Annotated in this window: 397 protein-coding genes, 2 tRNA genes, 9 rRNA genes, 5 pseudogenes, 1 CRISPR repeat array and 1 riboswitch (2 of these 415 cut by a window edge); of the genes and pseudogenes, 279 read left to right on the top strand and 134 right to left on the bottom strand. The window is 41.1% G+C overall.

The genetic code is table 11. The annotated features are described in order from the left end of the window. Positions 1-513, top strand: the 3' portion of a protein-coding gene (locus ACPBEH_RS08085) for an alcohol dehydrogenase catalytic domain-containing protein (RefSeq protein ID WP_424348846.1). It extends 480 nt beyond the left edge of the window; 513 of the gene's 993 nt are visible here — the last part of the coding sequence; its start codon lies off the left edge, out of view; its stop codon occupies positions 511-513. A gap of 45 nt (positions 514-558) precedes the next feature. On the opposite strand, the gene ACPBEH_RS08080 is transcribed toward ACPBEH_RS08085, so the two are convergent. Genes ACPBEH_RS08080 through ACPBEH_RS08060 form a run of 5 tightly spaced genes read right to left on the bottom strand, consistent with a single transcriptional unit; the run spans position 559 to position 6,038 of the window. After that, positions 559-1,254 (bottom strand): ECF transporter S component, encoded by a 696-nt coding sequence (locus ACPBEH_RS08080; protein WP_424348845.1) that lies wholly within the window; start codon positions 1,252-1,254, stop codon positions 559-561. Further along, entirely contained in the window at positions 1,251-2,885 is a 1,635-nt protein-coding gene (locus ACPBEH_RS08075) for an ABC transporter ATP-binding protein (RefSeq protein ID WP_424348844.1), read from the bottom strand. The genes ACPBEH_RS08080 and ACPBEH_RS08075 overlap by 4 nt, the downstream gene beginning before the upstream one ends. Next, complete coding sequence (locus ACPBEH_RS08070) at positions 2,864-3,796, bottom strand: energy-coupling factor transporter transmembrane component T (protein ID WP_424348843.1); 933 nt, start codon at positions 3,794-3,796, stop codon at positions 2,864-2,866. Before ACPBEH_RS08070 ends, ACPBEH_RS08075 begins: the two co-directional genes overlap by 22 nt. Next, complete coding sequence (locus tag ACPBEH_RS08065) at positions 3,745-4,560, bottom strand: DUF4430 domain-containing protein (protein ID WP_424348842.1); 816 nt, start codon at positions 4,558-4,560, stop codon at positions 3,745-3,747. The genes ACPBEH_RS08070 and ACPBEH_RS08065 overlap by 52 nt, the downstream gene beginning before the upstream one ends. Before the next feature lie 11 nt (positions 4,561-4,571). Further along, positions 4,572-6,038 carry an LPXTG cell wall anchor domain-containing protein gene (locus ACPBEH_RS08060; RefSeq protein WP_424348841.1) on the bottom strand — a complete coding sequence of 489 codons (1,467 nt, stop codon included), beginning with the start codon at positions 6,036-6,038 and terminating at the stop codon, positions 4,572-4,574. Positions 6,039-6,252: 214 nt separating this feature from the next. Between ACPBEH_RS08060 and ACPBEH_RS08055 the strand changes: the two genes are divergently transcribed. From ACPBEH_RS08055 to ACPBEH_RS08045, 3 genes are all read left to right on the top strand, one after another. Next, positions 6,253-7,722, top strand: coding sequence for an ABC transporter permease (locus tag ACPBEH_RS08055; protein ID WP_424348840.1), 1,470 nt, complete (start codon positions 6,253-6,255; stop codon positions 7,720-7,722). 15 nt (positions 7,723-7,737) lie between these two features. Beyond that, entirely contained in the window at positions 7,738-8,400 is a 663-nt protein-coding gene (locus ACPBEH_RS08050) for an ABC transporter ATP-binding protein (protein ID WP_011375523.1), read from the top strand. Between the two features lie 93 nt (positions 8,401-8,493). Further along, positions 8,494-8,982, top strand: a complete 489-nt coding sequence (locus ACPBEH_RS08045) for a methylated-DNA--[protein]-cysteine S-methyltransferase (protein ID WP_424348839.1) — start codon at positions 8,494-8,496, stop codon at positions 8,980-8,982. A 43-nt stretch (positions 8,983-9,025) separates the two neighbouring features. On the opposite strand, the gene ACPBEH_RS08040 is transcribed toward ACPBEH_RS08045, so the two are convergent. From ACPBEH_RS08040 to ACPBEH_RS08030, 3 genes are all read right to left on the bottom strand, one after another. Beyond that, positions 9,026-9,679, bottom strand: coding sequence for an MIP/aquaporin family protein (locus tag ACPBEH_RS08040; RefSeq protein WP_011375525.1), 654 nt, complete (start codon positions 9,677-9,679; stop codon positions 9,026-9,028). A gap of 460 nt (positions 9,680-10,139) precedes the next feature. Beyond that, positions 10,140-11,888, bottom strand: a complete 1,749-nt coding sequence (recQ, locus tag ACPBEH_RS08035; RefSeq protein ID WP_424348838.1) for a DNA helicase RecQ — start codon at positions 11,886-11,888, stop codon at positions 10,140-10,142. A 112-nt stretch (positions 11,889-12,000) separates the two neighbouring features. Further along, positions 12,001-12,561, bottom strand: a complete 561-nt coding sequence (locus ACPBEH_RS08030; RefSeq protein ID WP_011375528.1) for a TMEM175 family protein — start codon at positions 12,559-12,561, stop codon at positions 12,001-12,003. Positions 12,562-12,672: 111 nt separating this feature from the next. Here ACPBEH_RS08030 and ACPBEH_RS08025 point away from each other — a divergent pair, with 111 nt between their 5' ends. The 3 genes from ACPBEH_RS08025 to ACPBEH_RS08015 all read left to right on the top strand — a co-directional run bounded on the left by ACPBEH_RS08025 (position 12,673) and on the right by ACPBEH_RS08015 (position 14,475). Further along, entirely contained in the window at positions 12,673-13,446 is a 774-nt protein-coding gene (locus ACPBEH_RS08025; RefSeq protein ID WP_424348837.1) for a hypothetical protein, read from the top strand. Between the two features lie 17 nt (positions 13,447-13,463). Beyond that, on the top strand, positions 13,464-13,976 hold the full coding sequence (locus tag ACPBEH_RS08020) for a YbhB/YbcL family Raf kinase inhibitor-like protein (RefSeq protein ID WP_424348836.1): 513 nt from the start codon (positions 13,464-13,466) through the stop codon (positions 13,974-13,976). Between the two features lie 115 nt (positions 13,977-14,091). Beyond that, entirely contained in the window at positions 14,092-14,475 is a 384-nt protein-coding gene (locus ACPBEH_RS08015) for a YxeA family protein (protein ID WP_424348835.1), read from the top strand. A 45-nt stretch (positions 14,476-14,520) separates the two neighbouring features. Here the strand turns inward: ACPBEH_RS08015 and ACPBEH_RS08010 are convergent, their stop codons facing one another. Further along, positions 14,521-15,060, bottom strand: a complete 540-nt coding sequence (locus tag ACPBEH_RS08010; protein WP_424348834.1) for a cysteine hydrolase family protein — start codon at positions 15,058-15,060, stop codon at positions 14,521-14,523. Between the two features lie 113 nt (positions 15,061-15,173). Here ACPBEH_RS08010 and ACPBEH_RS08005 point away from each other — a divergent pair, with 113 nt between their 5' ends. Beyond that, complete coding sequence (locus tag ACPBEH_RS08005) at positions 15,174-15,572, top strand: Lrp/AsnC family transcriptional regulator (RefSeq protein WP_424348833.1); 399 nt, start codon at positions 15,174-15,176, stop codon at positions 15,570-15,572. Between the two features lie 28 nt (positions 15,573-15,600). On the opposite strand, the gene ACPBEH_RS08000 is transcribed toward ACPBEH_RS08005, so the two are convergent. From ACPBEH_RS08000 to ACPBEH_RS07950, 11 genes are all read right to left on the bottom strand, one after another. Beyond that, positions 15,601-16,239, bottom strand: coding sequence for a DNA alkylation repair protein (locus ACPBEH_RS08000; protein ID WP_424348832.1), 639 nt, complete (start codon positions 16,237-16,239; stop codon positions 15,601-15,603). 23 nt (positions 16,240-16,262) lie between these two features. Continuing rightward, a complete protein-coding gene (locus ACPBEH_RS07995) occupies positions 16,263-17,000 on the bottom strand; it encodes a sulfite exporter TauE/SafE family protein (protein ID WP_424350065.1) in 738 nt (245 codons plus the stop codon). 19 nt (positions 17,001-17,019) lie between these two features. Next, the gene (locus ACPBEH_RS07990) at positions 17,020-17,631 is read right to left on the bottom strand and encodes a histidine phosphatase family protein (RefSeq protein WP_424348831.1); all 612 of its coding nucleotides are present in this window, start codon (positions 17,629-17,631) and stop codon (positions 17,020-17,022) included. Positions 17,632-17,741: 110 nt separating this feature from the next. Beyond that, positions 17,742-19,166: an L-arabinose isomerase gene (gene araA, locus ACPBEH_RS07985; protein WP_424348830.1), complete on the bottom strand. Its 1,425-nt coding sequence runs from the start codon at positions 19,164-19,166 to the stop codon at positions 17,742-17,744. Positions 19,167-19,187: 21 nt separating this feature from the next. Continuing rightward, a complete protein-coding gene (locus tag ACPBEH_RS07980; protein ID WP_424348829.1) occupies positions 19,188-19,919 on the bottom strand; it encodes an L-ribulose-5-phosphate 4-epimerase in 732 nt (243 codons plus the stop codon). Between the two features lie 10 nt (positions 19,920-19,929). After that, on the bottom strand, positions 19,930-21,534 hold the full coding sequence (locus tag ACPBEH_RS07975) for a xylulokinase (protein ID WP_424350064.1): 1,605 nt from the start codon (positions 21,532-21,534) through the stop codon (positions 19,930-19,932). A gap of 22 nt (positions 21,535-21,556) precedes the next feature. Further along, on the bottom strand, positions 21,557-22,939 hold the full coding sequence (locus ACPBEH_RS07970; protein WP_011375540.1) for a sugar porter family MFS transporter: 1,383 nt from the start codon (positions 22,937-22,939) through the stop codon (positions 21,557-21,559). Positions 22,940-23,239: 300 nt separating this feature from the next. Further along, positions 23,240-24,316 (bottom strand): GntR family transcriptional regulator, encoded by a 1,077-nt coding sequence (locus tag ACPBEH_RS07965; RefSeq protein ID WP_424348828.1) that lies wholly within the window; start codon positions 24,314-24,316, stop codon positions 23,240-23,242. A gap of 185 nt (positions 24,317-24,501) precedes the next feature. Beyond that, on the bottom strand, positions 24,502-25,455 hold the full coding sequence (locus tag ACPBEH_RS07960) for a DUF5692 family protein (RefSeq protein ID WP_424348827.1): 954 nt from the start codon (positions 25,453-25,455) through the stop codon (positions 24,502-24,504). Positions 25,456-25,551: 96 nt separating this feature from the next. Beyond that, positions 25,552-26,091 (bottom strand): TetR/AcrR family transcriptional regulator, encoded by a 540-nt coding sequence (locus tag ACPBEH_RS07955; protein ID WP_290248940.1) that lies wholly within the window; start codon positions 26,089-26,091, stop codon positions 25,552-25,554. Between the two features lie 66 nt (positions 26,092-26,157). Beyond that, positions 26,158-26,625, bottom strand: coding sequence for a hypothetical protein (locus ACPBEH_RS07950; RefSeq protein ID WP_424348826.1), 468 nt, complete (start codon positions 26,623-26,625; stop codon positions 26,158-26,160). Between the two features lie 197 nt (positions 26,626-26,822). On the opposite strand from ACPBEH_RS07950, the gene ACPBEH_RS07945 reads away from it, so the two are divergent. Continuing rightward, positions 26,823-27,389 carry a sugar O-acetyltransferase gene (locus ACPBEH_RS07945; RefSeq protein WP_424348825.1) on the top strand — a complete coding sequence of 189 codons (567 nt, stop codon included), beginning with the start codon at positions 26,823-26,825 and terminating at the stop codon, positions 27,387-27,389. A gap of 32 nt (positions 27,390-27,421) precedes the next feature. Here ACPBEH_RS07945 and ACPBEH_RS07940 read toward each other — a convergent pair whose 3' ends face one another. The 3 genes from ACPBEH_RS07940 to ACPBEH_RS07930 form a co-directional block, all read right to left on the bottom strand. Beyond that, positions 27,422-28,186: a MerR family transcriptional regulator gene (locus tag ACPBEH_RS07940; protein WP_424348824.1), complete on the bottom strand. Its 765-nt coding sequence runs from the start codon at positions 28,184-28,186 to the stop codon at positions 27,422-27,424. Positions 28,187-28,249: 63 nt separating this feature from the next. Beyond that, complete coding sequence (locus tag ACPBEH_RS07935; RefSeq protein ID WP_424350063.1) at positions 28,250-29,773, bottom strand: ABC transporter permease/substrate-binding protein; 1,524 nt, start codon at positions 29,771-29,773, stop codon at positions 28,250-28,252. A 2-nt stretch (positions 29,774-29,775) separates the two neighbouring features. Beyond that, on the bottom strand, positions 29,776-30,714 hold the full coding sequence (locus ACPBEH_RS07930; protein WP_424348823.1) for an ABC transporter ATP-binding protein: 939 nt from the start codon (positions 30,712-30,714) through the stop codon (positions 29,776-29,778). A gap of 159 nt (positions 30,715-30,873) precedes the next feature. Here ACPBEH_RS07930 and ACPBEH_RS07925 point away from each other — a divergent pair, with 159 nt between their 5' ends. Next, on the top strand, positions 30,874-32,208 hold the full coding sequence (locus ACPBEH_RS07925) for a dihydrolipoyl dehydrogenase family protein (protein WP_424348822.1): 1,335 nt from the start codon (positions 30,874-30,876) through the stop codon (positions 32,206-32,208). A gap of 37 nt (positions 32,209-32,245) precedes the next feature. Here the strand turns inward: ACPBEH_RS07925 and ACPBEH_RS07920 are convergent, their stop codons facing one another. From ACPBEH_RS07920 to ACPBEH_RS07890, 7 genes are all read right to left on the bottom strand, one after another. After that, entirely contained in the window at positions 32,246-33,718 is a 1,473-nt protein-coding gene (locus ACPBEH_RS07920; RefSeq protein ID WP_424348821.1) for an MFS transporter, read from the bottom strand. Positions 33,719-33,875: 157 nt separating this feature from the next. Beyond that, positions 33,876-35,312, bottom strand: coding sequence for a hypothetical protein (locus ACPBEH_RS07915; protein ID WP_424348820.1), 1,437 nt, complete (start codon positions 35,310-35,312; stop codon positions 33,876-33,878). Further along, positions 35,309-36,499, bottom strand: coding sequence for a hypothetical protein (locus ACPBEH_RS07910; RefSeq protein WP_424348819.1), 1,191 nt, complete (start codon positions 36,497-36,499; stop codon positions 35,309-35,311). The genes ACPBEH_RS07915 and ACPBEH_RS07910 overlap by 4 nt, the downstream gene beginning before the upstream one ends. A 236-nt stretch (positions 36,500-36,735) precedes the next feature. Further along, positions 36,736-37,128, bottom strand: a complete 393-nt coding sequence (locus ACPBEH_RS07905) for a hypothetical protein (RefSeq protein ID WP_424348818.1) — start codon at positions 37,126-37,128, stop codon at positions 36,736-36,738. Next, positions 37,125-37,565, bottom strand: coding sequence for a LytTR family transcriptional regulator DNA-binding domain-containing protein (locus ACPBEH_RS07900; protein WP_424348817.1), 441 nt, complete (start codon positions 37,563-37,565; stop codon positions 37,125-37,127). Before ACPBEH_RS07900 ends, ACPBEH_RS07905 begins: the two co-directional genes overlap by 4 nt. A gap of 134 nt (positions 37,566-37,699) precedes the next feature. Continuing rightward, positions 37,700-38,287 carry a hypothetical protein gene (locus tag ACPBEH_RS07895; protein WP_424348816.1) on the bottom strand — a complete coding sequence of 196 codons (588 nt, stop codon included), beginning with the start codon at positions 38,285-38,287 and terminating at the stop codon, positions 37,700-37,702. 85 nt (positions 38,288-38,372) lie between these two features. After that, entirely contained in the window at positions 38,373-38,855 is a 483-nt protein-coding gene (locus ACPBEH_RS07890; protein WP_424348815.1) for a MarR family winged helix-turn-helix transcriptional regulator, read from the bottom strand. 168 nt (positions 38,856-39,023) lie between these two features. Here ACPBEH_RS07890 and ACPBEH_RS07885 point away from each other — a divergent pair, with 168 nt between their 5' ends. Next, positions 39,024-39,965 carry a quinone oxidoreductase family protein gene (locus tag ACPBEH_RS07885; protein WP_424348814.1) on the top strand — a complete coding sequence of 314 codons (942 nt, stop codon included), beginning with the start codon at positions 39,024-39,026 and terminating at the stop codon, positions 39,963-39,965. On the opposite strand, the gene ACPBEH_RS07880 is transcribed toward ACPBEH_RS07885, so the two are convergent. The 17 genes from ACPBEH_RS07880 to ACPBEH_RS07800 form a co-directional block, all read right to left on the bottom strand. Beyond that, positions 39,962-40,648 (bottom strand): TVP38/TMEM64 family protein, encoded by a 687-nt coding sequence (locus ACPBEH_RS07880; RefSeq protein ID WP_424348813.1) that lies wholly within the window; start codon positions 40,646-40,648, stop codon positions 39,962-39,964. The two genes, ACPBEH_RS07885 and ACPBEH_RS07880, sit on opposite strands and share 4 nt — an antisense overlap. Next, complete coding sequence (locus ACPBEH_RS07875; protein WP_424348812.1) at positions 40,645-41,487, bottom strand: HAD-IIB family hydrolase; 843 nt, start codon at positions 41,485-41,487, stop codon at positions 40,645-40,647. Before ACPBEH_RS07875 ends, ACPBEH_RS07880 begins: the two co-directional genes overlap by 4 nt. Before the next feature lie 169 nt (positions 41,488-41,656). Then, positions 41,657-42,220: a CRISPR direct-repeat array (repeat unit 36 nt; unit sequence GCTATTGTTTCCTTCAACATTCGGTTAAGATGAAAT). Between the two features lie 52 nt (positions 42,221-42,272). Further along, positions 42,273-42,593: a CRISPR-associated endonuclease Cas2 gene (gene cas2, locus ACPBEH_RS07870; RefSeq protein WP_100970346.1), complete on the bottom strand. Its 321-nt coding sequence runs from the start codon at positions 42,591-42,593 to the stop codon at positions 42,273-42,275. Then, the gene (gene cas1, locus ACPBEH_RS07865) at positions 42,586-43,485 is read right to left on the bottom strand and encodes a type II CRISPR-associated endonuclease Cas1 (protein ID WP_424348811.1); all 900 of its coding nucleotides are present in this window, start codon (positions 43,483-43,485) and stop codon (positions 42,586-42,588) included. Before cas1 ends, cas2 begins: the two co-directional genes overlap by 8 nt. Positions 43,486-43,504: 19 nt before the next feature. Further along, positions 43,505-46,822: a type II CRISPR RNA-guided endonuclease Cas9 gene (gene cas9, locus ACPBEH_RS07860; protein WP_424348810.1), complete on the bottom strand. Its 3,318-nt coding sequence runs from the start codon at positions 46,820-46,822 to the stop codon at positions 43,505-43,507. Between the two features lie 524 nt (positions 46,823-47,346). Next, positions 47,347-47,859 (bottom strand): hypothetical protein, encoded by a 513-nt coding sequence (locus tag ACPBEH_RS07855; RefSeq protein ID WP_424348809.1) that lies wholly within the window; start codon positions 47,857-47,859, stop codon positions 47,347-47,349. A 507-nt stretch (positions 47,860-48,366) separates the two neighbouring features. Next, a 5S ribosomal RNA gene (gene rrf, locus ACPBEH_RS07850) occupies positions 48,367-48,483 on the bottom strand. 91 nt (positions 48,484-48,574) lie between these two features. Continuing rightward, positions 48,575-51,493 (bottom strand): 23S ribosomal RNA (locus ACPBEH_RS07845). Between the two features lie 226 nt (positions 51,494-51,719). Continuing rightward, positions 51,720-53,293: ribosomal RNA gene (locus ACPBEH_RS07840) — 16S ribosomal RNA — on the bottom strand. A gap of 488 nt (positions 53,294-53,781) precedes the next feature. After that, positions 53,782-53,898, bottom strand: a 5S ribosomal RNA gene (rrf, locus tag ACPBEH_RS07835). A gap of 91 nt (positions 53,899-53,989) precedes the next feature. After that, a 23S ribosomal RNA gene (locus ACPBEH_RS07830) occupies positions 53,990-56,908 on the bottom strand. Positions 56,909-57,134: 226 nt separating this feature from the next. Continuing rightward, a 16S ribosomal RNA gene (locus ACPBEH_RS07825) occupies positions 57,135-58,708 on the bottom strand. Between the two features lie 439 nt (positions 58,709-59,147). Continuing rightward, positions 59,148-60,773, bottom strand: a complete 1,626-nt coding sequence (locus ACPBEH_RS07820) for an ABC-F family ATP-binding cassette domain-containing protein (RefSeq protein WP_016264305.1) — start codon at positions 60,771-60,773, stop codon at positions 59,148-59,150. 124 nt (positions 60,774-60,897) lie between these two features. After that, positions 60,898-62,790 (bottom strand): tRNA uridine-5-carboxymethylaminomethyl(34) synthesis enzyme MnmG, encoded by a 1,893-nt coding sequence (gene mnmG / locus ACPBEH_RS07815; RefSeq protein WP_016264306.1) that lies wholly within the window; start codon positions 62,788-62,790, stop codon positions 60,898-60,900. 30 nt (positions 62,791-62,820) lie between these two features. Next, positions 62,821-64,209 carry a tRNA uridine-5-carboxymethylaminomethyl(34) synthesis GTPase MnmE gene (gene mnmE / locus ACPBEH_RS07810; protein ID WP_424348808.1) on the bottom strand — a complete coding sequence of 463 codons (1,389 nt, stop codon included), beginning with the start codon at positions 64,207-64,209 and terminating at the stop codon, positions 62,821-62,823. A 158-nt stretch (positions 64,210-64,367) separates the two neighbouring features. Next, entirely contained in the window at positions 64,368-65,090 is a 723-nt protein-coding gene (gene jag / locus ACPBEH_RS07805) for an RNA-binding cell elongation regulator Jag/EloR (RefSeq protein ID WP_424348807.1), read from the bottom strand. A 91-nt stretch (positions 65,091-65,181) separates the two neighbouring features. Further along, a complete protein-coding gene (locus ACPBEH_RS07800; protein ID WP_424348806.1) occupies positions 65,182-66,975 on the bottom strand; it encodes a M3 family oligoendopeptidase in 1,794 nt (597 codons plus the stop codon). 156 nt (positions 66,976-67,131) lie between these two features. Between ACPBEH_RS07800 and ACPBEH_RS07795 the strand changes: the two genes are divergently transcribed. Next, complete coding sequence (locus ACPBEH_RS07795) at positions 67,132-67,482, top strand: hypothetical protein (RefSeq protein WP_424348805.1); 351 nt, start codon at positions 67,132-67,134, stop codon at positions 67,480-67,482. A gap of 94 nt (positions 67,483-67,576) precedes the next feature. On the opposite strand, the gene ACPBEH_RS07790 is transcribed toward ACPBEH_RS07795, so the two are convergent. The 5 genes from ACPBEH_RS07790 to rpmH form a co-directional block, all read right to left on the bottom strand. Beyond that, positions 67,577-68,440 carry an IS3 family transposase gene (locus tag ACPBEH_RS07790; RefSeq protein ID WP_424350054.1) on the bottom strand — a complete coding sequence of 288 codons (864 nt, stop codon included), beginning with the start codon at positions 68,438-68,440 and terminating at the stop codon, positions 67,577-67,579. 11 nt (positions 68,441-68,451) lie between these two features. Next, a complete protein-coding gene (locus ACPBEH_RS07785) occupies positions 68,452-69,135 on the bottom strand; it encodes a transposase (RefSeq protein ID WP_424348575.1) in 684 nt (227 codons plus the stop codon). 97 nt (positions 69,136-69,232) lie between these two features. Beyond that, positions 69,233-70,012, bottom strand: a complete 780-nt coding sequence (yidC, locus tag ACPBEH_RS07780) for a membrane protein insertase YidC (protein WP_199774750.1) — start codon at positions 70,010-70,012, stop codon at positions 69,233-69,235. Between the two features lie 68 nt (positions 70,013-70,080). Next, on the bottom strand, positions 70,081-70,443 hold the full coding sequence (gene rnpA, locus ACPBEH_RS07775) for a ribonuclease P protein component (protein WP_011375565.1): 363 nt from the start codon (positions 70,441-70,443) through the stop codon (positions 70,081-70,083). A gap of 65 nt (positions 70,444-70,508) precedes the next feature. Next, complete coding sequence (gene rpmH, locus ACPBEH_RS07770) at positions 70,509-70,649, bottom strand: 50S ribosomal protein L34 (RefSeq protein WP_004265830.1); 141 nt, start codon at positions 70,647-70,649, stop codon at positions 70,509-70,511. 571 nt (positions 70,650-71,220) lie between these two features. On the opposite strand from rpmH, the gene dnaA reads away from it, so the two are divergent. The 12 genes from dnaA (at position 71,221) to dnaB (ending at position 85,748) form a co-directional block, all read left to right on the top strand. Further along, positions 71,221-72,567: a chromosomal replication initiator protein DnaA gene (dnaA, locus tag ACPBEH_RS07765; protein ID WP_011373719.1), complete on the top strand. Its 1,347-nt coding sequence runs from the start codon at positions 71,221-71,223 to the stop codon at positions 72,565-72,567. A gap of 177 nt (positions 72,568-72,744) precedes the next feature. Further along, the gene (gene dnaN / locus ACPBEH_RS07760) at positions 72,745-73,884 is read left to right on the top strand and encodes a DNA polymerase III subunit beta (RefSeq protein ID WP_016264311.1); all 1,140 of its coding nucleotides are present in this window, start codon (positions 72,745-72,747) and stop codon (positions 73,882-73,884) included. Positions 73,885-74,126: 242 nt separating this feature from the next. Further along, positions 74,127-74,354 (top strand): S4 domain-containing protein YaaA, encoded by a 228-nt coding sequence (yaaA, locus tag ACPBEH_RS07755; RefSeq protein ID WP_016264312.1) that lies wholly within the window; start codon positions 74,127-74,129, stop codon positions 74,352-74,354. A gap of 6 nt (positions 74,355-74,360) precedes the next feature. After that, positions 74,361-75,488: a DNA replication/repair protein RecF gene (gene recF, locus ACPBEH_RS07750; protein ID WP_424348804.1), complete on the top strand. Its 1,128-nt coding sequence runs from the start codon at positions 74,361-74,363 to the stop codon at positions 75,486-75,488. Positions 75,489-75,524: 36 nt separating this feature from the next. Then, entirely contained in the window at positions 75,525-77,501 is a 1,977-nt protein-coding gene (gene gyrB, locus ACPBEH_RS07745) for a DNA topoisomerase (ATP-hydrolyzing) subunit B (RefSeq protein WP_424348803.1), read from the top strand. A gap of 68 nt (positions 77,502-77,569) precedes the next feature. Then, complete coding sequence (gyrA, locus tag ACPBEH_RS07740) at positions 77,570-80,143, top strand: DNA gyrase subunit A (RefSeq protein ID WP_424348802.1); 2,574 nt, start codon at positions 77,570-77,572, stop codon at positions 80,141-80,143. 236 nt (positions 80,144-80,379) lie between these two features. Continuing rightward, positions 80,380-80,676 carry a 30S ribosomal protein S6 gene (gene rpsF / locus ACPBEH_RS07735; protein ID WP_011373725.1) on the top strand — a complete coding sequence of 99 codons (297 nt, stop codon included), beginning with the start codon at positions 80,380-80,382 and terminating at the stop codon, positions 80,674-80,676. A gap of 38 nt (positions 80,677-80,714) precedes the next feature. Continuing rightward, positions 80,715-81,227, top strand: a complete 513-nt coding sequence (gene ssb, locus ACPBEH_RS07730; RefSeq protein ID WP_011373726.1) for a single-stranded DNA-binding protein — start codon at positions 80,715-80,717, stop codon at positions 81,225-81,227. A 30-nt stretch (positions 81,228-81,257) separates the two neighbouring features. Beyond that, the gene (gene rpsR / locus ACPBEH_RS07725) at positions 81,258-81,497 is read left to right on the top strand and encodes a 30S ribosomal protein S18 (protein WP_004265822.1); all 240 of its coding nucleotides are present in this window, start codon (positions 81,258-81,260) and stop codon (positions 81,495-81,497) included. Between the two features lie 216 nt (positions 81,498-81,713). Continuing rightward, a complete protein-coding gene (locus ACPBEH_RS07720; RefSeq protein WP_424348801.1) occupies positions 81,714-83,747 on the top strand; it encodes a DHH family phosphoesterase in 2,034 nt (677 codons plus the stop codon). Positions 83,748-83,767: 20 nt separating this feature from the next. Next, a complete protein-coding gene (gene rplI, locus ACPBEH_RS07715; RefSeq protein WP_011373728.1) occupies positions 83,768-84,220 on the top strand; it encodes a 50S ribosomal protein L9 in 453 nt (150 codons plus the stop codon). Positions 84,221-84,350: 130 nt separating this feature from the next. Next, complete coding sequence (gene dnaB, locus ACPBEH_RS07710; protein WP_016264316.1) at positions 84,351-85,748, top strand: replicative DNA helicase; 1,398 nt, start codon at positions 84,351-84,353, stop codon at positions 85,746-85,748. A 350-nt stretch (positions 85,749-86,098) separates the two neighbouring features. Here dnaB and ACPBEH_RS07705 read toward each other — a convergent pair whose 3' ends face one another. Further along, the gene (locus ACPBEH_RS07705) at positions 86,099-87,439 is read right to left on the bottom strand and encodes a nucleobase:cation symporter-2 family protein (protein ID WP_011373730.1); all 1,341 of its coding nucleotides are present in this window, start codon (positions 87,437-87,439) and stop codon (positions 86,099-86,101) included. A 367-nt stretch (positions 87,440-87,806) separates the two neighbouring features. Here ACPBEH_RS07705 and rsmG point away from each other — a divergent pair, with 367 nt between their 5' ends. The 9 genes from rsmG to ACPBEH_RS07660 all read left to right on the top strand — a co-directional run bounded on the left by rsmG (position 87,807) and on the right by ACPBEH_RS07660 (position 95,022). Then, positions 87,807-88,547: a 16S rRNA (guanine(527)-N(7))-methyltransferase RsmG gene (gene rsmG, locus ACPBEH_RS07700; protein WP_424348800.1), complete on the top strand. Its 741-nt coding sequence runs from the start codon at positions 87,807-87,809 to the stop codon at positions 88,545-88,547. After that, on the top strand, positions 88,547-89,446 hold the full coding sequence (noc, locus tag ACPBEH_RS07695) for a nucleoid occlusion protein (protein WP_424348799.1): 900 nt from the start codon (positions 88,547-88,549) through the stop codon (positions 89,444-89,446). Before rsmG ends, noc begins: the two co-directional genes overlap by 1 nt. An 11-nt stretch (positions 89,447-89,457) precedes the next feature. Continuing rightward, on the top strand, positions 89,458-90,225 hold the full coding sequence (locus ACPBEH_RS07690; RefSeq protein ID WP_016264318.1) for a ParA family protein: 768 nt from the start codon (positions 89,458-89,460) through the stop codon (positions 90,223-90,225). Next, the gene (locus tag ACPBEH_RS07685) at positions 90,215-91,090 is read left to right on the top strand and encodes a ParB/RepB/Spo0J family partition protein (RefSeq protein WP_016264319.1); all 876 of its coding nucleotides are present in this window, start codon (positions 90,215-90,217) and stop codon (positions 91,088-91,090) included. Before ACPBEH_RS07690 ends, ACPBEH_RS07685 begins: the two co-directional genes overlap by 11 nt. Before the next feature lie 18 nt (positions 91,091-91,108). Then, positions 91,109-91,357: a DUF951 domain-containing protein gene (locus ACPBEH_RS07680; RefSeq protein ID WP_424348798.1), complete on the top strand. Its 249-nt coding sequence runs from the start codon at positions 91,109-91,111 to the stop codon at positions 91,355-91,357. Between the two features lie 23 nt (positions 91,358-91,380). Beyond that, positions 91,381-92,481, top strand: coding sequence for a redox-regulated ATPase YchF (gene ychF / locus ACPBEH_RS07675; protein ID WP_056946778.1), 1,101 nt, complete (start codon positions 91,381-91,383; stop codon positions 92,479-92,481). A 17-nt stretch (positions 92,482-92,498) separates the two neighbouring features. Then, positions 92,499-93,173 carry a DUF1129 domain-containing protein gene (locus ACPBEH_RS07670; RefSeq protein WP_099960125.1) on the top strand — a complete coding sequence of 225 codons (675 nt, stop codon included), beginning with the start codon at positions 92,499-92,501 and terminating at the stop codon, positions 93,171-93,173. A gap of 36 nt (positions 93,174-93,209) precedes the next feature. After that, a complete protein-coding gene (locus tag ACPBEH_RS07665) occupies positions 93,210-93,974 on the top strand; it encodes a prolyl oligopeptidase family serine peptidase (RefSeq protein WP_424348797.1) in 765 nt (254 codons plus the stop codon). Between the two features lie 379 nt (positions 93,975-94,353). Next, a complete protein-coding gene (locus tag ACPBEH_RS07660) occupies positions 94,354-95,022 on the top strand; it encodes an HAD hydrolase-like protein (RefSeq protein WP_016264323.1) in 669 nt (222 codons plus the stop codon). Here ACPBEH_RS07660 and nrdI read toward each other — a convergent pair. Beyond that, positions 95,019-95,486, bottom strand: coding sequence for a class Ib ribonucleoside-diphosphate reductase assembly flavoprotein NrdI (gene nrdI, locus ACPBEH_RS07655; RefSeq protein WP_424348796.1), 468 nt, complete (start codon positions 95,484-95,486; stop codon positions 95,019-95,021). The two genes, ACPBEH_RS07660 and nrdI, sit on opposite strands and share 4 nt — an antisense overlap. A gap of 115 nt (positions 95,487-95,601) precedes the next feature. Between nrdI and ACPBEH_RS07650 the strand changes: the two genes are divergently transcribed. Then, entirely contained in the window at positions 95,602-96,450 is an 849-nt protein-coding gene (locus tag ACPBEH_RS07650; RefSeq protein ID WP_424348795.1) for a hypothetical protein, read from the top strand. 54 nt (positions 96,451-96,504) lie between these two features. On the opposite strand, the gene ACPBEH_RS07645 is transcribed toward ACPBEH_RS07650, so the two are convergent. Together ACPBEH_RS07645 and ACPBEH_RS07640 are read right to left on the bottom strand one after the other, a co-directional pair. Further along, on the bottom strand, positions 96,505-97,131 hold the full coding sequence (locus tag ACPBEH_RS07645; protein WP_424348794.1) for a DUF421 domain-containing protein: 627 nt from the start codon (positions 97,129-97,131) through the stop codon (positions 96,505-96,507). A 12-nt stretch (positions 97,132-97,143) separates the two neighbouring features. Further along, entirely contained in the window at positions 97,144-97,587 is a 444-nt protein-coding gene (locus ACPBEH_RS07640) for a DUF3290 domain-containing protein (RefSeq protein WP_424348793.1), read from the bottom strand. A 116-nt stretch (positions 97,588-97,703) separates the two neighbouring features. Here ACPBEH_RS07640 and ACPBEH_RS07635 point away from each other — a divergent pair, with 116 nt between their 5' ends. Both ACPBEH_RS07635 and ACPBEH_RS07630 read left to right on the top strand, forming a co-directional pair. Then, positions 97,704-98,069 carry an iron-sulfur cluster biosynthesis family protein gene (locus tag ACPBEH_RS07635; RefSeq protein WP_424348792.1) on the top strand — a complete coding sequence of 122 codons (366 nt, stop codon included), beginning with the start codon at positions 97,704-97,706 and terminating at the stop codon, positions 98,067-98,069. A gap of 109 nt (positions 98,070-98,178) precedes the next feature. After that, entirely contained in the window at positions 98,179-99,039 is an 861-nt protein-coding gene (locus ACPBEH_RS07630; protein ID WP_424348791.1) for a DegV family protein, read from the top strand. Between the two features lie 47 nt (positions 99,040-99,086). On the opposite strand, the gene ACPBEH_RS07625 is transcribed toward ACPBEH_RS07630, so the two are convergent. The 7 genes from ACPBEH_RS07625 to ACPBEH_RS07595 form a co-directional block, all read right to left on the bottom strand. Further along, complete coding sequence (locus ACPBEH_RS07625) at positions 99,087-100,430, bottom strand: hemolysin family protein (RefSeq protein WP_424348790.1); 1,344 nt, start codon at positions 100,428-100,430, stop codon at positions 99,087-99,089. 231 nt (positions 100,431-100,661) lie between these two features. After that, positions 100,662-101,513 carry an aldo/keto reductase gene (locus ACPBEH_RS07620; RefSeq protein ID WP_424348789.1) on the bottom strand — a complete coding sequence of 284 codons (852 nt, stop codon included), beginning with the start codon at positions 101,511-101,513 and terminating at the stop codon, positions 100,662-100,664. Between the two features lie 83 nt (positions 101,514-101,596). Continuing rightward, a complete protein-coding gene (locus ACPBEH_RS07615) occupies positions 101,597-102,829 on the bottom strand; it encodes a DUF2075 domain-containing protein (protein WP_424348788.1) in 1,233 nt (410 codons plus the stop codon). A gap of 73 nt (positions 102,830-102,902) precedes the next feature. After that, the gene (locus ACPBEH_RS07610; RefSeq protein WP_011373748.1) at positions 102,903-103,268 is read right to left on the bottom strand and encodes a hypothetical protein; all 366 of its coding nucleotides are present in this window, start codon (positions 103,266-103,268) and stop codon (positions 102,903-102,905) included. A gap of 93 nt (positions 103,269-103,361) precedes the next feature. Further along, a complete protein-coding gene (locus ACPBEH_RS07605) occupies positions 103,362-104,552 on the bottom strand; it encodes an MFS transporter (RefSeq protein WP_424348787.1) in 1,191 nt (396 codons plus the stop codon). Between the two features lie 12 nt (positions 104,553-104,564). Continuing rightward, a complete protein-coding gene (gene queG / locus ACPBEH_RS07600) occupies positions 104,565-105,722 on the bottom strand; it encodes a tRNA epoxyqueuosine(34) reductase QueG (protein WP_424348786.1) in 1,158 nt (385 codons plus the stop codon). A gap of 24 nt (positions 105,723-105,746) precedes the next feature. Then, on the bottom strand, positions 105,747-106,535 hold the full coding sequence (locus ACPBEH_RS07595) for a tyrosine-protein phosphatase (protein ID WP_016264336.1): 789 nt from the start codon (positions 106,533-106,535) through the stop codon (positions 105,747-105,749). A 121-nt stretch (positions 106,536-106,656) separates the two neighbouring features. On the opposite strand from ACPBEH_RS07595, the gene ACPBEH_RS07590 reads away from it, so the two are divergent. The 8 genes and pseudogenes from ACPBEH_RS07590 to ACPBEH_RS07555 all read left to right on the top strand — a co-directional run bounded on the left by ACPBEH_RS07590 (position 106,657) and on the right by ACPBEH_RS07555 (position 112,201). Beyond that, complete coding sequence (locus ACPBEH_RS07590) at positions 106,657-107,601, top strand: magnesium transporter CorA family protein (protein WP_424348785.1); 945 nt, start codon at positions 106,657-106,659, stop codon at positions 107,599-107,601. Between the two features lie 114 nt (positions 107,602-107,715). Beyond that, on the top strand, positions 107,716-108,189 hold the full coding sequence (locus ACPBEH_RS07585; protein WP_280103385.1) for a universal stress protein: 474 nt from the start codon (positions 107,716-107,718) through the stop codon (positions 108,187-108,189). A gap of 81 nt (positions 108,190-108,270) precedes the next feature. Next, positions 108,271-108,816: pseudogene (locus ACPBEH_RS07580) on the top strand (DNA-3-methyladenine glycosylase I). A gap of 82 nt (positions 108,817-108,898) precedes the next feature. Further along, positions 108,899-109,393 carry a hypothetical protein gene (locus tag ACPBEH_RS07575; protein WP_424348784.1) on the top strand — a complete coding sequence of 165 codons (495 nt, stop codon included), beginning with the start codon at positions 108,899-108,901 and terminating at the stop codon, positions 109,391-109,393. Between the two features lie 278 nt (positions 109,394-109,671). Next, positions 109,672-110,610, top strand: coding sequence for a 2-dehydropantoate 2-reductase (locus ACPBEH_RS07570; protein WP_011373756.1), 939 nt, complete (start codon positions 109,672-109,674; stop codon positions 110,608-110,610). A gap of 13 nt (positions 110,611-110,623) precedes the next feature. Continuing rightward, a complete protein-coding gene (locus ACPBEH_RS07565; RefSeq protein WP_016264340.1) occupies positions 110,624-111,091 on the top strand; it encodes a universal stress protein in 468 nt (155 codons plus the stop codon). An 80-nt stretch (positions 111,092-111,171) separates the two neighbouring features. Next, on the top strand, positions 111,172-111,900 hold the full coding sequence (locus tag ACPBEH_RS07560) for a hypothetical protein (RefSeq protein ID WP_424348783.1): 729 nt from the start codon (positions 111,172-111,174) through the stop codon (positions 111,898-111,900). Between the two features lie 85 nt (positions 111,901-111,985). Next, the gene (locus tag ACPBEH_RS07555) at positions 111,986-112,201 is read left to right on the top strand and encodes a hypothetical protein (RefSeq protein ID WP_104963175.1); all 216 of its coding nucleotides are present in this window, start codon (positions 111,986-111,988) and stop codon (positions 112,199-112,201) included. A gap of 89 nt (positions 112,202-112,290) precedes the next feature. On the opposite strand, the gene ACPBEH_RS07550 is transcribed toward ACPBEH_RS07555, so the two are convergent. Then, on the bottom strand, positions 112,291-113,478 hold the full coding sequence (locus ACPBEH_RS07550) for a class I SAM-dependent methyltransferase (protein ID WP_424348782.1): 1,188 nt from the start codon (positions 113,476-113,478) through the stop codon (positions 112,291-112,293). A gap of 164 nt (positions 113,479-113,642) precedes the next feature. Between ACPBEH_RS07550 and ACPBEH_RS07545 the strand changes: the two genes are divergently transcribed. Continuing rightward, positions 113,643-114,656 (top strand): AI-2E family transporter, encoded by a 1,014-nt coding sequence (locus ACPBEH_RS07545; RefSeq protein ID WP_424348781.1) that lies wholly within the window; start codon positions 113,643-113,645, stop codon positions 114,654-114,656. 59 nt (positions 114,657-114,715) lie between these two features. Here ACPBEH_RS07545 and ACPBEH_RS07540 read toward each other — a convergent pair whose 3' ends face one another. Next, a complete protein-coding gene (locus ACPBEH_RS07540; RefSeq protein ID WP_424348780.1) occupies positions 114,716-114,961 on the bottom strand; it encodes a helix-turn-helix domain-containing protein in 246 nt (81 codons plus the stop codon). Between the two features lie 169 nt (positions 114,962-115,130). Between ACPBEH_RS07540 and ACPBEH_RS07535 the strand changes: the two genes are divergently transcribed. Continuing rightward, complete coding sequence (locus ACPBEH_RS07535; protein WP_011373763.1) at positions 115,131-115,328, top strand: helix-turn-helix domain-containing protein; 198 nt, start codon at positions 115,131-115,133, stop codon at positions 115,326-115,328. Between the two features lie 106 nt (positions 115,329-115,434). Here ACPBEH_RS07535 and ACPBEH_RS07530 read toward each other — a convergent pair whose 3' ends face one another. After that, a complete protein-coding gene (locus tag ACPBEH_RS07530; RefSeq protein ID WP_424348779.1) occupies positions 115,435-116,487 on the bottom strand; it encodes a D-alanine--D-alanine ligase family protein in 1,053 nt (350 codons plus the stop codon). Between the two features lie 194 nt (positions 116,488-116,681). Here ACPBEH_RS07530 and ACPBEH_RS07525 point away from each other — a divergent pair, with 194 nt between their 5' ends. The 5 genes from ACPBEH_RS07525 (at position 116,682) to ACPBEH_RS07505 (ending at position 122,226) form a co-directional block, all read left to right on the top strand. Then, entirely contained in the window at positions 116,682-117,122 is a 441-nt protein-coding gene (locus tag ACPBEH_RS07525) for an Hsp20/alpha crystallin family protein (RefSeq protein ID WP_424348778.1), read from the top strand. Between the two features lie 123 nt (positions 117,123-117,245). Then, on the top strand, positions 117,246-118,142 hold the full coding sequence (locus ACPBEH_RS07520; protein ID WP_416614062.1) for an ABC transporter ATP-binding protein: 897 nt from the start codon (positions 117,246-117,248) through the stop codon (positions 118,140-118,142). Further along, on the top strand, positions 118,135-119,379 hold the full coding sequence (locus tag ACPBEH_RS07515) for an ABC transporter permease (protein ID WP_424348777.1): 1,245 nt from the start codon (positions 118,135-118,137) through the stop codon (positions 119,377-119,379). The genes ACPBEH_RS07520 and ACPBEH_RS07515 overlap by 8 nt, the downstream gene beginning before the upstream one ends. A gap of 140 nt (positions 119,380-119,519) precedes the next feature. Beyond that, positions 119,520-121,415 (top strand): M13 family metallopeptidase, encoded by a 1,896-nt coding sequence (locus ACPBEH_RS07510; RefSeq protein ID WP_424348776.1) that lies wholly within the window; start codon positions 119,520-119,522, stop codon positions 121,413-121,415. 193 nt (positions 121,416-121,608) lie between these two features. Next, on the top strand, positions 121,609-122,226 hold the full coding sequence (locus tag ACPBEH_RS07505; RefSeq protein ID WP_424348775.1) for a sugar O-acetyltransferase: 618 nt from the start codon (positions 121,609-121,611) through the stop codon (positions 122,224-122,226). Here the strand turns inward: ACPBEH_RS07505 and ACPBEH_RS07500 are convergent. Genes ACPBEH_RS07500 through thiM form a run of 4 tightly spaced genes read right to left on the bottom strand, consistent with a single transcriptional unit; the run spans position 122,216 to position 125,653 of the window. After that, positions 122,216-123,382, bottom strand: a complete 1,167-nt coding sequence (locus ACPBEH_RS07500) for a putative hydroxymethylpyrimidine transporter CytX (RefSeq protein WP_424348774.1) — start codon at positions 123,380-123,382, stop codon at positions 122,216-122,218. The two genes, ACPBEH_RS07505 and ACPBEH_RS07500, sit on opposite strands and share 11 nt — an antisense overlap. Further along, a complete protein-coding gene (gene thiE / locus ACPBEH_RS07495; RefSeq protein WP_424348773.1) occupies positions 123,372-124,046 on the bottom strand; it encodes a thiamine phosphate synthase in 675 nt (224 codons plus the stop codon). The genes ACPBEH_RS07500 and thiE overlap by 11 nt, the downstream gene beginning before the upstream one ends. Then, positions 124,039-124,851 carry a bifunctional hydroxymethylpyrimidine kinase/phosphomethylpyrimidine kinase gene (gene thiD, locus ACPBEH_RS07490; RefSeq protein ID WP_424348772.1) on the bottom strand — a complete coding sequence of 271 codons (813 nt, stop codon included), beginning with the start codon at positions 124,849-124,851 and terminating at the stop codon, positions 124,039-124,041. Before thiD ends, thiE begins: the two co-directional genes overlap by 8 nt. Further along, entirely contained in the window at positions 124,844-125,653 is an 810-nt protein-coding gene (thiM, locus tag ACPBEH_RS07485) for a hydroxyethylthiazole kinase (protein ID WP_424348771.1), read from the bottom strand. Before thiM ends, thiD begins: the two co-directional genes overlap by 8 nt. A gap of 71 nt (positions 125,654-125,724) precedes the next feature. Then, positions 125,725-125,830: riboswitch (TPP riboswitch) on the bottom strand. A gap of 224 nt (positions 125,831-126,054) precedes the next feature. Between thiM and nagE the strand changes: the two genes are divergently transcribed. After that, a complete protein-coding gene (gene nagE, locus ACPBEH_RS07480) occupies positions 126,055-128,073 on the top strand; it encodes an N-acetylglucosamine-specific PTS transporter subunit IIBC (RefSeq protein WP_424348770.1) in 2,019 nt (672 codons plus the stop codon). Between the two features lie 59 nt (positions 128,074-128,132). On the opposite strand, the gene ACPBEH_RS07475 is transcribed toward nagE, so the two are convergent. Continuing rightward, entirely contained in the window at positions 128,133-129,077 is a 945-nt protein-coding gene (locus ACPBEH_RS07475; protein WP_424348769.1) for a DUF1002 domain-containing protein, read from the bottom strand. 99 nt (positions 129,078-129,176) lie between these two features. Next, the gene (locus ACPBEH_RS07470) at positions 129,177-130,325 is read right to left on the bottom strand and encodes a VanZ family protein (RefSeq protein WP_424348768.1); all 1,149 of its coding nucleotides are present in this window, start codon (positions 130,323-130,325) and stop codon (positions 129,177-129,179) included. Between the two features lie 267 nt (positions 130,326-130,592). Between ACPBEH_RS07470 and ACPBEH_RS07465 the strand changes: the two genes are divergently transcribed. The 11 genes from ACPBEH_RS07465 to ACPBEH_RS07415 all read left to right on the top strand — a co-directional run bounded on the left by ACPBEH_RS07465 (position 130,593) and on the right by ACPBEH_RS07415 (position 142,445). Beyond that, positions 130,593-131,873 (top strand): adenylosuccinate synthase, encoded by a 1,281-nt coding sequence (locus ACPBEH_RS07465; RefSeq protein WP_016264355.1) that lies wholly within the window; start codon positions 130,593-130,595, stop codon positions 131,871-131,873. A gap of 170 nt (positions 131,874-132,043) precedes the next feature. After that, a complete protein-coding gene (locus ACPBEH_RS07460; protein ID WP_016264356.1) occupies positions 132,044-133,354 on the top strand; it encodes an NCS2 family permease in 1,311 nt (436 codons plus the stop codon). A 124-nt stretch (positions 133,355-133,478) separates the two neighbouring features. Continuing rightward, complete coding sequence (locus tag ACPBEH_RS07455; RefSeq protein ID WP_112217499.1) at positions 133,479-133,937, top strand: DUF2975 domain-containing protein; 459 nt, start codon at positions 133,479-133,481, stop codon at positions 133,935-133,937. A 74-nt stretch (positions 133,938-134,011) separates the two neighbouring features. Further along, the gene (locus ACPBEH_RS07450) at positions 134,012-134,674 is read left to right on the top strand and encodes a class A sortase (protein ID WP_271893277.1); all 663 of its coding nucleotides are present in this window, start codon (positions 134,012-134,014) and stop codon (positions 134,672-134,674) included. A 205-nt stretch (positions 134,675-134,879) separates the two neighbouring features. After that, on the top strand, positions 134,880-135,911 hold the full coding sequence (gene ptcA, locus ACPBEH_RS07445; RefSeq protein WP_424348767.1) for a putrescine carbamoyltransferase: 1,032 nt from the start codon (positions 134,880-134,882) through the stop codon (positions 135,909-135,911). Between the two features lie 39 nt (positions 135,912-135,950). Continuing rightward, entirely contained in the window at positions 135,951-137,312 is a 1,362-nt protein-coding gene (locus ACPBEH_RS07440; RefSeq protein WP_424348766.1) for an APC family permease, read from the top strand. A gap of 16 nt (positions 137,313-137,328) precedes the next feature. Next, a complete protein-coding gene (aguA, locus tag ACPBEH_RS07435; RefSeq protein ID WP_424348765.1) occupies positions 137,329-138,426 on the top strand; it encodes an agmatine deiminase in 1,098 nt (365 codons plus the stop codon). Positions 138,427-138,441: 15 nt separating this feature from the next. Next, entirely contained in the window at positions 138,442-139,377 is a 936-nt protein-coding gene (gene arcC, locus ACPBEH_RS07430; protein WP_424348764.1) for a carbamate kinase, read from the top strand. Positions 139,378-139,461: 84 nt separating this feature from the next. Beyond that, positions 139,462-140,565 (top strand): agmatine deiminase, encoded by a 1,104-nt coding sequence (gene aguA, locus ACPBEH_RS07425; protein WP_424348763.1) that lies wholly within the window; start codon positions 139,462-139,464, stop codon positions 140,563-140,565. A 1-nt stretch (position 140,566) separates the two neighbouring features. After that, positions 140,567-141,355: a MurR/RpiR family transcriptional regulator gene (locus tag ACPBEH_RS07420; RefSeq protein ID WP_424348762.1), complete on the top strand. Its 789-nt coding sequence runs from the start codon at positions 140,567-140,569 to the stop codon at positions 141,353-141,355. 535 nt (positions 141,356-141,890) lie between these two features. Next, complete coding sequence (locus tag ACPBEH_RS07415; protein WP_424348761.1) at positions 141,891-142,445, top strand: recombinase family protein; 555 nt, start codon at positions 141,891-141,893, stop codon at positions 142,443-142,445. A 126-nt stretch (positions 142,446-142,571) separates the two neighbouring features. Here ACPBEH_RS07415 and ACPBEH_RS07410 read toward each other — a convergent pair. Then, positions 142,572-142,644 (bottom strand) — tRNA-Lys (locus tag ACPBEH_RS07410). Between the two features lie 240 nt (positions 142,645-142,884). Between ACPBEH_RS07410 and yycF the strand changes: the two genes are divergently transcribed. The 8 genes from yycF (at position 142,885) to ACPBEH_RS07370 (ending at position 151,697) form a co-directional block, all read left to right on the top strand. Further along, complete coding sequence (gene yycF, locus ACPBEH_RS07405; protein WP_011373790.1) at positions 142,885-143,598, top strand: response regulator YycF; 714 nt, start codon at positions 142,885-142,887, stop codon at positions 143,596-143,598. A gap of 9 nt (positions 143,599-143,607) precedes the next feature. Then, entirely contained in the window at positions 143,608-145,506 is a 1,899-nt protein-coding gene (gene walK, locus ACPBEH_RS07400) for a cell wall metabolism sensor histidine kinase WalK (protein ID WP_424348760.1), read from the top strand. After that, positions 145,496-146,827: a YycH family regulatory protein gene (locus tag ACPBEH_RS07395; RefSeq protein ID WP_424348759.1), complete on the top strand. Its 1,332-nt coding sequence runs from the start codon at positions 145,496-145,498 to the stop codon at positions 146,825-146,827. Before walK ends, ACPBEH_RS07395 begins: the two co-directional genes overlap by 11 nt. A gap of 4 nt (positions 146,828-146,831) precedes the next feature. After that, positions 146,832-147,653 (top strand): two-component system regulatory protein YycI, encoded by an 822-nt coding sequence (locus ACPBEH_RS07390; protein ID WP_424348758.1) that lies wholly within the window; start codon positions 146,832-146,834, stop codon positions 147,651-147,653. 34 nt (positions 147,654-147,687) lie between these two features. Next, entirely contained in the window at positions 147,688-148,494 is an 807-nt protein-coding gene (locus tag ACPBEH_RS07385) for an MBL fold metallo-hydrolase (RefSeq protein WP_016264363.1), read from the top strand. 133 nt (positions 148,495-148,627) lie between these two features. Further along, positions 148,628-149,896: a S1C family serine protease gene (locus ACPBEH_RS07380; protein ID WP_424348757.1), complete on the top strand. Its 1,269-nt coding sequence runs from the start codon at positions 148,628-148,630 to the stop codon at positions 149,894-149,896. A 535-nt stretch (positions 149,897-150,431) separates the two neighbouring features. Further along, positions 150,432-150,911, top strand: a complete 480-nt coding sequence (rlmH, locus tag ACPBEH_RS07375; RefSeq protein ID WP_011373797.1) for a 23S rRNA (pseudouridine(1915)-N(3))-methyltransferase RlmH — start codon at positions 150,432-150,434, stop codon at positions 150,909-150,911. Between the two features lie 138 nt (positions 150,912-151,049). After that, positions 151,050-151,697: a hypothetical protein gene (locus ACPBEH_RS07370; RefSeq protein WP_424348756.1), complete on the top strand. Its 648-nt coding sequence runs from the start codon at positions 151,050-151,052 to the stop codon at positions 151,695-151,697. A 56-nt stretch (positions 151,698-151,753) separates the two neighbouring features. On the opposite strand, the gene add is transcribed toward ACPBEH_RS07370, so the two are convergent. Further along, complete coding sequence (gene add / locus ACPBEH_RS07365) at positions 151,754-152,779, bottom strand: adenosine deaminase (protein ID WP_099947587.1); 1,026 nt, start codon at positions 152,777-152,779, stop codon at positions 151,754-151,756. Positions 152,780-152,948: 169 nt separating this feature from the next. Between add and ACPBEH_RS07360 the strand changes: the two genes are divergently transcribed. Both ACPBEH_RS07360 and ACPBEH_RS07355 read left to right on the top strand, forming a co-directional pair. Further along, on the top strand, positions 152,949-154,292 hold the full coding sequence (locus ACPBEH_RS07360) for an NCS2 family permease (RefSeq protein ID WP_407128501.1): 1,344 nt from the start codon (positions 152,949-152,951) through the stop codon (positions 154,290-154,292). 9 nt (positions 154,293-154,301) lie between these two features. After that, positions 154,302-156,086, top strand: coding sequence for an adenine deaminase C-terminal domain-containing protein (locus tag ACPBEH_RS07355; protein WP_424348755.1), 1,785 nt, complete (start codon positions 154,302-154,304; stop codon positions 156,084-156,086). 127 nt (positions 156,087-156,213) lie between these two features. Here the strand turns inward: ACPBEH_RS07355 and ACPBEH_RS07350 are convergent, their stop codons facing one another. Continuing rightward, entirely contained in the window at positions 156,214-157,140 is a 927-nt protein-coding gene (locus ACPBEH_RS07350; RefSeq protein ID WP_424348754.1) for a DMT family transporter, read from the bottom strand. A gap of 178 nt (positions 157,141-157,318) precedes the next feature. On the opposite strand from ACPBEH_RS07350, the gene ACPBEH_RS07345 reads away from it, so the two are divergent. From ACPBEH_RS07345 to ACPBEH_RS07335, 3 genes are all read left to right on the top strand, one after another. Continuing rightward, the gene (locus ACPBEH_RS07345; protein WP_424348753.1) at positions 157,319-158,995 is read left to right on the top strand and encodes an aryl-sulfate sulfotransferase; all 1,677 of its coding nucleotides are present in this window, start codon (positions 157,319-157,321) and stop codon (positions 158,993-158,995) included. A gap of 34 nt (positions 158,996-159,029) precedes the next feature. Continuing rightward, complete coding sequence (locus tag ACPBEH_RS07340; RefSeq protein WP_424348752.1) at positions 159,030-159,572, top strand: DUF1697 domain-containing protein; 543 nt, start codon at positions 159,030-159,032, stop codon at positions 159,570-159,572. Positions 159,573-159,649: 77 nt separating this feature from the next. Further along, on the top strand, positions 159,650-160,486 hold the full coding sequence (locus tag ACPBEH_RS07335) for a YitT family protein (RefSeq protein WP_035147113.1): 837 nt from the start codon (positions 159,650-159,652) through the stop codon (positions 160,484-160,486). Positions 160,487-160,639: 153 nt separating this feature from the next. Here ACPBEH_RS07335 and ACPBEH_RS07330 read toward each other — a convergent pair whose 3' ends face one another. Further along, a complete protein-coding gene (locus ACPBEH_RS07330) occupies positions 160,640-161,863 on the bottom strand; it encodes an MFS transporter (protein WP_424348751.1) in 1,224 nt (407 codons plus the stop codon). Between the two features lie 193 nt (positions 161,864-162,056). Between ACPBEH_RS07330 and ACPBEH_RS07325 the strand changes: the two genes are divergently transcribed. Next, positions 162,057-163,586, top strand: a complete 1,530-nt coding sequence (locus ACPBEH_RS07325) for a YfcC family protein (protein ID WP_016264379.1) — start codon at positions 162,057-162,059, stop codon at positions 163,584-163,586. A gap of 181 nt (positions 163,587-163,767) precedes the next feature. Here ACPBEH_RS07325 and lepB read toward each other — a convergent pair whose 3' ends face one another. Both lepB and ACPBEH_RS07315 read right to left on the bottom strand, forming a co-directional pair. Then, on the bottom strand, positions 163,768-164,379 hold the full coding sequence (lepB, locus tag ACPBEH_RS07320) for a signal peptidase I (protein WP_011373809.1): 612 nt from the start codon (positions 164,377-164,379) through the stop codon (positions 163,768-163,770). Positions 164,380-164,463: 84 nt separating this feature from the next. Further along, positions 164,464-164,607 carry a hypothetical protein gene (locus ACPBEH_RS07315; RefSeq protein ID WP_011373810.1) on the bottom strand — a complete coding sequence of 48 codons (144 nt, stop codon included), beginning with the start codon at positions 164,605-164,607 and terminating at the stop codon, positions 164,464-164,466. A 185-nt stretch (positions 164,608-164,792) separates the two neighbouring features. On the opposite strand from ACPBEH_RS07315, the gene ACPBEH_RS07310 reads away from it, so the two are divergent. From ACPBEH_RS07310 to ACPBEH_RS07295, 4 genes are read left to right on the top strand one after another with little or no spacing between them, the layout of a single operon-like run. Continuing rightward, on the top strand, positions 164,793-166,046 hold the full coding sequence (locus tag ACPBEH_RS07310; protein ID WP_424348750.1) for a carboxylate--amine ligase: 1,254 nt from the start codon (positions 164,793-164,795) through the stop codon (positions 166,044-166,046). 8 nt (positions 166,047-166,054) lie between these two features. Beyond that, entirely contained in the window at positions 166,055-166,759 is a 705-nt protein-coding gene (locus ACPBEH_RS07305) for an aspartate/glutamate racemase family protein (protein WP_424348749.1), read from the top strand. A 9-nt stretch (positions 166,760-166,768) separates the two neighbouring features. Continuing rightward, on the top strand, positions 166,769-167,476 hold the full coding sequence (locus ACPBEH_RS07300; protein ID WP_424348748.1) for a 2,3-bisphosphoglycerate-dependent phosphoglycerate mutase: 708 nt from the start codon (positions 166,769-166,771) through the stop codon (positions 167,474-167,476). Then, on the top strand, positions 167,457-168,608 hold the full coding sequence (locus tag ACPBEH_RS07295; RefSeq protein ID WP_424348747.1) for a serine hydrolase domain-containing protein: 1,152 nt from the start codon (positions 167,457-167,459) through the stop codon (positions 168,606-168,608). The genes ACPBEH_RS07300 and ACPBEH_RS07295 overlap by 20 nt, the downstream gene beginning before the upstream one ends. Before the next feature lie 42 nt (positions 168,609-168,650). Here ACPBEH_RS07295 and ACPBEH_RS07290 read toward each other — a convergent pair whose 3' ends face one another. The 3 genes from ACPBEH_RS07290 to ACPBEH_RS07280 all read right to left on the bottom strand — a co-directional run bounded on the left by ACPBEH_RS07290 (position 168,651) and on the right by ACPBEH_RS07280 (position 170,421). Beyond that, on the bottom strand, positions 168,651-169,247 hold the full coding sequence (locus tag ACPBEH_RS07290) for a VanZ family protein (protein WP_424348746.1): 597 nt from the start codon (positions 169,245-169,247) through the stop codon (positions 168,651-168,653). Between the two features lie 25 nt (positions 169,248-169,272). Further along, positions 169,273-169,755: a MarR family winged helix-turn-helix transcriptional regulator gene (locus tag ACPBEH_RS07285; RefSeq protein WP_016264385.1), complete on the bottom strand. Its 483-nt coding sequence runs from the start codon at positions 169,753-169,755 to the stop codon at positions 169,273-169,275. Positions 169,756-169,926: 171 nt separating this feature from the next. Next, positions 169,927-170,421, bottom strand: a complete 495-nt coding sequence (locus tag ACPBEH_RS07280; RefSeq protein ID WP_424348745.1) for a thiol peroxidase — start codon at positions 170,419-170,421, stop codon at positions 169,927-169,929. A gap of 111 nt (positions 170,422-170,532) precedes the next feature. Between ACPBEH_RS07280 and ACPBEH_RS07275 the strand changes: the two genes are divergently transcribed. The 3 genes from ACPBEH_RS07275 to ACPBEH_RS07265 all read left to right on the top strand — a co-directional run bounded on the left by ACPBEH_RS07275 (position 170,533) and on the right by ACPBEH_RS07265 (position 172,779). After that, on the top strand, positions 170,533-170,736 hold the full coding sequence (locus ACPBEH_RS07275; RefSeq protein ID WP_424348744.1) for a type II toxin-antitoxin system prevent-host-death family antitoxin: 204 nt from the start codon (positions 170,533-170,535) through the stop codon (positions 170,734-170,736). Positions 170,737-170,848: 112 nt separating this feature from the next. Beyond that, the gene (locus ACPBEH_RS07270; RefSeq protein WP_424348743.1) at positions 170,849-172,123 is read left to right on the top strand and encodes an NlpC/P60 family protein; all 1,275 of its coding nucleotides are present in this window, start codon (positions 170,849-170,851) and stop codon (positions 172,121-172,123) included. Between the two features lie 95 nt (positions 172,124-172,218). Further along, positions 172,219-172,779: a guanylate kinase gene (locus ACPBEH_RS07265; protein WP_424348742.1), complete on the top strand. Its 561-nt coding sequence runs from the start codon at positions 172,219-172,221 to the stop codon at positions 172,777-172,779. A 60-nt stretch (positions 172,780-172,839) separates the two neighbouring features. On the opposite strand, the gene ACPBEH_RS07260 is transcribed toward ACPBEH_RS07265, so the two are convergent. After that, a complete protein-coding gene (locus ACPBEH_RS07260) occupies positions 172,840-173,028 on the bottom strand; it encodes a hypothetical protein (RefSeq protein ID WP_011373821.1) in 189 nt (62 codons plus the stop codon). 289 nt (positions 173,029-173,317) lie between these two features. Here ACPBEH_RS07260 and ACPBEH_RS07255 point away from each other — a divergent pair, with 289 nt between their 5' ends. The 7 genes from ACPBEH_RS07255 to ACPBEH_RS07225 all read left to right on the top strand — a co-directional run bounded on the left by ACPBEH_RS07255 (position 173,318) and on the right by ACPBEH_RS07225 (position 181,374). Then, entirely contained in the window at positions 173,318-173,746 is a 429-nt protein-coding gene (locus tag ACPBEH_RS07255) for a Fur family transcriptional regulator (protein WP_011373822.1), read from the top strand. Positions 173,747-173,764: 18 nt separating this feature from the next. After that, on the top strand, positions 173,765-174,241 hold the full coding sequence (locus tag ACPBEH_RS07250; protein WP_424348741.1) for a cell surface protein: 477 nt from the start codon (positions 173,765-173,767) through the stop codon (positions 174,239-174,241). A gap of 35 nt (positions 174,242-174,276) precedes the next feature. Then, positions 174,277-175,095, top strand: a complete 819-nt coding sequence (locus ACPBEH_RS07245) for a DUF6681 family protein (protein WP_424348740.1) — start codon at positions 174,277-174,279, stop codon at positions 175,093-175,095. Between the two features lie 21 nt (positions 175,096-175,116). After that, positions 175,117-176,571 carry a helix-turn-helix domain-containing protein gene (locus ACPBEH_RS07240; RefSeq protein ID WP_424348739.1) on the top strand — a complete coding sequence of 485 codons (1,455 nt, stop codon included), beginning with the start codon at positions 175,117-175,119 and terminating at the stop codon, positions 176,569-176,571. Beyond that, positions 176,568-177,308 carry a hypothetical protein gene (locus tag ACPBEH_RS07235; protein WP_424348738.1) on the top strand — a complete coding sequence of 247 codons (741 nt, stop codon included), beginning with the start codon at positions 176,568-176,570 and terminating at the stop codon, positions 177,306-177,308. Before ACPBEH_RS07240 ends, ACPBEH_RS07235 begins: the two co-directional genes overlap by 4 nt. A gap of 10 nt (positions 177,309-177,318) precedes the next feature. Then, entirely contained in the window at positions 177,319-180,771 is a 3,453-nt protein-coding gene (locus ACPBEH_RS07230; RefSeq protein WP_424348737.1) for a SpaA isopeptide-forming pilin-related protein, read from the top strand. Between the two features lie 165 nt (positions 180,772-180,936). Further along, positions 180,937-181,374, top strand: coding sequence for a hypothetical protein (locus ACPBEH_RS07225; RefSeq protein WP_424348736.1), 438 nt, complete (start codon positions 180,937-180,939; stop codon positions 181,372-181,374). Positions 181,375-181,423: 49 nt separating this feature from the next. On the opposite strand, the gene hflX is transcribed toward ACPBEH_RS07225, so the two are convergent. Both hflX and ACPBEH_RS07215 read right to left on the bottom strand, forming a co-directional pair. Further along, positions 181,424-182,695, bottom strand: a complete 1,272-nt coding sequence (gene hflX, locus ACPBEH_RS07220; RefSeq protein ID WP_016264397.1) for a GTPase HflX — start codon at positions 182,693-182,695, stop codon at positions 181,424-181,426. A gap of 316 nt (positions 182,696-183,011) precedes the next feature. Next, positions 183,012-184,181, bottom strand: coding sequence for an iron-containing alcohol dehydrogenase (locus ACPBEH_RS07215; RefSeq protein ID WP_424348735.1), 1,170 nt, complete (start codon positions 184,179-184,181; stop codon positions 183,012-183,014). 225 nt (positions 184,182-184,406) lie between these two features. Between ACPBEH_RS07215 and ACPBEH_RS07210 the strand changes: the two genes are divergently transcribed. Together ACPBEH_RS07210 and ACPBEH_RS07205 are read left to right on the top strand one after the other, a co-directional pair. Continuing rightward, complete coding sequence (locus tag ACPBEH_RS07210; RefSeq protein ID WP_424348734.1) at positions 184,407-185,294, top strand: ROK family protein; 888 nt, start codon at positions 184,407-184,409, stop codon at positions 185,292-185,294. A 58-nt stretch (positions 185,295-185,352) separates the two neighbouring features. Beyond that, entirely contained in the window at positions 185,353-186,705 is a 1,353-nt protein-coding gene (locus tag ACPBEH_RS07205) for an APC family permease (protein WP_424348733.1), read from the top strand. A gap of 51 nt (positions 186,706-186,756) precedes the next feature. On the opposite strand, the gene ACPBEH_RS07200 is transcribed toward ACPBEH_RS07205, so the two are convergent. Beyond that, complete coding sequence (locus ACPBEH_RS07200) at positions 186,757-188,193, bottom strand: APC family permease (protein ID WP_104963236.1); 1,437 nt, start codon at positions 188,191-188,193, stop codon at positions 186,757-186,759. Positions 188,194-188,409: 216 nt separating this feature from the next. On the opposite strand from ACPBEH_RS07200, the gene ACPBEH_RS07195 reads away from it, so the two are divergent. From ACPBEH_RS07195 to ACPBEH_RS07180, 4 genes are all read left to right on the top strand, one after another. After that, positions 188,410-189,168, top strand: a complete 759-nt coding sequence (locus ACPBEH_RS07195) for an ABC transporter ATP-binding protein (RefSeq protein ID WP_025016148.1) — start codon at positions 188,410-188,412, stop codon at positions 189,166-189,168. A 14-nt stretch (positions 189,169-189,182) separates the two neighbouring features. Beyond that, entirely contained in the window at positions 189,183-191,003 is a 1,821-nt protein-coding gene (locus ACPBEH_RS07190; RefSeq protein ID WP_424348732.1) for an FtsX-like permease family protein, read from the top strand. Between the two features lie 185 nt (positions 191,004-191,188). Then, positions 191,189-192,604, top strand: coding sequence for a glucuronate isomerase (uxaC, locus tag ACPBEH_RS07185; protein WP_424348731.1), 1,416 nt, complete (start codon positions 191,189-191,191; stop codon positions 192,602-192,604). Between the two features lie 111 nt (positions 192,605-192,715). Then, positions 192,716-193,741 carry a LacI family DNA-binding transcriptional regulator gene (locus tag ACPBEH_RS07180; RefSeq protein WP_424348730.1) on the top strand — a complete coding sequence of 342 codons (1,026 nt, stop codon included), beginning with the start codon at positions 192,716-192,718 and terminating at the stop codon, positions 193,739-193,741. Positions 193,742-193,835: 94 nt separating this feature from the next. Here ACPBEH_RS07180 and ACPBEH_RS07175 read toward each other — a convergent pair whose 3' ends face one another. Beyond that, a complete protein-coding gene (locus tag ACPBEH_RS07175; protein ID WP_016264406.1) occupies positions 193,836-194,492 on the bottom strand; it encodes a histidine phosphatase family protein in 657 nt (218 codons plus the stop codon). Positions 194,493-194,706: 214 nt separating this feature from the next. Here ACPBEH_RS07175 and ACPBEH_RS07170 point away from each other — a divergent pair, with 214 nt between their 5' ends. Next, on the top strand, positions 194,707-195,165 hold the full coding sequence (locus ACPBEH_RS07170; protein ID WP_424348729.1) for a MarR family transcriptional regulator: 459 nt from the start codon (positions 194,707-194,709) through the stop codon (positions 195,163-195,165). A gap of 486 nt (positions 195,166-195,651) precedes the next feature. On the opposite strand, the gene ACPBEH_RS07165 is transcribed toward ACPBEH_RS07170, so the two are convergent. Together ACPBEH_RS07165 and ACPBEH_RS07160 are read right to left on the bottom strand one after the other, a co-directional pair. Beyond that, a complete protein-coding gene (locus ACPBEH_RS07165) occupies positions 195,652-196,554 on the bottom strand; it encodes a proline-specific peptidase family protein (RefSeq protein ID WP_424348728.1) in 903 nt (300 codons plus the stop codon). Between the two features lie 73 nt (positions 196,555-196,627). After that, on the bottom strand, positions 196,628-198,466 hold the full coding sequence (locus ACPBEH_RS07160; RefSeq protein WP_424348727.1) for a monovalent cation:proton antiporter family protein: 1,839 nt from the start codon (positions 198,464-198,466) through the stop codon (positions 196,628-196,630). Positions 198,467-198,602: 136 nt separating this feature from the next. Between ACPBEH_RS07160 and crcB the strand changes: the two genes are divergently transcribed. The 7 genes from crcB to ACPBEH_RS07125 all read left to right on the top strand — a co-directional run bounded on the left by crcB (position 198,603) and on the right by ACPBEH_RS07125 (position 207,853). After that, on the top strand, positions 198,603-199,010 hold the full coding sequence (gene crcB, locus ACPBEH_RS07155; protein WP_280102941.1) for a fluoride efflux transporter CrcB: 408 nt from the start codon (positions 198,603-198,605) through the stop codon (positions 199,008-199,010). After that, positions 199,007-199,354 (top strand): fluoride efflux transporter FluC, encoded by a 348-nt coding sequence (locus ACPBEH_RS07150; protein WP_424348726.1) that lies wholly within the window; start codon positions 199,007-199,009, stop codon positions 199,352-199,354. The genes crcB and ACPBEH_RS07150 overlap by 4 nt, the downstream gene beginning before the upstream one ends. A 93-nt stretch (positions 199,355-199,447) precedes the next feature. Further along, positions 199,448-201,739 carry an RNA polymerase recycling motor HelD gene (gene helD, locus ACPBEH_RS07145; protein WP_424348725.1) on the top strand — a complete coding sequence of 764 codons (2,292 nt, stop codon included), beginning with the start codon at positions 199,448-199,450 and terminating at the stop codon, positions 201,737-201,739. 115 nt (positions 201,740-201,854) lie between these two features. Continuing rightward, positions 201,855-202,784: a type I pantothenate kinase gene (gene coaA, locus ACPBEH_RS07140; protein WP_025016146.1), complete on the top strand. Its 930-nt coding sequence runs from the start codon at positions 201,855-201,857 to the stop codon at positions 202,782-202,784. 181 nt (positions 202,785-202,965) lie between these two features. Beyond that, entirely contained in the window at positions 202,966-204,504 is a 1,539-nt protein-coding gene (guaA, locus tag ACPBEH_RS07135; protein WP_201062768.1) for a glutamine-hydrolyzing GMP synthase, read from the top strand. Positions 204,505-204,643: 139 nt separating this feature from the next. Next, on the top strand, positions 204,644-206,011 hold the full coding sequence (locus tag ACPBEH_RS07130; protein WP_424348724.1) for a hypothetical protein: 1,368 nt from the start codon (positions 204,644-204,646) through the stop codon (positions 206,009-206,011). Positions 206,012-206,287: 276 nt separating this feature from the next. Further along, on the top strand, positions 206,288-207,853 hold the full coding sequence (locus ACPBEH_RS07125) for a DNA cytosine methyltransferase (RefSeq protein ID WP_424348723.1): 1,566 nt from the start codon (positions 206,288-206,290) through the stop codon (positions 207,851-207,853). Between the two features lie 68 nt (positions 207,854-207,921). Here the strand turns inward: ACPBEH_RS07125 and ACPBEH_RS07120 are convergent, their stop codons facing one another. Both ACPBEH_RS07120 and ACPBEH_RS07115 read right to left on the bottom strand, forming a co-directional pair. Then, complete coding sequence (locus tag ACPBEH_RS07120; RefSeq protein WP_424348722.1) at positions 207,922-209,172, bottom strand: MvaI/BcnI family restriction endonuclease; 1,251 nt, start codon at positions 209,170-209,172, stop codon at positions 207,922-207,924. Then, positions 209,169-209,630, bottom strand: coding sequence for a helix-turn-helix domain-containing protein (locus ACPBEH_RS07115; protein WP_424348721.1), 462 nt, complete (start codon positions 209,628-209,630; stop codon positions 209,169-209,171). Before ACPBEH_RS07115 ends, ACPBEH_RS07120 begins: the two co-directional genes overlap by 4 nt. 227 nt (positions 209,631-209,857) lie before the next feature. On the opposite strand from ACPBEH_RS07115, the gene ACPBEH_RS07110 reads away from it, so the two are divergent. Both ACPBEH_RS07110 and ACPBEH_RS07105 read left to right on the top strand, forming a co-directional pair. Beyond that, the gene (locus tag ACPBEH_RS07110; protein WP_424350062.1) at positions 209,858-210,310 is read left to right on the top strand and encodes a sialate O-acetylesterase; all 453 of its coding nucleotides are present in this window, start codon (positions 209,858-209,860) and stop codon (positions 210,308-210,310) included. Beyond that, positions 210,307-210,819 carry a PadR family transcriptional regulator gene (locus ACPBEH_RS07105; RefSeq protein WP_424348720.1) on the top strand — a complete coding sequence of 171 codons (513 nt, stop codon included), beginning with the start codon at positions 210,307-210,309 and terminating at the stop codon, positions 210,817-210,819. Before ACPBEH_RS07110 ends, ACPBEH_RS07105 begins: the two co-directional genes overlap by 4 nt. Before the next feature lie 43 nt (positions 210,820-210,862). Here the strand turns inward: ACPBEH_RS07105 and ACPBEH_RS07100 are convergent, their stop codons facing one another. From ACPBEH_RS07100 to ACPBEH_RS07090, 3 genes are read right to left on the bottom strand one after another with little or no spacing between them, the layout of a single operon-like run. After that, positions 210,863-211,609 carry a sulfite exporter TauE/SafE family protein gene (locus ACPBEH_RS07100; protein WP_424348719.1) on the bottom strand — a complete coding sequence of 249 codons (747 nt, stop codon included), beginning with the start codon at positions 211,607-211,609 and terminating at the stop codon, positions 210,863-210,865. A 41-nt stretch (positions 211,610-211,650) separates the two neighbouring features. Next, a complete protein-coding gene (locus tag ACPBEH_RS07095) occupies positions 211,651-211,974 on the bottom strand; it encodes a hypothetical protein (protein ID WP_424348718.1) in 324 nt (107 codons plus the stop codon). After that, positions 211,971-212,174, bottom strand: coding sequence for a helix-turn-helix transcriptional regulator (locus tag ACPBEH_RS07090; RefSeq protein ID WP_371857388.1), 204 nt, complete (start codon positions 212,172-212,174; stop codon positions 211,971-211,973). The genes ACPBEH_RS07095 and ACPBEH_RS07090 overlap by 4 nt, the downstream gene beginning before the upstream one ends. 121 nt (positions 212,175-212,295) lie before the next feature. Here ACPBEH_RS07090 and ACPBEH_RS07085 point away from each other — a divergent pair, with 121 nt between their 5' ends. Continuing rightward, positions 212,296-213,000 (top strand): GntR family transcriptional regulator, encoded by a 705-nt coding sequence (locus tag ACPBEH_RS07085; protein WP_424348717.1) that lies wholly within the window; start codon positions 212,296-212,298, stop codon positions 212,998-213,000. A 23-nt stretch (positions 213,001-213,023) separates the two neighbouring features. Here ACPBEH_RS07085 and ACPBEH_RS07080 read toward each other — a convergent pair whose 3' ends face one another. Then, a complete protein-coding gene (locus ACPBEH_RS07080; RefSeq protein ID WP_424348716.1) occupies positions 213,024-214,223 on the bottom strand; it encodes an enolase C-terminal domain-like protein in 1,200 nt (399 codons plus the stop codon). Between the two features lie 271 nt (positions 214,224-214,494). On the opposite strand from ACPBEH_RS07080, the gene ACPBEH_RS07075 reads away from it, so the two are divergent. The 4 genes from ACPBEH_RS07075 to ACPBEH_RS07060 all read left to right on the top strand — a co-directional run bounded on the left by ACPBEH_RS07075 (position 214,495) and on the right by ACPBEH_RS07060 (position 218,694). Continuing rightward, complete coding sequence (locus tag ACPBEH_RS07075; protein ID WP_424348715.1) at positions 214,495-216,342, top strand: glucose PTS transporter subunit IIA; 1,848 nt, start codon at positions 214,495-214,497, stop codon at positions 216,340-216,342. Between the two features lie 46 nt (positions 216,343-216,388). Next, on the top strand, positions 216,389-217,042 hold the full coding sequence (locus ACPBEH_RS07070; RefSeq protein WP_424348714.1) for an HAD family hydrolase: 654 nt from the start codon (positions 216,389-216,391) through the stop codon (positions 217,040-217,042). 93 nt (positions 217,043-217,135) lie between these two features. Continuing rightward, positions 217,136-217,819: a transposase gene (locus ACPBEH_RS07065; protein WP_424348575.1), complete on the top strand. Its 684-nt coding sequence runs from the start codon at positions 217,136-217,138 to the stop codon at positions 217,817-217,819. Further along, positions 217,801-218,694 carry an IS3 family transposase gene (locus tag ACPBEH_RS07060; RefSeq protein ID WP_424350061.1) on the top strand — a complete coding sequence of 298 codons (894 nt, stop codon included), beginning with the start codon at positions 217,801-217,803 and terminating at the stop codon, positions 218,692-218,694. Before ACPBEH_RS07065 ends, ACPBEH_RS07060 begins: the two co-directional genes overlap by 19 nt. A gap of 87 nt (positions 218,695-218,781) precedes the next feature. Here the strand turns inward: ACPBEH_RS07060 and ACPBEH_RS07055 are convergent, their stop codons facing one another. The 4 genes from ACPBEH_RS07055 to ACPBEH_RS07040 form a co-directional block, all read right to left on the bottom strand. Then, complete coding sequence (locus tag ACPBEH_RS07055; RefSeq protein ID WP_424348713.1) at positions 218,782-220,080, bottom strand: serine dehydratase subunit alpha family protein; 1,299 nt, start codon at positions 220,078-220,080, stop codon at positions 218,782-218,784. 107 nt (positions 220,081-220,187) lie between these two features. Beyond that, positions 220,188-221,105 carry an NAD-dependent epimerase/dehydratase family protein gene (locus tag ACPBEH_RS07050; RefSeq protein ID WP_424348712.1) on the bottom strand — a complete coding sequence of 306 codons (918 nt, stop codon included), beginning with the start codon at positions 221,103-221,105 and terminating at the stop codon, positions 220,188-220,190. 12 nt (positions 221,106-221,117) lie between these two features. Continuing rightward, a complete protein-coding gene (locus tag ACPBEH_RS07045) occupies positions 221,118-221,450 on the bottom strand; it encodes an ArsR/SmtB family transcription factor (protein ID WP_025016134.1) in 333 nt (110 codons plus the stop codon). Between the two features lie 101 nt (positions 221,451-221,551). After that, positions 221,552-223,276: a glycosyltransferase family 8 protein gene (locus tag ACPBEH_RS07040; RefSeq protein ID WP_424348711.1), complete on the bottom strand. Its 1,725-nt coding sequence runs from the start codon at positions 223,274-223,276 to the stop codon at positions 221,552-221,554. A 186-nt stretch (positions 223,277-223,462) separates the two neighbouring features. Here ACPBEH_RS07040 and ACPBEH_RS07035 point away from each other — a divergent pair, with 186 nt between their 5' ends. The 5 genes from ACPBEH_RS07035 to ACPBEH_RS07015 are packed head-to-tail and all read left to right on the top strand — an operon-like array spanning position 223,463 to position 225,427. Continuing rightward, the gene (locus ACPBEH_RS07035; RefSeq protein ID WP_424348710.1) at positions 223,463-223,714 is read left to right on the top strand and encodes a GlsB/YeaQ/YmgE family stress response membrane protein; all 252 of its coding nucleotides are present in this window, start codon (positions 223,463-223,465) and stop codon (positions 223,712-223,714) included. A gap of 18 nt (positions 223,715-223,732) precedes the next feature. Continuing rightward, positions 223,733-224,290 carry an alkaline shock response membrane anchor protein AmaP gene (amaP, locus tag ACPBEH_RS07030; RefSeq protein ID WP_011373878.1) on the top strand — a complete coding sequence of 186 codons (558 nt, stop codon included), beginning with the start codon at positions 223,733-223,735 and terminating at the stop codon, positions 224,288-224,290. A 10-nt stretch (positions 224,291-224,300) separates the two neighbouring features. Continuing rightward, a complete protein-coding gene (locus tag ACPBEH_RS07025) occupies positions 224,301-224,495 on the top strand; it encodes a hypothetical protein (protein ID WP_011373879.1) in 195 nt (64 codons plus the stop codon). 15 nt (positions 224,496-224,510) lie between these two features. Further along, the gene (locus ACPBEH_RS07020; RefSeq protein WP_011373880.1) at positions 224,511-224,939 is read left to right on the top strand and encodes an Asp23/Gls24 family envelope stress response protein; all 429 of its coding nucleotides are present in this window, start codon (positions 224,511-224,513) and stop codon (positions 224,937-224,939) included. Between the two features lie 26 nt (positions 224,940-224,965). Next, positions 224,966-225,427 carry an Asp23/Gls24 family envelope stress response protein gene (locus tag ACPBEH_RS07015; protein WP_424348709.1) on the top strand — a complete coding sequence of 154 codons (462 nt, stop codon included), beginning with the start codon at positions 224,966-224,968 and terminating at the stop codon, positions 225,425-225,427. Positions 225,428-225,474: 47 nt separating this feature from the next. On the opposite strand, the gene ACPBEH_RS07010 is transcribed toward ACPBEH_RS07015, so the two are convergent. Next, the gene (locus ACPBEH_RS07010) at positions 225,475-226,914 is read right to left on the bottom strand and encodes a catalase (RefSeq protein WP_424348708.1); all 1,440 of its coding nucleotides are present in this window, start codon (positions 226,912-226,914) and stop codon (positions 225,475-225,477) included. A gap of 686 nt (positions 226,915-227,600) precedes the next feature. Between ACPBEH_RS07010 and ACPBEH_RS07005 the strand changes: the two genes are divergently transcribed. From ACPBEH_RS07005 to ACPBEH_RS06975, 7 genes are all read left to right on the top strand, one after another. Then, complete coding sequence (locus ACPBEH_RS07005; protein ID WP_424348707.1) at positions 227,601-231,035, top strand: lectin-like domain-containing protein; 3,435 nt, start codon at positions 227,601-227,603, stop codon at positions 231,033-231,035. Between the two features lie 19 nt (positions 231,036-231,054). Next, a complete protein-coding gene (locus ACPBEH_RS07000; protein ID WP_424348706.1) occupies positions 231,055-232,083 on the top strand; it encodes a DUF916 and DUF3324 domain-containing protein in 1,029 nt (342 codons plus the stop codon). Beyond that, positions 232,080-233,111 carry a DUF916 and DUF3324 domain-containing protein gene (locus ACPBEH_RS06995; RefSeq protein WP_424348705.1) on the top strand — a complete coding sequence of 344 codons (1,032 nt, stop codon included), beginning with the start codon at positions 232,080-232,082 and terminating at the stop codon, positions 233,109-233,111. The genes ACPBEH_RS07000 and ACPBEH_RS06995 overlap by 4 nt, the downstream gene beginning before the upstream one ends. Next, a complete protein-coding gene (locus ACPBEH_RS06990) occupies positions 233,101-233,256 on the top strand; it encodes a hypothetical protein (RefSeq protein WP_424348704.1) in 156 nt (51 codons plus the stop codon). The genes ACPBEH_RS06995 and ACPBEH_RS06990 overlap by 11 nt, the downstream gene beginning before the upstream one ends. A gap of 178 nt (positions 233,257-233,434) precedes the next feature. Next, positions 233,435-234,292, top strand: a complete 858-nt coding sequence (locus ACPBEH_RS06985; protein ID WP_424348703.1) for a WxL domain-containing protein — start codon at positions 233,435-233,437, stop codon at positions 234,290-234,292. 106 nt (positions 234,293-234,398) lie between these two features. Further along, complete coding sequence (locus ACPBEH_RS06980; RefSeq protein ID WP_424348702.1) at positions 234,399-234,812, top strand: MarR family winged helix-turn-helix transcriptional regulator; 414 nt, start codon at positions 234,399-234,401, stop codon at positions 234,810-234,812. 737 nt (positions 234,813-235,549) lie between these two features. After that, positions 235,550-236,554 (top strand): esterase/lipase family protein, encoded by a 1,005-nt coding sequence (locus ACPBEH_RS06975; protein WP_424348701.1) that lies wholly within the window; start codon positions 235,550-235,552, stop codon positions 236,552-236,554. A 194-nt stretch (positions 236,555-236,748) separates the two neighbouring features. Here ACPBEH_RS06975 and ACPBEH_RS06970 read toward each other — a convergent pair whose 3' ends face one another. Further along, positions 236,749-238,224: a helix-turn-helix domain-containing protein gene (locus ACPBEH_RS06970; RefSeq protein ID WP_424348700.1), complete on the bottom strand. Its 1,476-nt coding sequence runs from the start codon at positions 238,222-238,224 to the stop codon at positions 236,749-236,751. A 332-nt stretch (positions 238,225-238,556) separates the two neighbouring features. Between ACPBEH_RS06970 and ACPBEH_RS06965 the strand changes: the two genes are divergently transcribed. From ACPBEH_RS06965 to ACPBEH_RS06945, 5 genes are all read left to right on the top strand, one after another. Beyond that, positions 238,557-242,861 (top strand): WxL domain-containing protein, encoded by a 4,305-nt coding sequence (locus ACPBEH_RS06965; RefSeq protein WP_424348699.1) that lies wholly within the window; start codon positions 238,557-238,559, stop codon positions 242,859-242,861. A gap of 19 nt (positions 242,862-242,880) precedes the next feature. After that, positions 242,881-243,909, top strand: a complete 1,029-nt coding sequence (locus tag ACPBEH_RS06960; protein WP_424348698.1) for a DUF916 and DUF3324 domain-containing protein — start codon at positions 242,881-242,883, stop codon at positions 243,907-243,909. Next, on the top strand, positions 243,906-244,934 hold the full coding sequence (locus ACPBEH_RS06955; RefSeq protein ID WP_424348697.1) for a DUF916 and DUF3324 domain-containing protein: 1,029 nt from the start codon (positions 243,906-243,908) through the stop codon (positions 244,932-244,934). The genes ACPBEH_RS06960 and ACPBEH_RS06955 overlap by 4 nt, the downstream gene beginning before the upstream one ends. A 318-nt stretch (positions 244,935-245,252) precedes the next feature. Then, positions 245,253-246,131 (top strand): WxL domain-containing protein, encoded by an 879-nt coding sequence (locus ACPBEH_RS06950; RefSeq protein ID WP_424348696.1) that lies wholly within the window; start codon positions 245,253-245,255, stop codon positions 246,129-246,131. A gap of 115 nt (positions 246,132-246,246) precedes the next feature. Then, positions 246,247-246,663, top strand: coding sequence for a MarR family winged helix-turn-helix transcriptional regulator (locus tag ACPBEH_RS06945; RefSeq protein ID WP_424348695.1), 417 nt, complete (start codon positions 246,247-246,249; stop codon positions 246,661-246,663). Positions 246,664-246,723: 60 nt separating this feature from the next. On the opposite strand, the gene ACPBEH_RS06940 is transcribed toward ACPBEH_RS06945, so the two are convergent. Then, positions 246,724-248,130 carry a C69 family dipeptidase gene (locus ACPBEH_RS06940; protein WP_424348694.1) on the bottom strand — a complete coding sequence of 469 codons (1,407 nt, stop codon included), beginning with the start codon at positions 248,128-248,130 and terminating at the stop codon, positions 246,724-246,726. A gap of 216 nt (positions 248,131-248,346) precedes the next feature. On the opposite strand from ACPBEH_RS06940, the gene ACPBEH_RS06935 reads away from it, so the two are divergent. The 11 genes and pseudogenes from ACPBEH_RS06935 to ACPBEH_RS06885 all read left to right on the top strand — a co-directional run bounded on the left by ACPBEH_RS06935 (position 248,347) and on the right by ACPBEH_RS06885 (position 259,252). Continuing rightward, a complete protein-coding gene (locus ACPBEH_RS06935; RefSeq protein WP_424348693.1) occupies positions 248,347-249,087 on the top strand; it encodes a metal ABC transporter ATP-binding protein in 741 nt (246 codons plus the stop codon). Continuing rightward, positions 249,084-249,938 (top strand): metal ABC transporter permease, encoded by an 855-nt coding sequence (locus ACPBEH_RS06930; protein WP_424348692.1) that lies wholly within the window; start codon positions 249,084-249,086, stop codon positions 249,936-249,938. Before ACPBEH_RS06935 ends, ACPBEH_RS06930 begins: the two co-directional genes overlap by 4 nt. Before the next feature lie 2 nt (positions 249,939-249,940). After that, complete coding sequence (locus ACPBEH_RS06925) at positions 249,941-250,885, top strand: metal ABC transporter solute-binding protein, Zn/Mn family (protein ID WP_424348691.1); 945 nt, start codon at positions 249,941-249,943, stop codon at positions 250,883-250,885. Between the two features lie 113 nt (positions 250,886-250,998). Further along, the gene (locus ACPBEH_RS06920) at positions 250,999-251,466 is read left to right on the top strand and encodes a MarR family transcriptional regulator (protein ID WP_016264450.1); all 468 of its coding nucleotides are present in this window, start codon (positions 250,999-251,001) and stop codon (positions 251,464-251,466) included. A 242-nt stretch (positions 251,467-251,708) separates the two neighbouring features. Next, a pseudogene (locus ACPBEH_RS06915) lies at positions 251,709-252,974 on the top strand (DHA2 family efflux MFS transporter permease subunit); the annotation flags it as partial. A gap of 55 nt (positions 252,975-253,029) precedes the next feature. Continuing rightward, on the top strand, positions 253,030-253,536 hold the full coding sequence (locus ACPBEH_RS06910) for a cysteine hydrolase family protein (protein WP_424348690.1): 507 nt from the start codon (positions 253,030-253,032) through the stop codon (positions 253,534-253,536). A 187-nt stretch (positions 253,537-253,723) separates the two neighbouring features. Then, complete coding sequence (locus ACPBEH_RS06905; protein WP_424348670.1) at positions 253,724-254,653, top strand: IS30 family transposase; 930 nt, start codon at positions 253,724-253,726, stop codon at positions 254,651-254,653. Between the two features lie 38 nt (positions 254,654-254,691). Next, on the top strand, positions 254,692-255,429 hold the full coding sequence (locus ACPBEH_RS06900; protein WP_016264452.1) for a MurR/RpiR family transcriptional regulator: 738 nt from the start codon (positions 254,692-254,694) through the stop codon (positions 255,427-255,429). 144 nt (positions 255,430-255,573) lie between these two features. Further along, the gene (locus tag ACPBEH_RS06895; RefSeq protein ID WP_085391602.1) at positions 255,574-256,890 is read left to right on the top strand and encodes a PTS sugar transporter subunit IIC; all 1,317 of its coding nucleotides are present in this window, start codon (positions 255,574-255,576) and stop codon (positions 256,888-256,890) included. A 20-nt stretch (positions 256,891-256,910) separates the two neighbouring features. Then, positions 256,911-258,341, top strand: coding sequence for a 6-phospho-beta-glucosidase (locus ACPBEH_RS06890; RefSeq protein WP_424348689.1), 1,431 nt, complete (start codon positions 256,911-256,913; stop codon positions 258,339-258,341). A 14-nt stretch (positions 258,342-258,355) separates the two neighbouring features. Further along, the gene (locus ACPBEH_RS06885) at positions 258,356-259,252 is read left to right on the top strand and encodes an ROK family protein (RefSeq protein WP_424348688.1); all 897 of its coding nucleotides are present in this window, start codon (positions 258,356-258,358) and stop codon (positions 259,250-259,252) included. Positions 259,253-259,455: 203 nt separating this feature from the next. Here the strand turns inward: ACPBEH_RS06885 and ACPBEH_RS06880 are convergent, their stop codons facing one another. The 5 genes from ACPBEH_RS06880 to ACPBEH_RS06860 are packed head-to-tail and all read right to left on the bottom strand — an operon-like array spanning position 259,456 to position 264,247. Continuing rightward, entirely contained in the window at positions 259,456-259,935 is a 480-nt protein-coding gene (locus tag ACPBEH_RS06880; RefSeq protein ID WP_424348687.1) for a PTS sugar transporter subunit IIA, read from the bottom strand. 15 nt (positions 259,936-259,950) lie between these two features. After that, positions 259,951-260,802, bottom strand: a complete 852-nt coding sequence (locus ACPBEH_RS06875) for a MurR/RpiR family transcriptional regulator (protein WP_424348686.1) — start codon at positions 260,800-260,802, stop codon at positions 259,951-259,953. Positions 260,803-260,824: 22 nt separating this feature from the next. After that, positions 260,825-262,276, bottom strand: coding sequence for a PTS transporter subunit EIIC (locus ACPBEH_RS06870; RefSeq protein ID WP_424348685.1), 1,452 nt, complete (start codon positions 262,274-262,276; stop codon positions 260,825-260,827). A gap of 26 nt (positions 262,277-262,302) precedes the next feature. Continuing rightward, positions 262,303-263,190 carry an N-acetylmuramic acid 6-phosphate etherase gene (gene murQ / locus ACPBEH_RS06865; protein WP_424348684.1) on the bottom strand — a complete coding sequence of 296 codons (888 nt, stop codon included), beginning with the start codon at positions 263,188-263,190 and terminating at the stop codon, positions 262,303-262,305. 4 nt (positions 263,191-263,194) lie between these two features. Then, positions 263,195-264,247 (bottom strand): DUF871 domain-containing protein, encoded by a 1,053-nt coding sequence (locus ACPBEH_RS06860; protein WP_424348683.1) that lies wholly within the window; start codon positions 264,245-264,247, stop codon positions 263,195-263,197. Between the two features lie 262 nt (positions 264,248-264,509). Here ACPBEH_RS06860 and ACPBEH_RS06855 point away from each other — a divergent pair, with 262 nt between their 5' ends. From ACPBEH_RS06855 to ACPBEH_RS06845, 3 genes are all read left to right on the top strand, one after another. After that, the gene (locus tag ACPBEH_RS06855) at positions 264,510-264,749 is read left to right on the top strand and encodes a hypothetical protein (RefSeq protein ID WP_011373895.1); all 240 of its coding nucleotides are present in this window, start codon (positions 264,510-264,512) and stop codon (positions 264,747-264,749) included. A gap of 28 nt (positions 264,750-264,777) precedes the next feature. Next, complete coding sequence (locus tag ACPBEH_RS06850) at positions 264,778-266,193, top strand: glycoside-pentoside-hexuronide (GPH):cation symporter (RefSeq protein ID WP_112206734.1); 1,416 nt, start codon at positions 264,778-264,780, stop codon at positions 266,191-266,193. A 405-nt stretch (positions 266,194-266,598) separates the two neighbouring features. Continuing rightward, positions 266,599-267,612: an LCP family protein gene (locus ACPBEH_RS06845; RefSeq protein WP_424348682.1), complete on the top strand. Its 1,014-nt coding sequence runs from the start codon at positions 266,599-266,601 to the stop codon at positions 267,610-267,612. Between the two features lie 4 nt (positions 267,613-267,616). On the opposite strand, the gene abc-f is transcribed toward ACPBEH_RS06845, so the two are convergent. After that, positions 267,617-269,128, bottom strand: coding sequence for a ribosomal protection-like ABC-F family protein (gene abc-f, locus ACPBEH_RS06840; protein WP_424348681.1), 1,512 nt, complete (start codon positions 269,126-269,128; stop codon positions 267,617-267,619). A 674-nt stretch (positions 269,129-269,802) separates the two neighbouring features. Between abc-f and ACPBEH_RS06835 the strand changes: the two genes are divergently transcribed. The 4 genes from ACPBEH_RS06835 to ACPBEH_RS06820 all read left to right on the top strand — a co-directional run bounded on the left by ACPBEH_RS06835 (position 269,803) and on the right by ACPBEH_RS06820 (position 273,292). Further along, on the top strand, positions 269,803-271,194 hold the full coding sequence (locus ACPBEH_RS06835; RefSeq protein WP_278319858.1) for an amino acid permease: 1,392 nt from the start codon (positions 269,803-269,805) through the stop codon (positions 271,192-271,194). Positions 271,195-271,261: 67 nt separating this feature from the next. Next, a complete protein-coding gene (locus ACPBEH_RS06830) occupies positions 271,262-272,350 on the top strand; it encodes a YibE/F family protein (RefSeq protein WP_280102996.1) in 1,089 nt (362 codons plus the stop codon). Then, the gene (locus tag ACPBEH_RS06825) at positions 272,347-273,093 is read left to right on the top strand and encodes a YibE/F family protein (RefSeq protein WP_035145614.1); all 747 of its coding nucleotides are present in this window, start codon (positions 272,347-272,349) and stop codon (positions 273,091-273,093) included. Before ACPBEH_RS06830 ends, ACPBEH_RS06825 begins: the two co-directional genes overlap by 4 nt. A 70-nt stretch (positions 273,094-273,163) precedes the next feature. Beyond that, a complete protein-coding gene (locus ACPBEH_RS06820; RefSeq protein ID WP_011373902.1) occupies positions 273,164-273,292 on the top strand; it encodes a hypothetical protein in 129 nt (42 codons plus the stop codon). A 186-nt stretch (positions 273,293-273,478) separates the two neighbouring features. Here the strand turns inward: ACPBEH_RS06820 and ACPBEH_RS06815 are convergent, their stop codons facing one another. After that, on the bottom strand, positions 273,479-274,807 hold the full coding sequence (locus ACPBEH_RS06815; RefSeq protein ID WP_424348680.1) for a C40 family peptidase: 1,329 nt from the start codon (positions 274,805-274,807) through the stop codon (positions 273,479-273,481). Positions 274,808-275,092: 285 nt separating this feature from the next. Then, complete coding sequence (locus ACPBEH_RS06810) at positions 275,093-276,100, bottom strand: toxin Cry1Ac domain D-VI-related protein (RefSeq protein WP_424348679.1); 1,008 nt, start codon at positions 276,098-276,100, stop codon at positions 275,093-275,095. A gap of 212 nt (positions 276,101-276,312) precedes the next feature. Between ACPBEH_RS06810 and ACPBEH_RS06805 the strand changes: the two genes are divergently transcribed. The 12 genes from ACPBEH_RS06805 to ACPBEH_RS06750 all read left to right on the top strand — a co-directional run bounded on the left by ACPBEH_RS06805 (position 276,313) and on the right by ACPBEH_RS06750 (position 287,097). Then, positions 276,313-277,737 (top strand): C69 family dipeptidase, encoded by a 1,425-nt coding sequence (locus ACPBEH_RS06805; protein WP_061827317.1) that lies wholly within the window; start codon positions 276,313-276,315, stop codon positions 277,735-277,737. 284 nt (positions 277,738-278,021) lie between these two features. Then, the gene (locus ACPBEH_RS06800) at positions 278,022-278,564 is read left to right on the top strand and encodes a MarR family winged helix-turn-helix transcriptional regulator (RefSeq protein WP_280102999.1); all 543 of its coding nucleotides are present in this window, start codon (positions 278,022-278,024) and stop codon (positions 278,562-278,564) included. Between the two features lie 143 nt (positions 278,565-278,707). Beyond that, positions 278,708-279,892, top strand: a complete 1,185-nt coding sequence (locus ACPBEH_RS06795) for an acetate/propionate family kinase (RefSeq protein WP_424348678.1) — start codon at positions 278,708-278,710, stop codon at positions 279,890-279,892. 14 nt (positions 279,893-279,906) lie between these two features. After that, positions 279,907-280,152: a YdeI/OmpD-associated family protein gene (locus tag ACPBEH_RS06790; protein WP_076645750.1), complete on the top strand. Its 246-nt coding sequence runs from the start codon at positions 279,907-279,909 to the stop codon at positions 280,150-280,152. A 173-nt stretch (positions 280,153-280,325) separates the two neighbouring features. Continuing rightward, positions 280,326-281,210: a ribose/proton symporter RbsU gene (gene rbsU, locus ACPBEH_RS06785; protein ID WP_011373910.1), complete on the top strand. Its 885-nt coding sequence runs from the start codon at positions 280,326-280,328 to the stop codon at positions 281,208-281,210. 20 nt (positions 281,211-281,230) lie between these two features. After that, positions 281,231-281,626: a D-ribose pyranase gene (gene rbsD, locus ACPBEH_RS06780; RefSeq protein ID WP_016264471.1), complete on the top strand. Its 396-nt coding sequence runs from the start codon at positions 281,231-281,233 to the stop codon at positions 281,624-281,626. 19 nt (positions 281,627-281,645) lie between these two features. Continuing rightward, positions 281,646-282,554, top strand: a complete 909-nt coding sequence (gene rbsK, locus ACPBEH_RS06775) for a ribokinase (RefSeq protein ID WP_076645748.1) — start codon at positions 281,646-281,648, stop codon at positions 282,552-282,554. 80 nt (positions 282,555-282,634) lie between these two features. Continuing rightward, positions 282,635-283,642: a ribose utilization transcriptional repressor RbsR gene (gene rbsR, locus ACPBEH_RS06770; RefSeq protein ID WP_424348677.1), complete on the top strand. Its 1,008-nt coding sequence runs from the start codon at positions 282,635-282,637 to the stop codon at positions 283,640-283,642. A gap of 181 nt (positions 283,643-283,823) precedes the next feature. Continuing rightward, positions 283,824-284,378 (top strand): PadR family transcriptional regulator, encoded by a 555-nt coding sequence (locus ACPBEH_RS06765; protein WP_424348676.1) that lies wholly within the window; start codon positions 283,824-283,826, stop codon positions 284,376-284,378. Beyond that, the gene (locus tag ACPBEH_RS06760; RefSeq protein WP_280103003.1) at positions 284,375-285,925 is read left to right on the top strand and encodes an MFS transporter; all 1,551 of its coding nucleotides are present in this window, start codon (positions 284,375-284,377) and stop codon (positions 285,923-285,925) included. The genes ACPBEH_RS06765 and ACPBEH_RS06760 overlap by 4 nt, the downstream gene beginning before the upstream one ends. A 23-nt stretch (positions 285,926-285,948) precedes the next feature. Beyond that, positions 285,949-286,251 (top strand): DUF2316 family protein, encoded by a 303-nt coding sequence (locus ACPBEH_RS06755; RefSeq protein WP_424348675.1) that lies wholly within the window; start codon positions 285,949-285,951, stop codon positions 286,249-286,251. A 156-nt stretch (positions 286,252-286,407) separates the two neighbouring features. After that, complete coding sequence (locus ACPBEH_RS06750; RefSeq protein ID WP_016264477.1) at positions 286,408-287,097, top strand: 2,3-diphosphoglycerate-dependent phosphoglycerate mutase; 690 nt, start codon at positions 286,408-286,410, stop codon at positions 287,095-287,097. Between the two features lie 346 nt (positions 287,098-287,443). Here ACPBEH_RS06750 and ACPBEH_RS06745 read toward each other — a convergent pair whose 3' ends face one another. After that, entirely contained in the window at positions 287,444-288,316 is an 873-nt protein-coding gene (locus ACPBEH_RS06745; RefSeq protein WP_424348674.1) for a LysR family transcriptional regulator, read from the bottom strand. A gap of 141 nt (positions 288,317-288,457) precedes the next feature. Between ACPBEH_RS06745 and ACPBEH_RS06740 the strand changes: the two genes are divergently transcribed. From ACPBEH_RS06740 to ACPBEH_RS06720, 5 genes are all read left to right on the top strand, one after another. Continuing rightward, entirely contained in the window at positions 288,458-289,204 is a 747-nt protein-coding gene (locus tag ACPBEH_RS06740) for an SDR family oxidoreductase (RefSeq protein WP_424348673.1), read from the top strand. 23 nt (positions 289,205-289,227) lie between these two features. Next, positions 289,228-289,875, top strand: coding sequence for an NAD(P)H-binding protein (locus tag ACPBEH_RS06735; protein WP_424348672.1), 648 nt, complete (start codon positions 289,228-289,230; stop codon positions 289,873-289,875). A 14-nt stretch (positions 289,876-289,889) separates the two neighbouring features. Then, positions 289,890-290,426, top strand: a complete 537-nt coding sequence (locus ACPBEH_RS06730) for a DapH/DapD/GlmU-related protein (RefSeq protein ID WP_424348671.1) — start codon at positions 289,890-289,892, stop codon at positions 290,424-290,426. Positions 290,427-290,557: 131 nt separating this feature from the next. Further along, a complete protein-coding gene (locus tag ACPBEH_RS06725; protein ID WP_424348670.1) occupies positions 290,558-291,487 on the top strand; it encodes an IS30 family transposase in 930 nt (309 codons plus the stop codon). Positions 291,488-291,615: 128 nt separating this feature from the next. Further along, on the top strand, positions 291,616-292,722 hold the full coding sequence (locus ACPBEH_RS06720; protein WP_424348669.1) for a low temperature requirement protein A: 1,107 nt from the start codon (positions 291,616-291,618) through the stop codon (positions 292,720-292,722). A 342-nt stretch (positions 292,723-293,064) separates the two neighbouring features. Here the strand turns inward: ACPBEH_RS06720 and ACPBEH_RS06715 are convergent, their stop codons facing one another. Both ACPBEH_RS06715 and ACPBEH_RS06710 read right to left on the bottom strand, forming a co-directional pair. After that, positions 293,065-294,030, bottom strand: coding sequence for a zinc-binding dehydrogenase (locus tag ACPBEH_RS06715; RefSeq protein ID WP_424348668.1), 966 nt, complete (start codon positions 294,028-294,030; stop codon positions 293,065-293,067). A 74-nt stretch (positions 294,031-294,104) separates the two neighbouring features. After that, positions 294,105-294,965 (bottom strand): LysR family transcriptional regulator, encoded by an 861-nt coding sequence (locus tag ACPBEH_RS06710; protein ID WP_424348667.1) that lies wholly within the window; start codon positions 294,963-294,965, stop codon positions 294,105-294,107. 115 nt (positions 294,966-295,080) lie between these two features. On the opposite strand from ACPBEH_RS06710, the gene ACPBEH_RS06705 reads away from it, so the two are divergent. From ACPBEH_RS06705 to ACPBEH_RS06655, 11 genes and pseudogenes are all read left to right on the top strand, one after another. Further along, positions 295,081-295,947 (top strand): aldo/keto reductase, encoded by an 867-nt coding sequence (locus ACPBEH_RS06705; protein WP_424350060.1) that lies wholly within the window; start codon positions 295,081-295,083, stop codon positions 295,945-295,947. Next, a pseudogene (locus ACPBEH_RS06700) lies at positions 295,947-296,690 on the top strand (SDR family oxidoreductase). Before ACPBEH_RS06705 ends, ACPBEH_RS06700 begins: the two are co-directional and overlap by 1 nt. 23 nt (positions 296,691-296,713) lie before the next feature. Further along, a complete protein-coding gene (locus tag ACPBEH_RS06695) occupies positions 296,714-297,334 on the top strand; it encodes an NAD(P)H-binding protein (RefSeq protein WP_424348666.1) in 621 nt (206 codons plus the stop codon). A 15-nt stretch (positions 297,335-297,349) separates the two neighbouring features. After that, positions 297,350-297,859: a flavodoxin gene (locus ACPBEH_RS06690; RefSeq protein ID WP_424348665.1), complete on the top strand. Its 510-nt coding sequence runs from the start codon at positions 297,350-297,352 to the stop codon at positions 297,857-297,859. A 67-nt stretch (positions 297,860-297,926) separates the two neighbouring features. Then, positions 297,927-299,267, top strand: a complete 1,341-nt coding sequence (locus ACPBEH_RS06685; protein ID WP_424348664.1) for an MFS transporter — start codon at positions 297,927-297,929, stop codon at positions 299,265-299,267. Between the two features lie 436 nt (positions 299,268-299,703). Further along, the gene (locus tag ACPBEH_RS06680) at positions 299,704-301,827 is read left to right on the top strand and encodes an AAA family ATPase (protein WP_424348662.1); all 2,124 of its coding nucleotides are present in this window, start codon (positions 299,704-299,706) and stop codon (positions 301,825-301,827) included. Between the two features lie 34 nt (positions 301,828-301,861). Continuing rightward, positions 301,862-302,398, top strand: a complete 537-nt coding sequence (locus tag ACPBEH_RS06675) for a DUF308 domain-containing protein (protein WP_016264496.1) — start codon at positions 301,862-301,864, stop codon at positions 302,396-302,398. Positions 302,399-302,580: 182 nt separating this feature from the next. Continuing rightward, positions 302,581-303,249 (top strand): annotated as a pseudogene (locus tag ACPBEH_RS06670) (FGGY-family carbohydrate kinase); the annotation flags it as partial. 810 nt (positions 303,250-304,059) lie between these two features. After that, on the top strand, positions 304,060-307,437 hold the full coding sequence (locus ACPBEH_RS06665; protein WP_424348661.1) for a BspA family leucine-rich repeat surface protein: 3,378 nt from the start codon (positions 304,060-304,062) through the stop codon (positions 307,435-307,437). Between the two features lie 261 nt (positions 307,438-307,698). Further along, entirely contained in the window at positions 307,699-307,968 is a 270-nt protein-coding gene (locus tag ACPBEH_RS06660) for a helix-turn-helix domain-containing protein (RefSeq protein WP_424348660.1), read from the top strand. 12 nt (positions 307,969-307,980) lie between these two features. After that, a complete protein-coding gene (locus ACPBEH_RS06655; RefSeq protein WP_424350059.1) occupies positions 307,981-308,586 on the top strand; it encodes an IS30 family transposase in 606 nt (201 codons plus the stop codon). 220 nt (positions 308,587-308,806) lie between these two features. Here the strand turns inward: ACPBEH_RS06655 and ACPBEH_RS06650 are convergent, their stop codons facing one another. Further along, the gene (locus tag ACPBEH_RS06650) at positions 308,807-309,451 is read right to left on the bottom strand and encodes a DUF1361 domain-containing protein (RefSeq protein ID WP_424348659.1); all 645 of its coding nucleotides are present in this window, start codon (positions 309,449-309,451) and stop codon (positions 308,807-308,809) included. 270 nt (positions 309,452-309,721) lie between these two features. Here ACPBEH_RS06650 and ACPBEH_RS06645 point away from each other — a divergent pair, with 270 nt between their 5' ends. From ACPBEH_RS06645 to trxA (ACPBEH_RS06555), 19 genes are all read left to right on the top strand, one after another. Further along, entirely contained in the window at positions 309,722-309,955 is a 234-nt protein-coding gene (locus ACPBEH_RS06645; protein ID WP_424348658.1) for a linear amide C-N hydrolase, read from the top strand. 347 nt (positions 309,956-310,302) lie between these two features. Further along, entirely contained in the window at positions 310,303-313,728 is a 3,426-nt protein-coding gene (locus ACPBEH_RS06640) for a BspA family leucine-rich repeat surface protein (RefSeq protein ID WP_424348657.1), read from the top strand. 73 nt (positions 313,729-313,801) lie between these two features. Continuing rightward, positions 313,802-314,839: a DUF916 and DUF3324 domain-containing protein gene (locus ACPBEH_RS06635; protein WP_424348656.1), complete on the top strand. Its 1,038-nt coding sequence runs from the start codon at positions 313,802-313,804 to the stop codon at positions 314,837-314,839. 2 nt (positions 314,840-314,841) lie between these two features. Next, entirely contained in the window at positions 314,842-314,994 is a 153-nt protein-coding gene (locus tag ACPBEH_RS06630) for a hypothetical protein (RefSeq protein WP_011373924.1), read from the top strand. A 61-nt stretch (positions 314,995-315,055) separates the two neighbouring features. After that, a complete protein-coding gene (locus ACPBEH_RS06625) occupies positions 315,056-315,913 on the top strand; it encodes a WxL domain-containing protein (protein ID WP_424348655.1) in 858 nt (285 codons plus the stop codon). A gap of 90 nt (positions 315,914-316,003) precedes the next feature. After that, on the top strand, positions 316,004-317,053 hold the full coding sequence (locus ACPBEH_RS06620) for a WxL protein peptidoglycan domain-containing protein (RefSeq protein WP_424348654.1): 1,050 nt from the start codon (positions 316,004-316,006) through the stop codon (positions 317,051-317,053). Further along, positions 317,046-317,465: a hypothetical protein gene (locus ACPBEH_RS06615; protein ID WP_280103028.1), complete on the top strand. Its 420-nt coding sequence runs from the start codon at positions 317,046-317,048 to the stop codon at positions 317,463-317,465. Before ACPBEH_RS06620 ends, ACPBEH_RS06615 begins: the two co-directional genes overlap by 8 nt. Positions 317,466-317,562: 97 nt before the next feature. Beyond that, entirely contained in the window at positions 317,563-320,484 is a 2,922-nt protein-coding gene (locus tag ACPBEH_RS06610; RefSeq protein WP_424348653.1) for a mucin-binding protein, read from the top strand. Positions 320,485-320,615: 131 nt separating this feature from the next. Next, positions 320,616-320,918 carry an LPXTG cell wall anchor domain-containing protein gene (locus tag ACPBEH_RS06605; RefSeq protein WP_025016096.1) on the top strand — a complete coding sequence of 101 codons (303 nt, stop codon included), beginning with the start codon at positions 320,616-320,618 and terminating at the stop codon, positions 320,916-320,918. Position 320,919: 1 nt separating this feature from the next. After that, on the top strand, positions 320,920-321,510 hold the full coding sequence (locus tag ACPBEH_RS06600; RefSeq protein WP_424348652.1) for a WxL domain-containing protein: 591 nt from the start codon (positions 320,920-320,922) through the stop codon (positions 321,508-321,510). Between the two features lie 88 nt (positions 321,511-321,598). Continuing rightward, positions 321,599-322,663 carry a DUF916 and DUF3324 domain-containing protein gene (locus ACPBEH_RS06595; protein ID WP_424348651.1) on the top strand — a complete coding sequence of 355 codons (1,065 nt, stop codon included), beginning with the start codon at positions 321,599-321,601 and terminating at the stop codon, positions 322,661-322,663. A gap of 18 nt (positions 322,664-322,681) precedes the next feature. Next, positions 322,682-324,124 (top strand): helix-turn-helix domain-containing protein, encoded by a 1,443-nt coding sequence (locus ACPBEH_RS06590; protein WP_424348650.1) that lies wholly within the window; start codon positions 322,682-322,684, stop codon positions 324,122-324,124. Further along, positions 324,115-324,501: a hypothetical protein gene (locus tag ACPBEH_RS06585; RefSeq protein WP_424348649.1), complete on the top strand. Its 387-nt coding sequence runs from the start codon at positions 324,115-324,117 to the stop codon at positions 324,499-324,501. The genes ACPBEH_RS06590 and ACPBEH_RS06585 overlap by 10 nt, the downstream gene beginning before the upstream one ends. Before the next feature lie 594 nt (positions 324,502-325,095). Next, on the top strand, positions 325,096-325,482 hold the full coding sequence (locus ACPBEH_RS06580) for a transcriptional regulator, SarA/Rot family (protein ID WP_424348648.1): 387 nt from the start codon (positions 325,096-325,098) through the stop codon (positions 325,480-325,482). Positions 325,483-325,587: 105 nt separating this feature from the next. Continuing rightward, positions 325,588-327,255, top strand: coding sequence for an FAD-dependent oxidoreductase (locus ACPBEH_RS06575; protein ID WP_424348647.1), 1,668 nt, complete (start codon positions 325,588-325,590; stop codon positions 327,253-327,255). A gap of 217 nt (positions 327,256-327,472) precedes the next feature. Continuing rightward, on the top strand, positions 327,473-328,552 hold the full coding sequence (locus ACPBEH_RS06570; protein ID WP_424348646.1) for a DUF4352 domain-containing protein: 1,080 nt from the start codon (positions 327,473-327,475) through the stop codon (positions 328,550-328,552). Then, the gene (locus ACPBEH_RS06565; RefSeq protein WP_424348645.1) at positions 328,545-328,844 is read left to right on the top strand and encodes a hypothetical protein; all 300 of its coding nucleotides are present in this window, start codon (positions 328,545-328,547) and stop codon (positions 328,842-328,844) included. Before ACPBEH_RS06570 ends, ACPBEH_RS06565 begins: the two co-directional genes overlap by 8 nt. 82 nt (positions 328,845-328,926) lie before the next feature. Continuing rightward, the gene (locus tag ACPBEH_RS06560) at positions 328,927-329,592 is read left to right on the top strand and encodes an ArsR/SmtB family transcription factor (RefSeq protein WP_424348644.1); all 666 of its coding nucleotides are present in this window, start codon (positions 328,927-328,929) and stop codon (positions 329,590-329,592) included. A 96-nt stretch (positions 329,593-329,688) separates the two neighbouring features. Beyond that, complete coding sequence (gene trxA, locus ACPBEH_RS06555; RefSeq protein ID WP_104963318.1) at positions 329,689-330,006, top strand: thioredoxin; 318 nt, start codon at positions 329,689-329,691, stop codon at positions 330,004-330,006. A 57-nt stretch (positions 330,007-330,063) separates the two neighbouring features. Here trxA (ACPBEH_RS06555) and ACPBEH_RS06550 read toward each other — a convergent pair whose 3' ends face one another. Next, positions 330,064-331,296: an ArgE/DapE family deacylase gene (locus ACPBEH_RS06550; protein ID WP_424348643.1), complete on the bottom strand. Its 1,233-nt coding sequence runs from the start codon at positions 331,294-331,296 to the stop codon at positions 330,064-330,066. A 272-nt stretch (positions 331,297-331,568) separates the two neighbouring features. Here ACPBEH_RS06550 and ACPBEH_RS06545 point away from each other — a divergent pair, with 272 nt between their 5' ends. The 5 genes from ACPBEH_RS06545 to ACPBEH_RS06525 all read left to right on the top strand — a co-directional run bounded on the left by ACPBEH_RS06545 (position 331,569) and on the right by ACPBEH_RS06525 (position 337,671). Next, on the top strand, positions 331,569-332,927 hold the full coding sequence (locus tag ACPBEH_RS06545) for a glycoside-pentoside-hexuronide (GPH):cation symporter (protein WP_424348642.1): 1,359 nt from the start codon (positions 331,569-331,571) through the stop codon (positions 332,925-332,927). Between the two features lie 76 nt (positions 332,928-333,003). Further along, positions 333,004-333,984 (top strand): LacI family DNA-binding transcriptional regulator, encoded by a 981-nt coding sequence (locus ACPBEH_RS06540; RefSeq protein ID WP_280103039.1) that lies wholly within the window; start codon positions 333,004-333,006, stop codon positions 333,982-333,984. 58 nt (positions 333,985-334,042) lie between these two features. Next, a complete protein-coding gene (locus tag ACPBEH_RS06535; protein WP_424348641.1) occupies positions 334,043-335,437 on the top strand; it encodes a glycoside hydrolase family 32 protein in 1,395 nt (464 codons plus the stop codon). Next, positions 335,437-336,309: a fructokinase ScrK gene (gene scrK / locus ACPBEH_RS06530; protein ID WP_424348640.1), complete on the top strand. Its 873-nt coding sequence runs from the start codon at positions 335,437-335,439 to the stop codon at positions 336,307-336,309. Before ACPBEH_RS06535 ends, scrK begins: the two co-directional genes overlap by 1 nt. 24 nt (positions 336,310-336,333) lie before the next feature. Beyond that, positions 336,334-337,671 (top strand): NosD domain-containing protein, encoded by a 1,338-nt coding sequence (locus ACPBEH_RS06525; protein WP_424348639.1) that lies wholly within the window; start codon positions 336,334-336,336, stop codon positions 337,669-337,671. A 17-nt stretch (positions 337,672-337,688) separates the two neighbouring features. On the opposite strand, the gene ACPBEH_RS06520 is transcribed toward ACPBEH_RS06525, so the two are convergent. After that, positions 337,689-338,576, bottom strand: coding sequence for a LysR family transcriptional regulator (locus ACPBEH_RS06520; protein WP_424348638.1), 888 nt, complete (start codon positions 338,574-338,576; stop codon positions 337,689-337,691). 122 nt (positions 338,577-338,698) lie between these two features. Here ACPBEH_RS06520 and ACPBEH_RS06515 point away from each other — a divergent pair, with 122 nt between their 5' ends. From ACPBEH_RS06515 to ACPBEH_RS06460, 12 genes and pseudogenes are all read left to right on the top strand, one after another. After that, complete coding sequence (locus tag ACPBEH_RS06515) at positions 338,699-339,274, top strand: DapH/DapD/GlmU-related protein (protein WP_424348637.1); 576 nt, start codon at positions 338,699-338,701, stop codon at positions 339,272-339,274. Between the two features lies 1 nt (position 339,275). Further along, a complete protein-coding gene (locus tag ACPBEH_RS06510; RefSeq protein WP_424348636.1) occupies positions 339,276-340,022 on the top strand; it encodes an SDR family oxidoreductase in 747 nt (248 codons plus the stop codon). A gap of 303 nt (positions 340,023-340,325) precedes the next feature. Then, entirely contained in the window at positions 340,326-342,857 is a 2,532-nt protein-coding gene (locus ACPBEH_RS06505; RefSeq protein WP_424348635.1) for a M1 family metallopeptidase, read from the top strand. Positions 342,858-343,002: 145 nt separating this feature from the next. Continuing rightward, positions 343,003-344,358: pseudogene (locus tag ACPBEH_RS06500) on the top strand (MFS transporter). Positions 344,359-344,360: 2 nt separating this feature from the next. Further along, entirely contained in the window at positions 344,361-344,957 is a 597-nt protein-coding gene (locus ACPBEH_RS06495) for an NAD(P)H-binding protein (protein ID WP_424350058.1), read from the top strand. Between the two features lie 14 nt (positions 344,958-344,971). Beyond that, positions 344,972-345,373: a MerR family transcriptional regulator gene (locus ACPBEH_RS06490; RefSeq protein ID WP_016264535.1), complete on the top strand. Its 402-nt coding sequence runs from the start codon at positions 344,972-344,974 to the stop codon at positions 345,371-345,373. 149 nt (positions 345,374-345,522) lie between these two features. Further along, positions 345,523-346,056: a MarR family winged helix-turn-helix transcriptional regulator gene (locus tag ACPBEH_RS06485; protein ID WP_011373941.1), complete on the top strand. Its 534-nt coding sequence runs from the start codon at positions 345,523-345,525 to the stop codon at positions 346,054-346,056. Positions 346,057-346,068: 12 nt separating this feature from the next. Next, positions 346,069-347,820, top strand: coding sequence for an ABC transporter ATP-binding protein (locus ACPBEH_RS06480; protein ID WP_025016227.1), 1,752 nt, complete (start codon positions 346,069-346,071; stop codon positions 347,818-347,820). Positions 347,821-348,103: 283 nt separating this feature from the next. Beyond that, a complete protein-coding gene (locus ACPBEH_RS06475; RefSeq protein ID WP_424348634.1) occupies positions 348,104-350,197 on the top strand; it encodes a cation:proton antiporter in 2,094 nt (697 codons plus the stop codon). 58 nt (positions 350,198-350,255) lie between these two features. Next, complete coding sequence (locus ACPBEH_RS06470) at positions 350,256-350,861, top strand: helix-turn-helix domain-containing protein (RefSeq protein ID WP_424348633.1); 606 nt, start codon at positions 350,256-350,258, stop codon at positions 350,859-350,861. A gap of 173 nt (positions 350,862-351,034) precedes the next feature. Then, on the top strand, positions 351,035-351,718 hold the full coding sequence (locus ACPBEH_RS06465) for a transposase (RefSeq protein WP_424348575.1): 684 nt from the start codon (positions 351,035-351,037) through the stop codon (positions 351,716-351,718). Continuing rightward, entirely contained in the window at positions 351,700-352,593 is an 894-nt protein-coding gene (locus tag ACPBEH_RS06460) for an IS3 family transposase (RefSeq protein WP_424350057.1), read from the top strand. Before ACPBEH_RS06465 ends, ACPBEH_RS06460 begins: the two co-directional genes overlap by 19 nt. Positions 352,594-352,684: 91 nt before the next feature. Here the strand turns inward: ACPBEH_RS06460 and ACPBEH_RS06455 are convergent, their stop codons facing one another. Next, positions 352,685-354,379 carry an oleate hydratase gene (locus ACPBEH_RS06455; RefSeq protein ID WP_407129278.1) on the bottom strand — a complete coding sequence of 565 codons (1,695 nt, stop codon included), beginning with the start codon at positions 354,377-354,379 and terminating at the stop codon, positions 352,685-352,687. A gap of 40 nt (positions 354,380-354,419) precedes the next feature. Then, positions 354,420-354,548, bottom strand: a complete 129-nt coding sequence (locus ACPBEH_RS06450; protein WP_424348631.1) for a hypothetical protein — start codon at positions 354,546-354,548, stop codon at positions 354,420-354,422. A gap of 319 nt (positions 354,549-354,867) precedes the next feature. On the opposite strand from ACPBEH_RS06450, the gene ACPBEH_RS06445 reads away from it, so the two are divergent. The 12 genes from ACPBEH_RS06445 to ACPBEH_RS06390 all read left to right on the top strand — a co-directional run bounded on the left by ACPBEH_RS06445 (position 354,868) and on the right by ACPBEH_RS06390 (position 373,961). Next, on the top strand, positions 354,868-355,623 hold the full coding sequence (locus ACPBEH_RS06445) for a helix-turn-helix transcriptional regulator (RefSeq protein WP_424348630.1): 756 nt from the start codon (positions 354,868-354,870) through the stop codon (positions 355,621-355,623). 91 nt (positions 355,624-355,714) lie between these two features. Then, complete coding sequence (locus ACPBEH_RS06440) at positions 355,715-356,575, top strand: aldo/keto reductase (protein ID WP_424348629.1); 861 nt, start codon at positions 355,715-355,717, stop codon at positions 356,573-356,575. Between the two features lie 21 nt (positions 356,576-356,596). Further along, on the top strand, positions 356,597-357,022 hold the full coding sequence (locus ACPBEH_RS06435) for a MerR family transcriptional regulator (RefSeq protein WP_424348628.1): 426 nt from the start codon (positions 356,597-356,599) through the stop codon (positions 357,020-357,022). 201 nt (positions 357,023-357,223) lie between these two features. Continuing rightward, positions 357,224-362,332 carry a SpaA isopeptide-forming pilin-related protein gene (locus tag ACPBEH_RS06430; RefSeq protein ID WP_424348627.1) on the top strand — a complete coding sequence of 1,703 codons (5,109 nt, stop codon included), beginning with the start codon at positions 357,224-357,226 and terminating at the stop codon, positions 362,330-362,332. Between the two features lie 24 nt (positions 362,333-362,356). Continuing rightward, entirely contained in the window at positions 362,357-363,793 is a 1,437-nt protein-coding gene (locus tag ACPBEH_RS06425) for a helix-turn-helix domain-containing protein (RefSeq protein ID WP_424348626.1), read from the top strand. Next, positions 363,777-364,121, top strand: a complete 345-nt coding sequence (locus ACPBEH_RS06420; protein WP_424348625.1) for a hypothetical protein — start codon at positions 363,777-363,779, stop codon at positions 364,119-364,121. The genes ACPBEH_RS06425 and ACPBEH_RS06420 overlap by 17 nt, the downstream gene beginning before the upstream one ends. A gap of 14 nt (positions 364,122-364,135) precedes the next feature. Beyond that, a complete protein-coding gene (locus tag ACPBEH_RS06415; protein WP_424348624.1) occupies positions 364,136-364,597 on the top strand; it encodes a MarR family winged helix-turn-helix transcriptional regulator in 462 nt (153 codons plus the stop codon). Positions 364,598-364,773: 176 nt separating this feature from the next. Beyond that, complete coding sequence (locus tag ACPBEH_RS06410) at positions 364,774-366,675, top strand: MucBP domain-containing protein (protein WP_424348623.1); 1,902 nt, start codon at positions 364,774-364,776, stop codon at positions 366,673-366,675. A gap of 237 nt (positions 366,676-366,912) precedes the next feature. Beyond that, on the top strand, positions 366,913-371,652 hold the full coding sequence (locus ACPBEH_RS06405; RefSeq protein ID WP_424348622.1) for a SpaA isopeptide-forming pilin-related protein: 4,740 nt from the start codon (positions 366,913-366,915) through the stop codon (positions 371,650-371,652). Between the two features lie 56 nt (positions 371,653-371,708). After that, positions 371,709-373,145, top strand: a complete 1,437-nt coding sequence (locus ACPBEH_RS06400; RefSeq protein ID WP_424348621.1) for a helix-turn-helix domain-containing protein — start codon at positions 371,709-371,711, stop codon at positions 373,143-373,145. Then, positions 373,129-373,500 (top strand): hypothetical protein, encoded by a 372-nt coding sequence (locus tag ACPBEH_RS06395; RefSeq protein WP_280103061.1) that lies wholly within the window; start codon positions 373,129-373,131, stop codon positions 373,498-373,500. Before ACPBEH_RS06400 ends, ACPBEH_RS06395 begins: the two co-directional genes overlap by 17 nt. After that, the gene (locus ACPBEH_RS06390) at positions 373,497-373,961 is read left to right on the top strand and encodes a MarR family transcriptional regulator (RefSeq protein ID WP_280103062.1); all 465 of its coding nucleotides are present in this window, start codon (positions 373,497-373,499) and stop codon (positions 373,959-373,961) included. The genes ACPBEH_RS06395 and ACPBEH_RS06390 overlap by 4 nt, the downstream gene beginning before the upstream one ends. Before the next feature lie 51 nt (positions 373,962-374,012). On the opposite strand, the gene ACPBEH_RS06385 is transcribed toward ACPBEH_RS06390, so the two are convergent. From ACPBEH_RS06385 to ACPBEH_RS06370, 4 genes are all read right to left on the bottom strand, one after another. Continuing rightward, positions 374,013-374,525 (bottom strand): GNAT family N-acetyltransferase, encoded by a 513-nt coding sequence (locus tag ACPBEH_RS06385; RefSeq protein WP_424348620.1) that lies wholly within the window; start codon positions 374,523-374,525, stop codon positions 374,013-374,015. 19 nt (positions 374,526-374,544) lie between these two features. Continuing rightward, positions 374,545-374,997, bottom strand: a complete 453-nt coding sequence (locus tag ACPBEH_RS06380) for a MarR family winged helix-turn-helix transcriptional regulator (protein WP_424348619.1) — start codon at positions 374,995-374,997, stop codon at positions 374,545-374,547. A gap of 176 nt (positions 374,998-375,173) precedes the next feature. Further along, positions 375,174-376,037 carry an IS3 family transposase gene (locus tag ACPBEH_RS06375; RefSeq protein ID WP_424350054.1) on the bottom strand — a complete coding sequence of 288 codons (864 nt, stop codon included), beginning with the start codon at positions 376,035-376,037 and terminating at the stop codon, positions 375,174-375,176. 11 nt (positions 376,038-376,048) lie between these two features. Further along, positions 376,049-376,732, bottom strand: a complete 684-nt coding sequence (locus ACPBEH_RS06370; protein ID WP_424348575.1) for a transposase — start codon at positions 376,730-376,732, stop codon at positions 376,049-376,051. A 265-nt stretch (positions 376,733-376,997) separates the two neighbouring features. Here ACPBEH_RS06370 and ACPBEH_RS06365 point away from each other — a divergent pair, with 265 nt between their 5' ends. The 7 genes from ACPBEH_RS06365 (at position 376,998) to ACPBEH_RS06335 (ending at position 384,674) form a co-directional block, all read left to right on the top strand. Next, positions 376,998-378,152, top strand: coding sequence for a CHAP domain-containing protein (locus tag ACPBEH_RS06365; RefSeq protein ID WP_424348618.1), 1,155 nt, complete (start codon positions 376,998-377,000; stop codon positions 378,150-378,152). Between the two features lie 175 nt (positions 378,153-378,327). After that, positions 378,328-380,142: a glycerophosphodiester phosphodiesterase gene (locus ACPBEH_RS06360; protein WP_424348617.1), complete on the top strand. Its 1,815-nt coding sequence runs from the start codon at positions 378,328-378,330 to the stop codon at positions 380,140-380,142. Positions 380,143-380,304: 162 nt separating this feature from the next. Beyond that, entirely contained in the window at positions 380,305-380,976 is a 672-nt protein-coding gene (locus ACPBEH_RS06355; protein WP_099947222.1) for a YoaK family protein, read from the top strand. Positions 380,977-381,065: 89 nt separating this feature from the next. After that, positions 381,066-381,641, top strand: coding sequence for a PepSY domain-containing protein (locus tag ACPBEH_RS06350; RefSeq protein WP_424348616.1), 576 nt, complete (start codon positions 381,066-381,068; stop codon positions 381,639-381,641). Between the two features lie 155 nt (positions 381,642-381,796). After that, positions 381,797-383,371 (top strand): Nramp family divalent metal transporter, encoded by a 1,575-nt coding sequence (locus tag ACPBEH_RS06345; protein ID WP_025016221.1) that lies wholly within the window; start codon positions 381,797-381,799, stop codon positions 383,369-383,371. Positions 383,372-383,388: 17 nt separating this feature from the next. Further along, a complete protein-coding gene (locus ACPBEH_RS06340; RefSeq protein WP_025016220.1) occupies positions 383,389-383,823 on the top strand; it encodes a universal stress protein in 435 nt (144 codons plus the stop codon). A gap of 110 nt (positions 383,824-383,933) precedes the next feature. After that, positions 383,934-384,674, top strand: coding sequence for a class I SAM-dependent methyltransferase (locus ACPBEH_RS06335; protein WP_424348615.1), 741 nt, complete (start codon positions 383,934-383,936; stop codon positions 384,672-384,674). A 14-nt stretch (positions 384,675-384,688) separates the two neighbouring features. Here the strand turns inward: ACPBEH_RS06335 and ACPBEH_RS06330 are convergent, their stop codons facing one another. After that, positions 384,689-385,753: a hypothetical protein gene (locus tag ACPBEH_RS06330; RefSeq protein ID WP_424348614.1), complete on the bottom strand. Its 1,065-nt coding sequence runs from the start codon at positions 385,751-385,753 to the stop codon at positions 384,689-384,691. Positions 385,754-385,905: 152 nt separating this feature from the next. Between ACPBEH_RS06330 and ACPBEH_RS06325 the strand changes: the two genes are divergently transcribed. The 9 genes from ACPBEH_RS06325 (at position 385,906) to ACPBEH_RS06285 (ending at position 398,758) form a co-directional block, all read left to right on the top strand. Beyond that, positions 385,906-386,694, top strand: coding sequence for a hypothetical protein (locus ACPBEH_RS06325; RefSeq protein WP_424348613.1), 789 nt, complete (start codon positions 385,906-385,908; stop codon positions 386,692-386,694). Between the two features lie 86 nt (positions 386,695-386,780). Further along, the gene (gene efp, locus ACPBEH_RS06320) at positions 386,781-387,344 is read left to right on the top strand and encodes an elongation factor P (protein ID WP_424348612.1); all 564 of its coding nucleotides are present in this window, start codon (positions 386,781-386,783) and stop codon (positions 387,342-387,344) included. 835 nt (positions 387,345-388,179) lie between these two features. Beyond that, positions 388,180-393,753, top strand: coding sequence for a WxL domain-containing protein (locus ACPBEH_RS06315; protein ID WP_424348611.1), 5,574 nt, complete (start codon positions 388,180-388,182; stop codon positions 393,751-393,753). A gap of 13 nt (positions 393,754-393,766) precedes the next feature. Further along, on the top strand, positions 393,767-394,804 hold the full coding sequence (locus ACPBEH_RS06310) for a DUF916 and DUF3324 domain-containing protein (protein ID WP_424348609.1): 1,038 nt from the start codon (positions 393,767-393,769) through the stop codon (positions 394,802-394,804). Continuing rightward, entirely contained in the window at positions 394,797-395,861 is a 1,065-nt protein-coding gene (locus tag ACPBEH_RS06305) for a WxL protein peptidoglycan domain-containing protein (RefSeq protein ID WP_424348608.1), read from the top strand. Before ACPBEH_RS06310 ends, ACPBEH_RS06305 begins: the two co-directional genes overlap by 8 nt. Then, on the top strand, positions 395,842-395,994 hold the full coding sequence (locus ACPBEH_RS06300; RefSeq protein WP_424348607.1) for a hypothetical protein: 153 nt from the start codon (positions 395,842-395,844) through the stop codon (positions 395,992-395,994). The genes ACPBEH_RS06305 and ACPBEH_RS06300 overlap by 20 nt, the downstream gene beginning before the upstream one ends. Before the next feature lie 136 nt (positions 395,995-396,130). Further along, positions 396,131-397,111: a WxL domain-containing protein gene (locus tag ACPBEH_RS06295; RefSeq protein WP_424348606.1), complete on the top strand. Its 981-nt coding sequence runs from the start codon at positions 396,131-396,133 to the stop codon at positions 397,109-397,111. A gap of 173 nt (positions 397,112-397,284) precedes the next feature. Beyond that, positions 397,285-397,686: a MarR family winged helix-turn-helix transcriptional regulator gene (locus ACPBEH_RS06290; RefSeq protein ID WP_424348605.1), complete on the top strand. Its 402-nt coding sequence runs from the start codon at positions 397,285-397,287 to the stop codon at positions 397,684-397,686. Positions 397,687-397,822: 136 nt separating this feature from the next. Then, positions 397,823-398,758: a nucleoside hydrolase gene (locus tag ACPBEH_RS06285; protein ID WP_016264561.1), complete on the top strand. Its 936-nt coding sequence runs from the start codon at positions 397,823-397,825 to the stop codon at positions 398,756-398,758. Here the strand turns inward: ACPBEH_RS06285 and ACPBEH_RS06280 are convergent. Then, entirely contained in the window at positions 398,755-399,846 is a 1,092-nt protein-coding gene (locus ACPBEH_RS06280; protein ID WP_011373963.1) for a PfkB family carbohydrate kinase, read from the bottom strand. The genes ACPBEH_RS06285 and ACPBEH_RS06280 overlap by 4 nt on opposite strands. A gap of 168 nt (positions 399,847-400,014) precedes the next feature. On the opposite strand from ACPBEH_RS06280, the gene ACPBEH_RS06275 reads away from it, so the two are divergent. The 6 genes from ACPBEH_RS06275 to ACPBEH_RS06250 all read left to right on the top strand — a co-directional run bounded on the left by ACPBEH_RS06275 (position 400,015) and on the right by ACPBEH_RS06250 (position 405,789). Then, on the top strand, positions 400,015-400,953 hold the full coding sequence (locus tag ACPBEH_RS06275; RefSeq protein ID WP_424348604.1) for a PfkB family carbohydrate kinase: 939 nt from the start codon (positions 400,015-400,017) through the stop codon (positions 400,951-400,953). Between the two features lie 18 nt (positions 400,954-400,971). Continuing rightward, positions 400,972-401,667: a phosphoribosylanthranilate isomerase gene (locus tag ACPBEH_RS06270; protein WP_226474487.1), complete on the top strand. Its 696-nt coding sequence runs from the start codon at positions 400,972-400,974 to the stop codon at positions 401,665-401,667. 48 nt (positions 401,668-401,715) lie between these two features. Then, positions 401,716-402,315 (top strand): YczE/YyaS/YitT family protein, encoded by a 600-nt coding sequence (locus ACPBEH_RS06265; protein ID WP_424348603.1) that lies wholly within the window; start codon positions 401,716-401,718, stop codon positions 402,313-402,315. A 9-nt stretch (positions 402,316-402,324) separates the two neighbouring features. Continuing rightward, a complete protein-coding gene (locus tag ACPBEH_RS06260) occupies positions 402,325-403,476 on the top strand; it encodes an iron-containing alcohol dehydrogenase (protein ID WP_424348602.1) in 1,152 nt (383 codons plus the stop codon). A gap of 22 nt (positions 403,477-403,498) precedes the next feature. Then, entirely contained in the window at positions 403,499-404,689 is a 1,191-nt protein-coding gene (locus ACPBEH_RS06255) for a NupC/NupG family nucleoside CNT transporter (protein WP_056947693.1), read from the top strand. A 113-nt stretch (positions 404,690-404,802) separates the two neighbouring features. Beyond that, a complete protein-coding gene (locus ACPBEH_RS06250) occupies positions 404,803-405,789 on the top strand; it encodes an aldo/keto reductase (protein WP_424348601.1) in 987 nt (328 codons plus the stop codon). A gap of 123 nt (positions 405,790-405,912) precedes the next feature. On the opposite strand, the gene ACPBEH_RS06245 is transcribed toward ACPBEH_RS06250, so the two are convergent. The 3 genes from ACPBEH_RS06245 to ACPBEH_RS06235 form a co-directional block, all read right to left on the bottom strand. Beyond that, positions 405,913-406,380, bottom strand: a complete 468-nt coding sequence (locus ACPBEH_RS06245; protein WP_056947689.1) for a DUF2798 domain-containing protein — start codon at positions 406,378-406,380, stop codon at positions 405,913-405,915. Positions 406,381-406,422: 42 nt separating this feature from the next. Continuing rightward, positions 406,423-407,961, bottom strand: a complete 1,539-nt coding sequence (locus ACPBEH_RS06240) for a BCCT family transporter (RefSeq protein ID WP_424350056.1) — start codon at positions 407,959-407,961, stop codon at positions 406,423-406,425. 227 nt (positions 407,962-408,188) lie between these two features. Then, positions 408,189-408,722, bottom strand: a complete 534-nt coding sequence (locus ACPBEH_RS06235; protein ID WP_424348600.1) for a PadR family transcriptional regulator — start codon at positions 408,720-408,722, stop codon at positions 408,189-408,191. Between the two features lie 204 nt (positions 408,723-408,926). On the opposite strand from ACPBEH_RS06235, the gene rpsN reads away from it, so the two are divergent. Both rpsN and ACPBEH_RS06225 read left to right on the top strand, forming a co-directional pair. Then, complete coding sequence (gene rpsN, locus ACPBEH_RS06230) at positions 408,927-409,196, top strand: 30S ribosomal protein S14 (RefSeq protein ID WP_085391622.1); 270 nt, start codon at positions 408,927-408,929, stop codon at positions 409,194-409,196. Positions 409,197-409,520: 324 nt separating this feature from the next. Further along, the gene (locus ACPBEH_RS06225; protein WP_424348599.1) at positions 409,521-410,696 is read left to right on the top strand and encodes a multidrug effflux MFS transporter; all 1,176 of its coding nucleotides are present in this window, start codon (positions 409,521-409,523) and stop codon (positions 410,694-410,696) included. Between the two features lie 113 nt (positions 410,697-410,809). Here the strand turns inward: ACPBEH_RS06225 and ACPBEH_RS06220 are convergent, their stop codons facing one another. Beyond that, on the bottom strand, positions 410,810-411,421 hold the full coding sequence (locus ACPBEH_RS06220; RefSeq protein ID WP_424348598.1) for a TetR/AcrR family transcriptional regulator: 612 nt from the start codon (positions 411,419-411,421) through the stop codon (positions 410,810-410,812). A gap of 142 nt (positions 411,422-411,563) precedes the next feature. On the opposite strand from ACPBEH_RS06220, the gene ACPBEH_RS06215 reads away from it, so the two are divergent. Further along, on the top strand, positions 411,564-413,276 hold the full coding sequence (locus ACPBEH_RS06215; protein ID WP_424348597.1) for an ABC transporter ATP-binding protein: 1,713 nt from the start codon (positions 411,564-411,566) through the stop codon (positions 413,274-413,276). A 3-nt stretch (positions 413,277-413,279) separates the two neighbouring features. Then, a complete protein-coding gene (locus ACPBEH_RS06210; RefSeq protein WP_424348596.1) occupies positions 413,280-415,073 on the top strand; it encodes an ABC transporter ATP-binding protein in 1,794 nt (597 codons plus the stop codon). A gap of 177 nt (positions 415,074-415,250) precedes the next feature. On the opposite strand, the gene ACPBEH_RS06205 is transcribed toward ACPBEH_RS06210, so the two are convergent. Together ACPBEH_RS06205 and ACPBEH_RS06200 are read right to left on the bottom strand one after the other, a co-directional pair. Then, complete coding sequence (locus tag ACPBEH_RS06205; RefSeq protein WP_424348595.1) at positions 415,251-417,299, bottom strand: HelD family protein; 2,049 nt, start codon at positions 417,297-417,299, stop codon at positions 415,251-415,253. A gap of 318 nt (positions 417,300-417,617) precedes the next feature. Further along, positions 417,618-418,415 carry a tyrosine-protein phosphatase gene (locus tag ACPBEH_RS06200; protein WP_424348594.1) on the bottom strand — a complete coding sequence of 266 codons (798 nt, stop codon included), beginning with the start codon at positions 418,413-418,415 and terminating at the stop codon, positions 417,618-417,620. A 248-nt stretch (positions 418,416-418,663) separates the two neighbouring features. Here ACPBEH_RS06200 and guaB point away from each other — a divergent pair, with 248 nt between their 5' ends. From guaB to ACPBEH_RS06155, 9 genes are all read left to right on the top strand, one after another. After that, the gene (gene guaB, locus ACPBEH_RS06195; protein ID WP_076631972.1) at positions 418,664-420,145 is read left to right on the top strand and encodes an IMP dehydrogenase; all 1,482 of its coding nucleotides are present in this window, start codon (positions 418,664-418,666) and stop codon (positions 420,143-420,145) included. A gap of 158 nt (positions 420,146-420,303) precedes the next feature. Continuing rightward, positions 420,304-420,990 (top strand): response regulator transcription factor, encoded by a 687-nt coding sequence (locus ACPBEH_RS06190; protein ID WP_011373987.1) that lies wholly within the window; start codon positions 420,304-420,306, stop codon positions 420,988-420,990. Further along, complete coding sequence (locus tag ACPBEH_RS06185) at positions 420,990-422,189, top strand: sensor histidine kinase (RefSeq protein WP_056947319.1); 1,200 nt, start codon at positions 420,990-420,992, stop codon at positions 422,187-422,189. The genes ACPBEH_RS06190 and ACPBEH_RS06185 overlap by 1 nt, the downstream gene beginning before the upstream one ends. Before the next feature lie 11 nt (positions 422,190-422,200). Next, on the top strand, positions 422,201-423,514 hold the full coding sequence (locus ACPBEH_RS06180) for a serine hydrolase (RefSeq protein ID WP_424348593.1): 1,314 nt from the start codon (positions 422,201-422,203) through the stop codon (positions 423,512-423,514). Between the two features lie 149 nt (positions 423,515-423,663). Beyond that, entirely contained in the window at positions 423,664-425,205 is a 1,542-nt protein-coding gene (locus tag ACPBEH_RS06175) for a UDP-N-acetylmuramoyl-L-alanyl-D-glutamate--2,6-diaminopimelate ligase (RefSeq protein ID WP_424348592.1), read from the top strand. Between the two features lie 23 nt (positions 425,206-425,228). Further along, on the top strand, positions 425,229-425,849 hold the full coding sequence (locus ACPBEH_RS06170) for a hypothetical protein (protein ID WP_056947326.1): 621 nt from the start codon (positions 425,229-425,231) through the stop codon (positions 425,847-425,849). A 149-nt stretch (positions 425,850-425,998) separates the two neighbouring features. Further along, positions 425,999-426,886: a metal ABC transporter solute-binding protein, Zn/Mn family gene (locus ACPBEH_RS06165; protein WP_416614207.1), complete on the top strand. Its 888-nt coding sequence runs from the start codon at positions 425,999-426,001 to the stop codon at positions 426,884-426,886. Then, positions 426,883-427,563, top strand: a complete 681-nt coding sequence (locus tag ACPBEH_RS06160; protein ID WP_424348591.1) for a metal ABC transporter ATP-binding protein — start codon at positions 426,883-426,885, stop codon at positions 427,561-427,563. The genes ACPBEH_RS06165 and ACPBEH_RS06160 overlap by 4 nt, the downstream gene beginning before the upstream one ends. Before the next feature lie 34 nt (positions 427,564-427,597). Then, on the top strand, positions 427,598-428,374 hold the full coding sequence (locus tag ACPBEH_RS06155) for a metal ABC transporter permease (protein ID WP_011373994.1): 777 nt from the start codon (positions 427,598-427,600) through the stop codon (positions 428,372-428,374). 36 nt (positions 428,375-428,410) lie between these two features. Here the strand turns inward: ACPBEH_RS06155 and pepF are convergent, their stop codons facing one another. Beyond that, positions 428,411-430,210: an oligoendopeptidase F gene (gene pepF, locus ACPBEH_RS06150; protein WP_424350055.1), complete on the bottom strand. Its 1,800-nt coding sequence runs from the start codon at positions 430,208-430,210 to the stop codon at positions 428,411-428,413. 199 nt (positions 430,211-430,409) lie between these two features. On the opposite strand from pepF, the gene ACPBEH_RS06145 reads away from it, so the two are divergent. From ACPBEH_RS06145 to ACPBEH_RS06110, 8 genes are all read left to right on the top strand, one after another. Further along, positions 430,410-431,600 carry an LCP family protein gene (locus ACPBEH_RS06145; protein ID WP_424348590.1) on the top strand — a complete coding sequence of 397 codons (1,191 nt, stop codon included), beginning with the start codon at positions 430,410-430,412 and terminating at the stop codon, positions 431,598-431,600. 144 nt (positions 431,601-431,744) lie between these two features. After that, entirely contained in the window at positions 431,745-432,980 is a 1,236-nt protein-coding gene (locus tag ACPBEH_RS06140) for a NupC/NupG family nucleoside CNT transporter (protein ID WP_056947341.1), read from the top strand. 100 nt (positions 432,981-433,080) lie between these two features. Beyond that, a tRNA-Gln gene (locus tag ACPBEH_RS06135) sits at positions 433,081-433,152 on the top strand. 132 nt (positions 433,153-433,284) lie between these two features. Further along, positions 433,285-434,016, top strand: coding sequence for a GntR family transcriptional regulator (locus tag ACPBEH_RS06130; RefSeq protein ID WP_056947344.1), 732 nt, complete (start codon positions 433,285-433,287; stop codon positions 434,014-434,016). A 174-nt stretch (positions 434,017-434,190) separates the two neighbouring features. Beyond that, entirely contained in the window at positions 434,191-436,554 is a 2,364-nt protein-coding gene (locus tag ACPBEH_RS06125) for a phosphoketolase family protein (protein ID WP_424348589.1), read from the top strand. A 134-nt stretch (positions 436,555-436,688) separates the two neighbouring features. Next, positions 436,689-438,176, top strand: a complete 1,488-nt coding sequence (gene gltX / locus ACPBEH_RS06120) for a glutamate--tRNA ligase (RefSeq protein ID WP_076631976.1) — start codon at positions 436,689-436,691, stop codon at positions 438,174-438,176. 134 nt (positions 438,177-438,310) lie between these two features. Continuing rightward, positions 438,311-439,333, top strand: coding sequence for a PfkB family carbohydrate kinase (locus ACPBEH_RS06115; RefSeq protein ID WP_424348588.1), 1,023 nt, complete (start codon positions 438,311-438,313; stop codon positions 439,331-439,333). A 71-nt stretch (positions 439,334-439,404) separates the two neighbouring features. Next, entirely contained in the window at positions 439,405-440,175 is a 771-nt protein-coding gene (locus tag ACPBEH_RS06110; protein ID WP_424348587.1) for a (S)-acetoin forming diacetyl reductase, read from the top strand. Positions 440,176-440,226: 51 nt separating this feature from the next. Here ACPBEH_RS06110 and ACPBEH_RS06105 read toward each other — a convergent pair whose 3' ends face one another. Continuing rightward, positions 440,227-440,538, bottom strand: a complete 312-nt coding sequence (locus ACPBEH_RS06105; RefSeq protein ID WP_011374003.1) for a helix-turn-helix domain-containing protein — start codon at positions 440,536-440,538, stop codon at positions 440,227-440,229. A gap of 208 nt (positions 440,539-440,746) precedes the next feature. Here ACPBEH_RS06105 and ACPBEH_RS06100 point away from each other — a divergent pair, with 208 nt between their 5' ends. Together ACPBEH_RS06100 and ACPBEH_RS06095 are read left to right on the top strand one after the other, a co-directional pair. Then, a complete protein-coding gene (locus tag ACPBEH_RS06100) occupies positions 440,747-441,892 on the top strand; it encodes a hypothetical protein (RefSeq protein WP_424348586.1) in 1,146 nt (381 codons plus the stop codon). A gap of 16 nt (positions 441,893-441,908) precedes the next feature. Further along, complete coding sequence (locus tag ACPBEH_RS06095) at positions 441,909-442,859, top strand: DUF4767 domain-containing protein (protein ID WP_424348585.1); 951 nt, start codon at positions 441,909-441,911, stop codon at positions 442,857-442,859. Between the two features lie 54 nt (positions 442,860-442,913). Here ACPBEH_RS06095 and ACPBEH_RS06090 read toward each other — a convergent pair whose 3' ends face one another. Continuing rightward, positions 442,914-443,756, bottom strand: coding sequence for a MurR/RpiR family transcriptional regulator (locus ACPBEH_RS06090; RefSeq protein WP_424348584.1), 843 nt, complete (start codon positions 443,754-443,756; stop codon positions 442,914-442,916). Positions 443,757-443,904: 148 nt separating this feature from the next. On the opposite strand from ACPBEH_RS06090, the gene gnd reads away from it, so the two are divergent. The 4 genes from gnd to ACPBEH_RS06070 all read left to right on the top strand — a co-directional run bounded on the left by gnd (position 443,905) and on the right by ACPBEH_RS06070 (position 449,156). Then, on the top strand, positions 443,905-444,804 hold the full coding sequence (gene gnd / locus ACPBEH_RS06085) for a phosphogluconate dehydrogenase (NAD(+)-dependent, decarboxylating) (RefSeq protein ID WP_424348583.1): 900 nt from the start codon (positions 443,905-443,907) through the stop codon (positions 444,802-444,804). A 37-nt stretch (positions 444,805-444,841) separates the two neighbouring features. Next, entirely contained in the window at positions 444,842-446,398 is a 1,557-nt protein-coding gene (gene gntK, locus ACPBEH_RS06080) for a gluconokinase (RefSeq protein WP_025016194.1), read from the top strand. Between the two features lie 90 nt (positions 446,399-446,488). Next, entirely contained in the window at positions 446,489-447,841 is a 1,353-nt protein-coding gene (locus tag ACPBEH_RS06075; RefSeq protein ID WP_056947356.1) for a gluconate:H+ symporter, read from the top strand. 136 nt (positions 447,842-447,977) lie between these two features. Next, the gene (locus ACPBEH_RS06070) at positions 447,978-449,156 is read left to right on the top strand and encodes a GNAT family N-acetyltransferase (protein WP_424348582.1); all 1,179 of its coding nucleotides are present in this window, start codon (positions 447,978-447,980) and stop codon (positions 449,154-449,156) included. 48 nt (positions 449,157-449,204) lie between these two features. Here ACPBEH_RS06070 and ACPBEH_RS06065 read toward each other — a convergent pair whose 3' ends face one another. Beyond that, positions 449,205-450,314, bottom strand: coding sequence for an SLC13 family permease (locus ACPBEH_RS06065; protein WP_011374012.1), 1,110 nt, complete (start codon positions 450,312-450,314; stop codon positions 449,205-449,207). 298 nt (positions 450,315-450,612) lie between these two features. On the opposite strand from ACPBEH_RS06065, the gene ACPBEH_RS06060 reads away from it, so the two are divergent. The 7 genes from ACPBEH_RS06060 (at position 450,613) to trxA (ACPBEH_RS06030) (ending at position 460,372) form a co-directional block, all read left to right on the top strand. After that, positions 450,613-450,963, top strand: a complete 351-nt coding sequence (locus tag ACPBEH_RS06060) for a hypothetical protein (RefSeq protein ID WP_011374013.1) — start codon at positions 450,613-450,615, stop codon at positions 450,961-450,963. Positions 450,964-451,277: 314 nt separating this feature from the next. Then, complete coding sequence (locus ACPBEH_RS06055) at positions 451,278-452,822, top strand: ABC-F family ATP-binding cassette domain-containing protein (protein ID WP_424348581.1); 1,545 nt, start codon at positions 451,278-451,280, stop codon at positions 452,820-452,822. A 93-nt stretch (positions 452,823-452,915) separates the two neighbouring features. Beyond that, a complete protein-coding gene (locus ACPBEH_RS06050; protein WP_011374016.1) occupies positions 452,916-454,523 on the top strand; it encodes a bifunctional aspartate transaminase/aspartate 4-decarboxylase in 1,608 nt (535 codons plus the stop codon). Between the two features lie 516 nt (positions 454,524-455,039). After that, positions 455,040-456,613 (top strand): 16S ribosomal RNA (locus ACPBEH_RS06045). Between the two features lie 226 nt (positions 456,614-456,839). Continuing rightward, a 23S ribosomal RNA gene (locus ACPBEH_RS06040) occupies positions 456,840-459,758 on the top strand. A 91-nt stretch (positions 459,759-459,849) separates the two neighbouring features. Further along, positions 459,850-459,966 (top strand): 5S ribosomal RNA (rrf, locus tag ACPBEH_RS06035). A 70-nt stretch (positions 459,967-460,036) separates the two neighbouring features. Then, on the top strand, positions 460,037-460,372 hold the full coding sequence (gene trxA, locus ACPBEH_RS06030; protein ID WP_424348580.1) for a thioredoxin: 336 nt from the start codon (positions 460,037-460,039) through the stop codon (positions 460,370-460,372). Between the two features lie 50 nt (positions 460,373-460,422). On the opposite strand, the gene ACPBEH_RS06025 is transcribed toward trxA (ACPBEH_RS06030), so the two are convergent. Then, positions 460,423-461,373 carry the 3' portion of a multidrug effflux MFS transporter gene (locus ACPBEH_RS06025; protein WP_104963390.1) on the bottom strand. The gene runs 231 nt beyond the window's last position, so the window shows 951 of its 1,182 coding nt (coding positions 232-1,182); its start codon lies beyond the right edge, outside the window; it ends in the stop codon at positions 460,423-460,425.

The following is a 461,373-nucleotide window of genomic DNA, read 5'->3' as shown; positions in this document are numbered from 1 at the left end:
ATGAGTCAACTCGCCAAATGGGCTGGGTTCACCGTTTATGCCACTAGCAGTCCTCAAAATTTTAACTGGCTAAAAGCCAATGGCGTCGATTATCCTATTGATTACCACCAAACAAGTGATCAACTTAACCTCGATCAACTGCCAGCCGACCACTTCGACGCGATTGCCGTTCTTTACGATGTCGCACCCTATTTGTCTGCTGCAACACGCTTAATCAAACCACTCGGTCATGTCGGCTCTCTGGTTAATATGCAAGCCCCACTTGATTTAACCCCACTGAAAGCAAAATCAGTCTCTTTTGATTGGGAATACATGTTTACTAAAACGGATTTTGATTACGAGATTGCCAGCCAAGGCGCGATCCTCAAAAAAATAGCGAGCCTTGCCGACACAAATCAAATTCATCCGATTACGACACAAGTCTACCAAGGTTTATCGGTTGAAAACCTCGACACAATCACAAGCGAACTCACAAAAGGTCACGCAATTGGTAAGTATGTGCTAACCTACTAAAAAAAGGAGCTAGAGACAAAAATTATTTTTGTATCTAGCTCCTTTTTAGTCTAATAAGCCATATTTAATTTTAAAACGTCTAATAATCCGGTACCACGATTGATAAAAACAATAAATAAAGAACACATTCGATAGCGCATGCGCCAAATCGAAATAAAAACTCGCAATATAGGCTGCGATAAATGTTTTGAACGATAAGGGATTAACATAGGCGATAAAATACCATAAGTTCATTACCCACCCGAAAATAAACCCCCAAATAAAGCCGAATAGACAAAGCCAATATTTATTGCGGGCCCAATCAAAGCGGCTAATCAGCCCGGCCGTCACGCCCATCATCCCCCAACAAAACATCTGCCATGGTGTCCACGGGCCTTGACCTAAGAAGAAATTCGAAACCAAGGCCGCCGTTGAACCAATCATGAAGCCAGCTTCCGGACCCAAAACCAAAGCCGCGACAATCACCACAAAACTTGTTGGTTGAACACTCGGCAGCGGCGCAAAAGGCACCCGACTGACCGCCGCAATTGTCGCTAAAACGGCGATCATTACAATCTCCCGGGCCCGAATTTGACGTTTTTCAAAGCGCCAATAAAATGGCAGCATACTGACCACTAAACAAATAAAACTCAATGCTAAAAAATATTGTCCCTGTAATTGAATGATCAAGCCTAATAAAACCGCGATTATTAGAAAGGCAATCCCAAAAATAAGGCTACTTTGCCAGTCAATGCGCTTCATCGGCCAACCTCTTCCCAAGTCAACGCCGCAGAGTCTTGTGATCGTAAGAGTCGATTAATCGGGGTGGTGTAAAAGAAGTTCGATTGGAAAAATTGGTGCGGTGCTTCTTGCGCAACGATCGCGCCATCAAATAACAAGGCGCATTGGTTCGCAAAGCGAGCGCTAAAGACCATATCATGACTAGCCATGATAATCGTTAGTCCTTCTGCTTGTAACTGCTGTAATAGGCGTCCAAGTGCTTGTTTGCGCAGTGGATCTAAACCTTTTGTTGGTTCATCTAAAATCAGCAACTTCGGATTAGCTAATAAAATAATCCCTAGCGCAATCAATTGTTGCTCGCCACCACTGGTATCTTGCGGATCACTGTCTGCTAAATCAGTTAGGCCTAACTTAGCCAGCATCGCTGTGGCCGCTTCTTCTGGGTGTTCACGTCCTAATTGAACGGCACGCCGCTCAAATTCAACCCGAACACTCTCCGCGCTAAACTGATCGGCCGGTTGTTGAGACAAATAACCGATCACTTTAAATAACTGCTCTGTCGGCCACTTTTGTAATGGTCGTTCCAACAAGCGGACCGTCCCGCGACGGGGTTCCAACAAACCAATCAATACTTTTAAAAGTGTCGACTTACCAATCCCATTTTTACCGACAATCGCTAACCAATCACCCGTATGGACCGTTAATTTGAGTTGATTTAAAACATACGGCTCATTTTTGGTATATTGAAAATCTAAATGGTCAGCGGTTAATAACGTTTCTTGCGTCGCGGCTACTATCGGACGTAATTGATCATGAATACTGCCGACTGGCAATTGACGTTGCCCGGCCACAACTGTTAGTGGCACGGATTCAGTCTCAGTGGTTAGTTGTTGTTGCCAAAAAAGCCGCGGAATCTCCGGCATGAAATCCCGTAAAGTTGGTTGCTGCCAAATTGCCTGTAGACCTTGATCAACTGGTCCTTGATAACTAAGACAGCCGTTTGTCATTAACCAGAGTTGATTAGCTAGTGGCAACACATCATCCAACTGATGCTCACTCATGATAATCGTTATGCCCAATTCATCATGCACGCGTTGTAATAAACTCATAAACTCTTTGGTCGCAATCGGATCTAATTGGGCAGTCGGTTCATCTAACACCAATAGGCTCGGTTGGAGAATCAAAATTGCTGCCAAATTAACCAGTTGCTTTTGGCCGCCAGATAATTCATGAACCGATGCGTATAGAATATCCTGAATACCAAGAAAACTAACGAGTTCTGCAATTCTTTTTTGAATATTGGCGCTAGCTTCGCCGCTATTTTCCAGCGAAAAGGCCAGCTCCTGAATCACGGTATCCATTACGAGTTGGTTCTCGGGATTTTGGAAAACAAAGCCAATTTTCTGCGCACTAATAGCTGGGTCGAGATCCGCCAATAGTTGGCCGTTAAACGATACCTGCCCTAAATGCTGTCCCACCGGCCATAATTCACGTTTAAATTGACGCAATAAGGTTGTTTTACCGCTACCTGAAGGGCCGGCCACAACCACCCAATCACCAGCATTAACCGTCACATTAATCCCGGCCAAGCTCGGTTGATTTGCTAACGCATATTGAAATTGAAGCTGTTCTATCTGTGCAATTGCCACCATAAGTACTCCCATCCTTCCAATAATAATGGTAACCCATCAATCAGCAAAATCACGCTTAAACATACCCAATCGCGCCTGGTTAACCGCAATGTACCTAGTGTCGGATAAACGATTAACTGACCGTTACCCTGACTGGCGCACCAAAAGGCAACCAAGCCACCGCTAATGAGCGCCATTAATAGGCCATAATCGCGAGGCGTCATTTGATACCGGCGATACGTACTTCTTTTTTGAACGCCAAAGCCGCGGGCCGTCATTGAATCAGCGGTCTGCAGTGCTTCGGTCAATGTATTGGTTAATAAAATTGCCAACAGATGCATCCCTGATTGGGCGCGATTTTTTAGCCGCCCCGTTGCCATTTGAATCCCTCGCGTGCGTTGGACTGCGGTAATATCGCGTAAGCGCCGAATGAATAATGGAAAAAAGCGCATCGTCATCATCGTCAGTAATGTCAATTGCGGGGCGATTCCGCCGAATAACGCCAAAAATTTATGGTTGGTCATATGCTGATTATAGGCCACAAAAATCAATAATAAAACGGCCAAAGCGGTCGCCATTAAAAAACCATAGACCACCGCTTCCGCCGTTATCAAGGTACCGCCAACCGTCATCATAACGTGCGTCCCATGATTATTGATAATTGGATTCATGATGACAATTAGGACCATCATCAATAAGGCACCTTGCAGCGTGCTAACTGTTTTCTGTTGATTTTTGGCGACCCAATTAACCGCAATAATAACAATCAGTTGGCCACCTAAAAAGTAGGGATGGTTGAAACACATTGAAAAGCTAATCATTAATATGAAGTACACCAATAGAACCAGTGGGTGTACTTGATCAATAATCAGTTGCGATTTTAGCCCTGAGGCGCGTGGCGATCGTGTCCGAGATCTTCCGTATACAGCCAATCAATAACATCTCCACTCTTTACATGATAGACACCACACGATTGATTTGAAAAAACACCGTTGACCCGATAGAGCCAACCACTCTGGGGCCCCTTATCGAATTCAAACAAGCCATTAATCCCTTTGACATAGGCGCTAGCACCAATCCCCCGGTAAGATAGCGGCATGCCTTGTTGGCCCGTTAGCCGTTTTAAAGCGGCCAGCACCGTCTCCCCATCATCAATCGTTACAGAAGCGTGATTAATCAGAGCTGGGTTGCCTTCACTAATCGGCCCATAAACGCTTACCGTTACCTTCTTAGCAACCGGTTCAGGTTGTTTGGCTGGTGCTTCGTGAGCTTCAGCCTGCTGTGTTGGTTGTTGCGCTGTTGAAACTACCGCACTGCTTGCTGATTGACGTGTTGTTGGTGCGGCAGTCGTTGCTGACTGTGAGGTTGGCGTTTGTTTGGCTGACGCACTTGCCTGTTGTTCTTTTTTAGCAACACTGGCTTGTTCAGACTGACTAACCTGCTTGGCTTCTTTAGATTGTGCCTGCTTGGAAGCGACAGAATGCTTCGTCTCTTTAGCCTTAGTGGTTGTCTTTTTTGAAGTCGATTCGGCGTGCTTGGTGACCGCCTTGTGCGCGACTTTTTTTGATTGCGTCGATTGCTCACTTGCATGTTTAACTGTGGTTGGTTGCTGTTGAACACTCGCATAGGTCCCGTAGCCGATTCCGCCTAGTAACACGAGACTTGCAACGCTTAGCAGTAGGCGTTTTTTTACCATCTACTTGCCTCCTAGCGTTGTTTTAAACGACGTGTTTGGTAACCTGCAACACCAAGTAACATGAATAACCCAGCTAAAACACTACCCCAAACAGATTGATGACCCGTTTGTGGTAAAGCATCTTGCGTCGCAGTTGTGCCAGTCAATGGCATGCCATCTTCTTTGTTACCAGGTTGTTTTGGCAATTGTTTATTTAAATCGACTGCCGAAAATGACGATGATGAAAGTTCATCGGCTGGTTTCTTACTAGGAATACTTGGCTTAGGATCTGGCGTTGGTTCTGGTTTGGGTTCTGGTTTGGGCTCTGGGTCCGGTTCTGGCACTACTTTTTTAAAGTTATAGATTGAGCCTTTGCCCTTCAACAAATAATCATATTGGCCTAAAGCATAGACCGCTTGTTCGGTTGACATTGACAGTGCACCATCATCGCTGCCCATCATCCAGCGGAATTGCCCGTCGGTTTTTTGGTAAGCAATTAAGTTCGTGATTGGTGTCGCACCATTATCACCCACAAACGTTGTGGCTGGATTGACGCCAGCTGCGGCCAAGCCTAAGATGGCCATTGCCGTGCTATTTGAGTTTTCTTCAGTTGAAAAACCGCCAGGAATCAAGAAACCGCCCGTTGCTTTCACAAAACCAGTTGTTTTTAATAAGGCAACTGCGCGATCCAAAGCGCTTTGAACCTTAGGCTGATCACGATGCATACCTAATGCTGACATCGTCATCCCCGTAATATCCAAATCACTGACTGATCCGAAAAAGGCCCAACCGCCAGCCGTGTTTTGTTGTTTTAAAACTAAATCGATTAACTGATTAATCGTTTGATTGGCTTGTGACCCGTAATCTTGAGTGCTCAAGGCAATAATCCCGTAGACTTGCCCTGTGATGCCGGCAGTAGCCGCTTTTTTAATAATTTCAGCAATTAAATTAACACCGTTGAATTGCGTTGGGTCTTCGCCAATTGCGGCAATCCCAATTGTGAGGCGTTCCAAGTCGGTTGCAGAATAATGCCCGGCCATTCCGGTTAATTCTTCGGCAAAGACTTGGTGAAACGTTGCTTTTTGGGCGGTTGTTAATTGGGCCCCAGAACTGATTCTGGCCAAAGCCGCCCAAACTTCAGTATCCTGGCTAGTTGTTAATTGTTGCGCCCCACGCGCCATAGCCCCTTGATAGTCCTTGTTTAAAACAACTTTAGCAGCTGATTTTACAGATTGCGTATTGGTTGTCTGGGCCGTTTTAGCAGGTACTTCTGCCACTTGTGAACGTGAAGACGTCCCTTGACTCTGACGGCTTGATTCACCCAATTGATCACTGGCAACTTGACTGCTAGTTGATTGACTAGCACTGAGTTGACTTGTCGCAACTGATTGCTGACCGGTTTGAATATCTGTCGCATGCGCACTCGTCGCACTCGTGACAGCTGGTGCTAATAATAATAAACTCGCCCATAATCCGGTATAGATTTGTTTTCGTTTCATATAATATTCCCCTACCCCTACAAACTTAACTTTTAACTAATTACTTCTATTTTAACAATTTTTTGGTGAAAGCAACATCTTTTTAAAGCACTATCATTGGATTGACAGATTATTTTTCGTAAAAAGAGCTCATTTTATGCGTACTATCGTCACAATTTATTCAATATATCCGCCTAAACTGATTATTATTCAGTTTTTATAAGGAGGAACCATTATGAACTTTTTCAAACGTGCTTGGCAAAATATTTCATTCAAAAAAGGCCGTAGCTTATTATTAGTCATTGTTATGACTGTTATTCTAGTCTTCATTATGGCCGGGTTACTCATTAGAAACGCCGCAGTAACAACGGTTAATAACACCAAACAACAAGTCGGTGCCAGTGTTACCTTATCGGCCAATCGTGATCAGGCCTTCAAGAAAATGCGCTCGTCGACACCACCAACGAGCACTTCTAAAACGAAGAAACCATCGCTCAGCATGCCTTCAGTTAGCTTAGCCAACGTCAAAAAGATTGCGCAATTATCCGGTGTCGCAAACTATAACGTTAGCGTTGCAACTTCGGCTAACGCTTCTTCCATTGATGCGATTAGCACCTCTTCAGCTAGCAACAATGGTCCGATGGGCATGTCACAATCAACCTCATCCGGCGATTTACAAATCACTGGTGTCCTCAATATGAAGACCCTCAGCGATTTCAAAGATAACACTAACAAGATTACCAAAGGCCGTGCTTTAACCAGTGCCGATGTTAATACTAACAATGTTGTGATTGAAAGTGAACTTGCTAAACAAAACGATCTCAGTGTTGGCGATACAATTAAGATTAAAGCCACAACGACTGGTAAAAAAGCTTACACCCTCAAAGTCGTCGGAATTTATAAAGCGAGTCAAAGTAGCAGCTCAAGCATGGGTCCTCAACAAAGCGATCCTTCTAATACGCTTTATACCGCTTATACATTAGCTAACCAAATTAAGGGTCAAACCAATAAAGTCGACAGTGCCGTCTTTACTTTAAGCAACCCAGCTCAAAAAACGGCCTTCCTGAAAGCTGCTAAAAAAATTATCAATACTAAGAAATTCAGCCTCACTGCAGACGATAGTACTTACCAAACCTTGAAACAATCTATGCAAAAAATGGAAAGTTTCGCTAATAAGATTGTCTGGTTAGTTGCCATCGCCGGTACTGTCATTTTAGCGCTAATCATCATCTTGATGGTGCGCGAACGCCGTTATGAAATGGGCGTTTTACTCTCATTAGGTGAAAAACGGACTAAGATTATTGGGCAATTACTCGTTGAAATGTTCATGTTACTGATTGTCAGTTTAGCGCTCGCGGGTGTCGGTGGCCAATTTGCCGGTCAAGCACTCAGCAAGCAAGTCATGAGTTCCGTTACAACAAGTACCACAACCGACAGTGCAACAACTCAACCTGGCGGTAATGATGGCCCTGGCGGCGGTCAAGCACCAAGTGGCCAACCTGGTGGCAATCGTCCCGGTGGTCAAATGACGCAAGGAACGCAAAATAAAGCCAAATCAATTAAAGCGAGCGATCTAAACCTCAAAATTAATCCGCTAACCTTACTTCAATTAGGCGCCTTTGGTTTCACCATCATTGCTTTTGCAGTCTTACTCGCTTCAGCCAATATTCTAAGACTCGAACCACGAAAAATTCTCATTGGATAATTAGGAGGTCACATTATGTTAACAGCCAAAGATGTCAGTTATTGGTACGATTCAGAAGAAAATACACTCTATAAAGACGTTAATCTCAACTTTGAAGCCGGGCAACTCTACGGCATTATCGGTAGTAGTGGTGCCGGTAAAACGACCCTCTTAACAATGCTTGCTGGTCTCGACAAACCACGCAAGGGTGAAATCCTCTATGAAGGGACCTCACTTCAAAAAATCGGTTTGACGCAATACCGCAACCGCTATGTTTCAATTGTTTTCCAAGCCTACAATTTGCTCCCCTATATGTCGGCACTCGATAACGTCCTAACCGCAATGGCCATCACTCATTCCGAGCGCGAAAACCCCAGTGAGTTTGCGCTAGAGATGCTGACTAAGGTTGGTATCAACCCTGATATGGCTCGTAAAAACGTTCAGAAACTATCCGGGGGGCAGCAACAACGGGTCGCAATCGTTCGTGCAATGTGTTGTGATGCACCAGTCGTTGTTGCCGATGAACCAACTGGGAATTTGGACGACACTAACACCCGGGAAATAATTAAACTTTTTCAAGAACTCGCACACGAACAACAAAAGTGTGTCATCCTCGTGACCCATGAAAAAGAAGTCGCCGCGAGTTGCGACGTGCAATATCTATTGCAGCACAAAACCTTTGAAGAAGTCACTCTCTAAACTCGCTTAAAATAAACTGTCGATAGTAAGCTTATCGGCAGTTTATTTTATTGAAAATTGTTATACTGAGGCTACTAAATGGAGGTGTCTTCGATGACCACAATCTATTACGATTATTTAACGCATGACAATCAAAACCTAGTCGTCGCTGCAACCGAACACGGCATCTGCTTTGTCGGTTCACCTAACCAACCACTCAGCGAACTAACGACTTTTATGCCCAATCACGACTTATTACAGGACCCCTCAAAACTGGCACCAGCGATTGCCCAGATAACGGCCTATCTAACACACGCCAGAACCACTTGGGATTTGCCACTCGACTTCTTAGTGGGCACGCCTTTTCAACAACAAGTCTGGACGGCCTTGCAGACGATTCCCTATGGTCAAACCGTGACTTACAATCAACTCGCCACACAAATCGGTCGGCCAACTGCGATTCGAGCAGTGGCCTCCGCTGTTGGTCGTAATCCGCTCCTCATGATTGTCCCGTGTCACCGTGTCATCCGCAAAGATGGCTCACTAGGCGGTTATCGCGGTGGTTTGTCTTTCAAAAAACAGTTATTAACCCTCGAACAATAAAAAAGGTGTGCCCACATGGGCACACCTTTTTTAATTACTTTTTTTAACGTTCTTCGCTACCTAATAAACGACCTGTAAAGGCTGCCAGGATAGCACCCACGATTGGGGCTGCTAAGTAAACCCAATAATGGGCTAGTGCTGAACCGCCAGCAAAAATAGCTGGTCCAAAACTTCTAGCAGGGTTCAATGATCCACCCGTTAAGTTGAGCGCAACGATAATCAATAAACTCAATGTAATCCCGATTGCCAATGGTGCCATTTGGCTATTGCCAAAACGATCACTGGTTGTCATTAAGATTACCAAGATGAAACTGAATGTTACAATCACTTCAACTAAAAAGGCAACCCCTGCGCCGATTTTAGGGAAGTCTGTTTGACCAAAACCAGTCCGGCTTAAATCAAGCGCATTGATAAGGACTGATAATAAACCTGAAGCCACAATTGCGCCTAAGAATTGCGCTACGATATAAAAAACGCCATCTTTTGCTTCTAAGCGTTTATTAATCATCATTGCAATTGACACGGCTGGGTTAAAATGACCACCCGAAACACCACCAAAAGCATAAGCCATCACAGTGACCGTTAACCCGAATGCTAAGCCGATTGTTAATGTATCAGCTTTAGCAATTACAACTGCGCCAGTGCCTAAGAACACTAACATAAAAGTACCAATAAATTCTGCTGCATAACGTCGCATAAATAATTCCTTCTCTCTAACTTGTTGTGAACCCTGTTAATTATACCGTTAATTAGTTAAAATGCCAACAATAATGACTCGTTAATTCAGGTCATTAAGCAAATAATTTGATATTATGTTATTAAAAGCCTATACTTATTAGTAATCTAGTCGTAAAATATAGGCTTATTTTACCCCTTTTTAAACTAAGTAAAAGAGATGATATATTACGCAAGTAACTGATGTCTATGGTATTACGCATGATAACTGTAAACTAATCGAAACAGAAAATTCATTTACGCGCATTTTCTTGGCCCAAGGCCCTGATGGTACACGTTATACATGTCTCTTACCAGACGCTAAACCAAACCCAAAATCCAATCAACATTTCGTCTATGGTAACCCCGCAGATGCCCCATACTAAGCACCGTCAAAAAGAGCCGCCAACTAACCGTTGACGACTCTTTTTATTTCCCGGGAATTACTCAGCAACTAAAATATCCAAGAATAATTCACCGTATTTTTCTAATTTATTCTCCCCGACACCTTTAACATCTAGCATTTCAGTCAGTGAGGTTGGCATAATTTCACACATTGAATACAACGTTTTATCTGAGAAGATTACAAACGGCGGTACACCCTGCTCTTCAGCTAAATCACGGCGCAATTCGCGTAAGCGTTCGAATAACTCATTGTCCTCAGGCAATGTTTTTTGAACCTTAGCGGCCATTTTACGCGTCACTTTTTCTTGGCCCTTAAGTACCTTGACGCCCGCTAACGTGATTTGTAAAACGGGATATTGACCACCAGAAGCCCGTAAATAGCCTGATGCGACTAAATAATCAATCAAACCACTGACTTCTTTTTGTGAATCGCCCCGCATCAAACCGTATGTTGGCAATTCGTCAAAGCGAAACTGCATAATCTTCTGATTCTTAGAGCCTGTCAATACTTGCGCGACCATTACTTTACCGAAGCGTTCGTCCATTCGCTTGATACACGATAAAACCTTTTGAACATCAATTGTAATGTCTTGTGATTCGCGCGTATCAAGACAGTTACTACAACGGCCACATTTTTCACAGTCATCATCAAAATAATTGACGATATATTGTTGCAAGCACTGTTGCGTGTTGGCGTATTGCGTCATTTCTTGTAACTTAGCGTATTCCCGTTGCTTATTTTCATCGTCCATCTCTGATTGATCGATGAAAAAATGTTGGATTTGGACATCATTGACTTTAAAAAGTAAAATCGCCTCACTCGGTAAACCATCACGGCCAGCCCGCCCTGCTTCTTGATAGTAAGCTTCTAAGCTGCCGGGAATTTGGGCATGCACGACAAACCGCACGTTGCTCTTATCAATCCCCATCCCAAAAGCATTCGTGGCGACCATAATCGGTTTACGATCGTAGAGAAAATCCTCTTGGTTTTGCCGACGCACCATTTCATTTAAGCCACCATGATACATCGTGACTTCCAGTTTCGCTTTTTCAATCAGCTTCGTGAGCCGTTCAACTTCTTTACGTGTACTAGCATAGATGATGCCGGATTTTTGTTTATTAACCTTTAAATAATCGATTAAGTAGCGATCACTGTTTTGGTTTTTAACCACTTGAAAGGCCAGGTTTTCCCGTGAAAAACCTGTCTTAACTTCATGTTGAATCCCTAAGCGCAACATAATATCATCAGCTACTTGTGACGTAGCGGTCGCCGTTAGTGCGACAATTGTTGGTTGTTGCCGCATACTTTTAATCGTATCCGTTAAGCGTAAATAACTAGGTCGAAAATCGTGCCCCCATTGCGAGATACAATGCGCTTCATCAACGGCAATCAAATCGATTGTTAATTCGGCTAAATCCGCTAAAAAGTAATCAGAGTCCAACCGTTCAGGTGACACATAAAGCAACTTGACTTCACCACGTGCGGCCTGATTGAAGCGTTCTTGCACCTCGCCTTGCGTCAAGGTACTGTTGATAAACGTTGCCGGAATCCCATTTTCGTTGAGCGCATCGACTTGATCTTTCATCAGCGAAATCAATGGTGAAACGACTAGCGTTAACCCCGGTAACATCAGCGCTGGAATTTGGTAACATAATGACTTCCCTCCACCAGTTGGCATAATCGCCAAGACATTAGTCCCTGCCAATAAGGATTCAATCACATCTGCTTGGCCTTCTCTAAAATGATCATAGCCAAATTTTTCTTTTAGTACTGCTTGTGCCTGCATGCCATTTCTCCCACCCGTTAAAATTCCTATCTACTATCATAACAAAAAACAACACCGTTGCGGTCAAAATAAAAACAGTCCTTAAACGACAAGGACTGTTCTCTATTATTAATTACACTGTAATTCTACCTCTTAATCCCACTACTGCCCAAATCATAATATTTAATGAGAGACCGATAAACGGAAATGGTGGGTAAAAAAAGCTGACGATCAACGTGATAAAGTTCAAACTAAATGAAACAAGTTCGCCAATTAACAACATATGCATATTGTGAATTGGGTTCGTTTTGATGACCAATCGTCTTAGATAAGCGGTCGTGATATTGAATAGTAAGACATTCACGTTATATAACGTTGAGGCAGCTACTGAATGAATATCCGTCCCCAACCAAGCCGTTGTTGCTGGCAATAATGATGTCCAGAATAGTAATAAGATATTCACCCAGATAATCTGGCCATTAATTTGCTTCACTTGCGCAAACAAATAATGATGATTAACCCACATTGTCGCAATAAAAATAAAAGTCAATACATAGGCAAAAAATTTCATCCGAACATCTAAAATCGCCATCCATGAATGATCATCCTCTGGAAGATGTAGTTCCAATACTAAAATTGTTAAAATAATGGCAATTACCGCATCAGTAAATGCTTCAAATCGTTCCTTTTTCATCAATTAATCACTCCTTATTTTTTTATTCAAGACTAGTTTACGGTATTCATTAGCTGACAACCAGTCTTTTTTAGTGTTTAATTAAAATTAATGACTCACGATGGAGGTTTTATGATGATTAAACTGCAAGTTAACTTAAAGAACACGCAAACTGAGATTCTTTTTGACCAACAAATGCTAACCATCTATTCGGAACAACCGGCCACATTACCACCGTTTGACGGCCTACTACTGCATACAAACCAGCAACAGATCACGCAAATTGACTATCTCACTGGGGAGATCACGACCATTCCAAACGGACCCTTTTTAACACTCACTGATACGGACTGGCCCGAAGGTCTAGCCTATTTAGGCTGTTTGTTAGCTGAACAATCATCAGCCATCAAAACAACCGATTTACCGGCCAAAGTCCCCAGTAATTACCGCCAAACTTTACGACCACTATTTGAAACGTTAAACTTAATTCTAGAAAGATTTGGTTTCAATTGGCAACCAACGGCGACCCCAAAAGTAAAACCAGCTGCTAAGGCCCGGCACCGTTGGACAAAAGCCATCAGCGCCGTACCATTTAACATTAAAACGCGACAAGCAACCGGCACTGCCATTTGGCAAAAACGAAACGAAATGTGCCTGAAGGCTGGCGCAACATTAATGCCGGAACCGCCGCTCAACAAGGATGGCTCACTCGGATTTGCCGCTAAAATGGGCACCCAATTGCGCCACGAACACAGCAATCAAGTTCAAGATAATGTCACAACAGAAGATATTATTTTCAAAAGTGTCAATGAAGTTGGACTTTTTCTCTACTTTGGGGGCACCAATAGTTGGCTAGAACTCATTGATCAAGATGGCCGCTCAATTGATGACTGGTCTAAAATTTAATAAGGTAGGTTAGCATTATGCAATTAACAAGTACAGGGATTCATAATGGTTATTTTGATGATATTTATGGTGGCTACAGTGATGCACTAAACGAAAATGGTATGCCCACCTATTCAATTCCTTTTACAATTGAGCAAGCACCCGCAGACACTGTTACCTATGCGGCGATTTTCTATGATCTAGATGCCTATGAAGTCACCAAAGGGTTCCCCTGGATTCATTGGACCCTCGCCAATCTAAAAGCAACAACGGTCTTGGCAAATAGTAGTCAACAATCCCCCGCTTTTGTGCAAGGCGTCAATACGTGGCACAGCCCGATGACGGATAACCAATCAGCAGAAGCCTCTGCTTGCTACGGTGGTATGACACCGCCTAATCGCGATCACACCTATACTTTGACAGTTTTTGCACTCGATTGTTCACTTGATTTAGAGGACGGCTTTTACCTCAATCAGTTAACAACCGCCATGAAGGGCCACATCCTTGATAAAGCCGTTCTGGAAGCAAAATACCGGCAATTTAAGCACTAAGGTGACAGTCTTTTCAGCATGACCTAACACTTTTGTTATCCGGCATTAAAAACATCGCTTTTTAACGTTGGTCAGTATATGATACCTTTATCAATTAAATAATGAGGTGTTTTCATTGAAAAAGAAAATGATTAGTCTGGTCGCAATTGTTGCGCTCATCATCGTCGGTTTTGCCGGTTATCACTACTATAAAAATACTTACCAAGGTGACGTTGGCTACGCCCAGGTGCCCGCTAAAACGCCTTCCAAGCAAGCGACAAAGGATGATCAAGGTAAGGTTGTGCCAAATGAATACAGTTACGAATACAAACTAAACGTAGTTAAAGAAGATGGTACGCGGACAACTGTCCCTGTTGAAATTTCTAACGAAAAGCCAACACCATTGACACCTAATAGCTATGTTAAATTGGAATTCAATGACAAACGGGTCTTAACAGGTCCCAATAATATCGCCAAAGATAAAATCCCAGCTAAAGTACAAACTGAATTAGAAAAATAACTAAAAAAGAGGCTCAAGCAAAATTATTTTTGCTTGGGCCTCTTTTTAGTGAATGAATTCAATACTATTCTGAACACTGGCAAAATTAGTTAACGCCGCGAGAAATGCTGTTTGAACGTGAGACGCTGATACTGACTCACCATTCATCGTTAATGCTTTGGTGGCCGTTGCATCCTGGATTAAAATTGGTTGATAGCCTCGTTCAAAACTCGCACGAGTTGTTGAGTCGATACACATCTGCGTCATCATGCCGCAAATCACAAGTTGATCGATTGCTAATTCTTGCAGCGCGGTTGCCAATCGTGTTTCTTGAAAACTATTCGGAAAATGCTTTTCAATTATGATAGACTCATCTGTAACGTACAAATCAGGATGCAACTGGGCGCCAATCGTCCCTTCTTCAAAAAAATCGGCATCTTTTTGACATTTAATATGTTGTATATAAATAATCGGCAAATGTTTAGCTTGAAAATCCGCTTCCAAGCGCTTCACTGCGACCAAAGCTGCTTCGGGTTGACATAAGGCCATTTTACCACCCGGGAAATAATCATTCTGAACATCAATTACCAACAATGCTTGTTTCATCTCAGTCACCATCCTCTGTTAATAGGCTTATTGTACCGGTGATTAAGCCACTCATACAGTGCCGCGCGAAAGCATATTTACGCATTTAACTTCATCTTGAAAGGAACCCTCTCATGGACCAACTTGATCTCGCCATTTTAAGCCTACTCAAACAAGATAGCCGCCTTTCTAACAAAGAAATTGGCGCCCAAGTCCATCTCACTGGGCAGGCAGTTGGTCAACGGATTAATCACCTAATCGACCAACAGACCATTACCCGTTTCACGATTGAAATCGCGCAACAGCAACGGCAATTCATCCGACTCTTTATGAATAATAATCATTTTTCAGACGTCGAAGCAGCGGTAAACCAGTATCCTGAAGTAGACTCTTTTTACCAAGTTAGCGGTCAAGCTTGTTATGTGGTCATCGCACACTTTGAACAAACGCGCCTGACAACTTTCATCGATCATCTTTCAAATTGGGCCCGTTATAGCGTTGAAGTGGTTTTAAATGATAAAAAGAAAAGCTAAATGTTTCGTGTGAAACATTTAGCCTTTTTTAGAGTTGTTTTAACGCTTCGCGCTGCGCTAATGCCGATAACGTATGTGTTTCGACAAAATCAATCACCCATTCCGGATTAGTCTTAGCGTAATCACGCAAGGCCCACCCAATCGCTTTTTGGATGAAAAATTCCGGCGTTGTTTGATCGGTTTCGATAGCGGCTTGCAAATAGTCAATACACGTTGCGGCCCTGAACCCTAATTGCAGAATCAACCCGACGCGGCGTAACCAAAAATTCTCTTTTTGAGCAAATAGTTGCCCGACCCATTGAAATTCAGCTGGATGACGCTTGATGTACTCGCTAAAAACACGTTTCCAAGGGTCTACACTGTCCCACCATGCTTTTTCAGTTACTAATTCGGCAAACTGCAATAGATCTGCACGTTGCCATTTGCGAACGGCCCGCGCCGCAATATCGATTGCGACATATTGATATTCGCGCGCTTCACGCGCATAAAGCGCCTTAATAATCACCATCAGTTCTGCCGCTGGTAACTGTTTCACGGCTGGCCAAAAGTCGCGTTCATAAGCATGTCTTTCGGTCGCTTTGACACCGTTAAAAGTGAACTGATCTTGCATATATCGCGCCATCGCTGCTTGGTTTTCTGGATGAATGGGTAACTCGAATATCAACATCATTTGCCTCCTCGACAATGTTCTTAAAATGTTTTATACAATAATAAGCCGCCAAAAATAATCAATAAGTCATAAATATAACGAACCATTGTTTGGCTATCAATTCTGGCACTAACCCAGTTTCCTAGCGGAATCACAATTAGCAGCAGTGGTAAACTGATCCCCAATAATTGAACCACTTGGAGCGTCCAAAATCCTGCCAATAGATGACTAATCACGACGACCGTCCCGACGCAGACAAAATGGACCTGTAAAATACCACGTAATTCCGAGACAGGCCATTTTTTCAACGTTCCATAAATCACAACGGGGACGCCGTGACTGTTATAAGCACTGCCCATGACACCCGAAATAACCCCCGCTAAGTAGTCCCAATATGGTGCTTTTAAATGTTGTTTTTGAATGCGATGTTGATGTAGTTGATACAAATTATAACTACCATATATGATTAAAAAACCGGCCAAAGTCCGTAATACAATCACTGTCGGCACATAGGTCATTAGGGCTATCCCGACCGGAACACCTAATAATGAGCCAATGACGAGTCGGCGCACAATTGCGATATCAATCTGCCGGCGGTGCTGAATAACAGCTGGAATAGCCACGATAAGGCCTAGTGCCCCGATCAAGGCCGTCGCCGACTTTAAATCAAACGCCACTAATGCCAATAACGGCATCGTCACTAACGCTTCACCAAAACCAAAAACGGTTCGCGTAAAGGCCCCTAATAGGACAATTAAAACGACAATTACTAGCATCATCATTTAAGAAATGCCTCCTCTACACCGTTTTATTCCAAAGGACCTTTTCATACGGTTGGCCTTGGCCTTCTAAGATCGATAGGCTTGCGTTTGCCACCATTTTTTGATCGCGAATGCCACTAAACGGTACGCCTAAAAGGGTCCCCATTACAAATAATAAAACAATCCCGTGCGCCACAATTAAGACATTGCCCTCTGGATAAGTTTGTTGAGCTTGGTCAATAACCGTCATAGCCCGTTTTAAAACAGCTTGGTAGGATTCCGCGTGAATCTGATCGGCCTCAAATAAATCTGGATGGTGGAAGTAATTATCAAATTGCGGATGCTTTTCTTGCGCCGCTACCGGCTGCGCTTCCCAATCACCTAGCGCCATTTCCCGTAGTTGGGGGGCAATCGCTAACGCTGGTTGCACAACGCGCGATTGCGCCAGTAAGTGTTCCGCGGTCGTTTGGGCGCGTTGGAGCGGTGACGTTAAGATGGCATCAAAAACTTGGTCACCTAAATAATCACCCAAGCGGTCTGCGGCCGTTAACCCCGCTGGTGTCAACGCAGAATCGACCCCACCGCCATTGAAACACTGTGCTTTATTAATGGTCGTTTCGCCGTGACGTACAAAATAAAAAGTTGTCATGTTTATCCCCACTTTCGTTTCTCCATTATACTATAAGAAAGCTGACACCCATTTCAATATTAAAAGAGGCTACGACAAATTTTGCCGTAGCCTCTTTTAATTTGACAGCTTTATTTAATATTGACGTAGGTCAAATCAAACAAGTGACTTAAATCTTGTAATTGTTCTGAATCAACAGCAAATGATAAGACTGTATGGTGACCACCACCAACGGTTAACCAACCAACGGCACCGTCGCGTAAGCCTTGTTTTGGTGTCCAGAGTTGTTTAGCAACTGGCAAGTGTGGTGTGTCAGCTTCTGGTTTGTTGCCGCGAACATCGTATGACATCAATTTGAATTCGTCGCCATAATCAGCCATTGTGACGTCTACCGCATCGCCTTGCATCCCTGTGAAGACTAAACGTGCAGGATCGTCTTTATCGCCGATATCTAATGGGTGCACTTCAACCCGTGGTTTATCTGACGCGATTGAAGGATCAACTTCAAGCATATGTGACCCCAAGATAGCTTCGTGGCCTTGACGTAAATCAAGTGTGTAATCTTCCATGAAGACCGTCTTTTCATTATGAGCCATAATCTTCAACAAGCGATCTAAAGCAGCTGTCTTCCAGTCCCCTTCGCCAGCGAAACCATAACCTTCAGCCATCAATAATTGGGCTGCTAAACCAGGTAATTGTTCCAACCCAACTAAATCTTCGAAGTTGGTTGTGAAGGCCGTGTAGCCACGATCGTCCATAAATTTTTTCAAACCGAAGTATTCACGAATTTGATATTTAACATTGTGTTCGAATTTTTCAGGTGTATTTTGACCTTCAACAAAGTCGTATTCTTTTTGTAAATCAGCATACTTAGCGTCGATATCAGCCTCTGAGACAGCGTTGACTTCTGCGACTAAATCACCGACACCCCAATAATCAACCGTCCAACCAAATTTGATTTGGGCTTCGACTTTATCACCGTCTGTGACGGCCACGTTCCGCATTTTATCAGCAAATGTCACGACTTTAATCTTGAATGATTCGTTGTAAGCCACCGCAACGTCCATCCATTTAGCCATTGCTTTTTGAACGTCTTCATCACCCCAGTAACCTGAGATAATCTTGTTATTCTTACGTAAACGCGCATTGATGAAGGCATATTCGCGATCGCCATGAGCTGATTGGTTTAAGTTCATGTAATCGAAATCGATTGTGTCGTATGGAATCTTGTTTAAGAATTGGGTTGCTAAATGAAGTAATGGTTTTTGTAATAATTTTGTCCCACGGATCCAGTTTTTAGCAGGTGAGAAAGTATGCATCCAAGTGATCACACCAGCAACGTGATCGTTGTAGTTAGCTTCTTTCATCACTTTCGTAATATTATCAGCAGTTGTTGCGACTAATTTGAAAACGATTGGGTAAGGTAACTGGTGACTCGCGTTTAATTTTTCAACGATTTCCTTAGCATCTTTTTCAACTGAGCGGAGGGTTTCTTCGCCGTATAATGATTGACTCCCTGTGACAAACCAAAATTCATAATTTTCTGTGTTTAACATGATAAAGACTCCTTTTTTAGTTTAGTTTTCGTGTTTAGCATGTCCTTGTGATTGGGCATTATTTTGACCGTAGTAGGCATTTTTGCCATGCTTGCGGTAATAATGTTTGTCCAACAGAAATTGTGGTACAGCACTGTTATTGCGTGTCAATTGAAGGGCGTGATAATCCATTTCGGCCACCACTTCTAAGACTTTAGCGTTATAAACGGCTTTGTCTGGTGTGACACCCCAAGTGAAAGGTCCGTGTTGACGCACAAGCACTGCTGGGACGGCTTCAGGATCAACGCCTTGTTCCTTGAAGGTTTTCACGATGACCTTGCCCGTATTTTCTTCGTAATCATTTTCGATTTCGGCTTGTGTTAAAGCTTCAGAAACTGGGACATCCCCGTAAAAAGTATCCGCGTGTGTCGTGCCAAGTGCGGGCACCGGAATACCGGCTTCAGCAAATGAAACGGCCCAAGGTGAATGCGTATGCACAATGCCGCCGATTTCTGGGAATTCATTGTATAAAACGGTATGCGTTGGCGTATCACTAGAAGGATTCAGATTGCCTTCAACGACTTCGCCTTTTAAGTTCACGACAATCATGTCGCTTGGTTTTAAGTCTTCGTAATCAACACCAGAAGGTTTGATGACAAACAAGCCTTTTTCGCGGTCAATTCCGGAAACATTGCCCCAAGTAAAAGTGACTAGGTCTAATTTAGGTAGGCGCATATTGGCGTCATACACTTCTTGTTTTAGTTTTTCTAACATGCTTTAATCCTCACTTCTCATCTTTAATCGCAGCAATTGCCGCACTTTCAATTGGTAACCCTGCTTGGTAGGCCTCAATAAAGGTTTGATAACCAGCCACACTCGCGGCTTCTGGACTGAGCGTCATGCTTTCTGGATTCGTAAAGACGTTGTGATCCAAGAAATCATCGAGCGTTTGACCATTATTATCAGCGGCAAACATTGCCAAGACAGCCATGCCCCAAGGACCACCCTCACCGGCATTACTCATAACCGTAATCGGTGTGTTTAAAGCATTCGCTAAGACTTGTTGCCCAACGACGGGGGTTTTGAACAATCCACCCTGGGCAATCATGACATCCGTCTTGATTTGTTCTTCCTTCACCAAGATATCCATCCCAATTTTAAGCGGTGCAAAGGCTGCATATAATTGGGTTTGAATAAAGTTGGGTAAGTTAAAGTGGCTATGCGGTTGTCTGACAAATAATGGGCGACCAGCCGGCATTTTAGTGACATTTTCACCGGATAAGTAGCTGTAATTAATCAAACCACCTGCGTCTTGATCGGCATGGGTTGCTTCTAAGAACAACGTTTCGTATAACCGATCAGGCGCTAATGAGACGCCCAAGCGTGCGGCAAATTCATTGAATAAATTAGCCCAAGCATTGATATCTGACGAACAATTATTTGTATGGACCATCGCAACTGGTGAGCCATCAGGGGTCATCACCATATCGATGTCGCGATGCACTTGTTTGAGCGGTTGGTCTAATACCACCATTGAAAAGGCTGAAGTTCCGACTGAGATGTTCCCAGTCCGTTTGCGGACGCTGTTAGTGCCGACCATTCCGGTTCCGGCATCCCCTTCAGGTGGTGCCATCAAGCTACCCGCTGTCAAATTACCGCTTGGATCTAACAATTGCGCGCCGGCTGACGTTAATTGGCCAGCAGCGTGTCCCGCTGGCAAGACCGCTGGTAAAATATCGGCTAACTGCCAAGGTTGTTGAACGCGTTTGATTTGATCGAATTGTGTGACTAACCGCGCATCATAACTTCCCGTTTTGGGATCAATTGGGAAGACACCGGATGCATCGCCAATCCCAAGTACTTTTTCACCTGATAATTGCCAGTGAACATAACCGGCTAAGGTGGTCATGAAAGCCACTTGGCTGACGTGTGCTTCGTCGTTTAAGATGGCTTGGTATAAATGGGCAATGCTCCATCGTTGTGGAATATTGAAATTAAATTGTTCGGTTAATTCATCAGCCGCTTGTTCCGTGATGTTGTTGCGCCACGTTCTAAAAGGCACCAACAATTGATCGTCCTTAGAAAAGGCGAGATAACCATGCATCATCGCGCTGACACCGATACTTTTAATCGTGGTAATCGGTTCGTGATACTTACTTTGGACCTCCGCAGCCATTTGCATATAGCTCGCTTGAATCCCGGTCCAAACCGCATCAATTGGATACGTCCAGACACCATCTTCTAATTGGTTTTCCCAAACATAACTCCCTGACGCAATGGTTTGAAAATCTTGCGCTACTAAAACGGCTTTAATCCGTGTGGAGCCTAATTCGATCCCTAATGAGACCTGACCGGATTTGATGGCTTGTGCTGCTTCAATTAAATTCATCATCATCTTTCCTCTCTGACACTTATGCTTTATGCGCCTTGTTTGTGCCTTGCGCTTCAATTTCTTCTAATGTGTGACCCATTGTTTCAGGGACACAAGTTCTAATGAAGAGGACACCCAGTAAACAAATGACACCGAAAATGGCGAAGACCCCTTCTTGTGGCATGGATGCAATCATCATTGGGAAGAGTAACCCAACTAAGAATGAGCCGATCCAGTTGAATGATGAGGCTAAGCCAGATGCTTTACCCCGAATAGCTAGTGGGAAGATTTCACCGACTAAAACCCATGTCAGTGGTGCCCAAGTAAAGGCGTAAAAGGCCACATAGAGACATAAGAAAACGACAATCATCATTGGGTTAAAGTTGGGAATCAGAGCATTCATGATGGCTGGTAAAATAAATGACAAGCCCATCACGGTCCCACCAAGTGTTAACAACGTCCGCCGTTTAAACTTATCGGCGATGACTAAGAATAAAAGTGAACCTAAAACTAAGATGACCCCTTGAATAATCGGCCACATCAATGCTGAACTAGCGGCTTTGCCCGTTGCCTTTTCCACAATCAATGGAATGTAGTAGAAAATGGCGTTAGCGCCTTGGAATTGTTGAAATCCAGCAACCCCAATCCCCGCAATCACGAGATATCGATATTTACCACTTAAAAGCGTTTTCATTGAAGTGCTTTGTTGAACGTTACTTTCCATGCCGGCCGTCGTCTGGATATTCGTTAATTCAGTTTCGACCTCGTCTTTTGAACGGATATAACCAAGGACTTGACGTGCTTCATCTAATCGATTGTGTTTCACCAAGAACCGTGGGGATTCTGGTAACCGTAAAACCCCGAAATACAAAATAATGGCTGGTACTGCGGCAAGGCCTAACATTAAGCGCCATGCTAATTGTTCAGGCAAACCTTTTAATAAATAATCCACAATGTAAGATAACAACATCCCTGAAACAATCATCGTTTGATTAATCCCAGTGAGTCGGCCTCTTAGTCTAGCTGGTGCCATTTCAGACATATATGCCGGTACTAACGCGGATGCTGCCCCGACTGCTAATCCTAAGAAGACACGGACGGCGATTAAGTAGACCTGTCCGTCGTTTGGCGAGAATGCTGATAGTAATGAGCCAATTGCAAAAATCAAAGATGATAACAAAATCATCTTCCGACGACCCCATTTATCTGATAACTGTCCAGCAAGTGCGCCACCGAAAATGGCACCAAACATTACTGCTGATGTAATCCAGCCAACAACCCCAGCATTATTCTCTAAATGCCAGTCGTGTTGTAGAAAGGGTAACGCCCCCGTCATTACGCCAATATCGTAACCAAACAAGATCCCACCAAATGAGCCAAAGAAGTAAATGAAGCTACTTGGAATTTTTTTAGCCTGCGTCATGCTTTTTTCCTCCATCTTTTTTTAAGTCTATTTAACGTACTTTTTAAATGACCGTTTCACTTTATAAAACGGTTTCAACTTGTCGACAAATTCAGTCTATAACTTTCGTTCGAATAAATCAATATAATTATTTTTGATTCGAATCAATATATGTAAACGTCATCATTTCAAACCGCATGTTATTAGGCTTTTGGTGTTATATCATTTTTTTAAATTAATTAACTGCCGCGTTATTCATTCGAACAATTATGGCAAATAAAAAAGAGGCTATCGTTAGATAGCCCCTTTTTAGGTACGTCCTTATTTAACTTTTCCGGCAGAGTCCCGTTTAATTAATGGTGGTTGGTATAGGATCGATTCAACCGGTTTATCCTGGATCATGTCTAAGACCATTTGGCCTGCATCCTCACCCATCTTCGTCTTATTATGGTTGAGTGTTGTCAGACTAGGACTAATATACCGTGACATTTGATAATCATCAAATCCAACAACCGAAATATCAGCCGGCACTTCTAAACCTTTTGATTTCAGAAAATCAATAACCCGAATCGCGAGTTGATCGTTGTAACAAACAATTGCCGTCGGTACTTCTGAACCTTGTAAATAATCCGCCACACGTTTCAATACTTTCTCAAAACTGTCGCCTGATTGATACATAATTAAATTGCTTTTATACGCGATTGCAGGTTGTTGTTGATAAGCTTGAATAAAGCCATTCATCCGGTGAACGCCTTGCAGATCCCCGACTTGGAAAATGCCTAAAATTGCTTCATGGCCGAGTTCAAAGAGGTAATTAACCATCTCTTTTTCCGCTTCTAAATCATCATTTGTAATGACGGGAAAATCCAATTCCGAGTAAGAAGCATTGATAAAGAGCGTTGGAATTTGATCGTCTTGAATCTCGTGGTATAAATCCATATTCGGATTTTTAAGCGCACTTTGTGTGGGTTCAATAATCAAACCAGCAACCTTATTATCAAGCATATTAATCAGACTCTTGCGCTCTTTTTCATGATCATTATGCGTATTGCTAATCAGAATTGAATAGCCTTTTTCAGAAAGCACCCGATCAATACCAGAGATAATACTTGGGAAAATATAGTCCGCAATATGCGTTGTGATGATCCCAATAACCTTACTATCAGCATCATTTGTCCATTCGCGGTGCCAGTCTTGAACAAACATCCCGCCGCCTTGAATCCGATTGATGAAGTGCTCTTCTTCTAAATCGCCGACCGCTCGGCGAATGGTATACCGCGAAACATCATATTGTGCTATCAATTCCGTTTCAGTTGGTAGTTTAGCACCAATTGAATATTGACCCGAAATAATGGCTTCTTTTAGCGCTTCTTTTACTTTTTTAAATTTATTTTGCATGGCTTTACTCCACCAATCAATTTTAAATTGATTCGAAATTGATTGCTAATTGATGTGATTTTTAATAATTTATTTGAACACTTCTAGCATAGCAAAGTTTGTCTTATTTTCCAATCCGTAAACCCGCTTTATTAAAAAAAGACGCTGTAGACAACATTCCTTTTGTCTACAGCGTCTTCTTATAATTATTTCTTCAAATTCAATCCTGCCGGTTGTCGGTCGGCTGGTGTGTTGTCTGCCAATACTTGATCATGCGCTACTGTTCCGGCGTAAATGTCGTCCGTTAAAACGTTGCGACGGTGTTTGATAATCCGGTAAACATGTAACACTAGCACTGCCACGTTAATGGCAAGGGCTAATGCGCTGACCGTCATCAAAGCGGCGCTACTATGCGTACTTTGGACAGAAAATTGTGAGTCCGTCACAAAAGCGGGATAACTCATCGTAAACATCATCCAAAAAGCCAATGTTTGTGCACGTGCTTGTAACCAACTGCCTTTTTTGACAAAGAAAGCGGCTAACGTACATGAAATCAATAAAGCCGCGCCTGCGTAGAACGAGTGATCGCCAACACAGTTATAAACGTAGGCGAAGTTCCAAACATCATAGGCGATAATCCAAGGCCAGATTTGATCAGGCCAGATCATGTCTTTTTGTTTGTCGTGGCTGATGATAATCCCAAACCACCCTGAAATCGTGATGATATTGATGATCCCAGCAATCCCGTTCATGATGTTCCAAGCGCCACCATTCATGACAACGCCGTCCACTAAACCGTGTAAGCCAGCCACTTGGAAGTCACGGATAACGGCTTCCATAATGTTGAAGGCCAAGATAGCCGGTGGGAAAATCAATGCCCACTTATTGTGTTGCAATTTAGGCATAAAACGCAACGCCATAAAGCCTAAACATCCGGCTAACGCTGAGTAAACTTTAACCCAGTGGAACCATGTCCCAGTACTACTATCAGGTCCGGCCGTCGTTGGCCAAACAAAAATCGTTAAAATAATAGGTAGTCCAACAAATAATAATAATGCTACCCATTTGTTAGCCCGTGCGGCTTCGTTTAACAGCATTAAAGCTGCAACGACCCCAATCCAGACGAGCCAATCAATCCCCGCAATATTTTGAAATAACATATAAACCCCTCCTAGAAATAATAGCTGTTTCTATACTTCTACTGTAATCGGTTCCGTTGTCTTTCGATATGGTTATTCCGGGGTGTTTGTCCAAATTTAGCGATTATTATCCAATACTTGTTGCAAAGTCCCATTTAGCATCCGGTGCATCCGCTGATAAAATTCAACTTTCGATTCTTGCAGGTTGGTCACCAACCATTGAATGATCTGCGTCGCGAGCGCCCAACCATAAAAGTTGGCCATTTCATCGCGCAAAGTCGGTGGACAAGCCGGTTGCAGGTCATCAACGACACCGGTGACCATGTTAAACGCAACGCGGTATAAAAAGCGGCCCAATAAATCGCGATTCAGGGAGTGAAATGTGTTTAAACAAAAATGACGATTGGTTTCAATATAACGCAATAGCAGATCCAACCCTTTGGCCCAATCCTGTTCTTTTTGATAGGCCGCCAGTTGGGAGACAATCTCGCGGTTATAAATCCACGCGACCAATTCATTAATATCGGCAAAATGGTAATAAAAGGTGTTGCGCGCGACGTTCGCCTGGTGCGTCAACTGATTGACAGTAATGTGATCGACCGGCGTCGTTGCCATTAGTAATTTCAGATTTTGGGCCAAGTTTTGTTTGGTATCCATCTCAAATAACCTCCACTTGATAGTTACCTTTAGCATCCCATATCAACCAAGCGATTGCAATCCAGATTAGCGGTGAATCAGTTGCATGACCGACCGAGCGATTGGTTGGGCGATAAATGCTTCAACGATGAAGGCTAAGGCAAAATTACGCGGCCATTTCGCGCCAAAATGGGTAATCGGCGCCATTGAAACCTGACCACTGCCAATCCAAGTGCCAATCACCGTCAGAAAAATGGACATTAAAAAGACGTTGCACAACGCCGTAATTAACATCTGTGCTTGAAAGCTATCGGTTTTTGCCATGAAATGGCTCGCCAAGTATTCGGCTGGCTTTTGGGTCAATACCACTAATACAACGACGGCCACCCAGATAAACGGGATCACTCGTAGCGTGGCTCGCCACATTTGCCACGAAAAACCAATCTCAAAGCCCGTGATCAACGGGGCAATTAGATTGACGGATAAAATTGAAATCACCGCGATAAACAGCAGTGTTTCCTTAAAGTTTTGTGGTAATCTTTTAACAAATAACATGAATATTCTCCTTAAATGGGCATAAAAAAACAGCACAAAGTAGGGTATTCCTACTTTGTGCTGATCAATTATACGCACGTTTTTTTGATTAAGATTAATTGTAGCAAACTTTCAAAAACCGCGCTAATGTTATTTGCACTTTTTCATCGATTGTTTTATCGTAAAGTTATCATGCTTTAACGTAGAGGAGATTTTTTATGACAGTCACAAATGATGCTGCTTTTACAGCAATGACCAACGGAGAATGGTACTTCGATTCAGAAGCAACGGTTCAACAACGTAACGAAACGCGCTTGGCGCTACAAAAGGCCGGTCAAATCTTAGATAACGCAACTCGGATGGCCACCATCCAAAAATTACTCGGCCACACTGGTAGCGACTTTTTCATCGAAACCGGTTTTGAATTTAGCTTCGGCCAAAATATTTCGGTCGGCGACCATTTTTACGCCAACCGCAACGTTTTAATCTGTGATGAAGGCCGCGTTACAATCGGCGATAGCTGTAAATTCGGCCCTGGGGTTTCTCTCCTAACCCCTTATCACCCACTTGATCCAACAGAACGCGCCACTAAAAAAGAAATCTCTAGCGCCATTACGATTGGCGACCACGTCTGGCTGGGCGCTAACGTCACTATCTTACCAGGTGTAAGCCTTGGCAATAACGTCGTTGTCGGCGCCGGCAGTGTCGTCACAAAATCATATCCAGATAACGTGATTTTGGTCGGCAATCCAGCACGCGTCTTGCGAGAAATTCCTGCTAAATAATAAAAAAGGACTGACAAATGTCAGTCCTTTTTTTAGGCTTCAATTGCATAGTATTCAATAATCGCTTTTAAGGCTGCTGCTGCTTTCGAATTGCCCACTAATTTCGTATAGTAATCCGCAAATCGTTCGTCCGCCACATACATCGCTGCTAAACCGCGGTGCATGGCTAAACTATAGCGTGGTGTCGCCGTTTGTAGCCACGTTTGGTGGGCTTTAAATGCCGCTTGTGCTGCTTCTGACGGTAATTGCGGTTGCGCCAAGTAAGTTTGCAAGGCCGTCGTTAAGTTGGCCTCAGCGGCTTGCATCGTCGCATACTGCGCTTTGGTTAAACCCGCGAAATGTTGATCCGCCTCTTGCTTGGCTTGATCACCATAGTTTGCCGCCACTTCTTGCCCATAGCGTTGGTCATTTTCGGCGATTGCCTGTTGTTTGAACTGTTCGAATTTAGTTTGGTCTGTCATTTGAGAACCTCCGGTTTGATTTTGAAGGGTGGCATCTAACTGCGCCAAAGTCGCCGTCAACACTGCTTGTTGCTTGGCAAGTTCATCCCGTTTAGCCGCTAAGTGCGTCAACCGTTCTGCTGGCGGTAACGCCAATAACTGCTGAATCTCCGCCAAGCTAAACTGTAATTGCCGGTACATCAAGATTAACTGCAGCCGATCCGCATCCTGACTCGAATAGCTTCGATAACCATTACTAGCAACCGCCGGCACCAGTAACCTGCGCTCGTGATAATACCGCAGCGTGCGCTCAGAAACACCGGTCAATTCAGCGAAAGCTTTAATCTGATAATTCATTGCCATCTCTCCTTCAAAACCCACTATAAGGCCTGACGTGGCGTGAGGGTCAAGCGCCGTTTATCATTTATTGATTATTTTTTGCTCAACCAAGAAATCATGGGCCACATCGCGCGCTTTACGGTGTTTAACTTGAACCTGGTAGTTCATCTGTTGCATCTGATCTTCAGTAATCTTCCCGGCTAGCTTGTTGAGCGCTTTGACGACTTCTGGATGGGCCTTTTTGAAGCTATCCTTCATAATCGGTGCGCCTTGATAAGGTGGGAAGAAATGCCGATCGTCTTTTAAAACGACTAGATTATAGCGCGCCACTTCCGCATCAGTGGTATACCCGTCGACCACATCGACCTTGCCATCCGCAATCGCTTTGTAGCGGATGCTAGGTTCCATAATTTTAGCGTCTAGTTGCAATTGATACGTCTTCTTCAAGCCTTGATAGCCATCTTTTTGATGATAAAAGTCTGGGTCAAAGCCGGCCGTAAACGATTGGTTCAAGGCCGCTAAATCCGAAATCGTTTTGACGTTATATTTCTTGGCAAAGGCCGCACTGACCGCCAAGTCATAACCATTTTGATAGCGCATTGGTGGCAAGTATGCCATCTTGAATTGTTCTTGGAGCGATTTTTTAGCGAGTTGATACGTTTTAGTTGGATTCTGGTTGGTCTTGGTTGGCGATTTCACCAACGTCTGTAAGACCGTACCCGTAAATTCTGGATAGATATCGATTTGATCGGCCTTCAATGCATTAAATAAGAAGGCCGTGCCACCAAAATTCGGTTTAACCGTCACATCATATTGCGGATGATCGGCCAAAATCAGATCACGATACATATTCATCAAGATTTCGGGCTCACTGCCTAACTTGCCGGCAATCGTAATTTTAGTTGGTGCCGCTTGGAACCGTGTCACACCTTCCACAAGGCCAAAAAGCCCCACAAAAATGGCCAAGCTAATCGTAATCTTTTTGAACGATAACGTACCTAACCAGCGAATCAGCGCGCTAACCACTAACGCCAAAACAGCCGAGAGCGTTGCCCCGACTACTAACAAGGCGTTATTATTCGACTGAATCCCAACCAGGATAAAGGTCCCCAGACCGCCCGCGCCAATCAAGGCCGCCAAAGTCGCCGTCCCGATAATCATAACCAGCGCAATCCGCAAACCCGAAATAATCAGCGGCATCGCCAATGGCAACTCGATGCGTAATAAGCGCTTCGCACGTGGTAAGCCAAAAGCAATCTCCGCTTCTTTTAACGCCGGATCAATCCCGCTGAGTCCCGCGTATGTATTTTGAAAAATCGGCATCAATGCGTACAAGACTAACGTGATCACTGCCGGCACCGTGCCAATCCCCACTAGCGGAATCAATAATCCTAAGAGCGCCAACGACGGAATCGTCTGCAGAACACTTGTCACTTGTAACATCGCTTCGGCGAGTTTTTGGTGCGCGGTTAAAATAATCGCAAGCGGAATCCCAATGACCGCCGCAATTAAGAGCGCCAGTAATGAGATTTCCAGATGTTGGCCGAGCGCTTGCAATAATTCGCCCGATTGAGTCGTTAAAATCTGCTGAATCTGTTGAATCATCATTAAAGCCCCCGTTTCGCAATGAGCGTCGTTAAATCAGTCGTCGTCAATTGCCGTTGTGTTTGGTCATCAAGTGCCACGATGACCCCTTCAGGTTGCGCGATTAAGGCTTGGGCCAAGGCCTTGATGGATGCTGTCATGGTAATCGTTTCCGGTTGCCCGCTAACAACGGTCCCCAAATCAGCGGCCACTAAATCTTGCACCGTCAATGTCGTTGGTTGGCGTTCAATATCGAAAAATTCGCGGACAAAGTCGTTTTTCGGTTGGTTAAAAATCGCTTCGGCCGTTCCAATTTGTTGAATACTACCCGCCCGCATCACCGCAATTTCATCCCCTAAACGCAGTGCTTCTTTCATATCATGGGTCACAAAAACAACCGTATTATGCAATTGCTTTTGCAAATCCAATACGAGATCTTGCAATTGTGTGCGCGTCACAGGGTCGAGCGCACTAAACGGTTCATCCATTAAAATCACTTTCGGTTTAGTAGCCAGCGCCCGAATAATCCCAATTCGCTGTTGTTGGCCCCCTGAGAGCTCACTAGGGTAGCGGTTGGCGTATTTATCCGGATCTAAATTAACCAGCGTTAACAGCTCCTGAGCACGCTTTTGGCGGTCAGCTTTAGACCACTTTAAAACTTCGAGTTGAATGGTAATATTTTCTTCGATTGTTAAATGCGGAAAAAGCGCGATATTTTGTAAAACATAGCCAATGTTAAGTCGGAGGGTCTGCAAATCCATTTGGTCAATTGGCTGCCCATCAATTTTAATCGTCCCACTAGTTGGTTCGATCAACCGGTTAATCATTTTGACCGAGGTTGTTTTCCCGCTACCACTAGGGCCGACCAAGACAAATAGACCATTGTCTGGAATGGTTAATGTTAGACCATCTAACGCGCGGCTTTGCCCGTATTGTTTGGTGACACCTTCAAATTCAATCATGCGCTACTCCTTTTGCCACTTAACGATTTGTTAATCTATTGTACCACTTACAAAAAGACCAACCAATTGACGTGCTTGTACCCGCCAATCTTATTTTTTTGATTCACTTTTGCACTGTGCTACGATGAAGCCAAAGCAATCAATTGAGGAGGGTTTAATATGAAAACACATTTTGACACCATCGTAATTGGTGGCGGACCTGGCGGCTTGGCAGCGGCTTATCGTTTGGCGGAACAGCAGTCCGTTTTAGTCGTCGAAAATGATTTATGGGGCGGCACTTGTCCCAATCGCGGCTGCGACCCTAAAAAGATGCTCTACTCGGCCGTTGAAGCCATCGACCACCAGCACGCCATGCAAGCTAGTGGTTTAGTCGGTACCAGTTACATCAACTGGCCCCAACTCATGGCTTTCAAGCGCCAATACACCACTCAAATTCCGGACGGCACTTTAAACGGTCTGCAAAGTGCTGGCATTCGTACAGTAACCGGCACCGCCCACTTTATCGCCGACCACCACTTACGCGTCGGTGAAACGGATTATACGGCCGATCACTTCATCATCGCAACCGGTCAAACCCCAACGCTCCCCGCAATTGAAGGACGCGATCTTTTACAGACCAGCAATCAATTTTTAGACCTGGATCACCTCCCTGCTAAAATAGCCTTCATCGGTGCCGGTTATATCGCCATCGAGTTAGCGAACATCGCCGCCACAGCGGGTGCTGAAGTCCATATCATTCAACATAACAAGCGGATTTTACGCGATTTCCCCGAAGCCATGACGACCGAACTGGTTACTAGCCTTCAAAATAAAGGGGTTCAGTTCCATTTCGAAACGACGGTCACCAAGGTACATGAGACAGCAAAAGGCCTCGTGCTCAACAACGCAGGTGGCTTTACGCTAACCGTAGATGCCGCTTTTGCCGCACTCGGGCGTCACGCGAATATCGACCAACTCAACTTACCCGCAGCGGACATTGTCACTGGCCACCACGGCATTCAAGTAGACGATCACTTAGTCAGCAGTAATCCGCGCATCTACGCTATTGGGGATGTCGTTGACCGGCCACAACCCAAATTGACACCGGTCGCCGGTTTTGAAGGCCGCTATGTAGCCGATCGACTTCTCCAAACCAATTCGGATCCCATTACGTACCCACTCATTCCACATACGGTTTACGCTAGCCCCCAGATTTCACAAGTCGGTGTCTCTGTTAAAACGGCGCAAGAAAACCCCGACCAATATCGACTTAACCAACAAACAACCACTAATTGGTACACCTTCAATCGCATCAAGGAACCAAACGCCATCGTGACCACGATTTTTGACCGCCAAACCAACCAACTCGTCGGCGCGGCAGCCTACACCACGATTGCCGAAGAATTGATCAATTATTTAACACCCCTCATTAAAAATCACACGACCGCGGCTGAACTCACCGATACAATCTACAACTACCCAAGCCCCGCCAGTGATTTGAAATATTACTACTAAAAAAGTGTTGAAGACCGATTGGGCCTTCAACACTTTTTTAAATAACATTTTCTTTTTTCGCTTTTCCTTGTAACCATAGATTAAAGGCCAGCACAATCACCAAGAGCACTGTCGCAATCAACATAATATTGTGTAAGCCTTGGTACATAATCGCGCGCATTGCCGGTAAGAGGTGCGCTGGCAATTCGTGCACACGTTGGAGATTGCTCAACTTGTTCATCATCGCCATCGTGATTTGCCCGTGTGATTTGGCAATCCCTTGCATTAAAGCATGATTCAAAATCACGCCGTAAATCGACGACATGAACGTTTGACTCAGAATCCGTAAGAGATAGGCAAAGGAGGTCGCAATAGGTACATCGCGCGTCTCAGCGTCTTCTTGGACACTAATTTGCAAGACGTTAAAACTCATCCCGAGTCCGAACCCTTCAAAAGCGCCCATCAATAATAAAAACCAAAATGGTGCCCGATCGCCCATCATTAACATCCCACTAAAGGCAATTAAAAAAGCGACGGTCCCCAAGGTCACCACGCGGTGTTTCCCTAAGCGCGGTTGAACTGCCGGCCCAGCCAGCGAACCAATCAGGTTGGTGACCGCGCCTGGAATTTGCGTCATCCCGCCGAGTAACGCGCTCAAGCCTAATAACCCTTGCGCCCACATTGGAATATAGATGTTAAACGCGATAAACGCGCCCCATAAAACGACGAATAAGATAAAATCAGTCACCAATTGCGGATTTTTAAATAACCGGTTTGGTACGATTGGATCGGCCGCGCGATCTTCCACTCGGTATAAGACAACTAACAAGGCCAAACCTGCGACGATTAACCCAATAATCAGCGTCAACGACCCGGTCCCAATCATTTGAATCCCGGTCAATAACGTCACCAAACTGGTAATCATAATGCCGGCGCCCAAGTAATCGACGCTACCACTTAGATGTGCCTTAGGTTGTTCTTTGAAGAAATAACGCACGCAGAGAATGGATACCAATGCGATTGGCACGTTGATGTAAAAGACCCAGTGCCAACTAAAGGTATCAACAATCCACCCACCAATCAGTGGCCCGACAATCGAAGCCGCACTATAACTCGCGGTGGCGTAACCGATAACTTGCGCCCGCTTGCGCAAATCTTGGTATAAATCAGCATAAATGATGAATGGCAAGGTGTTCATCCCACCAGCGCCAATCCCCATGACGGTTCTAGCAATCAAGAAGAAAACGATGTTACCAGAAACCGCCTGAAAAATCGAACTGACTGCAAACAATAACGTTGCCAATTGGTAGGCCCGCCGATTGCCGATGTGTTCACCCAACTTACTCCATAAGGGCGTGGCCACCGCCATCCCCAACAAGAAGACCGCAACGATCCAGCCCATGTATTGAATCCCATGCAAATCACTAATGATTGCTGGCAAGGCCGTATTGATGATTGTCCCATCAAGCCCTGCCATCATATTTGATAATAATAATGCCAGTGTTACTAAAAGTGTATTCTTCTTATTCACTATCAACTTACTCCGTATTTTCTATTTTTACTTATTATAGTATAAGTTATCTCAATTAACGACCTTCCTTCAGCCGCTCAACCACTTTTATTATCATACACCTTCAAGTTGACTTGAAGACAAACAAAAAAACGTACTCCTAGTACGTTTTTCTCCTTTAATTTTCAAAAATTCTATCTACTAATTCAATTTCTTCAATATTTTTCAAATCATATTTATTTATCGAAGCTATTATTATTTGATTTGGTTCAAAATATTCATTTAATATTCTTATAACTTCTGCAATATTCCTATCTGAAACTTCTCTACCACTTGGCGAATCTAATACAATCGGTAATTTTACCTTTGTATATTTCTCTATAATTTTTATATACGCCATTTTAAATGAAAATACAACTTTGTAATAAATCGTTCCGCTAATTGACTTTAAATCTCGTGTAAAAATATACTTTTTATCTTTAACAACATCTAAAATACCAAGTTTTTCTGCAAATATATTTACCCAGTCTCTAGTTTCATCAATTAGTTCATTATTAGCCATAAATTCTTTTTCTATAATATCGTTAAGACTTGCTATAGCCGATTTTAACTCCTCTTCTCGTGCTGATAATATTGTATGATTAATATTAATTGTAGAAATATCACTAAATGCTCTTGCTACTACGTCGACTTCGCTAAATAAATTAGCGGTACTATCGGCAAGTATTTTTTCAGTCTCCGTAATTTGAATCCTCAATTGCTCAATGTTTTCTTGAATAATAGCTGATTTTTGTTTCAAAAAATTAATGTTATCATCAAAATTTAAAATGTTATCATCATCAACTACTATATTTTTACCATTATAATCAATAATTATATTTAGCGATAAAATATAATTTTTTAAGTTTTCCTCCTCAAGAAAGCTTTTCCTAACCTTTTGTAATTCTTGTTTTTCAACTCTTAGTTTTAATTTTAAATTCTTGTAGTTATCGATTAACTTAGTGTCATCTTTTTCTCTCAAAGACTCAACATTACTATTTTTATACTCTAGAGTACTTTCCTTTAGCTCTATTAACTGTCTTACACGAGATAAAGCACTTTTTAATTCCTGCAACTGAACTAACTTATTTTCTAAACTTTCACCATTTCTAGATAATCCTACTAAGAGATCACGTATGTTAAATCGAATATTACCTATAACTTTCCCTCGATTTAAAAGTGTCCAACCTTTATCTTGATCCATATAAATAGCGCCCAATATATTCCTCAAAACTCTAATAGAATCTATACCCCAAATGTATGCAAACCATGTATCATCATTACCGGTTAGTATTCTAGATGTTAAAAAACTATTATCCTGGTTGATTTCTATATAATTTTCTTTTCTCATAACAGTAAATAAACTATTATCTCTTTCGAAACTAACTTGAGTATCTACTTTTGAAAATTTCATTCCGTAAGTACCTGGTACAGGGTATCCTAGTCCGTAAAAAATCAATCTTAATATAGTGCTTTTGCCTACACTATTGTTGGTACTAAATAATAATGTTTTGTCAGAAAAATCAAACGTTCTTTCATCACCATCATACTTTATTGTTAATTTTAATAATCTCATTTCATATTAACCCCCTCTTCAATTTTTTCTATCAATCTCTTCCCGTTAATAATTCTTGTCATAATTAGTTTTATTCCATACTCCTGTATAATCTTATCTTCATGATCTATAGGAAATATATCTAAATATTTATCCCACTCTTCCTTTACAAATTTTTCGCAAATCTTACCCGTTATCAATTTACCACCTGCATATCTCATTAACCCTTTTTGTATACCATTAATAATTTCTATTCTTTCCACTTGTTGCTTAATAAAATCATTCTCATATGTCTCTAATTCACCTCGTGTCCCTGCAGGAGCATTTTCAAAGAAACTTTCTGGTACATCATCTATAATTTCAAAAATGATTCTCCAAATTAAACTTTCTTTAGTTATTCTTCTCTTTTTTTCTGTGGTATCTTGAGTTCCTGCATTACTTAAGTAATGCGTAATTAACATATTTTTTACTCTGTCCACTTTAGTTATAACTTTTTCTAATTTCACCAATTCAAAAAAATACTTTATTGTTCCTTCTAATACTGAATATTGTTGTGCATCCTGTGAGTCTGATCCAAACAGAATCGTTCCTATTCTTAGTCGCCGCAAATCAAAATTCTCTATACTAGATGTATATTTTTCTTCTAATTGTCGTTGTGCCATTTCTATTCTTTCTTGAACAAATTGTTTAGCCTTCTCAGGTAAAGACTCATATGTACGGATAAAAGTCTTATTCATTTCTGGTATCCAACTCGCCTGCATAAGCGCATCATCTAAATTTAATGGATTACGAAAATTAGCTATATATATTAACTCTGAATATCCACCGTTAGTTATATTGCTAGTATTAATTAGAGTGTTCATTGCCGCGGTAATCTTGGTACTATCTTTCACATCATATATCTTTTTTTGTATTGATTTAACCTGTACATAAACTGGTTTTCTATCATTTAAATATAATTCTACATCTTCTGTGTTCCCTTCAATCTTTACTTCGTTCAGATTTTTTATATTTTCCAACGACAGTATTATCCCTACTATAATTTGAAATTGCCATCCAAATGCTGATGCTGATGCATTGGTCTGTTTTGTACCTTCTGCTGGAATATTTTTATCTCTAGGCTCCTTTTTTAAATTCTGCACATCAGTAACTTCAAATAAATCCATCTGTTTTTCATCATCTATTAAACTAACTTTACGACTACTCACTTTTGCTTCCCCCAATACAGTAGTTCCGTTTACAATCTAAATTAACACCTTAATTAATCACAATAATTCACATGATAATCCTCTCATATATTATACCCTACTACTGCTATAAAATTGAGCTACGCTAATACTCATATAGCTTGTATTTCTGCTATAAGTTAATTATAAAAGGGCACCCTGCCAACAATTAAACCGGCAACAGCACCCTCTATCCAAAAATTCTATTATTCTTCTAACTAGCTTATTTGATTTAATTCTTTTACCAATTGTCGATTTAAATGCCGCATATAAAAATAAAAAATGATGAGATGCAATCCAAACGTCATAACTGACGTAATTATTAAGTATGGCGCTATCCACTTAAACAACTCAGGTGAATAGAGTAGTAACGCGAGAATCTGAAATCCAATATTACATACGGTACTAATTACAATATTCCATACTGCACCTAATGTTGAAAAATGCCATAGATATGGATAAACACCTCCAAATATAATTCCAACTAATAAACCAATACCAATTATTCGCCATATGCTCATCGAGTTTCCTTGGATTGTCGCTAGTAATGCCACCCAAATAATTGCAATTAAAGTTGTTTGGCTAAAATCTTGCTTCATTTGTTTTATCAATTTAAACGCTCCTTTATCTGTTGTGCATAGTGCCGACTGACAACATACTCCTTACCCAATTGTGTAAATACACTTAATTTTGCATTCTTACCGGCCTTAAAGTTCACAACCTGATTGAGATTAAGAACAGTTGTATTATTTATCCTTGAAAAGCCCATTTGGTTGAATACCGCCATCTGCTTTAAGGTACTCCCATAATAATAAATTGAACCATCGACTGTGTAGACCTTAGAAAGATGTCCCATTGACGTAAAAGCTTCAACAGTATCTAAAGAAATTTTTTGCTGCCGTTCGTTCTGCCTATTTCTAACTTGAATTGTTTGATCAAATTGCAGTGATTTAAGGGCAGATTCTATTAATTCTTGGTGCTTTGAATGCCCCTGAATCACTACTGTCTCCGGTGAATAATTGGACCCCCATTTAAAAATAAAATGCATTAGCCACATCCCTCCTCTTTAAAATCAACAATAACAAATCAACTAACCTAATGCGATTCAATTTAGCTTAGTTGCACTAAAATTTGTTTTGATGCATAAAAAAAGGCCCCTTTTCAGAGTCCTTTTTCAATCGGCTACAATGCCGTGTGGGTTTCAATTATTTGCCGCACCTTTTTCCGTTCCTTTTCAAAGCGCCAGTGACCGTTCATTCCGGAATAGTGCATTAATTGGCTGAGATGATAGCCTGCTGGTAAATTGCCTTCCAGAGCCTTATAAACCTTGCTGCCTAAAGCAATTAAGGTTGCTGATTGTGGAATGCCAAGGTCCTTCAAGTGATCGAGTAAGGCTGTTACATTGGCCTGGCCCACCTTAACCTTGCTAGAGTCACTTTCTAATGACCCTTCCAAATCCGTGATGAAACCACCCCACGCAGCAGTACCGTAAGTAATGGCCGCTAGCCGATAATCACAACTTTTGCGATCACCGTGGAAGTTCCCGAATAATTCTGGTAATGGGCCCGCATCGCCCGGGTTCAACCCGATAAAGACGTATTGCACCGCACTCAATTTTTGATCTAAGGCTGCTTTATCAATGTCACTTGGAAAACCCGGTTCATAATTTTCTTTGAATAACGGTAAGATGGCTTCTTCCGGCGTTGCGTCAGTCAGGTCGCTTGGAGTTGACCAGTATAACCAACTATCAACGGCTGTATATTTTGTCATTTAGCATCACGCTCACTTTCTATGATAATTATAAAAAATGATTGCGACACAATATGTCACTTCGAACCGTTTTTGAGATTTCGGGTTAAAGATTTTCGCGCGCCGCTATCATCTGTTCGATAAATTGCGCAATAGTCTCAACTTCGGCTTCGGAGTAGTTGGCTAAAACAGCTTCATAGTTTTGGCGTTGCCGTTGATGTAATTGATGGTGAAGCTCACCGATTTCTTGCCCGCGGGCCGTAATTCTTAGTACGACGGCTTTTTGATTCTCCGGCGTGTGAAATTTTTCAACCAACCGGTTCTTAGCGAGGCGCTGAATATAGCGCGATAACATTCCTTGCGACAATTCAGATTGCGCCTGTAGCTGCTTAAACGGGATTGCTTCACCCGCCTGTGCCAATTGGGTCAAAATTGCCAATTCTGAATGCGTCAGTTTCTTGGCTTGGGCCATCATCTCCGGTGTTTTATTGGTCTGTAAATGCTGCAATAACCAATCGCGCTCAGGATCTTGATCATTTTCAGCATGTAATTTGGCGATCATTTCTTGGAGTTTTGTTAATTTAGACATTTTTAATTACCTATAATATATCTGTTGACTTTCATTAATTTAGAATCTATACTAATTTTACATTACAGGTAATTAAAAAACAAGAATCTTTCATTTTTACAATTAACCGGGTCATTTCCACCCTAATCAATTACCGGTAATTAATCCTATAAAAAAGAGGTTTTTAATATGAAAGCAGCAGTCGTAACAGATTTTAAACAAGATCCTAAATTTGATAACCAATTTCCAACACCAATTCCTAACCCAGATGAAGTCCTCATTAACGTGATTGCCTCATCCCTTTCCAATCGGGCGCGCTCCGGAGCAGCCGGCAGTCACTACACATCGACGGACCAACTACCAATGATCCCCGGTGTCGATGGCATTGGCACTTTACCAACCGGCGAACAAGTTTATTTCGCCAGCGAAGGTACTTTTGCTGAACAAGTCGCCGTCAAAAAAGGCCACTGGGTAACAGTTCCCGATGGCCTTGATGCGATTAAATTAGCGGGCATGATGAATCCCGCGCTTTCTTCTTGGATGGCCCTAAACTACCGTGCCAATTTTAGTGCCGGTCAAAAAGTCATGATCTTAGGCGCTACCGGTAACGCTGGTATGATGGCCGTTCAGATTGCCAAACGCTTAGGCGCTTCAGAAATTATCGCCGTCGCTCGCAATACAGAGCAGCTCAAGACACTAACTGACTTAGGCGCTACACAACTGGTCGATCTCTCTGCAGAACCCGCACAACGCAATGCTCAACTCGCTAAAGCTGGCAGTGACGTTGATATCGTCCTTGATTATCTTTGGGGCGACGTTGCAGCAAACGCCATGACCGCCATCATCCCCCACCGTCAAAATGCCGAACAACTTTTGCAATGGGTTGAAATCGGCTCATCTGCCGGCCAAACCGCACCCATTCCAGGGGCTGCCTTCCGCGCCGTCGCTTTGCGTTTAATCGGCTCCGGCCAAGGTTCAGTTGCGCCTATCAATATGATGAAATCATTGAACGCCATTTTAACCGCTGAAAAAGAACAACCTTTTACTTTTACAACTCGGACACTACCATTATCAGATGTTGAAGCTGGCTGGCATCTTCCTGGCAATGAACGTCTCGTTTTCACTATCTAGTCGGTCCCTCGCACAACAGCATCGCGCCGCATACGAATCCCGTATTCCGCCAAGCCAATCACAACCGCAATCGTCAATAGAATGAGGAGACTCTTCCAATCTTGTTTCAAGATTAAGAGGTCCCCAGCAAAGGCGTAAATAAAAGCAACGATCGTCGAACCGGCTAAACAAGCCCAGCTTTGTGCTTTGGCCGTTAAATGCGTATCACCGGCGGCTAGATTCACAAAAGCAGTCGGAATCATTGGTACTGCATAACCAATCAAGACGCCCACGGCCGGATGCCGCATTTTAACTAACGCACGATAAACGCGTGAATCCGGCTTTTTGTGGCGGCGATCCCGTACTCTAGTCAATAACTGCACTTGCAGTAAATTCCCGAGTGTTAAACCAATCGCATTAACGACAAAGCCACCCCAATGCCCTAGGCAAACCCCGACGAGCATCGCAACCGCGGACGTCGGCGCGCCAGGGATTACTGTCATCACAACCATCACTAAACCAAACACTAAGAACGCATACGGCCCCAGATGACGGATATCCAACACATATTGCCGATAATCCTGCCATTGCGCTAAAAAGGCAATGACCGTCCTCTGATGGCGCCAACCAATCAATAAAATAATCAGTGCTAGTAAGACGACACTTACCGCCAGTATCAGCCGTTTTTGTTGGTGCGCCGTCATCCGATGACACCTTCCTTTAAGTAATGTTCAATCGTCGTCAAGACACCATCATGATTATGATCCGCTAACGCAATGTTAGCGGATTGTTTTTTTATCGACTCATAGGCATTAGGCATCGCAAAACCCCACGGCGTCATCGTCAGCATCCCCAAATCATTTTCGTTATCCCCAAAAGTCATCAATTCATCATCGGTAATTTGGTAACGCGTCTGTAATTGACGTAGACCGCTCACTTTATCCACACCAACATTACCAATCAACTCCGTTTGAAACCCCGAATTCTGACTCATCAAACCTGCTGGTAAGGAGCCCCGTAACTGCTGAACCGCCTGTGAATAATCAACATCCGGCCCAAACGTGATTCCGACTTTGGTAATTTGATCATTCACTGAGTGCCCCGTCAACTGATCAAATTGATCGACCAACGTCACCGCATGATAATACTGTTTAATGATTGCTAGTGTTTCAGGTGAAGCCTGCCGCGGCACATACGTTTGGGCCAACCCAGAAATTGTTTTTTGCACAATTGGCCCCGCCGGAAAGCCCTTCGCAATTAACGCTAACAACGCTTGTAAATCATCATCAGCCAATGCGTCTACTCGCAATAAATCATTGCCATGATGCACAATCGCCCCATTTTGAGAAATGAAATCTAACGACTGACGATACGGATCAAATTGATTTTGCAGCCGTTGATATTGCGACCCACTAGCGACTACAAACTTAACTTGGCGTGTTTGTAACGCCTGAAAAACCCGTGCAAACCGCGCCTGATTATATTGATTATTCTGGTCCAAAAAAGTCCCATCCATATCAACAACGATCATTTTAACACCCATGATGAACACCTCACTTAATATAGTCATTTGCTGCATTATCTTATAGGTTATAATACCATTGTAGAACAAAACACCCAATCATACTTTTTATAAAGGACACAAGATTCTAGTACGTTTCCGGAAGACTTTCTTCTACTTTATTCGAAATACACGAACCGGATAGATTCTGACCAGTATTTCCTTCAACATTCGGTTAAGATGAAATCGGTTGAATTGGTAATCTCAATCTTGCCGAGCTATTGTTTCCTTCAACATTCGGTTAAGATGAAATACCTCTTGTCTCTGGTAGACATAGTACAATGCTATTGTTTCCTTCAACATTCGGTTAAGATGAAATCGGACCAAAGAAAGAAAACAAATGGAAGGAGCTATTGTTTCCTTCAACATTCGGTTAAGATGAAATTATTTATGTTTCAAGCGTTGTGATGGACGCGCTATTGTTTCCTTCAACATTCGGTTAAGATGAAATTGCTATTAATCAGCTTGATCGTATAGGCGTGCTATTGTTTCCTTCAACATTCGGTTAAGATGAAATCATGTTCTATGAAGCTACACATACTATCAGGCTATTGTTTCCTTCAACATTCGGTTAAGATGAAATTTATTACGTTAGCACCTTTTGTAACGCGCTGCTATTGTTTCCTTCAACATTCGATTAAGATGAAATTTAAACCTAATCGACTCAACTCGGAATTCTGCTATTGTTTCCTTCAACATTCGGTTAAGATGAAATACTTTCACTAAAAAAGCCCGATATCATAACGATATCGAGCCTTTTTTGATGGTCAAAATGTAGTCAACTGGTTCCCATCAACTTTTTCCTCATTAGGTAACCGATCCCCTACAAGTAACCGCATTTCATCAAACTGTTTCTCTGTCACAATCAATAATCGTACTGACCCCTTTTCGGGCAAATTATCATTTAATCGATACTCATATTTTTTTGACATATCATAGCCGTTCACAATCCGATAATAGACAGAATATTGCATCATTACATAACCTTCACCCAGTAAATACTGCCGGAATTTACTGGCCGCCCGCCGATCTTCTGCCTTAACCACCGGTAAATCAAACATCACTAATAAACGCATATATTTACTCATACTCGTGAGCTCGCAATAGAACTAATTCCGGCAATTTTAGTCCTGCAGCTGAATCATTTCGACAACACATTGTATACGAGGAAACTACTTTATGAATAGCATTATTTAGCGTATGATACTCGCCATCAATCAATACTTCTGTAAACAATAGTGCAAACAGTGCTTGTTTATTTTCCGAAGTTAATACCTCTTCCAATTGTTCAATATTTTGACTGACCCACAGATCGACAAATGGTCTAAAAGGTTCCATTAAATCATCGGCTAAGTTAAACGGATTTAATTCGTTATGATGGAATAATCCTAGCGCTGGTTCAAAGCCGTATGCACAGATATCACGCGCAACTGCGCCACGGATAATGGCATAACCGTAATTCAACGCACCGTTTAAAACATCATCTGTCCGACGGGTAAATTGATCATTGAACAACAATCTGAAATAAAGTCGTGCTGCCTGCGATTCTTGATGACTTCGATCCTTTTCAATCACTTGTTTGCCCATTACTTCAAGCTCAACAGATGGTCTCCCATTCAGCTCTAAACACTTAGCTTGATTAGCAATTTTTTGTTTCATTACTTTCTGCCAAAGTCGGTCTTTTAGTTTTGAACGGACATGCATTTGAATCGTCAATGCTTCAAATTTTTTAAAATATTGACCAACCGGTAAAATAATTGCACAAGGGAGATGCTTTTGATCACAAGTAAAGACCGCCACTTCGGCCTCTGCTAATACCGATAAGGCAGGTGTTGTAATTGTACATTGTGGATGGTCAATCATAATACTATTAATATCATCGACCGGTATTGTATAATCTTCCTCTTGTTGTATCACCAACTGTTGCCGCCGAATGCTTAAGCGAGTCGGTTTTTGAATGTAGATATTACGAAAGCCCATTAAACCATCTCTTTTTATCTTATTTAAAGGTTAAACGTTTTTTCTCTTTCACTCGATGATATTCACCGAAATAATCGATTTGATATTTCTCGAAAGTCAGTAAGGTAGCGATTCCCACACCTGTCGCAAAATAACTATTATCATGTGCTTTTACTTGAACACTAGCAGTCGATATATTAGCTCCGTCAAAGTAACCATAGAAATCCGCTACAATTTCTGGATCAGAATCTAATCTTTCTTTATTATACTTCGGTTTAAATCCTTTTTTCGCTTTAATATGAATCATATCCCCTTGGTATAACGAGAATAAAAACTCATCATCCTCTGTTAAATAATTCCAGTCTGCATGTATCTTATCTCTTGTCACATACTGCATCGGCAAATCTTTTTCCACCGTATCCTTCACGTAAATCGGAACAAAGACGTATTTCTTCGGTGTTTTGAAAACATCAATCCTGACCATCGAACCATTGTCAGCAGCTGATTTTCCTTTATCCAAAACGGTTGAAATCGTCGTCTTTTTAACAATCTTCACTTTACGGACCAACTTCTTGGTCCCGTGATCCATATACTCCAAATAACCATTAGGAAATGCTTTTTTACCATCATTATCATGTGCATTTAAAGCTTCAATTAAAGCTTTTTCAACAACCGATCCGCCACCATTATCACTATAGTACGGACCATCACCGGTTCCTAGTACACCTTTTTTATTGATTTTTAGGTTCGTAATCGCGGTGCGCGAAATAACCTTGCCTTCTTTTAACAATTTACCACTTCGAATCGTATCAAGATGGGCTGGCCCCGTCACCTTTCGATTAGGTGTTCGTACGACAAATATTGGTTTCAATGCCGCTAATTCTTCGGCCGTATAATGTTGCCAAGTATGATTCTTACTAAATTCGGCAGGATCGGAAGCAGTCCGCATTTCTAACTCATCCCGGAATTGATCCCAGGGCAATGGAAAGTCGTTGAAAATTTTACTAAACAATTTCGCGTTTAATTTTTGACTTTCTTCGGCATACTCATTATCGTTTAGTTCCTCTGTATGCCAAAGCGCCTTATTATACTTCACTTCTTGGTTATAACTATAATGAGTTACTTTACGGATAAATGTAGGTGAGATAGCGCCAATGACAACCGCATCAACAGCATGATGCACATCACCATTTTCACGGACCTTCCGAATTCCCCACCGGCCACGAATCTTAGAAGTCACCTCGCCATTTAAGGCCAATACACGTTGCTTCTTATCTAGCGTCTCGGAGAATTCTATTTCATTACGGAAGTAATTGTAGAGTACTTTTGAAATATACCGTGTATCATTAATATTGCGCTTCTTCCACCCCGACACTTCATCCTTACTCAATTGACGCTTCAATAACTTATCCCGTTTACGCGGATTGTGAATCGAATTAGTCGCAATCGCTTCTAACTTAGCAATGCGATCCGGTTGATCTGCTAGATAGTCAAGCGGAATCCGGTTACCCTTTTCACGATTGGCGGCTGAACTCGTTAAAACCTTATTCCCATAACTATCATCAAAACTAATACTATATGGAATAATGTGGTCAATATCATAGCTACCCGTAAAAGCCTGCGTTAACTTAATTTTTTGGCCAGTATAGGGGTCAAATTCATTTTGTTCCTCAAATAACTTGTAGCGAATAATATTTTCCCCATTAACATTAAGTCCTAATTCTCGAAGTTTCTCAGCAACTTTTTCATTACGTTGCCGACCTTCTTCTTGTTGCTTCGTGATCTCTTTTCGTTTTTCTAAAGTCTTTCCAAGTTCGCGCGCTAATTCAATATTTATGCTGTCAGGTTTACCATAGCGTCTAATAATTTGTTTTACGACTTTAATTGTTTTATAAACAGTGCGCCGAACAACTGGATTCGTGATATCTTCATCAAAATTAATTTGTTTTGACTTAAAATCATAGCCCGCATTTTCCGCTGCTTCGCTATAAACTTGACCCATTTCTAAGTATGGAATAATATTCTGCATTGCTTTTAGAGATAAATGACCAAATTTGGAGAAGTTTAACCCTAATAATTTTTCAATAATTGCTTCTGGTAATTTTAATTCTTCTTCAAAATATCGACGACGCCGTTTATCACTTGAATAGGCAGTTAGCGCAAACCCGATATGATCCAACAGGGCCGTATTTGCCATCAATTCCTCTGGTAATACTTTGGCAAGTTTATGATAAGCATTCATTGCAATAAACTTGGTACCTTCAGTCTTAACCTTATCCTCTTTGGCGCTGTATGTTAATAAGTTAAAACTAGCTTCATCATTTAACTTCAATAATTTACGAACTTGCGTGTATTTAAGTGCTTGTCTCTGATAAGCTGCTTGGATTAACAGATCCCGTTGCTCACCAGTTAGTGGTTTAAAGTCGCCACCAACCATTTCTCGATACTGTAAACTATTTACTTTTTGCAATAAATTGAAGTACTCAAAAGTGGCGGTTGCTTTGGCCGCCCGATTTTCATTTGGTTCAAACGTACAGCGACCAATCATTTTTAAAATTTGATCACCAGCATAAGGACCTGCACCAGGCCCTTCGTCGAAGTCCCGTTGTGCCATAAAAATACCAGCGTGTTCTTGTCCGTTTTTATCTGTATAGCCAGATAAATAAACCTGTTCAAAATGAGACGTAATTACTGGATTGCCAAATGACTTTTGAGCCGCAAATAACTTTTCAATTTCAGCATATAATAGATCACGACTCGGTGTTCCTAAATAACCATCAACATACGCTTTATTCCGTTTATGCTCAGCGTATTTGGCGTCATTTAGATAAAGTTCCCCCACCGTTCGATAATTCTTTTCAGCTAAGTCCTTTTTGATTTCTTCGATTGAATTCAGTAATAACCCCATCTGCTTTTTATCAGCTGGGTCACTCGGATCTAATTCAAACTTACGATTTGATTTAAACCCACGATGCGTAACGAAATAATAAAGCACCCGAAACAGCTCTTCATTTGTTAATAGCCGATCTAACCCGGCCACTCTTAATTCATAAATTGACCGTTCAAATTTAGGATCTTTATATATATTTTCAATCTGTTTCTCGGACAATATTCCTTCATTAATAAATAACCGTTTCGTCCGATACTTTCTAAAATTAGTCCGCCGATTACGTCGACGTAATCCACGTTTATCACGCCGTGGCGCCGATAATGAAGCCCCAGTTTTAGGTTGTTCTGCTCTTGGGAATATAACGGAGTTCATTTGTAAAATCTTGAAGGGAACACCGTTCTCATCGGTCGCTAAAACTGAATAGCCAATTGAAGCAATCCCCAAATCCAACCCGATTTTGTAACCCATTAAGTCCACTCCTTTTTATTTCATATTTCTGTGACTTGTGCGACAAGTCCGTTTAATTTTTCTTCATCAATCATTATTTGAAGGAAATAATAGTTTATTTAAAGTATTCTTATTACTTTGGTAATTACTTTTATACCGGAAACTCTCACTCTGATTTCAGAATAAGAATCTATAAATAATGAGATCTTATCGATTATTTTAAAAAACAATCTGTATGAACTCTTTATTGTTTACTTAAAAATTGGTCAAACCTCCTTTCTTTGTCATTATAGCTATTATCGGCAACTATTACTACTATGAAATTAATCAAAACCTCTTCAAAACACCTTTTAAAGCGCTAACATTACGTACAAAAAGATAGCCCCTAATCATAAATGATTAGGGGCTATAGCTTTACTGGCACCCTATACAGGGTCCAATTACTATTGTGTCCTTCAAACACTCGGTTAAGATGAAGAATAAGTAGGGAGCGACCCCGCTTGTTCAACAACATTATACCAAGTATATTTACTAATAACAATCATTTAATCAATTTCAGGTAAATCTAACATCACTGATATCTCCTGTCGATCGTTAGGATCAATGATATTTTCAATAATAATTCTAGCTGGTTGATATCGCTCATTTAATGAACTTTGTATAATAATATTTCCCGTCAACACACGATTATTAGAACTATCCTGCCGATAATCTGCAATTAACGTTAATTTATTCGAAATAAGATACCCATCTTTATTTTCAACGTATACAATAACCTCTTTACTTCGACGATTACTTGAAATTGCCTGAATTTGGATAAGGCTCAATGAAAATTGATAACTACTGATAATCGTAAATTCATTTAATAAGGCTAAATCAACCTGTTTAACAGGCTGGGCATGGCGATCGTTCTTAATCGCTATTAGCGGAATCATCAATTCTTGCAGGCTAGCATCACCGTGAACATAGCGACTTCCACCACCTTGAATTGCTAATCGCTCTAATCCTCTAGGAGTGTGCGCATAATAATCCGGCAAGCTGTGTGGTTTAAAGGTCAATAATGGCTCCTCAGTCGTTGGCTGTTGATTAAGCCAAAACCGTCTATTTCTAACCAAATACTGCGTAGGGCTACCCACTTTATCTATCGATTGTGACATATATTATTCAAATATAAAACCATGATCAGCTGTTATAAATTTGTTCGTCGCAGTAAGCAACTAAAGCACTTACTAGCTCACTTAACTGCGTCCTTTAACTGTCTTTCGGTTATCAATTAGATAGCTTAATATCTTTAAAAAATGAGATTTACCAGAACCAAAGAATCCTGATATCCAAACACCCATTAATTGATAGCAATTGTAGTAAAACTTCTTCGATAACTTGTCTACGTATTTATTCAATGGAAACTTTTTTACTAGTAACTTTCCAACCATTCTGGACTCAATAAAAATTAGAGGTCTAGTGTTTAACGTTGTTCTATAGTTATCTTTCATATAGTATAGTAGATATTCATAAGATAATCTAACAAAAAAAGGCTGAACCCTAAGGTTCAACCTTTTTAAATTGCGTGGCAACGTCCTATCCTCGCAGGTAGTTTCCCACCAACTACTATCGGCGCTAAGAAGCTTAACTACTGTGTTCGACATGGGAACAGGTGTATCCTTCTTGCTATCGCCACCACACTATTTTGTGCTTTCGCACTGAGAAGAACTTCGTTCTCTCAAAACTGCATAATAAGTAATATTTTCATTTCAAAAGCCAAACATTGCACCTTTGGTTAAGTCCTCGACCGATTAGTACTAGTCCGCTCCATACATCGCTGTACTTCCACTCCTAGCCTATCTACCTGATCATCTTTCAGGGGTCTTACTTCCATAAAGGAATGGGAAATCTCATCTCGAGGGGGGCTTCACACTTAGATGCTTTCAGCGTTTATCCCTGCCATACATAGCTACCCAGCGATGCGCCTGGCGGCACAACTGGTACACCAGAGGTATGTCCATCCCGGTCCTCTCGTACTAAGGACAGCTCCTCTCAAATTTCCTGCGCCCGCGACGGATAGGGACCGAACTGTCTCACGACGTTCTGAACCCAGCTCGCGTACCGCTTTAATGGGCGAACAGCCCAACCCTTGGGACCGACTACAGCCCCAGGATGCGATGAGCCGACATCGAGGTGCCAAACCTCCCCGTCGATGTGGACTCTTGGGGGAGATAAGCCTGTTATCCCCAGGGTAGCTTTTATCCGTTGAGCGATGGCCCTTCCATACGGAACCACCGGATCACTAAGTCCGACTTTCGTCCCTGCTCGATTTGTCAATCTCACAGTCAAGCTCTCTTATACCTTTACACTCTACGAATGATTTCCAACCATTCTGAGAGAACCTTTGAGCGCCTCCGTTACACTTTAGGAGGCGACCGCCCCAGTCAAACTGCCCACCTGACACTGTCTCCCGCCACGCTAAGTGGCGCGGGTTAGAGTGGTCATACAGTTAGGGTAGTATCCCACCAACGCCTCAATCGAAACTAGCGTTCCGATTTCTACGGCTCCTACCTATCCTGTACAAACTGTACAAACACTCAATATCAAGCTACAGTAAAGCTCCATGGGGTCTTTCCGTCCTGTCGCGGGTAACCCGCATCTTCACGGGTATTATAATTTCACCGAGTCTCTCGTTGAGACAGTGCCCAAATCATTACGCCTTTCGTGCGGGTCGGAACTTACCCGACAAGGAATTTCGCTACCTTAGGACCGTTATAGTTACGGCCGCCGTTTACTGGGGCTTCAATTCTGGGCTTCGCTTGCGCTAACTCATCCTCTTAACCTTCCAGCACCGGGCAGGCGTCAGCCCCTATACGTCATCTTACGATTTTGCAGAGACCTGTGTTTTTGATAAACAGTTGTTTGGGCCTATTCACTGCGGCTGACCTGACGGTCAGCACCCCTTCTCCCGAAGTTACGGGGTCATTTTGCCGAGTTCCTTAACGAGAGTTCACTCGCTCACCTTAGGATATTCTCCTCGACCACCTGTGTCGGTTTACGGTACGGGTAGTTTATTTCTCACTAGAAGCTTTTCTTGGCAGTGTAACATCAGGAACTTCGCTACTTAATTTCGCTCCCCATCACAACTTGTCCTTAAAGAATCAAGCATTTCACTCAACTCAAGACTTATTGCTTGGACACACATTTCCAGTCGTGTGCATTCCTTAGCTTCCTGCGTCCCTCCATCATTCAAACAAAATAAACTAGTACAGGAATATCAACCTGTTATCCATCGACTACGCCTCTCGGCCTCGCCTTAGGTCCCGACTAACCCTGGGAGGACGAGCCTTCCCCAGGAAACCTTAGTCATACGGTGGATCAGATTCTCACTGATCTTTCGCTACTCATGCCGGCATTCTCACTTCTAAGCGCTCCACTAGTCCTTACGATCTAGCTTCATCGCCCTTAGAACGCTCTCCTACCGCGGACACTTACGTGTCCACCCACAGTTTCGGTATTATGTTTAGCCCCGGTACATTTTCGGCGCAGCGGCACTCGACTAGTGAGCTATTACGCACTCTTTAAATGGTGGCTGCTTCTGAGCCAACATCCTAGTTGTCTGTGCACCGCCACATCCTTTTCCACTTAACATAAATTTTGGGACCTTAACTGGTGATCTGGGCTGTTTCCCTTTCGACTACGGATCTTATCACTCGCAGTCTGACTCCCGGAACTAAATCAATGGTATTCGGAGTTTATCTGAATTCAGTAACCCATGACGGGCCCCTAGTCCAAACAGTGCTCTACCTCCATGATCCAATATTCCGAGGCTAGCCCTAAAGCTATTTCGGAGAGAACCAGCTATCTCCAAGTTCGATTGGAATTTCACCGCTACCCACACCTCATCCCCGCCATTTTCAACTGACGTGGGTTCGGTCCTCCAGTGTGTTTTACCACACCTTCAACCTGGACATGGGTAGGTCACTTGGTTTCGGGTCTACATCTATATACTCACTCGCCCATTTCAGACTCGCTTTCGCTACGGCTCCAGCTTTTCACTTTAACCTCGCATATAAACGTAACTCGCCGGTTCATTCTACAAAAGGCACGCCATCACTCATTAACGAGCTTTGACTAATTGTAGGCACATGGTTTCAGGATCTATTTCACTCCCCTTCCGGGGTGCTTTTCACCTTTCCCTCACGGTACTGGTTCACTATCGGTCACTAGGGAGTATTTAGCCTTGGGAGATGGTCCTCCCGGATTCCGACGGAATTTCACGTGTTCCGCCGTACTCAGGATCCAGAACGGAGGTTAAGTTGTTTAATCTACGTGGTTATCACACTCTTTGACTCAGCTTCCCAGCTGATTCGATTACAACTTAACTTGGTAACTCCAAAGTTCTGTCCTACAACCCCAAGAAGCAAGCTTCTTGGTTTGGGCTCTTCCCCGTTCGCTCGCCGCTACTTAGGGAATCGATTTTTCTTTCTCTTCCTGAAGGTACTTAGATGTTTCAGTTCCCCTCGTCTACCTTCATTAAGCTATGTATTCACTTAATGATAATACTCGATTAAAAGTATTGGGTTCCCCCATTCGGAAATCTCCGGATCAAAGCTTACTTACAGCTCCCCGAAGCATATCGGTGTTAGTACCGTCCTTCATCGGCTCCTAGTGCCAAGGCATCCACCATGCGCCCTTTATAACTTAACCTATCTTTACCTACGGTAAAGGGTTATTATTTGAGTTTAGCGATATGAACTAATTCATATTTCTATTATTAAAAAACTCTTTAAAACGCAATGTTTTTCTCGGCTTTTAAAACTAATATATTACTTATTATCCAGTTTTCAAAGAACAAAGTTTGAGAGTAGACCTCTCAAAACTAAACAAAGTTTTGATTTCGCAAATGTACAAGGTTTTCCGTATTATTCCTTAGAAAGGAGGTGATCCAGCCGCAGGTTCTCCTACGGCTACCTTGTTACGACTTCACCCTAATCATCTGTCCCACCTTAGACGGCTGGCTCCCCGAAGGGTTACCTCACCGGCTTTGGGTGTTACAAACTCTCATGGTGTGACGGGCGGTGTGTACAAGGCCCGGGAACGTATTCACCGCGGCATGCTGATCCGCGATTACTAGCGATTCCGGCTTCATGTAGGCGAGTTGCAGCCTACAATCCGAACTGAGAATGGTTTTAAGAGATTAGCTAAACCTCGCGGTCTCGCAACTCGTTGTACCATCCATTGTAGCACGTGTGTAGCCCAGGTCATAAGGGGCATGATGATTTGACGTCGTCCCCACCTTCCTCCGGTTTGTCACCGGCAGTCTCACTAGAGTGCCCAACTAAATGCTGGCAACTAGTAATAAGGGTTGCGCTCGTTGCGGGACTTAACCCAACATCTCACGACACGAGCTGACGACAACCATGCACCACCTGTCACTTTGTCCCCGAAGGGAAAGCTCTATCTCTAGAGTGGTCAAAGGATGTCAAGACCTGGTAAGGTTCTTCGCGTTGCTTCGAATTAAACCACATGCTCCACCGCTTGTGCGGGCCCCCGTCAATTCCTTTGAGTTTCAACCTTGCGGTCGTACTCCCCAGGCGGAGTGCTTAATGCGTTAGCTGCGGCACTGAAGGGCGGAAACCCTCCAACACCTAGCACTCATCGTTTACGGCATGGACTACCAGGGTATCTAATCCTGTTTGCTACCCATGCTTTCGAGCCTCAGCGTCAGTTACAGACCAGACAGCCGCCTTCGCCACTGGTGTTCTTCCATATATCTACGCATTTCACCGCTACACATGGAGTTCCACTGTCCTCTTCTGCACTCAAGTTTCCCAGTTTCCGATGCACTTCTTCGGTTGAGCCGAAGGCTTTCACATCAGACTTAAGAAACCGCCTGCGCTCGCTTTACGCCCAATAAATCCGGACAACGCTTGCCACCTACGTATTACCGCGGCTGCTGGCACGTAGTTAGCCGTGGCTTTCTGGTTGGATACCGTCACTACCTGATCAGTTACTATCAGATACATTCTTCTCCAACAACAGAGTTTTACGATCCGAAAACCTTCTTCACTCACGCGGCGTTGCTCCATCAGACTTTCGTCCATTGTGGAAGATTCCCTACTGCTGCCTCCCGTAGGAGTCTGGGCCGTGTCTCAGTCCCAGTGTGGCCGATTACCCTCTCAGGTCGGCTATGCATCACGGTCTTGGTGAGCCTTTACCTCACCAACTAACTAATGCACCGCGGGTCCATCCTAAAGTGATAGCCGAAACCATCTTTCAACCCTACACCATGCGGTGTTAGGTTTTATGCGGTATTAGCATCTGTTTCCAAATGTTATCCCCCACTTTAGGGCAGGTTACCCACGTGTTACTCACCCGTCCGCCACTCACTCAAATGTTTATCAATCAGGAGCAAGCTCCTTCAATCTAAACGAGAGTGCGTTCGACTTGCATGTATTAGGCACGCCGCCAGCGTTCGTCCTGAGCCAGGATCAAACTCTCGATTAAAAGTTTGTAGCTCTTGTTTTGTTACTTAATTTATTTGCTAGCGAAATTGACTTCGCAAATATGTTGTGCCCCGAAGGGCGACCCTACACATTTGGTTTATCAAAACTTTGTTCAGTTTTCAAAGATCTACTGTGTTGAAACAGCTTTTTAATTATATCATGTAATCAATCATCTGTCAAACACTTTTAAAAATTATTTATTACTTAGAAGTTATAGCTCCGTAAGCAACATATAATATGTTATCACGATTAGAATTAAATAACAAGTGTTTTTCAAAAACATTTTAATTATTTATTTCCTCACTCATTACTGAGCTACTCGTTTGAGACAACTTTTATATCTTACCAAGTTAAATCCCAATGGTCAAGCTTTTTCGACATAAATATTATATTTATTCAAAATAGATCTATTGCACGCCATTTCAGTATTTAATTATTCTAAATTAGACAACAAAAAGGCTGAACCCTAAGGTTCAACCTTTTTAAATTGCGTGGCAACGTCCTATCCTCGCAGGTAGTTTCCCACCAACTACTATCGGCGCTAAGAAGCTTAACTACTGTGTTCGACATGGGAACAGGTGTATCCTTCTTGCTATCGCCACCACACTATTTTGTGCTTTCGCACTGAGAAGAACTTCGTTCTCTCAAAACTGCATAATAAGTAATATTTTCATTTCAAAAGCCAAACATTGCACCTTTGGTTAAGTCCTCGACCGATTAGTACTAGTCCGCTCCATACATCGCTGTACTTCCACTCCTAGCCTATCTACCTGATCATCTTTCAGGGGTCTTACTTCCATAAAGGAATGGGAAATCTCATCTCGAGGGGGGCTTCACACTTAGATGCTTTCAGCGTTTATCCCTGCCATACATAGCTACCCAGCGATGCGCCTGGCGGCACAACTGGTACACCAGAGGTATGTCCATCCCGGTCCTCTCGTACTAAGGACAGCTCCTCTCAAATTTCCTGCGCCCGCGACGGATAGGGACCGAACTGTCTCACGACGTTCTGAACCCAGCTCGCGTACCGCTTTAATGGGCGAACAGCCCAACCCTTGGGACCGACTACAGCCCCAGGATGCGATGAGCCGACATCGAGGTGCCAAACCTCCCCGTCGATGTGGACTCTTGGGGGAGATAAGCCTGTTATCCCCAGGGTAGCTTTTATCCGTTGAGCGATGGCCCTTCCATACGGAACCACCGGATCACTAAGTCCGACTTTCGTCCCTGCTCGATTTGTCAATCTCACAGTCAAGCTCTCTTATACCTTTACACTCTACGAATGATTTCCAACCATTCTGAGAGAACCTTTGAGCGCCTCCGTTACACTTTAGGAGGCGACCGCCCCAGTCAAACTGCCCACCTGACACTGTCTCCCGCCACGCTAAGTGGCGCGGGTTAGAGTGGTCATACAGTTAGGGTAGTATCCCACCAACGCCTCAATCGAAACTAGCGTTCCGATTTCTACGGCTCCTACCTATCCTGTACAAACTGTACAAACACTCAATATCAAGCTACAGTAAAGCTCCATGGGGTCTTTCCGTCCTGTCGCGGGTAACCCGCATCTTCACGGGTATTATAATTTCACCGAGTCTCTCGTTGAGACAGTGCCCAAATCATTACGCCTTTCGTGCGGGTCGGAACTTACCCGACAAGGAATTTCGCTACCTTAGGACCGTTATAGTTACGGCCGCCGTTTACTGGGGCTTCAATTCTGGGCTTCGCTTGCGCTAACTCATCCTCTTAACCTTCCAGCACCGGGCAGGCGTCAGCCCCTATACGTCATCTTACGATTTTGCAGAGACCTGTGTTTTTGATAAACAGTTGTTTGGGCCTATTCACTGCGGCTGACCTGACGGTCAGCACCCCTTCTCCCGAAGTTACGGGGTCATTTTGCCGAGTTCCTTAACGAGAGTTCACTCGCTCACCTTAGGATATTCTCCTCGACCACCTGTGTCGGTTTACGGTACGGGTAGTTTATTTCTCACTAGAAGCTTTTCTTGGCAGTGTAACATCAGGAACTTCGCTACTTAATTTCGCTCCCCATCACAACTTGTCCTTAAAGAATCAAGCATTTCACTCAACTCAAGACTTATTGCTTGGACACACATTTCCAGTCGTGTGCATTCCTTAGCTTCCTGCGTCCCTCCATCATTCAAACAAAATAAACTAGTACAGGAATATCAACCTGTTATCCATCGACTACGCCTCTCGGCCTCGCCTTAGGTCCCGACTAACCCTGGGAGGACGAGCCTTCCCCAGGAAACCTTAGTCATACGGTGGATCAGATTCTCACTGATCTTTCGCTACTCATGCCGGCATTCTCACTTCTAAGCGCTCCACTAGTCCTTACGATCTAGCTTCATCGCCCTTAGAACGCTCTCCTACCGCGGACACTTACGTGTCCACCCACAGTTTCGGTATTATGTTTAGCCCCGGTACATTTTCGGCGCAGCGGCACTCGACTAGTGAGCTATTACGCACTCTTTAAATGGTGGCTGCTTCTGAGCCAACATCCTAGTTGTCTGTGCACCGCCACATCCTTTTCCACTTAACATAAATTTTGGGACCTTAACTGGTGATCTGGGCTGTTTCCCTTTCGACTACGGATCTTATCACTCGCAGTCTGACTCCCGGAACTAAATCAATGGTATTCGGAGTTTATCTGAATTCAGTAACCCATGACGGGCCCCTAGTCCAAACAGTGCTCTACCTCCATGATCCAATATTCCGAGGCTAGCCCTAAAGCTATTTCGGAGAGAACCAGCTATCTCCAAGTTCGATTGGAATTTCACCGCTACCCACACCTCATCCCCGCCATTTTCAACTGACGTGGGTTCGGTCCTCCAGTGTGTTTTACCACACCTTCAACCTGGACATGGGTAGGTCACTTGGTTTCGGGTCTACATCTATATACTCACTCGCCCATTTCAGACTCGCTTTCGCTACGGCTCCAGCTTTTCACTTTAACCTCGCATATAAACGTAACTCGCCGGTTCATTCTACAAAAGGCACGCCATCACTCATTAACGAGCTTTGACTAATTGTAGGCACATGGTTTCAGGATCTATTTCACTCCCCTTCCGGGGTGCTTTTCACCTTTCCCTCACGGTACTGGTTCACTATCGGTCACTAGGGAGTATTTAGCCTTGGGAGATGGTCCTCCCGGATTCCGACGGAATTTCACGTGTTCCGCCGTACTCAGGATCCAGAACGGAGGTTAAGTTGTTTAATCTACGTGGTTATCACACTCTTTGACTCAGCTTCCCAGCTGATTCGATTACAACTTAACTTGGTAACTCCAAAGTTCTGTCCTACAACCCCAAGAAGCAAGCTTCTTGGTTTGGGCTCTTCCCCGTTCGCTCGCCGCTACTTAGGGAATCGATTTTTCTTTCTCTTCCTGAAGGTACTTAGATGTTTCAGTTCCCCTCGTCTACCTTCATTAAGCTATGTATTCACTTAATGATAATACTCGATTAAAAGTATTGGGTTCCCCCATTCGGAAATCTCCGGATCAAAGCTTACTTACAGCTCCCCGAAGCATATCGGTGTTAGTACCGTCCTTCATCGGCTCCTAGTGCCAAGGCATCCACCATGCGCCCTTTATAACTTAACCTATCTTTACCTACGGTAAAGGGTTATTATTTGAGTTTAGCGATATGAACTAATTCATATTTCTATTATTAAAAAACTCTTTAAAACGCAATGTTTTTCTCGGCTTTTAAAACTAATATATTACTTATTATCCAGTTTTCAAAGAACAAAGTTTGAGAGTAGACCTCTCAAAACTAAACAAAGTTTTGATTTCGCAAATGTACAAGGTTTTCCGTATTATTCCTTAGAAAGGAGGTGATCCAGCCGCAGGTTCTCCTACGGCTACCTTGTTACGACTTCACCCTAATCATCTGTCCCACCTTAGACGGCTGGCTCCCCGAAGGGTTACCTCACCGGCTTTGGGTGTTACAAACTCTCATGGTGTGACGGGCGGTGTGTACAAGGCCCGGGAACGTATTCACCGCGGCATGCTGATCCGCGATTACTAGCGATTCCGGCTTCATGTAGGCGAGTTGCAGCCTACAATCCGAACTGAGAATGGTTTTAAGAGATTAGCTAAACCTCGCGGTCTCGCAACTCGTTGTACCATCCATTGTAGCACGTGTGTAGCCCAGGTCATAAGGGGCATGATGATTTGACGTCGTCCCCACCTTCCTCCGGTTTGTCACCGGCAGTCTCACTAGAGTGCCCAACTAAATGCTGGCAACTAGTAATAAGGGTTGCGCTCGTTGCGGGACTTAACCCAACATCTCACGACACGAGCTGACGACAACCATGCACCACCTGTCACTTTGTCCCCGAAGGGAAAGCTCTATCTCTAGAGTGGTCAAAGGATGTCAAGACCTGGTAAGGTTCTTCGCGTTGCTTCGAATTAAACCACATGCTCCACCGCTTGTGCGGGCCCCCGTCAATTCCTTTGAGTTTCAACCTTGCGGTCGTACTCCCCAGGCGGAGTGCTTAATGCGTTAGCTGCGGCACTGAAGGGCGGAAACCCTCCAACACCTAGCACTCATCGTTTACGGCATGGACTACCAGGGTATCTAATCCTGTTTGCTACCCATGCTTTCGAGCCTCAGCGTCAGTTACAGACCAGACAGCCGCCTTCGCCACTGGTGTTCTTCCATATATCTACGCATTTCACCGCTACACATGGAGTTCCACTGTCCTCTTCTGCACTCAAGTTTCCCAGTTTCCGATGCACTTCTTCGGTTGAGCCGAAGGCTTTCACATCAGACTTAAGAAACCGCCTGCGCTCGCTTTACGCCCAATAAATCCGGACAACGCTTGCCACCTACGTATTACCGCGGCTGCTGGCACGTAGTTAGCCGTGGCTTTCTGGTTGGATACCGTCACTACCTGATCAGTTACTATCAGATACATTCTTCTCCAACAACAGAGTTTTACGATCCGAAAACCTTCTTCACTCACGCGGCGTTGCTCCATCAGACTTTCGTCCATTGTGGAAGATTCCCTACTGCTGCCTCCCGTAGGAGTCTGGGCCGTGTCTCAGTCCCAGTGTGGCCGATTACCCTCTCAGGTCGGCTATGCATCACGGTCTTGGTGAGCCTTTACCTCACCAACTAACTAATGCACCGCGGGTCCATCCTAAAGTGATAGCCGAAACCATCTTTCAACCCTACACCATGCGGTGTTAGGTTTTATGCGGTATTAGCATCTGTTTCCAAATGTTATCCCCCACTTTAGGGCAGGTTACCCACGTGTTACTCACCCGTCCGCCACTCACTCAAATGTTTATCAATCAGGAGCAAGCTCCTTCAATCTAAACGAGAGTGCGTTCGACTTGCATGTATTAGGCACGCCGCCAGCGTTCGTCCTGAGCCAGGATCAAACTCTCGATTAAAAGTTTGTAGCTCTTGTTTTGTTACTTAATTTATTTGCTAGCGAAATTGACTTCGCAAATATGTTGTGCCCCGAAGGGCGACCCTACACATTTGGTTTATCAAAACTTTGTTCAGTTTTCAAAGATCTACTGTGTTGAAACAGCTTTTTAATTATATCATGTAATCAATCATCTGTCAAACACTTTTAAAAATTATTTATCACTTAGAAGTTATAGCTCCGTAAGCAACATATAATATGTTATCACGATTAGAATTAAATAACAAGTGTTTTTCAAAAACATTTTAATTATTTATTTCCTCACTCATTACTGAGTTACTCGCTTGCGACAACTTTACTAGTATACCAACTTACAATAACAGATACAAGGACTTTCTGAAAAAGATTCAAAAAAAGAAGACCCGCGACACAAATGCGTGTCTGCGGGTCTTCTCTCGTTATTAAGCGTATAGTTTAGCAACTTGTTTTTGTAATTCTGGATGTGCTAAGAATTCATCATAGTTTGTTTCGGCACGATCAACTAAACCGTTAGCTGAAACTTCAATGATGTGATCTGCAATTGTTTGAATAAATTGGTGATCATGAGATGTAAAAATCAAAGCACCCTTGAAATCAATCAAGGCATCGTTCAATGATGTAATTGATTCCAAATCCAAATGGTTAGTTGGATCATCTAATAGTAAGGTGTTTGATTTTTGAAGCATGATCTTAGATAGGATACAACGAACCTTTTCCCCACCAGAGAGGACATTAATTTCCTTCGTTACTTCATCCCCAGAGAATAACATCTTCCCTAAGAATCCACGTAAGAAGGTATTGTCGTCTTCACCCTTAGCAGCAAATTGACGTAACCAGTCTAAAATGATGAGTTGGTCATCATTAAAGGCTGAGTTCGTATCTCTTGGTAAGTATGATTGTTGACTCGTCACACCCCATGTCACTGTACCACTATCTGGTTCTACTTCACCAGCTAAGATTTGCATTAAGACAGCTGTCGCAACGTCATTCCGTGAAACGATTGCTGCTTTTTCGTCTGGCTTAACTGAGAAGCTGATGTTATCTAATACTTTAACACCATCGATTGTTTTTGAGACGTTCTCAACCCGTAAAAGGTCATTTCCCAATTCACGTTCGAAATCGAACTTAATGAATGGGTATTGACGTGAAGAAGGTTGGATATCTTCTAATGTAATCTTCTCTAATTGCTTCTTACGAGAAGTAGCTTGTTTTGATTTTGAAGCATTAGCACTGAAACGTGCGATAAAGTCTTGTAATTCTTTGATTTGTTCTTCTTTTTTAGCATTAACGTTTGATTGTAACTTAGCTGCCAACTTACTTGATTCTAACCAGAAGTCGTAGTTACCAACGAATGTCTTGATGCGACCGAAGTCCACATCACACATCATTGTACATACTTGGTTTAAGAAGTAACGGTCATGGGAAACAACGATAACAATGTTCGGGAAGTCAGCCAAGAAGTTTTCTAACCATTCAACTGAGGCACTGTCCAAACCATTAGTTGGTTCGTCCAATAATAGGATATCAGGTTTGCCAAAGAGCGCTTGACCAAGTAAAACCTTAATCTTTTGCCCTTCCATCAATTCACTCATCTTCACATGGTGTAAAGATTCATCGATTCCTAAAGCTTGGAGTAATTGAGCAGCTTCTGATTCAGCATCCCAACCATTCATTTCAGCGAATTCAGCTTCTAGATCAGCAGCCTTCATCCCATCTTCTTCAGTGAATTCAGCTTTAGCGTATAGGGCATCCTTAGCTTGCATCACTTCATATAACTTCTTATGACCTTGGATCACGGTCTCTAACACTTCAAATTCTTCAAAAGCGTAGTGATCTTGATTCAAACTCGACATCCGTTCATTAGGGCCCATTGAGATGTGGCCTGATGATGGTTGTAATTTACCTTCTAATAATTTTAGAAAAGTTGACTTACCTGCACCATTGGCACCGATCACGCCATAACAATTTCCAGGTGTAAACTTCAAATTGACATCTTCATATAACTTACGCCCAGAAAGCGTTAAGCTCATTTCACTAACAGTTATCACTTGATTCCCTCACTTTTCTTTCATGACTCTAAAAAGCCAACCGTTTCATGTGAAACGGCTGGCTTTCTACCATTGACAATATATGCTTAACTCTAACATATCTAATGACTAGTTATCAACCAGGCTATTTGACCTTAGCAATCTTACCTTGTTGAATATAGACGCTTAGAATCCCGATATCGGCTGGGTTCACCCCACCAATCCGACTTGCTTGTGCAAGTGTTTCGGGTTGAATTTTTTGTAATTTTTGACGTCCTTCTGTTGCAAGTCCTTCAATTGCGTCGTAATCGATATTAGCTGGAATCTTCTTGGCTTCCATCCGTTTTAACTTCGCAATCTTAGCCTTTTCCTTATCAATATACCCTGCGTATTTGACTTGGATTTCAACTTGTTCCACAACGCGATTATCGATTCCTTCAACCGCTGGAATGAATTGAATTAAATCAGCATACTTCACTTCTGGTCGTTTTAAGAAGTCACTAGCTAAAACACCATCTTTAAGTGGTGCTTCACCCTTAGCAGCTAAAAAGGCTTGGATTTCTGGTGTTGGTTTTAAGCGAATCTTTTCTAAACGTGCTAATTCAGCTTCAACCGCTGCTTTTTTCACTTCATAACTGTCAAAACGGTCATCATTGATTAAACCTAATTCATGACCCTTTTCCGTTAAACGTAAATCAGCATTATCGTGACGAAGCATTAAACGGTATTCCGCACGTGAGGTTAATAGACGGTAAGGTTCCTTAGTCCCCTTAGTAACCAAGTCATCGATTAAGACCCCGATGTAAGCTTCACTTCGATCCAAAATGAATGGGTCGCGGCCCGTTTGTTTGAGGGCGGCGTTAATCCCGGCCATCAAACCTTGACCAGCAGCTTCTTCATAACCGGAAGTGCCGTTCATTTGGCCGGCTGTATAAAGATTTTCAACCACTTTGGTTTCAAGAGTTGGTTTTAATTGCCATGGTTCAACGACATCATATTCAATCGCATAACCAGGACGCATCATTTGGGCATTTTCTAACCCTTCGATCGAATGAATCATTTTATGCTGGATTTCTTCTGGCATTGATGTTGAGAAATCACCAACATAATATTCTTCTGTTTCGCGACCTTCTGGTTCCAAGAAAATTTGGTGACGAGGCTTATCCGCGAAGCGGACGATTTTATCTTCAATTGATGGGCAATAACGTGGGCCGACACCCTCAATCACACCGGTAAACATTGGGGCGCGGTCGAGATTATCGCGAATCACTTGATGCGTCGTATCATTCGTGTACGTCATCCAACAAGAAAGTTGGTCTTTCAAATAAGCACTATCAGGTGTTTCGAAACTAAAGTGGTTCGGTTCCTTATCCCCTGGTTGTTCTTCCGTCTTTGAAAAGTCGATCGTTGTGCCGTCCACTCGTGGTGGTGTCCCCGTTTTAAAACGCGTCAACACAAAACCGTTATCTTCAAGACTCTCTGAAAGTTTAATAGAAGGAATTGAATTATTAGGACCTGATGAATACGTTAATTCACCAATGATAATCTTGCCTCGTGAGGCTGTTCCGGCTGTTAAAATCACACTGTCAGCACTGTAACGAGCACCCGTGTTAGTCACAATCCCTTTGCAGACACCGTCTTCAACGATCAATGATTCAGCAATGCCTTGACGGAGTGTTAAGTGATCCGTCGTTTCGATTGTCCGTTTCATTGTCCGGTGATAGGCATGCTTATCAGCTTGGGCGCGTAATGCGCGGACAGCTGGACCTTTACCTGTATTTAGCATCCGCATTTGGATGTAAGTCTTATCGATATTGCGGCCCATTTGACCACCCAAGGCGTCAATTTCACGGACCACGATGCCTTTTGCCGGGCCACCCAATGATGGGTTACATGGCATAAAAGCAACCATATCTAAGTTAATCGTTAATAATAATGTTTCGCGGCCCATTCGTGCAGCAGCTAATGCCGCTTCGGAACCTGCATGGCCGGCACCGACGACAATCACGTCGTAGTGCGCTGCGTCATATTCTCGCATGTTTTGTTCTCCTTTAATATGGTTCAAGATCTATTTACCTAAACAGAATTGGCTAAAGAGTTCCGTAATCAATTCATCTGGTGCTGAATCCCCGGTAATCTCACCGAGCTTGTCCCAACAGTTGGTCATATCGATTTGCACGAGGTCAACTGGCATGCCAGCTGCAATCCCGCTAATAACTTCATCTAATGATTGTTGTGCTTGGTTTAATAAGCCAATTTGACGGGCGTTGGTAATCATCACCGTACTTTGGCTATTTTCAATCCCACCGAAGAAAAGTTTGGCGATTTGGGCTTCCAAATCAGTCACCCCTTCACTCGTTAAAATTGACGTTTGAATTACTTCATCTGCACGGACTAATGTTTGGAGTTCATCTAAGTCCAATTGATTAGGTAAGTCAGTCTTATTTAAAATAATGATCCGTTTCTTATCGGTTGTCGCCGTGATGAGTTCGCGATCTTCAATCGTTAAAGATTCACTTTGGTTTAGGACCAGTAAAATCAAGTCGGCTTTGGTAATTGCTGCGCGACTGCGTTCGACCCCAATCTTTTCAACCTTATCTTCGGTATCATGAATCCCCGCCGTATCGACAAGTTTCAATGGCACGCCGCGGACGTTAACGTATTCTTCTAAAACATCACGCGTCGTTCCAGCAACATCAGTCACAATGGCTTTATCTTCATGTAAAAGGTGGTTTAACAAACTTGATTTACCAACATTTGGTCGCCCAACGATGGCTGTTGCCAACCCTTCACGCAAGACTTTGCCTTGTTGCGCTGTTTGGAGTAATTCACCAATCCGCCCTTTAACAAGTTCAGCTTTTTCAAGTAAAATCCGGGTCGTCATTTCATCCGTATCGTATTCGGGATAGTCAATGTTGACTTCGACTTGCGCCAATACTTCTAAGATTTCTTGGCGTAAATTCTTAATGAGATGCGTTAAGCTCCCATCCAATTGATCGACAGCAACTTGCATTGCCCGGTCAGTCTTGGCCCGGATAAGATCCATCACAGATTCGGCTTGGGTTAAATCAATCCGCCCGTTTAAAAAGGCCCGCTTCGTGAATTCACCTGGTTCGGCCATTCGTGCACCGTAACTCATCAATAGTTGCAAGATTCGGTTAGTCGCCACAATCCCACCATGACAATTAATTTCAATCACATCTTCGCGCGTAAATGTTTTAGGCGCACGCATGACAGAAACCATGACTTCGTCGACCACCGCATCCGTTTTAGGGTCAATAATATGGCCATAATTAATCGTATGGCTCGCCACTTTATCGAGATCCTTGCCGCGATAAACCCGTTTAATGATGGCTAAACTGTCATCTCCTGAAAGACGCACAATTGAAATTGCCCCCTCACCAGGTGGTGTTGAGATCGCCGTAATCGTATCAAATTCTGTGACTGTCGTTGGCATTATAAAAGCTTCCTTCCTAAAATAGCTGCATAAAAAAAGCGCTTAGCGTCCACCCCTCCCGTCATTGCGTAAGGGGTGGACAAAGCACTTTCACTACTTTATCGATATTTAATTAGTTTCATTATACACGATTTCTATCGACCGTCAATTGACAAGTCTTAAAAAGAACGGGCTGATTCAACCACAATCACCCGGCGATCGCCGCGCCCTTCTGAGTGAGTTTGAACGTGACGGTTATTCGTTAAATAGCCATGAATAATCTTCCTCTCAAACGCTGGCATTGGCTCTAAAGTAACCGCCTTACCAGTTGCAACCACTTCTCTGGCCGCCTTATCCGCTAAATGTTTAACAATTGTCGCTCTTCTTTGCCGATAATCGCCAACATCTAACATCATCAACTGTTTTCCCTTGGTGTGATGATCGTAATACGTTTGCGCTAAATATTGGAGCGCATTGATCGTCTTCCCGTGTTTGCCAATCAGCAAACCTTCCTTAGTCGTCTTTAAATGGAAGATGACTTGCTTGTGTTCTTTTGTGACGGTCATCGTGACCGGCGTGCCAATCTGTGCTGTTATGTCAGTAATGTATTGCTTTAAAGCTTCGATCGTCGCCTCACGACTCTGACGCATTGGGGCCTTTTCTGGCTGATCTGCTGGCGTAGTTGCCACGTCTTCAACGCTTGGTTGTGCCGGTTCAACTGGGGTTGGTTCAGCGACCGTTATCGGATTTAACGTAACGATTGCTGGTTGCTTACCAAAACCTAAAAAACCCTTCTTACCTTCTTCAAGGACATCAACTGTGACCTTATCACGCGTCAATTTTAACGCTGCTAACCCCGCATCAATTGCGGCTTGAATATCCTTACCTTCAAAAGTTGGCATTTTTAAACCTCCGCTCGTTAAGTGCCAGTTTGTCACTGGGCGCTTATTTTTATCTAATATCAGTATAACATGCCCGCTTTTTAAGCGACACTTAATCTAAATCGGTAGCGGTTAGTTCTAAAAAGAGCGCCACATCTCGGGCAATCGAATCCGCCGCTGCTTGCCAAAAGGCCGGTTGCGTCAAATCAACACCTAAATGTTTTTGGGCCAATTCTTCAGTACTCATATTAGCGGTGTCTTGCAAGAGTGCGATATAATCCGTTTCAAAGTCCGGCACACTTTGCGCTTTGGCGTAAATCCCCATTGAAAAAAGATATCCAAATGTATACGGGAAGTTATAAAATGGCACATCATCGAAGAAGAAATGTTGTTTGTCCGCCCAGAATAATGGGTCATAATCCGTTAGTGCATCCGCATAGGCTTCTTTTTGGGCGCTCAACATGATGCCTTTCAAATCGTCAGGCGTTAGTAGCCCTTGTTGCCGCATTTCATAGAAACGATGTTCAAATAAGTAGCGCGCATGAATATTCATAAACATATCGATGGCGTTCGTTATTTTTTGATCGAGTAAGTTAATCTTCGTTGCGCGATCTTGTGCTTCATTGACCGTTGCATCGACCACGATTAATTCCGCCAACGTCGAAGCTGTTTCGGCGACATTCATCGCGTAATCTTGCCGCCAGCCAGGTAATTGATTAATCATCATCGTATGAAAGCCGTGCCCTAATTCATGCGCTAAAGTTGAGACGCCGCCGGGTGTGCCATCATAGGTCATGAAAATTCTAAAATCATTCGTCTCGGGTAAATCGGTCATGTAGCCACCCGGTTGTTTGCCAGGCCGATCTTCTGCTTCAATCCACCGCTTTTCAAATGCGGTTTGTGCGACGGCTGCCATTTTCGGACTGAAATCCCGGAAATGCGCAATGATAAATTCAGCAGCTTCGTCATACGATTTTTTAGTCATTTGAAAATCATCAACCACGACCGGTGCCCAAGTATCTTGCCAAGCTAACTGCTTTTTACCCATTAAAGCGGCCTTCCGGTTCAAAAAAGCAACCAGTGGTGCTTTATTTTGGCTGACTACCGACCACATCGCATCCAGTGTAGCTGGTTGCATCCGGTTATATTCCAGCGGCTTTTTCATAAAGTCGGTGGTCCCATGAGCTTGATAAGTCGTCAATCTAAAACCGGCTAGGTGATTTAAGGTATCCGCCAACATTGGTGAGAATCGATCCCAAGTTTGTTGCCAATTTTTAAAAACCACTTCGCGAACTTTAGGATCTGGATCTGATTCAAACTTATTTTGGGCCTGCCCAGCTGATAAGGTTTGGTCTAAATAAGGAATCTGGGTTTCCGCAACGATTGTATCGTAGTGATCACTCCAGCCTTGTAAACCATCGAGTGCCAATTGATCCAATAATTTTTCGGTTTGTTCATCTAATAAGTCCGCCCCTTGCTGGCGTTTTTCCCGTAGGTTGAACTGAATCGGTGCAAAGGCTGGTTGGCTGACTAATGTTTCGAATTGTTCAGCCGTCAAGGCCACCAATTTTTTCGTCAATAAAACATCAATTTGACGGGCGGTATTTTGCAATTGATTGATCCGGTCCATCATGGGTGCCACTTGTTGGTTACGCTCATCGACAGATTGAATCATGTTGACGAAACTGCCCGTTTGCTTCAATCCGGATTCAATTTGTTGTAATTGCGTCGTGATGGCCTGCATTTGTTCAAAGGCCGGTTCATCAAACACAAATTGCCAGTCGCTTGTCATTTTTAAAACAACCGGAATCTGTTGCCCCAATGCTTGGAGTCGATTTTCTAAGGCTGGTGAGGCTAAGCCCCCTTTAAAAATGGTTTCTAAATCCCATTGTTCTGAGTAAGTCATATCCTTGCCCTCCGCTTTTCAACTATTGCGCCTATTATAACGAATTTTGGCGACCAGTGCGACGATTTTAAGCGGACGCCTACTAGACATTTAATTTAAATCTGTTATATTAGCGATGTAAGCAGATACATAGCTGCTAGAAAGGCGATGCTGAACATGACCATTGAACAAATACCAGCCAACACATTGGCAGATTTAGCCGCATTATTAAAAACACGTGAAGTCCCTGACGAAATTATGGCGACCGGACCAGAATTGATCCAGTACGGTCAACATCTCAAGGCTAGCCAACTATCAGATGACGCCCACCTCGGCAGCGACTTGGGCGGTGCCGGTCTTTTAACCCTTATCGAACAAGCTAACACGGCGTTTTTCGATCACTTTCATTTCTTTGACGATGCAGCCCCGATTGACGCCAAATTAACACGCAAAGTGGTCACGCTCTATCATTTAAAATCAATTGATGACCAGCACTTCTTATTCCGCTTGAAGCAGTTAGATTATTAAAACACAAAAAAAGACCGACCAGCATAATGAACCATACCCTGTCAAGTAGACAGATGATTTATAAAAAATGAATGTTTTTTTAAAGTCGTATATTCTATACGGCTTTTTTGTATACTTCGATTGGTGTTAACCCATTGTAAATTGGCATATATCGTTTATTCATATAATAATCAATATATGCGTAAATTCCATCTTTTAAATCGGATAGTGAGTTAAAAGTATGTCGATAGAAATATTCAGACTTCAAAATACCCCAAAAGCTTTCAATCGGCTGATTATCAAGGCAATGTCCCGCGCGGGACATGCTAACATTAATACCATAATGTTCTATCAATCGCTTATATTCAGTTGAGGTATATTGGAAACCTCGATCACTATGAATGATTGGTTTAACATCAGGGAATCTTTTAAAAGCTAATCGTATCGTGTTCATAACCAATTTATTGTCGTTGTGTTTGCTTATCTGATAGGCAACAATTCGTTTATCAAAACTATCTATTATGGCACTTATATAAGCTCGCTCACCGGTATCCCCGTAACTAAGATAGCTAATATCAGTAAACCACTTCTGATTTGGTTTATCCGCATTAAATTCACGACTTATAATATTCCCCGCTGTAAATAAAGACCTGCTACGTTGCCAGATTGGTCGTTTCCGTCTAATATCTGACACAAGTCCCATAATCTTCATTAAGCGTCTAACCGTTTTTATATTAATATCTATTTGATGTTCACGTCTTATTGCACATTTAATTCTAATTGCTCCAAATGTTTTATCTGACTGGTAAAAGCCTTCTTTAATGATTGCCGCTTGTGCTTGCCTGATTTCTTCAGCTTTAGACGGACCAGCCTTTAACCATTTGTAATAGCCACTCCGACTAACTTTTAGTGAAGCACATAGTGCTTTTATTGAATACCGTTTTTCTTGGTGGAGCTCAGATACTGTTGTATATTCCAGGTCATTTGTGGTTAACGAAAATAACCGAATCTTTGTCTGAGCTCCACTTCTTTTTTTGCGATATCTGCTTCCATTTCTAAATACTGATTCCTATTTTTTAGACGTACATTTTCTAGCTTCAAGCGTTCTAATTCAGTTAATTCTTGCTTTTTCTTGTGATGACCACGTCCATCTTTTAAGCCTTCGGCTCCTGAATTTTCATATTTTTTAAGCCAGTTATAGATTTGTTGATAAGATACCCCATACTTTTGAATTGCTGCTTGATAATCTCGACCTTTTTTTAAAGTATATTCAACTATCTCAATTCGTTCTGTAAATGACGTACTACGACCGCTTTTCATAGACGAAAGCCCCAATCTTTTTGGTTTCCATTGCTTTCGTTCATTATAAAGCCTTATCCATTTTCTCAATACTAATCGGTCACTAATATCATATTTTTGTATTGCTTCGCTGATTAATAATCCGTTTTTTACTACGTCTATAACTGCGTCGTGCTTAATTTGTGGGGGATAATTTCTAACTATCTTGTAGGGACGAATCCCGTTAACGCCCCATTTTTGGTATTTTCTAATCCAGTCACGTAGTGATGATTTGGCTACAGAAAAATCTTTGCTGACGGCTGAGATTGATGCTTGATTATTTAGTACAGCTTGAACTGCTTCGATTTTCTTTAAATATGAAATCCGTTTACTCACAAAAATACTCCTCTCTGGGTACACACTTTTTATAATTCAAGTGTCTACTTTGAGGGGAGTATATCATAAAATGCTGGTCGGTCTTTTAATTTTAAAATTAACGTTTTTTCGTTGCTTTCTTACGTGCTTTAGCAAGTGCTTTTTCCCGATCACGTTTAGCTTGTTCTTTAGCTTCACGTTCCCGACGGATCTTGAATGGGTTTTGAATCACCATTGTTTGACCAACAGAAAAGGCATTTGTGACCACCCAGTAAATTGAAACGGCTGACGCAATGTTCATCGCCATCACGAAAATCATGATTGGCATTACCCAGAGCATTGCGGTTGTTGTGGCATTCTTCGTTGGTTGTGACATCATCGTTAAGTATGATGTGGCAAACGTAAAGACGGCCGCCAAAATCGCCATAATAAAGTACGGATCAGCTTTACCAAGTTGCATCCATAAGAATGACCCACTCTTCAAAGCAGATGTCCGGTAGATGGCTTGATACAAGGCAATCAAGACTGGCATTTGGACCAATAATGGTAAACAACCAATCACAGGATTGACCCCTGCTTCAGCGTAAAGTTTCTGTGTTTCTTCCCGTAATTTTTGTTGTGTTTCAACATCTTTAGAAGCGTATTTCTTTTGAAGGGCTTGAATTTCAGGCGCCACTTCTTGTTGCTTCATCATTGTCTTACTTTGCCACCAAGTTAATGGCAAAATAATCAATCGGATAATAATGGTAAAGGCAACGATGGCCCAACCATAACTACCACCAAAGATATCAGCTAACCACAACAGGAATCGTGAGAAGTTATAAATAATATAGTGATCCCAGAAACCAGTGCTAGCACTGTTAACAGGTGTCGTACTGCACCCGGCAGCAATTAGCATAAATAAGAATAAACTAGCGACTAATAATAGTCGTTTGCGATTTTTTGAATTCACTCTCAATCCCTCACTTATTCAGAAGCAGAATCCGCTTCTTCCTTTAATAACTTAGCTAGCTTGAAGACATGGATTAAATTTTGTTTTGTTTCTGCCATCGTTAATTGGTTAGCGCCACGTCTTGCGATCACCAAAAAGTCAACGGGTTGCAACAAATCTGGTTTCAACTCCGTAATACTTTGGCGAATATAACGTTTCACCTGATTACGCATCACTGCGTTACCCACTTTTTTACCGACAGAAAGACCGACTCTAAAATGTTTTTGACCAGGCTTATCTAAGCGGTAAACCACAAAATTGCGGTTGGCCACTGATTGGCTTGCATCAAAAACCGTTTGGAAATCTTGTTCTTTTTTAACACGGTACGACTTTCTCATAATTCACTCCGGCATTTCTATTAATAAATTGAGGATAATAAAAAAACCACTGAAGCATCAGTGGCCTATGCAGATAATACTTTTCTGCCCTTAGCACGGCGTCTTGCAAGTACCTTGCGACCGTTCTTAGTATTCATACGTTTCATGAAACCATGAACACGTTCTTTATGGCGTTTCTTTGGTTGAAATGTTCTCTTTGTAGTCATTAATCTGGCACCTCCTAATTGACTATGTCTATTGTTTTCTTATCTGAGAAACAACTGGCGGCAATAACCACCTATGACATTCACTAAAATATAATAGCATATTTCTATAGAAGTTAAAACACTTTCTGTAAAAAAATTCGTTAAATTTGGTTGTCCACAGATCCGAAAAATTTTGTTTTTCTTGTGGATAACCTGACTAGTCGATTTTAACATAAATTTTATCCCCAGCAAACCTACCAGAGTTATCCAGAGAATCACAGGGTGTTTATTAGTTATCCACACCTGTTTTTAACGCTGTGAATAAGTCTGAAGAACCCGCACTATGGAAGCGTCTATTTTCAATCCGTTTTTGTGGATAACTCTAAAATTGCTGTGTGTTTCTCAGTTGTCCACACCCCGGAATAAAAGTTATCCGCCTCGTTGTGGATGAGTGCATAACTTTTTATTTTTATCCTGTGGATTTTGTTCTTGTTGTGGAAAACTTTTTTTTAGAATGCTAGAATGTATTTAGTCTTTCTTTATTGAGTATTTTTCAATAAAGTGGTGATTTTATGTGAGGAGGACACGCTACATGCCTGATCTTCAGGAACTTTGGAATTATCTGCAAGAAAAATTCCAAACCGATCTAACCACGGTTGGCTTTAACGCTTGGATTAAAACCGCTAAGCCGCTTGCTTTTAGAGCTAACGAACTACTAATTGAAGTGCCTTCTGTCTTGCACAAAGAATACTGGGAAAATAACTTGGCGACTAAAGTCGTTGAAGGGGCCTATGAGTTTGCGGAAATCGAGCTGACCCCTATTTTTGTGTTACCTGGTGAATCTGACAACCTAACACCGCTTGAACCAGAAGAAGAACACGTCTTAACGAAGGCTGAAACACCAACCTTTTTACGCGAAACGCATTTAAATAGTAAATATACATTTGATACGTTTGTCACTGGGAAAGGCAATCAAATGGCCCACGCTGCGGCCTTGGTGGTTTCCGAAGAACCTGGTGTCTTATACAATCCCCTCTTCTTATACGGTGGTGTTGGTTTAGGTAAAACCCATTTGATGCAGGCGATTGGTCACCAATTACTCGAATCCAAACCCGAAACGAACGTTAAGTACGTGACGAGTGAGGCTTTTGCCAACGATTTTATCAATTCGATTCAAACGAAGAATCAAGAGAAATTTAGACAAGAATACCGGAACGTCGACCTTTTATTAGTGGATGATATTCAATTTTTCGCTGATAAAGAAGGGACACAAGAAGAATTCTTCCATACGTTTAATGATCTCTATAATGATAAGAAACAAATTGTATTGACCTCTGATCGCCTCCCAAATGAGATTCCAAAGCTGCAAGAACGCTTAGTTTCTCGGTTTAAATGGGGGTTACCAGTCGATATCACGCCACCTGATCTTGAGACGCGAATTGCGATTTTAAGAAATAAAGCTGATGCGGAACACCTGGAAATTCCAGAAGATACGCTCAGTTATATTGCTGGTCAAATCGATTCCAACGTCCGGGAATTAGAAGGCGCACTCGTCCGGGTCCAAGCCTATGCAACGATGCAAAACGCTGAGATTACAACGAGTCTAGCAGCCGATGCGCTCAAGGGCTTGAAACTCAACGGTAAATCTAGTCAGCTCTCAATTGCCAAGATTCAATCGGTAGTTGCTAAATATTACAGCTTAACCGTTGCCGATCTTAAAGGTCGCAAGCGGGTCAAAGAGATTGTGTTACCGCGCCAAATCGCAATGTACCTTGCCCGCGAGATGACAGATAGCTCATTACCTAAAATTGGCCAAGAATTTGGCGGTAAAGATCATACGACCGTCATGCATGCCCATGAACGGATTAGTCAAAGTTTGACAACCGATCAGAATCTAAAAGATGCCATTTTGGATTTGAAGAACACAATGAAGTCTTAAAAACAGGCTGTGGATAAAGCCAGAAGTTATCCTAAGGATTCCACACATCTTATCCACAGGTGGGAAACTGTGAGATTATTGACTTTTAATACTTATCCACAGGTTCCACAGGCCCTACTACTATTACTTTAAATTCTTTTAATATATATATAATATTCACCCTCGGAGGTAGCACCTATGAAATTTTCAATTAACCGTGCCCTATTTATCAAAACACTCAATGATGTACAACGGGCTATTTCAGCTAAAACAACGATTCCGATTCTAACAGGGCTTAAACTAGTTCTATCGCAAGAAGGCTTGACGCTAACCGGTAGTGATGCGGATATCTCAATTGAAGCAACATTGTCAGCCTCAGATGAAAAAAACCAATTAGTCGTCGAAGAAGTTGGCGAAATTGTGTTACCAGCACGTTTCTTTAGTGAAATCGTTAAAAAATTACCAGAAGATCAGATGCGAATTGCAGTTGGAAATAATTTCCAAACAACAATTCGCTCCGGTAAATCAGAATTTACAATCAACGGGTTAGACGCTAATAGTTATCCACACCTTCCTGAAATTGCAGGGCAAAATACATTTAGCATCAGCACTGACGTTTTGAAACAACTCATTCACCAAACCGTTATCGCCGTTTCTAATCAAGAAAGTCGCCCAATCTTAACTGGGGTCCACTTGGTCCTAGCCAATGGCGAAATGTTAGCCGTTGCGACTGATAGCCATCGTTTAGCACAACGGAAACTAACAGTTGCGCTTCCAAGTGATGCCAATTATGACGTCATCATTCCTGGTAAGAGTTTGGTAGAACTTTCAAGAACGCTTGCGGATGATGCCGAAGACGTTGAAATTCGGATTGCTGAAAACCAAGTCCTCTTTAAAGCTGGTAACTTAGCCTTTTATTCACGCTTGTTAGAAGGTAACTATCCTGATACAGCACGCTTAATTCCAACTTCATCAAGTACCCAAATCGAATTTAACGCGCCAGTCTTATTGGCCGCTATCGAACGGGCGTCATTGTTATCCCATGAAAGTCGCAATAACGTTGTCCGTTTGACACTCGATACAGAGGCTAACACGGCGATTATCTATGGTAATTCACCAGATGTGGGGAATGTTGAAGAAGCCCTTCAATTTGAAAACCTCACGGGTGAATCTCTTGAAATTTCATTTAACCCTGACTACATGAAGGATGCCTTGCGTTCATTTGGCCAAACAACAATCGTGATTAACTTTACGGCTGCTTTACGACCATTTACGTTGGTTCCAAGTGAAGATCAAGAACACTATATTCAATTGATCACACCAGTCCGGACATTCTAAAATTAAATAACAACTCAAAAACGCCTCGATGAGAGGCGTTTTTTTGTGAACTAGAATTAAAATAAATTCGGTTACAGCGATTTAAGATATTTCTAGTAGGAGAGGGGTAATTTTGTCAAAAACGCTGAGAAAGCATTTTAACCATGTTTATTTGTTTTTAGTGCTAAAAAAGTCTATAATTACTAGGTATAACGGATCGTTATTTTTCCAGTAATTAATATCGTTAAGAATGGTGGGTTAATATGACACAAGAAATTAAACTTGAGGCTGAATTCGTCACATTAGGACAACTCCTAAAAGAAGCCGGCATTATTGAAACAGGTGGCAAAGCCAAATGGTTCCTAAGAGAAAATACGGTTTTAGTCAACGGCGAACCTGATGATCGACGTGGCCGGAAGTTATATCCAGAGGATGTCATTGAAGTCCCAGATAACGGCCAATTCATCGTTAAACAACAAGAAAGATTGTAGGCAGCTATGTATCTAAGCGAACTACAACTGAATCATTATCGTAATTATGAGTCAGTTGATGTGCACTTTTCACCGGATACGAACGTCTTGATTGGTGAAAATGCGCAGGGGAAAACGAACTTACTAGAAGCAATCTACGTTTTAGCCTTGGCCCGCTCACATCGCACGAATACCGATCGCGAATTAATTCAATGGCATGAAGACTTCGCTAAAATTACCGGTTTGGTCCAACGTTCTGCAGGGAAAACCCCGTTAGAACTCGTTTTAAGCCAAAAAGGTAAAAAGGCGAAGGTCAATCATTTAGAACAGGCCAAATTATCACAATATATTGGTCAGCTAAACGTCGTGTTATTTGCGCCGGAGGATTTAAACATCGTTAAGGGTTCGCCAGCTGTGAGACGCCATTTCATCGATATGGAATTCGGGCAGATGAGTAGCAAGTATCTCTATAATATTTCGCAATACAAATCAATTCTGAAACAGCGTAATCAATACCTAAAGCAACTCCAACGGCGACAAGACAAGGATCTTGTTTATTTAGGTGTTTTATCCGATCAATTAGCGGCTTACGGGGCGGAAGTGACCGTAGCCCGGCGCCAGTTTCTCCAAAAAATGGAAAAATGGGCCCAAAAATTGCATCAGGAGATTACTAAGGATCGGGAAGTCTTGACGTTTAAATATCAAAGTCAGATTCCAGAAGTACAATTGGATCAAAGTGTCGAAGAACTCTATCAACAATTTCAAACCTTGTATGAGAAACAACAAACCCGTGAGGTTGAACAAGGCACGACGTTGATTGGTCCCCACCGCGATGATGTTCAATTTTTAGTCAACGATAAGGATGTGCAGGCCTTTGGTTCCCAAGGGCAACAACGGACAACCGCGTTGAGTGTCAAATTGGCCGAAATTGACTTGATGAAGGCCCAAACCGGGGAATACCCGATTTTATTACTGGACGATGTGTTGTCGGAATTAGACGATTTACGCCAAACACATTTGTTGAAGACGTTCCAAAACAAAGTCCAAACATTCCTCACAACAACCAGTTTAGAGAATGTTAAAAAAGAAATTATTGCGACGCCGCGCGTGTTTACAGTCACCAACGGGGTCGTCACAGAAGAACAAGCAGAATAGTTGGCATAATAAGACGATCAAATGGAGGTATTTTTCTTGGCAGATGATCAATTGAACAAAGAAACAGAAGCCCAAATTGAGGCAAAAGAAGAACGGGCCAAATCTTATGATGCGAGCCAAATTCAAGTCTTAGAAGGACTCGAAGCGGTTCGTAAACGACCAGGGATGTACATTGGGACAACTAGTTCCCAAGGGTTACATCATTTGGTTTGGGAAATTATTGATAACGGAATTGATGAAGCGCTCGCTGGGTTTGCGACTGAAATTAACGTTGTCGTTGAACCTGATAATAGTATTACGGTGACCGATGACGGCCGGGGGATTCCAGTTGGGATTCAAGCCAAAACGGGTAAATCAGCGCTAGAAACCGTCTTTACGATTTTGCATGCTGGTGGTAAATTTGGCGGCGGCGGGTACAAAGTTTCTGGTGGGTTGCATGGTGTTGGGGCCTCAGTCGTTAATGCCTTGTCAACTGAATTAGACGCCGTTGTTACACAAGGCGGCAAGCGTTATTACATCGATTTCAAACGTGGGAAAGTTCAAACACCAATGAAAATGATTGGCGACGCACCCGAACATGAACATGGGACTAAAGTCCATTTCGTGCCAGATCCTGATATTTTCACGGAAACGACAATCTATGACGATAAAATTTTAACGACTCGGATTCGCGAATTAGCATTCTTGAATAAGGGCTTAAAACTAACATTTACTGACAAACGGGCTGATACCCATGAAAAAATTGAATTCCACTATGAAGGTGGGATTAAGAGTTACGTTGAATTTTTAGACGAAAAGAAGGAAACACTCCTTGATGAACCAATCTATGTTGAAGGCGAACAAAACGGGATTACTGTTGAAGTGGCGCTTCAATATACGAATGATTATCGGACCAATTTGTTAACATTTGCCAATAACATCCATACCTACGAAGGTGGGACGCATGAATCCGGCTTTAAGACGGCTTTAACGCGGGTCATTAACGACTACGCAACAAAGCAAAATATCTTCAAAGCAAGTGATGCAAACCTTTCAGGGGAAGATGTTCGTGAAGGTTTAACGGCTGTTGTCTCAGTTAAACATCCAGATCCTCAATTCGAAGGTCAAACTAAGACGAAGTTAGGTAATGCGGATGCGCGTTCAGTTACTGATCGGATGTTCTCAGATCACTTTACGAAGTTCTTGATGGAAAACCCATCAATCGCTCGTCAAATCGTTGATAAGGGCTCATTGGCTGCTAGAGCACGCTTAGCCGCTAAACGCGCGCGTGAAGTTACACGGAAGAAAAATGGTCTTGAAATCTCTAATTTACCTGGTAAGTTAGCTGATAACAGTAGTAAAGATCCTGAAATCTCAGAATTATTCATCGTCGAAGGGGATTCTGCCGGCGGTTCAGCAAAATCAGGTCGTTCACGTTTAACGCAAGCTATCTTGCCAATTCGTGGGAAAATCTTGAACGTTGAAAAAGCTAGCATGGAAAAAATCTTAGCGAATGAAGAAATTCGGACGCTCTTTACGGCCATGGGAACAGGCTTTGGACAAGAATTCGATGTCGAAAAAGCCCGTTATCATAAGTTAATCATCATGACCGATGCCGATGTCGATGGCGCGCATATTCGGACGTTACTTTTAACGTTGTTCTACCGTTACATGCGGCCAATCGTTGAAGCGGGTTACGTGTATATCGCACAACCACCTTTGTACCGTGTTAAACAAGGGAAGATGATGCGTTACATTGATTCCGATGAAGAATTACAAGAAGTGTTAGGGACGCTCCAACCAAGTCCTAAACCTGAAGTGCAACGTTACAAAGGGTTAGGGGAAATGGATGCCAGCCAATTATGGGAAACAACCATGGATCCTGAAAACAGACGGATGCTCCGCGTTAACGTGGAAGATGCCGAAGAAGCGGATCAAATTTTTGAAATGTTAATGGGCGATCGGGTTGAACCTCGTCGGATTTTCATTGAAGAAAATGCCGTTTACATGGATTCAAAGAGTATCGATGCTTAGCATCGAGCTTGCGTGTTAATTGAATTAAATAACGCGTGAAAGACTGATTGAGAGGGGTTTATCGATTAATGGCAAACGAAATTGGCCAAGACGGTCGGATTGAAAACGTCAATTTATCTAAGACAATGCGTAAATCATTCCTGGAATATGCAATGAGTGTCATTGTTGCGCGTGCCTTACCAGACGTTCGTGATGGGTTAAAACCTGTCCAACGCCGGATTTTATACGGAATGAATGAATTAGGGGTGACACCCGAAAAACCTTATAAGAAATCCGCCAGAATCGTTGGGGACGTTATGGGGAAGTACCATCCACATGGTGATTCACCGATCTATGAAGCAATGGTGCGGATGGCACAAGAATTTAGTTACCGGTACATGTTAGTTGATGGACATGGTAACTTTGGTTCCGTCGATGGTGACGGGGCCGCTGCAATGCGGTATACCGAAGCGCGGATGAGCAAGATGGCCGTTGAAATGCTCCGGGATATCAATAAAAATACAATCGACTATGTCCCAAACTACGATGATTCAGAACGTGAACCCGCTGTTTTACCAGCACGGTTCCCGAACTTGTTAGTCAATGGGGCAACCGGGATTGCGGTCGGGATGACGACCAATATTCCACCTCATAACTTGGCTGAAGTCATCAGTGCCATCCATATTTTGATGGATAATCCTGATGCAACAACCGCCGATTTGATGGATGCTTTACCAGGACCTGACTTCCCAACTGGTGGGTTAGTAATGGGGAAATCTGGCATTCGTCATGCGTATGAATCCGGTAAAGGGACGATTACGTTGCGGGCCAAAGTCGATGTTGAAGTTAAGAAAAACGGGCGCGAACGGATTATCGTGACTGAAATTCCGTACATGGTCAACAAAGCAAAATTAGTCGAAAGAATTGCCGAATTAGCACGGGACAAGCGTCTTGAAGGGATCACCGATTTAAACGATGAATCCGATCGTGACGGGATGCGGATTGTGATTGATGTTCGCCGTGATATGAGTGCTTCAGTGATTTTAAATAATCTCTACAAACTCACACCATTACAAACCTCATTCTCATTCAACATGGTGGCCATCGTTAATGGTGCCCCAAAAGTCTTAAGCTTAAAATCAATTCTTGAACACTACTTAGTTCACCAAGAAGAAGTGATTCGTCGTCGGACTGAATTTGATTTGAAGAAAGCCGAAGCAAGAGCCCATATCTTGGCCGGTTTGCGAATTGCATTGGATCATATCGATGCTATTATTCAAATCATCCGGAGTTCAAAGACGGGCGATACCGCTAAAGTCTTGTTAATGGAACGCTATGAGTTATCAGACAAACAAGCCCAAGCTATTTTGGATATGCGACTCGTTCGTTTAACCGGTTTGGAACGTGACAAAGTTGAAAATGAATATAATAATTTGATGGCGTTGATCACTGATTTGAAAGATATCTTAGCCAAACCAGAACGCATTAAGAAAATCATTTATGATGAATTGTTAGAAATTCAAAGTAAATTTGGCGACAAACGTCGGACTGAATTATTGGTCGGCGAAGTCCTCAGTATCGAAGATGAAGACTTAATCGAAGAAGAAGACGTCGTTATTGCTTTAACGCATAATGGCTACATCAAACGCTTGCCAGCGAGTGAATTTAAAGTTCAAAATCGTGGCGGCCGTGGGATTCAAGGGATGGGTGTCCACGATGATGATTTCATCGAACACTTAATCTCAACTTCAACGCATGAAGTGCTCCTCTTCTTTACCAATACTGGGAAAGTTTACCGCGCTAAAGGGTATGAAATTCCAGAATACGGTCGAACAGCTAAAGGGATTCCAATTATTAATCTCTTAGGGATTAATTCGGATGAACGTGTTCAAACCGTGGTTAATATCGGTAAGGAAGTCAAGCCTGAACAAGCCTTGTTCTTCATTACCCGCTTAGGGACGGTTAAACGGACGGCCGTTGGCGAATTCGCCAATATCCGGAGCAATGGTTTGAAAGCATTGACCTTGCATGAAGATGATGAGTTGAGCAACGTCTTGATGACTGATGGTCAACAAAACATCTTTATCGGGACGCATAATGGTTACGCCGTTTCCTTCAGTGAAACAGCCGTTCGTTCAATGGGTCGGACAGCAGCCGGCGTTCGTGGGATTCGTTTACGCGAAGGCGACTATGTTGTTGGTTCTGACTTGTTGATTCCGGGTCAAGAAATCTTAGTGATTTCTGAAAAAGGTTATGGGAAACGAACAGCCGTTAGCGATTACCCAATCAAGGGTCGTGGTGGTAAAGGGATTAAGACTGCCAATATCACTGAAAAGAATGGTCCATTAGCCGGGATTGCAGCAGTAACTGGCGAAGAAGACATTCTCTTGATTACTGATACCGGCGTCTTGATTCGTTTCAAGGTGGCTAACGTGTCACAAACCGGTCGGGCAACACTTGGTGTACGCTTGATCCGCGTGGATGACGAAGCGAAGGTGGCAACAATGGCCAAAGTCGAAGCTGAACCAGATGAACCTGAAACACAAACTGCAACGACTGAACCAACAGTGCCAACTGAAAACGTGACGGACACTGGCTTAGCACAAGTTGATGATTTATTAGCCCGTGCTGAAGAGAATCAAAACGAACCAAATAACGACTAATTTAAAAAAATAAAAATCGTTTTTGCGTAATTACACTTGTAAGGATTAACAAGCGTGTTAGCAAAAACGATTTTTTTTAAGTTTGTATTTACGTGCTATTTATGATAGAATTTTATCTTGTGAGTATCTGTGATTTAGGCACAGGGTCTAAATCGTGAGGCTAATAGTAATATTAGTCAGTTACTCCTTGTTCTTACACAGGTAAGAACCTAAAGTCCATAAGGAGGTGAACAGTCATGGCTCAATCAAAATACGAAGTTACTTATATCATCTCAACAACACTTGATGAAGAAAGTAAAACAGCCCTTGTCAACCGTTTCGACGGCATCTTAAAAGACAACGGTGCTGAAGTGGTTGATTCAAAAGACTGGTCAAAACGTCGTTTAGCTTATGAAATCAACAATCAACACGAAGGCATTTACCATATCGTAAATGTTTTAGCTGATAATGATGAAGCTTTAAACGAATTTGATCGTCTAGCTAAGATTGATGGCGCAATTTTACGTCATATGATCGTTAAACGCGAAGACTAATTTTGAATTGTAATATTGAATAGAGGGGAGCTGACAGAATGATTAATCGAGTTGTACTCGTTGGTCGGCTAACACGCGATGTTGACTTACGTTACACTTCTAGTGGTGCTGCAGTTGGGACTTTCTCAATGGCAGTTAACCGTCAATTCACGAACGCTAACGGCGATCGTGAAGCAGACTTTATTAATTGTGTCATTTGGCGTAAATCAGCGGAAAATTTCGCTAACTTTACTAAAAAGGGCTCATTAGTAGGGGTTGATGGCCGTCTACAAACTAGAAATTATGAAAATCAACAAGGTCAACGTGTCTACGTGACTGAAGTGGTTGTCGATAATTTCTCATTGTTAGAATCACGGACAACAACAGAGCAACGGCAAGGTGATGGCGCAAGTCAGAACTTTAATAGTAATCAAAGCAATGGTAGCCAACAATCTGGATTTACCAGCCCTCAACAAACGGGTAACGCACCAGCCGCAAATAACACTCAAGCCGATCCATTTGCAAATAATGGTCAAGCGATTGATATTTCGGATGATGACTTACCTTTCTAAAATAAACTGTTTTGGAAGGAGGAACTTTCAATGGCTCAACAAAGAAGAGGCGGCAACCGTCGTCGTCGTAAGGTTGATTTCATCGCTGCTAACCACATCGAATATATCGACTACAAAGACACTGATTTATTGAAACGTTTTATCTCAGAACGTGGTAAGATTTTACCTCGTCGGGTATCTGGTACAAGTGCTAAAAACCAACGTCGTTTGACAATTGCAATCAAACGCGCACGGATTATGGGCTTATTACCATTCGTTACAGAAGACTAAAAATTAATTTTAGAGTCACCAACCAAGTTTCTTGGTTGGTGACTTTTTTAGTTTCTAAGAGGCGAACACGGGATTAAATTGCGGGCTGAGAGCGGTTTTTAATTGGTATTTGTGCTAGAATAAAGTATGATTCTTTAAGATTTAGTAAAGAACCAAGTTGTTCAAATCAAGATGTGCTGCCTAAAATACTTGTTTCTTTAGAGTTAAGGAGTTTACATGAAAAATAAAATTAAGCAATTAAAATTACCGCAGTTTCTAGATGATGCGCGCTTGCGGATGGTGGCCCTAGTCTTATTAGGGTTGACCGCCGTCAGCCTGATCTTTGCAGCGATGTTAAATTGGCTCATCGCTTTGATTTTGTTCGTGCTCTTAATTGGGACCTTAATCACCGTCTTGTACGCGATTGAGACGGTCACGGAAAATACTGCCAAGTATGTTTCGGATTTGTCCTACCGGATTAAACGGGGCGAACAAGAGGCCTTAATCAAGATGCCAATCGGAATTTTGCTCTACAATGAAAAAGGCGAAATTCAATGGACCAATCCTTATTTACAACAATACTTGGGGAATAAGGAAGTCCTTGGAAAAACGATTAAAGAAGTCGATCCGGAATTGGCCGAATTAGTCATCCAAAATGAAGACTCCAATGAAACCAAGCTCGTTCACTGGGGCGATAATCAATTCCAGATTATCATCCAAGAAAGTATTGGGGTGGTTTACCTTCTCGATATTACGCGTTATGCGGCGATTGAAGATCGTTATGAAGACGAACAGGTTGCAATTGGCCAAGTCTTTTTAGATAATTATGACGAAATCACCCAAACAATGGATGATCAAGCTATTTCTAATCTGAATAACTACGTCACTAACGAGCTCTCTCGGTGGGCTAATCAGTTCCAAATGTTCTTAAAACGGGTTGATGATGATCATTTCTTCGTCCTCGCCTACGCCAAGTCGCTCCATGCGGCTGAAAAAGAGAAGTTTAAGATTCTCGATGAGATTCGTGAAGAAACTTCAAAACAAAACTTCCCGTTAACCTTGAGTGTTGGCTTTGCCTATGGGGAATCTGATTTAGCCGTTTTAGCGACGACTTCTCAGAGTAATTTAGATTTAGCCCTTGGCCGTGGTGGTGATCAGGTGGTCGTTAAGGCCAACGATGGTCAAGCCCGGTTCTACGGTGGTAAAACGAACCCGATGGAAAAACGGACCCGAGTGCGTGCGCGCATGATTTCGCAAGCCTTGCAGGAAGTTTTCAAGCAGGTCGATTCAATCTTTGTCATGGGGCATATTCGGCCTGATATGGATGCGCTCGGTGCGTCCTTTGGGATTCGGCGGATTGCTGAAATGAACGGCAAGAAATGTTATGTCGTGGTTGATCAAAACAATATTCATACCGATATTCAACGCTTGTTGGAAGAGGTTAAGGGTTATCCGGAAATCGCAGTCGAAGTCCTTTCCCCTGAAGAAGCGGTGGAAAAGGCAACGGCAAATAGTTTATTAGTAATGGTTGATCATTCCAAACCATCGATTACGATGGCGCCTAAATTGTATGAGAAATTGGCGCAACGGACGATTGTGCTCGATCACCATCGTCGGGGGGAAGAGTTCCCAGAAAACCCAATGTTGGTTTATATCGAACCCTACGCTTCTTCAACGTGTGAGTTAGTGACTGAAATGTTTGAATACCAACCACAAAACGTGGCCAACATTAACAAGTTTGAAGCAACCACGATGTTAGCCGGGATTACGGTTGATACGCAGTCGTTTTCAATGCGGACCGGGACGCGGACGTTTGATGCCGCTAGTTACTTACGGTCTGTCGGGGCGGACGCCTCAATGGTCCAACATCTGTTAAAAGAAAACGTCGATAATTATATTCAAAAGAATCATTTGATTGAAACCATTGAAATGGTTGAGGACAATATGGCATTATGTATGGGGGAAGACAATCGCAGTTATGATCCCGTCATTGCAGCCCAAGCAGCTGATACCCTCTTGTCGTTATCTGGCATTGAAGCGGCCTTCGTTATTGTGAAACGCCCAGACGGCATGATTGCCATCTCGGCACGCAGTTTAGGGGACGTCAATGTTCAAGTGATTATGGAAAAATTGGGTGGCGGTGGTCACTTATCCAACGCGGCAACCCAATTGAAGGATGCGACGGTTTCAGAAGCCAAAGCTAAGTTATTAGCCGTTCTGGCCGAATTATTTGATCCAGAAGAAGCGGAAGAAAACGCAACTAACGATTAATTAAAAAGGTGGTAAACGTAATGAAAGTTATTTTTTTAGAAGACGTACGCGGTAAAGGTAAAAAGGGCCAAGTGAAAGACGTGCCAGATGGTTACGCACAAAACTTCTTAATTAAAAACGGTAAGGCTAAACCAGCCACAACAGCTGCTGTCAGTGCTTTAAAAGGCCAACAACACGCTGAAGCTAAGAATGCCGCTGCTGAATTAGCAGAAGCTAAGGTTTTAAAGACGAAGATTGAAGACGATAAAACAATCGTTGAAGTGAAGTCTAAAGCTGGCGAAGACAGCCGTTTATTCGGTTCAATTCCAAGCAAACAAATCGCACAAGCCTTAGAACAACAATACAAAATCAAAGTTGATAAACGTAAAATTGATTTACCAGAACCAATCAAAGCGCTTGGTTATCGCAATGTTGACGTCCGGATTCACCCAGATGTAACAGCGACAATCCGGGTGCACATCGTCGCAGAATAAATTTTTTAATTATCCAAAAGACCGTGATTGCAATCAAAGTCACGGTCTTTTATTATGGTGACAGGTTGTATCTGGAGAGAAATTTAAGTAAACTAGATGCAATAACGCAAACAAGCCAAAAGGAGATAAAATGGTGAATAATGAACTAATCGAACATACGCCACCGCAGAATAATGAAGCGGAACAGGCGGTTTTAGGCGCTGTTTTCATTAATAGCGACGCATTAGTTGAAGCGATGGAATACGTGACTGCCGATGATTTCTATCGTAAGGCGCACCGCCTAATCTTCGAAACGATGGTTGAACTAAATGAACGGGGCGAAGGCATTGATGCGGTGACAATCAAGAGTGAACTTGATGCCCGCAATCAATTGGAAGATATCGGTGGGATTGGTTATTTGGCTGAATTAGCTGATGCAGTGCCAACCGCAGCCAACGTGGTTTATTACGCGAAGATTGTCTCTGAAAAAGCGATGCTCAGACGCTTAATTCAAACGGCACAAAACATTGTCGCCAAGGGTTACGCGCAAGATGAAGATGTGACGGATATTTTGGATACGGCTGAACAAGAAATCATGGCGGTTTCTGAACAGCAAAATAAAGCCGGCTTCAAATCAATTTCGGACGTCCTAACCACGTCGATTGAACATATCGATAAGCTCTATCAAGAAGAGGAAAGTATTACCGGTCTTTCAACCGGCTATCCAGACCTCGACAAGATTACGGCTGGCTTGCATGAAGACGAATTGATCATCTTAGCGGCCCGTCCCGGGGTTGGGAAGACCGCCTTTGTCTTGAATATCGCACAAAATATCGGCAAAATGACCAACGAAAACGTCGCTATTTTTAGTTTGGAAATGGGTGCCGAACAACTGGTTAACCGGATGTTGTGTGCAGAAGGCAGTATTGATGCCAACCACTTGAGAACCGGTCAATTAGAAGAATCAGAATGGCAAAATCTGATTATTGCGATGGGCAGTTTATCAAAAGCCAACATTTACATCGATGATACACCCGGCGTGAAAATGGCCGAAATTCGGGCTAAATGTCGGCGCTTAGCGAAGGAAAAAGATGGTATTGGCCTAATCGTGGTCGATTACTTGCAACTGATTGAAGGTTCCGGCCAAGAAAACCGGCAACAAGAAGTCTCAGCAATCTCACGGCAATTGAAAAAGTTAGCGAAGGAATTACGGGTTCCTGTAATTGCCTTATCACAACTTTCTCGTGGCGTGGAACAACGTCAGGATAAACGACCAGTATTATCTGATATTCGTGAATCAGGCTCAATCGAACAAGATGCCGATATCGTCGCCTTCTTGTATCGTGATGATTATTATCGCGATGAACCAGGGGAAGACGGCGAAGATGGAGGCAGTCAACCAGCACCAGATCCGGAAAATGCGGATGTCGGTGAAGTCGAAGTGATTATTGAAAAAAACCGGGCTGGCGCGCGGGGCACGGTAAAGCTGTTATTCGTTAAAACCTACAATAAGTTTTCGTCGATATCGTATTCGCAAGGTGAATACTAAAAGAGTGCGTTTGAGACGGTTTGACTTTGAGCATTAGCACAGCTCGGTGAATAACTGCTGCAGGCAGTTGTTTGACGAGTGATGCTAAGCGCAAAAGTCAGTTTCAAAAAGCACATTTAAATCAAGAGTGCGTTTCAGGTGTTTATATTGTGAAGGCTTAACCTAGTACCGTGAATAAGCGACGCAGTCGATTGTTTGCGGGACGTAGTTAACCGCAACAATATGCCTGAAAAAGCACGTTTAGATCAAGAGTGCGTCGTAACCCTCAGGATATGGGTTACAGAACACATTTTAAATAGTACGAAAAAAGCGTCAGACAAAAATTAATTTGTCCGACGCTTTTTATGTGCTTATTGTTGATGTTTTGCTTCAATTAATGAGCGATAGTTAACGAGGAGGTTTAAGATCACCGCTGTTAAACTACCGACAACTAAGCCGTTACCCAGAATGGTTTGCACACTAGCTGGTAAAGCTTGTAGTAAGGTGGGGTGAATAGCAATCCCAAGGCCCATACCGATTGAAAGGGTTGCGACTAAGAGGTTGCGGTTGTCTTCAAGATCAACCTTGTGGAGCATTTTAATCCCTTGAATCCCAACAATCCCAAACATAACGACCATTGCGCCCCCTAAAACTGAGGTTGGAATAATCGTGGCAACCGCACCAATTTTAGGTAAGAGACCTAAGAAGATGAGGAAGAAAGCTGAATAGTAAACAGGTTTCTTTGTTTTGATGCCTGATAATTGCACAATCCCAACATTTTGAGAGAAGGTTGAATAAGGGAAGGTATTGAATAAGCCACCTAAGATTGCGGCTAATCCTTCAGCGCGGAAACCGCGCTTTAAGTCATTACTTGTGATGTTACGACCGACGATTTCGCCAAGCGCGAAGAAAACGCCGATTGATTCGATCATTGTGGTTAAGGCTGCCAATGACATAGATGCGATTGACGTCCATTCAAACCGTGGTGTACCGAAGTAGAAGAGTTCTGGTAGTTTAAACCAGCTAGCTTGACCGACTGGATCAAGTGACACCAAACCGACAGCAGCGCCGACTAATGTCCCACCGATAATGCCGATTAAAATTGCAATTTGTTGAATGAAGCCGCGGCCCCAAATGCTAAAAATTAAAATCAGAACAATCGTTGAAAAACCAGCGATTAAGTTTGGGACGCTCCCAAATGACTTAGCAGTAATATCGCCACCACCAAGATTTTGGAAGGCAACGGGAATTAAAGTGAAGCCGATTAAAGTAATTAATGAACCAGTAACGATTGGTGGGAATAACCAGCGTAAGCGGGCAACCACACCAGAAATTAAGAGGATGAAGACCCCAGCGCCGATAATACTACCGTACATGACGTCAATCCCTAATTGACTGTTAGTCCCGATAGCGGTTAATGGACCGACGTATTCGACCGCACAGCCTAAGACGACGGGTAAAGCAATCCCGGTTAAAGGTGTTCGTTTCAATTGGAGTAACGTGGCAATCCCACACATGAAAATATCGACAGAGACAAGGTAAGTCATCTGTGCGGCGTTAAAGTGAAGTGCTGCGCCGACTAATAATGGAATTAGGACGTCACCAGAATACATTGCTAAAAGATGTTGCAGGCCTAAAATGGCCGCTTTAATATGAGAAAGCTTTGGAGCTGGTTCAATAGTACGTGCTGAGTCGGACTGGAAATCTGCCACAGGTGTCCCTCCATATCTATAGGTTAAAATTTATTTAATATCCAGTTTAGCACACGCTTTGGGCGACTTCAATTAGAATATGACTAAAAAACGAATATAATAATCGCATAAACTAGCGATAGTTCGCCTTTAAATGATAGGGTAGTCGTCACATTCTGATAAAACTGCTTACTTACTGAATGTTAAAACGAATAACGCTGTAAAATGTTCCTAATATTCGGAAAAATTTGTTCCACATGAAACGGAATCGATTGATGGCCGTCCCTTGTTTTTTAGACTTACTTACGTTAAACTAAATTGTATACGTGAAACAATAAATGTTCCACAGATTCAGCATACAATTAAGCTAGTAATAAGAGGAGAAGCAATGACACCAAAGACATTTGTCGCGACATTGAAAGAACATCAAATTGATGTTTCACAAAAACAATTAGACCAGTTTGAGATTTATTTCGAACGGTTAGTGGCTACCAATCAAAACGTTAATTTAACGGCGATTACAGAAAAAGAAGCCGTTTATTTAAAACACTTTTTTGATTCGGTCGCACCAACCTTATACTTGGAATCATTGAGAACGATGCCCCTCAATATTTGTGATATCGGTGCCGGTGCCGGGTTCCCATCATTACCGATGAAAATCTTGTTCCCTCAATTAAAGGTGACGATTGTTGATTCATTAAATAAACGGATTCACTTTCTAGAAGAATTAGTAGCCGAATTAGGGTTAACTGATGTGTCACTCGTGCATGATCGGGCTGAATTATTCAGCCAAGTCAAGCGCCCGTATCGCGAACAATTTGATATGGTGACAGCTCGGGCGGTCGCCCCAATGAACGTTTTAGCGGAATTCTGTTTACCAGCTGTTAAAGTGGGTGGCCAGTTTGTCGCTTTAAAGGCGAGTCAAAGTGACACTGAATTAGCGGAAGCTGCTTTTGCAATTGAGACGTTAGGTGGTCAGTTAAAAGAAGATATCGCGTTTAACTTACCCGAAACTAACGATCCCAGACATTTAGTAATTATCGATAAGGTTCAATCAACCCCAGATAAATATCCACGGCGCGCGGGTGTGCCGGTTAAAAAACCATTAATGGCTAAGGAGGAGAAATAATGGCAATTTCATTTTTTGGTAAGAAAAAAGAAGAAACAAGTTCAAGTGTTAATCAGGTGGTAATGGTGCCCGTTGCTGCGATCGTACCGAACCGTTTCCAACCACGGAAGGTTTTTAATACCGATCACATTGGTGAATTGGCAAGCACCATCGAACAACATGGTTTATTACAACCAATTGTTTTAAGAGAATATGAAGATCAAAAGTTTGAAATCATCGCTGGTGAACGCCGTTTTAGAGCCATTCAAACCTTGAAATGGGCTGAATTACCAGCAATCGTTCAAAAGATGGATGATCATGAAACAGCTTCAATGGCCTTGATTGAAAACCTCCAACGGGAAGAATTAACGGCAGTTGAAGAAGCAGATGCTTACCAAAACCTTATGAAGTTAAACGGCTTTACACAAGCTAGCTTGGCTGAAAAAATGGGTAAGAGTCAATCATTCGTTGCTAATAAATTACGACTATTGAAGCTCTCACAACCGGTTCAAGAAGCCATCATGAACCATGAAATTTCAGAGCGCCATGGTCGGAGTTTGTTGAAATTAGATGAATTCAACCAACAAATGGTCTTACACCAAATCCTAGCGGAACAATTAACGGTTAAGGATACAGAAGCGCTAGTCGCTTCAATCATTAACCCAGAACCAGCCGTTGAAGAAGAAGTGGCGGTTGTCGAAGAAGAAACAGCAACCACTGAAGAATCAACAGAAACACCTAAAAAGGCTGGCAAGAAAAAGGCGCCTAAGAAAGAAATGACGACTGGTGACACGAAAGTGGCCGTTAATACCATCAAAAAATCAATTGAATTGATTGAACAAAGTGGGATTCCAGTTTCAGCAGTCGAAGACGATCAAAAAGACGTCTATCGGATCACAATCGAAATTCCTAAGAAATAGGGAGGCACATTATGGCGCATGTTATTTCAATTGCAAACCAAAAAGGTGGGGTTGGTAAAACAACAACGACCATTAATTTAGCGGTTTGTTTAGCAGATGCGGGTAACCGAGTGTTAATCATTGATTCTGATGCACAAGGTAACGCAACGAGCGGTATCGGGATTCAAAAATCACAAGTTGAAAAAGATATTTATGATGTTTTAGTCGATGAAATTCCAATTAAAGAAGCAATTTTGAAAACAAATCATCAGCACGTTGATATTGTGCCGGCAACGATTCAATTAGCCGGTGCAGAAATTGAATTAACGGCCCAAATGGCCCGTGAAATGCGTTTAAAACTTGGTTTAGAAGCCGTTTTAAACGACTACGATTATGTCTTGATTGACTGCCCACCTTCATTAGGTCAATTATCAATCAACGCCTTTACGGCTAGCAATTCAATTTTGATTCCAGTCCAAAGCGAATATTATGCGCTAGAAGGCTTGAGTCAATTATTAAATACGGTCCGGTTAGTACAGAAGCATTTCAACCCGAACCTTGCAATTGAAGGGGTCTTACTAACGATGTATGATGCCCGAACAAACTTAGGGGCCCAAGTGATTGAAGAAGTGCGCAAGTACTTTGGCGATCGCGTTTACGATACAATTATTCCACGCAACACACGATTAGCGGAAGCACCCAGTCATGGGGTTTCAATCATTGATTACGATCCTAAATCTCGTGGGGCTGAAGTTTATCAAGAATTAGCCAAGGAGGTGTTAGCAGCTAATGGTCAATAAAAATGGTAAAGGACTTGGTCGAGGACTCGAAGCTGTTTTTTCAGCATTTGAGGGACCCAATAAGAATCGTGCGGATGAACTCGTTGAAGAGATTGCCCTCGAGGATATTCGTCCCAATCCTTATCAACCACGTAAAACGTTTGATGAGGCAGCACTAGCAGAACTTGCTGCTTCCATTAAAAAATCAGGCGTTTTCCAACCAATCATTGTGCGTAAAAGCATTAATGGTTACGAATTAATCGCTGGCGAACGTCGTTTCCGTGCTTCTAAATTAGCTGGCAAAACTACGATTCCAGCGATTACCCGTCAATTTGATGAAGAAGCGATGATGGAAATTGCGGTCTTGGAAAATCTTCAACGGGAAGATTTAACACCGCTAGAAGAAGCGCAAGCCTACGACACCCTTTTGAAGAAGTTAAACTTAACGCAAGCTGAAGTGTCAGAACGCTTAGGCAAGAGTCGCCCTTACATTGCCAACTACTTACGTCTATTGGGCTTACCAGCAGACGTTAAGCAATTGCTGCAAGAAGGCCAACTCTCAATGGGACAAGCGCGGACGCTTTTATCATTGAAGAAAAAGAGTCAAATTAGCGCCCTCGCCAAGCGAACGATTGCCGAAAGTTTAACGGTGCGCCAATTAGAACAACTCGTCAACCAAATGAATCAAACCAAAGCGGCTAAAGTTGCTAAGACTAAGATTAAATCACCTTACATTCAAGCGAGTGAAAACCAATTAGTCGATAAATTCGATACCAAGGTCAATATTGCGATGAACAGTAAGGGCCGGGGTAAAATTGAAATTGATTACGGCACGGTAGAGGATTTAAACCGAATCTTGGCTTTACTAGATGTCAATATTGATTAGATTAAGGAGACATTTGTGATGTATGCATTAGGCGATCTCGTTCAGATGAAAAAACAACATGCCTGTGGCACCAATCGTTTCGAAGTGGTCCGCTTAGGGATGGATATTCGAATTAAATGTATGGGCTGCGGACACGCGGTCTTATTACCCCGCCGGGAATTTGAAAAGAAGCAAAAGAAAGTGTTGGTCGAAGCTGCCGATGTTGATGTAACAACGGAACCACATTATCAATTGTTGTCAAAAGGTCCCAATCAAACTAATTTTTAACGTAAAGGAAAGTGTAAAAAACTATGTCATTAACTGCAGGAATTGTTGGGTTACCCAACGTCGGAAAATCAACTTTATTTAACGCCATTACTAAGGCCGGTGCCGAAATGGCGAACTACCCATTTGCGACTATTGATCCTAACGTTGGGATGGTTGAAGTACCCGACAAACGTTTAGACCGGATTCAAGAAATCATTCCCGCTAAGAAGATTGTCCCAACGACTTTTGAATTTACCGATATCGCCGGGATTGTTAAAGGCGCTAGCAAGGGTGAAGGTTTAGGGAATAAATTCTTGGAAAACATTCGCCAAGTGGACGCTATCGTGCATGTTGTTCGTGCTTTTGACGATGATAATATCACGTCTGTAACGGGGACTGTTGATCCGTTAGACGATATCGATACAATTAACCTAGAACTTAGCTTAGCCGACTTAGAAAGCGTCACAAAGCGTTATGCGCGTGTTGAAAAGATTGCCCGCACTAAGGACAAGGAAGCTTTGGCTGAATTTGAAGTTTTAAAGAAAATCAAACCCGTTCTTGAAGAAGGCGGCTCAGTTCGTTCAATCGAATTTAACGAAGACGAAGCTAAGATGGTTAAAGGGTTCTTCCTATTAACGTCAAAACCAGTCTTATACGTTGCCAACATCGCTGAAGATGCAATGGCAGATCCTGATAGTGTTGATTACGTTAAACAAATTCAAGATTTTGCAGCTAAAGAAGGCGCAGAAGTAATTGCGATTTCAGCAAGAACTGAAGAAGAAATTGCCTCATTAGATGACGCTGATAAAGCTGAATTCTTAGAAGCAGAAGGCGTTACTGAATCAGGTTTGGATAAATTAATCCGTGCTTCATACCACCTATTAGGGCTTGCAACCTTCTTTACCGCTGGTGGCAAGGAAACCCGTGCTTGGACTTTCCGTCAAGGCATGAAAGCCCCACAAACTGCCGGTGTGATTCATTCCGACTTCGAACGCGGTTTTATCCGGGCCGAAACAGTCTCATTTGCTGACCTTGATCAATACGGTTCAATGCAAGCTGTTAAAGAAGCTGGTCGTTTACGTCTTGAAGGTAAAGAATACATGGTTGAAGACGGCGACATTATCGAATTCAGATTCAACGTTTAATTTGAGGAGGAGAACAATTGGCTAAGACAGAACCAGCAGTAGAAACAGAGCAAGTCGATGTTGACGCGCTCAGTAAACAATTAAGTAAGAAAAACGCGGACTATTTATTTAAATTCAAGCGTGCTTTAAAAGAAGAAGATGTTTCAGCCGAAAAAGAAGCTGAAATGCTTGCTGAGATGTTACCTGAAATGCTTGAAGCACAACACAAAGGACAACCCGCAACGCAAATTTACGGGCCAGTTAGCACGAAGATTAATCAATTACTACACGCGCCTAAAGCACCGGTTAAAACGAGTTTACAATTACAAATGTTGGATAATGCTTTGATTTTCTTGATTATGTATTTAGCTTTCAACGGGATTGCAGCGCAATTTTCAAGCAAGAACTCAAATGCAATGATTGGGATTACCTCAATTGTGATTACAGCTGCGATGGCCGGCGTTATCATGACTTATCCAATGCGCTATACACAAATGCCCAAAGAACAACGCCCACCATTCTGGAAGATGGCGTTAATCGTTGTCGGCTTAACCTTGGCCTTTGTCGCCGCTTATGGTGTGACAATCTTAATTCCAGGTTTCATGAACCCAGTCTTACCAGCATGGATTCAAATCGTGATTGCGGCATTATTAATCGTAGTCCGCATCTATATCAAGCGTCGTTATAAGATTACTGGCACTTTCTTCGGGTAGTATTGCCCGGGAAATTAAAAAGAGGGAGACAGATGAATGATTAGTATCGAAGAACGCCAATTTGGCGCCGTCAGCACGTTAATTGTGACGCCAGGTGGGCAAGAACAAACCTTGTTACCAACGGTATTTGTCTATCATGGTTGGACGCATCGGAAAGAATCCGAATTGATGTTGGCTAACTTTCTCGCTAAAGCAGGTTTTCGGGTCGTTTTACCAGATGCTAAGTATCATGGTAAACGTCACGGTAGCCAAATGTTTTCTGAGTTGATGTTTGAATTCTGGCAGATTGTGATGCAATCAGTCGATGAATTCGGCCCATTAGTTGCTGCTTTACAAGCGGAAGGCTTAGTTGACCCAGAACGCCTGGGTGTCACTGGCACATCAATGGGTGGGATTACAACGGATGCTATTTTAGCTCGTTATCCCAACGTTAAAGTCGGGGTTGATAAGATTGGCGCACCAATGCCAGTTGCATTTGCAAAATGGCAAACCAGTCAATTACCACAATCGATTCAAGAACGGTACCAAGATCAAATTGAAACAACGCTCGCAGATTTGGCAGAATATGATTTAGCATTAAATGCTGAACGCTTAGCGGGTCGGCCACTCCATTTTTATCATGGGACCGCTGATCCAATGGTGCCTTATCAATTTACCGCTGATTTCATCACGCAGATTACTGAAGATGAAACACCGGCAACAAAACAGGTCACATTGACGACTGAAAATAATGGTCAACATAAAGTATCTGACGAGGCCCAACTAGACACCGTCACATTTATGCAGGCCCATCTGAAATAAAAAATAGCTAGCGGTTAACCGATGTTGGTTTAATCGCTAGCTATTTTTATGCAAACAAAAAGTCGGTCTTGGGGGGACCGACTTTTTGCAGATCCGAAGATCTAAAAAGGAGTAAGGGTTTTACAGATTATTTTGGGGGGATAATCTGTGCGGTGAAGCCACGCTTCACCGGTATTTTACTTTGGAGGAGTAAAATGAAAAAGTTAAGTAGTATGAAATAGAAAAGTATCGCTTTTCTATACTCATAACTATAATGGGGAAATGTGAAGATTCTGTGAAGCGCACTTTATAGATTTATGAAAAAAAGAATAAGGAAAGTTTAAGGTGAAAATAGTATGCTAAAATAAAGTATATTCAAAGGGATTGAGGATGAGAATCGATGACAAAAGGAACAGTTTTATTTGATTTAGATGGTACGATTGCCGACTCACAAAAGGGCATTATCAATGCCTTAGAGTACATGATTGAAGAATTGGCCTTGCCAACGCAAACGACGGCCCAATTAATTAGTTTTATTGGCCCACCACTTAACGAAACAATCATGAGAGTCTTTGGTTTAGATGAAGCAGCGACGCAACAGGCGATTAAAACATTCCAAGAATATTATGCGCCTAAAGGCTTATATGAAAATGAACTTTATCCAGGCATGCACGAAACATTGGCAGCCTTACAAGCCCAAGATTTACAATTGGCGATTGCAACGTCTAAACCTGAACCCTTTGCCAAGAAGATTATCGACCACTTAGAATTAACGCCTTACTTTAGCGGTGTCTACGGTGCAAGTGTTGATGAAACAACGCGGGTTAAAAAAGCGGATGTCATTACTTATGCGTTGGCAGAACTTGGTTTATCAACGAAAACTGAACCACTCTTGATGGTTGGTGATCGCCAAAATGATATTCTTGGGGCCAAGCAAAATGAAATGGCGGCTGTTGGTGTTAGCTACGGTTTTGGTAGTATCGCCGAACTGAAAAAAGCCGGCGCGGTCCAAATTGTGACCCAACCGACTGATTTAATTACGACATTACCCGCTAATTTGAAGCTCTAAGCGTGTTTTTGCGCATTGGCGACTAACAACATGTAGATCCGACCAACATCGCGAGAGTTACCGCGGAGTTCGTAATCCGCGATGAAGGGGACGTTAAATTGTTCGGCATAGCGTTTAGCAGTTAAGCAATATTGTTCGTTGAAATTGCGATTGCCGCTGCCAATCACGCCGTAACATAAATCAGCATTATGCCCATAAGCGATATATTCGCCTAAGCTATTGGTCATCAATTCTTTGACGCCGTTATCAATACCATTGCCGCCATCTAAGTATGTGGGCACAAAAGCGTAAAAGGGTTCTGTTTCATCCTTAAAGGGGGTTGCATCTGAAATCTCAGTTAATGAAATAGTAGGCAAAGCCGGGTTGGTGGTATGTTGTTGTTGTGCATAGTCTTGTAAATCGGAAACAAAAGAACGGGTATTACCAGCTGGCGAAATATATAAAATGGATAGATTAGTGATCATTGAAGTGCCTCCTGTGAACGATACTATATACTCACTGTAGCATTTAATAATTGATATGCCTAGTCTTAAAATTTAAGGATAACTGTGAAATCGAAAGGAAAATATGATGACCAATATGAGTCGACTGAATCAAACACCAAAGGCGACAAGACCGAATAAAGGCCTTAGTCGTTTTCTGACTTTTTTAATTTTTTGCTGCGCCTTCTTTGGGATTGGCGGCATCATTTTAAATCAAACAGTTTTAAAAGAATCGTTTACCCAAGAACAACTTAATCAGCCTAAGACCTTGAAACTCGTGACAAACGAATTCAATACAGTCTTATTAGATGCGGCGCAAAAAAATGGCTTACCGCAATCGGTTCAAGTCCAACTGCTCTCAACCGCGGATGTTAAAACGGATATGACCAAGACCGTTAAGAATATCTACGCGTTCAAAGACCGGCCATTAGACAGTGATCAAATGGTTGAACAAATGGCCGGAAATTTAACGGCGGCTATTCCTAGCAACCCCATTGAACAAGCGTTAGTCAAAACAGCGGTGGCGGCGGTTCAACCACCATTGAAGACGTATTTAAATGATCAAATTCAAACGCCTTATTTGGTGCCAATGGTTTCTGAATTAGCTGTTATGACGAGTGTCGTTAACATCGGGATGTGGATTGCGATTATTATGGGAATCGTCTTATTAATCGTCCAATACGCGGTCAGTGGGAAGTTCCGCTACCTATTCGGGAGTTTAGGCGCAGCACTTGCTTGGAGTGGCTTATTCCTCCTCTTAGGGACTGAAACGGCTAAATTTAGTGGCTTGATTGAAGAAGTTGCCCAACGTGCTGGTGAATTCAATACTGTGATTATTAACTACGCCACAAGCGTCTTGGATTACGCTTGGCAAATCAGCCTGATCACATTGATTTGCGGCGTTGTTTTGTGGGTTCTAGCGAAGATTTTCCAAAAAGTTCGTTAACCAAAAAAGGGTGTGAGGACGAAAGTGACTTTCGTTCCCACATCCTTTTTTAAGTTAATAAGCCGTAATGATAATTTGGTGGTTGAGATAATTGGCCATGTAGATTTGTTGTAGTTCGTACCCTTGTTGGGCGATATCAGCGAGTAACCAGTCTTCATCTTTGTCGATTAAACTTAATGCATCGACGTTGATTTGCCCATCCATAATCAGTGGGTATTTGATTGTCGCGTCGCCTTTTTGAGTAATCGTCAGTTGGCCATTTTGTTCTAGAATCGCCCGTTGAACGGTCCGAATATCGTTAATCCCGGCAATTCTGAGCTTAAAAGCAAGGTCTTGGGCTGACAAGCTATTCTTGGCGGCGGTGCGGGCATCGATGCGGCCGTTAGTGATGATTGTTTGGGGCACACCAATTACCCAGCGTTTAATCCATTGATTATGGGTGGTTAAAAATTTCATGGTGAAGACAATTAGCGTCCAGATTAAGAGTACGAGGAAAAACTGAATAAACGAGATGTCGGCGTTATAAATCATACCGCCGACAATCCCGCCGAGGACGTAATTTTGAAGTTGATCGATGCCACTGGAAGGGGCTAAGTTCCCCTTACCAGAGAGGTTAATTTGTAAAACGAGGCAGAAAAAGCCGAAAATGAGTTTAATCGTGATATCTAAATAAGATGGCATGTGGCTGACTCCTTATTGTTGGTAGGTAATTTTAGAATTGATGAGTTGCGCTTTTTTTAGTTGATAACTGGTGAAGTTATTGTCGAAGACCACTTGATAGTAGTGCTGATGAACTTTGACGACCATGTTTTGTTGGAGTGAAGTGGCGTTGACGGAAACCGATTTGACGGGTACTTTCTGCGCCTGGGCGATACTCTTCATGAACTGCGTCATTTGGACTTGTTGCGAGCGTGCAGTGTTGAGCTGTTCTACTCGTGTATACTGAATGCCACCAAGTAAGACGCCGACTAAGACGAAGATAATCAAGAGGTCCCGATACTTTGAATCGGACCGGTGACGGAGGTATTGGACGAAGTAAATGAGAATTAGACTCCCAACAAGTAGTGAGAGCAAAATTTTAAAATAGAATTCGAAATCATTTTGATTGATGAAATAAGAATAACGATAAAAAAGCATCGAAACGCCTCCCGAATAGATAAGTACGATAACTATTGTAGCACAAGTACTGCGAGCATATAAATTGTGTAAAATCTAAATGGTGGTAAGCTAAATATATGAAAGGGATGATTAATATGGTATTAAAAATAACAGCAGCAGCTCAAGAGAAGATTCAAAAGCAGATGACGACTGATCAAACATTATTACTTGATTTAAATGATGGCGTCGGTCCATTCTCAAAGGTTGGTTTTTGTTCATTAGATACTGATTTTCGTTTATTAATTGTACCAAATGATGCGGACTTAAAGAGCTATCCAGAAACATTTGACTCGGAAATGGGCCCTATTCGCTATAAGGCATATACAGCCGACTATTTTGACGGTCACGAGGTCCTCGATTTAGATGAAAAACGCCAAGTATTAACCTTAGTCAATAACAGCGGTGTCGTTGATAACCGGGTGCCAATTATCGTTTTTGATCATGAAAAAATAACAGAATAAGGGTTATTTTAAAAAGCGGTGTCCAGAAGCGACACCGCTTTTTGCTTGCTTGTTATTTCAGGATTAAGGTGGGATAATGGCAAGAAATAGTGTTACAAAGGAGTCTTACATGAAAACGGCAATTGTAACAGATAGCGCCGCTTACCTTGATCCTCAGGTTGCGCAAGCCAATCAAATCATCGTTGTACCGATTACGGTAATTTTTGGCCAACAAACTTATTTAGAAAATATTGAAATTTCAACCACTGAATTTTATGAAAAAATGCGCACCACCGATAAGTTACCAACTACGTCTCAAATTACGATGGGGCAAATGCAGATGATTTTTGACCAACTGATCGAAGATGGTTTCGATGAAGTCATTTGTATTCATTTATCGAGTGGGATTACGAGTTTTATCAATAACCTGCAAGCTTATGCTCGCCAAGTCGAAGGTATTACGGTTTATCCATTTGATTCGAAAGTCACGAGTGCTGGCGAAGCTTTCCTAGCATTAGAAGCAGCGCGGTTAGTGGCCCAAGGCGAACACGCTGAAACCATCATGCCTAAATTGGCTGCTTTGCGGGAGACAATCGGCGTTTACTTCGTCGTCGATGATTTGAGCCATCTGATGCGCACCGGACGGATTTCTAACGGGGCCGCTTTTGTCGGAAACTTATTACGGATCAAACCAATTTTAAGTTTCGATACAGCTGGCAAAATTGTTGCGTTGACCAAGGAACGGACGAAAAAACGGGCCTTTCAAAAAGTGTTAACGGATTTTGAAGCAGCCGTGGCCGCTGCTGATTATCCGATTCGCGCGTGCGTGATCGACGGGAATAATCCAGTAGAAAGTGCGCAGTGGGTTGAGACGCTGACGACCAAATTCCCAGGGATGCCAATTGAAACCAGTCATATCGGACCAGTTGTGGGGGTCCACACTGGTGAAAAGGTGATGGGCATTATTTGGGGCCGCGATGTTCTAAATTAAAGCGATTAAAAAGGCGTCGACAATTATGTCGACGCCTTTTTTGACTTTTAAAGTGTTGTATCTGCACGTTGTGGATTGACGGAAACTTCAAACCAATCAATGTAACCGCGGTTAAATTCAGCGACCGTTAAATCGAAGCGGTCAATTGAAACAACGGAATCTTGATGTAAGTCAGTGAAGTTTTCCAAGACATAACCGGCAACGGTTACGCTATCTGATGCTTCGAAGGCTTCAATGTCTGCCTTGAAGAAGCGTTCAAAATCGTAAAGCGTTGTTTTACCGCTAACGCGATAACGGTTGTCATCTTCTTTGATGATATATTCATCCGAAACGTCATCGATTTCATCTTTGACAGTCCCGAATAATTCTTCGTAAATATCTTTATCGGTGACAATCCCACTCGTCCCACCGTATTCGTCAACAACGACCACAATCGGTGTTTGTTTATTAATCATTTGCGTTAATAAACTATGGATGGGTGTTGTTTCGGGAACAGAGATGATTGAGCGGAGTAATTTGCTAACGCGGATTGAATCATCGACTTGTGCTTGGCGCACCAAGTCGTAGGCGTAGACGTAACCGAGAATTTTATCTTTATCATTTTCAGCGACCACTGGGAAGCGACTAAAGCCTTGTTGGAGATAATCCTTAACAACGTCTTTGACGGTATCGGTAATGTCGACGACGTATAAACTGGTCCGATCGACCATCACGTCTTTGGCAATTCGATCGTTAAAATCAAAGGCCCGCTGCATGTAAACTAAATCGTTACGATCCAATTCACCACCGGTTACGGCGTTTTTAGAAAGGCTAATGATTTCAGCTTGTGATAAAACATCGCTACTTTCGTCAGCAGGTGCAAAACCGATCAGTTTAACAACGCCGTTTGCGGAAACATTTAGTAACCAGACAAATGGGTAGAAAATGATGTGACAGTAATGAAGTGGCTTAGCCACGGCCATTAACATCTGCATTGGGATATCGATACTGATATTCTTCGGTACAATTTCAGTGAAGACAACTTCTAAATAGGTTAGGACTAAAACACCGGCTACTGCGCCGATAATGTGCAGGCCGCTCTCAGAGACAAGATGCGTCAAGCCTAATAAATCAACTAACACTGTTTCGACAGTTGATTCACCAATCCACCCTAAGATAATCCCCGCAACACTGACCCCAACTTGCGTGGTTGAAAGATACTCATTGAGATTTTGAGTCATCTTAAGGGCGAGTTTTAATTTTTTAGGACTACCATTTCCGGAATGAATCGCATCTTCTAGGGCACTGGGACGTGTTTGAACGAGTGCGAATTCTGCAGCAACGAAAAAAGCTGCTAGAAAGAAGGTAACGAGCATGACGAACAGATTGGTAAATATCTGACCACTTGACAATATAATTCCCCATTTCTTAAATCAATAATGCTATCTTACCATTTTCAGACCTTCAACGGTAAATAACGTCGGTCATAAGTCTGATTTTCTGATATATCATAATGAAAATACCATAATTAATGGTGGAGGTAAACTAAATTTTGTAAACTACATTTTTCAATTAAAGGCTGTTCATATAAAAAGAGCAAACGACGTGGCAATTCACGCGGCTGCTCTTTAGAGAGAGTATCTTTAGAATGTTGCTGTATCAGGATCTTTGGCTTTACCAACAACACCATCGAGTTGATCGATAGTTTGCATATCTTCAGGTGTTAATTCGAAGTCAAATAGTTGCGTATTTTCTTGAATGTAGTTGGCGTGAACTGATTTTGGTAATGGTAAGAAACCGTGTTGCAATGACCAGCGCAATGCGATTTGTGGAATTGAGCGTTGGTATTTAGCAGCGAGGGTCTTCATTTCTGGCACATCAAAAATCTTACCAGTACCAAGAGGGCTGTAAGCTTCTAATAACATACCGTTATCGCGTGAGTATTGCACCGTCTCAGCTTCCAATTCACCAGGGGCTAAGAAGATTTGGTTCACCATTGGTTGCACCTTAGCGGTCTTTTTCAAGGCTTCTAAGTGGTGTGCGCGGAAGTTGCTGACACCAATTGCTTTGGCTTTACCGGCATTGTAGAGTTCTTCCATTGCTCGCCAAGTTTCAGCATTGGCTGCTTCCCAATTATCGCGGAAATCAATTGGGTTAGGCCAGTGAATCAATAATAAATCGACATAGTCGGTTTGCAATTTTTGAAGTGATTCTTCGAAAGATTGCATTGTTAAATCATAACTGTGATTAGCGTTCCAAATTTTAGTTGTTAAAAAGAGATCCTGGCGTGCAACGCCACTTTCTTGGATGGCAGTGCCGACGCTGGCTTCGTTTTGGTAAGCTTGGGCAGTATCGATGTGACGGTAACCCGCTTCAAGTGCTGCCTTAACTGATTTAATGGCTGTGTCGCCATCTGGTGTTTGCCAAGTCCCAAAGCCGAGTACGGGGATTTGAACGCCGTTTGCTAACGTATAAGTTGTTATTAATGTTGTCATCTAAAAAACACTCCTTTTTGAACTGAATTGATTACAGGGTCAATTTTACACTTTTGGTCTATTTTTGAGTAGGAAAGTGCTTTTTATTGCCCGGGAAATGTTGCCGTTTGTAACGCTAATAAGCGTTTTTGTAAAGCGGGATCGAGGGCGTAGAGGTAAAGTCCGTTGCGCGCCCGGCTCATCAAGACGTAGAGACTATTGAGGATGATTTGGGTCTTAATCTGAGTCGGATTATCAAAGCGATTGGCACCGGCAAAAGCCGCTTGATCCTCATAGTATTCCGGTTTAATCAGTAGGCAATCTTGTGCTGGGTCATAGCCAATTGACGGGCCTAAAATGACGCCGGCATAGTTTAAATCGAAGCCTTGAATCGTGTAAACAGAGCCGACTTCATCAATACTATCTTCACGTTCCGCCCAATAAGTCTTGGCGGTGGGTTGATACCGATCCCAGCGTAATTTGAAATGCGGGGCAGTTACGTAATGGTCGTGCGGATCATTGAGTGTTGCTGGAAAATCATAGGTCGCCAGTAACCGGGCCAAACCACTGTCTTGATTACGTTGACGAATAGCGGCGTATAGTTGGGCTGCGTCTGCAAAAATTTTGAATTCAAAATGCGGATCTTGGGGCAAGGCCTCGATTTGCATTTTGTGAAAGGCTTGTAACCAAGATTCAACCGAGGGATTTGCTTGAATTCGGAATTGATGGTGTAGCTGTGCTAATTCGTAGGGCCCGGTTTGGAGTTTAGTGAGAAGCTGTTGTTGCTGCCAATAACTTTTGACCTTGAGAACCTGTTGTTCATCAAAAATTAGAATCGTGATCCGACTGTGCCTACGAATCTCATCCAACTGATTATCCTGTCTGAAGTGATTATAAGGATCGCTGTGCGTTAATAAGAGGTGCGCTTCATCGACTAAAACAATATCGGCGCGGGTCTCCTGTTTGATGGCTTGGTTGATAAAGGTTGTCGGGCGTTGAAAATCCTTTTTCAAGAGCGCGTTAGTTGGTTGAACGTTATTTTGGTAGAGTTTCAACATTTCTGGATGATTAACCAATAATTTGTTGTTGGTTTGGTACAGCGGAGAAGTCGGCGTTTTACGCGCAAGTTCTTGGAGCGTTGAGAAGACGCTGTTTAAAATGACACTTTTACCGGTTCCGGCGGCGCCTTGAATTAAGAAGGTGGCGTGGTCCGCATCACGGTTTTGTTCACAAAATTGGATAATCGCGGCTTTGAGTTGCTGTTGCTCGGCAGTGAGTTGATTAGCCGGGCGTGTCAATTTGTAGAGGGCGCTGTTTTGGCGCTGAGCATTTGGCAAAAATAGGACTTCTTTCTAAATAACGTGATAAAAGAACCCCTGACAATGTATGCCAGAGGTTCCCTAGTAGTGATTAATCGACAAAGACTAATTGGAATTCATGTTTTGCTAAGTCGATATTGACTGAGACGTGGCGGTTTAAGTCAGCCACAATTTGGTGGGCAAGGGTAACGCGTTCTTCGAAGCTCTGTGCATAGGCTTCAAAAACAGTACCTTTAAAATTAAAGTTTTCAGTAATAAAAATCGCATCGGTCACAAATAGCAGATTATTTTCATCGTGGCGTGAACCAGCTTTTAAGGTTGTGTCGATGTAATGATACAAGTCGGTTGGATCGAAGTTTAACGGTTTTTCCAAGATTGGTTTAATTTGAAAGCCAGCTAAATCATCAACCATCTGCGCGTTGAGCGTTACTTGTGTTAGAGCTTGATATAATTTCATAATAGACACCTTCCTTATTGTGAATTAATAAGCCAAATTTGATTGGTTAACCTTATTATAACATTTTGGGAAACACTAGCGTGAGTCAGAACCTTAGCGTGCTGCTTTGGGCCGGTAGAGTACAAAATGAACAAGCAAGGCGGCGATTTGAAAGCCAAGCGCTAGATAACAAACAGCTGCCCAACCACCGAGACTCCAAGCAAGAGCGCCGAAAAATGAGCCGGAAGCCCCACCAATGAAGTAGGCAAACATGAAGACCGTGTTATTACGACTGCTGGTCGCTTCGCCTAAGGCTTGGACCCGCGTTTGGTTGGACACCTGACCACACTGATTACCAACATCTAATAAAACGATCCCGAGCATCAAGACGGGCAAATACTGGCCCCAGAAAAGGAATAAGAGGTAGCTGCCAGTCATCATTAAGAGGCCCACCGCGATAATAAACCGCGGCGTCTTTTGATCGGCAAAGCGGCCAATCACAGGGGCTGCAAGCGCACCGGCTGCACCAAGAATGGCTAATAAACCAACGGTGCCACTGCCAAGATGATAAGCAGGACTTGCCATGTAAAAGACCAGTGTCGACCAAAAGATGCTGAGGGTCCCAAACATGAAGAAGCCGTTAATGGCCGCCTCACGTAAAAGTGGCTGGGCGCGTACTAAACCAGGTAGAGAACTGATGGTTTGCCAATAGCTAGGGCCATTTTTAGGGCGTGTATCCTTAGGTAATTTGATGGCCGCTAAGATAATCAGACAGCCAATCGCAATGACGGCTAAAAGGTAAACCCAACGCCAATTGACGTAGCTACTGATAATGCCACTGAAACTCCGGGAGAGTAAAACGCCCATTAAGAGGCCGCTTAAAATCGTCCCAAGGACGGCACCACGTTTTTGGGGTGCCGCTAGAACAGCCGCATAGGGAATGATAATTTGTGGAACGACTGAGGTTAAGCCAATCAGTAAGCCGGAAAGTGCGAATAAGATGAAGTTCGGCGCTAAAAAGGCAACTAACAAGGATAGTAGCGATAAAATCAGCATCCGAATGATTAAATGGTAACGACTCATCACATCGCCAAAAGGGACGATTAGTAATAAACCGAGGGCATAGCCGACTTGTGTTAACATCGCGACCGTGCCAATGGCGCCAGTATTAACGTGGAAAGTTTGGGCTACCAGGGATTGAATCGGCTGAATATAATATAAATTAGAAACCGCAACACCCGTGATAAAAGCCATCAAAAGAATCAATGGTTGGGTGAGTTGCGTCTGTTGTTGCTTATTTTGCATGTGCTAAGGCGCCTACCTCTCTTCAAAACGTTCATTGAGAATTAATAATGCTTTGTGAAACTCGACTTGGGCTTCAGGCTCTTCTTCTTTGTCAGCGGCTTGTTGCAAGAAGTCTAACATCTCCGGCGTGACGTCTCTGACCAATTGGCCTAGTGCCCACGCCGCAGTCCCGCGAATAACGGGGCGGGGATCGTTATCGATTAATTGCAATAACTGTGGAATCGCGGTTCGGTCTTTGACGTTGGCAAGCGCGATAATGGCGTTGCGCTGAATTGGCTTTTTGCCCCGCCATGAACCAGATAAGTGGCCGAATTTAACTTTGAATTCTTTATTGCTGATTGTTAGCAATGGTTGTAACTCTGGCATCACTACTTCTGGATCGGGTTCCATGTCAGGATGGAAGTGGAAGTCCTTGCCTTTATTAAAAGGACAAACTTGTTGGCAAATATCGCAGCCATAAATCACGCTCCGGATTTTAGGCCGGTATTCTTCCGGCATAAAACCCTTTGTTTGGGTTTGATAAGAAAGACAGCGTGTCGCATTTAACCGACCGTCACCTAATAGGGCGCTAGGCGGACAATAATCGATACAGCGGGTACAGCTGCCACATTGGTTGGCCATAGGGGTATCAGGTTCAAACGGAATATTGGTAATGATTTCGCCGAGATAGACGAAAGACCCGAATTCAGGGGTAATCAATAATCCGTTGAGGCCGATAAAACCAAGGCCGGCACGTTGTGCAACGGCGACGTCACTCAATTCGCCCGTATCGACCATTGGTTTGAAAGTGACTTCATCATCCTCATCGGCAAGTTCTTTAATCGCGTCGATTAATTGGGCCATCTTGTCTCGTAAGATATCGTGGTAATCAATGCCCCAAGAAGCCCGTGCAAAACTACCGCGTTTGGCACCTGTTCTGGCGGGTTTATTGTGAATCTTGGTTGGATAAGCAAGCGCGATGGCGATAATTGATTTGGGTTGGTCGAAAATCAATTCAGGATAGAGGCGTTCTTCCAGTACTTTGTGTTCAAACCCGCTGGAATGGCCATTTTTCTTTTGTTCGATTAAGCTGGCCTCTAAATAGTCAAAAGGCGCCGCTGAGGTAAAGCCAATTTTATCGATGCCAATTTCTCGACTGGCCGCGATGACTTGTTCTTTTAAAGTTGGCATAATGGGACTCCTTATTTGTTTCGGTTACATTAAGTAAATTTTTTGTAAGTCAGTTAAATCATGATTGGTTAGTTGTAATTCAGTCTTGAGGTAATTTTGAATTGTGCCGGATTCTTGGCGAATCGCCATTTGGGCGGTTTGGAGATAATCCAAGTGAACGGTCAATAAGGATTGAACGCTTTGGTAAATGCCTTGATCGGCCGTCTTTTGTTGGAGGCGCTGTAAGGACTTCTGCACAAAATCAGCCGATGCGAGGTTAGTGAGCAAGTAATCAGCTTGGATCGTCTCTGCGGGCACATTAAGGGCACTGAGTAAGAAGACAGCGGCCATGCCGGTCCGATCTTTGCCAGCCGTACAGTGGAAAAGGGTTGTTTGATGATCTTGATCGTTGGCGAGCAGTAATTCAAAAAAGCGGCGGTAAGCTTGCTTAGAATGGGGCTGATTAATCAAGTTGTCATAAACCTTTTGCATCCGGGTGTGGCCGCTGAGTGGGTCCTTGCTGAAGAGTTGATAGAGTTCATCCTGACTCGCTGAATTGGCAGTTTCATCGACGGCAAAAACAGGGAGGAATTCGTAAGTCGCATTAGCGGGTAGTCGATCGGGTGCTTTGGCTTTTTCATCTTCAGAACGCAAGTCAATATCATAGCGCAAACCGTATTGATCAAGATAGTTTAAATCCGCATCGGTCAGGTGGGCTAAGTTGGCTGAACGTAGTAATTTATGCCATTTAAGCGTGCGGCCATCAGTCGTTTGATAGCCACCTAATTCTCTAAAGTTATGGCCTTTTTCGAGTGGTAAAATCCGTTGTGTCATCTTTAAAACCTCCCTATTTTCTCATAGATTTATTGTAGCATATTTACTATTGGCATGACTGTTACTTGTCAAGCGAGTGGGAAAGCTCGTATGATAAGAAGAAAAGGGCGGAGACGGATAAATGATTACTTATTTCGAATTACAAACGACTGGTGAGATCCACGAAAACCGCTCGGAAAAAGCGGCTAATTGGATTCATTTTGAAGATCCTAGCAAGCATGAGATGCAGCATTTTGCGCGGAAGTACCATTTGCCACGCATGTTGTTTGAGGTCGCCCAAGATATCAATGAAGTGGCTCGGTATGAAACGTTTACGACGGAAACGGGTGAAACGCTCAGTCATATTTGCTTGTTAGTACCGGTTAAAACCCATGATTCCGAGAAGCATGCTGAATATATTACGCGGCCGTTTTCATTTATCATCAGTGGGCAAACCTTACTGACAGTTGGGCACCAACAACGTGAATTGGTGGCCGAGATGCAACGCATTACGGGGACTGATCAACAGGTTGAGAGCATTGTGTTACAGAGTATTTCATTGATTTACCAGCGTTATTTGACCGCTTTAGACGTGGTTGCCCAACAGATTCATCAATTGGAGAAAAACGTTCATATTTCGACGCGGAATCAAATTTTATACGCACTCAAAGCACTTAAAAAGAGTGTCGTTTACTTGGATTTGGGTTTAAAAAGTAATCAGCAGAGCTTACCGCAGATTAAAGAGGCGGCGTTATTTGAAGAAGTGGCTGATCAAAAAGATCGTCTTTACCGCATCGATTTACAGTTTGCTAAATCAGATAAGGCGATTACGACTTATCGGGCTTTGTTGGAACAATTAAGTGATTTATTATCAGATATCATTTCCAATCGTTTGAATAACATCATGAAGACGTTGACGTCGATTTCGATTGTTTTAACAGTCCCCACCATTATTGGTGGTTTCTGGGGGATGAATGTGCCGGTGCCGCTAACGCATAGTGGCAAGGGGTTTATCCTGCTATTGGGCTTATCGGGAATTGTGAGTGCCTTGGTTGGCTGGTGGCTGAAGAAGAAGGATTATTTTTAAAGGGTACACTTAAGAAAACGCTATTCTTTTTGCTTGAATTGTCCGCGAAAGCGGTATATTCTTAATGTAGTATCATTGTGACATTGTGCATAAAGAGAAAGTGAGATGAACAGCATGGTTCAAGAATATAAGAGAATATTAGTACCAGTTGATGGTTCCGAAGAAGCTGAATTAGCCCTTAACAAGGCAGTTCAAGTGGCTAAGATGAATCACGCTCAAGTAGATATTTTAAATGTATTAGATACGAAACAATATGCAGGGAGTTATAGCGGCATGCTTTCTGGAGATGCTATTTTCCAAATCTCAGAAGACGCACAAAATTATCTCAATAGTTTGAAATATGATATTCAAACCAATGATAATTTGATGGACGTTGAAATTCACGTCCGTTTTGGCAATCCGAAGAATGTCATCGCACGTGATTTCCCATCAGAATACAAAACCGATTTAATCATGATGGGTTCAACCGGTTTGAACGCTGTTGAACGGATGTTAATGGGTTCTGTCACAGAATACGTTAACCGGACAGCGGTTTGTGACGTGTTGATTGTGAAGACTGACGTCAATAACAATCCCTACAAAAAATAATTTTAAGTAATCAAAAAAGCCATGACAGCACAAGTTGTCGTGGCTTTTTAACGTACTTTAGTGAAAAGGGGTTGATGAATAATGGCAAGCGATAATTGGATGAATGCGACAGCAGAGCTGTTAACCTACTACGAACAAGAATGGGGCCAACCGGAACATGATGACCAGCGCTTATTTGAACTATTGTGTTTGGAAACCTACCAAGCGGGTTTGAGTTGGCAAACGGTGCTGGCAAAACGGGCGGCTTTTAGGACTGCTTTTTACCAGTTTGAGATTCAAAAAGTCGCGCAAATGACGGTTGCTGATATTGATCACTTATTACAAAATCCAGCGATCATCCGTAACCGGCGCAAACTGGCAGCAACGGTGAATAACGCGCAAGTTGTTTTAGCGATTCAACGAGAATTGGGTAGTTTTAATCAATATTTATGGGATTTTGTTGACGGGTAACCAATCGTTAATCGACCAAAAACGTGGGCAGACATCCCTGCACAATCAGCATTATCGGTTGCAGTGAGCCGGGATATGAAGCGGCGAGGCTTCCAATTCGTTGGGCCAGTGACAGTTTATTCTTACTTGCAAGGTGCGGGTTTAATCGACGATCATCCCCAGCATCTGAAGGGATAGACTGTCCCTTAAATCGCGGATGGTGTATGATGATAGGGAAGATTAAAAGTCTATTTTAGATAATTTAAAGGAGTACACAAAAATGGCACAAGATAACGTTCGCCAATTAGCGGATTGGTTAGAAGAAAACATGACGGCAATTATTGATCGTAAAGTTAGCCTCAATGTTTCAGAAATTTTTGCAGTATTAGATGGTTTTGGTGTTTTGAATAATCCAGTTGAAAAATACTTGGATATTACAGAAGAAACTTACTATCAATCCGAATCAGACCATAAATTAACCTTATCAGATGACCGTAAATTATTGATGGATGTTACTGACCGGATCATGGTAACCCACGTTGATGGCATTTTAGCCGATAACAAAGTTAACTTTGAATACAGTCACGAAGCTGTTTATGAAGATCAATACTTAGTGAAACGCGACTTAGAAGTCCTCACTTACGGCTTAGCCGTGATTGGCGCTGTTGCGGCTACTGTTAAACATAACCTCATTCAAGCGGACCTTTCTAAGGATGCTGTCTTGAGTTTGGCACTTGCTGCTCAAAATATTGCGAACTGGCAAGCAAATCAATAGCATACAAACGGAGTTGGACCAAAAATCACTTTTGGCCCAACTTTTTTAATCCCCGATAGTTGCTAAACGTGTGCTATCAGTCATATCCTTGTGGTTAACGTCGAATGGCAAACGATTGCTGGTGCAATCATTCACCATTCTTTGTTAATCCTCAGGATATCCCCGACTGATAGCACACTCTTTTTTTATTTATATTAAATTAAGCGGTTTCTAGTGAAAAAAAGCAGAAAATATGGCATGATTAAACAGTAAATAAGAGTTGAGGAGCTGTTGAATAAATGACAAAAATTGCAATTGCCGGTTCTGGTGCAATGGGCAGCCGTTTTGGCTACATGCTACAAGCAGCCGGGAACGATGTCGTCTTACTAGACAACTGGGTCGAACATGTTCAGGCAATTAATACCAAGGGTTTAACGGTGGCGATTGCGGGGCAAGACGTGCAACACGTTCAGATTCCAGCAGCCTTACCCACAGCGATTAAAGACGTTCAAGATGTGATTATCATCTTCACAAAATCGATGCAACTAGGGGCGATGCTCCAATCGATTAAACCGCTGATTGGTGAGAAGACGAAGGTCGTTTGTTTATTAAATGGCCTGGGTCATCCCGAAACAATCGAACGCTACTTACCTAAACATAATATTTTCGTCGGCATTACGTTGTGGACTGCTGGTTTAACCGGTCCCGGTGAAATTAGCCTTAGTGGTTCCGGCAGTGTTGAACTTCAAAACGTGGCGCCAGAAGCTAAAGGTGCTGCTGAAGAATTAGTCGCGATGTTGAGTGCTGCAGGATTACATGCGACCTATAGTGCTGATGTTTTATTTTCAATTTGGCGCAAAGCTTGTGTGAACGGCACCTTGAATAGCCTCTGTGCTTTATTGGATTGTAATATTGCCCAACTCGGTCGGACGAGTCAGGTCAACTCATTACTGGCTTCGATTGTGGCTGAATTTTCAGCAGTGGCAGCGACCGAAGCGGTTGATTTGGATGTGCCAACAACGATTGCGCATATCGATCAATTATTTGATCCCACCCAAGCTGGTGAACATTATCCATCAATGCACCAAGATTTAATCCAACACCATCGTTTAACTGAAATTGACTACTTAAACGGCTACGTTGCGCGCAAGGGTCAAGAACGTGGCATCCCAACGCCCGTTAACCAATTGATTACCCAACTTGTGCATACCAAAGAAGCACTCGTCATCGAAAAATAAAGGAGTCCTTAAAATGACAGAAAAACAACCTTTAAACATTGAAGTCACTTCAATGCACTACCAAAAATTATTAATCGCGATTGATGATGATGATCCAACATCGTCAAAACGGGCTTTTAATTACGCTTGTACTGTCGCTAAGATGTACCAAATTCCAATGGGGATTGTCAGCATCTTAGAAACTGGCGATTTAAATATCTATCAATCACTCTCACCAAACGTGGTCGCTAAACGACGGGAAGAAATTGCCGCGGACCTAGATATTTTCGTTCAAAAGGCGCAAGAATTCGGTGTGCAAGAAGTGACACCAATTCTTGGTGAAGGCAATCCGGGTCACGTGATTGTCGAAGAAATCATTCCTGAATTCAAACCAGATCTTGTCATCTGTGGTTCAAAAACAAAACCTTCAAAACACTTAATCGGCACGCATGCGAGCTACTTATCTAAATATGCCCCTAGCTCAGTAATGGTTGTCCGTTAAGAATCTAAAAGCACCCAAACAATTTTTATTTTGTTTTGGGTGCTTTTTCGATTAGAATAGGATTATCAGGAGGCAAGACTATGCTAGAATGTCCACAATGTCATATTAAATATGGTCGCAAGCTGCAGCAGTGTCCAAATTGCGGTGCGGCTTCAATCAATCACGAAACGACTCAAGCCAAATCAACACCACTCAAGTATCACCAATTTTTACAGGCGAGTTGGCGGCAACCGCTACAAACACCATGGCGGTGGGTTAATCCCCAATTTGGCTGGGTAACTTTTGCCATCTTATTGCTGGTTAATACGGCGACGATTAGTTTATTGATGGCGGGCTGGTCCGAACAAGTCGGTGCCGTAGCTGGTGTCACGGGCACGCAAGTTATCTTACGCCAGCCAGTGGCTTTATGGCCGCTTGAATTACGCCTCTTTTTAATCCAACTGGGTGGCTTATTAGTTCTGGTAGGAACCGGGTACTTACTGAAACGGTATCTTTTAAAACAAAAAAAATTGCGTTTTGATCGTTATCTAACTGAAATCAGTGCTTACGGGAGTTTTGTTTTATTATTAACGATGGCGGCCTTGTTGGTTACTTTTGTGGCTGGCTTGATGGCGCTGTGGTTAGTTGTCATCTTACTGGTGTTGAGTTATCTCTGGTTGAACATGGCGATTGTTGTGAGTTTAATCCGCCAACCAATGGCGGGCTTCGATCAATTTTACACGGTCATCCTATTTGAAATTATTGTTCACTTGCTATTGCTTGTGATGAGCAGTCAGGTCGTTATGATGGGCCTTGCGAACCTCTTTTAAAAATAAAAGTGCGTATTTTGGTACACTTTTTGAAAAAGGGACTAATATAGAAAGTGTAATAAGAAATATTTAGGAGGCTTTTGCAATGGCAGTAGGTACAGCAACATTGGTTTTAGATATGAAGATGTCAGAGGCATTTGACTGGAGCGACGATGCAACAATCGTGAGAGACGCATTATGGGACCACTACATGGAATCAAATGGTCACAACACGGATCAAACAGTTGCCGCAATGAAACCTTACCTCAGCATGAGCGATTCAGAAGTTCGGACTAAAGCTGAAGCACTTTTAAAAAAATAACTGAAGACCAAAAAAGTCGCTATGAACATGCAATTGTTCATAGCGACTTTTTGATTAAGTGAAGTGTGCTTATAGCACACACTTTTATTTTAGATGTTATACATATAAGCGCGTGTCATTGGTAAGTCACGGGCACTAGCGCCTTTAGAAACGAGGTATTGAATGACATCGATATTACCAGATTCAAAAGATGAGGCGCAAGCTTGGAGATAAAGATCCCACATTCTTACGAATTCAAGGCTCGTTTGTTGTTGGATTTCAGCGCGATGGGCATTAAAATTGGCATCCCAAATTTCCAACGTCTTTTGATAGTGGCGACGTAGAGGTTCCATGTCAGCAATTTGTAAGCCGGCATCGACAATGTGTTGCGTATTTTCAACCAAGCCCGGCACATAGCCACCTGGGAAGATATACTTGTTGATCCAGGCGTTTTTGGCGCCGCCTTGTTGACGCGTAATGCCGTGAATAAGGGCCACGCCATCGTCTGTTAAGTAATCCGCAACATCTTTGAAGTATTCAGCCAAGTTTTCTTGACCAACATGTTCGAACATGCCGACACTTGTAATGTAATCAAATGGGGCGTGTTTTAATTCACGATAATCAACGAGTTCAACAGACGCAACGTCACTGAGTCCTTCTTCGTCAATTCGTTGTTGAACAAAATTATATTGTTCTTGGCTTAAAGTAATGCCAACCACTTTTAAGTGATATTCCTTAGCGGCGGTTAACATCAATGTGCCCCAGCCACAGCCGATATCGAGCAATGTCCGATTAGGTTGTGGATTGAGTTTTTGTAGAATATGGTGCACTTTGTTGATTTGAGCAGTTTCTAAATCATCTGTTGGTTGTTCGAAATAAGCACAAGAATAAGTCATTGTTTTATCTAGCCAAAGTTGGTAGAAATCATTACCCAAGTCGTAGTGACTTTGGATATCCTTTTTGCTAGCTTTTTCTGAATGTGATTGTTTGGGTAAAAAGTGAATGTAACTGTGACTGCGCATAAAACTCTCTGAGCTGTTATAAGCGGCTGTCAGTAGTTTTTGAAGTGGTGCGTCACCTTTGCCTGTGACCTCAATATCGCCTGCCATATAGGCTTCCCCTAAGGCTAATGAGGCGTTGCTGGTTAATGATTTGATGGGGATGAGTTTTTTAAAAGTAATTGCTATTTCAGGCTCTCCGGTTCCGTAGACGTCAGTGCTACCATCCCAAAAGTGGACAGCGACTGGAAAATCAAAAGAGTGTTGTAGTAGTTTCTTATAAAAAGTTTTTTCTAACATTCCGAAAATCCTTTCTAGGAAAAAATTTTTAATACCAAACTAGTATACGTTTATTTTAAAGATTATGTAAGTCATAACACTTATGTAAGGTTAGGTTTTTCATTATTCAATTAACGTGAAGTGTTGTAAAATGATGATATGTTTTTAAACAGGGAGGAAAACGAGTGACTTTATACCAACGATTTGTAGCGAACCAACAATTACGGCGCCTAGTGGTTTTAATGGGGATGATTGGCGTTATTTTTGCAGTGCGTTCAATGATGAATATTATTTTGTTGACGTTCATCTTTACTTTTTTAGTGACCCAATTGGTACGCCACGTGCAGCGTTACGTTCGGATACCACCAGCTGCGGTGGTCGTACCACTGTATATTTTAGTGATTTTATTAGTCTATCTCGGGGTCACGATTTATGTGCCCCAAATCGCTAAACAAACGATTAAATTAGGTGAAAGTGTTTATAATTTTTACCAGAGCCCCTCATTTGATGCCAATAAATTCATGCAGCTGATTAGCCAATACATGAAACAGTTTAATTTGACTGACCAATTGAAACATGGTGTCTCCACTTTGGTGAATTACATTACCGGGATTGGTACAATGGGCGTGACGATTGTCTTATCGTTTATCCTCAGTTTCTTCTACACGATTGAATTAGATAAGTTACCGCAATTTGGTGGTCTCTTTTTAAAGAGTACTTACGGTTGGCTTTTCCAAGACATTGCTTACTTTGCTAAAAAATTCGTGAATACTTTTGGTGTTGTGATTGAAGCACAAATTTTTATCGCTGTGGTCAATACGGTCCTTACAACAATTACGTTGACGGTGATGAAGATGCCTAATATTCCGAGTTTGGCAATCATGATTTTCTTATTATCAATGGTTCCAGTGGCGGGTGTGATTCTGTCATGTATTCCACTATGTATCATCGCTTTTTCAGTGGGTGGTGTGCAGTATGTGGTTTATATTCTGGTGATGATTACCGTCATTCACGCCTTGGAAGCTTACGTCTTGAATCCACGTTTTATGTCGAGCAAGACACAACTACCAATTTTCTTCACCTTTGTCGTCCTCTTTGTGGCTGAGCGTTTCTTAGGCACATGGGGTTTGATTGTTGGGTTACCAATTTTCACGTTCTTCTTGGATGTCTTAGGGGTTAAAACAATTAAAACGAAATAACGAAAAAAGGACCCGGTATTTAGTCGAGTCCTTTTTGATTGGTTTAAAGTACTGTTGATTTATGAAAGAGTTTCGGGGCGGGTTAAGTTACTGTCGGCAATCATGACGGCGAGCTGATTGAGATCAACTTGTAATTCAGTTGCGACGATGAACAACGCTTTTAATGAAGGGGCAGCGCCTTTTTCCCAGCGGAAAATCATGGAGCTGCTGACCTTAATATTGTATTTTTGCGTTAATAAATCGGCTAGCTGCCGCATCGTAAGATTCCGTGAAACCCGCTTATCATGTAATAGTTGTCCAAACATTAAATTCACCTTCTTACTCGCAATAAAAACTATAGTACTAAGTATATGACAAAATACGCTAAAAAGTTAACACTTTCGTACAAAATCGTTAATTGACAAGTTTATCTAGATGACGTAATATTCCTAATGTGGAGCAAAGTTTGAGAATATTCATTTGGGGGTGCCAAATTTGGCAGAAAAACTTTTCGTGCTATCAGGGTATTTAAAGAGTCATGACATCAAGCAGCAGGAAGTTGCTGATGTCTTAAATAAAACGTTAACAACTGCTAACCGTAAGATTCGGGGTAAGATTCCGTTTACCGTCAAGGAAATTCAGTTGCTACACGATCAGCTAGATGTACCGATTCTAATCTTCTTTGAATCTTAGTTCCTCAAGAGGAATAATTAGATTAGTATTAAGCGGGGGTACCACTAGTATTTAATAATAAAAAAACGATAAGCCTGTGGGCTTATCGTTTTTTTATAGCAACTAATTATTTTTCATTAAGTAAAGCTAATTTACCATTCACAATCATTTCGCATAAGTCAGGGTAGCTAATACCAAGAACTTCTGCTTCTTGAGGAATTAATGATAATGGTGTCATACCAGGCAATGTATTGCCTTCGATGACGTGCAAGCCAGTTTCAGGACTCCAGAAAAAGTCGATACGAGCGTAGTTGGTTAAACCAAGTGCGTGCATGGCATCGAGGGCCATTTGCTTCATAGCTTCGTGAACATCATCTGGTAAGTTGTTAGGTGGTGTGACGAATTTCGTTGTATTACCAGTAACGAATTTATGTTCAAAATCATACCAACCGTCATTGACTTCAATTTCAATGGCAGGTAATGGTTGTTCGTTGATCACACCAAGTGAGAATTCGCGGCCCTTGATGAATTCTTCGATCAAGGCTTCGTTATCAAAACGCAAAGCGTCTTCGACAGCTGGTTTTAATTCAGCTTCGTTGTGGACGATATGTGTCCCAACACTTGAACCACCATTACTTGGCTTAACCACAACAGGGTATTCAAATGGCATTTCTGGCATTGGTTGATGACGATAAGCAGCGACGAAACGTGCTGTTGGAATGTTGTTGAAGAGTAAGATTTCTTTAGAAACTTTTTTGCTCATTGTAATACCAGCAGCTAGTGTGTCACTACCAGTATAAGGAATTTCAAAGACATCGAGAACCGCTTGAACTTTACCGTTTTCGCCATCGCCACCATGTAGTGCGAGGAATACGATATCAGCAGTTTTACAAATTTCTAAGACATTCGGACCAAATAGTTGTGTTGAACCATCTTCGCGAAGTTTATTGATGTCGTCATCTGTTAAAACTTCATCATCAATATCATAATCTTTTTCAACGGGATCAGATGAATAAAGAGAGTCGATTGTGGCACCATCTTTCAATTCATTCCCTAAAAAAAGATCAACAAAGGCAACGTCGTGGCCTTTTGTTTGTAGTGCATGGGTAATCTTGTGTCCGGACGTTAGTGAAACGTTACGTTCAGTACTACGACCGCCCGCTAAGACAACAATTTTCATATGAATCTACCTCCGAGTATTTTTGGAACCTTAAGTATAGCATAAAACGCTTAGGGCGGGAATTAAAATGCTAAATTAGGGCGGTTAACTATTTTGCGTTAGCACTCTATATAAAAGAGCGCTAATTACTTGCATTGAACGACTAACGCGTTAAAATAGAATTGTAATTAAGATAAAGAAAGGAAGTTTTAGAGATGGCAAATGAATTAATGGATCGTCGTCAAGATTGGTTAGACAGTTTAGTAGGTGATGACTTTTTCAAGAACTTCGGCAAACAATTCTTTGCAATGTCGCCTGAAACTGACAACTTGTTGAAGACAGATGTGAAGGAGACTGAAAAGGACTATCAATTAACAGTTGACTTACCTGGACTTGAAAAGCAAGACATCCACGTCGATTATCAAAATAACACGTTAAAGATTAGTGCAAAACGGGATAGCTTTAACGATCACAGCGACTCAGAAGGTAACCTGATTCAAAGTGAGCGCCACTATGGTCGCTTCAGCCGTCAATATTATTTACCAGAAGTTGATCGCCAAGCGATTAGCGCAAAATATGATAACGGCGTTTTACAATTAGTTTTACCAAAAATGGCGGAAGATACACAATCAACAAGCCAAATTGAAATTCAATAATGAGTATTTCGGAGTCACCGAGTTTAGTTGGTGACTCTTTTTTTATGGCAAATAATAATAATGCGTTTTCGTAAGGGATATTGTATAGTTAAAGTAGTTAATAAATGTTGAGGAGGCATTAATATGCTAACGTTAACGCATCTTGAAAAAAGTTTTGGGGCGATGAAAGCTGTCGATGATGTATCGTTTACCGTTCAACCAGGCGAAATATTAGGGCTTATTGGGCAAAACGGTGCTGGCAAGACGACCACTTTTAGAATGATATTAAATTTTTTAACGCCGGATAGCGGGACGATTTTGTGGCAGGGCCATGCATTTACCAGTCGTGATTATGATCAATTAGGTTACTTACCAGAGGAACGGGGTCTCTATCCTAAGATGACCGTTGAACAACAAATTTTATATTTTGCGCAGTTACGCGGGCGGACCGCGGCGGAAATTAAACCACAAATTGATGAGTGGTTAGCGCGCTTTGCTGTTAAGGGCCAACGTACCGATAAGATTAAGGATTTATCTAAGGGCAATCAACAAAAGGTGCAACTGATTGCGACCTTAATTCATAAACCAGCGCTCATTATTTTGGATGAACCATTCAGTGGATTGGATCCTGTGAATGCGGGTCTATTGGAAGATGGGATTTTATGGTTGAAGTCACAAGGTTCGGCCATCATTTTTTCGAGTCACGACATGACCAATGTTGCCAAGATTAGTGACCGAATTGTCATGTTGCGTAATGGGCAAGTCGTGTTATCCGGAAGTGTCGATGAAGTACGGGCACAGTTTGGCCGCACCAAACTCTTCTTGGAATCACCATTAACACAATCTGAATTGGAACAAATTGATGGTGTTTCACGTGTAACACGCCACGGTCATCAGTTTGAATTAACCCTAGCTGATGAAGCGGTAGGTAAAGAGATTTTTGAACGCGCAACGCAAGCCGGCTACATTCCAGAATTTAGTCAACAAGCCCCTAGTCTAGACGAAATATTTAGATTGAAAGTGGGTGAGCAACATGACTAAATTTAAGATTATTTTTAAGCAGGTCTTCTTTAAAAATATTAAAAGCCCGGCCTATATCATCATGATTATCATGCCAATTATCCTATTAGGGGTCGTCCTAGGAATTGGTAAATTGATGGATCAATCCACCGAACCAGCCAAGATTGCGGTGCTCAGTCAACAACCGGCCGAGCAAGCAGCCTTGCAACAAATGAGAGGGCAAGATTACATTATCGATACGCAAATTAAGACGCAACCGCAAGCGGCCCAAGCGTTGAAACAAGCAAAAATTGATGGTTATTTAATCATTCAGCAAGGTAATAGCCAATATTTTGAACGGAAAGATAGTCGTGATTTTGATCCGAGTGGGATTCAAAATCAGCTCAATGAAATGAATATTGTGACGCTTGCGCGGCAAGCCAACGTCCCGGCGGATCAAATTCAAAAGTTAACGACACCGATGACGGTTAAATCCGTGACCGTTCAGTTTGAAGCTGGGCAACAAAAAATCGATCAATCTAATCAAAAACAAGTGGGAGAAGGCATTTCATTAGCGATTACCGTCTTAATGTTTGTCTTCATCGTTAATTACGCGGGGATTATCGCACAGGAAATTGCGACTGAAAAAGGCTCGCGTATTATGGAAATCATTCTCTCAAGTGTCTCGGCGACAACTCAATTCTTCGCTAAAATTGCCGCTGTATTAGCATTAGTTTTAACCCAGATTGTCTTTTACATCCTAATTGGTGTGGTGGGTTATCACTACTTAAAACAACAATTACCATTATCGGCGATTTTAAAGCAAGTCGGATCGAACCTCTGGACACCACTGGTTTGGTATGCGATTAGTTTCCTAATTGTCGGCGTTTTACTCTACACAGTGATTGCAGCAATGCTAGGGTCTGTCGTTTCGCGAATGGATCAGGTGCAACAAGCCATTTCACCGCTGTTGATTCTCAGTACGATCAGTTATATGTGCGGCTTCATCTTAACGACGCGCTCGGATATCGGCTTTTTAAAAGGCCTGAGTTATGTACCGCTCTTTTCGCAAATCATGTTACCGGTGCGTTTTGCTAGTGGCGATTTAAGTGCGACCGCAGCAGCGCTGGGTCTTGGCTTAGCGATTATCACATTGATGGGGCTCACCTATTTGGCGCTGATTATCTATCGTATGAACATTTTGGTCTATTCAGACAAGGGCGTGATGCGCTCATTTATGCGGTCATTTGCAATGCTGAAAGCGGAAAAGCAAAAATAAAAAAACGGTTGGCATCATTCTAAAAGAAAATGCCGACCGTTTTTGATTGCAATCGTTATCAATAATTAAAGCGCTTAGACTACCGAAAAGAGGGGCATCAATGGTAGAATTGAAATAGAATCTGATTGAGGAGGATGACAATGACAAACGTTCGAATGCAAGATGATTTTTACACGGCAGTGAATCAGGAATGGTTAAAAACGGCCGAAATTCCAGCTGATAAACCAGCAACCGGTGGCTTTGTGGCCCTGGTGGACGAAATCGATCAACAATTAATGACCGATTTTAAGCAACTTAAACAAACGGATAATGCTTTATTACAACACTTTTTAGATTATTATGCCCTAGCGGCCGACTTTAAAACACGTGATGAACTCGGGATTAATCCGATTTTACCGTTTATTGCACGGGTCCGCTCGATTAACAATTTGACAGAATACAACCAAGGCTTGGCAGACTGGGTATTATCAGGCCTACCAACACCTTTTGGTTTGTCAGTGGATGCTGATATGAAAGATACAGCACACCACGCACTCTATGCTGAAGCGGGGAGTCTAATTTTACCTGATAAAACGTACTACGAGGATGGTAACCAAAGCGCTGAACAATTATTAGCAGTCTTTACCGACATGATGGTCCAACTGTTGCAAAAGGTGGGCTTTGCACCGGTTGTCGCGACTAAGACAGTTAAAGACGCGTTGGCTTTTGATCGCTCACTCGCACCATTTGTGAAGAGCGCCGAAGAAGCTGCGGATTATGCAAAGTTGTATAATCCTAAACCACTAAGCGACTTTATCGCACAACAACAAACGATTGATTTTCAAAAGCTCTTCAGCCGCATTTTACCAGTGCAACCAGATAAAATTATCGTGACTGAACCAGCTTATTTTGAACAGCTCAACGAGTTGGTTAATGATGATCATTTTGACCAATTTAAGGCTTGGTTACTCGTGATGACCATTCGTGATTGGAGTGGCTACTTGAACGAAGAAATGCGCCAGATTAGTTCAATTTATAGTCGCGCATTATCAGGGAGTAAAGAAGCGAAACCGCAACAAAAGAGTGCCTATTACTTAGCCCTCGGCATGTTTAATCAAGTCGTTGGGGATTACTATGGCCGCCGTTACTTTGGAGCAACTGCCAAGGCGGATGTCGAAGCCATGGTGAAAAAGATGATTGGTGTTTATCAAAATCGTCTTGAACAAAATGATTGGTTGACCGCAGAAACGCGCGAAAAAGCAATTGTGAAGCTCAATCATTTAGGAATTCATGTTGGCTATCCCGAAAAGATTGCACCAATCTTTGAAAAATTGGTGACCGTCCCCCAAGCTGATGATGGCACATTATTTGAAAATACGGCTGATTTCATTCGGACGATTGAAACGGAAAACTTTGCTAAGTTGACGCAACCAGTTGATCGTGCAAAATGGGAAATGGGTGCGGCGACGGTCAACGCCTATTATTCACCTTCTAAAAACGTGATTGTCTTCCCTGCAGCTATTTTACAAGCACCATTTTATAGTTTGCAACAAAGCAGTAGTGCTAATTATGGCGGGATTGGCGCGGTCATTGCCCACGAAATTTCACATGCTTTTGATAACAACGGTGCGCAGTTCGATGAATTCGGGAACTTGCATAATTGGTGGCAAGCAACTGATTTAGATCATTTTAAGGCTTTATCACAAGAGGTGATTACAGAATTTGATGGCCTAGCATTTGCTGATCAAAAGGTGAATGGCAAGTTAACTGTTTCGGAAAATATTGCTGATGCAGGCGGCTTAAGCTGTGCGCTAGAAGCGGCTAAAGGTGAAGATGATGTTGATTTGGAAGCCTTCTTCGTTAACTGGGCAACGATTTGGCGGATGAAAGCCACACAACAATATCAACAATTACTATTAAATATCGATGTCCATGCACCAAATGCACTACGGGCCAACGTCCAAGTTCAAAATCTAGCGGATTTCTACACTACTTTTGATGTTCAATCTGCCGATAAGATGTATTTAGCACCGGATAAACGCGTCACGATTTGGTAAATTAAAAAAGTACGTTTAACGAGTGACGCTAAGCGCAGAAGACATTTTCAAAAAGCACGATTAAGAAAAAGTACGTTTGAAATGGTTTAGCTTTGTGCATTAATGTCGAGTGTCAAAGTTTGGAAATCAAAAAGAGGCCGGAGACAAAATTACTTTTGTCCTGGCCTCTTTCATTGGAAATGGGGGATTTTGAATGACGGAAAAAGAACGAATGATTAACGGTCAGATTTACCGTGCGAATGATGCGGAACTGCGGGCAGATATGAAAAGAGCACGTGTTTTAACGCGTCTTTTTAACCAAACTACGGAAGAACAACAGGCTTACCGCCGCGAATTGACGCAACAATTATTCGCTCAAAGTGGCGCCGATTTATATATTGAACCACCGTTTCGCACGGATTATGGGTGTCAGACGACAATCGGTCAGCGCGTTTATATGAACTATGATTGTATTATTATTGATGTCGCGCCAGTCACAATCGGTGATAATGTTTTCTTTGGTCCCCGAGTTGGTCTATACACCGCCGGTCACCCAATCTCAGCACAAGGCCGTCGTGATGATTTAGAATATGGCAAACCAATCACAATTGGTAACGATGTCTGGCTGGGCGGCAATACGGTCGTTAATCCGGGAGTGACAATTGGCAACAATGTCGTGATTGGTTCCGGCTCAGTGGTCACAAAAGATATTCCGGATAATGTTATCGCAGTCGGGAATCCCTGCCGTGTATTACGACCAATTGATCAAGCCGAAGAGGATTATTGGGCCCGCGAAAAAGAACAGTATTTTGCAGAAATCGCTAACGATTAATTTTCCGATGACCTACAACTTGAGCAAGACAGAATAAAATTAACCAGAGGCAGATCATCAAAAGAACAGTTGTTCCTAGGGGGAAATCAAAGCGCTGCAAGCCATAATAAGCAATTGCCCCTAAAAGCCAACCACTAAAGTTGACGGCGATTGGCAATCGACGGTAGAAGTAATTGAAGAAGACAATCGTGTAGAGTGGTGTGAAGGCTGCGCTAATGAGTGTGAGAAAGAGTTCATATTTGAAGAGTTGTTGATTAGCGATTAAGCCCAAACCAATCAATGTGACGATGATCCCTAAGCCATTTTCTGGATAACGGATTTTAGGGAACAGGTTTTTGAGATTAACGCCAGCAGAATAGGCATCCAAAAAGGTCGTCGTAATAGTCGAGAAGATGATGATAAATAAAATTAAAAAACCGAAGCGACTAGTTGCTAGAAACTGATTAAAATCAGTATAGCCAGTCGTAATAACGGTTAAAAAGCCTAAGAAAAACATCATTAGACTACCAAGAAAGTAGCCGCTAGTACTCCATAAAGAGAGTGCTAGTGGCTTTTTTGAGTCCTTGGTATAATCGGCAATTAACGGTAGCCAAGAAAGGGCCATCGCAATGCTGAGCTCGATGGCAGTCCCGAAGCTCAGCGGATTGGCGCTCAGATGAGTGGCGTGACCAGTAAATTGACTGAGTTGCCAAAAAAGGCCCAGACAAGCAATCACTAAGAGCAATACGATGGTATTATTCAGCTTGAAAAAGAACTGCGTTTTAATTGCCAACCAAAAAATAATTAAGCCAGCCACAATGATGGCATTTATCAGATAACTGAGGTGGGTCAGCTTGAGTTGCTGCATCGCTTGGGCGGCATTGGCAATCATAATCCCCGTCCAACCAACTAATTGAATGACGTTTAAAATCGCAAAGAGGATAAAACCGATTTTACCGTAAATTGGGGCTGTCAACTCAATCGCGTTTTGATGACGCGTGCCACCGAGAAAACTAGCCGGTAATAGCAATAAAAAGGCACCAATCAGGTGACCAATGATAATGGCTAGACTGCCTTTGACGAGACCAAGGGGCGCAATGAGTGTCCCAGTGATGATTTCCGCAATTGAAATAGCCGCGCCAAACCAGAGTAGGAATTGATTATGATTAACTTTCATGATTATTCCCTTCTGAGCTCTGCCAAGGTTGGTTTAATAGTTGGATTGCTTGGGGAATATTTTTAGCCTGTGTAATAGCGGAAATCACGGCTGCCCCCGCAACACCGGTCCCAGCAACTTGTTGGCAGTTTTTTAAACTAATGCCCCCAATTGCAACAACCGGTAACTGGCTGAGTTGCGTGAATGTTTTTAGTTGTGCTAAACCGAGTGGTGTTTTGGCGTCTTCCTTAGAGTTTGTTGGGAAGATGGGGCCTACACCAATATAATCAAGCGTTGCTTGTTGATGACTGCTCAGAATTTCTTGAGCAGTATGACAGGATAATCCGGTAATTAGGCCATGTTGTTTGGCGACTTCAATTTTAGGCCATGGTTGATCGGATTGCCCAACGTGGAGTCCGTCTGCTTGTAAATCTAAAGCTAATTCTAAGCGATCATCGATAATAAAAGGTACGTGATAAGTGTGACAAAGTGCTTGCGCCTTTTGGGCGTAGTCGTACCGCATTGCGTCAGTTGGTAAGCTATTTGGGCCCTTATCTCTGAATTGAAAGCAAGTAATTCCGGCTTGTAAAGCCTGCTCAAGTATAGGTAAAAAGTTTTCTCGACCGGTATCTTGTGTACCAGCTACTAAATAAGTTTGGAGTATTTCCTGGGCAATATTAGTCATGTTCAACCTCCTGATAAGCCCAATGATTTGTGGGGCCGTGACCGTGGCCGACCGCAATTGGATTGGCAATGGCCGCTTGAATGAAGGCTTTACTAATCTGAATGGCTTTTTTGAGTGGGACTTTTTTAGCTAGCTCGGCGGTTAGACAAGCCGAGAAGGTGTCACCAGTGCCGTGGGTGCGAACGGTAGCAATTCGTGGTGTATTTAACCAGTCATCACTGCCATCAGCGTAGAGAACGTAATCACAGGCTTGGTCACTATTATCGAGATGGCCACCTTTAATGATGATATTTTTAGCACCCATTTTTTGCAGTTGCGTTGCGGCGATTTTAAAATCGGCAGTTGTTTGAATTTTTTGACCGGTTAACACCTCTGCTTCTGGTAGGTTAGGCGTTAAGACAGTTGCTAAAGGTAAGAGTTCTGATCGTAGGGTGTCAATGGCGGAATCTGCTAGTAGAGAAGCACCGCCTTTTGCAATCATAACCGGATCGAGTGTTAAGGGGCCAAAGTCGAAGCGCCGGAGGTTTTGGGCAACGACGGCGACGTGTTCAGCATCGGCGAGCATGCCCGTTTTACAGGCTCGGATCTTAAAATCGGCTGCGAGCGATTCAAACTGTTTGGTGACTAGTTCGAGCGGTAGCGGGAAACTATCTTGAACGCCAATTGTATTTTGGGCCGTAATTGCGACGACCACGTTGGTGGCAAAGACGTGGCGTTCTTGGATGGTTTTAATGTCGGCTTGCATACCGGCGCCGCCACCACTATCTGAACCAGCGATTGTTAATGCTTGTGGGAAATTATTCATGAGTTAAGACCTCCGTGACTTGTGCATGGTTTTGAATCTCAGTTGCTGTAATGTTAAATAAACGGTCTAATAATTGCGGATAAAAAGAACCAGGTAAAGGCGTTGGCATTGATTCGGCGACTAATTGTCCGGCAACGGCAAAGGTCGTTGCTGCGTCGATGGCCGCTTGGTAAGGATTGTCAGGGCTAACGGCGACAAACGCGGCGCAAAGACCAGTTAGCATATCGCCAGAGCCAACGTGGACTTGGAAAAGTGGCGTGCCATTGGCAACTTTAGTCGTGTGATGACCATCAGTGATGATATCGGTTGGACCTGAAAGTAAAATGGTTGTTTGCTGTTTTTTGGCCGCTGTTCGAGCAACTTTTACGAGATCAATCTCGCCGGTACCGGCATCAATACCATTCGCCTGCCAGTCTAAACCAGCTAGATAAGCAATCTCACCCGCATTTCCGCGGATAATTTTGGGTGTCCCCAGTGCCAAGAGTTCATTGATAATTTTCTGACGATAATGAATTGAACCAACTGCGACCGGATCGATGACGACGGGTTTAGCTTGCCGATAAGCTTCAGCCATTAAAGTCTTCATTTGGTGAATGGGTCCAGCGGATAGTGTCCCAATATTGATGCTGAGTGCCTGCGCAATAGCGACCATTTCTGGAGCCTCTTCAGGATCACTAGACATAATCGGGGATGCACCAATTATATTTTGAACATTGGCGACTTGATCGACCGTGACGCCGTTTGCGACGTTGGTGATAATCGGATTAGCTTGTTTTATCTGATCTAACAGTGTCTTTGACATGCAAATAACCTCCCTTAAAATCAAAAAAACCACTTTTGGATGCACGAATGCATAGAAAAGTGGTGTTGGTTTAATAGAGAAAGGCACTTTCCTACGCAAGTCTGAACTTACAGGTTCAAAGGGATCAGGTTGTACAAACCTATCTCAGTTCTTCTAAGAACACCCCTAGTGCAAAGCGATTAAATTGTACCTTCAGTATACGGCAAATCATTATTTTTGCAACCGTTTTAATTTTAAGGTAATAATTAATGTCGTTATACGGTATAGACCAAAATATTTTTGGGTTAAGAAACCGCTTTATCCCTTACTCTTAAAGGTCTATACCAACTATTAAGCGCTTGCTTATCGTTTGCATTAATGATTTAATATTGTTAACGAAATAAATGAATGGAGAACACCTTATGAAGAATTACTTACAACGAATGGGTCGTTCATTAATGTTGCCTGTTGCTGTATTACCAGCAGCTGCAATTTTGATGGGGATTGCTAACTGGGTTGGCAATGGCGATTCAAATGCAAACGTCTTTACAATTTTCCTAGCAGCTGGTGGCGGCGCAATTTTAAACAACTTGCCATTATTATTTGCCGTTGGTCTAGCCCTAGGAATGTCTAAGGATCAGGATGGGGCAGCCGCACTTGCTGGTTTAGTCGCTTTCTTAGTCCCTAAGACAATTTTAGCACCTGCCTCAATTCAAGCGATGCAAGGTTTATCAGATATCGCTAAGGTGAACCCAGCCTTTGGTAAAATCGAAGGTAATGTTTTAATCGGGATTATCGCCGGTTTAATTGCAGCTGCAATGTACAATCGTTTCCACAATGTGAAGTTGCCAATGGCGCTTTCCTTCTTTAGTGGTAAACGATTGGTGCCAATTATGGCCGCAACAGCAATGATGGTTGTTTCAGCAATCTTGTACTTTGTTTGGCCAGCTGTCTTTACTGTTTTAGTATCATTTGGTGAAGCAATTTCAAAACTAGGCTGGGTTGGTGCCGGTCTATACGGTTTCTTCAACCGTTTATTGATTCCAACCGGATTACATCACGCCTTGAACTCAGTGTTCTGGTTTGATGTTGCTAACATTAACGATATCGGTAATTTCTTGGGCGGTGCGAAATCACTTGCTGCCGGAACAGCCGTGATTGGTAAAACAGGGATGTACCAAGCTGGTTTCTTCCCAGTCATGATGTTTGGGTTACCTGCTGGTGCCTACGCAATTTACAAGAACGCTCGCCCAGAACGTCGTAAAGCAACAGCTTCATTGATGTTAGCTGCTGGCTTTGCGTCATTCTTTACAGGGGTCACAGAACCACTTGAATTCTCATTTATGTTTGTGGCATGGCCACTCTACGTTCTACATGCAGTATTCACAGGGATTTCATTAGCCGTTGCTGCTTTCTTCCACTGGACAGCCGGCTTTGCATTTAGTGCTGGTTTAGTCGATTATGTTTTAAGTTTGAAAAATCCAGTCGCCAACCAACCATTGATGTTATTGGTTGAAGGCTTAGTCATGGCAGCTATTTACTACTTCGGTTTCAACTTTGCCATCAAGAAATTCAACTTGATGACACCGGGTCGCGAAGCAGATGATGCTGTTGATGAAGATACTGCCGGTGTCGAAACAGATGCTGCTGATGACAAGTTCATGGTCCAAGCAAAACGGATCTACGCTGCAATTGGTGGTAAAGACAATATCAAAGTAATCGATAACTGTACGACACGTTTGCGTCTACAATTAGAAGATACAGCCAACGTTAACCAACCGGCTATTAAGGCCGCTGGTGCCGCTGGGATTAACGTCTTAGACAAAACCAATATTCAAATTATTATTGGGACAGAAGTCCAATTTGTCGCTGATGCCTTGAAAGAACTTTATAACCACAACACACCAATCGCAACCAGCGCACCAGAACCAGCTGCTGCACCAGTTGAAGCCCCCGTTGATAGTGATATCAATTCAGGTGAGACAGATGTCTTTTACGCAGTTGCAAACGGTGAATTGATTGATATTGAAAATGTTGATGATCCAACTTTTGCACAAAAGATGTTAGGTGACGGCTACGCAGTCGTGCCAACTGATGGCAAGATTGTAGCACCAGTTGATGGGACAATCATGACGATTTTCCCAACCAAACATGCAATCGGGATCAAAACAACGAACGGTTTAGAAGTCTTAGTCCACATGGGGATTGATACGGTTGAATTAAACGGCGCACCTTTTGAAGTCGCTGTTGAAGAAGGCCAAACAATCAAGCATGGTGATTTATTGGCAACCGCTGATCTTGATCAAATCGTTGCAGCTGGTAAGCAAACAGCGATGATGGTGATTATTACAAACATGCCAGCAGTTGCTTACATGAAGTTCAATAATATGGGCCAATCAGTCCAAGCTGATACAGTTGCCGTAAAAGCAACCACTAAATAAACAATCAAAAAACGCCTGACGAATTAAGTTCGTCAGGCGTTTTTGTGTGTTGTTAATCATTATCCAAATAGGTTTTTAAAGAAGTTACCAATACTATCGAATAATTTTTGAATGAAGTTGCGGTTACTTTCAGTGTTTAATTTATCGAAGACATTCTTAGCATTACTTTGAATGTTATCCATTAATTTACCGGCTTGGTTCTTAAAATCATCTGATTTAAGCGCACCAGAATCTTGAATTTTAACGAGTAAGTTAATAATTTGTGTTTTTTGGTTATCATTGATAATTGTTGTGAGGTTATTTTGTTCTAATTGGTTATTAACGATATTGGTAATTTGGTTAACAGTTAGGTTATCACCCTTGTTAGCCATATCTTTCTTGGCGCCTGTTACGGCGTTATTAAGTTGTGAATCAGTATAACCGCTAGTGCCCTTGTTGGCTTGGGTAATATCGCTGAGGGTACTCATTTCATCTTGGGCAGCGGTGACTTGTGATTGGTTTAAGGTGTCGCCATTTTCTGCGAAAGCAGCGTAAACACCGGCGAGCGCACCAGAACCGTCAATTGGGATGGCAGAAGTGACATAGATGGTAGCGTTCGTAACACCAGCGGTTAATGCGGCATTTTTATATTGGTTCGCCGTAATTGTTGTGATATTGTTCTTACCATTAAAATCGACGATTTTGACGTTAATCCCGGTATTGCTGTTATTCTTTTGAATCAACGCACTAGAATAAACGTTGGAATTCGCGTTAAAAGTTTGTTGATTTTGATCAAGATATTTCACGAGGGTCGAACCGGTTACCGTTAATTCATCAGAATCGGTGATGTTAGCGGCGTTTTGAAGGGTCGAGAGTGTTTCTGATTTTTGCGTACTTGAAAGGCTTGTTCCGAGTGTTGCGACTGGTTTATCCCAGGTATTACTGTCGGCAAAAACGCTGTGGGCGCTGAGGCCTAAAATAGCCGTCATGACGATTGGGAGAATGTATTTGAGTTTATTAAACATAATCGTAAATCCTTTCTCAGATATAAGATAACTTCATTATAGCTAATTTAAGAGGGAAAGTATGTTAATTTGCTAGACCTTTAGAATTAATCCGTTTTTTTAATTATTTTTTAAAGGATGCGTAGCTTGTGGCTGAATCAGACTCATTTCGTGGGTTTTCGTTAACTTCTCATAAAAGAGTTGGGGCTTTTTGAAAAGCCATGATAGTAGGAAGTTACCCGTAAATAAGACGGGCGGTAAGGCAGCCAGGCCACCTAGTAGAAGATAGATATCTAAATGGGTTTGGCCGCTAGCAACCAAGGCATCAATGGTGATGCGCCATAGTTGGAAACTAGGTAGGATAATAAAGAACAGTAAAAATTGGCGACTGAATATCCGCCAAGCAACGGCATTGTTAGCAGTAATTTTTAATCGCAAAATAGCTTTGCCGGGTGTTTGACCGCGCCAGATGACGGGCAGTAGGACGAAGTAGAGCCCATTTTCTAAACAATAGTAGAAAACGTCATTACCAAAAGTTGGTAGTTTTAATAAACGCCAACTCGCTGTGACAATTATGCCAATTAGTGTTAGGAGACAATAGTCGATTCCCAGTGCTAATAAGCGGCGGAGATAGCCAACTTTTTGCCCATTGATGTAGGCCGCTTGATCAAGTGCATCGCGGGTCGGCAAGAAATAGGTTAATAAGGGTGCTAAGCCAAAGCCGATGAGCCCACCACTTGTGTTTAGCAGTAAATCATCAACGTCGAATAACCGATATGGTCGAGGGTAAATACCGTAGAGTCCTGACAGTTGGGTTAATTCGAAGAATAATGAGAGGCCAAAACTCAATAATAGGGTTTGTTTGAATGACGTCCGGAAGAAGTAACGGAGATAAACACCAAAGGGGATGGTTAAAACGATATTAAAGAGCGGTTGAATCGTCGCGGCTTGTTTAAGCGTTGCAAGATAGGTTGCCGGTTGATTCCAAACCCAGTGTGTCGTGTTAATAAATTCGCGGACAAAAGTAAACGGCACTAGATTATAACGCGGCGTTGTCAAATGAGCGACGACTGATTTTGGTGGTAAGGGGAGTATAATAAGACAGTAGGCGGCTAATAGATAGAAGATAAAGCTGTAAATAACGAGGCTCCGCCAAAAGGTTATTGCGCCAAAACGCCGGTAATGATAGATTAAAACCGGAATTGTGAGGGCGATTGCGACAAACGGAAAAATGGTCGCTGCGGTGATGATATTATCGAGATATAACATTAGGCAACTCCTTGAAAGATTAAGATGGTTTAATTGTAGAGGGACAGTGAATAGATGTCAAAACGATAATTATTGTTCGTATTTAAAGCGCTGTTTTAAGATGATGTAATCATCATTAAGATTTAAAACGTTAATTGGGTAGTGTTTATTAATAAAGTTCGTGTTTTAAGTTGATTTCAAATAGCTGAGTTGGTACAATAGCTTTTGTGAGTTTAGTACTTAAATATCAAGTTAAGTCAATTAACTTGAATAAAGGGGTTTATTCATATGACATCTGCAGTAGTAGTTGGAACACAATGGGGCGACGAAGGTAAGGGGAAAATCACCGACTTTTTAGGTCAGAATGCTGACGCAATCGCTCGTTATCAAGGTGGAGACAATGCAGGCCACACCATTAAATTAGGCGAAGATACTTATCATTTACAATTAATTCCATCTGGGATTTTTAACAGTGACAAGGTCAGCGTCATCGGTAACGGGGTTGTGGTTAACCCTAAATCACTTGTTGGCGAATTACGTGGTTTAGCTGACAAGAATGTGGATACAAGTCAATTGAAATTATCAGATCGGGCCCACGTCATCTTGCCTTATCACATTAAGCTAGATAGCTTACAAGAAGCTGCTAAGGGTGATCAAAAGATTGGGACGACTAATCGTGGGATCGGCCCAGCTTATATGGATAAAGCTGCCAGAAGCGGCATTCGCGTGGCTGATCTATTAGATAAAGAGTTATTTGCAACTAAATTAAAACAAAACTTAGCTGAAAAAAATGCCTTATTTACAAAGATTTATGAAGTTGAAGCTCTAGATTTCGACTCAATTTTTGAAGAATACTACCAATATGGTCAAGAATTAAAACAATATGTTTGCGATACATCTGTTGTTTTAAATGATGTTTTAGATCAAAAGGGCAACGTCTTATTCGAAGGGGCCCAAGGTATTTTATTGGATATCGACCAAGGGACTTATCCATTTGTAACTTCTTCAAATCCTGCCGGTGGCGTTTCAACTGGTTCAGGGGTCGGTGCTTCACGGATTGATGAAGTGGTCGGGGTTGCTAAAGCTTATACATCACGTGTTGGTGATGGCCCATTCCCAACTGAATTATTCGATGAAACAGGCGATTTCATTCGCCAAGCAGGCCACGAATACGGCACTGTTACAGGACGTCCGCGTCGAATTGGTTGGTTTGATACAGTTGTGCTTCGTCATTCTAAACGGGTGGCTGGTTTAACCCAACTTTGTTTAAACTGTGTTGATGTTTTAACTGGTTTGAAGACGTTGAAAATCTGTGTCGCTTACGAATTAGACGGTGAACGCATCGATCGTTACCCAGCAAGCTTGAGCGAATTAGCACGTTGTACACCAATCTATGAAGAATTACCTGGTTGGGATGAAGATATTACTGGCGTTAAGACACTTGAAGAATTACCAGTCAACGCGCGTCGGTATGTTGAACGCTTGCAAGAATTGGTTGATTTACCATTAGCCACATTTGCGGTTGGTCCCGATCGTGATCAAACAAACATTTTAAAAGCAATCTGGTAAGCACAGCCTAAAAAAGGGTACAAAAAAAGAGAATGCAAAGTTCGTTTTCGAAACGCGTCGTTAAACGCGCCAACAAACTTTCATTCTCATGGGTTTGGCACCAGTCAGTATTATACACACATTACCACTAAAAAGATAGTGGGAAAATTAGTTGTTTTAGAGGAGTTATTATGGAAAAAGTAAGTCGGTTCTTCGGTATCGAAGAACAACATTCAACGGTCCAACGGGAAATTCTAGCCGGATTCACCACGTTTATTTCAATGGTTTACATTTTATTTGTTAATCCAAGCGTTTTGGGTGCTTCAGGGATGGATAAAGGGGCCGTTTTCGCGGCGACTGCTTTAGCCAGTGCCATCGGGTGTTTCTTGATGGGCTTGTACGCTAAATATCCAATCGCAACAGCCCCCGCACTTGGGATTAACGCGTTTTTTAGTTATTCAGTAGTCATTGGGATGGGTGTTTCATGGCAAACAGCACTCGCAGGTGTGTTTGTCGCTTCATTGATTTTCATGGTAATTACCATTTTCAAATTACGTGAAATTATTATTGATGCGATTCCGCGCGATCTTAAATTAGCAATTTCGGCCGGGATTGGGATGTTTGTGGCTTTTATCGGCTTACATGGTGGTGGTTTAATCGTCGCCAATAAATCAACAGTCGTGGGTCTTGGGGACTTCTCACAAGGCACGACTTGGTTAACAGTTTTTGGCTTGATTATTACAATTATTTTAATGGTTAAAAAAGTACCAGGTGCGATTTTTATCGGAATGGTCTTAACTTCTATTTTAGGGGCCGTAACGGGTTTAATTAAGTTACCAACTCATTTTGTCGCCGCCGCACCTAGTTTAAAACCAACATTCCTAGCTGGTTTGAATCATGTTGGAGACATTAATACGGTTCAAATGTGGGTGGTTGTCTTGACGTTCTTATTAGTGACGTTCTTCGATACAGCGGGCACATTGGTTGGTTTAGCTGAACAAGCTGGTTTCATGAAGGATAACAAGATGCCACGTGTTGGGAAAGCCTTGATGTCAGATTCTTCAGCAATGTTGGCTGGTTCACTCTTGGGGACATCACCTGTTGGGGCCTTCGTCGAATCATCAGCCGGGATTGCCGTTGGTGGTCGGACTGGTTTAACAGCAGTGGTTACCGGGATTTTATTCGTCTTCAGTTTATTTTTCTCACCACTTTTAACGGTGGTTACGTCACAAGTAACGGCGCCTGCGTTAGTAATTGTTGGGGTCTTAATGGCGCAATCATTGAAGAAAATTGACTGGGAAAAATTGGAAATCGCGATTCCAGCCTTCTTAATTGTTTTGGGGATGCCGTTAACTTATAGTATCTCAGACGGGATTGCTTTAGGGTTTATCGTTTACCCAATCACGATGATTACGGCTGGTCGTCGTAAGGAAATTCATCCAATTATGTACGTGCTCTTTTTCGTATTCGTAATCTTTATGTATATTCTAAACGTCGGTTAATCTGACTTAGCGGTTGGTCCTGTGGATCAGCCGCTTTTTTTGTTTCTTAATTTTTGGATAAAGGCGCGGCGTTTAAATTGTTTATTTGGTGTGAATCGCTTAAATTAAAGAGGAGGTGAGTGACATGAAAATTCAAATCCTATTTTTGAAATTAGTTTGTGGCTTAGCCAGTTTACCGCTAATCTTTATCGGGTTGATTGGGCCACGGTTAACGCATAAAATCGCGCAGAACTTCCCCCAAATTCCGGGAGGTTTATGGTTGGTTGTGCTCTTGGTTTATGGCTCATTAATTTTAGCACTCTGGGGATTGTATCAACTCCAACGAATTTTACGTGAAGTCGATTTAGTGGGTCACTTTGGCCAGCAGACACAGCGAGCACTCCGCCAAATCCAAAAAGTCGCTAGCATTAATGGCGCGGCTTACCTCTTGAGCCTGCCATTATTTTATTTAATCGCAGTTAGACAAGCGACACCGGGCGTGATGTTGATTGACTTAGGGTTAGTGGTTATCTCAATGGCAATTGCGATTACTGCTAATTTATTTCGAAATTTAATGCATCCGGCAATTATTGTGGAAAAATAAGTTCTTTTAAAATGAGCAACCGCTTTGAGATGTGATACAATAAAATAAATCAGTAGTAAAGGGGATAAATTGTTGTGCAAAAAAAGACGAAGAACCGGCTTATTAATAGTCTGCTAGCACTCTTATTGCTCATTGGTTTAATACTTGTTTTTATTGGCCCAATTCGCAATCAAATGGTTAAATCAATGGCTAACCACCGGATGAATACGGTGACGGCCGCTCAAATTAAGAAGAATCAACATAAAAAAGCAAATTTTGACTTTAATAGTGTTAAAACACTCGATACGAAGCAAATCGTCAGCGCCGCCGTTAAGGGCGATGTGATCGTTTTAGGGAAGGTCGCGGTTCCGAGCGTCGGCATTGCGTTGCCGGTCATGAAGGGCGTCTCAGAAGCGACAATGGCCCAAGGCGGTGGTACGATGAAGCCCGACCAGAAGATGGGCGCGGATAATAACTATGCCTTAGCTGGCCATTCATTTACCAACATCTTTTTACCACTGGAAAATGTTAAAGTCGGCGATATGGTTTACCTAACCGATTTACAAAACGTCTATTCATACCGCGTAAACGTTAAAAAGTCGATTGCCCCTGAAGAAGTCAAAGTAATCGATGATGTCCCAGGACATAAAATGGTCACCTTAATTACCTGTGATCAAACGGTTCGTCGTTGGTGCGTCCAAGGTGAATTAGTGAAGACTGAAAAAGCCAATAAAACCAACTTAAAAGTATTTGGCTAATTAAAAAACAAAGACCTCAGTGTGGTAAATACCGCAACTGGGGTCTTTTTGTGTGCTGTTAAAAGGATGTATTTTGTTCCGCAAAATGGAACAAAATACACAACGATATCGTCTAAACCGATAGTCACCAAACCTATTTCAATTTGGCCGTGAAAAAATTATATTGTAAGCGTAGTCAAAAGAGATTAATTAGGAGATGGCCAATATGAAAAGAGATTTTATCGATACAAAGGATTATACACAAGCAGAAATTCAATATTTAATTGATTTAGGATTGCAAGTTAAAAAGGATATCAAAGCTGGTGACTATCCACAATTATTAAGCAATCGCACATTAGGGATGTTATTCGAAGAATCATCAACTAGAACGCGAGTATCATTTGAAACAGCAATGACCCAACTTGGTGGACACGCCCAATATTTAGCACCTGGTCAAATTCACCTTGGTAGTGCTGAAAGTGAATCATTAGGCGACACCGCAATTGTTTTATCACGATTGGTTGATATCTTGATGGCCCGCGTCGCAACTCATGACACAATCGAAACAATTGCGAATGCTGCCACAGTACCTGTTTTGAACGGGATGACTGATTACAATCACCCAACACAAGAAATCGGCGATATCATCACAATGGCAGAACATTTACCAGCTGGTAAGAAGTTAAGCGATTGTAAAGTCGTTTTCGTCGGGGATGCCACACAAGTCTGTGTTTCATTAATGTTTGTCGCTACTAAGATGGGCATGCAATTCGTTCAATACGGACCAAAAGGCTATCAAATCAAACCAGAAACCTTAGCAATCGGTCAAAAGAATGCCGAAGTTTCAGGCGGCAGTGTTTTAATCACAGAAGATGCCGATCAAGCTATGAAAGATGCTGACTTTGTTTATACCGATGTTTGGTACGGTTTATACGAATCACCACTTTCATATGACGAACGGATGGCAATTTTTTATCCTAAATACCAAGTTAACGATGAATTGATGGCTAAAGCTGCTAAACATGCTAAATTCATGCACTGTTTACCAGCTAACCGTGGCGAAGAAGTGACAGATAGTGTTCTTGATTCAGACGCTTCAGTTGCTTGGGACGAAGCTGAAAACCGTTTGACAGCCATGCGCGCATTACTTGTTTATCTCATGTCCCCAATTATCGATTATTCAGATGACACATTAAACAACTTAAAAGATTCAGTATTAAAAGACTTATTAAATAATCGAATCGATTCAACCAAATAGTCAGTAGACAATAGTTGATTAATAAATGAGGGTGACAATATGGAAAAGAAAAAGTTTAAACTATTTGATGCCGTATTAATGTCAGTAGTCGTTGTCTTAGTCGTTGAATCGGCTGCACCAGCTGCTGCAATCGGACCATCACAATTCTTCTGGTGGGGTGCCTTATTACTGCTTTTCTTCTTACCGTATGGCCTAATTTCTGCGGAATTAGGGACGACATATGATGATGAAGGCGGCATTTATGACTGGGTTAAACGGGCCTTTGGTCGCAAATGGGGCGGAAGAGCAGCCTGGTTATACTGGATTAATTTCCCCATCTGGATGGCAAGTTTAGCTGTCTTATTCAATGAAGTGCTAGCACAAATTTTTCAGATTAAGATAGCGACGCCTGTTGGGATCATTATTGAACTCGTCTTTATCTGGCTTGTCACACTCATTAGTTGTTATCCAATTGCTGATAGTAAATGGATCTTGAATTTAGCGGCGGTTGCCAAAGTGGTTATCATGCTTAGTGTAGGGGCACTTGGAATCTATCATGCTGCTACGCAAGGGTTAGCTAATGATTTCTCTGGGACAGCGATGTTGCCTAAGTTTGATGCGACAAGTCTTGGGTATATCTCAGTCATTTTGTTTAACTTCTTAGGTTTTGAAGTGGTTGCAACAATGGCTAGTGATATGGAAAATCCCAAGAAACAAATTCCCCAAGCTATTATTTGGGGCGGCGTCTTGATCGCGGTCTTCTACTTATTCGCTGCTTTCGGGATGGGCGCTGCAATTCCAAGCAGTCAACTATCGACATCCGGTGGCTTAATGGATAGTATTTTATTATTGGTTGGACATCATAATTGGTTCGTGGTTTTAATCGGCATTCTCTTTATGTACACGCTAGCGGCTAACTTGATTTCGTGGTCGGCCGGCGTTAACTATGTTGCATTATATGCTGCTAAGAATAATGATTTACCACGCATTTTCCAAAAAACGAGCGCAAAAAATGGGATGCCAGTTGGGGCAACGTTCTTAAACGGCATTATCGCAACGATTTTAGTAGTCGCCGCACCGTTTATTCCGAATCCCAATATTTTCTGGGCCTTCTTCTCACTGAATGTGGTCGCTTTACTAGGATCATATATGTTGATGTTCCCATCATTTTTGAAACTTAGAAAGATTGATCCAGATCGCAATCGGCCTTTTAAGATTCACGGTAATGCAATGGTTATTCGTTTGATGACTTATGTGCCACTAGTTTTATTGGGTTTAACCTTAATCTTAACGGCGGTCCCATTAAACGGCAGTCACGCAGAATTAAATAGTAAGTTACCAATCCTAATTGGGACGATTGTTACTATCATTATTGGAGAAATTTGTATCAGACACGCTGAAAAACAAGTTGATCAGAAATAGAAAGGAAGTTAGTACTATGAAAACATTACAAACATCGCCTAAAAAAGACGGTTACCGCATGCCCGGTGAATTTGAAGCCCACAAAGGCGTATATCTTTTATGGCCAGAACGACCAGATAATTGGCGTGAAGGGGCTAAACCAGCGCAAGCAACTTTTGCCAAAGTCGCTGAAACAATCGCTCAATTTGAAAGTGTGACCGTTGGCGTTAGTGATCGTCAATATACAAATGCCCGTCACATGTTGGCTGATAATATCCAAGTTGTTGAAATGTCGAATAACGATTCCTGGATTCGTGATTGTGGGCCAACATTTGTGGTTAATGATAAAGGCGACAGTCGGGGTGTTGACTGGACATTTAACGCTTGGGGTGGCCTTGTTGATGGCTTATATTTTCCATGGGACAAGGATGACCGCGTTGCTCAAAAGGTTTGTGAAATCGAAGGTCGCGATCGCTATCGCTTGGACGATTTCGTGTTGGAAGGTGGTTCAATCCACGTTGATGGTGAAGGCACATTACTCGTAACGGAAGAATGCTTATTATCTGACGGCCGTAATCCACAACTTTCAAAAGATCAAATTGAAAGTATTTTGAAAGAATACCTCAATGTTGAAAAGATTATTTGGTTGAAAAAGGGTATCTACCTAGATGAAACAAACGGTCATGTTGATAACATCGCTAATTTCGTCAAACCAGGTCAAGTCGTATTAGCTTGGACAGACGATCAATCAGATCCACAATACGCAATTTCAAAAGAAAACTATGACATGCTGATCAATGAAACGGACGCTAAGGGTCGCAAATTACAAGTTGAAAAATTATACTTGCCAAAACCAATTCTGATCACGGAAGCTGAAAGCCAAGGTGTTGATACAGTTGATGGGACGTTACCTCGTTTAGCAGGTGACCGATTAGCTGCTAGCTACGTTAACTACTACACTGCAAATGGTGGAATCGTCTTCCCATTATTTAATGATCCAATGGATGCAAAAGCACAAGAAACACTTCAAAAATTATATCCAGATCGCAAGATTGTTGGTGTGCCAGCCCGCGAAATCTTATTAGGTGGCGGTAATATTCACTGTATCACTCAACAAATTCCTGCCGGTCGTTAGAATAGGGGTCTAGTGATGGTAAAAATCGTAGTAGCGCTTGGCGGCAATGCTATTTTAGCAAACGATGCCTCCGATACAGCACAAAAAAAGGCAGTCAAAGCAACTGTCAAAGAATTAATCAACTTTGTTGAAAATGGGGATCAACTAATCATTACACACGGCAACGGTCCACAAGTTGGGAATCTATTGTTGCAACAACAAGCAGCTGATAGTGATAAAAATCCTGCAATGGCTTTAGACACTTGCGGTGCAATGACTCAGGGGAGTATTGGTTATTGGTTCCAAAATGCAATGCAGGAAGAATTAGCGCTCAGAAAAATTGATAAGAGCGTGGTGGCGATGGTGACGCAAACCATCGTAGCAGCTGATGACCCGGCATTTCACCAACCCACTAAACCAATCGGTCCTTTTTACGAAGAAGCAGCGCTTACAGGACTTCAAGAAAAGCACCCTGATTGGCAAATGATGGAAGATGCCGGCCGTGGCTATCGACGCGTGGTACCTTCACCCCAACCTGTTGAAATTAAGGAATATCCTGCAATTAAAAAAGTGATTGAAGCTGGTATTATTCCAATTATCTCTGGCGGTGGCGGCATTCCCGTTGTTAAATCTGGTGACCAATTAATTGGAACCGAGGCTGTGATTGATAAGGACTTCAGTGCCGCTAAAATTGCGGAACTTATTGATGCCGATCAATTAATTATTTTGACCTCTGTTGGCGGTGTGTTCTATCGCTTTGGAAAGCCAGATCAAGAAGAGATTTTTGATGTTACCGCTAAAGAAATTCAAAAGCATATTGATGCCGATGAATTTGCTAAGGGCAGCATGATGCCTAAGGTCAAAGCAGCTGTTCAATTCGTTAAAAAAACCGGTAATCCGGCCGTGATCGGTGCATTAGATGATGTTCGCCAAATTATCACAGGCGATAAAGGAACCGTTATTCATCAGTAGTTTTCAAAGAAGCGACTAGTCGATTTTCTAGTCGCTTTTTGGGTTATAATCAAGCGATATGAGAAAGCAGAATGGAGTGGCACAATGAAAATCATAGGGACTACCCCTAAAGAGGACCAGTATTATTTACCTGCAGAAACAAAACGCCATCGTGAATCGATTATGATGTGGCCGGAACGTTCAGATAATTGGCGCAACGGAGCCAAACCGGCGCAAAAGACCTTCGTGGAAATCGCGACCATCATTAACCGCTACGAACCGGTGACGATGTTGGTTTCAAAGGAACAATATCAAAATGCGCGGTATGCACTACCGGCAGATATTCGAGTGATTGAGATGAGCTATAACGATGCTTGGATTAAGGATATTGGGCCAACATATTTATTAAATCAAAAGAATCAAATTCGGGCAGTTGATTGGCGATTTAATGCTTGGGGCGGTCTAGTGGATGGTCTTTATTTTCCTTGGGATATGGACGATCAGGTCGCACAGAAACTATGTGAGTTAACCGGCATCGATTATTATCGTCTAGAGAATTTTATTTTAGAAGGTTGCGCCTTTCATACGGATGGTGAGGGCACGCTGATTGTCACCGAGGAATCGATTCTTTCTGAAGGTCGTAATGGCACACTCACTAAAGCTGAAGTCGAAGCTGTTCTAAAAGCTTATCTAGGCATTGAAAAGGTAATTTGGTTAAAAGTAGGTTATTTTATGGATGAAACCAACGGGGATGTTGATAATATGCTCAGTTTTGTGCGCCCTGGGGAATTGTTACTAACTTGGACGGATGACAAAACAGATCCACAATATGCCAGCTCAGAAGAAGCTTATCGCATTCTAGAAGCCGCGACAGATGCTAAGGGACGGCACTTTAAGATTCATAAGTTACAAATGCCCAAGCCGCTGTTTGCGACCCAAGAAGAAAGCGCAGGTGTTGATCCAATCAATGGGCTCTTGCCACGCTATCCAGGTGACCGCTTAACTGCTAGTTATGTTAATTACTATGCGCTAAATGATGCGATTATCTTACCTGTTTTTGATGACCCGCAAGATACAGTAGCAATTCAAACATTGACGCAACTTTTCCCAGATCGCAAGATAGAACCAGTATACGCAAGAGAACTACTATTGGGTGGCGGGGATGTTCACTGTGTGGTTGCGGCGGTACCTGCATATACGGAGGCTTAAAATGAATTTTTTTGAAATTATTAATGCGAATGTTGAGAAGCTAAATAAAAATGAACAGATTTTACTAGACTATGTTATTAAAAATATGGATGATATTAAAAATCGTAGTATCCGTGAATTAGCCGCGGAATGTTTTGTATCGACGACGACTTTTTTACGGTTTGTTCGTAAAATTGGTTTCTCCGGTTATAGTGAGTTTATCACCGTCATCAAATATACAATTTTGAATCAGGATCAAACGGAAGAAGTGAATCCTTTCGTAGTGAATCAAGTCGCCTACCGAACAGAATATCTCAAAAATATTAACGAAACGGTTCGTGTCTTAGATAATGATAAATTAAATGCGATTGTGGCGTTAATGACTAAAAGACCTAAGTTGTATTTTTTTGCAAAAGGGTTTAGTAAGTATGCTGCGGAATACATCGAATATTTGTACACTTTAAAAGGCTTTATTGTGATCTTCCCAAAGAATTACGAACAACGCCAGCTTGCTTACCGAAATATTAATCGAGATGATATTTTGTTTGTTTTTAATTACGAAGGGGAAGATAAAGAATTAATCGAGATTTTGCAAATTATCGAACGCAAGTGTCAGTATGCAAAGCTAGTATCAATTACGGGCGCCAATAATAATACGATTCAAAATATGAGCGATATTAATCTCTATCTGTTTACGGATGAACTGTACCAGCACCAAGTTGAAATGACATCGCATGTTTCACTAATTGCCATTATGGAACTCCTCTTGTATCAATATAATGAAGTTGAAGAAAACCAAATCATACATTAAAAATAAAAAAACTTTGTCTGTAGGCTGTTGCCAGGCAAAGTTTTTTTATTTATAAATTGGGCAATAGTGTGGTAGGACAGGTCGCTATATGTAGAGCAAATTCATAATTATTGAAAATAATTCTTTTATTTCGTCAATTAATAATTGATATTCTGAACTATTAAATGAAGATTTCAAAATTCTTAATAATAATTGTGCGAAATTTAATATAGACCGTGTTTTTTGTTAGCGATATTAAATGGAACGATTGATAATAGACACTTTTAATGATTATTAATATTTTAATAAGCTTAACGGGTGTTAACTTATATCGATTGAAGCTTAAGCGGATAACTTTAACGAGGGATGTTGCATGTGATAACTTATAGATATAATAAAGTAGATAAACTTAAAGGAGCATGCACAATTGAACTTAGGAAGGGCGTTCTTATAGTTATTAAACGGAATGTTTACAAAACGGAAATATAAGCCTTGCTAATCATCGCGTATCTTTTAAAATAAGTTTGTGCATCAAATTTTAGGAGGTAACACTATTATGAAATACGGCTATGCGAGAGTGTCTACGATGGGCCAGAATTTAGATACACAAATCGAGCAATTAAAACAAGCTGATTGTGATAAGATTTATTCCGAAAAATTTACGGGGACGACAACTGACCGTCCTAAATTTAAGTTGCTTCTGAAAAAGCTAAAACCGGGGGATACCTTAGTGGTGACCAAGCTGGATCGGTTTGCCCGTAATACAATCGGTGCTTTAAGTATTACGAAGGAATTATTTGCCCGTAATATCAAAGTGACTATTTTAAATATGGGGACTATTGAAGATACCCCCACAGGGAATTTAATGTTGACGATGTTGAGTGCCTTTGCACAATTTGAACGCGATATGATTGTGACACGGACACAAGAAGGTAAGGAAGCTGCCCGGATGAATAATCCGCTCTATCATGAAGGTCGGCGGCAAAAATATACAGATCAACAAATTGAAGGCGCATTGAAGGATGTTGAAAAAGGATTAACAATTCAGGAAATTAGTTTAAAAACAGGAATCAGTATTTCGACGCTAAGACGTCGTGCCGTAAAGGCCTAACACAAAAGCCCGCTTATCTTTTCAGATAGGCGGGCTTTACTTGGCGGATAACTTTTATTTTTTTATAAAAAAAACAGTCATAATGATGCGATTGCATCATTATGACTGTTTATCGTGTATACTTGATGGGTGGTCAGGGGATCGAACCCTGGACCCACGGATTAAGAGTCCGTTGCTCTGCCAGCTGAGCTAACCACCCATGTGATTTAATGTCTCACGCCTTACGACTTAAATATCATACCATAGGGATTGGCAATCTGTAAACAGTTTTTTTAATTTTTTTCAATAAAATTGTTGCGGGAGTAAGTAGCAACCCAATTAGGCCCATCAAATATCGTTAATGGCGGGATTATAACGGGATTGAAAACGAGACCAGATTTTGAATTGCATTCTTAAAATGAGTATAATAGAAGACAAAGCATCCAAGGAGGATACTAAAATGGCTAAAAAAATATTGGTAGTTGATGATGAAAAACCCATCTCGGATATCGTTAAGTTTAATCTAACGAAAGAGGGCTATGACGTTTATACGGCTTATGATGGGGAAGAAGCACTGCAACAAGTTGAAGAAGTTGTCCCTGACTTAATTCTATTAGATTTGATGTTACCTAAGGTTGATGGGCTTGAAGTCGCCCGCCAGGTACGCAAATCACACGATATGCCAATTATTATGGTAACAGCTAAAGATTCGGAAATTGATAAAGTGATTGGATTAGAATTAGGGGCCGACGATTATGTCACGAAACCATTCTCTAACCGAGAATTAGTCGCGCGTGTCAAAGCTAATTTAAGACGGCAAGGTTCAACCAGTCAATCTGATAAAGAAGCAAATGAGGAAAACCATGAAATTAACATTGGCGACCTTACGATTCACCCAGAAGCTTATATTGTGTCTAAAAGAGGCACGAAAATTGAATTAACACATCGTGAATTCGAACTATTACATTATTTGGCTAAACATATCGGACAAGTAATGACGCGTGAACATTTATTGCAAACCGTTTGGGGTTACGACTATTTTGGGGATGTCCGCACAGTAGATGTCACGGTTCGTCGTTTACGTGAAAAAATTGAAGATAATCCTAGCCATCCAGAGTGGTTAGTAACGCGTCGTGGTGTTGGGTACTATTTAAGAAATCCTGAGCAGGAGTAAGTTTAACGCATGAATAAAAAAATTCGGTTATTCCAATCAATCCATTTCAAGATTGCAATTGTTTTTGTCTTGTTGCTGCTAGTGACGCTAGAGGTGATTGGGGCTTCATTTGTTAAGCAATTGGAATACCAAAATGTGAAAGATTTTAAGCAGTCATTACAGGTGACACCCTATGTTCAAAATCAATTAAGTAATGAGTTGATGAGTAATAGTGGTAACGCGAATAAGAATATCAAGGATATTATTGGTGATATGGGCAACTCTGCTGAAATTCAAGTTGTCGATAATAAAGGGACTATCCGGGGTGTTACCAATCTGAATAGTCAAAGTACAATTGGGCAAAAAACACGGAATCCGCGTGTTAAGCAGGCGATTTATTCTGGCCATACGGAACAAGAAGTTGCCTACAGTGAAAGCCAAGGGAGTTATTATACAGCGATTCAACCGCTGACAGATCCCAACGGTGACAGTAATACGGTGGTTGGTGCGGTCTATATTCGCGCTAGTATGGAAGAGGTCTATAAAGGCATTTCATCGATCACGGTTATTTTCTTGACCTCGTCTCTTGTGGCAGGTCTATTAGGCATGGCCTTATCGATTGTCATTTCCCGGGCAATAACGCGTCCAATTGATGAAATGAAGAAACAAGCGATTCAGATGGCACGTGGTGACTATTCAGGTCAAGTGCGCATTTATGGGCAAGATGAATTAGGCCAACTTGCGATTGCGGTCAATAACTTATCAGTTCGGGTGGAAGAGGCGCAAGAAGCGTCCGAGTCTGAGCGACGGCGATTAGATAGCGTTATGAGTCACATGACTGATGGGGTAATTGCGACTGATCGGCGGGGGAATATTACGATTATTAATGAAACCGGTCAGGATTTTCTCAATGTGACAAGCGATGGCGTCTTGGGCCAATCGCTTTTAAAAGTACTTAAAATTAGTGAAGAATACACACTTCGCGATTTATTAGAAACCCAACAAGTGATGGTCCTAGATTTTTCAGATCAACAAGACCATGACTTGATTTTGCATGTCGATTTTTCACTAATTCAAAGAGAAACGGGCTATATCACTGGGTTAGTCTGTGTGCTACATGATGTGACGGAACAACAAAAGAATGAGCGGGAACAACGCGAATTCGTTTCAAACGTTTCTCACGAATTACGGACGCCACTAACGAGTGTGCGAAGTTACATCGAGGCCCTCAATGATGGTGCTTGGCAAGATCCTGAAGTCGCTCCGAACTTTTTGAAGGTCACGCAAGAAGAAACCGATCGGATGATTCGGATGATTAACGACCTATTGAGTTTATCCCGGATGGATCAAGGGACCGCTAAAATGAATTTAGAATTTGTTAATTTAAACGAATTCTTTGGCTATGTACTTGATCGGTTTGATATGATGATTAAACGGGATCAAGAGCATGATAATAATGCAGCACCCAAAGGGACGGGTAAGTTACCAACTGATGATCCTAATAAAAAGTACAGTATCACGCGAGACTTCACCAAGCGGGATTTATGGGTCGAAATTGATACCGATAAATTCATGCAGGTGGTCGATAATATCATGAATAATGCGATTAAGTACTCACCAGATGGTGGGGTCATCACTTGTCGCTTATTGGAAACTCACCGCCATGTCATCTTAAGTATTTCTGACCAAGGCTTAGGGATTCCTCGTAAAGATTTAGGCAAAATTTTTGACCGCTTCTACCGGGTCGATAAAGCCCGTTCTCGCAAACAAGGTGGGACCGGTTTAGGCTTGGCAATTTCAAAAGAAGTTATCGAAGCGCACAATGGGCGTGTTTGGGTTGATAGCCAAGAAGGTAAAGGCTCAACCTTCTACATTTCTTTACCATATGAACCAATTGATTCTGATGGAGGTGATTGGGATGAAATTTAATAGTTTTGTGATGCGAGTCATCCTGATTACTTCAATCGTTTTAAGCATTATTTTATCTTGGAAAATCTGGACGAATAATACGCACTATGAACGGCGCACAGACAGTCAAACAACGACTAAAACGGTCAGCCGTAAGTCAGATCGCAAAATTAGTGATATCTTCTTACCCACGCAAATCCTGTGGCGGACTAATCAACAGAGTCAGCTTGTTTATAATTCAAAGGAAAGCTTAGTGCCCAAGTTGAAGGAAGCAATGAAGTTGGCTAAATCAGCACGGTTTAAAGCGTCTAAGTTAAGTGAAGCCAATTATTATCAGGCGATTACAACCGATGATACATTGACCTTATTGTATCCGGACAATATTTCGTATGCCGTCTTTAAGAAGGTTTTTGACGACAGTAATAATCAATTGAGCCGGAATACGACCTTTAATCGAATCAAGATTACGATGGGGACTAAGCCGCAGTTGACGTTGATGAACGATAAGAGTCACATGATCTATCAAACGACGATGCGTCAATTTTCAGTCGCGCAGGTCAAACGAATCTTGGATCATTCAGATGTGCATTTAAACGTTAAAGAGAGTCTGTTAAATCATAAACCGTTTATTTATGTGGCCGCCAATCAGTCACTTTTGCCGTACAGTTATTTAGTGAACCAACAACCTGAAAATTACTACATTACAACTTTGTTGGATCAAAAGAATACGGATAACATTGACGCTAAGGAACAAGGGGACAACGTAATCTATACAGATGGCGACAATAACGATTTATACAAGCGACTAACCATTAATCATAAAACAGGTGAAATTGCGTATGTGAAGTATGAGGATACCAAGTCGCCAACAGGTTTAACGAAGAGTTTTGAAACGAGTTTTGAAGCATTATTGAAGACCGGCAATTCACTATCCGGGATGCGTTTTTATAGTTACGATGAAGATACCAATTCGACGACCTACCGGACCTATGTTGAAGGCTTCCCAGTCTTTTACCAAACCAATTTTGGGAGTGTTAAGGTACAGTTATTGCCAACTGGTCAACGGGTTGATTTCTCAAACTATAGTTTACAAGTGCCCGTACCAGCAGGTGATAAACCAGTCACTTTACCAAGTACACAAGCCGTCTTAAATCAGATGACTAAAAATGGTTTCTTACTAGAGAATATCGATAATATTCAAGTTGGGTATGAGTGGACGCAAGAAACAAGTAATGATCAAGTAATTGATCTTAATCCAACTTATTTTATTCAGTACAAGGGTGTTTGGCGTAGCCTTAGCGCATTATTAGCACAGAAAGAAGAACTAACCGAAGGGAGTTAGACAGATGGATTTTCGCAGAATTGAAATGATTTTTATCGCCATTTTTATTGCGCTCGATATCTATTTGTTTATGTCGCTTAGTGGTAGTCAAACGACCAATTCGGCTTCTATTACGAATCGTTCGCAAACCAGTCAGATTTTAAAAGATTTAAAGGATGATCAGATTACCGTTAATCGGTTATCGAATCAAAAACGAGAAAGTTATTATTTAGCCAGTCGACAAGCTGATCAGACGGGCTTGGAAGCTGCTAGCGCCAAGTTAACCGGGCAGACGGCGTCGTTTGATAAATCTAGACTAACCCTGACAAGCGTACTCGACAAACCGTTGAGCTATAAAAAGGGGCGGGCATCTTCGGCTATCAATGCTTTCTTGAAAGATGGCAATAATGTTTACCAGGCTGATCAGTACCGGTATTCAAAAGCATTATCAAGTAATCAACAAGCTGTTTACGTTCAAAAGGTGCCGGGCGGACAAATGATGGACGAACACGGGCAGTTAATTTTTACATTGGATAACGGGCAAATCAGTCAGTATACGCAAACTTACATCAATAAGGTGCAAATTTTACGTGAAAAAGAAATGACCAAAATTTCTGCGCAAGGGGCAGTTGTCGATTTATACACTGACAACGAAATTCCGAATAACTCCAAGATTTTGTGGGTTCAATTAGGCTATAGCGCCTTATTAGATGCCAATAGCAGTACGGTTTATGTACCAGCCTGGCAAATCGCCATTGAAAATAAGAGTACCAAAAACGTCGTCGTTAAGCGCATCAATGCGTTCACCGGCGCCTTAATGAAGAATCGCAGCGAAGTAACATCATAAGAATCAGTGAAAAAGCCAAGGGGATAGCGGATAAATGGTAGAAAAAGATGAAATGCGGGTTAGCGTCTTAGCCAGCAGTAGTTCAGGCAACACAACTTTTATTGAAACACCAACTCAAAAAATATTAGTCGATGCGGGAATGAGTGGCAAACGGGTTCAGGATTTAATGCACAGCATTGGTCGGGATTTAAAGGATGTCGATAGTTTGTTAGTGACGCATGAACATCGCGATCATAGCAGTGGTGTGGGTGTCTTAGCTCGTCGTTACGGGATTGATGTGTATGCCAATCAACCGACTTGGGATGCGATGGCGTCAATTATTGGGACCGTTCCTGATGAACATAAGCACGTCTTTGAGATGGGCAAAACCAAAACACTCGGTGATATCGATGTTGAAAGTTATGGTGTGTCACACGATGCCGCTGCGGCGCAATTCTATCAATTTCATCATAACAACCGGGCTTTCGCAATTTTAACGGATACGGGTTACGTTTCGGATCAAATCAGAGGGACTATCGAAAATGCGGATGCCTACTTGGTGGAATGTAATCACGATTTGGAAATGTTACGGATGGGAAAATATCCGTGGTCGCTTAAACAACGGATTCTTAGTGATACTGGACATCTGTCTAACGAAGATGGCGCTTCAGCCTTAATGGCTTTTATGGGGCAACAAACAAAACGCGTTTTCCTAGGCCATTTGAGCCAAGAAAACAATATGAAGGAGTTGGCACACTTAACGGTGGCGTCAATTTTAGAACAACATGATTATGGTGTTGGCACGGACTTTGAAATTTTAGATACAGATCCAGCGATTGCGGACCCTTTATTTGTTGTTTAGGGATAAAAGCGTTAAAATACCGCTATAAAAACAATTTAAAATTCGTAACTTGTTCATGAATTTTTCAAATTTAAATTTTATGATAGAGATAATCAATAAACAGAATAAAATTAGAAAGTTTGGGTGATTTAGTATGAATCAAAATTCAGGATTAATGAAAACAGCGATTGTTGCGGTTATTTCAGCGTTGATTGGTGGTGGCGCAGCCTATGCCGGTTTTTCTCGACTCGGCAATTCGGCCAATGACGTCACGACTGCAACGCAGACGCCTACTAAAGCGGGGGCAACTAAGATTAGTAACATCAAAGTGAACTCATCATCACAAACGACAACCGCCTTCCAAAAGGTTAATACATCAGTTGTATCCGTTGTGAACTTACAAAAACAACAACAATCAACCGGTGACCTGAGTTCATTATTTGGTTCAGGGAGCACTGACAGCAATAGTAGTTCTTCTAAGAGCAGTAGCAGTGATTTAGAAGAATCCAGTGAAGGTTCAGGTTTAATCTACGAGAAAAAAGACGGCAAAGCTTACATCGTGACGAATAATCACGTGGTTGCTGGTTCTGATAAAATCGAAGTCATTTTGAGTGATGGCACAAAATTGGAAGCTAGTTTAGTTGGGACAGATGCTGTTTCTGATTTGGCTGTCTTAAAAATTAACGGGACTAAAGTGAAGAAGACGGCAACGTTTGGTGATTCAGATAGTATCAAAGCTGGTGAATCAGTTCTTGCGATCGGCTCACCATTGGGCTCAGAATACGCAACTTCTGTCACACAAGGGATTATTTCTGCTAAGAAACGGACCATTGATGTGACAGACGAAACAACCGGCCAAACAACTGGTCAAGCAACTGTTATTCAAACTGATACAGCGATTAACCCTGGGAATTCAGGTGGCCCATTAGTCAACATGGCTGGTCAAGTCATTGGGATTAATTCAATGAAATTAGCTTCAAATGGTGAAACGTCTGTTGAAGGGATGGGCTTTGCTATTCCAAGTAACGAAGTCGTTAAAATTATTAACCAATTGGTGGCTAACGGGAAAGTGGTTAGACCAGCACTTGGGATTAGTGTGATTGATTTAACCAATATTTCATCAACACAACAATCTTCAGTACTAAAATTACCATCATCCGTTAACAGCGGGGTAGTAGTGGCCTCAGTAACAAGCAATTCAGTTGCTAAGAAGGCTGGTATCAGTAAGTATGATGTGATTGTCGGCTTAGGCGGCAAGACGGTTTCAAGTGTGGCAGACTTACACACAATTCTATATAGTTACGCAATGAACAGCACAACTGAAATTCAGTACTATCATAATGGCAGCTTGAAAAAAGCGAATGTTAAACTCACACAAGCAGCTTCATCAGATAGTACGACAACAACTAAACAAACGAACTAAAAATAAAGACGCGCGACCGGATTCTTCCGATCGCGCGTTTTTTTGTGGCGCTAAATTAAAAAAGAAGTTCGTCAAGGGGGCCAAGTAGTCGAATTGTTAAGTTTTAAAAAAGTCAATGTGGATAGCCAAAAGGAGGTAACATTAGATGTCTGTGGATAAGTCTGTGGATTATGGGTATAACACGGAAAAATAAGTATCAATGTTATCCACAAGATAATAAACGGAAAGTGGATAACTTTTTTAAAATTAAAATGAACAGACTGAAAATACTGATATAATAGCTTTTGTAAATGGATACACAGTAGTGCGAACAATTAAAAATCGGTGGATAACTTTTTTTGTTAGAAAGCGTTCCAAAAATTGTGATTCGATTATTTAGTGGTTGGCAAAATTTAAACCACAAGACTTGGGACGAACACTTGTGCATATGTGGACAACTTTTGTGGATAACATGTACTTTTCGGTGAATTACTGTGAATAGCTTTTTTTTAGAATCGATTTCGCCTAAAATAGAAGTATTAGCTAGGAGGACGTTATGAATATCAAAATTATCACAGTTGGGAAACTGAAAGAAAAATACTTAAAGGCGGGGATTGCGGAATACGCAAAACGCTTAAGTAAATTTTGTAAGTTTGAAATCATCGAAGTGTCAGACGAAAAAGCGCCAGAATCTTTGAGCGAGGCTGAAATGACGACCGTTAAAGATAAAGAAGGCGAACGGATCTTAGCCAAGGTGAAGGATAAGGAACACGTGATTGTGTTAGCCATTCACGGCAAACAACGTGCTTCAGAAGAATTCGCAAAAGAAATCCAAGATTTGGCAACCTATGGCACATCAGATATTACCTTCATTATTGGGGGCTCACTCGGAACAAGTGATGCTGTTAATAAACGCGCTAACGACGCCTTATCGTTTGGCAAATTGACGTTACCACACCAATTGATGCGTTTAGTTCTAACGGAACAAATCTACCGGGCGTTTATGATTAACCAGGGATCTCCGTATCACAAATAAGAAAATTGAGAGCCCAGACAAATTTTGTCTGCGGTTCTTTTTTATATCCATCAAAGTGACATATTATGTCGGGGCAATTTTATATACTTTAGTTATCGAGATGCGTAATCTCAACTAAGGTATTTGGGAGCTATTAGTATGAATAAGAAATTAACGGTTGGTTTAGCAACGGCGACGCTTCTTTTGTTGGCGGCGTGTGGGCAACAGGCTGATTCAACGAAGACAAGTAGCAACAGTCACAGTACGGCGCAGTCGGAAAAACGGACTAAAAAGCAAAGTGAATCAAAATTGCGGGCTCAAAGCAGCGCCAAAAAACAGGCTTCAGAAGCGTCAGCTAAAGCGATGAGCGAGTCTCGTGAAAAGGCCGCGCTTGCAGCATCAATAGCAGCAGCTCAAGCGGCTGAAGCTGCAAGTAGTGCATCCGCTAGTGAACAAGCGGCAGATGGAAGTTCAGCGTCTGCTGCCCAACAAGCATCAGCAATGACAGCTTCTAAAGCCAGTGAATCACAACAAGCGCTGGAACAAGCGCTTAAACCGGTCACGCAAGCAGAGGCGATTGAAGCTGCTAAGAAGGCATTTAATGGTATTGATATTATTGTTTCGCATAACGGCACTTTCAGTAGTCAACCTGATGGTTCAATGACGGCCCACGATTACTCCGGGGCACAAGGCGAGGATTTTTGGACCTTCACGCCGAATGCGGATGGCACGATTACGGTTCTTTCGAAGTTTGGCTCTGTCAAAGGTGGCGAACCACAAATCGAAACGCATGTGGTGCCAAGATAAGCAACAGCTCAAAAAGCGCGCTAAGACAATTTGTCTTAACGCGCTTTTTGAATGTCTTATTTTTGCAAGTAATCTGCGACGTAAGCGTCGATTTCTGCGAGGTAGGTTTGTTTTTGGAAATCACTAATCCACGCTGTTTCAAATGAATTCTTTGCAAACTGAACGACTTGGTCAATAGTTAAATCATTTTTAGTAGCGATGGCTTCGTAATTATCGTTGATATAGCCGCCAAAATAAGCTGGATCGTCAGAATTAATTGAGACTTTAACATTGTGATCAATCAACTCGAGAACTTCTCGATCCTTCATATCATCGGCAACGAGGCGGTTAGAAAGAGGGCAAGAGGTTAAGCCGATTTTAAGTTGTTCGACCCAGTCAACCAAGTCCGGATTTTCAACGATATTGGTACCGTGATCGAGGCGTTCAACGCGAATGATTTCGAGGGCTTGTTGAATGTGTTGGATTGAGTCCACTTGATCGATATCGGCATGCATCGTAATCCGATAACCTTGAGCAACCGCATCGCCGTATTCTCTAAGGAACTTCAATGGTGGATTGTGATGTTCATCGGAGTCTAAACCGATACCGAGAATCTTAGCTTGGTAGGGTTTGGCGATTTCTAGTAGTTGGCGCGCTGACTCTGCGGAAAGATCGCGGAGGAAACACATGATTAAGTGGGCGTCGACGTTGAAGGCACGGGCATCGACACAAGCGCGATAAAAGCCATTCACAACAGCTTCAAAAGCCACACCACGTGTCATATGAGCTTGGGGATCGAAAAATAATTCGGCGTAACGGACATTTTCTTGGTGGGCCTTTTTTAAATAAGTTAATGCCAATTGGTAGAAGTCATCTTCAGTTTGTAAAACATTCATTGCGGGGTAATAAACCGCGAGAAATGATGCGAGTGAATTGAAGTTGTAGCTTGCTTGAACTTCTTCAATCGTACTTTGGCCGATATCAACGCCATTTTTTTGCGCAAGGGCTAATTTCAATTCGGGTTCCAATGTGCCCTCCAAGTGAAGATGTAATTCTGCTTTAGGTAAACCATCAATAAAGTCACGTGTTGCCAATTGTGTCATAAAATCTGCCTCCTAATGAATTAATAACTTGGCACTAGCATAACTTAAAAAAATCGCAATTTCAAGTTAAACACGAACTATTTAATAAAATAAAATAAAATTGTTCTTGAATAATCGAATGCAGTTTGGCATACTAGTGTTATTAATGATAAACGGGAGTGATTGGGAAATGGCACCAATGAAGCAATCAGGGATTCAAGCAAGCGCAGATCGCATGTTTAAGTTACAAGAATCTGGCACAACAATGAAACGCGAAATTTTCGCAGGACTGACAACGTTTGTCTCGATGGCTTATATTCTATTCGTTAATCCACAGATTTTAGGCGAAGCCGGTATGGATAAAGGCGCAGTCTTCACAGCGACCGCTCTTTCCGCAATTGTTGGTTCGTTATTAATGGCCTTTTTAGCTAATTATCCAATCGCGATTGCCCCAGGACTTGGTGATAACGCGTTTTTCACGTATTCAGTCGTCATTGCGATGGGTATTTCTTGGCAGACCGCTATGGCGGGTGTCGTGGTAGCCTCATTGATTTTTATGGTGATTACCTTATTCAAGGTTCGTGAATACATTATTGATGCGATTCCACATGATTTGAAACTAGCGATGGCTGCCGGAATTGGCCTGTTCATCGCGTTTGTCGGGTTGCAGGGTGGCGGGTTAGTCGTTGCCAGCAAATCGACCCTCGTTCAAATGGGGTCATTCACAGTGCCGACAACTTGGCTCACGATTTTCGGTTTAGTCGTGACCGGCGTATTGATGGCTAAAAAGGTAAATGGTGCCATCTTTATTGGGATGATTGCGACCACTATTTTAGGCTTAGTGACAAAATTAATTCCGTTACCAGCACAATTGATGTCAGTTGCACCAAGCATGAAACCCACGTTTGGCGTAGGAATCCAACACTTAGGTGATATCAATCAACCACAATTATGGGCAGTCGTTTTAATTTTCTTATTGGTAGCGTTCTTCGATACTGCCGGGACTTTAATCGGGTTGGCAGAACAAGCCGGTTTCATGAAAAATGGTAAAATGCCCCGCATTGGCCAAGCGTTAATGGCTGATTCCGTTTCAATGATGGCCGGGTCAGTAATGGGCACAACACCAACTGCCGCTTATGTTGAATCATCCGCTGGGATTGCCATGGGTGGTAAGACGGGTTTAACTAGTTTAGTCGTTAGTGTATTGTTCGGGTTTTCGATGTTATTTTCACCATTATTGACAGTTGTCACATCACAAGTGACCGCACCCGTTTTAATTATTGTCGGTGTTTTAATGGCAAGTTCATTAAGTAAGATTGATTGGAGTCGCTTTGAAGTGGCGTTACCAAGTTTCTTAACGATCATCGCAATGCCATTGACTTACAACATTGCTTACGGGATTGCTTTTGGCTTCTTAGTTTACCCTGTGACAATGCTTGCTGCGGGTCGGCGCAAGGAAATTCATCCGGCCATGTACGCTTTATTCGTTGTTTTTGTTATCTTGTTGTACGTCATTAATATCTTACCGAAATAAAGGAGAACGATGATTATGTCAGATCGCTTAACGGCTTTTAAAGAATTAATTCAAGCTGGGGGTGCTAAACGGCCCGCAGACCTCATTATTAAAAATGGTCAGTTAGTCAATGTGATGACTGCCGAAATTTATCCGGCAGAAGTCGCTATTTATCAAGGTAAAATTGTAGCGGTGGATCCCGATGTTTCAGCTTATCAAGGGACTGAAACGCGTGTGATTGATGCTAAGCAACAATACATTGTACCGGGATTAATTGACGGTCACATTCATGTGGAATGTAGTAAGTTAAGTATGACTAGTTTTGCTGAAGCCGTTGTTCCACACGGCACAACCAGCATTATTTCAGGATTAGACGAATATATTTCAGTGATTGGTGTCGACGGTTTATCAGAAATCTTTAAAGAAGTTGATCAATTACCAATGCGTGTTTTCTGGGGCGCGCCATTCAAGACCCCTTACACGATTCCTGCTTCTACCATCGCTGATAATATTGATTCAACGGTTCAAGCGCAACTACAAAAACGGTCTGACGTTTATGGCGTTTGGGAAACGGTGCGTGAAGCAGTTGAAACACTAGATGAAGATACCTTAAAAACATTATTGAGTGCGCAAGATAACCACGTACCCGTTTGGGGCTGCGCGCCAATGGCAACGGGCACTAAGTTGAACGAATACTTGATGAGTGGCGTCCGGGTCGATCACGAGAGTTACGACCACCAAGAATTATTGGAAAAGGTTCGCAAAGGGATCAACGTTGTGATTCGTGAATCATCAGTGACGCATTTCTTAGCCGAAAATATTCGCGCCATCACTGAAACAAACGGTCAGATTGCACGGCATGTCAGCTTTTGTACGGATGATGTTAACGCAATGGATATCGTCAATAAAGGTCACCTCGATCATTTAGTACGTTTGGCAATCGCAGCTGGGGTTGCACCAATGACGGCCATCCAAATGGCGACGATCAATAGTGCTGAAGCCTACCGCATTGATGATCAAGTCGGCTTAATCGCACCAGGGCGCAATGCGGATATCTTATTGGTTTCTGATTTGGAAGCTTTTGAGATTACACGCGTCTTGGCTAAAGGTCAACCGGTGGCAACTGACGGGCACATCGATCAAAGTATTGAACGCCCGGTTCGCCCGGCTAGTTTAGCTAACACTGTTATCAGGGATGCCGTCCAAGCTAGCGACTTTGAATATCATGTAGCAGCGGATGCAAGCCATGTCACTGTTCAAACGATTGCTAGCGAAGGGCCTTTTGTCCGCCATGCTAAGACTAAGACGTTGACGGTTGAAGACGGCATCGTCCAAATCGATCCAGCAAAAGACGTCGCATTGATTTCCGTCTTGGAACGTTTTGGTAAAAATGGCAACCAGTCACTAGGGTTCACTTCGGGTTGGACACTCAAAAAAGGTGCGATGGCTTCAACCGCCGCACCCGATGATAACAACATTATCGTGATGGGTGTCAATCCAGACGATATGGCTTTGGCGGTCAATACGTTGATCGAACGTGATGGTGGCCAAGTGGTTGTGGCTGATGGTCAGATTTTAAGTTTCTTACCATTACCAATCGCCGGGATTGTCAGCGATGTAACGCCAGCTGAATTGGCAGTTCAAGAAGAAGGCATTTTAAAAGCCAGCCAAGCTATTGGGAGTGAAGTGGTCGATCCGATGTTTTATATGACGTTCTTATCAATTACAGCGATTCCCGATTTAGCCATTACTGATTTAGGAAACGTTGATTGTAATGAATTAAGACTATTCGACCCGATATTAACAATTCAATAATAAAAAGAGTTTGATATTCGGCGTTAACTAGATGAATATGACTGATAGAACACATTTGGGCGATAAAAAGGTTCAGAAAATCAAAAAAGGTGCCAGACAAAGTTACTTTGTCTGGCACCTTTTTTGATTAGGCGAGTGGTTGTCCGTCCGCTTCTTGATAGCGTTGTAAGATGTAAATCGCGAGAATCACTAAGATCGCCCCGCTCATTTCAACCCAGCTGAATTTTGAGTGGAAGAAAATGATGCTGAGGACGAAAGTGATCACGGGTTGCACGGCATCCACGATACTGATCACGGTTGATGGTGCGAAATTTAAACTGTGTAATAAGCAAAGATAAGCAAAAACCGTTCCGATTAAAATGACCGCTAAGATTGCAATAATCCCAGAACCATTTAAATGAGGTGGTGCTTGCCAGAATGGGCGGTTGATGTTGAATAAAATCCCACTGATAAACATCCCCCAACCAAGCACTAAAATCGGTGATTTTTCATTGACGATGGGGCGTGGTAAAACAACGTAAAACGCTGCTGTGACCCCTGATAAAATCCCCCAGATTAAGGAATTAAACGGAATTGTCAATGTATGAATATTCCCTTTGGTAATTGAGAGGAAAACCCCTACTAAGGCAATTCCAAATGAAATCAAATCAATTCGGTTAGGCCACTTGCGAACAAAAGCGAGCGTCCCAATCACGATGAAAAGTGGGCTCAAGTATTGCAAAATAGTAGCCGCTGCGGCGTTCCCAGTTTGAATACTCATGAAGAAGGTGTATTGATTCCCCATAATCCCAAAAAGCGCGTAGGCGATTAACCAGGCTGTCAATCGCTTAGATTTAAAGATTGAGAAGATATCTTGCTTAAACTTAATCGCACCGATTAATAAAAGAATTAGACCGGCACCTAAGGTTCTAACAGATAAAAACCAAGTTGCAGGGACTTTTTGTCCTTGCGAGATGAATTCGAGAATTGTCCCAGAGACACCCCAAAGTGCAGAAGCCATGGTCGCCCAAAACATCCCTTTAGCGATGTTTTGCGGCTTTAGTTGATTTGTCATTGCTTTAGCCATCCTTGTTATTTTTTAGTAAATCCATAACTATTTATTATAGGCTAAATGGGCGCGATATGCCATTTACAAAGACGAAATTTTCCGAAAATATCTCGATAATTAATCATTAAATATTCACAAACAGACGCTAATATACTACTAATAAACAGATTACGAGGTATTGTGTATGAAAAAACGTCTGAAACAAGGGGTCGTCATTCTGCTAGGCGTTATCTTAGCGGGACTACTTCTTTTTAAATTAGTAGGCAGTTCATCGTTATTTAACAAGGATATATTGAGTACGTCTCAGATTATCAAGAACATCGGTAGTCAGACAATCAAGACGCGGCAAACGCGTCAGGAAAAGTTAACGGCGGCTTATAAAAAAGCACTTAACTCGGATCAATATACGAGCACTAAGCCCTATGTTAAGGTCAATCCTTATGGGACGTCACCACTGAGTGCATTAGTGTTATTTAAAACAGATACTGCGACTAAGGTCACGGTGGAAGTGGTGGGGAAAACGGCTAAAACAAGTATTAAGAGTGAAGTTGGCAAAACCTACACCAAGAGTCATACTATTTCGGTTTTAGGGCTTTATGCGAACTACCAAAATAAAGTGCGCTTAACATTGACGGATAAAGCGGGTCATAAGACGTATCAAACGATTACTGTCAAAACAGCCGCTTTACCGAAAGCAATTGCTTCGATGTCATTGAAGGTCAAAAAAGCAGATAAGACGAAGATGTCAATTGGCAATAGTAGTCTAACGTTCTTAGTACGTTCAACACAATATCCAGTTGGTGTGGATGCGGATGGTGAAATTCGGTGGTATTCAACCAACTATGTCCAACATATTTTTAAAGTACTCAGCAACGGACATCTTCTTTATTTAACGAAACCAGATAATAAAGATTTAGTCTACAATGATTTATTGGAAACCGACTTTATGGGACGTGTTTATCGCGAGTATCAATTCTCGACGGAAACGCGTAATAACGAATCGGCAAATGATAAAACCGAAACGACCATTATTCACCATGATGCGATTGAATTACCAAACCATAATTTATTGCTGACGGTTTCGGATGGGGGTTCAAAATACGTTGAGGATACGATGGTTGAATTATCACGTAAAACTGGCAAAGTGGTCAAAGTGATTGATTTGAAGAAACTTTTACCAGCTGAGCTCTATGAAACCTATAAGGCGACAAAACGTTCCGATGGCAAGTTAGATTGGTTCCACCAAAACTCGATTGATTATGATACCAGTGATGATAGTATCGTCATTTCAAGTCGCAATCAGGATTTAGTCATGAAACTAGATTACAAGACATCTAAAATTAAGTGGTTATTTAGTAGTAAACCGGCTAGCAAGTGGCCGTTGAAGTACCGCAAATTATTGTTGAAAGCTGCCGATAGCCAAACAACCTTTACGGGTGGGCAACACGCCGCCACAATTTGGCCGACCGGCGAAGCGGACCAGAAGCAACTGGTGTTATTTAACAATAATATGGCTGTTTCAAATGGCGATCAGAAGACGTCCGGTAAGTACTCCGAGGGTGTCAGCTACTTAATCGACGAACAGGATAAGACGATTAAGAAGACCTGGTCCTACGGCAAAACATTGGGTAAAACGAATTTTAGTGAAGTAATCGGCTGTACGCGCAAATTAACGAACGGTGATTACTTGATTGATTTTGGTTTTAACGATCAAGGCAAGACCAGTCATATCGTAGAGGTCGATCCCAAAACTAACAAAGAGGTCTATAATTTGACGTTTACCAACTTTACGACAATTGGTTATGCTTATCGGGCCGAACGATTCTCTCTATATAGTCAGAATTATCAATTTAAGTTATGATAAGCCTAAATGAAATTCAGCGGAGGAAAAAGGGATGCAATATATTGCTTTGTTGCGCGGTATCAATGTCGGTGGTCAACGAATGGTTAAGATGAGTCTATTAAAAGCAGCCTTTGAAACGGCTGGCTTTAATAACGTCAAAACGTATATTAATAGTGGCAATGTACTATTTGAAACACCAGAAACAGAACTGGCGGAGTTAGTGGCGATTTGTGATCAATTGATGATCACGACGTTTGGCTTTTCAGTCCGAATTGCAATTGTCACGGCACAATCCTTAATCATTGCGGTCGCACAAGCACCGAATTGGTGGGGGACTGATTCTGACAGCAAGCACAATCTGATTGTTGCAATTGCGCCGCAAACCGCGCAATCTCTTAGTGAACAAGTGGGCCCTAGCAAACCCGAGTATGAACAAGTCGCTATTTACGAGCAGTTTATTTTCTGGTCAGCGCCGATTAAGACTTATGGCCGCACACGCTGGGCCACGGTAACCAAAAGTGAGGCTTACCAATGGTTGACGATTCGCAATGCGAATACAGCCCGTAAGTTAGCCGGATTAGCCCAATCAGAGTAAGTAAGCATCAAAGTGGCATATTATTTGATATTCGTATATACTTATGGTAACAATCCAAAAAAGAAATGAGTGAAGCGATGCGTTTATCAAATTTGAAACAGACGATGCTGCAAATGGGTTTAATCTTAATTGCGTTAGAAATAATTGCGATTGGGATCCAACTCTTCTTTGCCCCCCACGAAGTAGCAGCCGGTGGGGCAACCGGTGTGGGAATTTTATTAGAGGAATTAATGGGCTGGCGAATTTCGACGGTGGTCTTGGTGATCAACATCGGGATGCTGATTTTAGCTTATTTTCTCCTCGATAAAAAAACCACGTTAAGAATCCTCTTTGGTAGTTTTATGTTGCCAGTTTGTTTGGCCATCACCCCGCAGGCGATGGTGGTTGAAGATAAACTGTTGGCGATTATTATCGGGAGTGTGGTGTATGCTGCCGGAATCGCCTTGTTATATCGAATTGATGCATCTAGTGGCGGGTCAACCGTGCCACCGTTAATTTTTAAGAAGTATTTCAATATTAAACCAGCATTAAGCTTGTTGGTCGTTGATTTATTAGTTTGTTTTGCCAATGTTTTTGTTTCTGGTTTCGAAACCTTTATGTTAGCAACCTGTTCATCGATTTTGACATTGATTACGATGAATTATATCGAAACAGGTCTTAACCGGAAAAAAGTGCTCTACGTGATGAGTAACGAACAGTTGGCAACTATCAAAGAACATTTGGTGGAAGAAGCTGATGTCGGTGTGACAATCTTTGACGTAACAGGTGGTTACTCTAACGAAGACAAGCAAATGTTGATGTTAGTGGTCGAAAATCAGGCCTACCAACACATCATTAATAAAATTCACGAAGTGGACCCGCTAGCGTTTACGATAGTCGGCAACATAGCAGAAGTCCGTGGCGGCAGTTTATAAAAATAAGCGTGCGTTTTAAACAATAAAAAAGGGGTTGGGACAAAATTTATTTTTGTCCCAACCCCTTTTTTGATACCCGAATTTTTATAGTCTAAACGTGTTATATAAGTCATATCCTTGTGGTTAACGCCGACTTATATAACACTCTCTTTTTTACAGATGGTTAAAATAGCGTTCCGCTTTTAAATTTTGGACGGTGAGCATCACGAAGAAGCTGATTAAATAGAGCGTCGAGATGAATAACATGACGATTAGAATGGAATAGTGATCCAGTAACCAGCCGATAATCACGCTTGAAAACCCACCGACACAGCGACCAACGTTCATGATGACGTTATTGGCAGTTGCCCGAACTTCGGCGGGGTAGAGGCGACTAACAATCGCTCCGTAGCCGGCAAACATCCCGTTTGAAAAATAGCCGACAAGCGCGCCGACAATCAAGAGGCCGGTCATATTTTTAGGTAAGGTCAACACGTAGACGCCGGCTGCAGAAGCGAGTAAGAAGCCGCTAAAAGCAACGCGGGGGCCGATGCGATCGAGAATCCAACCAAAGGTTAACATCCCGGCTGACATCCCAACAATTGTTGCGAGCATCCAGGTGGAAGAGCCAGCAACACTGAGGTGTAACTGTTGTTGCATCATTGTTGGCAACCAGTTCATTAACCCGAAGTACCCAGCGATTTGAACCACTGCCATAACCATTAAAGCTAATGTTTGATGCGTTAATTGACGCGTTTTGAAGAGGGCTTTAATTTGGCCTTTAGGTCGTGCTTCGTCGGTGTCAAAGCTGCGACTTTCGACTAAGTGATGCCGAATGAAGAAGGTGATAATCACTGGGAATAATCCGAATAAAAATAGTGCGTGCCAACCGTATTGAGGCAATACCCAAGCGGCCAAAAGTGAGGCGGCAATTGCGCCTAATTGACCGGCAACACCGACGTACGACGAAACGCGCCCGAGTTGTTTTTTGGGAAAGCTTTCCGCAAGAACGGTCATGCCAATCCCATATTCACCACCAGCACCAATCCCGGCTAAAAAGCGACAAAGGTAGATGAGGGTGAGTGAATTTGCGAAATACATTGCTGCCGTAGCAAAGGCGAAGATAAAAATCGTGTAGGTGAACGTCTTAATGCGCCCGACGCGATCGGCTAAAACGCCAAAAAAAACGCCACCTAACAACATCCCGATATTAGTAATCGTTGCGATCAGTCCTGCTTGGGTGCCGCTGAGGTGTAACTCAGCGATGATGGACGATAAGGCAAAAGACAAGAACATAACGTCCATGTTTTCGAGTCCGAACCCGGCGGTCGTTGAGGCGACCACCTTAGACTGGTAGCTTGTTAATCGATGTTGGCTGTGTGCCGTGATAGTTTTCATATTCAATTTTCCTCCAAAAAGGCCGCTCTCTGTCGGCCCTTATTTTGCTTTGTGTCATTCTAGCACAGATTAAGTGCAAACCCAAGGTTAAAAAATAGAAAGCGGTTTAAATAAAGCGGGTAATTGATTGACGACACTGCCATAATCTTCTAGTATTAGAGGTATACCAGTGATTTATAAAGGAGGAGCGACAATGGCAACGAAGAAACGACATCATTTTACTTTTCCAAGCGCCTATACGGTGATCTTATTAGTCTTATTATTAGTGATGATTTTGACCTATTTCATGCCGTCTGGGAAGTACGCGAGTTTACAATATAATACCCAAAGCAATAATTTTACCATTACTAGCCCGACCGGCCGCGAATCAACGGCTCCCGGGACTCAAGCAACACTCAAGAAGTACCATGTTAATACGAGTTTAGCGAAATTTAAGGATGGCTCCGTATACAAACCCGTAGCGATTCCGAATACGTATCAACATTTGAAAAAAGCCAACACCGGCCTTTTTGGCGCGGTTAAGCAGTTCTTGAATGCGCCTATTCAAGGTTTGGCTGAAACAATCGATATTATTACCTTCGTACTTATTTTAGGGGGGATTGTGGGCGTCGTGAATAAAACCGGGGCATTTGCTGCCGGAATGGCTGCCCTATCTAAGAAGTTAAAAGGCCGTGAAGCTTGGTTGATCGTGATTGTGACGAGTTTAATCGCACTCGGGGGGACCACTTTCGGTCTTGCCGAAGAAACGATTGCCTTTTATCCCATTTTAGTGCCAATTTTCATGGCGGCTGGCTACGATGCGCTGGTCGCAATCGCCGCGATTTATTTAGGTAGTTCAATCGGGACAATGGCGTCAACGGTGAACCCGTTCTCAGTTGTTATCGCCTCGAACACTGCCGGAATTAGTTTTACAGAAGGGATGGGCCTCAGATTAGTGATGCTCGTCATCGGAACAGCGATGTGTATCTTCTATACCATTCGCTATGCTGAAAAAGTGAAAAAGGATCCTGAAAAATCATTAATTTATAGTCAAAAAGCAGAATTAGAAGCTCATTTCTTGGGGGATCAAGAAAACAACGTCGTGCCTAAGTTTGATTTCCGTAAGAAATTAATGTTAATCATCTTTGCGGCCGGTTTTGTCATCATGGTCTTTGGCGTTAAGGAATGGGGCTGGCTCTTCAATGAAATTTCGGCCTTATTCTTGGCCATTACCTTTATTTTAGCCTTCATTTCTGGCTTATCGGAAAAAGACTTCGTAGGTGAATTTGTGGCCGGCGCTTCTGATTTACTAGGGGTTGCCTTGGTCATCGCCCTTGCACGGGGTGTGACGATTATCATGGAACAAGCTCAGATTAGTGATACGTTACTTTTCTGGCTCAGCAATGGTGTTTCACATATGAGTGGGGTTATCTTCTCAACTGTGATGTTCTTCGTCTTCATTCTATTAGGGTTCTTTATCCCATCGAGTTCCGGCTTGGCCGTCCTTTCGATGCCGGTCATGGCACCGTTGGCCGATGTGGTTGGCGTTCACCGCGACGTGATTATCAGTGCCTATAACTGGGGGCAAGGGATCATGTCATTTATCACACCAACTGGCTTGGTTTTAGCATCGTTAGCGATGGTCCATGTCACGTTCGATAAATGGTTGAAGTTTGTGCTACCATTGATGTTAGCAATCGGTCTGTTAGCTATGATTTTACTCGGCATCAGTGTTTATCTATAAAAAATAAAGAACCCGGACAAATTAATTTGTCCGGGTTCTTTTTGATATCTGAATATTGATAGTATAAACGTGCTTTTGTCAGTAGCTTTCTGCGCTTTACTAAACTTATCAAACCGGTGATTCCATCACCAATTCGCTAAGTTCTGCAAATGCTCAAAAGCTAACCACTGACAACGCACTTCTAATAGATTTTAAATTTCGTAATTGGCCAGTAGCGTAACTTAACGACCCCTTGGATCCCGTTATAAGCTGAGGCATCATCACTGATGAAGCCGACTTCTTTGTAACGACTATCCTTAGAAACGGTCCGGTTATCACCCATGACGAAGTAGTGATGAGCTGGGACTTTCTTTTGACCTAAAACATCTTTGAGATCAAAAGTGGGGCCGTTTGTTTTGGGGTTAAGTGTGAAGTAATCTGAACCAGCGAGGTAGGTTGAAAAATCAGCCTTATAGGCTTTGAGATATGGTTCGCTGACTTTTTTACCGTTGATATATAACTGGTCGCGATCGAATCGAACGGTATCACCAGGCATTCCGACGATTCGTTTGATGTAGAATTCCCCTTTAGCATCAGGTGCTTTGAGAATGACGACATCGCCCCGTTTGAGTTTGGCGTGGCGAAGTGCGATAACGCGATCATTTTGTGTAAAGTTCGGTTGCATTGAAGGTCCAAAAACTTGTTCATTGGAAATCACGAAAGTTAATAATAACTGTGAAATACCCACCATGACAGCGGCTAATAGGACAATTTGTAATGTTGATTTCCAAAATTCTTTTGCTTTATTTGACATTTTGGCACATCCTTAAAATTCAGTACCTTCATTGTACTACAATCAAATGCTTGATGACAACAAAGTCGTATAGTCACTTAACGATTAACGGGCCATCTTATGGATGCTTTGTCGTTCTTGGCGATCAGATTGCGCCGCAGATTGATCGTTGATTGACTGGCTTGCGATTAAGTAACCGACACATACGATTCCAACTAATACTGCGAGTAGACGCGCTTTCTTTGACATAATAATCCCCTCCAAGTAGATGATAAATTTAGTTTAGCATCGACAAGTGGTTCTCACCATCGAACGAACTAACGAAATTGAAGCTAGCGTGACAATTCTGTTATATTTATGAAAAGGTAAAGAGGATGTCTCTCGACAAGGCGTTCGTGGTATACTAGAGGCATTATTTCTAAGAGGTGAAAGTAATGCCAACAATTGAAGCTAATTTTACACCCGTATTACTCGGTAGTGATTTTAATGTTTATGGAATGGCACGCTCATTCTATGAATTAACAGGAAAACCCGTGCAAGCTTATGCCGGTACTGAGCTCGCCCCAACGCGCTATACAAAAATCGTAGATGTGGATATCACACCTGGTTTCAGTGAAGATCCCGTCTTCATTGAAAAGATGCGCGACTTAATTTTAAAATATCAAACACACACAGAACCAGTGATTTTAATTGGTTGTGGTGATGGGTACGCTGAATTAATTGCTAAACATAAAACAGAATTAGAAGCAGCCTTTGTTTGTCCTTACATCGATTATGATTTATTAAAACGTTTGAATAACAAGGAAAACTTCTACCAAGTTTGCGAAGAATTCGACTTGCCTTATCCTAAGACCAAGACAATTACGCAACAAATGGTGCTTGATGGTCAAGTGGACCAACCTTTTGGCTACCCAGTGGCGTTAAAACCCGCTAACTCTGTTGAATGGTTAGATGTTCATTTTGAAGGTCGTAAAAAAGCATTCCGGATTCAATCACAAGCTGAATTCGATATGATTATTAAAAAAATCTACGACAATGGCTACACATCAGACTTGATTTTACAAGACTTCATCCCTGGAGATGACAGTCGGATGCGTGTTTTAAACGCCTATGTTGATCAAAACCACCAAGTGAAGATGATGTGTTTAGGTCATCCATTATTGGAAGATCCCGCACCATCAGCAATCGGGAATTACGTGGCCATCATGCCAGAATACAATGAAACAATCTACAAGCAAATTCAAACTTTCTTGGAAGCCATCAAGTTCACGGGTTACGCCAACTTCGATATGAAGTACGATGAACGCGATCAAACTTACAAGTTATTTGAAATCAACTTACGTCAGGGCCGTAGTAGCTTCTTCGTCACATTGAATGGTTACAACTTGGCACAATGGGTTGTTAAGGATTACGTGACTGGCGAATTGAAGGACCAAGCAACGGTTTATGCCAATAAAGACAATGATCAAGCAGCACTTTGGTTAGGTGTTTCAAAAGGTGTTTTTGAAAAATACGCGCGCGATAACGAAGATAAGACAAAGGCTTTAGCCTTAATCAAAGCGGGTCGTTATGGCACAACTTTCCAATATGCAAAAGATAACAACCCTAAACGGTGGGTCTTAACACAATGGATGTTACACAATTATCGTAAGAACTTCGCACGTTATTTTAAAGAAAATAAAGGGTGATCGCGACTATGAAACAGTTTTTTACAGTGCTCGGCGGCATGGGAACGGCTGCAACTGAAAGTTATATTAGACTTCTTAATCAACGGACACCAACGACTAAGGATCAAGATTTCTTGAACTATATCGTGGTTAATCACGCAACAATTCCTGATCGGTCAACGTATCTAATGGACCATAGTCAACCAAGTCCGGAACCTGACTTATTGGAAGATATTCAACAACAAAGTCTTTTGAAACCAGCCTTTTTTGTCATTGCTTGCAACACAGCGCATTATTTTTACGACGACTTGCAAGCAGCTGCCTCAGCACCGATTGTTCATATGCCTCGGGAAACGGTCAAGAGTATTCAAACAACCTATCCAAATGCTAAACGAATTGGTATTTTGGGCACTAAAGGGACTGTCACCGATGGGATTTATGATGAAGCGTTGTTAGCTGAAGGTTATGAAGTGGTGAAACCTAGTCTTGATTTGCAAGAACGGACGATGGATTTAATTTTCAATGATATCAAGGGCCAATCACAGATGAAACCTGAGAAATATCATGCTATTTTAGCGGAGATGCAAACACAATGCGACGCGATTATTTTGGGTTGTACGGAATTATCACTGGCACAAGAATGGGCACCTGACCATGATTTCCCAGTAGTTGATTCACAATCTGTCTTAGTGGATCGGTCGATTGAATTAGGCCTTAAGTTACGTGAAAAGTGAGTTTAAGAAATGGCGAATTTAGTAATTGTTAGACACGGCGAGAGTGTCGCCAATCAATTGAAGACCTATACCGGGTGGTCAGATGTGGCGCTTACGGCAAAAGGACGACAACAAGCCCACCAAGTCGGGCAACAGATAAGAGACGCTGGTTTTCAGTTTAACCACGTGCACACGTCTTTATTGAAACGGGCAATTTTGACCAGTTACATTGTTTTAGAAGAACTCGATCAACTGGCGCTACCAATGACCAAGAGTTGGCGCTTGAATGAACGACATTACGGTGCTTTACGTGGCTTGAACAAAGACACGACGAGAACCGTTTTTGGTGTCCACCAAGTAGCGCGCTGGCGGCGCAGTTATACAGCGGTGCCGCCGCTTTTAATTCGCTCATCGACTGCGCGCCGTTACCGCTTAGTGCCACGTAAGAGTCGACCACGCGGCGAAAGTTTGGCGCAAGCCACCCAACGGTTATTACCTTATTGGCAAGATCAAGTGGTGCCGGGGTTACTTACTGGGCAAGATCAGCTAATTGTCGCGCATGGTTCGACTTTGCGTGCCTTAATTAAGGTTATCGAACAAATTTCAGATCAGGCCATTGATGGCGTGGAAGTCGCAAACGGCGAAGCGCTCTATTATCAATTTGATGCAGACTTAACAGTACTTAAGAAGGGACGACTAGCACTAGGTAGTGAAACGGATGAAGAGAAAAAAAATTAATATTGCCTTAACGATTTGTGTTTTAGTATTGGGTGTCAGTTTGACCTTTTATTTTAGAAGACAATTTGTTCGACAGGGGCAAGCATTGGCTAATACGCAAATGCAATTGAAGTTAACCAAAAAGCAGTTAGATATTCAGCGTGCCAAAGTCAATAAAAATGATATTGATGATCGGGTGGTTAATGAATTAACGACGCCAGAGCAGGCATATTTAAAACAAGAATTATTAAATAATAATTTCAGTGGCACCATTTTAATCGTCCGCCATAACCATGTCATTTATCAAGGTGGCCGTGGTTACGCGAATAGCGAACAATTAACGACACCCAAAACGACGTATCAAATTGGCTCAGTGCAAAAATCACTTACCGCAGCGCTCGTCATGAAGGCTGTTGAAAAGGGGCAGCTGAAATTAACGGATCATCTCAGTCGGTTTTATCCCCAAATTCCTAAAGCAAATCAGATAACACTACAGATGATGTTAGATATGTGTTCAGGACTTTTTGAAACGAGTGCGCCTAAAGTGGTTCAAACCGATGCACAACGTCTCCAATTTGCAATCAAACATTTGCAGGTTAAAAATATTGGTAAGCATGTTTATTCGCCAGTTAATTATGTCTTGTTAGCGGGGATTTTGGAGCAAGCCACGCATAAAAGTTACAATGATTTAATGAAACAACAGATTATTACACCGTTGGGCGTTCAGGCGTTTAACTTCATGCCTAACTTTTCGGACCCACAGCATGCGACGGCTTATGCTTACCAAAAAAATGGGGCATACGGCGCGGAAATTGAAGATCCAGCTTATATTTATACGCGTGAACTAGGAACAGGCAATCTTTATGCCACAGCTAGCAGTTTGTATCAAGTAGAAGAAGCAATTGTGCAGGGTAAGGTCTTTAAGTCGAAGTACTTGCAACAATTACGGCACACGTACGATGGGCAGTATTCTGGTGGTGTTTATAATTTTAAGGATTATTTCACTATCCACGGGATAGAGGCCGGTTTTGAAAGTCATGTGCAGCTATCACAAGATGGACAATCAGGGATTATTTTGTTATCTAATCAATATAAACCGTCACCGTCACTTGTTACGATGGGCAAGCAAATCTATCAGCAATTACTAGTTTAAAAAAGAACGCGAAACAAAAATTATTTTTGTTTCGCGTTCTTTTTATGCGCTAATTTTAACAGTTTGTTTGAAATGGTGGGCGCCAATCGTGAATAAAGTGAATCCGATTAGACAACCTACCCAGTTGAGAATGATATCGCTGATGGCAAAAGTGCCTAAGTAAAAGACATATTGCAAAATTTCAATCCCTAAAATGGTGAGCAGTGCGATGATATTGGTTTCGGTCAAGTTCGCCTTCAAACTATAAAGTCCACCGAGTGGTATGAAGTAGATAACGTTTAATAAGGCCTCCAAAATCGTACGGCGATCGTGGCTGATAAAGTCGAATGGATTAAGGCTGACAGCATGGTAAACACTGGCTTTTGTAAAAAGGACGATGAAAAGCAACAGAAGATAGACGCTATAAATCAAGTATCCATAAATCGGTGAAAGCCGTTTTAAATCCCACTGAATCCAGCCCAACCAGAGGGCGAGGGTTAAAAAGAGAATTAATAGGACAGTCGTCTTAGGAAATCTAGCCATCACACGGGTTAAGCGGGGATAACCCCAGAGTGTGGGTAAAACGATGCGATGAATGAAGGCTCTACTAAAGAGAAAAGATAAAACCCCCGCCAGAGAATATTCTAATATTTTACGCATGAGAACCTCCTAAAATAGTGCTTTTTTAAAGTTTAGTATGGTGTAAACGTTCTTTGAATTCAGCCATAAAATCGAAATTTTGAGTATCCGATAAGGTGTGTTCTAACTTGGTGAGGAGCTGATTAAGGGTCGCTTGTTCTTCGCTTGAAAGACTGCTGAATAAGGTTTCCGTAAATTCATCCCGGCCATCAAAGGCTTCTTGGATAATCGCGCGACCGGCAGGGGTGATAAAAACGTGAGTTACCCGCTTGTCGTGTTCATCGGATTGACGTTGAATATAATCTTTAGCAGCCAGCTTATTGAGGCATTCTGTCAACGAAGAGGGCCGAATCGCCAATGTTTGGGCAAGTGTACTTTGCATTTGTCCATTTTGTTGATGGAGTAATTTTAAAATGCGAATTTGACTGACAGATTTATGATGCGATGAAAATTGCATGCCGTAATAATGGCGATAATGGTGAATGACTTTATTAAAAGTTTGAAAAAGATCGTTGCTAAGTGTCGTCATTGCGACTCCTTCAAGTTTAAATTTAAGTAACTGGTATAGGTATAATACGCCAAGCCCCAAGGCAAAGCAATATTGTTCATCATATCACATCGCTCACGTGATGGGTTGAACAATCAGACTAATAAAAAAACCACAACCAACATTGGTGTGGCTTTAAGCGGATTCGCTTAATTAGTGAGCCGATTTTAAAAATTCGAGTGCCGCTGCATAATTTGGTTCGTCAGTTTGTTCAACGATTAGTTCTTCGTAGCTGATTGTGCCATCTGCTTCGACAATTAAAATTGACCGTTGCAAGGTATTGTTGCTAGGCACGTATAAATTGAGTGCCTTGCCAAAACTTAGGGTTTCATCGGAGAGGAGTTGCATGAGTTGAACACCTTCAGCGGCACACCAGGCTTGTTGTTGTTCAACGGTATTCGTTGAAACGGTGTAGAAGTTGATATCTGTAAATTGATCAATTGCTTGATTAAAGTGTTTTGTTTGAATGCTGCAAACACGTGTATTGATATCAGGTACAATACTAATCAATGTTCGTTTGCCCAGTAATTGTTGGGTGGTGCGTGTTTGGTGATCTGCATCAACTAATTCAAAAGCAGGTAATTGCTCACCAACTTTAGGTGGTGTCCCAATTGTTTCGAGTGGTTGATCGTGTCTTGTAATTTGCATCTTAAAACCCCATTTCCTAGAAGATGGTTTCATTTTAAGCTGAAAGCGATTGAAACACAATTAAACAGGCTTATGATAAGCTTAATTAAAACAAATGATGAGGTGGTAATTTTGGAAACTAAAAAAATTCAGGCGCTCTATGCCAAAAAGATGTTTAATCAAATTATCAAAGAGGTGAATGTTAAGCCGTTAGCCTACGAAATCGTTGATGCAAACGGAGACGAAACTGCCGTCTTAATTAGTCAGGCGAAATGGGCGCAAATTCAGCAATTGTTAGCGATTAAAAACATTGATATAGCAGACATCGACTCGTGATAGTAATTTAATTGTAACATTCCTGTAATAGTCGAATGATACACTATTAAACGGATAAGAAATATGGACGAGATTAAGTAGTCCATCATCATAAAAAACAGGAGTGGACAAAGTGAAAAAATTAGGTAAGTTAATGGTTAGTGCGTTAGCGATGTTATCAATCAGTGCACCAATTGCGATGAGCGTAGGTGTTGTTAGTGCCGATTCAGTAACAGATACAAAGGCTGCCATTACGAAAACTAGTGCTGAAAATGCCGCTTTGTTAACAAAATTAAACGATGCTCAAAATAAAGTATCAGAAATCAATAGCCAAGTTTCTAACAAGGTGATTGCCATTGATGATGCTAAAGCCAATATTAAGTCAACTGACCAACAAATCGTTGCACTTGATCAATCAATTGAAAAAGCTAAAGCTGAAGTACAAGCCCGTAAGAGCGTGATGAAGAAACAAGCTGTTTCACTTCAAAAAGAAGCTGGTAACAGTGTTTCAGGGAACGTCTATGTTGATTTTATCGTCAATAGTGATAACTTCTCAGATATGATGAGTCGTGCGTCAGTGGTTGGTAAGTTAAACCAAGCCAGCAAAGAAGCAATGACAGCTGTTAGTGATTCAGAAAGTACATTGGCAACTTTAAAAACAACACAAGAAACTAAAAAAGCAGATTTAGTTAAAACAAAATCACAATTGGAAGCTGATCAAGCTAAATTGGTGACTTTAAAAGATGATGCTGAAAAAGAACAAAAGCGTTTTGAAACAGAAGTTGAAGGTCACAAAACACAATTAGCTAACTTACAAAGCCAATTAGATTCACAAACAGCAGCCGCTGTTGAAGCCGCTAAAAAACAAGTAGAAGCAGACAAAGCTGCTAAAACTGAAGCACCAAAAACGGCAACAAAATCAGAATCAACATCAAGCGATATTAAGAACGAATCATCAGACAAAGCTAAGACAGAATCAGTTTTAAACAACAATACTGGTGCAACAACACCAAGTAACAACAATAACTCAGCCTCAAAAGCAACAACAAAGCCAGTTGCTAACACAGGTTCATTAGTTTCAAATGCGCTACAATTTATCGGGACACCATACGCATGGGGTGGCTCACAACCTGGTGGTTTTGATTGTTCAGGTTTAGTTTGGTACGCAGCTAAGATGGCTGGTATCAGCTTACCACGGACATCACAAGCACAAAGCACGCTTGGAACACAAGTGTCATTATCAGAATTACAACCTGGCGATCTTGTTTTCTGGGGTGGCGTTGGTTCAGCACATCATGTTGGGATTTACATCGGTAACGGTTCATACGTTCATGCACCAGCACCTGGTCAAAGCGTAACAACCATGTCAATGCAATATTACAAACCTGACTTTGGTCGTCGAATCTAATTAAGTAATCAATATTAAACAGAAAAAAGTTTGGCTCTCCCTGAGAAGGAAGGGTCAAACTTTTTTAATTGAAATAGATGAAAAGTGGGATAAAAATGGTAGAGAAACAGTTATTAGTGATTACAGGCGCCACCGGTAGTGGTAAAACAACGGTTAGTCATTGGTTAACCGAAATGTATCAGATTCCCCAAGTTGTAACCCATACAACGCGGCCTAAACGGCATAACGAAGTCGATGGGGTAGATTACTATTTTGAAACTGAGGACTCGCTCGCCCAAAAACACCTGATTGAATCTGTAACCTACTCGGGTTATCAATATGGTTCTTCACACGAAGCACTCGATTTAGCTTGGGCAAAGGCACCATTAATCAGCTTGGTTGTGGATACCAAAGGGGCACAGACTTATCTGGAAACCTTCGGCAAGCAAGTCACAGTCTTGTTTTTAACGGTTTCGGAAGCAACGGCTTTAATTAGTCGCTTAGAAAAGCGCAATGATTCACCTGAGGCCATCCAAAAACGGATTGCAAGTGCGGAATTTAAACGTGATTTAATGGTTTCAGGGCCGTTACATGATCAAGCACAAATTATTGTGAATGATGATTGGCAAGAAACGAAAAAGACATTGACGGGAATTATTGAACGGCTACGGCCATAACAAAAAAGGGAAGTCCGACAAAACGTTGTTTTGTCAGGCTTCCCTTTTAACGATTAGTGCTTAAGCAAGTTGTTGCTTGTTTGCACGGTTAGGTTGTTTCACTTTAAATGTTAATTTTTGGACAGCTTGTTCAATTGTAATACCACTTGCACTGATTTTTTCATTGTTCGTTGCAGTTGCGATAAATTTTTGAGTTTGCGTATCAAGTGAAACATGATACCAATTATTAGTTTTGTTTTGTAATTGCATAATTAAAATCTCCCTTCAAATAACTAAAACACTGGTAGAAGGCCAATGAAGACGGTTTCCTAAAAACCATCTGAGTAATATCATAACGCTTGACCGGGTTAATTGCAACTATTTTTACTCGAGTTTGATTAAAATTTGTTAAAAGGGGAAATTGTTTTTCGTCACGGACCGTTATAAGGGCGTATAATAATAGTGTGTAGCAATTAAACCATTTAAAACTAAAATGACGACGATTAATGCTATAATCAGTTATTCTGAATAGCAGGTATTAAGAAAGGAATCGATTAAAATGAGTGAAATGACGACGGCGCTGGCCGTTTTAAAAGCAAACGGGTTTAAAATCACAAAGCAACGTCGCGAAATGTTGACTTATTTAGCGCAATACGAAAATCATTATATTCCAGTGACCCAAATTGACGACCATATGCGGTCGATTTTTCCAGGGATGAGTCACGATACCATTTATCGTAATATTAAAGATTTTGAACAGCTAGGCTTAGTCGAGCAACAAACTGAAGGCGAACAGGCCCATGTGAAATATCAGTGTGATTTTGAACATCGTCATCATCACCACTTTATTTGCCGCAATTGTGGCAAGGTGATTGAGTTGAAGATGTGTCCACTGGATTTTTTCAGTGATCAACTCCCCAACTGCCAAGTTGAAGGCCATCAATTTGAGTTATACGGTCTTTGTGAAGACTGTCAAGAAAATGAATAGATAGGAAGGAAGAGTGTTATGGCATTTCATACGCCCCCAATCGTGCCCCCAGCAGCGATTATTTCATTAATTATTGCGATGAGCGCAACGAACGTCGTTGTTAATACTGTTAAACCGGTCGCTAATATTAAGACGGAGCAAAAGACGTCCGTGTCAGAAAGCTCACAAAGCAGTGTAAGCAGTAGTCAATCAACGAGTCGTTCAGAAAGCGATGAGACAACTAGCAGCCAATCATCTAGCGAACCGGAAGAATCAGTAGCAAGCAGCTCTGAATCAACGGCAACGTCGACGGATCAAGAACAATCAAGTACAGATGATACGACGGAAACTAGCTCAAGTGAGACGAGCGATACAACGCAAAATGATGAACCAACTAATTCAAGTGATACAACAAGCGATACTCAAACAACAACCAATAACAGCAGTAGTGCCGCGTCATCAACCGGGACGTCTCAAAACGTGGCCAAGGCCACTAGCGGTAGTACAACGCAATAACAAACTGCTGTTAATATTGAAAGGCGGAATGCGCAATGCTATCTTTTTTGGATATCATTAATCATTATTTTGGCTACTTAAACATTAATAATCGGGTTAAAAACCGAATTTTTTCAATCATCTGTCTAATCGGTGATTTTTACTTACTATATAAGAGCATCTACTACTTTAGAGCACAAGCAATTGGACGAGGCGTGATTAATCTAATTGTTTTTTTAGTATTACTCTATTTTGCAGTGATGAATCTTTATTTCTATTATCGAGGACGGAATGCGATCGTCGATGTGTCACCATACGTCGAAAAGGCGCTAGGCGGCGACCCAACTGCGCCACATCCCTTAGCTGGACAAACAGCTAAGCCTAAAATCATCTCACAAGTACAGCCAGCAACCGGCTTATTTGAGGAAAAGGATTTGCTACCAGCGCAACTAGAAGTCGATAGTGCGCACCAACAGCAACTCGATCAATTAGTCGCACAATTAATTGAAGCCGGCTATATCAGTTTAAACTACGCTGGGTTGGCAGATGCCGATATTTACGAGCAAGCACAACATTTCCAACGCCCAATTTATGCAATTGGTGAACGAGTGGCCTTGCCTTTTTATGAGCTTAAACAAGAAAATGGGCAATGGGTGGTTTATGGTGGCATTAACGCGATGGCCAAGGCGCCACTTGCTGTTATCAAATCAGTGGGGCTCACACCAATCCAGGAATTAACCGATCGTTATCAATTAGCGATTGCCCACACGTGGATTACTGGGGGACCACATAAAATGGCCGGCCGTAGTGGGGTTGTTGAAGGTAGTGATCCATACCAATTAATGGTCCAAATGGCCTATCAAAAAAGAGCTTAAACTTAATCTGGAGGAAAATTAGTGGAAATCCATAATGAATTTCTAGATTTGAATTATCGTTATCAATATTATTTATTGGAATTAGTCGCTGATCATGGGGATTACTATTTAACAGTGAACCGCGCGATGAAATTATTGGGTTTATCTAAGTTTAAGCTCGGTCAATATGTTGAGACGGTTAATGCGGATTTAGCGATGATTAGCCCTGAAAGTTATTTAAGAATTAACGGGGATGGCATCTTTGAAAGCGGCCATATTAGTGAATCAATCGTCCGTAAAATTCGACTAGATTACTTACAACAATCCAATTTGTTCAAGATGTTTGAATTTAGTTTATTGAATTCAGGCAAAAATGAAACGGCTGACTTTTGTGATGCCTTATTTATCGGGAAAACCAAGTTTTATGAACTACGCAAGGAAATGGTAGAAGTTGCGGACCATTTTAACCTCCAATTTAAAAAGAATCAGTTGATTGGCCCGGAAATGCTGATCCGTCAGTTTATTTTTGAAATCTATTATAGTTACTTTAATGGCATTGAAAAACCGCTGGCCTTATTCCAAGAAACGGTTGATCAGATGCTAACAGCGATGCGGGACCAGTTTCAGATTAATCTACTGCCAACGATGATTACGAAATTTGAAATCTATCTTAAAGTACAATCGTTGCGATTACGGGGAAAAAATGCGTTAACTGACCACTTATTAGCACCTGATTTTAAGGCGCAACAACCACAATTATGGCAACCAGTGTTGACTGTCTTGACCACTCATTATCAGCTGTTGCGGATGCCGTTAGAAGTGGAAACAGAGGGTTTATTGACGTTCCTATTTACTGAAAGATATCTCCCACTTGAGGTGGACTACTTAACACCAGCGCTTAAAAATGGAGTCGCTCAAAAAACCGGTCAGTTCGTTGATAAAGTTGAAAGTCTCTTAATGAAGGATGAAGCGCATAGCGTGCAATCTCAAAAGATTTTGGATAATTTAGCGCATGATTTAGATCAAATTCATGCAAAGCATTTAACCTTTTATACAGAACCAACGACGTTTATTGATGAACAACAATTGACCTATTTTGCAGAAGCAAATCCACTATTCCATCAAATTATTTTGATGTTCACCACCAAACAGGAAACAGATTTGGATTGGCGTAAACAGGCGAGCTTGTATTATGATTACATGTTTGCTTGTATAGAAAATATTCCACTTGAAATACTAAAAGATCGCGTTTATATTTGTGTGGATTTCTCGCAGGGCAAACTTTATAATCAATATATGAAGAAAACAGTCAACTACTTTAACAATCTGAATATCGAAGTGCAAACGACCGTTGATGAACGGACGGACCTCTACCTATCCGATTTTTATTCGAGCACGTTGACCTGCGAACAATTAATTTGGAAAAATCCGCCTACTATTTTGAACTGGCAACAATTTGGGGATCTAGTGGTCGCGATTAAGAAGGGGAAACTATGAAATCAGGCAAGCAAATCCTCGCCTTAACAATTCTTAGTTTGGGCGTTTATCGTTTTTCACAAACCTATTTAATGCAGCAAGTTCAAAAAGTATCGGCAGCCGATACCGCTGTTGGTAAAGAAAATTCAGACGCTTTAACAGGTAATGAATTAAATATCACGGTTAAAAATTATCCAACAAAGACGGTCGAGTCATCATCAGATTCACAGTCTTCGAGTTCGTCTGCTCAAACGGAGCAACCTGATTCAAAGACTCAACCTGATCAACAGACGACTAATCAATCGACTACCACTGCACAACAAGTATCCGCAAGCCAAGCGGCAGCCAAGGGCGCAACAACGCACCAGCAACGGGCGACTCAAAAAGCAGCCAGCACAAGTGATAAAGTGAAGGCCGCTAGTGACAGTAATCAAACGGCTAAAAATCAAGTAGAAAAGACTGAAGCAACAACAGCTTCTACTTCTAAAACAACCAATAAGGTTGCTAAAAAAACAATTAAGAAGCATGCCAAGACAGCAAGTCATGAAGGGACACAACAAGGGCAAGACAATGCCAATCAAGATCGACGCCAAGCTGATTTTCTCAAACACCACGCCCAAGTTGAAAAAGACATTGCGATGTTCCAACAAAGCATGAGCCCTAATACACCATCTGGCGGCGCCACCACTCAAGTGGGGGCCGTCTTTGGTGCACTAGCGGGACAAGGTGTATACGCTGTTCAAAACGAAATTGAATGAGGTGATAAACTTGAAGCAACAGCATTATTTTCGGAAATTAACGGTTATTTTGATGGTTGTTAGCTTAATGCTAAGTCTTTTTGACGTATCGGCATTGGCGACGACAACTGACGCTAAGAAACAATCACCAGTTGAATCTTTTGTAATTCGCGGTATTGACGATAATAAAAAAGCTGTTCCCAATGCTAAAATCAATTTAAAATCGGTGAACGGTAAATACGACTATACATTAAGTTCTGATAATCGGGGCTTTTTTAGAACAGTTGTTGATACACTAACCGGCCATACCGTGCGCGGCATTATGCCTGGCAAATATCACATTAGTTCGGTCGCAGCACCGACAGGTTATCAACTGACGCAAATGGATGAGGTAATTGAGATCAAGACTGATCAAGATAACTTGTATCATTTATACTACTCAGATGCGAGCCAAGGTGATTTAACGGTTAAGGCGCAATTACAAGATGGCACACCGTTAGCCGATGTTGTTTTAATGGCGGTTAATCAAAAAACAAATGAAAGTTATACTGCACCAACCAGTGATGCTGCTGGCTGGACGAAAATGACATTGCCAGCTGGGCAATATCAATTGAAAGTCATTTCCCATCCGGCAGGTAGTGAGGTGCTGTGGTTACCAACGGTGACAGTTAACGGCAATCAGCCGCTGACAACCACGGTGGTTTTTGGTAAGACTAAGGGTAAGCTGACAACGACTGTAACGGACCAAATGACAGGTGCACCGCTTGTCGGTGTCCAATTGAAGTTACATGCTGTTAAGGATGCCACATATGAAAAAAATGGCACGACCAATGATCAAGGACAAGTAACCTGGACAAGTCTGCCAACTGGTGATTATCGCGTGGCCGTAACGAAGATGTTACCAAACTACAGCGTCGTGGGCGCCAGTGATCAAAATGTGACAGTGACTAAAGACGAAACGACACAGGTGGATTTTACAGCAATCGCCCAATCTAAGGCCTTGAAAATTACGAGTTTATCAGAGTCGGGTGTCGTATTGCCGCACGTTCGGTATCAAATTACGACGATGGCCAATGACCAACAACAAATCGTTCAGACTGATGATAACGGACAGGTGACGATTGATAAATTACCAGCGGGCCGCTATCAAGTTCGGGAGCTTGAAGTGCCGGCGGGCTATCAACTTACTAATATTTCCCAGGAAATAACCCTCGATCAAGCAGAAACGGCTGTTTCATTTGTTCATCAGATACAACGGACCGACGCTACGCATGATGTCAGTTTGAATGCGGCTAATGCGCAAGGAAAGGCAATCGCTGGCGTTCAACTGAAACTTAAACGAGTGGATTCGAAGGAAACCTATGAGCAAACGGTGACGACAGACGCCAATGGGCAAGCTAACTTGACCGCTGTTCCGGTGGGCGACTATCAGGTCGCCCAAGAAGCTACTGTAGCAGGCTATCAGGCAGTCACTGATGTACAATCATTAACGGTCAGCAACGACCATCAGAACACGGTGGCTTGGCAAATGAAACGAACGGTGGCAGATGTAACCTTTAAAGTTCGTGATGCTGAAACAAAACAACCACTAGCCAATGCGGCATTTACTTTGACGACAGCAACCCCGGATGATAATGGACAAACCGTCTTTATCTCGCAAAAAACGAATCAAGAGGGTGAAGTGACCGCTAAGCAAGTACCAACGGGTGAGATGACCTACCAACAAAGTGCAACGACTGCTGGTTATGAACCGCTAGCGGCGGTCAAAACCGCAGTAGTGGGTGCTAACGGCGCACTAAGCACTGAAGTAACGGTTGAGAACCAGCGTTTGAAGATACCTGAAAAGCAACAAATTATTGTGCATAAAACCAACCAACAGGGCCAAGGACTAGACAATGCGACCTTTGTATTGACGGATTTGGCAACTGGACAGATACAGACCAAAAAAACGATTGCCGGGCAACTACGGTTTACAGATTTAAAAGCCGGTCGCTACCAAATTCAAGAAAAACAAGCACCGACTGGCTATCAGTTGGATCAAACGCCTCAATTCGTAACGATTAAAGCGCACGAAAGACGACTATACCAAATCCGCTTTACTGATAAACGGGAAGTAACAGCGCCCATCAGTCCATTGCGGATCCGTATTTTGGATGACCATCTGCAAGGGGTTGCCGGCGTCTTACTCCGCTTAACTGCGGACCAAGCCGACGATCAGGGGCAAACTGTCTGGGAATTAACGACAGATCGGTTTGGACAAGTTATTTTACCCAATGCAAGCACGGGCCACTATCGCGTTGAGGTCTTGCAGGTGCCAGTTGGGTATCAATTAGCGTTTAATCAAACGCAATTAGCAGTCAGTCAATATGGCGATAATCAGTTACAATTGCAGGCCAATCGAATTGAGATGCCATTGCAGACCTTGACAATCAATAAGACCAATTTAAGTGGCCAACCGTTATCAGGGGCAGTTTTTAAAGTTGAGTCCTTAAAAACGGGTCAGGTGACTAAAATTGAAACGGATCAAACTGGACGTGCAACGCTCGGCAATCAAAAGCCAGGGCGTTATCGCGTAACCGAAGTGAAAGCGCCGATTGGTTATCGGTTAGCAACGGAACCTAGAATAGTGGCATTATCCGATAAGTCACCACGGACAACAAATCTAACAGTGACCGATAAAGCACAAATGGGGCAGTTACTGATTAAACATACAACTAAAAAAGGCGCACCGATTGCTAAAGCCTATTTTGAGGTTAAGGATCAAAGTGGTCGGGAAGTCGGTTATTATCAAACCGATAGTCAAGGTCAGATTAAATTAACACAACTAGCAGTTGGGCAATATACTGTTCAAGAAATTAAGGCGCCAACAGGTTACGAAATTAACCCGATAGTCACAAAAGTCGAAATCACGGATCGCAAAACGGCGACGGTTGCCGTTATGGCGGACCAACAAGCACCAGAAGTTAAACTGGGGAGCTTTGTATTGATTGATAAGGATCAAAAAACACAGCTCGCCATAGCCGGTGCAACTTATCGATTGGAAACATTAGCTGGTCAGGTGGTTCGTCCAGAAATTGTCGTGGGTGCAACTGGGCAAGTCGTGGTAAGTGACCTAACGTCCGGTAAATACCGATTGGTACAATTGACGGCGGCTCCTGGTTATCAAAAGCAAACTGAAGATCAAATCATCGAGATTAAACAAAATACTCAACTTGAGCAAGTAACGGTTGAAAGTCATCAGTCTCAAGGAACTGTTATTGTGAACCAAGTCGATGGCAATACGAATCAAGCATTAGTAGGTGCGAAATATGAATTACAAAATCAAAATGGCAAAGTGTTGATTGAAAATTTGAAGAGCGATGAACACGGGCAAGTCCACATCATGCATCTTGATCCGGATACTTATCGTTTAGTGCAAGTATCGGCAACCAAGGGCTATGACCCGCTTAAAAAGCCGATTGTCTTTACGATAACGAATCGCTAATCAAACTATTACAACTTTTTAAACATTGTTGATGCTAATGATTAATGATTGTTTCGCGATATTTTTCAAATCTAAAAAAACCCCGAGATTTATTCGCTACCCGCTGGTATAGAATAAAGATAATCAAGTAAGGTTGTTAATACCGAACGAAGTGGGGTTATCAAAATGTCAGTATATTACCTAAATAGAAAAGATCCTGTAAGCGAAATGATTAAAACGGTTCAAGCCGGTATGGCAAGTCTTAGTTATTTTGATCACCTAGAAGAAATTTGCCGTGACGTTAATATCAGTTTAGACGATGCTATCTTATTACAACGGATTAATGAGATGACAACGGGTCGATATGTTGATGCACAAATTGTATTCAGTGCGGGATTGGTTGAAGAAGACCTCTATCGTTTAAAGGATGCTGGCTGGCTCTTAGGGATGCGTGATAGCGAACGGACAAAACAATACGTGATGTTGAGTCCTCGTGCGCAAAAAGCCTTAGAATCGATTTCAATGGCCTACGAACAAGATGCCCCCGCTTTGCCCAAGATTGATACGGATGATGTGCAACGAATCATGCAAGCGGCCGATAAAGTATTTCAAAAATATCAATAATAAAAAAATGGCGCCGAAAACAATTACTGTTTTCGGCGCCATTTTTGATTTATTCTTGAACGTATTTTTGAACAGCGCCTAATAAATCAGGGCTGATTTGTGCCCGAATCTTAGTGCCTTCTTCTTCATAACTTTGTTCCAGAATGTTGGCGCGTTCGCTTAAGTAAGCAACCGCTTGGCCTTCTGTAAAAGGAATGAGGAAATCAAGTGTTGGGTATTGTTCGAAAAGTTGCTTGTTGATAAGCGCAATCAAGGCATCGATGGCCACTTCATCACGCGCAGAGTAAACGATTTGGGTGCCATCGACTTCAGGATAGCGGGTATCTGGTTTTAAGTCAGCTTTATTGTAAGCTTCAATGACCGGAATATCCTTAACACCTAATGAATCGAGTGTTTCTTGTGTTGTTTTCATCATATCGAGGTAATTAGGATCTGAATAATCGACAACGTGAATTAAGAGGTCAGCACCTGCAGCTTCAGCCAATGTTGACTTGAAAGCTTGAATTAAGTGATGAGGCAATTTAGTAACAAAACCAACTGTATCACTTAATAAGAATTTTTGCTTATTGGGGAGGACGATTTCACGCACACTTGTATCAAGGGTTGCAAATAACATGTCCTTTTCAAAAACTTGTTTTTCAGGTGTATCTGGATTTAAACGTTGTAAAATGCGGTTCATCGTTGTTGATTTACCAGCATTGGTATAACCAACGAGTGCCACAACAGGGACTGCATTTTTAGTCCGTTGACGACGTTGGACTTCTTGTTGCTGATCAATTTGGGCTAATTCACCCTTTAATTTAGTAATCCGTTTTTCAATTAAACGACGATCCAATTCAAGTTGTGTTTCACCGGCCCCACGGTTAGTTGAACCACCGCCACCTTGTTGATCCAGTTTGTTTTCTGAAGGATGTAAACGGGGCAATTGGTATTTAGCTTCGGCAATCGCAACTTGTAGTTGGGCTTCCTTAGTTTTGGCGCGGCTCGCAAAGATTTCTAGAATCAATTGTGTGCGATCCAGAATACTCATTTCTAATTCTTTTTCAAGGTTTCTAATTTGTGAAGGGGATAGTTCATCATTAACGACGATGATATCAGCGTCGGCTTGCGCAGCTTCGGCCTTGATTTCTTGGACTTTACCCTTACCAAAGTAGGTCCGGTGACTAGCTTGATCGATGTTTTGGCGTACTTCACCAACCACTTCTAAGTTATCAGCGCGGGCTAATTCGCCTAATTCACGCATTGTGTAGTCAAAATTTGTTTGGCGATTGCTAACGCCAGTAATTAATACTCGTTTTTGTGCCATTTTTGTTTCTTGCATATGAGACTCCTTTTTTGTTAAGTTGGCCCTCTTTAAGGGAATCTTCTGCATTAAAAAAAGAAGCTGGTAGGCAGCTTCTTATCGTTAATTAGCAGTATTATAAAAATAGAGTCAATAGAAGCGCCCTTAAAAAAAGACCAAACAGTTATTCAATTATTAAACCTGGACGATCAAATTGAGTTGACATGTTGTTGACGCTCCTTTAAAAAATCTAGTTGGTTAAAATGGCCGATTTAACGGCTGTTTTCCCCGTTAAGTGTAACATGAAACAATTAAAAAGCCAATCGTCAGTAAAAGACGGTTGGCTTTATTTAAATTATTCAGCGTCATATGCCTTTTGGAAGAGGGCGACGATTTCTGCTTTAGTTGCTTTGCGTGGGTTTGAAAAGGCGTTGCCGTCTTTCAAAGCATTTTCGGCCATCATTTCGAAATCGGCTGGTTTAGCACCGATTGCTTTGATGCTAGTTGGAATACCAACATCGGCTGCCATTTGGCGCATCCCTTTGATAGCAAGTTCAGCGGCATCTCTTGTTGAAAGACCATCCGTATTTTCACCCATCGCGCGCGCTAATGCTGCGAAACGATCAGGACAAGCGACGATGTTGAATTCTTCAACGATTGGTAATAAGAGGGCACAACAAACACCATGAGGGGCATCATATTGACCACCTAATTGGTGAGCCATTGCGTGCACATAACCAAGATCAGCGTTATTGAAAGCCATACCGGCTAACATTTCAGCTTCGCACATCTTGGTCCGGGCTTCGATGTTGTGTCCATTGGCAACAGCTTCGCGTAGGCTTTCTTCAATCAACTTGATGGCTTGGAGACATTGGCCATCAGTGATCGCATTGCGGTTGGTTGAAACGTAGGGTTCGATGGCTTGGACAAAGGCGTCCATCCCAGTTGCGGCTGTTAATTTAGCAGGGACATCCAACATTAACATCGGATCATTAAATGAAACGAGGGGAATATTCCGCCAAGAGACGACAACAAATTTAAGGTGGGTTTCTTCATTTGTAATAACACAGTGACGGGTTAATTCGGAACCTGTACCGGCCGTTGTATTGACGGCTAATAGTGGTGGAAGGGCGTTTTCTAAGGTTTCAATCCCGGCTAATTTGGTAATATCATCGCCGTTAGTAAGCAAGATACCAATTCCTTTACCACAATCATGTGCGGAACCACCACCGACAGTAATGAGGCCGTCACAACCATCAGCGAGGTATTGGGCCTTGCCGGCTTGAATATTGCGGACTTTAGGGTTAGGTTCAACGCCGTTAAAGATACTGTATTGAATACCAGCTTGGTCCAATGAAGCGAGTGTTTGTGCGACAGGACCGTCAGGAACACCTTCTAAAAAAGTATCAGTCACGATTAAAGGTTTGGTAATATTTAACATTTTGGTGCGCTCACCAATCTTTTCGATGACGCCAGGGCCAAAGAAGTTTACGCTAGGCATTAAAAAATCAAAATTTGTTTTCATAGTGATGGTGCTCCTTATTTTGAATTATTTCACAATTCAATGGTAACGCTTACTAGGTGGAAAATCAGCGGACAAAGCAATAGAATTGTCCGTTCTAAGTAGAATAGCAGTATGGGGTATTTTATGTTAGAATGAAAGCGTTACAAAGAACGACATATTAACTTTTTGTGATAGTTCAATAGTTAACAATCGTTATCTTAAATAATGAATGGGGGGGATTTAAGAATGGCCAAGTTAGCGCTGATTGATATTGGGGGCGTGACCATTAGATTTGCTTTGTGGGACGATCGTGATCAATCGTTAACAAACCAAGGGATGGTGGCGACCCCTAAATCGTTAAATACTTATTATGAGGTACTCGCTAAAATTATTCGTACTTATCAACGCTCAAATCAGATCGTTGGTGTAGGTATCAGTACGCCCGGCGCCGTCAACAAAGCAACTGGGATTATCGAAGGTGCTAGTGCCCTCCCGTACATTCATAATTTTGAAATCCAAGGGGTGCTAGCAAAAAAGTTTGGGTTACCGGTTGTGATGGAAAATGAGATTAATTGTGCGGCCTTAGCTGAATTAGAGCGGGGTGCTGCACAGGGTTTGCGCAATGTTTTATATCTCGCGATTGGGGCAGACGTTGGTGGTGCGGTGATTACTGATGGTCGCATTCAACATGGGGCCCACTTACTTAGTGGTGAGTTTGGGTCGATGTTAATGGCAGATGGCCGTCCACTAAGTGAAGTCGGCACGATTGCGCATTTAACACGGCAGTACAACCAGCAAGCACACGCGCAGTTAACCGGGGTGGAAATCTTTGCCTTAGCAAGACAGGGGGATTCACTGGCCCGTCAGATGACAACGGCCTTGTACCGGTATCTAGCGCAAGCAGTTTATAATTTACAATATAGTTTTGATCCAGATGCCATTATTTTAGGGGGCGCTCTTGCCCAAATTGATTTTATAGTGCCTAATATCGAAATTGAGCGACAACGATTATTAACGCAAGGGCAGTTAAAGCCGTTTGCGACACCACTTTTAATCAGTCAATATCAAGCTGAGGCTAACTTATTGGGGGCTTTAGCTGATTTCAAACAGTATTATCCTCAAAAAATGCTTTAACTGTCATTTAGTTTAGTTTAGAATATGATAACTAATGTTTTTTTATATCTAGGAAGGAGTGATTGATATCAAAACGCAAACACAACCCCAAGAATTAAATCGAACAGTCGGCTTCACAGCCGCCTTATCAACAGTAATGGGGACTGTTATCGGCGCAGGCGTCTTTTTTAAAGCATCATCAGTAACAGAAGTCACAGGCTCAACGGGGTTAACAATGTTGGCCTGGTTAGTCGGTGGTATCATCACGATTTGTGCTGGCTTAACGGCTGCTGAACTGGCAGCTGCGATTCCAGAAACCGGCGGTATGATGCGCTATATCGAGAGAACTTATGGTAGTGTCGCCGCCTTCTTACTAGGTTGGGCGCAGACAACGGTTTATTTCCCGGCCAATATTGCAGCATTATCAATTATTTTTGCAACACAATGTTTGAATTTATTCGGATGGGCTCCTAGTTGGCAGATTCCAGTTGCAGTGATTGTCGCAACGAGTTTAACAATCATGAACTTCCTTGGTAGTCAGGTGGGCGGCTTTGTTCAATCCTTTACGACCGTTTTTAAATTAATTCCTTTAGCCATTATTATTATTTTTGGATTAATTAATCCAGGGACCAACGCAAGTCACGTTTCACTCTTTACTGTAGCGGGGACTGGCACATCTAACAATGTCTTATCAGCACTAGGTAATGGGGTTTTAGCAACACTGTTTGCCTATGATGGTTGGATTCACGTTGGGAATATTGCCGGGGAAATGCGCCATCCAGAAAAAGACTTACCAAAATCAATTTTGTTAGGTCTTTTTGGGACAATGGTAGTTTACCTCTTAGTTAACGCAGTCTTCCTATTAGTCTTACCAATCTCACAGATTGCTGGTAACGAAAATGCCGCTGCTGAAGTGGCTGGTCATTTATTCGGCGGTTTTGGTGGCAAGCTAGTAACCATTGGGATTTTAATTTCAGTTTATGGTGCGATTAATGGTTATACAATGACCGGGATGCGCGTGCCATATGCGATGGCAACTGAACAGCATCTACCATTTAGCAAGCAACTCAGCCGTTTATCAAAAGCGGGAGTTCCAATTTTATGTGGGATTTTACAATTAGTGATTGCAATCGGCATGATTTTTGTCGGCGGCTTTAATACGTTGACGGACATGTTAATCTTTGTCATCTGGATATTCTATGTGATGACCTTTGCCGCAGTCATTATCTTGCGCAAACGCGAACCAGAAATGAAGCGGCCTTACAAGGCTGTCTTATATCCAGTAGTGCCCTTGATCGCGATTTTAGGGGGAACGTTTATTGTGATTAACACGTTATTCACGCAAACACTCTTAGCCTTAATCGGGTTGGGAATCACGTTGATTGGCTTACCAATCTATTACTACTTAGAAAAGAAATATCATCAAGCTTAAATAAAAAAACGGCTAAGACCTTGTAAAATCGCAGGTCTTAGCCGTTTTTATTTAAGCTGTTTTTTTTCGTTGATACTTAGCGATTAATGGGAGGATGACCCCTAAGCCCATTAATGACACGGAAACCACGACATTTAAGATCAATTCGTGGGTGTATTTAGAAGTGCCTGGTGTGGCATCTTGTGGGAAGATACTGAAGATTGTCCCTAATGCGGTGATAAGCAAGCACCAGAAACCAACAATAATTGCCCAGGGTTTGTTTTTGATGTACGTATATTCTGATGGGTATTTGTCGCTGTTAAAGCGAACCCGTAAGAAGGCGACGAAGATGAAGCAAGTAACAAATGGTGAGACGATGCCGTTAATATTCAACAACCAATTAAAGATATCGTTGATGGCCGGTAAGAAGGCACTTGAAGCTAGCACGAAAGTACAAATCCCAGTGGTTAACCAGTAGCCGTTGATTGGTAAGCCTTGCTTGTTAGTCTTTGTGAGGGCCTTAGGCAAGAACTTCTTAGCAGTATCAGATAAGAAGATTCGGGTGCCACCATCGAGTAACATAGCCAGTTGTGCGCCCATGTAGATGGCTTGTGTAACGGCGAAAATGTAGAGCAAGACTTTGCCCATATGGAATTGTTGACCAAGGGCTAAGAACGCGTAGTAAGAACCGTTCATTTTTAAATCGTTAGGTAAGTGGTTGGCATCGAAGAAGACACCAATCGCAAATGAGCCAAAGATTGTTAAGAAGGCCGTCATTAAAGCGAGGGCCATCATGGCTTTAGGGAAATCTTTTTTACCATCTTTCATTTCGCTGACATATGGTGCGACTAATTCAGCACCGTTCATGGCGAAAATTAAAAGTCCGATAGTTGAGAAGTAATGTAAATCGAATTTAGGAATAAAAGTATGCCAGTTCATTGGTTGGGTGGCAATGTGGGCGCCGTTAAATAGGCCGGCAAACGTCATGAGAACGAATAAAATTGTCATGATAAACATCGCGCCACCCCCAACAATACTGAGGACTTGCAATGAAGCTGTAAATTTATGTTGGAAGAAGATGAATAAGATTGTGATAGCAGCTGTTAAGAGCGCAAATGTGGCCCGTGACAATTTATCTTCAATATTACCGTTCCCCATGATGATCCAGAAGAAGGAAACGACCATTGAGTTGGCAACATCGACTAGGTAAGGCAAGCTGGCAACCCAATAACACCAAGCAGTGAGGTAACCCCAAACATCCCCACTGGTGTGACGCATCCAACTAGATAAGCCGCCGCCATCTTTACTGAAAGCTGAGCCTAAGTGGCCAACCATTAATTCATAAGGTAAAACATAAGCGAATAATAGCACGATCCATGAGAAGACAACCGCCATCCCTTGGTTTTGGAAGTTATAAATAATATCGTCGAAACCAATTACCGTGACAAAGTCCATCAAAGCGAGGACTTGCCAGGTAATGTATTTCTTTTTTGGTTCAATTTCATCCATTACAAAAATACCCCTTTTCTGAAAATAGCAATGTTTCTATTATAGTCAAAGATAATTAGGAAGACAAAATTTTTTTGATGTTTCACATGAAATTTTTAAAAAGTGAATCTTACAAACTTGTTATTTCAATTTGACGAATTGTCATTTCAAAAACAGGCGCTAAGTTGTTTTATCCGATATACTAGTTGTATTAATGAAATTTGGAGGCATTTAACTATGGATACACCAACAGTTGTTAGCGTAAAAGATGTACAAAAAACGTACGGTAAAGCTAACGAAAAACAATACACAGCTTTAAAAGGCGTGACCTTTGATGTGCAACGTGGCGAATTTGTCGGCATTATGGGTGCTTCTGGTTCGGGGAAAACAACGCTTTTAAATATTCTATCAACCTTAGACAAACCAACAGCCGGCGAAGTGAAAATTAACGATCAAGAAATCAGCCGTTTAAAAGGCAATGCATTAGCCGACTTTAGAGCTCAAGAAATCGGCTTTATGTTCCAAGATTTTAACTTACTTGAAAATTTAACAGCTTACGAAAATATGGCATTACCATTGACGCTTCAAAACGTTACTGGTAAAAAAGTTCGCGAAAAAATTACAACGATTGCCAAAACATTGTCAATCGATGCGATCTTGAATAAATATCCAACCGAATTATCAGGTGGGCAAAAACAACGGGTGGCTGCTGCCCGTGCTTTAGTGCATAACCCAGCCATTCTTTTTGGGGATGAACCTACTGGAGCGCTTGATTCTAAGAGTGCCCGCGAATTATTGGACACAATGGCTCAATTAAACGAAGAACAACGCGTTTCAATCTTATTGGTGACTCATGATCCCTTCTCAGCAAGTTATTGCCAACGGATTCTCTTCATCAAAGATGGGCAAATCGGGCAAGAATTAGTGCGTGGTGACAAAACACGTGAAGCCTTTTACCAAGAAGTTTTAGATACATTAGGAACATTTAATCACTAGGAGGAAGACTAAATATGCTATGGAAATTATCATTAACCGGCATTAAGGGCCGATTTAAAGACTATTTAGTCCTTTTTTCAGGCCTAATTATGTCGAGTGCCATTTTTTACATGTTCGAAGCATTAGCGACTAATAAGGATTTTGTGACGAGTAACTCACCAATTGGCATGGCGGCAATTGTCTTCCAAATTGGTTCTGTCTTACTCGGTATTATCACACTGGTCTACATTATCTACGCCAATAGTTTTTTAATGAGTATGCGGCGCCGAGATTACGGGATGTTCATGATGTTGGGTGCAAAAGGGCGTAAGATCGCCCAACTGATTGCAGCTGAAACGCTCGTCATTGGGACGGCTGCCACATTAATCGGGACTGCCATTGGGATTGGCTTAACACAAGTTGTGAGCCAATTCTTACTTTCACGATTAGATATGCATATCAAGCATTTCTCACCACTCTACTTACCAGCAGTCATCACCACCTTGATTTTCTTCATCGTCTTGTTCATCATTGCGGCGGTTGTTAATCAATATCAATTATTGAAAACACCTGTCTTACAATTACTCCATGATGATCAACAACCAAATCGTATTAAGGAAAATAAAGTCGCACGCTTAATTCAAATCGTTTTAGGCCTCGTCTTCTTAGCAGTTGGTTATTATATGATGATTGCAATCGCAACGTTCCAAGTGATGGGCTTAGTGATTGCCTTAGTGACAATTGTTTTAGGGACCTATTTCCTATTTAACGCCTTTTTCGGTTGGTTATTGATGCTCTTAAAACGCAATGAAAAGTTGCGGAATAAAGGTTTAAATAACTTTACGTTAGCGCAATTGAGTTTCCGAATTAAGGATTACACAAAAATGTTGGCTTTAGTGGCGATGCTTTTCGCCTTAGCACTCGGTGCGATTACGGTCGGAATTGGTTATCAAAATGAAATTCCCAAGATTGCCGATTCAGCTTCTGCCTATGATGTGGTTTTAAATCAACCCACTCAAAAAGCTTTGACACTGACTAAAGATCTCAAAGGGGTTAAACAAACGGCGACGTATCAAGTGAAAGAAGATGGCAAAACCGTTTATTATCGAACAGAGCAGTTTAAACAAACACCGTTATTGACTATGGAATATGGTAAGACGGGTAGCGTTTCTACCGAGACAAAAGTTCGCCAAGTCCCATTACGTGAACTTCAAAAAGGGGATACCTATCTCTTCAGATCAATTCAAGTGCCAAGCCAAACCGCTAAAGCAGTTAAACTCGTTTCTAACGAAGCCTTTGCACAAATTACAGCGCCAACCAAGGTTGTTAAAACCTACGATGTGCAAGACTTTAGCGCTAACTTACCTGTCATTAAGAAGTTATACCAAGAACAACTCAAAGCAAATTCAGAGTTGAAGGCTAACCCAGAAGCGGACAGCAGTAAGTATGCCAGCTATAAGATGGCTAACGGCGTTTTCAGTGGCCTTGAATTCATGGGCTTCTTCTTAGGGATTGCTTTCTTAGCAATGTTAGCTAGTTGTTTAATGTTCAAGATCTTATCAGGGGCGGCCAGTGACGTCAAACGCTATACGATGTTAGCTAAAATCGGTGTTCGTCAAAACCTCTTGAAACAATCGATTGCTAAAGAAATCGGCGCATTATTCCTATTACCGGGGATTGTCGGTGTCGTGCACGTCTTGTTCGGCTTACAAATGTTTAAAGAACTGATGATCGATCCGTATAATCAAATCTGGATACCATTCAGTATTTTCATCGTGTTATATGCCGTGTACTATGTGGTGACAACGTGGCTATATCGCGGAATTGTTTTAAAAGAAACTAAATTTGGTGAATAAATAAAAGAAGTCTGCTTAGGGTCATTACGATGGCGTTAGGCAGGCTTTTTTTGTAGACAAAGAAGGATTGACAATCGGTATTGAAAGCGCTATATTGTTGGTGTTGAGGAAAATTCGCGCGGTTTTTCTTTTTTATTTCGAATTTAATGTTAACGATAACATAAATAACGAAGGAGCGTTATGATATGCAATTATTAGATGATGATTTTCTCTTAGACAATGACATGGCCAAGACGTTATACCACGATTATGCAGCGCAAATGCCGATTATCGACTTTCACTGCCATTTGAATCCTTCAGAAATCTATCAAAATAAGAACTATACCAACATCACTCGCATCTGGCTGAACGAAGGGACGTACGGCGATCACTATAAGTGGCGTTTAATGCGTGCCAATGGCGTTGATGAAAAATACATCACCGGTGATGGCGATGATTATTTAAAATTTATCGAATGGGCTAAGACAATCGAAAATGCCTACGGTAATCCACTTTACGAATGGACGCATTTGGAATTGCGCCGCTTTTTCCACATCGATGAACGTCTGACCGCTGAATCAGCACCCCGTATCTGGGAAAAGGCCAACCAACTCTTACAAACAGACGACTTCAAACCGCGTCAATTGATAAAAAATTCAAATGTACAAGTGGTCTGCACAACTGATGATCCTGCTTCTGACTTACACTACCATCAGTTATTAAAACCAGGAGAAGCTGCCAACGGCTTTAAGACGTTACCAGCAATGCGCCCTGATCAATTGATGCAAATTGATCGTGACGGTTTTGGTGATTACTTGAAGACCCTTGGAAAAGTAGCTGGAGTTGAGATTCATGATTTTGCCACGATTGTAACAGCTTTGACGCAACGGTTCGAATTTTTCAATGAAATGGGTGGTCGCTTATCGGATCATTCGCTATTGACTTACCACTTTGAAGAAGCGACGCCAGCGGAATTGGATGCGATTGTTGCTAAAGGAATCAATAACGCTGCACTCAGTGAACACGAAATTAATCAATATTTGACGATGTTGTTAGAAGCATTGATGAAACTCAATACGCAATTCAAATGGACGATGCAATTTCATATCAATTCTGACCGCGATTTAAACCGCCCAATGTTCGCTAAAATTGGACCTGACACGGGTTATGATGCTGTTGGGACACAACCGGATATTGTTAAACATATCAGTGCACTCTACACGAAGATGCAACAAACTGAAGACGTGCCTAAGTCAATTTTCTACTCACTAAACAGTAATGATTGGTTAGAATTGGCAACCATGATGGGCTGCTTCCAAGGTGGGACCACGCAAAAATTACAATTGGGCGCCGGCTGGTGGTTCAATGATACCGCCGAAGGGATGACCCAACAGTTACAAGTCTTCGCACAACAGAGTCTCTTGCCACACTTTGTTGGGATGTTGACGGACTCTCGGAGTTTCCTATCATATCCACGTCACGAATACTTCAGACGTGTCTTATGTAGCTTCTATGGCCGCTTAGTAGAACAAGGCCGTGTACCAGATGATGCTGCAGAATTAGGCCGGGTGATTCAAAATATCGCCTATAATAATGCGCACGATTATTTTGATTTTTTCTAAAATGAATGAAAGAAGCCTGAGATGAATGATCGCGGCTTCTTTTTTATATTCAGCGTGCGCAATGATTTCTGGTACAATGTTCTAAGAGCGTACAGAAAGGAAGCATACGGCGTGAAAAAGGCTGATAAGACAACCGTCACGATTCGAACGATTGCACAACTTGCAAACGTCTCGCATATGACGGTTTCACGAGCACTGAATGATAGTGAGCTGGTAAAACCAGCCACGAAGGAGAAAATTTTAGCGATCGCCAAGGAGATCGGCTATGTGCCTAATATTAACGCGAAGAGTCTAGTGACAAATCGGTCTTATATGATTGGGATTTTCTTTACCAACCTTGAAACAGGGACTTCCAACAGCTTTATGACTGATGTCGTGGCTCAAGCGCAAGCGGTATTGCCTAAGAGTTATTCGCTTTCGATTAATAGTGTCGCCAAAGCGATGGCAGGGCAGTATATTTCAATTAATAACTACGATGGGATTATCGTTATTAGTCAGTCTAAATCTGATTATGATTTTATTGAATATGTTCATAATCTGGGCCTACCGCTAGTTGTTCTGAACCGGGTGATCGAACGTGACGACATTAATAATTATGCGATTGGCGATCGATTAGGTGGTGAGTTGGCCACTAATTATGCGATTCAAATGGGCCATCGCAAGTTAGCGTTGATTCGGGGCGTTGATTCGTTCGAATCATCCGTTCAGCGGACTAACGGGTTCATGCAAGCAGTTGAGGCCAATAACATCGAAGTTGACCCCACACTAATTAAAGTCGGCGATTATCGGCCAGAGAGTGGGCATGAATTGATGCGGGAGATTCTGGCGAGCGGCAATATTCCGTCCTGCGTTATTTGTGAGAATGATGATATGGCGGTTGGCGCGATTAGTGCCTGTGTTGAACTTGGTTACCAGATTCCACGCGATATTTCATTTATCGGGTTTGATGATATGGCATATGCCAAATTTATTACGCCATCATTGACGACGATTAAAAAGCCAACTGCCCAAATCATCGAAATGGGGGTCGCTAAACTGATGGCGATTGTCGAAGGCGAACAATCAGAGGTCGAACAAAAAGTAGTTGATCCAGAAATGGTTATTAGACAATCCGTTGTTAATTTATATCAACACTAATAAGAGAAAAGGTATGCCATAAGTCGGGTATCTCCTGAGGATTAAAAAAGGAACCGGGACAAAATTTTGTCTCGGTTCCTTTTTTAGTAGTGCTTTAAATCGTTAATTCATTATAGCTTTGAACTGTGACGCCTTCATCAGTGAGGACCACTTTTGTGATGCTACCGTTCATTGGGCTCACCGTTACATCAAACTGACCATTGCCAAATTTACCGACGATACTGCGAATCGTTGTGCCATGGCTGACCATTAAGACGTTGTCGCCATCGGAACATTCTGAGCGGATTTGTTTGAAGCCTTTACCAACGCGGGCCCAGTATTCTGCCGCATTTTCAGCGTCGTTAAAAGGATCGGCTTCTTTCATGAAGTCTTTTGAAGCGTCGAGTGAGTACTTCGTAATGATTTCTTTGAAAGTCTTAGCGTCGTGGCTAGCACCAGTCATGTACCAAGCTTTGGCAGAATCCTCACCTTCGTAGTAACCGTAGAATTCTTCGCGGAAATGAGGGGTGATTGTGTAAGGGGTGTCGAGGTAGAAACTCTTCTTAAGGATAATTTTAGCCGTATCCATAGCGCGACTGCGGTCACTTGAATAAGCCTGGGCGAAGTTCACCTTTGAAAGTTGTTTGCCGGCTAGTTCAGCGTCTGCGATGCCTTTTTCGGTAAGGGGTGAATCGGACCAGCCTTGCATCCGGTTGTAACGGTTGAAGAAAGTTTGTCCGTGACGAACTAAGTAGAGTGTAATGCGTTTCATGTAATGACCTCCATCGAAAGCTTTAATTAATTCTATTCTAGCATAGATAGCGCTTCATTTTCACATGAAACATAGTTAATACTAATATCAGGATTATTAATTTAACGAATGAGCGTATATCTTTAAAAGTTGGAATATGTATGATAACTTTTATTAATATTGTATTTTACAAAAGTATATTTTTAACGATATTAATAAAAAGGGATGATTTTGAATGGCAAACAAAGTAAGCACTGCAATCAGTGTAGATCAGTTTAATGAATGGTACCTTAAAATTGGTCAAATCTATCATAAAATTAATCATATTACGGTGAGCCATGATCTTAGTTACGACCAATATTTAATTATGCGAGAACTAAAGCGGATTCCCAGTATTGAAGTGACCAAGTTGTCGCGGATGTTTGATATTACAAGCCCCGCAATCTCGCGTAAAGTTAATGCGCTCTATAAAAAGAAGTTGATTACTAAAAAGCGAAGTGACATTGAAGACCAACGGAAAGTTTTTATTTGTTTAACGCCACTAGGTGAACAATTACTTAACGAGTTGGAAGATGATTTTGAAGCTTTGTTTAAAGAAATGATTGGTGAAATTAATCAAGAACTAATGCCACTTTTCAAAAGTACAGATTGTTTTTATAACTATCTTTCTAAAAAAGCAGAGCAACAAGCCTAATTGAAGCCATAAAAAAAGCACCTAAGCTATGATGAAAATCCGCTAGGCAATGACTGCGGGGGATTATCACCAAATCCTAGGTGCTTTTTTTGGGTGTTAATGCTCAGAAGTTACCCGTTTCGAACGCACACTAAACGTGCTTTTTGAAATAACTTCCTGCGCTTAACCAAATTTGCCAAATCGGCGATTACATCGCCAATTCGTCAAATTCAGTTAATGCTTAGAAGCTACCCGTTTCAAACGCACTCTAAATGTGCTTCCTGGCGCAATAATTTTCGCTTAATCTAAAAATTCCATTAATCCTAAAACCGGATTAATGGAATTTTTGTATTAATGCGCAATTACTAAACGCGTCAGTCAGCACTCTAAACGTGCTTTTCGAACTGCCTTTTCCGGTTAACTAAAAAATGGAAATGATGGTTGAAGAACACCATCATTTCCATTTTTTCTGTTAATCCTCAAAGCCAAAACGTTCGAATCAGCACTTTAGTCTTTGAAGTTACCACTTTCTACGTCCTTGATGAATGTCTTCAAGTGGTCGAAGTATACTGGGGCGTTGTCAATCATGTGATGGTGACCACCATTTGGTGTTGTGACCAAACGTGAATGTGGAATCTTTTCAGTCATGATCTTAGCGGTTGCGATTGGCATTGTTTCGTGTTCGCCAAATGTGATTAATGTTGGGACAGTAATCTTGTGGAGTTGGTCACGGAAGTGCCAGTCCTTCAATTTACCAGTCACAACGAATTCGTTGTCGCCTTGGAAGACGCCGTAAACGTCTGTTGCCATTGTTGGGATTAAATGTGAGATGGCTAATGGTTGTTTACGATCAACGTAACCAGCGTTTAACTTGTCAACAAGTGCTTGGTATTCGTCGTTATCGTAATCGTTTTTAGCTTCACAGTCTTGCATGAATTTTAATTGTTCAGGCGTCATGATGTCTTCGCGAATTTTGTTGATGTTGGTTACATATTCGTCGATTTCATCAACCATACTTGAGATGATGGCACCCTTCAAGTGTTGACCATATTTAGCAGCGTACATTTGAACTAATGCGCCACCCCATGATTGGCCGATTAAGTAGAAGTTGTCGATGCCGAGTTTTTGACGGACTTCTTCAACTTCGTCTAGGAAGTAATCGTAAGTTAATAGTTGGTCATTGCCTGGTTTTGAGTAATCAGGTTGATCAGAATAAAATGAACCAAGTTGGTCGTACATGTGTACTTGCACACCAAGATCAGCTAATTCCTTACCGAAGTTTTCCCAGTATTCGTGATTGCCACCAGGGCCACCGTGTAAGCAAAGTAAGTGAATATCGCCTGTTCCTTGCGTGTTCGTCCACAAATGATAACCATTATCCAATGTGAGGATCGTTGTTCCTTGTTTCATATCTGCACCATCCTTTAATTATGATAGTTTCATTATAAACCTATTAAAGGAAATGTGCGAGTGTTAACAAGGATTAGTTGCGGGTTTCTAATTGCCGTCTAATCGCTGGTACAGCTTTTTTGTTACCGGTTAAAATCAAGTGATCGTTTAAGTGAATTTGCGTGTCACCGTGGGGCATAATCAGCTCTTGATCGCGGTAAATTCGGCTAATAGTAACTTGGTCTACAAATGGTAAGTTGGAAATCTGTAAGCCAGTGAAACGTCGGTTTTGAACGGTCACTTCGAAGAGACCAGCATCGGTATTGTCGATGATTTGAAGTGTCGATGGTGTTTCAATCAAGCTCCGTAGTAGGCTGATATTGGCTTCGTAAGTATTGAAGACTTCAACACCTTGTTCCTTAAGTTGATCGTATTTTTCATCTAAGATATCCTTTGCCTCAAACCGGGCGATAATCCGGGGAACCTTAGCTTCAAGTGCTAGTTGGGCGAGGCGATAATTTTGTTCATGGTTTAGATAACCGAGAATGATAATATCGGCATCAAAAGCGCCGGATGTCAAAAGGCTGTCCTCACTGAGATCTGGTAGTAAGGTCAGGTCAGCCGCACTGTGGTAGATTTCGTAATTACCTTGGTTATCAGTGAAAAGTTGTGTGGTATAAAGCCCGTTTGATAGTTGCTGGGCAATGGGGATCGTCATAATGTTGGCGCCGATAAACTTAACGCGTTTGCGCGGTAAATCTTCGGGTGTTGGTTGATAGAAGCGATTGAATAGGATTGGCCCCAGGATACAACTTAAAATGGCAGCCAAGGTGAAGGCCCCGGATTGTTGTTCGGTAATGGTTTTTAAGTTCAGGCCAACCGTTAAAATGGGTAAGACTAACGTAATTGTTGTCGCACTTAAAAAAGTACCCGCAATCGCATTAGTTTGTTTAAATCGCCGTTTTAAAACCCAATAGGTAGCTGCTTTGGAGAGCATAAAACCGATGAAGAAAAAGGGAATTAACGACAACGATTTACGGTCTGCTAAGAGCGCTGGCAGGTCCAATTTAGCACCGGTCATGATGAAAAAAATTGGGATGAAAAAGCCGTAACCGATGGAGGTTAACTTATCGGTTGTTTCTTCACGCGGCCGTAATAATTTCATGACCATTCCGGCTAAGAAGGCCCCTAGAATACTTTCGGCGCCGACTTCTTCAGCAATTGACACGAGTGTGATGATTAAGAAGAACGCCAAACGGATGTCGAGTTGCGTGGTGGATTTATCAATCCGGGCGAAGAAATGATAGACGCCTTTGAAGCGGACTAACAAATAAATCGCGGCAACGAAAATCAGTGATAGGAGCCAGAGACTTTTTGAACCGGGGTTATTGAGGGATGAATAAACCGTCAATGCGACCAACGGAATAATTTCGCCCAACACCGCAATCAAGAGAATCGTTTGACCGAGTGGTTGGCTAAGCAGTTCTTTTTCCTTGAGTGCAGCAATTACGACACCGAGGGCAATCGTTGAAAAGAGGATGGTTGCCAGCCCAATATCTTTAAAGAGGCCACTCCAAGCGAGCAAACCACTTAAACCAAATGAAATTAGTAAGATAAAGGCGAAACTGGTAATCGACAGTTTGACGGGACTCGGTTGGACTTTTAGTTGGGGGTCAGTTGGCGCGGGTTGTTTTTTAAAGAGATCAAAATCAATTTCCATCCCGCTTAAGAAAATCAAAACGGTCACGCCCAGCGTTGAGAGTTCCGTTAAGGTCGGGGTAGAGACGATTAAATGGAAGCCACTCGTCCCTAAAATAATGCCGACGATGATTTCGGCGACAGCGGTGGGCAGATAGGACATTTTAAATTTAGCCATCAGAAGCGGCGTCATTAAAGCCGCCAGTAAGACGATGACAAGTGCAAGGTTAGTCATGACTAACATCCTTTCAAAATACAAAGTTGTTTAAGAGGATACACTAGATACTTTAAAAGTTAAAGGTCAATTTACAATTCGGTCAAACTTGGTTAGTATGGAAGGAATAAAAACAAGAAGAGGTCAGGTCACGATTATGAAAATAAAAGAGAGTTTAGCCGTTGGTAGCTTTGCCTTTTTCGGTGGTATCTTGCGTTATTTAATCGGATTGGTATTGAATCAGCCAACTGGGTTTCCGTCTGGGACTTTATGCGTCAATTTGATTGGGGCGTTTTGCCTACCTTTTTTGATGCGCTATATCGTGGCACGCTTACATTTGAGTGACCAATTGGCCTTGGCAATTGGGACCGGCTTTTTCGGCGCCTTTACAACGTTTTCGAGTTTTAGCGTCGACGCGATTCGATTGGTAAATCAGCAACAGTGGTCGGCCTTTGCTTGGTACGTCGGAATCAGCATGGTCGGGGGCGTCTTGTTGAGTTTACTAGCGGATTACTGGGCGGTTAAACTGACCCAGAGCACTGAAGAAGAGGGGGACGGACAATGACCATTCTATTAGTTGGCTTTGGCGCAGCATTGGGTGCCATTTTACGGTACCAATTGACGCGAGTTGGCGCCCATATCGCTAGTGAATTCCCACTGGTGACCTTTTTAATCAATCTAACCGGGAGCTTTTGTTTGGGCTGGTTAACCGCGTCCCAATTAAGTCAGCCAGTGACGCTCTTTTTAGGCGTTGGTGTGCTTGGCGGGTATACGACCTTTTCAACCTTAAATAGTGAGTTGAGCCAATTGTGGTTCCGTCGACGGTATCACATCTTCTTTGGTTATTGGCTTTTGACCTATGGCCTGGGCCTTTTGGTGGCTGCAGCCGGCTTTTATGCTGGTTTATAGCTGATAACAGCCAGTAGGCCGATTGACTCGCACTCATGTGAATTAAGTGTTAAACTGGTAGGGCTATTTATTTAAAATAGGGAGGCATTTGCTTTGACTGACGTACAGAAATCATTGGAACAAAGCCGATTAACAGAAATTATTGGTTTAATTAAAAAAGCTGAGACCCATTTTGAAGGGGCTGTTAAGCGCGCAAAATCGGAAGAAAAAGAAATTAACGAGAACTTCTTCAACGACGTTCGCCTTAACTTCAATAACGATTCCGCGATGACTGAAACCGCCGTTTCGATTGAACAGCAGCGGCAAATGCTACAAGAACGCAATCACTCGTGGCAACAATCTTCACGGCAATTGGAAACTTTGCAAAAGATGGAAAAGACGCCGTATTTTGCCCGTGTTGATTTTCAAGAAAAGGGTGAACCTAAATCCGAATCAATTTATATCGGCTTAGGCTCATTTACGGATACCGACGATCATTTCTTAATTTATGATTGGCGGGCACCGATTTCATCAATTTACTATGAAGGTAAGACGGGCGCTGTGACGTACCAAACACCAGATGGCCCGCAAGATGTGAATATCTCACTTAAACGCCAATTCTTGATTGAAGATGGTCAAATTAAGGCCTTATTTGATACGCAAGAAACGATTGGCGATCAAATGTTATTAGAAGTGTTAGGTGAAAAATCCGATACACAGATGAAGAGTATCGTGACGACGATTCAACGTGAACAAAATCAGATTATCCGTAACACAGATGCTGATTTGTTATTCGTTCAAGGGGCAGCTGGCTCAGGGAAAACGTCAGCTATCTTGCAACGCATCGCGTTTTTACTCTATCGCTATCGGGGCAATTTAGATTCGAGCCAAGTGATCATGTTCTCGCCTAACCAATTATTCAACGACTACATCGCAGATGTGTTGCCTGAATTGGGCGAACAAAATATGATTCAAATGACTTACTTCCAATATGTGGCGCGCCGGTTACCAAACATGGCAGTCCAGAGCCTTTTTGATCAATTCGAAACACCGGTTAACGAAACCGATGGTCGGATTAGTCGCTTGAAAGAAAGTCTCGTCTTTTATAAGGCCGTTAAAAAATACGCTGCGCATCTTGAAAAAGCCGACATGCGCTTCCGCGATATGAAGGTCAAAGGCCGCGTCTTGATTACGAAGGAACACATCAGTGAGGTTTATTACCGGTTTAATGAAAACTACCATCTCGGCAATCGATTAGATGCCACTAAAGAAAGTTTGTTGCGGACATTGAGCCACAAGGTTGATCACGAAACTAAGGCTGACTGGGTGACTGAACAAGCCGAAAATATGAGTGATGAAGAAATCCGCGAATTGATGTCTGGTAAAGATTTCAAGACGGGTGATGCTGAAAGCAAGTTTATCGCTAAGCAAATCGTGCTAGAGGCCTTTAAACCGGTTCGCCGGTCTATTCAACGCAATCGCTTCTTAAGCATCCAGGCGCAATATATTCACTTCTTACGAGTTGTGCCACAACTTGTGAAGTTAGCCGACTTTGATATTACAGAAGAACAATGGCAAGACCACGTCACTCATTTCGTCGCGCAATTGAAGGCTAAGCAGATGACGTTGCAAGATGTCACACCTTATCTTCATCTCTACGATTTGATGACGGGTAAAAAAGGTGAACGTGATATGCGTTTTGTCTTCATCGATGAAATTCAAGATTACACGCCTTATGAATTGGCCTTCTTGAAGCTCCATTTCCCTAAGGCCCGCTTCACATTATTGGGCGATTTGAACCAAGCGATTTTCACTAAGGGTAACAGCACAAATCTCTTGCAACAAGTCCAACAATTATTTGATGCCCAAAATACAAAAGTGGTGCAATTAACGCGTTCATACCGGTCAACGCAACAAGTGACCGATTTTACCAAAGGCTTATTAAAAGGTGGCCAAGCCATTGAAGCCTTCAACCGCGTTGGCGATAAACCAAACTTGATCGTGCGCCAATCAGAAGCTGAGTTAGTGGCTGATGTGAACCGCCAATTAGCAGCAAATGAAGCAGACAAGTTGTCGACGGCGATTATTACCAAGACATTGGTGCAAGCCCAAGCATTGACGGAGATGCTCAAGGAAACGGGTACGAAAGTCACCTTGATTCGTTCCGAAAATCAACGTTTAGCAGCCGGGACATTAGTGGTCCCAAGTTTCTTGGCTAAAGGTTTGGAATTCGATGCCATTATTGGCTGGCAAATCAGTGCCGCTAACTACAATCATGAAGATCAACGGCAATTGCTCTACACGATTTGTTCAAGAGCAATGCATCGCTTGACCTTGTTAGCCACTGATGCACTTTCACCATTGATTGATAACGTCGATCCAGAAAAATATACATTAACTAAATAACCAAACAAGTGGGGCTGTGACAAAAGTAATATTTTGTCACGGCCCCACTTTTTAGCATTAATTATGGTAAAATGTAACCGTTTAGCAGTTAGTTAAGCCCTGGGAGGATTAAAGCATGAAAAACGAGATGAACTATTATGAAATCTCGCGAGAAGAATGGCGTTATTTTCACGGCCGTGGCGAAAAATACACTGCCATTACGGACGATGAATTACAGCAAGTCAGCGGCTTAAACGACCGCATCTCGTTAACGGATGTTAGTGACATTTACGTCCCACTCCGTCATTTATTACAAATGAAGTATGAACAATTCCAAGAAAATCAAATTAAGCAGTCTGAATTTTTAGAAATCAAACCGCACAAAACACCATTCATTATCGGCATCGCCGGTAGTGTCGCGGTTGGTAAGAGTACCACCGCACGCCTATTGCAGCTATTACTGAGTCGGGTCTATCCAGATAAGACGGTCCAAATGATTACGACCGATGGCTTTTTATATTCGACTTCTGAATTGAAGCAAAAAGGGATTCTCGATAAAAAAGGGTTCCCCGAAAGTTACGATATGCCGCAGTTGATCAGTTTCTTGAACGCTGTGAAAAATAATGTGGCGCCGGTTAAAGCGCCCAAGTATTCACATCAAATCTACGATATTATCCCGAATGAGTTTGATATCATCGATGACCCCGATATTTTAATCGTCGAAGGGATCAACGTTTTACAATTACCGACGACCGAACAAATTTACGTCAGTGATTTCTTCGACTTTTCAGTTTACGTCGATGCCAATCCAAGTTTAATTGAGAAGTGGTTCCTAGAACGCTTTGACCTCTTATTAGATCTCGCGAAGGATGATCCAACGAACTATTATTATCCTTATGCGATTAGTGATCGCGCCAGCGCCTTTAAGATGGCCCGGCGTGTCTGGCGCGACATCGATTTACGTAATTTGAACGACTATATTTTACCAACAAGAAACCGCGCCGATTTAATTTTGCATAAAACCAAACATCACCTGATTGATAAGGTATTTCTACGAAAATATTGATAATAGAATGAGTTTTTTCACAGGAATGGCTGTCATCCATTGACGTTTTCATGATTAATCAGTAGAATAGATACATTATAAAAAAGTTTTAGCGTTACTAATCGAGCTGAGTGAAACGAGGACCATTTAAGTTTTACTCAGCTTTAATAAAAAAGGAGTGAGTTGTTTGGCCCAAAAGGACATGCAAGATTTCGATAAGATTATCGTTTTAGATTACGGTAGTCAGTATAATCAATTGATTACACGTCGTATCCGTGAATTCGGGATTTTCTCTGAATTGTTGCCTAACACGACAACAGCAGCAGAAATCAAGAAGATCGCCCCTAAAGGAATTATTTTCTCTGGCGGCCCAATGAGTGTTTACGATGATGGTGCCTTTTCAGTTGACCCCGAAATTTTTGAATTAGGGATTCCAATTCTCGGTATTTGTTACGGGATGCAGTTGATCAGTTTCAAAAATGGCGGTAATGTTGAAGCATCAACAGAACGTGAATATGGTAAGGCTGAAATTACAGTGACTGACAAAGACAGTGACTTATTCAAAGGTCTTCCTGAAAAACAAACGGTATGGATGAGTCATGGTGATAAAGTGACTGCAATTCCAGAAGGTTACGTGACAGTTGCTGAAAGTGATAACACACCATTTACAGCAATCGAAAACCGCGACAAACATATTTACGGGATTCAATTCCATACTGAAGTGCAAAACACTGAATTTGGGAACGATATCTTGAAGAACTTTGCATTTGGCGTCTGTGGGGCCCAAGACAACTGGACAATGAACGATTTCATCGACATGCAAATCGAAAAGATTCGCGAACAAGTCGGTGACAAGAAAGTCCTTCTTGGTCTTTCAGGTGGCGTTGATTCTTCTGTTGTTGGGGTGTTATTACACCGCGCAATTGGCGACCAATTGGTCAGCATCTTTGTTGATCACGGCTTACTCAGAAAAGGCGAAGTTGAACAAGTGATGGAAAGTCTTGGCGGTAAATTTGGGTTGAACATCATCCAAGTGGACGCTAAAGACCGTTTCATGAGTAAACTCGCTGGCGTTTCTGACCCAGAAAAGAAACGGAAGATTATTGGTAACGAATTTATCCAAGTGTTTGACGAAGAAGCAACTAAGTTAAACGGGATTGACTTCTTAGCGCAAGGGACTTTATACACTGACATTATTGAAAGTGGTACAAGTACTGCGACAACCATCAAATCACATCATAACGTTGGTGGTTTACCAGAAGACATGCAATTTAGCTTAATTGAACCTTTAAATACATTATTTAAAGATGAAGTTCGTGACCTTGGCGAAAAATTAGGCATGCCATATGAACTCGTATGGCGCCAACCATTCCCAGGTCCTGGCCTTGGGATTCGGGTCCTTGGCGAAGTGACTGAAGATAAATTGAAGATTGTCCGCGATAGTGATTTAATTCTGCGTGAAGAATTTGCACTCGCCGGTTTAGATAAAACCGTATGGCAATACTTCACAGTCTTACCAGGCATCCGTAGTGTGGGTGTCATGGGTGATGGCCGGACATACGACTACACAGTTGGGATTCGTGCCGTTAACTCAATCGACGGTATGACAGCCGACTTCTCACGGATTCCATGGGATATCTTGCAAAAGGTTTCGGTGCGAATCGTTAACGAAGTCGATCACGTTAACCGTATTGTGTACGATATTACGAGCAAGCCACCTTCAACAGTGGAATGGGAATAAAATCCCAAGCAAAACACCGCAAGTCGTTTCGACGACTTACGGTGTTTTTTTGTGCAATCAATTTAGGCTTTTAACGGTAGTTCTTTGAAATCAGACGCAATATAAGGTACCATCTAATCAATGAAAGTAGGGATAACCGATGGTAAATGGCAAACAATTAGAAACCAGTGAAAAGATTAAACAAGGACTCGTTTTTGCGGTCGCAAAACTGATTCAAATCTTACCGCTGATTGGCTTAACAATGTTACATAGCGGTCATACCGCGGCATCTTATATGCCGTATATCTTATTTTATACCGCGTTGAAAACCGGGCTATTATTCGCAAATAGTCTGGGTCACGTACAGAATTCGTTTAAAATAACTAGTATCAGTATGTTATTAGCTGCGGGAGCTTCATTCGTATTAGCCATTTCGCCGTGGTTATATTTAACGGATATCGCGGCCTTTATTTTGGGCGCCAGCGCCAGTGTGATTATGCCGACCTATGAAGGTGTTTATTATCACGAGCGGGTAGTCTGGAAATGGCATCTGATGGGGACCGAGATTAAAACGTTATTGGCTTTTAGCTTAGTAACGGTTGGTCTATTGACCATTGCTAGTCATTTTTCATATCGGTTCGTCTTTATTGTCATCATGCTATTTGTACTGATTGGTTTTGTCGGCATGCAACGCTTCGAACCATTTGTGAAGCAACTTGATGAATCAGTATTTGTCGCACAAACCAAATCACTTAATAACTTGGAACTATTTGTCTGGGCAACTGCGATGGCCTTTGCGCTGAGATATCTGCGCCTTTTTGAAGCCAAATTTATCTGGTTATTAATTACCGTTGCTGTCATTGGTTTAGTCGCGCTAGTCTTGCGGGTGATCATCACGCGTGGTACTAAAACGAAGATGCCAGGTTGGCTCTTGATTTCGGCCTTAATTAACGGGGCGTTTGAAACGTTCTTAATGCTCTATATATTTGTCGCGATCCAAAATCAGGGCTTGATGATAGGGGCTTACGTCACTTATGGTGCTGGGATGATTCTAGCCCAAGTTATTCGAAAGAGCGTGCAAGGGCGCTTTTCGAAGTTATCAGATTTAAAAGTCCAACTGCTGGGTTTTGTGGTTGGTGCTTGGTTGATGATTACGCCGCATCTAATTTTATTAGGCATCTTATTAATTAGTTTCTTTGGCAGTGCTAACAGCATTCTTTTGAATCACCGCGCTTATTACACCGGCGTCACAACGCCCGCGCAAACCTTAATCGTTAAATATCGGAATACGTATCTCGGTAGTATCCTAATGCAATTTATTTTGATTATTGGCTTGATGGGCCTAGCCGTAATGCGGCAACAAGACATGACGACCGTGATTGCCCAAATCAGTGGCAGTGTCGCAATGTCGGACACCACCAGCCAGTTGATTCACCTAGCCGGTCTGATTAGTGTTGGTTTCTTAACGCTAATTGCCGGATTGGCAGGCAGATATTTACCAGTGATGGATGAAAATCCGCTAGTTTAAGCAGATAAAAATTGCTATCAGGATAGTGCCATTTTTACAGCTTTATTAGATATATTTTTTATCGTATCTTGAGTAAAAAGTGGAATGGATTTTTAAGTGTTCTAGAAAAGAATATAGAGTAAATCAAAATGTTAGTCCTTAAGAGTTTTTACTTAGAGAATAAAAATTTTAAATATTAAAGATGTATTTTAGTATTGTTACTATTAGAATCTGCCTGGACTTACTTCAGGTAATTTGGTATAATAATCGGAATACAAAAATTAGGATGGTGGAAAAATGCCTTACGCTATAGATTTATTTTGCGGTGCGGGAGGATTTAGTGAGGGTATCATACAAGCTGGATTTGATATTATATTTTCTAGCGATAAGAGCCCTATGGTTGAAAAAACATATACAAATCGTCATAAACAACTGGGTATAATAGAAGGTGTAGACACTCATTTTGAACTTACAGATATCAGAAATCTTACCACGGAATTAATTTTTAAGAGTATAAACAGTTTGAAATATGGGGATATCTTCAAACCAGGCTCAATAGACGCTATTTTTGGAGGTCCACCGTGTCAAGGATTTAGTAGGTTAGGAAAAAGAGATTCTGCAGATCCAAGAAATATGTTGTTTCATGAATATTTAAGAATTATAAGAGACGTTAAACCTAAATATGTTGTAATGGAAAACGTGAAGGGAATACTGGATATGAACATGCTTGATTTCCCTAGTGTGTTGAAAAAGGAAAAATATTTAGGTCAAACTTTGGTAAAAGATATTCTGTACTCAGAGCTAACAAGTTTGGGTTACAATGTACTAGACGTACAAGTATTAAATGCATCAGACTTTGGGGTACCACAGCAAAGAAATAGAGTAGTTTTTCTTGCATATCGGAATGATGTTTCCCCGGTTAATTATCCTCAAAAAAGAATAGGGTCGGAAGTAAATGTTCGAGATGCGTTAGGAGATTTATACATCGGAAATGAGTATGAATATACAACAGAATACTCTGCAAAGAGTGTTGAAGGACGTACACAGAATATTCTTACAAGAAACCCCGTTTCTAGGGCAAGTATTACTAATATGGAGGTATCTAAGCATGAACCAATAGTACAGCAGCGTTTTTCTTTGTACAAACAAGGAGAGAATAGAAGAAAAGCAGTTACTCGTTTAAAAAGAGATGGAATAAATTTAATAGAGAACTTGCCAAGTCTTTTTTTCGAAAGCTTTTTTCAACTTAATAAAAAATATAATGCAAAGATAATAAAAAGAGGATTAATAAAATATAATTTATTTGAAAAAATAAATTATAGTGATAAGTGGATACAATTTACAAATAGGCAATTAGCATTAATATGGCAGCATTGTGTAAATGGTGATAAAGAATCCTTCAATAAGGGAATTAAATTGCTATCTACTAGATTACGATCAGATGTGAAAACGACAGAGAGATTCTGGGATACTGTTAAAGATGACTTAAATGACGAAATTGATGAGTTAACCTATTCGGATCGCCTATTGAAGGGACAATTTAACGAAGATATTATAGAGGCTGTATTTACGAAAAAAGGAATTCGCACAAGATTGGATTCGGAGAATGTAGCACCAACTATGGTGACATTACCAGATGACTTTATTCATCCATATTTTAACAGAATTTTAACGGTTAGAGAGATGGCTAGATTACAATCTTTTGATGATAGTTTTGAATTTTTGGGTAAACGAACAACGGGTGGTTCACAAAGAGTTCTTGAGACACCACAGTACACACAGGTTGGAAATGCGGTTCCTCCGTTGTTAGCAAGAGCAATTGCTGAAGAAGTTTTTAAAGCGACAGAGCTTAATAACGAGTAGATATACAAATATAGAAAAAAGATAGACCTGTATTTATAAAATGCAGGGCTATCTTTTTTCTTAGATAGTTATTGGGTTGATGTTAGGTCGATAGGGTTCATGTTATCAAAAAGAAGTTCAAGCTGTTTACGTTTAATTCTCCAGGCATTTCCATGATTTTTTCCGCTATATTTACCACTAGGGGTAGTATAACCTCTCCAATCATAAGTGATCCCTCCTGATTTAACAAGGGATAGAAATGTTGCAAATTGAGGAGAACGAGAAAGCTGAGCTGTTGTATATTTAAATTCACCAAGATTATTATTAATTCTTGTTAGAGCTTCCACCCACAAAGTTGCAGGATGTTTTCGTTGTAATTCTTCGTTTAAATTTTCAAAAAGCCAATAACCTGTTAAAACATCATTATTCATACTTTTTTTTCTTAATTCAATTCTTTCTAATTCTTCATTGACAAATAGATAAAATCCTAAGGAGTTTTGAGGAGCATTAATAGATCCGATTGTAATATATAGACTATTGTATCCGATATGTTTATCGGAATTATAGCCATAAAGTCTAGTAAAAGCTGAAACCCGATTTCTATCATTGGGTTCCAGCAACTCAACTTTAGTATTCTTAAACTGTGGACGTAATGTAAACAACGTATCAAGCGATTTACTAGTCTTAGATTTCAATTCGATAATTCCTTCAAAATCAGCTTTTGGAGAATTATTTGTTTTAATTCCTAATAAATGCTCTAATGTATCTCCAGCATCTTTTGGGGATATTTTCCCCGGTCCTTTTGAATTGGGGTGATACCCTTGTTGAGCGATTGCTTTAATTGATGGTAGTAAGCGGGAGAGGGATTCTTTGATAGCATCATGTCCAAATATATTGGATAGTACAGTGCTATCAGGAATATTATGTGTAATATTTATAAGAGTAATGGTAGGTGTCGGGTTATGTGTATTAACGGTGATATACAGTAAGTCTCCAACTTGAATAAGTCTGCGGTTGTATAGTTCTTTAATTCCGTAAATTGAGAAACGTCGGTCACCTCGAGAATTATTAACCCGGTAAAAATTCATTATTAATGATTGACAAACATCATTAGTAATGAATTCTGCCGATAGTTTCATACCATTTTTTCCACCATGGGCTAAGTGATTAAAGTTTACTAAATTTTTATTTTTAAGTATATCTCGAAGTAAAATATTAGCATCTATATTATTTTTTTTTATCATAGTAGGTGTTAAACGAATGACTGTATATTCGGAGGAATTGTATCTGTGAATGGAATTAATAGTCTCAATTTCATCATTATAAGGCTCAAAAATCAAATTGTGTTACCTCCTCTTTTAAAAAGAATAGTAAGATCTATATCTAGTTGTACGGATACAGCAGTTAGGGTTGAAAGTTTCGGATCAGAAGTAGTATGACTTAATAAGCTACTTATGGTGGATTCTTCTATCCCAGGATCGCTGCTCAAAAATTTCTGTTTAGAGCCTCTAATTTGAAGCTTTGTGTTCTGAGTGAATATATTTAAATATTGTTCTAGATCCATATCTTTATCGTAGAAATCGTTAAGATCAATATATTTATTAAATAATTGGACCAAATTAATATTTAATGCTCTGGCTATATTTACTAAAGTTGATAATCTTGGATTTATAGACCTATTGGGAGAGAAAAATTTATTTATTGTATTCCTAGAAACATGAGATTTTAATGCAAGAGTTTTTTGATTAATATGACGATATTCGGTTACGCTTCTAACATTTTTAATAATTGTTTCCATATTAGGCACCTCTACTCTAGTAAAATAGTACATCATTAAGCCGGCATATAATTCATTTTAGTTTACATTTATTGGTGAATTTACTTTAAAATAAAAAAGATTTATATGTAATGCTAGACGATAGTTTGTAAGTTATCTAGTAGCTTTTGATATTTAGAATAAATGGTTAAGAGAACTAAAAATTCAAAATTAAGGGAATGCCATTCATAATCTAGTCAGACTATACTATCAAGTTAACAGCGGTCTTTAGTCATCTACGCCAAGCATTGGGTCAAGCAGACTTACCCATTATTGTCGGTCAATTACCAGACTTTTTAGGCCAAGAAGGGTTCGGCGCTAGTGCGACAGAATTCAATGACATTAATCGGGAAATGGCGAACGTGGTTGCGCAAGATCCCCATAGTTATTTAGTCAACGCCGCCGAATTAACGGCCAACCCTGATGGCATTCACATCGATGCGGCCTCACAACGGCGCTTTGGCCTGCGTTATTACGCTGCTTTTGCCAACCAAGAGGATGTCCTCGCAGTACTACCAGATGAAGCTATTCAATTAGAAGCACTTTATCAACGGCCAGAAACCCCGCAGGAAAAGATGTATCGCTTGAGCCGTGCTTTTGCACTTGGGCAAATGAGCTATCCAGAATTCATCGCGCAATTAACAGAGGGGACCGCCAAATGATTCAGTTTCTAATTTTGGGTTTATTGAAGAAAAAGCCAGGTGCTTACGGCTACGAATTATTAGCTGATATGGAAAATAATTATTTCGAGTTCTTTTTGAACTTTACGAAGGGTTCTTTTTACTACAACTTACAACAACTAGCGGAAAAGCAATTGATTGAAAAAATAGTGGATGACGCCAGTGATAAGCGCGAGAAAAATCGCTATGTGCTTACGGCGGCAGGAGAAGCGGCTTTTGAAAAACAGTTCGCCCATTATGGCGGGCAGAATAAGCCGATTACTTTCCCATTCTACACACCATTATTATTCACTGATCAAGTTGAACCAACGCAAATGCGCGAACTCTTGCAGAGCCAAATTGCACAAACTAAGGAAAAGATCCAAGCGATTGAAACGGCACTAAATACCGCAACCAATCTGCAACCGATGTTTATCAAAATGATGGCCAATTCAAAACGGCACCACGAGGTTAATTTGGAATGGTTGCAGGAACAATTAAATGAACAATAAAAAAACTGACAACACAATCTTTCGAGTTGTGTCGTCAGTTTTTTTAATAGGCTTGCATAAACAAACTAACCGCTAGTCCTAATGCGGCGATGCCAATCCCAATTTTGGTTAGGCGTTCTGGTAGTAGACGGACGATGATGGGGCCAATCAGGCCGCCAATCAAAAAGCCGATTCCAAGGGGCAAGACAAGGCCCCAGTTGATGGTCGTTTGAAGCGCGTAGACTAGTGTGGCGATACAGTTTGCAAGGCCCATCGTCAGGTTTTTGGTGGCGTTGTATTCTTGGAAGGGCGCTTGGCTGATGACTGAGAGCAGCGATAGCATCAAGACGCCCGAAGCAGCACCGAAGTAGCCGCTGTAAACGCCGACTAAGAAAACACCGAGCCAAGCGAGGCTAACTTGCCATTTAGCGGGTTGACCAACTTGGAGATGGCGGGGTAAGAGGATTAAAATGCCGGCAGATAAAATGAAAAAGGGGACAATTTTTTGGAATGTTTCTGCTGGAATTTTAAAGAGTAATAAGGCCCCCACAATACAGCCAATTAAGGTTAACGGTAAAAGCGTAATGAGTTCCCGTTTTTGGTGTTTCAATTCCTTACGTGAAGCCAGTGATGCGCCAACGCCGGTGAAGATTAAGCCCGCGGTGTTGGTGACATTGGCTGTGACTGGTGGTAACCCGAGTGCAAGTAGGGCTGGGTATGAAACGAGTGATGCGAGACCGCCGACGGTACTAACGATGCCGGCTGCCACGCCAATTAGAATTAATGCAAGGCTCAATTGGATAAATGACATGAATAAGGCGCTCTTTTCTATAACGAATTAACGTTTTAATATTATAGGACTTGATCGTAGTAACGGTAGGCGCAATATTCAACGGGATACTTGAGTGCGTAGATGTAAAAAGCATCGCTGACAGCGTCACTGATGGTCATCATTTCACTACCACCATCAGTTAGTAAGAAATAAGTCATGGCCAGTGCCAGTAAAATAACGATTGAATCAAGAAAAATAGCCATCACCTTAGCGGCTTTGATGGTGATTAATTGCCAGCGTTCATCGTTCTGGTAGGCCCGGGACTTATTGTGTTTGAAGTGAAGATCTAAAAAGATGAAAACTGCTAACAGAATAATCAGAATTAACATGATGAGTTGCTTCATTTTGAATCCTCCTCTGGTGAAAAGACAGTTGTTATTTCGACCCCAAAGACCTGCGCAATCTTAAAGGCGAGTTCTAATGAGGGTGTATATTTATACTTTTCGATTGAAATCACGGCTTGCCTAGAAATGCCGGTCCGTTCGGCGAGATCGGCCTGGGTCCAGTTTCGCTCAGCGCGTAAGACTTTAATGCGATTTTGAATCACGTAATGAACTCCTTCCATAATGTAACGAACTAGTTACTTTTAAATTGTAATGAGTTGGTGACATTTTGTCAATTTTATTTTGTGATAGAATTAAAACAAAAGCTCCTAAGGAGAAATCATGAAGAAGAATGAGTTTATCATGCAGGATCTACTTAGTAAGATTTATCAAAATCAATTCAAAGATGGTAAAATTCCCAATCAACGTGAGTTAGCGCAAATCTACGGCGTATCGCGATATACGGTTCAAGAGGCGATTAAAAGTTTGGCTGAAATTGGCGTTATCAAGGTTGTTCAAGGTTCGGGCATGTATGTCTATGACAATTTACGGAACAATACGATGATTTATAATTCGCTAACGAGAACACCATATGGCCGTATCCGCTCGAAAATGATTTCTTTGGAACAAGCAATGTCGACCTTAGAGGAGCAACAAATTTTCCAATTAGAAGAACCCGCACTAATTTGGACATTTAAGCGTCTGCGAATTGTCGATTATAAGATTGAACAAATTGAAATTTCGAAGTTACCGGTGGCGCTTTTCCCCGAGTTATCACAAGAAAATGTCGAGCATTCAATTCAAAAGTATGTTCAAAATAAGGGTTACCGCATTTCCCATTACATTACGAGTTATCAACCGATTGCTGTTTCAAAAACAGAATCCGAACTACTTTTATGTAAGAAGGGGGCCCCTGCGATGCGGATTACTAACCGTTGCTTATTAGAGGATGGTCGGGTTTATGAATACAGCCAATTAACAGCGATTGATTATGATTGTACCTACATTACACCGTTCAATAAAAAAACACATCAGAACCGACAATGAGTCGTGTCTAATGTGTTTTTTTATTATGGTGTCACAATTGAACCGTCAGGGATGCGACTTTGTGTCCATTCGTGTGGTCGGTAAACGATGGGGAATTCTGCCGCCATTGATTCGTCGAAATCGACACCAATCCCGGGGCGTTCGATTGGATAGAAGTAACCACCCTTAGCTTGAGGAACGTGACTAAAGCTTTTTTTAGTATTTTCAGGCACTTCGATGTTCTCCTGAATAGCAGCGTTGTGTAGATGAATATTAAGATGGGTATTAACTGCCAAACCGATTGGTGTAATGTCAGATGGTGTATGCCAAGCGATTTGAATACCAAAATTATCGCACAGATGTGCTAGCTTGAGGGCGGGGGTGATACCACCGATTTGAGAGACGTGGGCCCGCATGTAATCAATTTGGCGTTTTGTAATAATCTCCTGCCATTCCATTGGATTATTGAATAGCTCACCAGTCGCAATTGGGACTGCACTTTGGGCCCGGATGGTTTCTAACCAAGCATTTTGTTCGGGTGGTAAAAGATCTTCCAAGAAGAATAAGTGATATTTTTCTGATTGTTTAGCAAATTGAACAGCTTGATTAGGGGTGAGACGTTCATGAACATCATGCAACATTTGGAATGAATGCTTATATTTTTTATCGATTGCTTCAAACATTTCTAACGTTGTGTCCATGTATTGTTGTTGGTTAAAATAAGAGCCTTGAATGGGATTGTCAGGTGTTTTTAAATGAGTTGCATTACCGCCATAAAAGCCGAGTTGGCAACGTAAGTATTGATAACCTTCAGCCGTAAATTTATCGATCTCAGTATATAGATCGTCTAGATTATCAGCTACCGCGTGCGTGTAGGCAGGGATTGCTGTTCGCGATTTACCGCCTAGTAATTGGTAGAGGGGCATATTGGCTAGCTTACCTTTAATATCCCAAAGCGCCATATCAACGCCGGAAATGGCATTGTTGGTAATTGGACCATTGCGCCAGTATGAATTAACGGTCATTACTTGCCAAAGATCTTCAATTTGATTAGCATCCCGGCCAATTAATAATGGTTTCAAATATTCTTCAACAACGGTTTTAACCGCTAAGGGGCGAAATTGAAAAGTGGCACACCCAACACCAGAGACACCTTGGTCAGTTTCAACTTTAACAACTACTAAGTTATGGCGATCTGGTTTAATTGCAAATGCTTTAACGTCCGTTATAATCGTTTCTTGCATAATTATTCCCTCGGTTTCTTCAATTAAGGTTACTTGATTAATATCATTGAACCACCTTTTAGACAGCGCTGTCAATTTGGACTAAATAAAACGAGTTAATTGAATATAAAACAGTCCAATTTTACGAAAAATAGTTTTATAATGCTTATTTATCAACGTTTATATATCGAATAACGTTAATTAGGACTGATATTATTATGATAAAAATTATGCTATGATTTTATTTGTAAGCGAAACCAAATTGCGTAAAATAATAATAGAGGTGATAGCATTGAAACATGAAGATATCGCAAAACAGATTATTGAAAATGTCGGCGGTAAGGAAAATGTTAATAATGTCTGGCATTGTATGACGCGCCTTCGATTTAATCTTAAAGATCAAAGCAAGATTAATTATGACGCGTTAGAAAAAATCCCAGCAGTAGTTGGAACTAAATATCAAAGTGATCAGCTGCAGATTGTCATTGGGACAAATGTTGAAGAATACTTTAATCCGGTTGCTGCTTTATTGGGGATTAATAACAGTGAAGAAACCAACCAGCCTACAGAGAAAAAAGGGCTAGTGTCACTCTTTATGGATACTGTCTCTGGCGTTTTCGGGCCAATTGTACCAGCGATTGCTGGCGCGGGGATGATTAAAGGGTTAATGGCCGGGTTGGTGGCCTTAAAAGTAATATCAGGGGAAACACCAACTTTCCAAATTATCGACATGTTAGCCAGTGGTGTTTTTACATTCTTGCCATTTTTCGTAGCGGCTTCAGCTGCTAAAATTTTTAAAACCAATCAATATTTAGCAATCGCGATTGCGGCGACATTACAATTTCCAACGATGGCCGCAGCCGCGGCAGCTGGAAAGATTTCACAATTTGTGATTTTTGGCTTCTTGCCGGTACCGGTTTTCAATTATGCTGGGACGGTTATTCCAATCATCTTTGCGGTATTAGCGTTAAGTTACATCTATCGTTGGGTTGATAAACTATTACCAGAAGTTCTCAGGACGGTATTTACGCCAACGTTTTCACTTTTACTGGCAGGTTTAGTGACACTTGTCGTAATTGGACCTATCGGTATTCATTTAGGCAATTTATTGGCAGCGGGTGTTAGTTGGTTATTCACGATTTCACCAGTCTTGGCCGGTATTATTGTGGGCGCTATTCGACCAATCGCAATCTTAACAGGTCTGCATCACGCGATGACGCCAATTGCGTTACAAAATTTTGCCAACCAAGGTTATGATATGTTGATGCCAATGATGTTTATGGCAAACATGGCGATTACTGGTGCCACTGCAGCAATCTATTTCAAAGTTAAAACAAAAGAAGAAAAATCAATTGTGGTTTCCTCAGCCGTTTCGGGTTTATTAGGGATTACAGAACCAGCCCTATTCGGGGTTTTAACGAAGTACAAGAAAGCTTTTATTGCAGCAACAGTTGGTAGTTCAGTTGCCTCAGCATTCATCAGTTTCTTCGGCGTTCGCATTTACGGTTACATCTTATCAAGTATTTTCAGTTTGCCAGCTTATATCGGTAAATACTTTGTCTTTGCAATTATGGGGATTATCATCGCCTTAGTATTGTCATTTACCATTGCTTATTTCATGATTCCCAATCCACAACCAGAAGAAATTAAAATAGCTGAAAGAAAAATTGAATCAACAGTAACGCTATCAGCTGTAGCAGATGGTGATTACGTGGCTTTAGAGGATGTTAACGATAGTGTTTTCTCAACAAAAATGGTCGGGGACGGCTTTGCAATGGTCTCGACTAATGGTAGTGTTTATTCACCTGTTGATGGTATTATTACGACCATTTTCCCAACTAAACATGCTATTGGCATTACGACCGATAATGGTGTAGAAATATTAGTGCATATGGGAATCGATACAGTTGCACTTAACGGACAAGGTTTTACAATTCTTGTAGCAGTCGGTGATCGTGTTGCCTCTGCACAAAAAATCGCTCAGATGGATTTAGCGGTTCTAAAGGCTGCTGGAAAAGAAACGGATATCATGGTGATTATTACCAACATGGATAAAATTGAAAAACTAGATGGTGAAACCAATATTGAAGGGTACCATACACATGGTAATCCAATTGAGATTGGTGAATTAGTGGTTTAAAATAGGGGGTAGTTAGAAAATAATGGGCTGAAGGGTTGGTTGACAGATGATAAAATTAATCACTTTTGATTGTTATGGGACGTTGGTTGATACGGCGCCGTTTTATGAGGCTGCGGGAGAAATTGGTGTGCAACATCAGATTGATCGCGGACTTTTTCAAAAAGCTTTTGAGCTGTATGAAGATCGAATGATGTATGGCGAATATTTTATGCCTTACGAACAGGTCATCGAACAAGCCTTGCGGTATTGTGCGCATGATTTCAATTATGAGTACGATAATGCAGATTTAACACAAATGTTAACGGTGCAGGCTAATTTAAAAGTTTTCCCAGAAGTCATCGATTTTTTGAAAACAATGAAGGTTAAGGGGGTTCAATTAGGAATTATGACGGATGCTTCGTTACCAATTCTCAAGCAGAATTTGGCGCAAATCCCAGTCGAATTTGATTATTTATACACCTCTGATCAATTAAACTGTTATAAACCAACGCTTAATTTCTTTGGCCAAGTTGCTGATCAATTAACGGTGACTAATGAGGAGCACTTGCATATCGCTGCCGGTTATTGGTGGGATATCATTCCTTGTCAGCGCCTGAATTGGCAACGGATTTGGGTCAACCGCAAGCAAGCCCAGGCTTTACCAACAACCGTAATGCAACATGAAGTGGCAGATTTAACAGCTGCAATTGACTTAATTTAAGCAATAAAAATCCGTCTTGAACGCCAATGATATACTCCCCTCAAAGTAGACACTTGAATTATAAAAAGTGTGTACCCAGAGAGGAGTATTTTTGTGAGTAAACGGATTTCATATTTAAAGAAAATCGAAGCAGTTCAAGCTGTACTAAATAATCAAGCATCAATCTCAGCCGTCAGCAAAGATTTTTCTGTAGCCAAATCATCACTACGTGACTGGATTAGAAAATACCAAAAATGGGGCGTTAACGGGATTCGTCCCTACAAGATAGTTAGAAATTATCCCCCACAAATTAAGCACGACGCAGTTATAGACGTAGTAAAAAACGGATTATTAATCAGCGAAGCAATACAAAAATATGATATTAGTGACCGATTAGTATTGAGAAAATGGATAAGGCTTTATAATGAACGAAAGCAATGGAAACCAAAAAGATTGGGGCTTTCGTCTATGAAAAGCGGTCGTAGTACGTCATTTACAGAACGAATTGAGATAGTTGAATATACTTTAAAAAAAGGTCGAGATTATCAAGCAGCAATTCAAAAGTATGGGGTATCTTATCAACAAATCTATAACTGGCTTAAAAAATATGAAAATTCAGGAGCCGAAGGCTTAAAAGATGGACGTGGTCATCACAAGAAAAAGCAAGAATTAACTGAATTAGAACGCTTGAAGCTAGAAAATGTACGTCTAAAAAATAGGAATCAGTATTTAGAAATGGAAGCAGATATCGCAAAAAAAGAAGTGGAGCTCAGACAAAGATTCGGTTATTTTCGTTAACCACAAATGACCTGGAATATACAACAGTATCTGAGCTCCACCAAGAAAAACGGTATTCAATAAAAGCACTATGTGCTTCACTAAAAGTTAGTCGGAGTGGCTATTACAAATGGTTAAAGGCTGGTCCGTCTAAAGCTGAAGAAATCAGGCAAGCACAAGCGGCAATCATTAAAGAAGGCTTTTACCAGTCAGATAAAACATTTGGAGCAATTAGAATTAAATGTGCAATAAGACGTGAACATCAAATAGATATTAATATAAAAACGGTTAGACGCTTAATGAAGATTATGGGACTTGTGTCAGATATTAGACGGAAACGACCAATCTGGCAACGTAGCAGGTCTTTATTTACAGCGGGGAATATTATAAGTCGTGAATTTAATGCGGATAAACCAAATCAGAAGTGGTTTACTGATATTAGCTATCTTAGTTACGGGGATACCGGTGAGCGAGCTTATATAAGTGCCATAATAGATAGTTTTGATAAACGAATTGTTGCCTATCAGATAAGCAAACACAACGACAATAAATTGGTTATGAACACGATACGATTAGCTTTTAAAAGATTCCCTGATGTTAAACCAATCATTCATAGTGATCGAGGTTTCCAATATACCTCAACTGAATATAAGCGATTGATAGAACATTATGGTATTAATGTTAGCATGTCCCGCGCGGGACATTGCCTTGATAATCAGCCGATTGAAAGCTTTTGGGGTATTTTGAAGTCTGAATATTTCTATCGACATACTTTTAACTCACTATCCGATTTAAAAGATGGAATTTACGCATATATTGATTATTATATGAATAAACGATATATGCCAATTTACAATGGGTTAACACCAATCGAAGTATACAAAAAAGCCGTATAGAATATACGACTTTAAAAAAACATTCATTTTTTATAAATCATCTGTCTACTTGACAGGGTATGGTTCACATGGTTCAAGACGGTTCTTTTATTTATTTAACATAATATCTAAAATCACAGGATCTGTTTCACGGAGGCCTTCTGTGCCTAAACGTCCGATGCCGTGAATTGTCTCATCGATCGTTGGGCAGACTATCCCGTTACTATTTGGAATAACAATTCCTTGGAGGGCGAGGTTAACGCCGCGGTACATTGAGGAAACGGCGGTGGCGACTTTCATGGCACAAGCACAGCCGGCCCCGTCGCAGATCATCCCGGCCGCGTCGCCAGCCATGTTTTGAATCGCATGACAAGCATCTTCGTAAGTTCCGTCATAGAGATAAACCACACCAGCCGCGGCCCCCATTGCGGCCGAATCAGTCGCGCAAAATGCGGATAAGACGGGCAAAAATGAGTGAATGTATAGGGCGGTGAGATGGGATAATGTTTGTGCCCGAATCAGCTGTTCCTCAGTCGCCTGAACGGCATCTGCCGCTACGCTGACCGGAATGGTAGCTGTGATGCCTTGATTACCGGAACCAGAGTTGGACATCGCAGGTAATTGCGCACCACCCATGCGCGCATCGGAAGCCGCTGCCGCGTAAGCAATCATCCGATTACCAAGATCGTTTTCAGTGCCAGAACCAAAGTGATTACGTTTGGCACCATTAATTGATTGGCCGAGTTGAAGACCATAGTCGTGCGTAAAGCCATCTTGGGCAAGCGCTAAATTAAGGGTGTGCGCCTCTTTCATGAAACGAAGGTGTTCCAATGGTTCGTTCATGGCAAAATCCCAGACAGCCTTAAAGTTCATAGTTTGTAAAAATTGTTTTGATTCAGAGCTCGCATGCGCTGCGGGACGGGGGTGGTCAATTAAAATTTGATCATCTTTTTTTAAAGAAAAGATATTGGTATGGCTACCAGCAATCGTAACAGTGACCGTATTTTCAAGATCTTTAATGGTCACTTCAACGTATAAATCGTCAGGGACAAGTGCTGTTTTAGCGGTGACTTTACCAGAATGAGCGAGGTCTAGAATGGTTGGTAAGTCTGTAGCGCGAAGGCCTTCAATAACGCTGAGGCCAACCGTCGCGTCACCAGCAATTGCCCCCGCGGCCGCAGCAACTAATAAACCAGGTTCGCCAGTACCAGGGACCATAACCGCTAGGGCATTTTTCATCACGTTTGGTGAAACGTGCACCTCAATGGCTTGAATCTCGCGATTAGTTAGCTGGGCCATACAAGTTGCGGCCCCAAAAGCAACGGCAATTGGTTCAGTACAACCGGTAGCTGGCACGACACCATTTTTGAGGGCTTGGATAAATTGATTTGCTTGGGTTTGACACATAACAGTCACTCCTTTTCCAGTGAAAAATTTGCTCAATCATTCACATTAAGTATACAGCTGAGCAAACTTTTTTACAAAGAAAAGTGGGATTACCCGGGAAATACTTTTTAAACCGTCAATATCTCTCGAATGCCTTCTTCAAACGATGTAATTTTAAATTCAGGAAAGCGAGTTTTGAATTTATCCGAAACGAAGATGTTGTCGGCTTGATAACGGGGGAGCAGCTCTTGTAGTTCGCGACTATTTTGATTGAAGAAACTTGCTAATTTGAATTGCCACATTTTAATAATCGAATAGGATATAGGTTGGTACGTGATTTCTTGAATCAGTTCAACTAAACCCTTGTAAGTAATGCTATCGGCACAAGGAAGGTGCCATGTTTGACCGTAAGCATCAGGGGTGTTGCCAATTAAAGCCATGGCGCGGCTAGCATCTGGTGTCCAAATTAATGTGCGCAAGAATTGATCACTAACAGGAATGCGTGCTTTTTGCCCGGCTTTGATTTTGTTGAAAAGAAGTGTATTGGTAATACTATTGGTTTTGGCGGAACCGTAAAATTCAGGGGCGCGGCAAATAACAGCCTCTATTTGACCCGCTTGCATAGCATCAATAACGGTTTGCGCCATTTTTGCCCGAGCTGTTGCCTTTTGCCCGTCTGGTTGGAAAGGACTGTCTTCGGTTTGCGGTGTTGCATTTTTAGCGTACATATAAGTGTTATCGAAGAAAACTAATTTACTGTGGTTAATCTGACAGGCGCGAATCACATTATCAATCATAATCGGAAATTGGGCGGTCCACATATCAGAATTCATGGGTAAACCGGCTGTGAAATAAACAATTTCGCTCCCTGCGACTGCCTGATTGGTTTCTTCAAAATTGAGCAGATTAGCTGGGTGGAGTTGATCTTCAGGATTAACCTTCCGTGGGTTACGGCTCACAAGTCTGAGGTCGTGAGTATAGTTTTTGTAGAGTTCTTTTGCGAGTTCCTGGCCGATTTGGCCGCTGCTCCCTAGAATTGTTTGCATGGTTAACGCTCCTTATTTTGTGTGGGTGGTCATAATTTGGGTGACTTTATCGAGAAATTGTTTAAGTTTTACAATTTCGGTCGTATCGTGATTGAGGTAATAAAAGTTCTTCGTGCCTTCTGCGCGATAGTCGATTAGTTTGGCATCCTTGAGGACTTTGAGATGGTGTGAAACCGCGGGCCGCGACAAGCCGGTTGCTTCAGTGAGTTCGCTGACTTGTAGCCCGTCACAATCACTTTCCTCTAATAAGCGAATGATAATGGCTTGGCGTTTTGGATCGCCTAAGGCAATTAAAAATTGACTGACATCGGTTAGATCCTGTTGTAGTGCTTGATAGTTTGGCATTAAAAAAACTCCAATCGTTCGATGGTTTAAATTATTAAACCATCGAGGTGGTGCTTTGTCAACAAAATAACCCCACGTATTTTCATCGCGTGGGGTTATTTTTATTGGCTTTTAGGTGTTTTTTGAGTGGAGAAGGGAAGGATTTCAGCTTGTTGGCTACGTTCTAAGAAGCGGTAGCGGTAATAGCGGTATTGTGGGGTGAAGGGGTGCGCCGAATCTGCTTGCCATGGTTTTTCATGGCCACAGAAATGGACGATTGCTGGTTCCTTTTGCGTTTCAGCAAATTGGCGGCGTAAGCGTTCATCTGGCGCTGTCACTTTAGCCGTCAAAATGTAGGTTTGTGCATTCCATTTAGGATGCAGGTGCAGCCATTGGTCGTGCAAGATGGCGTTTAGCGCGTCTTGATCATGGAAGCGTAATTTGTCTGGATGATGATTAATGAAATCTAGTGTTCGTTCGACCACTTTTTGTGCCCGCCATTTTTTCAAATCCATTAACATGACACCTGAATTAAAGTAGCGGGGGCTTTGGTAGTCAATCGCCATTGCTTCTAAGCGATGATGAAAACCGGCGTCTTCAACGGCTGCTAATAAGAAGTCACCTAAGTCGAGGTCCCAAAGACGGGCGAGATCGACTGTGGCTAAGGCATCACAATCTAAGTAGAGCGCGCGATCGAGTTTGGGAAGTACGAGCGGAATGAGGATGCGATAATAAGCGGATTTCAAAATGCGGTCGCTTTCCACGATATTTTCAAGTAAGGCTTCATCAACTTCTAGGAAGGTTAATGTGGCGTGAAAGGAGGCGACGACCTTTTGAAGTGGTACTTTATCGCGGGCGGATAGATGATCTGCGAGTACATAGAATGTGTAGTGACGGTGTGAGTCGTTATGATTCAAAATCGAAGCATACAAAACGGCCAATGGTTCAATAAAAGTGGCATTGACAGCCGATACGATGTTAATCTGGTCACTTCTGAGAGTCGCTAATTGTTGTTGATATTCTGCCAAAAAAGGGTGGGCTTTGAGTGTATTCCATGGTTTGTGGTGAGTTGTGAAATGGACAATTTTAGGATGGTTGATCGCTGCCTCAAAAAGTGCCGCATATTCAGCATTAATAGGCGCATGTTGTCTAAAAATCAATGAATTTTGAACGTTCCAACTAGGGTTTAAAAATTGAACGTCTCCAGCTAAAACGGCATTTAAAGCGTCTTGGTCGTGGAAAATAATTCGCTCAGGATAATGATCAATAAAGGCTAATGTTCGTTGAGTGATATGGAATTGTTCCCAACGAGTGACATCGATTAGCATCATGCCTGAGTTAAAATACAACGCCTTAGCTTTGACAGCGGAAACGCCCAAGCGTTTGAGCATCAATGCTTGGCCAGGATCGATTACTGCACCGATGATATTGTCGTTGAGGTCACTTTCGTAAAGTGGGGTAACGTCACTCTGCGCTAGAATATCAGCATCTAAATATAAGACCCGAGTCACACCATGTTTTAGGAGCAATTCTGGTGCCAAGATCCGATAATAAGCGGTCTGGTTGATGTGATTACTTTCAGGACAGTTCGCTAGACGGCGTTTATCGAGATTTAAAAATGTCACAGCATGGTGCGCTTGCATAAGCGCTTGGATATTAGTTTTGGTTTGCTGTGATAATGCATTATCGCAAATGTAGAAATGAATTACCGTTGTAGCAGCGATATGTCTCTGTATTGATTCAAGCCCAATTAAGAGCTGATCTGCATAATGATTATCTGCTGCAAACATCACATTAATCTTTTTGATGATCATCAACCCCTTCAAAAAATAGTGCTTTGAACCCATTTAAACAACTTCAAATAAATCTGTAAAGTTAATCGATTACAAATAATGTCAAAGAATATGCTTTTTAAAATTTATAAAATGAATAAGCTGATACTTTTACAAAGTGGTGTTGAACTTGCTACATTGGAAGAGAACAAGTAATCGGATTCAATTCGATTATAATATAGTTACGAAAGGATGATTGTTATGTTTCATTGGTTATGGGTTTTAATTATTGGTGCAGTAATTGGTATTATTGCGGGGGCGATCACAAGTCGTGACTTACCTGCTGGTTGGATTGGTAACATCGTTGGTGGGCTAGTCGGTGCTTGGCTAGGTCAAACCCTATTTGGTAGTTGGGGACCCCAACTAGCAGGTATGGCGCTAGTACCTTCAATCTTAGGTGCCGTAATCATCGTATTCTTAGTATCAATGCTATTTTCACGTAAGAAATCCTAAAGTAAAGGAGCAGATACCATGAACAAATTGACAAAAACGGTAATCGGCTTAGCCAGTTTTCTGGGATTATGTCAGGTAGCATGGTTCATTTTGCTCGTTTATCCGCTAGGACTAGCAGATCAACAAGCCATTAACTTTAACTGGCTGTCAGAAGAGTGGATTAGCAATATAGGGCTGGGATTGGGCGTTATTAGTGGTCTGGTTTTTCTTTATTTATTATTACTAGCAATTTTTAGTTTGCCAAAGAAACGTCAGATGATTATTAAAACCAATCAAGGGGAATTAGCTTTATCGCGTAAAGCGGTTGAAAAAACAATTTCCCAGGCAATAATTGAAAAACACCGTTTGAAGGATGTTTATGTCCAGACCGTTTTTAAAGGTCGACAACCAAAAGTTAGTGCAGACATTCAAGCAAAAGTGCTTGATAATCGGGACATTGATCAACAAGCCAGAGCGGTGAAGGAAACAGCACAACAGGCACTAAAAGAAGTCTTTGACATGCCAATTAAATCAGTAAATGTTAAGCTTGCGCCACTTGTTCATGATCAAGGTCGGACGCAAAGTAAAGTGATTTGAGGTGAAACAAATGAAACGTTCTTATTGGGGCTTTATTGCAGGTGCTGCATTAGCGGCAATATGGATTGGCTTTGGATTTGTGAGCCTAATTTTAATTTTGATTGCCGGTCTGATTGGCTACATTGCAGCAAGTTTAACGGGATCCAAAGATGATTTAGAAGGTTTTAGAGCACAAGTCAACCGCGTATTAAGACAAGATAAATAATGGAGGTGCAGCAAAATGGTAGAACAAGCACATTTAGATGACGTATTAGCAAACAGCAAGTTAACGTTCGAAGATGCTGTCATTGCAAAAATTGCTGGTAAAACAGCACAAAATATTGATGGGTTACTATCAATGAATGGCAACTTTTTCAGCGATATCGCTGATCGATTCAGAACTGATAGCGATCCTACCAAAGGCATCAGTGTTGAAGTCGGCGAAAAACAAGTGGCGATTGATATGACTATTATTTTGGAATATGGTCGCAACGCGCGCGACGTATTTGAACGCTTAACGTCGGCTGTCACCGAAGCTGTTGAATCAATGACGGGATTGAGTGTTGTTGAGGTCAATAGTCATGTTAGTGACGTTATGACTAAGAAAGAATGGCAACAACAAGGTAGCAACGCTAAAAAGAGCGATAACGACGACAAAAGAGTTCAATAAAAAATTAAGAAAAGGGGATTAAAATAATGGATAAGCCAAACAAACCAATGGATAAGATGATGGACAAACCTAATAAGGAAACACCAGATCGTAACGCACAAATTGAAAAAGAATTAAACTTTTCAGACGGTGTTATTGAAAAAATTGCCGGTCAAACTGTTCATGATATCGATGGTGTCTTAGAATTATCAGGTGGTATGATGAGTAAATTAGCAGATCGTTTCAGAGATGAAGCAGATCCAACTAAAGGTGTTGATGCAGATATTGACGATCAAGAAGTGACAATCGAATTAGATGCCATTTTGGAATACGGTAAATCAGCCCCAGATATTTTTGAACAAACAACCGATCAAATTGCCAAGTCTGTGCATAAGATGACCGGTTTAAATGTTACAAAAATTAAAATGAATGTTTCTGACTTGTTGACTAAGAAAGAATGGGCAGTAAAACAAGAAGCAGGTAAAAAAGATAATAAAGATAACGAATAAAAAATAGGTGGTCCTCAATGGGACCACCTATTTTTTTGTGCTCGTCGTTATTCAAACTGTGCTAAATCTAAATTTAACGCTGTTGCGACGCGCCGACCATATTCAGGATCAGCTTGGTAAAATTGTTTAACTTCGCGAATTTGAATTTCTGGTTTAGTTACTTGACCAAGATTCATGCGAATATTTTCGATTAAACGGGTTTGTTCATCAGCGGATAGTAGCCGGTAAAGTTTGCCAGCTGCTGAGTAATAATCGGGATCGGCAGAGAAGTTGCCAGTTGTACCAGAGAGTTGATCGCCATGAATCTTAGCTGCTGGGACTTCGGTGGGCCCATCTTGACTGTTGGGTTCGTAGTTAACGCCAGCTTCTTGATTCTGGGCCATCGCACCGTCACGTTCGTAATTATGAACGGGGACTTTTGGTCGGTTGACAGGGAGTTGTTCGTAGTTGGCGCCAAGCCGGTAACGTTCAGCATCCTTATAGCCAAATAGTCGACCTTGAAGTAATTTGTCGGGTGATGCTTCAATCCCAGGGACTAAGTTAGCCGGTGAGAAGGCCAATTCTTCGATATCTTCGAAGTTATTTGTTGGATTTTCATCGAGGACCATTTGACCGATTTCGATTAATGGATAATCCTTTTGTGAAATAACCTTGGTAACATCAAAAATATCTTGGGGATAATTCAAACCATCTTCATAAGGGACGAGTTGGACGGCGACTGTCCAACTGGGATAATCGCCAGTTTCAATTGCGTCGAATAAATCATTTTGAAGGTAATCAGTATTCTTACCAGCGAGTTCATTGGCGAGTTCGTTGCTGAGATTATGAACGCCTTGATTCGTTTTGAAATGATATTTAACCCAGAATTGTTCACCTTGTGCGTTGACCCATTTGAAGGTGTGGCTACCAAAACCGTGCATCATCCGATAACTGGCTGGAATCCCGCGGTCACTCATGAGAATCGTGACTTGATGGACAGATTCGGGTGAAAGGGACCAGAAATCCCATTGCATATCTTGGCTACGGGCATGTGTCCGGGGATCACGTTTTTGAGAGTGGATGAAATCAGGGAATTTTAGTGGATCATTGACGAAGAAGACCGGCGTGTTATTGCCGACAATATCGTAATTGCCTTCTTCCGTATAGAATTTAACGGCGAAACCGCGGACATCGCGGTATGTATCGGGATAGCCGGCTTCACCAGCGACTTGAGAAAAACGGGTGATAAGCGGTGTTTTTTTGCCGACGCCACTGAAAACACCGGCTTTCGTGTAGGCGCTCATGTCCTTTGTAACCTTGAAATAGCCTTTAGCACCAGCACCTTTGGCATGCACCACCCGTTCAGGGATACGTTCGCGGTTAAAGTGGGCGAGTTTTTCGAGTAATTGATAATCTTGGATTAAGACGGGGCCGCGTTGGCCGGCAGTTTGCGAATGTTGATTGTCCGCCCATGGTTGCCCCTCGTTAGTCGTTAGTTGATTTGTCATAATATTTGACCTCCTAAGAATGGTTTAAAAACTAGGAACACACTAGAAAAGAATTGTGCGCAACTTACCTAGTCACTATAGGACTTTCAACCGAGAATCGTCAAATGAAAGGGCTTGCTCAAAAAATTACTAAAAAACGGTTAACTATAACTAATAATTTCTCAATAGAAATAAAAAAACTTCCTAGATTGTCTATATTAAGAATAGTAATGCAATAATTAATTGTTAAAGAACATTTGACGAGAATAAAAAAGGAGTGCCGAGAAATTATCACTCGGCACTCCTTTTTTATTCTATTTAATCTAGCTTTGTAAATATTATTTACTAATAATACACACTCGGTTGAGTTATCAATTCATTTTGATTTATTTTCTGATATTAACCTCTTGAAGGATCTCTATAGGTTCGTGGCAGTAGAGATTTAGCACTTTATCATGCCAATAAGTTCACAACTTACGAGTTATGAACAATTCTATTTCACTTAAGATAATATCGTATAGTTAGAAAATAGTCAATACTATTAATTTAAAAAGCATGATTACAATAGCTTTATTTAACCATCATTAATATCTAATCGTAATTATCAATTAGATATTTCGTGAAAGTTCATAACTCGTAAGTTGTGAACTTTTAAAATAAAACTGTTGTGGATATAAGATGTACTTAAGGGACGGTGTAAGGTGCTTATGAGAAAAGATATATTTATAACGACCATTATAATTCTCTTTATTGTATTCGGAAATGTAACGTCAGTGATTGCAGCAGTAGCTAACAGTGATAATTTAAGGACTGATCAACAACTTTCCGTCTTAGTTGATGATAAAAAAACAACTGACAAACAAATATTTGTAGCGATTAATGATACGAGTAATCAAGAACGTGAATTGACGATGAAAATACCAGATGGACTAATTTTTGATGAGGCCGCAACTACCAATGAAAATAAGACTAATCAAACAGATATTTCTGTAAATCGCAGCACTAGCATCATTAAGATTAAATTTAAAACAAGTCAGCCACCTAAAAATAGTCAGTTGGTTTTTTCCATAGTTGATACTGTGAAGGCACAAAAGGGAACGTTTAGTGTACAAAGTAGGTATAAGAATATTACCTATACCTCAGAAGAAGTTGGGATAGTTTTGCCAAAAGAAAGTTCAACTGTGGAAGGAAGCCAGAGCTTTGAGAGTAGTAACAATCAAAATTCTAGCGAATTTTCTAGGAAGATATTGTCCCAGGAAGAATCCAATTTGATGGTGAAAGAGACTAGAGAAAACAGTCGCGCTTCGTCAGAGTATCTACCCGTTCCAGATGATACTGTCCCTATGTCTGGAGTATTAACCCAGAAAGTTGGGAGTAGTCCTATTTATGATAGTCAAAATAATGTGTTACAGATTACGAATAAAACGGGGCAAGTTGGGGGGATTTGGTCAAAGAAAAAATTAAATTTCAGTAAGGATTTTGTGTATGATTCATACATTTACCTAGGGAATCAAACGAGCAATGCTGCCGATGGGATAACGTTTACCTTTCAAAATGATCCGAGAATGGCTACGACACCTAGCAAAGTAATAGCTGGTGGGGGGTTTGCACTAGGTGTCTATGGGAATTCAAGTAATACCCGTAATGGATATGTTAAAAATGCTTTATCAATTGAATTCGATACGTATATGAACACAGGCTCTCGTGATCCTATTGATAAAGAGGTTAACAGCAATGGCGGACGAGGACATATTGCTGTCGTCATACCTAAAGCTAAAAATAATACGGCGTCAGGGAATCATATTAATCCGCAGTATCCTACCGATTATCTATCTAATGGAAAATGGCGTCGATTCAAAGTAGCGTGGAACGCTGATAATAAAATAATGACATACGGATTAGAGGGACTTGCTGATCAAACCTATCATTTTGAGCCAATTGAAGTTTTTGGGGCGAATGAAGCTTACTGGGGATTTACAGGTTCTACTGGGAATAGAAGTGCTTTAAATGCTGTTGCGATTTCAGAGATTCCTCAAAAAGGGTCGCAATTGTTAAAAATTAAGGATGAACGAACACAGGAAGTTATTACTGATCTCGGGCAAGTTCAACCAGGTGATTCATTAGAATACGAGTTGGATACTAAGTATATCGATGGCCCAGAAGATTGGGCAAATATATTTATTAAATTATCACTGCCCGCTGGAATCACGTATACTCCTGGTTCAACTACATCTGATGATAAGATTGTTAATGATGGTGGGAATATTTCAGGACAATCTTTGAATATACCTATTGGTGATTTAAAGACTGACCAAGTAAATAAATTAATATTTAAAGCTAAAGTCAACAATAACGTTGCCGATCAAACAAATTTACTTAATCGAGGTCTGGCCTACAATACAGATTTTGGGGTTCAAAGTAACTTAGTCACCTTACAGGTAAACAAACCTAAGGATCCTGTTTTGATAAAGCAAGTTAGAAATGTCAGCAAAGGTGAAAAAGAATTTAAAGACGAAACCTATGCCTATAAAGATGATCAACTTGAGTATCAAGTAATAACAAAATTAAATGATAGTAAATCTTTAAAAGATGGAGTTTTTCAAGATATCATTGATAAAAATTTAACAGTTACTAATCAACAAGTTGGTATGCAAATTATGAATTCTGATGGTACTTGGGGTGGTACACAACTTATAAAGATAAATAGTGACGATGGTAAAATTATTGTAGGCCGTGAAATCGATGCTGGCGCAACTATCAAGTTTACTTTTAAAGTAATTGTTAATGATGACAATAAATCTGAAATTGATAATACTTTTTCTTTAATTGGCGGTAGTTATAATGGACCATGGCATTCTAATGTCGCTAAAGTCAATGTTATCAAAAAAACACCGCCAACCTTAATTAAGGAAGTTAAAAATATAACGAAATCTGACGCAGATTATATGACAGAAACAACGGCTGAAGTTGACGATGAGATTGAATATCGGATACAACTTGTTAACACTGCCTCGGGCGATATCAAACCGGGTGCGATATTAAAGGATGTTTTTGATGCTGACTTAGGAGATATCCAACAAGTTAAGATTGATTACTTGGATCAAAACGAAAAAATAACTGCGACGCAAACTACTGATTGGACGAATAATCAGGTTATTCTGGATCATGGTATTCCAGTTGCGGGTCAAGGTATGGCGATTGCTTATGTCAAAGCCAAAGTAAAAGAGACTAATAAATCGGTGATTAATAATAGTGCTAGCCTAGCCACTGATTTTGGAACTGGGACTTCTGAAAAAGCCAAATTAAATATTAAACAGTCTAAAGGTCGGATTGTTGTACGCTACCGCGACCGAAAAGATGAAAACCATAAACTAGCTGAAGATAAAATTTATGACGGTAAAATTGGTGATAGTGAGAAAATTCAACCGAAGGTTATCCCAGATAGTCAAGGTAACTGGACGGTGGTTGATTCATCTAATCAACCTAATCCTGACTGGGGTTCAACAACTAGACCTGATTGGGATTTAGCGCACGATTACACCGTCACGTACGCTAAAGATGAACAAGTAATTACTTATCGCTATGAAGAATCACATATTGGCATTATTGCTGATAAGCGTTGGGATTTTGGTAAGCATGATACAACCGGGACTGACCGAAACTATTATTTAAAAGCTAAAACTAAAGACAATCAAAAACAACCTTACGCCGTCGGTGTTGAAGATTACTACACCTCTAAAGGTTGGACCTTAAACGTTAAACAAGATAATCAGTTCCATACCAATGCTAATGAAAAGATTGCTGGAGATCAAAAATTCTTAGATAATGCCGTCTTGAATTTCCATAATGGGCATATTGCCTTAAAAGAAAGTGATGACGTAGGCGCAACCGCACCAGTTTCTAAGTTAACTTCTGAGTTTGAGTTAATCCCTAAGGGAGAGGCTGTTAACTTGATGACGCATACAAATAAGACGCCCGATCCTGGTTATTACGCAGCTCACGGTTTTGGGATTTGGGAGTATCAATTTGGTGATTCAAAACAAGCTGATTATAGTATCGGCTTACGAGTCCCTCAAACAACTAAACGTTATCCACGACAATATACTAGCCAGTTAACTTGGTCATTAGTCATTGCAGAATAATAAAACGAGGTGTGTACTATTGAAATTCATTGGACGCCTAATGGCGTTAAGCTTGACGTTATTGGGGTTAACCATCCTACAAGCTAATCAAGCCCAGGCAGATGTTAAAACCCAGAATGCCGATTTTGAAGTTCAACCGATTCTACCGGATGAACAAGAAAATCAAAGTTTAAACTATTTCGATTTAAGCTTAGCTAAAGGCCAACGAAAAACGATTGAAATGCGGATTCAAAATTTTACTGATCATAAAATAACCATACATTCCGATTTGAGAAATGCGATGACTCAAGTCGGAGGTGGTGTTGATTTTCAAACAAGTGTCAAAGATCTTGATCCAAGTTTGGAATACCCATTTAACAAGGTAGCGACTTTAGAAAAAAAGAGTCAAAAAATTGATCTAGCACCGCAACAAACCAAAATTTTAAAAGTCAATATCAAGATGCCAGAAGAACAGACTAATGGCATGATTTACGGTGATTGGCACTTTATTGAGTATATGAATAAAAAAGGCGGACAGTCATCAGTTTCCAGTAACTACGCCTACTCCGTAGGGGTTGCTTTAAGAGGGCAGCACTACAAGGTCTATCCAGAGCTAAAATATGACAAGACTGAAGCGATGTTGTATCGTCGCCATCCAGCCATGGGTGTTAAAATCCGAAATACCCAGCCGATGGTCATTAATAAAGTGATCGCTAAGGCCGTTGTTTCTAAAGAAGGTTTGTTTAGTTCAAAACATGTTTTCAACATGAGTAAACAATCAATCGCACCAAATTCAGTCTTAACGATGCCAATTTCTTGGGACTATGATCAACTGAAACCAGGAAAATATACTGTAGAAACAGTCGTTACGGGGCAAAATCTGTGGAATAAATTGCCAATGAATTGGCATTTTAAAAAACGTTTCACAATCAAGGCTAATGATGTTAAATCTGTTAATAACCAGGCGCTTAAGAAACCAACAAATACGTGGGCCTATGTCGCGACGGCTAGTGGGATTTTAATGTTAGTGTCAGCAACTGGTTTAGTGAAGGTATTGAGGCGATCATGAAAAAGCACATCGTGCTAATTAGTTTATTACTGAGTTTTTGGCTATTGTTACTCAACCAGTCAGAACAATTAGTTTCGGCAGCGACTTCGGACGATACGCAAAAGGTCACTTTTATGATTTATCCAGAGTTACCCAAAGATAATCTAGGTGGTAGGAAACTTGGCTATTTTAATCTTAGATTGAAGCCTAGCACTGAGAAAACGGTAAGAATTAAAGTGATGAACCCAACCGATAAAACAATTACTGTCAAGACAAATGTTAGAGATGCCCAAACTGCTGACAACGGGCGAATTGACTATTTGTCGGCAAAACCGATTCCTAAGCATATCTTGCCACAACCAGGTAGCCAATTCTTAACGGTTAAGCCCCAGTTAACGGTTAAACCGGGCGCAAAAAAGTGGTTAATGATTAAAATTAAAATGCCAGAAAAACCTTTTAAAGGTAAAAAGGCAATGGCAATCAATTTATCAGCAATGGGGCCAACCGGGGGTAGTGTTAATAATCGTTATGTCTACGCCGTTGGCGTTACTTTAAATGGAATCAAGGTTATCAAAAAGGATTTAAAACGCTTAGAAATGCCGACAATGCAAGCTGGCTTTGTCCATAAAAAAGCTGCCTTACAATTTAAAATGGTTAATCCTGATCCGATCTTTCTAAAAAAAGGGCAATTATCAATTAAATTAACGAATCAAAAAGTTGGTTTCTTTAACTATCAGATGGTCCAAAAAAAAATGCATATTGCGCCAAACTCTAAGTTTGATGTGAACTTGATGCTTGGCGGACAACGCTTAGTACCTGGAAAGTACACCATGGTCGCTAAATTTAAGAGCGACCAGTACCAAAAACAGATTAAAAAGAGCGTAAAGATTACCAAAACAGACGCTGAATATATTAATGAACATAATTTAGATTATCAAAGGCGTCGTAAAGTAGTTTTCTTATTTGAAACTATCTGTGTACTACTTGTCATCGGGATTATCTATTATATAAAGGTCTATCGGACTAGGAGTAAGCAAAATGATAAATAAATTAATCAATAAATACAGTTATAAAAAAGTAAAGTATGGCTTAATCGCTGTGACATCTGTTTTAACACTTTTGTTTATTGTCAGCTTAGTATTTGCGATTATTAGTCAGATTAATTTCAATACGTATACGACAATTACTATGTAATGGTTGACTGGCTGCGCTGACGATCAGATTTATAGCGTTATCAGCCATAAAAATTACCGCCTAGTTTTAATAAATGAAACTTGGCAGTTGCAACACTCAATCTAGTTATAATCGTACCTGAGGTACGTTATAAAAACCGTGCCACTTGGCACAATTAAAATAAAGGGAGGAATTTCAAATGAAATTCACAAAATTAACAAGTGCAGCTTTAACAGCTGGCACCATCTTAAGTATCTTAGCACCAACTGCAACTTTTGCAAAAACAGCAGAAGGAGACGCCAACGCTAACGGTGGGACTGAATTACCAATGACTGACAAGACAACCGTTGGGATTTCATTTGGTGATAACAGTGATAACGGTAATACTGGGTACTTACGTTTACAAATGGTTCCCCACGTATTAGACTTTGGTAACCATACTGAATTCTTGGCACAATACCCAACCTTTGACGCAACTGGCCACAACGTAAGTATTAACTCAAATGACCGTCATGCTTCATATGATAATTCAGATACAAATAAGACGGCTGTTTTAAACACTGAAGATGGTAAGTTAAAAGATGTTGCAGGTAAAGCATGGGCTACAGTTGTTGATAAACAAGAAACGCGTGAAAATACAACAGAACCTACTGATAATATTAATGGCGATTGGGATTTAGAGGTTAAATCAGATGATGTTTTAACTGCCAATAACGGTGAAAAAATTTCAAATGCTAATTTAATGCTTAAAGATACACAATATGGTCGGACTGGTGAAGTTTTCACATTAACTAATGAAGACCAAGATAAGGATTATGTTGGTGCTGGCGATAAAGATGTATCAGATTACAGCAAGAATATCTCAATTCCATTAGATGCAGCTGGACAAAATGTGAAGGTTGCTCATGCAGCCACATCTGAAGGCCAAGGGGCGAACGTATTTGGTTGGGATCGTTCAAACATTAATTTGACGTTGCCAAAAGATACAAAGGTAAGTAATGCCGTTTATACAGCTCATTTAACATGGACATTGTCAACAGGTGTTACTACAGCCTAGAACGGGTATAAAAAAAGGAATTCTGATGTATTCAGAATTCCTTTTTTTATAATATTTAATAACTATGTTAAATACAATAGTGTAATAAATTGAGGGAGTGATTACCATGGTTGATAGAATGATGTCTTTTTTTGAAGAAATACAGCGATTGGATAATGCATGGAGAGCATTAAATCAATTAACTAAAGAGTACGAAATTTCTTTTGAACAGTTTATGTTGTTGAAAAAAATATCATTGGAAAAGCGTATTACACCAACAGCGTTAAGCGATGAATTAAAAATATCAAGACCAGCAGTTAGCCGTAAGGTTAATCAGTTATATCGAAATGGATATTTAAATAAAAGCCGTTCCTTCATAAATGAAGATCAAAGAATAGTAGAACTTAAAATTTCTAATAAGGGCAATAAAATAATGGCAGAGCTGGATAAAAGGTTTGATGAAAAAATACCGGATATAGATTTTCCAACCCAGAAAATTACCGAAACTGTGAGTCTGCTAAGGAAAATCTCAAGGGATTAGACAATTGTTTAGTGCGGCTAAATCTATTTCTACTTGTAGTAATACAATATTTGTATTAGAGACGATAATTAATTACTGTTCCGGTCCTAAAAACAATATGGAAGAACATTATAATTGGACTGCTTTGTCCTTTTTAAATGAATATATTAAATAGACAACTTATACTGATGGTTATTGTAACCTGTGTTGTTTCTAATTGATTATTGGTTTTAGTTATAATCAAAATTACGAGACCTATCGTGCCAACGTGACAGTGTTTGATCAATCACTAAAATAACTTAAACCAAAGATAAACCCGTTATATAGTTACCTTTAAATTATTAAAATATATTAGCGGGATTAAATGGTTCTAAAAATATCAACTTATAAACAATTAACTTATATTCAATTTGAATTATTGTTAATATAAGTTAATTGCGTTGAAAGCGATTTATAATTTTGCTATATTGAATTTAACCCAAAAAGTAAGGAGTGATCCTAGAACAAAAAATAATTATCTTTTAAAATCTGTAACTAGTCTAGCTCATCATTCATAATCTGTATTGTTTCTAACTTATCTTAGCAGAAGTCTATTATCGAAATTAAAATGTTAGTAGGGTTTGAGTTTAAATGAATTGAAGTAAATCAGTTTTAAAAATGGTGGGTACAATTTATTGATTTGAATTAAGTAATATATCAAAATCATATTACTCAATAGTTAACGATTTGAACTATGAAAATTTTAGGAGGTTTCAAGTATGAAAAAATCCGTAATTTCTATAGGTGGTGTCGCAGTACTTATTGCAGCGACTTTTAGCCTGTGGCATCTTAAAACACCTCAACAAACGAATGCAGAACCAACACATTCGAAGGTTCAATATCCGAGTGAAAATCTGATCAAAAATAACTTATGGGTTCTTCCAGACGATCAGCTTAAAGATGGTTCGAATGAAATCGTTTTACTTGTTACTGGTGCAAATAATACCGGTTCCGGCGCCTGGGCTTGGAGTTATGCTGCACAATTACCTAAACAAAACTATATACCAGCGACCATCACACTTCCGAATATGAACAGCGCTGATTTAAACTACTCTGGTAAATTTGTCTATGAGGCAGTAGCGCAATTGCACAGAGATTATCCACAAAAAAATATCAATATCATTGCGCATAGCTTAGGTAATTTAGCGACTTCATGGGCTTTGCATTATCGACCAACGTTCATGGCTAAACATGTTAAAAATTATGTTGCCTTAGGGGCACCATTTAAAGGAATCCAAAGTGCAGGCTTTGATAAAATGCCGGCGCTTGCATCTAATGATCAGACCCAAGTACCCATTAATTTCCAAGTAAAAGCGGGGTCGGAGTTTGTTAAACATATTAATTCAACACCGTTTCCCAAACCAATAAGATATTTATCGATCATTTCCCAGACCGATGAAATTGCTGCCGGACAATCACCGGAACATATGGCCTCGTTCCCTAAGGGGACTGAAGGTGAAACGGTTACCCCACAAGCTATCTATCAAAAACCGGATATGTTATTAGGCCATGTTGAAGAATTAGCCGATAATGGGATTTATGAAATCGCGACAAACTTCTTAGAAGAACGTGAGATTAATCCAGCCGCAGCGGATCAAAAATATTATCCTGAGATGCAAAAATCAGGACTAGATCTCACAATTCTATACGGCACCACTAAATCACATACTGGGGACGCCCAGAAAGTAGAACGGGAACCAATTAGTACAGATATCATTGAATAGGGATTAGGTTAAGTTTCAATAAATAAATCATTAAAGTACTAATGCTTTAAATTTAGGATAACACTTTTGATACCAAACGAAACCGCCAACAATGTTGTTATAACAGCATTGTTGGCGGTTTCGTTTGGTTTTTAAAGAACTCCAAATCGCTTGGATTTTGTCTAGCTTTTTTGCGTTGCACCATTTTTTCACGACTATTGATGAAGTGTTTTGTAAAATGTTTTGGAATAAATCGATTGCAACAAAGCGTTGAGGAGGGCTGACCAATCTTGGGGATTAAAAACAGTATTAAATAAGAAGAACTCGCCGTTTAACTTTTCTGCATGTTCGTAACTATCAGAAATGATAAAATCAGCTTGATCGATTCGATTGGTAAAAGTAATTGCTGGGCCAAAAACATCCTGTAAACTCCTAATAATCATATTTGCAGCATAAAAATTCTTTGAATATTGGACATTAATTTTTAAGGGTTTAATTTGGACATTGTAGTCTAATAAAAAGAAAAATAGCGAGTTTAGCAGAGGTCCCATTGTGTTGTTTAGTAGTTTAGGGTAAGTCTTTGCTTCTCTAGTAAGAAATTGCTGTAACGATTTAAAGACGGTATCGGTGTTGATGTGTTCTTGTTTGAAGGCCGACATGGAGATGTTGAATTCTAAAAAATCGGTAATATCGATAGAAATGAATTCCAGATAGATGAGAACAATCGCAAGATAGTAAAAAGATTCTAGAAAGCACTCGTCAGTCTGCTCAAGGTTAAATGTGATGAAGAAATCTTGTAGTAATTGACGGGTATTATTTGTAAAGTCTGTGCCTAGGGATAAAATTGACTTGGCAATAGTGATTTTATCAGCAAGTGTATCATCGTAATTGGCAACTAACAGACGTAATATAAAACCAAAGAGTAAGGATTCATCCTGTAAAACTCGTTTTGAGAAACCTGGTAATTTAATCGTAATCGGATTAGTGGTGTTAACTGCAGTTAATAGCTGACGCAGTTTGGGCGTCAAGGTAATGGCATTTTTGTTCTGAATCAAATCAAAGTAAGTAACTGTCTTTAGTACCTTAATCTGGTGATATTGTGAAAAACTCAAGTTTTTTGCAATGGGGAGCGTATATTGAGAATGATTTGTTACAAAATCAGGTGATTGGTCTCCGCGGTAGATAGCGCTATAGGTATAAATCATCAATATTCTGATGTCTAAAGGTTCACCAATGATATTTTGCTTGTCCTTAAACGAAATTGAAACGCGAAAGTGTTGGAAATACTGTCTCAAAGATTTGATAATATTCTGAATCGTAGAAGGTGAGAGATTAGTGTCTTCTGCCAGAGCTTGGACTGAATCAAAGTTACTCTTAAAAAGAGCGTCCATCACTTGAAATTTATTCGTACGTACAATATAGAGGTAGCGCAGTTTAAAAATTGTAGCACTAAATGAACTATTCTCAGGATAGATGACACTGTATTGATTGTTAGTGGTGATTAACTTTAGGTGTTGGTCTAACTCGGCAAGATCTTGGTTAATTTCCTTGAGGTAGCGAATTGCTGTGATCTTGGAAAGGGAGAATTGCAGCATAATCTCTGTTAGAGTCGTATGCTTATCAGCAATCTCAATATATTTAAATAACTGTAGCAGGGTAACTGCTTTACTGGATAAAAGAAAATCCTTCATTAATCGGCACAACCTGACTTTAAATGATTTTATGTAAGTAAGTTAACTAAACTAAACACAACTGAATACTATCAGATTAAATTTAAGATGACAAATTAGCAAGATAATTGCTTATTGATAACAAAAACAAAAAAGTGATACATGAGGGTGACAATTGTTTGTGTTTAGGTAAACGGTTAATGTGTTATTCTTTATTAAGCGTCATTATGAACATTGTTAATTACTGGTGTGCGATTTAGTGACGTCGGGTTATTGATTTTATTATTTATGATATCATGCACACTAATTTGTTTTTGTAGCATCATCGATAGAGGATTTGGGAGGTATAAAAAGTGACTTTAAACAAACGAAATATTATTGTTAGTTTGGTGTTGTTGTTCGTAATGGGCATTCAAATGGTCGTTACTACGGGAATAAGTCTTGCTGAAAGTAGTGTTAAAATAGATGCAGATTTAATGTTAACACCAGATCGAGAATTATCTAATGAAAAACAAATCGTGATTAAAGTCGCGGATCAAGCAAAAACACAACGTGATTTATCGCTGATTATACCAAACGGGACAACGTTTGATGCGACTGCTACTGAGAAGCTGAATCAAGAGCCAACTTATACAGTCGACTTTGATTCAAAAGACAAACCAAACCAAATCACGCTAAAAGCGTTGGTTAAGAAGCAAGTTGAAAATAAAAAAGTAGAAGCAATAAAAAGTAGTGAAACAAGTGAAAGCAGCGTTTCACCGGAAGCAATGCCAACTAGTACACTTCAACCGACTGACAAGAAGGCGTATTTACTAGTTTTCAAGATTAAAGATATCAAGGTACTGGTTAAACAACAATTAAAACTAGCAACTGTTTTAGAAGGTAAACACTATGAATCCAAACCGCTAATTTTTAAAGAATTTATTACATTAGAAGATGCGGTAGCAGCCCAGTCCGCCAAAAATGCAAGTAAGGCACCAGATTTAGTTAAGGATACAACTTCACTAAAAGAAAAGTTACCCGTTGCCCCTTTAAAATCTAATTCAGTCCTTGAAACGCCTTCAATCGATGATCCTGGTGAACAAGACGGTTGGGTTCAGACCGATAAAAATATTATGATACCAATTAATATTGATAAAACTGCTAATGAGTCTAATCGTGAATACTTTATGTATTTTGGTGGGTACTACACGGGAAGTACCAATCCAAATGGTAGCAGTAACTGGGGGGCTGGCCAATACGAAGTGCCTATTGGGAGTACGACTAAACAAAATGTCCCAGATGCAGCATTTTTTCAGTTACTTACTAAAACAAAAGCAGGGAAAATATTTTCAGCCGTATTTGAGAAAGGGACAAATAGTGCCACACAGAGTGGCAATGAATTTGGAGAAACAGGACTATCTCTATTAACTGCCAATACCGATTTTGTAGATTTTAAGACCTATAATTCTCGGCGAACTGATAATGTCAAAGTAAACGCACTGGGAACAGATGCTCCCAAGCATACTTTCCCCATATACAAATTAATGTATAAAAAAGATAGCGCACATCCTGGGTTAAGAGCGTACGCCATGACGAACGGTGCTGACGGGCAACCGGAAGGCATGCTGCGAGTCACTTTGGAACCGATTAATCAAAAAGGCAGAATCAGGGCTCAGATTCGATATATTTCATTGGATAAGACACCAAGGTTGATGGCATGGAGTTATTCAATGCATATGGATTTAGATGGACTGCATGAAAGCACACCCACCTATTCTTTGGGAGGAACGACAGGGTTATACACGTACGCAGCTCAAACACCGTCTGATAAATCACCTTTTAAATTGACCTACTGGAAAGACGGGTATCCAGATGATCCCGAGTACGAGATGGTTAATTATGAACTTGATTATAAATACTTTGGTAATCAATGGGGACAATACTCGGGCGGTGGCGACCCTATGTTATCACCAGGGTGGGAGATTACCGGGACCAATAAAGATACAACAGACCCAGGCAAATATCAGCTTTACAAGGGACATGGTTACAATCATCCAGTTTGGCATTTTAAATGGGAATATCGTGAAGTGCAACCCAAGGAACGGTATCAAGTTAATCTAGATTTTGGCTTATCGAGTGATGTTGACTACAACAATGTCGAAGCAACAAAGTCATACGAAAATCTCACCTCCAAAGACGGCTATAACCGAGTTGGAGATCGTATGAAATTCAAATTACTAGGCCGTAATACAGAATGGGATACCAATTTAACCGATATCATGATTATTGATGTTATCCCTAAGGATTTTATTGTGGATACTGGAACCCTTAAGTTAGTGGACAGTACGGGTAAAGAACAAGTTTTGAGCCCAAGTGTTTACAATCCCAAAACAGGCCTTTTAAAAGTCAATGTTCCTGGTTCAATTGGCTTTAATGAATCGGTTTATATTACGTTTGAAACGAATATCGCGCCGACGGCATCAGGCAAAACAGTCACAAATTCAATGAATATTTCCACGGATAAAGCTTCTAAACATGATTCATCCGATGTCCAAGTCAAGGTTGAAAAGACGCAGGTTTTGCTTCAAAAACAAGTTAAAAACTTAACGACACCAGATGAATCCTATGTAACTGAAACAAAAGGTAAATCAGGCGATGATCTTAGCTATCAAATTCATGTCGTAAATGTTTCTACCGATCTTGAAATTAGTTCGGGAACCGATATTGAAGATGTTTTAGATCCGGCCTTAACAAGTGATGGCATAGTGACAATTGATTACTTTGACGTAAATGGCACAGTCGTCCGACAAGAAACAAGTCAGTTTGATGATAGCGGACATCTAAAATTAGCATATGCTATCCCTAAGGCAGGCCATGTCACCTTAACCTTTACAGCTAATATCACTGATAGCAGTCAAGAAGTTATTAATAATAGTGCTAGCGCAACATATGGTGACGGTGAGAGCACGCAATCTAATAATACGGTTGTTAACTTACCGAAGCCAATTATTCCAATTATGCAAAAAGATGTGCGTAATGTAACAAATGACGATGCTGAATTTATTAAAGAAACTACAGGCGCAATTGGTGAAGAGGTAGAATACCGTGTTCAGGTGATGAATCCATCAACTGAAGAGAGTATTCCAAAGGAAACGATGTTTAGTGATCAGTTGGATGAAGACTTAGTCAACGATACGCCAGTGACAGTTGAATACTATAGCGTACTAGGAACAAAAACAGCAACGCAGGAAGTTTATTTTCAAAATGGTAAATTCAAGTTAAATCATGAGATTGAACCCAACGGTCATATTATGGTCTACTTTAAGGCTGAAATTAGCAAGACAACTAAAGCAGTAATCAATAATACCGCTACTTTGGCCGATGGTAAATCAGATGTGGCTAAGATCAATATTATTAAGAAAATGTCGCCAACAGTTATTAAAGAGGTCAAAAATTTAACCAAGAATGATGATGGTTTTGCACCAGAAACAGAAGCTGAGGTTGATGATCAAGTTGAATATCGGATTCAACTGGTTAACATCTCATCGGTTGATACTAAAGCGGGCACTATTTTAAAGGATGTTTTGGATTCAGATTTAGGCGATATTCAACAAGTTAAGATTGATTATCTCGACAAAGATGAAAATGTCATAGCCACTCAAACTGCCAATTTAATTGATGATCAGGTGACATTGGATCGTATACTGCCAGCCGCCGGACAAGGAATGGCAATTGCTTATGTCAAAGCGAAGGTCAAAGAAACTGATAAGTCAGTTATTAATAATAAAGCCAGTTTAACAACTGAATTTGGTAAAGGTACTTCTGATAATGCCAAATTAAATATTAAGCAAAGCAAAGGTCGAATTGTGGTCCGTTACCGAGATCGAAAAGATGAAAGCCACAAGTTGGCCGAAGATGAAACCTTTGACGGCAAGATTGGCGACACTAAACTAGTGCAACCCAAAGTTATTCCAGAAACAGACGGTAATTGGACCGTTGTCGATTCTTCTAATATGGCAGATCCAGATTGGGGCTCAACCACGAAACCTGATTGGACATTGGCCCATGATTATACCGTCACTTATGCCAAAGATGAACAAGTCATTACTTATCGTTACGAAGAATCCCATATTGGTATTATTGCCGATAAACGCTGGGATTTTGGTCAACATGATACAACAGCGACTGATCGTAACTACTATCTAAAAGCAAAAACGCAAAATAATGAGAAACAACCTTATGAAGTCGGTGTTGAGGATTACTATACTTCTAAAGGCTGGACACTCAATGTTAAACAGGATGACCAGTTCCATACCAATGCCAATGAGAAAATTGGTGGTAGCCAGAAGTTCTTAGATAATGCTGTATTGAATTTTCATAACGGTCAAATTGCTTTAAAAGAAAGTGATGATATTGGCTCAACGGCACCAGTTTCTAAATTAACTTCTGAATTTGAACTGGCACCTAAAGGCGCGGCAGTTAATTTAATGACGCATACCAATAAGACACCTGATCCTGGTTATTATGCCGCGCATGGCTTTGGGATTTGGGCTTATCAATTCGGGGATGCTCAACAGGCCGATTACAGTATTGGTTTGAAAGTGCCTAAAGCAACAAAACGATTCCCAAGACAATATACAAGTCAATTAACTTGGTCACTAGTAATCGCAGAATAATAAAACGAGGTGCGTACGATTGAAATTTGTTAGACGTTTAATGGCAGTGAGCTTGGCGTTTGTGGGCTTAACGCTCTGTCAAATGATGCAAGTCCAAGCTGCAGCTCAAACCCAAAAAGCGGATTTTGAAGTGCAGCCCATCTTGCCAGAGGAACAAGAAGATTTAAGTTTAAATTTCTTTAATATGAGTTTGACGCAAGGTCAAACTAAGAAAATTGAAATGCGGATTCAGAACTTTACGGATCACGCGATTACGGTACATTCTGATTTAAGAAATTCGATGACCCAAATTGGTGGCGGCATTAGTTTTCAAGATAGTCCCAAAGGATTAGATCCAAGTTTGAAAGCACCATTTACAGAAATCGCTAAGTTAGATAAAAAGAGTCAAACGATTAAATTAGCGGCCCAAGAAACTAAAATTTTAAAAATGGTGGTTAAAATGCCGGAAGATCGGACAAACGGTATGATTTACGGCGATTGGCACTTCATTGAATATCTAAATAAAAAAGGTGGCCAATCATCTGTTGGTAGTAACTACGCCTACTCAGTTGGTGTTGCACTTAAAGGGCAACACTACAAGGTTTATCCGGAACTGAAATATGACAAAGCTGAGGCCATGATTTATCGGCGGCACGCTGCAATGGGGATTAAAATCCGTAATACACAACCGATGGTCATTAATAAGGTCAGTGCTAAGGCGGTTGTTTCTAAGGAAGGTTTATTTGCATCAAAGCATGTTTTCAGTACTAGCAACCAGTCAATTGCGCCTAACTCAGTTTTAACTTTACCAATTTCGTGGGACTATGACCGTTTGAAACCAGGAAGATACACGATTGATACAGTTGTTCGTGGTCAGAATCTGTGGAACAAGTTGCCACTAACTTGGCACTTCAAAAAGCGTTTCACAATTAAGGCGGATGATGTCAAAGCTGTTAATGCGCAAGCGCTTAAAAAACCAACTAATAAGTGGGCCTATGTTGCTACTGCTAGTGGGGTCTTAATGCTCGTTTCAGTTACCGGTTTGGTTAAAGTATTGAGACGCTCATGAAAAAACGATGCTTAATGATCACCATAATGCTCGCTTTTTGGGCTTTAATGCTTCAACAGCAATCACAGTTCGTTATGGCGACATCCGCTGATTCAAAACAAAAAGTGACATTTATGATTTATCCAGAAATACCAAAGGATAATATTGGGGGGAACAAACTCGGTTACTTCAATCTCAAATTAAAACCAAAAGCTGAGACGACTTTGAAAATTAAAGTATTTAACCCAACCGATAAGCCGATTACGGTTAAGGTCAGTGCCAAAGATGCACAAACAGGCGATAATGGGCAGATTGATTACTTATCCGACGCTCCAGTGACTAAAAATCTATTACCAGACCCAGGCAGTCGTTATGTACATTCCAAACCGCAAGTAGTCGTAGCATCTAACACGCAAAACTTGGTAAATGTAAAGCTTAAAATGCCGAAGACTACTTTTAAAGGAAAAAAAGCTCTCGCAATTAATTTATCGGCAATGGGGCCAACTGGCGGGAGTATCAATAACCGTTATGTGTATGCAGTCGGCGTTACTTTAAATGGGAAAAAGTTAACGCGCAAAGAATTACAGCGTTTGGAAATGCCTAAAATGCAAACTGGTTTTGTTGATAAGCAAGCGGCTTTACAGTTTAAGGTCAATAATCCCGACCCCGTTTTTCTCAAAAAAAGCCATTTATCAATTAAGTTAACTAATCAGAAGTTAGGCTTTTTCAATTACAAGCTTGATTTGAAAAAAATGCATATCGCACCGAATTCGAGTTTCAACGCTAATTTGTTGTTAGGCGGGAAACGTTTGGTACCAGGCCGGTACACAATGATTGCTGATTTCAAGAGTGATCAGTATCAACGGCAAATTAAGAAAATTGTTCAAATTACTAAAACGGATGCGCGCTACATTAATGATCATAATGCGGCCTATCAGAAAAAGCGACAATTAACCATGATTGTTATTAGCGTGTGTGTCGTCTTAGGAATTATCTTAATTTACTACATTCGGAAACATGGAAGCAGGGAGTCAAAAAATGATTAATAAATTAATCAATAAGTACCACTATTCAACTATTAAATATACGTTTATTGCACTAACCACACTGACGACCATCTTATTTTTGGTGAGTCTAGCCTTCGCAATTGTGAGATACATCAATTTTAATACGTATACCACACTAACAATGTAAGACAGCACTGGCTGCGCTGATCGTTAGTTTTGGATTATCAGCCATAAAAATACCGTTAAACCTACTGAATGGTTGACACACGTACCATCCAAACTTGTTATAACGACACCTAGTGTGTCTTATAAAAAACGTGCTGAGAGCACAAATTAAATATTAGGGAGGAATTTCAAATGAAATTCACAAAATTAACTAGTGCAGCTTTAACAGCTGGCACAATCTTAAGTATTCTTGCACCAACAACAACATTCGCTGCTACAGTAGAACACGATGCTAACGCTAACGGCGGTACAGAATTACCAATGCCTGATAACACAGAAGTTGGGATCTCATTTGGTGATAACACTAATAACGGGAATACTGGCTACTTACGTTTACAAATGGTACCGCACGTACTAGATTTTGGTAACCATACAGAATTCTTAGCGCAATACCCAACATTTGATGCTACTGGCCATAACGTAAGTATCGATAGCAATGATCGTCATGCGTCATATAAGAACACAGATACAAATATGACAGCTATTTTAAATACAGACGACGCTGAATTAGCAGATGTTAAGGGCAAAGCCTGGGCTACAGTTGTTGACAAGCAAATCACACGTGAAAATAACGATACCGGCGATGATGCTAAAACAACAAAACAAAGTGGTACATGGCAATTAAAAGTTAAATCAGATGATGTTTTAACAGCAACTAATAACGGTGAAACAATCAATAACGCTAACTTATTGCTTAAAAATACTGCTTATGGTCGGACAGCAGACGTCTTCACATTGACAAATGAACCCGAAGATAGTGATTTCCAAGCTGATCCAAAAATTGATGACAAAGATGTTTCAACGTTTGCTAAGAACGTTTCATTATCATTAGATGGTAAAGGTCAAGAAGTTGAAGTTGCTAATGCTGCTGATACTGAAGGGCAAGGCGCTAACGTCTTTGGTTGGGATCGTTCAGACATCAACTTAACATTGCCAAAAGATTCAAAAGTTGGTAATGATATTTATACAGCTCATTTAACATGGACATTATACACAGGTGTTCAAGCTTAATAATATCGTTTGTATGTCAAAAAAGGATTCTGGATAGCCAGAATCCTTTTTTAGCAAAACAGATTAATAGGACTAAATATAACAATAGGTTAAGATGAATGTGAGGTGAACATACGTGAGTAAGAATACATTAGCATTTTACGAAGCAGTTCAAATGCTAGATAATACAAGAAGAGCGCTTAATGAACCCTGTGAGGCATATCAAATTTCATTTGAACAGTTTGTTTTGATGAAACGAATTGCTGCAGCGGGAGGTGTCAGGCCAACAAGATTGAGTGAAGAACTGCATATCTCAAGAGCAGCGGTTAGTCGAAAATTGACGCAACTTTATTATAGTGACTACTTAGCTAAAGAACGCAGTGGTGTTAACGAAGATCAGCGAGTGGTTATAATTTCATTGACGCCAACTGGAGAAGAGGTCGTTAATAAGATAGATAAATTCTATAAAGCTAAGTTAACAACACTTATTGATCCAATAGAAGAAATACAGGCAACTGCAAAAATTTTCGAAACGTTAAGTCAGATAGATTAAGAAAATAAAAAAATGGGCTTCAGATAAATACTATCTGAAGCTCATTTTTTTATTTAACGATTAGTCATTCAAGTTATAACGTAATTTCATGTGTTCTGAGCCTGAAATCACCATTTCGCCTAATAGTTTTGTTTGGCGTTGGAGTGATTCTGTTGCTAGTTTGTTATTGGCTTCTTCCAAGAAGGCAACGGCATCTTTTTGACCGTCAAAGGCTTTGTCAGTTGCGTTTTGGATTTCGTGATAAGCGCTCATTGCTTCTAATTCGAAGGTATTACGCATATCAACGTAGAAGTCATAGTCTGTATCGCCAAGTAAGGCGGTTGTACAGCTCAACCAGTACATATTGTTAAGGTCGAATGTTCCGGTAGCATTCTTGTATGATTCCGGTGTGTCAGTAACGTTGGCGTAGAATGGTACAACTGTATTGAAGGTGTTAGCACCATAAGCTAACCAGTGAATACCAGCGATTTCAGCAGGCACGTTGTTACGAACTTGTAAAATGTGCACATTGTGGTTCCGGTTAATCCCGATAGGACGGAAGCGTGTTTTAACGTCTTCTGGTGCGCTACCGTAAGGATCATATTCCGTATTTTCAAAGTGGGCGCTCAAGACAAACTTAACGTCTTCGATTGAAATCTTACGGTTGGCATGGCAGATGAATGGTAAATCATGGTCCATTGGATCTTGTTTAATTTCTGGGTTGAAATATTGTTGACCATACCAAGTACGAGGGTTGTTATAAACGGTATCTTTGATGGTTGCACTACCGAAAATGTGACGGAGGTTGTAACCTTCAAAGTCAGGATTTAAGTTATTATCATCAATTAATGCTTTTAAATCAGCTGAGCAAAGTGTGTCGGCTGAATCAAAATCAAAGTGGTCGATGTTCATGCGGTTAGGGGCAACTACGTAAGCATCATCCGGGATGCGAACAGCAGCCCAGTGATGACCACCGATTGTTTCCAGCCACCAAACACTGTCTTGATCAGAAAAAGCAATCCCGTTTGGTTCGTATGTGCCGAATTCTTCGAGAAGCGCGCCTAAACGTTCAACCCCTTCTTGAGCACTGTGAATGTAAGGTAAGACTAAAGTAACGATATCTTCTTCACCGATACCACCGGCAACGAGTGGGTCTAATGCTTGAATACGGGGGTTAGTAGTAATTGTTTCAGTTGCTGACATTGTGACGTTTTCACTGTTAATCCCAGCCGCTGGCCAGATGCCGTTTGTGAGTAATGAGTTAGGAATTGATGTGTAACGCATTGGGTTATCAGGTAATTTGATTTGCACACCACTGATCACGGCTTGGTAATCGCGTGGTTGATCTTCAGGATTGACGACAACAAAACGTTGAGGATCTAGAGCTTCGTGACCATCATCATTTCTAGAAATCATTGTTGAACCGTCGATTGAAGCTTTCTTGCCGACTAAGACTGTCGTACATGAACCCTTAATTGGTTTTTTCATTATTAAAACACTCCTTATCGATTTGTTAGTACTAGTATAGCGCTTTTGGAAGTGAAAGTGTGGGATTTAGAGTAAATTCATGTGAATAAATTATTAATTACACCAAATGATACGCTTGATGTTTTTAGCCTAGGCTAAAATATTTGTTAATTATATTAAAATCGGTTATGCTGATAGATGTTAAGTTAGGTTTACCTAAAAGAATGGAGGCTCTTTATGTTATCAATTAAGAACCTCACCGTTGCTTACGATGACACACCAGTATTTACTGATGTTGCCGTTCACTTTGACGCAGGCAAAATCACTGGTATCATTGGACCAAACGGTGCGGGAAAATCAACGCTAATTAAAGCAATTTTAGGGTTGGTTAAAGCACGGCAAGGCTCAGTTTTATATCAAGGGAAATCAATGCGAGCTGTTCAAAAACAGGTTGCGTACGTTGAACAGCACAAGGACTTGGATCTGAATTTTCCAATCAACGTTTTTGATGTTGTATTGACGGGCACGTACGGCAAGTTAGGTCTGTTCCGTGATCCAGGCAAGCAGGCAAAAGCCGCTAGTCGAGCAGCACTAGAGCAGGTGGCCCTCGGTGATTTTGAACGCCGCCAAATTGGCCAGTTGTCAGGTGGCCAATTGCAACGGGTTTTCGTAGCGCGCGCAATCGTACAGGAAGCGGAAATCATTATTTTAGATGAACCCTTTGTCGGCATTGATTTGCAAAGTGAGACTGCAATCATGGCCATTATGAAACAGTGGCGTGATGCAGGTAAGACGATTATTGTTATTCATCATGATTTGAATAAAGTGTCACAGTATTTTGATGATTTAGTGGTTATGAATCACGGTATCGTGGATTATGGGCCTACTGATCAAGTTTATAACGCCCAGAATATTGAGCGCGCATTTAGTGCGGACTTATCTGCCGTCTTGTTTGAAAAACAGGAGGTAGACCAATGAACAGTATTTCAGCATTTATTGGCGCATTAGGGCGCTACGAATTTTTACAAAGTGCATTATTAACCGCCATTATGGTCGGGATTATGTCGGGGATTATCGGAAGTTTCATCATATTGCGAGGGATGTCCTTGATGGGCGATGCGATTTCGCATGCTGTGTTACCTGGCGTGGCCGTTGCCTATATGCTGGGAATCAATGTGCTAGTTGGCGCGTCCGTATTCGGTATTTTAGCGGCGGTCTTGATTGGCTTTGTCGCGACCCACAGTAAAATTAAGACGGATACGTCAATCGGAGTCGTTTTCAGTGCGTTTTACGCATTGGGCTTTATTCTGATTTCGATGGCAGAAAGTGCGACGAATCTCCATCATATTTTATTCGGTAATATTTTAGCAGTGAGTGACCAAGATATTATGACGACCGCGATTGTATTAGGCATCGTTATCTTATTTGTTTCATTTTTCTACAAAGAATTATTGATTACCTCATTTGATGAAACCTACGCCAGAACTTACGGGCTCAAAACGCAGGTCTTACATTATGGCTTGATGTTGGTTTTAACGTTAGTGACAGTTTCAGCGTTACAAACGGTCGGGATTATTTTGGTAGTTGCGATGTTAATTACACCTGCTGCGACGGCCTTTTTATGGACTAATAAACTCGTGACAATGCTCTTTTTATCAGCTAGCATAGGGGCAGTTGCGGCGATTAGTGGGCTGTATTTCAGTTATACCTTCAATTGGGCATCTGGCCCGGCAATTGTCTTAATGGCCGCTGTTTTGTTCGCGATTTCGTTTATCTGCGCACCCAAGCAAGGCTTTTTGAAATGGCGTTCAGCTAAGGGAGGGCAATAACGATGAAGAAAATACTCATTACTTTATTAACCGTCGGCGGGATTATTGGTGGCGTGTACGGCTTTATTCACCAACGGGCACAATCTAAAGCACAAGCCAACAATCAACACACCAAATTGCGGGTTGTGACGACTAATTCGATTTTAGAAGATATGGTCGCCAATGTTGGCCAAGAGCGGGTTGAGTTGTACAGTATCGTTAAACGGGGGACCGATCCCCATGAATACGAGCCTCAACCAACTGATATTTCAAAAGCGACGGACGCGGATGTTTTGTTTCATAATGGCTTGAATCTTGAAACGGGTGGCAATGGTTGGTTTAAAAAGTTAGTGTCAATCGCACATAAGAAGTTTGGGGAAGACGTTTTTGCGACGACTAAAGGCATCAAGGTCCAACATCTAACGACCAATAAGGATGAACCAGATCCACACGCGTGGTTGGATTTGGCCAATGGCATGCAATATGTTGAAAATATTACAGCCGCCTTGCAAGCTAAGGACCCTAAGAATGCTGATTATTACAGGCGGAATGCGGATCAGTATATTGCGCGATTAGAAAAATTACACGCGAAGGCTCAGACGCAATTTGCTGATATTCCAGAAAAGCGGCGCGTATTGGTGACTTCTGAAGGTGCCTTTAAATACTTCGGAGAAGCTTATGGTGTGACGCCGACTTATATCTGGGAAATCAATACGGAATCGCAAGGGACACCAACCCAAATGAAATCGGTCCTTGCCAAAATCGCGGCAACAGACGTCCAGAGTTTGTTTGTGGAAACATCGGTATCACCGAAATCTATGGCTAAAGTTGCCCAAGAAACGGGACTACCAATCTATGCAAAAATCTTTACGGATTCCTTGGCGCAAAAAGGAAAACAGGGCGATACCTACTACACAATGATGAAGTGGAATATCGATAAGATCCATGCAGGAATGGTTGGCCAATAAGTTTCAATTCAAAAGTCTTTCTAAACGGAAGGCTTTTTTTGTTGTTTTAGATTGTTGAATCAGAAACAATAGATGCTATACTGCTAGATAGATGACCAAATGAGGGAGTAAAGATGATGGATAAAGAAGCAGAAATTATTCAAGCTTTTACGGCGTTATTTTATAAAAAATCGTGGCTGGAACAAGGTATTATGGAAGCGCAGTTGAGCGGCTATAAGTCTTCTGAGATTCATTGCTTGGAAGCAATCGCCAAGCAAACGGATCCGAATGTGACCAAAATTGCTGAAGCACTGCACATGACGCGTGGTGCGGCTAGTAAGCTGACGAAGAAGCTTTTGAAAAAAGAGGTGATCGAGTCTTATCAAAAAGCCGACAATAAAAAAGAAGTTTATTTCCGTGTTTTACCTGAAGGCCAAGCGGTCGTTACAAAGCATGATCAGCTGCATCAACAATTTCAAGAACGCGATCATGTGGTTTTTGAAGAGGCAACCGATGAACAATTAACATCACTCTTGAACTTTATTGAGACTTATAGCGCTCATATTGATCAAGCCATTGAAAATCAAAAGACAAATCATTAAAACAGACATCATCAATTTATTTTGATCATGTCCGTTTTTTTGTTGACAAGGAATCAAAATAGCGTTATTGTTTCCTAGTCGACAATATTATGAAGTTCGAGGATTTTTAAATGACAGATTCAAAGATGACTAAATTACCAAAGACGGTTTTAACCGCTGCGTGGGCGATTGTCCTAGGCGCGATTGCGCCAATGTTAGATTCAACAATGATGACAATTGCGATTTAACAATTAACACAGACTTTTGCGACGACTTTAAATGTGATTCAGTGGGCTATTACGGGGTACGTTTTAGCGCTGGCGATTGCCGTACCCATTTCAGGTTGGTTAATGAACCACTTTAATGGCAAGCGGATTTTTATCGGTGCGGTGATTGCATTTGGCATTACCTCCGTTTTAGCTGGTTTTAGTTGGAATGTGACGAGTTTTATTATTTTCAGATTACTACAAGGCTTTAGCGCCGGGATTATTACGCCGCTAATGTCAACCTTACTTGTGAAGACGGCCGGTCCCGAAAACTTGGGGCGGGTGATGGCGATTGTCAGCACACCGATGATTTTTGGTCCCATCTTAGGTCCGGTTTTAGGTGGTTTTATTTTGCAAGTGGCCTCGTGGCACTGGTTATTCTTGATTAATGTTGGCATTACGCTGATTGCAGTCCCACTAATGATCCATAGCTTACCCAATTTTGAACCTTTTAATCGTCAAAGTCGTTTAGATGGCTGGGGGATTTTAATGCTATCAATCATGAGTGCGACGTTGATTTATGGCGTTTCTAAGGCCGCTGATTATGCAACGTTTAATAATGAGGAAACGGTGCTCTGGGTTGGGATTGGGCTCCTCATGGCCATTATTTACGTGATTTATGATTGGCGGCGTCAGCATCAAACCGTTTTACCACTTAATTTATTTAAGCATGGCCAATTTGCTGTTGCGAGCAGCGGGCTTTTTCTAGCCAATATTGCGATTATGGGACCGATGTTGATTTTGCCACTCTTTTTCCAGAGCTTCCGGCATTTCACGGCAATTCAAGCCGCCTTAGCAATGATGCCCCAAGGAATTGGGATGTTAGTGACACGGCCTTTAATCGGTAAGTGGATTGATCGCTTCGGTGCCAAAAGAGTGGTTTTACTAAGTTTAGCAGTCGCCTTAATCGGCTCGGTTCCCTTGATGCTGATGACTGATCAAACAAGCATGGTTTGGATTGCATTAATCCTATTTGTACGAGGCATCAGCGTTGGCGGGGTTAACTTACCATTGACGAGTGATGCGTATCTCGGCATTCCTGAGCAACAGCTAGCCGAAGCAGGTGTTGGCATCAATATCATCGAAAATGTCGGTTCTAGTTTTGGTTCTGCATTAATTGCGACGATTGTCGCCACGATTGGCTTAGGCAATCGTGGGACAGTTCAACAACAATTAGCTGGTTTTCACGCAGGCTTCCTGGTTTCGGTAATTGTTTTATTACTATTAATCGGACCAGCATTGAAATTAAGTCAGAAGAAATAGGAATCGGTTAGTGTTATACTCCTAAAAAAGTAATAACTTTTAGGAGGGATTATGAATGGTTGATTTAGCAGGTTGTTTATTAGTGATTGATTTGCAAAATGGGGTCTGCAAAGGCGAACAACCTATTGCTAACTTTGAGCAATTAATTGAACAGGTAAATACTAGAATTGAAATTTATAAAGCGAATAAGCGGCCAATAATTTTTGTTCAACACAATGATGAAGTATTGGTAGCACCGCAACTGGATTGGCAACTAGCGCCGGAATTAGACGTACCAGCTGATGCGCAATTTGTGCAAAAGACACATGCTAATTCATTCTGGCAAACCAATCTGCAGGCTTTATTAGAACAAAAGCAAATCCATTCACTAGAAATTTGTGGTGTGCAAACTGAATATTGCGTTGATACAACAGTCAAGGTAGCCCACAGTCTGGGTTATCAATTACAAATAGTTTCAGGACTTTCGACGACCGTTGCTAATTCATTGATGACAGCGGCACAAACAATCGCCTTCTATGAAGGTATTTGGGCGGACCGGTTTATGACGCTTTTAAAATTTTAAATAAATAGGAATTCGTTCAATTTATAACAAACTTTTCCTAATCCCCTTTTCCGCCTACGATAATATAGTAGAATAAAGTTATCAATAGGGTAGATTGTAAAATTAATCCGAACGCTGTTCGGACAAAAAAGATCAGCTTCCTTTAAAATGGTGTTTACCACAAACCCATTTTTTAGGAGCTGATCTTTTGTCTAGTATAACCTATTCTGAACGAATTAAAATTGAAACTTTCTGTGAGTTAGAACTATCCAATATTGAAATGGCCAATCTGTTAAACCGTTCACCAGCGACTATTTCATACGAATTATCGCGTTGTCATCCTTATCAAGCTGAACTGGCACAAGCAGATACAGAACGTAAACGGGCTCAGTGCGGCCGCAAAACTAAGTTGACCGCCACTTTGAAACAATTAATCCTGAACCACCTACGTTTAAGCTGGCCACCAGAATCTATTGCGCATGAATTTAATTTAGCGACTAAATCTATCTATAATTGGTTAAATCATGGACAGATAGACTTCCCCTTAAGTGAGCTATCTGAACATGGTTTGCGCCAACGGCGTAAAAGCGACCAACGTTCAAAATATAACCAATCTCTGGGGTCGTCAATTGAACAACGACCACCAGTCATTAACCATCGTAACCGAATCGGTGATTTTGAAATGGATACAATTGTTGGTCCTCGTGGACGCAGTAAGGCGGCCTTATTAACTTTAGTCGATCGTAAATCACGATTCCTATGGGCTTACCCACTAAAAGAACGATCAGTAGCTGCTGTAAATGGTGCACTGGATAATTTTCTAGCAACCTTTAAAGGAACTGTGCACAGTTTGACCGTTGATCGTGGGACTGAATTTAGCGGTCTTGGTTCTTTTGAACCGCAATATGGGATTAAGACTTATTATTGCCATGCTTATAGTCCAGCTGAACGTGGTAGTAATGAACGATTTAATCGACACTTACGTTATTTCTATCCAAAAGGAACTTGTTTTGAGCACGTCAGTGCTCATGAACTAACCACTACGCTGCTCGAAATTAACCAGAGACCACTTAAAATACTCAACTGGCAAACACCCTACCAGGTAATGCTGACTAATTTGTCGAAAAATTCGGATTAAATTTGCAATCTACCATAGTAATGAAATGGGGAGAGCGCATGGCTTTTTTTGGCTATAAGGATATGGATAAGTTATCAGATGTGGATTTAGCAATTTACCGGTATATTGTTAGTCATGATGAGAAGGTCCCGTATATGCGAGTTAGGGAACTGGCTGCAGGGGCCTGCGTGTCGAATTCGTCAGTCATGCGGTTTATTCGGAAAATTGGTTACGATAGTTTTCCGGAGTTTAAGGTGTCTTTAAAGAGTGAATTAAAAACAGGTGAACAACCAAGCGATGAGCTTCCATTGGTAACGATGGAGGCTTTTTCCGATGACTTGCTTCGACTGATTAAGATTGTTGGTGGGATTTTATTGGAGGCTGACAATATTTTTTTAGTGGGGATGGGTGCATCTGGGGCGATTGCGGAGTACGCATCACGGCAATTATCGGCACTGTGTTTTAACAGTAGTGCAGTCAAAGATCCCTATTATCCACTGTCTTCGCAACTAAAAAATACGACTAATAATGTGATTATCACGTTGTCTGTTTCCGGGAAAACGCCGGAATTAATTGAAATGCTCAATAATTTTGTCAATGATCCAGATACAACACTGGTGACGATTACGGGTAATTTAGAGAGTCCTTTAGCGCGGATGGGACGGTATGCACTGACTTATAATATTGAAGAATCGCGGATTCACCAATATTATGACATGACCAGTCAGGTGCCGTGTGTCTATATTATTGAAGCCATTTTGCGCCAATTACGACAACAAGTTGCGTTAAACAATTAAATGGAACAGGGTGTACCACGAATGGTATAGATAACAACTAGCCGGTATGTGTAGCAATATCGGCTAAACATATTTATTTAATGTAACCGTTTTACTATAATTAAGTTATTGAAAATATTATAGATTACATTAGGAGGTTTTTACATGGATAAGTTTAATAGTTTTATGGAACGCACCATCGTCCCGTTTGCGACTAAATTAAATGAACAGCGACATGTCGCGGCGGTTCGTGATGCCTTTATGTATACATTTCCGATTACGATGGCAGCATCGCTCGTTATTTTAATAAATAACTTAATTTTTTCTAAGAGTGGTTTTATCGCTCAGATTTTATTTTTACCAAAATTCTTTCCAAATTTGGAAAAAGCACAGCAATTATTCACATCAGTTACCAATGGGACTATGAATATTCTCTCTATTTTTATCGCATACTTAGTGGCTCGAAATTTAGCGAAACACTTCAAATCAGATGATATGTTAATCGGGATGACCGGGATTGCGGCCTTCATGATTTTATACACACCAGCAGTTGTCAAAGACGGTGTTTCATATCTACCAACGACGTATTTAGGCGCACAAGGCTTATTCGTCGCAATGATTTGTGGGATGATTGTCGGTGAATTCTTACCTAAATTATTCAATATCAAAAAGTTGAGAATTAAGATGCCGGAAATGGTACCACCTGCAGTGGCCCGTTCTTTCAACGGTTTAATTCCAATTGTCATCATGATTATGATTTTTGCGATGGCTAACTTCTTCATTTCATTAATCGCACCACAAGGCATTAACGAAATTATCTATAAAACGATTCAAACGCCATTACGGCATGTTGGGGTTAACATCTTCGGGATTATGATTATCGCCGTTGTCCAAAATGTACTTTGGTTAGTCGGGATTCATGGGCCTAATACCTTGAATGCTTTACGGTCAATTATGTTTACCGAAGCTGATTTAGCTAACCAAACCTTCATTAATAGTCATGGGACTGCTTGGGGCGTTCCTTACCGCGAAACTTGGGGTATTTTGAATGACGTCTTCGCCAACATGGGTGGTAGTGGGATGACACTTGGTTTAATCATCGCCATCTTTATTGCATCACGGCGTAAAGATTACCGTGAAATTGCGAAATTAGCCTTAGTTCCTGGTTTGTTCAATATTAATGAACCATTGATCTTCGGATTACCAATTGTTTTGAATCCTATTTTGGCGATTCCATTTGTTTTAACACCTGTGATTAACATTTTAGTTGGGTACACAGTGACCGTTATCTTTAATTGGATTCCAACGCCTGCCTTTGGGTTAACGTGGACCACACCTGGGCCATTGATGCCGTTTTTAGGGACTGGTGGGAACTGGTTAGCGTTAATTATCGGATTCTTATGTTTAGGCATTTCAGTATTAACTTATTTACCATTCGTCATTGCAGCCAACAAAGTTGCTTTGAACAATGCGCAAAAGTAATTGGTTAAAGGAGAATTGACATGGACAAGCAAGAATTTCCGCAAGACTTTATGTGGGGTGGCGCAGTTGCGGCCCATCAATTAGAAGGTGCCTATCAAGCTGGGGGCAAGGGTCTCAGTATTGCTGATGTAATGACACTAGGAAGTCACGGTGTGCCTCGAAAAATAACTGACGGTGTGGTTGATGGTGAATATTATCCTAACCACAACGGCATTGATTTTTATCATCGGTACAAGGAAGATATTAAATTATTTGCTGAAATGGGTTTTAAATGTTTCCGAACATCAATTGCGTGGACGCGGGTTTTCCCAAATGGGGATGAAGCAGAACCCAATGAAGCGGGGTTACAATTTTACGATGATCTTTTTGACGAATGTTTGAAATACGACATTCAACCAGTGGTCACGCTATCCCATTTTGAAATGCCATATCATTTAGTACAACAATATGGTGGTTGGCGCGATAGAAAATTAATTGATTTCTTTACCAATTTTGCGACGGTTTGTTTCAAACGGTATCAGCATAAGGTTAAATATTGGATGACGTTTAATGAAATTAATAACCAAACGAATTACGAAGACGGTGGCTCAGCCTACACGGATTCTGGTTTATTATTCAAACCAGGTGAAGACAAGGAAAAAGGGATGTACCAAGCGGCTCATTATGAATTGGTAGCGAGTGCCAAAGCGGTTCAAATTGGCCATCAAATCAATCCGGATTTCGAAATTGGTAGCATGATTGCGATGTGCCCAATTTATCCACTGACATCTAAGCCGGCAGATATCTTATTTGCACAAAGAGCGATGCAAACACGCCTTTGGTTCTCCGATGTCCATGCAAACGGCTTTTATCCACAGTGGTTATTAAATCATTTTGACCGCAAACAATTTAACCTGGATATGACAACAGAAGACATGGCCATTTTGAAGGCCGGGAAAGTTGATTATATTGGCTTTAGTTACTACATGTCCTTTGCGGTTCAAGATACCGGCAAACTAGAATACCATGAAAATCAGGATCGGGTTGCTAATCCGTATGTTGAGGCGAGTGAATGGGGCTGGCAAGTCGATCCAATCGGCTTACGCTACGCGTTGAACTGGTTTACAGATCGCTATCACCTACCATTATTTATTGTAGAAAATGGTTTAGGTGCAATCGATGAAAAGACGGCGGATAATCAGATTCATGATGATTATCGGATTAATTACCTACACGATCATATTTTACAGATGAAAAAGGCTGTCTTGGAAGATGGTGTTCAGTTATTGGGTTATACGCCTTGGGGCTGTATTGATTTAGTAGCTGCCAGCACGGGCCAAATGTCTAAACGGTACGGCTTCATCTATGTCGATGTTGACGATTACGGACAAGGCACTGGCAATCGGTATCGTAAGGATTCGTTCTATTGGTATCGCGATATGATCGCGACGAACGGTGCGGAAATTAATTAAAGGCGGGGGTCAAAATGACAAATTTTGTTGGAATTGATATTGGCGGCACAACGATTAAAGTTGGGTTAGTCAATCAAGAAGGCCAAATTGTGCGTAAAGAAGCATTTGAAACACCCCAAGACCAAACGACGTTAATTGCTAAATTAGTGCAGATGATTCAGGATCTTCAACAAGCAACGCCGATTGCAGGTGTCGGGGTTAGTGTGCCAGGTGTGGTTCAAGCTGACGGTTTTTTAACAACAGCGGGCGCCGTCAAATGCTTAACCGGTGTCGATTTGAAAGGCTTATTGACTGAAAAATTGAACTTGCCCGTGGCTGTTGAAAATGATGCGAATGCAGCTGCGATTGCGGAACAATGGTTGGGTGCCGCTAAAGGTGTTACCAACTACCTAAGTTTGGTACTGGGCACCGGTGTTGGTGGCGCCTTAGTCATCAATAACCAAATTTATCGTGGGGCGCATGCGCGCTCAGGTGAATTTGGGTGGATGCTCGTTGAAGATGACGAGATTGATGTTGAAATGGGTTCCTTGAACTTCAGAGGTGCCACTGTCATTGGCTTATTGCGGCGTTATAACCAATTCAGTGCTGATCAGCTGACTGATGCTCGGATTATTTTTGAACGGGCGGCGCAACATGAAGTCCTCGCACAAAATGTGTTAACGAGTTACTACCACAGCCTAGCGAAGGGGATTATTAATTTGATAGTGGCTTTCGATCCTGAAAAGGTGATTATTGGCGGTGGTATTAGCGCCAACGAAAAGTTTATGGCGCAACTCAATGCTGAAATTCAAAACGTACAAAGTGTTCATAACAGTATTAAAGACCTTGCGTTACCGACAGTCGTCGCGGCCGATTTAAAAAATGAAGCCGGTATTATCGGAGCGGTTTACCAAGTGATGCAGGAGATCTAGATTCAAATATTGAATGTAAGTTTATGGGGTGTAAAAATTCGGTATCTAACCGGAATTTTACACCCCATTTTTAAGTTTAGTACTTGAAAAATACAATGAGCTTTCAAGGGATTTAACTAATCTTGATGATGATACAAAAATCCCCGATATTAGTTTTTAGGCCAATATCGGGGGTTTAGGATGATTAAGAGATTTTGATTAAATTAGAGCGTTACGGTTTGGATGGCTGTACCATGAGTAACGTCTGCTGCAACTGGTGTACTTAGTTTTTTGACCTGATCCATGTTAGTAATGATTACCATGCAGGTTGCGGCTTTGTTGGCTGCGGTTAGTGCTGGTAAATCAATATCAACAAGTAATTGATCAACGGTCACTGTTTCGCCTACTTCAACGTGAATGGTAAAAGGGGCACCGGCTAACTCAACGGTATCTAGCCCCAAATGAAGGAGGAGTTCGATGCCACCGTCAGTGGTAATACCGAGTGCATGTTTAGTTGGAAAGATACTTGAAATCGTTCCGGCAACAGGTGCGTAGACCTGTCCATTCGTGGGATTAATGGCATAGCCATCCCCCATCATTTTAGTTGAGAAGACAGCATCGGCCACTTGCTCAAGCGGCAAGATCGTACCGTCGGCAATTGCATTCAAGACTAATTCTTTTTTCTTCCGTGAAAATAAGTTCATAGTAAATCAATCCTCCTATTTTGTAAAATATTCGTTGATGGCTTGATGGGAAGCAGTTAATTGAGTCATATTGGCTTGAAAATCTTGTTCTAAAAAGCTGTAATAAAGTAAATCAACAGCATATAATTGGGCAATTAAAGAGGTCGTTGCGGCACTTCTAAGTTGACTATTTTCGGCACTATCATCATGTTGTAGCGCAACTGTTGCTAATTTAGCAAGTCTGCTTTGCGCATTATGAGTTAGTACAATGATTGGAATTGAGAGGGATTTAGCTAATTTAGCAAGCTGAATTGAATCCTCTTTTTCACCTGAGTTAGAAACTAAGACAAGAACAGCTTGTGTTTTTTGAGCAGATAGGGCAGCGGCAATTAAGTGGGTATCTAGTGATTGAACGACTGGTTTACCAACCCGTAATAACTTCTGTTGAAGGTCTTCGGCTGCTATATTTGAAGCACCTAATCCGTAAATAAAAATCGTTTCTTTTTGATGGAGGATGGCTGCAGAAATTTCTAAGCATTCGTTTTCTAGTCGTTTATTGGTTTCGGTAATCGCCTGATTAATTCGAAAAGTTAGCTTGTTTTTTAAATCGAGCGTTGTATCAGTTGGATTAATTTCATCAAAAAGGCTTTGATCGACTTTTTTTTCAGAGGAAAGACGTAACTTGAGAGCAGGAAAGCCACCTTGACCACAAATTGTCTTACCAAAACGGGCCACAGTGGCCGCACTGACGTCTGCTGCACTGGCCAATTCACTAGTAGTCATTGTGGGGATTAGTTGTGGTTGTGCGAGCACATATTTTGCGAGCCGTTGTTCTGTTTTAGTAAGGGTGGTTAGTTGCTGTTGAATTGAGAATAGAATGCTTTCCATATCAGTCAGAGTCCTTTAAGTTTTATTTTTCCATTGTAGCATCTTTAGGAATACCGAAGAAGTAAGTTGCGATGAAACCACCAGCATAGGCTGCTAATAGACCAAGAATATAAGCCATTTGATGGCCATTTGTAATTAATGGGATTAAGGCTAAACCACTAGGCCCGATAGCAATGGCACCAACGCCACCAAGTGCGCCGATAACGGCCCCGCCAATCCCGCCACCGATACAAGCAGTGATGAATGGTTTACCTAATGGGAGTGTCACACCGTAGATTAAGGGTTCGCCAATGCCAAGGAAACCGACAGGAAGCGCACCTTTAATCATATTGGTTAGTTCTTTATTTTTACGACAACGAATCCAGAGCGCAAGCGCAGCACCGACTTGACCAGCGCCCGCCATAGCAAGAATTGGTAGGAGTAAAGTTGAACCGGTTTTGTTGATCATTTCGATATGAATAGGTGTTAACACTTGATGAAGGCCAAACATGACCATTGGTAAGAAAAGCATTCCTAAAGCGAAACCAGCGAAGGCTCCACCGACATTTAGAATCCAATTGATAGCACCGACCAGTGAATTTGAAATAACACCGGCAACTGGCATCACGATGAAAATGGTGAAGACACCGATCAATAGTAGTGAAATAGTGGGTGTTACAATGATGTCAATTGAATCAGGAATGAATTGATGTAATTTTTTCTCGATAATTGATAAAACCCAGACTGCAAAGATAACCCCAATAATCCCACCTTGACCGGCTGTTAAAGGATCACCGTTAAAAATGTTGTGCAGTGGAATCTTAGGATCAACACCATTTAGGAGGGTGACGGCACCGATTACACCACCTAAACCAGGTGTTGCACCGAATTCGGTTGCACTATTGATTCCGACATAGACAGCAAGGTAAGCGAAGACGCCGTTTTTGATGACATTTAAAATCGTCACGAATTCAGTCCAGTTAGTTCCTAAAGTACCAGCAACCAACATATTAGAAAGAACAGCGGCAATCCCGCCGATTAAACCAGCCCCTACGAACACGGGAATTAATGGGACGAATATATTAGAAATTGATTTGAGTACCCGTTTTGTTGGGGTACTTTTTTGTTTTGCTTTTTGGGCTGCTTTAACTTGGGCTGCCTTAGCTTCAACTTTTTCGCGGTCAGTCATATTAGCGGTTGTATCAGCTCCTAAATTATCAGGGAAAGGTTCGCCTAACTTAACGCCGACTTGATCTACCATGATTTGAGCGACTTTATTAACAATTCCCGGGCCAACAACCACTTGGAGAGTGTCTTCTTCAACAATTCCCAAGACACCGTCAATAGCTTTGAGAGCGGTCATATCCACTTTAGTATCATCACGGACTGTCATTCTGACCCGTGTCATACAATGAATCAGTTTAGCGACATTTTCTGGACCACCAACAGCGGCGTATATTTCTCTTGCTAAACGCACTTCTTTTTTCTCAGTCATAATAGTACCTCCTTAAAATTTAAACATTAGATAGTTTGACGAACAAAACCGTTCGCAGTAGCAAGGCGAGCTTGTGCTTCAGTGACGGGGAGGTTCGTTAGGATCATCACGATGGCAAGTTTAACATCTTCATGGGCGGCTAAAAATTGTGCTTGAGCAACATCGTATGAACAGTCGGTTGCAGCCATGATAATTCGTTTAGCCCGTTCGATTAGCTTTTCATTTGTTGGTTTAACATCGACCATGAGGTTTTTATAGACTTTACCGATCCCAATCATTGAAGCGGTTGAGAGCATATTGAGGACTAGTTTTTGAGCGGTTCCTGATTTTAAGCGAGTTGAGCCTGTTAAGATTTCCGGGCCGACTTCGACTTCAATATTGATTGTTGCGTGTTGACTAATGAGTGCATCAAAATTACAAGCAAGACTAACAGTACTAGCACCAATCTGTTTAGCATAGTCAAGGCCACCAATAACATAAGGTGTTCGGCCACTAGCAGCAATCCCAACAACTGTATCGTTAGCGGTTAAATGAATTGTTTCTAAATCTTCACGGCCGAGGGGCTGAGAATCTTCAGCACCTTCAACGGCGACGGTCATGGCTTGCATGCCACCTGCGATTAAGCCTTGCACCATCTCTGGATCCGTTCCGAAGGTTGGTACACATTCGGCCGCATCTAGTACGCCAAGACGACCGCTAGTACCAGCTCCCATATAGATTAAGCGGCCGCCATTTTGAAAACTATTAATAATTGCTTGAACGGCTTGTTCAATGGCAGGGAGTGCTTTTTGAATACTGCGGGGCACATTTTGATCTTCTTCGTTCATTAAACTGAGCACTTTAGAAGTTGAAAGTTCGTCCAAGTGCATTGTTTTTTCGTTTCTATTTTCGGTTGTTAAACGGCTTAAATCCATAATATTAAATCTCCTTTAGTTGAATGGCTTGTCCAGCCTGAATAAATGGTAATAATGCGTGTTCATTTGTGATTAAAGTTCCTAGGACATTAACGCGTGGGTCGGCGGGTAATCCATATTTTGTGATTTGTAGTTCACCCATATAGCGCCCATAGCGCTGATTATCAAGGGTTAAACTGCCAATCTGGCGCTCACTTGTTTGATTGGGGTGGATAACTGTCTGACAAAGCGAACGGCCTTCCGCTAATCGTACGACATCACGAGCGACATCTTGTCGATTATGAAAGGGTTGGGTAGTAAGGTACTTTGGCCAAGCAGTTGTTTTATGAACATGTAAAATCAGTAATTGGTTTTTGAAAAAATTAGTAAATTGCATCAGCGTATTTGATGCCAGGGAGTGATCGCCGATAAAGACCTTGTCAGTCTGGCAATTAAGAAGGTCTAGGGCACAAGCGAGTGGATGTTGATAACGATGGGCTTCTAATGTCGGAAGGCCTTGTTCTAGTGGCCCGCGAAGCTGACCATCGCCAGGGACAAAAGCTTGGGTTGTTAATCCGTTTTGTTTAAGCCAAGTATTTTTATGCAGAAACCACTTTCGGTCTAAACCGGTTTCATTTCTAGGGTAATAATTATGCCAAGCTTCCATATTACTGAAATTAGCGTTGGCAGATTGGAGTGCTTCTAAATCTTCTTGAGAAAGTGTACTGGCATTTAAGGCTATCTTTAAATGTTGCGATATTTTAGCAATTGTTTGATTGTCAATTCCGTAGTCGATGCGAAGGCCGGTAATACCAAATGCAAGGATATCTTCAGGATGGTCTAGCGTAAGTCCGATTGTTGATAATGAGTTAGCTTCGATATCAATCATAAGTTGTAAATGTAGTTGTCGACAAGCAGTGCTGAGTGCTTGAATTCGTGTTGTGTATTGAGAAATATCATCTTCAGGGATGTGCATCGAGGTGAAGACTTCGGTAAAGCCAGCTTGTTTCATTTGTTGTAGATAATTGTGACTAGCTTCAGTAAAGGGGTGGTTAAGATAAACAGAAAAACCAAGCATATAAAGAACTCCTTCCGAAATATTAAGCGCTTTCTATGAATAGAGTATAACGCTGGTGAAATTAAATTTCAACAAATTATTAATAATTAAATTTAAAATGAAATTAAATTCATTAAAACACTTTTATGTAATTAACCGTTTACATTTTAGTAAAAGTTTAGTAAAATGAATTTGTTAGCTGAAGAATACGTTTACACCGCGATTAGAGATCACGCTTAAACGGTTTCCGGCTAAAAATCTATTTTAGAAAGAGGCTATTAGAATGAATGATAATAAATTAACCATCGATGCAGATCAATTTGCAGCAGCCATTATCGCCGGAAACCCGAAGCAAACAAACGAAGACAACAAGGTTTATATTAAACGTCAATTGACGTTATATCTTGAATCCGTTTTATTAGCAAATGATTTTAATTCATTAGAAGAAAACCAGTTTGGCACAGCCAAGGAAAAGCAACGCCAAGCTATTTTAGAAAAGATTATTGAACATCGTTATCACTAGTTTTAAATCAAACGAAAGGAATTGAACAATGAAAAAACTAAAAGATATCAAACAATATAGTTCATATGCATTCGGGGCATTTGGCCACGATGCTTTCTACGCAACGCTTAGCACTTATTTTATGATTTTCGTTACTAGCCAATTATTCGATACAAAAAATGCTGCTTTTAATGCTAAAATGATCGGTTATGTCACTTCCATGATGGTTGTCATCCGGATTGTTGAAATTGCCTTTGATCCACTTATCGGTGGGGTGGTTGATAATACCCGGACACGTTGGGGGAAATTTAAACCTTGGTTACTAATTGGTTCATTAATTAGTTCTGTTGGTTTAATCATGATCTTCACGAACTTCGGTGGTTTAGCAACAAACAGCCCTTATTTATACTTAGTTCTTTTTGCAATCGTTTTCGTTATTTTGGATATCTTCTATTCATTTAAAGATATTGCGTTTTGGTCAATGTTACCGGCTTTAACCGTTGATTCAGAAAAACGGACGAAGTTTGGGGCTATTGCTCGTTTTGGTTCAACGTTAGGCGCCCAAGGGGTAATCATCGTTATTGTGCCAATCGTAGTATTCTTCTCACAAATGTTTTCAGGGACACATGGTAGCGAACAAACTAGCGCTGGTTGGTTAGGGTTCGCCGTTGTCATCGGTGTTGTCTCATTCTTAGGCGCTTTAGCAACGATTATCGGTACTAAAGAAGAAAAGAGTGCTATCCGTGAAAATACTGAAAAGATTCGTTTCCGTGATGTCTTCAAAGTAATCGGTAAAAATGATCAATTAATGTGGTTATCATTATCATATTTCTTATTTGCCTTTAGTTACGTTATTACAAATTCACTTTTAATTTACTACTTCAAATATGTCATGGGCCGCGCTGCAGCCTTTTCAACAGTTGGTGTGATTACCGCTATCTTAGGGGTCATCTCAGTTGCCCTATTCCCAACGTTAGTATCATTGATTCACCGTCGTGCTATCTATCTTGGCGGGATTGCCATGATGATGCTTGGCTACATTCTCTTCTTGTTTGCTGGTAGCAACTTAGTTGTTGTCTTAATCGCTGTTGGGTTATTCTTCTTCCCATACCCACTTGTTTTCTTAGCAGCTTTAATGACAATTACTGATAGTGTTGAATATGGTCAATTGAAGAGTGGCACACGTAACGAATCTGTTACGTTAGCCGTTCGCCCATTATTGGATAAATTAGCTGGTGCCTTTGCCAACGGTGTTGTTGGGATTGCCGCAATTCACGCAGGTATGACAGGTAACGCTAAACCAAGCGATATTACAAATGGTGGTTTATTACAATTCAAGACATATATGTTCTTCGTACCAATGGCTTTATTAATTGTTTCTGCTTTAATCTTCATGGCAAAAATTAAATTAACAGAAGCAAAACATGCAGAAATTGTCAGCGAATTGGAAAAGAAATTAGACTAAAAAAAGAGTGCGTTATAAGGCGGTAATGGTCTGAGGATTAGCATAGATTGGTGAATGAGCGCTGAAAGCGATTGTTCACCAATTGTCGCTAAACGCAGGACCATGTCTTATAAAAGCACGTTTAAGAAAAGAGTGCGTTCAAAGTGGTTTGATGCTGAGCATTAGCTGAGTGTTGTGAATAACCAGCATGGCTGGTTGTTTGCAATACGGTGCTAAGCGCAAGCGTCAGCTTTGAAAAGCACGTTTAAACAAAAAAGTTCCCATCCTAATCAGATGGGAACTTTTTTGAATGCTGAAATAATAAAAAAGCCTTAAAAGTATTAAGTTGACTTAATAAAACGACCATCTTTAACGATTTTTAATATACTCGAATAGGAGATTAGTAAACAGATAGGAGTCGTTATTTTGAAGAAGTTAAAGATTGTATTAGGGGTTATCGGGGTTATTTTAGTAATTAGTGGGGGTTTTTACAAAATAAAAGAAAATCAAGCAATCCATGCGATTAAAACCCAAAATAAACAGGTTTCCAACCGGATTAATCAGGATAAACCTATCTCATTTTTATTATTAGGGGCCGATACAGGTTCTGACGGGCGTGTCGATCGCGGTCTCTCGGATTCGATGATGGTGGTTACGTTAAATCCTAAAACTAAGAAAACCTTAGTTTATTCAATTCCGCGGGATTCGCTCGCCGAAATGGTTGGCAGCAAGACTAAGAATGTTCAAAAAATTAATGCGGCCTATGAACTGGGAAAAGCGAAGATGGCTAAAAAAACCGTTAGTGAATTTATCGGTGTGCCAATCGATTATTCGGTCACGATTGATATGGGCGCGCTCAAGGAACTAGTTGATTTCGTCGATGGTGTTGATGTTAAAACGAATATCGATGTGAGTTTCGATGGGCAGACAATCAAAAAGGGCCGCCACCATTTGAATGGTAAGCAGGCCCTAGTTTATACACGGATGAGATACCAAGATCCCCGTGGTGATTATGGTCGTCAGTTGCGTCAACAAGAAGTTTTGCGCGGGGTCGCTGATAAGATTCAAAAGCCCCAATACTTGGTCCATCTATCTGGTTTGATGACTAAATTAGGCAAGCATATTAGTACGGATTTAACGGCTGATCAAACGAAAACATTAATCGAAAATTATCATCAATGTGGGACTAATATTACGAGTGGTCAAATCATCGGGAAAGAGGCTTGGATTAACGGTAGCTCTTATCAAGTGATTGCGACCGATAAATTGCAAGCAACGTCTAACAAACTTCGTGAGAGTCTCGGGTTACAAACCAAAACTTTAAGTAATACGGAGACTGAATTGAACCAATTAAATACCAATTTCTTTAAAGACGATACTAATAAGACGTTTAATACTGATGGCTTGAATACGACTTATTATTCAGATAATACGTATTAGTTAATTAGCGCGGGATCAATTGATAACGTTGGCTAGCAACAGCATCAATAAAGTCACGGTCATGTTCAATGAACAAGAGCGTTGGTCGGGTTTGGGCAATTAATGTTTGGAGTTGTTCGCGGGTAATGACATCCAGATAGTTCAGCGGTTCGTCCCAGACGTAGAATTGCGCCTCCTCACAAAGTGAGCGGGCGAGGGCGGCCTTACGTTTTTGACCCATGCTCATCGTTTCAAGCCGGTGGTTGAATTGTTCCCGCTCAAAACCCAGTTTGCGTAAAGTTGAGAGTAATTGTTCAAGGGACACTTTTTTAGCGGCTGCAAAGTCAGCTAGTGAGCCACTGAGCTGCGCAAAATCTTGTGGTAAATAAGAAACCTTGATTCGCGGCGCAATGGTCAACTGCCCACTGACTTGATGATGCATTTCAGGAAGTGCGAGTAAGGCTTTGATAAAGGTTGATTTTCCTGTACCGTTAGCGCCGGTTAGCGCCACTTGTTGGCCGGCCTTTAATTCAAAGGACAACGGCTGATTTAGGGCGCGTCCATCTTGTTCAAGCACTAAGTCGGTTGCAGTTAGAACGATTTGTTGTGGTTTTAAAGGTTGATTGTTCATTGTTAGCGGTGCAGTAATTTCAACGTTTTTAAGCAGACTTTGTTTTTCACTCGCCGCTTGTTCACTACGGGCGGTAATGGTTGTAGCACGCTTCATTACCTTAGCGGCGCGGTGTCCAATGAAGCCCTTATCGAGATTAGCACTTTCGTTTTTGACACTTGCCGCATTTTTACCACGTTCAGCCTGTTGGGACCACTGAGATTTTTGTTGGGCTGTTTGATTCAACCGTTTGATTTCACTTTTGAGCAGGCTGTTTTGATGCTGTTCGGATTGGGTTTGTTGTTCCTGAGTGGTCTGCCAGGTTTGATAATCGCCTTGTTGGACGGTAATATCTGCTCGGTTAATTGATAAGACGTGATCGATAACTTGGTTTAAAAAGTGCCGGTCGTGACTGATGACGATGAACCCTGTTTTTTGTTGTAAATAGTGTGCCACGGTATCGCGACCATCTTGATCGAGATGATTTGTTGGTTCATCGATGAGTTGAAAATGGTGCTCGTCGATGAATAATAACGCTAAGAGTGCCTTAGTTTGTTCGCCAGGACTCAGCGTGTTGAATGGTTGCCAGAGACAGTCGAGATCAATATTGAGTAAATTGAGTTCTCGTTCAATCTGCCAAAAGGTGCTGTCATCCAATTGGCCGAGTGTCATTAAAACGTCGCGGGCCAATTGGTTAGGATCGGCTACGGTTTGTGGAAAGTAGTGAAAGTCTAGATCGGTTATCAATTGTCCGTCAAATTCTAATTGGCGTTGGAGTAGTTTTAAAAGCGTTGTTTTCCCCCGGCCATTGCGCCCGATTAAGCCTAAGCGCCAGCTAGCATCGAATTGAAGTGTGACGTCTTTGAAAAGAGGCGTCGCTTGATCTGGATAGTTGAATGTTAATTGTTTGAATTGGATTGTGCCCATTAATATCACCTCATAAATTTAAATGAGATTGGTTGATTGTCGTTTTGCATGCACAAAAAAGACGCTACTGAGGGCGTCTGTTAACAAGTCTGGTTTTTTACCGGCCCTGAAAATAAACGCAAGCTAGCTCTAACGACAATCAGAAATAAACGGTCCCCAAACGTGGGGCCATTTAGTACCAATCGAGTTGTCAGAAATTTAGCCTGCAATTTTCAATGCCAGTCACATCCTTTGAATAAGTTGTTTTAAATTCTAGCAGATTCCTTTTGAAAAAACAACTGCTTAAAAAAGGCTTTACAATTTTGGGTGTCTTGGCTATACTTAGAAACTAATAATAACAAGGAGGTTTTATCATGATGACAATGCAACGAGTTGCCTTTAACTTTTTCTTTAAGAAACCCAGAATTCGACTGGTTGATTAAGGGAAGAGATTGTCTATTACATGATAAACCTTAATAAACTGGAAGATGACTGGGTAACCCGAGTCATCTTCCTGGTGGAGCTCACTAGTGAAGACTAGTGGGCTCCTTTTTTTATTATTAGAAAAAGAGTGCGTTTGAAACGGTTTGACTTTGAGCATTAGCACAGCTCGGCACTCAAGGTTAACTGGAAGAATATGGGTTACAGAACACGTTTAGTACTACCAAATAAAGCATCGAGAGGGCGTTTTGCAGATGGGTTTAGGGACAAGATTATTCAGAAAAGAGTCACTTGAGCGGTATCTTCAACAAGATCAACGTTTAGCTAAAACACTAACGGCTAAGGATTTAATTGCATTAGGCGTGGGGGCGGTCATTGGGACTGGGATTTTTATTTTACCGGGCACGATTGCCGCGTTACACAGTGGGCCGGCCATTACGTTGTCATTTATGATTGCGGCAGTGGTCTGTGCAGTGGCCGCAATGTGTTACGCTGAATTTTCATCAGCGTTGCCAGTCGCGGGGAGTGCGTATTCTTACGGCAATATTATTTTTGGAGAACTGATTGGTTGGTTGTTAGGTTGGGCATTATTCTTGGAATACATGTTATCAGTCGCGGCCGTTTCAACCGGTTGGTCTGCATACTTCGTGTCCTTCATTGAAGGCTTCGGCGTGCATATTCCTAAGGCGATTACCGGTTCATTTGATCCGGCACATGGCACTTATATCAATTTATTTGCAGTCCTAATTGTGACGCTTATTTCAGTATTATTGATGTCTGGGACGCGTTCATCGACACGCATCAATAATTTGATGGTGACGATTAAAATCGGCGTTGTGCTACTATTCTTAGTCGTCGGCATTTTCTACGTAAAGTCGTCTAATTGGCAACCATTCATGCCGTTTGGTGTTAGTGGGGTCTTCAAGGGCGCATCATTAGTATTCTTCGCTTATTTAGGCTTTGATTGTGTCTCGGCTTCGGCGGCCGAAGTAAAAAATCCACAAAAGAATTTACCAATTGGGATTATCGGGACCTTAGTAATTTGTACGTTATTATATATTTTAGTTGCTTTTGTTTTGACTGGGATGGTGTCATATCGGGAATTAAACGTGGCTAATCCAGTCGCTTTTGCCTTACAAGTCGTGCACCAAAACTGGTTCGCGGGCTTATTATCACTCGGTGCTTTGGCTGGGATGTTCACAATGATGTTGACGATGACTTACAGTAGTTCGCGGTTAGTTTATTCAATTGGTCGGGATGGTTTGTTACCTAAGATGCTCGGTAAAATTGAAACACGCCACCAAACACCAGTCAACAGTGTCCGTGTAGTGACAGTGATTATCGCGACACTAGGAGGGCTCGTTTCATTAGATCAATTGACGAATCTGGTCAATATTGGGACGTTAATTGCCTTTTTCTTCATGTCTATTGGGGTGATTCCATTGCGTAAAAGAAAGGATATTCCGAATAAAGACGGCTTCAAAGTACCGCTCTATCCTTGGTTACCACTATTATCGGGCTTACTTTGTTTATTCATGTTATTCGAATTACCGGCAGTCACTTGGATGGCAGCGGGGATCTGGTTCATTTTGGGCTTAATCATTTATTTCAGCTACGGGTTAAAACACAGTCGGTTAAATGATTGATTAAATTTGCGATAAACGTTTGGTGATTAGCAGGCAAACCGCTACAATATAATCTGAGGTGACAACTGTGAAACATAAACGCTTATGGCTGGCGCTAGGTGGTTTGTTGATCTGCATGATTGGGGTTTTAGCAACATACCACGATGCGACGCGCTACAAACAACCGTTGATCCAAGTGACGGCTGTCAAAACGATTCAAAAAACAAAAACAACGGATGATTACCAGAATCAAGATACCGAGATCCAGCAAAAAGTAACGGGGCGGTTCTTGAATACGAAGCGCAAAGGGCAGACGATTCAGCTCCAAAATACCTATTCCAAATCTCTGGCCGATAGTTATCGTTATTATCGGGGCCAGCAAGTTTTCTTACACCATGATCAAGACCGCCATCAATGGCTCTTAAACGAACCTAAGCGCGATACAGTGCTAGTAGCTGTGATCCTGGGGACCTTTAGCTTATTACTTGTGATGATGCTTAAAAGGGGACTGATGACGATTTTGAGTGTCGTCGTGAACCTCGTGTTCTTCATTATCGCGCTTCACTTTAACGCTACAACTGGTGGTCGTTGGTTATTGCCGTTGATGTGTGGACTCGCCGTAGTTTTAACTGGTTTGACGTTATTGCTGGTACTCGGGCCGAATCGGCAAATGGTGGTGTCATTTGGTGCGACAATTGGGGCCACGTTCTTGGCATTACTGTTGAGCGTTATCCTGTTAAAAATCAGTGGCGACCAAGGACTCCATTACGAAACAATGGATTACGAGCTCCAACCCTACAAGACGGTTTTCTTGGCGGAAGTCGTGCTAGGAATATTGGGCGCTGTCATGGATGAGGCGACCGATATTTCATCGTCACTTCAACAGTTAGCTTTTGAACAGCCCAATGTGACGAGACGACAACTCTTTAACTCAGGGTTAACGATTGGTCGAGAAATTATCGGTCCACTTGTTAATGTCTTGTTCTTCATTGTTATGGCAGAAGCCTTTCCGATTATTTTATTGTATCTGAGAAACGGGAATACAATTGCCTATACACTATCGCGCACGATGACCTTGGGCTTCACACAAACCGTGATTAGCGCAATCGGCATTACCTTGGCTGTGCCGGTGACAAGCTTGTTGGCAAGTCAGTTAGTGGAGGTGCGCCGCTTATGATGTTATTAACGGGTGTTTTATTACTACTATTAATACTAGTGTGTGGTTGGCAAGGATTAACTATCTTTTTCAGCCTGGGGTTGAACTTCGTCGTTATTATTTTAGCGCTGGTCTTGATTGCCGGGGGCTTTAATCCCTTAGTGGTCAGCGGGCTATTGAGTCTGATCTTGTTGGCGACATCAATCTTCATGAATACCAAGCAACCTTTAACGGCTAAGACAGCGTTTGTGACGTCGTTGTTAGTAGTGCTGGCATTGTTAGTTATCATTGTGCCAATCAGTCACTGGACGGCAACCTATGGCTTTGGGGCAGAGGATGCTGAAGAGATTGAAGGCTTTGGTCTGGCAATCGGGTTATCATTTCCGCAAGTTGGCATGATCATGACGGTTTTAGCCAGTTTAGGCGCAATCGCAGAAACGAGTATTGCAGTTGCCAGCGGGTTGGTTGAAATTTTGGAATATGATGAACAGATGGCACCGGCACCTTTGTTTAAAGCGGGAATCGCGATTGGTGAGAAAATTATTGCGACAGCCTTCAACACACTGTTCTTTAGTTTCTTTGGAAGCTTCCTATCATTGACGATTTGGTTCATCCAATTGGGTTATCCGCTCGCTAAAATATTAAATCATAAAATTTTAATTGGTGAGATATTAACGTTGCTAATCGGGGTAATTGGCGTGATAGCAACCGTTCCCATCACCAGTTGGTTATTGAACCATTTTAGAAAGTTACCAAAGGCTTAAACATTACTTGAAAAAAAAGTCAATTCAGATTAGAATAATAGAATATATGCATGAAAGGAGGAAATGCGAAATGTCACAAAACTTACATGTTAGTGTTTCTGGTAACCGTCGTCCTATCAACCAAAAGAATGCTAAAAAACGTAATGCTGAAACAACAGCTGTATTGAACTTCTTGAAGGAACGTAAATCAGCAAAATAATTATAATGAATTATCAAAATAATTTTAAAAGACCATCTGAAACCGACTTGTAAAAGTGGCTTTTGGATGGTCTTTTAATTTCTGATTAGTTTAATAAAAATTTTTTGAAGATCATATATTGGTTTCAGACGCAAAAAAAGAACCGCTAATTTAATTAGCGGTTCTTTTTGATTCATGCATTGATGATTAAAGTACGCGTACTGCGAATGAAGGCATGAAGTAACTTGAGATTGTACCAATCTTAACTGATTCGCCAGGTTGTGGTGCGTGAACGTATTGGCCACCACCGATGTAGATAGCATCATGGTATGATGCACCAGCGCCACCCCAGAAAATGATATCGCCAGGTTGTAAGCTGTTAAGTGATACGCGTTGACCAGCACCTTCTTGAGCAGTTGTGATACGGCCCAATGAAACGCCAGCACGTGAGTATGCATATTGTACTAAACCAGAACAGTCAAGACCAACACCAGGTGTTGAGCCACCCCATACATAAGGTGTACCGATTTGTGATAATGCAGCACTAACAACTGATTGTGCGTTACCGCTTGTAGCAGTTGAATTGTTTGTGTTTGTTGATTGTGAAGGTGTTGTTGCTGTTGTGTTTGAGCTTGAAGCTGTGTTTTGTGTTTGAGTTTGTGTTGTTGATTGTTGTTGAGCAGGAGCACTTTGTTGTGTTGAAGCTGATTGTGCAGCAGGTGCTACTGAAGTGCTAGTTTGTGATGTTTGAGTTTGTGTTGCTTGGCTTGTTGATGATGAAGTAGCAACTGATGATTGTTGTTGAGCAGGAGCAGCAGGCGTTGTTGATGATTGTGAAGCTGCAGGTGCTTGTTGTGTTGTTGATGTTTGAGCAGCTGATTCAGAAGTTGCAGTTGTAGCAGCAGGAGTTGTCGTAGTTGTTGAAGCTGCTGGTGTTGTTGTAGCAGTTGTTGTTGCAACTGGTGTAACAGCTGGTGCATCAGTAATAGGTGTGACGCCGGCTAAGCTAGGGTTGTTTAAAACAACGTAGCTAGAAGGTACCCAACCTTTGTTTTCTAATTGGTACCATGTAACGCCATTAGCTGTTTTAGAAGCAATAACGTTTTGTGTCTTACCATAAGTTAAGTAAGCGCCAGTTGGTTGAGCAGCAGTTGTGTTTGTCCAGATTGTTGTAGCACCAGACTTGTAGTTAACTGTGATCGTGTCTTTAGCAGCAGGAGCAGCAGTTGTAGCTGCTGGTGTTGTTGCGCCTGTTTTGACGAATTCGCCGGCAACCCATTCGTTATCAGCTAATTGATACCATGTTTGACCGTAAACTTGTTTTGTATTTTTGATTGTAACGTTTTGGTTGTTTGTTAAGTAACGTGTAGGTTTTTGACCAACTTCAGGACTTGTCCAAACAGTTGTAGCACCGTCTGCATAGTTAACTGTCCCTGTAGTAGCAGCTTGAGCTTCATTAGCTTGGATACCCATTAATGCAAGACCAGCTAAACCAACGATACCAGATGATAAATAAGTTAATTTTTGTTTTTTCATTGTGATTGAAGTGCTCCTTTGAAGTTTGTTTTTAGACGTTTAAGTTTGTTTTAATTTATCGTGCTCAATAAGCATATCATTCTAACGTGACAAACATGTTACATAATAGTTAGCGCGGTGTTACAAGTTTCTTAAGATGTCAGGATTTAAAAGACTAATTGACGGATTATGTTAAAAAGGTAGCGTTTAATAACTATCTTTTATAAATAATGTTCGTATTCTACTGAAAAAGAACGGCTATCGAAATATTTCGATAGCCGTTCTTTATGTTACAGCCAGATTAAATTATTGTAACAAACCGTCAGATTGCGATTGCGTTGTAATCTGATTATCACTTGTTGATGAGTCGGATTGTGTACCGTTCGTATTATTATCAGTAGCAGCAGTGCCATTATTATTGTCACTGTTAGCAGGCGTACTGTTTTGAGTATTAGTAGCTGAGTAACTTGTGTTGGTTGTTGGTGTTGTGGGCTGTGTGTAGCTATTATTAGTTGTCGTTTGGTTGTTTGTAGCAGCCGTGTTATCAACTGTATTATCGGTTGCCTGTGTTGTTTGATCGGTAGCAGTTGTATCAGTTGATGAACTGCTTTGGCTAGTAGCCGTTGATGATTCGCTAGTATTATAGCTATCAAATTGGGCTTTAGCTTCCTTGATCAGTTTTAAGTAGCGTTCTTTGAATTTCTTGTGAGTTGTTTTTTCAACAAGTGCTTTAGCGTAGGTGAAATCTTCAGTCGTTAGGGTTGCTGGAATAGCAGTATGATTGCTGTTTGTAAAGAGATTATCAACAGCGGTCATCGCTGCTTGTTGCGCTTTCGCTTCTTTATAAGCCGCTAATTTTTTAGCGTCATTAGCATAATCCGATTCTGAACCAAGTTGGAGACCATCTTTGACAATCCCATCAGCATCGAAGAAGTCGCTATCCTTAGTTTTCTTGGCTTTTTTCTCAGTTTTTTCAGCGGGGGCATCAGTATCAATGCGCTTTAAGTCCTTTTGAGCTGCTTTGAAGGCGGACTTAGATTTGCTTGATAATGCGCTCATATAGAGATTATCAGAAATTTTGGCATCTAATTTTTTAGCGGATTTGATGATTTTATGCTTGTTAGTAGCAGTTAATTTTGCAGGTTTTTTATGGTCTGCGTCAGCGTAAAGTTGGTTGACCTTTTGAACATACTGTTCAATTTGATCCTCGGTTTTAGTAGCGGCGGCAGGGACCGTCGTTTTATTCTGACAACCGGCTAGAATCACGAAACAACTAGCCATGAGCATCAACAGAACGTGTGTTAATTTTTTCATTTTGAAACCACCTTATTGTTAGGATACTTAATCTATAATATATCATGAAAAGATTGCTCAAACATAAATTAATGAAGAAACTCTAATTTTTAAGTGACTTGATGATTGTTTTAGAGAATCTTATGAATATGGGTATACATTCGACCGAGGCGGGCGTACACTAATAGTATCTTTATGAGAATAATTTAATGTTCTCTAAATCAAAAGGAGCGATAGACATGGAATCAGCTTGTACAACAATTTTAGTTGGTAAAAAAGCATCACTTGACGGCTCAACAATGATTGCCCGCAATGATGATACTTTTATGCCCTTAACCCCCCAACGTTTCTATATGAATCCGGCAGTTAAAGGCCGTAAGGGTGAAAAAATTAAATCTTGGTTGAACGGTTTTGAAGCGACTTTACCAGAAGACGGTTACCGCTGGCCAGCGGTGCCCAATGTGGATTACAAGAACAAAGGTTACTATGACGAAAGTAGTATTAATGAAGTTAACGTTGCGATGAGTTGTACTGAAAGTACGTACGGTAACGAAAAGTCATTGGCCTATGATCCATTGGTTAAAGATGGTTTAGACGAAGATTGTATGCAAGCAATGGTCGCACCTTATATCAACTCAGCTCGCGAAGGGGTTAGCTACCTCGGTAACTTAATCAAACAATATGGTTCACCTGCAGGCAATAGCGTTTTGTTCAGTGATCACGATGAAGTTTGGTATATGGAAATTGTTACCGGTCATCTTTGGCTAGCACAACGGATTCCAGATGATGGTTATGCTGTAGCGGCAAACCAAGTGGCGATTCAACAAGTTGATTTTAACGATACTGATAACTTCATGTGGGCTGAAGGGATTCAAGAATATGTTGAAAAACATCATTTGAATCCAGATAAGACAGGCTGGAACTTCCGCCATATCTTCGGCACAATGAACGAAAAAGATCGTCACTACAACACACCTCGTGTTTGGTACGCACACCACTTATTTGATGCTGAATTTGACATGTCACCTGAATCAGCTGATTTACCTTTCATTCGCAAGATTGAACATAAGATTAGTGTTGAAGACATTGAAATGTTGCTTGGCTCACATTATAACGAAACTGAATTCGATCCAATGGGCCACGGCGCAGATGCTGACAAGTATCGCTATCGTCCAATTGGTTTAAACAGAACACAAAATGCGCATATCTTACAATTGCGAAACGACGTGCCTAAAGAACAAGCTGCCATTATGTGGATTACTTTAGGAATGCCAACTTACACACCATTTATTCCATTCTTTACGAATGCTAATGATACAGATCCTAGCTTCAGTGAAACACCAATGAAATGGGATATTAACAGTGCTTATTGGATGTACCGGACAATTTCAGTCTTGGTTGAAGGCCATTACAGCCAACACATTCAAGGCAACGTTGATTATCTAACAAGCTGTAAACAAGAATTACGGACAATGTTGGATAGTATTGAAGAAGAAGCTAAGAATTACCAAGGCGAAGCCCTTACAAAATATTTAACAGAAAAAAATTATTTGATTGTTAAAACCATGAAAGATAAGGCCATGGGCATGATTGGCGAACTCGTCATGTCAGGAATTAATTTATCTAAATTGACATTCAATATGGATCGCAACCTCTAATAAATTTAAAAGAGCGAATTACTAACGTTGGTTAGTAGTTTGCTCTTTTTTAATGATAATACCAAAATAATAGAATTTTTAATAAGGATGTTACGGATAGTTGTCGTTGCAATAATTAGCATTGCAATATAATTGTTAATCATTAAGTGACTTTGTACCAAATTAATGAAAACAGGTGGTTTCTTTTTTGAAAGAATATGCTACTATGGTTGTTAGTAATCAAATTAAAACCATTAATTATTCTTGGCCCTCATTACTTGTATTTATAAAAAGGAGATTCAATTATGTCATCAAAGATCACGGGGAAATATTCTGAAGACTGGGAAGTTATCACCCATCTATCACTCATTTATCGTTGGGTTATCAGCAATCTTAGCGATTTTGTTAGTGGGGAAAGTTTGAATTATAAAGTATCATTTGATCAATTCTTGATTATGTATGAAATCGCCACTAACGACGATTTAACGGGTAGCAAATTAGCTAAAACAATGAGTGTTAGTCGTTCTGCAATCTCACGTCAATGTCGTTTACTTAAAGAAAACGGCTACGTTGTTGAAGAACATTTACAATCAGATCAACGTGTTAAATTCTTAAGTTTAACAAAACAAGGTCAAGATGTTTTAGATCGATTGGTTAGTCGTTACGTACAAAAGTATCAAGAAATCGAAACACAAATGGGTCGGGAAAAAATCGATGGTTTAATTCAATTTATTGATCAATTCTATTTAGATGTTATTGAACCAAGCAATTACCAAGATAACAAAATGGGGCGTTCATTCTTGGAAAAGGTTCAAAATATCCAATCAAACGATAAAATCGCAAAATAATAAAACAATCGGGATCAGCCACTAAATTCAGTTTTGGTGGGTGGTCCCTTTTTGTGTGTTATTAAATCAATGCTTGTAACTTCTTATGAAATTGCTTACAATTGTGGCATGAAGGAATTACTTATAGATTGGGAGACGATAACATGGAAAAAATTCTAGCAATTAACGCGGGCAGCTCGACATTAAAATGGCAATTATTTGAAATGCCCAGTGAAACAGTTATCGCCAAAGGGATGATCGATCGCTTAGGGTTATCTGATTCGGTGTTTACCGCTAAATATGGTGACAATCAAAAATTTAAAGAAGTTCAAGATGTGACTACTCATGAAATGGCAGCGACACTTTTACTGACACGCTTGAAGGAATTAGGAATTGTTAGTCATTTGGATGAAATTACAGGTGTTGGCCACCGGGTTGTTGGTGGCGGTGAAGCCTTCAGTGATTCAATGGTTATCAATCCAGTGGCATTGGACGAAATTAATCGCTTAGCAGAATATGCGCCATTGCATAATCCAACACAGGCCTATTACATCAAGATCTTTACGGCACTACTACCAGGTGTGCCACAAGTAGCGGTTTTTGACACTTCTTTTTACAGTACCTTAGCACCCGAAAACTATTTATACAGTATTCCGCAAGAATATTATCAAAAATATGGCGCAAGAAAATATGGTGCGCATGGGACGAGTCATCGTTACGTTGCCCATCGAGCCGCTGAAATCTTAGAAACACCGCTAGAATCACAAAAAATGATTACGCTTCATTTAGGAAGCGGGGCTTCAATCACCGCGGTCCAAGATGGCCATGCCGTTGATACTTCAATGGGCTTTACACCACTTGCCGGGATTACCATGGGGACACGTTCTGGTGATATCGATGTTTCTCTAGTCGCTTTCTTAGCGAAGAAATTAGAAATTACGATGCCCGAAATGATTGATATTTTAAATCACAAATCAGGTTTATTAGGCATTTCAGAACTTTCACCAGATATGCGTGATTTGGAAGAAACAGCCGATACACGGCCACAATCAGCGTTGGCGTTATCAATTTTTGTCAATCGTGTTGTTAAGTACGTGGGTTCATACGTTGCTTTAATGAACGGCATTGATACGTTAGTTTTCACTGCTGGTAGTGGTGAAAACGGGAGTGAATTGCGGGCAGATATTTGTAAACAACTTGCTTGTTTTGGTGTAAAATTGGACGAAGATAAAAATAATGTCCGCAGCCAAGAACGGATTATTAGTGCTGATGATTCTAAGGTCAAGGTTTTAATTGTCCCAACGAATGAAGAATTAATGATTGCCAGAGATGTCATGCGGTTAAAATAATGGAGTGATTGAAGATGGCGCAAAAACCATTATCTGAATTTGAAGTTGATATTCCAAAATTAAGTGCGCGACTTGAGACACGGCCAACCGTGAAAACTTTTTTCGACGCCTTAACACCTGGGTACCAACGGGAATGGGCGCGCTATGTTTACGGCGCTAAGGCTGAAGAGACGCAACAACGACATTATGATGATATGCTGATGATTTTAGAAGCAGGTTATAAATCAAAACGCGGTTATTCACAAGCTAAGAAAAAATAAATTTAAAAAGATTAATTGGGCGGAAACGGTGCCTGATTAATCTTTTTTTATGTTTAGGATGTAAACCGTTTTCAAAAAGGGTTGAATTATCGAAATGGGTCATTTATAATAATCATCAAGATAGTTAGTAAAACGTTTTACTAATTGATTAAATAGGCTTGGAGGAAATTATAATGAACGCTGTAAATATCTTAATCGGCTTAATGCCGATGATTGGCTGGGGGATTTTCCCAGTTATTGTTGGTAAAATTGGTGGTAAACCAGCGAGCCAAATCCTGGGGACAACTTTTGGGACATTAATTCTAGCAATTGTCGTTGCCATTTTCCGTGGGACACCAATTCCTGAAACAAAAACTTTCATTTTCTGTTTAATTTCAGGTGCATGTTGGGCACTGGCACAAATTATTACTTTCCATGTTTTCGAAACAATGGGTGTTTCTAGAACAATGCCCATTACAACCGGCTTTCAATTAGTTGGGGCATCTTTATGGGGTGTCTTCGTTCTAGGTAACTGGTCAAGTTCACAATCAAAATTAATCGGTTTTACAGCGATTGCATTAATTATCATCGGCGTTTATCTCACCGCTTGGAGTGAAGATAAATCAAGTGCTAGCAAGAGCGGTGCTGTTAAGGGCATCTTGTTACTACTAGTCGGTGAATTAGGCTACTTAGGTTATTCAGCCTTTCCACAAGCAGTCAGTGCTGATGGTTTCCAAGGTTTCTTACCACAAGCCATTGGGATGACAATTGTCGGGATTATCTTCGGCTTAACCCAAACTAAAAAAGATTATAAACCATTTAAAGAAGCAACTTCATATAAGAACATCTTCAGTGGGTTCTTCTTCGCTTTTGCGGCATTAACTTACTTGATTTCAGCACAACCATCTGTCAACGGCTTAGCAACTGGTTTTGTTTTATCACAAACAAGTGTTATCTTTGCGACAATCGGTGGGATTTACATCTTAAAAGAAAAGAAATCAAAAAAAGAAATGATCGCCGTAATGGTTGGTTTATTATTAGTCTTAGTGGCAGGTTCTGTCACAGCATTTATTAAATAAAAATAAGGGAGATTGGTGTCATGAGAAAAACAAAGGTGATTAACACACAAATTTCGAGCGTTATTTCAGATATGGGACATTTCGATACATTAAGTATTGGGGATGCTGGCATGCCAGTACCAGCTGGTACGAAGAAGATTGATGTGGCCATTGAAAATGGTGTACCGAGTTTTATCCAAGTTTTAACAAATATCTTAAGTGAATTAGAAGTGCAAAAAGTTTACTTAGCAAATGAAATTAAAACGGCAAATCCAGAACAATTAGAGGCGATTAAAGCTTTAATTGGGGAGACACCAATCGAATTTATTGATCATTCACAAATGAAACAAGACTTAAATAAGGCCAAAGCATTTGTCAGAACAGGTGAAATGACACCTTATTCCAACATTATTTTAGAAAGTGGCGTTGTATTTTAACAACCAGGAGGGTATTCAAATGAAAAAAGTAATCGTATTAGGTTCAACCAATGTCGACACAATTTTAAACGTTCAGCGTTTTCCACAACCTGGCGAAACTTTAGCAATGGATGGCCGCGCAGTTGCTGGTGGCGGTAAAGGTGCTAACCAAGCAATCGCAGCTGTTCGTTCAGGTGCCCAAACGGCTTTCATTAGTAAGGTTGGTAAAGAAGGTGCTGCTGACTTCATGCTCGACACATTCAAAAAAGACGGCATGAACGTCGATCACGTCCGTTGTTCAGAAACAGCTGGGACAGGCCAAGCTTATATCATGGTTGATGCTCACGGTCAAAACAGCATCTTAATTTACGGTGGCGCTAACCAAGACGTGACTGTTGAAGATATCCACGAAGCAGAAGCAGCCATTAAAGAAGCCGATCGAATTGTGGCACAATTCGAAGTACCAGTCCCTGCCATCATCGAAGCTTTCAAGATTGCCCGTGCAAACGGCGTTCAAACAATTTTGAACCCAGCACCTGCTATCAAGAATATTCCAGCCGAATTATTAGCAGTGACAGACATGATCGTCCCTAACGAAACCGAATCAGAAATCATTACAGGCATTAAAGTGACTGACGAAGCTTCAATGAAAGCCAACGCTGAAGCAATGTTCAAATTAGGCATCAAAGTGGTGATTATCACAGTTGGTTCTAAGGGTTCATTCTATGCAACACCAACTGCAACTGGTTTTGTCCCTGCCTTTAAAGTGAAAGCAGTCGATACAACAGCTGCTGGTGATACTTTCATCGGTGCGTTAAGTACAAAACTTGAATTGGATTACAGCAATATCGAAGCCGCAATGACTTATGCCAATAAGGCGTCATCAATTGCCGTGCAAACTAAAGGCGCACAAAATTCAATTCCATATGAAAAGGATATTCAGTTATAATAGATTAGAAGGGCGCTCATGGCTTAGTCGGCTGTGGGCGTTTTTAAATGATAGAGGGTTTTCCAATGGGGGAAGTTAACGTGGTACGAAAAGTAACGATTAAAGATGTCGCTGCCTTGGCCCAAACATCGGTCACAACTGTTTCACTAATCTTAAATAATAAGGGTCAGCGGTTTAGCGCTGAGACGATTGCGCGGGTAAGAGCAGCGCGCGAAAAACTCAGTTACGAACCAGATTATTTTGCCCAGAACATGGTTAATAAGGAAACTAAGACAATCGCGGTTTTAGTACCGGATATCAATAATCCTTTCTTTAGTCAGTTTATTCAAGGGGTCGAAGAAGTTGCCTATCAGTACGATTTTATTCCATTGATTTATAGTGCGGGTCAGAATAATCAGAAGGTTAATTATTATCTGAAAGAGCTGGTCCGGCGAAATGTCGATGGCTTTATTTTGGCGGTTTCACATATTGAAGAAGAAACACTAGAGGGGCATCTGAAACAACGTAAAATACCGTATATTCTGTTGGATCAATCCGAAAAGCAACATCAAAGTGATGAAATCGCTGTGGCGGATACAGAAGGTGGCCGAATGGCGGCTAATTATCTGATTGATAAAGGGCACCGTCAAATTGGGATTGTGTTGCCTGAACAGCGCGCTTGGAATATCGAGCAACGGTTTATCGGTTACCAAGCGGCCTTAGTTAGTCATCAAATCACGGTTAATCCAGATTGGCAAATAACGACACCCTTATCTAAACAGGGGGGCTATCAAGTGGCCCAACAGGTGATTGATAGTGGTGTCACTGCTGTCTTTGCCGTCAATGATGAGTTGGCGATAGGTTTAGCACGTGGGTTAGCTGAACTAGGTCATGCGGTACCAGAGTCAATTTCGATTATTGGTTACGATGATATTGATTGGTGCGAGTACGTGACGCCACGGTTAACGACCATCAAACAACCTATCTTAGCGTTGGGCCAAGAAGCGACCCGGTTGTTGTTAAACCGAATCGAAAAGCCAACGTTAGGGATGCAACAAAAAATGCTACCAGTTGAATTGGTTGAACGAGATAGTGTTCAAGCACAATAAAAATTAAATGAAGTACCAAAAAGTACGGGCTACACTACGCTTGGCGATTCGCCAACCGAATGTGGGCCGTCTTTTTTTGTGGTTTATGAAAAAAGACTTGCAAATGTGTCGGAAAGAACTATACTTAATAAGTCTTAAAGACCTGTCGAAAAGACTGATTGAAGAGAGAGGTTATGTGTTTATGTATGAATTGCTGATGTTATCAGCCTTAATGAGTCGGAATATGTCGGGTTATAAATTGCGGATTATCTTGGAAAATGCGATGTTACCTCGACGAAAAATTTCAAATGGCGTTTTGTACCCGCTATTAGATAAATTGGAAAGCAAAGGCTGCATTGGTTTTGATGAAGCTGATCAAGATTCGCGTGGCACGAAGATTGCACACATCACTGAAGAAGGCCGGCGTTACTTTGCTGAATTAATGGCTAAACCAGTCGCGCACGATGCGAAGTGGGATGACGCTTATCGGTTTAAGATGCGTGGGATGCACTACATCGATTCCGAAGAACAAATCAGTATTTTACAAGATTACCGCGATGAGTTAGCTGAAGATTTACACGTCTATATGGGTGTCAAAAACCATCTAACAGATTTGCGAGATGAAGAGGGAACCGATACCAATTATTATCAGTGGCAGGTTCGCTCAATGGATTTTGTAATCACAACGCTTAAAGCAAAGATCGACTGGCTGGAAGCACAAATAAGAGAGATCGAGAAAATGGAGATAGTAAAATGAAAAAAACAACAAATCGTTGGATAGCGCTGGTCGCTATGAGCCTAGGGGTCTTTATGGGACTGCTAGATGTGACCGTCGTTAATGTGGCTTTGCCAAGTATGGCGGTTGATTTTAAAACCACTTTTAGTAACTTACAATGGGTCTTGAACGCCTACACGTTAATGTATGCGGTCAGCTTGTTAATTGTTTCTAAATTAGGAGACATGTTCGGGCGCAAGAAAGTTTTCATCATGAGTATGATTTTATTCACGGCAGCTTCTGTCGTTAACGGACTGGCACCAAACTTATTGGTATTGGATATTGGTCGTGCGGTTCAAGCAATTGGTGGCTCCGGTATGATGAGTTTATCGATGGCGCTAGTGGCATCGAACTTTGAAGGTCGCGAACGTGGGACTGCATTGGGAATTTTAGGCTCCGTCATTGGTTTTTCAACTGCCATTGGACCTTTGGTTGGGGGCTTCTTAGTCGAAAACTTCGGTTGGCCATCAATTTTCTTCGTCAACTTACCAGTCGGGATTATTTCGGTTTACTTAGTGATTCGGAATGTTAAAGAAACACCAGCGTATGGTGCAGGCGAATCAATCGATTTTATGGGTATGATTTTGTCAGCAATCGGATTATTCTCTGGGATTTATGGGTTAATTCAAAAAGAACAACATATGCACTGGGCTTGGACAGATATGCGGATTATGGGTTGGTTAGTCGCTTCCGTTTTAATTTTAGCGCTCTTCGTCTTTGTTGAATTGAAGGCAAAAGCACCAATGATGAACTTGACGTTACTCACGAATCGCCATTTCGTAGGCGTTGTGATTTTGGCTTTCTCGTTAGGTGCTGGAATCTTTGCCTTGGCCGCTTATCAAACGAGTTTGATGCAAAATTACATGGGCTACTCAGCCTTTTCAACCGGTGTGCATCAATTGCCAATGAGTTTATGGTCACTTGTCTTGGGACCATTTACGGGTGTTCTAGGGTATAAATTTGGTAAAAAATGGATGATTGCTTTTGGTTTTACAGTTTCGGCACTTGGTTTATTGATCTTTAGACAAGTGACAACAACTGACTTTACTTACATGCAACTCTTACCATTGCTTGCACTAACTGGGTTAGGGAATGCAATTATCAATCCAATGATCAATACAGCAGCGATGGATAACATTAATCCGAAGGAAATTGGGATGGCATCCGGTTTATTGAATGTTTTCCGTCAAATTGGGATTACTGTGGGTGTCGTGATTCTTGGCTTATCACAAACAAATGCCTATGAGAGCAGCTTAAGTGCTGGCTTTAGTGGGAGTTCAATGCCAAAGGCTGCAGCAACTGGTATTCACCAAGCATTAGTCGAAGCGGGCGCCTTTTCAGGGCACGCAGTCGCTTGGAGTCAACAATTAGTGAAAACACCGTATGCCGCCAAGGTGCAACAAATTGTGGTCACAGCCTTTGATAAAGGGATGATTGCTGTTGTCACGACGTCATTAGTCTTAATGGTGATTGCCATTTTAGCAGCACTCTTCTTATTAAAAGAAACAAAAAGTGTCGATCAAAAATAAAAGCGTAGAAAGAAGTCTTTTGGATGTCATTAAATCCGCAAGAAAGAAAAGCAACGATTCGTGAATTACAGGCTAATTTTGCTTTAACGGGTCTCTCTTTAGCTGAAGTAGCGACAGATTTGGGGACTACTGAAGGGACCGTTCAAAACGTATTGAATTTAGAAACACGACACATTAATAATCCGTGGATATTACGGGCGTATTTAATTGAAAAATTAGAAGGGCAGGGGATTCAGCCTGTTCCGTTCAGTCGCTTAGTGGGTGATCCAGAAGATTATTGGTTCTTGGATGCCAATCTAATTCATAACGGCCAGATTGAAGCTTAGTTAAAAATGATTTGTTTGGCTAATAAGCAGTATTACCCGGGCAATATATCAATTAAATTGAAGTTCATTATTTTCTGAAAAGATAAGACTGTAAATTGTGATGGAAACAGTGTAAAATGGACAGAGTAAAAATAAAAAAAGTGAGGTTACTTACACATGGCTAAATTAGTTTTTATTCGTCACGGACAAAGTGAATGGAACTTATCAAACCAATTTACAGGTTGGGTTGATGTTAACTTAAGCGAAGAAGGCGTACGCCAAGCTCAAAACGCTGGTGCTTTATTGAAAAAAGAAGGCATCCTTTTTGACCAAGCTTACACATCAGTATTGACTCGTGCCATCAAGACATTACACTATGCACTTGAAGGTTCAGATCAATTATGGATTCCTGAAACAAAATCATGGCGCTTAAACGAACGTCATTATGGTGCATTACAAGGCCAAAACAAAGCTGAAGCAGCTGAAAAATGGGGCGACGAACAAGTGCACGTATGGCGTCGTTCATACGATACACTTCCTCCACTATTGGATGCAAATGACGAAGGTTCAGCAGCAAACGACCGTCGTTACGCACACTTAGATCCAAAAGCTATTCCTGGTGGCGAAAACTTGAAGGTTACTTTGGAACGTGTTATCCCATTCTGGGAAGACGAAATTGCTCCAAAATTAATCGACGGCCAAAACATCATTGTTGCAGCGCACGGTAACTCACTACGCGCCTTAACAAAATACATTGAAAACATCTCTGATGAAGACATCATGGATGTTGAAATGGCAACAGGCGAACCAGTTGTTTATGATTTAGATGAAAACTTAAACGTAGTAAGCAAGAAGAAATTAAACTAATTCAAGAGTGCTGATTCGAACGGGTTGGCTTTGAGGATTAACCTAAAAATAGGTGTTATGGCGGTTTTGGCCATAACACCTATTTTGTAGTTAACCGGAAAAGGCAGTTCGAAGAAGCACGTTTTCGCTTACTCAAATAGGCTAGTCCCGCAAAGGACTAGCCTATTTTTTTCGCATAAAAATGACACGTTAGGGCACCACTAGGGCACTTCGACTAAATTTGATGGTTTTAATAGCTATTTTCAATTGGGCCACTTTCATCACTATCGCCACTGATCGAAGTTAAGTGCGGTGTTGTTTTTGGCAATTGATTTTAAAGAAAAAATATATTTCTTTTGATTTGAAGCTAATTGATTACCTGTTTTAATTCATTCAAGAAGAGTTCAGCAATTGATGATCGTTCTCGATCGGGTTTCCAGATGATATTGAGGCTCGTGTTTTCATAATTAGCGAGTGGGCGAAAAACAAGTTGGTTTTCGTCGGTTGGTGAAACTAAATGATCAATACCGATTGCAAGTCCGAGCCCTTCTTGAACGAGTAGCGATGCATTGAAAATGAGATTGTACGTCCCGATGATTTGTTGTGGTTCGATTGGCTTACCAAACCAAAGTGCTAGGTTCTTACGTGCTTCTGCCTGACTCGATAGAATAAGTTTACGCCCGGTGAGCAATCGTGGTGTGATGGCATCATATTGCGCTAGTGGGTCGCTGGCCTGCATGAGAATCCCCCAGGTATCTTTGGCAGGTAGTTGTAAAAAATCATATTTACTACTGGCGGTGTTGAGGACAACTGCGAAGTCGAGAATGCCATTTTGCATTTTATAGTCGAGGTCTTCTGCATTGCCACTATAAAAATGAACGCGAACGTCATGATGTTCCGCGGTGATTTTCTTGATGACTTTAGCGATGATTTGAATACCGATGCTTTCGCCAGCACCGATGTATAAGTCGCCAGTAATTTGGCTTGTTTCATGAATTTCAGGCTTGATCCGAGCAAATAAGGTAATTAATTCCTTGGCACGTTTGTATAGTAGCTCGCCACTTTCGGTCAAGGTAATCGTACGGTTGCCACGGTTAAAGAGGGTTGTTGAAAGTTCTTCTTCTAGTGCCATAATTTGTCGTGATAAGGATGGTTGTGAAGTGTGCAATAGCTTGGCGGCTGCCGAAATCGTCCCTTCTTCGACAATAGCCACGAAATATTTCAATGTTTGAATGTCCATATGAAGACCTCCCGTTCTAATATGTTATTTTAACATACCTATCTATTTTGTATTGGTATTCGACATAGCAAGTCAATGGTCGTAAGATAAGAACATTGATTCGAACCAATAATGAATAAAACAACCAAAGGAGATTTTAAAATGTCAATTAAAGATAAAGTCGTTGTGATTACTGGTGCCTCTTCAGGAATTGGTGAAGCAACTGCCAAGTTACTTGCCCAAAAAGGCGCTAAAGTAGTATTAGGTGCTCGTCGTGAAAGTAAACTACAAGCGTTAGTTGCTGAGATTGAAGCTGAAAATGGACAAGCAACCTATGCTGTAACTGATGTTACAAAACCAGAAGATAGTGAACGTTTAGTATCACTTGCTAAAGAAACATTTGGACGCGTTGATGTCATTTTCTTGAATGCTGGCTTAATGCCAAGTTCAAATATGTCTGAACTTAAAACTAAAGAATGGGATCAAATGATTGACGTCAATATCAAAGGTGTCTTACACGGAATTGCAGCTATCTTGCCAACTTTCATTGCTCAAAAATCAGGACACATTATCGCAACATCATCTATCGCCGGACTAAAAGCCTATCCCGGTGGCGCTGTCTATGGTGCCACTAAATGGGCGGTCCGTGATTTAATGGAAACCTTGCGGATGGAATCAGCATTAGAAGGCAATAATATCCGAACTGCCACGATTTATCCAGCAGCGATTAATACTGAATTGTTAGACACAATTACGTCTGATGATGCAGCAGCTGGAATGACGGCTTTGTATGAACAATATGGCATTTCACCAGATCGCGTAGCGAATGTAATTGCATTTGCTATCGACCAACCAGAAGATACAAACGTCAACGAATTTACCATCGGACCTACTGCACAACCATGGTAATCAACTGAAAAGAGGAAACTGAAATGCAAAGAATCTTAATTTTAGGTGCAAATGGGAAAACAGCCCAAATTGTCATCGGCCGCTTATTATCAGAAACTGATGATCAATTAGTTCTATATTTACGTAACAGTCAACGCTTAGCGCGCTATGCGAATCAACAACGGGTAACAATTATTGATGGTGATGTGCAAGAGATGGATAAGCTACAAAATGCCATGCGTAATATTGATGTTGTTTACTCCAATATTGGTGGCGTACAGTTAGGCGAGGCAACCCAAGGGATTTTAGAAGCGATGGAGGCAACTAGCCGCAAACGCTTAGTCTTTTACAGCGCCTTGGGTGCTGAACATGAAGTACCTGGGCGCTTTGGTGAATGGAACGAACAAGCCATTGCAGACTTCTTGCCAGGATTCAGAGCGGCTGCTAAATTGATTGAACAAACATCAGCCGTTGTAACGACACAAATTCGACCAGCTTGGTTAACAGATAATGATGAAATTAATTATGAATTAACACACAAAAATGAATTATTTAAAGGGACTGAGGTTTCTCGTCAAAGCGTCGCTGATTTTGTTGTGACTATTTTAAAAAATCCAGATCAATATCAAAACGATAGTATCGGACTCAATAAACCGGGCACTGATGGCGACCAACCTTCTTGGTTGGCTTAAAGGAGTATGATAGTTTGGCAAGTAATTATATCAGTCGAGAAACAGATGAATTTCAACAGCTAAATCGGATTATCGAACGTAATCAGAACTTGGTGCAACAACTCAATACCGGCTGTGCGAAACAATTAATCGTTCGCGAAATGGTTGGTGAAATCTTGAACCAATCAATTAGTACAACTACTGAAATTCGGTTACCCTTTAGGACTGACTATGGTGCCAACACGGTTATTGGTCGGCATGTTTTTATTAATAGTAATTTGATGTTGGTCGATTTAGGCGGAATTACAATTGCGGATTATGTTTTAGTCGGGCCGAACGTCACGATTATCAGTGTCAATCATCCAAAAGAAGCTCAATACCGACATGACGTTGAATTAAACCCGGTCGCAATTGAAAAAAATGCTTGGTTGGGTGCCAACAGTACTATTCTTCCTGGTGTGACAGTTGGTAAAAATGCAATTGTCGCGGCCGGTGCAGTGGTGACACATGATGTGCCAGCCGACACAACGGTTGCCGGTATCCCCGCTCGGATAATTGGCGATCACGTTTAACAAATCCCTGAACGAAATAAATATTAACTAAAGGTAGATTGTAAAATTAATCCGAACGCTGTTCGGACAAAAAAGATCAGCTTCCTTTAAAATGGTGTTTACCACAAACCCATTTTTTAGGAGCTGATCTTTTGTCTAGTATAACCTATTCTGAACGAATTAAAATTGAAACTTTCTGTGAGTTAGAACTATCCAATATTGAAATGGCCAATCTGTTAAACCGTTCACCAGCGACTATTTCATACGAATTATCGCGTTGTCATCCTTATCAAGCTGAACTGGCACAAGCAGATACAGAACGTAAACGGGCTCAGTGCGGCCGCAAAACTAAGTTGACCGCCACTTTGAAACAATTAATCCTGAACCACCTACGTTTAAGCTGGCCACCAGAATCTATTGCGCATGAATTTAATTTAGCGACTAAATCTATCTATAATTGGTTAAATCATGGACAGATAGACTTCCCCTTAAGTGAGCTATCTGAACATGGTTTGCGCCAACGGCGTAAAAGCGACCAACGTTCAAAATATAACCAATCTCTGGGGTCGTCAATTGAACAACGACCACCAGTCATTAACCATCGTAACCGAATCGGTGATTTTGAAATGGATACAATTGTTGGTCCTCGTGGACGCAGTAAGGCGGCCTTATTAACTTTAGTCGATCGTAAATCACGATTCCTATGGGCTTACCCACTAAAAGAACGATCAGTAGCTGCTGTAAATGGTGCACTGGATAATTTTCTAGCAACCTTTAAAGGAACTGTGCACAGTTTGACCGTTGATCGTGGGACTGAATTTAGCGGTCTTGGTTCTTTTGAACCGCAATATGGGATTAAGACTTATTATTGCCATGCTTATAGTCCAGCTGAACGTGGTAGTAATGAACGATTTAATCGACACTTACGTTATTTCTATCCAAAAGGAACTTGTTTTGAGCACGTCAGTGCTCATGAACTAACCACTACGCTGCTCGAAATTAACCAGAGACCACTTAAAATACTCAACTGGCAAACACCCTACCAGGTAATGCTGACTAATTTGTCGAAAAATTCGGATTAAATTTGCAATCTACCTAAAAGCCAGCCCAATTATTGGACTGGCTTTTGTTTTAGTTAGAATGATTAATGGTATTGCCGATTTAAAATCGGTATAATCAATCATAATAAACACCGTGGGAGAGGGATAGCATGAAACCAAAAAAAGTTGAATTAACCGAATTATTTTATGATCTAGTCTTTGTTTACGCCATTTCTAAAATTACTGAGATATTACATCATACAACAACGACTCATTTTGGAATAGAGTTTACGCTGTTTGTGTTATTGATGATTGTCTTCATCAATACATGGATGGTTCAGACTGTTTATACGAATCGGTATGGGCGTAATTCCATTCCAAACTTATTATTTTTTATGGTCGATATGGGAATTATTTTGTTCATGTCGAGCAATATTGAACCGTCATTAGAGGCGTTTAGACCTGTAGTAATGGCGGCAGGTTTGCTGACAGTGACGTTGGTTTTACAATATTGGTTGACGAATCGGCAAACAACTGATCCAATTAACCGTCAGATTAATCAGATATTTATTTATATTTTATCGTTGCGTGCGAGTCTGTTACTTGCCGCTACTATCTTACCCTTGCGTTATGGTTTAATCGTAGCAGTGATTGCAATTTTGTCTGGCTGGATATTACCCGCTGTATTCACCAATCGTATGAAAGATCGGCCAATTAATTTTCCACATTTATTGGAACGGCTGACGGCTTTGAGCATCATTGCTTTTGGAGAAGTGATTATTAATATTGCACCGTATTTCGAATTGAAGAAAGTGACGCTATTCTCAGGGCTGATTTTTGTAACGATTTGCATGCTGTTTATGACGTATATTACGCAGTTTGACCATTGGATTGATGAGCATCGTGAAAATGAATCCGGTGTTAGATTAATTTATCTACACTATCCGATTTTATTCGGTATTAGTTTGGTGACGATTGGGTTTCGGTTTATTAACGACTCTCATTTTGATGCGTTATTTGCGAACTGTTTGTTATACGCTGGGATTGCTGTGTTTTATCTTGGTATTTTCTTGTCAGATGCTTACAATAAGCGTCAATTACAGAAAAAGCCAATTGTGTTGGTCACACATATTATCACGATGGTGATTGGTTTGGGGGTTTGTGTTGTATTTCGGCGGTTTGAAATAACGGTTGCTGTTACGGCGTTGATGACTTTCAGTAATGCTTTTATGTCGGCGTATACAATGGTCCAACAATCGCGTGTGTTGGATAAATAGATCAACATTATTATAATTATGATGAGTGAAGTACTATTAAACATCGAGATGAACTTAGGCATGGATAAGTTGAAAAGCAAACTAATAAATCAATATAGACTTGGTAATTTAATCTCGGTCATAGCCGTCGAACTCTCTTTAAAAAGCACGTTTAATAAGTTTACTTAAATAGGCTAGTCCCGCAAAGGACTAGCCTATTTTTTTGTTTAAAAATGACACGTTAGGGCGCTACTAGGGCGCTTCGACTAGATTTGATTGGTTTTTAATAGCTATTTTCAATTGGGCCACTTTCAGCACTATCGCCACTTGAAGCGAGAACCAGGTACAAGGAAGTGTGTCTTTCTATTGATTGAGGGTTACAACTACCTTACCAAAACTGTGTTGGCTCTGGAGGTATTGATGGGCGGCTTGAATTTGTGCGAGATTGAAAACTCGTGCGGGGGTCACATCAATATGATATTTCTCGATAAAGGCTAACATTTCCTGCATCTTGCTGCTAGAAACATCGCCAGAATAAAAGCCAGTTAGATAGCGATTATTCGGAATATCGATAATGGGGTCTAAAGCATCGATCGTCCAAACGCCACCAAGCTCGCCGTTGGCACTCAAAATCCCGTACTCATTTAGATGTTGTAATGAATCGCGGGTAGCGGCGGGGCCGATGAGGTCAGCGATTTTATCGAATTGGCCGGCTTCATTTGGCAAGGTGTTAGGTGCGGGGGTGACGAGTACATCATCAAAGCCCGCTGCTAATAATTGATCAGATTTATTTGCAGAGCGCGTGGTCCCAGTTACGGAGATACTGGCAGCATATCCTTTAATTAATTTCATCACTGCGATGCCGACACCGCTAGTAGCTGCTCTGACTAAAATATGGTCGCTTTTAGTAATCTGTAAACTTTTGAAAATTCCGAAGGCTATATAGAAGGTTTCGGGAATCGCGGCGAGATTAGCCCAACTTAAAGTCGATTCAACCGGATAGATTTGTTCATTGGGTAGTAAGACGTATTCAGCATAGCTACCGTCAAAGGCGCGGCCCATCTCGCCCATAATTGAAATCACTTTTTGACCAACCGGCAGTTGTTCCGGATCGGAAGATTCAGCAATCATCCCAACAGCCTCAATGCCGAGGATTCTGGGGAATTGAACCGAGGGAGACTTGCCTTCCCGCGTGAAAATTTCGGAGCGATTAATGCCAAAACCCATCACTTTAACGAGTGACCAGCCTGACTTAATTGTTGGTTTTGGAACGTCGGTGTATGTGAGAACTTCTGGTCCACCAGCCTTTGAGACAACGATTGCTTTCATCAAGAATTTCCTCCAATGTACATATAATAGTTAATGTCATTCTAAAGCTTTTGTTTATTAATTCACACAGGTGATTATTCAGGCCAGTTTGCGCTGATTGCATCAATGAGCGGTGATAGTTGGTGTTTTTGTTTCTTTAAATAGTTGATATAAATTGGCATCTTGGCCTGTTCATCACTAATCGGGACTGTGATTCGGTCTAATTGATGTGGTGATAGTTCGTTGAAGAAAGCATCCTTTTGTGAGAGGTTGGAAGTGAAAAACGGTAGACTTGAATGTTTGATAATCTCAATAAAGGCGGCGCGGTCGTCTTGATACATAAATTGCGCGTTGGGAATATCTTGTTTAATCATATCGCTCCAGGGACCGATTGCGCGCATGACAACGAAACTCATGCCGGCTAAATCTTGAAAGCTAACGGTTGATTGGCTAGCAAACGTCGTGAATTGATCGAGATTAATTTGAAGCTGTTCTTGACCAAGGTATTGAGATTCGATGGTCGTATCAAGGATTTCTTGATCTGAAAAGATTAGGGCAACCTGGTCTGTTTTTAGCGTATTACTAATTTGATCGACCGCAATAAATGTTTTAGCGATTTGCACATCATCACGGTTAGGCACAAGGGTTAGCGGTCCGGGAATCGTTGCGCCAATTATCGTAAAGTGCTGACCGCGGTCGAAATTTTGAATTTTAGTCAGCATCGTTTGGCTAGCTGTCAAAAGTTGTTCAGCTTCTCGAGCGGCAAGCTCACCTGTTGGTGTCAGCTTAATGCGATTAGCCTGACGGTCAAACAGCTGGACACCAAAATCCTCCTCCAACTTTTGCATGCCGCGTGTGACGGATGGCTGGGTGATGTTCAAAGCAGCAGCAGTTTTCGTGAGGGTGCCAGTCTTGGCGAAAGTCGTCAATTGTTCTAATAAATAGTAATCTAACATTCGCTGTTCTCCTTAGTATACGTTTAATGTATACTAGCATGTTTTTTAAGTAATTTTCAAGTGAGCCACTGCGCACTATACTAAAGTCATCAATTAGAAAAAGAGGTTATCAATGATGGATATGGTGCAATTAAACAATGGCGTACAAATGCCACAATTAGGTTTTGGTGTTTTTCAAATGACGGATTTAGCAGAATGTGAACAAGCAGTGGTTGATGCGATTGCATCAGGGTACCGTTTGATTGATACAGCGGCAGCCTACCATAATGAAGCCGCAGTTGGCCGGGCCATTAAACGCAGCGGCGTGGCGCGCGAAGAGCTATTCATTACTTCGAAACTTTGGGTATCAGATGCCAGCTATGAACGTGCTAAAAAGGGGATTGATCAATCACTTCAAAACTTAGGGGTTGATTATTTAGACCTCTATTTACTTCACCAACCATTCGGCGATGTGATTGGGGCATGGCGGGCTCTAGAAGAAGCATACAAAGCCGGCAAGATTCGCGCAATCGGCGTTTCTAATTTCTATGCCGATCAACTTAAAAATTTAATCTTATCAACAGATGTGAAACCAGTAATTAACCAAATTGAAGTTAATCCTTGGTATCAAGAACATTCAGAAGTGGCTTTTGCACAAGCGGAAGAGATTCAAGTTGAAGCTTGGGCACCATTTGCAGAAGGTAAACACAATATCTTTACTGATGACCGAATTGCCGCAATTGGTAGTCGTTATGGTAAATCAAACGGACAAGTGATCTTAAGATGGTTACTTCAACGCGGCATTGTGGTGATTCCGAAGTCTGTGCACCAAAATCGGATGGCCGAAAATATCAATGTCTTTGATTTTGAATTAACCACAGCTGAAATGGCAACGATGAATGATTTGGACAAAGGTGAAAGCCAATTCTTCGATCACCGTGATCCAGCAGCAATCGAACAAATTTTTGGGACGAGCTTAGCGGCTCTAAAGGAGAACAAATAATGACAGAAACAAAAGTAGTGGTCATCACTGGTGCATCAAGTGGCATGGGTGAAGCAACAGCTAAATTATTAGCATAAGATGGTGTTAGATTAGTATTAGGTGCCCGTCGTGAAGAACGTCTCAAGGCATTAAAAAGTGAAGTCGAAAAAATAGGCGGACAGGCAGTTTACTGTATGACAGATGTGACCGACGTCGCGCAAGTAGAGGCTTTAGCACAATTAGCGATGCAAGCATTTGGCCGAATTGATGTTTGGATTAATAGTGCAGGCATCATGCCACAGTCACCGTTAGCGGACAAACGGATTGCTGACTGGGATAACATGATCGACATCAATATTAAAGGTACTCTATATGGGATTGGTGCGGCATTACCTTATATGACGCACCAACAATCTGGCCAAATTATTAATGTTTCATCAATTGCCGGCCATATTGCGCATCAAAATAGTGCTGTCTATTCAGCGACTAAGTTTGCGGTGCAAGCGATTAGTGAATCATTACGTCAAGAAATGGCAGCAGCACAGAATAATGTGCGCGTGACCGTTGTTTCACCAGGCGCCGTGAATACCGAACTACTTTCATCTGTCACAGATCCGCAGGTTAAAGAGGGGATGACGCAATTCTATGATTCATTCGCGATTTCAGCCGATCGGGTGGCATTAACCATCAAACAAGCGATTGATTTACCCGCCGATGCGGCGTGGAATGAAGTCATTATTAGACCAACAAATCAAATTAGTTAATTTAACTATTGGAGGAAACACTCATGACCAACGTATTAATTATTGGAGCCGGTGGACAAATTCCAGCGATTTTAATACCCCGTTTACAAGCAGAATCCGCTTTAAAGGTGACACTTTTTGGGCGCGATGCCGCTAGTTTACCTTATGACAATGTGACGAAGGTCTCCGGTGATGCGAGCCGGCTTGACGACTTAATCGAAGTCATGCAAAATCAAGATGCAATTTATATGAACTTTGATAATTTAGCAATTACTAAACTTGTGATTGAAGCAATGCATGAAACCGGCGTTAAACGGATTATCCAAGCCGGCGTCTTAAGTGTCTATGGCGAAGTGGCAGAACCTTTTGCCACTTGGAATAGCAAAATGATGGGTGGCTCAGTAGCGCAACATCGCGGGAATGAAGCCCTTGAAGCGAGTGATCTCGACTACACTTATATGCGCATGACTTGGTTGTATAATGCCAACCGAACTGATTATGTGGCTAGTCCTAAAGGTGAACCATTCTTAGGCGCTCAGATTAGTCGTTATGCTATCGCTCAATTCGTCGTTGATAATTTGACTGGTAAAAGAAATGATGTTCGTGCAAGTATTGGGTTATGGGAACCTGGATCAGAAAATAAAGTAAAACCAGATTTTTATTAGTCAGGAGGTCGTTATTTGAAAACATTAATCGTTTATTATTCGCGTACAGGTAATACACAGGCGGTTGCTGAGTTGATTCACGACCAAGTCGGCGGTGATTTAGTGGCGCTTGAAACGCAGGAAAAGCGGCCTACGAACTATCGCGCTGAAGTTGATCTGAATGCTCGTGAACAACTGGCAAATCAGTTACCAACATTAAAAACAACGATTCCAGATTTTGAAAAGTACGACCGCATCTTTATCGGCGCGCCAACATGGAATATGGCACTGCCCCAAGCAGTGATGACGTTTCTAGCAATGTACGATTTTACTGACAAAACAATCATCCCGTTTAATACGCACGGTGGTTACGGGGCCGGTCAAATGGTTACACAGATTAAGGCCGCTGTCGGTGATGCAGTCGTGTTACCAATCTTATCGATCGCCGGTGGAGAAGAAATTAACGGTCAGTTACTAGCAATTGAAGACACAGTTAAAGAAACCGTCGCTAAAGAAGTGACGGCTTGGTTACAAAAAATCGGCTAATCAGTATAAGACTGTCTCAGTTTAACGGGGCGGTCTTTTATTATGGCTCGAAAGAGGGTACTAAGAGATGAGAAAAGAAAATAAAGGGATTATTTTGGCAATTATCCTGATTAGTTATTTTATGATTTTATTGGATAATTCAATTATATTTACAGGGACGGTTAAAATTGCAGCGGAACTTAACTTGAGTCAAGCTGCCTTATCATGGGTATCGAATGCTTACTCACTAACGTTTGGTGGGTTATTACTATTAGGTGGTAGTATCGGTGACATTATTGGTCGTAAACGGATTTTTTCGATTGGCCTTGTCATCTTCGCCATCGGCTCATTATTGGTTGGTTTGGCTGGCAGTATGATGGTAATTGTTTTAGCCCGTGCATTTCAGGGGATTGGATCGGCCATTTTGGCACCAACATCCCTAGCACTATTGATGGATAGTTTTTCTGGTAAAGAACGAACGCGCGCAATCGTGGCATATGGTGCAACGTCTGGGATTGGTGCTAGCATTGGACTAGTCATTGGTGGTCTTTTCGCTAGCTTAATGTCATGGCGCGACGGCTTTTTCATCAATGTACCGATTGCCATTATCATGTTAATTTTAACGGCAAAATTTATTCCAACAGATCAAACAAGACAGTTAAAGAAGTTGGATATTGTGGGTTCAATTGCCTCAATTATTGGGATGACAGCACTTGTTTACAGTTTAGTCGGGGATCAAGGACGCTTAATCGCCTTGGTTGTAGCAGTTATTGCGATTGTAGGGTTTATCTGGCATGAAGCACGGACCAAACAACCCATGATGCCGCTACGGTTGTTCGCCAATCGTGAACGATTGGGTGGCTACATTGCGCGTTTCTTTTATCTGGGTGCGATGATGAGCATGTGGTTTTTAACACCGCAAATCATGCAAACGCAGCTTCACTTCACACCGCTGCAAGCTGGATTAGGTTTCTTTCCATTAACGATTGTTAGTTTTGTTGTGGCCGTCCAAGTCGCAAAATTAGCTGATCGTTTTGGTAATACGCAACTGTTGATTGTTGGGATTACACTCACAATTATTGGGATGTTTGCAATTAGCTTTTTCTCGGCACAAGTTGGTTATACAGTTGGAATTGCCTTACCAATGATATTAATGGGAATCGGGCAAGGCTTAACGCTGAGTCCTTTGACCGTGGCAGGTGTAGCGAATACATTACCCGAAGATTCAGGGGCTGCTTCAGGAGTCGTCAATATGGTGCATCAAATTGGCGGTTCCATTGGGATGGCATTGGTGGTCGCCGTTTCGGCAACGGTTAAGTCTCAACCCGCAAGCTATCATCTGGCAATGCTAACTGCTACAGCACTATTAATTGCAGCATTGATTGCCGTTATTGGATTGATTGTTCCAACTTTGAAAAAGATTGCTTAGAAATCGCAGTTAAGGTTAATTCTTTTGCGTATACTTTAGTGTTCTTATGGTTGGGATTGATGTGAGCGAACATCACAGTCACTGGTAGAAATTTGTTTATGCCACGTTTGAATAGCAGAGTGTGGATTGTAGCTATGCGTAGGAATCCGTTTTAAAAAATCACGTTTAATAAGATTATTTAAATAGGCTAGCCTATTTTTTTGCTTAAAAGTGGCTATGCTAAATTTGTACACTAAAAAGTAATACCGAGTGTGCCTATTTAGTGAAGTTATGCACTACCCATCAACTTTGAAGATAGTTAATCACTAAAACTTCGTAGCACTTTTCTTGCTCGAGTGCTAAAAAGTGTTATAATAGAACCATAAGCAAAATGATTAGGTTATTGATAAGATAGCCACTAGTCATTTAATGTTTAATATAATGGAGGTGCAGTTGTATGGCAAATATGTACGGAAATGATCCTTTTTTTAATAATGATATGGATGATATCTTCAATCAAGTTTTCAGAAGAATGGGTAATTCAGAGTCAGCGCGATATGTGATTAACGGACGAGAATTATCACCGGATGAGTTTGCTCAGTATCGGGCAACTGGTAAATTACCTAATCGAGAAAAAGAAATTGAAATTAAGCAAAATGGTGAACATGCTCTTAAAAAAGGTGGCATTCTTGAAAAATTAGGTCGGAACTTAACACAGGAAGCACGGGATGGTTTATTAGATCCTGTCATCGGCCGGTATAATGAAATCCAAGAAACAGCCGAAATATTAAGTCGCCGGACTAAAAATAATCCAATTCTAGTTGGTGATGCAGGTGTTGGGAAGACTGCAGTGGTTGAAGGATTAGCACAAGAAATTGTGGCTGGAAAAGTGCCTGAAACCATTAAAGATAAAGAAATCTACTCAATCGATTTGTCATCACTAGAAGCCGGGACACAATATCGGGGCTCGTTTGAAGAAAATATCAAAAATTTAATTAAAGAAGTAAAAGCAGCCGGGAACGTCATTCTCTTTTTCGATGAAATTCATCAGATTTTAGGGATAGGTTCAACCGGTGGCGAAGATGGCGGCAAAGGGTTAGCTGATATTATCAAGCCAGCTTTATCACGTGGTGAATTGACGGTCATCGGTGCGACAACGCAAGATGAATATCGCAATACTATTTTGAAAAATGCCGCGTTAGCAAGACGGTTTAACGATGTGCTGGTGAATGAACCTAGCGCAGCAGATACGGTTAAAATCTTGCAAGGAATTAAAGGTTTGTACGAAAAACACCATCACATTGAACTACCAGATGATGTTTTGAAAGCGGCTGTTGACTATTCTGTTCAATATATTCCACAACGGACGTTGCCAGATAAGGCAATCGATTTATTAGATATGACCGCCGCCCATTTAGCAGCTAAACGGCCAGAAACAGATAAAGCTAAATTGGCAGCTGAACTTAAACAGTTAGAAGTGGATAAAGCCGAAGCTGTCGAGGCGGAGAATTATCAAGCTGCTGAAGATTTAAAAGTAAGGATTGAGAAGATTAAGACGCAATTAGAAAATAATCATCAGCATGCGGCCGTAATGATTGCGACTGTTGATGATATTGCGCAATCTGTTGAAAGATTAACTGGGATTCCAGTTGCTAAAATGGGGAGCAATGATATTCAACGCTTGAAGAACTTAGGTCAACGGTTAAAAGATAAGGTCATTGGTCAAGATGAAGCTGTTGAAATGGTAGCACGCGCAATTCGCAGAAATCGGGCAGGTTTTTCTGAAGGCAACCAACCAATTGGCAGTTTCTTATTTGTTGGTCCAACTGGGGTTGGGAAAACTGAATTAGCAAAACAATTAGCCTTAGATATGTTTGGTAACAAAGAAGCGATTATCCGTTTGGATATGAGTGAATATGCTGACCGGACAGCCGTTTCTAAATTGATTGGGACGACAGCCGGCTATGTTGGCTATGACGATAATTCCAATACCTTAACCGAACGCGTTCGTCGTAACCCATATTCAATTGTCTTGTTTGATGAAATTGAAAAAGCTGATCCACAAGTTTTAACATTGTTACTACAAGTGATGGACGATGGTCGCTTAACGGATGGTCAAGGGAACGTGATCGACTTTAAGAACACGGTGATTATCGCGACATCTAATGCCGGTTTTGGTAATGAAAAATTAACCATGAACGACCAAGAAGATGCTAAGTTATTAGATAAGTTAGCACCATACTTCAGACCAGAATTCTTAAACCGGTTTAACGGGATTGTTGAATTTACGCATTTAACGAAAGCTGACTTGTCACAAATTGTGGATTTAATGTTAACCAACGTTGAACAAACATTAGCTAAAAAAGAATTAACCTTAGTTGTTTCAAAAGAAGCTAAGGATTGGTTGATGGAAGAAGGCTACGATGAGGCAATGGGGGCTCGTCCATTAAGACGGGTTATTGAACAACAAATCAGAGATAAGGTCACTGATTTTTACCTCGATCATGCAGATGTCAAAGACTTAAAGGCAGATTTAGTTGATGATCAGATTGTCATTCAAGCGGTCGACTCTGAAAACTAAAGATTGAAAATTTTTTACGGAAGAAGTCCTCAAGATGTTATCAAAGAATATTTCGAATAAGTTACGCCAAGCAACTGGTGTGAATGGCTTATTGTCCTTAATATTGGGTCTATTAATCCTGTTTTTACCCGGGCAATCAGCCATGGGTGTCACGGTGATGGTGGGTGTCGTTTTTATCATTATCGGGCTGTTCGACATCCTTTCTATTTTTAAAGAAGTTGATGAAAATACATGGGTTCGACTAGGGCACTTGCTCTTAGGCCTTTTGTATCTCATTGTTGGGATCTTTGTATGCGTTAATTTAGCTGCTAGCGCAACCTACTTATTCCTACTAGTCGGGATTTTTGTAGGAATCACGTGGTTGGTAGAAGGCTTTGTGGAATTGGGAACAGTGCGCTTAGCAGTTTCTAAGGGTTGGACGATATTCTCTGCAGTCTTGAGTATTGTTGCAGGGATAATTCTTCTGATGACACCGCTCTACGGGGCAGTTATGCTGTGGACGTTACTAGGCGCCATTTTGGTCGTCCTTGGTATCTTTAAAGTCGCGCATTACTTAGCTTGGCAAAAGTAAGGGGTTAGTATTTAGTGTAATTAGTAAAGACAAAGTTGGGTTGTAGGAGTTTAGTAATTTACTAGACTTCTACAACCCATTTTTAATTTGTTGAATTTATTTTTTGCAACTTAATTTGATAATTCAAGGCATAAAAAGGACTCCGAGAAAGTTAGATTTTGTCTAACTTTTTTAGAGCCCTTCAGACACTTGCTGCGGGGTTTTCATTAAGTTGGTTCAAAAAGACGTTTGCAAATGATGAAGATTTTACATCAGTCGTCGAAAGTGCCTCTAATTCTAATGTTGGCGCAAATAGTTTGCTATTTGCACCATATATTGTTGGTGAGCGGGCACCATATGCGGATGCCAATATTCGAGGAAGCTTTATTGGTATTGATGGTATTCAGCAGCGTCATGATTTTGTTCGAGCAGTTTTGGAAGGCATTGTTTTCTCATTTCGAGATTTAATGGATGAATTTGAAGCTAAAGGTAGTCAATTTGACACGGTAATTTCCATTGGTGGTGGGGCTAAAAGTGCATTATGGCAACAAATCCAAGCTAATATTTTTAATACTAAAGTGGTTTCTTTGAAGAACGAACAAGGACCCGGTCTCGGAGCTGCAATGTTAGCGACTGTTGGTCTTGGTTGGTTTGAAAACATTTCTGAGTGCACAAAAGTTTTTGTACACTTCAAAGAAGTCTTTTTGCCAAATCAGGAAAATGTGAAAAAGTATCAAAAGTTACATGAGATATACAAAAAGATTTACCCAAATACTAAAGAAATTACGCACGAGTTAGTTAATTATCGACGAAAATATACTGACCTTCCGATGATGACTTCGTCGGGGGCCGAGACTGATGAGCCTTTTTAATACTTAAAACTACCGCATTTTTAAAATGATATCACAAAATTCAGTATGGAAGATGGTTGTTTATGTTCAATTTAACCTTCGTAATGATTTTAATATAGCACTTACACATTCAGTCAATCATTAAAAATAAGATATCTTCCAATCAACGATTTGCACATTTTACTGTCCAACAACTAAATTTTTAACAATAATGACTAAGCAGGAGATTACGAGCAATATATTTATTGAAAAAATGAAATACTCAAGTAGCCTATTACTGTCCATAAAAAAGAATGGGATTACACTCCAAGAAAACGCATATAGCCAAATCGAAAGAGCACTCTTAGTTTGGTATAAAAGTCTAGTCAATCTAGGTGAGAGTATGGTTCTTAATGGTAGTAAATAAATAAAATATCCAAATAAGTTAATTAAAACTATTGTTCCAAGTATTAGAGGGAGATTTGCTCCATGCAAATAACTATCAGGTGTTCCATTAAATGAAAAATGATTAGGAATTGTACTTTTTAACGAATTACGCAATATTAGTACAATTAAAAATTGGATAGTTACATTTGCAGCATTGAACTTAAAAACCTTACTGTTCATCATGTTATACCTCTAAATCTTTCCGTGTTAGATTTTACAATACGTTAAATGCTAAAGTCTTTTTCTTATATCTTATCAGTATGTGGTAAATTTGTAATCTACCTCAACCATAATCGATAGTAATCACTATTCGAAACTTAAATCTATATTTGAATTTTAAATAAAATTATCAGTATATTTAATGTTATGTTTAAATCAAATTGTAATGATAAGGTGGTGATTTTTTTGAAAAAATTTCAAAATATATTTATGTTATTGATGATAGTCATATCCATAATGTCACCAGTCATTGCAGCAACAAATGTAAGTGCAGTTGCAACGACTTCTGGCACTTCTTCATCAAAGGTTACAAAAGTGGTTCAAGAAGCTGTTTCCAGCTCATTGCCGACGAAACAATCAAATAGTATTTTGCAACAAAGTACTTCAACTAATAATAGGCAATCGGTTAAACAGGATTCATTGTACGAACAGACTACTAGTAGTAAATCTCAATTGAAAACGTCTCCCTATACTGAGGCTCGCAATATGCTAACAGGCAATATTGGATCAGTTATCTGGACATTGGATCCTAATGTAGGCAATTTGCATTTTTCTAGCGGCATTTTTCCAGATAAACTACCAAATGACATTCCGTGGCGATTGAGGGGATGGGAACATCTTGGTGACATTAAGTCAGTAACATTTGGTGGCGAAATCCAGGCAAAAGATGTTACTGGACTCTTTGATGGTGGCGGGGTCGGGATACCTAATTTAACAACAGTTGAGGGGATGCCTTATCTGAAGGGTGTAACCCACTATGACAACTTCTTTAGCCGTGACAAAAATTTAACAAGTATTGATGCAACTGCGATAGATTTTTCCGAAACATTAACTGTTAATTCGATGTTTTTCAATTGTGATAAGCTACGTTCCGTTGGGGACACAACCAATTGGAATATTAGCAAAATCACGTCACTTGGAGGGTGGTTTATGGGGTGCACTAATTTATCCGATTTAAATACGACTAATTGGAATACCAGCCAAGTGACAAATATGTCCAATACATTCTTTGGATGTAGCGCATTACAAAAATTAGATGTAGCAAATTGGGATGTATCAAAGGTTACAACACTATCTAATACTTTCGCTTCCTCAGGAATTGTAAGTTTGAACGTTAAAAACTGGGATACAAGGCAAGTTGCTAATTTAAATGCGACTTTTTCTAATGATAAGAATTTAACGACATTGGATGTTTCTAATTGGGACACAGGTAACGTGACTGATTTGAATAGTACTTTTACGCAAGATTCAAAATTAACTGCGTTAAATGTCTCTAACTGGGACACGAAAAATGTAACCACTGTGAACAGTACATTTGCAAATTGCTCTAGTTTAAAACAATTGGATGTTAGTCAATGGAATACAAGCAATGTAACTACCCTAGATTCTACTTTCAGTTCTTGTCATGGAATAACCCAATTAGATGTTAGTAATTGGAAGACAGATAATGTTACTAACATGTACAGTTTGTTTGCAAATACAGGGGTTATTGAATTGAATATGGCTAACTGGAATACGGCTAAGGTTACTGATATGCGATATATGTTTTCAAGAATGACCAGCTTGGTCCGAGCTTACTTTACAAATTGGGACACAAGTCAAGTGACTGATATGAATTTAATGTTTAACGGTGACAAGGATTTATCGCATATTCGATTAGGACCAAAATTTAAATTTCTAGTGACAGATACTAGCCGGCCAGCACTGCCAAATCCTAGTACTGAGACACCTTATTACGGTAAGTGGCAACGGCATGATGTTACCGATAATCCAGTAGGTTATACTTATACATCTGCAGAGTTGATGGCACAATATGATGGCATCAAGGTGCCAGTTGGTGATTATTACTGGGCCATTTCTACGCCACCAACGATTGAGAAACTAGTTCGGAATGTGACGAATGATGGTTCCAGTTCGCCATTTAAAACAGAAACAACCGGTAAAACGGGGGACAAAATTCAATATCAGATTACTGTTACGCAACCGACCGGCCAAAAGCTTGATCGTGGCGCAGTCTTCCAAGATATATTGGATTATGCCCATTTATCATCCGCCGAGACCCTGTTAACGGTTAATTATTTATCCAATGGTATCTGGGGTGGTGCACAAGTCATTCCATTTGAACCCGATGGTAAAATTACGCTAGGGAAAACAGCAGAAGTTGGAATGACGGTACAATTTGTCATTACTACACGGATTAGTGATGATAGTACCACTCAAATTGATAATAGGATTACATTATTGAGTGGCAATTATGGTGCTGGTACGACTTCCAATACTGCAGTTGTGCATATTATTAAACCGACGACTCTGACTAAATCAGTTAAAAATGAAACGACTAAAACCGATTGGGCCGTTGAACAAGATGTTGGTCCAAATGATCAACTTGGCTTTAAATTAGATTATCAAAATACAACGGGGACAACGAACCATTCGATGGTTTTCAGAGACCCACTAAGAAATAATGAATTGACTTACAAACCTAATTCGTTAACCGTCACCTATCAAGATGGTACGACTGAAACAATTAGTGCTGCTGTAGAAGCACAATTTGTAAAGAATGGTGTTTTAACTTTGACTAGAGCGTTGGCAAGTAATGAATCTGTTTCAGTTACATTTTCTGCCATAGTTAATCCGTTAGTTACTACCGGCACAGTCTTACACAATTGTGCTACGATCAGTGCTGATAATGTTACTAAGCCAGTTATTTCAAATACAGTTGACATGAGGGTCACTAAAACTGAACACCAACTGACGATTCGGTATGTCGCTTTAGATGAAGATCTAAGTCAACCCAATGCTGAGCCCACCCGAATTGCCTCAATGGTTACTGCTAAAGGGCTGACCGGGAAGACCTTATCAACTGTGTTAGGCAATCAAAAAGTTGCTCCAAAGTTAATTGATGGTTATACAATTTATTCGGTCACTGAAGATAGTAATTTAAACAGTGCTAACTGGGAGAAGGCCTATCGTGACGACCCTCAATTTAGCGACCAAGATCGGATGATAACGTACGGTTATAAGAAAGCAATGTTGACAATTAATGCACCAGATAGTTGGAATTTTGGGGAATATAATACGAAGCAATCTGAACGAACGTATTATTTAAACAACAATCATGGACACCCCCAAACTGTCACGGTAATGGATAATTATGGCGTTCAAAATTGGGAACTACAATTGAGCCAAGCGCATCCGTTTATTGATGAATGTAACCATGAATTAACAGGTGCCAAATGGGAATTTTCGAATGGTAATGTTCAAACATTAGCGAATTCTGTTGCTAGTACTGTGACTACTAATATTGACCGCTTTACTTTGGCTCCTGGCGAACGGACAACGTTAATGACTATGACTAAAAGTGGTCATTTTCAAACTGACAATCCTGATACTAGTGATAGTAATAATCCGTATACCCAAGTTGGACGTGGCAGTTGGGCTTACCGGTTTGGTGACCAGCAAAGTGCAGATTACAGTATCGGTCTCAATGTACCAGTAACTACTAAACGATACGTTGGACGATATCATACCAAACTAACATGGTCATTATCAGTCGGGCCGTAAAAGAATTCTGATCGCAGAAGCATATTTTAACTTAATAGCCGCATTAATTGTTGAATTGGGTTACAAGTTATGTTTGTATAACATAACTTTCAGAGTGAAGACAAAATCTACCTGAAGAGCCCCAATAAGTTAGATATTAAAATCTAACTTATTGGGGCCCTTTTTATGACTTGAATTTACACTTTAAGTGCAACAAAAAAACTCATAATTAAAATCCTGTAAAATGGTGCTTATAAAGACAGCCACTGGAGGAAACTAATTATGAGTTCATACCATCATCTTACCATAGAAGAAAGAGAAAATATCTATATTATGAGACACGACGATCTCTCAATTAATAATATTGCTGACAAAATTCAAAGAAGTTCGGCAACAGTTTCGAGAGAACTGAAGCGAAATAAAACGATATACTCTCCTTCTAAAGCTCATAAACGTTATAAGAATTGTAAAATAAACTGCGGCCGTAAGGCCGTCTTAAGTAATGATGAGGTACTAAAAATTGTTAAACACTTATTCTTAGATTTTCAATAGTCGCCGGAAGAAATTTCTGCCAGGTTACGTTTAGAAAATTTCAATATCTCAATCAGCCCTACCACCATTTATAGAGGGATTTATGCGGGTTTATTTGATGAATCACCATTAGGCCGTGGTAATCGTGGGGTTATCAGACAGTTGCGGCATCGTGGTAAAACTAGGCATTCTAAAAACTTTAAAGAAACTCGTGGTAAGATTAGAATTACAAACTTAATCAATGAACGACCTGCAAAAGCCAATAATCGTCTAGAAATTGGACATTGGGAACCAGATACAGTGGCTGGTAAAACGGGTCGTTCTTGCGTCGTTACAATGGTCGATAGAAAGTTTAGATATACTTTAATTGGTAAAGCCAACAAAAAGAGCTCTGAACCAGTTACTCGAGCTATTACAAAATTATTAAAAGGATTACCTCAAAATAAGATAAAAACAATTACCCCGGATAGGGGTAAAGAGTTTTCAAAGAATAGTCAAATCACTAGCGAATTCAAGGCAGAATTTTATTTTCCCAATCCGCATGCCCCATGGCAAAGAGGTACAAGTGAGAATACAAATGGTTTAATTCGAGAATATTTACCTAAAACGGAGGATATGGATCCGCTGAATGATGCTTAAATTATAACGTAAAAGCGGTAGCCAAACGAATCTTACGATTCATTCGACTACCGCTTATTTTTGAGACTTATGTCACAGCCGCTTTTTTAGTTTAGAAAATTTCTATCAATGTTTATGGAAGATATACTTATATAATTTGTAAAATTAGTAGATACTTAGATTACGATTACTAAGTTATTTTATAAGTGGTACCAGTATCAATATTGACCTAATAGTGACGTCACTTATTTTTAGAATATTCATTTGAAACTTGATTTAACAGTAGCTGTAACTGGTAGCCCATTAACATCAATATCAGTTGTAGAACCGAAAATGCAACGACGAAAATCCAAAAATCAGATTGGTTCAAGATATTAAACACGCTTGAAATCGTTGTGTGCAATTGGTAGAAAACGTCCCAGGAGTTAATCCGTAAAAAGCGGCCAATATAAATGGCAACGGAGGAACAAACACTCAAAATACCGAAGGCCACGGTTTGATTAATGAGGCGTTGAGGGTTGGGGATAAACAGTGGGTAAAGGATGAAGAGACTTGTCAGTCCTAAGGTGACACCGATAAAAACTCCACCAGCTAAGATCGCGTATTCCACAAATTGGAAGGCGGTACTCAAGGCAACCCCAATGGATGACAGGTGACTGAAATCAGTAATCATATAGAGCGCGTTGGGGAAAAAGAGGAGCCAAATCGCTGCGATTAAGTAGCGCCAACGACTGGTTTTAAATAACCGACAAAGTAAACTCAGATCAAACGGTACTAGCGCTAAAATGATGTTCCAAATTAAGAAGGCAAACCGACTTTGATAGAGTAAAATCAACGCGAAAAAGAGCAGGATAATAGCATGAATCGTCAGAACTTTTTTGGACAAATGAAACACCTCCCGTTTTTTCTAAATATTAATAGTATAGCGTGAAATTAGCGTTTAAAACGTTAAACTTTAATTAAAAGCCAATTAATTATCAATATGTTATTTATTTTTTAAATGGTAATGTGTACAAGTCTCACTTACTCAACGGTTGATGGTAGCTGAAGAATTTACTGTATGGGTTTTAGGGAATCATCAAATTTTAGAAGAAGTTGCCGCTGATTTGGACGATGTTCGCATTATTGAGAGTGATCAAGGCGTAAGGGGGCACAAATGTTACCCAGAAGTTATACGCCACCAGATCGGTTTGTGCGAGCTGCTTATAGTCGACAATATATGCCAGAAGCCAATAACGTGTCTGAAGGTGTTAACCATATTTTGCATATCTTAGATAACGTCACAATTCCAAAAGGTGTTAATATCGGTTCAGGTGGCAGTTCAGATTATACCCAATATCAAGGCATCAGCGGGCTTAATAATTTAGCCATATTATATGGTCAATTATGATAACCGTCATGTTTATCAAACTAATTTAACCAGTGATCTTATCGAGAATCAAAAAGAACCGCTGATATATACTTTGCCACAAGGACAGTAAAATACACTGCTCAATTAATTAAAATAATTAAGCCGGTATCTGGGGAAATAATTATAGATATCGTTTTTTTGTGCGCGAATTATTATTGACAACATAGTTTTTTTTAAAAATTTAAATTGGCATTTGAATTTTAAATAATAATTACCACTTGTTAAATGATAAGGTGTTAATTGAATTATGGATTAATTAAATTGACAAGGGATGATTGAGGTGATACGTATTGAGGCTATTTAAATTATGCATGACTTTATTATTAATGTTAAACATGTTAGTGAGTTCGACAATGACGACTGAAGTGAATGCTGTTGAAGCGCCTGCTAATGCGTCATCGGAAACGATTACTAAAATAGCTCAGAATGCTATTTCTGGTTCGACACCAACTAAACAATCAAATAGTGTCATTCAAAAAAAGGCGGCTTCAAGTACGGAAACACAAACCATAACGCCAGCAACGTCAGAAAAAAAAGCGACGCTACTTGAAGCACCGCAGACTAAAAAAACTAGCCAACCCCAAAAGCAGCAACTTGATCAACGAGCAGGCACCAGTTTGGGAACAGTCACTTGGTATATCGATGATACAACGGCGACCTTACATTTATCAGGCGGTGTATTGCCGGATAAAGTGGCTAATGATACTACTAATACACCTTGGAATTTCCCTAACTCGCCTTATATTGCGCGAATCGCGCATATCAGCATTGACGGTGAAATCACAGCCAAAGATGTCTCCTATATGTTTTGGGGGTTGACCAACTTAACAACGGTTCAGGGGTTAGCTAATCTAAAAGGGGCCACTAATTTTACGATGTTATTTGCCAGTAACAGTGCGCTGCAATCAGTTGACGCGACTAACTTAGATTTTTCAAAAGTAACGGCAATGAGTTCGATGTTTAGTGATTGTGCCAACCTAGTATCTGTTGGCGACACAGCGAATTGGCAGCTCGGGCAAGTCACCACAATGGCGAGTTGCTTTAGAGGTGATAAAAAATTAAATCAGCTGAATAGTACGAATTGGGACACTGCTAATATTCAAAACATGAATAACACATTTTACAATTGTACGGCCTTAACGAACTTAGATGTTTCAAAATGGCAGACGACAAAGATGACTAATCTGGGGAGTACCTTTTCACAATCGGGCATTACTGTTTTAGATGTTTCAAATTGGGATACCAGTCACGTTACTAATTTAAGTAGTACTTTTCTGAATACTAGTATTGCCGAATTAGATGTTTCGAATTGGGATACAAGCCAAGTGACGACAATGGACAGAACTTTTTCAGGATGTGCTAATCTTAATACATTAGATGTTTCTAAGTGGCAAACTGCCAAAAATACATCTTTGTCTTACACGTTCAGTGGTGATCAGAAATTAACTCAATTAGATGTTTCTAAGTGGCAAACCGCTAATGTGACGAATATGGCTTCAACATTTTCCGGGACTGTCGGTGTTAAGACTTTAGCGGTTAAAGATTGGCAGACCACTAAAGTGACAACCATGGCGGGCATGTTTGCCAATAGTGGCGTTGATCAGTTAGAAATTGCTGATTGGGATACGAGCAACGTCAAAAGTATGCGATTAATGTTTGATGCGATGAAGTTAAGAACGCTTGATTATCCTGATTGGAATACCGCTAGTGTAACCGATATGAGTTATATGCTGCGTGGGATGACGAAATTAACAGATGCTTATTTCACGAATTGGGATACGAGTCATGTAACGAATATGGGCGGCATGTTTTTGAATGATCAACAATTAGCGCACCTGCGGTTGGGACCCAAATTTAAATTCTTAACGAGTACCTCAACCGGACCATCATTAGCAGAACCCAGCACTGAAACACCCTATTTTGGGAAGTGGCAACGACATGATGCGGCTGATAATCAAGTTGGGAATACCTATACATCAGCAGAATTAATGGCGCAGTATGATGGGACGACTGTTCCAACTGGTGATTATTATTGGGCCGTTGCAACGCCACCAACGATTACCAAGTTGGTACGCAATGTGACAGCCGATGGCAATAACGCCCCATTTAAGACGGCAACAACGGCTCAAATGGGTGACATAGTTGAATATCAAGTAAATATCACCCAGCCAAGTGGGCAAAAATTAGATCGGGGTGCAATCTTTGAAGATGTGCTTGATTCACATTTAAAACTGGATAGTAGTAAAGGCTTAATGATTGCGTATGCGACTGCCGGTAGTGATTTTGATATGTTCCAACTGATTAACTTTAATGATCAATGGCAATTTGCAACAGGGCAAACGATGGAAATTGGACAAAAGGCACAAGTCAAAATTAAGGCGACTGTGGCCGACGATGGTGTACCAGAAATCGATAATCTTTTCAAATTGGTTTCCGGGAGTTACGGTGCCGGTACCACTTCGAACACCGCCATCGTTCACGTTAAGAAACCATTGAAGCTAACTAAAGCGGTTAAAAATGAAACAACGAACACAAACTGGGCCATCAAACAGGATGTGAGTCCGGGTGATCAGGTTGGTTTTTCATTGGACTATCAAAATACGACAGGTACCACTAGCAACCAGGTAACTTTCAATGATCCGTTGGTCACTACTGAATTGACGTATCAAACGGGTTCACTTAAAGTGACCTATCAAGATGGGACGACTGAAACTGTCAGTGATGCGGCGCAAACGCAATTTGCAACGACCGGGAAATTAACGTTAACCAAATCGTTAGCGAATTATGAAGCCGTTAAGCTTAGTTTTTCAGCAGCGGTTAATCCGTTGGTTACTTCAGGAACGACTTTGCACAATAAGGCAACGGTGACTGCGGATAACGTTAGTCAACCAGTTACCTCGAATACAGTTGATATGAACGTGATCCAATCAGAGCATCAATTAACCATTCGGTATGTTGATTTAGATGAAGATCTTAGTCAACCTGCTAGTGCGGGGACTCAAATTGCCGCACCAATTACGGTGACTGGTAAGACTGGCACAGCTTTATCAGCCCTTTTACCAGGGCAGCAAGTCGCCCCTAAGGTGATTGATGGCTACACGATTTATTCAGTCAGTGAAGATCCAGATTTAAAACCGGAGAATTGGCAAAAAGCTTATCGCGATGATCCTCAAATTGGCGACCAGGATCGAATCATTACTTACGGTTATAAAAAGGCAATGTTATCGATTGATGCGCCTAGCAGTTGGGAATTTGGTGATTATAATAATAAACCCATGGACCGGACGTATTATTTAAATCATAATCAGGGCACGCCACAAGCAGTGACGGTCACTGATAATTATGGCGTTCAAAATTGGCAATTACAGGTTAGCCAAGCCAAACCGTTTGTTGATAGTGAACAACATGAGTTAACCGATGCAAAATGGGTCTTTTCAAATGGTAACGTTAAGACGTTATCGAACACTGATGCGGGAACGGTCACTAATAATAGTGAGCACTTCACATTGGCATCAGGCCAGAGTGCCACTTTAATGACAATGACTAAGAGCGGTCATTTCCAATCTGATTCACCGGATACCAGTGATCCCGACAATCCCTATACCCAAGTTGGACAAGGGCAGTGGGCTTATCGCTTTGGTGACGAAAAAAGTGCCGATTATAGTATTGGTTTAAATGTACCGGCAACTACTAAACGGTATACCGGTCATTATCGAACGAAATTGACGTGGTCACTATCAGTTGGCCCATAGTAACACTTGTTTCTTGGGAGGAACAATTAAATCAGAATAGCTTGGCAATTAAAAATAGGGTTGAGTGATAAAAATGCGATTAAGAAAATGGACAACAGGGTTAGCAGTCGGGCTGTTCGGCTGGCTATTATTGGCTAGCAACCAGCCGGTTTCAGCAGCACAGGAACACATCGATTTTGAAGTTGAAAAAGTTAAATCGAACCGCCAAGTGGATCAAGAAAATCGCTTTTTTGATTTAGGAATTGAACCGGGTAAAAAAGAAACCATTCAGGTTTTGGTTCATAATTTCAGTGATAAAAATATTAAAGTTCATTCAGAGATTGATAATAGTTTGACGCAACAAGGTGGGGGGATTATTTATCGCCCTACGAAAGATGGCATTATCAAAGAAACATCGCATACATTGGTGGATGTTGCTAAAGTTCATCGGGCCGATCGAGTGATTACGCTAGGCCCTAATGAGGTCAAAAAGGTCAGTGCGACGATTACGATGCCAGCTGAACAAACCAAAGGGATGATTTACGGCGCTTGGCATTTTATTGAATACGGTCAAAAAGAAACTGACAATCATTCGAATGTCTCCGGGAATTATGCCTACAATATGGGAATCGTTTTGCGCGGTAAGCCTTACGAGATTTACCCAGAGTTGAAATATCAAGGGGTCAACCCAACCGTCAGAAACGGGCATCCAGCGTTAGGGATTCAGTTGAATAATACGAAACCAATGGCCATCAAGAATGCCAAGGTGAAGGCGGTCGTTTATAAGAATGGCTTCTTTAAAGACAAGCGTGTTTATGAAACAGACAGCGTTGATGTTGCACCTAATTCGCAGTGGACTGTGCCAATTTCATGGGCGTTCGATCGATTGAAACCCGGTCGTTATAACATTTCCATCAGTGTTAAAGGTAATAGTTATTGGAACCAATTACCAATGAGTTGGCACTTTAGAAAGAAAATTACGATTAATCAACAACAAGCCGATAAGATTAATCAAGCTTCAGTGAAGAAACCCGTTAATAAATGGGCGTATGTCGCGACTGCTAGTGGCGTTTTGATGCTGGTTTCATTCTGGTTTGTCTATCGGGTATTGAAATTAACAAGGGGGCTTTAAACGTGCAGCACTTAATTACAAAATGGGGCCCTAAAAAGGCTCGCTTGGCGACCTTCATAGTCTCAGGGGGCTTAACAATTTGGTTTGTACTGACCCTCTATCTTGCCATTAAATTTTATTTAGACTTACAAAAAATCACGATTATTACAATGTAACAAGTTACGGGGGATGGGTGGGCAGCGAAAGAAAATATAGTTAAAAAGGGAGGAATTTCACATGAAATTCACAAAATTAACAAGCACAGTTTTAACAGCATCAACATTATTAGCAATTCTAGCACCTGCAACAATCGCTAGCGCTGCAACACCTAAAGACGACGCAGCAGCTAATGGTGGTACTAAGTTACCAATGCCTGACACAACCGATGCCGGCATCTCATTTGGCGATACACATGATAACGGCAATTCAGGCTACTTAAGATTGCAAATGGTACCAAAGACATTGGATTTTGGGAACCATGCTAAATATGTTGCAGCACATTCAAATTTTGATGCAAATGGTGCCAACTTAGGCGTTGTTGGCAACGATACACATGCTTCATTTGACCAACAAGATAGCAATAAAACAGAAACCTTAACAACGAGTGACGATGAGTTAAAAGCGGTTCAAGGGACTGCTTGGGTAACAGTTGTTGATAAACAAGTTGAAAACCCAGAATTAGCTGCTGCTACGCCAAAGGCTAATACAGCTGGTGACTGGGTGTTAACTGTTTCGGCTGATGGCAAGGGCTTAAAAGCCGGCGGACACACAATTGCAGACGCTAACTTAGTATTTGGTAATACAAAATACGCTCGGACAGCTGATATCTATGGTTTAACAAACCAAGATCAAGATAATGATGGTTATACAGCCGCTGGTACAACAGATGCAACATACGCAAAATCAGTTAGCTTGAACTTAAGTACACCAAATGAAGAAAAACCAGTCGGATCAGCTGCTAAAGATGCTGGTGATGGTGCTAACGTCTTTGGGTGGAACCCAAGTGATATTCGTTTAGCATTAAACGGTTCAAACGATGTGGCAACTGGTGAATATCACGCTGGTTTAACATGGACACTAAACTCAACAATCTAAGCTGACATATCAATTAAAGCATCATGAAACCAGGCTATGTTTGGGAGATAGCTTGGTTTTATACATAAGTGATTAGAAAGGAAGGCTGATATGTTTAAACGTTTGAATGGGTTGTGGGTTTGCTTATTAGTCGGTTTATTAACCGTTCAAACGAGCAATTCAGTCTTCGCTAAGAGTGATGGCATGGCGATCCCGTCTGAGCCGAGGGCGACGTTCATGTTAAGACCAGAATTACCTAAGGATAATCTGGGTGGCAAGCAGTTGGGGTACTTTAATTTGAAATTGAAGCGTGGGCAACAACGCACCGTATTTTTAAAAGTCTTTAACCCAACCGCCCAACCGTTGACGATTTATGGTCGCGTCAAAGATGTAACAACTAACGATAATGCGACGGTTGATTATCTGGGGGCCAATCCGATTGATCGGCACTTATTAAAACAGCCAGGGAGTCAATTAGTTAAAGTACCACGAGCAACAAAATTACAACCAAACGAAACAAAACGATTAAAGGTTACGATTCAAGCTCCTACCAAGGGTTTTAAAGGACAAAAAGCGACGGCGATTAATTTAAGCACGAATCAGTTGGCAAAACACAATGCTGTTGAAAATCATTACGTTTATGCGATTGCCTTAATCTTAAATGGACGACAATTAACGGTCAAAGACCGGCAACCGCTACGTTCGACTGACATTAAGACGCGTTTTGTGAAACAAAAGCGGGCGGCGATTAGTGTTGCGATTGCCAACCCGAACCCAGCTTATCTGAAGTCGGCGACCATTAAAGTTGATTTACAAAATCAACGTTGGTCGTTGATTCATTATCAGGATAAGAAATCAAACCGTAAAATTGCACCGAATTCTCGCTTCTATGAAGATGTTCCACTAGGTGGCAAGCGGTTAGTAGCAGGCGTTTATCGGATGACGCTAACAATTAAAACGGCGCATCAGCAACAGATTATTCATAAGAATGTCGCAATTAGTAAGGGCCAGGCTCGCTACATCAACCAAAATAACGATCAATATATAAAGTATCGGAATTTACTATTATTGGGTGGTTTTGTGATGGTCTTAATGGGTGTTGTCGGTGGGTATCGAATTTTGAAAGGAAAGCATAAGAAGAGAGATGAGCACGATGATTGAGAGTGAACGAAATCAATATTTAGAAGGCTACCAATTATTAACAAGGTTAGAAAATGGTTTAAATACGATTGCTAAACGGCATGGTGTGAGCTTCAGCCAGTACTTAATTATGAAACAAATTATTGAAAATAATTGTAATGAACCGTCATTGTTGGCACAAGCCTTTGCCATTTCGAGACCAGCGATGTCTCGAAAACTAACAGTCCTATTCCGTAGTGGCAAAATCGTAAAATTATATAATCTTAAAGATGAAGACCAAAGGGTAACGAGTTTGCAAGTTACTGCAGACGGCAAAGCTATTGTCACTGCTTTAAATAATGAATATGACGCTATATTATTACCTTACAGTCAAAAGAGTGATGCCTTGATGGCGCAATTCATCGCCATTTCCAATCAGATATTAAGAAAATAATTAATGAAGTATGAGAAAACTTCATAAAACAATAATTTACTCGATTAAATTACTGGTGTAAAATATTAATGGCATATTAAGGAGTGGAGGGACCGAGTTGTATCGAAAAAAATGGCTTAATAAAATATTAGTATTAGGATTAACGTTATTTTTCGTAGGATCAGGTTTGGCATGGGAAGTTACTCAGAGCGATGCTACAGAGGCCACTGATAACAGTGTCGCAACTACTAGTCAGTCAGGTAGTAACACTAATAGTGTCGCAAGTCGCGAATCAAGCGATACACTCGATTCAGAAACAACTAAGATTGCGCCTGAAACAAAAGGTGAATCGACCAATCCTGTTAAAGTCGTACCGCCATTGACCAAGGCCCAACCGCAAGTGACACAAAAGGTGGCGCGCGCAGTAACGACTTATAAAATCCAAGATTTGATTGATCAAGGGGTCATTAAAACGACTGTTACTTGGGATATTTATAGTCAATCAGAAGACGATGTTTCTCAGGGCTATACAGGGACCTATTATCCTAAGGCAATTAAATTTTCGGTATTACCTAATGATGTGTTACAACCCGGGGATACGATCAGTTTCAGTGTCCTTAGATATACTGGGAAATTAAGTGGTCAGGGACCGGTTACGATGGCCAGTGTCTCATTAGCGGGACTAGGGCAATATGATGGTAAGTCATTGGTATTGGGGAGTGAATATGTTCCCGATAAAGCGGTCGATGTATCGAGTGACTTGCCTAAGAGTTCAGGTGGGGTGGCAACTTTAACAAATGAAGCAACGCCTGATTACACGGCGGCTTATGCCGGCAGTACGATTAATGGGACGAAATCATCGGTGACGGTCATTCCGGCCACGCATTTTAACGGTTTTCAAGTGACTAATGCGGCAGTTGGTTCTGACAAAAAAGGGACATTAACCTTAAGTGGTTATACAAAAGACCAAACCTACTTCCAGTCAGCCTTAGATGGCACGCCTAACCTCAAAGGCGTCCCAACGGCTAATTACGTCCGGATTTATCGCATTGATAAAGATTCAGCACAAAATATTAATAAAGTCAGCTTTGATTTAAAAACTTACATGCCAGCGTTAATGCCGGATGGGCAACATATGGCTGCCAAGGCGGGGACAACTGGGCCGATGCTCTTCATTAAAGCCCCTGCAGCTGTGCCGATTAATAACAGCGGCAGTGTCGCTGCCGATGCGACCGACGATGAGATTATCGCTAAAACATCGCCGCAAACCTATGGTGTTTTGCATAATTCGGATGGTAGTATGACCCTGTATTTAAATTATGGTAATTTGACGCGACCTTACGAGTTACCGGTTGATACGATCACCAAAGGGGTTATGAATAATTCTTGGGATGGGACCCAAGAGGGATTAGATTATGCGCTCAACCGGCTATCGAATAATAATTATTCGGCCTTGGCGACCTCAACTTATTTCACAATGAATATTAGTTTTAATGATCCAAGTATCGAAAATACGGTCCAAGCAACGTACAAAGATACACTTAATAATACAGAAACGATTAATCAACCATCATCACCACCCAGTGCTTCAACCGATGGGCAAACCACAATCAAGGTGCATTATGCTGATCAAAATGGTAAATACATCAAACCAATTGAAACCCATTATGGTTGGCCGGATACAGACAAATTACAAATCACAACGCAAGATTTAACAATTCCTGGTTATACGTTAGATAAGTCGAATCTGCCCAAAGATGCTGATCCAGATACTGGTGCGCTCACTTTAAGTTATCCAAAAGAAGCGGGTAAAGTTGATGATATTTTGTATCGTTTTATTCAAAATAAACAAAAAATTGACGTCACCTATATCGACGACACAACAGGGAATCAATTAGCGACTGATACGATGTCGGGCGTTGTTGATGAAAATTCAAAATACAATACACAAACGAAATTAGCAGCTTATGAAAAACAAGGTTATCAATTAGTGAGTGATGAAACCAATGGTGCAACACTACTGTTTAGCGACCAAGACCAGTCCTTTACAGTGCACTTAAAACATGCGATTAAAGCGGCCCCGGATGAAAGCAAGCAAGTCAAACGAACGATTCATTACCGCTACCAATCTGATAAGCAAGCGGCCCCAGATGTGGTTGATAAAATAACCTTTACAAGACATGATCAGATTGACCAAGTTACCAACCAATCGATTGGTTTTACGAAGTGGGTCGCAACAGAAGGGACAACGATGTTTGCAAAACAGACGAGTCCGGTGATTAAAGGTTATACTGCCGATCAATTAACCGTTCCGGCGGTTGAAAATATTAATCAAGATTCAGCCGATATTACGACGACGGTCACTTACACAGGACAAGCGCAAAAAGCCACGGTTACTTATCAACGAAGCGATAATCAGACCGTCATTCAAGTCGATCAATTAACCGGCGTCAGTGGCCAAATCAGTGATTATCGAACCGACGCTACTTTAGCAGCCTTAGCGGATAAGGGCTATACCGTTGCCGATAATCCATATCCGAGCGATGGCTTAGTATTTGATGATGATGTGGCTGTCGATCAGAACGTGACGGTGTTACTGAATTACAATCCGTATTATAACCGAGTCTATTTTAAATCAGTGCCTAGTGAGATGGACTTTGGCCAACATGCTTTGGCAAGTATGACTGAAAGTTATCAACCAACAGTCAATCAAGCATTAAGCATCCAAGATGAACGCGCACTAGGATCGAAGTGGACTTTGAAAGCAGCACTCGTACAACCTTTTACAGGTGATACGCAAAAAGCACCGCTAGAAGGCGACTTAACTTACCAGCGTGCCAACCAATTACCAACGATGATTACGGCGCAATCAACGATTATTGCGACGACTACAACGACGAGTCATGATCCGGTTGATATTTCCGGGCAATGGCAGAATCAATTAGGGCCGCAATTAGTCGTGCCAGTCGGCGGTGCTTTAATCGATCAATACGCGGCTCAAGTCGAATGGACGTTGGAAGATGGTGTTGCTAACGAATAATTTTCGGAAATTCAAATGCTAATTTAAATTAGAAAAAAAATTAAGAAAAGCACTTATGCTATAGTGTCATTAAGGTTAATGATTGCGATAGTCAAAAGTTGAGTTGTAAAAAGAGTGGGGGCGGTTAGCAGTTGCGCTGGTTAAAAAACAAATCAAAATTTGTGGTGCTAATGTTGATCATCGGAAGCGGCCTAATCGTTGTAAACCCAACTCACACAAGTGCTAATGCACAAACAGCGACTAAGAGTGTTGCACGAGTTGGCTTTTACGAAACAGGTCAACCACACAAACAAGCACCGATACAAACCGAAACAAAACAGCAAGCTAGATTGCCACAAACCGGGACAAGCTCAGTCGGGTTAAGCACGATTGTGGGCATTGTTTTACTGATTGGCAGTTTAGGATTATTCAAACAAAGACGGGGGAATTTTTAAAATGAAGAAATTTATGATGAGTACTTTATTATTGAGCGGGATGTTAAGCATTTCAATGGGCCAAGTACATGCGGCCGATACTGATAGTCACGATACGACTGGTAAGGTTGGTTTCAAAGCACCAGATACTGGTGCTTTAACAATGACTAATACGGATGCTTTAAATATCGATTTTGGGTCAAATCCCATCTCAGCGGATGATAAGACTTATACGAATATCAATGATGCTAAAGCAACCGTTCAAGATATTCGTGGGACAGCAGCTGGCTGGACATTGACAGTTGCTCAAAATGCGCAATTTAAAACGAGTGATAACACTGAATTAACAGGTGCTCAAATGACCATTAAAACACCAACTTTTGATAAAACCTCAACGGCGACAGCAACTGTTGATCAAGGCTTGGTATTAACAACTGATAATACAGCTCACAAAATAATGGGCGCTGCAGCAGGTGAAGGTAATGGGACTGCCATTGCTGACATGAATACGGGTTCAGTGACATTAGACGTTCCTGGTAAGACGGTCAAAGTGGCTAAGGATTACACAACAATGTTGACTTGGAATTTAGCAGATGCCCCAGCCAACAACTAAGGTGCCATATTAAAATAATCAAGATAGATGAGGCTAATTTAGTCTCATCTATTTCTGCTTACTGGAAAAAAGACAAGGGGATTAGAATATGAAACGCAAATATCGTTTAATGATCTGGGGACTCGTTTTATTCATGAGCGTGTTCGTTAATGTTAGAGTAGCCGCCGCCGCTAATAACGCTGGGTTTGAAGTGATTCCGGTCGCCTCTAAACAACAGTTAAATCAAAAAGTGACTTATTTTGACTTAAAGCTAGCGCCAAACCAAGCCACAACGGTGACGGTGAATGTTAAGAGTACGAGTCAAACACCCATCACTGTTGAAACCTCAGTGGCCAAAGCAACTACGAATACCAACGGGGTTGTTGAATATAAGGCTTTTAAACAAAATAAAAGTTGGGGACTACCTGCTAATATTGAAAAAGTAGTCACTACTGATCAAAATAAAATACAATTACAGCCAGGTGAAGTGAAACCCGTGACTTATCAAATTAAGATGCCCAAAACGGCGTTTGATGGTGAACTCGTGGGTGGGTTGAATTTTGTCAAAAAGGTGACCGATGACAAAGTGAAAACTAACAGTAGTATGGGCGTTAAGAATCAATACGCCTATACAATTGCGATGGTCTTACACGGTCGCCAAGAACTAACCAGAAATAAAATGAGTCTGGGTAAGATAACGACGCGCCAAATTAATAATCGCAACGTCATCAGTATCCCGTTGAATAACCAAAACGCCGCCTTTTTAAATAAGGTGACAACGAAGGTTACGATTACAAAACAGGGACAGTCGAAGGTGATTTATACGCAAAAGACAGCTGATGGTCAAATGGCGCCTAATTCGGTCTATGATTTACCCGTCAGAATCGGGGAAACAGCCTTCAAACCAGGTCGGTATACGGCAAAAGTCGACGTGACGTCTAAGCAACAGCATTGGCGATTTACCAAAGATTTTACGATTACTAGAAAACAAGCCCGGCACTATAACCAAAAAGCGGTGATTAAAGAAGACGATTCATGGTTAGGGCTAAGTCTAATCATTATTGGCATTGTATTATTATTAATCATAATCATTGTGATTTATTGGCGGAAACAACGTCGGATCAAGTTATTAGAAAGTGAATTGGCAGCCAGTAAACGAGACAGCAATCAATAGAGTGGAGCGAGTGCGTTAATGGAATACTTATTGGAAGCAGAAGATTACCAGAGCCTTCTTTTATTTGCTTATATCGAATCTTCACCGACGAACACTGTTTCGGTTAAAATGATCGAAGATAAGTTTGATTTAACTTATTTTAAGGTTAATCGTTTAATGGGGGATTTAATTCAAGATTTAGAAAAATTAGATTTAGACCAGTATTTTTATATTGAAAAAGAAAACGGTGAATACCACTATCGAAAAAACGGCTTAGATTCAATCAACCGCTTGCTGTGGGTTTATTGTCGACGCTCGCTGAGTTTTAGTCTGATTGATTTCATGCTCAAACACCCGGGGGCAACAATTGAAGAGTTTTCGGATGAAGCCTACATTAGTTTGACGAAAGCTTATAAGGTTCGTAAATCTGTTCGGACCTTCTTGAAGGAATACCAAATTAAAGGGTTCGATACTAAAAATGCGCATGATGAATTCCGATTACGGTTAGTCTTAACGCAACTTTATTACCATGCGTTTAAAGATTATGAATTACCGTTTGAACAGGTTAAAGTTCAGCGCGCAGATTATTTGGTTAAGCTGATCGAAGAACGAGCAATTATCGCAACCATGACCGATGCTAAGCGGGTCTTTTTAACCTTTTATTGTTTGATTGCTAGTACACGCATACAGCAGGGGTTTGAATTTAAAGTTGAACCAGAATGGCAAGCAAAGCTTGACGAATATCGGTCGCAAATAGAACAAGTGCAAGCACAATGGCCTAAAGGCATGTTGCCAATTAAGACGGACGAGATTGCCTATTTATGTCAGCTATTAAATATTTTAGGCTGGGAAAAAGCACCTCATCAAAATGTTGATTTATTGCCAGCTGATTTTAAAAAGCGGGTCTTGGCGATTTTGCAGTCATCGTTTAGAAAACATCAAGAACCGGTGCAATTGAATCTAACAGATAGTCCGATTCTTGGAAAATTATGGAAACTTTGTCAGCGGTATTACTACGATGATAATATTATTTTAGATGGCTTTTTCAGCACTAACTTAAGTGTCTTTGAAGAGAACTATTATGAATTGTATCAAGGTTGTCTAAGATTTATTGATACGTTGGAAGAAGAACAGCTACTGAAAAAAGTGAAAAAGCATAAGACTTTTTTCATGGAACTTGTGATGCTTGCGTTGAATAATCTGGATTTTAAAGCACTTGTCCCCCGGATTACAGTGACCGTTAACTTCTCGTTAGGGATGCCGTATAATCGATTTATCGAGTCTAATTTGCGAGCATTACCTTTTAACAATATTCAAATTAATAATCAATATTCGGTGGAAACGGATATTTATTTATCAGATGTTCTGAGCCGGCATGTTGAATCAGACTATATTATTTGGAATAGTCCCCCAAATGCAATTGATTGGGAAGTTTTTGGTAATTTAGTGGCGCGGATTAAGGAGGATAAACGATGCGATTAAACTCATTATTGTGGGTGACACCAATGGTTTTTTCAACAGTTGCCTTTTTTAATCAGATTGATACACAGGCCAGTCCTAATGCCGAGATGATGGTTGAAGTTGCGGTAGATAGTCAAGGCTCAGGTAGCGATAAGGATAGTGTGAGTGTCGGCTTTTATCGAAAAAAGCCCAAAAAGGATCAGCACTACTCGCTTTTGAATACACCGGTCGATTATGCGCCAACTAGACAGCAACTGAAACATCTACCGGTCTATTTACCGCCAGTTGATATCGAAAATTATTATTTGGGCCAGCTTTATCGGAATATTTCTGGTACGTTAATATTCGGAGGGCGTGTGCCGTCGAGGACAGTATTAGAACGACCATTAAATCAATAATAGCGAAAAAAACTAGTCCAAATCGGACTAGTTTTTTTATGTAGTATTATTAAGCGGTTATAATCCGAACGATGATCAATACTATTAATAAATTTAAAAAAACTTTTTTAAATAATTATGCATCATTTATGTAAGGCTTATTTGTCACAAGTTAGGTGTATTTAACAAGCATCTATGACGTCATCTTTATTTTGGATAACTGTTGTTACTGCTAATAAATAATAAAATTAATTATAACCAATTGAATCGGTATAGATTTAAATTGGTTTGTGACAATCAAAACTAACTAGTTACCCCGGACAATTAGAATGGTAAATAATCATATAAAAACGTTGGTATAATAATGTTTTCATGGCTTTTTCAACTTGCCTTATACCGTCTATTATTATAAACTTTATTCTTGTTAATAGTTGGCAACCTAAACGCAGGTTAACGCAACAGGGCAAGCGAAATATAATATTTCGAAGGAGGATACTGGCTGTGTGAAAAACGAACGGTATTGAGAATCGACGGGTTACCGTTGTATGCTGAGGCACTGATAGTAACGCAGTACGTTATACATAGATTATTAAATAAAAAAAGAGGATAATTAAATTGAAAAATAAAAAACAACAGGTATTAGCATTAGGGCAATGGTATTTTGAAACGAGTACTATTTTGAAACAATTAAACAGTTTGTGCCGAACGCGCTGTATGACGTTTGAACAATTCTTATTTTTGGAACAATTAGTGCAAGATGGGACGCAATCACCTAGTGGCTTGGCCATTAAATTTAATACATCGGGTCCAATTGTGACGCGTAAACTGAATACATTAAAGGATAAGGGCTTGATTAAAAAGACGCGTGGCAACCGATTAGATCAGCGGGTAGTTAGTGTGACAATAACCGAACAAGGTCAAAATATCTATGATCAATTAGCTGCTGAGTTAGCCAATTGGTACCAAGAACAACAAACAAACCAAACTGAAACCTTTAAGTGATTCTTTCTAGTTGGTTAAACGAGAGGCGTTACCAATAAACGGGTAGCGCCTTTTATAATGGTTTATGTTATATTGATGATTAATAAGTGAAAGTGGGTGACTGTGATGAGAATCGTAGTAATTGGTTCAGTGGCGGCGGGGACGAGTGTCGCGGCTAAAGCACGGCGAAATAACGAAGCGAATGAGATTGTGGTCTATGAAAAAGGGACGGATATCTCGTATTCAGTTTGTGGCATGCCATTTTATCTCGGGGGCGAAGTTGAAGCGCTCGATGACTTAATTCCGCGGGACGCAGCTTGGTTTAAAACCCGTTTTAACGTTGATATTATAACGGCCACAGAAGTCGTTTCAATTGATGAGGTCCACCAAACGCTACTGGTCAAGCATTTACCGACTAATGAAATTGTTGAAGATCACTATGACAAGCTGGTTTTAGCAACCGGTGCAGCACCACGCGTGATCGCACCATTTGATCAAGGTTATGACAATGTTTTTACACTGCATCATATGAACGATACCCGTGCAATTGATGACTATCTCAAAATGAAACCTGTTTCTAATGTGCTTATTTTTGGAACGGGGTATGTTGGTCTTGAAATGGCGGAACAATTCCATCGACGGGGGTTATCAGTGACCCTTGTGCAACGCAGTCGGCAAATCATGACCAATTATGATGGCGAAATCGCGTATCGCGCCGAACAAGTAATTCTTGAAAATGGCGTGAATGTCATTAAAGACGTGACGACTGAGTCACTGAAAGTTGAAGAACAACGAATTACCGCCGTGAAGTTGAGTGATGGCACCCAATTACCAGTTGATTTAGTACTATTGGCAACGGGGGTTATCCCGCAAACGCAATTAGTCGATCATATGGGAATTGCCAAGGGAACCTCTGGCGCATTACAAGTGACCGATAGAATGTTAACCTCGGTCCCAAACATCTATGCGGTGGGGGACGTTGCCGAAAGCTTTTCCTTAATTGACGGGTCACCACTTTACCGACCAATGGGCTCAACTGCCAATAAGATGGGGCGGATTGCAGGGGATGCAATGACTGGTGGTGCATTAGCACATCGCGGCATTTTAGGCACTGGTATCGTCCGGTTATTTGATACGACAGTTGCCCAGACTGGTTTTACGGAAAAGGTCGCACGGGCAAAAGGTTATGAAATCGATGTGTTATACAATATCAAACCGGGGCATGCTGATTATCTAAACGGCACGGAAAATGTCATCAAAGCAATCGCCGATCATCAAACGGGACGTTTACTTGGCGCACAAATTATCGGGCAAGATGGTGTCGATAAGCGAATCGATGTCTTTGTGACGGCCATTTCGTTTGGTGCCAAAGTGGCTGATTTGTTCCACCTCGACTTAGCCTATCAACCGCTCTATGCAACGACTAAAGATCCGGTTCTCTACACGGGGATGGCGTTGGAAAATGCCCGCAATGGCAGACCGTTATTATCACCAGCTGAACTTGATCAACGTTTAGTAGAGGGGGAAAAACTACAAATTATTGATGTCCGCTCACAAAAACAATATGAACAACAACATATTGAAAAGGCCATCAGTATGCCTTTGGGCGAAATTAGAAAACGAGTTGCTAAATTAGATCCTACGATGCCGACGGTTGTTTATTGCAACAAGGGTGTTACGGGGAATGCTGCCCAAAACCTACTATTAAACATGGGTTTTGAGACCGTTTATAATCTGAGTGGCGGCCATCAGAATTACCAGTTGGTTAAAACCTACTTACAACAAAACAGATAATGGCAAAAGAACCTGTCGGATTAAGACAAGGTTCTTTTTTTATTGGTATAGTTAGAAATGATTAACTGACGTGATAATCATCGTTGCCAACAGCACTGTTATTAATGCGTAATCGTTAATTGTACTATTCAAGATATACATAAAATATACACCTTTGGTATATAGCTGTAATTTAGTTTTGATAGAATAGAATCTAAGACAGATATAGGAGGCAGTAATGGTGAAAATGAAACGTATTTGGCAATTTGGAGCAGTGGGTTTAGCTAGCATGATGCTATTAGCGGGTTGTTCATCGAAATCAAGCAAGGATGGACAAGCAACAGCAAGTTCAGGGGCAGTCGGACTTTCCGTTAAGAGTGGGATTTATGTGGTGCCCGACGGCAAAAAAACGAGTGACAGTAAGCACTATTTGGCTTTAAATGTCAAAATTGATAATAAAACAAAAAAGGCTTTATCAATATCGTCATATGGCATGAGCTTATACGATAAAGACGGCAATAAAATGGCCGATACCAGTGTGTATGATGATGATAATGGTTTCCAAGAATTAGAAAGTGGCAATATTTCTGGTGGTAAGAGTACAACTGGCTATGTTGTTTTTAACGTTCAAAAAGGCCAAGAATATGAATTGCACTATAAGGGTAATGATGGCGAAGAAAAGCAAAAAGAGGTGAAGGTCAAGATTGATACCGACAAGTATCCAGATCATACCAAACAAATGGCGAAACTTGCTAAAGATTATGTCGACCAAGTTTTCTTAGGCGCTAAGGCTGACGGTAAAACGGCCTTAACGAATGATTTACAAAAGGAACATGACGATTTTAAAACGGCTTTTGCAGAAAAACTAGGCAAGCAGGTTGATAGTTATAAACCATCAACCGCAGAATTACAAAAAGTGGTCACCAGTTTCAACCAAGTCAATGCTAAAAAAGCGACTGTTGAATATTCAGTCGCTGAGATGCTTCCTAAAACAGCAATCATCTATGTAAAACCAGAAGTTATCAATTTTGATGATGTTGATTTCGAAGCAATCATTGATGATTTTACGGATAAAAACGAAGATAAGTATGATGATTATGAAAAAGCGACACAAGATGCAGAAAAGTGTCTTTTACAACAATTACCAACCAAATTCGAAAGTGCCAAAGTCAGCACACCAGAATACATGGATGGTGAGGGGTATAAAGTTAAGTTAATCAAAGAAAAAGGCAAATGGACTGTCGACAGCGAAGATAGTTCAGACAACTATGATTTTGGTGAATTGCAAACAGCCTTTATGGGTGGCTTAGATGACTAAAATGAAAGCCGGCTGGAAAAAGATTCATTTTCTGGGCGGCTTTTTGCTTATTCTAATCGTAGCCGGATTGGGTTATCGGTATTACCAATCACTACCGGCGCAGATGTCACGTTTAGAAACGGCGGTCAATAAGCACCAATGGGCGGTTGTTGAAAAAATGGTACCGCGGTTTGCAAATGGTCGTAAAATTTCTAAAGAAAGTTACCAATTATTTGAAGCACAATTAATCACTAAAAAAGCAAAACGGGCTTTTATGCAGCACTTAATGAGTTATCGATCATGCTTTTTTTGATACTCATAAATTGACCGTAGATGGCTAAGGTGCTATGTTAAAATTATTCAATGGAAACATTGATTATAGGAGGCGGATGAAGATGGATAAACGATTAACGCAATATCGCGATGCAGTTTATGAACAAGTTGTTAAAGTCGGTAAGTCGCTAGGTAACGTGACACGTTTGCGGATACTAGATTTATTGGTGCAGGGCCCTAAAACGGTTGAAAATTTAGCCAATACGATTGGGTTAAGCGTTGCGACCACATCACGTAATTTACAGATATTAAAACGAGCCAACTTAGTGACAATTGAGCGGGATAAAAATTTTATAATGTACCAACTTGCTTCAGATCAGCTTAAACAATTAGTAACGTTGTTGGTGTCGGTTGCTGAGCAATCACAACCGGAATTGACAGCTGCTCAGACAACACTCGCACAACAAAGTGGCTCACCGCAAGTATTAACATTAGAGGCGTTACAGGCGAAACTAACGGTGCCTAGCACCTACCTAGTTGATTTGCGCCCAGTTGATGAGTACGAGATACAACACTTACCAGGGGCGCATAATATCCCGTACGATGAGTTACCACAACATTTAGCCAAGTTACCGCATGATAAGGAAATTGTTGTCTATTGTCGTGGGCGTTTGTGTGCTTATGCAAATGTGGCTAGTCAAGAATTGCATGATGCGGGCTTTAAAGTAGCGACCTTTAATCAATCCGTGTGGGAATGGTCACAGGTGATGCCAGGACAAACTGATTAATAAGTCTGTTCATTTGACGTATAAAAAGTAAGATGATATATTGTGGATATAAATTCAACGAAATCGTTGAATAATTTAGATAAGAAGGCGATCAGGATGGCAGCACAAATTTTAAACGAAGCCAATTTTAACGATGAGATTAAAGAAGGCGTGACGCTAGTTGATTTTTGGGCAACTTGGTGCCCACCATGTAAGATGCAAGGGCCAATTGTAGAACAATTAGCAGACGATTACGCAGGTAAAGCTAAGATTGCCAAGGTTGATGTTGACCAAAACCCAAGCTTAGCAGCTCAATTTGGGATTCAGGCAATCCCGACATTATTGATCATGAAAGACGGGCAACTACAAGAACAATTAGTTGGTTTACAACGTAAAGAAGCGTTAGCAACTAAGTTAGATGCCATATTAGCATAAATCATTATTTTTAAGAGATTACGGCGAAGAAGTTACTTTGTCGTAATCTCTTTTCTATTATTTTAAATAATTCGTCATGACTGCCTTAAAGAAGTCGACGTGTTTGAGATACATTTCTTCATCAACATATTCGTCAATCATGTGGCTAGTATCATTGCCAGGGCCGACAACTGCCACTGGTAAGTCAGGATTGTGCTGGGCGAGGTGGGCGGCATCGGTACCCCCAGCAACGTGCATCAGTGGATATGCTTGGGATAACTTTTGTGCGCCGATTGTTTGAACAGCTTGGATGAATGGCGCTTGTGGATTACTTTTAACGGGTGGTTGGTTATTAATGACGGTCAATTCCAGATTCATATCCGCCTGTTGATTGAGTTCCGCAATGATGGTATTAAGGTCAGCAATCACTCGGTCGCCAGTTAAGGCGGGGGTTGTACGAACCCGACAAGTAAGTTCTGCGTGACCGGGGACCGAATTAATTTGTTCACCACCGTTGATTAAGGTTGTGACGGGAACAATATCGCCGAGGACATCATCAATAGGATGCTTTTGATCGAAGTATTGTTTTTGCCGATTGTAGTAGGCAAGCAAATGATCAATTGCGTTAATACCGAGTTCCGGCATTGAACTGTGCGCGGTTTTACCAGTTGCCGTCACTTTAAAATCAAGGGAACCGTTATGGGCGAAAATTAAGAAATGTTGTTCATTGGTTTGATTAGCCGCAAGGAGTTTTTGGGCCATTTCTGTGGGGAATTTGTCGGGGTTATTTGCCAAGGCTTGTTTATCAACGCCAGATGGTTCGGCAACTAATAAGGCTGTTAAATCATCGGCATAGCCTTGAGCGGTTAAAGTTTGCGCACCAGTTTCGTTCTTTTCTTCATCGACGGTTGCGAGTAGTTTGATTTGGCCGTTTAAAGGAACATGTTCATCGTGTAATTCGATCATTGCAATCACAAGCGCAGCCAGACCAGACTTCATGTCGGTTGCGCCTCGACCGAAGAGTTTACCATCGCGAGCGGTTAGAGTGAAGGGATCACTCGTCCATTTGCTGCGATCACCGATGCTGACGACGTCCATATGACCAGTGACACCGAGGACTTTGTCGGTTGCTTCGCCTAGATAGGCCACTAAGTTTTCGCGGCCTGGTTTAGAAGCCACTTTTTCAGTGCGGATACCATGTTGTGCGAATAGATCGGCTAAGTAGTCGGCAATCACACCTTCTGCTTGGTCTGTTGTATCAATTGAGACCAGTTTTTCTAAAATTGCGATTTTTTCAGTTTTTTCCATCATTAAAAGACCTCCAGATAAGATTCAATATGCATTATAGAGCCCGCGTTTAGGGAAAGCAACGGACACAAATTAAGAAATTTCGCAAACGAAGTGGTTTAAAAAGAAAAATAGAAATTATATGACAACCGGTTGACATATAAAATAAAACGATTATACTTTAGTTATTCCAATAAAAGAAAGCGCTTTTCTTGAATGTTATTATTCATTGGAGGTTTTGCGAATAAAGTTTAATCAGTTAATTTTGATCATCAAAATGAATGGAGTTGAAGAAAATGGCATCTGTTATTAATGAAGCACCTCAGGAAAAAGCAGAAATCCCATTATTTCGTAAGCTGAGTTACTCACTGACGGATTTTGGGGGGAATGTCTTATTTGTTAGTATTAGTACTTATTTACTCTATTTCTATACGGACGTGTTTGGTCTTTCAATTGGGGTTGCTGGGACCATTTTGTTACTGACACGGTGTATTGATATGTTTGACGCGCCAATCTGGGGTTTTTTAATTGATCATACGCATACACGCTGGGGACAAAGTCGACCATACTTTTTATGGTTATGTTTACCATTTGCGGTATTCACATGGTTAACGTTTACGACACCAAACTTGTCAGGTACAACAAAAGTGGTTTACGCAGCAGTAACCTATGTAATAGCCGGTATTTTGTATACGGGGATTAGTACCCCAATGACATCGATTTTGCCTAATTTAACGAATGATCCGGAACAACGAACAGTATTGAATTCTTATCGGATGGTAGGGGGCAATATCGGGTTATTGATTGCCAATAGTGTCGTATTACCATTAGTCCAACTTTTTGGGCAGGGTAATGACCGAAAAGGCTTTTCGATTACGATGATTGTCATGGGCGTCGTATCGATTGCAGCCTTCTTAATTGCCTTTTGGAATTTAAGAGAAGTAAATGCAGTATCAACACAGTCTATTTCATTAAAAGAAAGTGTTAAAGCCACTAAAAGTAATTGGCCGTGGGTCTTAATTGTTTTAACCAATTTATTCTATTGGATTGGCACGACGGTTAGAAGTTCAGCAATGATTTATTATTTCCAATATAATATTCATGCCAAAGCACTAGTATCAGTAGCGGGCGGTCTATCAGCCGTAGCGGTAGTGGGCATGATTTTAATTCCATTATTTGTTAAAAAGACAAATAAACGCACAGTGCTAATTGGGGCGCTAGTTCTCGCTGCTATTTCTAACCTCTTATTACAAGTCGTTGGTGCTAACCAAGTTGCAGTAGTAGTGCTCTATTGCTTAGGTTCAATTGGAACTGGGGTTGCTGCAGCAATGCCGTTTTTGATGCTTGCTGATGCGGTAGATTTCGGGGAATGGAAAAATGGTATTCGAGCAAGTGGCTTTTTAACAGCCATCGGAAGTGCCTTTTGTGTTAAAGCAGGTAGCGGGATTGGTGGCTTTGTACCTTCTAAGATTATGCAATACTTTGGTTATGTACCTAATCATGCACAGTCTGCACATTCATTAGTTGGTATTAATTTTAGTTTTGTTTGGTTACCAGCTATTTTGTTCTTGGTTGCTGCCATTCCAATGTTCTTCTATGCAAAATTTGAAAAGAACGAAGCAGCGGTTCAAGCAGCATTAGCAAAACAACACTAAGGAAAATCAGCGTTTTTGATGCTTTATGTTAGAATATAAACGAGAGTGTTTAGTATGAATGACATAGGAGCAAAAAATGCAAAATCCAAAACTTGAAGACGTTGCAGCATTAGCAGGCGTTTCTAAAACAACTGTTTCGCGAGTATTAAATAATCGAGGTTATCTAAGTGAAAAAACAAAGCAAAAGGTATTCGATTCAATGAAAGCGTTACATTACCAACCTAATGATGTCGCTCGCCAACTGTTTTCGAAAGAAACGAAAATGGTCGGGTTGATTTTTCCAACCATTGCGAATCCTTTTTTTGGTCAGATGGCGGCGCAGTTAGAAATGAAGCTTTTTAATGCCGGTTATAAAGTATTAATTGGTAATTCAATGAATGACCCCTTAAAAGAAAAGGAATATCTACAGAAATTGTTGGCTAATCAAGTAGATGGCTTGATTGTCGGTGCGCATAACCAAAACATTGCGGAATACAACAATACCAATTTACCAATTGTTGCAATTGATCGGGTGATGAATGACGATATTCCAGTAATTGCTTCTGATAATTATGATGGTGGTAAAAAGGCGATGACATTACTGCTCAAACGGGGGGCACGCCATATCGTGCATACGGATGGGCCAACTGATTTGCAGTCACCAGCGTTAGATCGCCGGCGTGCTTATGAAGATATGATGGCGGCTAATGATTTACCAACCGTCATCTATACGGTCGCGCTTGATTCATCCGATACACAGAAGAAAGAAACGTTCCGACAGATTTTTAAAGAAAATAAAAAAATCGATGCGATTTTTGCATCAAACGACGTTGATGCTAGTCTGATTATCCAAGTGGCCACCGAATTTCAAAAGCAAGTCCCCGAAGATTTGCTGGTGGTTGGTTACGATGGGACAGATACGGTCCGCCTATTTAAGCCTGAATTGACAACAATCGTTCAGCCAATAGAAGAAATGGCGGCAGTGGCGGTATCAACTTTGATGGATCGAATTGAGGGCAAAGAAACCCCGCATAAAATTATATTACCAGTCACAGTTCATCAAGGGACAACGGCGTAGTAGTTTACGCTTGTTTTTGGCATAAAATGTCAATCGGTTGACATAAAGGAGAATGACGATGACAAAAAAATTAAATTATCCAGAAATAACAAATGATAGATATCGTTTAAATTACCATATTATGGCACCTTCGGGTTGGATTAATGATCCAAATGGGTTCGTTTTTTTTAAAGGCTACTATCATATTTTCTACCAATACCATCCTGAATCAGTTAAATGGGGACCAATGCATTGGGGACACGCTCGTAGTCGTGATTTAGTGCATTGGGAACAATTACCAATTGCGCTTTTCCCTGGGGATGCTGAAGATCCAGATGGTTGCTTTTCAGGTAGTGCGATTGAAAAAGATGGCTGTTTGTACTTGATGTACACCGGTCAACACTTGAAGGATAATAATCCTGAACAGTATTGGGAAACCCAAAACTTAGCGGTCAGTGATGATGGGATTCATTTTGAAAAGTACGCTGGTAATCCAGTGATTGCAACCCCACCAGAGGACAATGCACGCGATTTTCGCGATCCAAAAGTCTGGTTTGATGGGCAAACTTACTTCGTTGTGATTGGCAGTAAAGATCAAGCTGGGCTAGGCCGCGTTTTATTGTATCAATCTAAAGATTTAATCGACTGGGACTATATTGGACCAATTGCAACAGCTAAGTCAGTTGATGAAGAAGGCTATGTCTGGGAATGTCCAGATTTCTTCAATATGGCAGATCAAGATGTATTAATCATGTCGCCACAAGGCATTAAGGCTAACGGTTTGAAATATCGTAACTTCCATCAAACCGGTTATCTAACGGGGCATTATGATGAGGCCAATCAAAAATTTGAACATGGTGCATTTCGAGAACTTGATCATGGGCATGATTTCTATGCCACTCAAACCACAGTTGCGCCAGATGGTCGCCGGATTCTATTCGGTTGGTTGGCAATGTGGGAAAGTATAATGCCAGAACAAGCGGATGGCTGGGCAGGGGCCCTAACATTTCCACGAGAGATAACGGTCAAGGGAGATAAAGTGTTGATGACCCCAGTGCGAGAAGTGGCACAATTACGAGCAAAACAATTATTAAAGACAACGGGCGCCAATCGCTTTGACGCCCCCACTAAAAGTTTAGAATATCTAGGTCAGTTTGATAGTCATCATGATGTCACAATTAAAGTAGTGAGAGAAGATCGCCAGCCAGTCATTATTTTACAGTACAGCGCAAGTGAACAAACCGTTAGTCTTGAAAAATATAATGATGATAAACAACGCGTGGCTTCGGTTGAAACAACCAGTCAGTTTGATGTGCACATGCTAATGGATACGAGTTCAATCGAACTATTTACTAATCAAGGAGAAGTATGTTTTTCAGAGCGAATTTATTGTGAACAAGCTGTGCATATTGAAACAATTAGTGAGGTAGCAACTGATACAATTCAAATTTATCAACTTGGAGGAATGGCGTAATGTTATTAGGTAGTATAGAAGCAGGGGGCACAAAATTTGTATGTGCTGTTGGTAATGATGATTATCAAGTAAAATATAAGGTGCAGTTTCCAACGACGACACCTGAAGAAACATTAACCAAGGTTGTCGATTACTTTAAGCAGTTTGAAATTGATGCATTAGGGGTTGCTACCTTTGGGCCTATCGAAATCAGAAAAACAGCTCCAAAATACGGTTATATTACCTCAACGCCAAAACCTGGTTGGCAAGACGTCGATTTTATCGGTTTTTTAAAAAAAGAAATTAAGGTCCCGATGTCTTGGACCACAGATGTTAATGGCTCTGCATATGGGGAATTTACGATGGCCACGTTATTCAATGAAAAGATTAATTCGCTCGTTTATTACACAATCGGAACCGGTGTTGGTGCTGGTGCAGTTATTAACGGTCAACTCGTGGGTGGTATCGGTCATCCAGAGATGGGGCATGTTCTTTTAAAACGCCATCCTGATGATTTAGAGTTCAAAGGGATTTGTCCGTTTCACGGTGATTGTTTAGAGGGATTAGTTGCGGGGCCAACATTTGAAGTCCGGACTGGTAAAAAAGGGGCAGAAGTACCTTTAACTGATCAAACTTGGGATATTTTAGCCTATTATATCGCACAAGCTGCGCTTCAAACGACCCTCACACTACGGCCTAATAAGATTGTCTTTGGGGGCGGTGTTACCAATCAGGTGTTGTTAGAAAAAGTACGGATAGAATTCGCTAAATTATTAAATGATTATGTTCAAGTACCGCCACTCGATAAATATCTAACGATGCCTAGCGTCCCGAATAATGGTTCAGCAAATGTTGGTAACTTTGCGCTAGCTGCTAAATTATTGGTTGATTAATTTGAAAATATTGGAGGAAAAATCATGACAGAAGCATATTATTATGACGTCACAAATTGGCCTGTTGGGAATCCTTTTGAAGACGTTGGCCAAGTGATTAATAGTATGATTGAAGATATTAAGAAGAAACAGAATAATCGTGATTTAAACGAAGGGGGTAAGCCAGGCGCAGTGATTTATTTACCACCTGCTGATTATCACTTAAAAACCCAAGTTTTAATTGATATTAGTTTTCTTAAAATTATGGGGTCTGGTCACGGCTTTACCTCTTCAAGTATTCGTTTTAATGTCCCGGAAGAAGATGTGCCTAATCTACACGAATTATGGCCCGGGGGCAGTCGGATTTTAGTGGATCTTGAAACAGCACTAGATGCACCTGAAATTGAGGGTGCGGCCTTTGTTGTTAAACGAGAGGGTGACCCACGGATTAGTTCAGTTGAATTCAATAATTTCTGTATCGATGGCTTACACTTCGTCGATGATGGTACGGGTGAACCGAATGTTGAAAATACTTATGTTAATGGGAAGACTGGGATTTATGTAGCGAGTGCGCAAGATTCATTTTTAATTTCAGATATGGGTTTGGTTTATCTCGAACATGGTGTCACAATTTATAATGCAGATGCCTTAACAATCCATAATAATTTTATTGCTGAATGTGGCAACTGTCTTGAATTGCGGGGCTGGGGACAGGCTTCTAAAGTAACGAATAACTTGATGGGGGCGGGCTTTAAGGGCTACTCCATCTATGCTGAACATTTTGCGCAACTCTTGATTAGTAGCAATAATATTTTCCCACGAGGCGCAAGTATAATTGAATTTAATAGTGTCACGCGTTCGTCAATTGTTGGGAATATCTTGCACGCATTTTATGCAGGGATGGTAATTTTTAAAGACAATTGTTCTGAAAACCTGGTTTCAAGTAATCACTTTTTACACGATCATGAACCTTGGATACCAATGCAATCCCATGACAATGGCTTAGATGATCTATTCGGTTTATTAACGATTGAAGGTAATCATAATTCAATCATTGGCAATCATTTCTCAGAAATTCTAGACCAGGAAAACATTAAACCATTGGGTGCTAAACCAGTGATTATCCGCTTAGTAAAGGGAAATCATAATTACGTGGCAACCAATAATGTCGTGGCAACTGAGGCCCATTCAGAAAGTGGTGATTCAGCCTTTGCTGCGCAAGTTGATTCACTATTAACAACGGAAGTTTCGGCACCAATTGATGTAACAACGGTTTTAGTCGAAGCGGACGCTGTTCAAAATACAATTCTAGATTCAGGTACTGAAGCACAGGTTATGTTAGATACAAAGGTGAATGCGTTTAGAGCAACACCGTCAATTTAGTTGAAAAGCCGTCACAGTTAATGTGACGGCTTTTTATTTGTCTGATTGGTCAGGGTCTCTCTAAAAACCTGACCGGCACTCGAGAAGATTTGTCCTTTTTTCCAGATAATGTTCGTATTAACGGTTAATGGCGGATTAAACGGCACGAATTTTAAGCCATTGTCCCTGGTGTTGATAATACCGTCGATGCACAATGCGACGCTGTTACTCGTTTTGACCAATAATGAGGCGTTGTATAAAAGCGTATAGGTCCCGACAATATCGAGTTGATCCAGATTGGCGCCAAACCAATTACTAATTTGTTGACGGACGAGGGATTGTCCCGAAATTAATAAGGGATATTGCGCCAAGGTTGCTGCATCAACGGTCGAGTGCGCCGCGATTGGGTGGTCGTCGGCAACCAGTACGCCCCAATGGTCTGATACGGGTAAGCGGACGAATTCATAGCGCTGCTTATCAACCGGATCAATGACGAGACCAAAATCGAGCAAACCTTGATCAATCCGTTCTTTGACCTCATCGGCAGTGCCGCTGAATAATTGCAGAATGATATCAGGGTAGCGTTGACGTAAATCATTGATAATCATCGCGATTAATTGAAAGGCCTGCGTTTCACCGGCGCCAATGCTGATGGTCCCACTGACGACCTGATTATGCGTTAAGTTATTTGTCGTTGTATCAACTAAAGATAAGATTTCGCGGCCGCGTTTTTGCAGGTAAAGGCCGTCGGTTGTTAATGTGATTTCGCGATTGCCACGGGTGAAGAGTTGAACGCCTAATTCGACCTCTAAATCCTTAAGTTGTTTAGAGAGTGTTGGCTGTGATAAGTGGAGGACTTCAGCAGCTTTACTGATTGTTTTCTCCTGGGCAACGGTTAAAAAGTAATTTAAAACACGTAAATCCATAATGCTTCTCCTATTGATAAAAGTTATAGATGGCTATTCGATATGAGTATTAGTCATTGCTAGTGTAGCGAAGTATACTGAAAACAGCAAGTAAAGAAGCGCGCTAAAAGGAGGCAATCAAGGTGGACTATTCATTGCGAACGAGAATTGCGAATCAACCGATTTACCATGATTCGGAGTTGCTTAAAGAAATTCATTTGGTCAAAGGCAATAATGAGCGATTAGTGATGGAAATGAACACCGGCTACCACGATGCAGCCGAAGTACGGGCGTATTTAAAGTGTATTACGGATCAAGAAATAGATGAATCGGTGGCTGTATCATTACCGTTTTATACGGATTACGGTAAGCACATCACATTTGGTAAAGAGATTTTTATTAATAATAATGTTCTATTCGTTGATTTAGGTGGGATTACGATTGATGATCACGTATTGATTGGGCCCCGTGCCTCATTAATTACGGTGAATCATTTAGAAAATCCAGCCGATCGGCGCGGCTTATTCGTTAAACCGGTTCATATCAAACAGAACGCATGGATTGGTGCAGGGGCAACGATTTTACCAGGTGTGACAGTCGGTGAAAATGCGATTGTGGCTGCCAATGCAACGGTCACCAAAGACGTACCAGCTAATATGATTGTCGCCGGCACACCGGCAAAAGTCATTCGTCAAATTAAAGCAGAAAAGGAGTTTTAACATGTCAATTCAAAATAAAGTCATCATCATTACGGGTGCCTCATCAGGTATCGGGGCAGCAACTGCCAAATTATTAGCAAGCAAAGGGGCTAAGGTTGTTTTGGCCGCTCGTCGCGAGGATCGTCTTCAAGCCTTAGTAGCCGAAATTGGCGAAAATGCGATTTATCAAGCCACTGATGTGACCGATCGGGCGCAAATGGCGAGTTTAGTCCAATTAGCACTCGATCATTTCGGTCGTGTGGATGTTTTATATAACAATGCTGGCGTTATGCCACAAGGGAACCTCAGCGAACGCGATTACGATCAATGGCAAAAGATGCTCGACATCAACATCATGGGTGTTTTAAACGGGATTGGTGCGGTCTTACCAACGATGCAAACGCAACAAGATGGTTTGATTATCTCAACGGATTCAGTTGCCGGTCACGTGGTTTACCCAGCTTCTGCCGTTTACAACGGGACAAAATATGCCGTGCGCGCTATTATGGAAGGCTTACGCCAGGAAGAAAAAGATAACGGTATTCGCTCAACAATTGTTTCACCAGGGGCTGTTAAAACGGAATTGGTGAATACGATTGGCAACACCGCTGTTTTCGAAGGGGTTAAGCAATTAATGGATGCCCCAGAAGAATCAGCATTGGCCCTCAATCCAGAAGACATCGCCAACGCAGTCTTGTATGCGATTGATCAACCAAAACATGTGGTGGTCAGTGAAGTCTTGATTCGTCCAGCTAAACAACAAGTTTAAAAGAGTGTTCGACTAAGCGGGTAATGCGTGAGGATTAGCCTAAGCAGTCAAATAACTGATTTAGTCAGTTATTTGACTGATGTAGCTAAACGCAAGGCATTGCTTAGGCGAGCACGTTTCAAAATGGTATTTAGCTACTGAGAATTAATAAAAAATCACCTTAATCTGTTTTTTAAGATTAAGGTGATTTTTTAGATTAAGTGCAACCAGGTTGGTAATCAAAATGTGAAATGGATGACAACAGCTTTTTGAAATGAAAAGTCGTATAATAACAGTATTCTAAATGAAATTGGAGATCATAATATGGCAGAATTGATGCGTTTTTATCAAAGCTTTCAACCGGAACATTATCAAGTTTTTCTAGATATTAATCGGGCTCAAAAACGATTTAGTGGTCGGACAACAATTACGGGGACGGCCAAGGATGCGGTTGTCTTAATTCATCAAAATGGTTTGTTGATTGAAACGGTAAGTGCTGCGGGGAAGAGCGTGCCATTTACAGTTGATAATGACGCGAATGCCTTGAAGGTCGAAGTGGGCCAACCAGGCGAAGTGACATTGGTCATTTCATACACGGCCGCTTTAACGGATTCGATGATGGGGATTTATCCTTCTTATTATCAAGTCGATGGGGTGCAAAAAGAATTGATTGGGACGCAATTTGAAACCAACTTTGCGCGCCAAGCTTTTCCATGTGTCGATGAACCAGAAGCCAAAGCCACTTTTGATTTAGCGATTAAATTTGACGAACACGAAGGCGAAACGATTCTCAGCAACATGCCTGAAAAAGAAGTCATCGAGGGCATTCATCATTTTGAAACGACAGTTCGGATGTCAACGTACCTTGTAGCGTTTGCTTTTGGTGAACTCCAAGGTGCACAAACGAAGACGAAGAGTGGCGTTCAAGTAGGCGTTTTTGCCACTAAGGCTCATCAAGCCAACGAACTCGACTTTGCATTGGATATTGCCAAACGCTCAATCGAATTCTTCGAAGATTTCTACCAAACACCATATCCAATTCCACATTCATGGCAATTGGCCTTGCCCGACTTTTCAGCCGGTGCGATGGAAAACTGGGGCTTAGTCACTTATCGAGAAGCTTACTTATTGCTCGATCCAGATAATACGGCGCTAACAACGAAACACCGTGTAGCAACCGTGATTGCTCACGAATTGGCGCACCAATGGTTCGGCGATTTAGTGACAATGCAATGGTGGGATGATCTCTGGTTAAACGAAAGTTTTGCTAATATGATGGAATACGTCGCCATCGATGCACTTGAACCTGATTGGCACATTTGGGAAAGTTTCCAAACCTCAGAAGCATCATCCGCTCTACAACGAGATGCAACTGACGGCGTGCAATCAGTCCACGTGCAAGTTAACAATCCTGCTGAAATCGACGCCTTATTTGACGGCGCGATTGTTTATGCTAAAGGTGCACGGATGCTCGTGATGGTCCGCGCTTTAATTGGCGACGATGCATTACGCGCAGGTTTGAAGGCTTACTTTGCAGCCCATCAATTCGGGAATGCAACAGGGGCTGACTTATGGGCCGCACTTGGTAAAGCCGCTAACTTAGACGTCGGCGCTATCATGAACTCATGGCTCGAACAACCAGGTTATCCAGTGGTAACGGCTAAAGTCGTTGACGGACAATTAACGCTTAGTCAACAACAATTCTTCATCGGCGAAGGCCAAGAGGTTGGTCGGCAATGGCAAATCCCATTGAAGAGCAACTATGCGGCTGCGCCATTGTTGATGACTGATCGCAAATTAGTGCTTGGCGATTACGCCCAATTACGTGCCGCTAACGGGCAACCATTCCGTTTAAATGTGGGTAACGAATCACATTTCATTGTTAACTATGATCAAACGCTATTCGATGATATTTTAAAAGATAGTGCTGAAATGGCACCAATTTCACAACTTCAATTGCTACAAGATTTACGGTTATTGGCTGAAGGACGTCAAATTAATTACGCCGATGTCGTTCCAGTTCTAGCACCATTTGCTAAAAGTAATTCTAACTTAGTGGCTGATGCACTTTATACAGTGGCTGGTAATTTGAAGAAGTTTGTCACAGCCGGTGAAACAAGCGAACAACACTTGCGGACTTTCTTTGATCAATTGAGTAAAGCACAAGTCGCACGCTTAGGTTGGACGGTTCAACCAGCGGATACCAATGATGATCAATTGATGCGGCCAACAGTTTTAAGTGCAGCCTTGTATGCTAAGAATCAAGCAGCGATCGATGTGGCGCACACATTATTCCAAGCTAACCAAGATCAGTTGGCAACTTTACCAGCTGCTATTCGGGTACTAGTCTTGATGAATGAAGTGCAAAACTTTGGTAACGCCGCGCTTTACAGTCAACTCTTAGAAGCTTATCGTCAAACTAGCGATGCCAGCTATAAGAACGATTTGAGTGCCGCTTTAACACGGACGACTGATCCTGAATTAATCACCACTTTAATTAGTAAATTTGAAGATGCCGGTACAATTAAACCGCAAGATTTACGGGCTTGGTTCAGGGGCTTACTCGCTAACGATGCGAGTCAACAAGCCACTTGGGATTGGATTCGCAATGATTGGCAATGGCTAGAAGACACAGTCGGTGGCGATATGGAATTTACAACTTATATCACATCAATCGCGGCAGTCTTCAAGACGCCAGAACGTTTAGCGGAATTCAAAGCCTTCTTCGAACCTAAATTAGATACCCCAGGCTTAACCCGGGAAATAACGATGGACATTAAGGTCATCGAAAGTCGCGTGGCCTTGATTGAAAGTGAAAAAGAAAAGGTTAATGCGGCAATTGCACAACAAATTTAGTAGCATAGCGTGATGAAAAGCCGCCCTAACAAATATCGGTTTGTTGGGGTGGCTTTTTTGCGGGATAAATTTTTTCAAAATAGTCCTTGTCTTGAAGTGCACTTTAAGGTCTATACTTCATTTTGTTGATTAGAGATTAAACGAAATGGAAGTTATTAAAATGAAAAAGACAAACAAGAAGGTTATTTTAGCGATTATCCTCATCAGTTATTTTATGATTTTATTGGATAATTCAATTATTTTTACAGGGACGGTTAAAATTGCCGCCGAATTAAACTTAAGTCAAACAACATTATCGTGGGTCACAAATGCTTACTCACTAACGTTTGGTGGTTTGTTATTACTTGGCGGCAGTATTGGTGATATTATTGGCCGTAAGCGGGTTTTCATGATTGGACTGACAGTTTTCGCGGTAGGGTCATTATTAGTTGGCCTTGCCAATAGTGCGGTGATGATTATTTTAGCCCGGGCATTTCAAGGCATTGGTTCAGCAATCTTGGCACCAACGACTTTGGCACTCTTAATGGACAGTTTTTCAGGTGAAGCAAGAACACGCGCGATTGCGGCTTATGGTGCCACAGCTGGTATTGGTGCTAGTATTGGGTTAGTTATAGGTGGTATTTTTGCCAGTCTACTATCTTGGCGGGACGGCTTTTTCATCAACGTACCGATTGCGATTATTATGATTGGTTTAACGGTCCTTTTTATACCAACCACACAAGCCACACAAGCTAAGCGATTAGATTTAATCGGTGCACTGACGTCGATTATTGGGATGACGGCACTTGTTTATAGCCTAGTTGACCAACAAGGCCGCTTACTAGCATTGTTAGTAGCAGTCGTTGCGATTGCCGCTTTTATCTGGCAAGAAGCACGAACGAAACAACCAATGATGCCATTGCGCTTGTTTGCTGATCGCGAATGACTAGGGGGCTATATTGCGCGCTTCTTCTATCTGGGTGCAATGTTGAGTATGTGGTTTTTGACACCTCAAATTATGCAAACCCATTTAGGTTTTACGCCCCTTCAAGCAGGGATTGGCTTTTTCCCCTTAACGGTGGTTAATTTCATCGTTGCCTTGCAGGTTTCAAAATTAACAACGCGCTTTGGTAATACGAAATTACTAATCGTGGGGATTGCAACGACCGCAATTGGGATGGGTGCCTTAGGCTTTTTCTCAGAGCAAGTTGGCTATGCGCTAGGTATCGCGGTTCCGATGATCTTGATGGGGATTGGACAAGGGTTAACACTCAGTCCATTAACGGTCGCCGGTGTTGCCAATACGTTACCTGCAGATGCCGGCGCAGCTTTGGGCGTGGTCAACATGGTCCATCAAATTGGGGGTTCAATCGGAATGTCGTTTATTGTGGCTGTTTCAGCGACTTTTAAAAACGGTCTAACAAGTTACCACGTTGCAATGGGGTTAGCGACCGTTCTCTTGATTGGTGCGTTGCTCGCAGTGATCGGTTTAATTTTACCAACACTTAAAAAGGAGTCTTAATGATAAAAAAAATCTTAATTATTGGTGCAACAGGTTCAATTGGTTCAGAAGTTACCGCACATTTATTAGACGAAACGGATGCGCAACTCACTTTATTAGCGCGCCACGTTAACCAACCTAATCAAGAACGCGTCACGTGGGTTCAAGGAGACGCGACCAATCTCGCACAACTCGAAAAAGTAATGCGCAATCAAGATGCTGTTTTTGTAGCGGTCAGTGGCCAATTGGCCCAAGTAGTCAAGGCAGTCGTGACAACGATGACTAAATTACGGATTCATAAACTGGTTTTTATTGCTTCCATGGGGATTTATAATGAAATTCCAGCTAGCATTGGTGCTTCGGGCAATCTGGCATCTAATGGGATGTTGCAGGCTTATCGCCAAGCCGCGGATATTGTCACGGAGAGTACTTTGAATTATACTGTGATTCGACCCGGCTGGTTCGATCAATGTGGCCATGATTATGAAGTGACTGGCCGCAATGAACCTTTTGGCGGGCATGACGTTTCTCGCTGGGCAATTGCTGATTTAGTCCGGCGGGTGCTTGAGGACGAGCAATTATATGCACGAACAAGTGTCGGCATTAACCGGCCACAATAAAGGAGTTACGTGAGATGAATATTAAAGAAGCGAGTCAACAAACGGGCGTTACCGCGACAACCATTCGTTATTATGAAAAAGAGGGCTTAATCCCAGCGATTGATCGCAACGATGTTGGCGTGCGAGCGATTGACGACCGAATTATTAGAAGAATTAATTTCGTAAAGACAATGCGTGCAGCCGGGATGAGTATCGAAGCGCTTAAGGAATATATTCGTTTATTTGATGCCCAAGAAGATAATACAGCTCAGCAGTTTAAACTGTTGAACGAACAAATCGCAATTATGGAAGAAAAGCGCGATGATCTTCAAACGGCAATTGACCATCTGCGCTGGAAGGTTGATCACTATGAAGATCATATGGCAGTCACGGAAGAAGAATTAAGAGCGGTTGAAAAAAATAGAGCTGATCAGTAATCACTGAAGTTGGGGCAGTTTATACTGTGCCAACTTTTTTTGAAATTAATTGTTAGGTTTTTGTTGACACAACCTAACTAACGCGTTAAACTGATTTTCGTTAGGTTAACCGAAATTAAAACTAACTAATTATGAAAGCAGTGATCAATATGACAAATGAAACACAAGAAATCATGGCGTTATTCGCTAAACTCGTTCAATCGCGGTATTTTGTGGCATCGGCATGGATGACGGTCGGCAAAGAAAGACGGCGCGATTTTATGAATACGAAGGGTAAATCACGATTATTGAATTTATTGGCCGCTAAAGATGGGCTAACGAATGCTGAAATTACAGAATTACTAGATATTCGTCCTAGTTCAGTGAGCTTGCAAGTCAAGGCGCTTGAAGAAGATGGCTATGTTACACGCCAAGCATCAGCAGCAGATAAACGCGTTTCCCTCATTTTCATTACGGATAAAGGACGGGACTCAATCGAAAAAGGTGATTTGGAAACTGATAAATTATCAGAAACAATTTTGGCTGGCTTAAGCGAATCTGAAATCAATGAATTACGAGTGATTTTAAGCAAAATTGCTAATAATGTACAACAAACACAGTTTGATTCAGCCTTTTTCGAATACGGGCATCATATGCGTCATCAAAATCATGGCGATTGGAATCGTTCACGATTCCCTTGGTAGGAGGTTATTATTATGCAACAAATGAGAGTCGCACCATCTAAAAGTCAATTCAGTTTCAAAGATTTTCTAGGTTTAATTAAGAATACAAAACCTAAATATTGGCAGTTGTTCTTGGGTTTAGCATTAGGGTTAGTTGCAACTGGTGTTCAGTTGGCGGTTCCTAGTTACGCTAAACAATTGATCAATAGTTTTTCAAAACAATTTAATATTTATATGTTGATTGGGATTGTTGTGTTATTCATCTTGAGTGCGGTGATCAGTGCCGCTTCGGGATCGCTACTCGGTTTTTTCGGGGAGGATGTTATCCAGAAATTACGGAATAACATTTGGCATAAATTATTGCATCTTAGAGTGAGTTATTTTGATGACGTGAAGTCGGGCGAAATGACATCACGGTTGGTGAATGATTCAACTCAGATCAAAGATTTATTATCACGATCATTTCCCGGGTTAGTAACAGCCATTTTCACAATTGTGGGGGCGTTCGCTATTATGCTCTTCATGGATTGGAAAATGACTTTAATCATGGCCTTTTCAGTGCCATTGGTTATGGCTGTGATGTTACCAATTGCGAAGAAGTCACATGCCATTGGCCACACCCGCCAAGATGAGTTAGCGCGTTTCAACGGCGAAACGGATGAAACATTGAGCGAAATCCGCTTAGTCAAATCATCAAATGCAGAACAACAAGCCAGCCAACAAGGGCAAACAGCTATTGGTAGCCTTTATAAGATTGGTTTACGGGAAGCCATTTATGATTCTGTTGCGGGTCCGATTATGACCGCTGTCATGATGGGCTTAATTGTTGGTATTTTGGCTTATGGGTCAGCGCGAGTTGCTCAAGGCACAATGACAATTGGCGCGATGTTCTCATTTTTAATGTACTTATTCCAATTAATGGGGCCAGCCGCAACACTAGGGCAATTCTTTACAACGCTCTCAAAAGCTAGTGGTTCGACAGAACGGATTCAAGAATTGATGCAAGAATCTGAAGAAGATTTTGATCATGGAACGGCGGTAGATGTCGAAGGTCAAACATTGAAAGTTGAATCAGTTGATTTTGGTTATGAAGATGATCAAACGATTTTACATGATTTATCATTTGAAGCGAAACCTAATACGGTAGTCGCTTTTGCAGGCCCTTCCGGTGGCGGAAAATCGACAATCTTCAGCTTATTAGAACGGTATTACGAACCAAATCAGGGTGCAATCAAGATTGGCGAAACGTCAATTAACGATGTTTCCTTAGCAGATTGGCGGAAACAAATCGGTTTCGTCAGTCAAGATTCAGCTATTATGGCGGGGACAATTCGAGATAACTTAACTTATGGGTTAACCGGCGAATACGCAGACGCACAATTATGGGCTGTATTGCAGTTAGCTTTTGCTGAAAAGTTTGTGCGTGAGATGCCTGAGGGTCTTGATACAGAAGTCGGTACTCGGGGTGTTAAAGTTTCGGGTGGTCAACGGCAAAGATTGGCAATTGCGCGGGCCTTTTTACGCGATCCTAAGATTTTGATGTTGGATGAAGCGACCGCTAGTCTAGATTCCGAATCAGAAGCAATGGTCCAAAAAGCTTTGGAAACCTTGATGGAAGGTCGAACGACCCTCGTCATTGCGCACCGTTTAAGTACAATTGTTGATGCAGATCAAATTTACTTCATTGAAAACGGGCACGTTTCAGGTGCTGGTAAACATCAAGAATTAGTCGCCAACCATGAACTCTATAGAGAATATGTGGAGACACAATTCAATCAAGATTAAGAGTGTGTCATTAACGGTTAACTTCTGAGCATTAGCATAATGACGTGAATGAACGATAGCATCGTTCGTTTGCGGCATAGCGCTAAGCGGAAGAAGTTGTTAATGAAAGCACGTTTAAAAAAGAGTGCGTCATTAACTGATTATTTTAGGCTCTTTCAAAAACAGAGTAGCGTCCGAATCAATTGGACACTACTCTGTTTTTTGTTTTAGGTTATAATAGTAGAAAAGAGCAACAATTTAGTGCATAATATATCAATATTTGTTAGCTATTGGAGATTATAAGATGAATGAATTTTACCTAGTGGCGCTACTGTTAGTCGGCGTCATCGTGGTCAACGTGGTCAAGCAACTTGTACCACGGATACCAGAAGCCTTTTTATTAATTGCGATGGGCTGGGGCCTATCGTTTATGCCAGTGTTCCACAACTTTCAGTTGGAACCTGAATTTTTCATGTTACTGATTATTGCACCGTTGATGTTTATCGATGGGCAAAAGCAATCGTTTGCCAATATTCGTAAAAGATTCCGAGGGATTTTCCTACTCTCGGTTGTCTTAGCCGTTGTTACAGCAGCGGTAGTTGGCGTTATGACTAAGCAAATTGAGGCCCAATGGACATTCCCATTGGCGCTTGCGCTGGCCGCAATCGTCACACCAACCGATGCAGTCGCGGTCAAATCAATGACCGGTAACAATGATATGCCAAAGGGTGTCGGTGAAGCACTCGAACTTGAATCGCTATTTAATGATGCGACCGGGTTAGTGATGCTGGACCTTGCTTTGTCAGTGCTCTCAAAAGGGACGTTCTCGGTTGTTGAAGGGATTGGTCATTTCCTATTCGTAGCTGTTGGTGGGGTGGTTGTCGGTATTATTGGTGGGGTCTTATTGGTAATGCTTCGCTTTAACTTGAATCGACATGGTAAAAATCCGGAATTAACGACGATTCCGATTAGTTTATTGACGCCATTTGCGATTTACTTATTAGCAGAACATTTTGGCGTTTCCGGAATCTTAGCGGTGGTCGCAACCGGGATTGAACATAACTGGGAAGCTGATCGTTTGCGATTAACATCAACTAACGTTCAACTCACTTCACGAACAATTTGGAATATTCTAGCGGATATTCTCAATGACTTTGTTTTCTTAATTTTAGGGATTTCGTTACCAGAAGTTGCTCGAAATGTGACGCAAATGGGTTGGCAGGGTGCTGCCGCCTTATTAGGGGTCAGTGTTTTAATCTACGTTGTCATGTGGATTGTGCGCTATGTTTGGGCATTACGTGGGGATAGTGCTTCAATTTCAGCTTTCTTTGGTGATCGAAAAAGTGATGAGCGGCCATTTTTTGCCCGTTTATTCGCAGTCAGTGGGATTCACGGTACAGTGACGTTAGCGATGGCATTCTCATTGCCAAATACGATTGCAGGGCATGCCTTTCCATATCGGGACGAATTAATTGCGATCGCGACTTTCGTCATTTTAATCAGTATGGTGGTCAGTTCGATTGTGCTGCCACGTAAGTTGCCACAAAAAACGGAAGCTTATACGATGGCCGATTTGGATCATATCCGCAATAAGATGGTCGATTACGTTATTTTACAAATGCGTTCTCAAATTGAAGATCATGCCGTTCGCGAAGCACTAACGGATCAGCTCCAATCACAAAAGAGCAATCGATTAACAGTGGATCGCGCGCAGTCGACGGCTAATTATAATGCGTTGTTGAGTGAGACTAAGGAAGTGGTGGATAACTTTCTTCATTGCGAGGACGTTAATAATCGTTATAGTCCAGAAATCGTTAATATTTATGACAAAATATTACGACGCGTACTGGTTGAATCAAAACGTAATCACTTTACCTTGCGAATGAAACATTCTATTAAGCATTGGAAAAAGGAAGTATTGTGGCATACAAGTCATCGCGTGATTACGCATAAACAACAACGCCGTTTCCGGGATGCGCGAATTGCCGAAAATCCTGAATTGTCAGAACAGATTAAACAACGCGAAGTAATGCGGGATGATTTATTAGCACTTAATAATGAAGTGACAGATACGATTGATCATTATCTCGATACGGTTCTAGAAAATCGCTTGAAGCAAAAGCATAGCGATAATGATTTCGTTTATCTGGTTCGTCGTACGATGAATCATTTCTGTGCGCACATCAAACATGATTATCAAAAGAGTGCGGCAACAGTGCCAGATATCTTATACGTTCAAGCATTCCAACATGAGTATGATTTCGTGCAACAAGGGATCAATGCTGGTTACATCAACCAATCGATTGCCGGTGTGTTGTATACCGAAATTAATCAAGCACAGTTATTACAACTACAACAATTCCAAGAAACAGAAGAGATGGCTTTAATCGAGGCTTAAGAATCTGAGCTTTATTTTCAATAGGGTCACTGGTATGGTGACAGTATGGGAAAGGGTGATGAGTATGCAATTTGGTGAACGATTAAAGCAACAACGAGAACAACGGGGATTAACCCAGGAAATAGTCGCGCAGCAATTTCATGTTTCACGCGCAACGATTGCGAACTGGGAACACGAGCGGAGTTATCCAGATATCAATTGTCTAATTGCTATTAGCGATTATTATCAGATTTCACTTGATGTGTTATTAAAAGAAGATAGCGGTATGACGGAAGCAATGCAACGTAAAATCGAATTGCAAAAGTTGAAACCCTTCTATTGGGGTTCGTTGTTAATTGATGGCTTTATTTTAGTGATCTTGATGGGCCGTGGTTATCAATTACCATTGTTAAAGACGGATGCATTTTTAGTGATGATGGTTTTACTGATTGAGGCTGCTAACATCTATATGATGCTGACGGTTCGCAATCGCCAGCATCAGCTGGGAATTCAAGAAACATCACAAAAGTCAATTCTGTCGTATTTATTTGGGATATTAATTGTCCTTTTGATTGGTGGATTAGCACTTGTCTCAAGTCAATGGAGCGCGATTGGCATCATTAGTGGAGGTGTTGTTGCTGGAATTATCATATGGATTCGACAACATTGTCCTAAGAATAACTAAACAGGTGATTCCAATACGTAGTTGCGACCGTACTGGTAGTATGTTAGTAACATTAATGGGATATTTGGTTTAGTAAGTCATGACAAAAAGAGCCGTTCAGATTAAAATGATATACTCCCCTCAAAGTAGACACTTGAATTATAAAAAGTGTGTACCCAGAGAGGAGTATTTTTGTGAGTAAACGGATTTCATATTTAAAGAAAATCGAAGCAGTTCAAGCTGTACTAAATAATCAAGCATCAATCTCAGCCGTCAGCAAAGATTTTTCTGTAGCCAAATCATCACTACGTGACTGGATTAGAAAATACCAAAAATGGGGCGTTAACGGGATTCGTCCCTACAAGATAGTTAGAAATTATCCCCCACAAATTAAGCACGACGCAGTTATAGACGTAGTAAAAAACGGATTATTAATCAGCGAAGCAATACAAAAATATGATATTAGTGACCGATTAGTATTGAGAAAATGGATAAGGCTTTATAATGAACGAAAGCAATGGAAACCAAAAAGATTGGGGCTTTCGTCTATGAAAAGCGGTCGTAGTACGTCATTTACAGAACGAATTGAGATAGTTGAATATACTTTAAAAAAAGGTCGAGATTATCAAGCAGCAATTCAAAAGTATGGGGTATCTTATCAACAAATCTATAACTGGCTTAAAAAATATGAAAATTCAGGAGCCGAAGGCTTAAAAGATGGACGTGGTCATCACAAGAAAAAGCAAGAATTAACTGAATTAGAACGCTTGAAGCTAGAAAATGTACGTCTAAAAAATAGGAATCAGTATTTAGAAATGGAAGCAGATATCGCAAAAAAAGAAGTGGAGCTCAGACAAAGATTCGGTTATTTTCGTTAACCACAAATGACCTGGGATATACAACAGTATCTGAGCTCCACCAAGAAAAACGGTATTCAATAAAAGCACTATGTGCTTCACTAAAAGTTAGTCGGAGTGGCTATTACAAATGGTTAAAGGCTGGTCCGTCTAAAGCTGAAGAAATCAGGCAAGCACAAGCGGCAATCATTAAAGAAAGCTTTTACCAGTCAGATAAAACATTTGGAGCAATTAGAATTAAATGTGCAATAAGACGTGAACATCAAATAGATATTAATATAAAAACGGTTAGACGCTTAATGAAGATTATGGGACTTGTGTCAGATATTAGACGGAAACGACCAATCTGGCAACGTAGCAGGTCTTTATTTACAGCGGGGAATATTATAAGTCGTGAATTTAATGCGGATAAACCAAATCAGAAGTGGTTTACTGATATTAGCTATCTTAGTTACGGGGATACCGGTGAGCGAGCTTATATAAGTGCCATAATAGATAGTTTTGATAAACGAATTGTTGCCTATCAGATAAGCAAACACAACGACAATAAATTGGTTATGAACACGATACGATTAGCTTTTAAAAGATTCCCTGATGTTAAACCAATCATTCATAGTGATCGAGGTTTCCAATATACCTCAACTGAATATAAGCGATTGATAGAACATTATGGTATTAATGTTAGCATGTCCCGCGCGGGACATTGCCTTGATAATCAGCCGATTGAAAGCTTTTGGGGTATTTTGAAGTCTGAATATTTCTATCGACATACTTTTAACTCACTATCCGATTTAAAAGATGGAATTTACGCATATATTGATTATTATATGAATAAACGATATATGCCAATTTACAATGGGTTAACACCAATCGAAGTATACAAAAAAGCCGTATAGAATATACGACTTTAAAAAAACATTCATTTTTTATAAATCATCTGTCTACTTGACAGGGTATGGTTCAAAATCTGAACGGCTCTTTTTATAATTATTCAAACATTTTCTTAGTAGCGCGCATCAATGTTTTGATATCACGATCGTAACGTGGTGTGTCGACTAATTTTGCCATTGGAATCCCAGCAAAGTGGTAAGCTGCAATTTCGCCAGAACGAACGGCACTTTGTTCAGTGAAAATCATCTGATAAGGTTGTTCAACAAATTCACCAGTGAAGGCTAAGTTGGTTGAATGTTCAGGGATGACCTCTGGGCGATCTGTTTTGGCACGATTGTTGAAGAGTGCTGAAGCATATGGCATGTAAACAGGAATGTTATTGATGACACTGTCCATAATTTCAGCTTCCTTTTCGCGGATATTGATTGGGCCAGGATCGACCTTAGCTAATTGACCAATCAATTCTTGTAACATTTCCTTACCAGTCATTTCGATGTAAGGTTTGTCCACGAATTCACCACTCCGACGTGGATAGAGGAAGTAACCCCAGATAACCGCTTCATTTGGTTTTTGAGTTGTGAAGTGAGGTTGATGGTGAACAACAATCGACATATTAACATCTTTTTGACCAAGTGGTGTGATTGGTTTCGTTGATAGGAATGAGTTTAAGGCATTCCCTGGAATTTGAGTGGTAATGCGTTCGATTTCGTTTAATAAAATATGGTTTTTAGTCGTTAAAGTAAAGCTGACCCATTCACTGGCATTGCGGTCAGCGAAGAATTTATCGGCATTACCGAGGTTGTAGAATTTAGAAGCAATTTGTTTCCACAAACCGGCAGCAGCACCGTAATCCATATTTTCAGGAGCTGGTGTGTTGTAATCACCAAGTGTTGCAGAATCAGTGATTGAACCGTTCGTGAAGATAACAGCAGTATCGTCATCAACCGTGATGTGTTCAACTTCATCTGTTTCAGTATTGGTCATCGTCATACCAGTAACCGTGATTTCATCGGTCATCTGAGTCTCTTTAAAGTCTAAATCAGTGATTCGACGGTTGAGAATGATGCGGCAACCTTGATCTTTTAAGTAGTTAATAAGAGGTAACATGATACTTTCGTATTGATTGTAACGTGTCCGGTTAACACCGACTAAGTGTTCAATCTGTGTGAATTCATAAATCATTTGGTGCATATATCGGCGTAATTCTTGTGCGGAACTTTGTGTTCTGAAAGCAAAGGTTGTTTCCCACATGTACCAGAAGTTAGTTTGGAACATATGTGGATCATCCTTGAAGTATTCGGCAATTGAAACATTGTCTAGTTTTTCTTCTTCAGAGTCGGGCATCATAATTAATTTGGTCATTAATAACCGATCTTTATTATTGAAGCCGAGGTGACCAGCATCCAAAATACCTTTGCTACCTTCCAATAAACGGGCCTTGTCGAACGTGCGGTGTTGCGCGTCGAATGAACGGGTATCTTCTTCAGCTGTCATATTAGGTTCAGTTGCTGAAGGAATCCGACCTAAAAGATCCATTAAATCGACGTAAGTCCGGTAATTAAGCATCCGGCCACCACGGGCAACGTAACCTTTAGTATTTTCTAGTGGATGATTCTTGTTCCAGTATTCATCGGTTGTTTCGGAAACAGGTGCACCATCGTTTGAACCATGGTCATCTAATGAGTAGAATGTAATAGCATCACCAGACCAACCGCCTTCTTGAATTAAATAGACTGCTGCGGCCATGTTTGAAAGACCAGCGCCAATCATGATTGCTTTTTTCTTGATCATATGAAAAACCTCCTAGATTCAGTTTAGAAATTACTAGCAATTAACGACTTTCAAACTTTTCGTAATCAACTGAATCATCTCTAAATAGTTCCATTTTTTTAGCAACTAAGCAAGCACCGGTGACTGTGATCCCTGCAAGTACAAAACTGCCTAATAAGAATTTCTTCATGATATTCGCTCCCTTCCATTAACTACCTTGGATATCTATATTATACTGCGAATTGAAAAAAACAAAAAGGTAAAACCCTTACAGAAATGCTGATAAGGATTTAATAAGGCCAAATGCCCTATTAAATAAGGGAAAAGGGGACTAATTAAGTTTAGGTTAAGTCGCTGTTAATTATTTCCTGGGAAATGAAAGGTTTGTCAAAATAAAGCGCCAAATAAGGATGCTAGAGAATGTCGCGCGTTTATTGAAGCGGGGTGTGAGATAATAGCTAGGCAATCAATGGTTATTAAATGATACTCGTAGTGACAGGAGGAATAGTATGAACATTGGTCACCAAATCAAACAAAATAGATTGAAACGAGAATGGACCCAAGAATACTTAGCCCAGCTGTTGAATGTATCACGTTCAACAGTCTCAAGCTGGGAAGTTGGGCGAAACTACCCCGATTTAGAAACGATTGTGGCGATTAGTGATTTATTTACTATTTCTCTTGATAAATTATTACGGGAGGACAGTGTTATGACCAAAGAAGTTTCGAAACGGATGCACATGAACAAGTATTATAAAATCGTCTTGACGATGATTGCAGTTATTTTATTAGGATTGGTGATTAGTAACCGACGTTTAAACCAATTGGAACAACGGTATCGGGAGAATTTAACGCATTACGGCTGGCATCTTGATAAAGATACCAGTCCATATGCCAACAATAGTGCGTATGAACTTAAGACGGGGGATACGACCTATTACACTTATATCCTACCAACTGGTTATAATCCAATTCCATTGGAAGAACGTAAGGTGAATATTATCACGCGACAAAATGGACACGTTGTTGATGTTTTAGATAGTCAGTATATTACCGTCGTCTTTTCGAAGTCAAATGATGCCAAACTAAAGTATCAAGGTAGTGTTCAAGTTAATCTAGCAGGTGAATTGATTGCTGATCAACCACGGTTAACGAGTGCTAAGAAGGCGTATTTTAAAGCGTATTTGAAGCAACACCAAAAGACTTATCAAGCATTAATTCAAAATAGTCTTCGGAAGAAACAAGAGATCATTACTAAACGGTAGTTAATTTAAATTTAACGGGTAAAAATGCTTGACCTCAAGTTAGCTTGAGGTTGTAAAGTAGTCTTATCGATTAGAAAAAGGAGACTTTTAAATGCAAAAATTATCTGCCTTAACGGCCCCTATGACCTTAAGCAACGGTGTTACAATTCCAGGATTAGGTTATGGCACATACCAAACACCTAACGAAGAAACGAAAAAAGCGGTCTTAGAAGCTTTATCAGTTGGCTATCGCCATATCGATACAGCTGCCGTTTATGGTAACGAACAAGGTGTCGGGGATGCTTTGAAAGAAAGTGATATTGCTCGTGAAGACATCTTTGTGACAAGTAAGTTATGGAATACGGAACGTGGCTATGACGCTACTAAGGCTGCATTTGCGAAAACAATTGCGACATTAGGTGTTGATTATTTAGATTTATATTTGATTCATTGGCCAGCAAATACCAAACAATTTGGAGCTAAAGCGGCCGAATTAAACGCTGAAACTTGGCGGGCGATGGAAGATCTATATAATGAAGGCAAAATTCGTGCAATTGGTGTTTCTAACTTTATGCCCCATCATTTAGATGAACTCATGAAGACTGCTGTAATCAAACCAATGGTTGATCAAATTGAAGTGCATCCAGGCTGGCCACAAGCAGAAGCTGTGCGTTATAATCAAGCGCATGACATTTTAGTTGAAGCTTGGGCACCACTTGGTGAAGCAAGTGCTCTTTCTAATGAAACGATTGCGGCAATTGCGACGAAACATGGTAAAACAGCAGCGCAAGTTTGTCTTCGTTGGGGGATTCAACAAGGTGTGTTACCATTACCTAAGTCAACCCATCAAGAACGTATGGCGCAAAATACTGACATCTTTGATTTTGAACTAACAGATGCCGAAATGATCCAAATTAGTGCTTTGGAAAACTTAGGCGGTCAATGCATGGTGCCAGATGAGGTTGATTTTTAATCAAGCGCAAGGAAGGTTAATATGGCATTATCAATTGGCGAAGTCGCTCAACAGTATGATTTAAGCATTCCGACACTACGGTATTATGAAGAACAAGGACTGCTACCGTTTATTAAACGCAGCCCCGCTGGTCGGCGTGAATTCCGGCAAGCAGACTTGGATTGTCTATGTGATATTGAATGCTTGAAAAAAACGGGCATGCAGTTGAAAGACATTAAGCAATATATCGATTGGCGAACCGCGGGCGATGAAACATTGGACCAACGCTTGACGTTGATTCAACAACGGCGACAAATGTTGGCCAGTGAGATTGAATCACTGCAAGCAGAATTGACAAAACTAGATCATAAAGAGTGGTATTACACTAAAGCAAGTGAGGCCGGGACAGAGGCCATTTTTACAGCGGATTGTGATACGGAATACGAACGCGCTCATCAGAATAAGTAGTTAAAAAGAGGCGCCCTTAAGTGGGAGCCTCTTTTTTGTGCTTTTTAATAAAGAAAGAGATAGTTGTGAACAAGCTAATTTTTAAAAATTTTTGCTTTTTGAAAAAAATTTGGAAAATTTGTGCAAAACTGCACACTATTATTAACTATTGCGGCTTATAATAAATATCGTAGTCACAAATAATAAATGGAGGAAATCGTTATGAGGAGCAAGGTACAAAATATTTTTACGATATTTATTTTGCTAGCAAGTCTAATTAGTAGTGCTGTCGCCAACGTTAATCCGGTTAATGCTAGCGCAGATTATGGCAGTAGCTTTATTACAAAAGGTGAACTACTGGATGAAGATGGTAACCCTACTACAAGTGTAGGGCAATATGATGAAACAAAAGCACATTACGAATTTGCGATTCCAGATGGGACACCGATTAAAGCTGGGGATATAATGACGGTAACGTTACCCAAGCAATTAACAGTTGCCAGAGATATTTCGTTTGATATTAAGGATAGTGCAGGAAATGCAATTGGACATGCTACAGTTAGTCAAGCGACAGGAACTGTGACAGTGACATTTACTGATTTCTATGAAACACATCCTAATAATAAAAAGGGTTCCTTTGATATTACGACAAAATGGGATCAAAACGAAATTACAGTCAATACAGATATCCCATTAGATTGGGGTTCAAATGGCTCAACTGTCCATATTGGTGAAGACGAAGGTCCAGATACAAATGAAGGTTTGTATAAATGGGGAGACGTTGATGCCCAAGATCCATCATTAATCCATTGGACAGCACGAGTTAATTATAAGAAAGCAGATATTAAAAATGCGGTCTTTACAGATACTGTGGGCGCGAACCAAGAACTTGTTTCAGGCAGTGTCAAAGCTGAATATGTGACTTATACAACTGGCGACAACTATACGCACGATGCACCAGTGCCTGATAGTTTAGTTAGTGAAAACGGGACAAGTGGCTTTACCATTAATTTTGGTGATTTAAATGGTACAGTGCTTATTAATTATGATACACGTGCAACTGATAACGGTGCTTCAGAAACTTATTCAAATAGTGCTCAGTTAACTGGGGATAACATCACAACTGAAAATATCACTGTTAATACGCCGCATACAGGTGGTAATGGTAACGGTAGTGGGAGTAACCAAGCAGTTGAATTAACCAAAACTGATGCCGCTAATGCGGCTAAAGTGTTGGCGGGTGCACATTTCAAGCTTGTTAAAGTAGATGAAACCCCTAACAAGGTGATTAAAGCGGATGTCGTGACAGACGCTAACGGGAAGTTACGTGTCGAAGGTTTATCAAATGGAAAATACCAACTAATTGAAACACAAGCACCAACAGGTTATGAATTAGATAGCACACCAGTTGACTTTGAAATTATAGATAATCAAAAGGGTGCAGTCACCGTTTCCAAAGTTGATAAACAAATTTTGGGAGATGTTGTTTTAACGAAGACTGACAAAGATCAAAATTATTTGAGCGGTGCAGTCTTTGAACTACAAGATAGTACAGGCAAAGTCTTACAAAAAGATTTAACAACTGATAGTAACGGACAGATTACAGTTAAAGATTTACCATATGGCACTTATCAATTTGTCGAAACTAAGGCACCAGATGGTTACGATATTGATACGACACCTAAGCCTTTTAAAATTGATGGGACAGATAAAACCGTCAATATTTCAATGGTTAACCAGTTAACACCAGGCAGTGTTGTTTTAACGAAGAAAGATAGTAAAGACGGCTCTGTGCTACAAGGTGCTGTTTTCGAATTACGGGATGCTTCAGGTAAATTACTTCAAAGTAGTTTAACCACTAATGCTTCAGGACAATTAGAAGTGAAAGATTTAACACCCGGGAAATATTACTTTGTTGAAACCAAAGCACCAACAGGTTACGACATCAGTAAAACACATCATGACTTCGAAATTAAAAAGGGTCAGGCAACAGCAACACCTGTTGAGGTAACCAATAAATTAACGCCAGGCAGTGTTATCTTAACGAAAACAGATGCTGACAATGGGGCTGTGTTACAAGGTGCTGTTTTCGAATTACAAGATGCTTCAGGTAAAGTGCTTAAATCAGGATTAACAACGGACGCTTCAGGTAAATTAGAAGTGACTGATTTGGATCCTGGTGATTATCAATTGGTTGAAACCAAAGCACCAGCAGGTTATAACCTAGATACAGCACCACAGGGATTCACAATTAAGAAGAATCAAAAAACAGCGATTAAAATTGATATGACCAACAAATTAACACCAGGCAGTGTTGTTTTAACGAAGAAGGATGCCGAAGATGGTACAACATTGCAAGGTGCTGTTTTTGAAATTCAAGATGCTTCAGGAGCAGTCATTAAATCAGGCTTAACGACAGATGCATCAGGTAAATTAGCCGTTAATGATTTGAAGCCAGGCAAGTATTACTTTGTCGAAACCAAAGCACCAGCAGGTTACGACTTAAATAAAACACCAAAAGAATTTGAGATTACAAAGGGTCAAACAACAGCAACACCCGTTGATATGACCAACAAGTTAACACCAGGTAGTGTTGTTTTAACGAAAAAAGATGCTGAGGATGGTTCCACATTACAAGGCGCTGTTTTCGAAATTCAAGATGCATCAGGTAAAGTGCTTAAATCAGGCCTAACGACGGATGCCTCAGGTAAGTTGGCCGTTAATGATTTGAAACCAGGCAAGTATTACTTTGTTGAAACCAAGGCACCAGCAGGTTACGACTTAGATAAAACAGCAAAAGAATTTACAATTACAAAGGGTCAAACGACAGCAACACCCGTTGATATGACCAACAAGTTAACACCAGGCAGTGTTGTTTTAACGAAAAAAGATGCCGAAGATGGGACTACATTACAAGGTGCTGTTTTCGAAATTCAAGACGCATCAGGCAAAGTGCTTAAATCAGGTTTAACGACAGACGCTTCAGGTAAGTTAGCCGTTAATGATTTGAAACCAGGTAAATATTACTTTGTGGAAACCAAAGCACCAGCCGGTTACGACTTAAATAAAACACCAAAATCATTTACGATTACAAAGGGTCAAAAATCAGCTGTTTTAATTGATATGGTTAACACCCAAACACCAGGCAGTGTCATTTTAACGAAAACAGATGATAAATCAGGGGCCACATTACAAGGCGCCGTATTTGAACTTCAAGATCAAAATGGTAAGACACTTAAAACAGGTTTAACAACAGATGCCTCAGGTAAGTTAGCGGTTAATAATCTTAAACCAGGGACTTATCAATTTGTTGAAACCAAAGCCCCAACAGGCTATGACCTTGATAAAACACCAGTTAAAGTGGTTATTAAAAAAGGCCAAACTGCTGCTTCTCAAGTTACTAAAACAGATCAATTAACACCAGGCAGTGTTATCTTAACCAAAGCAGATAACAAAACAGGTGAAACACTACAAGGTGCGGTCTTTGAACTCCAAGATCAAACTGGCAAAGTACTTCAAAGCGGTTTAACAACCGATGCAACCGGTCAAATTGTGGTCAAAAACTTAGAACCCGGTGATTATCAATTTGTTGAAACTAAAGCCCCAACAGGCTATGACCTTGATAAAACACCTGTCAAAGTAACGGTTATAAAAGGACAAACATCAGCTGCTCAAGTTACTAAAACAGATAAATTAACAGCTGGAAGTGTGATTTTAACGAAGGCCGATAATAAATCAGGGATTACGCTACAAGGGGCAATCTTTGAACTCCAAGATCAAAACGGTAAAGTATTACAAAGTGGTTTAACAACCGATATCACCGGCCAAGTCGTGGTCAAAGACTTAGAACCTGGTGATTATCAATTTGTTGAAACCAAAGCACCAACTGGCTACGATCTAGATCAAAAACCAGTTAAATTTACGATTAAAAAAGGTCAAACGACTGCTGTTAAGGTCGCAAAAGCTGATCAATTAACACCAGGCAGTGTCCTCTTAACGAAGACTGATAATAAATCAGGTGCCACATTACAAGGGGCAATCTTTGAACTCCAAGACCAAGACGGTAAAGTATTACAAAGTGGTTTAACAACCGATGTCACCGGTCAAGTTGTGGTCAAAGACTTAGAACCTGGCGCTTATCAATTTGTTGAAACCAAAGCACCAACAGGCTATGAATTAGATCAAAAACCAGTTAAATTTACGATTAAAAAAGGTCAAACTTCAGCGATTAAAGTCACAAAGGCTGATCGATTAACACCAGGCAGTGTTATTTTAACCAAGATTAACAATAAAAATGGTGCGACATTACAAGGTGCGATTTTTGAACTCCAAGATCAAAATGGTAAAGTGTTACAAAGCAATTTAACAACGGACGCAACTGGTCAAATCGCTGTTAAAGATTTAGAACCAGGTGATTATCAATTCGTTGAAACCAAAGCACCAGCTGGCTATCAACTTGATAAAACAGCTGTTAAGTTCACCATTACAAAGAATCAAAAGACAGCTGTTAAAGTGACAAAAGCCGACAAAGCAATTCCAGGCAGCGTCATCTTAACGAAGAAAGACGATCAAACAGGTGCTGCACTTGCTGGTGCCATCTTCAAGATTGTCGATGCCAATCAAAAAGTGGTTAAAGAAAACTTGAAATCAGACCAAAATGGTCAAATTATCGTTACAAACCTTGAACCTGGTCAATATTCATTTATTGAAACCAAGGCCCCAACTGGTTATGTGCTAGATGAAACACCGGTTCAATTTACGGTTAAAGCACAAAAACAAGCGGTCCAAGTCAATAAAGAAAACAAACAAAAACAACACGAAGTACGCCTTGAAAAACGTGAGCAATCAACAAACCAATTATTAGCAGGTGCGGTTTTTGAATTACGCAATCAACAAGGTAAAGTGTTACAAAGTGGTTTAACAACTGATAAGTCAGGGGTCCTTTTATTAACTGACTTGAAAGTTGGTCAATATCAATTGGTTGAAACTAAAGCGCCAAATGGTTATCAATTAGATAATTCACCATTGCACTTTACAATCACTAAGAATCAGGATAGTCTGACATTAATCAAATATAATGTGCGCCAACCAGAAAAACCAACGGTGCCAACAGATCCTGAAAAGCCAACAACACCAACTAAACCAGTAACACCTACAACACCAACCAAGCCGGTTAAACCAACAACGCCAACTAAACCTGCTAAACCAGGCACTAAATTACCACAAACTGGTGCAGACATGAATAATGGCTTACTTTATCTAGGCTTAGAATTAATCATGGTTGTTAGTTTGGCTTATTGGCAAATTAATAAGAAAAAACACGAGCAATAAAAATACAAACGGATGGGGTTAGCTATGAATTTTAATTACCTATTAACTGAAGATGACCGGTATAAATACTATATCCTACAGTACCTAGAGCTTAATAAGAAAAACTACCTTTCTGTAGAATCAGTATGCGAATTTGCGGGTCTATCGAAATTTAAGGTTAAGAAGTATTTAGGTGAATTAAATAACGATCTCCAAACGTTGCAGATTACAAATGCGGTCCAGTTGCTTGATAATAATGAAGTTGCTGTCCAATCCCTCACGACAATGATTGTGAAGAAAGCGCGGCTAGCTTACTTGCAGAAGTCTGGTATCTATCTATTATTGCAAAATGCATTGACAGATGGGCTAGGGGTAGAGGCGCTTGCCAAGCAAAATTTCCTAAGTAAGTCATATGTCTATCTACTGAAGAAACAACTCTCTAAGATTTTGAAAGAGTATCACATTGAGTATCGAAACAATGCACTTCGGGGGAGCGAACTGGCGATTAGGAATCTGCTCTATACCATCTATTATGATTTTTACAATGGGTTAGGGCAGCCTTTTTCAGAGGCAATCGAAGCACAGATTGAACAACTTAAGCAGCAAATCATGCGGTACTATCCCCTTAAACTATCGCTGATTAAAACAATTAAACTCAATCTTTTTCTGGGGGTTTTAATTCAGCGACTAAAAAAAGGTTGCGCGCTTGATGCAACTACGTTTACAACGATTGATGAACAAAATGATGCTTTTTCAATCAGTCAAATCATCAATGGCCGTAAAGATGAAATCGTCGATATTCAAGAGCGAGATTGGTTATTAACCTTTCTATATGCTGAGAATATGACGACCTGTTATCTCGGGCGGTCAGTTGTTCAACAAGTTAAGCCAATCGAGGATGGCACAAAAGCAATCTGTGCAACCATTATGACCGAATTGGCACTACCGATAACAGTTGAGAAGAGTTTGTACCACCAGTTGCTGACCACTAACTTACGATTTGCGCTCTTTTACGTAGAGGCAAGTACGTTTACGTCTAAGCGTCAAATTAGATTTTTTGAAGAGAGTTATCCAACTGGCAGTGCAGTCGTTTCAAATCATTTAGAGGCTTTTATGGCTCAGGCAATGATCAACCCGCGCCTACAAGTCAGCCTTTTTTACAGTTATCTATTTGCGATTATTGAGAGTGTCCCTTATCAAATGTTGAATCCATCGATTTATGTTTGTGTTGATTTCAGTAATGGCGAAGCCTATACACATTACATTGAAAAACAGATTATGGGTTTTAAGAATTTAAATATCGTGTTGGAAGAAAACGTGACCCAGAGAACACAGTTATATGTATCTGATTTTGCCCAAGAAGTTTTAAAAATTGATCAGATTATCTGGAAGAACCCCCCAAGTACGGATGATTGGGGCGACTTCGGCGATTTGATTGTGAAGATAAAAAAGGAATTGGTTTTAGATGAAACGACTCATTAAGAGTTTTCTACTACTAGCGTTAATTGTGGCGCAGGCAACTAAACCTTACTTATTTTGGGCTAAGGAAAAACGCCAATTAACGGAACACCGCTTAGCAGATCAAGTTGAATCGCAAGATGACTCAATTATCCAACTGACGAAACACAATCACCGGATTGACCAACATCGTCGCCAAGCAGTATTCAGAAACACAACTGAACTGATGGAGAGTAATATTATGAAAATAGAAGAGTCTGTTAAACCAAGTGGTGAACAGCAAGATAGTGAATTAGGGCGCTTATTTAGCCGCCTGGCGGAAACTATTTTATTCGGAGAAAAGCACAAATAGAAAGGAATTAGGCTATGAGAATCGAATCGGATGCACAAGGTATGATGAAATTTAATCAAATTTATCAATGGTTAACCAATGATTTACGACCATTTTTAGGTGAAATCAGTCAAAAATACCATTTAACGTATGATCAATATATCTTATTAAAATCAATCCAAGACCAAAAACATGTTTCAGGTAGTGAACTTGCGGCGGGGCAACATGTGTCGCGGGCTGCTATTTCACGGCGGTGTCGTGAATTACAATTGTTAGGCTTGATTGAGGGGATTTCAAGACAGGAACCGGATTATCGGTTAACTTATTTTGAAGTTTCAAAGCATGGTGAAGAAGTCTTGTTCGAATTGAACCAAACCTATGATAAGTGGGTTGAAATGGTGAATGAAAAATACGGCCAAGACAAATTTGCTAAGTTAGTTGCACTAGCAGACGAACTCGTTGAACAAGCAAGTGTCATCAAAAAACGGCTTGCATAGTTGTTTTTAAAATAGACCTGAGAAGGTCTATTTTTTTGTCTTAAAGCAGCTTAAGGTGTTGTTTTTGTTGATAATTAAGGTGATTTAATGTGGCTTTTCCGTAACTAATGAAGATGCTAAAGTAAGGCTATTCATTAGTATAAAATTGCATTAATTTATTTTTGGGAGGCTTTATTGTGAAAAGTTTAAAATCAAAATTAGCAACTAGTTTATTAATTTCAGGGATGGTTCTACCGGCAATCAGTCCGGTAGTGACTTCAATGGCAGCGACGGCGGAACCAGCAACAACACAACAAGCAACTGTTAAACCAACTAGCACACGCGGCTATGTGGTTGAAAATACAACAACGGTTGATTTGAGTAAAGCATCAGGGTCAGATTATAAAGTGGCATTACCAGATGGTTTTACGTTTAATCTATCAATGAGTAAGGATGGCGTGAGTGGGCAAGGTTCAATCTTTGATGCAACGGGTTCAAACTTTAACGACAATCAAATTTTATTAGGGGACGCTAACTATCTCCAAGCCAATACAACCATGCAATACTTTGTCAAAGTCGGTTCAACTTGGCATTTGCGGGCTTTGAAGTTTGTTAATAATAAGGCAACTGCTGGTGTGAAAGATTTTTATTTTGATACGACAACCCTCGATCAATCAGCATTAGCAGACAAATATGATTCGATTAAACAAACAATTGCACCAGGTGTTGATGTTAAAATCAATGCGACAGCTTCAAAAGATATCGTTGAAATGGCAACCATTCAATATATGATTACTGCCGAAGGTACAAACGTCCCAGATTTCAATTATGAAGGTGTTAATGAACATCAGGGCTACGTAACAAGTCCCGCTTATTCGAATACTAAGGAAACGACATTTACTTTCTCATATTTCAATGAACAAGGTCAAATGATGACCGCTGTTTTACATTTCCAAAAAAATGATGTTAAACCAGCAGCACAACCGGTCACAGTTAATTACGTTGATGCAAACGGTCAAAAATTAGCAGATAGTGATACTTTAAAAGGTAACGTGGGTGCGAGCTATCAAACAGCCGCTAAAACAATTGCGGGTTATCATGTTGTAACAACGCCAACTAATGCCAAGGGCACTTTTACTGATAAGGCACAAACAGTGACTTATACGTATGAAAAAGATGCTGTGACAACGCCAGCCGCTAAAGCCGTCACAGTTAATTATGTCGATGGTAACGGTCAAAAATTAGCAGCCAGTGAGACGCTTAACGGTAAGGTGGGTGCAGCCTATCAAACAACCGCTAAGACAATTGCCGGTTACCATGTTGCCCAAACACCAGCCAATGCTAAAGGCACCTTTACCGATAAGGCACAAACAGTGACTTATACGTATGAAAAAGATGCTGTGACAACACCAGCCGCTAAAGCTGTGACGGTTAAATACGTTGATGCGAATGGCAAAGAAATTGCTAAAGCAGACGTTTTAACAGGGCAATTAAACGCCGCTTATCAAACAAACGCTAAAACGATTGCTGGTTACAAATTAGTGAAGACCCCAGCCAATGCTAAAGGCCAATATACAGCTTCAGCACAAACAGTCGTTTATGAATATCAAAAAGAAGCAACAACACCTATCCCTGATACAAGTGTTAAAATCACTGCAATTTACGTTGATCAACAAGGCCACGAATTAACAACGGCCTTGACAAAGGTTGGTCATCAGGGTGATCGCTATAAGGCAACGGCACCAACCATCAAGGGTTACGAACTAGTTGCAATGCCTAAAAATGCCTCAGGTATTTTAGACAAGGACGATGTCACAATTAAATTTGTATACCGTAAAGTGACAACTAATCATGAAACACCAAGTAAGGATCAGACAGCAAACCAAAATCAAACACAAACAGATCATCATCAAACAACAACAGACCATCATTCAAAAGGACAGGTGACAACAACTAAGCAACAACCTGCTAAGAAAGCTAAAAAACAATTACCACAAACAGGCAGCACAACAACGATTGCTGCATCAGTAATGGGGATTACATTAGTCGCTTTAGCCGGTCTACTTGGCTTTTATAAGAAATTAAGAAAAACAAATTAATGCGCTAAAAAAACTGCCTCGCTTTTTATAAAAGCGAGGCAGTTTTTTTGTCGTTTTAAGTTAATTATTAACACACAAGATACAAGTTAAGGTAGTTAGTCTTCATAATTTTGCGAATCATTAAAAAGCGTGGAAAAACATTGCAATAATAATCTTTAATGAGGCTAACAATTAATTTATACTCAAGTTTGTATTGTAGCAAATCAAATTTAAACGCAATTAGGAGGCAATTTAGATATGAAAAATAGAATCACTAAGATTGGTTATATTTTTATCATGATGCTAACAATTTTTGCACAGTCTGGGATTGCGACTGCAGCAGCAACCCTAAGTTCAAAAAATGTTCGAGTAGCTGGTGACGATCCAGGTGTGACAATTACTGCACCTAAGGTTATCAATTCAAAGCAACAAGTTGAATTAGACGTTACGTTCAGTCATAGCGCTGGAAAAATGGATACTGATGGCACGTTGCAAGTTAAGATACCAAAGAGCATTGTTAATAGTCCTGGTGATATTGTTCAAAATATTAAAATTGGGGACCCTTTTTATCTGGAAAATCCCGCGTTAGTGGATGATGGTAGCGGTAATTATGTATTAAATATCGCGATTGACCATACTAAAATTGATCAAACGACTGCCGATGGCGCTACTATTAAAATTTTCTTTGCAGCACCATTTATGGATGGTGGCTCAGGAGAAGAATTTCCAGATTCAGTTGATTTTGATGCAACATTGTCAAAAGATAATAAAGTCATTAGTACGGATACAACTAATGCAAAAGTAAATATTGCTACTTCTAGTAACCCATTATTAATGAAGTACGCAACACAGCCATATTCAACCGTTAATGGCGTCAACGCGTCAATCCAAAGTATGACGGATCCAAATAGCAATATTTTTGTTATTCCAATTAATTATAATCAAACAGAAATTAAGAACGCTAAGATTGTGGACACAATCCCATTGGATACCGAACTTGTTGATCCTAATCCACATATTCCGGCAAGCGGTGATGCGACTGTGATTAATCATTTTAGAATTGCTAAAGTAACAGGGCGTCGTGCTGATGGGGTGCCTAATGCTTGGCAATATGTCACGGCACAATTCGCTGATAAAATTACTTTAACAAATACTGGCTTTTCAATTGATTTTGGCGATATTAGTAAGGATGATGCTTATGTTGTGATGTACGCTGAAAAAATCCAAGGCAATCCCACACCAGAAGAGTTTGGGGTTAGAAAGAATGTTGTTTCACTGTATAGTGACAATCAAGTTGTTAAGACGGCATCAACGCCTTTAGCATTGAAACAAGATAATTATGAAGCTGTTTCTTTGAGCAAATCCGTTAGTCAATCGACGATTGCTTCTAAATCAGGTGACATGACCTATTCGTTGACACTTAAAAATAATAGTGGCGATGTTAAGGCGGGGACAATCATTACGGACCCGTTACCTGAGTTTACAAAATTCACTAAAACGGAATCGTTGGACAGTAACTATTTCGAAGAAGTTGGCTATGATGCAGCAAGTAATACAATTAAATATAGATTAATTAAAGACTTACCACTTAATACTGCGGCTAAGATTAGTTTTAAGGTGCATTATGAAAATTTAACGGGCCAATCGGGCGATAAGATTGTTAATAAAGCTTCTTTCAACTATGCTGGCTCTGATATCTATAGTAATGATGCAACTACCATGTTAGATGGGAGCGCGCATCTATATAAAAAAGATGCCGTAACCGCTAATCCATTGGCAGGTGCAGAATTTAAAGTTGTCGATAAAGCTGGTAAAACCGTTATTTCAGGATTAGTTTCTGATAAAGACGGCTTGGTTAATTCTGGTCTATTAGAACCGGGAGACTATCAATTTATCGAAGTTAAAGCCCCAACAGGCTATGTTTTAGATAAGACACCGATTAATTTCACGGTGACTGCTGGGCAAGATAAAGCAATTGATTTAACGGCGGTTAATAAGACAATCACCGGTAGTGTGCTTTTAACGAAAACCGATGATTATCAAAAGGCACTTCAAGGCGCTACTTTTGAGCTTCAAGATCAACAAGGGAATGTCCTTCAAAAAGATTTGAAAACAGATGCTAATGGTCAGATTAAGGTGACTGACTTAAAAGCAGGTGATTATCAATTCGTTGAAACGAAAGCCCCAGCTGATTATGAATTAGATGCAACACCGGTGACATTTACCATTCAGAAAAATGATGCCGCAACAGTTAAAATTAATAAAATTAATCACCTGACACCTGGAGATGTGTTATTAACAAAAACAGATCATAAGGATGGTCATGCACTTCAAGGCGCGATCTTTGAACTACAAGATAAGTCAGGTAAGACGCTACAACAAGGATTAACGACGGATGCTAAGGGGCAATTAACCGTCAAAGGGTTACAACCTGGCGATTATCAATTTGTTGAAACCAAAGCCCCAGCTGGTTACAAATTAGATAAAACACCACAACCTTTCACCATTAAAAAGGGCCAAACGACCATCGCTAAAGTTAATGTCGAAAATACACTGACACCGGGCAGTGTTATCTTAACAAAAGTCGATGCAAAAGATAGCGTTACCCTACAAGGGGCTGTTTTTGAATTACAAGACAGTCAGGGAAAAGTAGTAAAAGCAAACTTAACAACGGATGCCAAAGGCCAATTAGTGGTTAAAGATTTAGAACCAGGTGATTATCAATTTGTTGAAACCAAAGCACCAAATGGCTATCAGCTAGATCAAACACCGCAACCGTTCACGATTAAAAAGGGTGACAGTACAATCGCTAAAGTAACGGTTAAAGATACACTGATACCTGGGAGTGTCGTTTTAACTAAAACAGATGCGAAAGATAATAGTCAATTACAAGGTGCCGTTTTCGAATTACAAGATAGCCAAGGTCAAGCCTTGCAATCAGGGTTAACAACGGATGTTAATGGCCAAATTGTGATTAAGCAGTTAGCGCCTGGCGATTATCAATTTGTTGAAACCAAGGCACCAGCTGGTTATCAATTAGATCAAACACCGCAACCATTTACAATTGTTAAAGGACAAACGGCTGCTGTTAGCGTTAAATTAACTAACAAGTTAGTACCAGGGGATGTTGTTTTAACAAAAGTGGATCAGAAAGATAATACAGCTTTACAAGGCGCGGTCTTTAAACTGCAAACTAAAGCTGGTAAAACAGTGAAGACAGGTCTAACAACGGATGCGGCTGGGAAAATTGCCGTTTCAGATTTAGAACCTGGTGATTATCAGTTTATTGAAACTAAAGCGCCTACTGGCTACCAATTAGATCAAACACCAGTCTCATTTACGATTAGTAAAGGGCAGACAACACCAGTCAAAGTAACGAAGACTAATCAATTAACAAAAGGTGGCGTTTTTTTAACTAAGATCGATCAAAAGAGTGGTCAAGCTCTACAAGGTGCCATTTTCGAACTACAAGATCAAAATGGTAACTCATTACAAGTAGGCTTAACGACGGATAAAGCTGGGCAAATCGCTGTTTCAGATTTGACACCTGGTGATTATCAATTGATTGAGACCAAAGCGCCAATTGGCTACCAATTAGACCAAAAGCCGGTTAAATTTACGATTAAGAAAAATCAAACGTCAGTCATTAAGTTGACTAAAACCAACCAATTAACGCCAGGTAGTGTGATCTTAACGAAACAAGATCAGCAAACTGGAACGCATTTACAAGGCGCTGTTTTTGAATTACAAGACAGTAAAGGCAAGACCCTTCAAACTAATTTAATCACGGGGACGACAGGTCAAATTGCCGTGAAGGATTTAGCACCTGGTGACTATCAATTTGTCGAGACCAAGGCGCCAACAGGCTATGGTTTAGATCAAACACCAGTTAAATTTACGATTAAAAAACACCAAACGACAGCAGTAACGGTTGTTAAAAATAATCAATTATCTGCTGGTAGTGTTATTTTGACGAAACAAGACAATCGCACAGGTGAGACTTTACAAAATGCGGTCTTTAGCTTACAAAATCAGCAAGGTAAGACAATTAAGACTGGCTTAACGACAGATGCCACTGGCCAGATTGCCATTAAAGATTTAACCCCTGGCGATTATCAATTCGTTGAAACCAAAGCCCCAACAGGCTATCAGTTAGACCAGTCACCGGTTAAGTTTACGATTGTTAGAAATCAAAAAAATGCCATCAAGGTAATCAAAACAGATAAGGTCATTCCAGGCAGTGCTGTTTTAACGAAGGTGGACAATCAAACCGGTGAAACTTTAGCGGGTGCTGTCTTTAAACTCGTTGATAATCATCAAAAAGTCATTGCAAAGAATTTGAAATCAGATGCAGCAGGAAAAATTGCAGTCTCTAATTTAGCACCAGGTCAATATTCATTTATTGAAACCAAAGCGCCAACAGGCTATCAGTTAGATAGTACGCCAGTGAACTTTATTGTGACGAAACAACAACCATCAAGTACGGCGGTTAACGTTCAAAAAACCAATCAACAAAACGATCATGAAGTACGATTAGCCAAAAAAGATCGCCAAACGGGTCAGTTATTGGCAGGCGCGGTTTTTGAATTACAAGATGAAAAGGGCCATGTATTGAAAGAACAACTGGTAACAGATCAGTCTGGTGTCTTGTTGATTAAAGGCTTAAAAACAGGTGATTATCAATTGGTTGAAACCAAAGCACCAACGGGTTATCAATTAGACCAAACACCGGTTAAATTTACAATTGATCGTACACATTCAAGCTTGTCATTAGTGAAGGAAAATCAAAAAGTATTAGTTCCAGGCACACCAGCTTTACCGACACCACCAACTAATCCAGTTGCCCCAACTAAACCAGGTCATAGTAAACCAAGTCATCAGGATAACGCAAAGTTACCTCAGACTGGTAGCACGGCAGATATGACAACTTTAGGGCTACTAGTTCTTTTAATAGCAGGTGGTTTATATCGTACAAAGCGGCGAGTTAGTCGTCGTTAGACTATCAAAATAATAGATCTGTCAATCATTTTTATTAGAGTAAATGGAGTCCGAAAATGAATATAAACTACTTATTAACTGAGGATGATCGGTTAAAATACTATCTCCTACAATATTTAGAATTGAATAAATCTAGTTATATTTCAGTGGATTTAGTTTGCGAATTTTCGGGCCTTTCAAAATTTAAAGTCAAAAAATATTTAGCGCAGCTCCAATTAGACCTACAAGCGTTGAAGATTGAAGCTCAGATTATAGTGCATGAAACGAGCGAGATAACAACGCAACAGCTAACACCACTAATCACCAAAAAGGTACGACTATCTTACTTGGAGCGTTCGGAAATTTATGCATTACTATTAAATGCTTTAAACCAAAGCGTTAGTGTAGAGGCATTCGCTAAAGCCCATTTTTTTAGTAAATCTTATGCCTATTCACTTAAGAAACAGCTGACAAAACTATTGAAACAGTATGGTATCGAGTATCGTAATAATGAATTACATGGGGATGAGCTGGTTGTACGTGAGTTTATTTATACCATCTATTACGATTTTTACAATGATTTAGGGCGCCCTTTTTCCAGTCAATTGTTGGAAGAAATTAAACAACTCAAGCAACAATTATTATGGCGGTATCAAATTGACCTATCGTTAGTGCGAACTACTAAACTGGATTTATTTTTAGGGACGTTGTTACAACGGTTACAACAACATCATCCGTTGTCCGCTACGGATTTCGAGACAGAAGATTACCAGCCAACTGATTTTACGTTAAATGGCCTACTGGCAAAGCTATACAATCCTGATCAGTTACAATATGAAATCGACTATATACTGACGTTTCTGTATGCCGAGAATATGACAGAAGTATTTGAGGGCCATCGCTCACTCGTTAAGGTACAGCAGATTAATCAAGGTTCGCAACGAATAGTCGAGACCATTATGACTGAATTAGGGTTGCCACAGGCAATTCAAACAGTATTAACGCACCAGATTGCGACTGTCAATATTCGATTAGCACTGTTCTATGCTGAAATCAGCAGTTTTACCTCTGTTCAACAAGTTAAATTTTTTGAAGAAAGTTACCCCACAACTAGTGAAGTCATTCTGCGAAATCTACCAGAATTTGCGAAGCAAGCGACCATCAACGCACAATTAACCAATACACTCTTTTACAATTATCTGTTTGCGGTTATTGAGAGCGTCCCTGATGATTTATTGAATCCGCCGATTCATATCTGTGTTGATTTTAGTAGTGGTAAAGCTTATACCCACTATATTGAACAACAAATTTTAGGCTTTAAGAATCTGAATATCGTTTTGGAGAGAAATATTACCCAAAAAACACAGCTCTTTGTTTCAGATTTTGCGCAGGGAAGTTTAAAAACAGCGCAAATAATTTGGAAGAATCCACCAAATGCAGATGACTGGGCTGATTTTGGGGACATCATTGTGCAATTTAAAAAGGATCTGATGTTACATGAAAAAATCGATTAATTATTTTCTGATCCTAAGTGCAACATTATCCCAAGTTTCAACAGGCTATCTGTTTCTGACGCGCGAAAAATGGACAATAGCTGCTGAAAATAAGTCAATAACCCAACCAGTCCCCCAATTAACTGAAAATGGAACATTGCAACTTAAAAAGGGTAATCAGAAATTAAAAACAAAACGAACACAAATAAGCTATAAGGACCCATCGCAATTGATGGCGGATCACTTAATGAAACTAGAAGAGCCAGTGCGACCTAATAATAATCAGCATAGTGAAGTCGGCCAACTACTAGGTCGACTATCCGGTAATTTGTTGATTGGACAAAAAAATATAGCTCTTGAAAGGAGCACCAAATGACGCAACCAGATAATGTTTTAGAAATGACAACTTTTAACCACCTCTATCAATGGTTAACCAATGACTTACGTCCCTTCATTAGTGGGATTAGCAAAAAACATCACTTAACTTATGAGCAATACATGTTATTGCAAATTATCGGTGATAATGAACGTGTTTCTGGCAGTGATTTAGCGGTTCACCAAGGTGTTTCACGGGCAGCTATTTCAAGGCGGTGCCGTGAATTACAACTCTTGGGGCTGATTAACGGTATCGCACGCCAAGAGCCAGATTATCGAATGACTTATTTTGAACTCACAGAATACGGGCAACAAGTTACGGCTGAATTAAATGTGGCTTACACAAAATGGCTTGAAAATGTGATGTCTTGTTACGGGACAGATAAGTTAACAACTTTGATGCAGATGGTCAATGAATTATTAAAACAAGCGAAAACTGCTAAAGCAGTCGTTAATAGTTAGAAAAAAAGAGCTTATTCGATAAATAATTATCGGATAAGCTCTTTTTAGCGATTAGTTTAACGCTTTTTGCATAATTAAATCACGTTGCGCATCGTCACCGAGTTGGAAGATATGATCGCCAATTTGCTTAAAGCCTAACTTGGTATAAAAGGCGAGTGCGGCAGCATTGTGTTCCCAAACGCCGAGCCAAATATGGGCTTTATGGGCCTCTTGCGCCGTTTTGATGGCATATTCGATGAGCTGTGTGCCAAGCCCAAGTCGTTTAAATGTTGGCAGGATATAGATGCGTTCAACTTCCATTGAATCAGGATTAGGATTTTCGGTTTGGGCATCGTTACTGTTTAATTTAAGGTATCCGGCGATATCGCCGTTGTGTTTAATGAAGTAGAAAGCTGAATTAGGATTAGCGATTTCTGAACTAAGTTGCGTATCATTGTAGGCAGAGTCTAGATAATCGGCTAGATCCTGTTCTGAATTATCAGCACCAAAAGTATCGGTGAAGGTTTGAATACTGATGGTTTGTAATGCTTTAAGTTGGTCTGAGGTGACTTTTTCAATTGACATGGTAAAACTCCTTTATGCTTTAATAGGGCCGTTGTTGGCCTTTTTTGACTTGCTCCCAGTCGGCGGCAACGTTGGCGCTAACTTTGGTCAATAATTCATGTAGTATTTGGGTTTCTGCTGTTGTTAGGCCTTGCAGCGCTACCTGATTGGAATAATCGTTCTCCCGTTTAATCTCGGGATAGATGGCTTGGCCGGCGGGGGTTAAATAAAGATGCTTGATTTTGAGGTTGGTTTCATCAGCTTGGCGGGTAATTAATCCGGCGCGGCTTAATTTTTGAATAGCACGAGTGACTGTCGCACGATCAACCTTGATCAGTTCGATAAGACGTTCTTGAATGATCCCCGGATTTTCCGCGATGCGAACGAGGTAGAGGTACTGACCCCGAGTTAAATCAAACTTTTTGAATTCAATATTGGCAATCGAATCTAGTGAGCGAGCAATGACGCCAATCGGTCTTAAAATATCTTTCACAATAATACCTCCGTCTTGTTGAATAGTAGTATAAAATATTTTTATTGCAAATGCAACATAAAAAGTGAAACAAATTATTAGGGTAATTTAGCGGTCAATGCTAGAATAATGAACCATACCCTGTCAAGTAGACAGATGATTTATAAAAAATGAATGTTTTTTTAAAGTCGTATATTCTATACGGCTTTTTTGTATACTTCGATTGGTGTTAACCCATTGTAAATTGGCATATATCGTTTATTCATATAATAATCAATATATGCGTAAATTCCATCTTTTAAATCGGATAGTGAGTTAAAAGTATGTCGATAGAAATATTCAGACTTCAAAATACCCCAAAAGCTTTCAATCGGCTGATTATCAAGGCAATGTCCCGCGCGGGACATGCTAACATTAATACCATAATGTTCTATCAATCGCTTATATTCAGTTGAGGTATATTGGAAACCTCGATCACTATGAATGATTGGTTTAACATCAGGGAATCTTTTAAAAGCTAATCGTATCGTGTTCATAACCAATTTATTGTCGTTGTGTTTGCTTATCTGATAGGCAACAATTCGTTTATCAAAACTATCTATTATGGCACTTATATAAGCTCGCTCACCGGTATCCCCGTAACTAAGATAGCTAATATCAGTAAACCACTTCTGATTTGGTTTATCCGCATTAAATTCACGACTTATAATATTCCCCGCTGTAAATAAAGACCTGCTACGTTGCCAGATTGGTCGTTTCCGTCTAATATCTGACACAAGTCCCATAATCTTCATTAAGCGTCTAACCGTTTTTATATTAATATCTATTTGATGTTCACGTCTTATTGCACATTTAATTCTAATTGCTCCAAATGTTTTATCTGACTGGTAAAAGCCTTCTTTAATGATTGCCGCTTGTGCTTGCCTGATTTCTTCAGCTTTAGACGGACCAGCCTTTAACCATTTGTAATAGCCACTCCGACTAACTTTTAGTGAAGCACATAGTGCTTTTATTGAATACCGTTTTTCTTGGTGGAGCTCAGATACTGTTGTATATTCCAGGTCATTTGTGGTTAACGAAAATAACCGAATCTTTGTCTGAGCTCCACTTCTTTTTTTGCGATATCTGCTTCCATTTCTAAATACTGATTCCTATTTTTTAGACGTACATTTTCTAGCTTCAAGCGTTCTAATTCAGTTAATTCTTGCTTTTTCTTGTGATGACCACGTCCATCTTTTAAGCCTTCGGCTCCTGAATTTTCATATTTTTTAAGCCAGTTATAGATTTGTTGATAAGATACCCCATACTTTTGAATTGCTGCTTGATAATCTCGACCTTTTTTTAAAGTATATTCAACTATCTCAATTCGTTCTGTAAATGACGTACTACGACCGCTTTTCATAGACGAAAGCCCCAATCTTTTTGGTTTCCATTGCTTTCGTTCATTATAAAGCCTTATCCATTTTCTCAATACTAATCGGTCACTAATATCATATTTTTGTATTGCTTCGCTGATTAATAATCCGTTTTTTACTACGTCTATAACTGCGTCGTGCTTAATTTGTGGGGGATAATTTCTAACTATCTTGTAGGGACGAATCCCGTTAACGCCCCATTTTTGGTATTTTCTAATCCAGTCACGTAGTGATGATTTGGCTACAGAAAAATCTTTGCTGACGGCTGAGATTGATGCTTGATTATTTAGTACAGCTTGAACTGCTTCGATTTTCTTTAAATATGAAATCCGTTTACTCACAAAAATACTCCTCTCTGGGTACACACTTTTTATAATTCAAGTGTCTACTTTGAGGGGAGTATATCATAATGGAGCTGACAGCTATTTTTTATTTAAAATAGACGAGATTTTTTTAAATAAAAGGCTTATAATGATGGTGGATAACATTGTGGGCAATTGATTTTTGTTAAATTAAGTTAATGGTTAAGTCATTGAATTGTAACAAAAATCTCTATATAATATGGGTATAATTAGATAACGGGCTTAAATAATAGGAGAAAATAAAATGACATTCAAAAAATCGATTATTAGTGCAGTGACAGTTAGTTTGGTAGGGGTAACAATTGCATCAACGCAACCGGCCTTTGCGAGCTCTTCAGCCGCAGCTAAAGAAGCCATTCAAAAAAATCAGGATGACGCGAAAGCGCTGTTAAAACAAATCGCTGCCGCTAACGAAGAGGGCATTAAGTTAGATCAACAAATTAAAGATAATTCTGCCAAAATTGCAACTCAAGAAGCTGCAATTAAAGAAGCGACTGATGAAATTAACAATCTTTCGACTAAGATTGACGCAGCTAAGGAAGAAGTCGCTAAGCGGACAACTGTATTGGAAGGCCAATTAATTTCACTTCAAAAAACAAGTGGTGACGCTGTTAGTGGCAATGTCTATGTGGACTTTATTCTAAATTCGGATAACTTAACGGATTTAGTGGCGCGGACATTTACTGTTAATAAGTTAAACCAAGCCAGCAAAGAAGCATTAGCCGATGTTAATGAATCTAAGGCAAAGTTAACAGATTTGAAAGATAACCAAGAAAAGGCTAAGGCTAAGCTTGAAGCCGACAAAGCTGATTTGGAAAAGCAAAAAACAAACTTGTTAGATTTAAAAGATAAGGCAACTAAAAATCAAAATGATTTAACGAAAAAGATTAACGATAATAAAAAAGCCCTAACTGCTTTAAAAGCAGATTACGATAAAGCAAATAAAGCAGAAACTGAAAAGGAACTTAAGGCACTAGCTGCCTCAGCTGCAGAAGGTGAAAAAGGGACAGATAGTTCTGTTGGTGAAGGTAAAAAAGCAACGAGCTCAGCTGGCAATGCTTATGCTTGGGGCCAATGTACTTGGTACGTCAAAGCTGTTGCACCGTGGGCTGGTAATAGTTGGGGCAACGGGAATCAATGGGGTGCTTCGGCAGCCGCTGCTGGGTTCACAGTTGATCACAATCCAGCTGCTGGGACAATTATTAGTTTTGCCGCTGGTCAAAAGATTGGTTCATGGTCAGCTGACCCTTCATACGGGCATGTTGCCTATGTTCAATCATACGATGCTGATAAGAACACCGTTACAATTTCACAAGGTGGCTTAGGCTTTGGCAGCCCTGCTGGTCCTAATACACAAACGATTTCTAATGCAAGATCATTAACTTATATTCATAAATAATTTAATATTTTAAAAAGGATGGCGGCTTGCCATCCTTTTCTTTTGGCAAGAAAATGTTTCACGTGGGACATTGGAGAGGCATCAGTTGAGTCGAGGCTATTTTAGTCTGTTATACTGAGATGATTGGTAGTTAAGGCGACAAACTAAAATGCGGAATTTTTGGGAGGATATCCACTTGCGACGATTATTGCGATTTTTAAAAACGAATTTTCAGGCATTTGGGCGTCATTGGAGCGTCTATGTCTTATTGGTTGTCAGTATCAATCTTGTTTTAACGAGTCTTATTGTGCCAGGGCTAACCTGGGGTGTGAATCGGTTGCTAGTTTTTAATGGCATCGATTACCTGACCTATACAAATTTTATCTCAGTATTGACCAAGCACCCACTGGTCTTAATTAGCTTATTACTGATGGTGTTGCTGATTTGTGGGTTAGTTTATATTCAAATGGCCTTTTTATTCCGGCAAATCAAACGAATTCAGGAACAGACGCCAGTATCACAATGGCAACCTTTAAAACAATCCGGACATGACTTAATGACACTAAAACCTTTGACAGCCTTCATTATGATTGCTTACTTCCTGTTAATCTTACCGTTCGGGCAGATTATTTTTAAATCTGTCTTATTAAACAAGGTGACGATTCCGGCGTTTATTATTCAGGATATGTGGACGTCGCCTAAGATTTGGGGTCCCATCATTTTGGTTTATACGGTGGCATTGATTTTATCGATTAGGTTAATAACCTTTTTACCGGAGACGGTCTTCAATAAACAACTGACCACAACCCAACTGCTGCAAAAGTGTTGGCAAACAACGAAGGGGCGCTTCTGGCGCTTACTCATTAAAATTGGGATTTTGGCAACCGCAATTACGGTACTTGGTGTTTTAACGCAACTCTTGCTGTTTAATCTGCAACAATACTATGATCAAAACTTACCGCATTATGCACTGCCGCTAGCAATCTTAAATCTTTTTATCCTAGAAATTATTAGTCAGGTCTTGCTAGCGATGAGTATCGTGATGATTTTACAACTGATTTTAAAACAGGCTGGTTATTTAACCCCGAATGAATCACGGATTAAAATAATGCCAAAACAGCGGTCACTAAAAATACGAATCCGCCAAAGTGCGGCACTTTTGTTGTTAGTTCTGATCGCTGCTGGCGTTGCCTTATACGACTATGCGTATTTAGAAGGCGCGATGGATAACCGACCTGCTTTAATTTCTCATCGGGGTGTTGATGACGGCAATGGCGTTCAAAATACGATTCCGGCCCTCCAAAAAACAGCGCGTGAAAAACCAGACTATGTGGAAATGGATATTCAAGAGACGAAGGATCATCAATTCGTCGTGATGCACGATAACAATCTCGAAGAATTAGCCGGAGTTAATCGGACCGTTCATGAGTTAACACTAGCCGAATTGACGGCATTAACGGTTCGCGAGAATGGTTATTCAGCAAAAATACCAAGTTTCGACCAGTATCTGACTGCTGCAGAAAAGGCGCACCAACGATTATTGGTTGAAATCAAAGTTTCGCCTCAAGATAGCCCACAGATGATGACTAACTTTATCAAACGTTACCAGCAACGGCTATTGAAAAATGGCGATCGTATCCATTCGTTGAGCTATCCAGTCGTAGCGGCATTGAAGAAACAAGCACCGCGCTTATTTGTTAGTTTTATCTTGCCGTATAACATCAGTTTTCCAGAAACGCCGGCCAATGCCTATACGATGGAAGCCACAACCTTGAACACGGCCTTTATCGATCAAGCACATGCCAAGAAACAAGCGGTTTATGCATGGACGGTGAACGATTCTGATGTGATGCAACGCTTGTTATTAACCGAGGTCGACGGTATTATCACGGATAACTTGAGTGATTTAAAAGCCGTGGTCGCTGAAAATAATGATCATCCCAGTTATGCGACAAGACTTCTAATTTATTCCAGTCAGTTAGCTGGTTTCAGTGGCGAATCTGAAAATTAAAGCAGGATAAAAAGGCAGTCTAAATACGTTTAGACCGCCTTTTTTGAGAGATTTCTCATTGAGAGCGTTTTTGTTTTGGAAAGTTGAATGAAGTAGTAGACGACCTTCATATTTTCCGATAAAGTTAATACTTATAGTTAATTTGAGGAGTCGAACGAATTCATGACAGATAAAATGGCAACAAGTGACAAAGTACTATACGGTGGGTTATTAGCTGCCGCAGGGGGCTTTGACTCCTATACCTTTTTAGTGCACGGACAAGTCTTTGCCGGCTTACAAACGGGGAACCTAATTTTGTTGGGGACGCACATTGGTCAAATGAAATGGTCGGTATTAATCCAGCATATTACGCCCATTTTGGCCTTTATGTTAGGGACGATTTTAACGCGGGTTGTGCAACATCATTTCAAGGAAGCTGATTCCATTAACAAACGGCAACGGTTAATCCTAGGGGTTGAAATTGCCGTTTTAACGGTGATTGCAGGGATCTCGCCATATATTCCAGACTTGTTGGCGAGCGCATCAGTGTCGATGATTGCCGCCGCACAATTACAAGAATTCCGGGAATTAAATGGGGGACCATTCACCTCATTGATGATGACCGGGAACGTCCGGACACTCGCAGAAAGTTTATACGATGGCATTTTTAAAAAGAATGCCCAAGCGCTTGAGAAAGCTTGGGAAATTCTAAGAATCATTATTAGCTTTACATTAGGTGCAGTTATGACCGGCCTTTGTGTCTCATTACTGGGCGAACGGACCATTATTTTATCAGCCGTCTTTTTACTCGTGACGTTGTTAATTTTACAGGTGAATCCCCATAAAAAAATCTAATCAAGTGGTTTGTCGCGAAAGTGGCAAACCATTTTTTTGATTAGTAAAATGTTATAATTAAGTATACTAAAGTAAAGCGAGGTTTGATCATGAAAAAATCCCCCCTACTTATCGGTTTATTAACCGTAGCGTTGCTAGCGGGTTGCTCAAATCAACAAGCTAAGCAAACAGCGTCAACTAAAAAAGCGACCACGGTTAAGCAACAAACACCAACTAAGCTCCAACCGAAAGTGAGTCTTGAAAAGGCACGTGAGTTGTTTAAACAGCAGTATCCAAACGCGGATATTTCAGAATTGCAGCTAAAAAAGCAACTGAACAAAACGGTTTATCGCTTGACTGGTTTGAGCGATACTGAAGAATTAGCAATGCAGATTGATAGTCAAACAGGTGATATCAGCCATTTAACGAAAGAAACCTTAGATACTGATGAACAACATGGTGTGGCTCGTCAAAAAGAGCGGTTTGATTTCAAATCGTTAATGACGCTTGAAGCTGCCCAGAAAAAAGCCCAACACTATTTTGATGGCGACGTCTTAGAGGCGACCCTTGAAAAAGATGATGGCGTTGTTTATTGGGAAATTGAAGGCCATCAAAAGCACCAAAAGATGCAGGTAAAGATCGATGCCACGACTGGTGAAGTGGTCGATACTGAGTTAGATGATTAAAGATTAATAAAGTGCAGTCTCCTTTAGCGGGGGCTGCTTTTTTTAATGTGGTTAAGCATAATAAAAAGTTAGGCTATGCTAACTTTTTATTTACTTTGAATTAAATCGGTGTACAATAAACGTGTTACAAGGAATAAATAAAGGGAGTGTGTGTGATGAATAAAGTTAAGGGACCCAAAAAGCATAAGTTGATTGAATATGCTAACGGGCCATCTCTGGAAGAAATTAATGGGACAGTTGAAGTACCTGAGGGCAAAACATTTTGGAAAACGTTATTGGCTTACTCAGGACCAGGTGCATTAGTGGCAGTGGGGTATATGGATCCGGGTAATTGGTCAACCTCAATTACAGGTGGGCAGAGTTTCCAATACCTGTTGATGTCCGTGATTTTGGTGTCTAGTTTAATCGCGATGTTGTTACAATATATGGCGGCTAAGTTAGGCATTGTAACTCAAATGGACTTGGCGCAAGCAATCAGAGCGCGAACCAGTAAATCGTTGGGGATCGTGTTATGGATTTTAACGGAACTAGCCATTATGGCAACTGATATTGCGGAAGTGATTGGGGCGGCAATTGCGCTGTACTTGTTGTTTAATATTCCGTTAGTGATCGCAGTCTTTATTACGATTTTAGATGTCATGCTATTATTATTATTAACAAAAGTTGGTTTTAGAAAAATTGAAGCAATTGTTGTGGCGTTAATCGTCGTGATTTTTGTTGTCTTTGCTTATGAAGTTGCGCTATCAAATCCTGATTGGGCAGGGGTAATTGTTGGGTTAGTACCAACTGCTAAAACATTCGCCACGACACCAAATGTTGGCGGGATGTCACCACTAACAGGTGCGCTAGGGATTATCGGTGCCACAGTGATGCCGCATAACCTCTATCTCCATTCTGCCATTTCACAAACGCGGAAGATTGATCGCAACAACGAAGAACAAGTTGCGCAAACTGTTCGGTTTTCAACATGGGATTCAAATATTCAATTGACGATGGCCTTTTTCGTTAACGCACTCTTGTTAATCATGGGTGTTGCCGTCTTCAAAACGGGTGCGGTCAAAGATCCGTCATTCTTCGGATTATTTGAAGCTTTATCTGATACATCAACAATGAGCAACGGGATTTTAGCGAGCGTTGCGCGGACCGGGATTCTATCAACTTTATTCGCAGTGGCCTTGTTAGCTTCTGGTCAAAATTCAACCATTACAGGGACTTTAACTGGTCAAGTGATTATGGAAGGTTTCGTTCATTTACGGATGCCACTTTGGTTACGGCGGTTAGTAACGCGCTTGTTATCAGTGATTCCCGTATTAATTTGTGTCATGATGACCAGCAACAAGCCACCATTGGAAGAACATCAAGCTTTGAATACGTTGATGAATAATTCCCAAGTTTTCCTAGCTTTTGCCTTACCATTTTCAATGTTACCACTATTGATGTTTACCGATAGTCGGGTTGAAATGGGTGATCGGTTCAAAAACTCACTCGTGATTCGCGTGTTGGGTTGGTTATCCGTCATTGGTTTAACTTACTTAAATATGTTGGGCTTACCGGGTCAAATCGAAGCGTTCTTCGGCGATCAGGCAACAGCGGCCCAATTAGCATTAGCGGATAAAATCGCCTATGTTTTAATTGCAGCTGTTTTAGCCCTATTAGTCTGGATGATTGTTGAATTATATAAAGGTAATCAACGATTTGAACAGCAACTCGCGGCTCAAGCTGCGGAATAACTTGAGGAGGGGTTAAGATGTCAATTTTAAATATGAGACGGGTATTAGTCGGCGTGGATGATTCAGCAGATGCGCTATTAGCCTTTGAATATGCGATTAAACGGGCCGTTAAGGATGATTTAGAATTAGTCATTGTATCGGTGCTAGAAAATGATGAGTTGAATGTCTACCAGGCTTTGAATAAAGATTATATCCACGGTCAATATAATGATTTGGAAAAACATGTTTTAGATTATCAGGAACAAGCGCGGGCTGAAGGGGTCAAAAACGTCAGAGCAGTAATCGCTGAAGGGGAACCGGGCGAAGCGATTATTAAAGAAGTGATTCCAAAGGTCCAACCCGATTTATTGATTATCGGCTCAAAAGCCAAAGAAGGCATCGCAAAATATTTTGGAAGCCAAGCAGCCTATATGGCTAAATACGCACCGGTACCGGTATTGGTAGTGCGTTAACAGAACACGAAAAAAAGGCGTTGAGACAAAGTGACATGGTCTCAACGCCTTTTTAGGGCCTAATTATGGTAAGCTAAATGCAATTATATAGAAGGAAGTGGAATAAGCGCATGGATGAAGTGGCTGAATTTTGGGATAATTTTGCGGCGGAATACTATCAAATTCAAAAGGAATCGCAAGTGCCGATTGTGACCGATATTGAAAGATTTTTAACAGAACAGCGCTTGTTGCCAACCAATTCGGTTGTTGATTTAGGCGGTGGTAGCGGCAGGTATCTACCAATACTCGCGCAAAATAGTCAACAATACACAATTGTGGATATCTCAGAACAGATGTTGCGTTATGCACAGGTGGAAAACCAAGCGCTATCGGAGCCGCGATCAGTGACTTATCAACAACAATCGGTGGCCGATTTTAGCCAGCAAACCCCAGATCAAAGTTACGATTTAGTGTGGATGGCGCTCAATCCGGCGGTAACGGCGGACGAAACCCTATTGACCATTACGCAAAAAAGTCGGCAGTGGTGTGGTCTTTTACGGCTAACGCAGAATAGCGATGATTTATTTGCGCCACTGGAACAACACTTTGGGATTGCTGAAGAAAACCCCAATATCGAGCCAACGATTATCCCGGCGGTGGCTAAACTGTTAACAAGTGCTGGCTATCAAGTTCGGCAACAAAAGTTTCAATATCAAACAACCGAGACTTTCGACCGGGCATTTTTAGAAGCTTATTATGCGGAAGTACCGCAAGTATTGCTAAAGGCTTATTTGGACCGATTATTCATCGACAAAAAAACACGTGCCAGTACGACAACGCTTGAATATACGTTGTTGTATTGGCACGTGTAAAGGGAGGACATTGATTAGAAGCCAAGTGCAATTAAGCCAGTTGGCAGGTTTTCAACCGGTACGGGATAAAGCGCAAGACCGGTTTTAACCGCGGCCACCAGCAAGCTGTTGAGGACTGGTATCTGATCAGCGCTAATGGTTGGAGATGGCGTTAGTGCGGTGGGCACAATTAGTGCCGTCAATTGCCGGTTGTTGATCCGCGATAAAATAATATCGGGATTCCCCAATTCAGGATCGCTGTGGTAAGTGTTAGTTGCTCGCTCTGCTAAAGCAAGTGCTTCTTGACGTAAGCTTTGACGGCCATCTTTTAGTAAGGTGGTTAGTAATTCATCGTCCGTCAACGATTCTGGAGAGGTCTGAATGGTTTGGTCTAATTGGTAATTCACGTTTGTTGCGAGTTCTTTGAAGAGATTGAGATTACCAGGTAAGGTCACCACATAAATAGGGGCCTTTTGTGGGAGTAGTTCGGTGAGATAGCGATCAATTACGCGGAAATAGTTGGTTTGATCGATGAGTTGTTCATTATCCTTGACCACGTAACTGTGGGTTGGACTTGAGAAGCCTTGGACCACTTCACCTTTACGGTCAGTCCCAATGCCTTTTTCAATCGTTGTTGGCGCATCAGCTGGTAATGGGTAGTCGCGAATCACGTTTTGTTGAATGGTTTTAAGACTGAAGCTCGTTTTGTTGAGGTTTAAAATCGTGCCATTTAAACTGAGGGCCAGTTCGGAACTTAATGGCCGTAAATCTGGATGCGCATCAATCGTAAAGTATTCGCTATTAATTGGATAATGCAAAATGAGATGGTAGCATTTATTCTCAGTAATATAGAAGGCAATTGATTGCACATGAGCGAGTTCTTGGGGGGCAATCGATAAGCAGGCTTCAACTTGTTTTAAAAGGCCTGCTTGATCGGGATGATCGGCAAGTAGTTGGTCACGAATCTGTTTAGCATAACTATTTAGTTTTATTTTGTTGGCGCTAAGTGCTTGACCACCTGTATCTAAGTTAATGAATAATGAAACAACAGGCTGACTTGAATCTGTGAGTAACTGCGTTAAACTATCTGGATATAACATAGAAACACCTCCATTTGATTAGTTCAAGCGTATCATATTGAAAAGAAGCAGAGAAGGAAAGTGCTTTCTTTAATTTATGGCGTTGACTTTTAGCGCCTTTGAGTGGGGGATTATGCTAAAATGTAGATAGGTTAATAAGGGAGGAAACACGCATGAAGAAACAAACCGCAACAGTGACACCCAATGCAATCAGTAAAAGTATTAGAACCCGTTTTTTTGTTTTGCAAATGGTCATTATTCTGATTTTAGGAGGGATAACGGCCAAAATCGTAAGCGGTTTTAGTCCGCTAATGACCGATTCTGAAATTCTCAATAAAACCATTTTAATGGCGCTAGGCTCCACAATTGTAGCGCTGATTATCTGGTATGCTTCTTATAAATTAATTGCATTGCAGATTAAACGCCAAATTATGGATAAGGAACTTGAAGATCGCTATACATTTAATTTATCCCACGCTGCCAGCAGTTTGAGTTTGCACATTGTCTATTTTATTAGTATTGTCGTGATTGTCTGGTTAATGATGAGTGCACAAAGTGTTCGGGGCGACCTAGATGGCCTTAATTTATTTAAGACAGAGCAATCAACCGTCAAACTTGTTGATCAACATAGTATGAAACAGATTAACCGTTTCTACAAAAAGACAGATAAGCAGTCAGTTCAATATTTAGGGAGTCAGCAAGACCGTGCTTATTTCAAAGTGGACCAAGCGACAATCAGCCTCCCACTTGCGAAAGTGCAATTTAACGGCCAAGACCAAGGCAAGATTAAAAATCCGTTGAAGATTGAACAATATCAATTAAAACAATCGGCTAATAAGAAATATTTAAAACCAACGATTTATTTAAGTCAAAAGGGCCTACCAACGGTGCCAGTGACGAAGATGTATCAGCATTACACACCAAAATCAAGCGAAACTGTTCAAAAATTAGATATTGAGTAAATTAAACCACTAGATTAGCTAGATTAAACGGCTTTCATTTGGTAAAGTTATAGGTGAGTACTTTTTCAACAAAGGAGATTAATGATATGATTGAAGCAGTAAATCTTAGAGCAGGCATGACGTTTGAACAAGACGGTAAATTAATTAAAGTTTTGGAAGCAAATCACCACAAACCAGGTAAAGGTAACACGGTTATGCGTGTGAAATTGCGCGACTTACGGACTGGTTCAATTGTTGAAACAACGATGCGTCCAGAAGTTAAAGTTGAACAAGCAATGATCGATACGAAAGATGTTCAATATCTTTACACACAAGATAACGTGGCTTTCTTCATGGATCTTGAAACATACGAACAATATGAAATTCAAACTTCAGCCATTGAAGCAGAATTGAAATATTTATTAGAAAACATGAATTGTAAGATTCAATTCTTCGGTGCAGAAGTGATTGGTGTTACGTTACCAACAACTGTTAACTTACGCGTTGTTGAAACACAACCTTCTATTAAAGGCGCAACAGTTACAGGTTCTGGTAAACCAGCAACAATGGAAACTGGCTTAGTGGTTAGTGTTCCTGATTTCATCAGTGCTGACGAAGTACTAGAAATCAACACACAAGAAGGCACATACGTTAAACGTGCAGCAAAATAATAGAGTGATTTTGATTCATGGTTAGATTTTGAGCAGTAACAAAAAACGGGTATTATGGTTAATCGCCATAATGCCCGTTTTTTGTTACTTAAATTGCTATATGTACCTAATTTTATAGAGCAGCATTTTTAAATATAATATTGATTATTCGAAAATAGATGAGTGGCGAAATAAAAAATAATCTTTTTTTTCGAATTTAACCTACTTAATTAGAATGATTATGCAACGATATATACATTAGAACAATAACACTTATAGGCGGATAAACGTGATTATAACAATGATAAACGTCGTTAAAGACGATGATATGCAAAAATAAATGAATTTTAAAAATGAATATTCTTACAATGGTTAAGAGGGTGATTAATCATAATATATGAAGATGATGCCTAACGGTTCAGGTGGTTTTAGATAACAAATATTATCAGTAGAAATGATAGTCGATTGTGGTTATTAAATGATTATCAAACTGTTAAATGTATCGGAACATTTTTTTAATATATAAATATAATTAAATTTAACGAATAAGAAATGGAAACGATAATTTATTTTTAATATTTATACTAATGACAATAATGATGGTTTACGTCTTTTGAACAATAAATGAACTTCGTTAAATAGTTGCATAGTTACATATTTATCCATTTATATAATTAGCTTAAATAGGGTTGCACACGATTTGATAATGATATAAACTAATCCCATAGAAAACTATTTACAGCATATAAAGTGTGTTGAGTACATAGTATGTCGAGCTTATTACCCGGCAAGGTCATTATTTTAAAGTAGCGATTGATGATAATGAGAGACCGCCGCATTATGGGAGGTATTAGAAATGAAGAAACGAAGTATTTATTTTTTAATGACAGCGTTTTTTATCTTAACAACAATTATTCAAACTGTTGTGCCAATCTATGCGCAAGGTGAGGCAACTAATTCAAGTAGCCATTTATCCAAGGTGATCGATTATCAAAAGGCACTTGCAAGTACGAGCTCTGCCGTAAAGACGTTAAGCTCAAATCAGGAGCAAGCAACAACTGTAAGTCAGTCGACGAGTGAGGAAAAACAGTCGACAAAAGAAACAACAGAAAAATCGAAACAAGCAAAAACCTCAAGGTCAACACGAGCAACAGCAATTCAAGCCACTGATATTGACGACGGTATTACGGGATGGATTCCAGGCCCTGGCGTCGCGGCACTGGGCTTTAAAAAATTTACACAAAAAACTGAAGGCGGCCTTCAGTATACGTTTGGATCAATCACAACTGCGCAGGATCCAAGACTAGAAACAACAGGGACTACAGGATCGGGTCTACAAATTGGTTACACCTCGATACGCGGTGGGCAAATGAATGTAGCGATTGCTCGTTCAAGTGGTTCTCGTAAGATAGCTGATTTAACTAATATCTATTATGGTTCCGTTCAAACGGGGCTTACTGATGATGGTTCAGGCGGACCAACCTATAATCTGGGTTTTGGGATAGTGTTTGATCCCAATGATGCTGGTAAATGGGGCCCTACGGTTGGGCCGACTAAAGAACCTTCTGGCTACATGAATGGACAAGTATCAATATTAGCCAATAAGTTAACCGATAAGGTCTATTACACTAAGTTAGGTGCTAATAATAGTTCTTGGATGAAGGTTATGGGCTATTTCACACGTGTTGATTCTAAAAATAAAACGCATAAATATCTTGTTGAAATTTTAATGGCGCCAACGCCTGGCGATACGCCTGGTGTCCAACAAGAACTGTATGTTAAGAATATCTCTGGTCAAACCGATAATTTCGGAATTTTATTAGGTGGCGTGACACGATTAGCTTTGGATGATGGCGTGCCTGTTAAGTCGATTGGGAATGACCAAGGTCTCTATATTGAAGGGAAAGATGCGGAACACAAGGTTTTAATGAAGATGGCGGTCCCTGATGGGCCAGATGATTTTGGTTCCCCCAATTTACCTAATGGTTATACCAATGTTTTTAATTCATATGATGGTAAGAATTTTGCCGGAAATGGCGCTAAACGAAACGGCAAAACAAAGACACCCAATACTGTAATCGATAGTAGCAGTCGAACGTCTTATTCTGCAAAATGGGATTTTAAACCAATTGCGAATGGTGAAACGAGACATTTTAGACAAGATATGATTGGGATGACCGGACCAATTGTTGTGCCAACAACAAGTAAGACTTGGACGAATAAAACAGCGACAGATGGTATGAATCACGTTGGCGATAAGGGCCAATATAAGATTGTGGTTACTAATACTGGTTATCAAGATAGTTGGAAAGGCGTTAAAATTATAGATCAACCCATTTCAGATTACTTATCAATTGATGATCAATCTATTAAATTAACGCTTTCTAGTTACGATAGTACTGGTAATAAAACTGAATATGTAGCTGATGTGCCGGCAAGTGCCTATGATCAAACGAAAAAAACAATCACGATTGAACCAGGGCAATTGAAAACAACCGATGGTAAAGCTGTTCCTGCAGATCTTGGTGATAACAGTAATATTGAAGTGACATTTGATGTCAAAATTAAGAGCAATGCGTCTAAACAAACGGTTAAAAATCACGTCGATGTCACAGGGTCTGATTCAGGTAATAGCAATGCGGTCATTAGCGACAGCGCCGACAGTGAATTTGATGTTGAAGAAGTGAAAGATCCAACCTCAATGACGAAGTTAGTTCGTAATGTTTCAAAAGATAGTCAGTCAACGTTTGCCGCAACAACGGATGCGGGAGCTGGCGATCATGTTCAGTACCAAATCGAAACAACAGTTTCACCTAACACCGATTTAACGGGTGGGATCATTCAAGATAAAATTGATTCAAACCTGTCTGTTACTAAGACTCAGGTTCAATATCAACAAACAGATGATTCTTGGGGCGCGTTAACCGACGCTACTTGGGATGCAAGTCATCAATTAACCTTACCAAGTCCTGTTTCCAAGGGGAAAAAGGTCCGAATTATTATTGATGCAACCGTGGGCAATAAGGTTACCGACGGCCAAGTGATTAATAATACCGCCGAATTAGTGGCTGGCTCTTACGGGATTGGGACAACCCCTGATGCGGATGCTAAAGTTACAGTTACTGATAAACATGCGCTCGAAAAGGATTCACTCCATCAATATATTAAAAATCTAACCCAGAAGGATACTTCGGATACGTTAGATAAAACAACGGGTTACGCAAACGATAAAATCCAATATACCTTTACTGGTAAATCGGATGCAGGTAATACGGAAAAACTAGCTAAACTAGCGGTTGACCAGATTAAATCCGCACCGGCAAGTAGCCTAGTATATGTAGATGATTCATTGAAAATCAACGGAACCGCTGCAACCGCCGCGGTTCAACAAGCCTTCAAGGATGGTAATTATACTAAAATTAGCGCCTTAGATGAATTGGCTAAAGATACACAGTTCACTATCACTTATGAAATGACGGTGAAGGATAATGCGGACCAAACAATTACTAATGATGCTTGGCTGACAGCAACTAAGTTAGACGGCAGCGTGGCAATTGATGCAACGAAACCGGATGCTACGGGGCTTAAGTTTAACACGACAACGTTGACGGTTAAGAAATTAAACTTAACGATGACGAAACAAGTTGGTTTGTATAACGGTTCTGTTGCACCGACAACTTTTGCAGATAGTGTCGAAGCGCGTCCTGGTCAAAAGGTACAATATCAAATTAACATTACGCCAGATACGCAAAAGGTTTTAAGTGATATTACGGTCGAAGATGTTTTAGATTCAAGCTTAGACGCCCCTACAACTGTATCAATTAAACGTCAAAAGGCGGATGGTTCATGGGGAGCTGAAGAATCAGTTGCAATTGATGCGACAACGGGCCGTATTAAAATTCCCAACAATGATACCACCGATTATAAAGGTTGGAAGCAACTCCAAATTACAATGGACGCAACCGTTAAAGCAAATGTTGTGCCAGCCACAAAAGTTAAAATTGATAACCAAGCAAGTATCGTGGCCGGTTCGTATGGCGTTGGTCAAAAATCAAACGTGGCAACGATTACGTTACTAGATAAACTAGAAGTGACAGGTGAACAAATACTTACGAACTTGTCGACTGGCGATGGACCTACTCTGGTAGTCTTTGCCGGCAGGGGAGATATTATTGAATATTCTTATAAAGTAAATGTTCCAAGCTCAAACACAGCGTCTTTAGACAAGCTTGTGATAAAGAATATTAAACTTAATCAGAGCGGTGTTATGAAACTGGTGGATGGTTCGTTAAAAATAACGAAGAATGGTAATGCTAATAGTGACGTTGATAATACAGCACAAGAAAAGAATTTAAAAGACAATGCGCAAATCGCATTAGCTGATGCAGCACCGGGTACAAATTACGTTGTGACGTATCAAATGCAATTTGTTGTGTCGACGTATCGAGGGATTAATAATAGTGCGGATTTGGGGGCAACTAAGCTAGACAACGCCCAGGATCCAGTTAATGCACCTAATGTCTATAAAACTAAAGCTTCAACGGTGGTGATGTCGGATAAACCACAAGCAACTGTTAAGCAGGAAGTAACCAATGCGACATACCCAACCAGCGACAATACAAATAAAACTGAAACGGCTGCTAAGGTCGGAGACAAGTTACATTACACGTTCCAAGTGACGGCTAAAGGTAAGCTGACAAATGTGTCGATTAAAGATATTATTCAAAATCCATCTGGTTTGATGGATTATGATGCTAATTCGCTTAAAGTAACGCTTGGTGCTATCGGTGGTACGCCGATTAATGTAACAACGACAACGTCTGGTTTTCCAGACAATGGGCTTGTTCAAATTGGTGCTGTAGAGGCCAATCAAGTGTTGACGGTTTCTTATGATCGGACGTTGACAGATTACGATGTTTCACACTCAGCCTATATTGAAAATGCTGGGAAGGTGGTTGCTGATCGATTGGCGGCAACAGATCCTAACGCACCGATTGAAGATGTTGAGAATAATCAAATCCCGTTTAACACCACGAAAGTTAATATCAAAACGAAGCAACAAGTGTCGGTTTATTCAGATATCAAAAATGAAACAAAACCAGATAAGGATTGGCAAGGTAAAACTGAAGGTTCAAAGGATGATCTAATTGGTTATCGCTTCATCATTAACGCGAATTCAAAGAATAATGCGGATGTTAAAAACGTTAAGTTAACCAATATTGCCCTTGACCCAGCTAAAGATTCAAAGAGCGGTGACATGTTAAGTTACGTCCCTAATTCATTTAGTGTCGCAGTTAATGGCAAGGTTGATTCAGGCGCTACGTTTAGTGATGATCATACGGAGGTAACGCTTAGCCAACCACTAAAACGTGGTCAGATGGCAGTTGTTCTTTATCAGATGAAGGTTAATACGGAAGATATTGATATTCCGGTTAAAAATCATGCTACTTTATCAGCAGATCGCTTAACTGACGTATACGGTGATGCATTAAAGGATGCTAGTGGTGTCGCAATAACGACGGCTGCTGCGCCTGATACAACATTGAATTTGAAGTTGGGCAAGAGCCAAACGGTCATTCGTTATGTTGATATGGATAAAGTGACAAGTGGTGCTAGTGAGCAAGATCAAACGATTGCACCGACCGAAACTGCAATTGGTAAGATTGGCGAGCCGTTCTCGAAAGGGATTTACGTTGGTGGTTCAAAAGATGGTACAACAGTCGGTGACGATCGAGTGGCACCTAAAGTGATTGATGGTTACACGATTATTGCTGTGTCAGAATCAGATGATATCATCAATAATCCGGGATGGGCCAAGGCTTATAAGGACGACCCACTCTTTACTAAAGATGGTCGGACGATTACCTATGGTTATCGAAAACGGATGATTTCAATTGAAGCACCTACTTATTGGGACTTTGGTGAACGTAATCGGTCGCAGACTGATAGCACCTATTACTTGGAAGAGTTGAAGGAACCACAAAAAGTACAAGTCACTGATAATTACGGGGTTCAATCATGGCAATTACAAGTTGCTCAAAAAGCGCCATTTATCGACGATCGTAAGCAAGAATTAAAAGACGCAGAGTTACAGTTTAGAAATGGAACGCTGAGTGCTGATCCAAATAACACAACGCCAACCCAAGCGATGTCCACAGTTGATCATTTTGATTTAAAACCTGGTGATACGGTTAAAAATCTAATGACTTACAAGAAATCTGGTGTTTTCCAAGCTGACGATGCTAGCCAGGATAAAAGTAGTGAAACCAATCCTTATAGCGATGATCAAGGTAAGGGGACTTGGACGTATACCTTTGGAAATAAACAAAATGCAGGTATCAGTATTGGTTTATACGTACCTGCCACAACGAAACGAGATAATACAACCTATACAACTACTTTAGATTGGTCATTGACGGTTGCACCATAGGAGGAATCAAATCGTGTTTAAAAAACGATTATTAAAAAATATCATTTTAGGCGTAGCACTAGGTGTCGTGGGCGGCTTTGGCCTTAGTCAACAAGTGCGGGCTGACAATAATACTGAAAAAGCGGATTTTGAAATCCAACCCATTACATCGGTTGCGCAAGTTGATACGAGTTTACATTACTACGACCTCAAGTTTAAGCCGGGGACAAAGAATACGATTAAGATGCGGATTCAAAACTTTACCGATAAGAAAATCACGGTTAACAGTGAGATTCAAAACGGTATGACCCAGGTTGGCGGCGATATGAAGTTTCAATCGTCCGCTAAGGGTTTGGATCCAAGTGCTAAAATACCGCTAACGACAATTGCGACGATTAAAAAAGCAAACCAGACGATTCATTTAGAGCCGCAAGAAACTAAGGTAGTTGAAGCCGAGATTAAAATGCCTACTGATAATTTTAATGGCATGATTGCAGGTGGTTGGAAGTTTATCGAATATCGTAATAATAAGACGTCTGACCAAACGATTTCTAGTAACTATGCCTATATGGTCAGCATCAATTTACGGGGATCGCACTATAAAGTGTATCCCGAGTTGAAATACGCCTCAACCAAACCGATTCTATATAACAGTCGCCCAGCAATGGGGGTTAACATTCGCAATACACAACCAATGGTTTTGAAGAATGTCCATTTTAAAGCGGTTGTTTCAAGAAAAGGGTTGTTCTCAGATAATCGTCTTTACGAAAAAGAAGGTTCAAGTATGGCCCCTAACTCTGTTGTCACATTACCAATATCATGGGCATATGACAATATGAAGCCGGGCACTTATAACGTCGCAGTTAAAGTGACTGGGGAAAACTTGTGGAACAAGTTACCGATGTCATGGACGTTCAAGAAGACGTTTAAAGTTTCTAAAGAGGCCGCTGCTAGTTTGAATAAACGTTCATTACAACGACCAACGAATAAATGGTTATACGTTGTCGCAGCCAATGGGGTCTTATTATTAGTCGCAGCCTATGGCCTTTACAGAGTGATTAAAATTGGTTAAACCGATCCGGAAGTTGGTCACAATTGGGATGGCTTTTGGGATGATGATTGCCTTGGGTGCTGGGACTGCGCAAGCAGCCAAGAAAAAGTCATCGATTGAAATTCCTAAAGCAAATAAGGCGACATTCATGTTGATGCCGGAATTACCCAAAGATAATATTGGCGGTCAGCAGTTAGGTTACTTTAATCTTCACCTTAAAACGGATCAAACAAAGACGGTTCATATTAAAGTTTATAATCCGACTGAACATACAATTAATATCTATGGTCAAGTAAATGATGCGACAACCAATGATAATGCTTCTGTCGATTATCTGGGTTCACATCAAAATAATCGACAACTGTTAAAGCAGCCGGGGAGTAAGTTAGTCTCAGTCTCCAGAAAGACTGAGTTACCGGCTGGTGCTACTAAAAGGATTGCAATCAAGATTAAGGTTAATCAGCCTTTTCAAGGCACTAAGGCGACTGCGGTTAATTTAAGTGCCAATCAATTTAACCAAAAGTCAGCCGTCAAGAACGCGTATCGTTATGCGATTGGGTTAATTCTAAACGGTCAAACGGTGCAAAAACGGGATTATCATTATTTACAATCGCCTTCGATTAAAACGCGGCTGACAAAGGATAAGAAACCGGCAATTAGTGTTAAACTCAATAATCCTGATCCAATCTATCTTGAAAAGACCCAAATTAAGATTAAATTGCAGAATCAGAAATGGCAGTTTATTCAATATGCAACAACAATCAAAAACGGCAAAGTCGCACCAAATACGAGTTTCTATGTTGATCTTTTACTTGGGGGAAAACGGCTAGTACCAGGGACGTATAGTATGACACTCACGACCCGAAATTCACATTACAAAAAGACGCTGCATAAGAATGTCTTAATTACAGCGTCACAAGCGAAATATATTAACGGGTTAAACGCAGCCTATCTTAGAAATCGAAATTGGGTTCTAGGTGGTACAGCGGTTATCTTAGTCATAATCGGCGGCGTTATTGTGAGAGTTTACCGAGTTAGAAAACGAAAGAGGGATCTTCATGCAAAGAATGGTGAATAAATTTGGTTATCAAAAGACGAAATGGGGCATGATTGCGCTGGTAACGATACTATCAATCACACTCATTGGCGCTGGCGTTATGGCAGCTCTTGTTTACCATAGCTATAACGTTTATACGACGATTACGATGTAGTGGCGAAAATGCTGCTACGAAAACGCATCACAATAATTTTGGTTATAATCGTAAATTTTATATTGATTACTAATAAATTTTATGATATAATAAAAACGCACTTTATTTGCAAAATACTTTTAGGGAGGAATTTCATATGAAGTTCACAAAATTGACAAGCTCAGTATTAGCTGGCGCAACATTACTTTCAATCATGGCACCAACAGCATCATTCGCTGCAACATCAATTGCAGGTTCAGGAGATGCTAAAACAAATGATAATGGTGGTACAAAGTTACCACAAAACGATCACACAGAAATTGGTATTTCATTCGGTGATAACCAAAGCAACGGTAACACAGGTTACTTACGTCTCCAAATGGTTCCTCACACATTAGATTTTGGTAACCACAAACTTTTGGATGATTCAAAATTAGATTTTACTGCTGATGGTAAAAATACATCATTATCAAACAACAACACAAAAGGTAGTTTTGATGGTACAAATGCTAACCAAACAGCAACATTAACAACTGGTACTGATACTGCTTTAGACGCTGTTAAGGGAACTGCATGGGCAACTGTTGTTGATAAACAAGTGACACATGTCGATCCAATGAACGGTGGGAATGACGCTAACGGTAAACCAACATCAGGCTTCCACAAGGGAACAGATAACGTAGCTGGTGCATGGACATTATCAGTTAAATCTGAAAGTCCTTTAACAGCCGTTGACAATGGTGATCCTTCAAAACCAATCGTTGATGAAACTGGTGCTAAAGAAGAAATCAAAGATGCTAAATTAACACTTAGCGACACACAATACGCACAAACACAAAACGTATTAGGTTTAACAAAAGATAAGAACGATAACACATACGCTAAAGATTTAGCTGCTTTGACAACTAAACCAACAGCAGCACCTGTTGCAAATATCACTAAGAATATCTCAACACCATTAGTTGCTAGTGGAACAGATATGACTGTTGCTAAAGCTATTGCTGGTGAAGGCCAAGGTGCTAACGTCTTTGGTTGGTTACCAGAAAACATTAAGTTAACAATGCCTGCTGGCGCTGCAGTTTCAAATGCCATCTACAAAGCTAACTTAACATGGACTTTAAACTCAACAGTTGCATAAAAAAGCTTTAATCCAATACAGAGTGTATTAGGACTAAAGCCTCGAGTATTATTATAAAAGTGATCGCTAGTATGCCTTCGAAAACAGCTATTGATCACTTTTATATTACATAGCATAACACCGAATGGTTGATGTGTGAAGAAGCGTTCTATTTTAAAAAGGAGGTGAACGGGATGTCGAAATCACAATCACTTTTATTAACAAGTCAGTGGTATTTAGAAGCCCAACGAATTATGCACTACTTTAATGCGCTGAGTGAGGCATATGGGATTAGCTATGAACAATTTTTAGTATTGGAACATATTATTGATCTCGGGTACAATACGCCCGGTCAAATTGCGACGGTTTTTAAAACATCGGCCCCCGCAGCCTCTCGAAAAATTAATACACTTCAAGATAAACAATTAATTCAAAAAGTACGTGCAGCGGGCAATGACCAACGGACAGTCTTGCTGGAAGTTACGGAAAAGGGTAACGCAGTCTTTCGAGGTGTCAAAATGGCACTAAAAAAAGATGACATAACAATTACGCAATCGGATGTTGAGAGTTTAACGCGTATCGAAGAACAAGGATAATATTAAATAAAGACGCCGCCAATGTTATTTTGGTCGGTGTCTTTTTATATTTAAATCAGTTAATAGTTGACTTGTAACCGCTTAAATCCTATAGTGATAATGTAAACGATAGTTATTTAAAGTGGAGGTATTAATAATGACGAAGAAAATAATTCTCGATTGTGATCCAGGGCATGATGACGCAGTCGCAATGATGCTTGCTCACGGGAATCCTGAAATTGATTTGCTAGCCGTTACGACAGTTGCTGCTAATCAAACGTTAACTAAGGTAACACGCAATGCATTAGCTGTTGCGACGATGATTGGTATGCATGATGTGCCAATTGCCGCAGGGTGTTCACGCCCCTTGATTGAAGAAATTAAGGTCGCCGCAGATATTCACGGTGAATCTGGCCTAGACGGCGTTGTTTTGCCAAAACCCACTGTCGAACTTGAAAAAATTCACGCAGTCGATTTAATCATCGATTTAATTATGAGTCATCCAGCTAAAACAATTACGTTGGTGCCAACTGGTGCTTTAACGAATATCGCGATGGCAGCGCGCAAAGAACCTAAGATTATCGACCGGGTTAAAGAAGTAGTCCTCATGGGTGGCGGTTACCACGAAGCCAATGCGAGTGCTGTTGCTGAATTTAACATTAAGTTTGATCCTGAAGCCGCTAAGATTGTCTTCAATGCGGGCTGGCAAGTGACGATGGTGGGTCTAGACTTAACGCATCAAGCCTTAGCGACACCTGATATTGTGTCAGAAATTAAAGCCATTCACACTGAAACATCGGCATTTGTTGTTGACCTATTGGCTTTCTTCCGCGATATGTATAAGAAGGGCCAAAACTTCGATGCCCCTCCCGTTCATGATCCATGTGCGGTAGCCTATGTGATTGATCCAACCGTTATGACTACTAAAAAAGTCCCAGTTGATATTGAACTCAACGGGACGTTAACACGTGGGATGACCGTCGCTGATTTCAGCTATCCAATCCCTGAAGATTGTCAAACATCAGTCGCTGTTAAACTAGATCACGCTAAATTCTGGGGGCTAGTTGAAGATGCGTTGCGGACGATTGGCTAACTTTCTAAGTAACGGGTTACGGTCTTAAGAAGATAATCTTTTGACAATAATGGGTTAACACTTTTGGCGCTTTCCATACAAATTAGGGCAGCGGTGTAAGCAATCTGTGTTGTTTTTTCCCAACCTAGGTTGTTTAAGCGGCTATCAACTACTGCGGCTGTTAACGCGGCACTGGCGCCATTATTGTTAACACGCTTGATTGGAATACCAGCGATTAATTTAGTGTTTCGATTATCAATATAAAATAATCCAGTATGAGGCATTAGAACATAAATATGTTCTATGCCTTTTTTTAGTAGCTTTTTGGCACTTTTTTCAGCAGTTTTAGCATCAGTCACAGATGAGTTAGTCAGCATTGCAAGTTCTTTATCAGTTGTCATTAATGTATCTATTTTAGAAAGTACGTTTTGTAATTTATAACTTTTATTGAGTGAAACAGTTTTAACAAAAATAGGTACTTTGCAATTGTCAAATAGCCAGTCGATTGTCTTTTCAGGTAGGTTAGTATCAATAATACAGTAAGCTGAAGTATTGATTGTGGCTAGTCGCTCGCTAAGGAAATCGGGTGTGATATCATCATAAATTCCCATGTCATCGACACCTACATTCAGAGTGCCATCTGGATCATTGACGTAAAGATAAGAAGATGTACTTTTATCAGGTATTTTTTTTGAATGCTGGATAGCGAGATGATTTTTTTGAGCATCTTCTTCAAATTTTTGCCCATTCAGGTCATCACCATAAACCGTAATAAAATAATTTGGCACTGCAAGTTTTGTTAAATTATGGGCAATATTATAACCAGCTCCACCTAAAGAAAAAGTGATATGCCCAGGATTAGAATTTTGCTGAATAAGTGTTGTATCGGTTAATCCTAGGATATCAATATTAACGCCACCAATAACGGTTACAAAATTTGGCTCGTTAATAATATAACCTTTGCCGGCAATGTAACCTTTTTTGGTGAGGTTAAAAATATGGGCAGCAACGCCAGATCTTGTTAAACCGAATTTATCGGCCAGTTCTTGTTGTGAAATTAATGGATTTTCTTTAATTATTTTTAAAATTTCTTCTTCGCGTTTTGTCATGCTAATCCAGTCCCCATCTAATTAGTAAGTAGCTTAAGTATAGGTTATTAACTACTGTAGGTCAATTTTGATAAACAAAAGTTTATTTTATAAAAAAGTGTTTACAAATAGTTGTAAGCGTTTTATAATGAGTTTGCATACAGGAGATAAAGAGACGGAGGTGTCGAAATGGACGATAAATATGTTGTAGTCGTTGGCGGGTTGAATATGGATATTGCAGGTATGCCAGGCAAGGATTTTATTGAACGTGATTCTAATCCTGGTGAGGTTAACCTATCCGTTGGTGGTGTTGGACAAAATATTGCACATAATCTAGCCAATTTAGGTGTACCAACGTATCTGATGACGGTTTACGGAGACGATCAATACGGCGCAATATTACATCGAGAATGTGAAACAAATAAGATCAATTTAGATTATGCAGCTGAAATTAAAGGCGCTAATAGTTCAACTTATCTTTATGTAACTGATGGCTCAGGAGACATGTTAGCGGCAATTAACGATATGAGTATCGTTAATAATATTACTCCTGATTTTTTAAAGGAACGATTAGCGGTAATTAATCAGGCCACTTTATGCATTGTAGATGCTAATATTCCGCAAGAATCAATTGAATGGTTGGCAGATCATTTGAAGGTACCGATGTATGTTGATCCGGTTTCAGTCGCTAAAGCGCGTCGTTTTGAAAACGTTTTAAATAAAATTGATACGTTTAAACCCAACGAAATGGAAGCCGAACTTCTAACTGGAATTAAAATATCCGATGAAAGCTCAGCTAAAATGGCAGCAGAATATTTAGTTAACCAAGGAATTCGTCATGTCTTTATCTCGCTTGGCGCACACGGTATTCTATGTGCAGATGAAAGTCAAACAGTACTAGTACCGATTATTAAGGTACCAATTATAAGTTGTAATGGTGCTGGGGATTGTAGCATGGCAACCATTGCTTGGGCATATTATCACTTTGGGAAAAAGGCTTCTTTAAAAGAGATTGGTCAATATGCGCAAGCTGCTTCAAGTATTACGGTGGGAAGTGCTTCAGCCGTTTCATCACATTTAACTGCGAAAAATGTGATTGATCGTTGTCGACAAGCAGTAAAAAATTAATTTTTGGAGGATTTACTAATGATTAAAAAACAAATTTATTCACTTATTACTTATGATGAAAGCGTAAAAACAATGGATGCAGGTGCTGATCATATTGGGCTTGTACCAATGCAAGATGGCGGTGTGCCAGCGCATCGAGTGCCATTAGAAACTGTTGATAAAATTTTTGCTGAAGCCAAAAGACGTGGTGTTGTAACAGTGGCAATCATGTTGAACAAAGATCCTAAAGAAATGTTAGATATTGCGAAACGGGTTCGTCCAGATATCCTGCACATTGCTGGGATGGAATATACTGCAGATCAAGCGTTTAGAGATCAATTGAGAGCGGTTTGCCCGGAAACAGAATTAATGCAAGCCGTTTTAGTAGATGGACCGGAAGCAGTGGAACGTGCTAAAGAATATGCAAAATTCTCAGATTACTTATTAACAGATTCTGGTTTAGCTGCAGATACAGGAATTGGTGCTAGTGGATTAACACATGACTGGTCAATTGATGCGGCAATTGTTGCTAATGTAAATATTCCAGTTATTATTGCTGGCGGATTAGGACCAGATAATGTTGAAGAGTGTATTAAGGAAATTAAACCTTATGGCGTTGATTCATTAACAAAGACAAGTATTAAATATGATGGCGGTCATATGGAAAAAGATATCGATAAGGTGCGTGAATTCTGTGAAAGAGCAGATAAAGCAGCTGCAGAAGTTGGTTTATAAAAATTGAAAGTAATACGGACGAGTTTAAAGACAGTATCGCTAAAGAAAATGATAACAGCGATTGTTGGGGTATTCCTAGTCTGTATTGGAGTAGCGATTAATAACAACACACAACTAGGTAATGATCCGGTAGGAATTATCTATGATGGCATTCGACAAGCTGCTCAGCTTTCACATGCGCAGTTAGGAGTGGTTTCCAATTATATTAATATTGGGTTGATTATTATTTTGTTTTTCTTTGGACGGAAATATATTAATGTTGGAACGCTTATCTATCTTGTACCCTATGGCTTTTTTATCAGTATAGGTAGTTATCTGTATACTATCATTTTTGTGGGTAATACATTGTGGATACGAGGGGTAGCCGGTCTAGTTGGTTGTTCTTTATACTATCTAGGAATTAGCCTATTTGTTGCTAGTAACATCGGGGTCGATCCTTTTAACGGATTAATGCTAACGCTTCGGGACAAAACAGGCTGGAGTATTCGCCGTTCTAAAATAACAATGGATGTTGTTTTGATTATTGCTGGCGTTTTATTGGGCGGTCGGTTTGGCGCAATTACGATTCTGACGGCATTAACAACAGGACCGACAATTCAATATTTAAGCCAATTATTTAGCCGATTGTTATACGGTGAGAGAATTTAGGAGGATGAAATGGATTATAAATTAGTTCAAAAGACCAAAGTATTAGTAACCGATGATTTACCTAAAACGATTTTGGGTATTTTGAAAGAAACACAATATAAAAAGCCGTTAATTATTATGGATAGTTTTCTAAAAGAAGTTGCAATTGTAAAAAAATTGCAAGTTAAATTGACGGAGAACAATATACAATTCTCTATCTATGACAAAGTCGTTTCTGATCCGCCAACAACTGTGGTGGATGAGGGGGCTGAATTCTTTAAAGTGCATGATTGTGATAGCTTAATCGCAATTGGTGGAGGCAGTGCCATTGATGTTGCTAGAGGAATTAATATCGTTCGTATAAATGGTGGCAAAATTAGCGAATACGTCACAGCAAGCAATGAAATAAAAGATTGTCCCGGATTGATAGCAGTACCAACAACTTCTGGTACGGGTAGTGAATTATCGAATGCGTTAATCGTTACGGATGCAGAAACTCAGACCAAATTAGCGGTGTTAGCGAATAATGCAGTTAGTGAATTTGCAGTTTTGAATCCTGAATTAGTAATGACATTACCTAAAGGGATGACAATTGCAACTGGCTTAGATGCATTTTCACACGCGGCAGAAGGTTATACATCAACCTTAGCGAGCCCTGTCACAGATGCGATTTGCGAAAAAATTATGTATTTACTAGTCAAATACTTACCTAAGGTAATTGAAGATGGACAGGATCGAGAAGCACGTGAACGTGTGATGGTTGCTGCTACACTAGGTGGTTGGATGCTAAACAATGCAGGGACACATGCTGGTCATTCCGTTGCACATGTGATTGGATCCAAGTACCATATGCCCCATGGAATGGCTTGTGCTTATGCGTTACCTGGGGTACTTCAATTTATTGCACCAGTTAGAAGTAAAAAAGTAAAAGAAATTGGTTTGATTTTGGGCGCTGAATACCCCGCAGATCCAACAGATACTGAAATCGGTAGAATTACGGCTATTCAATATCGTGAATTTAGAGATAAAGTTCTTGGGATGAAGCCATTCACCGATTTTAATATCTCAGAAGATGAATTGCTAACTAATATAGAAAGTGTCGTTAATGAACGCTTTGCGGGAAATACACCTAAGCAAATTGATCAAGAGGGTGCAATGATGTTATTGAAAAACTTTGGCTAGATAACTGAAAGTGGAGGTTATTATGAGTATATTAATGGGGATAGTCGGATTAGTCTTTATATTTGCGATTGGTTGGTTAGTCAGCTCCAACCGAAAGAAAATTAGATATAAACAAATTGGTATTTTATTAGTTACCCAATTTGTGATTTCCTTCCTGTGTTTACATACATCAGGTGGGGTTAAAGTCTTGGCAGGTATTTCTAATTTCTTTAGTTGGTTAATGGGGCAAGCTGCAGGTGGCGTCGATTTTGTTTTTGGAGGTGTTGTAATTAAGAGTGGCGCTTCAGTCTTCTTCCTCAACGTATTGATGCCAATTGTATTTATTTCGGCATTAGTCGGCATTTTGAACTATATTAAGGTCTTACCATTTATTATTAAATGGTTAGGAAAAGGCATTAATAAATTATCAGGAATGGGTGAATTAGAAAGTTATTTTGCAGTTTCAACAGCTGTTTTGGGGCAACCTGAAGTTTTTCTAACAATTAAGGAACGAATTCCTAATTTATCACCACAACGTTTATATACAATCTGCGCATCCGCAATGTCAGCGGTAAGTGCGGCGATGTTGGCTTCTTATATGAAAATGGTTCCCGGTAAATTTGTTGTTGTCGCTGTTTTCTTAAATATTTTTTCAGCCCTTATTATTTCATGTATTGTTAATCCGTATGAACCAGAAGTAGAGGATCAAAAAACGATAGAAGCTCATCTCTCCACTGAAAAGGAACCATTCTTCCAAGTTTTAGGTAATTATATTGTTGATGGTTTTCAACTTGCCTTAACCGTAGCAGCAATGTTAATTGGATTTGTATCATTAGTAACGTTTTTAAACAATACATTTGGCTTTTTCTTTAATGTCACATTCACTGATATTATTGGTTGGGTATTTGCACCTGTCGCATTTGTTATTGGTGTGCCAGCTGACGATATTGTTAAGGTTGGAAGCTTAATGGCCACGAAGTTAATTACAAATGAGTTTGTTGCAATGGGGAATTTATCACAGATTGCACATTCCTTGAGTCCAAAAGCAACAGCGATTATCTCGACTTATCTAGTTAGTTTTGCAAATTTTGGAACGATTGGTATTATTTCAGGATCAATCAAAGCAATTGATCAGAAACAAGGTGCTGTTGTTGCGAAATTTACTATGAAATTATTGTTAGGTGCTACAATGGCTTCCATGCTGACTGGTACGATTGTTGGTATGTATTTTTAGGAAAGGAACATCTCTTAATTTTAATAAGAGATGTTTTTTTATTTTAATAGAAAATGGTATACTACTATATGTAACCGATTGCATAAAAATACAGATAAAGAGGGCGTTTAAGCATGTATAACGCAAAAGAAACGCGATATGACGATATGATCTACCGGCGTGTCGGCCATTCTGGGTTGAAATTACCTGCAATTTCATTAGGGTTATGGCATAACTTTGGTGAAACAGATAAAGTGGCTACTCAAAAAGAAACTATTTTTGGGGCCTTTGATATGGGGATTACGCATTTTGATTTAGCCAATAATTATGGCCCACCAGCCGGTAGTGCGGAAGAAAACTTTGGTCGGATTTTGCACTCAGACTTAAAGCAATATCGGGATGAAATGATTATTTCGTCTAAGGCGGGTTATTATATGTGGCCGGGTCCTTATGGCGAATGGGGGTCAAAGAAGAATTTAATTGCTAGTTGTGACCAATCGTTGCAACGGATGCAATTAGATTATGTCGATATTTTCTATAGTCATCGACCAGATCCTGAGACACCGATTGAAGAAACGGCGCGGGCATTGGATTTATTAGTCCATCAAGGGAAAGCTCTATATATCGGAATTTCCAATTATTCCGCTGAACAAACAAAAGCGATTACTAAGATTTTTAGAGAACTTGGCACACCATTTATTATTCACCAACCACGTTACAATATGTTGGATCGGTGGATTGAAGATGGCTTAACCGATGTGTTGGCTGAAGAAGGTTTAGGCGCAATTACGTTTAGCCCATTAGCTCAAGGCATGTTGACGAACCGTTATTTAAATGGGATTCCAGCGGATTCACGTGCTGCCCGTCCAGATAGTCCATTCTTATCACCTGAAAAGGTCGACCAAACAATCAGCACTGTTCAAGAATTGAACAAAATTGCGCAACAACGTGGTCAATCATTGGCTGAAATGGCACTTGCTTGGAACTTGCAACAACCAACCGTTGCGAGTGTCTTGGTGGGTGCTTCTAGATTGAGTCAACTTCAAGATAGTGTACACGCGTTAGATAACTTAACGTTTGCACCTGAAGAATTAGCGGCCATTCAAAAGGTATTAAAATAGTAAAAAGGCGTTAGGACAAATGTAATTTTGCCCTAACGCCTTTTTGATATTCAAATGTGCTTATTGAAACTGACTTCTGCGCTTAGTGTCACTCGTCAGACCGTTTCAAACACACTTTCTTTTTTATTCAGCTGTTTCTGCAGTTGCTGCATTTGCTTGGATTTTGCCAAGAATCGCACGTGAGAATGGTCCCACTACGATTAATTGAAGTGGTAAGGCAACGATAATGTTCATTGCCCAAGCGTGTCTGTAAGCACCGCCGAGATCGTTTGGAATCCCACCTTCGATTAATACACCGAAGAGTGACATACATGTGACCATACCAAGAATCATCAAACATGAAATTGTTAAAATCATGACTAATTTATTGTCCTTATTAAGTGGTAAGCTGAATGCGATCTTTTTAGCGAGTACGCCGATCACGAAAACATCGAGGATGAAAGCGACGATGAAGCCAGGAATCAAGCCGGTGATTAAAGCGACAAATGAAAAACTCCCGTGTAATAATAAGTTATAGATACTCATTCCAAGTACCATTGAGAAACACATTAATGTTGTAAAAATAATACCTTCTTTTTTATTGGTAGGCATATCAATTTCCTTCTTTCTGAAAAGTTAACAGATATAACCGTATCACATAAAAAATTTTGGCGTAAGTTTTTTTTTCAGAAAATGAGAAGTTTCTTCATTTTCAATTTCGATCGGAATTTCACCGTTATGGACAGCATGGAAAATCGAAACGAGTAACAATGCACAGACAAAAATCAGTGGGAAGCCCGCAATCACACAAACCGCTTGAACGGTTTGAAAACTGCCGACAAGCACAATTCCGAGTGAAAATAAAATGAAAATGACAACCCAAGCCATCCGATTCCAACGGTTAGGTTGTTCGCCAATCTTCAATTCAAGACTAGTAAATGAGGAAACGATGAAGGCTGACGATGAAATGGTCGTGGCTAAGAAAATGAAGCAAGATAAACAGAAAATCGCGAGCATGACAATCTTCCAAGGGAGCGTTGTGATGACGGCGGCAATAACGGCAGCTTGACCTTGTGTATTTAATAGGTTGACAAGATCGACTTGCCCCGAACTTTGTAAGAAGAGGGCGTAACCGCCAAGGATGGCGTAAAAACTCATACAACTGAGCGCCCCATAAGTCGCCATCCCCAGTAGCACTTGGCGAATAGTCCGTCCACGAGAAATACGGGCGATGAACAAGCCCATCACAGGCATGTAAGATAGCCACCAGCCCCAATAAAAGAGCATTTCGTGTTGGGCGAAATGGCTATCAGAGCCAGTTGCGTTTAAACTGAGTTGCCCAAATTTACCAAATAAATGGAAAAGATCGTGACCTTCGGCGCCAATCAAATGACGGGTGGGACCGATTAATAAAACGAGTAATAAAAAGCCGATAGCGGTGTAAATGTGCCAAGCACTCAGTTTCTTGATCCCTTTATTTAACCCAGCGTAGACGGTTAAAGTGAAGAGCACGAATAAAACAACGAACAAGGCTAGTTTTAACCAGATGGTATCTGAAAAGCCAGTCATCGTACTAAGGACTTTAGAAATGACGGGGATTTCCATCCCAATTGAAGAGCCGATTCCGCCCATAATTCCGAAGACGACAATGAAATCGATGAGTTGGCGGATAACCTTTTTATAGGTTTGAGGGCCTTCTAGTAAATCGATGGCGGCACTCAAGCGCTGAACGCGTAAATTCTTAACATAGAGTGCATAACCAATCGCAATTGTGGCGGTGGCAAAAATCATCCAGGCCATTGGTCCCCAGTTAAACTGACCGCAGACGTTGGCGTAGCGGTAAGCCGCTGCTGAAAAGGGCTTAGCGCCAAATGGTGGATTTTGTAAGTATTGGAGTGGATCGGTGGTGCTGAGCATTAAGATGCTGGCATCAATCCCAGTGGCAAAAACCATGCTGCCCCATTGAAAATCGTTATATTCAGGTTTTTCGTTAGGTTGGCCCAAACGAATCCGGCCATAGTGACTACAGCCCAACCAAACCAAAAAGATGAAGTTAATAATATAAATACCTATGTAGAGCCATTGGGAATGGGACGTCATCGTGTCCAATAATTGCGAAATAGAGTGCTGGAGTGTGTCACCTCCTAACATTAGAAATGCGGAGACAATCCCGAACAATAACATCGTGGGGATAAAGACGACTTTATCAACATTCTTACGCTTTAAAATAATGTTCCTCCTGTGTTTGTTAAAGTCTAAGTTGTTTAATCAAAATAAAAAGCGCCCATACAATTGGTCAACTGACCACCTGTACAAGCGCGTTATTATAACGTATACAAATGAAAAAACAGCCTAACTTGATTTACTTCTTCTTATAGCATAGCACTTATCTGAGATTTGTTAAGGGTGGATTAAAAAGATTAACGATCAGCCGTGGCTAGCCATTTTAGGTAATCCTGTTCACGATTGATTGCATGCTCTAAAATCAGATAGTGGCCATAATTGGCAGTAATTGTGGCTTGGTTAGGGAAGACGAGTGCTTTACGCGCCAATAAATGAGTGAGTTTATCGGTGTGCAAGGTTGTTTGTTCCACAAACATAGCTGGTAGATGTTGATCATCTTTTGATTCGATAAAATAGAGTTTGAGGATGAATTCGTCCTTGCTAGCGAGAATTTCACTGGTGGGCGAATAACGCCATTCGTTGAAATAGCTAACACCACTAGGGGTAATCGTGTATTGCTTCTTCTTGAGTTTAGTGCCAGAAATGAGTTCGATATGGGTAATTAGAGCTTCGGTTTCAAGGCGTTTTAGTTCGGGATAGATTTGGCTATGTTTGGCCTGCCAAAATTCACCAATTTCATTTTCAAAAACGCGTTTGAGGTCGTATCCAGTTTTGGGCGCCTGATTTAATAGACCGAGGAGTAAGTACTGGAGAATATTTTTCTGTGCCATATAGAAGTTCCTTTCTAAGCGAAATCTTATTTAAAGTATAGCATAGGGACGATATATCGTTGCAATTAGAATATAGTTACTTTTTGTAAGTCTTTTTAATTGAATTTCGAAGCGGTTTGGTATAGGATAGCTGAATTGGGTGTCTAATCAGGCTATTTTCTGAGGGAAATAGCAACAATACTAATAATAGAAGGAGGCCATTCAATGGCTAAGAAATCAAAGATTGCAAAATTGGCAAAACAACGCGCACTAGTCGCAAAATATGCGGATCTACGCGCGACTTTAAAAGCGGAAGGCAACTACGCCGCTTTAGCACAACTACCAAAGGATTCAAGTCCAGTTCGTCTACGTAACCGAGACTTGATTGATGGCCGACCAAGAAGTTTCATGCGTAAATTTGGGATGAGCCGGATCAATTTCCGGGAATTAGCCCACAAAGGGCAAATCCCAGGCGTCAAAAAAGCAAGCTGGTAAAAAAAGTGAGTGGTTTTCAGCATAGGGATATTTTGAGGATTAGCATAGCTGCGTGAATAAACGACGAAGTCGCTTATTTGCGTGGCGTAGCTAACCGGAAAAATATCCCTATGCTGAAAAGCACGTTAAAGAGGTCTCTTCGAGGCCTCTTTTTCTATACCTTGAATTCACAATGCTTTTTTGATATATTGGTAGGAATTGTTTAACAAGTCAACTAAATTAAATGAGGAGGGTTGAAGATGAGTTATTCACAATTTATCCAAAGTGCGACCGTAAGTGACTAAAGACGTTTTTCAGCAGATTAAATTAATTAGGAGTTTTAAAATGAAAAACGTCTCAAAAAAAAGTCCATCAATTCTATTAATGATTGTGTTGGTGGGATTTCCACAAATTAGCGAATCAATTTTTACGCCCGTCTTACCGATGATTAGTCGGGCCTTTCACGTCAGTGCGCAAACGGCACAATTGACGATGAGCACCTATTTTATGGCTTTTGCCTTTGGTGTTTTATTCTGGGGCTGGTTATCCGATCAGCTCGGGCGACGACTAACCATGTTGTTAGGTATCGGCGTCTACCTACTTGGGAATAGCGGCCTGTTATTGGCCGGTCATTTTAGTTGGTTAATTCTAGCGAGATTAGTACAGGCTTTTGGCGCGAGTGTTGGTTCAGTGGTGACACAAACCATTATGCGTGAATCCTTCAGTGGTGTGCGCGGGGCCCAAGTATTTGCCAAAGTTGGTGCGGCCATGGCACTTGCACCAGCCTTAGGCCCGTTGATTGGCGGTCTTGTCCAAACCTATTTTGGTTATCGCCAAGTTTTCTCGGTGTTAATTATGATGGCGGTTGGCGCGATTTTATACGCGGGTGCGTGTTTACCAGAAACACGGCCAGCTGGTGTGCCGGCACAGATCAATGTCGGGGCAGTGACGAAACGCTTGCTGACGGATAAAAAAGTCTGGGTCTATGGGGCCGTGATTAGCGGCATCAACGGTATCTTATTCAGTTATTACGCTGAAGCACCGTTTATCTTTATCAACCATTTTCATCTCAGTACGGTTCAATATGGCTGGTTAGGGCTTGTGTTAGCCGCTGCTAGCATTTTAGGCGCAATGACCACCAATTACGGCGCACCCAAGTTTGGAGCGGTGATGATGGCTAAATTTGGCTTAGTGCTTGCTTTAGTAGGGAGCCTGTTATTGTTGGTTGCCAGTTATTATGATCAGCTGTTGTTGATGGTCATTTTAATTCTAATCGTCTTTTGGGGTTTAAATACGACTTTACCGGTCGTTTTAAACCTGGCATTAGTCGGTTACGAAGCGGTGATTGGCACTGCCAGTGGACTATTTAGTTTTGGTTATTACCTTGCAATCAGTGCTTTGACTTACGGCATGAGTTTGTTGCATACAGGCGCAATCAGTCGATTGCCATTGTATATCGTAACGATTGTCGCTGTCATGGCACTTTGGTATGGGTTAGTGATTCGAAATAACGAAGAGTAATTAAAAAGGACCTGAGACAAAATTATTTTTGTCCCAAGTCCTTTTTTGGTGGTTAAGAATGGCGTTGTGGGTCAAGACCAGCTAGAAAAATATCTAAGCCCAACATAAATTTTTCAGCGGAGTGTTGCTGTTGTTGCCGGTGGTGTTCGAACGTTTCTAAAAAAAGCGTCGAAATGATTGTTAGCAGCGATTGTCTTCATCTTCAGCGGAAGTTGTGCGAGGTAAGGATCAGTTTGACTGAGTGCGCGTTGTTTCATCTCAATTTCCCCTGCGATATCGGCGAAGAGACCTGACATGAAGTGGTCGATGGATTCAATCGCTAGGCTACTTTGTTCGGGTGTAAAGCCAGCGTCTAATAAGATTTGTAAGAGTTGGTTAATAAGATTAAGGCGGATTTTGGTCGCAGGGACGGTCCGCAACATTAATTCGGCTGCGTATGGCCGTTCGAGGTAGGCGGCATAAATTGTTTTGAAGATCAGCTTGATCTGTTCAGTCCAAGGCATGTCCGGTGTCGTTGGCGGAAATTGAATCCCGGCGATAATCTCGTCAGCCATTGCTTGAAGGAGCGCTTGTTTGTTCTCAAAGTGCCAATAAAAAGTCGCGACGCCAATGTGGAGCTTGGCCGCAATTTTACGAATTGAGAGCTGTTCAACTGTCCCGCCTGTTTGCATAATTTCAAAGGCAGCGGCCGTAATTTGGGCTGCTGAAATTGTTTGTTTAACCATCTTAATAAACCGCCTTTATTTTTCAGAAAAAAGAATTGTAATTATTTTTAAAATTTGTTAAAGTATTAACTCGAACACTGTTCGATTATACTGTACATGACTTGTACGAGCTAATCAACTTACAGGAAAAAGAGGGATGCGCATGTCATTATTGAAACAGCACTTGAAGCCATATCTAGGCGTTTTTAGTCTATCTATATTAGCCACCATTATATCTGTTGCGTCTTCACTATGGCAACCAAAACTATTACAAAACGTTTTGGAAGGCATTATGAAAGATGACCAAGATAAAGTGATGCAAATTGGGATTTATCTCATCGTGATTGCCGTTGTCGGTTTAATTGCTGGGGTCGTCAATACGATTACGTCGGCGATTACCGCACAAGGGATGACCGCCGATATTCGGGAAACGACTTTTAGAAAGATTCAGACTTTTTCATTTGCTAACATTGAGAAATTCTCAGTTGGGAATCTTTCGGTGCGCTTAACGAATGATATGACCCAGATTCAAAATGTGATTATGATGTCTCTTCAAACGTTGGTCCGGATTCCGATTCTATTTGTCGTCAGTTTCATTTTAGCGATGAACTCAATTCCGAGCTTATGGTGGATTATTATTCTCTTAGTGGTCCTTGTTTTTGTGATTACCTTTTTATCAATGGGATCAATGGGGAAACACTTTGGTGCGATTCAAAATTTAATCGATAAGATTAACAACCTCGCTAAAGAAAATTTAATGGGCACGCGGATTGTGAAGTCCTTTGTCCAGGAAGATAATAAAATTAATCGCTTTTCAAAAACCAGTGATCAATTAGAAAAACATACGGCAATTGTCGGGATGCTCTTTTCAGTGATGATTCCTTCATTTATGTTGGTCGCTAACTTAGCAGTTGTTGCTTCAATCTATTTCGTCGGTAACTTAGTCGATACAGATCCGGAAGCAATCGCCGCAATTGCCTCATTTATGAACTACTTAATGCAAATCATGATGTCGATTATTATGGGCGGCATGATGATGATGATGGCTTCTCGTGGGGCAGTTTCGTTGAAACGACTCCAAGAAATCCTCGCCACAGATCCTGATATTGTGTACCCTGATGTGCCAGATCAAGACTTAGCTGGGACCCTGGCTTTTGATCATGTCAGCTTCCGTTATCCAGAAGATGATCATGATACGTTGAACGATATTAGTTTTGAAATTAATGCGGGTGAAATGATCGGGATTGTCGGCGCAACTGGTGCTGGTAAATCAACGATGGCCCAATTGATTCCACGTTTATTCGATCCAACAAAAGGTGAAATTCGCATTGGCGGGGTCCCAATTAAGGAATTGAACGAACATAACTTACACGATTCAGTGTCATTCGTACTTCAAAAAGCGATTCTTTTCTCAGGTACGATTGCGCAGAACTTGAAACATGGTAAAAAAGATGCGGATACGGCTGATATGGATCGCGCGACTGGCATTGCGCAAGCCAAGGAATTCATCGAGAAATTAGCCGATACGTATGATGCACCGGTTGAAGAACGCAGTGCCAACTTCTCAGGGGGGCAGAAACAACGCCTTTCAATTTCACGTGGTGTGATTGGCCAACCTAAGATTCTAATCTTAGATGATAGTACGAGTGCGCTTGATGCCCATTCTGAAAAACTGGTAAAAGAAGCCCTTGATCGAGAATTAGCCGATACAACGACGTTGATTATTGCGCAAAAGATTTCGTCCGTGGTCAATGCTGATCGAATCTTGGTCTTAGATGAAGGTCGCCTAGTCGGTGTCGGAACGCATCATGAGTTGTTAGAAACAAGTGCTGTTTACCGCGAAATTTTCGAAACTCAAAAGGGAAAGCGAGGCTAAATTATGAAAGAATTTAAACGTGCCATGGTCTTTTTCTACCATTATTTAAAACGCTATAAACCATCTTTTGCACTGATCCTTGTGATGACCGTTTTTGCCACTTATTTACAAGTCAAGGCGCCCGAATATATTGGGGATGCACTGAATGAATTGGTTAAATACGCCACGAAGTTTCAGGTTTTAAAAGCCCAACATTTACCAACCAGTGGGGCTTCTAAAGATGCTTTTATTGATGTCATTGTGTCGTTAGTCCTTTTTTACGTCTTGAGTTCAGCGGCGACCTTTGTCTCAAGTGCAGCTTTTTCACGCGTCAATGCGTTATCGACCAACCGGATGCGGATTGGGTTATTCAATAAATTACAAAAGATGCAGATTAAATATTTTGACCGTCATTCAGATGGCGATATCCTTAGCCGTTTTACGAGTGATTTAGATAATATTTATAACGCGATGAACCAAGTGTTAAGCCAATTAGTGTCGGGAACGGCCTTGTTGATTGGTTTGTTAATTATGATGTTTAGAAAAGATACCCAATTGGCGTGGGTCACAATCGCGTCAGTGCCAATTTCGTTTATTTTAGCGTGGATTATTATCAACAAAGCGCAAAAATACGTCAATGTGCAACAAGACGAAGTGGGTAAGTTAAATGGTTATATCAATGAAAAAATCACAGGTCAAAAAGTGATTATTACCAACAGCCTACAAGCTGAAACGATTGATGGCTTTGTTGAACATAACGAAAGTGTCCGGAAAGCAACCTTGAAAGGCCAAATTTATTCAGGGATGATTTTCCCATTGATGCAAGGGATGTCGCTGGTCAATACAGCGATCGTGATCTTCTTTGGGAGTTGGTTGGCAGTCAACGGGGATATCAAGAAATCCGTTGCTTTAGGGTTAGTCGTGACTTTCGTGCAATATTCACAACAATTCTATAATCAAATTGCGCAACTCTCATCAAGTTATAGCATGATTCAATTGGCAATTACCGGTGCACGCCGGGTCAATGAAGTCTTTGATGAAGATGATGAGGTTCGTCCAACTAATGGGCAACAATTCAACGGGATTGAACGTTCAGTAACGATGGAACATGTTGATTTTAGTTACTTACCAGGCAAACAAATCCTGCACGACGTGAATATTGAGGTTGATAAGGGCCAAATGATTGCGTTGGTTGGGCCAACTGGCTCTGGGAAAACGACGGTCATGAACTTGATGAACCGGTTCTATGATGTGGATCAAGGCGCCGTTAAGATTGACGGCGTTGATATCCGTGACATGGATTTGGATACGTTACGGTCACATGTGGGGATTGTTCTTCAAGAATCAGTCTTATTTGCAGGGACGATTCGCGATAACATTGTCTTTGGAAAACCAGATGCGACTGATGATGAAGTGATTGCAGCGGCGCAACAAGCGCACATTCACGATTTCATCATGACGTTGGAAGATGGCTATCAAACGAAGGTTAGCGAAGAAGATAATATCTTCAGTACGGGTCAAAAACAATTGATCAGTATTGCGCGGACGATTATTACGGATCCAGCGCTTTTGATTTTGGATGAAGCAACAAGTAACGTTGATACGGTGACTGAAAGCCATATCCAAAAAGCAATGGAAAATGTGATTCAGGGACGGACCAGTTTTGTAATCGCCCATCGCTTGAAAACCATCTTAAATGCGGATCGGATTATCGTCTTAAAAGATGGCCGAATTATCGAAGAAGGCAATCATCAAGAATTACTAGCACAAGAAGGCTTCTACGCAGAATTGTATAACAATCAATTTGTATTTGAATAAGAGTGTGAGTTCAGCCGGTTATATCCTGAGGATTAGCAGTGGATTGCGAATGAGCGATGAAGTCGATCATTTGTGATTCGTCGCTAACCGGAAGGATATGGCTGAAGGAACACGTTTCAAGCCCCCAAAAAAATCCCGGTTTAGCCATTTTATATTGGCTAAACCGGGATTTTTTGATTATGCATTTAAGGCATGCGGTAAGGTGCCAAGTGCGCTGAGCGTTAAAAGATGGGTCGCTCTTGAAATAGCGGTGTAGAGGCGGTTACGTCCCACTGCTGGTTCAGTGTAGTAGTCATTGGTTAAGTCGTATAACAAGACGTTATCAAATTCCAAACCTTTAGCGAGTGTTAATGGTAATGTGAAAGCCCCACTTTCGGGGAGGGTGGTCGTTTCTGTGGATAAGTGGTGGACATCTTTTAACTTTAAAAGGCTTTCATCAAACTGACCGGCAGGGGTAATAATCGCTAATGTTTGGTCAGCGGGCAGTTGATCGATTTGCGCTTGGATTTGTGCCAGGTAGTCCGCGTCATTAGTCGCACTTAGATGGGTTGGTTGAACACCGTGCGGTTGGACTGCGTGAACATCAGTCAAGTCAGGGAATAACTGACTGAATAACGCGGTAATCGCACCGGATGAGCGGTAACTCGTCCGCAATGCTTGGGTTTTTAGATTAGGAAAAATCGCGGGCAGTTTACTGAATTGAATTTTATGAGGTGTGATACTTTGATGTTGATCACCGAAGACGGTGAATTGTGCCTTGGGGAAAAGCTGTTTAAAAAGGTGCAATGTGCTAGCGTGATAGTCTTGCACTTCATCGATAAAGACCTGTTTAACTTTGGGGAAAACGCGCTGCGTTAAATAACTGTAAACTTGTGCTGCAATCACGGCATCCACAGTTGATTGGCGCGCAATAATTTGGTCAAAGGCTAACCACTGATAATCGTGCAATTGTTCAGATAAATCTTGGTAATCATAGCGGACCATTTTTAAAGCGAGCGGTGCTAATGGTTCGTCTTCGCGAATTAAGCGTCCGAAGGTTTGCTGCTGCTCGGTTTCCGTTAAACTTTCTAAGCGTGTTAAAGTTATGGGGGTTTTGGCGATTGTTATTAATTGTTCCTGTAGATAACTTGTGAGTTGTTGTTGGGTGGCTTGAATGCGTTTGTCCAATGGTGCATCCACCGGCGTCTTCAAGAAAAATTGATAACTAGTAGCGGCGTCAATTGTGAAGGGTAAGCCGCTATTTAATGACTGGAAGTCGCTTGCTTCCAATGTTAGTTGGTCAATAGCTAGGGTAACCGGTTGTGCTGCAATGGGAAGATCTGCCAACTCTTCTGGCAGCAACTGCGCTAATAGTTGTTGCAAAGTGAGGTTAACCGGTGTTTGTTCGCCGAGATCTGGCAGGACTTGAGCGATATAGTCTTGGAATAAGCGGTTAGGTGAAATCATCAAGACTTCGTTGAGCGCTAGTTCCTTGCGTTGTCGATAGAGGAGATAGGCAATTCGTTGAAAAATAACGGATGTTTTACCGCTACCAGCAATGCCATCGATTAGGAGATGGTCAGTCGTTTGTTGACGAATAATCGCATTTTGTTCTTTTTGAATCGTCGCGGTAATGGCACTCATTTGAGTTGTTTTAGCTTCTTTTAACGTTGCTAATAATAGTGGGTCTTCAATCGCGATTTGGGTATCGAAGAAATCGATTAATTGGTCAGCTTGAATTTGAAATTGGCGCCGTTGATTTAAAGTTACCGGTATTTGGCGGTCATTAGCTTGATAACTCGTGGGGCCGAATGTCTGTTGATAATAAACATCAGCGATTGGTGAACGCCAATCAAAAATAACGGGTTCGCCATCTTGATTGGTATAACTAGCTGAACCGAGATAGAAGTCCTCGCTGTCGATTTCTTCCGGGAAGGTTAGTGTGATTTTAGCAAAGTAGGGTTGTTCTAAAAGGCGTAACGTTTCGTCTTTTCTAGCAATCAATGAATCGGTTTTGAGGTTGAGCATATCGATTTCTTTATTGATAGTTTCTAGGGCGGCAAAGGTGTCGAGGTTATCGGCGTATGAATCAAAGTTGAGTTTAGCTTCGCCGGTGATCTGGGCCTTAATGGTGTTACCGGCCTGATGATTCTGTGACTGGGCATCGTTGATGGACACTAAAGTGGCCGTTAGTTGTTGATAAATTGTGGTTAAGTGGATTTGTTCTTGTTCGAAATCGGTTGTCATGCAATCAGCCCCTTACAAAGTTGTTTACCTAGTGTAGCAAGTCCAATATGAAAAGAACAGTCTTGTAATCACATGAAAAAGCGCGCATAATTAACTTATGGAAGAGCGGTAATTGCTCTAAAAACGGTAAAAAGAGGTGCCCCCAAAATTAATTTTGGGAGCACCTCTTTTGGTTTCTTTTTGAAAGGGGGCACGCTAGTCGAAACGTGCCATTGAAGCTAGATTTCTGCGCTTTGCTACGTCCCGCAAATAATCGACTGTGTCGCTTATTCACTGGCCTAGGCAAATGCTCAAAATCTAAACACTTGCAAAGGCACTCTATTCTAAGTAGTCCTTCTTTAATTGCGCTATTTCTTCTGGTTTGAGGGCCATTGCTTGAGCTAAGTAGTTGTCCATATTGCCGTAATGGTGTTCGATTGTTTCTCTGACGAGTTCGAGATGGGCTTTTGAAACGCTCTTGCCATTCATTGCCGCGACTTGGGCGTCATTGCTGCTGATGCGAGTGGGTGCCGTTGTGGTTAAGCCTAGGACTTCGTTTGAAAGGACGAAATCATCTGAAATGGTTGCCCAGTCTACGCCTAATGCGCTGAGGATGAGCATTGTACCAATCCCAGTTCGATCTTTGCCAGCTGAGCAGTGATAAAGGACCGCACCGTCATTGCCATGGTTATTCAATAATACGGTAAATAGGTCGCGGTAAGCTGCTTGTGCGTGAGAGTCTGTGACTAATTGTTCGTACATTCGGTCCATGCTTGAACGTTCGGGTGTAGCGGGTTCTTTTTTACCAAAGAGATGAAATAATCCCTTTTTCGCTGGTTTTTTAGGGGCGTCTGCTTGATCGGTAAACGGAAATACCGAAAGACGATGATAAGTTAATTGGCTGTCGTCAAATGGATCTGGGGCAACCTTAATTTCATGACGGGAACGGAAGTCAACATCGTAAGCAACGCCGTAATTTAGGAGGTCCTCAATGTCTGTTGCGGTTAGTGCGTTAAGACTGCCTGAGCGCAGTAATTTATGCCATTTAACGGTCTTACCGTCAACGGTTGGATAACCACCTAGTTCGCGAAGATTATAGCTACGTGTTAAATTTAAAACCCGTTGTTGTTCTTGCATGCCAATCCATCCTTTGTAATAAGTTACTTCTATTGTATAACGAAGATTGATGATATGCACCTTTATTTTGAATGTTCGGAAACTGTTTAAAGACAATTGATCGTAAAATAAGTTTTTAGTAAGAGCCCATTGACCTTTACTGAAAAATCTGCTAATATTTTATCAAATTTTAAATCAGTTAATCATGATGGTTAATACGAACGTTTAGTTGATTGATGGCCGATTAAGTTCATGAATGGAGGAAGATTATGTCTGCATGGGAATCAAAATTTACAAAAAAAGGGTTTACGTTCGATGATGTCTTATTAGTACCAGCGGAGAGCCACGTATTACCAAATGAGGTTGATCTAGGAGTGCAACTTGCTAAGAATATCAAGTTGAACACACCAATTATGAGTGCCAGCATGGATACCGTTACGGAAGCACCAATGGCAATCGCTATGGCGCGTCAAGGTGGTTTAGGGGTTATTCATAAGAATATGAGTATCGAACGCCAAGCAGATGAAGTATTGAAGGTTAAACGTTCAGAAAACGGTGTTATTATTGATCCGTTTTATTTAACAGCGGACAAACCTGTCAGTGCTGCTGAAGATTTGATGCGCACATACCGCATTAGTGGTGTCCCAATCGTTTCAAATCTCGATGAGCTTAAGTTAGTCGGGATTATTACGAACCGTGATTTACGCTTCATCTCTGACTTCTCTGTTGAAATCGGAACGGTCATGACTCACGAAGCACTTGTAACAGCACCTGTGGGCACTTCTTTAGAAGAAGCTGAACAAATCCTCCAACAAAACAGAATTGAAAAATTACCTTTAGTTGGTGATGATGGTCGCTTAGCGGGCTTAATCACGATTAAAGATATTGAAAAAGTTCAAGAATTCCCTAAGGCTGCTAAGGATCAATATGGTCGCTTATTAGTTGCTGCTGCTGTCGGTGTCACAAGTGATACTTTTGACCGTGCAGAAGCCCTATTAAAAGCTGGTGCTGATGCCATTATCATTGATACAGCGCATGGTCATTCAGCTGGTGTTTTACGTAAAATTGCCGAAATCCGGGCTCGCTTCCCAGAAGCAACCTTGATTGCAGGAAACGTCGCAACAGCTGAAGGCACAAAAGCCTTATATGATGCTGGTGTGGATGTTGTTAAAGTTGGGATTGGCCCTGGTTCAATCTGTACAACTCGGATTGTCGCCGGCGTTGGTGTCCCACAATTAACAGCCATTTATGATGCTGCTAGTGTCGCCCGTGAATATGGTAAGACAATTATCGCTGATGGTGGCATTAAGTATTCAGGTGATATTGTTAAAGCTCTTGCAGCCGGTGGTAATGCCGTTATGCTTGGTAGCATGTTAGCCGGTACTGACGAAGCACCTGGCGAATTTGAAATCTATCAAGGTCGTCGTTTCAAGACTTATCGTGGGATGGGTAGCTTGGCTGCCATGTCACACGGTTCATCAGATCGTTACTTCCAAAGTGGCGTGAATGAAGCAAACAAGTTAGTCCCAGAAGGTATCGAAGGTCGCGTAGCTGCCAAAGGCGCACTTGGCGATGTTATCTACCAATTACTTGGTGGTTTACGTTCAGGGATGGGCTATGTTGGTGCTGCTAACCTCCGTGATTTACAGGACAATGCACAATTTGTTCAAATCTCAAACGCTGGTTTAACAGAATCACATCCACATGATGTTCAAATTACAAAAGAAGCACCTAATTATTCAGCAAGATAAACCTATGTTAAAATGAAGGCGCTGGGGCAAATTTAATTTTGTCGCCGGCGTCTTTTTTATGGATGGATTTAAAGAATTCTTTACCCTTACCAATCCGATTCTTTGTTACAATAATAGCGAATCACTCAAACGTGTTTAAATTAAATGAGGTAATTAATATGAAAATTCTAATTGTTGATGATGATAAAGAAATTGTTGAACTACTCAGTATTTATGTCAAAAATGAAGGTTATGAACCCATTCAAGCTTTTACCGGCAAGGAAGCTTTGACTAAAATTGCCACTAACCCGGGCATTGATTTAATGATTTTAGATATTATGATGCCTAATATGAGCGGGATTGAAGTTATCAAAGCGGTTCGCAAGGATTCACAAGTGCCGATTTTGGTGGTTTCTGCCAAAACAACGGATATGGACAAAATCCAAGGCCTCATCACAGGTGCGGATGATTATGTGTCTAAACCATTCAATCCGCTTGAAGTGATGGCACGTGTGAAATCATTATTACGCCGTAGCCAACAGCAGGTGACAAACGAAGTGCCTGACATTCTAGAAGTGGGGCCACTTGTGATTAAGCGCGATTCGCATGAGGTAACAACGATTGCGGGCAAACAAATCCAATTAACGGCGCTTGAATTCGGGATTTTATATCTTTTAGCGAGCCATCCTAACCGGGTCTTTTCAGCGGATGATATTTTTGAACGGGTTTGGAAGCAAGAAAGTATTGTGTCAGCTAAAACCGTGATGGTCCATGTTAGTCATTTACGGGATAAAATCGAAGAAGCAACTGACGGGGAAAAAGTGATTGAAACCGTCTGGGGTGTCGGATATAAGGTCGAGGTCTAATGAACGAATATCAAGTCGGACAAGATTTTAAAAAAGTACAACTCACTGCCAAAGAAAAGAGTGAGCTGTTTGCTGAGGGGATCATTACGGTGATCCTTTTATTGTTGTTAAATTTATCAATTATGGTCCTATTGCAACAAGCAATCGTTAATAATCCGCAATTGCGTGGTGGCGTTTGGATGATTAAAAATGCGATTGCGATTGGCCCTAATGGTTGGCATATCTGGAGTTGGCAAAACTGGTTTGTGATTTTGATGGGAATTGCGGATGTGCTAGTGGTTTATTGGCGCTTAATTCGCCGCTATCACCAAATGCAGATGTGGCACGTTATTGGTGAATTACATTACATCGCTGATGGTCATCTAGAACACCGCATCAACTTGCGGGTTAATCGCGATTTGCAACGCGTGATTGATAGTGTCAATACACTGGTTGATAGCACGGTCCGCTCAATGGAAGAAGAACGCAAAATTGAAAAGAGTAAGGATGAACTGATCACCAACGTCAGTCATGATTTACGCACACCATTAACGTCCATTATTGGTTACCTAGGTTTAATTGAAGATAATCAGTATCAAACCAAGGATGAATTAACCAAGTACACACATACGGCCTATGTGAAGGCCCAACAAATGAAAGTCTTAGTTGAAGACTTATTCGAATACACAAAGGTTCGGCAAACTTCAACGCCAATTGCTAAAACGACTTTTGATATGGAACAAATGCTAGAACAACTAGCGGCTAGCTTTGAATTAGAAGCACAGAAGAAAAATATGCAGATTACAGTAGAATGCCAACCTGCACCATTGATGATGGAAGCTGACACCGAAAAGTTGGGCAGAGTTTTCAATAATTTGATTGCCAATGCATTGAAGTATGGCAAAGGTGGCAAGCAAATCATTTTATCAGCCGAAAAGGTTGGTCAAGAGGCAATCATTAAAGTCTCCAATGATGGGCAACAAATTCCAAGTGACTCATTAAATCAATTGTTCGATCGTTTTTATCGCGTGGAAGCATCACGTTCACAAGAAACTGGCGGGACGGGGCTCGGTTTAGCAATCACGCAAAGTATTGTGGCCTTGCACGGCGGTTATATTTATGCAGATTCCACCCCAGAACTGACTAGTTTTGTGATACACTTACCTTTAAAACTAGGACGTCAGATTGAACCTCAAAATGGCGCCGCTAAAAACAGTTAAGGAGTAGCATTGTGTTTAAAAGAATATTACAGGTTTTAATGACTGGCCTTTTATTAGTGACCCCAGTGGCTGTTGCGACAAGTGCAACGCAACAGGGTGTTCAAGCGGCTACGGCCACTAGCGCACCGCAGGTTGACGCTAGCGCCGCAATTGCAATCGATCCCCAATCAGGACAGGTTTTGTATGAAAAGAATGCTGACCAAGTCTTACCGATTGCATCGATGACCAAGATGATCACCGCCTATATTGTCTTAGATCAAATTAAACAGGGTAAGTTGAAGTGGGATCAAACGACTAAACCAGACGCTGCCATTTATAAGCTGAGCCAGGACAAGGAATTAACAAACGTCCCACTTCAAGCTGATAAGGCGTATAGTGTTCGTGAATTATATCAAGCGATGTTGATTGCTTCAGCAAATGATGCAGCAATGATGCTAGCCAATTTAGCGGCTGGTTCACAAAAGAACTTCGTTGATTTGATGCGCCAACAAGTCAGTCAATGGGGCATTAAGGATGCTAAGTTATATTCCGTTTCAGGGTTGAATAACCAGTATTTAACAGGAGAGACGTATCCAGGTAGTGCCGCTGATGCGGAAAACGAAATGAGTGCTTCAGAAGTCGCAATCGTGGCGCAACACTTATTGAAGACTTTCCCAGAAGTGCTAGAAACAACTAAACAAACGGCCTTTACGTTTGGGCCTAAGACGATCGACGAAACGAAGATGGCCACTTGGAACTTAATGTTACCAGGCCAAAATAATGCGCCCAAAGATTACGTTGTCGACGGTTTGAAGACCGGGACAACGGATAAAGCTGGCGATTGTTTTACCGGGACGGCCACTAAAGATGGCCAACGGATTTTAACCGTTGTAATGCACGCTAATGGTAGTGACAAAGGGCGTCGTTTTATTGAAACCAATAAAGTGATGCAATATGTTTTTGATAACTGGCAACAAACGCAACTCGTCAAAAAAGGGGCAACCATCAAACCTTTTGCAACGGCTGATGTGAAGTATGGTCGGACGAAGACTGTCGCACTTGAAACACCGCAAGCAATTGCAATGTGGGTTCCTAAAGGCACACAAGTTGCTAATGTTGATTGGGATTATCAAGTGGTTCAAGGTGGTCAAAAGCGACAACTAACGGCTCCTGTTAAGAAGGCGGCCGTCATCGGTAAAGTGACACCGAAGATTGCGGGCGTGACAAACCGTTACTTAGGGACGACACCGCAATATACAGTACAAACCAAGACGGCTGATCCAAAAGCTAATGTCTTTGTCTTAATCGGTACGGGTGTTCGTGAATTTTTCACTAATTTATTCTAATTAAATCAGAGGAATGCTTAAGCGAGAATCGATCGTTTAAGCATTCTTTTTTTAGTGATAATAACGCCGATTTGTCAGCATTATTCAATCGGTTTAGGCTTGAATATGCTATAATTAAACCAATTCATAATGAGTCTAGGAGGACGAAAATGGCTTTAACATTGGATGCATGTACATTAATTTTAAAAGAGCATCATTTACTAAAAAGTGTAGCCCTCAACGGGGATTCAAACTTGAATATGACAGGGATTGCCTATGATTCACGTAAGGTGACAGCAGATACCCTCTTTTTCTGTAAAGGAAACTTCCGCCCCGTATTCTTAACGAACGCTAAAGAAGCGGGTGCGGTCACTTACGTTGCAGAACAACCAATTGTTGAAGGCAACGGGATGAACGCGTTAATCGTGACGAATGTGCAAAAGGCGATGGCTGTCTTGTCAGCTGCCTTTTACGATTATCCACAAGACGACCTCTTCATCGTGGCGTACACGGGGACTAAGGGGAAGACGACTGCTTCTTACTTTACACAATCAATCTTACAAGAGGCCACTAGCCAAAAAACAGCGCTCTTTTCAACAATCGATCGGGTACTGGGGCCTAAACCTGAGGATCGTTTTAAGTCAGATTTAACGACGCCTGAAAGTTTGGACTTGTTCCACGATATGCGCCAGGCTGTTGAAAACGGCATGACGCACTTGGTAATGGAAGTATCATCACAAGCCTATAAGAAAAATCGGGTTTACGGTTTAACATTTGATGTTGGCTTCTTCTTGAACATTTCACCAGATCATGTTGGTCCTAATGAACATCCTAACTTTGAAGATTACTTACACTGTAAATTGCAATTACTCGTTAATTCACGGCACTGTGTGATTAACGCGCAAACACAAAACTTCGGTGATGTGTACGCTGCAGCGACAACGACAACTGAACCAGAAAATATCTACTTATTTGCGGACACGAGTTATCAACCAGCACAACCGGTGGACATTGATTTCCGCTTTGAAAATCAAGCCATGACCTTAGCTGAAAGTCGCTTTAAAGTGACGGCTGTTTCTAAAAAAGCGATTCAATTAGGCGTTTCTGGAGATTATCAATTACGGCTGATTGGCGATTTTAACGAAAGTAATGCGACGGCGGCCATTATTGGTGCAGCCTTAGGCGGTGCTGATTTAATCGCTGCCCAACAAGGTATTCGTCGTTTGCAGATTCCAGGCCGGATGGAAACCCTAGCGGTTGAAGGTCATGGTCAAGTTTACGTGGATTACGCCCACAATTACGCTAGCATGAAGGCACTATTGAGCTTCCTTCAAAAGGAATACAATCAACCTAAGTTACTAGTGGTTGTTGGGAGTCCTGGCGATAAGGGGGTTTCAAGACGGGCTGGTTTTGCGCAAGTCTTAAACGAATATGCAGATCGCGCGATTTTAACGACCGATGATCCGGGTTATGAAGATCCAGCTGCCATTGCGGCGGAAATTTTAGCCGGTATCGATCAAGATAAGGTTGCCACGACGGTTGAAATTGATCGTGCAACAGCGATTAAACAAGCTATCGAAGAAAGCCAACCAGGGGACATTGTTGTATTGGCTGCTAAAGGGGCGGATGCCTATCAGAAGGTGCGTGGTGTCGATACACCTTACCCAACTGATATGGTGATTGCCAAACAAGTGGCACAATACTTAAGCTAAAAAAAGAATGTGGAGGGTTTATGATGAAAAAATCAGTTGTAATGAGTACGGTGTTAGTTTCAGGATTGTTATTATTGAGTGCTTGCGGTCAAAAGCAAGAAGCAAAGAGCTCATCTTCATCTGAATCAAAAGTGACAAGTGTTAAAAAGACAAGTCATTCAAAGAAAGCACAAAGTCAATCGTCAGAAGAATCTGTTTCAGAATCAACAAGTGATTCTGAAGTGACGAGCCAAAGTAGTCAAACACCAAGTGCAACTGATTCGACATCAGCAGGCAGTCAATCCGCTTCAACGCAAATTAGTCAAGCAACAACTAGTCAAAGTAGTCAAACGAGTCAATCGCAGGGCACACAGAGTCAAAGTGCGCAACAATCAAGCGCACAGTCATCGGCTAATAGCCAATCATCAGCAACGACTAACCAACCACAAACAAGTCAACCAACAACTGTGGATGGCAATCAAGCGATTCGCTTAGTCATGCAACAAGTTGGTCAAACACAAGCGCATTTATCTTACTTAAATAACGGGTTGATTACACGTAATGCACAACAAGGTTATTTAATTAATTGCTACGCCCCTAACGAAGATTCACCTCGGGCAGGCTATTTTGTAACCCAAGACGGTCAGGTTGAACAAATTTGGTAATCGACTAATAGGAGTTGAGACAGAAATTATTTTGTCGCAATTCCTATTTTTTGATGACGTTCTTTTCTGAAAAAGATTGACAAACGGGCGGACTCCTGTAAAATAATTCAAGTAAAGCGTAACTATTACGATTTAAAAAGGAGAAAGAGATGAATAAAAAACGATTGGGCATAGTCGCTCTTTTATTAATGGTCGCAATGGTGATTGCCGGTTGTGGTCAGACTAAACAGACCACCAAAGGCATTCAGGTGGTCTCGTCACTAGATTTCTACGGTGAAGCTGCGAAAGCGGTCTTAGGCAAGCACGGGCAAGTAACGTCAATTATTAACAGCCCTAGTTTAGATCCCCATTCATACGAACCAACAACTCAAGATGCTAAGAAGGTTGCACAAGCCGATGTTGTGATTGAAAATGGTCTGGGCTATGACCAGTGGTTATCCAAGGTGGCAGCCAGTTCGGATTCAGATCAGCAAACAATGATCACGGTCAATAAACTAATGAAACGAACAGATGGCGACAATGAACATTTATGGTATGATTTAGAGACCATGCCAACACTCACTAAACAATTAATCACGCGTTTTAGTAAGATTGATCCAGCGCATAAAGCTGATTTTCAAAAGAACGGTCAAGCTTACTTGAAGAAATTAGCGGGTTTGAAAACACAATTGGCAGGGCTCAAGGCGCAAGCTAAGGGCCAAAAAGTGGCGGTCAGTGAACCAGTCTTCGATTATGCGTTGAAAGAAATGGGTTATCAAGTTGCTAACCAACATTTTGCTAAAGCTATCGAAGACGGTACGGATCCATCACCACAAGATATCGACGCTATGCGTCAACTCATTAAAAAACATCAAATTGCCTTTTTAGTTGTTAACAAGCAAGAAGAAAGTCGGACGATTAAAGAGATGCACCAATTAGCAACGAAGGAAAAAGTGCCAGTTGTTCAGGTGACAGAAACACTACCAGCTAAACAAACCTATTTAACTTGGATGCAGCAGCAATTTGATGCAGTAGGAAAGGCTCAAAACGTAAAATGACAGAATTAGTAAGTGCCAAAAATTTAGGAATGACCTTCAGTAATCGTCAGGTTCTAAAGGGTCTTAATTTTAAAATTGAACGTGGTAGCATGACGAGTTTGATTGGCCCTAACGGTGTTGGCAAAACAACCCTCGTGCGAATCTTAATCGGTAGTTTGCAACCGACCGCCGGCGAGTTGACTTTTTCGCCAGACAAGCAAAGTTTAAATATTGGGTACGTGCCGCAATTTCGGAATTTAGAAGCGGAATATCCGCTCTCTATTCGGAGCTTTGTCAGCCTTAATCAATTAACCAAGCATCTGCCTTGGCATACGAAGTCAGAGCGCCAAGCGTTAGATAAGATTTTGGCCCAGACGCATTTAACGGCCCTTCAAAAAACAACGGTTGGCAATGCTTCTGGTGGCGAAAAACAAAAGGCGTACCTCGCGCAAGCTTTAATCAGTGAACCGGATCTCTTGATTCTAGATGAATCAACAGCCAGTTTGGATATTGAAACTAAAGAAGAAGTGATGGCGCTAGTGGCAGAGCTAAATCGTCTGCATGGCTTAACCGTGATTTTTGTCACTCATGATTTAGATTTAGCGCGTAAGTATACGGATCAATATTTATTCTTGAAGCGCGGTCAATACGAAATGGGGCCAATGAGTCAATTAGACCCTAACCTAGAATTAGATTAAAGCGGAGGACGGTTGAGTGTTAACTTTTGATTTTATGCGGCATGCGTTTGTCGCCAGTACGTTTATTGCAATTACATGTGGTTTAATCGGGGTCTTTGTTGTCGCTAGAAATATGTCATTTTTAGCGCATACGCTTGCCGAGATTGGCTTTGCGGGTGCTTCGTTTGGTGTCTTCTTAGGTATCGCACCGCTAAACGGGATGTTATTGTTCACAATGATTAGCTCGATTACAATTGGCCAGATGAGTGCCAAGGAATCAAGACGAGAAGCGTCGATTAGTGCGATTTCAAGTTTGTTTGTTGGTCTAGGCATTTTATTCTTGTCGTTATCTAACCGCAATGCGAGTTACGCAACAAATATCTTATTTGGTTCAATTATCGGGATCAGTTTAACGGATGTTTACCAGTTAATTACGTTGTCAGCAGTCATTGTGGTTGGCATCTTACTCTTTTACCGCTACTTGGTCTTTGATTCATACGATTCAATTGGCGCCCAAGCACAAGGATTAAAAACCAATTGGTTATCGATTTATTTCCTAATCCTCTTGGCTATTAGTGTTAGTATCGCGGCCCAAATCGTGGGTTCGTTATTAGTCTTTATCCTAGTGACCTTACCAGCCTTTATTGCAAAATATCTTGCGAAGAGTGTACCGGCGATGTTGGCAGTTTCTGTCGGAGCGGCTTTATTAGGCGTTTGGTTAGGTTTGTGGTTAGGGTATATTACCAATTGGCCAGTGACCTTCTTCATCGCAACGCTAGAATTTATCTTTTACTTTATTGCACTTTTATATCATCAACATGTTAGTCATTAAAAAAAGTCTGGCCACTGGCCAGACTTTTTTTAATAGTTACATATCAGCAAGTAATGCTTCTAATTGATCGAGGCGTTGTTCAAAAACATCAAAGGCGCGTTCAAGATAATCGGCGTTCGTCATATCCACACCGGCTTTTTGCATTGTTTCAATTGGGTAACTAGCACTCCCGTTTTTGAGGTAGGTCAGATAATTGTCGAGTGCACCCGGTTGGTTCGTGGTGATTTGATCAGCGAGGGTTGTCGCAGCGGCAAAACCAGTTGCATATTGATAAACGTAATAGTTCATGTAAAAATGGGGAATCCGAGCCCATTCTAAGGCAATTTGAGGATCTTTGGCGACGGCATCGCCATAGTAGCGAGCGTTTAAGTCAGCGTAGTAAGTTGACATGAAGTCAGCCGTTAGAGGGGTTCCATTGGCTGCTGCATCGTGAATATAGTGTTCGAATTCGGCAAATTGTGTTTGACGGAAGACAGTCCCTTTGAAACCATCAAGGTAGTAGTTCAACAAGTAGGCTTGAACTTTGGGATCTTTTTGGGTCTTCAAAAGATATTCAGTAAGCAGGTTTTCATTCGTTGTTGACGCAATTTCAGCGACGAAGATTGGATAATCGCCATAAACGTAAGGTTGATTGTGACGTGTTAAATAACTGTGGACACTGTGGCCAGTTTCGTGGACCAGTGTGTATAAGTTGTTAAGATCGTCTTGCCAATTCAAGAGAATGAACGGATTGGTATCGTAAGCACCACCAGAGTAAGCGCCGCTGCGCTTGCCTTTGTTTTCAACGACATCAATTTGCCGTTGATCGAAGATTTGGTCCACAATTGGGGTGTATTCAGGCCCTAAGACGGCTAATGCTTCGCGCGCTGTTGCTTGTGCTTGTGGATAAGTGTAGCTCAAAGCGGGTTTGCCTAAAAGTGGTGTGTATAAGTCATACATATGCAATTGCGGTAATGCTAATTGCTTTTGACGTAATTTAACATAACGATGCAATAATGGCAGATGTTTGTTTACTTGGTCGACTAAGGTTGTGTAGACTGATTCGGGGATGGCTTTAGGCGAGAGGGCTGCTTGGCGTGCACTGTCATAGTGATGGACTTGAGCGAGGTAGTTGTGCCTTTTGATTTCAGTCGCAAGGGTTGTCGCAAACGTATTTTTGAATTGATCGTAAGTGCTGTAGAGTGCTTCGAAGACATCTTGGCGAACCTGACGATTGGTTGATTGTAATAGTTGGCTATAAAGTCCGTTTGATAATTGATGCGTTTGGCCGGTTTCATCGACAACGTCTGGGAATTGAATATCTGAGTTATCCAAAACACTGAAGGTTTGACTAGCAGCACCAAAGATATCGCCAGCAGCGGCAATTAGGGCTTCTTCTTGACCTGATAAGACATGTTCGCGGCTATCAGTGATAGTCTGGATAAAATGTTGATAACTTTTAAGTGCTGGCTCATTGGTCTGCCAGTCAGTTAATTGGTCAACGGGAATTTCGAGGATAGCGGGTTCTAAAAAGGCGGCCGCCGCTGAAACGTCAGCTGCTAAAGCATCGACCTGAGCTTGATAACCTTGATAAGTGGTATTAGTTGTATCCTGATCGTTTTTCATGCTAGCGTAAACGTAGACCGTTTCTAACTGTCTAAAGAGCGTTAGCACTTGTTCAATCGTTGTTACGAGTTGATCAGCCGTTTTAAACGGTTGGTTGTATTGTTCAAGTGCTGGTAGTGCCTGTTTGAGCGTTGCGACAGCTACTTCGAAATCTGAGTCGCTTTTGAAAATGGTACTGAGGTCCCAGGTTAAGTTTTCAGGGACTTCAGAGCGTGTGGGTAATTTGTGAATTGCCATAATAAACCTCCATGAAATATGAATAATTAAACATATTCTAGCATATTTCAACGATAATTAAGCCGTGAAACCTTTCAGAATAAATATTAAAATTGTATAACTTTTCTTAAAAATGATTGTTTGCTTTGATAATTCGTCTATAATGACAACATACATAACATTCGCGCTAGTATAACGTAGAAGGGAATCATTTATGCAGAATTCTAACTTTTTTGGTTCAAGAGAAGATAAATATAAAAAGAGTAAACGTCACCGGAAATTAAAAATATTCTTATTAATCATTGCCATTATTGCTTTTTCAGGTGGTGCGTATGCGATGCGGGTCAGTAGCCAGTTGAAGTCTGCAGCCGATAAAATCAATAAATCGGAAGCCGCTTCTAAGGCGATTAAAAATAAAAAGGCCTTTTCAATCTTATTGCTAGGTGTTGATACCGGTGCTGAAGGTCGAATTGACAAAGGTAATTCAGATACAATGATTGTTGCAACCGTCAATCCTAAAAAAGAACAAGTGAAGCTAGTCAGCATTCCGCGGGATACTTTAGCTGAGTTACAAGGGACTAAGACGTTTAATATGCAAAAAATCAATGCAGCTTATAATGTCGGTGGTTCTAAAATGGCTAAAAAAACTGTTGAGAAGATGTTTGATGTCCCTATCGATTATTATGTAACGATTAATATGGGGGCATTATCTAAAATTGTTGATGCCGTTGGTGGCGTTGATGTCAACGTACCGTTTTCATTTAAAAGTAACGGGAGTACCTTCACTAAAGGGAAGATGCATTTAAACGGGAAAAAGGCTTTAGACTATTCTCGAATGAGATATGAGGATCCAGATGGTGATTATGGTCGTCAAAAGCGGCAACGCCAAGTCATTACATCTCTAGTTGGTTCAGCTATTTCTTTTAAATCATTAACTAATTTTGAATCAATACTGAAAACATTAGAAGATAGTGTTGCGACTGATTTAAGCTTTGATGATATGGTTGCTATGCAGTCTAATTATCGTTCAACAGCTAAAAATATTACCTCTGATTACCTCAAGGGGCGCAATGCAACAATCGAGGGTTCTTCATACCAAGTGCCAACAACCAGTGAAATTCAACGCGTGTCAGATGTTTTACGGACGTCACTTGGATTAGAGAAAACGAATATTGATAATGCAGAAACAAAACAAAATGCGTTAAACACGAACTTTACGACAACGGAATATCAAGATGAATTTACGATTTATCCAGAAAGTGTCCTAAAAGATGGCACGACAACCAGTGAAGCCGCCAGCACAACAACCACCCAAGATAATACGACCCAATATTCCCAAAGTGCACCACAGTCAAACTGGCAACAGCCCCAACAGGAGCAGTCTCAGTGGCAAAGTAGTTACTAAGATAGTTTGATAAAATAATAGTCAAAAACAGCGTCATCAAGTTTACTTGATGACGCTGTTTTTGTTATAACCAGTTTACTTTTAGTGCCGATAACGGTATTATTTGTAATGGTACAAAAAGACAAACAAAGGATGTGGCGGAACGTGTATTTGCTTGTAAATGTGATAGGGTTATTAGTTTTTATTGGAGTCGGCTTTCTTTTTTCAAAGAAAAAGAAGGATATCGATTGGCGCTCAGTTTTAATTATGTTAGTGATTAACCTTGTATTAGCTTGGTTCTTAACAAGTTTTTCAGTTGGTCGGGACATCGTTTTAGGTGCTGCCAACGGGTTTAATTGGCTCGTTCAAGTTGCTTACACGGGGATTGCATTCGCATTGCCAAGTTGGGTAAATGTTAAACAGATGGATTTCGTAGCCAGTGTGTTACTCCCCATCCTAATGATTATTCCATTATTTGATATCTTAACTTATATCGGTGTCTTACCATGGATTATCAAATGGTTAGGTCGTGGTTTAGCTAAAATCACGGGACAACCTAAGTTCGAATCATTTTTCGCAGTTGAAATGATGTTTTTAGGGAATACAGAAGCATTAGCTGTTTCAAGCTTACAATTGAAACAAATGAAGGCAGAACGGACATTGACGCTTGCGATGATGTCAATGAGTTGTGTGACGGCTTCAATTATCGGGGCTTACACACAAATGATGCCAGGACAATTTATCTTAACCGCTATTCCGGTCAATATTATTAACGCTATTATTGTGACCAACATTTTAAATCCGGTTAAAGTGACACCAGAAGAAGACACAATCGCCAAAATGGGTGGTAGTGGTTCAGCAATTGGTGAAGAAGAAGCCGCTGACGGTAAGATTGAACGCGAACCATTCTTCTCATTCTTAGGGGATTCAATTTTAAATGCCGGTAAATTAGTTTTAATCATCACAGCTAACGTCATCGCCTTTGTTGCTTTGGCAGCGTTGATTGATAAAGTATTACAATTATTTAACCCTTGGATTACCCTTGAACATCTTCTAGGAATCGTGATGTTCCCATTTGCCTGGTTGATGGGCTTAGATGTCAGCCACGCCTTTGAATTTGCACAATATATGGGCACGAAGTTAGTGACGAACGAATTCGTTGTCATGGGTAAAGTTCAAAATTCAATCACAACTTTTGCACCACATTATCAAGCAGTTTTAACCGTTTTTGTCACATCATTTGCCAACTTCTCAACAGTCGGCATGATCATCGGCGCCTTCAAGGGCTTAGTTGATCGTGAAAAGAATGATATGATTGCTAAAAACGTCGGCTACATGCTCTTATCTGGGATTTTGGTCTCATTACTCTCTGCCGCAACGGTTGGTTTGTTCGTTTGGTAGAAAAAATAACAAAAAAACTGGATTTAGTAGTGACAAATTCAGCATAAAATAGTATTATAGTAGGGTGCTATTGCGAAGTTGCAATAACATCATACTTTATTGGGCTATGGCCAAGCGGTAAGGCAACAGGTTTTGATCCTGTCATGCGCTGGTTCGAATCCAGCTAGCCCAACTCAAGAATCGTTGAAGAAGTGTTAAGTAGATAACTATTTAACACTTTTTTTGTACGCTAAAAAAAGTAGACGCCCGGACAGAATCCTGTATAATGAGGCAGGAACTAAAAAGGACTTAAAAGGAGTTTGGCATGGCTGATTTAGTTTATCAAACAATTATTGCAGATTTAAAAAAGGCAATTAATGCGGGTGCTTATCCCAGCATGAAATTACCCGACGAAAGAACGTTGACGGAACATTATCAGGTTAGTCGTAGTTCGGTGAAGCGGGCGTTAAACGTTATGGCTAATCAAGGTATCATTTTTAAGAAACGCGGTTCAGGCACCTTTATTAATCCTTTATATTTAAAGAGTGGTTCATTTTTTAATTACAGCGGCTCTAATCTAGGGGTTACCGATAGCTTTAAGGCTGGCGATCGAAAACCGGGGATTAAATTATTAGACTTCCAAGTCATCAAGCCCAGTGCAGAATTGCAACGGGACTTATTTTTGGAACCAGATGATTTTGTATACGAAATTAAGCGACTCCGGTTGTTTGATGACGAACCATTCATGATTGAAACCGGCTTTATCCCCATCAAGATTATGCCGGGACTGACTGAAAAGATTATTTCTGGGTCAATTTTTAATTATTTAGAAACGGAAAAAAATCAAGAAGTGACGCGCGCCTTTTTATCCATTTTTGCTGAACCTTCTACGCAAGATGATCAAGACAAGCTGCAACTAAAGCCAACTGAACCCGTGGGTATCATGGAAGGCATCTTCTTTTTGGATGATGGCACGCCATTTGAATTTTCAACAATGCGACTTCATTATCAGTACATGAAATACAATACTTTTGTTTCAGTCAGCGGTCGGGAATAGACCGTTATTTTTATCTTTTCAAAATTGGTACGACCCAATATAATAAATGGTTGACTTTTAGTTTTTATCTAGTATGATAAGTATGTAAGCAGAAACATAAAAGTTGCAAATCACGCAACTTATTCATAAAGTGAACCTATCAGAAGCTTTTTTAAAAAAAGGAGTGCTATTACGATGACAGATTATTCAAGTAAAGAATACCTTGCTAAAGTTGATGCATTTTGGCGAGCAGCTAACTATATCTCAGTAGGCCAATTATATTTAAAAGACAATCCATTGTTACAACGTCCCTTAGAAGAAAAAGACGTTAAAGTTAAACCAATCGGACACTGGGGCACAATCTCAGGCCAAAACTTCTTATACGCACATTTAAACCGTGCTATTAACAAGTATGACTTGAACATGTTCTACGTTGAAGGCCCAGGTCACGGTGGCCAAGTCATGGTTTCAAATTCATACCTAGACGGTAGTTATACAGAAATCTATCCAGAAATTTCTCAAGATGTTGAAGGAATGAAGAAATTATTCAAACAATTCTCATTCCCAGGTGGCGTTGCTTCTCATGCTGCTCCTGAAACACCTGGTTCAATCCACGAAGGTGGCGAACTTGGTTATTCATTATCACACGGTGTTGGTGCAATTTTAGACAACCCAGACGTCATCGCAGCTGTTGTTGTTGGTGATGGGGAAGCTGAAACTGGCCCATTGGCTGCATCATGGTTATCAAGCACATTTATCAATCCTAAAAATGATGGTGCTGTCTTGCCAATCTTGAACTTAAATGGTTTCAAGATTTCTAACCCAACAATCCTTTCACGTAAGAGTGACGAAGAATTAACAAAATACTTCGAAGGTAATGGTTGGGAACCAATCTTTGTTGAAGGCGACGATCCTGAAAAAATGCACCCAGCAACTGCTGCTGCAATGGATGAAGCCATCGAAAAAATCCAAGCGATTCAAAAAGCTGCTCGCGAAAACGGCGATACATCACGTCCAGTATGGCCAATGATTGTCTTCCGCGCTCCTAAAGGCTGGACAGGTCCTAAGACATGGGATGGCGTACCAATTGAAAATTCATTCCGTGCACATCAAATTCCAGTGCCAATTGATAGCACTGACATGCAACATGCCGATGCATTAGTTGATTGGATGAAGTCATATCGTCCAGAAGAATTATTTACAGCTGAAGGTCAATTAAAACCTGAAATCGCTGCAATGGCACCTAAGGGCGACAAACGAATGGCTGCTAACCCAATTACAAATGGTGGGATTGATCCTAAACCACTTCGCTTGCCAGATTACCGTGACTACGCTGTGGATAACACAGAACATGGTAAAGTTGTTGCGCAAGACATGATCGTTTTAGGTGAATATGTCCGCGATATTATTAAAGACAATGATCAAAACAAAAACTTCAGAATCTTTGGCCCTGACGAAACAATGTCAAACCGTTTGAACCACATCTTTGATGTGACAAACCGTCAATGGATGGAACCAATCAAAGAACCAAATGATCAATTCATGGCAACAGAAGGCCGTGTCCTTGATTCACAATTATCAGAACATCAAGCTGAAGGCTGGTTAGAAGGCTATGTCTTAACAGGTCGTCACGGCTTCTTCGCAAGTTACGAATCATTCTTGCGCGTTGTGGATTCAATGTTAACACAACACTTCAAGTGGTTAAGAAAAGCAGACGAACAAGCATGGCGTAATAAGTATCCTTCATTGAACGTGATTGCAACTTCAACTGTTTTCCAACAAGATCACAATGGTTACACTCACCAAGATCCAGGTGTCTTAACACACTTAGCTGAAAAGAAACCTGAATTCATCCGTGAATACTTACCAGCTGATGCCAACACATTATTGGCAACAATGAATACTGTCTTCCAAAGCCAAGAAAAGATTAACTTAGTGATTGCTTCAAAACACCCACGTCAACAATGGTTCTCAATTGATGAAGCAACTGTCTTAGTTAAAAACGGCTTGAAGATTATTGATTGGGCAAGTACAGATCAAGATGCTGAACCAGACGTTGTGATTGCAGCTGCTGGGACAGAACCAACACTTGAAAGTTTGGCTGCTATCTCAATCTTGCACAAACAATATCCTGACATGAAGATTCGTTTCATTAACGTTGTTGATCTATTGAAACTTCGTTCACCTAAAGTGGATCCTCGTGGCTTAACAGATGAAGAATTTGATATGTACTTTACAAAAGACAAACCAGTTGTCTTCGCTTTCCATGGTTTCGAAGGCTTAGTGCGTGACATCTTCTTCGACCGTCACAACCATAACCTCCATGTTCATGGCTATCGTGAAAATGGTGATATCACAACACCATTCGACATGCGTGTCTTGAACCAAATGGATCGTTACAACTTATCTAAAGAAGTCGCAATTGACGTGCTTGGTGACCAAGCTGGCCAATTCGCACAATCAATGGATGATATGGTTGCTAAACACAACCAATACATTCGTGATGAAGGTACTGATTTACCTGAAGTTGAAGAATGGCAATGGACACCACTCCGTTAATTTAGTGGAAAAAAACAGATTGGGGCAACCCAATCTGTTTTTTTATGGATTCCTAGTGACTGAGCCTTTATTTTTAGGGTTAATAACGGTAAACTAGAAGACAAGTATAATTTTAGAAAGAGGCGTTTTTATTTATGGCAAAGAACAAAATCCGTGTACGATATGCACCAAGTCCAACTGGGCATTTGCACATTGGGAATGCTAGAACCGCATTATTTAACTACTTATTTGCACGTCACAATAAGGGAACTTTCGTTATCCGGATCGAAGATACAGATACGAAAAGAAACATTGCAGACGGTGAAAACAGTCAGTTAGATAACTTAAAATGGTTAGGCATGGATTGGGATGAAGGTCCAGACAAACCTGGTAACTATGGTCCTTACCGCCAATCAGAACGTCGTGAAATCTATACACCCCTTATTCAAGAATTAGTTGAAAAGGGTCTTGCTTACGAATCATATAAAACAGAAGATGAATTAACGGCAGAACGTGAAGCACAAAAAGCTGCTGGTGAAGCACCTCGTTATGTTTACGAATACGAAGGTATGAGCGAAGCAGAAATCAAAGCGAGCCAAGAAGCTGCTAAAGCAAAAGGCTTGCAACCAGTTGTTCGTCTTCGTTTACCTAAAGATCACGTTTATAAGTTTGATGACATCGTTAAAGGTGAAATCAGCTTTGAATCAGATCGTTTAGGTGGCGACTTTGTCATCATGAAACGTGACGGCATGCCAACTTATAACTTTGCCGTTGTCGTTGATGATCATTTGATGGAAATCACACACGTTTTACGTGGGGACGATCATATCGCCAACACACCAAAACAATTGGCCGTTTACGAAGCCTTTGGCTGGGAACCACCAATTTTTGGTCACATGACATTAATCATCAATACTGAAACAGGTAAGAAACTAAGTAAACGTGATGAATCTGTGCTTCAATTTATCGAACAATATCGCGAATTGGGTTACCTACCAGAAGCAATGTTTAACTTTATTGCTTTATTAGGTTGGTCACCAGTTGGCGAAAGCGAATTGTTTAACCGTCAAGAATTCATCAAACAATTTGATCCAAAACGTTTGAGCAAATCGCCTGCTAGTTTCGATCAAAAGAAACTCGAATGGGTAAATAACCAATACGTTAAACAATCAGATCCTAACAAGATCATGGATCTTTCATTGGACAGCTTGATTAAAGCGGGTAAAATCGCCGAAAATCCTGATAGCAAGACTATCGAATGGGCGCGTCATTTGATCGCGTTATACCAAGATCAAATGAGTTACACAGCTCAAATCGTTGAAATGTCAGATGTCTTCTTCGAAGAACCTGAACAATTAGATGCAGAAGCGCTTGAAGAATTAAATAACGAAACAGCACCGGTTGTTTTGAAGGAATTCAGCGAACGCTTGAAAGATTTGACATTATTCACAGCACCACGGATTATGCAAATTATCAAAGGCATCCAAAAAGATACGAAGATCAAAGGTCGTCTATTGTACATGCCAATTCGGATTGCAACGACGCGCGAAATGCATGGCCCATCATTACCAGATTCAATCGAATTACTAGGTAAAGATCGTGTCTTAGCACATCTTGAAAAAACATTAGCCGAAATTAAATAAAGAAAAAGTGTCACGGATAATTAATCTGTGACACTTTTTTTGTATCGGATATTAAGATTTTACAAGCACTTGATGTAACCCCTTACATTTAGCTGTATACTAGAAATCAAATAGCGTCAGTAGGGGGATTTAGGATGAAAGTTTTAACTTTTGGTGAATTGTTAATGCGTTTGAAGACGCCGGGGAATCAACGTTTATTACAAGCGGATAGTTTCGAAGCTTCATATGGTGGTGCAGAAGCGAACGTCGCTGTTTCGTTGGCACTTTTAGGGGATCAGGTCGCTTATTTAACGAAGCTGCCGGAGAATCTATTAGGGCAAAAGGGTATGCAAACTTTGCGGGGATACGGTGTTGATACGACTAAGATTCAATACGGTGATGGCCGCTTGGGCTTATATTTCTTTGAAAAAGGTGCCAGTGTTCGTTCAACTAATGTTGTTTATGATCGGGCACATAGTAGTTTTGCGACAATGACCGCTAGTGAATTCGATTGGGCAACGATTTTTGAAGATATTGATTATTTCTATTTCTCAGGGATTACACCCGCTATTTCGGCTGAATTGGCGCAAGCAGCCGAGGCAGCTTGCCAATATTGTCAAGCACACGATATTCCAGTAGTTTGTGATTTAAACTATCGTGGGAAGTTATGGTCACCAGAACAGGCACAAGCAACGATTAAACGCTTAATGCCGTATGTCACAATTTGTATTGCTCATGATGAAGACTTTGAAGCAACACTCGGAATTCAAGCCTTTGATGGCGATGAGAGTCATGGCATCGCGCAAAAAGAATCCTTCAAAGCAGCAATGCAACAAGTACGGCAAATTTTCCCTAACTGCCAAATGGTTGCCAGCATTTTACGAAATATTCGTTCCGTCGAAGATAGCGAATGGTTAGCATTGTTATTGAAAGATGATCAATTCTTTGAAACGGGCACTTATCAAATGCACGTTATGGAAGGAGTCGCTGCAGGAGATGCTTTTGGCGCAGGCTTAATGCATGGGTTATTAAATAACTTTACGCCTGATAAAATGTTGCAATTCGGATTAGCGGCTAGTGTGGCCAAATTGACAATTGCCGGCGACTTTAATTTAATGAGTGAAGCAGAAATTGAAGCGATCGCACAAAGTGGTGGCGGTGCCCGCTTATCGCGATAAATGATAGATAGCGCTGTCATTGTAACCGTTTTAATTGTATAATTAACTTATACAATTAGGAGGTACTGATTATGACAAAAAAAGTAGCGTTTATTACAGGTGCAGCACAAGGAATTGGTAAAGCAATCGCACAGCGTCTTTCAAACGACGGTTTTGCAGTTGCCATCGCTGATTTCAATTTAGAAGGTGCCCAAGCAGTTGCAGCTGAAATTAACGAAACGGGCCGGGCTATCGCAGTTAAGGTTGACGTTTCTGATCGTGATCAAGTATTTGCAGCAGTTGAAACAACGGTTGCTGAACTGGGTGGGTTAGATGTTGTTGTGAATAACGCAGGTGTTGGCCCAACAACCCCAATCGAAACTATTACACCGGAACAATTTGAAAAAGTATATGCGATTAATGTCGGTAGTGTTTACTGGGGTATTCAAGCAGCTGTTAAAGCCTTCAGAGACCTTGGCCATGGTGGTAAAATTATCAATGCTTCGTCACAAGCTGGGCAAGTCGGTAATCCAGAACTTGCTTTATATGGTGGCACTAAATTTGCGATTCGGGGGATTACGCAAACCGCAGCCCGTGATTTAGCTGACCAAGGGATTACGGTTAACGCTTATTGCCCAGGGATCGTTAAAACACCAATGATGATGGACATCGCACATAAAGTTGGTCAAAATGCGGGCAAGGATGATGAATGGGGCATGCAACAATTTGCCAAAGACATCACGCTGGGCCGCTTATCAGAACCAGAAGATGTGGCAGCTTGTGTTGCTTATTTGGCTGGACCAGATTCTAACTATATGACTGGCCAAGCTTTAATTATCGATGGCGGCATGGTTTTTAATTAAAGATATTAAAAAAAGGCACGTACAAGCTGACTTGTACGTGTCTTTTTTAGGTTAGAGTTGAATGATTTTTAAAAGTGCAGCCGATACTTCTTCACGCTTATCTTCAGGGAGTTGTGTTAGGTAATGTACCAACTTTAAGGTTTGAGCACCTGATAGTGCTGGATCGCCAAAAAAGTCAATTAGCTCAATCCCCAATGCTTCGGCGATATCGTTGAGTTTTTTGATTTTTAAGTTATCAACTTCACCGCGTTCAATCCGAGAAATAAAGCTGTAAGAACTGCCAGATTTCTCGGCCAGTTCTTCAATGGTTAGCCCTAGTTGCTTACGGTGTTCGCGAATCATCTGACTAATTGTATCTAGCATTCGGTAAGCTCCTATCATGATTATCTAACCTTAACGATAGAGGTTTGTTTAAACTGTTAAAAGAGCTGGAAAGCTACGTTTTTATAAAAAAAGTAGCAATAATGATTCGTTAACGGTATAATACAATTATTAATTATCAGATTTTAAGCAGGGGACTGTCAATTTTAAGAACTGGTGGTTAAAAATGATATTGGGGGATATTAATCATATGAAACGACAATGGTTACTTTTTTGGGGGCTTGCACTGGGGCTGATACTTTTTCTGAGCGGGTGTGGGGCGCATTCATTATTGGACGGTGCCCAATTTAACTACGAGGGCTACAACGGACATGGGTCAGCTGAATTGACGAAGGCTAGTGAGTTGGCGGTCTTTAAAAAAGTTGCCCTTTATGAAGGGCATGAAGCCAAAATTAGTAAAAAGGTTATGACTGCGTTTGTCAATAATGCCGGGAGCGTCTCAGATTTGGAAGACGGCAATGGCTTTAATAACTTATCGCTCGAACAAAAAGATATGGCAGGTATCAGCGATTATCTTTCGCATATGAGTCGAACGGTCCTCAATGGTGAGATGGCCAGTGGCTTGAAGAACGGTCAAAAATTTAAAGTGACATTGACTGACAAATCGGACCAACCCTACTTTAAAGAGGTTACGAAAACTTTTAAAGCGAAGGGATTGGGTAAACAAACAAGAATTACGACTTTTAAGCGAAGTGATTTTACTAAGAAGTATACGGGTACCAACCATCATGCGATGATTCAGATTTTGTATACTGCACATGGGCGTCACGAGAATGTGACTGATTTGTTTGTAAAAGAAAATAAAAATATTAGCAATGGCGATCGGTTTACGGCAACAGCTGCAGCGCTCGCTAAAGCATTAAACGATGGCGGTCAGTATTTGTACAGTGGTCAAAAGAATCAAACAGTGACTTTTAAAATGGCCGGATTGCCAGCAGATCAAATCACAATTAAAAACATTAAAGCAATTGATCAAGCGGTGAAGAAACAATCCGCTGCTCAAATAGCAGAATATGGGGCCACTAACCATTTAAATCCGCAAGAGGGACAGTTAGTCCACGCGTTATTGGTTAACGGGCAGCGGTCACTTAGCCTCTATTATCAAATGGGGAATAAATACTTAAGATTCGATTTTAATGTGCGGGTTAAAAAGCACGTGCTCTATGAAGGTGATAAAGAAGAAGATGGTAGTCGCAAGCGTTTAGAAGATAGTTTGCGAATTGCAGTGAGTGATCTAAAAGAAAATTTCACTATTACCGGTGAACCATTTGTAGATAAAACGACCTATCAAACCGATATACAAGGGTACGATATCGTTAAAATAAAAATAGATTAATTGGGGGCTATCACAGATGAAAAATAGTTGGCGACTTATTTTAACCGTTGCAGTAGTGAGTTTATTGGGGGCTTGTTCAGTCAAGGGCGAACAACAAACCAAATCAACGAGTACCAGTCATTCTAAAAAAGTGACAGCAGTAACTAGCAGTCAAAAGCAAGTCCGTAAAGAAACGACTTCGAGTGTGTCACAGTCAAAAAAACAATCACAACCACAGACGCAAACTAAACAAGTAAAGGCGTTGTGGGATAGTAACAAGAAACAAGCTTTGGCGACTTTTATGAGTAGTTGGGGAACGACGATGGGGCAAACGTACCAATCTTACGACTTAACGCGGGATACTAATTATGCTGGTATTCATTTTCCCAGTAAGTTAGCGCAGACCGATTTAGCAGTCGACGATACGCCGGTGACGGCCGCTTGGAGTACTGATGGGACCGGCAGTGCGGACTATAATATCGTTGCAATCTATTGCGATGTCGATGGCGGGACAGTTGGGGGCCACTTATACTTATTTACGTTCCATAATGGGCAACCAGTGGTCTTGATTACCTCTCAAAATCAGGGGGCACCAGATAACCGACTTCATTTCAGCGTCACAGCTAATACGGATTTGAAGACGGGCTTTGCCAATATTGTTAGTGGGCAAGGCAGTGGACAAGCCAATACGAGTCAACCGACGACTAATGCGGTGAGTCCCATTTCGGCTGCTGAAGCACAGGCGATAGTGGCCGCGCAAAACATCCAATACAGAGAAGAACAAGGAGAACCTGCGGGGAATAAAGCAAGTCTAGCAGGTGGCGGTATTGTTCTAAAGCAATACGCTGGCGCACAAGGTATCGATATTATTAAACTAACTCCTAAACCGGGACACAAGGTTAACATCACCGTTCAAAATGGTTCTCTTAGAGATGGTCAAGCTGGTGAGACGGCACCCATTTCTCAAAATATCACGGTTGATCGCTAAAAAAAGAGGTGCCGACAATTTTCTTGTCGGTACCTCTTTTTGATAGTTCTCGTTTTATTGTCGGGTTCGATCGATTTCGGCTCTGATTTCCTTAAAGCTTTGTTCTGTTTCTTGACCATTATTGACGGCCACCATCATGAAGAGGCTGTCGATAAGACTAATTTGAGCGATTAAAGCATGCAGCGCTTCGGCCCGGTAGTTAGTTTCTTCTGAAATTGAAAGTAAGGTGATATCGCCGAGCTTAGCAAGGCTTGAATTACCAAAACTGGTGATGACGATCAGTGGGACTTGGCGCTCTTTTAAAATGCGGGCGAGTTCTAAAGCGTCCTTATTTTGACCACTGTGTGAAATGATAATCGCGCAATCTTGATTGGTTAGTTTTGTCGCTTGCATGAGTTGCAAATGATAATCCTGATTGAAGACGGTAGGGATGCTGGTTCTGAGAAATTTGTGGTAACCATCCTGGGCCACAATCCCAGAAGCCCCTAAGCCAAATAAACTGAGTAGGTGGGCACGGTTGATTAAGGCGACTGCTTTTTGAAGCTGTTCTTCAGTTAATAACGACCAAGTCGCTTTTAGCGCGTTGCTGTTAGAAGTGAAGATTTTTTCGGCCATCGTTGTAAAAGTGTCGTTTGCATTGATTTCATGAAAAAGTGGTGAGGTGTTGGCTTCTTTGGCCAGGAGTGCCATCTTGAAGGCTTGAAAATTATCGAAGCCTAATATTTTAGCGAAACGTGAAATTGTCGCGGTGGAGACCCCACAGTTGGCGGCGAATTCTTGAATCGTTAAACGCTGATTGAATTGTGTTTCTTGGAAAATATAGTCAGCGATTTGCTTATATTTTTCGCTAAAATTATCATAATAAGATCGTAATAATGAATCGATTGCTTGCACCATTGTCGGGACCCCCTAGTAATGATTAGCCCTAGTATAGCATAAAAATAAAAATACGAAAATAATTTTCTCTAAAACGCTTGCATTGTGAAAAAAATTTACATATAATGAGTTTGTAAGATAAAAGGATAAGCAGATAGGGGACTTAAAAATGAAATTAGCAATGGTCGGTTTAGGCAAAATGGGTATCAACTTAGTAGCCAACTTACGACGGAACGGTCACGAAGTTGTGGCTTTTGATTTAAATCAAGCAGCGGTTGAAGAAGCCGTTAACTTAGGTGCCACAGCGGCAACGGATTTAGACGATGTTTTAGCACAATTAACGAGTCCTCGAATTGTGTGGGTCATGTTACCAGCTGGTAAACCAACAGATGTCACGATTCAAACATTAAGTGAAAAAATGAATGCCGGAGATATGGTGATTGACGGTGGTAATTCATTCTTTGAAGATTCAGAACGCCATAATGCACTTTTAAAAGAACAAGGGATTCATTTCTTCGACGCTGGTACTTCAGGCGGGATGAGTGGTGCCAACGCTAACGGGAACTTCATGATTGGTGGCGACAGCCCCGAAGCCTTCAAGACAATCGAACCCATCTTTAAATCAATTGCCCAAGAAGATGGCTACCTTTACACAGGTAAAGCTGGAAGTGGTCATTACTTGAAGATGGTTCATAACGGGATTGAATACGGGATGATGCAATCAATCGCAGAAGGTTTTGATGTCTTAGAACACGGCCGTTTCGAATATGACAACGAAGCAGTTGCCAAGGTTTGGAGCAACGGTTCAGTAATTCGCGGTTGGCTAATGGAATTAGCACAATCAGCCTTTTCTAAAGATCCAGAATTAGAGTCTTTAAAAGGCATTATGCATTCTTCAGGTGAAGGTCAATGGACATTGGATGAAGCCTTGAAATTGCAAGTGCCAACGCCAGTAATTGGGTTATCATTGATGATGCGTTATCGCTCACTTGAAGATGATACCTTTACAGGCAAAGTTGTTGCCGCTTTAAGAAACGAATTTGGTGGCCACGCTGTCGATAAGAAATAATTCGGTTTTAAACAACAAACAAACGAGGTAATTAATGATGAAATATATGATTGGTGCCGATATTGGAACAACAAGTACGAAAGCTGTCCTATATGATTTAAAAGGGAATGTGAAGGCCTACGCTAATGTTGGCTATCCACTATACCAAAATGTACCTGATATGGCGGAAGAAGATCCAGATGAAATCTTCGAAGCTGTTGTAGAAGTACTGGGAAAAGTAATGCGCAAAGGACATGTACAAGCTGGCGAATTACAAGGTGTTAGTTTCTCAGCTGCAATGCATAGTTTAATTTTGATGGATCGTAATCATCAACCGTTGACACGGGCGATTACTTGGGCAGATAACCGCGCTGCTAAATATAGTAACGAATTAAAAGCCAATGGATTAGGGCACGAGATTTATCAACATACCGGAACGCCTATTCACCCGATGGCACCATTATCAAAAATCATTTGGTTGCGTCACGAACAACCAGACCTCTTTAAACAAGCAGCACAATTCATTGATATTAAAACATATGTTTTCCAAAAATTATTCCATACTTATAAGATGGAATATTCAATCGCTTCAGCAACTGGCTTGTTTAACATCTTCAATCTAGATTGGGATCAACAAGCCCTTGAAGTTGCCGGAATTACCCGTGACCAATTACCAGAATTAGTTGAACCAACTGCACAAATTACAGGTTTAGATACAACTTACAGCCAAGAAACGGGAATCAGCAGTGATGTTCCATTTATCTTTGGTGCGAGCGATGGCGTTTTATCTAACTTAGGGGTTAATGCAATTGATCCTGGTGTTTTGGCAGTGACAATTGGGACGAGTGGTGCAGTTCGAGTGGTGGTTGATAAACCAGTCGTTGATCCAAATGGTCGATTATTCTGTTACGCTTTAACTAAGGACAAGTGGGTTGTCGGTGGACCTGTTAACAACGGTGGGATTGTCTTCCGTTGGGTTCGTGACCAACTCTTTGCGCCTGAAAAATTAACGGCCGAACAGATGCAAGTGTCAACCTATGATCTCTTGACGCAAATTGCTGAAAAGATTCCAGCCGGTTCAGATGGATTGTTATTCCACCCATACTTGGGCGGTGAACGAGCACCAATTTGGGATTCTGATGCACGTGGTTCATTCTTTGGCTTAACACGTCAACATACACGGGCTCACATGGTACGTGCAGCACTAGAAGGGATTGTTTATAATCTCTACATGGTGATGTTAATGATTGAAGGGGTTGCTGGCAAACCTAAGAGTATTCAAGCAACTGGTGGTTTTGCCCGCTCAGAATTATGGCGTCAAATGTTAGCTGATATCTTCGAACAAGATGTGACGATTCCAGAAAGTTTTGAAAGTTCATGTTTAGGCGCCGCAGTTTTAGGGATGTATTCATTAGGTTTAGTGGATGATCTCTCAGCTGTTAAAGACATGATTGGTGTGACAAATGTTCACGAACCAAAAGCAGAAAACTTCGATGTTTACCGCGAACTAATTCCAATTTGGATTCGCCTCACTCGGGAATTGAGTCCAGAATACAGTGCAATTGCTGATTTCCAACGCAGACATATGCAAGTTAAAGAAGCAACTAAGGATTAAAGATTAAACGTTCAATCACCAAAAGTGGGATTGAGCGTTTAATTTATTAGTTCAATGTAAACGCAAACAAAATAGAAAGTGGGAATGGTTATGGAACTCTTAGTCTTATTATTAGGCATCATGTTATTATTACTACTCATTATTAAGTTCAAACTGAACACGTTTGTTTCGTTAGTGTTAACAGCAATGGTTGTGGGTGTCGGTTTAGGGATGCCACTGACTAAAATTGCAACTAGTGTTCAAAATGGGATTGGCGGACAATTAGGTGAATTATCAATCGTCTTTGGGTTTGGTGCCATGATGGGCCGGCTCGTCGCTGATGCTGGTGGGGCGTTTAGAATCGCCCACACATTAATTGATAAATTTGGTAAGAAACGACTCCAAATCGCGATTATGTTGGCGTCATTTATTATCGGGATTGCCTTATTCTTCGAAGTTGGGATGGTCCTATTAGTCCCAATCGTCTTTGCGATTGCCGTTGAAGCGAGCGTACCGATTTTATACTTGGGGATTCCAATGGCTGCCGCTTTATCTGTGACCCATGGTTTCTTACCACCTCATCCAGCACCAACAGCGATTACATCTGCTTTAGGTGCTAATGCAGGACATGTTTTATTGTACGGTGTCATTATTGCGATTCCATCTGTGATTATTGCAGGCCCACTTTTTACAAAAGTGGCGCGGAAAATGATTCCAGACGCCTTTGCACGTCAAGGGAACTTGACGGCACTTGGTCCTCAGAAAACGTTTAAATTAGAAGAAACACCTAGTTTCGGTATTAGTGTTGTGACCTCATTATTCCCAGTAATCTTAATGGCGATCACAACGGTTTACCAAATGTTATTCAACGGTGGTTCACTACCAAAGAACCCAACCTTATTAGATTCAATCATTGGTTTTATCGGCACACCAGCGATTGCAATGACCATTTCATTGCTATTAGCGATGTACACAATGGGCTGGGGTCGTCGTATTAAGACACCAGCAATCATGAAAACAATTGAAGAAGCGGTTAAATCAATTGCCATGTTACTCTTAGTAATTGGTGGGGGCGGGGCCTTCAAACAAATCTTAATCGATGGCGGTGTTGGCGATAGCGTGACAACATTATTCGCGCATGCGAGCTTATCACCACTTGTCTTAGGTTGGTTAATCGCCGTTGTCTTGCGGATCGCGCTTGGCTCAGCAACCGTTGCTTCATTAACAGCAGCCGGTTTAGTATTACCATTGATGCAATCAGCAGGCGTGAACCCTGCTTTGATGGTGCTTTCAATCGGTGCTGGTAGTTTAGCAGCATCACACGTTAATGATGCTGGTTTCTGGATGTTTAAGGAATACTTCGACTTAAGCGTTAAGGAAACATTGGCAACGTGGACCGTCTTAGAAACATTAATTTCAATTGTCGGTTTAGTTGGCGTCTTACTATTGAGTTTAGTTGTCTAAAAAAGTTATTATTCAAAAGAGTTGCGGCAAAATTCATTTTAGCCCAGCTCTTTTTTTAACGATTAAGCGGTAGCGCTTGCAACGAGTGGCACGCTCCCCTATAGTTAAGGAGAAGTAAACTCAGGAGGGTTATTGTATGATTGAAAAAAGAGTACTCTCAGCAACTGATGAACCAGCATTTTACGACCTCGCCCAATACGCCTTTAATAAACCGGATAGTGAGCAACGGCGGTTATTCTTCCAAAAACTGTATCAGAACAGTGTCGGTTTTGGCGTTTTTGATCAGGGTCATTTGAAGAGTAGTTTATTAGCGACGCCGTTTAATGTTAATTTCAAGGGACAAACATTTAAGATGAGTGGTATTGGTTATGTTGCCAGTTACCCAGAATTTTCGGGCCAAGGTGGCATCTCTGATTTAATGCACTTAGCTTTTGAGCGGATGCAAGCAGATGGCGTCACGTTATCTTATTTAGCGCCTTTTTCGTATCCTTTTTATCGGCGGTTTGGTTATGAACAAGCTTTCGAGCAAACTTGTTATCAGATTAAAACGGCGGACTTGCCGCGTCTTAAATTTGCGCCGGATCAAGGGCACGTTGAACGGTTATCGTTAAGCGCCGCTGTGCCATTAATCAGTGTCTTCCAACAGCAACATCCGCATAACCAGGTTGGCGGTATCCAACGGGCCGCGTGGTGGTGGCAGTATAATTGTTTGAAGCATATTGATTGGGAAGTAGCCGTTTATACTGACGGCGACCAAAAAGTAGCAGGCTATGTGATTTATAGCCGTCAGGCGACAACTTTAGAGATTCAAGAGTTATTGACATCAACGGTTGCCAGTCAGGAACAACTGGTTAAGTTCATTTTTAAACATCAATCGGCCTATCAAACCATTCGCTACGAGAGTGGTTTGACAACTAACTTGGGTGATTTATTACCGGATCCGACAATTGTTGAAACAACAACGATACCCTATATGATGGCGCGGATTGTGTCGTTGGCTGATTTCTTAGCACGTTATCCGTATGAAGTAGCAGACCTTGAGGCAGTGAAGATTGCTGTTAGCGATGACTTTTTACCCGAGAATAGTGGTGTTTGGCAATTAAGTTTACACGCGGGCCAACCGACGGTAACGAAATTGGCGAGCCAAACGGCGGATATCACGGTAACTATTCAACAGCTCACCAAGGCGATGATGGGCTATCGCACACTGGCATCGCAAGCGCATTACGGTCAGGTCAGTGGTGATGCGGCTAAAATCGATCAGTTAAGCGCGGCCTTCAATCAGACGCAACCGATGTTGTGGGACTATTTTTAACACAAATAAAAAGAGCACCAAGACCTAATGTCTTGGTGCTCTTTGTGATTAGATTAAGAAGTAGCCAAATGTTCCTAAGATGATTAAGAACAAGAAGTTCATACCAGTAAAGACGACTAAGAATTTACCAATATCTTTACCCCAGCCTTTTTTGAAACGTTTGTAAGCAATTAAGTTAGCAAGTGAGGCGAACATTGTGCCGACCCCACCGATGTTGATGGCTAAGAACATTGCGTGACTGTGGTTGGTAAAGCTTGATAGTAAAATTTCAGTTGGGACATTAGCGATTAATTGACAACTAATGAGGCCTGTAAGATAGGTTTGTTTAGCAGTACCAACAAGTGAACGCATGAAAGTTGCGATTGTTGGGATGTGGCTTAAGTTACCAACTGCGATGAAGAAGCAGAAGAAAGTTAACAATAAACCATAATCGACTGTTTTGAAAAGCTTCGGATCAAATACTAAAATCGCAATGATGACCAAGATAGGTGTGACCCATAATGGAATCAATGAGAAGACTGCTAAGAAAACAACCACTGTGAGGGGGACGAAATACCATAAAGGCCCTTTTTCAACTTCAACTGGATGGAGACCATGGAGTTTGATGGGTTCCTTTGGAAAAAGAAACGTTGTGGCGGTCAACATAATGATACTAACAATTAAGACCGGGATTGAATATTCAAAGAAATGGCGAATCGTCATATGGTAGAACGATACGAGGAAAATATTGTGCGGGCTCCCAAATGGTGTGAGGGATGAACCGAGATTAGCCGAAATCGTGATTAACGTGACAGGTAAAATCGGTGAAAAATCAAGTTGCCGCGCAATTAGGATGAACAACGGTACAAAAGTTAAGACCGTCATATCATTGGTTAGAAACATTGCCCCAACAAAGGTCAATGCCAAGAGCATCTGCATTAAAGCACGTTTGGAATGACTCTTAATAATCAGTTCCCGTGCGAAGTAATCGAGCACATGTAGTCGTTGATAAACTTGGACGAGTGTCATAATACAAAAGACACTGACAATCACGTGAAAATTAACGTAACTAAGATGGGGGCGATTGAAAAATGAGGTGACAATAGCTGCAATCGTTGCGGCGAGAAGTAATTTGTCATCTAAGAAAAAATCTCGGATGTTCAAAGCAATGTTTTTCATATCGTTTAAGTTATCCTCTTTATATTAAGATTAAAAAAGCACTATTCCAATTCTAGACTGTTTTTGGCGATAAAAACAGAAAAATTTACAATATATACATAATTTTTACAATAGCTAGAATCCCATTTTACTAAAGGCGGATGACTATTTAAGCAATTTTTAAGTCATTTAACTGCTAAAGTGCTGCGTAATTCAGTATAATAGTAATAGAAGGAAGCGGTTAATTTTTGATTGCTTCTTGAGCGCAACTCCGCTATATTAGGATTATTATTGATTATTTAAGAAGAAGGTGGCGCACATGAAAGATGCCCCAAGACATACAGTCATATTAGGAATTGTCGCTGCAGTGATTTCAATCATCTGTGGCATGTTAATTTTGTACAGTATTTTACACGTTAGTTTGTGGCTTTCAATTTTAGCGAGTGTCATTATTGGACTCTATCTAGGCTATAACACTTTTTATAGTACCTATTTAGCCGAAATGATTAAAATTGAGGTTATCAATCAAGGTTTGGACAGCAAGGATTTAGCTGAATTGATGCACGGGAATGCCAAGGACTATCCTATTATTCGTGGTGATTTACGCTTGATTATTCCACGGCGGAAACGTGCGGAATTATTGGCTAAGCTACGCGATCGGGTAGGCTAAGCGATTTTGCTTCCCAATTAGAACTGTGTTAACATTAACCTAACTTATTGAAAAGGTGTCGAGAACAATGACAATTGAACGGCCATTAATTATGAAGCTTTGCTCTACACATTTGAAGATGACACAGCGTGTAGAGCCTAATATTGATTAAAAGTCATCTATAGAAGAATGCTCACGGTAATATGCGACTTTAGGGTTGCTTATTTTGTGGTGTCTTTTATAGATGGCGGTCGATAAAGTCAGTGATTGTAATCGCGACAGGGGTAGCTAGATGCTATCCCTGTTTTTTATTGGAAAGAAAGTAGGAAAAGACAATGAGTATTTTAAAAGTCGAAGGACTAAGTCAACAATTTTTAGACAAACAACTTTATGATGACGCCGGGTTCCAGGTCAATAAAGGCGAACACATGGGGATTACCGGTCAAAATGGGGTTGGTAAAAGTACCTTGATTAACATTTTAACAGGCGCTATTTTACCAGATGAGGGTAAAGTGACCTGGCAAAAGAACATTAAGATTGGTTATTTGGATCAATATGCTAAACTAGCGCCAGGCTTATCCATTTTTGAATTCCTAAAAACAGCTTTTGCAGATTTGTATGCGCAGGAAGAACGGATGAGTCAATACTACGCCGACTACGCAACGAGTTTAGATGACCAACTACTCGAAAAAGCGGGTGCGATTCAAGAGTTACTAGAAGCCAAGAACTTCTATGAAATTGATACGCGGGTTATGCAAGTTGCAACTGGTTTGGGGATTGATGCGCTGGGGATGGACCATGACGTTTCACAACTTAGTGGGGGCCAGCGGTCGAAGATTATTTTAGCGAAGTTACTATTAGAAGAACCGGATATGTTGTTATTGGATGAACCAACCAATTATTTGGATACCAACCATATTGATTGGCTCAGTGATTACTTGAATAACTTCGAAGGGGCCTTTATTACAATTTCCCATGATTATGATTTCTTGGAACGGGTAACAACCTGTATTGCCGATATCGAATTTGGGAAGATTACCAAATATACCGGAACGCTCCAACAGGCCTTCCGCCAAAAAGCCGATAACCAAGCTAGCTATATGAAAGCTTACGAGAATCAACAAAAGAAAATTGAAAAGACAAAGGCTTATATCCGTAAGTATAAAGCTGGTTCACGGTCAACAATTGCCAAGAGTCGTGAAAAGCAATTAGCCCATATGGATATTTTGACGCCCCCAAGTAATCGCGTGAAGGCTAACTTCCGCTTTCCATACCACGCAACAGCTAGTCAAATTCTATTGACGACCAATGATCTAGAGATTGGTTACGAAAATGCGCTATTGCCCGCCTTAAATTTCTCAATTGGTCGGGACCAAAAAGTGGTGCTCAAAGGGTTTAATGGGATTGGTAAGTCGACACTGATTAAAACCATCATTAAAGAAATTCCAGCGATTAGCGGTGACTTTGAAATTGCCAGTACGGTCAAGTTTGGTTACTTCAAGCAGGACTTGAAGTGGCTTAACAACATGGCAACCCCACTCCAATATTTACAAGGTGAATATCCAGAACAAAAGCAAAAGGAACTGCGTCAAGTATTATCCCGGACAGGGCTAACGGCTGAAGAAGCGATGAAACCATTGAAACAACTCAGTGGTGGTGAGCAATCAAAGGTTAAAATTGCCGAATTGCTCCTAACCTCAAGTAACTTCCTTCTATTAGATGAACCAACGAACCATTTAGACGATGATACGAAGAACGCATTGCGTAAAGCCATCCAAGAATTTGAAGGCGGCGTCTTGCTAGTGACCCATGAAGAGGACTTTTATCAAGGTGATTGGATCGATAAAGTGCTAGATGTTGAGTCCTTGATTAAATCTTGATGATTTATTTTTAATATATACTGTATCTATAACAGACAAGTGTTAAGCTTATGGGGATAAATGACTAACTTAACTAATATTGGCGGAGGTCATATGGATAAAATTGATGTAACAAAATTAACCCAGATGTCGAACTTTGAAGTCGCAGCGCTCTTTTATAAATATGCACTGACAAACAGTCGTGGTTTACGGGCGATTAATGTCGGGCGCGGCAATCCGAATTGGATTAATACACAAGCAAGATTTGCCTTTAATCGGATTGTTGAATTTGGGATGAAAGAATCCTTACAAACAATTAACTTAGACGATGGTAATCTTGCTGGCTACACCGATCAAACAGGTATCGCGGAACGCTTCAATCAGTTCTTAGATGGTGATAATCCGGTGGATGCTTTTTTGAAGCAGGCCTTGGCTTACACCCGAGACGTCATGCATATCAACCAAGATGAGCTGGTCTTTGAATGGGTCGATGGCGTTATTGGCAACCATTATCCAGAACCATCACGCAGTTTAGTGAATGTTGAAAAGATTTTAAACCGGTATCTAGAAGTGAATCTCTATCGCGGTGAACATCTATCAGACAAGACGAAGGTCTTTCCAACTGAAGGTGGGACAGCTGCGATGGTCTATCTCTTTAATGAACTAAAGGTCAGCCATATTTTAGAGGCGGGTGATACGATTGCGATTAATACGCCAATCTTTACACCGTACTTGCAGATTCCAGAACTAAATGAATTTAAACTACAAGAGTTTAACGTTAGTTCTGATGAATCTGATGACTGGCAATTGGTCGATCATAAATTTGAAGAGTTGAAGGATCCAAATGTTAAAGCCTTTTTCGTGGTGAATCCAACCAACCCAACTTCTAGAGCTTTTAGTGACCATGCACTAGATAAGTTGAAAGAAGTCGTTGAAGCCAACCCGAACCTCGTGATTATTACGGATGATGTTTATGGCACGTTTGTCGATGATTTTAAGACTATCTATTCAGTTGTGCCACATAATACATTGTTAGTGTACTCATTCTCTAAATTATATGGGGCAACTGGTCAACGGATTGGTTTAATCGCGATGCATGACGATAATATTTTCGATAAGTTGATTGAAGAAATGACAGCAGAAGATCCTGTTATTAGAGAAGCTTTCCGAAAACGATATTCGTACGTTACAAATAAACCGCACGAAATGAGTTTTATCGATCGAACGGTAGCGGATAGTCGAAACATCGGGTTATACCATGCAGCTGGCTTATCAACACCACAACAGATCACAATGGCGCTTTTTAGTTTGACAAACCTGATTTATGAAGGCAGAGAAGATCCGTATGTCACAGCATCTAAGGAAATTGTAAGTCATCGATATAAGGCCTTTTGGGAATCGCTTGGGTTAGTCGTTAAGACAACCGAAGAAAATGCGGAATACTACACTGTTTTTAGTATCTATAAGTTAGCAGAGTCGAAATACTCTAAAGATTTCAGAGCTTACTTGGAACAAAACTGTAATCATTTAGCATTTGAATGGCGACTCGCAGCGGAATATGGGGTTGTTGTAATGGATGGTGCTGGGATGGGAACCAAGGCGGGGTATTTAAGAATCTCACTTGCTAACCGTCCAGATAAGGACTATGAAACAGTCGGCGGTCGGATTTCTGACTTACTGGCAAGCTACTATACTGAATACTTGCAATCTAAAGCACAATAAGGTGTAATGAAGGGCGTTAGAACAACGATAAGTTGTTCTAACGCCCTTTTTGCGTCTTAATCAGTAGGGTTTTATATAGAAGACATTAGTTTAATTTAATGTTTATAGGAATAAATTAATCATTTAATCAATTTTTTAGTAATAAGTGCTTGACCTAGCTGTATTAAGTTGGTAAGATATAAAAGTTGTCAAAAGCGAGCAGCTCAGTAATGAGTAAGGAAATAAATAATTAAAATGTTTTTGAAAAACAGTTGTTATTTATTTCTAATCGTGATAACATATTATATGTTGCTTACGGGGCTATAACTTCTAAGTAATAAATAATTTTCAAAAGTGTTTGACAGATGATTGATTACATGATATAATTAAAAAGCTGTTTCAACACAGTAGATCTTTGAAAACTGAACAAAGTTTTGATAAACCAAATGTGTAGGGTCGCCCTTCGGGGCACAACATATTTGCGAAGTCAATTTCGCTAGCAAATAAATTAAGTAACAAAACAAGAGCTACAAACTTTTAATCGAGAGTTTGATCCTGGCTCAGGACGAACGCTGGCGGCGTGCCTAATACATGCAAGTCGAACGCACTCTCGTTTAGATTGAAGGAGCTTGCTCCTGATTGATAAACATTTGAGTGAGTGGCGGACGGGTGAGTAACACGTGGGTAACCTGCCCTAAAGTGGGGGATAACATTTGGAAACAGATGCTAATACCGCATAAAACCTAACACCGCATGGTGTAGGGTTGAAAGATGGTTTCGGCTATCACTTTAGGATGGACCCGCGGTGCATTAGTTAGTTGGTGAGGTAAAGGCTCACCAAGACCGTGATGCATAGCCGACCTGAGAGGGTAATCGGCCACACTGGGACTGAGACACGGCCCAGACTCCTACGGGAGGCAGCAGTAGGGAATCTTCCACAATGGACGAAAGTCTGATGGAGCAACGCCGCGTGAGTGAAGAAGGTTTTCGGATCGTAAAACTCTGTTGTTGGAGAAGAATGTATCTGATAGTAACTGATCAGGTAGTGACGGTATCCAACCAGAAAGCCACGGCTAACTACGTGCCAGCAGCCGCGGTAATACGTAGGTGGCAAGCGTTGTCCGGATTTATTGGGCGTAAAGCGAGCGCAGGCGGTTTCTTAAGTCTGATGTGAAAGCCTTCGGCTCAACCGAAGAAGTGCATCGGAAACTGGGAAACTTGAGTGCAGAAGAGGACAGTGGAACTCCATGTGTAGCGGTGAAATGCGTAGATATATGGAAGAACACCAGTGGCGAAGGCGGCTGTCTGGTCTGTAACTGACGCTGAGGCTCGAAAGCATGGGTAGCAAACAGGATTAGATACCCTGGTAGTCCATGCCGTAAACGATGAGTGCTAGGTGTTGGAGGGTTTCCGCCCTTCAGTGCCGCAGCTAACGCATTAAGCACTCCGCCTGGGGAGTACGACCGCAAGGTTGAAACTCAAAGGAATTGACGGGGGCCCGCACAAGCGGTGGAGCATGTGGTTTAATTCGAAGCAACGCGAAGAACCTTACCAGGTCTTGACATCCTTTGACCACTCTAGAGATAGAGCTTTCCCTTCGGGGACAAAGTGACAGGTGGTGCATGGTTGTCGTCAGCTCGTGTCGTGAGATGTTGGGTTAAGTCCCGCAACGAGCGCAACCCTTATTACTAGTTGCCAGCATTAAGTTGGGCACTCTAGTGAGACTGCCGGTGACAAACCGGAGGAAGGTGGGGACGACGTCAAATCATCATGCCCCTTATGACCTGGGCTACACACGTGCTACAATGGATGGTACAACGAGTTGCGAGACCGCGAGGTTTAGCTAATCTCTTAAAACCATTCTCAGTTCGGATTGTAGGCTGCAACTCGCCTACATGAAGCCGGAATCGCTAGTAATCGCGGATCAGCATGCCGCGGTGAATACGTTCCCGGGCCTTGTACACACCGCCCGTCACACCATGAGAGTTTGTAACACCCAAAGCCGGTGAGGTAACCCTTCGGGGAGCCAGCCGTCTAAGGTGGGACAGATGATTAGGGTGAAGTCGTAACAAGGTAGCCGTAGGAGAACCTGCGGCTGGATCACCTCCTTTCTAAGGAATAATACGGAAAACCTTGTACATTTGCGAAATCAAAACTTTGTTTAGTTTTGAGAGGTCTACTCTCAAACTTTGTTCTTTGAAAACTGGATAATAAGTAATATATTAGTTTTAAAAGCCGAGAAAAACATTGCGTTTTAAAGAGTTTTTTAATAATAGAAATATGAATTAGTTCATATCGCTAAACTCAAATAATAACCCTTTACCGTAGGTAAAGATAGGTTAAGTTATAAAGGGCGCATGGTGGATGCCTTGGCACTAGGAGCCGATGAAGGACGGTACTAACACCGATATGCTTCGGGGAGCTGTAAGTAAGCTTTGATCCGGAGATTTCCGAATGGGGGAACCCAATACTTTTAATCGAGTATTATCATTAAGTGAATACATAGCTTAATGAAGGTAGACGAGGGGAACTGAAACATCTAAGTACCTTCAGGAAGAGAAAGAAAAATCGATTCCCTAAGTAGCGGCGAGCGAACGGGGAAGAGCCCAAACCAAGAAGCTTGCTTCTTGGGGTTGTAGGACAGAACTTTGGAGTTACCAAGTTAAGTTGTAATCGAATCAGCTGGGAAGCTGAGTCAAAGAGTGTGATAACCACGTAGATTAAACAACTTAACCTCCGTTCTGGATCCTGAGTACGGCGGAACACGTGAAATTCCGTCGGAATCCGGGAGGACCATCTCCCAAGGCTAAATACTCCCTAGTGACCGATAGTGAACCAGTACCGTGAGGGAAAGGTGAAAAGCACCCCGGAAGGGGAGTGAAATAGATCCTGAAACCATGTGCCTACAATTAGTCAAAGCTCGTTAATGAGTGATGGCGTGCCTTTTGTAGAATGAACCGGCGAGTTACGTTTATATGCGAGGTTAAAGTGAAAAGCTGGAGCCGTAGCGAAAGCGAGTCTGAAATGGGCGAGTGAGTATATAGATGTAGACCCGAAACCAAGTGACCTACCCATGTCCAGGTTGAAGGTGTGGTAAAACACACTGGAGGACCGAACCCACGTCAGTTGAAAATGGCGGGGATGAGGTGTGGGTAGCGGTGAAATTCCAATCGAACTTGGAGATAGCTGGTTCTCTCCGAAATAGCTTTAGGGCTAGCCTCGGAATATTGGATCATGGAGGTAGAGCACTGTTTGGACTAGGGGCCCGTCATGGGTTACTGAATTCAGATAAACTCCGAATACCATTGATTTAGTTCCGGGAGTCAGACTGCGAGTGATAAGATCCGTAGTCGAAAGGGAAACAGCCCAGATCACCAGTTAAGGTCCCAAAATTTATGTTAAGTGGAAAAGGATGTGGCGGTGCACAGACAACTAGGATGTTGGCTCAGAAGCAGCCACCATTTAAAGAGTGCGTAATAGCTCACTAGTCGAGTGCCGCTGCGCCGAAAATGTACCGGGGCTAAACATAATACCGAAACTGTGGGTGGACACGTAAGTGTCCGCGGTAGGAGAGCGTTCTAAGGGCGATGAAGCTAGATCGTAAGGACTAGTGGAGCGCTTAGAAGTGAGAATGCCGGCATGAGTAGCGAAAGATCAGTGAGAATCTGATCCACCGTATGACTAAGGTTTCCTGGGGAAGGCTCGTCCTCCCAGGGTTAGTCGGGACCTAAGGCGAGGCCGAGAGGCGTAGTCGATGGATAACAGGTTGATATTCCTGTACTAGTTTATTTTGTTTGAATGATGGAGGGACGCAGGAAGCTAAGGAATGCACACGACTGGAAATGTGTGTCCAAGCAATAAGTCTTGAGTTGAGTGAAATGCTTGATTCTTTAAGGACAAGTTGTGATGGGGAGCGAAATTAAGTAGCGAAGTTCCTGATGTTACACTGCCAAGAAAAGCTTCTAGTGAGAAATAAACTACCCGTACCGTAAACCGACACAGGTGGTCGAGGAGAATATCCTAAGGTGAGCGAGTGAACTCTCGTTAAGGAACTCGGCAAAATGACCCCGTAACTTCGGGAGAAGGGGTGCTGACCGTCAGGTCAGCCGCAGTGAATAGGCCCAAACAACTGTTTATCAAAAACACAGGTCTCTGCAAAATCGTAAGATGACGTATAGGGGCTGACGCCTGCCCGGTGCTGGAAGGTTAAGAGGATGAGTTAGCGCAAGCGAAGCCCAGAATTGAAGCCCCAGTAAACGGCGGCCGTAACTATAACGGTCCTAAGGTAGCGAAATTCCTTGTCGGGTAAGTTCCGACCCGCACGAAAGGCGTAATGATTTGGGCACTGTCTCAACGAGAGACTCGGTGAAATTATAATACCCGTGAAGATGCGGGTTACCCGCGACAGGACGGAAAGACCCCATGGAGCTTTACTGTAGCTTGATATTGAGTGTTTGTACAGTTTGTACAGGATAGGTAGGAGCCGTAGAAATCGGAACGCTAGTTTCGATTGAGGCGTTGGTGGGATACTACCCTAACTGTATGACCACTCTAACCCGCGCCACTTAGCGTGGCGGGAGACAGTGTCAGGTGGGCAGTTTGACTGGGGCGGTCGCCTCCTAAAGTGTAACGGAGGCGCTCAAAGGTTCTCTCAGAATGGTTGGAAATCATTCGTAGAGTGTAAAGGTATAAGAGAGCTTGACTGTGAGATTGACAAATCGAGCAGGGACGAAAGTCGGACTTAGTGATCCGGTGGTTCCGTATGGAAGGGCCATCGCTCAACGGATAAAAGCTACCCTGGGGATAACAGGCTTATCTCCCCCAAGAGTCCACATCGACGGGGAGGTTTGGCACCTCGATGTCGGCTCATCGCATCCTGGGGCTGTAGTCGGTCCCAAGGGTTGGGCTGTTCGCCCATTAAAGCGGTACGCGAGCTGGGTTCAGAACGTCGTGAGACAGTTCGGTCCCTATCCGTCGCGGGCGCAGGAAATTTGAGAGGAGCTGTCCTTAGTACGAGAGGACCGGGATGGACATACCTCTGGTGTACCAGTTGTGCCGCCAGGCGCATCGCTGGGTAGCTATGTATGGCAGGGATAAACGCTGAAAGCATCTAAGTGTGAAGCCCCCCTCGAGATGAGATTTCCCATTCCTTTATGGAAGTAAGACCCCTGAAAGATGATTAGGTAGATAGGCTAGGAGTGGAAGTACAGCGATGTATGGAGCGGACTAGTACTAATCGGTCGAGGACTTAACCAAAGGTGCAATGTTTGGCTTTTGAAATGAAAATATTACTTATTATGCAGTTTTGAGAGAACGAAGTTCTTCTCAGTGCGAAAGCACAAAATAGTGTGGTGGCGATAGCAAGAAGGATACACCTGTTCCCATGTCGAACACAGTAGTTAAGCTTCTTAGCGCCGATAGTAGTTGGTGGGAAACTACCTGCGAGGATAGGACGTTGCCACGCAATTTAAAAAGGTTGAACCTCAGGTTCAGCCTTTTTTGTTAGTTATATTTTAATTAGGAAGGAAAAAATAATGACTCAAACAATTACAGCGAACAATATAGAGGCCTTTGTTGCTGAAGAACCGTTAGTTATTTTAGACTTTTGGGCGGATTGGTGTATGCCTTGTAAAATCATGACACCAATGATTCAAGAATTGCATGCAGCTTCTAATGACGCATTTAAGCTTGGGATGGTGGATGTTGAAGATCAACCTGAATTAGCAGAACGATATGCGATTCAATCCGTACCAACCTTATTAATTTTCAAAAAAGGTAAGGCAGCTGAAAAAGTAACTGGTGCTTTCCCTAAAGAAAAATTAAAACGGTATTTAGATAAGAAGATAGCAGAATCTAATCACGAAGGCTAAATAAAAGGCGAGACATCCAAATGGACGTCTCGCCTTTTATTTTGTTAAGCTTAAACAATACGACGCACATAGCGATAGAGTAACAGTGCGCTGCATTCACAGATTAGAATAAGAATAGCTAGTGGGAGATAAGTATAACTGCCCATAATTCCGACAAGTGGGGATAAGAAGATGCCAAAGACATACATGCCTAATCCTAAAACGGATGAAGCGATACCGGCTTGTTTGCCTTGTCGTTGAAGTGCTAATGAGGTGACAACGGCATTGATAAGACCAAGGGTTGAAACAACTAGGAATAAACCAATCAATGCCAACCAAAGTTTGTTAGGGCCTAAGCCACTGATTAAAATACAAAAGCCACCGATGAGCCCACCGATAAGGCCTAACTTTAGTTGTTCTAATTCGGTGAACCAGTTAATTAGAACGGTTGATAATTCTGCCATTAGGATAATCCCAATGCCATTAATCCCGTAGATGAGACTAAAAGTTGATTTCGAAAGTGAAAAGACGTTTTGTAACATAAAACTAGAGCCAGAAATATAACAGAACATTGCGCCGTAGACGAGTCCTTGGATGAGTACGAAACAGATAAAGGGGCGGTCTTTAAAGACCGTTTGAACATTGAGTCGGGTACTGGTTGCCTTTTGATCGGCTGGGGATAACTTGTGCGTTTCTTTAAACCCGAAGATTAACCCGAGTAATAAGAGTAAGCCGGCACCACCGATGAAACCGAAGATACCTTGCCAGGAAGTATAACGCAACAGGAGACTACCAATTAATGGTGAGATAATCGGGAAAATCCCGTTAATGGCCATCAATAATGCGATAAACTTAGTCAGTTGTTTGCCGTTAAAGAGATCCTTGGCAACGGCCCGGGTGACAACTTGGCCAGCAGAACTTGCAAGTCCTTGGATAAATCTAAGTAAAAAGAATAACCAGATATTATGTGTAACAAGTGATAGAAAGCAAGCGATAATAGCTAGTGATGTCCCAATCACCAA

It is taken from the genome of Latilactobacillus parasakei (assembly GCF_049674265.1).
Taxonomy (GTDB): domain Bacteria; phylum Bacillota; class Bacilli; order Lactobacillales; family Lactobacillaceae; genus Latilactobacillus; species Latilactobacillus sakei.
This window is presented reverse-complemented; position numbering and strand designations above follow the sequence as displayed.

Excerpts from the sequence above, each read along its gene's own strand:
- rsmG (WP_424348800.1), top strand. The coding sequence starts at position 87,807 with ATGACACCAAAGACATTTGTCGCGACATTGAAAGAACATCAAATTGAT.
- ACPBEH_RS07890 (WP_424348815.1), bottom strand. The coding sequence starts at position 38,855 with ATGTCTAAATTAACAAAACTCCAAGAAATGATCGCCAAATTACATGCT.
- ACPBEH_RS06190 (WP_011373987.1), top strand. The coding sequence starts at position 420,304 with ATGAAAATTCTAATTGTTGATGATGATAAAGAAATTGTTGAACTACTC.
- ACPBEH_RS06930 (WP_424348692.1), top strand. The coding sequence starts at position 249,084 with ATGAACAGTATTTCAGCATTTATTGGCGCATTAGGGCGCTACGAATTT.
- ACPBEH_RS06640 (WP_424348657.1), top strand. The coding sequence starts at position 310,303 with ATGTTAAACATGTTAGTGAGTTCGACAATGACGACTGAAGTGAATGCT.
- ACPBEH_RS08075 (WP_424348844.1), bottom strand. The coding sequence starts at position 2,885 with ATGGTGGCAATTGCACAGATAGAACAGCTTCAATTTCAATATGCGTTA.
- ACPBEH_RS06105 (WP_011374003.1), bottom strand. The coding sequence starts at position 440,538 with ATGCTAGATACAATTAGTCAGATGATTCGCGAACACCGTAAGCAACTA.
- ACPBEH_RS06505 (WP_424348635.1), top strand. The coding sequence starts at position 340,326 with ATGGCAGAATTGATGCGTTTTTATCAAAGCTTTCAACCGGAACATTAT.
- ACPBEH_RS07800 (WP_424348806.1), bottom strand. The coding sequence starts at position 66,975 with ATGACTTACTCAGAACAATGGGATTTAGAAACCATTTTTAAAGGGGGC.
- ACPBEH_RS07025 (WP_011373879.1), top strand. The coding sequence starts at position 224,301 with ATGAAACGTTCTTATTGGGGCTTTATTGCAGGTGCTGCATTAGCGGCA.
- ACPBEH_RS07300 (WP_424348748.1), top strand. The coding sequence starts at position 166,769 with ATGGCGAATTTAGTAATTGTTAGACACGGCGAGAGTGTCGCCAATCAA.
- ACPBEH_RS07380 (WP_424348757.1), top strand. The coding sequence starts at position 148,628 with ATGAATCAAAATTCAGGATTAATGAAAACAGCGATTGTTGCGGTTATT.
- guaB (WP_076631972.1), top strand. The coding sequence starts at position 418,664 with ATGTCTGCATGGGAATCAAAATTTACAAAAAAAGGGTTTACGTTCGAT.
- ACPBEH_RS08010 (WP_424348834.1), bottom strand. The coding sequence starts at position 15,060 with ATGAAACAAGCATTGTTGGTAATTGATGTTCAGAATGATTATTTCCCG.
- ACPBEH_RS07585 (WP_280103385.1), top strand. The coding sequence starts at position 107,716 with ATGGTTCAAGAATATAAGAGAATATTAGTACCAGTTGATGGTTCCGAA.
- trxA (WP_104963318.1), top strand. The coding sequence starts at position 329,689 with ATGGCAGCACAAATTTTAAACGAAGCCAATTTTAACGATGAGATTAAA.
- ACPBEH_RS07045 (WP_025016134.1), bottom strand. The coding sequence starts at position 221,450 with ATGCCAAACTATCAAGCACTACAACAGGATCTAACCGATGTCAGTCAA.
- ACPBEH_RS06470 (WP_424348633.1), top strand. The coding sequence starts at position 350,256 with ATGAGTATGCAATTTGGTGAACGATTAAAGCAACAACGAGAACAACGG.
- ACPBEH_RS06095 (WP_424348585.1), top strand. The coding sequence starts at position 441,909 with ATGAAAAATAGTTGGCGACTTATTTTAACCGTTGCAGTAGTGAGTTTA.
- ACPBEH_RS06215 (WP_424348597.1), top strand. The coding sequence starts at position 411,564 with ATGTCATTATTGAAACAGCACTTGAAGCCATATCTAGGCGTTTTTAGT.
- ACPBEH_RS07215 (WP_424348735.1), bottom strand. The coding sequence starts at position 184,181 with ATGAAAACAAATTTTGATTTTTTAATGCCTAGCGTAAACTTCTTTGGC.
- thiD (WP_424348772.1), bottom strand. The coding sequence starts at position 124,851 with ATGAATAATTTCCCACAAGCATTAACAATCGCTGGTTCAGATAGTGGT.
- ACPBEH_RS07550 (WP_424348782.1), bottom strand. The coding sequence starts at position 113,478 with ATGTTAGAAAAAACTTTTTATAAGAAACTACTACAACACTCTTTTGAT.
- ACPBEH_RS06235 (WP_424348600.1), bottom strand. The coding sequence starts at position 408,722 with ATGGCACAGAAAAATATTCTCCAGTACTTACTCCTCGGTCTATTAAAT.
- ACPBEH_RS06325 (WP_424348613.1), top strand. The coding sequence starts at position 385,906 with ATGAAGAAACAAACCGCAACAGTGACACCCAATGCAATCAGTAAAAGT.
- ACPBEH_RS07355 (WP_424348755.1), top strand. The coding sequence starts at position 154,302 with ATGATTATGTCAGATCGCTTAACGGCTTTTAAAGAATTAATTCAAGCT.
- ACPBEH_RS07105 (WP_424348720.1), top strand. The coding sequence starts at position 210,307 with ATGATTCAGTTTCTAATTTTGGGTTTATTGAAGAAAAAGCCAGGTGCT.
- uxaC (WP_424348731.1), top strand. The coding sequence starts at position 191,189 with ATGCAATTATTAGATGATGATTTTCTCTTAGACAATGACATGGCCAAG.
- ACPBEH_RS06160 (WP_424348591.1), top strand. The coding sequence starts at position 426,883 with ATGACAGAATTAGTAAGTGCCAAAAATTTAGGAATGACCTTCAGTAAT.
- ACPBEH_RS07885 (WP_424348814.1), top strand. The coding sequence starts at position 39,024 with ATGAAAGCAGCAGTCGTAACAGATTTTAAACAAGATCCTAAATTTGAT.
- ACPBEH_RS07390 (WP_424348758.1), top strand. The coding sequence starts at position 146,832 with ATGGATTTTCGCAGAATTGAAATGATTTTTATCGCCATTTTTATTGCG.
- ACPBEH_RS08000 (WP_424348832.1), bottom strand. The coding sequence starts at position 16,239 with ATGTTGATATTCGAGTTACCCATTCATCCAGAAAACCAAGCAGCGATG.
- ACPBEH_RS06125 (WP_424348589.1), top strand. The coding sequence starts at position 434,191 with ATGACAGATTATTCAAGTAAAGAATACCTTGCTAAAGTTGATGCATTT.
- ACPBEH_RS07540 (WP_424348780.1), bottom strand. The coding sequence starts at position 114,961 with ATGTTTGGACAACTATTACATGATAAGCGGGTTTCACGGAATCTTACG.
- ACPBEH_RS06755 (WP_424348675.1), top strand. The coding sequence starts at position 285,949 with ATGTCATTAAATCCGCAAGAAAGAAAAGCAACGATTCGTGAATTACAG.
- ACPBEH_RS08055 (WP_424348840.1), top strand. The coding sequence starts at position 6,253 with ATGAACTTTTTCAAACGTGCTTGGCAAAATATTTCATTCAAAAAAGGC.
- aguA (WP_424348763.1), top strand. The coding sequence starts at position 139,462 with ATGAAAATCATAGGGACTACCCCTAAAGAGGACCAGTATTATTTACCT.
- ACPBEH_RS06315 (WP_424348611.1), top strand. The coding sequence starts at position 388,180 with ATGAAGAAACGAAGTATTTATTTTTTAATGACAGCGTTTTTTATCTTA.
- dnaA (WP_011373719.1), top strand. The coding sequence starts at position 71,221 with ATGCCTGATCTTCAGGAACTTTGGAATTATCTGCAAGAAAAATTCCAA.
- ACPBEH_RS07225 (WP_424348736.1), top strand. The coding sequence starts at position 180,937 with ATGTCAGTATATTACCTAAATAGAAAAGATCCTGTAAGCGAAATGATT.
- ACPBEH_RS06620 (WP_424348654.1), top strand. The coding sequence starts at position 316,004 with ATGTTTAAACGTTTGAATGGGTTGTGGGTTTGCTTATTAGTCGGTTTA.
- ACPBEH_RS06815 (WP_424348680.1), bottom strand. The coding sequence starts at position 274,807 with ATGAAAAAACAAAAATTAACTTATTTATCATCTGGTATCGTTGGTTTA.
- ACPBEH_RS07415 (WP_424348761.1), top strand. The coding sequence starts at position 141,891 with ATGAAATACGGCTATGCGAGAGTGTCTACGATGGGCCAGAATTTAGAT.
- ACPBEH_RS06100 (WP_424348586.1), top strand. The coding sequence starts at position 440,747 with ATGAAACGACAATGGTTACTTTTTTGGGGGCTTGCACTGGGGCTGATA.
- ACPBEH_RS06675 (WP_016264496.1), top strand. The coding sequence starts at position 301,862 with ATGTTATCAAAGAATATTTCGAATAAGTTACGCCAAGCAACTGGTGTG.
- ACPBEH_RS06400 (WP_424348621.1), top strand. The coding sequence starts at position 371,709 with ATGAATATAAACTACTTATTAACTGAGGATGATCGGTTAAAATACTAT.
- ACPBEH_RS06920 (WP_016264450.1), top strand. The coding sequence starts at position 250,999 with ATGATGGATAAAGAAGCAGAAATTATTCAAGCTTTTACGGCGTTATTT.
- ACPBEH_RS07915 (WP_424348820.1), bottom strand. The coding sequence starts at position 35,312 with ATGAGATTATTAAAATTAACAATAAAGTATGATGGTGATGAAAGAACG.
- ACPBEH_RS07385 (WP_016264363.1), top strand. The coding sequence starts at position 147,688 with ATGGTAGAAAAAGATGAAATGCGGGTTAGCGTCTTAGCCAGCAGTAGT.
- ACPBEH_RS06810 (WP_424348679.1), bottom strand. The coding sequence starts at position 276,100 with ATGAAAAAATTAACACACGTTCTGTTGATGCTCATGGCTAGTTGTTTC.
- dnaN (WP_016264311.1), top strand. The coding sequence starts at position 72,745 with ATGAAATTTTCAATTAACCGTGCCCTATTTATCAAAACACTCAATGAT.
- ACPBEH_RS06365 (WP_424348618.1), top strand. The coding sequence starts at position 376,998 with ATGACATTCAAAAAATCGATTATTAGTGCAGTGACAGTTAGTTTGGTA.
- ACPBEH_RS06835 (WP_278319858.1), top strand. The coding sequence starts at position 269,803 with ATGGGTTTAGGGACAAGATTATTCAGAAAAGAGTCACTTGAGCGGTAT.
- ACPBEH_RS07965 (WP_424348828.1), bottom strand. The coding sequence starts at position 24,316 with ATGCAAAATAAATTTAAAAAAGTAAAAGAAGCGCTAAAAGAAGCCATT.
- ACPBEH_RS06060 (WP_011374013.1), top strand. The coding sequence starts at position 450,613 with ATGAAAGATGCCCCAAGACATACAGTCATATTAGGAATTGTCGCTGCA.
- ACPBEH_RS07035 (WP_424348710.1), top strand. The coding sequence starts at position 223,463 with ATGTTTCATTGGTTATGGGTTTTAATTATTGGTGCAGTAATTGGTATT.
- ACPBEH_RS06130 (WP_056947344.1), top strand. The coding sequence starts at position 433,285 with ATGGCTGATTTAGTTTATCAAACAATTATTGCAGATTTAAAAAAGGCA.
- ACPBEH_RS06290 (WP_424348605.1), top strand. The coding sequence starts at position 397,285 with ATGTCGAAATCACAATCACTTTTATTAACAAGTCAGTGGTATTTAGAA.
- ACPBEH_RS07360 (WP_407128501.1), top strand. The coding sequence starts at position 152,949 with ATGGCACCAATGAAGCAATCAGGGATTCAAGCAAGCGCAGATCGCATG.
- ACPBEH_RS06440 (WP_424348629.1), top strand. The coding sequence starts at position 355,715 with ATGCAAAAATTATCTGCCTTAACGGCCCCTATGACCTTAAGCAACGGT.
- ACPBEH_RS06890 (WP_424348689.1), top strand. The coding sequence starts at position 256,911 with ATGGACAAGCAAGAATTTCCGCAAGACTTTATGTGGGGTGGCGCAGTT.
- ACPBEH_RS06415 (WP_424348624.1), top strand. The coding sequence starts at position 364,136 with ATGAGAATCGAATCGGATGCACAAGGTATGATGAAATTTAATCAAATT.
- ACPBEH_RS06225 (WP_424348599.1), top strand. The coding sequence starts at position 409,521 with ATGAAAAACGTCTCAAAAAAAAGTCCATCAATTCTATTAATGATTGTG.
- ACPBEH_RS06210 (WP_424348596.1), top strand. The coding sequence starts at position 413,280 with ATGAAAGAATTTAAACGTGCCATGGTCTTTTTCTACCATTATTTAAAA.
- ACPBEH_RS07245 (WP_424348740.1), top strand. The coding sequence starts at position 174,277 with ATGCTATCTTTTTTGGATATCATTAATCATTATTTTGGCTACTTAAAC.
- ACPBEH_RS07255 (WP_011373822.1), top strand. The coding sequence starts at position 173,318 with ATGAGTGAAATGACGACGGCGCTGGCCGTTTTAAAAGCAAACGGGTTT.
- ACPBEH_RS07940 (WP_424348824.1), bottom strand. The coding sequence starts at position 28,186 with ATGAATTATCAGATTAAAGCTTTCGCTGAATTGACCGGTGTTTCTGAG.
- ACPBEH_RS07935 (WP_424350063.1), bottom strand. The coding sequence starts at position 29,773 with ATGATTCAACAGATTCAGCAGATTTTAACGACTCAATCGGGCGAATTA.
- ACPBEH_RS07345 (WP_424348753.1), top strand. The coding sequence starts at position 157,319 with ATGAAAAAACGTCTGAAACAAGGGGTCGTCATTCTGCTAGGCGTTATC.
- yaaA (WP_016264312.1), top strand. The coding sequence starts at position 74,127 with ATGACACAAGAAATTAAACTTGAGGCTGAATTCGTCACATTAGGACAA.
- dnaB (WP_016264316.1), top strand. The coding sequence starts at position 84,351 with ATGGTGAATAATGAACTAATCGAACATACGCCACCGCAGAATAATGAA.
- ACPBEH_RS07350 (WP_424348754.1), bottom strand. The coding sequence starts at position 157,140 with ATGACAAATCAACTAAAGCCGCAAAACATCGCTAAAGGGATGTTTTGG.
- ACPBEH_RS06420 (WP_424348625.1), top strand. The coding sequence starts at position 363,777 with ATGAAACGACTCATTAAGAGTTTTCTACTACTAGCGTTAATTGTGGCG.
- ACPBEH_RS06685 (WP_424348664.1), top strand. The coding sequence starts at position 297,927 with ATGAGAAAAGAAAATAAAGGGATTATTTTGGCAATTATCCTGATTAGT.
- ACPBEH_RS06330 (WP_424348614.1), bottom strand. The coding sequence starts at position 385,753 with ATGTTATATCCAGATAGTTTAACGCAGTTACTCACAGATTCAAGTCAG.
- ACPBEH_RS08060 (WP_424348841.1), bottom strand. The coding sequence starts at position 6,038 with ATGAAACGAAAACAAATCTATACCGGATTATGGGCGAGTTTATTATTA.
- efp (WP_424348612.1), top strand. The coding sequence starts at position 386,781 with ATGATTGAAGCAGTAAATCTTAGAGCAGGCATGACGTTTGAACAAGAC.
- ACPBEH_RS06625 (WP_424348655.1), top strand. The coding sequence starts at position 315,056 with ATGAAATTCACAAAATTAACAAGCACAGTTTTAACAGCATCAACATTA.
- ACPBEH_RS06565 (WP_424348645.1), top strand. The coding sequence starts at position 328,545 with ATGACTAAAATGAAAGCCGGCTGGAAAAAGATTCATTTTCTGGGCGGC.
- ACPBEH_RS07640 (WP_424348793.1), bottom strand. The coding sequence starts at position 97,587 with ATGCTTTTTTATCGTTATTCTTATTTCATCAATCAAAATGATTTCGAA.
- ACPBEH_RS07930 (WP_424348823.1), bottom strand. The coding sequence starts at position 30,714 with ATGATTGAATTTGAAGGTGTCACCAAACAATACGGGCAAAGCCGCGCG.
- ACPBEH_RS08030 (WP_011375528.1), bottom strand. The coding sequence starts at position 12,561 with ATGAAAAAGGAACGATTTGAAGCATTTACTGATGCGGTAATTGCCATT.
- ACPBEH_RS06870 (WP_424348685.1), bottom strand. The coding sequence starts at position 262,276 with ATGACTGAGAAAAAAGAAGTGCGTTTAGCAAGAGAAATATACGCCGCT.
- ACPBEH_RS06205 (WP_424348595.1), bottom strand. The coding sequence starts at position 417,299 with ATGACAACCGATTTCGAACAAGAACAAATCCACTTAACCACAATTTAT.
- trxA (WP_424348580.1), top strand. The coding sequence starts at position 460,037 with ATGACTCAAACAATTACAGCGAACAATATAGAGGCCTTTGTTGCTGAA.
- ACPBEH_RS07530 (WP_424348779.1), bottom strand. The coding sequence starts at position 116,487 with ATGAAAATTGTTGTCTTAGCGGGCGGTCGTAGTACTGAACGTAACGTT.
- ACPBEH_RS07305 (WP_424348749.1), top strand. The coding sequence starts at position 166,055 with ATGAAACAGTTTTTTACAGTGCTCGGCGGCATGGGAACGGCTGCAACT.
- gnd (WP_424348583.1), top strand. The coding sequence starts at position 443,905 with ATGAAATTAGCAATGGTCGGTTTAGGCAAAATGGGTATCAACTTAGTA.
- ACPBEH_RS07070 (WP_424348714.1), top strand. The coding sequence starts at position 216,389 with ATGATAAAATTAATCACTTTTGATTGTTATGGGACGTTGGTTGATACG.
- ACPBEH_RS07950 (WP_424348826.1), bottom strand. The coding sequence starts at position 26,625 with ATGTTATTTGTTAAAAGATTACCACAAAACTTTAAGGAAACACTGCTG.
- ACPBEH_RS07010 (WP_424348708.1), bottom strand. The coding sequence starts at position 226,914 with ATGACAAATCAACTAACGACTAACGAGGGGCAACCATGGGCGGACAAT.
- ACPBEH_RS06335 (WP_424348615.1), top strand. The coding sequence starts at position 383,934 with ATGGATGAAGTGGCTGAATTTTGGGATAATTTTGCGGCGGAATACTAT.
- ACPBEH_RS07115 (WP_424348721.1), bottom strand. The coding sequence starts at position 209,630 with ATGGAAACAATTATTAAAAATGTTAGAAGCGTAACCGAATATCGTCAT.
- gltX (WP_076631976.1), top strand. The coding sequence starts at position 436,689 with ATGGCAAAGAACAAAATCCGTGTACGATATGCACCAAGTCCAACTGGG.
- ACPBEH_RS07040 (WP_424348711.1), bottom strand. The coding sequence starts at position 223,276 with ATGGGTTCAAAGCACTATTTTTTGAAGGGGTTGATGATCATCAAAAAG.
- coaA (WP_025016146.1), top strand. The coding sequence starts at position 201,855 with ATGAAAAACGAGATGAACTATTATGAAATCTCGCGAGAAGAATGGCGT.
- ACPBEH_RS06270 (WP_226474487.1), top strand. The coding sequence starts at position 400,972 with ATGATTAAAAAACAAATTTATTCACTTATTACTTATGATGAAAGCGTA.
- rpsF (WP_011373725.1), top strand. The coding sequence starts at position 80,380 with ATGGCTCAATCAAAATACGAAGTTACTTATATCATCTCAACAACACTT.
- ACPBEH_RS06710 (WP_424348667.1), bottom strand. The coding sequence starts at position 294,965 with ATGTTAGATTACTATTTATTAGAACAATTGACGACTTTCGCCAAGACT.
- ACPBEH_RS07015 (WP_424348709.1), top strand. The coding sequence starts at position 224,966 with ATGGATAAGCCAAACAAACCAATGGATAAGATGATGGACAAACCTAAT.
- ACPBEH_RS07570 (WP_011373756.1), top strand. The coding sequence starts at position 109,672 with ATGACAAAAATTGCAATTGCCGGTTCTGGTGCAATGGGCAGCCGTTTT.
- ACPBEH_RS07100 (WP_424348719.1), bottom strand. The coding sequence starts at position 211,609 with ATGTCATTTATCCAATTGAGCCTTGCATTAATTCTAATTGGCGTGGCA.
- ACPBEH_RS07020 (WP_011373880.1), top strand. The coding sequence starts at position 224,511 with ATGGTAGAACAAGCACATTTAGATGACGTATTAGCAAACAGCAAGTTA.
- ACPBEH_RS06825 (WP_035145614.1), top strand. The coding sequence starts at position 272,347 with ATGATGTTATTAACGGGTGTTTTATTACTACTATTAATACTAGTGTGT.
- ACPBEH_RS06660 (WP_424348660.1), top strand. The coding sequence starts at position 307,699 with ATGAGTTCATACCATCATCTTACCATAGAAGAAAGAGAAAATATCTAT.
- ACPBEH_RS06590 (WP_424348650.1), top strand. The coding sequence starts at position 322,682 with ATGGAATACTTATTGGAAGCAGAAGATTACCAGAGCCTTCTTTTATTT.
- ACPBEH_RS06075 (WP_056947356.1), top strand. The coding sequence starts at position 446,489 with ATGGAACTCTTAGTCTTATTATTAGGCATCATGTTATTATTACTACTC.
- ACPBEH_RS07170 (WP_424348729.1), top strand. The coding sequence starts at position 194,707 with ATGGCAAACAAAGTAAGCACTGCAATCAGTGTAGATCAGTTTAATGAA.
- ACPBEH_RS07575 (WP_424348784.1), top strand. The coding sequence starts at position 108,899 with ATGGCACAAGATAACGTTCGCCAATTAGCGGATTGGTTAGAAGAAAAC.
- ACPBEH_RS07500 (WP_424348774.1), bottom strand. The coding sequence starts at position 123,382 with ATGAAAGTTAATCATAATCAATTCCTACTCTGGTTTGGCGCGGCTATT.
- recQ (WP_424348838.1), bottom strand. The coding sequence starts at position 11,888 with ATGCAGGCACAAGCAGTACTAAAAGAAAAATTTGGCTATGATCATTTT.
- ACPBEH_RS07990 (WP_424348831.1), bottom strand. The coding sequence starts at position 17,631 with ATGACAACTTTTTATTTTGTACGTCACGGCGAAACGACCATTAATAAA.
- ACPBEH_RS06055 (WP_424348581.1), top strand. The coding sequence starts at position 451,278 with ATGAGTATTTTAAAAGTCGAAGGACTAAGTCAACAATTTTTAGACAAA.
- rbsU (WP_011373910.1), top strand. The coding sequence starts at position 280,326 with ATGAACGCTGTAAATATCTTAATCGGCTTAATGCCGATGATTGGCTGG.
- yycF (WP_011373790.1), top strand. The coding sequence starts at position 142,885 with ATGGCTAAAAAAATATTGGTAGTTGATGATGAAAAACCCATCTCGGAT.
- ACPBEH_RS07690 (WP_016264318.1), top strand. The coding sequence starts at position 89,458 with ATGGCGCATGTTATTTCAATTGCAAACCAAAAAGGTGGGGTTGGTAAA.
- ACPBEH_RS07260 (WP_011373821.1), bottom strand. The coding sequence starts at position 173,028 with ATGCAATTACAAAACAAAACTAATAATTGGTATCATGTTTCACTTGAT.
- ACPBEH_RS07505 (WP_424348775.1), top strand. The coding sequence starts at position 121,609 with ATGACGGAAAAAGAACGAATGATTAACGGTCAGATTTACCGTGCGAAT.
- ACPBEH_RS07470 (WP_424348768.1), bottom strand. The coding sequence starts at position 130,325 with ATGTTATATCTCGATAATATCATCACCGCAGCGACCATTTTTCCGTTT.
- ACPBEH_RS06975 (WP_424348701.1), top strand. The coding sequence starts at position 235,550 with ATGAAAAAATCCGTAATTTCTATAGGTGGTGTCGCAGTACTTATTGCA.
- ACPBEH_RS06300 (WP_424348607.1), top strand. The coding sequence starts at position 395,842 with ATGCAAAGAATGGTGAATAAATTTGGTTATCAAAAGACGAAATGGGGC.
- ACPBEH_RS06740 (WP_424348673.1), top strand. The coding sequence starts at position 288,458 with ATGTCAATTAAAGATAAAGTCGTTGTGATTACTGGTGCCTCTTCAGGA.
- mnmG (WP_016264306.1), bottom strand. The coding sequence starts at position 62,790 with ATGCGAGAATATGACGCAGCGCACTACGACGTGATTGTCGTCGGTGCC.
- scrK (WP_424348640.1), top strand. The coding sequence starts at position 335,437 with ATGTTATTAGGTAGTATAGAAGCAGGGGGCACAAAATTTGTATGTGCT.
- add (WP_099947587.1), bottom strand. The coding sequence starts at position 152,779 with ATGACACAATTGGCAACACGTGACTTTATTGATGGTTTACCTAAAGCA.
- ACPBEH_RS06850 (WP_112206734.1), top strand. The coding sequence starts at position 264,778 with ATGAAAAAACTAAAAGATATCAAACAATATAGTTCATATGCATTCGGG.
- ACPBEH_RS06510 (WP_424348636.1), top strand. The coding sequence starts at position 339,276 with ATGTCAATTCAAAATAAAGTCATCATCATTACGGGTGCCTCATCAGGT.
- ACPBEH_RS07250 (WP_424348741.1), top strand. The coding sequence starts at position 173,765 with ATGGCATTTCATACGCCCCCAATCGTGCCCCCAGCAGCGATTATTTCA.
- ACPBEH_RS07650 (WP_424348795.1), top strand. The coding sequence starts at position 95,602 with ATGAGTCGACTGAATCAAACACCAAAGGCGACAAGACCGAATAAAGGC.
- rpsN (WP_085391622.1), top strand. The coding sequence starts at position 408,927 with ATGGCTAAGAAATCAAAGATTGCAAAATTGGCAAAACAACGCGCACTA.
- ACPBEH_RS07460 (WP_016264356.1), top strand. The coding sequence starts at position 132,044 with ATGGAAAAAGTAAGTCGGTTCTTCGGTATCGAAGAACAACATTCAACG.
- crcB (WP_280102941.1), top strand. The coding sequence starts at position 198,603 with ATGAAAATAAAAGAGAGTTTAGCCGTTGGTAGCTTTGCCTTTTTCGGT.
- ACPBEH_RS06680 (WP_424348662.1), top strand. The coding sequence starts at position 299,704 with ATGGCAAATATGTACGGAAATGATCCTTTTTTTAATAATGATATGGAT.
- ACPBEH_RS06550 (WP_424348643.1), bottom strand. The coding sequence starts at position 331,296 with ATGATGGAAAAAACTGAAAAAATCGCAATTTTAGAAAAACTGGTCTCA.
- ACPBEH_RS06540 (WP_280103039.1), top strand. The coding sequence starts at position 333,004 with ATGCAAAATCCAAAACTTGAAGACGTTGCAGCATTAGCAGGCGTTTCT.
- ACPBEH_RS07310 (WP_424348750.1), top strand. The coding sequence starts at position 164,793 with ATGCCAACAATTGAAGCTAATTTTACACCCGTATTACTCGGTAGTGAT.
- ACPBEH_RS07005 (WP_424348707.1), top strand. The coding sequence starts at position 227,601 with ATGAGAAAAGATATATTTATAACGACCATTATAATTCTCTTTATTGTA.
- ACPBEH_RS07210 (WP_424348734.1), top strand. The coding sequence starts at position 184,407 with ATGGCCAAGTTAGCGCTGATTGATATTGGGGGCGTGACCATTAGATTT.
- araA (WP_424348830.1), bottom strand. The coding sequence starts at position 19,166 with ATGTTAAACACAGAAAATTATGAATTTTGGTTTGTCACAGGGAGTCAA.
- ACPBEH_RS07465 (WP_016264355.1), top strand. The coding sequence starts at position 130,593 with ATGACATCTGCAGTAGTAGTTGGAACACAATGGGGCGACGAAGGTAAG.
- ACPBEH_RS06980 (WP_424348702.1), top strand. The coding sequence starts at position 234,399 with ATGGTTGATAGAATGATGTCTTTTTTTGAAGAAATACAGCGATTGGAT.
- rnpA (WP_011375565.1), bottom strand. The coding sequence starts at position 70,443 with ATGAGAAAGTCGTACCGTGTTAAAAAAGAACAAGATTTCCAAACGGTT.
- ACPBEH_RS06050 (WP_011374016.1), top strand. The coding sequence starts at position 452,916 with ATGGATAAAATTGATGTAACAAAATTAACCCAGATGTCGAACTTTGAA.
- guaA (WP_201062768.1), top strand. The coding sequence starts at position 202,966 with ATGCAAGATTTCGATAAGATTATCGTTTTAGATTACGGTAGTCAGTAT.
- ACPBEH_RS06345 (WP_025016221.1), top strand. The coding sequence starts at position 381,797 with ATGAATAAAGTTAAGGGACCCAAAAAGCATAAGTTGATTGAATATGCT.
- ACPBEH_RS06535 (WP_424348641.1), top strand. The coding sequence starts at position 334,043 with ATGACAAAAAAATTAAATTATCCAGAAATAACAAATGATAGATATCGT.
- ACPBEH_RS06935 (WP_424348693.1), top strand. The coding sequence starts at position 248,347 with ATGTTATCAATTAAGAACCTCACCGTTGCTTACGATGACACACCAGTA.
- ACPBEH_RS06435 (WP_424348628.1), top strand. The coding sequence starts at position 356,597 with ATGGCATTATCAATTGGCGAAGTCGCTCAACAGTATGATTTAAGCATT.
- ssb (WP_011373726.1), top strand. The coding sequence starts at position 80,715 with ATGATTAATCGAGTTGTACTCGTTGGTCGGCTAACACGCGATGTTGAC.
- ACPBEH_RS07995 (WP_424350065.1), bottom strand. The coding sequence starts at position 17,000 with ATGATGCTAGTAATTGTCGTTTTAATTGTCCTATTAGGGGCCTTTACG.
- ACPBEH_RS06940 (WP_424348694.1), bottom strand. The coding sequence starts at position 248,130 with ATGAAAAAACCAATTAAGGGTTCATGTACGACAGTCTTAGTCGGCAAG.
- ACPBEH_RS06715 (WP_424348668.1), bottom strand. The coding sequence starts at position 294,030 with ATGAAAGCAATCGTTGTCTCAAAGGCTGGTGGACCAGAAGTTCTCACA.
- ACPBEH_RS06280 (WP_011373963.1), bottom strand. The coding sequence starts at position 399,846 with ATGACAAAACGCGAAGAAGAAATTTTAAAAATAATTAAAGAAAATCCA.
- ACPBEH_RS06425 (WP_424348626.1), top strand. The coding sequence starts at position 362,357 with ATGAATTTTAATTACCTATTAACTGAAGATGACCGGTATAAATACTAT.
- ACPBEH_RS06635 (WP_424348656.1), top strand. The coding sequence starts at position 313,802 with ATGCGATTAAGAAAATGGACAACAGGGTTAGCAGTCGGGCTGTTCGGC.
- ACPBEH_RS07520 (WP_416614062.1), top strand. The coding sequence starts at position 117,246 with ATGCTAACGTTAACGCATCTTGAAAAAAGTTTTGGGGCGATGAAAGCT.
- ACPBEH_RS07165 (WP_424348728.1), bottom strand. The coding sequence starts at position 196,554 with ATGAAACAAGGAACAACGATCCTCACATTGGATAATGGTTATCATTTG.
- ACPBEH_RS06925 (WP_424348691.1), top strand. The coding sequence starts at position 249,941 with ATGAAGAAAATACTCATTACTTTATTAACCGTCGGCGGGATTATTGGT.
- ACPBEH_RS07160 (WP_424348727.1), bottom strand. The coding sequence starts at position 198,466 with ATGACTAACCTTGCACTTGTCATCGTCTTACTGGCGGCTTTAATGACG.
- ACPBEH_RS07970 (WP_011375540.1), bottom strand. The coding sequence starts at position 22,939 with ATGACGCAGGCTAAAAAAATTCCAAGTAGCTTCATTTACTTCTTTGGC.
- ACPBEH_RS07515 (WP_424348777.1), top strand. The coding sequence starts at position 118,135 with ATGACTAAATTTAAGATTATTTTTAAGCAGGTCTTCTTTAAAAATATT.
- ychF (WP_056946778.1), top strand. The coding sequence starts at position 91,381 with ATGTCATTAACTGCAGGAATTGTTGGGTTACCCAACGTCGGAAAATCA.
- gntK (WP_025016194.1), top strand. The coding sequence starts at position 444,842 with ATGAAATATATGATTGGTGCCGATATTGGAACAACAAGTACGAAAGCT.
- ACPBEH_RS07325 (WP_016264379.1), top strand. The coding sequence starts at position 162,057 with ATGGCAACGAAGAAACGACATCATTTTACTTTTCCAAGCGCCTATACG.
- ACPBEH_RS06645 (WP_424348658.1), top strand. The coding sequence starts at position 309,722 with ATGTTACCCAGAAGTTATACGCCACCAGATCGGTTTGTGCGAGCTGCT.
- ACPBEH_RS07720 (WP_424348801.1), top strand. The coding sequence starts at position 81,714 with ATGAAAAATAAAATTAAGCAATTAAAATTACCGCAGTTTCTAGATGAT.
- ACPBEH_RS06955 (WP_424348697.1), top strand. The coding sequence starts at position 243,906 with ATGAAAAAACGATGCTTAATGATCACCATAATGCTCGCTTTTTGGGCT.
- ACPBEH_RS07080 (WP_424348716.1), bottom strand. The coding sequence starts at position 214,223 with ATGCAAGAAACGATTATAACGGACGTTAAAGCATTTGCAATTAAACCA.
- ACPBEH_RS06480 (WP_025016227.1), top strand. The coding sequence starts at position 346,069 with ATGCAACAAATGAGAGTCGCACCATCTAAAAGTCAATTCAGTTTCAAA.
- ACPBEH_RS07880 (WP_424348813.1), bottom strand. The coding sequence starts at position 40,648 with ATGACGGCGCACCAACAAAAACGGCTGATACTGGCGGTAAGTGTCGTC.
- ACPBEH_RS07420 (WP_424348762.1), top strand. The coding sequence starts at position 140,567 with ATGAATTTTTTTGAAATTATTAATGCGAATGTTGAGAAGCTAAATAAA.
- ACPBEH_RS06295 (WP_424348606.1), top strand. The coding sequence starts at position 396,131 with ATGAAGTTCACAAAATTGACAAGCTCAGTATTAGCTGGCGCAACATTA.
- ACPBEH_RS06860 (WP_424348683.1), bottom strand. The coding sequence starts at position 264,247 with ATGCTTGGTTTTTCTGTTTATCTTAACCACCCCTTTACTGAAGCTAGT.
- ACPBEH_RS07955 (WP_290248940.1), bottom strand. The coding sequence starts at position 26,091 with ATGGATACCAAACAAAACTTGGCCCAAAATCTGAAATTACTAATGGCA.
- ACPBEH_RS07370 (WP_424348756.1), top strand. The coding sequence starts at position 151,050 with ATGAATAAGAAATTAACGGTTGGTTTAGCAACGGCGACGCTTCTTTTG.
- ACPBEH_RS06165 (WP_416614207.1), top strand. The coding sequence starts at position 425,999 with ATGAATAAAAAACGATTGGGCATAGTCGCTCTTTTATTAATGGTCGCA.
- ACPBEH_RS07620 (WP_424348789.1), bottom strand. The coding sequence starts at position 101,513 with ATGACAACATTAATAACAACTTATACGTTAGCAAACGGCGTTCAAATC.
- hflX (WP_016264397.1), bottom strand. The coding sequence starts at position 182,695 with ATGCAAGAAACAAAAATGGCACAAAAACGAGTATTAATTACTGGCGTT.
- ACPBEH_RS07280 (WP_424348745.1), bottom strand. The coding sequence starts at position 170,421 with ATGCAAATTACAAGACACGATCAACCACTCGAAACAATTGGGACACCA.
- ACPBEH_RS06185 (WP_056947319.1), top strand. The coding sequence starts at position 420,990 with ATGAACGAATATCAAGTCGGACAAGATTTTAAAAAAGTACAACTCACT.
- nrdI (WP_424348796.1), bottom strand. The coding sequence starts at position 95,486 with ATGATCACTAATCTATCCATTTTATATATTTCGCCAGCTGGTAATACC.
- ACPBEH_RS06760 (WP_280103003.1), top strand. The coding sequence starts at position 284,375 with ATGAAAAAAACAACAAATCGTTGGATAGCGCTGGTCGCTATGAGCCTA.
- ACPBEH_RS06475 (WP_424348634.1), top strand. The coding sequence starts at position 348,104 with ATGAATGAATTTTACCTAGTGGCGCTACTGTTAGTCGGCGTCATCGTG.
- aguA (WP_424348765.1), top strand. The coding sequence starts at position 137,329 with ATGAAAACATTACAAACATCGCCTAAAAAAGACGGTTACCGCATGCCC.
- ACPBEH_RS06745 (WP_424348674.1), bottom strand. The coding sequence starts at position 288,316 with ATGGACATTCAAACATTGAAATATTTCGTGGCTATTGTCGAAGAAGGG.
- ACPBEH_RS07560 (WP_424348783.1), top strand. The coding sequence starts at position 111,172 with ATGCTAGAATGTCCACAATGTCATATTAAATATGGTCGCAAGCTGCAG.
- ACPBEH_RS06340 (WP_025016220.1), top strand. The coding sequence starts at position 383,389 with ATGTCAATTTTAAATATGAGACGGGTATTAGTCGGCGTGGATGATTCA.
- ACPBEH_RS06065 (WP_011374012.1), bottom strand. The coding sequence starts at position 450,314 with ATGAAAAACATTGCTTTGAACATCCGAGATTTTTTCTTAGATGACAAA.
- ACPBEH_RS07195 (WP_025016148.1), top strand. The coding sequence starts at position 188,410 with ATGGATACACCAACAGTTGTTAGCGTAAAAGATGTACAAAAAACGTAC.
- rbsK (WP_076645748.1), top strand. The coding sequence starts at position 281,646 with ATGAAAAAAGTAATCGTATTAGGTTCAACCAATGTCGACACAATTTTA.
- ACPBEH_RS06885 (WP_424348688.1), top strand. The coding sequence starts at position 258,356 with ATGACAAATTTTGTTGGAATTGATATTGGCGGCACAACGATTAAAGTT.
- ACPBEH_RS07795 (WP_424348805.1), top strand. The coding sequence starts at position 67,132 with ATGACCATTGAACAAATACCAGCCAACACATTGGCAGATTTAGCCGCA.
- ACPBEH_RS07665 (WP_424348797.1), top strand. The coding sequence starts at position 93,210 with ATGATTAGTATCGAAGAACGCCAATTTGGCGCCGTCAGCACGTTAATT.
- ACPBEH_RS06525 (WP_424348639.1), top strand. The coding sequence starts at position 336,334 with ATGACAGAAGCATATTATTATGACGTCACAAATTGGCCTGTTGGGAAT.
- cas1 (WP_424348811.1), bottom strand. The coding sequence starts at position 43,485 with ATGGGCTTTCGTAATATCTACATTCAAAAACCGACTCGCTTAAGCATT.
- ACPBEH_RS07645 (WP_424348794.1), bottom strand. The coding sequence starts at position 97,131 with ATGCCATCTTATTTAGATATCACGATTAAACTCATTTTCGGCTTTTTC.
- ACPBEH_RS06585 (WP_424348649.1), top strand. The coding sequence starts at position 324,115 with ATGCGATTAAACTCATTATTGTGGGTGACACCAATGGTTTTTTCAACA.
- cas9 (WP_424348810.1), bottom strand. The coding sequence starts at position 46,822 with ATGGGTTACAAAATCGGGTTGGATTTGGGGATTGCTTCAATTGGCTAT.
- ACPBEH_RS07330 (WP_424348751.1), bottom strand. The coding sequence starts at position 161,863 with ATGAAAACTATCACGGCACACAGCCAACATCGATTAACAAGCTACCAG.
- ACPBEH_RS06600 (WP_424348652.1), top strand. The coding sequence starts at position 320,920 with ATGAAGAAATTTATGATGAGTACTTTATTATTGAGCGGGATGTTAAGC.
- jag (WP_424348807.1), bottom strand. The coding sequence starts at position 65,090 with ATGCCAACTTTTGAAGGTAAGGATATTCAAGCCGCAATTGATGCGGGG.
- ACPBEH_RS07285 (WP_016264385.1), bottom strand. The coding sequence starts at position 169,755 with ATGACGACACTTAGCAACGATCTTTTTCAAACTTTTAATAAAGTCATT.
- ACPBEH_RS06970 (WP_424348700.1), bottom strand. The coding sequence starts at position 238,224 with ATGAAGGATTTTCTTTTATCCAGTAAAGCAGTTACCCTGCTACAGTTA.
- murQ (WP_424348684.1), bottom strand. The coding sequence starts at position 263,190 with ATGGATTTAAGCCGTTTAACAACCGAAAATAGAAACGAAAAAACAATG.
- ACPBEH_RS07605 (WP_424348787.1), bottom strand. The coding sequence starts at position 104,552 with ATGCAAAATAAGCAACAACAGACGCAACTCACCCAACCATTGATTCTT.
- ACPBEH_RS06445 (WP_424348630.1), top strand. The coding sequence starts at position 354,868 with ATGAACATTGGTCACCAAATCAAACAAAATAGATTGAAACGAGAATGG.
- lepB (WP_011373809.1), bottom strand. The coding sequence starts at position 164,379 with ATGTCAAATAAAGCAAAAGAATTTTGGAAATCAACATTACAAATTGTC.
- ACPBEH_RS06115 (WP_424348588.1), top strand. The coding sequence starts at position 438,311 with ATGAAAGTTTTAACTTTTGGTGAATTGTTAATGCGTTTGAAGACGCCG.
- ACPBEH_RS06175 (WP_424348592.1), top strand. The coding sequence starts at position 423,664 with ATGGCTTTAACATTGGATGCATGTACATTAATTTTAAAAGAGCATCAT.
- abc-f (WP_424348681.1), bottom strand. The coding sequence starts at position 269,128 with ATGGGCACAATCCAATTCAAACAATTAACATTCAACTATCCAGATCAA.
- ACPBEH_RS07055 (WP_424348713.1), bottom strand. The coding sequence starts at position 220,080 with ATGTGTCAAACCCAAGCAAATCAATTTATCCAAGCCCTCAAAAATGGT.
- ACPBEH_RS06875 (WP_424348686.1), bottom strand. The coding sequence starts at position 260,802 with ATGGAAAGCATTCTATTCTCAATTCAACAGCAACTAACCACCCTTACT.
- ACPBEH_RS07895 (WP_424348816.1), bottom strand. The coding sequence starts at position 38,287 with ATGACAAAATATACAGCCGTTGATAGTTGGTTATACTGGTCAACTCCA.
- ACPBEH_RS07340 (WP_424348752.1), top strand. The coding sequence starts at position 159,030 with ATGCAATATATTGCTTTGTTGCGCGGTATCAATGTCGGTGGTCAACGA.
- ACPBEH_RS07595 (WP_016264336.1), bottom strand. The coding sequence starts at position 106,535 with ATGACACAACGGATTTTACCACTCGAAAAAGGCCATAACTTTAGAGAA.
- ACPBEH_RS06900 (WP_016264452.1), top strand. The coding sequence starts at position 254,692 with ATGGCTTTTTTTGGCTATAAGGATATGGATAAGTTATCAGATGTGGAT.
- ACPBEH_RS06720 (WP_424348669.1), top strand. The coding sequence starts at position 291,616 with ATGAAACCAAAAAAAGTTGAATTAACCGAATTATTTTATGATCTAGTC.
- rpmH (WP_004265830.1), bottom strand. The coding sequence starts at position 70,649 with ATGACTACAAAGAGAACATTTCAACCAAAGAAACGCCATAAAGAACGT.
- ACPBEH_RS08025 (WP_424348837.1), top strand. The coding sequence starts at position 12,673 with ATGATGATTAAACTGCAAGTTAACTTAAAGAACACGCAAACTGAGATT.
- ACPBEH_RS06795 (WP_424348678.1), top strand. The coding sequence starts at position 278,708 with ATGGAAAAAATTCTAGCAATTAACGCGGGCAGCTCGACATTAAAATGG.
- rpsR (WP_004265822.1), top strand. The coding sequence starts at position 81,258 with ATGGCTCAACAAAGAAGAGGCGGCAACCGTCGTCGTCGTAAGGTTGAT.
- ACPBEH_RS07980 (WP_424348829.1), bottom strand. The coding sequence starts at position 19,919 with ATGTTAGAAAAACTAAAACAAGAAGTGTATGACGCCAATATGCGCCTA.
- ACPBEH_RS07095 (WP_424348718.1), bottom strand. The coding sequence starts at position 211,974 with ATGAAGCAACTCATCATGTTAATTCTGATTATTCTGTTAGCAGTTTTC.
- ACPBEH_RS07975 (WP_424350064.1), bottom strand. The coding sequence starts at position 21,534 with ATGAATTTAATTGAAGCAGCACAAGCCATCAAATCCGGTCAGGTCTCA.
- ACPBEH_RS06520 (WP_424348638.1), bottom strand. The coding sequence starts at position 338,576 with ATGGATTTACGTGTTTTAAATTACTTTTTAACCGTTGCCCAGGAGAAA.
- ACPBEH_RS07510 (WP_424348776.1), top strand. The coding sequence starts at position 119,520 with ATGACAAACGTTCGAATGCAAGATGATTTTTACACGGCAGTGAATCAG.
- ACPBEH_RS06895 (WP_085391602.1), top strand. The coding sequence starts at position 255,574 with ATGGATAAGTTTAATAGTTTTATGGAACGCACCATCGTCCCGTTTGCG.
- ACPBEH_RS07125 (WP_424348723.1), top strand. The coding sequence starts at position 206,288 with ATGCCTTACGCTATAGATTTATTTTGCGGTGCGGGAGGATTTAGTGAG.
- ACPBEH_RS06855 (WP_011373895.1), top strand. The coding sequence starts at position 264,510 with ATGAATGATAATAAATTAACCATCGATGCAGATCAATTTGCAGCAGCC.
- cas2 (WP_100970346.1), bottom strand. The coding sequence starts at position 42,593 with ATGAGTAAATATATGCGTTTATTAGTGATGTTTGATTTACCGGTGGTT.
- ACPBEH_RS06245 (WP_056947689.1), bottom strand. The coding sequence starts at position 406,380 with ATGCCTACCAATAAAAAAGAAGGTATTATTTTTACAACATTAATGTGT.
- ACPBEH_RS07440 (WP_424348766.1), top strand. The coding sequence starts at position 135,951 with ATGGAAAAGAAAAAGTTTAAACTATTTGATGCCGTATTAATGTCAGTA.
- ACPBEH_RS06880 (WP_424348687.1), bottom strand. The coding sequence starts at position 259,935 with ATGAACTTATTTTCACGGAAGAAAAAAGAATTAGTCTTGAATGCAATT.
- ACPBEH_RS08045 (WP_424348839.1), top strand. The coding sequence starts at position 8,494 with ATGACCACAATCTATTACGATTATTTAACGCATGACAATCAAAACCTA.
- ACPBEH_RS08005 (WP_424348833.1), top strand. The coding sequence starts at position 15,174 with ATGGACCAACTTGATCTCGCCATTTTAAGCCTACTCAAACAAGATAGC.
- ACPBEH_RS07565 (WP_016264340.1), top strand. The coding sequence starts at position 110,624 with ATGACAGAAAAACAACCTTTAAACATTGAAGTCACTTCAATGCACTAC.
- ACPBEH_RS06110 (WP_424348587.1), top strand. The coding sequence starts at position 439,405 with ATGACAAAAAAAGTAGCGTTTATTACAGGTGCAGCACAAGGAATTGGT.
- ACPBEH_RS06790 (WP_076645750.1), top strand. The coding sequence starts at position 279,907 with ATGGCGCAAAAACCATTATCTGAATTTGAAGTTGATATTCCAAAATTA.
- rlmH (WP_011373797.1), top strand. The coding sequence starts at position 150,432 with ATGAATATCAAAATTATCACAGTTGGGAAACTGAAAGAAAAATACTTA.
- ACPBEH_RS07200 (WP_104963236.1), bottom strand. The coding sequence starts at position 188,193 with ATGGATGAAATTGAACCAAAAAAGAAATACATTACCTGGCAAGTCCTC.
- ACPBEH_RS07660 (WP_016264323.1), top strand. The coding sequence starts at position 94,354 with ATGACAAAAGGAACAGTTTTATTTGATTTAGATGGTACGATTGCCGAC.
- ACPBEH_RS08050 (WP_011375523.1), top strand. The coding sequence starts at position 7,738 with ATGTTAACAGCCAAAGATGTCAGTTATTGGTACGATTCAGAAGAAAAT.
- yidC (WP_199774750.1), bottom strand. The coding sequence starts at position 70,012 with ATGCTAATTGCTGCCGGGTGCAGTACGACACCTGTTAACAGTGCTAGC.
- ACPBEH_RS07925 (WP_424348822.1), top strand. The coding sequence starts at position 30,874 with ATGAAAACACATTTTGACACCATCGTAATTGGTGGCGGACCTGGCGGC.
- ACPBEH_RS06595 (WP_424348651.1), top strand. The coding sequence starts at position 321,599 with ATGAAACGCAAATATCGTTTAATGATCTGGGGACTCGTTTTATTCATG.
- ACPBEH_RS07590 (WP_424348785.1), top strand. The coding sequence starts at position 106,657 with ATGATTACTTATTTCGAATTACAAACGACTGGTGAGATCCACGAAAAC.
- ACPBEH_RS06750 (WP_016264477.1), top strand. The coding sequence starts at position 286,408 with ATGGCTAAATTAGTTTTTATTCGTCACGGACAAAGTGAATGGAACTTA.
- ACPBEH_RS06250 (WP_424348601.1), top strand. The coding sequence starts at position 404,803 with ATGTATAACGCAAAAGAAACGCGATATGACGATATGATCTACCGGCGT.
- rbsD (WP_016264471.1), top strand. The coding sequence starts at position 281,231 with ATGAGAAAAACAAAGGTGATTAACACACAAATTTCGAGCGTTATTTCA.
- ACPBEH_RS06090 (WP_424348584.1), bottom strand. The coding sequence starts at position 443,756 with ATGGTGCAAGCAATCGATTCATTATTACGATCTTATTATGATAATTTT.
- ACPBEH_RS06390 (WP_280103062.1), top strand. The coding sequence starts at position 373,497 with ATGACGCAACCAGATAATGTTTTAGAAATGACAACTTTTAACCACCTC.
- ACPBEH_RS06695 (WP_424348666.1), top strand. The coding sequence starts at position 296,714 with ATGACCAACGTATTAATTATTGGAGCCGGTGGACAAATTCCAGCGATT.
- ACPBEH_RS06145 (WP_424348590.1), top strand. The coding sequence starts at position 430,410 with ATGCAGAATTCTAACTTTTTTGGTTCAAGAGAAGATAAATATAAAAAG.
- ACPBEH_RS07610 (WP_011373748.1), bottom strand. The coding sequence starts at position 103,268 with ATGAAATTATATCAAGCTCTAACACAAGTAACGCTCAACGCGCAGATG.
- ACPBEH_RS07190 (WP_424348732.1), top strand. The coding sequence starts at position 189,183 with ATGCTATGGAAATTATCATTAACCGGCATTAAGGGCCGATTTAAAGAC.
- ACPBEH_RS06705 (WP_424350060.1), top strand. The coding sequence starts at position 295,081 with ATGGATATGGTGCAATTAAACAATGGCGTACAAATGCCACAATTAGGT.
- ACPBEH_RS07175 (WP_016264406.1), bottom strand. The coding sequence starts at position 194,492 with ATGAAACGCATTACACTCTACTTAGTTCGTCACGGACAAACTTTCTTC.
- ACPBEH_RS06820 (WP_011373902.1), top strand. The coding sequence starts at position 273,164 with ATGTCACAAAACTTACATGTTAGTGTTTCTGGTAACCGTCGTCCTATC.
- ACPBEH_RS07455 (WP_112217499.1), top strand. The coding sequence starts at position 133,479 with ATGAAAATTCAAATCCTATTTTTGAAATTAGTTTGTGGCTTAGCCAGT.
- ACPBEH_RS06450 (WP_424348631.1), bottom strand. The coding sequence starts at position 354,548 with ATGAAGAAATTCTTATTAGGCAGTTTTGTACTTGCAGGGATCACAGTC.
- ACPBEH_RS06735 (WP_424348672.1), top strand. The coding sequence starts at position 289,228 with ATGCAAAGAATCTTAATTTTAGGTGCAAATGGGAAAACAGCCCAAATT.
- ACPBEH_RS06255 (WP_056947693.1), top strand. The coding sequence starts at position 403,499 with ATGAGTATATTAATGGGGATAGTCGGATTAGTCTTTATATTTGCGATT.
- ACPBEH_RS06995 (WP_424348705.1), top strand. The coding sequence starts at position 232,080 with ATGAAAAAGCACATCGTGCTAATTAGTTTATTACTGAGTTTTTGGCTA.
- arcC (WP_424348764.1), top strand. The coding sequence starts at position 138,442 with ATGGTAAAAATCGTAGTAGCGCTTGGCGGCAATGCTATTTTAGCAAAC.
- ACPBEH_RS07475 (WP_424348769.1), bottom strand. The coding sequence starts at position 129,077 with ATGTTTAATAAACTCAAATACATTCTCCCAATCGTCATGACGGCTATT.
- ACPBEH_RS06260 (WP_424348602.1), top strand. The coding sequence starts at position 402,325 with ATGGATTATAAATTAGTTCAAAAGACCAAAGTATTAGTAACCGATGAT.
- ACPBEH_RS07050 (WP_424348712.1), bottom strand. The coding sequence starts at position 221,105 with ATGCAAACAATTCTAGGGAGCAGCGGCCAAATCGGCCAGGAACTCGCA.
- ACPBEH_RS06070 (WP_424348582.1), top strand. The coding sequence starts at position 447,978 with ATGATTGAAAAAAGAGTACTCTCAGCAACTGATGAACCAGCATTTTAC.
- ACPBEH_RS07685 (WP_016264319.1), top strand. The coding sequence starts at position 90,215 with ATGGTCAATAAAAATGGTAAAGGACTTGGTCGAGGACTCGAAGCTGTT.
- recF (WP_424348804.1), top strand. The coding sequence starts at position 74,361 with ATGTATCTAAGCGAACTACAACTGAATCATTATCGTAATTATGAGTCA.
- walK (WP_424348760.1), top strand. The coding sequence starts at position 143,608 with ATGAATAAAAAAATTCGGTTATTCCAATCAATCCATTTCAAGATTGCA.
- ACPBEH_RS06455 (WP_407129278.1), bottom strand. The coding sequence starts at position 354,379 with ATGATCAAGAAAAAAGCAATCATGATTGGCGCTGGTCTTTCAAACATG.
- ACPBEH_RS06545 (WP_424348642.1), top strand. The coding sequence starts at position 331,569 with ATGGCATCTGTTATTAATGAAGCACCTCAGGAAAAAGCAGAAATCCCA.
- ACPBEH_RS07635 (WP_424348792.1), top strand. The coding sequence starts at position 97,704 with ATGGTATTAAAAATAACAGCAGCAGCTCAAGAGAAGATTCAAAAGCAG.
- ACPBEH_RS07150 (WP_424348726.1), top strand. The coding sequence starts at position 199,007 with ATGACCATTCTATTAGTTGGCTTTGGCGCAGCATTGGGTGCCATTTTA.
- ACPBEH_RS07680 (WP_424348798.1), top strand. The coding sequence starts at position 91,109 with ATGTATGCATTAGGCGATCTCGTTCAGATGAAAAAACAACATGCCTGT.
- queG (WP_424348786.1), bottom strand. The coding sequence starts at position 105,722 with ATGCCAACTTTAAAAGAACAAGTCATCGCGGCCAGTCGAGAAATTGGC.
- ACPBEH_RS06395 (WP_280103061.1), top strand. The coding sequence starts at position 373,129 with ATGAAAAAATCGATTAATTATTTTCTGATCCTAAGTGCAACATTATCC.
- ACPBEH_RS07315 (WP_011373810.1), bottom strand. The coding sequence starts at position 164,607 with ATGTCAAAGAAAGCGCGTCTACTCGCAGTATTAGTTGGAATCGTATGT.
- ACPBEH_RS06430 (WP_424348627.1), top strand. The coding sequence starts at position 357,224 with ATGAGGAGCAAGGTACAAAATATTTTTACGATATTTATTTTGCTAGCA.
- ACPBEH_RS06350 (WP_424348616.1), top strand. The coding sequence starts at position 381,066 with ATGAAAAAATCCCCCCTACTTATCGGTTTATTAACCGTAGCGTTGCTA.
- ACPBEH_RS07130 (WP_424348724.1), top strand. The coding sequence starts at position 204,644 with ATGGTAAATGGCAAACAATTAGAAACCAGTGAAAAGATTAAACAAGGA.
- ACPBEH_RS07085 (WP_424348717.1), top strand. The coding sequence starts at position 212,296 with ATGAAGAAGAATGAGTTTATCATGCAGGATCTACTTAGTAAGATTTAT.
- nagE (WP_424348770.1), top strand. The coding sequence starts at position 126,055 with ATGAAGAATTACTTACAACGAATGGGTCGTTCATTAATGTTGCCTGTT.
- ACPBEH_RS07525 (WP_424348778.1), top strand. The coding sequence starts at position 116,682 with ATGGCAAATGAATTAATGGATCGTCGTCAAGATTGGTTAGACAGTTTA.
- ACPBEH_RS06800 (WP_280102999.1), top strand. The coding sequence starts at position 278,022 with ATGTCATCAAAGATCACGGGGAAATATTCTGAAGACTGGGAAGTTATC.
- mnmE (WP_424348808.1), bottom strand. The coding sequence starts at position 64,209 with ATGCCAACGACAGTCACAGAATTTGATACGATTACGGCGATCTCAACA.
- ACPBEH_RS07290 (WP_424348746.1), bottom strand. The coding sequence starts at position 169,247 with ATGCGTAAAATATTAGAATATTCTCTGGCGGGGGTTTTATCTTTTCTC.
- ACPBEH_RS06285 (WP_016264561.1), top strand. The coding sequence starts at position 397,823 with ATGACGAAGAAAATAATTCTCGATTGTGATCCAGGGCATGATGACGCA.
- ACPBEH_RS06265 (WP_424348603.1), top strand. The coding sequence starts at position 401,716 with ATGATAACAGCGATTGTTGGGGTATTCCTAGTCTGTATTGGAGTAGCG.
- ACPBEH_RS06615 (WP_280103028.1), top strand. The coding sequence starts at position 317,046 with ATGATTGAGAGTGAACGAAATCAATATTTAGAAGGCTACCAATTATTA.
- ACPBEH_RS06765 (WP_424348676.1), top strand. The coding sequence starts at position 283,824 with ATGTATGAATTGCTGATGTTATCAGCCTTAATGAGTCGGAATATGTCG.
- ACPBEH_RS06910 (WP_424348690.1), top strand. The coding sequence starts at position 253,030 with ATGGTTGATTTAGCAGGTTGTTTATTAGTGATTGATTTGCAAAATGGG.
- ACPBEH_RS06275 (WP_424348604.1), top strand. The coding sequence starts at position 400,015 with ATGGACGATAAATATGTTGTAGTCGTTGGCGGGTTGAATATGGATATT.
- ACPBEH_RS06170 (WP_056947326.1), top strand. The coding sequence starts at position 425,229 with ATGAAAAAATCAGTTGTAATGAGTACGGTGTTAGTTTCAGGATTGTTA.
- ACPBEH_RS07295 (WP_424348747.1), top strand. The coding sequence starts at position 167,457 with ATGAAGAGAAAAAAAATTAATATTGCCTTAACGATTTGTGTTTTAGTA.
- ACPBEH_RS06490 (WP_016264535.1), top strand. The coding sequence starts at position 344,972 with ATGAATATTAAAGAAGCGAGTCAACAAACGGGCGTTACCGCGACAACC.
- ACPBEH_RS08040 (WP_011375525.1), bottom strand. The coding sequence starts at position 9,679 with ATGCGACGTTATGCAGCAGAATTTATTGGTACTTTTATGTTAGTGTTC.
- ACPBEH_RS06355 (WP_099947222.1), top strand. The coding sequence starts at position 380,305 with ATGACAGATAAAATGGCAACAAGTGACAAAGTACTATACGGTGGGTTA.
- thiM (WP_424348771.1), bottom strand. The coding sequence starts at position 125,653 with ATGTCAAAGACACTGTTAGATCAGATAAAACAAGCTAATCCGATTATC.
- ACPBEH_RS07945 (WP_424348825.1), top strand. The coding sequence starts at position 26,823 with ATGACAGTCACAAATGATGCTGCTTTTACAGCAATGACCAACGGAGAA.
- thiE (WP_424348773.1), bottom strand. The coding sequence starts at position 124,046 with ATGACTAATATTGCCCAGGAAATACTCCAAACTTATTTAGTAGCTGGT.
- ACPBEH_RS06155 (WP_011373994.1), top strand. The coding sequence starts at position 427,598 with ATGCGGCATGCGTTTGTCGCCAGTACGTTTATTGCAATTACATGTGGT.
- ptcA (WP_424348767.1), top strand. The coding sequence starts at position 134,880 with ATGAAAAGAGATTTTATCGATACAAAGGATTATACACAAGCAGAAATT.
- ACPBEH_RS06990 (WP_424348704.1), top strand. The coding sequence starts at position 233,101 with ATGATAAATAAATTAATCAATAAATACAGTTATAAAAAAGTAAAGTAT.
- ACPBEH_RS07875 (WP_424348812.1), bottom strand. The coding sequence starts at position 41,487 with ATGGGTGTTAAAATGATCGTTGTTGATATGGATGGGACTTTTTTGGAC.
- ACPBEH_RS06485 (WP_011373941.1), top strand. The coding sequence starts at position 345,523 with ATGACAAATGAAACACAAGAAATCATGGCGTTATTCGCTAAACTCGTT.
- ACPBEH_RS07265 (WP_424348742.1), top strand. The coding sequence starts at position 172,219 with ATGGTAGAGAAACAGTTATTAGTGATTACAGGCGCCACCGGTAGTGGT.
- ACPBEH_RS06985 (WP_424348703.1), top strand. The coding sequence starts at position 233,435 with ATGAAATTCACAAAATTAACAAGTGCAGCTTTAACAGCTGGCACCATC.
- ACPBEH_RS06405 (WP_424348622.1), top strand. The coding sequence starts at position 366,913 with ATGAAAAATAGAATCACTAAGATTGGTTATATTTTTATCATGATGCTA.
- ACPBEH_RS06385 (WP_424348620.1), bottom strand. The coding sequence starts at position 374,525 with ATGTCAATTGAAAAAGTCACCTCAGACCAACTTAAAGCATTACAAACC.
- noc (WP_424348799.1), top strand. The coding sequence starts at position 88,547 with ATGGCAATTTCATTTTTTGGTAAGAAAAAAGAAGAAACAAGTTCAAGT.
- ACPBEH_RS07900 (WP_424348817.1), bottom strand. The coding sequence starts at position 37,565 with ATGCATTTTATTTTTAAATGGGGGTCCAATTATTCACCGGAGACAGTA.
- ACPBEH_RS07335 (WP_035147113.1), top strand. The coding sequence starts at position 159,650 with ATGCGTTTATCAAATTTGAAACAGACGATGCTGCAAATGGGTTTAATC.
- ACPBEH_RS08065 (WP_424348842.1), bottom strand. The coding sequence starts at position 4,560 with ATGGTAAAAAAACGCCTACTGCTAAGCGTTGCAAGTCTCGTGTTACTA.
- ACPBEH_RS06575 (WP_424348647.1), top strand. The coding sequence starts at position 325,588 with ATGAGAATCGTAGTAATTGGTTCAGTGGCGGCGGGGACGAGTGTCGCG.
- ACPBEH_RS07395 (WP_424348759.1), top strand. The coding sequence starts at position 145,496 with ATGAAATTTAATAGTTTTGTGATGCGAGTCATCCTGATTACTTCAATC.
- gyrA (WP_424348802.1), top strand. The coding sequence starts at position 77,570 with ATGGCAAACGAAATTGGCCAAGACGGTCGGATTGAAAACGTCAATTTA.
- ACPBEH_RS08020 (WP_424348836.1), top strand. The coding sequence starts at position 13,464 with ATGCAATTAACAAGTACAGGGATTCATAATGGTTATTTTGATGATATT.
- ACPBEH_RS07555 (WP_104963175.1), top strand. The coding sequence starts at position 111,986 with ATGGCAGTAGGTACAGCAACATTGGTTTTAGATATGAAGATGTCAGAG.
- ACPBEH_RS06950 (WP_424348696.1), top strand. The coding sequence starts at position 245,253 with ATGAAATTCACAAAATTAACTAGTGCAGCTTTAACAGCTGGCACAATC.
- rplI (WP_011373728.1), top strand. The coding sequence starts at position 83,768 with ATGAAAGTTATTTTTTTAGAAGACGTACGCGGTAAAGGTAAAAAGGGC.
- ACPBEH_RS08080 (WP_424348845.1), bottom strand. The coding sequence starts at position 1,254 with ATGAAGCGCATTGACTGGCAAAGTAGCCTTATTTTTGGGATTGCCTTT.
- ACPBEH_RS07960 (WP_424348827.1), bottom strand. The coding sequence starts at position 25,455 with ATGTTATTTCAAAATATTGCGGGGATTGATTGGCTCGTCTGGATTGGG.
- amaP (WP_011373878.1), top strand. The coding sequence starts at position 223,733 with ATGAACAAATTGACAAAAACGGTAATCGGCTTAGCCAGTTTTCTGGGA.
- ACPBEH_RS06220 (WP_424348598.1), bottom strand. The coding sequence starts at position 411,421 with ATGGTTAAACAAACAATTTCAGCAGCCCAAATTACGGCCGCTGCCTTT.
- ACPBEH_RS07235 (WP_424348738.1), top strand. The coding sequence starts at position 176,568 with ATGAAATCAGGCAAGCAAATCCTCGCCTTAACAATTCTTAGTTTGGGC.
- ACPBEH_RS06560 (WP_424348644.1), top strand. The coding sequence starts at position 328,927 with ATGGATAAACGATTAACGCAATATCGCGATGCAGTTTATGAACAAGTT.
- ACPBEH_RS06570 (WP_424348646.1), top strand. The coding sequence starts at position 327,473 with ATGGTGAAAATGAAACGTATTTGGCAATTTGGAGCAGTGGGTTTAGCT.
- ACPBEH_RS06200 (WP_424348594.1), bottom strand. The coding sequence starts at position 418,415 with ATGCAAGAACAACAACGGGTTTTAAATTTAACACGTAGCTATAATCTT.
- ACPBEH_RS07630 (WP_424348791.1), top strand. The coding sequence starts at position 98,179 with ATGAAAACGGCAATTGTAACAGATAGCGCCGCTTACCTTGATCCTCAG.